Genomic DNA, 461,373 nt, shown 5'->3' with positions numbered 1-461,373 from the left:
GTGCCGGAGTTGTTAGATTTTTTGGTATTCTGCTTATTCTTTTATTCGGATTTACATTAGTTGCTGTGAAAATGCAGTCGCTTCAATATTTCAGCTTTTTACCATTCAAATCATGGCAGGAAACCTTTGCGGGAATTGTTAAGTTAAAATGGGGATGGGCTGTAGAATTTTCAGGTGCTTTGATGATGATTTTTGCAGGAAGAAATAAAAAAGTAAACAATAGAACACAAATATAAAAATGAATTTCTTAAAAATATTTTCAGCAGGAATTTTGCTGACAGCAGCTATTCAGATAGAGGCCCAGGCAACAGGACAGAAAAAGCCGGATAATCCGCCTAAGTGTGCTAATATTAAGGAAGGGAAGTTCGTAAGACCCAATTATCCGGAAGGGATATGGCATATGACCATTAAGGATAATATTCAGACTGAATATTTTAATAATGGAAAAGATTATATCAAATCGACACTGGTTTTTGTGGATGACTGCAATTACAAGGCAATCGTGATGGAAAAATCAGATAAAAATGATCCCGCACAGATAGGAGATGTTTTCAATAATAAAATTGTAGCCACTCAGGACAACCTTCTGAAAGTGAATACTAAAATTGAAGGAACTCAATTTGATGTGGTGTACGTAAAAGTAAAATAAATTCAAACTATAAAAGGGATTAAGTTCCCATAGCTAAAATAAAAATTATATACATGAAAGAAGTATTCATTGTTTCCGCAGTAAGAACACCTATGGGGAGTTTTATGGGAAGCTTATCAACAGTTCCGGCTACAAAACTGGGAGCAACTGCCGTAAAAGGAGCATTAGATAAAATCGGTTTAGATCCTAATAATGTTCAGGAAATCTATATGGGGAATGTTCTTCAGGCAGGAGAAGGCCAGGCGCCGGCTCGTCAGGTTGCTTTAGGAGCAGGTCTTTCAATCAATACACCATCTACTACCGTAAATAAAGTTTGTGCTTCAGGAATGAAGGCTGTAACAATGGCTGCTCAGGCCATCAAAGCTGGTGATGCAGATGTAATTGTTGCAGGAGGTATGGAGAATATGTCTTTGGTTCCTCACTATTATAATGCAAGAGTGGCCACAAAATTAGGCGATATCAAAATGCTTGACGGAATGGTACTTGACGGTCTTACAGACGTATACAACAAAGTACATATGGGTGTATGTGCAGAAAAATGTGCTGCAGACTATAACATTACAAGAGAAGATCAGGATAACTTCGCTATAGAATCTTACAAAAGATCTGCAAAAGCATGGAGCGAAGGAAAATTCAATGAAGAAATTGTACCGGTTTCTATTCCTCAGAGAAAAGGAGAACCAGTAATCTTTGCTGAAGATGAAGAATACAAAGCAGTAAACTTCGACAGAATTTCAACACTTCCTACCGTATTCAAAAAAGAAGAAGGTACAGTAACCGCAGCAAATGCATCTACTTTGAATGACGGAGCTTCTGCATTAATCCTTGTTTCCAAAGAAAAAATGGAAGAACTTGGACTGAAGCCTCTTGCAAAAATCGTTTCTTATGCTGATGCAGCTCAGGAACCTGAAAACTTTACAACTGCTCCGGCAAAAGCGTTACCAATCGCTCTTAAAAAAGCAGGATTGGAAATTTCAGATATCGATTTCTTTGAATTCAACGAAGCGTTCTCCGTAGTAGGATTGGCAAACAATAAAATCTTAGGATTGGATGCTGCCAAAGTAAACGTAAACGGAGGTGCTGTAGCATTAGGACATCCACTGGGAAGTTCAGGCTCAAGAATCATTGTAACTTTAATTAACGTATTGAAGCAAAATAATGCAAAATACGGTGCCGCAGCAATCTGCAACGGTGGTGGAGGTGCTTCTGCTATCGTGATTGAAAATATCTAATATTCTGTTTCAGAATATATTGCCATTAAGGAATCGATAATTTTTTTAAAAACTTATCCATTTCTTAATGGTTTTTTTATTTTTGTGCTACTAATATTTATTTGAAATGTCTGAAACTGAGAATCGACAGCCTAAAAACATAAAAAATAATCCAAAGATTATGAAGGCCTGGGCTGTATATGACTGGGCAAACTCCGTGTATTCCCTGGTTATTACCTCTACCATTTTTCCCATTTATTATTCTATCCTTACCACTGCTTATGAGAAGAAAGAATATGTAGCAGAAACAAAATCCTGGATTGATGTTCCGGTAAGGCATACGATTAAAATTTTTGGAGAAGGATATCAGCCGGATGCTGTATACGGGTATTCACTTACCATATCGTTTTTTATTGTGGTTTTGTTGTCACCGTTTTTATCTTCTTTGGCAGATACCATCGGAAACAAAAAATCTTTTTTGCAGTTCTTCTGCTACCTGGGAGCAACTTCATGTATGGGATTGGCTATGTTTACAGGAATGCATAATGTCTTTCTGGGGCTTCTGTTCAGCATTACGGCCAGTGTCGGGTTCTGGGGAAGTCTGGTGTTTTATAACTCGTTCCTTCCGGATATTGCCACTCCGGACAGGCAGGATGCACTTTCTGCAAGAGGATATGTTTACGGATATATCGGCTCCGTAGTGTTAGTGGTGATCTGTTTGGTACTGATTCAGGTTTTTGCCAAAGGAGCTGCTCAGCAATTACTGTTTACAAGAATCAGCTTCCTGCTTACAGGAGCATGGTGGTTCGGGTTCTCTCAATATACTTTCAAACACCTTCCTCAGTTTGGGGATGTAAAAGATAAGCTTCCTAAAGATCTTGTATTATTGAACTATAAAAATATCTTTAAAAAGCATGAAGAGCAGGGTGGCTTTTTCGAAGTACTGAAAGATAATCTTAGCTTTTATAAAGACATTGCAAAAGAAAGTTTCCATGAACTGTTCAAAGTAGGTGGAGAGCTTTTCAAAGACAGAAATCTGAAATTCTTCCTGTCAAGTTTCTTCTTTTACAGTGTAGGAATGCAGACTATTTTCCTGATGGCAACCTTATTTGGGAAAAGTGAAATCAACCTGGCTCAGGATAAATTGATCGGAACACTTCTGGTCATCCAGATTGAAGCAATTATCGGAGCTGTTATTTTCTCAAGATTATCTAAGAGAATCGGTAATAAAAATGTTATTTCAATTGCTATCATACTTTGGATTATAGCATGTATATGGGCTTATTTCCTTAACAAAGAAAATCCTACGGTTGAGTACCAGTTTTATGGCGTAGCTGCAGTGGTAGGCCTTGTAATGGGTGGACTTCAGGCGATGTCAAGATCTACATACTCAAAGCTGCTTCCTGAAGACTCCATGGAAAATACAACCTTCTTCAGCTTCTATGACGTGTTGGAGAAAATTGCAATCATTATTGGAACATTTATCTTTGCAACACTGATTGAGCATTTTAATAATATGCGTATTGCAGCTTTATCAATGACTGTATTTTTTGGTGCAGGATTAATTTTAATACGATTCCTAAAGGTTAAAATGAGAAAAGACAGGGAAACATTATAAAATTGAAAGACGTTATTTTTAACGTCTTTTTTATTGTATTTTATTTTTAAAATTATGTTTATTTATTATATTTATTTCGTAATTTTATTAAAAGAACTGGCGAAAGTAAAATAGAAAACAATTCGGCCTGAGTTTTGCTTATATTCAGCGGAATAATTTTAACTTTGCAAAAAGATTTATTGTCAAAATGACCAACCCTTTATTTTATGCAAAAATAATCCTGTTTGGAGAATATGGAATGATTGAAGATTCCCAGGGGCTTGTAGTACCTTACAGCTTCTATAAAGGGACTCTGAAATATTCTGATTTAAGTTCTGAATTTGAGCTTAATTCCAACAGGCATCTGCAGAAATATTCTGATTTTCTTACAAAACTTGATCTTTCCGACGATTTTAAACTGGATATTGAGAGTTTCAAAAAAGATATTTCAAACGGACTTTTCTTTGATTCCAATATTCCGCAAGGATATGGAGTGGGAAGTTCCGGAGCGCTGGTAGCTGCTATTTTTGAAAAATATTCAATCAGTAAACTTAATCCTGAGAACATTTCCAAAGATAATCTTAAAAAATTAAAAGCTGTTTTTGGTGAAATGGAAAGCTATTTCCATGGAAAAAGTTCAGGAATGGATCCACTGATCTGTTATATGAATCTGCCGATTCTTATCGAAAATAAAGAAAATTTAGACAGGGTAAATATTCCCGAGGGTGAAGAAGGAAAAGGAGCTATATTCCTGATTGATTCCGGTATGACAGGAGAAACAGGGCCTATGATTCAGATTTTCTTTGAAAAAATGAAAACAGAAGGTTTCCGTAAAACCCTGAAAGAAGAATTCATCCGTTACAACAACGCATGTATCGAATCTTTCCTTAAAAAAGATATGAACCCATTCTTCAGAAATCTTAAAAAGCTTTCTCACTGGGCTTATGAACATTTCCGTCCTATGATTCCTGAAAGTATATTTAACATCTGGAAAAAAGGACTGGATTCTAACGCTTATTATCTGAAACTCTGCGGAAGCGGTGGAGGCGGCTATATCTTAGGATTTACCAAAGACTATGCAAAAGCAGAAAAAATGCTTGAAGGCTTCCAGAAAGAAGTGATCTACAGATTTTAAACAGCCTGGAATGAATTCTGAAAAAGAACCTTTCCAATCTAAAGACTATTTCTCAAAATCTCTATTTTACAGATTTTCACAGTTCGTGGGCTTTTTGCTCGGTGCACGTTTTTTTGTAGCCGCCCTGCTGACATTTGCGCTCTATGTTTCCACTTTTTTCCTGTTCAATCAGGATGAATCTTTCAGAAATTTCGTATTTGATTTCAAAGTGCACGGTATTATTTTTTGTACCGTTCTTACCATTTTGGCTGGTGGTATTATCAACCAGTTCTATGACCTGGAGAAGGACCATTTAGTAAAACCCTTCAGAACCAGGCTTCAGAGTTTTATCAAACAAAAATATTTTCTGTATGCCTACCTGGCGCTGAGCGCTGTTTCTTTGGGGATTGCCTGGATGATTTCCCATAATGTTTTTGTTTTTTTTGTAATCTACCAGTTTTTTATGTGGTTTTACAGCCATAAACTGAGCAGGATATTGATACTGAATAACCTTACTTTTGTCAGTCTCACGCTGTATCCGTTCTTTGGAATGATGGTATATTACGAAACCTTTTCCAGAAAGGTATTCCTGATGGCTGTTTTTCTTTTCCTTATTCTGTTATGTATTGATATTGTAAAAGATACCCTTACCCGAAGTGTAGATAAAGCATTCGGATATACTACCATCCCTAATTATTTTAAAACCAGAAATACCAAAATCATTCTGACCTCATTATTGATAATTACCATGGTAGTTTCTATGAAGATTATTACAAAAACCGGTATTACAGGATTCATGGCCTATTATTTTGCCGGTGGCCTTTTTGTCATGATCGTATGTATTTATCTCCTTATAAATGCTTCCCGGAGAAGTAACTTCTTTACATTGAATATATTACGGTTCTGGGTTTTTGTAGGAATTATAGCAATGCTCTTAAACGGAATAGAGCATAAATTATAAAAAAATTCTTTTAAATAAACTGAGGTTATTATTACCTTTGCATAACTAAATTTAATAAATAGGAATGCCCATTTTTAATGATACTAAAATTGCATTTGCAGACAAGTCTGATGCACAATTGAGAAAGGCTTACTGGATGTTTAAAATGATTGAACAGCCCGCTCTTACAAGCCTTGGAACATCTGTTCTGAATTTCACAGTACATAACAATTTTCCTTTCGTTACAGGAATTGTAAAGAACACCTTATTTGAGCAGTTCTGCGGTGGTGAAACCCGTGAAGAAAGTATGAAAGTTGTGAAGCAGCTTTTCAAAAGAGGAGTTGGAAGTATTTTCGATTACTCTATTGAAGGAAAAGAAGATGAGGAAACTTTTGATGCAGTGTGCAAAGAAATTAAGGACATTGTAAGATTCTCAGTAGGAAATCCGGCGATTCCTTTTATTGTATTTAAGCCTACCGCTTTCGGAAGAATTGATCTTTATGAAGCTGTTGGAAAAGGGGCAGAGCTTACAACAAGCCAGAAAGAAGAATGGGAAAGAGTGGTGAGAAGATTTGATGAAGTATGTAGTCTTTGCCATGAGAATGATAAAAAAGTAATGGTAGATGCTGAAGAAACCTGGATGCAGGACGCAGCAGACCACCTTTGTGAAGAGATGATGGAGAAATACAATCAGCAGCAGCCTATTGTTTGGAATACCATCCAGATGTACAGAACCGGAAGGCTGGAATATATGGAAGCTCATCTTCAGAGAGCGAGAGAGAAAAATTACTTCATCGGTTATAAAATCGTTCGTGGTGCTTATATGGAAAAAGAAAGAGCCAGAGCAGCAGAAAAAGGATATGCAGATCCAATACAGCCGACAAAAGAAGCTTCAGATAAAAACTATAATGCAGGAATCGACTTTGTAATGGAGCATCTGGATAAGGTTTCAGCGTTTTTCGGAACCCATAATGAGATCTCTTCGGAACTGATTATGGACAAAATGAAGGCAAAATCTCTGGAAAGCGGTAATCCGCATATCTATTTTGGGCAGCTTTACGGGATGAGTGATAATATCACCTTCTATTTGTCAGATAAAGGCTATAATGTGGCTAAATATCTTCCGTACGGACCTGTAAAGGATGTTGTGCCTTATCTGACGAGAAGAGCCCAGGAAAATACCTCTGTGGCCGGACAAACCGGAAGAGAGCTTGGACTGATCAAAAAAGAACTGGAAAGAAGAAAGAAACAAGCATAGTATTGTTCTCAATAAATCAATCAGACCCGCATTTTTGCGGGTCTTTTTTATTGGTTCTATATATCCTAATTGCTGAACCAAAAATGGAATTTTATTTGAATTTAAAAATAACTAATCTATTTACTGTTTAAATCGATTATATATAAAATAATTTTATTTTTATTGCTGATTTGATTTTAAATATTTATATTTGATAAAGACATAAAAACTAGCACATGGAATGTTTTCACTGACTGTGATAAGTCTTATGGACATTTCGCCCATTTGATAGCCACAGTAACTATCCACCTAAAAAACCGGCATTATAAAATTATAAACAGGAGCAGATGATTATTAGATAAATTCGATCAACTGATACCCTGTCAAAAATTTTTAAAAATAAAATAAAGCAATAGCTTTAGTTTTCTTCTTCAAATATTTTTTAACCTGATCATTTCTCTGATCAGGTTTTTTTAAGGCTCAAAACTTTCGAATTTTCCATTTTCGTAAAACAAAACAATACGTTTTATTTTACTTTGTTGATTACCAAACAGTTGTCCTAAAATCTGATCACCAGAATTTTCTAATCGCTGAGAATCCGATATTTTTTCCTGAGCCTTATCCTTGGCCGTTATAACCGATTCTCCAGCACTTGATTTTGGAGCTTCAGCTTCCGTTTCTTCACTTCCGAATTCATCATCATCATTCATCATAGTAAAAAGATCGGGTAGTGGAGTTGTTTTTATTTTCTCCTCTTCGGTATGTTCTTCTTTAATTTCTGTTTCTGGCAATTGCGATTTCAGCATTTCCCCCTCGCCAGTAACCAGCCAATCCCATAGAAGTTCCGGGAAACGGGATTTTATTTTTATGATAAATTCAAGAGACGGTTTGTTTCTTCCTGATGTGATATGTGAAATGGACGAACGCTGTACATCAATCTCATCAGCAAACTCGGAAGGAGTAAGATTGGAATACTCTATAATTTTTGAAATTCTTTCATTTAAACTCATAAAAATAAGCCTTTAATTATTTTACAAATGTAACATTTATAATTTACAAATGCAAAATACAAATGTAAATAAACACGAAATTTAATTATATACATTTGTAAATAGTAGTCAATATACTTTAAAACAATGATTTGTAGATAAATTACAATTGTATTTAATTCTAAAATCATTTCTGATGAGGCTTATTGATTAAACCTTACATTTATTGAAAAACAAGTTTAATATTGTAAATCCACTTCATTTTGCTCTGTATTTTTACTGTTAAAGCTCCTAAAATCTACTGTTTACATTGTTAATATCCTATATTTCCATTTCTTTATTCCAATTAGCTTAATTCCTTGTTATATGCCATTAAAAGCCATATTAAGACCATATACAAAAGTAAAATATACAGATTTTATACTAAATATACATCAAATTGGGAGAAATAATCTTAACCTTAAACCACTTAATTTTCTAAACATTAAAATGCCTGCGAAAAACCTATAAAAAAATAAAAATATTTCACGGAAACTCTTATTTTTATTGTGTTTACATTTGTATATGAAAATAGATATCTAAGTTTTCCACAATTAAGATGTTTAAAAAAATAATGCTCAACTGGCCTTATACAGCATTATATTTACTTAAAGTATAGTTATAAATACAATTTAAATAAATTTTATAAATTACTGAATATAAATATTTTAACTATATATAATTAAATTATTCGCAATCCACATTTTTATCCACAGACAATTTGTCCATCAGTACTGTTTAACAATGTTACAAAAGTTAACTGGATTATTTAACTCAAAATTGATGTGGATTAAATCTTGTAAATCTATTTTAAACCACAGTGTCAAATGTAAATTCAATCATTTTACTGATTTTTACAAATGTTAATTTAAATTTTAGCCCAAAAATGGCTAAATTTGATTCTTGTAAATTATTTCGCAAAATGAATTTTGAACAGATCTATTCTCAGAACCCCGATTTCTCAAATCGCTATATTTCTCCTGAAAAATTATTTTCTTATCTACAGGCAAATCTCAGCGATTACATTCAGCAGATCGGAACATCCTATTTAGATAAGCCGATTTATCAGTTAAGCATCGGGACCGGAAACATTCAGGTGCTGGCCTGGTCACAAATGCACGGCAATGAATCCAATGCTACGCACGCTATGCTTGATCTTTTGGAAAGCCTTAATAAAGCTCCGGAAATGAAAGAGGATTTATTCAGTAAAATAAAACTTGATTTTATATTCATGCTGAATCCTGACGGATCTGAAAGATGGACAAGACTGAATGCCGCGGATATTGATCTGAACAGAGATTTTCATAACGAAGCAAGTAAAGAGATCAAATTCCTGAAAAAAGCAGCTGCTTCCAAAAAATATGATTATGCTTTAAACCTGCATGAGCAAAGAACCATTTTTACGACTGATGGTATTCACCCTGCTACACTTTCCTTTTTAGCTCCGTCCGAAAATGTAGAGCGTACCGTGACTGAAAACAGAAAAAAATGTATGGCAGTTATCGGAAGTGTATACAATCATTTGAAAGAAATGATTCCTAATCAGATCGGAAGATATTCTGATGAATTCTATCCGACTTCTACAGGAGACAATTTCATTAAAGCCGGAATGCCAACTATTTTATTTGAAGGCGGACACTTTGTGGATGACTATACCAGAAAAGGAACCAGAAAATATTATACAATTGCCCTTTATTATGCCCTGAAGGCAATCAGTGAACTCAACTCTGATATTACAGGCTGGGAAACCTACCTCGAAATTCCGGAGAACAGGGAAACCCACTATGATATTATTTACAGGAATGTAAAATTAAATACTGACCATGAATGTATTCTTGACATTGCAGTTCAATACAGGGAAATCAAAGAGGAAGGAAAAGATGATATTTCTTTTATCCCTTTTGTAATGGAAGCCGGGGATGTAAAACAAAAGAAAGGTTGGTTGGAAATAGATTGCACCGGCAAGAAATTTATTTCTGCAACTAAATATCCAAAACTGGATTCTGTAGTGGATTTTAAAATTGAAGACTAAAAGAATTTTAAATAACCTCATAAAAAATCTCCGGCAGCCCTGAAAGGCTGCCGGAGATTTTATTTTTATAACTAAATTCCAAACTTGAGATATTAAAATTTATATTCAATAGGAATGGGCTTTAGCCCATTTACATTAAATAAAGATTCATCCGACTTTAGCCAAAACTTAATTTCAGAATATAAAGTTTAGTTAACCACTTTAATTCCATTTGCTACAAATCTGATTTCTTCTTTAGGCTGAGTGATCGCATCAATTTCAGACTGAGGTTTTTTAGCATCTTCCGCATAATGTTTCTGCTCATTTACAGAAGTTACTTTTCTCTCAGCATTCCCTTCCAATACTACATTTTTCCCTTTTAAAGCGGTAGGAACGAAGAACGCATAATCTTTCATTTTCACAAAAAACTTAGAATTGTCTTCCGTCTGTATGGTAAGCCAGCAGCCTTTTTTGTCGCAGACATCGGTTACCTTGCCTTTAACAGCAACATTCTCCACTTTTTTATTGTCTTTTTTGAGCTTTTTGTTCAATTTATCTACTGTGATCGCTTTGGATTCAGCGGATGAACTTACCTGAGCTCCATAAGTATCACCTACCAAAGCTTTTCCTTCCGGAGGACCGGATTGGGCAAATGTTAATGAAGAAACTGTTAATGCTACACAAAATAATATTGTTTTGAATTTCATGTTAAAAATTTTTCCAAAAATACTAATTAAAATTGAATCATAACGAAATAAAAAATGGCAAAAAGCAGTTGTTTTTAAGGAATTTTCAACAAATTTGAAAATCAACGGCAGATTTGATTATATTTGAATCCTATACTTGACTATGCAGAAAAAACTGAAACTATGGGATGCCATCATGCTGGTGATGGGATCGATGATTGGAAGCGGGATCTTTATTGTAAGTGCTGATATGATGCGAAATCTGGGGACAGGATTTTGGGTGATTATCGTATGGGTGATTACAGGAATAATGACGGTAGCAGCAGCAATAAGCTACGGTGAACTGTCTGCCCTGTTTCCCAAGGCCGGAGGACAATACACTTATCTGAAAGAGATTTTCGGAAAAAAAATGGGATTTCTTTACGGATGGGGTCTGTTTACGGTAATACAAACCGGAACTATTGCAGCGGTGGCGATGGCTTTTGGAAAATTTACCGCTTATTTAGTTCCGTCATTGAATGATGCCGCACCAATATTTCAAAGTGGTGAATTTAAAATTACATGGATCCAGATTCTGGCGATTGGAGTGATTTTATTGCTTACCTATATTAATACCAGGGGAGTAGAAAGTGGTAAAATCCTTCAGAATATCTTTACAGGTTCCAAAATTATAGCATTATTAGGCTTAATTGCTGCTGGTTTTATTCTGGTAGATGTTTCTCATTTATCAGAAAACTTCAGCTGGGGAACGGATTCTTTTAATAATCTTAAAAAAGATCTGAGTGGTAATTTCCTGAAAGAAGGCTGGGAACCAATAGGAGGAATGACTCTTCTTGGGGGAATTGCTGCTGCCATGGTAGGTTCTGTTTTCAGTTCTGTTGCCTGGGAAAGTGTGACCTTTGTTTCCGGTGAAATTGAAAATCCTAAAAAAAATGTAGTAAAATCGATGATTTACGGTACTTCTGCTGTGATGATTCTTTATATTGCTGTAAACTATGTCTATCTGAATGCGCTTGACAGGGATAGCATTGCATTTGCAGCCAATGACAGGGTAGCGGTAGCAGCCTCTCAGAATATATTTGGAAGTGCAGGAACCATTATTATTGCCTTATTGGTAATGATTTCCACATTTGGATGCAATAACGGACTCATTCTGGCAGGAGCCAGAGTTTTCCAGACGATGGCAAAAGACGGTATGTTCTTTAAATCGGCAGTACAAAACAATAAAAATGAAGTTCCTGAAAATGCACTTTGGATGCAGGGAGTTTGGGCTTCTATTTTATGCCTGAGCGGGCAGTACGGAAATTTATTGGATATGATCTCTTTCGTGATTGTTCTGTTCTATATGATTACGGTTTTTGGAGTTATTTACTTAAGAATGAAACAACCGGAACTGGAAAGACCTTATAAGACGTGGCTTTATCCGGTAACGCCTGTTATTTACCTTTTGATAGGAACCTGTTTTTGTATCTTATTGCTGATTTACAAACAGCAATATACATGGCCTGGCTTTATACTGGTATTACTCGGGCTTCCGGTGTATTATTTTATCAACCGTAAAAAGGCAGATCAGTAAAAATAGAATACAGGAGAAAAGAAATATAGAATATTCAGGGCTTTCAATTCAGGTTTAAGGCCCTTATTTTTTCAATAATATTTTAAAGTATTGTAGCCGTTATTTGCCGAAAATGCGTATTTTGGTATTTCGTTTTTAAACAGGACCATGAAGTAAAAACAATAAGTTATGGATACACCAAATTACAGAATGCCTTTCGTACCGTCTACTTTAATGACCGAAGGCGGAAGTATCGATACCTGCGATATGGGGGAAAGTATTGCCCACAATATTATGCTGCTGATCACCACCAAAAAAGGGGAGAACAGATATGATGAAAACTATGGAAACGATGTCTGGAACCTTGAATTTGATAATGGAGTTACAAGCGCCATCTGGGAAAGCGTTTTTATCAAAAGCTTAAGAAGGCAGATTCAGGAATATGAACCAAGAATCGTGAACCCGCAGATTGATGCTCATATACAATTTGTAGAGCACAGCTACGATACTAAAGAACACACCGAAATTAAAAAGAAAGTAAGAATTGCCATCAATGCAAAAATGGAAGAAACAGGAGAACGTTTCAGTTTTTCAACGGAACTGTTTCTAAGTCCAATGTCTATTGATTAATATTTTTAACAGCGAAAGAAAATTATGAATTTAGATCAGAATATTTATTCCAAAGAATCTGTAAAAGCAAGAATGCTGCAGAATGCAACTAAAGTATGGGGATTGAGAAGCCCGCAGTCTTTAGATCCTTTTGTAAAACTGCTGATAGATGCATTCAGTACAGAAGTTTTCAAAGCGAATAATGAAATACAGACAGTAAATGCCCGTATATTGGAAAAGCTGGCAAAACTGCTTACACCTTCTATTTACACACATCCTATCCCGGCTCATTCCGTGGCTTTTACACAACCTTATGAGTCTTCTGAAATTTTACTGGAACATACAGAATTCTTCTTCCGTAAACAGATGACATCCACTGTAAAATCAGAGTCAGACAAGCAGCTGAACATTCCTTTTACTCCTGTAGGAAATGTGAGAATCAACAAAGTTCACACGTCCATTATGTTTGTTGGAAATACCTGTTACAGTATTGACGACCGATTCAATAAAATTCCTATTGCAAGATTTCAGGGCAGACCTGAAGATTACAGAAAAATCACAATAGGAGTAGATGTAAGTAAATATGTGAGTGAGAACTTTCCGAAATATCTGAGCATTTTCTGCTCCAATCCGGCTTTTGAGCATCTTGATTTTGTATACAAATTACTACCTTACATCACGGTTTCTAGCAACGGTAATCCATTATTTGTAAGAGAAGGATTAAGCTATCTCACAGAAAGTCATTCGGATGGCTACGAACAGATGTTCAAAGAGCAGTCCATCAGAAATAAGGTTATTGAAGATATTAAAAGCATATACCGCCATAAATTTATTGAAGTAACAGGAATCTCCCAAAGCCTGTTTTCAGAACCGGGAGAGCTTCCGCAAAACCTTGATTTCCTGGCAGGAAAAGAAGAAATCACTAAATTCCTGGATAACAAACGTTATCTGTGGCTTACTTTTGAGTTTCCACCACAATTTTCAGCAGAAATCCTTGACAATTTTTCCTTTGTTCTGAACGCTTTCCCGATATATAACAGAGGCTGGAAAAAAACAGAATACAGCCTTGATATCATGGGGAATAATATTCCTTTGGTAACAGATGAAGGGGAGCATTTCCTGTATGTAGATGAAGTGCAGGACGGTGACGGAAGGAAATATACTGAAATCCCTTTCACGCCGGCTGATGATCTTAAAAAAGGGTTATACACTGTAAGAAAGGGAGGTATGGAACGCTTCACCAGCAGAAATGCCGTTGATATGATTGCCAATGTTCTGGAACTGACAAGGGATGAAATTGCTGCATTTTCCCTTTTGAACAGGGATAATGTAAAAGGAGTTCTCAGCGAAATGTCAGATAAAATGAAATCTATGGTTCAGAAAGTCAATAATGCCAAAAGGAATATCAGACAGGAATTGAACTACGTGATCATGGAACCTGTAGAAAAAACAGACCATACTTATGCCTCTTTTTGGGTAACACACTGCACTCTGGCTAATCATATGCGCCCGGGAACTGAACTTTCCAACCAGTTGAAGTCACAAACCGTTGTGTTGCTTACCGAAACTTTAGGGGGAGCTGAAGAACAGAAAGGTACTGACAGTATCCAGGCCTATAAATACGCGCTGACAACCAGAGATAAAATTATCTCTTTGGAAGATGTTAAAAATTACTGCCGTATGATTCTGAAAGATGAGGTAAAAGAAGTAAGGGTAAGAAGGGGGACAATGATCAGCAACAAACCAAAAGAAGGTTTCGTAAGAACCGTTGAAGTAGAGATCGTTCCTCAGAATTATTCCTTCTATGGAAGAGCCTACTGGGAAAATATGGCCAATATCATCAGAAATCAGATCATAGCCAAGGCCATCGACGGAATCGAGTATATCGTAAGGATTACCAATGAAGATGTTGATTTCCAGGATATGTAATCTTTAAAGAAAATAAATCAGTTTAAAATATAAATGCCGTATTAATTATGGCATTTTTGAATAATATCAATAGAAACGGGCTTTAGCCCGTTTTTTAATAGATCATATTTTCAAATGGCTTTAGCCAAAATATATAAATCATTCTGTAGAAATTCAACAATTTCTTATTTACTCCATTAACAAAAACTAAGAATTTTTTATGAAACTTTTATCCCTTTTATATTCAAAAAAAGTCTATAAAATTTCGTATTTTTGCACGTTGTGATTTTCTGGCAAAGTCACCCCAAATTATGAGTAAATCAACAGAATATATAGAAGTTTACGGGGCACGTGAACATAACCTTAAAAATATTAACGTAAAAATTCCACGCAACGAATTGGTCGTGATTACCGGCCTTTCCGGAAGTGGAAAATCATCATTGGCTTTTGATACCATTTTTGCAGAAGGCCAGCGTCGTTATATTGAAACATTCTCTGCTTATGCACGCCAGTTTCTGGGCGGATTGGAGCGTCCTGATGTAGACAAAATTGAAGGACTTTCTCCAGTTATAGCCATTGAGCAGAAGACCACCAATAAAAATCCGCGTTCTACCGTAGGAACGGTTACCGAGTTGTATGACTTTCTGCGTCTACTGTATGCAAGAGTTTCGGATGCTTACTCTCTGTCTACAGGACAGAAATTGGTGAGTTATACCGAAGAGCAGATTCTGGAAACCATCAAAGAAAATTATAAAAAGGAGAAGATCATGCTTTTGGCACCAGTGGTGCGTTCCAGAAAAGGGCATTATCATGAACTTTTTGTTCAGATGGCTAAAAAAGGATATGGACAGGCAAGAATTGACGGTGAGCTGCAGGATATTGAATATGATTTAAAACTTGACCGTTATAAAACCCACGATATTGATATTGTCATTGACCGTTGGATCATCGGGGAAAATGCCTCAGAAAGCAGGATGGAGAAATCATTGCGTACCGCAATGGAAATGGGAGAAGGAATTATCGGTATCCAGAAGCTGGGAAGTACAGATATTGAGTACTTTTCGAAAAACCTGATGGATGCAGAAACCGGACACTCTCTGGCACTGCCTGAACCAAATACTTTTTCATTCAACTCACCGAAAGGAAGCTGTCCGAACTGTAAAGGGTTGGGAACCATCAAAAAGATCAATACAGATTATTTCGTAGACAATCCAAAACTATCCATTAATCAGGGAGGATTATTACCATTGGAAGATATCAAATCTAACAAATGGATACTGTCACAGATTAAAAACATCCTTGAGATTTTCGGATTGGGATTAACAACACCTTTAAAAGATATTCCGGAAGAAGCACTGGATTATATCTACAATGGATGTCATAAAGAGTTCAATAAAGATCTGAAATACGCCGGAATTACCAAAAAAATAAAAATAGGTTTCGATGGTCTGATTGCTTTCATGGAGGAGATTATTGATGACAGAGACTCATATGAAGCTGTTTTATTGGAAAGACATTTTACGACAGAAGAAACCTGCCCGGAATGTAGTGGCACCCGCCTTCAGCCTTCAAGTTTAAGTTTTAAAATTGATGGAAAAAACATTGCAGAAGTCAATGCTTTAAGCTTAGCGGATTTAAAAGACTGGCTGGCTGATGTTAAAGATAAATTCTCAGAAAAAAATAAAATCATCGCTCATGAGATCTTAAAAGAAATCGAAACCAGGCTTCAGTTTTTGCTGGATGTAGGGTTGGATTATTTAAGTCTGAGCAGAAGTTCAAAAACCCTTTCAGGAGGAGAATCACAGAGAATCCGTCTGGCAACACAGATCGGATCTCAGCTGGTGAATGTTTTATATATCCTTGATGAACCAAGCATCGGACTTCACCAGAGAGATAATGAAAGGCTGATCAACTCACTGAAAAACCTCAGAGATATCGGAAACTCTGTATTGGTGGTAGAACATGATAAAGACATGATTCTGGAAGCCGATGAGGTGTTGGATATTGGTCCTAAAGCCGGAAAATTCGGTGGAGAGATCCTTTGGCAGGGGAAACCGAAAGATCTGGTGAAAGCAGATACCATCACGGCTCAATATATCAATGGTAAAAGAAAGATTGAAATTCCTGCAGTAAGAAGAGCAGGAAGCGGTAAAAATATTGTATTAAAAGGAGCTACAGGAAACAATCTTAAAAATGTAACCCTGGATATTCCTCTTGGAAAACTGGTTGTTGTAACCGGAATTTCAGGAAGCGGAAAATCGTCTCTGATTAATGGAACTTTGTATCCAATCCTAAACAAACATTTCTACAGAGCGGTTCAGGAGCCGTTACCTTACAAAAAAATTGAAGGATTAGAGAATATCGATAAAATTGTAGACGTAGATCAGACACCAATTGGAAGAACTCCACGTTCAAACCCGGCAACCTATACCGGAATGTTTACGGATATCCGAAATCTTTTTGCTGAACTGCCGGAAAGTAAAATCCGGGGATATAAACCGGGAAGATTCTCTTTCAACGTGAAAGGCGGGAGATGCGAAACCTGTCAGGGTGGAGGATTGAAAGTGATTGAAATGAATTTCCTTCCGGACGTGTATGTTCATTGCGAAACATGTAACGGAAAACGCTTCAACAGGGAAACTCTGGAAGTCCGTTACAAAGGAAAATCGATTTCTGATGTACTGGATATGACGATTGATGAAGCGGTAGATTTCTTCCAGCCGATTCCTAAGATTTTTTCAAAAGTGAAAACATTGCAGGATGTAGGATTAGGATATATTACCCTTGGGCAGCAGTCCACAACTCTTTCAGGAGGTGAAGCACAGCGTATCAAGTTGGCAACCGAACTGGCAAAAAGACAAACCGGAAACACCCTTTATATCCTTGATGAACCAACAACAGGATTGCATTTCGAAGACGTAAAAATCCTTATGGATGCTATTAATCAATTGGTAGAACTTGGAAACTCATTCATCATCATTGAACATAATATGGATGTGATCAAATTAGCCGACCATATTATTGATGTTGGACCTGAGGGAGGAAAACATGGCGGACAGATCGTTGCACAGGGAACTCCTGAGGAAATTGTGAAGTCTAAGAAAAGCCTGACAGGGAAATTCTTAAAGAGGGAATTGGAATAGAATATTTATAAAAGTATGCAGTATTTTTTCATTCCGAAGGAATCTAAATAATTTATTTCAGAATATTGATCAACTTTCAAATTAAAAATTATGAGTCGTCCTAAAATAGGTTGACATAAATTAAACAATATTTAATCCGGAGAGATATTTTATTTCTTCGGATTTTTTATGCACTTTATCTGGAGTTTGCATATTAAGGCTTAGATGTGGTCTTTTAGTATTATAAAGATAAATACTTTCTTTTACTAATGAGTTTAGATCTTGCATATTCTTTGTTTTATAAAAAAGGAATTCTTGTTTCAATATTCCATTCACCCTTTCTGCCAGTGCATTTTGATAGCAATCATAACCATCAGTCATTGACGGTTTGATTTCATTCTTATTAAGTATTTTCTGGTAATAACCAGAGCAATATTGCAAACCTCTATCTGAATGATGAATTAATGGGCCACTTGAACCTCTATTTTTTATTGCCATTTTTAAAGCTTTCGCAACATTTTCAGTGTTCATATTTGAACTTAATGAATATCCCATGATCTTTCTACTATAGGCATCTGTTACCAAAGATAAATAACATGTAGATTCTTTGGTTTTAAGATAAGTTATATCGCTTACAAACACCTGTTCCGCTTTTTCTACTCTCAAATCCTTCAACAGATTGGGATGCTTTCTAAGCCAATGCTTTGAAAATGTTGTTTTAATATATTTCTTTTGTCTACGGATTAGCATATTCTCTCTTTTTAAGTAGGCAAATAAAGCATCTCTTCCCAATTTGACATCTTCCTGTATGAGCTGTTCTTTAAGAAGATGATAAAGTTTTCTTGTTCCTAATTTAGGTAACTTCATTCGTATTTCCTGAACCAGAAATTTTACCTTCAGTAATTGGTTTTCCCGGATTAAAATCCTTTGCTTAGCTTGATAAATAGCCTGACGGCTTATCCCAAACAATCTACACAGTCTTGATATACTTATTCCTTGTCTGTGGAGTTGGAAGATTGTTGGGAGGAAAACTTTTTTCTGATTTGAGTCCCATATTGTTTATCTGAGATATCAATCATCGTATTAAGAACCTTGGTTTTTAGCTTTTCATCAGCTAGTTCTTTTTCTAAACGTTTAATTTTTTGAGCTGGTGTTTCTTTGGAATTAGGCATAGTATGAAGTTTAGGTTTACTCCACTCTAAGTTACCATATCTTCGCAACCAAACCAAAACAGTACTTCTTCCCTGGATACCATACTCTTTTTGAGCCTGCTTGTAAGTGTAATCGCCGTTTTCTACTTGAGAAACTATTCTTAATTTAAAGGCTATACTGTAGTCTCTTTGTGTGCGCTTTTCTCTTTTTAATACTTGATCTTTCATAAATAAGTCGATTAATTGTCAACTTATTTCAGGACGGGACATTAAGATAATAATCGGCTAAACTATCAGGTTTAGCCTTTTTTATGCTTAAAAATCTACCTCCAATATTAAACTTTCATTTATTTTTAAAAATTATTACTCTGATAATCAGTTAATTATATTTCAATATTAATTAAATGTTAACTGAATGTAAAATTAATATGAATTATTTTTAATAACTTTGGTTAAGAGATACAAAAATAGGTTAGTATAATATTTAAAACCAGTTAGTTATGAAAAATAGAATTCAAATATGCATTGCTTCACTTTTTGTCTGCGGATTTGCTGCTGTTTTAAACACTGCTAAGGCTCAGACTACAGATCATAGTACCATTCAGGAAATTCAACTGAATAGAAGTGAAACGTTTAATGACATCAGAAATAAACTGGAAGCCAACTTTGATCTTACCAATCCTGATTATAAACAGGGAACCGTAAACTCAGTGGTGAAATTTGATATTGCCAAAAACGGGAAAATCATTAATGTTCATTCTACAGGAGACTGCAAAACCGTAAGCAGGGAAATTGAAACGGTACTCAGCGATCTTGATTATAGAGTAGACCGAAAAAAACTGACTGATAATATGGTTGCCTATACTTATGTAATGCCAGTGACAGTCGAAATTCACAGCAGATAATATTGATTGCATATTATTCATGAATGTGTGAATAATGAAACCTTACATGATTAAATTGTAATAAAGAATAAACAGATATGTTTTAGTTTTGGGCTACCATAAAATTAGAACTATATGAAAAATTTAAAGAAACTGACAAAATCAGATTTGAAGTCAGTGAACGGAGGAGAGCCGGTAAAATACTGTACATTTTGCGAATGGGCAAATAAAGTAATTTGCAGCGATGTTCCAATCGTTCAATGCCCGTAAAAAATAAAGCCGCTTTTATAAGCGGCTTTTCTATTGTCTTGTACTTTTAACAAATTCTTTTAATCTTGCTTTAAGATCCCCGGAATTCCCTATTGTATCAAAAGTAATATTATCTATCTTCCATTCTTTTCCTGTATTTGTCAGATGTATGGTATCTGTCCATGCTACTTTCGGTGAAGCAAGGTTGTATTCAAATGCCACCGGTACTTCTGCTGTTGTATTCTTTATCCTGGCGGATTTAGTTTTATAATCTGTAAACCCTTCATATAGACTGGAGAAAAGAGCGCCTTCAAAGATTAAAGGCTTTTCATCAGGATGATCACTGTTTTTTACCTTCTCTATATCTGCTTTTGAAGTATTAATAGCCTCTTCCAGAACTTTTTTCAGATCATCGGAAAACAAATCTTCCGGAATGGGTTGATTGTAAATTGCTTCATTAGATTTTTCGTAAGTAGTATAAAGCTCATTTATTTTTGCATTGATGGCTGCATCAGAAGATAAAGAGCAGTGTGCTTCATTCTTTTTACACGATGCAAATAATAGAAAGATTCCCGAAAGAAGAAATAATTTTTTCATGGAAGTATTTTGTAAGGTCAATTTACAGTCCAGATGTCAAAATTTATACCAATCCGTCAATAAATTATTTTTTGCAAATCACAAAAATCAATACATTTGAGTAGATAAAAAAATTGTGGATCCTATTCTTAACGTTGCTGTCCGTTCCCTCTGCGTTTACCTTTTCATGGTAATTGCCATCCGTTTATTTGGTAAAAATCAGCTTTCCCAGCTCAATGCAGGTGATGTAGTACTCTTACTGCTGATTTCAAATGCCGTTCAGAATGCGATGGTAGGGCCTGATACTTCTTTGCAGGGTGGCATTGTTGCGGCATTGGTTTTGTTTGTTGCTAATTTTATTCTAAAAAGGATAATGTTTTCCAGCCGTTCCTTTCAGACCTTGATGGAAGATGAACCTGTGGTCCTTATCAGGGATGGAGTAACAGACCAGGCTGCTCTGAACCGCGTTAAAATAACAGAAAGCGAACTTGAAGAGGCAATAAGGGAGCATGGCATTGAAAATATAGATGATGTAAAGCTGTCTGTACTGGAAGTAGACGGCAATATCAGTGTTGTTTCTCAGGACGAAAAAAGCAAACAGACCCACTATTCAAGAATTAAAAGAAAAATTAAAAGAAAATATCACTAAAACGATGAATTACGAATTAAGAGAAATGCTTCCCACTGATGAAGCCAGGGTTCTGGAAATTTTCCGCCAGGGAATAGACGGTGGAATTTCCACTTTTGAGACAGAAGTTCCAACTGCTGAAGCCTGGAGCATGGGATATTTTAACGACTGCCGCTGGGTGTTGGAAAATGAAAATAATGAAGTTGTGGGATGGTGCGCCTTAAAACCCGTCAGCAAAAGAGAGTGTTACAAGGGAGTTGCAGAAGTTAGCATTTATTTTGATAACGAATACCAGGGAAAAGGATTGGGTTCCGTGTTGCTTAAAAAGTTGATTTTAGACAGTGAAGATCATGGATTCTGGACATTACAGACCAATATCTTCTCTGAAAATGAAACTTCTATTAAATTTCATCAGAAAAACGGTTTCAGAATGGTAGGTATCCGAAAAAAAATCGGAAAGCTCAATGGAGAATGGAAAGATGTTATTCTGATGGAAAAAAGAAGTGAAATCATTTAGAATTATAAATTATAATTGATGAATGATGAATGATGATTTTGTCGATAAGCAAAACTAATCTCCATAACAAATTCATTATGGACTTGCGAAGCAAAATTGACCATTGATCAAAAGGCAGTATATTCCAACCTTCAACTCTGAATTTTAAATTTTTGGCATTACCATTGTTATATTAACTCAAATTTGAAAAAGTGGAATAATGAAAAGTATCATTAAAATTACAGGAGCTGTTATTATATTAGCGATGATGACATCGTGTGTCGCTTATGACAATGGATATGGATATCAGACCAAGAGACTTCCTCCGGGCCAGGCTAAAAAAATCTACGGTGGAAGCGCAAAAGATTATGCTCCGGGACAAGTGAAAAAAAGATATGGTCACTAATCAGCAATAAAAATTAACAGTTGATTTTTATCTGCATCATGTTGATTTAAATACTTTTTGGCATTATCATTGATATATTTCGCTATCGAAATTGAAAAAGTGAAAATAATGAAAAGTATGTTTAAAATCGCAGGAGCAGCTGTGGTAGCATTGTTGTTGTCCTCTTGTGTGGTACATGAGCATCATGGAAGAAGAATGCCGCCAGGTCATGCAAAAAGGTATTATGGCGGAAGTGCGAGGTACTACGCACCAGGCCAGGTAAAGAAAGTGTATATTTATGACGATCGCGGACATGGACATCACAAAGGTCACGGTCATGGACATCACAGATAAAAAGAAAGCACTGAATTTTTTCAGTGCTTTTTTATGATTATTATAATCTTGTTTTTTTCGGATTAAGGAAAGTATTAAAAACCATCACTTCCTGCCCGAACTTTTTCTCAATCCTTTCGGAAATATTCAAAAGTTCACTTTTAATAAAATCTTCACGAAGATCGTTATTATCAAAAATTAGCAGGAGATTATAATTTTTTCCTTCCTCAATAAAGTCGCTGTGCACTTCAGAAAGAATATATTTGCTTACATCCATCAGGTTTTCAGTCATTAAAACCAATGTTTCATCAATATAATTTTCCCATTCTTCTAGCCTGTCTTTTGTACAGTGGAAAGTTATACTTAATACGCTCATATTTTTATGAATTTTTAAGATTTTTTGGATAAATTCTACAGCAAAAATCGGCATTTTTTTCGTAAATTAGCCCGTTAATAAAAATTGGAAATAAATAATTTTCGGACTTACAGCTAAGGGTCTGAATATCATTACAATAAAATTTGTTTATGCAAAAAGAAGGAGAAAGACTGATTCCTATCAACATTGTTGATGAAATGAAGTCGTCTTATATCGATTATTCGATGTCGGTTATCGTTTCCAGAGCGCTACCGGATGTAAGAGACGGCTTGAAACCCGTTCACAGAAGAGTACTTTACGGTATGTATGGACTAGGGGTGTTTTCTAATAGAAAATATTTAAAATCTGCGAGAATTGTTGGGGATGTTTTGGGTAAATACCACCCGCATGGAGATTCCTCTGTATACGATGCTATGGTAAGAATGGCTCAGGACTGGAGCTTACGTTATCCTCAGGTAGACGGGCAGGGTAACTTCGGTTCTATGGATGGTGACCCTCCTGCAGCAATGCGTTATACTGAGGCAAGACTGAAAAAAATCTCTGATGAGGTTCTTTCAGACCTGGACAAAGAAACGGTTGATTTTCAGAATAACTTTGACGACAGCTTACAGGAGCCGACAGTGATGCCGACAAAAATTCCGAACCTTTTGGTAAACGGTACTTCAGGTATTGCAGTAGGGATGGCAACCAACATGGCGCCGCACAACCTTTCAGAATCTGTAGATGCAATCTGCGCTTATATCGATAATAAAGAAATTACGATCGATGAATTAATGCAGCACATCATTGCTCCGGATTTTCCTACAGGAGGTATCATTTATGGTTACGATGGAGTAAGGGATGCTTTCCATACAGGAAGAGGTAGAGTAGTTTTAAGAGCTAAAGTTAACTTTGACGAAATCGGAAACAGAAACGCTATTATCGTTACTGAAATCCCTTATCAGGTGAACAAAGCTGAAATGATTGCCAGAACAGCAGAGCTTGTTAAGGACGAAAAAATTCCTGGTATTCACGAAATCAGAGACGAATCGGACAGAAAAGGACTTCGTATTGTTTACGAACTGAAAAACGATGCAATTCCGAATGTTGTCCTTAACCTATTATATAAATATACGGCACTTCAGACTTCTTTCAGTGTAAATAATATTGCATTGGTACACGGAAGACCGGAGCAGCTGAACCTTAAAGATATCATTCATCACTTTGTAGAGCACAGACATGAGGTCATCGTAAGAAGAACTCAGTTTGAGCTTAAAAAAGCAAAAGAAAGAGCACATATCCTTGAAGGATTCATGAAAGTGATCGGAACTCAGGATGCTTTAGACAGAGCGATTTCTATTATCCGTCACAGTGCGAATCCTCAGGCTGCAAAAGAAGGATTGATTGAAGCTTTTGAACTTTCTGATATTCAGGCACAGGCAATCCTTGATCTTAGATTAGCTCGTCTTACAGGAATGGAGCTTGATAAGATCCGTGATGAATACGATGCGATCATGAAAGAAATCGCGAATTTGGAAGACATCTTAGCGAACGAGCCAAGAAGATTCCAGATCATCAAAGAAGAATTGCTTGAGATCAAAGAAAAATACGGAGACGAAAGAAGAACTGAAATAGATTACTCAGGAGGAGAAATGTCTATCGAAGATATTATCCCGAACGAATCTGTAGTTCTTACTATTTCTCACGCAGGATACATCAAGAGAACTTCGCTTTCAGAATATAAAATCCAAAGTAGAGGAGGTGTGGGTAATAAAGCAGCAACAACAAGGGATTCTGACTTCCTTGAATATATCGTTTCTGCAACCAACCACCAGTATATGCTGTTCTTTACTGAAAAAGGAAGATGTTACTGGTTAAGAGTATTTGAAATTCCTGAAGGCTCCAAAACGGCAAAAGGAAGAGCAGTACAAAACCTTATCAACATTGAACCGGATGATAAGATCAAAGCATACATCAGAACCAACAACCTTAAGGATTCTGAATACGTAAATCAAATGAGCGTTGTGATGGTAACCAAAAACGGAACCATTAAGAAAACATCATTAGAAGCTTATTCAAGACCAAGAGTAAACGGGGTAAATGCTATTGAGATCAGAGATAATGACCAGCTATTAGGAGCTTACCTGACAAACGGAAATTCTCAGATCATGATCGCTACCAAAAATGGTAAATGTATCCGTTTCCCTGAAGAAAAAGTAGAGAAGTGGGTAGAGGATCTATCGGGGTAAGAGGAATCTTGCTTGAAGATGGTGATGAAGCTATTGGTATGATTGTTGTGAACGATGTAGAGAACGAAACAGTACTTGTGGTATCTGAAAAAGGATACGGTAAGAGAACTGCGGTAGAAGACTACAGAATTACCAACAGAGGAGGAAAAGGAGTTATTACCCTGAACATTACTGAAAAAACAGGTAATCTGATTGCTATTCAAAACGTAACAGACGAAGATGGATTGATGATTATCAACAAATCCGGTGTTGCCATCAGAATGGGAATGGATGAGATGAGAGTAATGGGTAGAAATACTCAGGGAGTAAAACTGATCAACCTTAAGAAAAATGACGAAATTGCAGCCATTGCAAAAGTAGAAATGGATAAAGATGTAGAGGAAGATTCTGAAGAACTTGAAGAAACAGAAGAAGGAGTTGTAGGATCGCTATTTGATAACCAGGAAGACAATACAGCACCTCAGGCTGAAAATGAAAACTCAGCAGAGGAAAATGAGAATTCTGATTCTGAAGAATAAATTGTACAATTAATATAAAATAGTTATTATGAAGAAACTAATTTTAGGAATGGCTATCGTAGCGTCTGCTTTTGCTTTTGGGCAGAAAAAAGATGCCAACGCTCTGAACGCTCAGCTTCAGGAAACCAATAAGGCCGCTATGGATGCATATAATGCAAAAAATTATGCAGCTGCAGCACCTAAGTTTATTGAAGTTTATGACTTATTGAAAGCTAACGGACAGGACAACAAAATATATATGTATTATGCGGGATTGAGCCACGCGTTAGCCAATAACAGTGAACAGTCTATCAAAATATATACAGATCTTGTTAATTCCGGATTTACAGGAGTAGAAACTACTTACACTGCAAAAGAAAAGAAAACAGGACAGGTTGTAAACCTTGATAAAGCGACGTGGGAGCTGATGAAGAAAAATTCAGACTATACTGATTTCAAAACAGAACAGACAAAAAGTATCGAACCTGATTTATATGAAACCCTTGCTTCATTACTTCTTAATGCAAAAAAACCGGAAGCTCTTGCTGTTATCGAAAAAGGATTGGCAAAATTCCCTAATAATGCAAAGCTTAAAGAAGCTCAGACTACAGCATACCTTCAGTCAGGAAATACAGACAAATTCGTTTCAGGATTGAAAGAGCAGTTAGCTAAAAACCCTAATGATGCTACGAACTGGTACAACCTTGGAGTAATGCAGGCTAAAAACCCGGCTACAGTTAATGACGCTTTGGAAGCCTTCAAAAAAGCAGTTGAGCTTAAACCTGACTTTTCTGATGCATATCAGAACTTAGTTTATACTACGATCGGTGACGATGCTAAAGTAGTTGCAGATATCAATGCCTTAAGAAAGGATAAGCCGGATGAAGCTTCTAAACTGATAGATGCAAGAAGAGAAAGATTTGCTAAAGCTTTACCGTATGCTGAAGGATGGTACAAAGTTGCTCCAAAAAGTCTTGATGCAGTAACTACGCTAAAAGAAATTTATGTAGTCACTAAAAACATGGATAAAGTTAAAGAAATGAAAGCTAAAGAAGCTGAACTTTCAGCTGCTGGAGCAAAATAATCATTTTGATAACAACAGATATAAAAACCGGAACAGAAATGTTCCGGTTTTTTATTTTAAACAGAAAGTGCTGACTGATGTTCTTATCCGGATTTTATATTTCATGTAGGAGCTATTAGATCTGTTATAATTTTGAATTAAAATCTATAAACCTAACAGGTTTCAAAAACCTGTTAGGTTTAATTTGTTACCAGCCCTTCTATACAGTTTCTGCTGAAAATTCTTCATACCGGATTCACACATTCAAAATTTCTGTTTTTTGTAGTGATGAACCTCAAATTTCACCTTCAGAAATTCTCTGTAATTCCGTATCTTTGAGAAAAATTTTTATAAGATGATCGAGTGGAAAACCGCCAAGGAATACGAAGATATTACCTATAAAAAATGTAACGGAGTAGCAAGAATTGCTTTCAACAGACCTGAGGTGCGTAATGCTTTCAGACCTAAAACAACTTCGGAATTATACGATGCTTTTTATGATGCCTATGAAGATCCTTCAATAGGAGTTGTATTGCTTTCAGGAGAAGGACCAAGTCCTAAAGACGGAGGATGGGCATTTTGTAGCGGAGGAGATCAGAAAGCCAGAGGACACCAGGGATATGTAGGAGAAGACGGAAGACACCGTTTGAATATCCTTGAAGTTCAGCGTCTGATCCGTTTTATGCCAAAGGTTGTTATTGCAGTGGTTCCGGGATGGGCAGTTGGTGGAGGACACTCGCTTCATGTTGTATGTGATCTGACTTTGGCAAGTGAAGAGCATGCTATTTTCAAACAAACAGATGCTGATGTTACAAGTTTTGATGGTGGATATGGTTCCGCTTATCTTGCTAAAATGGTTGGACAGAAAAAAGCCCGTGAGATTTTCTTTTTAGGTAGAAATTATTCCGCTCAGGAAGCTTTCGAAATGGGAATGGTGAACAAAGTAGTTCCTCATGCAGAATTAGAAGATACAGCTTACGAATGGGCTCAGGAAATATTGGCAAAATCTCCAACTTCTATCAGAATGCTGAAATTTGCCATGAACCTTACAGATGACGGTATGGTAGGGCAGCAGGTGTTTGCCGGAGAAGCTACCCGTCTGGCCTATATGACAGAAGAAGCTAAAGAAGGAAGAAATGCATTCCTTGAAAAAAGAAAGCCTAACTTCGGAGAAGATCAATGGATATCATAACATTAGTGATGAGTAATAAGTAATGAGCAATATTTTTCATTACTTATTACCCATTGCTTATTACTTATAAATTTATGACACATTGGATAAAAGCCGCAAGGCTAAGGACTTTGCCGCTTTCTTTAAGCGGAATTATTATGGGAGCTTTCATTGCAAAATGGAGACTTTACGGAGAAGGCGGGACCTGGGACTGGAAGATTTTTGCCCTTGCCCTTTTGGTAACGCTTTTATACCAGATTTTATCAAATTATGCCAATGATTATGGTGATGGAGTAAAAGGAACCGACGCCAAAAGAATCAATGAAGCTGAAGCAAGAGCAGTAGCCTCAGGGAAAATTACGGCAAAACAGATGAAAAATGCAGTAATTCTTTTCGCAGCATTATCATTCATTGCAACCATTGCTTTGCTGTATGTAGCTTTCATTCCGGATTATATGAATGAATTCTATATCTTCATAGGATTGGGAGTAGCAAGTATTCTGGCAGCCATCGGATATACAGTAGGTAAAAAGCCTTACGGATATATGGGGTTGGGAGATATCTTTGTGTTTATCTTCTTTGGATTGGTTTCTGTGTGCGGAAGTTATTTTCTCTTTACAAAAACTTTCAGCTGGGACATGCTATTGCCGGGAACAGCTGTTGGAATGATGAGTATGGCGGTTCTTAACCTGAATAATATGAGAGATATTGAAAGCGACAGATTATCAGGAAAAAACAGCTTTGCTTTGAAAATAGGATTCAAAAATGCCATGATTTATGAAATGGTACTGTTACAGCTTCCATTGTTGCTTATTCTTACATTTTTAGGAATAAATGGATTCATGCAGGAACAGAACTACTATGTCTTCATTGTAATGATCCTGTTATTCCCATTATCAAAACTGAGAAGAAAGATTTTGTCGGTAAAAGAGCCGAAAGAATTAGATCAATATTTAAAGCAGGTAGGGATCATGACTTTTGTAATGGCAATCCTTACAGCAGCCGGACTTAATTTATTTCACTAATCCAAAATAGTATATTATGAGTTCTAATGCATATGTTGAAGCCCAAATGCTCATCCGAAAGCCGGTTGAAGATGTTTTTGAAGCATTTATCAATCCGGAAGTGACCACTAATTTCTGGTTTACAAAATCTACCGGAAGATTAGAAGAAGGGAAAACGGTGATCTGGGAATGGGAAATGTACGGCGTAAAAAACGTTGTAAACGTTCATCAGATTATTCCTAACCAGCTGATCAGAACAGAATGGGGAGAACCTTCGACAAATGTAGATTATGAATTCAGAATTATGGAAAAAGGAACTCTTGTTATCATTAAAAGCTATGGGTTCAGCCAGACAGGTGAAGACCTGCTGAAAGTGATTAATGACAATACAGGAGGTTTTACAACAGTATTAGACGGTTGTAAAGCTTATCTGGAGCATAGAATAAAACTTAATCTGATTGAGGATAAGTTCCCATCGAAATAATAAAATTAAACAAACACTGATGGCACGAATGCTTTCACGAATATCACAGCTCTTATTGTGCTGTTTGTGAAATTATTTGAGTCATTTATGTTTAATAATATTTAATAATAATTGAAACTAAATTTAAAATGAAAATACAATTCTTAGGGCAAAATTGTTTCCTGTTCACATACAAGGACAAAACAATTCTGAGCGACCCTTTTTACAACTACAAAAAAGCAGAATCAGGTTTTGACATTGCTGCTCAAAAAATCGACTACATTCTGCTGACTCATGCACACGGCGATCATATCGCTGATGTAGCGGAAGTGTTGCAGCATTATCCGGAAGCTACCATCATTGGAGTTCCTGAAGTATGCGGTTACTTCCAGCAGGCAAAAAATAAAGATGATGTGAACTTAGGAGGATCGGCAAAAATCGACGATCTTAAAATTTCCATGGTTCCGGCTCATCATACAAGTTCTTTCCCGGATGGAAGCTATGGAGGCGTTCCTGTAGGGTATATCTTCAGATTGCCTGAAGGTAAGAATATCTATTTGGCCGGTGATACAGGAGTAATGGCGGATATGGAGCTGTTTCCAAGATTATATGGAAACCTTGATCTTTCTATCCTTCCCATCGGAAGCCACTACACAATGTGCCCGAGAAAAGCGTCTTTTGCAGCAGCAGAGCTTTTAAAGACACCAAAAGTAATCGGATGTCACTTTGATACTTTCCCTGCTATTGAAATCAATCATGAAAGTGCATTAAAGCATTTTGCAGATAAAAATGTAGAACTGGTTTTACCAAAATTAGGAGAGACGTTCGAATTTTAATCAATAACGGAACCGGGGGTAATCTGAAAATTAGAAAATGAAAACGATGCGTAAGGTATTAAAAACAAAAAAAGATAATTATCAAATTACCTCTCTTCTTACTTTAAACCAAAAAAAAATGGCAAGCTACCTAAATCACACCGCTACGACCGATTACCTTTGCTGCGTTCCCACCCTGGAGGATTCTCAGGAGCTGGTTGTTTAGGACTTGCCGTTGCAAAGGTAGGAATATTTTATAAACTTCAAAACTTTATTAGAGAAAATTAGTTGAAAAAATGCAGTGGTAAAGCTAATTGCCTGACATTTAGAGGGAAAATTTTTCAACTTTTTCTAAAAATTTAAATATGACGAAAAGTCCATCAACACTAGGAATTATACTTTTTATCGCTACAATGATTGTTTTCTTTGTAGTATATACTTTTTTCTCAGGAATCAATTATTTTGATATCTCTTTGAAAGCCAACGCTTTTCTTTTGCCTGTTCTGTATGCAGGAGCGGCTTTCTGGTCTGTAAAATCTTACTGGAACAAGCATAGAGTAGTAAAATTCAAAGAAGCTTTCAAAAGAGCATTCGTACCAATGTTTATCGGAGGAATTCTTTCCATCTTCAGCATTTATGCTTTTTTAAACTTTGTAGATCCTGCTGCCAAAAGCCTTCTGAACTATCAATATGTTCAAAGACAAAAATCAGAACTGGATACAGAATATACCTCTGCAAGAAAAATTCTGAAGCACCAGAAGGATATTGATGAGCTGGATCAGAAATACAAGGAAAGATTACAAAGCTTCACTCCTGAAGCAGTTAAAGGAAAAGATATGCTTACTGCGAGTCATTTTTCAGGATATTTTGCAGCAATTCTTATATTTTACGTAGTTTTGTCGGTGTTTTTCGGAGCGTTTTTCAGAACAAGAACAATACATCAGCCCGAAGAAACAAATCAAGCCTAATTTTTATTAAAATTAAATGAATTTATCTATAGTTATTCCGTTACTGAACGAAGAAGACTCTCTGGAAGAGCTTTTTTCAAGAATCGATAAAGTATGCACAACCAGTAATTTATCTTATGAAATCTGGTTTGTAGACGATGGAAGTACGGATTTGTCGTGGAGTATTATTGAGAATATGAAAGTACAGCATCCTCAGATCCACGCAATTAAATTTTCCAGAAATTATGGAAAATCCCAGGCGCTTCATGCTGCCTTTGAAAGAACAAACGGTGAGGTAGTGATTACCATGGATGCCGATTTACAGGATTTCCCTGAAGAAATTCCGGAACTGTATAATATGGTGATCAATGATAATTATGATATCGTTTCCGGCTGGAAAAAGAAGCGTTTTGACAATGTAATGACAAAAAATATTCCTTCAAAACTATTCAATGCTGCAGCAAGAAAAGTATCAGGAGTTTATCTTCACGATTTCAATTGCGGTCTGAAAGCCTATAAAAGACAGGTTGTAAAATCTGTTGATGTATATGGGGATATGCACCGCTATATTCCGGTATTGGCTGCCAATGCGGGTTTCAGAAGAATTACTGAAAAAGAAGTGAAGCATCAGGCAAGACCTTACGGAACTTCGAAATTCGGAACGGAAAGATTTATCAGAGGATTTCTGGATTTGATAACCCTTTGGTTTGTAAGCCGTTTCGGGGGAAGACCAATGCATTTCTTCGGAGCAGTAGGAACTTTAATGTTTATTGTCGGTTTCCTCTCTGCACTTTGGCTGGGAATTTCTAAACTGATTGATGTCGCCAGAGGAATTTATGGACATTTAATCACCAATAATCCATGGTTCTATATTGCCTTAACAATGATGATCATGGGAACACTTCTCTTTATCGCAGGATTCTTAGGAGAAATGATTATCAGAACCAACCGTGAGCATAAGAATTATAATATTGATGAAGTGATATAATGGAAGAAAAACTGCCGAGAATTTATTCTAAAAAAGCCATTTTAGGATTTTCTATTTTTCTTTCCTCTCTTTTCGGAGGAGTTTTATTATACCAAAATTTAATAGAGGTTAATAAAAAGAAAGAAGCATACACGGTGTTGGCAATTTCTGTTATATTAACGATTATCACAGGAATTATTGTCAATATCCCAGAAGAACCTAAAAGTTCACTTGCTTATATTTGCGGCTTTGGAGGGGGAAGTTTGCTCTCCTATTATTTTATGCCGAAATATTTTCCGGATGAAGAAAAGTATCCGAAAAAAGCGATATGGAAACCCTTGATTATTGGGGTTGCGATTGTTGCAATCCTTTTGACTTTAATGATTTATGGTGCTTCTGTTGAAAATAGCTAACCATAGAAAAGTTATAATAGATTATCAATTCTTATAGATTTAAGAATATAATATAATGAAGAGCACTCTGTCAACAGGGTGCTTTTTTTGTTATTTTATAAACAATTTTAACTTAAATGTTTCAACCCAAATCAATTCTTTATTATTTTCTATTATTTCTGACAATTTCATGTTCATCCAAAAAGCTCTCTGGTTCCTGGGAATTTATTGACATTTTACGATGGAGAGATCAATCGGGTAGATACACTGAAAAACAAAACAAACAATTCAAGGTACGGAACTGGAATCCTCTCCTTTTATCAGGATGAAACATTCACTTCAATGGGGAACAATGGAACTTATCAGATAGAAAACAACTTGTTGAAAATGAAATATAATGATGATGAAAAGACAATTCCGATGGAAATTTCCTACATAAGCAAAGAACATCTGCTCTTATTTTCAATGGCTGGAAGTCCGAAAACCTGGTTTTATAAAAAAGTAAAGAAGAATAGCAAATAAGTCTCTTCCTGAGAAGCAGAAAATTGAAAATTATCAGGTATTTTATTGTCAAAAGACAAAGATTTTTAGAAATTTTAATCCTATTTTTGTTCGAAGTAATTATTGAAGGTCCTGTGAAAGGCATGAAAAACCTTTCCGAGATTTTCAGTAAAATCGTTGCGATTGTAATATGAATATTTAAAAATAAATATGAAAAAAGTTGTATACACATTAATGCTGGCGGCACTGGTTTCCTGCGGAAAAGTTTCTCCAAAAGGAAATATTGAGAAGAAAGATGTGGATGTACCGGAATTCGTCAATCTTGATCTGGAAGGAAAGTTCCGTGTATTTTATGCCAGAGGGTCTAAAAATTTTGTGGAAATAGAAACCTACCCGAATGTAGCGAACAATCTGGATGTGGATGTAGAAGACAAAACGCTTTTCATTAAAGAAAAAAGAGGGACAAAGGGAGTCGATTTTTATAATGTAACAATCTATTCAAAATATAATCTTGAAAAAGTAGCGGTTTCAGACTCTGTGGAAATGAATATTTCAAGCGAGATTAAGACCGACAATTTCAGGCTTGCTATGAAGAATAATGCCAGCTTTATGGGATCTGTAAATACCAGAAGGGCAGAAGTGGAAATGCAGAACAGAAGCCGTGCTAATTTTTTAGGATTAACAAAAGACGCGGCTATAAAAATCTCAGATACAGCGAGTTTAATTGCTCCTTACTGGAAGATTACCAATCTGAATATCGATTCTAAAAACGGAAATTATGCAGAAGTAAATGTAAAAGATTCTTTAAAAGGACATATTCAGAACACGGCAAAATTTGTCTATTATAACGATCCGATCAGGGCATTTAAAATTGATAAAACGACGAAAGTCGAAAACAAAAAACTGGATTAAAAACAGTATTATTGAAACCAGGAACTTTACAACTATAAAGAACAACATATAAGTATGAATACACTAGAAAAAGCGAAACTTTGGTTAAGTGATACCTTCGATAAAGAAACGAGAGACGCTGTACAATTACTGATTGACAGCAATTCCCCTGATCTGGAAGATTCTTTCTACAGAGAACTGGAATTCGGGACAGGAGGAATGCGCGGGATAATGGGAGTAGGAACCAACCGCTTGAATAAATATACATTAGGTCAGGCTACACAGGGATTGGCAAACTATATGCTGCAGCAGTTTAAGGGAGAGGAAATTAAAGTGGCCATCGCTTATGATGTTCGTAATAACTCAAAAGAATTCGGAAAGCTGGTGGCAGATGTTTTAACAGCCAACGGAATTAAAGTATTGCTTTTCAAAGACCACAGACCGACACCGGAATTGTCTTTTACTGTTCGTGATAAAAAATGCAACGGAGGAATTGTATTGACAGCCTCTCATAATCCGCCGGAATATAACGGTTACAAAGTATACTGGAACGACGGAGCACAGATTGTTCCACCTAATGATGAAGCCATTATCAAGGAAGTATATTCTGTAAAATTTGAAGAAATTAAATTTGACGGAAATGATGATCTGATCGAATGGATCGGAGAGGAGCAGGACGATGTATATATCGATGCATGCATTGAAAACTCTACCTATCAGAATGTTGGAAAAGAAAACTTAAATATTGTTTTCACATCTATCCACGGAACAACCTACACAACCGTTCCTAAAGCTCTTGCAAAAGCAGGATTCAAAAAAGTGGATCTTGTTAAAGAACAGATGATCCCAAGCGGAAATTTCCCGACAGTAGATTCTCCAAACCCGGAAGAACCTGCGGCGCTTGAAATGGCCCTGGATCTGGCGAGAATCACCAATGCTGACATTGTGATCGGAACAGACCCGGATGGGGACAGATTAGGGATTGCAGTAAGAAATCTTGATGGCGAAATGCAACTTTTGAACGGTAATCAAACCAATACAATCCTTACTTATTATATCCTGAATGAATGGAGAAAGCAGGAAAGAATTACAGGAAAAGAATTTATAGGTTCTACGATTGTAACCTCGGATATTTTCTTTGACATAGCACAAAAATTCGGAGTTGAATGTAAAGTAGGGCTTACCGGATTCAAATGGATCGGGAAAATGATCCGTGAAGCAGAAGGAAAGCAGAAATTTGTGTGTGGTGGAGAGGAAAGTTTCGGATTTATGACCGGAGATTTTGTTCGTGACAAAGATTCTTGTGGAAGTATCCTTTTAGCATGTGAAATTGCAGCATGGTGTAAAGCCAACGGAAGAACAATGTACCAGTACATGATCGAGATTTACGAAGATCTTGGAATGTATTACGAAGGATTGATCAATATTGTAAGAAAAGGAAAAGAAGGCGCTGAAGAGATTCAGAATATGATGAAAAACTTCCGTGAAAATCCTCCAAAAGAATTGGCAGGATCACCGGTAGAAGTAGTTAAGGATTTCAAGGAACAGACAAGTCTTACCATTTCTACCAACGAGAAAAAAGTAATGAATGATATTCCTGCATCCAATGTATTGATCTATTACACACAGGATGGAACAAAAGTATGTGTGAGGCCATCAGGAACAGAACCAAAAATCAAGTTCTATGTTTCTGTGAAGGATTCCATTACTTCAGAAGCGGATTTCAGAGATAAATTAAAATCATTGGAAGCTAAAATCGGAGCCGTTAAAACAGATTTGAAACTGGATTAATTTCCCGAAACAGCAGATGATTAAAAAAATAATAGCAGTTTGCTTACTCTCTGCAGCCGTAGTTTCCTGTAAAAAGGAAGCTGCAGCTGCAGGAATAAAGCAGAAGAACGATTCAATTGCCCGGACTGAGCCTAAAGAAGATCAGTATAAACCGATAGATACGGCCTGTTCACCTGCCGGTAAAACGGAGGATTATATCAAATCTCTTCAATGGTACCGGACAAAAATCGAAAAAGAAATGACAGGAAGCAATCCGGAACAGAATGACAGAGTATATGAAGATTATTTAAAAATAAGAGATAAGTATACAGAATGTCTGATGAATTTGCATGCTGATATTTTGGATAAATATGTGAATTATTATGATCCTGATAAAGATCGGTACAACTTTCCGGACCATATTAAAAAGATTGCTTCAGAACTGAAAAAAGCAGGTCTTGAATTCAGGGAAGTAGGAGAAGGGATGACTGAAATATGGACCGTTCCGGGATATTACTCTTCTTTGTTTAAGAATAAGGTAACGCCGGATTATGAAGCCTATATTTTGCAGAATGACAAAGAAAGTGAATCCAATTATGCCGCTGATGCAGGACTGATGATTTCCTGGGAACAGCTGGGAGACAGGCTGATATTCTGGGAGAATTTTATGAATAAATATCCGGAAAGTAAGCTTATAAAGGATGTAAAAACAGGTTATCAAATGTATTTGTCTGACTATCTTTTGGGAATGGAAAATACACCTACATTTGAACGAGATCTGGACAAAGAAACCGGAAAACTGTACGATGAAAACAGAGCAGAGTTCAACAGGATGATCAAAAAATATCCGAATTCCAATACGGCAAAAAAAGCAAAAGAAGCAATAGCCCTTTTTGATGCGCAAACACCGGTAGATCAAATATATGAGAAGATCAACAGAGAACGATAATATAAATTTTAAATAAAAAAAAGTGAAAGTTTCAAAATTAGCAGCGAACCTGATCGGTTCTGAAATTGTAAAAATTGGTAACGAAGTAAATGACTTAAAAGCAAAGGGAGCGGAAATTGCCAATCTTACTATTGGTGATCTGAATTCTAATATCTATCCTATTCCGGCATTGCTGAAGGAAGAGATTCAGAAAGCTTATCAGAATAATCTGACGAACTATCCTCCTGCAAACGGACTTTTATCTTTAAGAAAAGAAGTTTCCAAAGACCTTAAACAAAGATGGAACCTGGATTATTCTCCTGAAGATATTTTAATTACTGCAGGATCAAGACCTTTGATCTATGCTGTATACAAAACCATCGTTGATGAAGGAGATAAAGTAGTGTATCCTACACCGTCATGGAACAACAATCACTACGCTTACCTTACTTCGGCCAATGCTGTAGAAGTAAAAACAAGACCTGAAACCAATTTCCTTCCGACTGCTGATGACCTGAGACCTCACCTGGAAGGAGCTGTTTTATTAGCACTTTGCTCACCATTGAACCCTACCGGAACAATGTTTACAAAAGAACAGCTTTCAGAAATCTGCGAACTGGTAATCGCTGAAAACAACAAAAGAGGAGCCGATGAAAAACCGTTATACTTAATGTATGACCAGATCTATTCTTGCCTTACTTTTGGAGCACAGCATGTAGATCCTGTTTCTCTTTTCCCTGAAATGAAAGACTACACCATCTACATTGACGGTATTTCAAAATGCCTTGCAGCAACCGGAGTTCGTGTAGGATGGGGATTTGGTCCTTCTCATATTCTTGATAAAATGAAAGCGCTTCTTACGCACGTTGGAGCATGGGCACCAAAACCTGAGCAGGAAGCAACCGCTAAATTTTATGAAAATCCGGAGAACGTGAATACTTTCGTTAATGATTTTAAAGCTAAGCTTGAAGAAAGTTTAAAAGTTCTTCATAACGGAGTTCAGGATTTGAAAGCAAAAGGTCTTTCTGTAGACAGTATCGAGCCTATGGGAGCACTTTATCTTACCATTAAGCTTGATTATATCGGAAAAACAAAACCTGATGGAACTGTTATCGGAAACTCTTCAGACCTTGTATTCTACTTAATTAATGAAGCAGGTGTTGCTTTAGTGCCTTTCTCTGCTTTCGGGGAAGAAAAATCAGAACCTTGGTTCCGTGCTTCTGTAGGAGGATTGGCGGTAGATGAGATCAAAGTAATGCTTCCGAAACTGGAAAATGCTTTGAACAATTTAAAGTAACCTTCAGATAAATAAATGCTTCGACTCTGTCCGGCATGACATCGTTAAAACAAGAATCAGTATTAGCATTGTCATGTTGAACGGAGTCGAAGTGTTTCTATATAGAAACCATGAAACTTCCACGAAAATCTTTTATTGAGACAAAATATTTGTTTTTTTCAACACTGGCAATTATAGCAATAGTTATTGTAAGCGTATGGCTTGCAGGAAAAGCAAACCATCGTTCATTATTTCAAAATTCTATCTTATCAACCTCCATTTTGGCTGGAGGATTCTTTCTGTTCATCACCTTGGGATTATATTCTGGCTTGAAATTAAAAGATAACGTTGGAAATATTTTAAATAAAGAACGATTACAACGATATACCGATAAAACACCCCAATTTGAAGGTTTTGATATTGATCTTCCAGATGCAGGGGATGGAATTGGAGGAGCTATTCTTTCCATTCTTTTGTGGATTATATTTTCCATTCTACTCATCTTTCTTTCCTATTTTCTGGGCCTTTTCTTTTGGACAGCCATATTATTGTTAATTGCTATTTTGTATTGGGTATTTTTCAGAGCACTGCGGTTAGTTTTCAGAAATTCAGGGAAATGCAAAGGGAATTTATTAAAAAGCCTGGGATTCGGGCTGTTCTATTCTTTTCTATATATCGCCTGGATGTATGGAATTATTTTTCTGATTAAATATTTAAACTAATAGCATAAAAATTAAATAAATATTAAAAGTTTAATAAGCACTTTGTACAACACTCAACTAGGAGCTATCTTTGGGATTTTACACACCTAAATATAAAAGTTGAAAATTACAACGATGAAAAAACTGAGATTTCTACTCTTGCCAGTTTCAATACTGGTATGCTCACAAGAGGTTGATACATTGAAGATAAAAGAACTTCCAAAGGAATCTGAGTTGCCAAAAGTACAAACCTATACGTTAAAGGACGGATCTGTCAGAACCTATCCGAAACCGAAACTACTGGATTTTGTAACCAAATTACCCCGGAATTTTATCAATACCAATAAGGATTTCGTAGCCAAAGATCATGGTTATTATCTTGGAGGAGCAGTGGCTGCAACCCTTATTCTCTTACCTTTTGATCAAAAGCTTATTGACAATTCCAGAGAGCTGGGAGAAAGATGGGGAATGGATAAAGATAACAACTATCACAAAATTGGAGGTGTCTTTAAAATTCCTAAAGATATCGGTTCTACCTTATATCTGATAGGAAACGGTTCTACATTGGTGCTGATTGGTATTGGTTTCGGAACCTACGGTCTTATCAAAAATGATTACAGAGCACAGGCTACAGCCAGCGGTTTGATGGAAAGTTTAATTCTTTCCGGAGTTTTTACCCAAACCCTTAAAAGAATTACTGGGAGAGAAAGTCCTTTTATTGCTGAAATAAACGGGAATAAAGGAGGAGCATGGAATCCTTTCCCAAGCTTTTCAGAATTCAGTAAAAACACTTCGAATTATGATGCAATGCCTTCTGGACATTTAACAACCTTTATGGCTGGTATTACGGTGATTGCAGACAATTATCCGGATGCAAAGTGGATTAAGCCGGTAGGGTACACCTTAGCAGGAGCATTATGTTTTCAAATGATGCAGAGTAAAGTACACTGGGCTTCAGATTATCCTTTAGCCTTATTAATGGGATATTTTATCGGGAAAACAATCTCAAAAAGCAGATATACTTCATCAGAAGGAACGATAGGAAAAACAAAATATAATCTCAACTTTGTGGCATCTCGCCAATGGGAGTACAATATGGTAGGGGTAAAACTCTCTTTTTAAGCTGCTGAAATCTTTGTTTTATATAGTCAATAAGATACTTTTCACTACATTTGATCTCAATATAAAGGAAACATTACAGCATGATATATGCTGAAATGACAACCTGTTGAATTAAAGAGAATTACTTAATATTTTTACTGAATGAAAATAATCGCTGTTATTCCTGCCCGCTACGAAGCAAGCCGTTTTCCAGGAAAACTGATGCAGATTTTAGGAGAAAAAACCGTTATTACCACAACGTATCAGAATGTAGTGGAAACCGGACTGTTTGATGAAGTATTTGTCGCTACAGACTCTGAAATTATTTTTGACGAAATTCAAAAAAACGCTGGAAAGGCCGTAATGACAGGCCAGCATGAGACCGGAAGCGACCGTATTGCCGAAGCTGTACAGCATATAGACTGTGATATCGTGATCAATGTTCAGGGGGATGAGCCTTTCCTTAAATTAGAGCCTTTACAACAGCTGATAGAAGTTTTCAGACATGATGATCAACAGGAAATCTCTTTAGCTTCTTTAAAAATACAGCTGCATGAAAAAGAAGAAATAGAAAACCCGAATAACGTAAAAGTGATTACAGATAACAATGGTTTTGCTTTGTATTTCAGCCGTTCCGTAATTCCTTTTCACAGGGAAGTTTCTTATGATGTAAGCTATTTTAAACATATTGGAGTTTATGCTTTCAGAAAGAAAGCTTTGCTGCAGTTTTCAAAACTGGCTATGAAACCTTTGGAAATATCCGAAAAAATAGAATGTATCCGCTATCTTGAATACGGAATGAAAATCAAAATGATTGAAACCAATTTCATAGGAGTGGGCATAGATACCCCGGAAGATCTGGAAAAAGCCAGAAAACTGATTTAAAAATATTGAAGGCAAAAAAAGCAAATTATCAAACGCTCTTTTGCCTTTTTGTAATTTTACAGAAATCCCCCTATATTTGAATTTATAAATAAAATTAATGAAGAAGTTATTATTAGTATTTGGACTGATATTTTCGCATGTCGCATTTGCACAGACCGCAAAGGAAATTATTGACAAAAACATTGAATTATCCGGAGGGTTAACCAATTGGAAATTATTGAATTCGGTATTGCTTCAGGGAAAAGTAATTTTAGGAATCAAAGATGAATATCCGATAAAAATCTATCAGCAGCGTCCGAATCTTACTAAAACATTGATTACTACCGGTGGAAAAGAAACCGCAATTGAAGGCTATGACGGAACTAAAGGCTATGCAATGAATTATGCAGCCAATAAGCTTCAGGAATATCCAGAATATGTTCCGGAAAGTTTTGACAATGACTTCATTGATTGGGAAAACAAAGGCTTTGAGGCAAAATATCTTGGAAAAGAAAAAGTAGGAGAGATCTACTGCCATAAAGTTGAACTGACCAAGAATGTCAATAAGAACATGTATTATTTTGATACAAAGACCTATATGCTGATCAAAGAAGTGAAAAAAGATGAAACACTGGTGTATTCTGATTTTAAAAAAGTAGGAAATCTTATCATGCCATTCAGAATAGAATCATCAAGTGCCAAGAAAGACGGAGATTACGTAATGCTGCTCAACAAAATTGATATCAACAAAGTGTTTCCTACAAATATTTTTAAGTTTTAATCAACTGCGGTTCGCTGCACAAAATTATAAAAAATGAAAAAAATTTTTTTACTGCTGCTTTCATTCATCGCATTTCTGCAAAGCTGCACCAACCAAAAAACTGAAGTTTCTAAAGCTAAAACCAACGAACTTATGGGAAAAACAATATACGACTTCAAAGTAGAAAGTCTTGATGGTAAGGAAATCAATTTTGCTGATTTCAAAGGAAAGAAAATCCTGATTGTCAATACCGCTTCAGAGTGTGGATTTACCCCGCAGTATGCAGATCTTGAAAAAGTATACGAACAGTATAAAGATAAGCTGGTAGTAGTAGGTTTTCCTGCCAATAATTTCGGAGGACAGGAGCCTGGAACGAACACTGAAATCGGGGCTTTCTGCCAGAAAAACTATGGTGTAACATTTCCTATGGCTGCAAAAGTGTCTGTAAAAGGTGATGATACAGCTCCTATCTTTAAGTATTTAACAGAAAAAGAGTTAAACGGAGTAAAAAATACAAGCATCCTTTGGAACTTTACCAAATTCCTGGTGGATGAAAACGGGAAACTGATTGATTCTTTTGTAAGCACTACAAAGCCTACCGATGAAGCCATTACAAAGTATCTGAAATAAGAATTATTATATGGATTTTTTGGATCGGTTTGAAGCCTGTATTATAAGCGGAGCAATTGGAGATGCATGGGGAAGCAGCTATGAAAATGAAGTAGAAACCGATGATTCACATATTTATTATTTAGGAAAAAAGAATAAAAAGCGAAGAGTCTGGAGTATTACGGATGATACACAAATGACTTTGGCAACCTGCGAGGTTCTGTCTGACAGTTTTACTCCCGAAAATCTTATCAATAGATTTATAGAATATTACAGAAGTCGCAAATTAACAGGAATTGGCGCTTCTACACTTAAGGCAATTTTAGATACTGAAGCGGGTCTTCATTGGAGTCAGGCTGGACGAATTGGAGAGTTTGCCGCAGGAAACGGAGGAGCGATGAGAATTGCTCCTTTTGCTTTTTTTCTCAGATATTACAAGACAGAATGTTTACGAAGCATGTAAATTAACGCATAGAAATGATGAAGCGTTTTCTGGGGCTTTAGCTGTTTTTCTTTCTATAAAAGCAATCCTCAATTCTGATTGGAATGGAAAAAATAATCTTTTTGATATTATTATTCCAGAAATTCCTGATACAAATGTAAGAGACAGGTTAATCGAAATCAATTCAATTGGAAATAACTCTTCAATTTCAGAAATATCAAAATTGGGTAATAATGGCTATGTTGTTAATTCAGTTCCTTTTGCAATTTATTGCTCAACCAAAATTATTGATTTAGGTCTGAAAGAAATGTTGAAGCAAATTATCAGTACAGGAGGAGATACAGATACCAACGCTTCAATTGCCGGAACATTAATCGGAACTGAAAATATTCCTTATGAATTAATTTTAAAGCTTAGAAAATTACCCGATTACAAATGGATCAAGCAGGTTATTGATGCGACAAAACAGAGAATCAGTTAAAATATTATTGATTGCTTTTTTCCGCAAAACAGAAAATATTCCCCAATTTTATACTGGAATAACCATTACTTTTTATTTTCGAAGAATTAATCATAGCCTTTGCCAGAATATCCGTTGGCAGAGGTTTCTGACTTTCTAATAAACCCAATTTATTGGCAAATTTGATAATACGGCTTCCCAAAACTTCTCCGGTTCTTTCAGAATCTTTTCGCTCAAGCATTCCCGGTTTGAAAATAGTGATCTTATTAAAATGTAACTGTTTTACAGCTTCTTCAAGCTCACCTTTCATTTTGGAATAGAAAATTTTAGACTGCGGGTTCGCTCCGTAAGCTGATACGAGAATATAATCTTCCACATTGTTCTCTTTCGCTGCTTTTGCAAATTCATATTGATAATCAAAATCTACCTTTTTCTGGGCTTCCTTGCTTCCGGCATCCTTCAAAGTCGTTCCCAGACACGAAAAGGCAACATCCCCTTTTACCATATCTTTCCATTCTTCAGGCTTTTCAAAATTCACAACATGAACTTTAAGTTTATCATTGTGAATATCAACAGGTTTTCTGACGAAAATATCCACTTCATCAAATTCTTTATCATTGAGTAACTGATTCACCAGATCTTTTCCTGTGGCGCCTGTAGCACCTATTACCAGAGCTTTCATAATAATTGTGATTTTGTGAGATTATTTCTTTATTAAATTTACTAAATTTGAATTAAAGAGTAAAGAATTAATTTAATCATTACTTATCACTCATTACTCAATTAATATGGATGCCAACGAAATTTTAGATTACTGTCTTGCCAAAAAAGGAGTTACGGAAAGTTTTCCGTTTGATAACGAAACACTTGTAATGAAGGTAGATACCAAAATGTTTTTATTAATGGGCCTTGAAAAACAGCCGCTGGCGATCAATGTAAAAACAGATCCTGAATGGAGTGCAGAACTTCGTGAGCAGTATCCACAGATTACAGGGGCCTACCATATGAACAAAACCCACTGGAATTCTGTAACAGTGGACGGATTGAAAAGAGACCTGATCTTTAAACTTATTGACCAATCCTATGATCTGGTTTTTAAATCCCTGACTAAGAAAGCTCAGAATGAAGTCAATTCTTTATAGAAAATAAGAAAAAACAGGGTATGGTATTTGTTATCTTTCGATAGTGAAATATATATTAAATAGTAATAAAATAAATAACAAATGAGAAATTACCTTTTATTATTCGTAACAGCCGGAACGTTGATGCTGACAAGCTGTACCAAGCCGGTAAATAAAAACACTGATACAAAAACTGACTCTGCTGTATCAGCTACTGAAAAATCTCCCGGAACTCTTAAAATAGAATTTTCAGGGACAGATCAATTTACCATAAAAAGTGCCCTGCTCAAAGTCAGTTTATACGGAGTAGACGAAAAACTGGCTGACGCGCCTGCCACATTAATTACAGAACAGGAATATGAGCAGAAGTCGGTACCTTTCACCATCAATCTGCCTATACCGGAAGATGCCGAAAGCAAGATTAATCCAAAGCCTGCAGGCCCTGCAAAATACTATGTGGCGATAAGCTGGGATTCTGACGGCAATGGTAAAGCCGGTGAAAAAGGTGATATTGTTATTGACTATGACAAGCAGTTTCCGAATGTAAAACTGGATAATGAAACTCAGAAAATCTACTTAAAAGAATTGAAATAAATCAAAAGGCTATTCGGTGAGAATAGCCTTAACTTTTTAAAAATTGAATTCTTCTGTTATTTTCTTATCCTCATCCAGCCTTTCAATCAACTTGTCAAGACCTTCAAATTTGATTTCATCATGAAGAAAATCCCTGAAACTTACCGTAATCTTTTCATCATAAATATCCTCATCAAAATCAAGGATATAAACCTCCACAGTCAGTTTTTCTCCATTTACAGTCGGGTTGGTTCCAATGCTCAGCATTCCTTTATATTGGTTGCCCTTTACAAATACCTCTACAATATAAGCTCCTTTTTTAGGTAAAAGCTTGATAGATTCCGTATCAATATTAGCCGTTGGATATCCGATTGTTCTTCCGATTTTTTTGCCATGTACCACAGTTCCGGAAACAGAGTAGGAATATCCCAGCATTTCATTGGCTTCCTGAATATTGCCTGCTAAAAGTGCATTACGCACTTTTGTGGAACTGATGTTGTTTTCATGAATATTGATGGCCTCCATTTGTTCAACTTCAAAACCAAGTTCTTTTGACAATTTTTGAAGGAGCTCAAAATTTCCGCTTTTGTTTTTTCCGAAAGAATGATCGTAGCCTATAATAAGATATTTTACATTAAGCTTATCAACTAAAATCTGACGTACAAATTCTTCTCCGGTCAGATTTCTGAATTCTTCATCAAATTCTTTCAGGAACAGATTATCAATGCCATATTTCTCCACAAGCTGTTTCTTTTCCTCCAGGGTATTCAGAAGCTTTAAATCTTCATTCGGATTAAAAACAAACCTTGGGTGCGGCCAGAAAGTGAGGATAGCAGTTTCCAGATTGTTTTCTGTACCTATTTGAGTCAGTTCATCGATAATACTTTTGTGTCCGAGATGTACCCCGTCAAACATTCCTAAAGATAATGCTAAAGGCTTCTGTGAGGAATAATCTGTAAAATTCTTGAAAACTTTCAAAACGGAAAAATTTTGATTGCAAATATAGATATAATGTAACAATCTATCAATATAACAATGTATCAATATTTCCGGAAGGGAAAATATGAGTGTGGGAAAGGTAAATTGCTGTATTGGTAAATTTGTAAAAGCATGATAAAAATCTTTTTTTTACCAATTGCGGGTTTATGAAGAATCACTATATTTGCACCAAGAAAAAATTTAGCAATGGCAAACCAAATTAAAGGTAAAATTTCTCAAATTATTGGTCCGGTAATCGACGTTGTCTTCACAGATGTGGAAGCTGTTCCAGCAATCTATGACGCGTTAGAAATTACAAAAGAAAACGGTGAAAAAGTAGTTTTAGAGGTAGAACAACATATTGGCGAAGATACAGTAAGATGTATTGCAATGGACGCTACTGACGGTCTTAAGAGAGGACAAGATGTAATCGGATTCGGAAATCCTATTATGATGCCAATCGGAGAGGCTGTAAACGGAAGACTATTCAACGTTGTTGGTGATGCTATCGACGGACTTCAAGATATTTCTAAGGATGGTGGTCTTCCAATTCACAGACCAGCTCCAAAATTTGATCAATTATCAACTTCAGCAGAAGTTTTATTTACAGGTATTAAAGTAATCGACCTAGTTGAGCCTTACGCAAAAGGAGGTAAAATTGGATTGTTCGGTGGTGCCGGTGTAGGTAAAACAGTATTGATCCAGGAGTTGATTAACAATATTGCAAAAGGACACGGAGGTCTTTCAGTATTTGCCGGAGTAGGTGAAAGAACGAGAGAAGGAAATGACCTTTTAAGAGAGATGTTGGAATCAGGTATCATTAAGTATGGTGATGATTTCATGCACTCTATGGAAAACGGAGGTTGGGATCTTTCTAAAGTAGATTTAGAAGCGATGAAAGATTCAAAAGCAGCATTCGTTTTCGGACAAATGAACGAGCCGCCAGGTGCAAGAGCAAGAGTAGCACTTTCTGGTCTTACTTTAGCTGAGTACTACAGAGACGGTGGAGAAAGCGGACAAGGTAGAGACGTACTTTTCTTCGTAGACAACATCTTCCGTTTTACACAGGCTGGTTCTGAGGTATCTGCACTTCTTGGTCGTATGCCATCAGCGGTAGGTTACCAACCTACACTTGCTTCTGAGATGGGTGCGATGCAGGAAAGAATTACTTCAACTAAAAATGGTTCAATTACTTCAGTACAGGCGGTATACGTACCTGCGGATGACTTAACTGACCCGGCTCCTGCAACTACGTTTGCTCACCTTGATGCAACTACGGTACTTGACAGAAAGATTGCTTCATTAGGTATCTATCCAGCGGTAGATCCATTGGCTTCTACTTCAAGAATCCTTGCTCCGGAAGTTATTGGTCACGATCACTACAACTGTGCTCAAAGAGTAAAAGAAATCCTTCAAAGATATAAAGCACTTCAGGATATCATCGCGATCCTTGGTATGGAAGAACTTTCTGAAGAAGATAAAGCGGTTGTATACCGTGCAAGAAAAGTTCAGAGATTCTTATCTCAGCCTTTCCACGTAGCAGAGCAGTTTACAGGTATCCCGGGATCATTGGTAGACATCAAAGATACCATCAAAGGATTCAACATGATTATGGATGGTGAATTAGATCACTTACCGGAAGCAGCTTTCAACCTGAAAGGAACTATCGAAGAAGCTATCGAAGCTGGACAAAAAATGTTGGCTGAAAACGCATAAATTATTAACAATTTGAGATTTGAAATTTGAGATTCGATGAGTAATTTCAAATTTCAAACATCAAATTTCAAATTTGTTTCTATGAATATAAAAATTTTAACACCAGAATACGTAGTTTTTGAAGGTGAAGTAGACTCAGTATTACTGCCTGGAAAGAATGGTGAATTCCACATCATGAAAAACCACGCAGGAATTGTTTCTTCTTTGGTAGGAGGTGATGTAAAGCTTTTTGCCAATTCTATTGATGAGGCTTTTGCTAAAAACTTCACGAAAGAATCTGGAAAAGACTCTGTTTTTGCTTATGCTATCAAAAGCGGTGTTGTAGAATTTAATCATAATAAAGGCATTATCCTTTGTGAATAATTAAATGAAAAGCTAAATATATTTTCAAGAAAGTGTAACTTTGTGTTACACTTTTTTTATTGATGTAAAAGTCTGATTTTATGAAGAAAAGTATAATCATATTCTTTACAGTTCTGAGTGTTTTCCTCTATGCTCAGAATATCAAAACCAAGAGGGGAATTATTAATATAGACGGCATTCCGGTGGCTAAGCTATCCAACAAATCCAGCGAATATACTTTTATGGATCTGAAGGAGACCCCGATATACACGATAAAGTTTATTGATAAAAGTATTGTTGATTCCGTACGGGACAGCTATATCAGTATCAACAGGGTATACAACAGGGATAAAACTATAGAAGTTGACTATTCATCACCATCTGCTTTTTCGGGAGAAGAAAAATCTGCAGTTTTTACTTCAGTGAAAGATCTTAAGATCATTGATAACAAAGGCATCAATGTCAAAAATCTTGATGAGCTTTTTTCCAATGTTCCGAAAAGGAAACTGGACGCTAAAACAAAAGATGCTTATGCGATCAGAAAGAAAATAGACAAGATGAATATTGAGGTCAATAAAGTAGGAGAGATTCTCAGCAATGGTGTTCCTGTAGGGTATTTTACCAATTTACCTGTAAGCTTTGGATCTGAAGATACGATTATGGATAAAACACCTATAGATATTGAAATCTATGATGCCAAAAGCAAGCTTATCGGAAGGTATATCACGACCACAAAACAGCTTAAAACAGCCGGAGGCAAATCTTTTACTATTTACAGGGAAATGTCGGGGAGAGCTTCTATTCTGAAATTCCCGACCTATAAAGCCTTAGCAGAACGTATGGCGATCATGGATCCTAATTTTATTAAAGTTCAGGAGAAAGTTTCTGTAGGTACCGTATCAAAGGAGACTCCAAATTAAAGCTCTGATTAAAAAAGAAAAATATTTTCGTATCAATAGGAACGGGCTTTAGCCCGTTTTTTTATTATGGATTAAATTCATCCGGCTTTAGCCAAACCTATATAATTGTACTTTTAAACCACCCCGTCAAAAATTCTTTGAATTTTCGCCACTCCTCCGGAGGAGGGGAATATTTTGCGGTTCTATTTATAATAGTTAGAAATTTGGATTTGATTTCTTAGTTATGATAAAATAAATAGAAGATTCTATCTTAAAATTAAGATTTGTGCAAATCCGCGAAATCTGTGGGAAATTAAAATTCAAGCGGGTGTTATTCGTTCAGAAAAAAATCAAAAGAATTCTGCAATTACAAAAATCCCTGAGAAAAAAACGGAAATTTTTATAAACTTAAAATTACTCCGTTTTCCTTCAATTGCTGCATTGGTTTTGAGAACCAGAACAGTTCAAAATCTTCAAAATTTTCCTCAAAATTATTTTTAAGTTGCTGAACTGTAGGTTTTTTAGAATTTTCAATTGCATTTTCTTCCAGCACATTCATCAGCCATTCAGCTTTTTCCTGTTCCAGTTCAATCTTTACAATATTGGTTTTTAAGTGGAATGTAAGCAGCGTATATGTACCGGAATATTTCTTTTTATTTTTTACGCGATTCTCAGCGATTACGTTTTTGGTTAAAAAGACAACTTTTGAATTCACTTTCAATTGAAACTGCCCATCTTCCAAAAGACAGTCGTGAATATAATCCGGATGAATAGTTGTTCTCGGAATTTTAAAATCAAACCATTCCTGGAGCGGCAATTCAAAATTGACTCCATGCATATAGTTGAACAGAGATTTCTTTAATCCAAAACTAAACTTGTTATGATCGATTCCGGTTTTATCTTTAAAATCCACATCATTATTGGCAAACAGGATTTCCTGCTTTACGGGAACAACCCCAAAATCTTCCGGGTTCATTCCAACAGGCGAATGTGCTGTCATAGCAAACTGATGCCAGAAACCACTTTGAAGAATTCCCATCTCAAACATCTGTCTGACCATTTCCAATGAATCAACAGTTTCCTGAACGGTTTGAGTAGGGTAGCCATACATCAGATAAGCATGGACCATAATTCCGGCTTCAGTAAAATTTCTGGTTACATTAGCAACCTGCTCCACCGAAACTCCTTTATCAATTAATTTCAGCAATCGGTCACTGGCCACTTCAAGCCCGCCGGAAACGGCCACACATCCTGAAAGCTTCAGAAGATAGCATAAATCACGGGTGAAGCTTTTTTCAAAACGGATATTCGTCCACCAGGTAACGACCAGGTTTCTTCGGAGAATTTCCAGAGCTACTTCTCTCATTAAAGCAGGTGGTGCCGCTTCATCTACAAAATGGAATCCTGTTTCGCCGGTTGTTCTGATCAATTCTTCAATCCGATCTACCAGAATTTTAGCAGAAATAGGTTCGTAGATCTTGATATAATCTAAAGAAATATCGCAGAAGGTACATTTTCCCCAGTAGCATCCATGTGCCATTGTCAGTTTGTTCCATCTTCCGTCACTCCATAAACTGTGCATGGGATTGGCGATTTCAATAACGGAAATATACTGATCCAGTTTTAAATCTGTATAATCGGGAGTTCCTATTTCAGACTGTTTAAAATCATGTCTTTTAGAATTGTTCTTATAAACAACTACATTATTTTCGAGAAGGAAAGTTCTTTTAAATTCAGCTTCTTCCGCAGGGATTTCTAAATTCTGATGAAGCAGTTCCAACGGAAGTTCGCCATCATCTAAAGTAATAAAATCGAAAAACTCAAAAACTCTCTGGTCTTTAACTTCTCTTAATTCTGTATTGGGAAAACCTCCTCCCATCGCAATTTTAATGTGAGGGTAGTGCGTTTTGATCCATTGGGCACATTTGAAACCGGAATACAGATTCCCCGGAAAAGGTATTGAAAAACAAACCAGTTTAGGCTGTACGGCTTCGATTTTTTCCTGAAGAATTTTCAAAGTAAACTCATCAATAAAGGTGGGCTCACCAGATAACTTAGAATATAATTCATCAAAAGAATTGGCACTTTTTCCAAGACGTTCTGCATATCTGCTGAAACCAAAATCAGGATCAATATTTTCTACAATATAATCGGAAATATCTTCTAAGTAGAGCGTTGCCAAATGTTTGGCTTTATCCTGAAGTCCCATATTTCCAAAAGCAAATTCCATATCATCCAGCTGGTTGAAACGGGAAGCTTCCGGAAGAAAGTTCATGCTGCAGATCTGTCTTGCCAATGTTGGTGTTTTTCCCTGTAAAAAAGGGATAACCTGATCTATCGTTTTTAAATACTCTTCTCTTAAAGCATAAATTCTCTGGGAATTTTCAGAGGTATTCTGAAGATCAATTTCTTTATTGAAAACCTTCTGGATTCCGTCTTTAGAAAATAATTCCAAAATAACATCGATCCCAAGATCTACCTGATAGCTGGAAATATTTTTGGTATTTAGAAACCCTTTAATATAAGCCGTGGCAGGATAAGGAGTATTAAGTTGGGTAAAAGGCGGAGTAATAAGAAGCAGGTCTTTCAACAGAAAATTTTTGCAAAGTTATTCCAAAGTTTTTTTAGAAAAAAATTTTTCCCCCTGATTATAAACAGTGAGGAAAAGTCTTTAGAGTTCCGGCTTATTGCAATTTCTGTCTCAAAACAAATCAGCCGGTTTAATAAATAAGTGATCCGGAGCACTATTTTCAATAAAGCTTAAAAAAGCATCTTCATCGAAATATCCGTCCTGATCAAGAATCGCAGGATTCAACAATACCATTTCACTGGGTTTTTCCAGGCTGATATTCTCAATGAATTTTCCGGTTTTCCCGGTTATTTCATTATGAAAGCTGATTAAATATCTGGAGTAAATATTTCCTTCAGCTACAGTGTAATGCCCGTTTTCTGCAATAAGTGCGGTCATAATACTGCCTCCGGTATAGGTTTCATTATCATTACCAGACGCTCCGAACAATACTCTGGCAGTAATGGTTCCTGAACAGTATAAAGAACCGTTGATGATTATATTTTCTGCCTCTATATTACCGGTTACAATAAGAACTATATAGTCTTCAACATATAGTTTTCCGGATAAATGAAGATCACCTTCTATGAGAACAATTTTATATCCTTCGCCTTCTTTGGTAATCAGTTCGAGAGATGTATTGTTTTCACTTTCTGTGAGGACAATTTCGGGGACATCATTTTCATGATTGGTTTGCAGAGAGGCTTCTTTTATTTTTTCTGCAATTTCATCATCCAGCATTTCAAGAAATTCAGCAATGCTTTCTTCATCTAAAGTGCTTTCATTGAAAAAATTATTTTCAAGAGCTTCACGGGTGACGTTGTATAAGTTTTCTGATTTCTCTTTAATTCTACTATATAACTGATCTTTAGTAAGTTTCTGCAACTCTTTCATAGGCTTTTATAATCAATGCATTTATCTGTTATAGAAGGGGAACACCTATCAATAGACCTATGCAATATAGTCAGATAAATTTTGTTATACCAGAGGGTGTAATGAATTGTTGAATTTTTTCAATCAGATAATAGATACAAATAGCTACTTTTTATTTGAATGATATGGTCCTTATTGATAACATTTCAGTTTAGGCATGATTCAGATTTTTACGATCCGTAATTACATTTAAAGTAACCCCTAAGAGGATTAGTGTAATTCCGATCAATAAGTTATTGGTGAATTTTTCATGAAATATCAGGACACTGATCAAAACAGCTACAACCGGTTCCAGCGCCCCCAGAATAGCGACAGGGGTTGATCCGATATATTTAATAGCATATACAAGACAAAGACTGGAGATTACCGTTGTGAGAAATGCAAAAATGAAAAAGTTAATGAAAATCTCTGCAGAAGGAATAACGAAGGATGCCTCAGCCATTGCAGCTTTGCTCATAAAGAACATGGAGGTGAAAAACATAGAATAGAAGGTGAGTTTAAACCCTGAAACCTTAATGTTTGATTTGTTGACAATCACCATATACAGAGCATAAAAAAGTGAACTGAGCATCACAATTCCCAATCCTGTAAAATTGATTTCCAGCCCGTTGCCTTTTAAGCATAAAACAATAACCCCGGCAAAAGCAAGAAGTAAAGAAACTATTGATAATTTTGCCAGTTTCTCTTTATAGAAGAAAAACATAAGCAATGCAACAATAACAGGGTAAATAAATAAAACGGTAGAAGCAATTCCTGGCGTAAGGAAATCATATCCCAAAAACAGAAACTCCGAAGAAAGAGCATAGCAAACTCCAAGAACAGCCAGTATTAAGGCTTCTCTTTTATTGATTTTAAAACTTTCTTTGGAATACACGAGATATCCTCCCACCATTAAAGCCGAAAAGAAAAATCTGTAAAACAGCGTAATATCCATTGAAAAGTGGGCCTGCTTAACAGGCAGGATAAAAATCGGAATCAGGCCATATGAAACAGCCGACAGAATTCCCAGTGCGTAACCTCTAAGTTTCATGTGCTTTTATAGTTATTAAACAAAAAAGCCACTGATTGATTCAGTGGCTTTCTTTTATTTTGATGAATTAAATCGGTTTAAAACTTAATCCCTGTTCCTGCAGTAATTTTTGTTCCTGCTCTTTGTAGTAGCCACCTACTAATTTATCATGAATTGCTTCAAATGCTGCCAGAGTTTCATTAATCTCTGCATCTGTATGAGAAGCGGTAGGAATAAGTCTTAAAAGAATCATTCCCTTCGGAATGACCGGATATACCACCACAGAGGTGAAGATACCGTAATTCTCTCTTAAATCCTTAACCAATAGAGTAGCCTCTACCGGAGTACCCTGCATCATTACCGGAGTTACACAAGTATTGGTGTCTCCAATATTGAATCCTCTTTCTTTAAGTCCGTTCTGTAGCTTGTAAACATTCTCCCAAAGTTTAGCTTTGATCTCAGGTCTTGATCTCAACAGTTCCAGTCTTTTCAGACCTCCGATCACCATTGGCATGGTAAGGGATTTTGCGAAGATTTGTGATCTCAGGTTGAATTTCAGATATCTGATGATTTCTTTGTCACCCGCAAGGAATGCTCCGAAACCAGCCATTGATTTGGCAAAAGTAGAGAAATACACATCAATCTGATCGTTGCAATCCTGCTCTTCACCCACACCGGCACCTGTTTTACCAAGTGTTCCGAAACCATGAGCATCATCTACCAATAATCTGAACTGGTATTTTGACTTAAGGTCGCAGATCTCTTTGATTTTTCCCTGCTGGCCTCTCATCCCGAAAACCCCTTCTGTAATCACAAGAATACCTCCTCCTGTTTCTTCAGCTACCTTAGTTGCTCTCTGAAGGTTTTTCTCAAGACTTGCCATATCGTTGTGCTTATAGGTAAATCTTTTACCTGAATGAAGTCTTACTCCATCCACGATGCAGGCATGAGAATCCATATCATAAACAATTACATCATTTCTGCTTACCAGGGCATCAATAGTAGAAACCATTCCCTGGTAACCGAAGTTCAATAAATATGCTGATTCTTTTTTTACGAAGTCTGCCAATTCTCTTTCCAGCTGAAGGTGCTGGTCTGTTTCTCCGGACATTGCTCTTGCTCCCATCGGGTAGAACATTCCATATTCAGCCGCCGCTTTTGCATCCGCTTCAATTACTTCAGGATGATTACACAGCCCTAAATAGTCATTGGCACTCCAGAAAATTACTTCTCTACCCTGAAACTGCATTCTAGGGCCGATAGGTCCCTCTAATCTTGGGAAAATAAAATAGCCTTCACCATAATCTGCAAATTGTCCAAGTGGTCCTGGATTTTCTTTTATTCTTTCAAAAATATCCAACATTGTATCGTAATTTTTAAGTAATAAAGCCTTTTTTGTCTGAATACGCAAAAGGCTTTATTTATTTGTATCGTGATTTTATTCGTTCTTATTTGATAAACTCCGTTTTGAAAACTTCGTCATAGTTGTGAACACAGTTGTTGACAAATCCCTGTTCAGCCATCCATTTATCACTGTATACTTTAGTGATGTATCTTGAGCCATGGTCAGGATAAATTAAAACAACCAGGTCGTTTTCTGTAAGTTCATGAGACTGGGCATACTGCATTAGTCCCTGTGTTACAGCTCCGGTAGTGTAGCCACCCATGATCGCTTCTTTTAAAGCAATTTCGCGGGTTCTGTAGGCAGACATTTCATCATTTACCCTTACAAACTCATCTACCTTGTCAAAAAGCAGGGCAGAAGGGATCAGGTTTTTACCCATTCCCTCAATCTGATAAGGATGTACATCTTCTTTGTGAATTTCTCCTGTCTCGTGATAGCTCTTTAGAATAGAACCATCTGCATCAACTCCGATGATCTTGATATCCGGATTTTTTTCCTTCAGAAACTTCGCCGAACCTGATAATGTTCCACCAGTTCCTGTACAGGCAAAAAGGTGAGTGATCTTACCTTGTGTCTGTTCCCAGATCTCAGGACCTGTTGTCTGATAATGTGCATCAATATTAAGCTCGTTAAAATATTGATTGATGTAAATAGAATTAGGAGTTTCCTTAGCGATTCTTTTAGCTACTTCATAATATGATCTGGGATCATCAGCCGGTACATTGGCCGGACATATATACACCGTCGCTCCCAATGCTTTCAGGTAAGCAATTTTTTCGGGTTTTGTTTTATCACTTACTGCAAGAATACATTTATATCCCTTAATGATACATACCATCGCAATAGAAAACCCGGTATTACCGGAAGTAGTTTCTACAACTACAGAATCTTCTTTTAAAAGGCCTTTTTTCTCTGCGTTCTCTATAATATGAAGTGCGATTCGGTCTTTGGTGGAATGTCCAGGATTATATGATTCTAACTTGGCATAAACGGTTGCTGGAATATCTTTTGTAACAGTATTTAGCTTCACCATAGGAGTATGTCCTATCAGGCCAAGGATATTATCGTAAACATTACTCATTATTTGTTATTTTCAATAAAAATCTGACTGCAAAAATACAAAAAAATAAATAATTACTAAACTTTTGTTTGATTTCTAGGGCATAGTTTGTAAAAAATTATTTTCGTATTTTCAGTTTTGACACGAGTATAATCGCAAATACTACGCCAAAATTTTTAAATTTTGTTAAAACCCGCATAAAATAAGATAAAAGCCTTATTTTCGCATAATTGATTTAATACTATGAAAAATTGGACTTTTAGGCAATGGAACACCGTCTCAGGATGGGTGATTTTCGTCATTGCGTTTTTCACGTACTTGTCCACCATAGAACCCAATTTCAGTTTCTGGGATTGTGGCGAGTACATTTCTTCTGCAGTAAAACTCGAAGTAACGCACGCTCCCGGAGCTGCTTTATTTCAGATAGTGGGTGCCGTGGCAGCCATTTTTGCATTAGGGAAAGGCGAAAATTACTCCATCGTGATCAACGCGATGTCTGCATTGTTCAGTGCGCTGACTATTTTATTTTTGTTCTGGACGATTACCCACTTTGTGAGAAGACTTTTGAACAAAGATTTTGAAGAAATTACGAAACATCAGGAAATCTCTATTTTATTTGCCGGAGCAGTAGGAGCACTTTGCTTTACGTTCTCAGATACATTCTGGTTCTCAGCAGTAGAGGGAGAGGTTTATTCTATGGCTTCTATGTTTATCGCGCTTTTGGTCTGGTTGATCACCAAATGGGAGAATGAGTATAAAGCGGGAAACAGTGAAAGATGGATCATTCTTATTTTCTTCGTTTTAGGACTTTCTGTGGGAGTGCATATGATGTGTATGCTGGCGATCCCTGCAGTATGTCTGGTATATTATGCAAGAAATTATAAGTTTACCTGGAAAAACTTTATCTGGGCAAACCTTATCACATTGGGAATTTTGATTATTGTTTTCAAAATTATTTTCCCTCTGATTATGACGATGTTCGGAAGACTTGAGATTTTCTTCGTGAATGGTCTTGGACTTCCTTTTCACTCCGGAACAATTGCTGCTTTTGTTTTGATGGTAGTGATCTGCTATTTCTTAATCAAGTATGCAAGAAAAGCAAAAAGAAACATCTATCAGACGGCTGCACTGTCTGTGGTGTTTATGATGATCGGATTCTCCTGCTGGATGGTTATCCCAATCAGAGCAAACGCCAATCCGCCGATGAACCTTAATGATCCGGATACTGCAATTGGTATGCTGGATTATTATAACAGAGAGCAGTACGGTGATTGGCCAACAATTTACGGGCAGAATTACACTGCATTCTTGGATGCTAACGGAATTGAGAAAAATGAGGACGGAAGCTTCAAGACACAAAAAACCGGTGAAATCTACGAAAAAGATGAAAAAACCGGAACATATAGAAAAACCGGAGACCGTTTCAACTATGTATTCAGCAAGTCTCAGGTAAGCTTAATGCCGAGAATGTTTAACGAAGATAAGGATGTAATGGCGAACTATATTTCGATGTATGGTGCTCCTGATTTTACATTCAATTATGCTAACGAAGATGTGGCAGACAATCCGCAGGCTAAGCAGATCTTTGATGAGCTGAGAGCAAAATATGAAGATAAATCGATTACCGCTTCAGATTATCTGAAGGTAAAACCTTATAACCTGATCAATGTTCAGAAGCCTTCGTTTCTTCAGAATATGGATTATTTCATCACTTTCCAGAACGGATATTACTTTGTAAGATATCTGATGTGGAACTTTGTAGGAAGACAGAATGACCTTGAAGGAAACATGGAAAGTACAAAAGGAAACTGGATTTCCGGAATTCCTTTTATCGATAATGCTGTGGTAGGAAACCAGGATAAAATGCCTGCGAAGTTTAAGAATGAAAGTACAGTGAAATTCTTCTTCCTTCCATTAATTTTAGGTTTAATCGGATTCTTTTTCCAATTAAACAGAGACTTCGGAAGATTCTATGCATTGTTGTCTTTATTCATTTTAACAAGTGTAGGAATTATCTTCTATACAGGAGTAAAGCCTTTTGAGCCGAGAGAAAGAGACTATGCAATGGTAGGTTCATTCTACGCATTTGCCATCTGGATCGGTATGGGAGCCGGAGCAATTTTGTGGTTCCTGCAATCTAAAGTAAAATCAAACGGAGCCAACATTGCTCTGGGAGTGGTTTTATTAGGAGTACCTTTTATGATGGGCTTCCAGAACTACAACGTTCACGACAGAAGCAACCGATATACAGCGTATGATTATGCGTATTCCGTTTTAAAATCATTACCGAAAAACGATATCCTTTTCGTGTACGGTGATAACGATACTTATCCGGTTTGGGCAATTCAGGAAACAGAAAGATTCAGAGATGATGTAAAGGTGGTTAACTTTACCCTGGCTTCAACTCCTTGGAACCTTGACCAGATCAAAAGAAGAACTTACAATGCGATGGGAATCCCTAGCCAGCTAACACATGAAGATTACAGAGATGGGGTAAACGATCAGATCTATATGATGAAGAAAGAAGATTGGGAAGGTGTATTCTCTATGCTGAAAGAACAGGGAGCTCCTGAAACTGAATTCCAGTCTTTCAGAAAATACCTTACTCAGGATTCTTTAACATTGAAACAGGCGATTGAGTTCATCAAATTCAAATCTCCTGAAAAAGACGAATTGTTGAAAATGTATTTCGGAGAAGAGAAATTTGAAAAATACAATATCCTTCCGGTAAACAAATTCATTCTTCCTGTCAATAAAGAAAATGCTTTAAAAGCTGGGATTATCAACAAAGAAGACCTTCCGAATGTTGCTAATCAGATCATGATTACTTACAAAGGAAACACATTGTATAAGAATAACCTGATTTTAATGGATCTTTTAGCGAACTTCGACTGGAAGCGTCCTATCAACTTCTCATCAGGAGGTATTTATGACAGTGAGAATATTTTCTATCTGAATGATTATCTTCAGTTTGACGGATTCAGTTACAGGTTAATTCCTATTCAAACGCCTCCGACAGCTGATGGCGATATGGGAAGAGTAGATGCCAATTCTCTTTATAATGTGGTGAAAAACTTCAGATGGGGGAACTTCAAAACTTAAATGCTCACTTTGATGAAACGGCAACTTCTAATATCATCAGCTACAGAATGTCGGCGAGCAGAGCGGCGGCAGCCCTTGCATTAAGCGGACAGAAAGCTAAAGCATTGGAAATTCTGGATCTTGCAGCAAAAGAAATTCCGGCAGAGAAATATAATGATCCACGTTCATTAAGTTCAATTGTTTCAGGATACATCATTGCAGGGCAGGAGCAGAAAGGTCTTCAGATTGCAGAAGTACTTAAAAAAGGAATCTTTGAAGAATACGATTATTATTTAAGCCTTTCCAAAGCAGACCAAAGCTACCTGAGAAGACAAATGAGAACAAAACCTATGGAATATTCTCTTGTCGTTTCTGCAGTAACAGATGCTTACACGAGGATAGGACAGAAAGAAAAAGCATATGCTTATCTGGTAAAATCCATTGAGCCTATTGATAAGAAGTTCAATGTGTTTATCAAAGATCTTCAGGAAATGGGCAGAGATAAGGCAATGAAAGAGTCTGAAAATGTACAGCAGATCACGCCATTCTATCAGTACTTATTTGATGTCATGGAACCTTATGATTCTACTTATTCAAAAGAAAAAGAAAGTCAGATCACGAACGCGATTATCAAAGCGACAAAATAAAAACACTTTAAAACGGAACTTCGGTTCCGTTTTTTTTATTATTGGGAATCCTGAATATTAAGATTATATTTGTGAAACTAAAAATACATAATGGCTGAAACAAATAATAGCAGGTTCCCAATCTATGCCGTAATTGCTACAGTTGCTTTTAAACTCCTTTTTTTACTGACACATTATATCCAGGAAGATGCATTTATTACCTGGAGAGTTGCTCAGAATTTGTTGGATTATGGTGTGATCGGGTTCAATGGGGATACCAAAATCTCTGCATCTACAACACATTTGTATGTTTTTGTATCTTATTTTTTCAACCTTGTTTTTGGAAAAGAGAACTTTATTGAGCCTCTTTTGATTTTTAATTCCATATTGTTTACGACAGGAACTTTATTGCTGTCCCATTTGGTGCTTAAAAACCCCTGGCATAAAGTGATCTTCATATTCCTGATCGGTATTTTACCTCCGGCCATTAAAATTTCAATTCTTGGAATGGAGTATGGAATTTTGTTCTTTCTTGAAATGTCATTGTTATACTATGGCTTCCACAAAGGAAAGAAATGGGTATTGACGTTTCTTCCGGTCTTAATAATGTTTACCAGAATCGATACGGTAATATTCCTGGGAATTGTATTTCTGGTAGATGTATTCTGGAACAGAAAAATCAGATGGAATTACATTTTTGGCGGAATTCTGGGTGTTTTATCAACAGTAGCTTTTAACTGGTTTTACTTTGGTGAACTGGTGAACAATACCATTACGGCAAAAAAGCTACTTTATAGTGAAGACTTTACGATCCAGCAGCATATTGGTTACTTTTTTAAGAGTTTCGGAAACTTCTGGGGAATGCTGAAAGTTCCCGGAGATTTTAACCCTGTCACCATAGTTGTATTGATCTTTGAGCTGCTTTGCTTTATTTATCTGATCAGACAGAGAGAAAAGAGAAATTACTTTTTGTGGATGATTTTTATCTTCGGATGGGTAAAACAGATTATTTTTATTTCTCAAAAAAGCTTATTTGACTGGTATTACTGGGTTCCGCAGATCTTACTTTTCGTTCCCGTTCTTATTTTTGTACTGGAGCAGAAGGAGAGAAGAAATCTTTGGCTGTCCTTATTGATTATATTCTATATTTTCCCGATGCTTGTTTTTCAAACCGTTCATTCTATTGCTACAGGAAATGGAGAATGGAATTACAGAAGAACGATAGGTGTTTTTTTAAATCAATATGAAAAAGACAAAAACCAATGGATTCTGCTTGAGCCGGCAGGATATGTTCCTTATTTTTCAGGATTAAAAACGATAGATGAGGTGGGATTGGTAGATAAACAGATTCAGGAAGAAATTAAAAAGGATAAAGTAAATTATTGGATCAATACAGTAAAAACAAGAAAACCGAAATATCTTCTCTCTTACAAAAACCTGTATGAGGGCAATAATGAGAATTCAAGATATTATCAAACCCATTATAAACTATTGAAGGAATTCCGGGTTAAGGATCATCTGAAAAGCGATAATAAGATTTTAGAAAAAATTTACCACCTGAAACCTTCCGGAACAGACTATAATTTGTACATTAGAGTTGATTAAAAGATTAAAATATTTAAAAATTGAAAGCATTCAGAAAAAAAGTTTTATAATAACTCTTTCACTCTAATACCCTCAAACTCTCAAACCCAATATAATCCCTAAAAAATGAAATACTGTGCTTTTCTCCGTGGCGTCAACGTAAAAGGAACTAACATGAAAATGGCAGATGTCTGCCAGGTCTTTAAAGATGCCGGCATGAATGAGGTGAGCTCAATACTGGCGTCCGGAAATATTGTGTTTTCTTCAGATAAAAATAGTGATGAATTAAAGACAATTCTGGAAAAAGCAATGTCAGAGCATTTTTCTTATGAAGCATTTTTGTTTGTGAGATCTCAGGAAGAAGTAGAAGTGTTGTGGAACAGTATTCCTTTTGAAAAGAATGATACATTTCACATTTATGGCTTTATAGGAATGCCGGGTGTGGAAAAGGTTCTGATGGAGGAGTTTCAGAAAGCGGCTCAGGATGAAAATGAAAAAGCTGCGATTGTTAATGGTATATTTTATTGGCAGGTTCCTAAAGGAAATACGTTGGATTCTACCTTTGGAAAAGTATTAGGTAAAAAGAGCCTTAAAGATCAGTTTACCAGCAGAAATGTGAATACGTTTGAGAAGGTCTTGAAGAAGATGGGGTAAAATATTCCATAGTTGGGTTTAATATTTTCTGATTATTTTTAGGTTTTGGCTGAAGCCAATGGCTGTTTGTTTTATTTGTAAACGGGCTAAAGCCCGTTCCTATTGATTTTTTAATCTGCAAACAGTGGAATTGTTTACAAAAATTACATAGATTCTACCTTTGGAAAGTACTGGACAAAAAAGTTTTAAAGATCAGTTTACCAGCAGGAAGGTGAACAGGCATGAGAAAATTTTAAGAAATTCTAAATAATTATCGCAATGCTTCGGCAGGCTCAGCATGACACCGCTAAAAAATAACGTTAATATAATGTGGCTTCGACGTAGGTTTTTGTACATTGATGGTTTATACTTTGTATTATAATTTTCACATTAATAAAACAGCTAGTATTAGAGTTGTCATGCTGAGCTTGTCGAAGCATCTATCACTTATAACTTATCCAGTGCCGATTAACAGTTAGGATTAGGGTTGTCATGCTGAGCCTTTCGAAGCATCTATCAATAAATAATAAGAAATCCAAAAGCCAAAAACTATTGCAGCCATAGCCTGTTAAAGCAATCAAATAATTTCCATTTGTGAAACTTTCTCAGTATTTTTACTGAACTTTTAATGACAACAAAAATGATTCAGTATTTAGATAATATTTCGCACAAAGATTCAAAAAACTTTTTCCTTATTGCCGGTCCTTGTATTATAGAAGGAGAAGATATGGCACTAAGAATCGCTGAAAAAGTAATCAGTATTACGGATAAATATAATATTCCATACATTTTCAAAGGAAGTTTCAAAAAAGCAAACAGAAGCCGTGTAGATTCTTTCACAACCATTGGAGAAGAAAAATCTCTTGAAATCCTTAAAAAAGTAGGAGAGACCTTCAATATTCCTACTACAACAGATATTCATGAGAATGAGCATGCGGCATTGGCAGCACAATATGTGGATGTTCTGCAGATTCCTGCATTCCTTGTTCGCCAGACCGATTTATTGATCGCTGCAGCAAAAACAGGAAAATGTGTTACCCTGAAAAAAGGACAGTTCCTTTCGCCGGAAGCGATGAAGTTTGCCGTTCAGAAAGTAACAGATTCCCATAACCAGAAAGTGGCTATTATTGAAAGAGGAAATTCTTTCGGATATACAGATCTTATCGTGGATTACAGAGGAATTCCTACGATGAGAGAATATGCACCTGTTATTTTGGATGTTACACATTCCTTGCAACAGCCTAATCAAAGCTCAGGGGTTACAGGAGGAAGACCAGACCTTATTGAAACGGTTGCTAAAGCAGGAATTGCAGTAGGAGCAGACGGAATTTTCATCGAAACACATCCTACACCGGAAACCGCATTATCTGATGGTGCCAATATGTTAAGATTAGATTTATTAGAAGATTTGTTACAAAAATTGACAAGAATTAGAGAATCGATTTTGTAATTGTTAAAAAAACATTAATTTTAGAAATTCTAAAACATTTCTTTTGAAAAAACTAGTTTTACCGCTAAGCCTTATGGTCCCGTTTCTGATTTTCTCCCAACAAAGAAAAAAAGATACAGCGACCACTAAAGTAACCGATATAGAGGAAGTTGTCTTCCAGAAAAAAGCAACAGGAAGAACAAATGATCTTACCAACGTAAGAATTTCAGCGAAAGAAGCCAAATCAGTAGCTTCTATTAATGGTGGAATTGAAGGATTGCTTAAAACACTACCTTCCGTAAACTCCAATACCGAGCTGTCTTCCCAATATATGGTTCGTGGCGGAAACTATGATGAAAACCTTATCTACATTAATGATATTGAGATTTACAGACCTTTCCTGATCAGAAACTCGCAACAGGAAGGGATGAGTATCATCAATCCCGATATGGTTTCTACAGTGAATTTCTCTGCAGGAGGATTTGAAGCTAAATATGGAGATAAAATGTCTTCTGCTTTAAATATCTATTATCGTGAGCCTGAAAAATTTGAAGTTTCAGGAGAAGCAAGTTTAATAGGTGGAAGATTGACAACAGGTTTGGCTTCAAAAAATAAAAAGTTTACAGCCTTATTTTCCGGAAGATACAGAAATACCAATCTTGTTCTTAACACTCTGAAGGAAGATACAGACTTTAACCCGACCTATTGGGATTTCCAGTCTTATCTGGATTATCATGTCAGTGATAAATTCTCTATGTCATTCATTGGGTATTATTCCAAAAATGATTATGAGATGATTCCCAGAGCAAAAAGTGTTACTTTCGGAAGTCTTCAGCAGCCTATTACGGTGGATATAGGGTATGCGGGTAAAGAAAATGACCAGTATAAAAATATGATGGGTACATTCTCTATGAACTATAAGCCAGCCGACAAATGGAAGCTTACATTGGATGCTTTTGCCTATCAGAACAGAGAAAGAGAATATTACACAATCAATTCAGGATATGAATTGCAGACTTTTGATCCTGTGACGCAGCAGCCGGTAACATCGTTTGACGTCGGCGGACAGATAGAACATGCAAGAAATGACCTGTTTGTAAGAACCTATGGAACCCAGTTCAGGGCCAAATTTTCGCCCAATGTAAATACCGACTTTGAGGTTGGATTTAAATATGAAAAAGAAAACCTGAAAGATCTTACCAATGAATGGAAGGTTGTAGATTCTGCAGGGTACAGCCTGCCAAGACCTGAAATTATTGATCCGAGAACAGGAATGACTGGTGATCTTAAACTTGCGTATTATATCGCCGGGCAAAACAATATTGAGCCTACAAGACTTTCTGCATATGCACAGTATTCACAGAAATTCTATTGGGGAGCCAGTAAAGTATTTGTAAATGCCGGAGTACGTGTTGCCAACTGGAGTTTCAATAAAGAAACGATATTCTCTCCAAGAGCCCAGTTTGCGATTAAGCCTGATTGGGACAGTGATATGTTGTTCAAAATTTCAGGTGGAATCTATTATCAGGCACCTTTCTATAAAGAGATTAAGGATTTAGACGGTAATTTTAACTCTAACATAAAATCGCAGCGTTCTATCCAGGTTATTCTTGCCAATGATTATGAGTTCCAGATGTATGACAGACCATTTAAACTGACTACAGAACTTTATTACAAGAAACTGGATAATCTGATCCCGTATTATATGGATAACGTAAGAATTCGTTATTCCGGACAGAACAATTCCAAAGGTTATGCTTATGGTATTGATACAAGATTATTCGGGGAATTTGTTCCTGGTGTAGATTCCTGGTTGTCTGCAAGTTATGCTAGGGTGTATGAAAATATTGATGGAAGAGGAGATATTCCAAGACCTACAGACCAAAGGTTGAGGTTTGCCATGTTCTATCAGGATTATATGCCAAGTTTCCCGTCTATGCGCGTCAACCTTACTTTAGTCTATGCTATGGGATTACCTACAGGAGCGCCTGTGATGTTCAACAGCAACGGACAGCCGGATTTTGGTTCAGCGTATAATTATCAGCAGACTCTCCCTTCTTATAAAAGGGTAGATTTAGGATTGACAAAGGTATTTATTGATCCGAAAGAAAAAAATAAGAGATCCGGTTTCTGGGGTAATTTCGAGGAACTGACATTAGGAGTTCAGGTTTTCAACGCATTTAACATAAACAACACTGTTGCAAACCAATGGATTACAGATTACAATACCAATTACATGTATCCTGTTCCGGTACGTCTTACAGGGCGTTTCTTCAATGTGAAGCTGGAATTTAAACTGTAAAATCCACTCAATCAGACTTATCTGTGAGAAGATAAAAAATAAAAGATCCTCTGAAAATAATTCAGAGGATTTTATTTGCCTGAAATTTTAACTACGGTTTCTCTGATAACCCATATTTTTCAAAATGTACAATATAATAACAACAATTGATTGATTTTAAATTAGTTAATTATAAATGTAAAGTATAATTATATTGATGGAATAAGTAAATTTGAAGGTTAATAGAAATTTTATGAGCAATATTATATTTAAAATAAACGAAAAGATAGAAATTAAAACAATTAAAGATTTATTATTCATGTCCGATTATTTGCCAATTATTGACATGGATGATGACTTTCGTTTACAAAAAATGTTTGATAATGCAAACCTTGTTGTATCTGCCTGGTCAGAAAATAAATTAGTCTGTATTGCCCGGTCACTATGCGACTTTAGTTGTTACTTATCTGATATTTGTGTAAACAAAGAATTCAGGCATTTAAATATTGGGAAAAGATTAATTGAAATAACAAAAGAACACGCAGGAAAAGAATGTAAAATAATTCTCCATTCTTCAGAAGATGCATTAAATTTCTACCATAAAATTGGAATGAAAAGAATTTCAGAAGCATTTATAATCCAAAGAGAATATTAAAAATGAGAAAGCGACAATTGAGGTTGAAATGGAATAGTTGAAAAGTTAATTTCTGAAAATTTTTTATTTCCCGAATTTTATAACAACATTACCAAATTTTATAACAACCATATTACAGATATTTTTAACTTTGTTCTACCAATGAAAAAGATTCTTGCCATATTGTTTTCTATTTTCTACTTCGGGTTTTCTTCCGGAGCGGCATTTAGCATTCACTATTGCATGAAAGAATTTGTTTCTGTAAGCCAGAAAACAGATGGTATCTGTGCAAAATGCGGTGTTAAAGATAAAAAAGGATGTTGCAAAACAGAGATCAAAGTAGTAAAAGTAGATGATTCCCAGAGATCAGATCTGCTTAAAATTGACTTTTTAGGCCAGATTTCAGAAGTTCCGGTTAAACATCAGTTTGCCGTTATTGATAAGTCTTTTTCGGCAACCAAATTTACTCAGATCCAGATCAATGCGCCGCCCGAATACAGGCCGGTACCTATCTACATCAATCATTGTAATTTTAGAATTTAGAATCCGTCAGTCGTTTCCGGTATCATCAATTGTATACCGTTACGGGCGACATGTCCTGACGCATTTACTGATGCGTTATCTATTCTTTATTAAAAATTAATTCTAAAATTTAAAACAATGAAAAAATATATCATCACAGCAGCCTTATCTTTATTCTCAATTATTTCAGTAGCAGCCCAATCTAAAAAGGATGCTCAGGTCTCTAAGCTGTATCAGAACTATATCGCTATCAAATCAGCTTTGGCTTCAGATGACGCAGATAAAACATCAAAAGCAGCAAACGAATTTATTAAAACAGCTTCAGCCATAGACTATAAAGTTGTATCTGAAGGAGATCTTAATATTCTCAGAAAAGATGCCTCTGCTATTTCTGAAGCAAGAACCGTGGCAGCACAAAGAGAAACTTTTTTCAACCTTTCAGACAATATGATTGCCTTGACCAAAGAGTTTAAGCTTTCTGAAAAGCCGGTATATGTACAATACTGCCCAATGGCAGATGGAAGCTGGCTAAGCGATGAAAAACAGATCGCTAATCCATATTATGGGAAATCTATGCTTACTTGCGGGAGTGTAAAGTCAGAAATTAATTAATTCTTGTATTGTTCTTAAAAACAATAAGTTGTATAGCTTGATTTATAATTAAATTTAAGCTATGCAGCTTCTAAAAGTTCGAAATGTTATGAAGAAATTAATAATGTTTCTGGTGCTTTTATTCTCTGTTTTTACTTTCGCACAAACTACAAAAACGTATTATACCTGCCCGATGCACCCGGAAGTGGTGTCATCAAAACCTGGAGACTGCCCGAAATGCGGAATGACTCTTGTGAAAAAAACAGCAGTTATAAAATCCAAAGTAGCAGCAAAACCGGAAACGAAAGCGATCCCTACAGAGATTAAAACAAAATCTCCAGAAACAAAAATAAATAAGGCAAATAAAGTAAAGGAAACAGCTAAGGTTGAGAAAGCAAAAATAATAAAGCCTTCTGTTCAACCTGAGAAAAAAGTCTTAACTCAAGCTCAAACTGTTTACACCTGTCCGATGCACCCAGAGGTGGTTTCAGACAAACCTGGAAAATGCCCTAAATGTGGGATGGATCTGGTAGAAAAAGAAGATCATTCCCGTCACACAGACGCTGAAACAAAAGAAGAAAAGTCTGTTCTAAAACGTAATTCAGAAAACGGGCGAATTACTTTCGGAGGAAAAACAGTTCGTTATGATCTGTATGTAAAAGATACGATTATCAATTTTACAGGAAAAAACAGAAGGGCTATTGCAATCAACGGGAAACTTCAAGCTCCTACTTTGTATTTTACAGAAGGTGACACTGCTGAAATCTATCTGCACAATATGCTTAAGGAAAATACCGGATTGCACTGGCACGGAGTGATTCTTCCTAATGAACATGATGGTGTTCCATATCTTACCACAAAGCCTGTAAAACCTGGAGATACCCATTTATATAAATTCAGAATCTCTCAAAACGGAACCTATTGGTATCATTCTCACGAAGCTCTTCAGGAACAGATAGGAATGAACGGTATTCTGGTCTTTAAAAAAAGAGAAGGCGAACCGAAAACGGAGTACAATGCTGAAATTCCGGTATTACTTGGAGATTGGAGCGATGATGATCCGATGCAGATCGCAAGAAGGCTTCATATGGCGAATACAGACTGGTATGCTGTAAAGAAAAATGCGGTACAGAGTTACTGGGAAGCCATTAAGTCCGGGAATTTGGGAACAAAAGCCCTGAATGAATGGAAAAGAATGGAAGCAATGGATGTAAGTGATGTTTATTACGATAAATTTCTGATTAACGGTACTCCAAGTTCAGATTATTCCAATTTAAAAGCTGGTGACAAAGTAAGGCTTAGAGTTGCGAATGGAGGGTCTTCTACCTATTTCTGGCTGAATTATGGAGGCGGAAAGATAAAAGTAGTGGGAAATGACGGGAATGATGTGGTACCTGTAGAGGTTGACCGTCTGATTGTAGGAGTTTCCGAAACCTATGATATTGAAGTGACCATCCCTGAAAATAAAAGCTTTGAATTCCGGGCGACCTCAGAAGACAGAATAGGACACGCATCCCTTTGGCTGGGTTCCGGTGAAAAGGTTGAAGCTCCCAATCTTCCAAGGCTTATGCTTTTTGAAGGAATGAAAATGATGAACGGAATGATGGAAATGAGCGGGAATATGAAGCCTATGAATATGACGATGGGAAATCAGATGATGGATATGAATGAAGTCATGTATCCGGAATTATCTGAAAATCAAAGAAAAACTACAATGAAGCACATTAATGAGATGATGGGCGTGAAAACGAAGGAAGACAAGAAGGAAGATCATTCCCAACACTCAGGCATGGATATGAAGGAAGAAAAAGCCATCAAAAGATTGTCTTACAATATTTTAAAATCTCCTGAAAAAACCATTCTTCCCACAGACAGCATCCGTGAGATGAAATTTACGCTGGAAGGGAATATGAACCATTACCTGTGGACTTTGGATAATAAAACCGTAACAGAGACGGATAAAATTCTGATCAAAAAAGGAGAGGTTCTCAGAATCAAGATGTATAATAATTCTATGATGCGTCACCCGATGCACCTTCACGGTCATGATTTCAGATTGATCAATTCAAAAGGAGAATATTCTCCACTGAAGAATGTAGTGGATATCATGCCGATGGAAACCGTAACGATAGAATTTGCTGCCAATCAGGATGGAGACTGGTTTTTCCACTGCCATATTTTATACCATATGATGGCGGGAATGGGAAGAGTCTTCAGCTATGAAAATTCAAAACCCAATCCACAGCTTCCGAATAGAAAATTAGCCTGGAAAAACTTTATACAGGACAATAAAATGACGAGTTCTATGGCAATGCTGGATGTGGCAAGCAATAAGATTCATGCAGAGACCATGACCATGTTTGGGCCAAGATGGGCTAACCTTAATGAGTTTCATACCAACTGGAATTTTGATCATTTTGAAGGAAGTGTAAAAGTAGGACGCTTCTTAGGAAAATTTCAATGGGCATTACCTTATGCAGGAATCAGGGTTCAGAAGAATCATGAGATCATGGAAAGACAGATGGCAGAAAATCTGGGAATGGATTTTCATGGCAAAAAGACCTGGTTCGGACAGCAGAAAGCCTCCAGAAACAAGTTCGCATTTATAGTAGGTATGCAGTATGTGCTGCCAATGTTGATTACTGCTGACGCAAGTGTGGACCAAAACGGAAAAGTATTACTGGAATTGAGCCGTGAAGATATACCGCTTTCCAGAAGGCTGAGGGGAAATTTCAGCGTTAATTCAGACGGTGAGTTTTCAACCGGAGTGAGGTATATTCTTCAAAAATGGTTATCTGTTTCCGGAAACTATGATAATGAACTGGGCTGGGGTGCAGGTGTTACTTTAACCTATTAATTTTTTTAACTCTATTATTTAAGAAACAATGAAAAATATAATAACCATACTGTTTGTGGGAGCTACATTATACTCTTGTAATAAATCCGATACTACAATATCTGAAAAGAAAACAGAACCGGAAATTAAAACGACTGGCAAAACTGAACCTGCTGAAATCTCAGATCAGGAAGTACAGGAAAGTCCGGAAGAAAGTAAAAAAGAAACAGGCCAGCTTTCAGCTTTTCCGATCCAGCAAATTATCAAAGGCTACCTTCCTCTAAAAAATGCCCTGGCTCAGGATGATTCTAAAAAAGCTTCCGATGCGGCTAAAAGACTGTTTTCTGTATTAAAGAAAATAGATATCAGTAAAACCGATGCTAAAAGCAATTCTGAGTTGCGTGATATTTTAGAAAGTGCTGCAGAAAATGCAGAGCATATCATTGAAAAATCTGATGATATAGCACATCAGAGAGAGCATCTGCTTTCCCTGAGCAATGATATCACCGATTTAATAAAAGAACAGGGAACAGGCGGTCTGAAATTATATCAGGATTTCTGTCCTATGTATAATAACGGAAACGGAGGCACCTGGATCAGTGAATCGGAAGAGATTATCAATCCATATGAAGGCCAGAAAATGATTAACTGTGGCTCTGTAAAAAAAGTATTTTAAAACATACAAAGAGATGAACCGGAACATCAAAAATATATTTTTAGGGTTTGTTCTCATTTTTTTGCTTATTCAATTCATTCAGCCTGTCCGTAATACTCATTATGGGCAGGTACCTTCAACAGATATTTCAAAAGTTTATAAAGTTCCTGAGAATGTACAGTCTGTTTTGAGGAATTCCTGTTATGACTGTCACAGTAATTCTACTCATTATCCCTTCTATTCCTACATACAACCTTTAGGATATTATATTGAAAAGCATATACAAAAGGGAAAAGAAGAATTGAATTTTAATGAATGGAGTAGTTACAGCCGTCGTAAACAGACTCATAAATTAGAATCTGTTGCGAATCAGGTACAGCAGAAAAAAATGCCGCTTACCTCTTATACTTATCTTCATCCGGAAGTTGCCCTTTCTGAAGATCAGATAAAAGAAATAGTTCGGTGGATAGAGTTGGTGCAGACTGAAAATAATAAAGCAAATAAGAATTAAAAAATAAAAAGCCATCCGTTTACAGGGTAGCTTTGTTTATAGAGATAGAAATTTAAGGTTGAAGCTAGGTTTAATTTAAAATGATAGAATATAACTCTCCGACACCTTTTTGAAACCATATTTACTAAAAAAGTTGTGAGCGCGATGATTGTTGACTCCACTTTCTAATAAGATAAAACTGATGTTCCAGCTTTTAGATTCATGAATGGCTTTCTCAAGCAGCTTGCTCCCAAGGGATTGTCCTCTCACAGACTGATCCAGGAGCATATCTTCCAGAATGGCATATTTTTTAAAAGGACTGTTGATGACGTTAAAAACCATCATGCCGACAATTTCCCCGTTTTCATTTTCTGCAATCAGAATATTCAGTTTGGAATTGCCATCGGAATTAAAATCGGTGATCAGCTGTTCTGTCAGAATCAGTTCAAGATCAGGATTCCAATGGTGTGAATCTATCGCTCTGCCGGACATCATTTCGCCATGAGAAATATATGCATCTGTTTTATGGGTAATAAAAAAGTCGACGAGTTCTTTCACGCGGCTTTTATCGGTAAGCCATTGGGTAGTATATTTCATGAGGTGCAGTGTATTTATTTTAATTTTTTCAATTCTTCCAGCAGTTTATTTTGCTTGTTGATAAATTGATTGAGACTGTCTGTTTTTAAAGGATGAGCATTTTGGTATTTTTCAATTTCGGGAAGCGTTTTCCTGATCTTGAATATAAGATATTGATCATGAACTGTTGTTCTGTTTGTTTTTATTTTTGTGATGAGGTCCCGGATAGTTTGTGTTTTTATATCATATTTCTCAGAGCTGGCTTTTATCTCTTTTTCAATTTGTTTCTTTGTAACAGAGTCGGTTACTGAATTTGATAGTGCCATTGCATCATTATAGTATGTTTCTGATTTTTGAATAACATCATCATATTCGGTAATTGCATCCTCGGTTTCCTTACTAATAACAGCTATTCTTTTGTCAAGATCCTGTAAAGCTTTATCATTTTTTATAAGCTCCTGATAGATTTCATGAACAAGATTTCCTTCGCGCGAATATGTATTTTTCTTAATAGAACTTGACACTGAAGATTCAGCATTATCAACTGCATTGTCTACGATAGGTGCTTGCTGTTTGTTTTCTGTACAGGAAAATAACGAAAGTATCAGAGCAGAAACGAAAAATATTTTTTTCATAGTTTGTTTTTATAGGTGCATAATCAACATTATATCCCTTCTAAAATTAATCATTTAGATTTTATCATCAGTGATTAAAGGATATGAATTTAATTAGTTGAACAAGCTTTGACAAATGTTACATCCAAAAAAAACGGAGCCTGAAAACAGACTCCGCCTATAAAATTTTTACGCTAAAATTATTTACCCAGGTAAGATTTAAGGATCTTGCTTCTGGTATTGTGTTTTAGTCTCTTAATTGCTTTTTCTTTGATCTGACGAACTCTCTCTCTTGTAAGATCGAAAGTCTCACCAATTTCTTCTAAAGTCATTGGGTGTTTTCCGTTCAGTCCGAAATACAATCTTACTAAATCAGCCTCTCTTGGCGTCAAAGTATTCAATGCTCTTTCAATCTCGATTTGCAGAGATTCAAGCATCAGATCTTTATCAGGACTTGGAGATTCTCCTGAACGTAATACATCATAAAGATTAGAATCTTCACCTTCTACTAAAGGCGCATCCATAGACAGGTGTCTTCCGGAGTTTTTCATAGATTCTTTGATATCTTCCTCGCTCATATCAAGAACTTCAGCCAATTCTTCCGGAGAAGGTGGTCTTTCATTTTCCTGTTCAAGGTGAGCGTATGCTTTATTGATTTTGTTGATAGATCCAATCTTGTTCAATGGCAATCTTACAATTCTTGACTGCTCAGCCAATGCCTGTAAAATTGATTGACGGATCCACCATACTGCATAAGAGATAAATTTGAAACCTCTAGTTTCATCGTACCTTTTTGCCGCTTTCATTAATCCTAAGTTACCTTCATTGATCAAATCGGGTAAAGAAAGACCCTGGTTTTGGTATTGCTTAGATACAGATACTACGAAACGAAGGTTGGCTTTGATTAATTTCTCAAGTGCGGCTCTGTCGCCGGCACGTATTCTTTGTGCCAATTCTACTTCCTCGTCCGCAGTAATCAGTTCCACTTTACCAATTTCCTGCAAATACTTGTCTAATGAAGCAGTTTCCCTGTTGGTAACCTGCTTAGTGATTTTTAATTGTCTCATTTATTTTTTCCTCAAAAAAGAGTTACTATAATATATACGTATGAAAAGGTAAAAAGGTTACACAGGATTCAGTTTTTTTGTACAATGTACAATGTAAAAAGTACTAATGATTTTTAGTAACAGTTTAAATGATTGATAATTAATATGTTATATTTTTTTATTTTTGATTTTAAAAAATATAAACTTTATAATTTCCCTAAACCCTAAACCCTAAACCCTAAACCCTAAACCCTAAACCCTAAACCCTAAACCCTAAACTTTAAACAAAAAAAACGAAACCGAAGTCCCGTTTTATATCTAAAAGTACTATTTCAGGTTATATTAAGTTACCCGCAAACCCAAAACTAGCAACTCGTAATCTGCAATTAGAAAAGCTCGTTCAGCACTTTTGCCAATCTCAATCCACCGTACAATAGTTGTCTTTCCATTGTTTCATTAAACTTGTACTGGTAGTCGTAAGATAATTTAGAATCGTTTGGAGTCTGTGCATAGATCTTATTGGCGATTTTGTGAGAATCGTACAACCAGTCTTCCAGAGTTCCGGCCTGAATCTGTGCTACTTCTTCCTTGGATTTAATATCTAAAAGCTTAGAATATTCAGTGTAGCTGTATTTTTGAGAATCTACAAGTTTTCCATCCCAGACAGAGTGTAAATTCGTTTTTTCCCCGAAATAGGTAACATTGATTTTGTTTCCTCCTAAATCTTCAGCTCTTCCCACATGTAGCGGCTGTGCAAGATCTCCCATAATGTGAATAAGGAAGATCAAAGCAATTTTTCTGTCTTTTTCAGAGGTATTTTTATCTTTGATCTGGCTTGATAACGTGTTTACCTGAGTATAAAGGCTTGGTCCTGCCTGTGCTTTTAAGTTTTGTTCAAAAGCCTTAAAATCAGTCATCGGATCAATATTTACATAATGCCATGATGAAGCCTGTTTCCACGCACCTGTCGTATCAGATTTGATAAAATCCGGCCAGTTCGCCCAGTAAGCCAGACGTTCTTTCCCCATAATCTTTTTAATCTCCCTTCTTGCTTTACGGGAAAGGTGGTTTTGTGCAATGTCTGCAATCACTCTGTGTCCCGTTAATCCCCACGCATAAGAGTAAAGTGAAGAGGCCATGAATGCTAAAATCAGAATTTTAGAATAAATACTTTTCATTTTAAATAACAATTTTCAGTCTGCAAAGATACGGCCCGCTTTCGGAATGAGCATGCATTATCCTGAATTAATTCCATAAAGATGATGTTAATAAAATTTAATGTAAATAAAAGTCGCAATTATGGTAGGTTTGAAAGCTTAAAACCCAGAAAGAATATAGAATAACAGGATGGGGGTAGATAGTATGTGATAAAGTTATTTAGAGATTGAGAATAATTCATTCTAACTTTAAAATGTAGATAATAAACGTTAAGCATCTGATAATGAAAGAATAATTTTAAATTCAGAAAAACAAATAAACCCTTTAATTCCCGTATTTTTACGGAATTTAACGGAAATTATTCCTTTTAATGTCAATAAATTAGTATTTTTAAAATAAAATTATTGTCAAAATATTTTTTCAAACTTAAGAGATATATTATCTTTACAAGTCATAATCAGAGGAAACACTATGTATGAGAATAATATTGTAGATATGCATTACAATAAGCTGCAGACAGACTTTAAGGCTGAAGCTGTGGCGGTTAATCTTTTGAAATACCATCGTGCGGTAAGCAATATATTCATAGAGCGTGTCGGCGTAAACGACCGTGCTTACCTAAAGGATATCAAAAGTATTTCAAGCAGTTATTTAGGATTTGATGAAGAAGTATTTACCATAGAGACTTACAGGGAGGGTATTTATGACTATCTTCCGGAAGGGTTGTTCCATCCGCCGTCTCTGGGTGCTTCCAGAAAAAATGTAGATTCTGTGGTAAGGGAAATCCGCAGACAAAAAAGAGTGGAAGATGATGCGCGCAAATTTTTCCGTCCTTTTGAACTGGAGGTTTTCTTTACGGAGATCAGTGCTCTGCTAAAAGAATCTGAGTTTGATATTACAAGCAATACAGATTCTTTATTAGATACAATAAGTGAACTTTGGCCTCTGATAAAGATGCTGGATAAGCAGAGTGCCTATATTTTTATGCATATTTTACCTTTCTTCCATCAGATCAGAGGGGACAAAAGATGGTTCGAAAGATGTATGACTGCTTTTCTGCAGGTACCGGTAAAAGTAACTTTTTCTCCCAATATTATTGATGAAATAGAGAAGAATGACGATTCCATGCTTTTAGGAAATTCACGATTGGGAGTTACCTATATTCCCAGCGGGCCGCATATGGACGGACAGCGGAACTGGGTAGTGAACATTGGTCCTATTCCTTACAGAGATATGAAGAGGTATATCCCGGGAAGTCCTTTCAGAAATGTACTTCAGGCTCTTTATGATTATTTTCTTCCGGTAACTGTAGATGTGGAAGAGAATTTTGTCACAGAAAAGGAAGAATATTCCTTCAGTCTTGAAGACGATGAAAGAAATGCCAGCCGCCTTGGATACTCTACATTCCTCTAAATTATTTTACTATATTTACAACTACCAACAAAGTATAAATTCGAAAAGAAACAAATGGAAATTTCTTCAGTAAAAGGTATTTTTTTAAGGTATATCTTAATGCCTTTAATCGCAATTATTATGATGGTTATACTCGGTGTAATCAGGAGAAATAAACCTGCGATAAAAATTAAAGTAATTATTGTATACGTATTGCTGTGCAGCTTATGTCTGGCTGTTCCTGGTTTTTTCGGATTTGCCGGAAATCTTTTTAATCCGTACTGGTATCTTATTGCACAGGTGATCTACCTTATTTTAGGGATTATTCACGTGAACCTTTTACATAAGTATTTCAAAAAACATATTGATTCCCTTGCGATGAGCATTCTGTTTGAATCCATACTGTCTCTGACATGTATTGCTTTGGGGGGATACCTTTTTACCCTGCTCTTTAAGTGGATGAGTAGCGGATTGGGAAATGGGGTAATGGCAGCAACTAGTATGCTGATTTTTGTGGTTCCTATGGTATTTTACTACTGTTATATCCAGTTTATCAGCATTCCTTTTGATATTTATAAAACATGGAGATATTCTCCGGAGCAGAAACTGCCTGATTTTGAAGGAGCAGATTTTGACAGGTTAATGGTATTGAATGTTGAACTGAGCAAAAAATTAGAAGATACCAACCGTTTCAGAATTAAAGCCAAAACACTTCCGACAGGAGTGACTTTCGGAGACTGGTTCTACAGGGTGGTAGATGATTACAATCATAAAAATCCGGGTTCAATCATACATCTTTCAGACGAAGGAAATGAGCCGTATTACTGGATCTTTTACACCAAAAAATCGTTTTTCAGCTTTAGAAAGTACATCGATTTCGACCACGATATTACAACAAACAACATTTCTGAAAATGAAGTGGTGATTTGTAAGCGGGTTATTCAGCATGAAGAGGAAGGAATTGCAAGAAAATCATAAACACAAAAAATTAAAAAGTATTAAACATGATACAGCCTATTAAACATTTTGCGATCAATTGGGTGGACGGGATGAAAGTTTCCCAGAGACACCTTAATGATCAGGATAATTTCTTAATTGATACCATCAGAGATTCCAATTCCCTTGGAATTACTACATATAATTACGGACTTCTGCCTATTTCCAATGAATTTACAGACCGTACCATTTTTGATGTTCACAACACGGCGACCAATGATGTACAGCTTGTAATCAAACGTTGCAGCGCTGTGACAATGGCAGGGTACCGCATTGAGCTTACAGACAGAAGAATCAGTGTGAAGTCTTTGGCAAAATCAATGAATGAAGAGCAGGCAGATGGAGAATATTATATTCTGATCTCTGTAAATCCTTTTGATAAAGTACCTTTCGGAGATATTGATCCTGAAGAAATTCCGCCACGTCATCCAAGTGCACAGCCTAATCATCATATTGAGCTACTTCCTGTAACCTCTTTGAACAGCAGTTATTCAGGAGGAAATTACCTTATCATCGGAAAGGTGGATCTCAAAGGAAATATTGCCCAGGTAGATTCCAACTTTATTCCTCCATGTACTTCTGTACAGAGTCATCCGGCTTTGGTTGACTATTACAGCAGTTATGCAAAGTCTATCGGAAATCTTCAGCAGTATGCCTTTAAAATCATTCAGAAAGCGTCCCATAAGAATCAGAATACCGCTTTGGCACAAAACGTCAAGTTTCTGTGTACAACAATGATCAATACTTTTGGTGATATGTATTTCCAGTTCAGAAATATTACGCCGTGGCAGCCGCCTGTATTTTTAATTGAGTCTTTTGCAAGACTGGCGCTTCATTTATACAACTCAACCCAGCTTCTTGTTCCTGCAGAACTGGAAGAAATGCTGAACTACAGTTTAGAGTGGAGCGAAATTGCCCCTCATACTTTACTGAATCAGCTTTCTATTGTTGCAGAAACCAATTACGATCACCACAATTGTGGAGAACCATTACTTTACATTCAACAGATGCTGAGAAGCCTTGAAACCATTTTCTCTAAGCTGAGCGAGCTTGATTACATCGGTCAGAGAAAAGAAAATATCATTGTTAATGAACAGGAAGTTTCTACCAATACCAATCCTAAGAGAGGTTGGAGTGTTTTAGATTAAATCATTTATTAAAAATAGAGTCCCGGGTGAAAATCCGGGATTTTTTATGTCCCAGATAGAAAAAATTAAAAGTAAATTTGTTGTAAGGATTGATAGAAATGAATTTAGAGATTATCAGACAGGAGACGCCCGGATGTTCGGATAAAATATTTTTAAACAGCGCAGGGGCATCATTAATGCCTAAGACCGTTACAGATGCTACTGTTAAGTTCTTATACGAAGAGCAGGAGTTTGGAGGTTACGCTGCTGTCACTCGGAACACAGATAAGATCGGCAGGTTTTATGAAGAGGCTGCAAAGCTTATCAATACAAAACCTTCCAATATTGCATTTGTAAGCAGTTCTACCGATGGCTATGCTAAAGCTTTGTCCAGTATTGATTTTAAAGAAGGAGATTGTATCATTACGACCAATGATGATTACATATCCAATCAGATTGCTTTTATTTCTCTGCAGAAAAGATATCATATTGAAATCGTAAGAGCTACCAATCTTTCTGACCATGAGCTTGATCTGGAGGATTTTGAAAACTTAATCAGAAAGCATCATCCTAAATTAATCGCAGTCACTCATATTCCTACCAATTCCGGATTGATTCAGAATATAGAAGGAGTGGGTAAGTTATGTAAGCAATATGATATTCTTTATCTTGTAGATGCCTGTCAGTCGGTAGGACAGCTCGTGGTAGATGTTGAAAAAATCCATTGTGATTTTCTGACGGCCACCGGAAGGAAATTTATGCGTGGACCAAGAGGAACAGGTTTTTTATATGTTTCGGATAAAGCTTTGGATAGAAATATGTATCCTTTATTTTTAGATAGTATCGGAGCCAGATGGTCTTCCTTTGATGATTTTCAGCTTAATGATACCGCCAGAAAATTTGAACTTTTTGAAAGACCATATTCAGCGTTGCTGGGATTTGCAGAAGCTTTGCATTATGCGAATACGATTGGTATGGATAAGATTGAAAGTTACAATCGTACGTTGTCAGAGACTTTAAGAGCTCATCTTCAGAATAGTGGTTTCACCGTTCTGGATAAAGGGAACAGATTAAGCAGTATTATTGCCTTCTGCCAGCCGGACGGAAAGGTTGAAAAAATTCACAAAATACTGAGTGATAACAATGTGTTTTTTAAGGAAAACCGGAGAGGGGATGCATTAATTGATTTTACTTCTAAGAATGTGGAACATTCAATCCGTTTGTCTCCTCATTATTTTAATACAATGGAAGAAATTGAAAGAATATCAGAGCTTTTAAAAAGTATCAGTCATTAACATGCTGTTTAAATATTTCGGGCCCCGGCATTCGCCGGGGCCCGAAATATTTATTTTTTATTTAAAAGATCAAGTGTGTGCTCTACATGGCCGCCGCCTTTCCATTCATCATGTCCGGGAATAATCAGGGTTGCCTGAGCGTATTTGGATTTTAACTTTTCCATTGTTTTTGGCCATTGTGCAACGTTGGCTTCGCCGGTGTAGCCAAGATCGGCTGCTGCTTTACTTTTTACAAGACAGCCTCCGTCCAGTATCTTATATTTGGGAAACCAAACCACTACATTATCCGCCGTATGACCTTCACCAAGAAAGTCTACTACAAATTCTTCTCCACCAATACGGTAAGGTTTACCGGTTTTTATAATTTCTGTAGAAGTTGCTTTTCCTTCTTTCTTTAAAATTTCATTGGTTTTTGCTGTAGCGTAGGTTTTGATTCCTTTCTTATTATAAAAGCTTAAATCTCCCGCTCTGTCTTCATGAGAATGGGTAGCAAATACAGCTATAACCGGAAGGTGATGACGTTTTTGAATTGTATCCATCAGACTTTGGTATTGGGTTTTCTGCCATGGAACATCAAACAGGACAACTCCTTTTTTAGTTACCAGATACACGGCATTGGTAGAATATTCTTTCCCTCCGAATACTCCGAATGTTTTGTAAATATAAAAGTTGGGTTGAATTTGAGGCTCAATTACAAAATCTCTTACCTGTGTATCCTGGGCGTTTGCCAATGGGCTTAGCAACATCGAAATAATAAAAAACGGAATGCTTTTTTTCATAATTTTTTGAGTAATAATTAATGTTTGTATTTGTCAGAAAAGACAAAGTCTGCAGATTGTTTTGCAAACCTAATTAAAAATAAATCTTTCGACTTTAAAGAGATTGAGTTTAACCGTTTTTTAACAGTTTAAGGGATAAATGTATTTTTCCAGGTAAGTGTAGATTGGTATAAATAGTAAACCTAACAGGTTTTAAAAACCTGTTAGGTTTTTTTTCAGTTTTAATGATTTATTTCTTAACGAGTATCTTCTCCGTAGCTTTTTTGCTTAAAATTTCAGTTTTACCATCAATTTCTATCGTCATCGATAAATCAAAACTTTCAATTTTAATAATTTTTACCTTACTGTTGAGGAGAAGTTTTCTGTCATTTAGGTAGGTCAGGAAAGCATCATCGGAAAGGGTAACAGATGCAAAAGTTACATTTTCTCCCGGTTCACAGCTGCTTAATTTCTGCAGATCCTGGGCAATAATATTTCCGTCTTTATCTGGTATAGGTTCCCCGTGGGGATCGAATTTAGGATGATCCAGAATTTCATCCATTTTATCAAAAAAGATTTGAGAATGTACATGCTCAAGCTGTTCTGCAATCTCATGAACATTTTCCCAGCCGAAATTCATTTTTTTTACCAGGAACATTTCAGTAAGCCTGTGCTTACGGACTACAAGGGCAGCTTCCCGTCTTCCTTTTTCTGTAACGATTAAGGGTTTGTAGGTCTCATAAATCACCCATTTTTTCTCGGCAAATTTCTTCATCATGTTATTGACACTCGGCATTTTTACATTTAAAAATTTACTGAGCTCATTAATCGTAACCTTTCCTTCATTGTCAACTAAATGAAACAAAGCTTTCAGGTAATTCTCTTCTGTTAGGGTTGTTCTCAAAATGTTAGATGATTTTCACTACAAATCTAACAAAATAAAATGAAAAGTTTACGCTTGTTATTTTAACTTTTTTTAATTTTACTCTATGAAATTTTCATTCAAAAACGACTATTCTGAGGGATGTCATCCCACTATTTTACAAGCTCTTTTACAGCATAATCTTGACCAGCAGGCCGGATATGGCGAAGATGAATATTCCTTAAAGGCCAAAGATTTAATTAAGGAGAAAATCAATAATCAGCATTCGGATATTTATTTTGTTTCCGGAGGTACACAGGCTAACTTAATTGTTATTTCTTCAATTTTAAAACCTTATCAGTGTGTGATTTCAGCTTCTTCCGGACATATATTGAACAATGAAACCGGAGCTATTGAAGCTACGGGGCACAAAGTGCTGAGCATTGAAACTGCAGATGGCAAGCTGAGACCGGCGGATATTATTCCTGTGCTGGAAAATCATAAGAATGTGCCGCATCAGGTGATGCCTAAACTGGTTTATATTTCCAATTCCACAGAGTTGGGAACAATTTACCTTGCGAAAGAACTGGAAGAACTTTCTGTTTTCTGTAAACAATATAATTTATTCCTCTTTATGGATGGAGCAAGATTGGGGCACGGCCTGACTTCTGAAATAAGTGATCTTACACTGGAAAAAGTGGCGGCCTTTACTGACGTTTTCTATCTTGGAGGAACTAAGAACGGAGCTTTGATTGGCGAAGCGATTGTTATTAATAATCCTGTTCTTCAGGAAGATTTTGCTTTTAATATCAAACAGAAAGGAGCATTACTGGCAAAAGGAAGACTTTTGGGAATCCAGTTTCTGGAACTGATGAAAGATAATCTGTACTTTGATCTGGCTCAGCACGCCAATCAGCAGGCTATGAAAATTAAGAAAGCATTACAGAAAAAAGGAACTGCTTTTCTTGCAGATACTTATACCAATCAGATTTTTCCTATCTTACCTCATAACCTTATTGAGGTTTTGTCTAAGGATTTTGAGTTCTATGTCTGGAAAAAAATAGATGAAAATTTTTCTGCTGTTCGTCTTATTACTTCATGGAGCACAGGAGATGATGCTGTGAACCGGTTTATTGAAATGTTAGAAACAGAATTAGCATAAAAAAACAGCCTTGAATAAGGCTGTTTTTTATTTATAATTAATTTTTATTTTAAAGCCTTGCTCACTACTTTACAATCCGCAGTGTTCAGCTTCTGTCCGTCTTTATAGCTGATTTTCTTTTCGTCAGCATATTTGGTCTGTCCATCTTCTTCTTTATGATCGCCAATACCTTCTGTTAAAGTATTATCTTTCTGGATAAAGTAAATATCTCTTTTGCTTTTCTTACCTTCAGAATCAAATTCATAGGTCAGCTTCAATGTATCTCCTGATTTAAAACCGGTAACATCTCCTTTTGAACTGTCTTTTTCACTGTTTTTATAAGATAATTTCCCGGTGATCGTTCCTAAATTATCATCAATAGAAGCAAAAACACTGTCTTTTCCTGTAACTCCGATATAACAGAATGATTTTGGACCAAGCGTATCTATTACAGGCTCTTCTGCAGCAATCGTATCTGCTACTGCTTTGGGAGCCGGTGCTTCAGTTTTTTTATTACAGTTGATTAAAAAAGCTGCTACAGCGCCCAATAAGATTAATTTTTTCATATCCTTAAATGTTAAAATCAAATTTCTATTCTGCTAAAATAACAATAGTATTCGTATATTAAAAATAGGATATGAAGAGATAATGATTTTATGATGAAAATTAATATTTCAGAAAAGAGTTTTAAGAAAAAAAATTTAATGCTCTCAAACATGATAAATATTTTTAGGCACGGAAAATGATCTACTTTTTTAAATTGACTTAATGAAAAAGATGACTAAAGTATTGGGCTTGGGGCTGTTTATTCTAAACTTATATTTTGTGACTGCACAGGCTCCTCAGAATTATATTTACACTTCTTCGGGAGATCTGCATGCAATTGAAAAGATGATCACCCGTAAAGATATTGGCGGAGTCCAGATTGTTTATAACTGGAAAGCACTGGAAACTTCAAAAGATGGGTATGATTTTTCTGTTATTGAGAAAGATCTCAATTATCTGACAGGCCTCAATAAAAAATTATTTATCCAGCTTCAGGACCGTTTTTTTGAACCACAGGCAAGATATGTTCCTGATTATATATTGAAAGATAAAGAATATAACGGGGGATTGGTACCTCAATATGACAATCCCGGGGAGAATAAGCCTGTAGGAAGTGGTTGGGTAACCCAGCAATGGAATCCAGCTGTCCGGGAACGGTTTCAGAAACTGATTGGAGAACTGGCGAAGAAGTTTGACGGAAAGATCCAGGGAATTAACCTTCCGGAAACTTCCATTGATATTGAAATGAAAAAAGATAAAACAGGTTTCAGGTGTGACCGTTATTTTCAGGCTGAACTGGAAAATCTGAAATTTGCGAGAAGTGCATTCCGTGAATCCTATGTTTTGCAGTATGTTAATTTCTTTCCCTGTGAATGGGAAAATGACCATCAATATATGTCCAGACTGTTCGATTTTGCCTACAAAAATAATATAGGATTGGGCGGACCTGATATTGTTCCGGATAAAAAAGCACAGATGAAAAATTCTTATCCTTTTTTCAACCAATACAAAGGAAAGCTTTCTTTGGTAGCTATGGCGGTTCAGGAGCCAACGTTAACGTATACCAATCCGAAAACTAAAAAACCTTTTACCAAAGAAGAATTTACAGCATACGCTGAAAACTTTTTGGGCGTAAAAATTATCTTCTGGAGTGTGGAATCTCCCTGGTTGAGAGATTCCTGATTGTTCTGATGAAAAGCTGGGACAATTCTCTGCTTAGACTTTTACTATTCCTCTGAATCCTCTGGCAGCATAATAAGAATCTGCACCATTGTGATACATAAATACAGTATTATATCGTCTGTCGCAGAAAACAGCCCCTCCAAGTTCACGAATTTGTGGAGGTGTTTTGATCCAGCTTGAAGTCTTTTGATCAAATTTCCCTAATTCCTGAAGGTGACGGTATTGTTCCTCTGTCAAAAGTTCAATTCCCATTTCTTTAGCTTTGTCGATGGCGTTGCTTTCCGGTTTATTGGCTTTTCTGGCATTCCAGGCAGGATAATCATAGCACAGGCTTCGGCGTTTCGGGCTTTCCGGGGAGCAGTCTACAAAAGAATATTCATCTGTTTTTTTATTGTAATCTACAACGTCGGGTTCACCTTCAGTAACTTCCATTTCGTATAAAGACCGTATCTTTTCTGGGCTGGCTTCCAGTTTCTGCTGGATTCTTTCCCATTTCAGGTCTTTATGACGGTTCATGTTTTTTTCAAAACGGGTTTTTAGTGTTTTTAAAAGCTCGTTGATTTGTTCCGGGGTTAGTTTATTTTTCATGTCAAATTTTTGTTTTATAGTGTAGTGTTGTTGGAAATCGCAAAGACGCAAGTTTTGTTAATGAAGGATTGTTTAAGGCGCAAAGATTTTATCTTCGATAAAATTTCTTTCTTTTTAATCTTAAATGATTTTAATAAAACTGTTTAACCTATCAAAGATTGTTCAGTATATATTGAATCATTAGGAAGGATTTAATTGATAAAGTATTAAGATGAATTATTCTGACTTTAAACTTAAAGCGAAGCTCATCTTAATATTCTAAATAGCTTAATACAATCTTAATGTTTCAAAAAAAAAGTTTAAACAAAATAATTAATCAATGATAGTAATTTTCCTTTCTGCAGGTCTGAAGTACCAGGAAATAATAACCAATACGAATAATAATACTGCAGGGAAAGTTCTGCCAGCTGTGTCACCCACGATAAGATGGGAAATGACAGCTCCGGACATTACAAAGAAAAATCCTGCATAAGCCCATTCTTTTAAAAGCAAACGTTTAGGAATTAAAATCGCAATAACGCCCAGAATTTTCCATACTCCGATGATGGTCATCAGGTAAGAAGGGTAGCCGAGATTGGTAAAATTGGCCAGTTCATCTTTGTTTTTCATTAGCTGGACAATGGCTGTTGAAACCATTCCCAGAGCCATCCAGAGGGTGAATATCCAATAGATGATTTTTGTTCTTTTTTGTGAGGGGTGTGGTGTGTTCATGATCTGTTTTTTATAGTTAGTCGTTTAGTCCTATTCCGTCCATAATTTGTGGAATGCATTTTTCAATGCGGGCTTCACGGGTTTTGGACTGTTTGGCAGAGGAGAAGTGAAGCAGGTAGGCTCTTTGTCTTCCTGGTGTTAATGCTTTAAAAGCTTCCTGTAATGCAGGATTTTGATCCAGCTTTTCCTGAAATTCTTCAGCCATTTCAAACTCTTTTGTTTTCTTCATTTCCACTTTAGCACCTGATTCTTCTATTTCAACAGCTTCAAACATATATTGGCGGAGAATGTCTTCCAGATCATTGATTTGTTCCACATCAGTAAAACGGATCTGTCTTGCAGCCTGCACATTTTCAGTCTGCTGAATCAGGATATGGTCCGGATCTTTCATCAAAGCCCCTTTAAAGAAGAGCAGCGCACAATATTCCTTGAAACCGTGGATCAGGAAAATATTTTTCCCTTCATAAGTATAACAGGGACAGCCCCATTTTAAATCTTCAACCAATTCGGTGCTTAAGGCGATTGTTCTTAACTTTTCAAATTCTTCTTTCCACTGTGTGGCTTTTTCGAAGAAAAAATTCACTTTTGGATTCATTGTGTGGTATGTTTGAGGGTTTGAGAGTGGGAGAGTTTTGGGTTTCGGGATGCGAGATTCGGGGTGTTTAGGTTAGAGGGTTTGAGGGTTTGAGGGTTAGAGGATTTGAGAGTGGGAGAGTATAAGGGTTTAAGGTTTAAAGTTTAATGTTCAAGGTTCTGTTGTTTATCAAATAATGATTGACGATTCACTTGCGAACCAAAATTCACTATTAACATTGATACCCACAATTTAAACCTTGTTGTCCATTGTCTATCATCTCTTCGTCTATTATCTTTTTGTCTCTCTAAACAATTCCTGCAAACGGTTATGCGCCATATTAATACCTTGGGCGAATGGCATTTTCAGGTGCTGGTCTCTGAAGTCTACAGATTTATAAATGGTCTGAATGGTTATTTTACTGGTGGCATCCGTTAATTTTTCAAATTCTAAAAACTCGATCTGAACGGGAAAAGGAGTGTTCTCCATCTGAAAAGTTCTTATAATTTTCTCATTCTGAACAATATCATGAATGGTTCCGTTCGCACTGAAAACCACATCGCCCTGAGGATTTAAGGTTTCGAAACGGTAACTTCCATGGGGGTTGTTTTCGAATTTGGTTACTTTCGTTCCCATCCATTGCTCGAAAAGTTCTGCTTCTGTATAGGCTTTGAAAAGCAGTTCTACAGGAAGGTCAAATTCTCTGATGATGAAGATTTCCTGTTTGCCGTCATCTGCGTGAATTTTTGTTTTAAGTTCCATATGTTGAGTTTGAGGGTTTGAGAGTGTTAGAGTGGGAGAATATTAGAGGAAAGAGTTCAAGGTTTGAAGTTTAAAGTTCAAGGTTGTAATCCTATTCACTGGTGATTGACGATTCACTTGCGAAGCAAAATTGACTATTGACATTCGAGTTTAAGGTTTGAAATTTAAAGTTCAAGGTTGTCATTCTTTTACTGGTGATTGACGATTCACTTGCGAAGCAAAATTGACTATTGACATTCGAGTTTAAGGTTTGAAATTTAAAGTTCAAGGTTGTCATTCTTTTACTGGTGATTGACGATTCACTTGCGAAGCAAAATTGACTATTGACATTCGAGTTTAAGGTTTGAAGTTTAAAGTTCAAGGTTGTCATCCTATTCACTGGTGATTGACGATTCCACTTGCGAAGCAAAATTGACTATTGACATTCGAGTTTAAGGTTTGAAGTTTAAAGTTCAAGGTTGTCATCCTATTCACTGGTGATTGACGATTCCACTTGCGAAGCAAAATTGACTATTGACATTCGAGTTTAAGGTTTGAAGTTTAAAGTTCAAGGTTGTCATCCTATTCACTGATAATTGACGATTTCACTTGCGAAGCAAAATTGACTATTGACATCCACCAGTTAAATTTTGATGCCCTTGTCTATTATCTATCCGTCTATCATCTTTTATGTCTTATTATTCACATTCTGGTACGCTTTCATCACACTTTCCAGCTTGTTGAATTTCTCATCCCACATTTTGCGGAAGGGTTCTATAAAATCGGCTATTTCTTTCATTTTATTGGGATTAAGGTGATAGATAATTTCTCTGCCGTTTTGTTCGGATCTCAGCAGTTCGCATTCTGTAAGGATCTGGAGATGCTTTGAAACGGTAGGTCTTGCCGTATCAAAATTGGAAGCAATGGCTCCCGCCGTCATCGACTGTGCCGCCACCAACATCAATATAGACCGTCTCGTAGGATCCGCTATTGCCTGAAATACATCTCTTCTTAAATTCATTGTGTAGTTATTTGGCTACAAATATATGTGTAGTTATTTAGCTACGCAAGTTTTTTTTTGAAAAATTTTGATTTTAATAAATCAGTTTTTAAAAGTATCTATGATTACTTTCCTTCACTATTGGGTGGGCGGAAACCGAACGCAAATGAGGTAAGCTGAAGAAGTAGTAAAAAATGAACATTTCTAAAATTTTCAACATATATAATTGTGCTTTAATTGAAACTATAGTAATTATATAAACAAATAATTTGATGGTTTGAATAGTTAGAATGTTATAATACGAATCTTTTTGATCTTTTAGTGGAGGGTTGTAAAGAAAATATCACCCAATTAATGGATGATATAAAATTTTTTTAATAATAATATTTGGAAATAGAAATATTTATTTTATTTGTCGTAATTGAGCACTAATTTTCTCGTCTATTAATGCAGAATATTCATTCTCAAATTTATCCTTAACAGATTTATCTTTTATATTTAGTTGGTTAGATAAATAGTTTAACTTTCTCTTGTTCAATTCTATTATTTCCGACCATTCCATTACATATACCTCAATGTTTTTGTCTTTTTTCTTATCGTATAGAAAAGGTTGATTTGGATAACTATCTCTTCTGGATTTCACTTGTGACTTAGCATATCTATTTAATCTTGAAGATACTAGATATAATTTATACTTTACTTTCTCAGCAGGTAATACAGGGTAATCTTCTATTGTAAATGCATAGGTATCGATTTGATTAAGTTCTTTTTTCCCTATAGCACATTTAGGAGATTTTAGTTCAACTACCATTATTTCTCGTTCTTCATTGTCATTTATTTTTTCATTAAGAAAAAATAAATCTGTTATATTATCCAAGCCTTCGGTATCTTCTATAATATTGTTATCTTCCGCTGTTGGCTCATAGTGTAAATGTTTAATAGTTAGTTCTTCTAAAATATTACCAATTTTTTTATCAGACCACACATGAGGTGTATTATTATAATTCTCGCCAAACAGCCACAATTCATTTTCTACAATTTTATGAAGCTGACTACGTTCTTTTAAATGGGCTGAAATCTTACCATAAATGAGTTCATGTAGAAAATTTAAAAATTCTGTCTTATCAGCAACCTGACTTGCAAAATGAACAACATTTTCTAGATCAGTTTTTTGTAAAAGATTATGAAATTTTTCAATGTTTTCGTTAGATAAATTAAGCACCTTATTAAATATATATTCAATATTACCATCACTAATAGCTTTATCTAAAAGAGGAAAAAGAAAAGTTCTTATTTTATCATCTTTTTCAATAATATAATGCTTATCCTCAATTAAATATGCTATTTTTTTGAAAACAATTTCTTGAGAATCTGTAGCAGGTTTTGTATCTTTATATGGATAATACTTATCTTTTTCCAAGGTTTTTACAAATTTTTCAAACCTTTTATTTCTAGTTTTGAAAAAATCATTTATTGTATCTTTTATACAAATTTTTAAATTTTTGGTCTCTTCTTCACCCAAAGATTCAATGTCTATGTTTCTAAATAAATCTTGATCAAATAAATCAGAATCAATATATACAAACCAAGTTCCTAAATCATGAGTGTACCAATCTGATGAATATGTAAATTCATGGGCAACAGATTTTATTCCAGCATTTTCGGCCTGTAAAAATACTTTAACTTTATTTAGTGATGTTTTGACATTATAGAAGTAAAAGTTTAGATCATAAATCTTTCCGTTTTTATTTGTATAGTCAACTTTTTTATAAATTGGTTCTCCAATAACAAAATAAGATTTATTCAATTTTTGCCCATTGATATAAAAATTAACTCTGTCATTAAAAATTTCAAAAGGGTAATTTTCAAAAATAGTTTGAGCAATATATTCTTGCTTAAAATCTTCTATTATTAAATTCTTTTTTGGAACTCGTGTTGGACTATTATGATGTAAGTTTTCAATTTCAACTTTATAATAAGTAGGAAGATTTTTTTCAGAGAAATATTGATAATCAACCTTTACATCAGTTTTTTCAAGTTCTATATCCTCTAAATCTCTAGTATCAATTCCAAAAATAGTTTTACTATATTGTTTGCTTAATCTATCAAAAGCAACAGTTTCAATTTTCATTAACTCACCAATTTGGAATGAACTAAAACGTCCAATTCCCTGACCTCTTTCTTTGACATTAGTTGCAATTTGGAGCACTTTTTTTTTAAATTCTGAGTAAGGAACACCGTGGCCATCATCTTCAATAACAATTTTCTCAATACCTGATTTAACAGTTAAAGAGTTTGTGTAATTTATGGTGATAAAAATATTTTTTGAGCCAGCTTGTATAGAATTATTTATCAATTCTTTAAAAGCTTTAAATGTATCTCCATATTTTGTTAATAAGTTTTTAATAACCCTCGTATTAGTTGTAATCTTTTCAGTTACCGAGTTCATTTTATTAAGAGTATTTGACATCAATTTTATAATTTTATCTTACTTTATTTCTCAATCAACCTCTCCAATTTCTCAATCATCTCCCTCTGCTGCTCCAGCATACGCTCATAAAGCTCCACCATTTTATCAAGAGGATTGAAAGTAAAAGTAGGTTGAACATTCACACCGTTTGAATGATCATGTGTATTGAAAGTATTCGAAATAATATTCACCGCCTGTTCCTCATCAAAATTTTCAATCGCTTCTGCGGGAACTTTCAAAATCTGTGCTACCTGCGCCAGAATATCAGATTCTACGGTTTCTTTTTGTTCCAGAAGGGAGATTTTCTTTTGGTTCCAGTCGTCTCCCAGCTCAAAAGCCAGAGCTTCCTGTTTGATGCCCAGCATTTCGCGGAAACGCTTTATATTTCTACCCTGATGTATTTTTTTATTTTGCATATCTGTGTAAGTCATAATAACAAATATAAAGCTTTAGAACAAAAAAATAATGCTCTGTTTTAAAATAAATACTATTCTAAAATATCCTTCTTTCTGAATAAAATATCCTTTATCCGGATGGTTTATCCTTCTTATTATCCCTTCATTTGTTGAAAAATAACAAAGATGAAAAGAAAAAGAAGAATGAACAGCAGCAAATATAATGAACTGCAGAATCGTAACCTTACGGTTTTCCTCAAATCGTTTTCAAGAGCGTATGGCAGAATTGTATATTTTCCTGAAATAAGAATTACAGGGAAGTGGGTACAGCAATGTGGCTTTCAGGCAGGAGATAAGATACTGGTTACTGTAAGCAGAAACCAGATTATTTTAGAAAGGGAAGTGAGCTATGAGTGAAAATATTAGTTTTAAACCATCAGGAGGCTTAAATTTTTAAAATTAAAGTTTTTTATTTTGAACCATTAAGATTGTAGTAAGAGGTTAAGAGGATTAAGATTCGTTTCGGTCCATGGTGAGAGTGATTTTAATAGAGCGGTAAGGCTTCATGAATGTCTTGTGCTCTCTTCATATCCTTAACAGCTTACCGCTTTCTTAATGGTTTTTAAATTTAAGTATAGTTTTATCTCATCAATTGCGTTATTTAGCTCTGATCAGCGGAATATATTCTTTTACAAAAATGCCGATATATTTTCCATTATATTCTACAACACAAGTGCTGATATTCATTCGGTTGCAAAAATCCTGATACGCGGAATTGTCTCCGATATCATCACTGATAAACACTCCGCCAGGTCTAAGCTTTTTATAGATCTGATGATACGCCCACATTCTTCCGTGGTAACTTTTATCGGAATCATAGTGGAAAACATCAAATGAGGAAGCCTGTTTGAAAATTTTAGGCAGAGATTCTCTATCTGCAAAACGGAATAGCTTCCAGTATTTTTTAAGATGATCAGGAACAACACATCCTGCATACTGATCTCCATTTTGAGCAAGAAAAGGCATATCTGAACTATAGAGTGTGCCGTTTCTTTTTTGAAGCGAAAGCAATATCGCCAGTGAAGACCATCCATAAGCTACTCCGGTTTCAAGAACGTTTTGTGCTTTGGTGAATTCACATGCATAATAAATAAGCTCCAACGAGCCATGTTCACCCATTTTGACAGGGCATTCCCTTTCTTTTACACTGGCTTTTTGCAGGATATCGGCATAAGCAGATCTGAAATGATCAGCATCGCGGGAGAAAAGTCTGGAGATCACTTCTTCCTGAGAAACGGCTATGGAGGCAGCCCAGAAATTTGCTCTGGCTTTTCCTTTGGACGAACTTCTTCTGTTGAATGTGTTTTTGATAATTTTTCTGCCCAGTTCAGGATAAAGAGGGGGCCTTTTAAGATAAGCTACAAATGTTTTGAGGACTGTTGACATTTCACAGATGTTGTATTAAAGTTTTCAGCAAATGTACTTTGTTTAAAGGGCATATTGCATTGAGGCAACATTAATTTTAACAGTAAATCTGTTAAGGTTTTGTAATAAATACAGTCCGGAAATTATCAGTGAGATCTTTTGTTTTTGATTTAAAAACAGATCAGGTTGGCTTTCAGTTTTTTAAAGTAGAAATCGTTTTTTTATACGTGAGGAAGAATTTTTGTTTTTTCCTTTACAAAAATGCCTTTCCAAAAATATATGGAGTACGGTCATCAAAACGGTGATACTTTTCTGCTTTTTCACTGGGTAGGTATTTTATTTAACACACTAAAAAGTGTGTTGTGTGCAAATGTATAAAATAAATGGAAAAAATCAAAAGAAAAAATAACACGAAATCATCCTGATTATATGGAATGGTTTGCTGCTGTAAAAAGTTATACTCAGAAAATTGCTTTATCTTTGGGCTTTTAATGTTTGCAGGTATTAAATAATATTATTTGAAGATGAAGTTTTTATTAGACCTTTTGTTTCGTACTATCCAGCTTTTTACAGAGCCTTATTTCTTAGTATTTCTCGCAGTGGTTATCATTGCACTTTTAAGAAGAAAGAACAAGCGTAAAAATCTACGCATAGGAATGGGCATATTTGCCGTTTTGATGATCATCTTTATAGGAAATGGTTTTCTCGGTAAACTCATTTCAGGCTATCTGCAGAAAAGCTACCTCAATACTTCCGAAATCAGGAATTCCGGTTCTCAACATCCCGTAATTGTTGTATTAGGTGGCGGAGTGGTAAACATAGACCATACAGAAAAACTGCATACAATGTCTTATTCCAGAATGGTAACAGCTTACCAGCTTTATCATGCATACAAGACAAATAATCAATCCTGTAAAATATTAGTTTCGGGAAAAGGAAAAGGAAGCATGAGTGAAGCGGAATTATTTCGTGAGAATTTTAAAAAAATGGGAGTGGCAGATGCTGATATTATTAAGGAAGATAAAAGCATGAATACGTATGAAAATGCAAAATATTCCAGCAGGATTTTGAAGCAGATGGCTCCTTCCAGTATAGACCTGGTGACTTCTGGTTTTCATATGAAAAGATCTGTTGCTTTGTTTCAGACCTTTGGATTACATCCTGTTCCCAATGCATCAGATTTTATTACTACTGAAATTACACTGATTCCTAACAGCTATAATGCTGCGTTCACTTTTGTCATGCTTAAAGAAGTCCTTGGAATATGGCAGGTGAAGGTGTATAACAGTTTGGGATTGAATGGATAAAAACCAAAATCTATAAAAACCGGACGCTTAAAATAACTTAAGTGTCCGGTTTTGGTTTAACAAAGCTTGATTATTATTTTGTTTTCTTAATAGAAATTACCGTCTGCAAAACCACAGAAGCAATAATAAACAGCAAACCTATATAAAAAGAAAGATTCACTTCTTTGCTTTCTCCAAAAAATAAAAATGCCATAATAATAGCATACACAGGCTCCAGATTGTACGTTAAATTAACCGTAAAGGCAGGAATTTTTTTTAAAACCTCTGCAAACATCACATATAAGCCAACTGTGCAAAAAAGTGATAAAACGCCCAAATAAGCTGTATTTTTTAAGTCAGGAACTATGCTATCTGACTGGAAATAGAGGAGATATACGGGCAAAAGCGCTCCCCAGCATACAGTACCGGCCATCATCTGATAATAGTTGATTACCCTGGTATCAAAATGATTCACCAACCGTTTGTTATAAATAGTATACAAAGCACCGAATGCTGACGAAAAGACACCTAATATAATCCCAAGCTGATAGGAAGTATCAAAATGAAATATTAAACTGATTCCTATAATCGTCAACGTACTGAGAAGTAATTCTGAAAGCTTGAATTTTTCCTTTTCTATGACAGGTGTAAAAACTGCTGTGAAAAAACTGGTCAGGCAGTAGCAAACCACGCCAATGGATATATTGGCATATTTTATACTCGCATAAAAAAGAAGCCAGTGAAATGTAAGCAGTAAACCGGCTTTTGAAATCTGAATTTTCCCACGGAAAGAAATATGACCGGGGATTTTCAGCAGCTTTATAATAAAGAACAAAATAATAGAGGAGAAGAGGAGTCTGTACCAGACAAGCAAACCTTCATTAAGTGTGATCAATTTTCCGAATACGCCTGTAAACCCGGCCAGTATTACGGCCAGATGTAATAATAAATATGATTTTTTCATTAGAGAATGAACTGTAAAATTGGAATTAATATTTTTTTTAGAATGTAAAGCACTACAAAACCTATCGTTAATAAATTAACGACATGAGTACGCTTCAAATTGAATTGAAAATATTAAGGTGCCGGAGGAGGCAGACAGTTCGAGCGGTTCATATTTTGATCTGTTGAAGGCCAAATATAGGAAAAATTATTTTGAATCTCTACATATAAAATACGTTGAACTTGTGTCCGTCAGGATCCGCAAATACAAAACCATAATAATTGTCTCCAAAACTTTCAGGTTCTGAAACAATGGTTCCACCTGCGTTTTTTACTTCATTGGCCCAGCTGTTTACCTGTTCTTTAGTTTCTGCAGAAAGGGTGAATATGATTTCATTGGCGCTTTGCGGATCTCCAAAGTTCATGGTTTTTAAATTTCTTTCGATGATATTTTTTAAGAAAAAATGGATGACGAATTCATTTTCCCCGAAAAAAAAGCTGACCAGTTCATTAGAGCTGTGCGGATTATTAGGCTTGAATCCCAGTTCTGTATAAAATTTCTGTGTGCGCTCAAGGTTGGTTACGGCCAGATTGGCCCAGATCATTTTAGGTTTCATAGGATTGAGATTTTGGTTAGGATAAAGGTATTGTGTTTAATTTTCATAAAAACTGTCATGTGGCAAGATTTTGTATTTTTAAGGAGGAAAATGAAAAATTATGGAAAATACTCTTCAGGAATTAGATATTCATCTCAAAAGAATAAGACCGGATTTTTACGCTAGTTTACAGGATTCACTTGGAGAAAACGCTATAAATAAACTGGAAGAGAAATATGATATACGGATTCCACAGGATTTGAAGGCATTATATCTGTGGAAAAACGGGCAGGAGAGTAGTTCTTATGATGCCTTTGTGAACAATTCTGTTTTTATGCCTTTGGAGCAGTCACTGGATACTGCTCAGGAACTTACCTCCATGATCGGGACAGATTTTGATATCGAAAACTGGTGGAACCGTCATTGGATTCCGATCTTTCATAATGGTGGCGGAAGCTATATCTGCTATGACACAGAAGGAACTTTTACCGGGAACAAAGGTCAGATTCTTGAATTCTGGAACCGTGACGCCGACAGAAATGTAATTGCTTCCAGCCTTGGAAGCTTTTTAAAACAGCTCAACGATTATTATAAAGGATTATCTGCAGATCATACCGATGAATTTATTGCTGTGGAGAAAGAAAATGGTTATCCTTTAAATTTCTCATTATAGCAATTTAACATAATGTATGAATAAAAAATAATGAATAAAAATATTATACATAAAATCAATGCATTAGGAGCAAATACAGACGCTGTCAATATTTCTGAAAATTTTGCTGAAAACTGGAAGAATATAAGGTTCAACAATCATCTTTATCACAAAGACTGGCAGTTGTACGGGATTGATGAGTTTCTTTTGTGTGTACTACAGATCCTGATCAGTCGAACCCAACAGTTTACAGCACAGACCATGAAGTATATTTCCAGGAAATTGAAAGCAAAGGAAAACTGGAGGATTTCCTGGACAGATTCATGACTAAAGAAGAGTTCTCAGAAAACGTTATAACATATTTGGAAGAAAAAAGTAAAGAATAAGGGATTCTCAGACGATTAATACTCTATTGCAGGGGTATTATAAAAATCCTATAATTTATATTATGTTAAATTGAATATTATTTGAGTTCCAAAAATTCAAAACCCGTCCCAGATTTTCATTATTTTAAATTCTCGATTATAGCACCAGATTTTTCAAGTAACAATCTTCCAGTTTTTAACGTAGTCAGAGATTGGACCCAATCCAACTTCTGTTCTTCTTTTATCTACATTATCAGGATCTAGTAAAGGTAAAACATAGTAAGTATTATTACTTTGATTGATTCCTATCTGGCTTCCGTATATTTGTTTTCTGCCTTCCCGGATTTCTATTCTGTCAATTAACAAAGCTAAAGAACCGGCACTTGCATTTCCTTTTGTGACAGCTTCTTTCATCATTGGGAGATATTTTTTCTGCGTTTCAAGATCTGAATGTTGAATGACAAGAAATAATGCACTGTTGGCTTGTGCGCCTACTTTCTCTTTACCAACCCAGCCTTGCTCATCTAATATTTTTTTACTTTTATTAAGTTAAGTGAGTCTTTCTGCATTGTTATTTTCCAAAGATCATTCATTTCTTTAGATTGCGGACCAAATTTTTTCTGGGTTTCGTCCATTTGCATTCTGTATTTTTGGTCTTCCTCGAGAATTGCCAATAATTCAGCCTGCAGGGGTTTGTCATAATTGGCTTCTATTGCCGCTATTTTTTTTTCTAACTTTTCAATTGTTTTCCCCCACTCTTTTTTTGAATGTAAATTATCCAAATCAGTATCAGATTTTAAGTGCTTTAGATTGGTCCAGCCTTTATCTATTGACAGGTTCAGCCATTTAAAGGCTTTTTTCGTATTTCCTGCTAAAGCAGATGAGCAAGCACCGTTATATAATTGGCTTGGATTTTCACTTTCAATTTTAAAAGCTTTATCATATACATCAGCAGACATTTTATAATCTTTTGCTCTGTATAATTGATCGGCTTCATTTATTAATTTTGAATATTCCTGAGCATTAACGCCTGTGAATAAAAACAATAATAACAAAGCATAAATAGTGTTTCTCATGTTTCCTGTATTTAATTCTTAAATTTTAGATGGTTATGTTTTGTTCAGGCTACGAATATAAAATTTATTTTATGATTGGATTGTTAAGAGATCATAAAAAATGACATTCGAAGTTTTTAGTTTTTATTCTAGCAGGTATTATATCAAATTTCTCAAACTTACCTATGCTTACCTAAAATCGGTTTTAAATATTTAGCTAAATCATTTTCTAAAACTTCCATTAAATTAATCATTTCAGAATCAAATTCGTAAACTACTAATTTTAGATTTAGGTTTAATTCTTTTGTCCAATAATAAAGTTGTAACCCCTGTGTCCTATCTACTTTATAATAACCTAAATGTTGAATTAATCTTCCCCAAAAATGACGTTTTACTTTACCAACATATAATATCCTACTTTCAGGGATTGTTTTTTTGCAGGAATTGCTTTAGAGTTTTCAGAATTTGCATATTCTCTTATTTTTTCAGCAATTTCTGAAGATAAATTCTCAGATAATATTTCAAAATAATATAAACAAGGTCCCTTTAATTCTTTTAATTCAGAAAACATTGCTTTATATTTTTCAGAAAGTGTAATATCACTGTAATTGAAATCTTCTAATTCTGTACAATTTATATAAAATTCTTTAGTACTTTTGGTTCCTTTTTCTGCTAAGTTCTGAAAAGGAAAAATTGATTTTCTACTTATTTCTTTAATGATTTCTTCCATAATTGTATCTTGGATTTATAAATTAATACCTTTTTTAGCTAAGTATGTTTGATCAAAGATAATTATTCTAATTTGTTAAAAATTATGGAATACCGTAAGAATCATTTAAATCGCTTTTACTGATTAGCACTATTCTGCATGCGTCCGCCAGTTATCAGTGTACACTCTGAAAACATATTGCTTTTTCACCATTATGAACTATGTATAAATGGTTCATGGCAAGCCTGAAAATTTTGCATTTCATTAAGATTTTTCGGTTTGACCAAAAAAAGCTCCAAAGTACAAAGACTTTGGAGCTAAATTTAAATAGCTAACCTTTCGGCTGATTTGCTATTGCTTGGTAATTTTATTGAAAAAAGTATCACCTTTAAAGATATAGTCTCCTGAGGGATATTCAGTAAGATCGATGGTATTTTTCCCTTTTCTAAACAATATATTTTTAATCAGGTTACCGTTATTATCATATAAATAAACATTTTCATCTAATGAGGATTCCACATTGATCACTCCTGTCGTTGGATTAGGATAAGCGGAAGTTTTCGTTTTTGGGGAAGCTTCTCTTGTTGATAAAAAGCAACCTGAAATATAGGAATCTCCAATAATATTAAAACCTTTGTTGATCAGCTGGGCTCTGGCCAGCATCGCTTGTGGTGTAGAATAAACCAATCCTGCTGCATCTATAGTTCCGGACGTTATTGTGGAGTTCGCCCAGGTAGGATTATTATTTAGAGCAATGAGAAAATTGCTGTAATTCGTACATGATAAACCTACATTTTTAAATCCAAAATAGATTGAATTCCAGCTAAAGTTCTGAAGCTTGATATCCCACGCAGAAATATCCTGGTCAAAATGCGAAGCCCCTGCAAACATATTAAATCCGGCGAAATAATCAGCCTTGCTTACATCCCAGTTTCCGATGGGCTGATTGAATGACACTGCATTTTCAAACATATGCTCAAAATCTGTTACTTTACCTGTATTCCAGTTATCAAGTGGCTGATTAAATGCTGCCGCATTATAGAACGTATAGCGGAAATTGGTAGCATTTTCTGTATTCCATGAATTTAATGGCTGGTTGAAAGCTGTGGCATCTGCAAACATGGAGGAAAAATCAGTTCCGGATGTTGTGTTCCACGCTGAAATATCCTGATTAAAAGAAGAGGCAGAAGAAAACATGCTGCTAAAATTGGTTACTTTTGATGTATCCCAGTTTCCGATGTTCTGATTAAACCGCGTTGCTCCGCTGAACATACCGCTCATGTCTGTAATACGGAATGGATTCCAGTAAGAAAATGAAGTATGGCCTGTCAAAGATGAACAGTTAAGGAACATTTGCGATAAACTGGTGATCTGTGTTAAATCAGGAGTATCTGCAGCCGTTACGTTAAGATTGGGACAGTTGGCGAATGCTCTGTCGAATTGCTGAAGCCATGTAGTATTTCCCCATTGGCTGAGTTCTATGAGTTCCTGATTTCCACCCGGAGGCATGATATCTGCATTGGCTCTGAAACCGTAAAATGATCCGTTCCCGCTGGATACTTTTAATTCGTAAGTGGCCTGCAGAGGATCTGGATGAAATGATGGCCCAAAATATATAAGTAAAGGTTCATTGCTGCTAGAGGTTACATAATCATACATCCCGTTATGTTCAGGATATCCTACTTCTTCCCAGTGAATGGTGTAATCGGTTCCTGCGCCGCCGAATCTTATTGAATGATCAATGATGCCGTTTGCATTGGGTTTCCAGATGGTAGTAAATTCATTCTGCGCATAGGAAATGCAAAATAAAAAGAGAAAAATGATTATTAGTTGTTTTTTACACATAATTTAAAAAAGTTGTTTTTAAGGTTAAAATTGGGTTGGGTAAGACAATTAATTTCCCGGGATTCTTTATCTTATCTCTGATACAAAAGTACTGGCGAACAGCGACAAAACTCGTCGTGTTATAATTTAATGGCTTGTTTTTTTAAGTTTTTTTGATGTAAAAAACCTCTAAAAACTACTTGGAAATGGTAATGACAAAATTTGTATTGGAATGTTGATTTTGATAAGAAAAGATGCCATAGAAACATTGGCAAATGCAGACTAATGAAGGAAAAATGAGCGCGTTATTCAGCAGCATTTTTACAGATTACAGCAATATAGACATGGTTACAGCTCCTCATAGCTGCCATGTTAATAATAAGTTGCTGAAATGTTTGGAATAAAAAAATAAATAGGAATAAAAATTCTTAAAAGAAATGATTTTGGACTAAGGGCATAAAAAAAAACCGCTCTGAAAAGAGCGGTAAATTTTTAATGTCAAATTGTTTGCTGATTAGCAAGTAGAACCGCACTCAAGTAATTTGATGTGGATTACACCGTTAACAACACATTGTGTCTGGCATAAAGCGTTTGTTACAACAGTGCTTACACCGCCTACTACTCCACCTACTGTAGATCCTACGCCAGTTACAACACCACCAACGATAGTACCTACACCGCCTACTACTCCACCAACTACACCTCCTAGTCCACCTAGAAGTCCGCCGATTGGATCTAGTAATCCGTTACCTGAAATAGCTTTTAATTCGTTTCTGTCCAATTTTTTTAAGTTTTTCATAACTATATTTTTATATGATTATTACATCACGAATATATGAATAATATTTACACAATTGCAAATTATTTTAAATAAATTAATTATTTGTTCTTATTGTTTAATATTTCATTAATATATAGGTGTTTTAATAAAAATATGATTTTCACTGATATGTGATTGATTTTCTAAATGTTAAAAAACATAACTCAATTTATGAAATTTGGAGTTATTATTTATGTATTAAAATATATTTATTGTTGTTTATTTTTTAATTTATATAGAATCATTAAAATTCTTCTTAAATAAGGCTTGAATGGATAGAAAATGAGTCTTTAAAATGCTGCAATTCATCCATTTCGTAGAGTGATAGCGAAATAATCAATAAAATTTGCTTCCTGCAGGCAGTAAAACCCATATGAATTACTGATAACGGAATCAAATTTTGTATTTTTGCTGACATACTTTTATCAATGTCAGTTTTTTCAAATAATATACGCTTTTTAAGAGCCAGAAGAAAGCTCTCCCAACAGAATGTAGCCGATGAACTCATGATTTCAAGAGTACGGTATTCAAAATATGAAAATGGTATATCTGAACCTCCTATTGAACTGCTCGTAAAAATCTCAAAATATTTTCATGTGAGCATTGATCTTATACTTTCTGTAGATCTGGAGAAGCATCCGGTGGATGAAATGCTGAAACTTCCGGATAACAGGATTGTTCTTCCGGTAGCGGTGGATACTCAAGGAAATGATACCATAGAAATTATTCCTCAGAAAGCCTCCATGGGATATCTGGAAGGATACAGCGATATAGAATATATTGAAAGTCTTCAGCGTATTGCGCTTCCTTTTCTTAACAACGGAAAATACAGGGCCTTTCCTGCAGATGGTGATTCTATGCCGCCGTTCAGGAGCGGTTCTTATATAGTAGGAAAATATGTAGAAGGCATTAATGAACTGAAAGAAGGCAAAACCTATGTTTTTGTTACGCTGAATGATGGTATTACGTACAAGCGTTTTAAAGAAAGAAAGGAAAATGCAATCTGTGTAAGTGCTGATAATTCATTTTATGAGCCTTATGATATTCCTTTTGAGGAAGTAGTAGAAATCTGGCAATATGCATCTGGAATTTTCCCGGAAGATTTTGAACCGGGTGATTATGAAAACTATAATTTCAAAGAGATGTTCCGGGAACTGAGAAAAGATATCAAAGATCTTGATAAAAAGATCTCAGGCCGTCGTCGTAAACAGTCATAAAATTAATATCTATAATAAAAATGCTCCTGAAGTTAAATCAGGAGCATTTTTATTATAATTCCTCAGAAAGTTCAATCCATACGGGAGCATGGTCGCTGCTTTTCTCCCAGCCCCGCACTTGGCGGTCTACTCCACCACTTTGTAACCGGGATTGAAGGTAAGGGCTCAATAAGATATGATCCAGTCTTATCCCTGCATTTCTGTCATAAGCTTTGTATAAGTAATCCCAGAACGTATAGATTTTTTCGCCCGGATAGAGGCTTCGTATAGAATCCAGCCAGCCTTTTTTCTGAAGATCCTTATATGCTTTTCTTACCTCTACCCGGTATAATGCATCATTTTCCCAGCGTTCAGGTTTATGGACGTCAATAGGTTCCGGAATGATATTAAAATCGCCTATAAGAATGGCAGGAAGTTCCATTTTAATGAGCTGATCGGTTCGTTTTTTAAAACGTTTGAGCCATGATAATTTATAATCAAACTTAGGCCCTGGATAAGGATTTCCGTTAGGAAGATAAAGGCAGCATATCACCATCTGATCTATAATAGCTTCTATATAACGGCTTTGAATATCGTCTGGATCACCTGGTAAGGATCTTTGTACTTCTGTGATTTCTTTGTTTTTCGCTAATATGGCCACCCCGTTCCAGCTCTTCTGTCCATTCCAGATGGCCTGATATCCGGCGTTATTGATTTCCTGCAAAGGAAAACGTTCCTGAGGTGCTTTTAATTCCTGAAGACAGACAATATCCGGTGAAGCTTCTTTCAGCCACTTCAATAAAACAGGCAGACGGCCGTTGACTCCATTTACATTATAGGTTGCTATTTTCATGATGAAGGTTTTTTGGAAAATCAATTTTTTTAAATTACGACAATAATTATTCCATCATAAATATCTCTTGGTTGGTATTTTGCGAAATAATAATCTAAAAAAATTAAGTTTTGATGAATAATCTCTGGGCTGTGAGGTAAAAGTTCAATATATTTGTGATACAAGATATAGCTCATTAATATTTAAATCCCTCGATGAAAAGATATACGACCTTTTTATTAGCATTACTTTTTCCTGTTACGATGTATGGACAGCAGAATCTCACTGCTGACGAATTGTTTGCTAAAGCCCGTACCACGGCTTTTGAACAGAAAGACTATACAACTTCTATAGCGCTGGCTAAAGAAGCATTGGAAAAAGCGCCGAATTATACAGATATTTCAGTTTTTCTTGGGAGATTATATACATGGAATAAAGATCTTCCCGCGGCGAGAGCAGTATTTGAAGACCTTGGAAAAAGAGGTGTTCAGGATGAAGATTATTTTCTGGCCTACGCCTCATTGGAATACTGGAATGATGAGAATACAAAGGCTGTCGAAATTCTTGATAAAGGTCTTTCATACCATCCAAAATCCGAAGCACTTTTGCTGCTGAAGGCGAAAGTGTATTTTGGGATGGATCATTATGAGGAAGCTGATCAGGCTGTAAAGACTCTTTTATCCATTAATCCTAAAAATACGGAAGCAAGAGCTCTTGCTGTGAGAATAAATGATCTTTCTTCTAAAAATGCAGTTGGAATTGTTTACAACTATTCCCATTTTGATAAGCAGTTTGATGATGACTGGCATATTGTGGGAGTAAGCTATAAGAGAGTAACTCCTATCGGTTCTGTGATTCTTCGCGGGAACTATGCGAATAAATTTGCGCAGGGAGGAACGCAGATTGAGCTGGAAGCTTATCCGAGACTTTCGAAAATGTTTTATCTGTATGTTGGCGGAGGATATTCTGGTGATGTCGGTCTTTTCCCGAAATACCGTACCGGAGTTTCTTTAAATGCCAACCTTCCCCACAGCTTCGAGGCAGAATTAGGTTACCGTCAATTGTATTTCAGCAACAGCATCTGGATGTATACTGCGGCTGTAGGAAAATATTATAAAAATTTCTGGTTCAACCTGCGTACTTATATTACGCCGGACAGCAAAAATATTTCACACTCTTATACGGCAACGGTACGATATTATACAAAAAGTGCCCAGGACTATTTTGCTTTTCAGATAGGAACAGGAATCAGCCCTGAAGAAAATCGTAATAACCTCCTGGAAAATGAGACTTTTAAGCTTAAAACGTTTAAAATAGGTGCTGAATATAATTTCTCTTACCGCACCAATCTGTTTTCAGTTGGTACCATGTATTATAATCAGGAATTCCGTCCGGGTGAGAAAGGAAATCAGTTTGATATTACTTTAGGTTACACCAGAAAGTTCTAAAACTTTGATTTCGTTTTTTTCTTAAAGTTAACCATTACCGAATCAGGCATCAGTTTTTTAGTGGAATAAAACTTTGCATTCATACTTTTATACTGATTGAATCTGCCATTGATCTTACTCATGGCTGCCGCATCATTGGAAGGATCTTCTTCCAGATTCTTAAGCGTGAAAAGCTTTCCGTCATGGATATAATACTTTTCAGATACGAAATCAATAAGCTGGTTTTTACTCTGCATCATTGGAATTCCTGCCTTGCTGATTTCAGCATCTGCAGAAAAGCCTCTTCCTACCCATGTTACGGTAGAAGGTGTTTTGATCTGATAATTATTTCTGTAATAGGCCAGAATAGAAGGTGCAATATCAAAATGGCTTACTGTTTTATAAAAACGTTTTGATTCCTTTAATAAGGGTGAATAGATCAATAACGGTACATGAAATCTGTCTATTTTAGACTGTAAAGTAATTTCAGGCATACTGTGATCCCCTGTAATGACAAAAATTGTATTGTTATAATCCGGGCGTTTGCTGTAATTTTTAAAGAAACCTTTAATCGCATCATCGGCGTTCAATACTGAAATGAGCTGATCTTTATGAGCTGTTGCCCACTTTTTCTGTTCCGGAGTTAAAATCCCGGAATTAAGCCTTTGATTGTACAACTTTTCATAATAATCTTTATTGTTGATTAAAAAAGGATTATGGGTTGAAAGCGTAAGGATCATATTGAAATACGGCTGATTCTGCGGTTTTTGCTGCTCCTGCATTTTACCAAAAACGGCCTGGTCTTCATATCCCCAGCTCTCTCCGTTGCTGGCAGGAAGTTTGCGGTACGGACTGCTGAATAATGCTTCATCTACAATGTGATCTACTCCACTGTATTCCAGAAACTCACGATACCGGTCAAATGATGTATGGCCTCCATAATAGAACCCCGTTTCAAATCCGTTTGCTTTAAGAATATTATAAAGATTGAAGTTCTCCGGTGTTTTCTCTATTTCAAGGAACCCGTTTTTCCCGAAAGGAAGTGAACCTGTTAAAGATGGTAACGCTCCGAATGTTCTTCCTGCTGAACTTAAACTGTTCTCCCAGTACAAGCTTTTATTAGAAAGAGAATCAAGGTAAGGAGTAAAATTACCTATATATCCTTTGGGTGATGTATACGCATGTCCGAAGCCTTCCATGATAAGGAAAACAAGATTGGGAACCTGCTCGGATCTGTTAAAATATGATCCCAGGAAATCGGGTGTATTTTCTTTTCTCCAGAATGGAAAATTTTTATCAAGCATTTCCGCATTGGCGGTATAGTCTTCATTTTCGCTTAGCAATTCAGTCAGCTCCGGGTGATCACTGATGAAATTATCTTCGTTGGATTTAAAGAAATAAGCCCATTTACTTTTTGCTGCATTCTGATTAAACTCACTTTCACTGCTCAGAATTGTTGATCCTACGATATCGGAAGGAATAAAAAAAGCAGCCAGCCCCAGCCCCATTATTATTAATCCCGGATACATTGTTTTTAAAGCTGTTTTACCGGCAATCCATAAAGGAATAAATGAGCCGGCTATTAAAATTCCCAGTAGCGCAAAGTTTTTAAAATTGAGCATCCCGCTGGCCTGTAAGATTTGCTTTATTTCTTCTTTACTGTAATATAAAACATCTGCCCCCAATACATTACGGGTTTCAGAAAAATACAGGAATAAGATATATTGGGTAACAGCTACAATGAGCAGGGTTACTATGCCCAGAATCCTTGCCCAGCCTTCTTTGATAAAATTGATGATCAGATAAACAAACCCGATGCAGAAGGTCAGTCTAAGAGCAAATAAAATATTTTCTGTGAAAAGATGGCCAATGATAGCCGGAGTTTCAAATTTTGGAAAGATATACTTATACCACAATGATTCTGCAACTACGCCAACCAAAAATAAAGCGAAGAAAATCAATGCCAGCATTCCCCACTTTTTAAGTCCCACCTGAAGAATAGCATATATTCTTTCTTTCAGAGGTAAATTTTGTGTACTTTGATTAAAGCCTTGTCTGGTCATTTCACCCCATCCATGCGATTTTTTGAAATAATCTATAAACCCGTTTACCCCTGCTTTCACCACAATAGGATGGAAATAAAAAGGTTCGGAAAAGGCGGTGAAAATCAATCTGAGGAAATCTTTCCTTTTGGTATAGACCTGATGGCTTACAAGGTCTACCAATATGGCATAAATAGAATACAGAAAGCCCATCGAGATCACAAGAGCGAACAGAATTACAAAAAACGGCCAGTTGATAATTCCCAGCAATAAAAAAATGATAAAGATGATGTATCCTGAAAACTCGATAAGCGGCCCCAAAAATTCAAAGAAAAACCAATACGGCAGACTGATCATTCCTAATTTTCTGTATTTCGGATTGAACATCAGCTTCCTGTGTTTCCACAGGGTTTCCATCGTTCCGCGCATCCATCTGTTTCGTTGTTTTCTGAGAATATCTTTGGACTCGGGAACCTCTGTCCAGCATAAAGGATCCGGAATGGTAAGCACTTCATAAGGTTCGTTCTTCTCTTCCATGTATTTCCTCATTCTTACCACCAGCTCCATATCCTCTCCCACTGTACTTTTATCATAACCTCCGCATGCCAGCACAATTTTTCTGTCAAATACGCCAAAAGCGCCTGAGATCAGAATCAGACCGGATGCACGAGACCATGCCATACGACCGAGTACGAAAGCCCGGATGTATTCCAGAGCCTGTGTTCTTCCCAACAGAGTCTTCGGCATGTTGACACTTACTACTTTTCCGTTTTCAATGACACAATTGTTGGCCAGACGAATTACTCCACCGCAGGCGATGAACTTTTTATCGGTCTGCTCCAGCATCGGTTTTGCCAGTTTTAAAATCGAATCCTGCTCCAGAATACAATCTACATCAATGCAGACCAGATATTCCCCTGAAGAGATATTGACTCCCACGTTTAATGCATCTGCTTTTCCGCCGTTTTCCTTATCAACAACAATAAGCTTTTTAAAGGCCGGATTTTTACTTTTATAAACTCCTCTTACAGCATTGGTTTCGATTTTCCCCTGGATGAAATAAGCCACCGATTCCAGTTCATAAGCTTCGATCAGTTTTTGTATGGAATCATCCTTACTTCCATCGTTTACAATAATAATTTCCAGATTATGATAGTAAAGGGACAGCAGGGAGCGTACATTTTCCACAATGGTCATGCCTTCGTTATAGGCCGGAGCAATAACACTGAATACCGGCGCATTGGGATTGGCCGCAATGATACTGTAATCTGTAAATGTATTTTCTTTTTTATAACGCAGTACAGCGCCCAGTGCATATATTCCTATCCACCCATAGATAAGGGTTACTGCTGTTCCGTAAATCAAAAACAGCCAGATAACAACTTCATAGATGATGTGCGAGAATTCTAACATACTTTTTCCTGTAATGCGTATTTAATGATTTGAATTAATTCTTCTGATGTTTCCCTGTTCAATACTTCTGTCAGATACTCCTGCTTTTCAAGTGCACATAAAGCTTCTGCGGCATACACTTTCACACCTGAATCGGTGCCGTTCAATAACTGGTCTTTCAGGAAATCTGTACTGCGCTGGTCTTTTGACTTTTTCATGACCTTAAGGATCTCTTTCTGAACTTCAACCGGCTGATGCGGATAGACTTCCATAAGATGGGTAATCGTAGAAGAGTTTTCCAGTGATAATAATGTTTGTACCGCCTGTATCCGTACTTCAGAAGAAGAATGGTCCAGCAGATTAATAACAGAAGAATAAAGGGGTAGTATCTGAAATTTCCTTAACAGTTTAAGGGTGAAAATAACTACGGAATCATTAGAGCTTTCCATCCAGCTTTTAATATGATCTCCTGAGTTATCAGGAATCTGATTTATTGAAAGAAGCAAACGAAGCTGCTGCCATTCTGATATGGTGGAGGTAATGCTGCTCAGGAAATGAAGTCCTTCAAATCCTTTAAAGTGAACCATTGCATATTGTGCTTCCTGATATACCTGAGCTGAAGGATGGCTTAAAAATGTAGATATTTTGGGTAATGCTTCTTCTACATTCATAGACGTAAGTTCCTGTATTCCCCCTGCAATTAAGTGCACTTTTTTTTGACTGAGTTTCTTAAACGCTTCTTCCTGAAGCCCATAATCACGGAATAAGTCTTTCAGTTTGTTTTGTGCTGCTCCGGAAAATTTCTTTTCAGATTCTGCCAGCTTCTGTAGAAATAAATTTCTGAATAAGGAACTGCCAGCTGCTGATGAGAAATTATCATCCGGAGATATTTCATCTTCACCATATACAATCACTTCTGAGATTCTCTTATTGATTACTTCTGACCATCTGGAAGCCTGCAAGGATTCTCTGTACTGATAAAAACTGTAGATCAGCACTACAATAATCAGCAAGAGAACCAGGGAAAGCATCCCCAGAAAAACAAGAAAAAGAAAATGTATAGAAGTGGTGAGAAACATGGTTATGGTTTATCTTGAAGAAAATCTTTTTATTCTTAATATCAATTCATTGGGGCTGAATGGTTTTACAATAAAATCCGCTGCTCCGAGATCAAAAGCATTCAGTACCACCTCTTCCTGCCCCATGCTGGAAAGCATGATCACCGGGATCTGTTTGCCCATGGTTTTAATGGCGGAAAGTATTTCAATTCCGGAGGCAAACGGCATCATAATATCTGTGATGGCCAGGTCTACATCTTTTGTTTTGAGGGTTTCAATAGCGTCTTTTCCGTTACGGGTAAGAATCACTTCGTGTCCCTCTTTTAATAATTTGTGCTCAATCGTTTTTAGAATCAGTTCGTCGTCTTCGGCGATGAGAATCAGCATAATTTTATTTATTTTTTATTGTATTAAATTTTTAATGGCTTGTAATCCTGTAGTAATATCCCGGATAATTTCTTTTTCCATGGCAATAAAATCCATGTCGGTTTCTGATTTCTTTTCCCAGTCCGCTGCATGTTCTGTGAGTCGTGTCAATCCTGCCGTTCCTGCCGTTCCTTTAAGCTTATGAAGGATCATTTTCAGGGCTGTGGTGTCTTTTTCTGCAGCGCTTTTTCTGATGTTTTCTTCGGCCTGAGTAAGTTCCTGTATCACAAGGTTCAAAAATATTTGTTTGAAATCGTCATCATCATCACCCATATGTTCATTCAAAAGCTTTATATCAAAGAATTTTTCTTTATCTGATGATTCTTCTGCGGGAATGTGATTTTCATTAAAAATATATTTTTCCAGTATTCCCAGCAGATCTGCCTGTCTTAAAGGTTTAGGTAGGAAGTCATTCATGCCGGAATCCAGGCACTTTTCTTTTTCACCCAGTACATTTCCCGCAGTTACACCAATAATCGGAACACCGGCATACTCCGGAAGTAACCGGATTTGTTTCGTTGCTTCAATACCGTCCATTACCGGCATCTGAACATCCATTAAAATAATATCGAATATTTTTTCTTTGCACTGCTCCAATGCCTGAAGACCATCGGTAGCTTCTGTGAGCTGTGCATCAGGGATTAATGAACGTACCATTTTATTGTTCAGCACCATATTGACAGGGTTGTCATCTACAAGTAAAACCTTGGCAGACTGCATGAGCTTTGGTGTATTTGTTTCTGCTTGTGTGTTACTGCTGATCTCTTTCTCAGTATTTTTTACAGCAAGCTTCAGCGTCTTGTAAAGTTCTTCAGATTTGATCGGTTTCAATAAAAAGAATGAATTGTTTTCCTGGCGGAAAGAGTTGATAACATCATGCTCTTCAGAAGAGGTATGAAGGATAATGAGAGGTGATGATTCATTTTGTTTATCAAACAGCTCCCTGATTTTTTCTATGGTTTCCAGTCCTGAAATGACCGGCATATGATAATCCATCAGAATCACATCAAAACGTTCTCCCGCAAGCAGTATCTGAAGGGCTTCCATTCCATTCGCGGCAAGCTTTGAATCAACATTTTTATAAGCGAGCATATGCTGAATGATAATCCTGTTGGCCTCATTGTCATCTACAATTAATACTTTTTTTATTTTCAGATCTTCCTCTTCATGGCGCTCGGACATTTCGTAAGGAACCTGGATATCAAAATAGAAGGTGGACCCTTGATGAAGCTCACTTACCAATGACAGACTGCTTCCCATATAGTTCAGGATATTGTTGGAAATGGTCAGTCCGAGGCCGGTTCCCCCGTACTTTTTGCTGATAGAGCTGTTTTCCTGAGTAAAAGCATTGAAAATATGCTTTTGTTTTTCTTTAGGAATACCAATTCCGGTGTCCCTTACGGAAAATCTAAGGGTAATATTTTTACTCTCAATACTTAGTTTTTCCACTTTAAGTTCTATTTCTCCTTCCTGGGTAAACTTCACGGCATTTCCAAGAAGATTGATCAGGATTTGCTTAAGTCTCGATTCATCCAGCCAGATGGTTTCAGGAAGTCCCGGTTCTATATTTAAGAGTAATTCTATATTCTTTTTCTGGGACTGATAAAGAATTACGTTGATTACCTGACTGACAATATCATAAACATTGGCTTTTTCAATGGAAAGCTCCATCTTCCCGGATTCTATTTTGGAAAAATCAAGGATATCATTGATGATACTCAACAGGTTTTCACCGGATTCATTAATATAATTAAGATACTGTGTCTGTATTTCATTCAATGGTGTTTTTAAGAGAAGATCCGAAAAACCGATAACACCATTTAACGGAGTTCTGATTTCATGACTCATATTGGCCAGAAATTCTGACTTCGCCTGGCTGGCAATATCGGCCATTTTCTTGGCATTCTTAAGTTCCTTATTGATTTTTACAGAGGTTGTAATATTCTGTGCAGCAACAATAATTCCGCCTATAACATTACTGGAAAGATACCATGGCGTAACCTCTACATTATAATGCTGAATAGATTCCTTGCCGGGAATTTCTATCGCCATATCTTCATTCTTGTAGGCTTTTCCTGCCAGTGCATCCCGGTATATTTTTATTCTTTCATCCGGTACATCCGGGGAAATCTTAAACATGTTCTCTCCAATGAGCCTGATGTCGTTCATCTGGAATTCATCTTTCCAGCTTTTGCTTACAGAGAGATAATTAAGATCTTTATCAAGCATAGCTACCGTAGCAGGAACATAGGCAACAAATGACTGAAGCATAGCCTCTTTTCTGGCCAGTTCTAAGTAAACTTTTTTGAAATTATCAATATCCTGTATAATTCCGTAGACTCTCGTACATACTCCGCCTTCAAATTCCGGTATTCCTTTTACCCTTACCCAGATCATGACGCCGTCATTTCGTACCAGCTGTAATTCTTCATCGTAAGGTATGCCTTCTTTCACTGCTCTCTCGAATAAGGATTCCAGTTTTTCCCGGCTGTTTTCACTATAGAAGCCTAATGCATTCTCTAAATCCGGCTGGAAAGTTTTATCTATTTTATGGATTTCTCTGGTAGACTGTGACCAGATTACAGTATTGTTTTTGAGGTTGACTTCCCAGCCTCCGACCTGGGCAACCGCACTGGTCTGTTCCAGCATTTTTTTGGTATTGACCAGATCTTTTTCCAGTGTTACTCTTTCGGTAACATTCAGTGCGGTACTCACTACGTAAGGTTTTCCTTCTTTATTGATTTCCACAAGGTTGTGGTACATCCATATTACTTCATCACCGCCTTTTGTTTTCAGAATCATGGTTCCGAAATCTTCACGGTTTTTGTTGATACGCTCCAGATATTGCTCAAGAAGATGCCAGTTTTTTTCAGGGACAAGATCTTTTAAATTCAGATCTTCTACCTCTTCAGCAGAATATTGAAGGGTTTCTCTTCCTTTTTCATTGACGGCGATGATATTTCCTTCCATATCATGCATACTCATCAGTCCTATTGCATTTTCGAAGAAGCTTCTGAAACGGCGTTCGGAGCTTTCCAGTTTTAGTTTCTCTTCAATACGCTGGGTAATATTGATTCCGAAGCAAAAAATATCCGAATGGCTCTGGTTCAGTTTTAAATACCATTCAACAATAATGGTTTGGTTATCATTGATATTGGTAGAAGTGGTAAACGTTATCTCTTCATCCGTATTAGGAAGATCTTTAGAAAGTAATTGAAGCTGGGAATTATGACTGCCTACCAGATCAAGGAAATTCTGATTGATAACCTGGCTTTTATTTACTTGAAATGCATTTTCAAAAGCCGGGTTAATATCTTTCAGTAAAAAATTTTTGTCCAGCACACAGATCAGGTTATTAGAAATACTGAAGGTCTGCTGGAAATATTCTGCCTGGATATTTTTCCGTTTTCCCATCAGAAGTTTCGTGACCGCTTCCCCTATTTTTTTTAGGGTAGAGATCTGGTCTTCTGTAATAGTTTTAGGCTTATAATCAATTACGCAAAGTGTTCCCAAAGCAAATCCTTCGTCATCTAACAGGGGTACTCCTGCATAAAACCGGATTCCGCCTGCCAGTATGAGTGGATTATCAGAAGATCTTTCATCCAGTAAAGTGTCATTGATGACTACAATGTCCCCACTTGCGATAGAATACTGGCATACAGTATTTTTCCTGTCTACAAAGTCCAGGGCAAGTCCCACACAACTCTGGATCGTCTGGGTTTCGCTTTCCATCATGGCAATAAGTGCTGCCGGGCAGCCGGTCACGAGACATGCTGTTTCTGCAAAAACGTCTAACTGGGGATCTTTTTCCAGGTTTAAAAGATCAAAAAACTCCAGTTTTCTCATTCGATCTTCTTCATTCGCAGGAATTGGGTACTTCTTCATATGTTATTTCAACGGTTAGAGATTTTTCTTTTTTGATTATTAAAAAATGATAATCAAGTCCTTAAAGTTTATATTTTCAACATTTTTAAGTGCTTTAAATTATTATTTTAATAAGTAAAGCAAAATACGAAATAATTTTGTATTCCGTTGCAGTAAATTTGTTAATAAAGGAATATGCATGGTTATTTTAAAATATTTTAAAGATATAAAGAAGTAATAAACAATATAAAATAAAAAGTACCACATGTGATCATATGGTACTTGGTGTTTGAATCAGGATGAAAAGTAATGTTTTAACAGTGTTTTTTTAAGGCCTGACGATTGATTTTTTAAAGTCCATTTCCGGATGAGCCCGGAAATGGACACACCACTTATCATCATCCAAATCACAACTATACTATGAACAGGGAGGCAATAGCCTGCGCATCGCTGCCACTTAAAATCTCATCATAAGCTGCAGAACCGGCTGCAGCTCCAAATAAGGTTCCTGTATTGAAACCCGCCTGATTGGTATTATCTTCTCCTGCATAAACAGGATTGGTTGCAGAAGGCATATTTCCTCCATCGGCAAGCTCTATCCATCCTTTGTTTGCTCGAATTCTTCTTACCTGCGAAGCATGTCTGGCTTCTACAGAATGAATCTGTAAGGCTGCCTGAAGCACAACTTTATTGGACATTACGTTTCCTGCCTGTCCTTTGTATGCCCTTACTCCCGTATCTTCAAAGGCCTGGGCAAGAATAAGAAACTGATTATAATCTGTAAAAGGAGTAAAATTTCCACCAGCAGTAAAATCAAAAGTAGGTTTGTTTCCCGGAGTTGTTCCTAAAGAAGTCAGTGTGCTTTTCAGAAAACCTACATGAGCAGATTCATGCTTTGAAATCTGCATAAAAACTGTTCTGTCTGCATTCGGAATAAGTCCCGGTGTAGACAATCCTATGCTGTAATATTCATTTTCAAGGTATTCCAGTACCAATGCCAGCTGCAATGCATCTGTGAGGGTACTTTTTAAAGCCATACCTGTGAATGCTGTTTTTGAGGTTTCTGCTTTAGCCGGTGTTGCCATCAGTGCACCCAATCCAAGCGGAACTGCTGCTACTGCTGCTTTTTTTCCGAATAGAGACATATTGGTAATCGCCTCAAGTCTTGACGCTTCCGTTGTGAAGAATTTATCATGGGAAAGCTTATCCAGTAATCTAAGAATATTCATAATGTGAGTTTTTAAGGTGAATGATTAGTTGATGCCTCTTTCTTTCCAGGTAAAAGGTGTTTTGATGAATGCTCCGGCAGCCATTACGATATCCTTGGGCTCTTTCGCGAGGTCAAGTCCATTGGCATCTACCACGTCATCTCCTGAAAAATCTGCAGAGCCGGGATTGATGATATTTCTGATGGCGGAAGCATGTCTGGCTTCTACTGAAACTATTTTACCGGCAATAACAAGGTAGGTTGGGTTGGAAATATATTTCCCCGCACCATTGTAAGCGGCTACCCCCGTATCTTCCAATGCTTTTGCAGTGGCCAGAACTGAGCTCCTGTTATTAAAATTCACATTCGGGTACTGGAATTCGAGCTTAGGCAGCACATGATCTGTAGCTCCGCTGATGGCAGCTTTAAAGAAATCCCTGTGTATCACTTCATGATGGTACAGGTCTGTAAAAAGTTCTTTTTCAATACTTGAAATTCCCGTATAGAAATTGTTGACTACTTTCGTATAAAAGTCAGCTTCAAGCTGTTCAAGGGCGTAGGCGTAATTTAGTATTCCTACATCTCCTGTTCCAAGGTCATACTTGGATTCTTCAATAATCTGGAAGTCGTCATTGTCGTCACAGCCAATGATGGTAAGCCCTGCGATGGCCAGTCCTACTCCACTTAATTTCAGAAAGTTTCTTCTGCTGGTATCAAGGGTAGCTCCCTGATTAGAAACGTTAATGGTTCTTTTCATACTATTAATTTTTTAGTGTTGTATTTAAGAGAAAAAAAACAGCATATCAGTATGCTGTTGAAATCTCATAATTTGTTATGGCATTAAAACCGTATCGATGACATGAATCACACCATTAGACTGGTTGACGTCTGCAATGGTTACTTTCGCGCTGTTTCCTTTGGCATCTTTTATATAAAGGTCTTTTCCTTTAGTCCAGAAAGTAAGTTCCTCTCCCTGTACAGTTTTCATCATACTTTTTCCGTTTCCTGCTTTTACGGCTGCCCAGATTTCTTTCGCACTGTATCTTCCGGGAAGAACATGGTACGTTAAGATGCTGGTAAGTGTTGCCTTATTTTCAGGTTTTACAAGATTTTCTACAGTTCCTTTCGGAAGTTTTGCGAAAGCTGCATCCGTAGGAGCCAGTACTGTAAAAGGTCCTGCTCCTTCTAATGTTTCTACCAGTCCGGCAGCTTTCACTGCTGCGACTAATGTTTTGTGGTCTTTGGAATTGACAGCATTCTCAATAATATTTTTGGACGGATACATAGGTGCTCCTCCTACCATTACTGTTTTTTCTTTCATCGTTTGTGCAGTTACCTTTCCACTGAAAGCAAATGATAAAGCTACCATTGCTAAGACTGTGATTTTTGATTGTGTGTTCATCGTGTTGATTTTTTTATGAATTATATTTATTTGTGCTTTTAATGTCATTTACGAGGTTGGTTTTATTTTGGATTGAAAAAAAATAAAATTTATTTTATATTACTGATTTTCAGTTATTTATTTTTTTTTAATCGGGACAAACTCCAGACAGATAGAGTTCATACAGAATCGTTTTCCGGTTGGTTTTGGGCCATCATCAAAAACATGCCCGAGGTGAGACTCACATCTTCCACACAGCACTTCTGTACGTTCCATATGATGAGAGCTGTCTTTTCTGTATTTTACACTGTTTTTACGAAGAGGCTGATAAAATGAGGGCCAGCCGCAGGTAGTTGCAAATTTGGAAGTTGAAAGGAAGAGAGGATTACCACATACGGCACAGTAATAGGTTCCTTTTTCATCGAATTCATAATATTTTCCGGTAAAAGCAGTTTCTGTGGCTCCTTCTCTGGCTACCTCATAGAGTTCGGGGTTTAAAATCTTTTTCCATTCACTATTGCCTACTTTCAGTGTATTTTCTGCAGTGTGTGAGTAATAAGGATTTCTGGTTTTGAAAAGACTGTTTTGGGCTGTGCAAAATCCGAAGGACACCGTTACAGAAAGTAGAAGTATTGCTTTTGAATATAAGGTTTTCATATTTCAATATTTTTAATGATTGTCTTAAAATCATGTACGAAATAAAAGTTGATTCAGATTTTTTTGGGAATATGTTTTATTTTATTACATTTGGATAGAAAAATAAAAGCTATTAAAACAACCTATTCTGAAAAGGAACTTATCGTTTTATTGAAAGAAAAAAACGAAACTGGTTTTCATTATCTGTATGACCATTATTCCGGTGCGTTGTACGGGGTTGTTCTTCGGATTGTTCAGTCTAAAGAATATACTGAAGAAGTTATTCAGGATGTTTTTGTTAAAATATGGAACTCCATTCATCAGTACGATATTTCTAAAGGAAGATTTTATACCTGGATGATTAATATTGCAAGGAATACGGCTATTGACTATCTCAAGTCAAAAGGATTCCAGAATGAACTTAAAAACCAATCACTTCCGGATTTCGTATATAATACTGCAGAACTTTCAACAACGAATAATTCTTCCGATTATATCGGATTTAATAATGTGCTGGAAGGTCTGGAAGTAGACAAGCAGGAACTTATAGATCTTGCGTATTATCAGGGATATACCCAACATGAAATATCCGAAAAACTGAAGATACCGCTGGGAACGGTAAAAACGAAAATGCGGAACGCACTGATGAAATTAAAGGATTTGCTAAAAGATTACCAATAAATTGAACACTAAAGAATACATATCATCCGGAATTATAGAATCTTATATTCTTGGCCATGCTTCTCCCGAGGAAGCAGGGATTTTGGAGTGTGTGATGAAGAATAATGCTGAAGTAAGGGCAGCTTTTGAAGAAGCGCAGAAAACTTTGGAAGATCTTGCTACGGCACAGGCTGTAACCCCTCCAGATGATCTTAAGTCTAAGATCTGGAATAAAATTCAAAAAGTGCAGACTCCTGAAGAGATTACTCCTGTTCTTTCAACTGATATTTCTGAAGTAAAAGATCATAAAGAGAACAGAATCCAGGAATCCAGCCAGCGAAATAACGGATGGAAAACGTATGCAGTAGCAGCTTCTGTACTGTTTCTGGTAAGTGTTGCCGGTAACTTGTACTGGATGAATACCCAATCAGCCAATCAAAAAGAGATGGCTCTGCTGGCAGCAGATAAAAAGCATCAGGATAAGGCCATGCAGAAAATGAATCAGAAGCTTGAGATGTTTTCCAATCCTGATATGAAGATGGTTATGCTGAAAGGAGTAGAAAAGCATGCGGATGCCAAAGCAATGGTTTTCTGGGACAAAAAAACAAAAGAAGTTTATCTGAATGCTGAAAAGCTTCCAAAAGCTCCTGAGGGAATGCAGTATCAGCTTTGGGCTATTGAAAACGGGAAGCCGGTAAGTGCAGGAATGTACACGGAAGATAAAGACAGCAGGATTGCTTTAGCCAATATTCCAGATGCCCAGGCCTTTGCCATTACTCTTGAAAAAGAAGGTGGCAGTAAAGTGCCTACCATGGAAAATATGTTTGTAATGGGGGAAATATAGCCCTTTTTATAATAAAAAAAACAAGGCGGTCACAATCAAACCCGCCTTGCCATCTCCCAAATAATTAAATATGAAAAAATATGAATGTTTTGTTTATACAGGACATGCTTTCAGCATGAGATCATGCAGATCTGTATTTTTAATAAACGGCTGTAAAAATTCATTTCCAGGGCCATAAGCCGCTACTTCCACATAATCACCGGAGTGGTCCATACTGATCCACCCTACAGAATTCCTGCTTTTCTGAATTTCTGAATACAGTTTAAAAGGCAGTTTTTTATAATTATAAAGGCCTACTTCTTCCCCTTTTTCAAGACCGCTGTAAAAGCTCATCAGATGTTTAGCTTCCTCATCAGTCAGGATAATTTTGTTACCTTCATAGATCCAGTCTTTAATATCCTTTATTGAATAGTCTTTTTGAATCTTGTTCAGGATATATTCATTGGTATATTGATACTCTGAAATGCTGTTAAAGTTTTTAGTGGCATCCGTTCCGTAAATTGTTCCGGGATTCGCATTTCCATGGTCTGTAGTAATGATCACCAGTGTATTTCCATCTCTTTCGGCAAAATCTATAACTGTTTTTATGGCTTCATCAAATGCCAGCTGATCGTGGATAATCGCAGCGACATCATTGGCATGAGCTGCCCAGTCTACTTTTCCGGCTTCTACCTGAAGAACAAAACCGTCAGGATGATCCTTCATCTGGTTAATGGCTGTATTGGCCATTTCAGCAAGAGTTGGAGTATTTTTATATTCCTGAACATGAGCCCTGTCAATACTATATGGCAATGCTCCGGTATTGAAAATCCCTAACAGTTTTTCCCCTTTTTTAATTTCCCTCAGATCATTCTGCGTTTTCAGGATTCTATATCCCTTTTTGTGATAAACAGAATAAAGATCTTTCCTGTCCTCTCTTTTAACAGGATCGAAAAACTCATCTCCGCCACCCAACAGAACGTCCAGTTCAAGCTCAGCATACATTTCAGCGATTTGAGGCTCTGCATTTCTTCTGGAAGAATTCACACAAAAACCCGCAGGGGTTGCGTGGGTAATGGTAACGGTAGTCACACAGCCTGCTTTCTTTCCTGCTTTTTTATATTGCTGCCATATCGGAAGATGCTTTTCACCGTTGGCACCCATATTCAACGTACCGTTCCTGACTCTTATCCCGCCTCCGAATGCCGAACTTGCTGCTGCAGAGTCCGTCACAATGGAGCTTGCTGAAGCAGTATCCATCAAGGCTCGGGTCACTTTTCTCTCATGGTACAGATTGAGCCAGTGACTTCCCTTTCCTAAAATATTCCGGGAATACAGGTCTGTCATTGATAGAGTTCCAAGACTCATCCCGTCACTGACCATAAAGATGATATTCTTTGCTTTTCCTGATCCTGGTTTTTCATTATTCTTCCCGAAGCTCCAAAAATCTGATGGCGATAAGGTCAATAATCCTGAAAGTATTGCAGAACCCTTTAAAAATTTTCTTCTGTCCATATTGTCTTAAAATAATTCCGAAAGGTATTGTATTAATCTTTCTATTGAAACAATGTTGCATTAATTAAAAGTTAATTTTAAATATCTTTTGGAAAGGGGTCTTCAAAGCTTTGCTTTTTGTCAAACAATTCTTTTTCCCTTTCATTGATAAGGCAATGCTGAAGATCAGACAACATTTGATCTTTGTCCAGATTCTGCCCAATAAAGACCAGTTCATTAATCCTGTCACCCCAGTTTTTGTCCCATCTTTTTTCAATAAAACTTTGATTTTCCGCAAATGAAGAATACTGCACTCTATGGCTTAGTGGCATGCTGCACCACCATACCCCTGCTTTTTCCAATCGGAAAGATCCGCCTGCCTGAGAAAAGTTCAGGGCATCATCAGGTCTTGACGCCAGCCAGAACAAACCTTTCGCTCTTATTGTTCCTTCGGGATAATATTGATTCAGGTACTCCCATAACCTTACCGGATGAAAAGGCTTTCTGTCTCTGAAAATGATTGAACTTATTCCATATTCTTCCGTTTCAGGCGTGTGGTGCTCCGATTGCAGTTCTTTTTGCCAGCCGGCAGATGACTGTGCTTTGTCGAAATCAAAAAGCCGTGTATTTAAAATCTGTTGAGGATCAATTTTACCAAATTCTGAGTGTAAGATAACCGCATCGGGGTTTAATTTTTTTATGGCAGCCTGTAAAAAGCCAAGTGTTTCAGCATCTATAAGATCTGTTTTATTTAAAATAATTACATTGGCAAATTCGATCTGATCGGTCAAAAGGTTAACAATTGTCCGGTAATCACCTTCCATGTCTGTAAGATCGCGATCCATCAGCAACTCATTAGAACCGAAATCTTTTATGAAATTAAAACAATCCACCACCGTTACCATGGTATCTACATAACTGAAACGGGAAAGGTCGATTCCGCTTTCTTCATCAATGTAGGTAAAGGTTTGGGCAACAGGAACCGGTTCACTGATTCCTGTACTTTCAATAAGGAGATAATCAAAGCGGTTTTCGCTGGCAAGGCGTTCCACTTCTATCATCAGATCTTCACGAAGTGTGCAGCAGATGCATCCGTTGCTCATTTCTACCAGCTTTTCTTCTGTTCTTGAAAGGGTGTTTTGATTTTCAACAAGGCGGGCATCAATATTCACTTCACTCATATCGTTCACTATTACAGCTACTTTTAAGCCTTTTTTGTTATGCAGAATATGGTTCAGTAATGTAGTTTTTCCTGCCCCTAAAAAACCACTGAGTACCGTTACAGGAAGTTTCTTTTTCATTTTTAATGTTTATGATTTTTAAAGTTGATGATATGGCCTGTAATTAAGCCTGTAGCTCCCACATAGATTAAGGGAAGATGAACTTCATACAGAAGATCTGTCAGTATAGAAATGAAAATAAGGCTTAATGATATCCGGAACAGAAACTTTAGCCACCGGCTTTCCATTTTCTTTGTTATTCTGAATACCACAACGGCTCCAATGAAAAGGAAGGCCAGATCAATATAAGGATTATGGGATATTCCCAATGGAACAATTAATAGCAGTGGAAAGACAATACAATGAATCAGGCATAGAACAGCAGCGGAGATTCCTACAGCATCAAGAATTTTTGATTTCATAATAGTATAGAATTAATTTTCTTATTGTAACTTTGTTGCAAAAGTAGAAATAAAAAATTAAATATCGCAACTTTGTTGCATTAAAATATGAAACAGGTCAGAAATACGCATGCCAAGACTGAAATTTTAAACCTTATCAATGGTTCGGATGTAGCCCTTACGCATTCTGATATTCAGAAGAAACTAGGTGATCTGTGTAATAGGGTAACCATTTACAGAGTGCTGGAAAGGCTTGAAAACGAAGGGGCTATACACAAGATCGTTAATATTGACGGGGTGGTAAATTTTGCGAAATGCAGCGGGAAATGCACCCATGAACAGCATTTTCACAATCATGTTCATTTCAACTGCAAAGAATGTCATTCTGTGACATGTATTGAAAATGCGATTCCGGAGATCAGTCTGCCGGAACATTTTATTGCACAGGAGTACAATTTTATTATCAGCGGGATATGTCCGAAGTGTGCTGATGCTTAAAAGCGAAAAGGTAAAAAAACAAATTTGCTTGTGTGTTTTTTTACCTTTTTGCGATTTGTTATAAGGAAGAAATATAGACTTCTATTTTGGTTCCGTCATAATTGAAGGTACCGTCAGAATTCTTTTTGCCTAATACCCATTTCATGTCTACAGGTACAGACCATGCAGATCCTAATGAAAATCCATTAACGGATCTGATTTCATTTCCTTTTCCTGTAGTAACTGCTGAATGAAACCAGCTTTTATCAATCAGTCTGTAGAAACCGATTGCTTTTCCTGCCGGGATCGGTGAATATCCGTCCCACTTCTCTCCTGCCGGATAGTTGAAAACAGTTAACCATTTTTGTCCGGCTGATTCTGCCAGCTGAGCAGGACTTATAGATGCACCACGCATATATAATGCATACGCTACAGCATCATGGCATACTCCACTGTTGTATTTCGAAATATTTTCTGCTCCTGAAAGAAGAGCAAGCGCAACAGGCGCTCTTTCGGATCTGGATAGCTGAGCCTTCCTGGCTCCTTCCGGTGTGATAAATGACATATAATAATATTTTGTTTGGTAGGGTAAAGATACAGCTTTAAAATTTAATCACTTATGTTGGATAATATTTTAAGTTTTGGCTGAAGCCGTTGATAGGGTCATTAATCAATAAGCGGGTTAAAACCCGCCTCTATTGATACATAAATCTGTTATTATATCTGAGAATGGTATGAATATTCAATAGGAACGGGCTTTAGCCCGTTTTAACAATTAGATATAGATACATTGGCTTCAGCCAAAACTTACCAAAGTCATTTAAAATGACAGATCATAAAATAATCGGGCTTTAGCCCGATTCTATTGATAAGTATTAATTAAGGATTCATTTAGCAAAAATACATGCATTCATAGCTGAAAAGCTTTCCGTCTTTAAAGGTAAAAATAAAAAGTCCTGCATCCCCGTTCTGGATATGATACTCGTGCGGAGAGGAAATCCAGCGTGAAGAAAGCAGATCTCCGAAATGCGTCACAAAATTCTTTTCATCATAATTGGAATCCATACGTTCATTTCCTAAAACCAAAGCTTCCCCATTGGTAAAAGACATTTTGTAGACACTTCCGAAAATTTTTCCTTTATATTCTTCAAAGGCAACAATGATGTCCGGTGTTTTATAAAAGTATTTAGGCTCCCAGCCGCATTCCGGCATATCTGGAATATCATTCACTTTCTGCATTTCCAGCTTTTTCATCTGGGAATCTGTTATTTTACCGTCAAAAAGCGTTGTTTCTTTCCATAAGAAATGCATATTCAGGGCTTTTACTTTCTTTTCATAATCCTTTGTCTCAGGCTTTTTTTCAAACTGCTCAGCCAGAAGAATCTCAAAGTCGATATCTATTTTCGGATTTTCTATGCCGGCATTGGATTCTTTCCAGTATTGTAAGGCCTGTTTAAGATTTTTATCTTCCATCCAGGCAATTTCACGTAACCTTCCAACCTGCGTCAATTCTTTTTCTTTGTTCTTACCTTTCACCGCAAGGTAGTCTTTCAGCACTTTTTCGTAGGTAAGTTCAGAACCAAGGTACTTCATCTGGATATATTCCGGATTTTCATGGAAATGATCACCAATATAAACCCAGCCATCCTGATATAAAGGAACATAATCAATACATACCAGCTCATTTAAAGCAGCTCTCCGTACCGGCGTACTTTCTGTTGTAGGGCCTTTTCGCACCCGAAGTTCCGATACCTGTATATAAAAATGCGGACATTGCTGTCCCTGCGACCCGCGGTAGAAATACTGGGCAGGTTCACCGGAAGATTTTTTACCCTGCATGATTTTTTGTAAGGGCTGGCGGTCTATGAAACCGATATCCCCGTTGCTTACCTGAACTTTATATTGTGTCCGGGTAGAATCCAGAAGATAAACAGGGGCTTCTGTAGAAAAAATTCCTAAAAGATCTTTGTTATTTCCTTTTTCACGGAAGAGATGTCCCCATTCTGATGTATAAACCGGCTTTTCACCTGGTTTCTGGGCCATGGTATTGTAAAAGCAGCATTGAATGATGCCGGCTCCTAATAATATCTTTTTCAACATATTGTCCTTGGTGCAAACCTTTTTAGAAAAGAGTTTGTTATTATTATACTGTTATTTCCTTCAAAATTACTGAAAAATCAAGGGTTTTCCTATTATTATTGTTATTCAGAATCGGTATAAATTCCATGCTATTCACCATCTTCCATTGGGTAAAGTAAATAAAAATACTATTTTTATCGGCCAAAAAAAGTAAAGACTAATTATGCCGACTGATGCTTCTCATAAGCTGATTCCGATGACCACTTTCGTGCTGGAGTATTATTCTCACGAAGGATATGCCGATCTTCAGATTTTGAATCTGATGAATAATTATGCCAATTTCTTAAAGAAGCGTTTGACTCTTGGAATGTTTGTTCCCGTAGACCGTAAAGGGAATATTCTGAAAGAACCTAAAAACTACAAGGAATGGAAATCCCTGGATCATAATGACGGGAAAAGAACGGATGTTATTGGATTTGAAGAATATGCTGAATATCAGAAGGCGGAACAGAACTGCATGTTTGAAGGCTTTAAGGTAGATTATAACGGGTATTCAAAAGTGAGGATCATCGCTGCATATGATCCTTCCATTGAATTATCTTTTAATAAAAATGATCTGATTCCTACGGGATATAATGATGTGGAATCACTTACTGTTTTTGATGATATTTTTTTAACCTCCAGTGCATTAAAAGCGATCGGAATAAGAAGATAAAAACATAAATATTTAAAACAAAAACGTTTATCAGACTGATAAACGTTTTTGTTTTTTGATATACTATCGTACACATTCTCCCGAATGACAATGATAGCCTGAAGGACACAACCCGTTAATGCAAGGGCCTGCAGCATCAGGGTAACATCTTTCATCCGCCCGGCAATGGGAATGAGGCGGGCACAGAGAAAGCAGGTTTCCAAGGCAAACACCTACCGGAAGAGGGAGATTAAGTTCAATACCAATTCCCCCAATAATGTTCTTCAATGTTTTTCTGTTTAATTTTTCATGGATTTTGTTTTAAGGTGTTATTGATTTATTATATTTTCAAGTTCTGTGATAAAATTTTTCTGTGCTGTATTGATGCGCTGTTGTGCTTCTTCTGAAGGGAACCATTGCCATTGATCTACTTCCGGAACTTCCATTATTTTACCGGATCTGGGAGGCCATTCCAATGGAAAGGTATTACTGTAAAGATCGGCAGTATCAAGATCGCTTTCTAAGGCCCAGGCATATACGGTTTTTCCTCCTTTCTGCTTAATAGGCGACAGTTCGATAAACTTTCCATCTATGGTTTTACCGGTTTCTTCTTCAAATTCTATCAAGGCGCGTTGCAATGGATTTTCATCAGCAAGAATTTCTCCTTTGGGGATAGACCATGCCCCAAGGTCTTTATTTTTCCAGAAAGGACCGCCGGGATGTACCAGAAAATAATACAGACTGTTTTTTTCTTTTTTAAAAAGCAGAATACCAGCACTCGTTTTCATGGACGTAAGGATTTGATTATTAAAGATATGAAAAAATATATAACCGTATGCTTAATATGATATACTTTTCTTTTTAAACTCAGAGGGTGACATTTGTTTGTACGTTTTGAATATTTTATTGAAGTGGCTGGCATCATTGAAGCCCAGCCTATCAGCAATTTCACTGATATTATAACGACTTTGAAGCAAAAGCTTTTCAGCAGTTTTTATTTTATGCTGCATGACATGCTGCTGTACGGAGAAACCAGTCTCCTTTTTGATATAAATGCTGATATAATGGGGCGAAAGCATAAATTCTTCAGCCAGATTCCCGATTTTCATTTTATCAGCATCCAGAGCGTTGACATTGATATAGTACAGTATCTTTTCAATTCTGCTCAAATTTTGCGTCATCCATTCTTTGGCAGTACTGTTATTTATAGTATTCCGGATCAGGATCGTAATAACGGATGAAAAAAGATCAGCAGTAATCTCCTTATTATAGGTATTTTTATGGCTGAATTCATAAAGGAGAATCCGGGCCAGCTGTAACAGATGGGCTCTATCTGTTTTATTCTTGATTACGGACTCGTAGACAAAAGAATGGTCTTCCATCAGAAGCTGAACCATTTTTTTTAGCTCATTATTTTGGTTGGGCAAATGGTTCTGCCAGATATACTGTTCAGTAAATTTTATATAAATGAAACGAGTTGTACCTGTAATGGTAAATTCATGGGCATCACTTGGCCTCAAAATGAAAACATCTCCTTTTTTATAGGGAAAAGTTACGTTGTTAAGGTGATGAAATCCTTTGCCATGCTCTATGATAATCAGTTCATAAAAGTTATGATTATGATACTCAACATCCCATATTTCCTTTTCAATACTAAAAACATTAAAAGAATTAAAATTAACGATTCGTTTCACGAAGAATGGATTTTTACAAATTTACCATTAATTTTTACAATACAGACTGAGTGATTATTGATGAATTTTGCCTTATCAATACATTCAAAATGAAATATATAAAACAATCCGTATTGTTGCTTGCTTCAACAATCGTTTTAATGTCCTTTTCTGATGCTCATGATAAGGATAAAAGAGAAAAAAAAGAGCTGTCTCAGGCACAGGCTCCGACCAAAAAATACTGGCCTAACGGCGCTCAGCTGGTTATTTCCGTTTCTATGCAGTTTGAAACAGGCGGACAGCCCGAAGGTGCTGAAAGTCCTTTCAGCGGAACTCCCCTGCCCAAAGGACAACCTGATCTTCCCGCAGAAAGCTGGTACCGGTATGGCGGAAACGAAGGAATTTACAGGATGCTGGATCTATGGAAAAAATATGATATCAAAGTGACTTCTCATGTGGTGGGAACTGCTGCTGAAAAGTATCCTGATGTGGCAAAAGCTATTGCAAAAGGAGGTCATGAAATTGCCGCTCATGGCATTGCCTGGGATAATCAATGGAATAAAAGTTATGCTGATGAGCTGAATTTTGTAAAACAGGGTGTAGATGTGGTGGAAAAGATTACCGGTCAGAAAGCGGTAGGTTATAACTGTAACTGGCTGAGAAGAGGACCGAATACGCTTAAAGTATTACAGGAATTGGGCTTTTTATATCATATAGATGACCTGAGCCATGATGAGCCTTTTATTACAAAAGTAAAAGGGAAAAATTTTGTAATCATTCCCTATACGTTACGGAACAATGATATCGTTACTATAGAAGGAAAGCATTGGAGTCCGGATCAGTTTCTGGCACAGCTGAAGTTTGAATTTGACCGTCTTTATGAAGAAGGAGCTTCTAAGAGAAGGATGATGAGCATCAGTTTTCATGACAGGATTGGTGGTACACCGGCAATGGTGCATGCCATGGAGGAATTCATCAGGTATACCAGAGAAAAGCAAGGCGTTGTCTTTATGAGAAAAGATGATATTGCAAAAATGGTAATGAATGATCCCGATACTCCGGTCGATAACAGTGAAGAAAAGTTTAATAAGTAATAAGTAAGGAAGCGGGAAGCTGGAGGCAGGAAGCTATCGAAATCTGTAAAGTAGTTTTGTGATCTGTATAACTTCCATCTTCGTGCTTCCATCCTAAAAAATACCTCTATGAATAACACAAAAACAGCCTATTTTTTCCTTCGTTTGTCGATGGGAATCAATTTTTTGGGACACGGATTGGTCCGACTGGTAAAATTACAGGATTTTGCATCAGGAATGATGAAAGGTTTTGAAACGAGCTGGCTTCCACAACCATTAGTACACGTGTTTGGTGTCACGCTCCCTTTTCTCGAATTTACAATTGGTCTGCTGCTAATAATTGGATTTAAAACACGTATTGCTGCCATGGCCGGAGCCTCCCTGATTATCTTACTCCTTTTTGGAAGCAGTACCATTGAAAACTGGGAAGCAATGGGAATTCAGATGATCTATGCAGGTCTGTTCTATATTCTGATCAGCAGAATTGAAGATAATTGCCTGGCTTTGGATCGAAAATAAAAAAGTATGGCTGAAAAAGTAAAGAATTACACCCGATTATTATAAAGTTGCTTAAACTTTACCAAACCACAAAAGGCAAAAAAGGTTTCATTTTAAAACACATTAGTTTATTTAGGTAAGTTTAAAATGATCCCGCAGGAAAGTTCACATAAGATGAAAATCAAAGATTTTCACAAAATTTAGGTGTCTTATTACGCATAAGGTTTGTTCTGAAAAAACTGAAGTGTTTAAAACTTTTGTGCCTTTTGCCTTCGTCGAATCTTCGATTTGTGGTTAAAATAATGATTCAATGCTGTGTTTTTACTTTCTCAGCCTGATTATTTTTTTATGTTGTTCAGAGATTATGTTACAACTTTCATAGATTCAGTTACTCTGTTTTATAATTATGCCCGAATTTTGTATCAGAAATAGAATAAACTGAAAGTATTCAATTTATTTTCTGTGAAATAGCTAACCCTAAAAATGAAAAATGATGCAAACTATATTGGGAGCCAACGGACAGATTGGTGAAGAACTGGCAAGAGAACTGAAGAGAAATTATACTTCAGACATCCGCATTGTAAGCAGAAATGCCAAAAAAGTGAATGAAACCGATACTGTATTTTCAGCAGATTTATCAGACAGACAACAGGCCATAGAAGCCGTGAAAGGAAGTGAAATCGCATATTTTACCCTTGGACTTCCTATGGATACAGGTTTATGGGAAAAACAATTTTTGATCATTTTAAAAAATGTTATTGAAGCCTGTAAAATCAACGGAACAAAACTGGTCTTTTTTGATAACACGTATATGTATCCTCAAAATAATGAGATTCTGACGGAACAAACCCATTTTGATCCTGTAGGAAGAAAAGGAATCGTAAGAAAACAGATGGCAGAGATGCTTTTAAAAGAAATGAAGGCTGGTACAATAGACGCTGTTATCTGCAGGGCTCCTGAGTTTTATGGTCCCGGGAAAACTCAAAGTATTACGAATACCCTTATTTTCAACGCTATTAAAGATGATAAAAAACTAAAGGTCCCTTTGAAGGATGATAAAACCAGAAGTCTGATCTGGACTCCTGATGCGAGCCGTGCAACTGCTCTGATCGGAAATACTCCTGATGCCTATGGCCAGACATGGCATTTGCCGGTAGATGATCATAAACTGAATTATAAAGAATTTATTGCTTTAGCTTCTCAGGCCTATGGAAAAGAATTCAGGTATTCCGTAATTCCGAAACTGCTTTTTGCAATAGGATCTTTATTCAGCAAAAATGCAAAAGAGCTATTGGAGCTGCTTCCGAGATATCAATATGATAATCTTTTTGATGATTCAAAATTCAGAAAAAGATTCCCGGAATTTCAGATAACTTCTTACAGAGAGGGAATTGAACAGATTAAAAAAGAACAGCAAAAAGCAAAAAAAATTCATTAAAATAAGTAACTTAGAAACACCATCACCACAACCGAAAGGGAATATTCCCCTTCTTTCGAGGGGTGGTAAAAAAAGAAATAAAATGAAAGCTCCCGAAAAAGTAACTTCCATCACAGCATTGCATAAGTATCTGAACCTGAAAAGGCCTTCACATCCTTTGATCAGTGTATTTGATTTTAATGAGGTGAATATTGATCCTGAAACGATCCTGAGTTCAGTAACTACAGATTTTTACGTAGTTTCCATTAAAAAAGATTGTGCGGGAAGATGCAAATACGGCCAGCATTATTATGATTTTGAGGATGGAATCATGTATTTTATTGCTCCCCATCAGGTACTGCAGTTTGAAGATATAATGCTTGCTGAGGTAAGAGGAAATGTACTGGTTATTCATCCGGATTTTCTGCAGGGATATCCGCTGGCTTCCACAATCAAAGATTATGGCTACTTTTCATATATAGCCAATGAAGCGCTGTACCTTTCGGAAAAAGAAGAAAAGTCTGTGACAGATATCCTGGACAATATCAGCAGGGAAATTGAAACCAATATGGATGGCTTTACCCAGGATTTGCTGGTTTCCAACATCGATTTGCTGTTAAAATACTGTGACAGATTCTATAACCGTCAGTTTTTAACCCGGAAAAAAGTGAACCATGATCTCCTGACCCAGCTCGAAAGTTTACTGGACGATTATTTCAAAAATGGAAAACTGCTGACCGACGGGATTCCTACGGTACAATTTGTGGCAGCTCAGATGAATATCAGCCCCAACTATCTGAGTGATATGTTAAGGGTTCATACGGGACAGACCACACAGCAGCATATTCAGAACAGGGTGATTGAAAAGGCAAAAGAACTGTTGTCTACTACCTCAATGACTGTTTCCGAGATTGCGTATCACTTAGGATTTGAGCATCCTCAATCCTTCCATCGTTTATTTAAAAATCAGACTACTGTTTCACCGTTAGAATTCAGAAAATCTTTTAATTGATCGTATCATGACTCAGATTAAAGGAAAACATTAAAATCTTTACATCATTTATGATTATGCTTGGAAAAAAATCAATGGAATTGATTCAAGCTTTGCTCTTAAAATGTAGGCTGTTCCTTATGATAAAAAGGATTTTGTTATCGTCACCAGACTCATTATGATCACTACTATTCCCACTACCACAAACATTTTCTTTGTCGGAAGTTTTGCCGTAAGCATCGCTGAAAAAGGAGCGGTAAAAACGCCTCCCAATAAAAGCCCCAAAACAATATTCCAATGATGGATTCCAATAGTGAAAATAAAAGTTATCGCACTTGTTACAGTCAGGAGAAACTTGGCTACGGTAGAGCTTCCCACGACATAACGGGGAATTCTTCCTTCTTTGATCAGTGTTCCGGTTACCAAAGGTCCCCAGCCGCCGCCGGCAAAAGAATCTATAAAGCCTCCAGCCAATCCTAATATGCTGAGATTGGTTCTTCTTTTGGTTTTTACTTGTCCTGATTTTTTATCTTTAAATGCATTTTGTAAAATATTAATTCCAAGATACAAGGTGTAGCAGGCAATAATTGGTTTTACAATATGAGCGTAGTGTTCGCCATAGTGAGATAAGGTTAAAGCACCTATGATAGAGCCTACAATAGCCAGAGGGAACAGTACCCAAACCATTTTCTTATTGACATTGCCCAGTTTATAATGGCTGAAACTTCCGGCTGCAGTAGTAAAAGATTCCGCAGAATGAATGCTTGCACTCACAACAGATGGCGGAACATTCAGCAGTAAAAGGATAGTAGTACAGATTACACCATAGCCCATTCCCATAGATCCGGCAACAATTTCTGCCATGAAACCGGCAAACAACATCCAGTAAAAAATATGGCCGTCTTTGTTCAGAAAATACTGGATATCATCTGAAAGATTAAATTGATAAACGACAAGTCCAAATAATCCGAAAAGAAGTAAAACACCTATGATGGCCAGATAGATATTGGCTTTTCTCTGGGCTGTTTTAGTAATACTGATCAGTTTTTCAATTTCTTTGTCCGGTTTTGAAGAAACTTTTCCATCCGTCAGGTATTCTGTCGTGATTTTGTTGAGCTCTTTCACTTTATAGTTGAAATCTCCGGTCAGTTGATTACGGATATGCTGCATATTGTCCAACACATGATCCATTTCATCAGGGATAACCTCTGTGAAGGTTTCTCTTAATCTTTTAGCGATAGTCGGCGATTTCCCGTTGGTGGAAATAGCAATTTTAAGACTTCCTTTTTTGACGATGGAGCCTAAATAAAAGTCACAGAGATCAGGTTTATCGGCAACATTGACCAATATACTTTTTTTCTGAGCTTTTTCTCTGATTTCCCCCGCCAGATCAATGTCATTTACTGCAATAATGGCCAGATCAGTATCGTTAAAATCATGATCACTATATGCCCTTTCATGCAGGGTAATATTGGAAAACTGACCTTGTAAGATTCTGACCTCAGGGATAATTTCTTTCGCCACCAGTTTGATGGAAGTATCCGGAGAGTTTCCCAGTACTGACTCCAGTTTTTCAAGAGCAACCTGTCCACCGCCAATGATCAGCAGTGAAAGGTTCTCAAGTTTTAAAAATACGGGATATAAAGAATTGCTCATCCTGATTACAGTTTTAAATCATAAGTAAAAGCGAGATAATACAGTCCTCCGATTTCAGGACCTGCTGCATACTGGAAGTAACGGCGGTTCAGCAAATTGGTAGCTCCAATCTTAATATTGGCATGAATTTCAGGCAGCTTCCATGTAGCCTGTGCATCAATGGTATAATAAGCCGGAATTTCCCCGGATGCCAAAGGACTTTCCCACATAAAACTGCTCTGCCATCTTGCAACAAGGGTAAATCCTATATTTTTGACAATTTCTCTGTTTCCTACACTTACATTCACCATCCATTTCGGAGTGTTGAAAGCGGTAATAAACAGATCTGAGCTATTATTGGAAGCCAGATCATTATAAGAAACGTTTGTGTTCACATTGTAATTTCCTGTGATATTGTAACGGATTCCAAGAGATGTCCCATAGCTTTTGTAGGTACTGTTGCTGTTGGTATACACCCTGTAACGGTCCTGTTTGCTTCGGTCAAGCATCGCAAGAACAGCTGCATTGCTTCCTACCTGGCTGTTTTTAGGAACGGCCACTTCTACCTGCCCAAGGAAACCTTCATAAATATTGTAATAAAAATCCCAGTCCAGCACCAGTTTATTATTGAAAAAAGTAGACTTATACCCTACTTCAAATGAATTGATCTTTTCCGGCTGTAACTTCTGCAGATTGGCTACTGTTAAAAGCTGTTTGTTATCCTGAGCTGCCTGACTTTGGTTTTTTCCTGCATCCATGTCTGCATTTACCGCTGAGGTGAATTTATCGATGGAAGCCAATGTGTAGGAATTTTCCAGATAGCCTAATCCGTCATTTACTTTTGAAAGGCCTCCTACTCTTCTTACATTTCCGTTGTTGACGAATGAAAGGGCTTCAAATAAAGATGGAAAACGGTATCCGTTCTGAAAAGACGCCCTGAAATTATGTTCTTTAACAGGAGAATAAACCACACTTACTCTTGGATTAAGTTTGGCTTCAAATTCCGGGTTTCTATCAATCCGCAAGGCGGCGTTGATTTTTAATTTATCATCAAAGAAAAGTTTGGTGATCTGTGCAAAAGCTCCATATTTCTGATAGATAACATCTTTCCCAAAGGTCCCATCAGCTAAAGGAATATTTCTTTCATTCACCGGACGGTTGAAATCAACAAAATTATTTCCATCCGGAGTAATGCTGTACAAACGGTAATCTACACCGGCAAGAAGGCTGAATATCTTCACAAATCTGCTGAAATCGTAAGTAAGTTCTCCCTGGTAGAAGCGGGATTTCTGTTCAAGCTTGGCTCCTCCTGTTGCCGGAGCTCCTGCTACTCCTGCATTGGCCGAATCCCAGTTATTAATTCCGATAATGGTATTTTTTAGTTGCTCAAAAGCAGCAGTTCCCGGTACTGCCCTGTTTTTGTCGGCTTCCTGCCGGGCAAGGATGAAAGCATCATTAAGATTGGTTCCGGCGTTCAGACTGTTCTGAAGTGCGGTCTGAAATATATTTTTCCAGTTGGTATTGGAAAGATTCGTCAGATCCAGATTATCTGCCAAAGGTTTGAGATTATAAGAATCTCCTGTATTTTCGATGGATACATACGCTCTGAAAGTTAACTCTCTTCCTGTCAGTTCTACTTTATGGTTCTGAACTGTGGCATTCTGCAAACGGATTTTATTTCCTCTCTGGAAAGTTCCGTCCAGCAAACCGTAACGATACACGTAAGAAGTTCTCCACTGATTTCCAAATCGATAATATAAACCTGCGTCAAACTTGATATTTTTCACATCAGGGCTTACCAGATCTTTTTCCAGATAGCCTGTTCGGGAAACATTGAATGTGGTTGGTTTTCCGTTGTAATCCACTTTTACGGCAACACGGTTGTTTCTTTCATCTCCATACTTATTCCAAAGATCTTCAGCAGGATTATTGGCAAGGGCAAAATTAGGATTGGCGGTGACTAATGATCCTGAATTCTGATCAGTCAGGTTGTTTGAGATCCAGTCGGTTCCACTGAAATAAGAGGCATTGACTTTAACAGCAAAGTTTTTATTGATCACTTTTGCAAATCGGATGGCACTTTCTCCCAGGGAACTTATTTTATGGTTGACATTGTCTACATGATTCACTCCGCCACGGAAATAAACACTTATTCCTTCAGAAGTAAACGGATCTTTGGTCTGTAAACTTGCCAGCCCGTTAATGGCATTCATTCCATACAATGCTGAAGCAGCTCCGGGAGTTACTTCCATTGACTGGATATCCAGTTCCGTTGGCCCAATGGCATTTCCCAATGGTACACCCAGTGTTGCAGATTGTACATCAACACCATCAACCAACTGCATGAAACGGAAGTTGTTTGGCGAATTGAATCCCCTTGAATTCGGAATTTTCAACGTAAGACTGGAAGTTAACAGCTGTAATCCTTTTACGTTTTCCAGGGTTTCATAAAACGAAGCAGCCGGACTTTCCCTGATGGTTTTAATATCAATTTTTTCAATCGCTATCGGTGATCTTAATATCTTTTCCGGAACTCTGGAGGCTGAAATCACGACATCATCAATGATCGTGTTCTGAGGATTAAGTCCTACCGTTATTTTGTTGGAAGGTGAAAGTATTTCAACCGTCTGGCTGGTAAAACCATCTTTCTGAATCACTACCCGAAAAGGAATGGTAACCCTTGTTCTGAGCTTAAAATTACCCGATTGATCGGTTAATGCGGTATCCTGCGTGTTTTCGATCTGTAATTTTACGGAGTCAAGACCTTTGCTTGTTCCTGTGTTTTTGATGCTTCCACTAAGCTCTATAAGTTGCTGCTGAGCTTCTGCCAGGTTAAAAAATAGAAATGTAAATGCAATAATGCCTGCTTTTGGTAGAAAATTTCCCTGCTTTTTGTTTTTCATTTTTCTTCATTTTTTAGGTTGAGAATGAAGCTGCCTGAATTTTTACATTGATTATTTTTACCACAAAAGGCACAAAAGTTTTCATTTTAAAACACTTTAGTTCAATTATGTAAGTTTAAAATGACACTGTAGAAAAGTTCACATTAGATGAAAATCAAAGATTTTTACAAAACTTAGGTGTACTTATTATGCACAAAGTTTGGCTCTTAAAAAGCTTAAGTGTTTAAAACTTTTGTGACTTTTGCGGTTTTGAATCGAAAAACTTCAAACAGCTTTGTTTGTACTGTTATTTGAGAATCAACAACACATGCACATTCGTCCGCCTAAATGAAGAGGTTGATTATTTTTGTTTTTTTTCAGATCATAATGAAAATTAGCCATATAATTAATTTAAGGTGTGTAAGTAACGGTATGAAAAATCACCAAATGTTTCCTCTGCCAGTCTTTTCTGTACATAAATCCCGAAAAGTTCATCCAGCGTGGTCAGAATTTCTTCCTCGCCAATGTTTTCTTTAAATTTTGTATTCAATCGCATTCCTAAGCGATCTCCTCCAATGTGAAGATTATATTTCCCGTAAGCAGTTCCCACAAATCCGATTTCTGCATTGGGGGATCTTCCGCAGCCGTTGGGACAACCTGTCATACGGATCGTGATATCTTCTTCCAACAAACCATATTTTTCAAGGATAGGCTCTATTTTTGTGACCAGTGAAGGCAGATAACGCTGTGCTTCAGCCAGTGCCAGTGAACAGGTATTTAAAGCTACACACGCAACAGAATTTTTACGTAAAGCACTTGCTCCGTCGGTATGTTCTGAAATTCCGTGCTCTTTTAAAATACCTTCGATTTCAGGCTTATCTTTTTCATCAATATCAGCAAGGATAAGGTTCTGGTTGCAGGTAAAGCGGAAATTCGCTTTTCCTGTCTGCGCAATTTTTAGTAATCCTGATTTTAAAGGGTATTCTGCTGTATTAAGGATTCTTCCGTGTTCTACAAAGACCGTATAAAACCATTTTCCTTCATGATTTTGAATCCAGCCGTAGCGGTCCTTTCTTTGTGTAAACTTAAATTCACGCGCTGGTTCAAAGCTGAATCCTGTTCTCTTTTCTACTTCCGCTCTGTACTGGTCGATACCTAATTTATCAATCGTGTATTTTAATCTTGATAGTTTCCGGTCACTTCTGTTTCCAAAGTCTCTTTGTACCGTAATGATTTCGTAGACGGCTTTTAATACTTTTTCTTCCGTATCTAAAAATCCAAGGATAGAGGCGAGACGGGCATACGTAGCTTCATTTCCGTGAGTGGCACCTAATCCCCCTCCGGCAGCAATATTATACCCTACGATTTTATCATTTTCGATAATCGCAATTAAGGCAATATCATTGATGAATACATCTACATCATTATTGGGAGGAACGGCAATTCCTATTTTCAGTTTTCTTGGAAGATATCTGTCCTGATATAAAGGATCTTCCTCTGCTTTACGGTCTACCAGAAGTTCATCATCAATCCAGATATCGTAGTAAGATTTAGTTTTTGGAAGACACATTTCACTGATTTTTCCTGCCAGTTTATAAGCTTCCTGCTGTAAAGGGGATTCCGAAGGATTGGCAGTACAGGTAACATTCCTGTTGACGTCCCCACATGCTGCAATAGAATCCAGATGCTGCAGATTGAAACTCTGAATGGTAGGTCTTAAATGAGATTTTAAAATACCATGCAGCTGAATCGTTTGTCTTGTGGTTACTTTAATGGTTCCTGTGGAATGATCTTCAGCGGTTTCATTCAATCCAACCCATTGTTCCGGAGTTAAAAAACCGCCGGGAAGTCTTAACCTGATCATATAAGAATACAGCCATTCCAGTTTTTTGGCGACACGCTCTTCCCTTCTGTCCCTGTCGTCCTGTTGGTACATTCCATGAAATTTGATCAGTGTCTGATCATCTTCTCTGATCGCTCCTGTGAAGTTATCTGCAAGACTTTCCTTTAAAGTTCCCCTGAGTCCGTTACTGCCGGTTTTAATCCTTTCTACCGGTGAAAGGTTTTCTTTATCGTTATTCATAACTGTTTCCTTTAATTTTTTGAGTACTTCTGTTAATACACATCTTTAGCATATCTACCGCTTAATTCCATTTCTTCCAGATAGGTTAAAGCATCTTCTTGGCTGCGTTTTCCTTCATTCTGTATAATGGTGAGAAGCGTTTGTTCTACATCACGGGCCATGGGTTCTTTAGCACCGCATACATACACAGATGCTCCGCCTTCAAGCCAGTAAAATACTTCCTGAGCTTTTTGTTCCAGCCTGTGCTGAACATATACTTTTTCATTCGTATCTCTTGAAAAAGCAAGATCTAAATGAGTTAAGCTACCTGTTTTAAGAAAATCCTGAAGTTCTGCCTGATAAAGGAAATCTGAAACAAAATTTCTGTCCCCGAAAAACAGCCAGTTTCTTCCTTCTGCACCTGTTGCATCACGTTCCCACAGGAAAGACCTGAATGGTGCAATACCTGTTCCCGGACCAATCATGATGATATCTTTATCCGCTTCCGGCAGTTTGAAGTGTCCTGCCTCCTGAATATAAAATTCCACCTCCTCTCCTTCTTTGAATTCACTCAGAAAGCCACTGCATAATCCATTGTGTTTCTGATGATCAATAAAGAATTCTGATTTAGCTACGGTAATATGGATTTCGGTATCGCCATGAGCTTCCGGAGAAGAAGAAATGGAATACAGTCGGGGCGCCTGAGCGGTTAATATGTGTAAGATTTCTTCAAATTCATCTGCATTTTTTACGGGATAAATTCTAAGAAGATCAAGAAGACTTAATCTGACTTCCGGAATGGAATGCCCTGTTATTTTCGCATATTGAGCAACAACAGATTTCAGTAAATAGCTGATGTTGAGTTTTTTATGTAACAGTTCTTCAACAGAAGCTGTAACCTTTGGTGTTTCTACCTGTTTTTGTGGATCAATCCCGGTCAGCGCAATAATTTCACTGACTATTTCTTTAGCATTGAAAGGGATTACTCCCAACGCAGCACCTGGTTGATAACTAAGCGCTTCTTCTGTTTCAATTTCAATATGATACGTTTCTTTTTCTGAGGTAATATCGTTCAGATTGATGATAGCAGACACTTTTCCCTTATATTTCTTTCTTCCGGAAGAAACTTTGGGTACTGTAACATTTTTTTGACTTTGATCTGTATTTTTACTGACTGTTTCAAATACATGTTCTATCCAGTGGGAAGCCTCCTGTTCATAATCTATATCACACTTTTTCAATGGAATAATGCGCTGAGCACCCAGTATTTCAAAGCGTGAGTCTACATCTTCACCGGTTTGGCAGAACAGCGGATAACTGCTGTCTCCCAATGCCAGCACCCCATATTTCAGTCCGCTGAGATCAATTTCATTCTCATGAATATAATCATAGAATTTTTTGGCAAGAGCCGGGGGGTCGCCTTCTCCCTGAGTGCTGATGACTACAAAAAAGAATTCTTCTTTCGCCAGATCTTTAGGCTTGTATTGGGAAAGGTCTGCCAGTTTTACCTGAAGTCCTTTTTTCTTAACAATAGTTGCCAGAGCAGTAGCTAGTTTTTTACTGTTTCCGGTTTCTGTTCCGTAAGCCAATGTTATTTTCTTTACAGCATTTTGTACTGTAGTATTTATTTCCTGTGCTGGAAGAACGGCCGTAAGTGATGATCCTCCAGCAATACCCGCAAGATATCCACTTGCCCAGATGGCTTCATCTCTGGAAAGGTCTCCGGAGATTTGTTTTAATACATTTAATTTAGTTTCAGACAGCATATTCAAAGAAATTTTGAGTGGTTGGGATGAGACTTCCGTTTTCCACTGATTTAAAATAAAGACCTTCCTGCTCGGCATTTTCCAACCATGAAAATTCTTCATGCAGATTGACAATTTTGCCAACCACAACTAAAGAAGGAGATGCAAAGGTTTTATCTCCGAATTTTTCATTAAAATCATCAAATGATGACGTGTAAACCTTTTGGAAAGGCGTTGTTGCCTGTTCAATGACTGCAATTTTTTTATCACCTGAAATCTGAAGTGCTTTCAGTTTTTCCACCAGAGGAGTAAGATTTCCTTTAGACATATAGAAAACAAGGGTATCATTGGTTAAGGCAAGTTCTTTCCAATACTCTACAGTTACAATCTCTGATTTATAATACGTCAGGAAACGTACAGATGTAGAATAACCTCTTGCCGTTAAAGGCATGCCTGCAAACGCTGCTGCTCCTAAAGCGGCTGTAATTCCCGGAATAATTTCGTAAGGAATATGATGTTGTTTTAAAGCCTGTAACTCATCCAGAATATTCGAGAATATGGAAACATCTCCTCCTTTCAGCCTTACAATAGTTTTATTCTGAAGGGCATATTCTACCATCAAAGTATTGATATGAGATTGAGGGGTGGAAGCATTTCTGCTGCATTCTTTTCCTACATAAATGACTTCTGTGCTTTCATTAACATAGGTTTCCAGAATCTCGGAACTTACAAGACGGTCGCATAAAATGACATCTGCTTCTGCAATTGCTTTTACTGCTTTTACTGTGATCAGTTCAGGGTTGCCGGGCCCTGCACCGATAAGGTAAACCTTTGGTGATTTTATATTTGTTTTCATTGAAGTAGGTGTTAATTAAGGATTTAGAAGAGTCCTTCTACAGAGAGATACCTTTCTCCTGTATCATAATTGATGGTAAGGATTTTAGCGTTAGGTGGTATTTCCGGTAAATGTTTGGCGATAGCGGCTAAAGCGGCTCCTGTGGAAACTCCTACAAAAAGACCTTCTTTTTTAGCAGCATTAAGTGCATATTCATAAGCTTCTTCTTTGCCTACCGTGATTACTCCGTCCAAAAGGGTAATATCCAGAATGGAAGGAACAAATCCTGCTCCTAATCCCTGCAATGGATGTGGTGCCGGGCTACCTCCGCTTAAAACAGGAGATAATTCCGGTTCTACGGCGAAAACTTTTACATTTGGATATTTTTCTTTAACCACTTTTGCTATTCCGGTAATGTGCCCTCCGGTTCCTACTCCGGTAATGATGTAATCCAGACCTTCCGGAAAGTCTTTTAAAATTTCCTGAGCGGTGGTTTCTACATGTACTTTTACATTCGCAGGATTGTCAAACTGTCTTGGGATCCATGAGTTGGGCGTCTCTTCCGCGAGCTCATTGGCTTTTTCAATAGCGCCTTTCATTCCCTTTTCTCTTGGGGTAAGCACGAATTCTGCTCCGTACGCTTCCATAATCTTGCGGCGTTCTATACTCATGCTTTCGGGCATGACAAGGATCAGTTTATATCCTTTTACGGCAGCAGCCAAAGCGAGTCCTATTCCCGTGTTTCCGCTTGTAGGCTCTATAATGACGCTGTCTTTATTTAATAATCCTTTGGCTTCTGCATCTTCAATCATCGCCAGTCCGATTCTGTCTTTAATGCTTCCGCCAGGATTGTTTTTTTCAAGTTTGATCCAGATTTCATGATCTGAACCGAAGAGTTTGTTGATTTTCACGACGGGTGTATTCCCAATCGTTTCTAATGCATTCTGAAATTTCATATCAATGTACTTTTTATTTTTGTTTTTTTAGATCACAAAGGTTAATGATTCCGGTAATGAAGAATTATCCTTTATTTTTATTTCACTTTTGTGGTAGACCAGAGAGTTGGCAGGAACATCCTGTGTTACCCATACATTTCCGCCAATGATGCTTTCTCTGCCTATGGTAGTTTCGCCTCCCAGAATAGTTGCTCCTGAATAGATAATGACATCATCTTCAATATTGGGATGTCTTTTCTGATGGGCTTTTTCTTTGGAAACATTCAAGGCTCCGAGGGTCACTCCCTGATAGATTTTGACATTATTTCCGATAACCGTTGTTTCTCCGATCACAATTCCTGTTCCGTGATCAATGAAAAAAGACTTTCCAATGGTAGCTCCCGGGTGAATATCTATTCCTGTTTTGCTGTGGGCATATTCTGAGATGACCCTTGGTAAAATTTTCACTTCCTGAATCCAGAGCTGATGCGAGATACGATAAACATACGTGGCAAAAAAGCCGGGATATGCCAGGTATACTTCTTCCAGTGAATCAGCAGCAGGATCAAATTCCAGAATAGATTTTGCATCCAACACCAGCTGATCATAAAGTCCCGGTAAAGATTCAAAAAACTGACTGACCTGTTTTTCTGTAAGATCTTTATCTCCTGTTACAGTATTAATCTGATCAGAAAGTGTTTGCTGCAATGCTTCAAAATTTCTTTTCAGTTGATCTTCAGTATTGTCATTCTGAGGAAGGAAGAGTGTTTCATACAAATCCTTGACCCATTTTTTGGTCTTTATTTTATCAAAGAATCCATGAATACTATTGTGTTTGGTTTGATGAATTCTTTCTATGAGTTGATCGGAAATTGCCATTTTTTCTATTGGATTATACAGGCTGCTACCGTTGAATTGGACGTTTCATCCACCAAAATGGCAGAGCCCGTTGTTTTGTTATGGGTAAAGCTGTCATAGACCAAAGGTTGTGCCGTTCGTAGGGTAACTTTCACAATTTCATTCAGTTTAATTTCACCATCTGCCTGCTCCCGGATAAGGGTATTGACATTGATCTTATAGTCGATCTCTTTTACCACAGCTTTTACAAGTCTGCTGTTCTGCTGCAGAAGGTATTTATTCCCCTGCTGCAAAGGTTTCTGATCAAGCCAGCATAAAAGAATTTCAAGATCTTTTTCAACGGTGGGAACATGTTCTTCCGTAACAAAAATATCTCCTCTGCTTACATCTACATCATGAGCAAGATGGATAACGGCTGGCTGACCTTCAAAGGCTTCTTCTTTTTCAGTACCATTGATCTCAATTTTTGTTATTTCTGTAGTCAGATCTGCAGGAAGTATGTGGATTTTGTCTCCTTTGGTGAACTTTCCGCTTAATATTTGTCCGGCATATCCTCTGTAGTCATGAAGCTCTTCAGTCTGAGGACGAATCACGTACTGAACCTGAAAACGGCTTCCATTATTTTTTTCTTCATTAATCGTTACTTCTTCAAGGTATTCCAGAAGGGAATTTCCTTCATACCATTCTGTTCTCGAAGATGTTGAAACGATATTATCTCCTTTTAATGCTGAAATGGGGAAATAGCTGACGTCATTTAAACCCAGATTTTCTGCAATTTTTGCATATTCTGATTTTATATTTTCAAAAACTTCTTCCGAATAATCTACCATATCCATTTTGTTGATGGCTACAGCAACTTTTTTCAACTGTAACAAAGAAGCGATGATGGAATGTCTTCTGGTCTGTTCAATCACACCTTTTCTTGCGTCGATAAGAATAACCATCAGGTCCGAGTTTGATGCTCCGGTGATCATATTGCGTGTATATTGTACGTGACCGGGTGCATCAGCGATGATGAATTTTCTTTTTGCCGTCGAAAAATAACGGTAGGCAACATCAATGGTGATTCCTTGTTCTCTTTCTGCACGCAGGCCATCTGTTAAAAGAGCAAGGTCTACTCCATCTTCATTTTTGTTTTTGGAATGTTTTTCAAGGACTTCCAACTGATCCTGCAAAATACTTTTGCTATCGTAAAGCAGTCTGCCGATAAGGGTACTTTTACCGTCATCCACGCTTCCTGCTGTTATAAATCTTAATATATCCATCCGAATTTTAATTATAAATAATGAGTAATTGGTAATGAGCAATGTTCTGTCGTTAAGAAGTAAAAGTTGTCTGTTCTATTACTTATTACTCATTGCTAATTGCTTATCTAAAAATAGCCTCCTTTTTTTCTATCCTCCATTGCGGCTTCTGTTACCCTGTCATCAATTCTGGTTTCGCCACGCTCTGAGATTCTTGTGGCTACTATTTCTTCGATAACGGCATCTATAGTAACGGCGTCAGATTCTACGGCAGCGGTGCATGTCATATCTCCTACGGTTCGGTAACGGATTTTCCTTGTAGTGATGATATCTTCTGGTTCCAGTACAACATGGGAAGAATTGGCCAACCATTGTCCATTAAAGTCGATTACTTCTCTTTCATGCGAGAAATAGATGGATGGAAGGGCAATCTTTTCTCTTCGGATATAGTTCCAGATGTCCAGTTCTGTCCAGTTGCTGATAGGGAAAACTCTTACATTTTCTCCTTTGTGGATTTTTCCGTTGAAGATATTCCAAAGCTCAGGTCGCTGAAGTTTAGGATCCCACTGCCCGAATTCATCACGAACGGAGAATATCCTTTCTTTTGCTCTTGCCTTTTCCTCATCTCTTCTGGCTCCTCCGATGCAGGCATCAAACTCAAATTCTTCAATGGTATCAAGAAGTGTATAGGTTTGCAGCCAGTTTCTGCTTGGGAATTTACCTTTGGCTTCAGTCAGTTTTTTACTTTTTATAGTGTCTTCCACTTTCCTTACCACCAGATTGACATCTAACTGCTGTACCAGCTGATCACGGAAATCCAGAACTTCCGGAAAGTTGTGCCCGGTATCAACATGAACAAAGGTAAACGGGATTTTCCCATGAAAGAACGCTTTTCTCGCCAGATGTGCCAGTACAATACTGTCTTTTCCTCCACTGAATAACAACGCCGGACGTTCAAACTGGCCTGCGACTTCTCTTAATATATAAATAGATTCAGCTTCTAACTGATCTAAATAGTTTAATTGATGTATTGACATTTTTTTCTTTTTTATTGATGAATATGCAGACCGCATTCTTTTTTATTGGCATCTTCCCACCACCACCGGCCTGCCCTGAAATCTTCTCCTTCTTTGATTGCTCTGGTACACGGTTCACATCCTATGCTTACAAATCCTTTCTTGTGAAGATGATTGTAAGGTAAATGATGATCTTTTACATAGGCTGTCACCTGTTCTGTCGTCCAGTGAAGGATGGGATGGAATTTGATGATCTTATTATCCGGATCCCATTCCAGCTGGGGCATATTCTGTCTGTTGGGAGAATGTTCAGCCCTTAGTCCTGTAATCCATACCTTATAGCCTTCCAGAGCTTTTTTTAAAGGATGAACCTTTCGGATGGTACAGCATGCCTTCCTGTTTTCTACGGATTGATAGAATGAATCAGGCCCGTTTTCTGTGACAAATTCTCTAAGCTCCTCCGTGTCCGGATAATAGGCTTTGATGTTCTTTTTAAAAAACGCCTTCGTAGAGGTCCAGGTTTCATAGGTTTGTTCAAAAAGTCTTCCCGTATCCAGGGTGAATATTTCAATATTTAAATCTTTTATCAGATGAGTAATGACCTGATCTTCGTAACTGAAACTGGTGGAAAAGATCACCTTATCCGGGAATTTTTCAGCCAGTAATTGCAGTCCATTAGTTTGAAAAGAAGCTTCATCAGCCTCTTTTATCAGATTTTCGAATTCATTTTTCAGACTGTTTTCCATTTTGAATTGAGATTTAAGTCTTGCAAATATATACAAAATTCTATAACTCCTATCAAAATAGTAGTATTTAAGTAAAAATTTTTTTAATCCGTGGTAATAAACTTAGTCAAAGTGGCTTCCATCATGCTTGTTCTGGTCTTTTCACGAACGATCATTAATTCTTTTCTCAGATAGCAGACAGCTTCATCCACACAATCATCGCAAGCTTCATAAAAATTTAAAGAAACACATGGGGTAAGCGCAATAGGACCATCAAAAATACGATAAATGTCTGCTAATGAGACCTCATTAGGTGATTTCAGAAGATAATACCCTCCTACTTTACCCTGCTTGCTGTTGACAAGCTTGGCTCTTTTAAGCTCGAGAAGAATTTGTTCCAGAAATTTCCTGGGGATGTTTTCGTCCTGTGCAATAACGGAGGTTGGCAGAAAGCCCTGGTTATAATTCCTTGCTAATCTGACCATTGCTTTAAGCGCATATTTGCAACGTTTTGACATCATAATTGCTGCAAGTTATGATAAATTATTGTATAAATGAAATGTTTTTATGGCTGAAAACTTTGTATTTTAAGCACAAATCGAAGATTCGACGAAGTCAAAAGCCACAAAAGATAAAGCCATTTAAGTTGCTTTTACGTTTAAATATAAATAGTTGAGAAGTTCACTTAGTTTGAAAACCTTGATTTTTATGGATATACAAACATCTGTGTAAATCAGTGCAATCTGTGGGAAAAGCTAACCACCCCGTCAAAAATTCTTTGAATTTTCGCCACCCCTCCACAGGAGGGGAATTGTGAGTCCTACGGTTCTGAGGGATCAGATCTGTTTACTTTTTCTGTAACATAAAGTAAGCTAGTTCCCTATCCACCCGTTTTAGATTCTCAATTCTTTTAAAGTTGTTGTTCAGAAGAACTTTCTGAGATCCGATATTATCAAGATCGGTTACAGCAACAATATCTTTCTGATGATTTAATGATAAACAATAATCAACAAGGGCTTTACAAACTTCGGTTCCCAGACCTTTTCCCCAATAATTTTCTCCTAAAGTATAGCCTATTTCCAGCTGATCCGGATTGTCGAGAAAGATTCTGGCCAGACACATTCCTACAAAATCATTGTTTTGAGTGTTGAATATTCCCCATCTGCTGAATGGTCCTTCTTTATAATCGGCTAAGGATTTTTCAAACATTTCCTTATATTCTTCAGGAGTTTTGTAGGGCAGATAGCGGGTTACATTTTCATTTTCAAAAAGAGTAGAAAATAATGAAAATTCTTCAGGGGCAAATTCACGGATAATGATCCTCTCGTTTTTAAATTGCATTGTATCATAATTACAGAATAAAAATACGTAAATAAATGAAGAACTGTTCATAAACAGGATAAAAAAAAATTGGGCTTACAATGAAGCCCAATCAAATAGCATATGAATGCTAATCTATTTTTTAATGAATTTTTGGGAAGATTTCCCTAAAGAAGTTTCAATATCAATTAAATAAGTTCCGCTTAGGAAGTGTTTAACCTCAACCTTATTCCCAATAATTTTAGCATTCATTTTTCTTCCAAACATATCATAAACAGAAATTGACTTAATTTTCCCTTTTGTTTTAATATTCAATACATCAGAAACCGGATTTGGGTAGATGGATGTTTCTGAGTTTGTTGTATCAACGTCTGAAGTGGATAATAATAATGCACAAGGCGTTGTAATACTGCCATTTGGTTGTGTATTATATGCAAACTCAGTGACAGAATAACTTGAACCATTGGCCCCAACGCTCACTTTGAAATAGCCGTTAATATCGTAGCCTTCGAATTGATTTCTAAAACCAACATAGGCTGTTTTACCAGACCAGGTAGTATAGGTAGGAGTATACACATCCAGTTGTCCGGGAGTCCAAGTTGGATACCCTATATTATTTGCATTCGTTATGGTGGTACAGGCTGGAATTAAACTAATATTCCTTGTTCCAGTTTGACATACTAATCCTTTCCAATAAGTTTCCAATTTTAATTGATTGGCTCCATAGTACCAGGCGCCATACCCTGCATCATCACTAAGCTCCGGGTTAATGATAAAATATTTCCAAGTTGCTCCTGAGTTGGTGGTTACTGTTGTTGGTGTTGGGTTGGCATAACTTTCCAGAGGAGTCCCTGTAACTATTTTATAAGGATCTTTATAAGAAAAAGTTAATGCTAATGCTGTCGTTGACCCTAGTGAAGCTGTGCCTCCTGTTATAGCCGGATTCAGGAATGTAATTGATGAATTCAGGACCTGGCTTTTAGGATGACTGGCCGCAGCACCATTGATGGTAAGTGTAGCAGTTGTTGGGCTTGTAACTACTATAGCTGCTGTTAGTCCTGCTGGTAATGAAGAAGTGAAATGTGTTCCTGCTGTAAGAGTTGTTCCATTGGGTACGGCAAATGTTGCTGAATTTAATGTAATTGTTGATTGGGGAGCAGAGGCTACTGTTCCATCTAATGACACGGCTCCATTATTGTTTAAGTTCTCTGTAAAGGTACTGTTGCTAAGAGTTAATCTTGGTGGAGTATTGGCAACTCCGGTTGCGGCTAAGTTGGCAGGCTGCCATAAATTCATTCGCGAAGGATGGTTTAATGCTGCCAGCATTCTGTTAACTTGTCCAATGGTAAACATTTTATAACAACCGGAAGAGCCGTTGTACCCCATATAGTTTTCAACGTTTACTTTCTGTCCGAGACAATTGTTTCCAGCGTTACATCCCAATCCGGAAGAAGTATTTTCTACAGGGGTGTCAGCAACTCCGTCACCATCATTATTTGGGTTTGCAGTTGAACATGGAACATTGAACGTATGTTGAAGATTTAACCAATGCCCGAATTCGTGAGTAAATGTATCAGAAAACTCGTTTGAAGCTACTGTTCCTGAAGCATTAAAGATATAACGTCCATTATACACTACTCTGGCTGTATTTACTGAACTCATGTATGAATCCGGATACCAGGCAACTCCTGATTGATATAAATCTTTATTAGCATACAGATCATTTTGTATATATACATTCATATACTTTGTATTATCCCATGCATCTGCGCCAATTTCTGCATCGTATCCGCCTCCGTTGCCATATCCGCCTTTGAAAGGATGAAAAATCACCCCACTTGTTGCTTTTCCGGTTGGATCGATTTTAGCTAATCGGAATTCAATGCTTAATGCTCCTCTGATAGATTGAAAATCAGGATCTACAGTATTTGAATCAGTGTTGATTCCATTGAAATTTAAGTTGATTTGCTGCAGTAAGTCAACTACTTTTTGGTAATTTACTTTTACATTACTTTGAGATTCTCCATAAATATGAAAAACCACAGGGATAATGTAGGTTGGATTGTTGATCCGACTATTCAATGAGTTTTTGTTTGGTCCCATTTTTTTTATGAAATCTTTGGTGTATTTCTCAAAGTTTTCATATTCAGCCTTAGATTCGGGATGCAGTTCAAAATGTTTTTTCATCATTTCATCTGCTTTACACTCGCGAGGTCTGTTTTCCTGGGCAAAACCTATTACTGGAAATAGGGAAACAAGTACTAGTAATTTAAATTTTTTCATAATTTTTTGGATTTGGTTGTTAATAAATTATTTAAATAATCAAATTGTTTTGGTCATAAATTTGTGTGTTATGTGATGTTTTCTAACGAAATCTTTCGGGGTTGAATATCTTTATCTCAACTGTTGGCTTTTGGTCATTGGCAAGTTCTGAAACTGTTTTTCCAAAGATGGGTCCTAAACTTAAACCCATCATACCACCGCCGCCTGCAATAATCAGGTTCTTCAATTGGGAAGATTGTCCTAAATAAGGAAGTCCATCCGGAGCGCAGGGTCTGTAGCCAAACCATATTTCAGATTCTTTGGGTTTCTCCATCTGAAAGTCAGGTAAATATTGAGGAATGGACCGGACGATACCTTCTACCCTTTTCATATTAATGGTATCCTGATGGGAAGCCAGTTCCATCGTTCCACCAAAACGGATCTGTCCGTTCATTGGAGTCACTGCTACTCTGGCTTCCAGTAATAAAGCAGCATGATTTAAAGTATTGACCGGATTTTCAGGAGTATGCATGAATGAATATCCTTTTCCGGGCATTAACCGGATTTTAATACCTGCCTTTTGAGCAAGCTCAGGTAAGAATGAACCTCCTGTCATGACAAACTGGTCTGCTGTAAATTTCTGACCGTTGGCAATAACAGCTTTAATATGGCTGCCGGAAGTTTCAAAGCCTGTTACCTGATGATGGGTATGAAAAATGGCACCATTACTTTTAAGATAAGAAATCATTTGCTTCATCAGTTTCATGGGATTCATATGGCCGTCACATTTATAATTGACTCCTCCGGTTACATCCAGCCTGACATTAGGCTCTAATTCCTGAATTTCTTTTTTATCCAGAATATCAACGGGTAAACCCATACTGATTGCCTTGTGGGCAAGCTCTGTCTCTTCTTCTGCTACTTTCTCTGTTTTATATAGCATTAAAATGCCATTCTGATTCAGTTCAAAATCGAATTCATCTTTTTTCGCAATCTCATTATAAAGCCTGCTGCTGACCAGGTTAAGATCCCTGATGGCTGCCGCAGAATAGTCAACATGTTTCTGGTTAGAGTGTTTCAGAAACTTCAATCCCCATGATATCAGATTAGAATTGAGTGAAGGTCTTACGTAAAACGGGCTTTTACTGTCGAACATCCAGCGTATTCCCTGAGCAACAACTCCTGGTGCTGCCAGCGGAGTAAAATGACTGGGCACAATCATGCCTGCATTGCCGTAAGAACAGTTGTTGGTAAGATCATTCTGTTCAAGAATCTCCACCTGCCATCCCTTCTGCAAAAGATAATACGCTGAGCTTAATCCCGCTATTCCTGCACCAATGATGAGTGCTTTTCCTTTATTCTGTGTCATATACGTGTTACATTACCTGAAAACCCTGCCAATAAGGATCTTCATCATCAATAATTATATGATTGTATCCGGTAATTCTTGCCCAGCCTTCTACTGACGGAATAATGGCTGCTTTTCCATCAATAGTTGTGGTTTCTTCAATTCTCCCGATAAACTGGGAGCCTATATAACTTTCATGAATGAATTCTTCCCCTTCCTTCAGTTTTCCCTTTGCATACCATTGGGCCATTCTTGCAGAAGTGCCTGTACCACATGGTGAACGGTCAAGAGCATTTTCACCCACTAAAACAGCATTTCTTCCGCTGGCTTTTGGATCTTTAGGTTTACCCGTCCATTGAATATGGCTTAATCCGGTAATATGTTCAATTTCAGGATGGATGAACCGGTACTTTTCATTAAGTAATTTTCTGATAATCTTTCCATAATGAATAAGCTGGCTGGCCGTAAAATCAGAAATATCTCTGAAGTTTTCCTGAGGATCTATAATTGCATAGAAGTTTCCGCCATAAGCAACATCGGCTTTTATTAATCCCAGGTCCGGACAATCAACTTCAAGGTCTTCCGCATATAGGAAAGACTTTACATTGGTCAGTTTTACAGATTTTACTTTTTTCCCTTCCTGTACATAATCGATGAGAATAAGCCCTGCAGGTGTTTCAAGACGTAATTTTCCCGGAATTTTGGGAACAACAAGACCTTCTTCAATGGCAATGGTAACCGTTCCGATGGTTCCGTGCCCGCACATGGGAAGACATCCGCTGGTTTCAATATATAAAACTCCGATATCGTTATTTTCATCTACAGTAGGATACAGAATACTTCCGCTCATCATGTCATGGCCGCGGGGCTCAAACATTAATCCCTTTCTGATCCAGTCGTATTCTTCCATAAAGTGCAGCCGGCGTTCCATCATGGAGTTTCCTTTTAAAATAGGGGCACCTCCTGCAACAAGACGTACTGGACATCCACAGGTGTGTGAATCTATACAAAAGAATGTTCTGTTCATGTGGTTTGTAATTTTAGTGATTCTGAATTCATTATTCCATCTACCATTCTGCTGATCTGCAGTGGATTGTCATTCTTCAACTCATCCGGTAAGAATTCATCCGGCCAGTTCTGAAAGCAAATCGGGCGAACAAAGCGTTTTACAGCATCCGGGCCTACGGAAGTAAAGCGTGAATCGGTTGTAGAAGGAAACGGCCCTCCATGCTGCATGCCATACACCACTTCTACTCCTGTAGGCATTCCGTTGAATAATAATCTTCCGCATTTATCTTTTAAGATAGTAATCAATGCACCGTTATCACGCACATCTTCATGGGTCGCCGCAATGGTAATGGTTAACTGTCCTTTTAGCTGCCGGGCAATTTCCATAAGTTCTTCATCTGTTTCATACTCCACAACAATACCAAATGGCCCAAAGACTTCTTCACTCAATACCCGATTATTAATGAAGTTTTTGGCACGGGTTTTTATGGCTGCAGCACTTCCTGCAGTACTTTCAGTATGTACTGATGCAATTAATTCAACATCAGGTTGTTCTATTGCAATGCTCTTGTTTTTTTCGAAACTTTCAAAAATTCCTTCGTGAAGCATTTTAGCGGGAGTAATTTCCTGAATTTCCTCTTTTAAGGCATTGATAAAACGGTCAAGCGGGTTTCCTTTCAATGCAATAAATACTCCCGGATTGGTACAAAATTGTCCTACTCCAAGCGTTAAAGAACCGATATATTCCTTTGCCAATGCTTCAGCTTTGGTTTCAAGCAGGTTTTGAAAGGCAAATACAGGATTGATACTTCCCATTTCTGCAAACACCGGAATCGGGTCTTTTCTACGGTTGGCAATATCAAACAAAGCTTTTCCGCCAGTGAAAGATCCGGTAAAGGCAACAGCCCGGATATCCGGATGCTGAGTAAGATAAGTGCCAATCTCATAAGATGTTTCGGTAATATGACTAAAAATCCCTTCAGGCCATCCAAATGCTTTAATAACCGTAGTTATCGCATCCGCCATTATCTGTGAAGTCTGAGGATGTGCCGGATGTGCTTTTATAATGACGGGACAGCCTGCTCCAATAGCACTTGCAGTATCTCCTCCCGCAGTAGAAAATGCATACGGAAAATTGCTGGCTCCGAAAACAACTACAGGTCCTATGCCTACATTATATTTTCTGAGATCTCCTTTTTGTTTTTCAGGCCGGGCAAGATCAATTCTGGCTTCCGTATAGATACCGGCAGCAACAGCTTTTGCATAACTTCTCCATTGTCCCACTGTTCTTGCTTTTTCACCGGTAAGTCTGGCTAATGGCAATGAAGTTTCGGCATGAGTAACTGTCAAAAGTTCTTCTCCCAAAGCTTCAATATGATCAGCAACAGCATTCATAAATTCAGCCCGTTCACTGATGGTGGTATTCTTCAGAAACTGGAAAGCTTCAGCTGCCATCTGAATTCTTCTGTCTATATCCTGTGTTGATGTTTCTTCAATCATATCTGTGTTTCTGGAATTAATAATACCGGACGATTTGCTCTGCCTTCTTCAATAATTTTTTGAATTCTTTCTGCTTCTTCTCCTTGAAGTTCAAGACGTGGTGCTCTCACATACGGATTGCTTATCCCTTCTGCTGTTGCAGCCAGTTTGATATACTGAATAAGTTTAGGGTGAATGTCAAGCTCAAGTAATGGCATAAACCATCTGTAGAGGGCTACAGCTTTGTCATATTCGCCTGTTTTAACATAATTGTACATCGCCATGGTTTCGTTGGGAAAGGCGTCTACAAGGCCTGCCACAAGACCGTCTGCTCCAAGCATCAGGGTTTCCAGACAAATCGTATCTACGCCTCCAAGAATTTTGATCCTTTTTCCAAAACGGTTGATCATTCTGGTTACATTCGCCAGATCTCTTGTAGATTCTTTAACAGCCTGAATAGTGGGATATTCAATAAGCTCCTCAAACATTTCAATGGTAACATAAATTCCGTAATCTACAGGATTATTATAAATAAGGATCGGAAGATCTGTAGCGGAAGCCACTGCTTTAAAATATTCGGTCACTTCACGGTTATCGGCTTTGTAACGCATTGGCGGAAGCAGCATCAGACCGTCTGCACCCAGTTCTTTTGCTTTCCTGGCAAAGTTGACTGCATTTTTGGTGGTATTTTCAGATAGATTAAGAATGACAGGAATTCTTTCCTGTGTTATTTTTTTTGCATATTTCAGCAGCTCAAATTTTTCTTCTGTTTCCAAAGCACTGGCTTCCCCTAATGTTCCTGCAAGGATAATCCCGTGAACGCCTGCTTTAATCTGAGCTTCTGTATTAATAGCAAACATTTCAAAATCAATCTTTCCTTCTTTTGTAAAAGGAGTTAATACTGCAGGATAAATACCTTCCCAGTTTAGTTTTGTACTCATATCAAATAATATTTATTCAAAACTAAGTGAATTTTAAAACGGCAAATGTTAATATTTTAATTAATTCTGACCGTATTTTAACATGTAGTTATTCGTGGTCAAAAGTAGCTTCTTTATAATGCTTCAGATATTCCTTGGGAGAATATTTCATAATGGATTTAAAAACCCGGTTGAAATTAGTAAGGCTGTTGAATCCGCTATTAAAAGCTACAGAAGAAATGCTGTACATGTTACTGGATGTCAGTAATCTGCAGGCCCGCTGTACGCGGAGTTCATTAAGATATTGAATATAGGTAATCCTTGTTCGTTTTTTAAAAGATCTGCAGAATGCCTGAGGCGTCATACAAGCTTCTTTGGCAATAGCATCAAGGGTAAGTTTAGTTTGGGTAAAATTCTTCTTAATAAAGGTCTGGGCATCTATAATTCTTTGATCATAGTCTGAAATATGATTCGGCAGATTCTTTTCTGAAGACAAAGGAATATGCAGGTGCCTGTTTTGCATAAGATGGTTTAGAATCCTGATAAAATCTATAATCTGCTCTACTCCTTCTGTTTTTTGTAATGCCGCAATGTTTTCTCCGATACTTGTTTTCAATTTAGGAGCGATCTGGAAACCAACCTCTGAATGGGTAATGAAATTTTTAAGTTCTCCAAATTCCGGGAGATCGAAAAATGCAGCGATCTTTTTATAAGGATCAAAAAAAATAGAGATGGAATGAACCTTCTGCTTTTCATTTTTTTCAAAATTGCCTCTGAAAACATGGGATTGATTGGCACCCAGGTAAAAAATGTCACCCGCTTCAAAATTAAACAGATTCTGCTCTATGGCCAATGTTCCACGTCCTTTAATGATCCACATGATCTGTGTTTCTGTATGTCTGTGAAAATAAGGATAGAAATTAGGCATAATATCTTCCTGGATTCGGATACTCTTGTTGGTGTCGGCGGGAACAGAGAATTGAAGGCTTTTCATGGTTAGGCTGCTTTACTGATATAAAATATGCGTTAGGTTAAAATATTGCTGAAGTTAAGCAAAATATGAACATTAAGTATTATTTTAAAATCCAAACTTTACATGTTCTTTATTTTAAACAAGAAAGACTTATTAATGGTACAAAATTGTAAATTTAAACCTTTAAAATAAAAACTATTCATAATATGTTTTCAGCACAAACTTATCAAGATAGAAGAGCCGTACTACAGCATAATGTAGCGAACGGAATTTTATTATTTCTGGGAAATATAGAGAATCCTGTGAATTTTGAGCACAATCCTTATTATTTCCGCCAGGACAGCACCTATTTATATTATTTCGGGATTCAGGAACCCCGCATAGCAGCCATTATTGATATTGATGAAAATAAAACCATCATTTTCGGCGATGAGCTAAGTATAGATGAAATTGTATGGATGGGAAGGCAGGAAACCCTTAAGGAAAAAAGTCTGAAATCCGGTGTTCAGGAAACGTTACCTTACACAGAACTTGCCCGGTATATTTCAAAGGTACAGAATTCAGGCAGAAAGGTGCATTATCTTCCTCCGTATCAGCCTTCCAATAAAATTTTACTGTCGGATCTTCTTGGGATAAAAATTCCGGACCTGCAGCCTTCTGTAGAAATGATCAAAGCTATTGTCAAACAGCGTTCTATTAAAGAGCCTCAGGAAATAGCACAGATAGAACAGGCTGTGAATGTCTCCAATGAAATGCACCTACTGGCCATGCGTCTTGCGAAACCGGGAATGAAAGAATATGAAATTGCCAATGCTATCCAATATCTTGCTGCGAATAAAGAGTGCCAGATGTCCTATCCTCCGATTGTGACAATCAACGGAGGTATCCTGCATAATCATTACCGTCTTAATACTTTAAAAGAGGGAGATCTTTTCCTGAATGATTCCGGAGCAGAAACGGCAATGGGATATGCAGGTGACCTTACCAGAACATTTCCTGTAAGCAAAGCTTTTACTACAAAGCAGAAGGAAATGTACGAAGTAGTTCTGAATGCTTTCAATAATGCCCAGCAGCTTCTAAAACCAGGTGTTCGTTTCAAAGATATTCATCTGAAAGCAGCTCAGCATCTGGTAGAAGGTCTTATTGATCTTGGACTGATGAAAGGAAACGCTGAAGACGCTGTAAAAAACCATGCCCATACCCTGTTTTTCCAGTGTGGTCTGGGTCATATGATGGGATTGGATGTGCATGATATGGAAGATCTTGGTGAGCAGTACATCGGATATACTGAAGAAGAACCCAAAGATACCAAAACATTCGGTCTTAAGTCTTTACGTTTGGGAAAAGCTCTTGAGTCAGGATTCGTAGTTACCGTTGAGCCTGGTATTTATATGATTCCGGAACTGATTGACATGTGGCAGGCAGAAAATAAAAACGCAGACTTTATTAATTATGATAAAGTAAACGAATACCGTAATTTCGGAGGTGTTCGTGTAGAAGATGATTTCCTGGTTACAGACAATGGCTACAGACTCCTTGGAAACGGGCTGATTAAAACCGTAGAAGAAATTGAAAATTACAGAGCTGAACATTTAGCTTAACTCAAATATTATTTATGAAGAACATAAAAAAAATAACAGCCATTGCATTGTATTTTCTGTGTTTATCACCATTGGCAGCACAGAAAACACAATGGACTCCGGATGGCAATGCATATTATTCATTTACTAAAAAAGGGGTTGAAATTGTGGATGTGCTGCATCCCGGAAAAGACCAGACACTTTTAAGCAGCAATGAACTGATTCCTGCAGGAAGTTCTGAAGCATTGAAGGTACAAAGCTTTCAGGTTTCTCCGGATGGAAAAAGCTTATTGCTTTTTGCCAATACAAAGAAAGTATGGAGAGATAATACCCGCGGTGACTACTGGATTTTTGACAAAAATACCAAAAAGCTTACCCAGCTTGGAAAAGGCTTGCCGGCTTCTTCATTAATGTTTGCAAAATATTCACCGGACGGTAAAAAAGTAGCCTATGTATCTAAGCATAATATTTATATCGAAGATCTTTCAAACAATCAGCAGACAAAGATCACTTCGGATGGTACGGATGGAATGATCAACGGTACCTTCGATTGGGTATATGAAGAGGAATTTGGAACCCAGGATGGTTTCAGATGGTCCCCGGACGGTAACAAAATTGCTTACTGGAAACTGGACGCAAGAGGGACAAAAAACTTCCTGATGATTAATAATACCGATAGTCTGTACTCATTTACTATTCCTGTAGAATACCCGAAAGCTGGTGAAAATCCTTCCGGATGCAGTATCTGGTTTTATGATCTTGCTTCAGGATCTACCAAGAAAGCTGATATTTCAGGAGATGAGGTACAGCATTATATTCCGAGAATGGAATGGGTTCTGGATTCTAAATCTGTTATTCTGCAGCAGTTGAACAGAAAACAGAATCAAAGTAAAATTATCGTGGCAGATGCAGATTCCGGAAACAGTAAAACGATTTACACGGAAACAGATGCAGCATGGATTGATATAAAATCCCGCTGGAATGATAATGATCCGAGTGGATGGGACTGGATTGATAATGGAAAAGAATTTTTATGGCTTTCTGAAAAGGACGGATGGAGACATATTTATAAAATAGATATGAACGGTAAAGAAACATTAATTACAAAAGATGCATTTGATGTTATAAAGCCGGAATTTTTTGATATTCAGAATAAGCAGATCTATTTTTTGGCGTCACCCAACAATGCCACACAGAAATATCTGTATAAAGTAAGCATGAAGGGAGGAAAAGCACAAAAAGTAACTCCTGAAACCTATACGGGTTCTAATGAATACACGATTTCCCCTAACGGAAAGATCGCAATGTTTACCAATGATAACGTCAATACCATTTCAATAGGTTCCGTAGTATCTCTCCCGGAACATAAGGAATTGGTAGCTGCCAAAAGATCCGCAAAAGCAGATCCGGCGATAGCAAAAGCAGAATTTTTCCAGGTTACCACACAGGACGGAGTTACATTGGACGGATGGGTAGTAAAACCTAAAAACTTCGATCCCAATAAAAAATACCCTATTGTTTTTACCGTATATGGAGAACCTGCAATGCAGACGGTAACAGACAGTTTCTACACAGGCTGGAATGGATTATACACAGGGAATATGGCTGAAGACGGCTATTTATATGTTTCTCTTGAAAACCGTGGAACTCCTGCACCAAAAGGGCGTGAATGGAGAAAATCAATTTACCGTAAAATAGGACAGCTGAATATCCGTGATCAGGCAATGGGAGCTAAAGCATTATTTGCAAAATGGCCTTATATTGATACGTCAAGAGTTGCCGTATGGGGCTGGAGCGGCGGAGGCTCTTCTACCCTGAACCTTTTAGGACAATATCCTGATATATACCAGACGGGAATTGCGATTGCTCCGGTTGCCAATCAGTTATTCTATGATAATATCTACCAGGAGCGCTATATGGGGCTTCCTCAGGAGAACAGAGAAGACTTTGTTAATGGTTCCCCGCTCGCTTATGCTAAAAATTTAAAAGGAAACCTTTTACTGGTTCACGGTACAGGTGATGATAATGTACATTACCAGAATACAGAAGTGTATATCAACGAGTTGGTAAAGTATAATAAACAGTTTCAGCTGATGTCTTATCCTAACCGTACCCACTCTATTGATGAGGGTGAAGGAACATCACTGCATCTTGCCACCCTGTTTACAAAATTTCTGAAAGAACACTGCCCTCCGGGAGCAAAATAACTCTAAAAGTCTCACAGTGATGTGGGGCTTTTTATTTTAGGTACGTTTCCAACAAAAATTCCCCGGAGAAATCCGGGGAATTAAAGTGTCAAAACCTATATTTTTTATAGTGGTGTGAATGATGTTGAGTTGAGAGAAACAATGGGTATGCCAAATTAATCACTATTTTATGAAATGTGAATTTTTGTGGTATCTTTTGTTTACGCCGAAGTTTTTTGTTTTATGGATTATCACTAAATTTGAGTGAATAATTTCCAACATCATTCATGAAACTACCACGCTCCTATTATTCCAATCCGGATGTTCTTTTTTTGGCTAAGGATCTTTTAGGAAAAGTACTTTTTACTGAAATCGACAGGGAAACTACAGCGGGAATCATTGTAGAAACCGAAGCCTATTTCGGAGTTAAAGATAAAGCTTCTCATGCCTATGGAGGCAGGCGCACAGACCGTACCGAAACGTTATACAGCCATGGTGGAGTTTCCTATGTTTATTTATGTTACGGTATTCATCACCTTTTCAATGTGGTGACTTCTGTTGAAGATGAGCCTCATGCCGTTCTCATAAGAGCTGTTGAGCCTTTGATCGGTAAAGAAATTATGGAACTCAGGAGAAATATGCCGGCTTCTAAACCTTCTATTTCCGCGGGACCAGGATCTGCAGCCAAAGCTTTAGGAATTGACCGTTCATTTAACAGAAAAAAATTAACGGAAAATGAAATCTGGATTGAAGATCACGGCATTGCGTATCGACCGGATGAAATCATCGCAGGACCACGTATAGGTGTTGCTTATACAGAGGAAGACGCACTTTTACCGTGGCGTTTCTTTGTAAAAGGAAATAAGTATGTGAGCAAACCGAATAAGGTATAAGATCAGGATTCATTTACAGTATGATAAAACTCCTTATAATAAGTGACCAAACTGTCAAGAGTAAACCCGCGGTTCAGGCCACTGGTGTTGGGTAAAACCCATACTTTTGCTCCACAGAAGTTTTCAGGCTGCTCTCCCCAAAGGATTTCTTTCTTTTTAGAAAAGGCTTTGTAGGCTGCTTTACCAAGAAAAGCTACATATTTAGGCTGATATTTTATTATTTTCGATGTGAAACTTTTAAGGGCTTCTTCAAATTCTTCCTTTGAAAGTTCATCAGCACGGGAAGTTGCTCTTTCCACGGCGGTTGTTAATCCATATCCGAAATCCAGAAGAGAGATATCATTTACGGCTTCTATCTCATAAGGAGTAAAGCCTGACTGATGAAGGACTTTCCAGAAACGGTTACTTCTTCCGGAAAAATGAAAGCCGTCATTGGATGATTTTAATCCCGGATTGATTCCACAAAAAATAACCTCGATATGATTGGCAATAATATCTGTCAGCATAATTAAAAGTATAATGGTATAAAAATAAAGAGCAGTATAATTCCTGCTCTTTACGGTTTATAAAAGATTTAGTTCTGTAATAAACTTTTCTTTAAAAATTCTTCCAGATCTTTGCCATGAAGATTCTTAGCTAAAATGGTTCCCTGCCCGTCAATGATGATATTAAAAGGGAGTTCATCCACTTCATAAAGCTTTGCTACAGGGCTTTTCCAGAATTTTAAATCGCTGATCTGTATCCAGCTGATACCAAACCTGTCAATTGCTTTCTGCCAGCTTTCTTTATTCCTGTCCAAAGAAATCCCGAGAATTTCAAACTGATTGTTCTTCACCTTATCGGAATACGTATCATACAATGCTTTCAGCTCAGGCTGTTCTTCAACGCATGGAGCACACCAGGTTGCCCAGAAATCGATCAGGACAATTTTCCCTTTTAATCTTGAAAGAGAAAATGCTGTTCCATCTGCTTTGGTCATCGTAATTTCAGGTGCTTTTTTTCCTATTTCTATTGCTTTCTGGGCATCAACGGAAACGGAAAGAAACACCAAAAATAATATTGTAAAACAGCTCTTCATATTACTCATTTGTAGGATAGTTTTTATCCAGCCAATCTGTTTTGATATTTTTCGGAAGGTTTAAAAGCTTCGCATTTTTGAATCCCAGTTCCATCAGCAATGTAAAAGCAGGACGGATATTAGGGCACTTTACGAATGGGCAGCATCCGCAATAGATTACGATTTCTCTGTTTTTCGGAACATCTTTCAGATAATTTCTCAGTTTTTCCAGATTTTCAGGCTCATGAGTGGGACCAATGTCTACAGAGCCTTTGATAATCGCTTCAGGACCTACTGAAATGATTACGAGATCTTTAGTCTTATGCTTTTCAATTCTGGAAGCCAGTAACGCCGGATCCATCAGCTGGCTGTCTTTCCACGGATCCTGTTTTTGCTGTGCCTGACTGAAAACGGAACAGACAAGGCAAACCATAATGAACAAATACTTCATACTTCTATTTTTCACAAATATAAGATGAAAAGTTCAGAGTTCAGGCCGGCTTTATACGCTGCATTCTTTAATTTTTCTTATTTTCAATCTGATTCCGAATAATTTTATACATTTATATTCAGTATTATTCAAACATTTTAACCCATGGAAGAAACATTCCGGCCTGATGCCATTATCATTGGTGCAGGACTCGCAGGACTTACTGCTGCGATGGAAATTACCAATGCCGGAAAAAAAGTACTGCTCCTGGACCAGGAAACCGAGCAGAATATCGGAGGACAGGCTTTCTGGTCATTCGGAGGGCTTTTTCTGATCAATTCACCCCAGCAAAGAAGAATGGGAATCAAAGACTCTTATGAGCTGGCTTTACAGGACTGGAAAGGAACCGCCGGTTTTGACCGTCCGGAAGATTATTGGCCGCGCCAATGGGCGGAAGCTTACCTGAAATTTGCTGCCGGTGAAAAGTATCAATACATTTCTAAACTTGGGATCAAGCTGATGTTTATGGTAGGCTGGGCAGAGCGTGGTGATGGTTCGGCAACAGGTCATGGGAATTCGGTGCCCCGTTTTCATGTGAGCTGGGGAACCGGTACAGGTGTTGTAAAGCCTTTTGTAGAGAAGGCTTATAAAGCTAAGGATAAAGGTTTGCTGCAGATGAAATTCAGACACAGGGTAACGGAATTTATAACAGAAAACGGAAAGATAAAAGGGCTGAAAGGAGATATTCTGGAAGATGATCATAAAGAAAGAGGTGCTGCTACCAATAGAAATGTAATTTCATCATTTGAATATACTGCCCCGAATGTTATTATTGCTTCAGGAGGAATTGGAGCCAATCATGAGCTGGTAAGGAAAAACTGGCCTGAACGGCTTGGAAAAGCCCCTGAAAATATGGTTTGCGGGGTTCCTGCTTATGTAGATGGTAAAATGATTGGTATTGCAGAAAGTGCAGGCGCCCATATCATTAATCCTGACAGGATGTGGCATTATACAGAAGGTTTGCAAAACTGGGATCCTATCTGGCCGAATCATGGAATCAGAATATTACCGGGGCCTTCATCTTTATGGTTTGATGCAAAAGGCAAACGCCTGCCTGCTCCCTTTCTTCCGGGATTTGATACATTGGGAACATTAAAATACATACAGGAAACCGGCTTTTCCTATTCGTGGTTTATCCTGACCCAGAAGATTATCAAAAAAGAGTTTGCGCTTTCGGGCTCAGAACAGAATCCTGATATTACCAATAAAGATTATCCTCTTTTTCTGAAAAGGATCTTTGGTAAAAAGCACCGGGTCCAGTGGAAGCATTTAAAGAACATGGAAAAGACTTTATTGTATCAGACAATCTGGAAGATCTTGTTAAAAGGATGAATGAACTGGCTGGAAATAACCTTCTGAAATACGATAAAATAAAATCCCAGATCGAAGCCAGGGACAGGGAACTGGATAATAAATTCTCAAAAGATACCCAGATTAATTATATCCGGAATACCCGGAATTATTTAGGAGATAAACTTGGTCGCGTAGCAGCGCCCCATAAAATTTTAGACCCTGAAAACGGACCTTTAATCGCTGTACGCCTGAATATTTTAACCCGTAAAACTTTAGGCGGAATCAAAACGAATCTAAACGGGCAGGTCTTAAGAGATGATGACAGTATTATTGAAGGACTGTTTGCTGCTGGTGAAGCTGCCGGCTTTGGTGGTGGCGGAATGCACGGCTACCGGGCACTGGAAGGAACTTTTTTAGGAGGATGTATTTTCTCCGGAATGAAAGCCGGAAAGTATATCGCAGGACTTCAATAAAATAATGAGCAGATATGAGCAGTTATTTCGATCATAAAGTCATCTGGATCACCGGAGCATCATCAGGTATTGGAGAAGCTTTGGTAAAAAACCTGGCAAAAAACAGCAGTGCCAGAATCATTCTGTCTTCCAGAAAAGAAGATCAGCTGCATTCCGTGGCTGAAAAAGCAGGATTAAGTATTGACCGGTATGCAGTGATTCCTTTAGACCTCAAAAATTATAAGGATATGCCTGATATTGCAAAAAAAGCTGCAGAACAATTTGGAAAGATTGATATTCTGATTAATAATGCAGGACTGTCACAGCGTTCTCTGGCGATGGAAACGGATATTGAGGTAGATAAGCAACTTATTGATATTGATTATATCGGAACAGTAGCCCTTACGAAAGCAGTTATTCCTTATATGATCAGGAATAAAGGAGGACAGATTGCTGTAGTCTCAAGCCTGATGGGAATATTCGGAGCTCCTATGCGAAGCGGATATGCCGGGGCAAAACATGCGTTACATGGTTTTTTTGATGCCTTAAGGGCAGAATTATTCAATCAGAATATCAGGATTACTATTATCTGTCCTGGATTTATACAAACTGATATTTCTATTCATGCAGTAACCGGAGACGGCTCATTACAAGGGACCATGGATGATGCTACGAAAAACGGAATGCCGGTGAATATTTTTGCAGAAAAAATGCTGCATGCCATTCAAAAGCAGAAAAAACAAAAAGTAATAGGAGGAAAAGAAGTGATGGCTGTCTATCTGAAAAGATTTTTTCCAGGCTTATTGGCAAAAATAATCCGTAAAGCAAAAGTGGTATAAAAAAGCTCTGTTCAATAAAGAGCAGAGCTTTTTCAGAATGAAAGTTTGTATCAAAAGGTTTTCACCAGTCCTATTCCTACTGTTTTATTTTGATAAAAAGGCATAACCATGGTAGATGATAAAGTCTTTTTACTTTTATTTCCTCTCAATACATTGTCAATTTTTGGAAACAGCCAGTAAGCCAGTTCTGTAGAAAGGATTCCAAATCCGGCTCCTGCCACAACATCTCCCAGCCAGTGCTTATCATTCAGCATTCTGTATACAGCCGTGAAAACAGCGAACGGATATCCTGAAAGACTCAGCCAGAAATTAGTGTCTTTATACTCCCTGAACATAAACTGTGCTGAAGAAAATGCTGTAGCAGAATGTCCTGAAGGAAACGATAAAGTGTTGGAACCGTCAGGCCTTTCTTCTTTTACCAGATATTTTAACGGCATGGTAAAAGCTGCGGCAATCAGTTGTGAAGAGGCATAAATAATAGTACGGTCTCTCAGATTGTGTTTTCCTTTTATCCCCATGGCATTAAGTCCGTAAACCATTACTGCCGGAGCGTATTGGGTATAATTATCCAGTTTTATCTGTGCAGGCTGATGCTCGTTAATTTCAACCCGTGTTGATTGATTAAGATTTTTCAGGTTTTTCATGCTTAAACCTGCTACTCCATAAGCAATGAATGCGGCAGGAATAATCAGGCTTTTATAATTCAAAGTGCTTTTTGGGGCACCTTTGGTGATCATACTGTCCTCTACAGGTTTCTGAACAGATATCGTATCATTGGTATTCTGGGCGTTGATCCTGCCAATGACTGAACTCAAAATCATTACATAAATCAGTGTTTTTTGAAAGTACTTTTTCATCCTAAATCGCATTATAATTATCCAATTCTGTATTAAAATTTATAGCTGTATCCTAAACGGATTACCTGGGTTTCGTAATAATCATTGCTTGTGTAGGCAAATCCATTTCCCTGAACAGACTTTCTGATTACCATTGTGTTGAGCAGGTCTGAAGCGTTCATAAACAGTTCGCCCTTCCCTTTCTGAATCGTCTTTTTCACTCCTGCATCCATGGTAAATCTTGACTTTGTTTTTCCCTGTGGAATGATGTCCGGTGCCAGATACACAAGGGTAAACTGCATGTCCAGTCCTTTTGAAAAATGAAAAACGTTATTCGTTTTGATATTTCCTGAAATGGCAGTCTGCCGGTCGGCTGAAAAAGTATTAGGCTGGGGATACAGGTTTTGTACAGTAAATGCGTTGATCTGGTTACGGTATAGATTTCCATTAACATTGAAAGAATATACATCTGATACTTTCTGGTTCCATATCGTTTCCAGCCCCGTATTATAGCTTCTTCCTGCATTCTGGAATATCGCATAGATAAGTGTGCTGCCCGGGACAATACTTGAAATTCTGGTGATGGTTCCGTTGGCAAAACGATGATACAGTGCCGAATACAAATATCCGTTATCCCAATTGTGTTTGTAACCCAATTCAACAGAATTTGTAAACTGAGGACGTAATGCCGGATTTCCTACCTTAATGATCTCCGCATCATCATATTTCGGGAAAATTCTGATATCCAATTCGTTGGGACGGTCTACCCTTCTGTTGTAGAAAACAGAGAATTTGTTATGATCATCAAGTTTGTATGCCAATCTGAAATTCGGGAATGGCTGGGTATAATTGTATCCGTCACTTTTGTAGGTGGGATGGTTAGCATTTACATCATACTGAATTTTCACATATTCCAGTCTGAGTCCCAATTCCGCTTCCCATTTTTCATTTTCAAAGATATAATTTCCATACACGGCTGGAATAAACTCTTTATAATCTGCCTTTCCACCTGCAGAAACATCCAACACAGAGTTAGCGCCCGGAATAAAATTCATATTGGTAGGAATACTTCTGTTCCGAAGCTTAATTCCTGTTTCTATTCGTCCGTATTTTAAAGGTTTTACATAATCTACATTGAAATCATATACCTGTTCATCCGATAATAGTTTAAAAGCATCAGTTCCGGTAGAAGATGGCAGATAATTATCATAGAAATATTTTTCATCTTCTCTATGGAACGTATAGTTGAATCCCACATTCAAAACATGTCCGGCTTCTTTGAATTTATGCTGATAGGAAGCGGTTCCCATTACTGTTGTTTTCAGTTCATCCTCCAGAAACTGCCATAAACGCAAACGCTGAGACAGATCTCCGTTGAAAAACGGCTGATCTCCCCGGTCAATAATTTTTTCGCTTCCGTACATTCCTGAAATGGTTAATGTATTTTGAGGATCAATAGTCCAGTCGATTCCGGCTTTGGTGGTAAAGAAATTAGTATTTCTGTTTCTTTTCAGCTGGGAGTTGATAATGGTTCCGTCATCATACGTACGGGTTACAAATTCATTCTTGTTAAGGGTTTCTGTATAAAGATTATCTGCCTGTAAAAATAGATTGACCTTGTTTTTTCTGTAATTCACAGACAGTGATGGATTAATTTTAGGCGTAAGGGTATACTGCGGTCTTATGGTGGGAAGATTCTCCTTTCTTACCCATAATGATCCTAATCCTGTAGTGAACCCTGCCTTTCCGTTCCAGCCGTTCTGCTTATTCTTTTTCATGATAATATTGATGATTCCGGCATTCCCGTTAGCGTCATACTTTGAGGAAGGATTGTTGATGATCTCAATTTTATCAATGGCAGAAGCAGGGATATTATCCAGTCCGGTTTGGCTTCCAAAACCTGTAAGAGCTGTTTGTTTGCCATCAATCAATACTGTAACCTTATCATTTCCTCTCAATTGTACTTTACCGTCCTGTACAGTAATTCCGGGAAGGTTCTGCATGCTTTGCAGTACAGAACCACCATTTTGGCTGATGTTATCTGCGACGGAATAGGTCTTTTTATCAAGGCGGCTGTCTATTTCATTCTTTTTAGAGGCTGTAATGGTAACCGTCTCGATTTTGGTCTCATTTTCCTGGTCCTCAGCGAGCTCAATATCTGGAATTTCCAGAAATTCAGACAGGCTGCCAATAAAAACGGGTTGTATATGTTTTTTATAACCGGTAAGTGAAGTTTCCAGAATATAATGATCAGGTTTTAGACCTGTAAGAGAAAATCTTCCTTCTTCATTAGTAATGGTTCCGGCTGCAAAGGCACTGTCTTTTTCTTTTTTTAAAATAATATGGGCGTAAGGTAATGCTGTTTTGTTTTTACCGGTAATTCTTCCTGATGCTGTCACAGACATTGTCTGTGCAGAAACAAGGGATGAAATGAGCATACATGATGGGAGAAAAAACAGGGCTGTTCTATTCATTTTACTATTTTATTTTCTTTTAAAATCTATTGTTTAAATGGTTATAACTATGATTTGTTTTCAATTGATGGTAATTCACGGGTATGCTTTCTTTGGGAAATGATTATCATCAGAACCATCAGTGTGAGGGATATCAGAGATGCATTAAGTGTCCCCAGGTCCAGTCCTCCTTTAACCAGAGGTTTGGTTAAAAGATCGCCAAAGGTTGCTCCAAAAGGTCTGGTAAAAACAAAAGCAATCCAGAACAGCAGAACATGATTGATTTTTGTGAAATAATGCAGCAGGACTACAGCTAAAATAATAAGTCCGGTAATCAGAGCTCCGGTCATATATCCAAGTCCCAGATTATCGCTCAGAAAATCCCCGAAAGCTGTTCCCAGGCTATTGGAAAATAATATTGCTGTCCAGTAATACAATTCTTTATTTCTCTCAGAAATCGGATATACTTCAAGATTTCCGTACTTTTTATACCATAAAAACAGGGAGAGTAAAAGCCCGGAGAGTAAAATGAGGCTTCCGGTAAGATATCCTGTTTTCAGCGTTCTGTCTATAAAATCTGAGATTTCTGTCCCTAAAGTCGTTGTTCCGATGATCACCATCCAGTAAATTGCCGGGATATATTTTTTTACACTGAGCTGCACAGACAAAATGATGATAAAAAATACCAGGGTGATCACAATTCCCGCAACATATCCTAAATTCAGGGTCATGGAAATAAAATCTCCCAGTGTTTCTCCTAACGTGGTGGCTACAATTTTCATTAACCAGAAAAGGAGTGTAACCGCTGCAACTTTATTAAATGTTCTCATTCTCATTTACTTTTGTAATGGATAAAGGATACTGCAGAATTAAAAGCATGGAATGTTTCTGAATCATTTCTAAAAACAGTTAATACCTCAGTATATTTTATACAAAGGTGCAGTCCGATTTAGAAGAAATTTTGAATTGTTGGGTTCGGAAATTTTTTTAACTAAAATTTAACGGTGAAAATATGGAGGCCGTTTTCAAATCTGTAGCTGATCATCCATTGGTGCAGCCTGCCTATTTCCTGTATGATAGACAGTCCTAAGCCACTTCCGTTGTTGTCCGCCGAAAATTTAGAAAATCTTTTGAACAATGCTTCTGTATTCAGTTTTTCAGTTCCTGAGTTGGAAACTTCAAAATAAGATTGATTTAATTCTATAGACACAGAACCTCCCGGTGAAGTATGGCGGATAGCATTGATGATGAGATTGTTGATCAATATTTCTGTCAGAATACTGTTCCCGTTTACTTGTACATCATTTGAAATACTTTCAGTGGCTGAAATATTTTTTTGTTCAAAATGCTCTTTGAGAATTTCAATACTTTGATGAAGCAGCTGATCAAAGAAAATTGTTTCTGTATGGTCAAACTGGTTATTGTCAATTTTCGCGAGAAGCAAAAGGTTTTTATTGATACGGGAACTTCTTGTAAGTGCTTTGTTGATATCTTCTGCAATTCTGTATTGCTTTTCAGTAAGATCCTGATCCTGAAGTAAAATGTCCAGTTTGTTTTTAATAATAGCAAGTGGGGTCTGCAGCTCATGAGATGCATTTTCAGTGAATTCTTTCTGGGTCTTATAAGTAGATATGTTTCGCTCAATCAGTTTGTAAAGAGATTGATTAAGTTCTTCAAATTCTGAAGTATCAGAAACTGGAAATTCTATGGTAATCTGACTGTTAAGATTAAAAGTCTTCAATTGATCTAACGTATCCCTGAATGGTTTCCAGATGGATGAGGACAGCTTTCTGTTCAGATATAAAAGTCCGACAACAATAACCACAAAAAAGAATATGGTGATCATCGCAATCACAGCTATGGTTTCATGGGATTCTTCAATATTGGTCTGTATGGTAAAAAGATAAGGTTTGTTATGCAGATAAACTACTTTTTTAAGGCATCTGTAACGTTCCTTTTTTTGTTCTGAAATAAAAGGCAGCTGCTTTTCATAGGTATAAACTGTGTCTCTTCTGATCTGACCGGGAGAAATCTTTTCAATATTGGTTTCAGGCTGGATTTGATTCCATAATTCAAGACTTTTTTCCAATGCTTCATCAGAAAGCTTTAAACGGTTAAACTCAAAAGCTGTTTTCTCTATAATAATCTGGTTATGCTCATCCAGCTCATTTTTCCAGATCGTATCCACTACAAAATAATACACAGGAATACTGATCATCAGTACAATCAATACGTAGATAAGAAAGGGTTTGGTGGTTTTTGTTAATAGAGGCTTCACAATAGTTATGAATTATAAATTTATAGTGTTTAAGGTTTAAAGTTCAGGATTTAAAGTTTAAGTAATATACAAAAGATAATCATTTTTCACCTTCAACCTTCAACTATCAATTATCAATTCTCCCACTTATACCCTGTTCCATATACCGTTTTGAGATAATGTCCGCATCCCGCATCATACAGTTTTTTCTTAAGGTTTTTTACATGAGCATAAACAAAATCATGATTGTCAAGCATATCTGCCAGATCTCCGGAAAGGTGTTCTGCAAGTGTACTTTTGGAGATCACTTTATTTTTATTTCCGATAAAATAAATCAAGAGATCGAATTCTTTTTTCGTTAATGAAATCGTTTCATTATTTACGGTCACTGTTTTAGCCAACAGATCTATCTGAAGCTCATTTTGTTTCACTACGTTGGAGCTGCTGAACTGTTTCCGGCGGATCACAGAATATACCCTTGCCATCAGTTCAGAAAGATGAAAAGGTTTGGTAAGATAGTCATCGGCTCCCAGCTTCAGGCCTTCAATTTTATCATCCAAAGCGTTTTTGGCAGAAATAATAATAACACCGTCCTGTTTCTGCTGTTTCTTTAATTCTTCCAGAATTTTCAGACCATTGCCGTCGGGAAGCATGATATCCAGCAAAATACAGTCATAGTCAAAAGCCTCTGTTTTATTCATGGCTTCATCAAATGTAGCGGCATGTTCACAGAGATAACTTTCTCCGGACAGATATTCGGAAATACTTTTCGCGAGCTCAGCTTCGTCTTCAACAATCAGAATTTTCATGCGATAAAGCTATCATTAAATTTTGAAGAAATTTTGAATATAATGCATCTGTTATATCAATTTCTGATTACGATCTCTCCTAAGAGATGTATATGATATTGTAAAATAGGATTTTATCAGAGACAAAATCCTTATTTCTACAATATTTTTTACAACTAAAAATTCTTTTTCTTATTGCGTTTCCTAACGCTATCTGATTTTCTATCCGGTTATTTTTCTCCCGGAACCTGGGCTTTTTCATAGATCAGCTTTTCACTTTTTAATTCTTTCCAAAATTCAGCAGGAATAGCAGTGTTGAGGGCTTCCCTATTATCTTTTACCTGTTCAGGCTTGCTGGCTCCCGGGATAATGGAAGCAAATTCATCAGATGCCAATACAAAATGGAGTGCTGCATCAACAAGACTTATACTGTACTTTTCAGCAATGGAAGTCATCCGTTCCCGTTTTTCACTCATTCCTTTCGGGATGACATCTTTATAATTGTAACGCTCCCTTCCTACCACATATCCTGAATTGTATCCTGCTCCTGAAACCAGTTTTACACCAGCTTTTCTGACAGTAGGAAGAAGACGGTCCACCGCATCTTCATGTTCGAGGATTGAGTATTGTGTTGCAGAAAGACAGATATCCGGATCTGCAGATTCAATACAGTCTAAGATAGGTTCTATTTTATTGACACCCATTCCCCAGGCTTTTATAACACCCTGATCTCTAAGTTCGGAAAGAATCTTAAAAGCACCTTTTCTGGCCTGTTCCAGAAAATAGGGATAACGGTCACCGACCTGGTCTTCGGATAAATCATGAATATAAACGATATCAATATGGTTCAGCCCGGTTCTTTTCAGGCTTTCTTCAATAGACCTCTGTACAGCATCAGCAGTATAATCATGGCGGAAATCATAATTCAATGGATTTTTCCACATGGTAGGCGGAACCTCAGCTTCTGGTACTTCACGGAAAAGCCTTCCCACTTTGGTTGAAAAAACAAAATCATTTCTTTCCTGATCTTTCAGGAAATCTCCAAATCTTCGTTCGCTTTTTGTTAATCCGTACCATGGCGAAGTATCATAATATCTGATGCCTGTATTCCATGCTGTCTGCAGAATTTCATGAGCCTGCTCATCTGTGATATTTTCGAAAGCAGTTCCGATCGCTACTCCACCAATTCCCAGTCGGTGTTTTTCTGTTAAAATGTCTGTTTTCATATTGAAATATTTTATGGTGTTGGTTATAAACAGGCTGCAAACATCGTGCAGATATCATGGAAACGTTAAAAGTAAAGATCGTGTTCAACCTTTTGAAATCCTTAATGAGTAAAGCTATAAGGCTTCTTTTGATATTTTAAATATTATGTTAAATGTTTTTTTCATCGCTTCTTTGGTCTTGTTATTGAATAAACTGTAATACACCATTTCAATAAATTATTTCATATGAAAAAGCATATTCTAATCGTAGGAGGAGGATTTGCGGGTATTAACCTTATCAAATCTCTCAAAAATGATAAACGGTTCAAAATAACGCTGGTCGATAAGAATAACTATCATTTTTTTCCACCCCTGATCTATCAGGTGGCCACTTCTTTTATAGAGGCTTCCAATATCAGCTACCCTTTCAGAAAGCTGTTTTCAAACAATAGAAATGTGAAATTCCATATGGGCAGCCTGATTAGGGTAAATCCTGAAAACAAAACAATAGATACGGATACCGGTACTCTGGGTTATGATTATCTGGTATTGGCGCTGGGAACAGAATCCAACTTTTTCGGAATGGAAAATGTAAAGAAATGTGCCTTGCCAATGAAGAATATCGAAGAAGCACTTTACCTGAGAAATCATATCCTGCTTACCCTTGAAGAAGCAGCCCGTAATAAAGATATCAAACAAGCCGAAAAGCTTCAGAACATCGTTATTGCAGGTGGTGGTCCTACAGGGGTTGAACTGGCAGGAATGCTTGCAGAGATGGGAAGGTATATTGCTCAGAAAGAATATCCGGAAATTAAGTTAGGCCTTTCCAATCTTTATCTTATAGACGCACTGCCTACCCTTCTTTCCCCGATGAGTAAGCTGGCTCAGAAGACAGCTTATGAAAAACTGAAAGAATTAGGTGTTAAAATTGTATTGAATGTTTCTGTAAAGGATTATACCGATAACAAAGTCATCTTAAGCGACGGAAACATTATTGAAACAGAAACGCTGATCTGGACTTCCGGAGTGATCGGAAAAGAAGTTCCTGGATTGCCGGAAAACAGTATAGGAAAAGGAAGGAGAATTCTGGTGGATGCCTATAATAAAGTAGAAGGAACCAATACTATTTATGCACTGGGAGACATAGCACTGATGCTTTCAGAAGAAAAATATCCTAAGGGGCATCCTCAGCTGGCTCAGGTTGCCATTCAGCAGGGTAAAAATCTTGCCGCCAATTTCAAACGTATAGAAGATGGAAAAGTGCTGGAGCCGTTTCATTACAATGATAAAGGAAGTATGGCTATCATTTCAAAATACAATGCTGTAGTGGATCTTCCGAAGCATTCCTTTAATGGTTTTATTGCCTGGCTCACCTGGCTTTTTATTCACATTATTCCTCTTGTAGGGTTCAAAAACAAAATTCAGCTGGCAGTGGACTGGTTCCGTTTATTTATCACCAACAATCCATCCATCAGGCTTATTCTTTTTCCGAAAAGAAATACGACAGGCAACGCATAATTACATAATAAACACCAACACTAAAATCTTATAGTATGAAAAATCAAAGAAGACCTCCTTTTTTCGGAGAAACAGTGGTTATTACAGGAGCATCAAGCGGAGTTGGTAAAGCCACAGCAGAGGCTTTTGCAGAACAGGGTGCAGACCTTGTTCTGGCAGCAAGAGGTGAAGACGCACTTAAAGAGACAGCAGAATTATGCAGAAAGCTCGGGGCTACTGTAATTGCAGTACCTACCGATACTTCCGTAGCTGAAGATGTTCAGAATCTTGTCAAACAAGCCCTTGAATTCAGTGGCAAAATTGATTATTGGGTAAATAATGCGGGAGTTTTGGCATTTGGTAAATTTGAGGAAATTCCGGTAGATGTTACAGACCAGATTGTTAAAACAAATCTCTTAGGATACATGCACGCAGCTCATGCGGTACTTCCTGTATTTAAAAAGCAAAAAAAAAGGAGTACTGCTCAATAATATTTCTATTGGCGGATGGATGCCGGCACCGTATGGAACAGCGTATACAGCCTCAAAATTCGGAGTTCGCGGTATGGTGGAAACATTACAGGGGGAGGTTTCAGATTTTCCGGATATTCATATCTGTGCATTGTATCCCGGTTTTCAGAAATCTTCGGGAATAGAGCATGCTGCCAATTATTCAGGAATAAAACTGAGTACCCCTCCACCCTCTTTTGATCCCCGGAAACTGGCTTCTGCAATTGTAAAGACCGCTAAAAATCCAAAAGAAGTCATCTATCCGGACTGGTCTGCCATTGTATTTAAAAATTTATATGAAATGGTTCCTGGAATCATCCGTTATGTCTCTTCAGCAGGAATGCGTATGGTAATGAAAAATGCTAATAAGGATAATAAAACGGGAGGAAATGTTTTAGAGCCCTCCGAAGGTAATATGGGAATAGACGGAAAAACATTGTTTTCCTTTCCTAAAAAAACTTTGCTATGGGCAGGTGCCGGACTCATAGGAGCAATGGCTGCAGGCTTACTTTTATCAGGAAAATCAAACAAAATAGAATCATCATAAACAGGAAAAATCTGACAAGATAAAGGTTGAAAAACCTGCTTTTGGCTGTTTTTTGTAAGATATTTCATAAATTTACGGAGCTGTATCTGTTTCATAGCAGCATAAAAATGTTTCCAAGGTGAAAATTCACAACAAAAAAAAGTACCTGAGCTTCCTTAAATTTAAAAGAGATTTCCAGAAATACGGATTGGAAAAAGCACGCAGTTATGAGCTTATTCTGCATTGGCTGAACAACAGACTGAGCAGGAACCAGTTTCTTGTGCTTTCCGGGATTCTTGTAGGCTGTACGGCCGGCCTCGCAGGAGTGATTCTTAAAACTCTGGTACACAATATTCATTATTTTATTACCAATAAAGTACATTTTGAATATCAGATTTTATTCTATATCGTTTTTCCTTTTTTAGGGATTGTCCTGACTACCATGATTGTTCTGACACTTTTCAAAGGGCAGGACCGTAAAGGAATAGGAGCTATTTTGTATGAGATTGCACAGAATTCCAGCATTGTGGCTTCCGTTAAAATGTATTCCCAGGTGATACAGAGTGCTGTTACCGTGGGATTGGGTGGATCTGCAGGACTGGAGAGTCCCATTGCCGTTACCGGAGCTGCTATTGGTTCAAACTATGCGCAAACCTACAGGCTAAGTTATAAAGAACGTACTTTGCTGCTGGCAGCTGGTGCTACTGCCGGGATTGCTTCAGCATTTAATGCGCCAATTGCAGGGATCATGTTTGCTTTTGAAATTCTTCTAACCGGAGTAGTTTTTACAGACTTTATTCCTTTGGTAGTTGCAGCAGTCTGCGGAAGTCTCTTGTCAAGAATTTTACTTCAGGAAGATGTGCTTTTCAGGTTTTATACCAGAGATGCCTTCAATTATAAAAATGTTCCCTACTATCTTATTTTAGGGATTGTTACAGGTTTATATGCCCGTTATTTTGTGGTTATTTCTCAAAAAGTGGAACATTTCATAAAGGGACTTCAGCTTTCAAGAATGCGTAAAGCGATGTTTGGAGGCGCTGTTCTTTCGCTGTTATGCGTTTTGTTTCCACCTTTATTCGGGGAAGGGTATGAAACCGTGAAAGCCTTTACAAACGGGAATACCTACTCTATTATTGAAAACAGTTTTTTCAGATATTTTGAAATCGGTGACTGGACGATTATCATATTTTTAGTTCTGGTTCTGCTTTTAAAAGGTTTTGCTACTTCTTTTACCATATTCAGTGGTGGAAACGGAGGGAATTTTGCCCCGTCTCTTTTTGCCGGCGGAACTTTAGGGTATTTGTTTGCACTGGTATGCCAGCATCTGGGATTTACAGATGTTCCTGTGACCAATCTTGTTCTGGTTGGAATGGCCGGAGCAATGAGCGGTGTACTGTATGCCCCGCTTACTGCAATATTTCTGATCGCAGAATCCAGTTTCGGATATGATTTGTTTATCCCGCTAATGATTGTTTCCGTGATATCTTATCTTATTGCCAAATGGTTCTCACCAATTTCTCCGGAACTGAAATCTTTGGCAGATCAGGGAAAAATATTCACCAATAAACATGATAAAAACCTGCTCTTTGCTTTAAGAACGGAGGATTTTATTGATCAATACTCTCAGACCATCAATCAGAATGCTTCGGTTACGGAACTGTTTGAAATGGTAAAGAACGGAGATAAAAATATTTTCGCTGTTGTAGATGACAGCAGAAAGCTGAAAGGAGTGCTTACCCTGGACGATATAAGACCTTATCTCTTTAATAAAGAAATAGAAACTTCCCAATCGATCACTCAGATTATGAAAGCACCACCGGCAGTTCTTCACCGTGAAAATAAGCCACTGGATATTCTCCAGACTTTTGATGATACCGGTGTCTGGAATCTTCCGGTAGTGAGTGAAAATAATGATTTTATAGGATTTATTTCTAAATCATCTATATTGATGAGCTACAGACAGCTTCTGAAAGAATACTCTGATTAAATATTGACGTACAATATGACACCTGAAGAACTCAATTCCTCTCCTCTGAATTCAAAGGATTTTGACAGGGTGGTAAGCATGGTCGAATAACAAAAAATCCGTTCAATAGCTGAACGGATTTCTTTTTAATCTATAATGAAAGTCGAAAAAATTAGTTGCTTGCGTTATTGAGCAGATCAATATCTTCCTGATCCAAAACAAGCTTTGGCGCATTGAATACTGTTTCCAGCTGTGATGCACTCGTAGCACTTACAATAGGTGCTGTGATCAATGGATTCGATAACAGCCATGCCAGGGAAACGGTTCCCTGTGTGGTATTATGCTTGGCACTTACCTGGTCCAAAGCCTTTAAAACATCAAGTCCTTTATCATTTAAATATTTTCTTACCCCTTCACCTCTCGCACTTTTTGCAAGATCTGCTTCCGTACGGTATTTACCTGTTAAAAAGCCAGCTGCCAGAGACCAATATGGAAACACACTTAAATCAAACTGATCCGCCAAAGGGGCATAGTTTTGCTCAAAACCTTCTCTTTCCACCAGGTTATAATGAGGCTGCAATGCAACATATTTAGGAAGATTATTCTTTTCTGCCGCGTCAAATGATGCTTTCAGACGTTCCGGAGACAGATTGGAAGCTGCAATATACCGTACTTTTCCTGCTTTAATAATCTCATCATAAGCGGACAGCGTTTCTTCTACCGGAGTGGTATCGTCATCAAAATGGGTATAATAGAGATCAATATGATCCGTCTGAAGTCTCTGCAGTGACTCATCTACGGATTTTAAGATATGCTTTCTGCTGATATCAAAGCCATGTTCTTTTGTTTGTGAACCTACTTTTGTTGCCAAAACAATATCGTTACGGTTGTTACGGCTTTTCATCCATTTTCCGATAATTTCTTCAGACTGTCCGCCTTTCCCGTTCACCCACCATGAATAAGTATCTGCCGTGTCTATAAAGTTGAATCCTGCTTCTGTAAAACGGTCCAGTATATCAAATGACTGCTTCTCATCCAGCGTCCATCCAAAAACATTCCCTCCGAAATTGATTGGGGCAATCGTTAAATCAGTGTTTTTGATTTTTCTTTTTTCCATAAAAATAATTTTACTAAGTGACTGCTAAGGTAGGAAATATTAAATCTGAAGAATATTTAAAATAGCCATTTTCTCTATAGTTATTATGAATGAAAATGCTGATGTTTACTAAGTTTTTTTGCCTATTATCTGTTGGAGAACGCAAAGACGCAAAACCTTACTCGTAATGATGCTATAAGGCGCAAGGATTTTATCGCAGATACAACTGTATACCGTACAATGGATGGATACTTGCTGAAAATCTTTGATTTTCATACGTCTTAAATGCATGATCATTTCATAAATCTTTGCCTCTCTGCGTTTTCCGATAAAAATATAGTTATTTTTCAACCTGTGGAATCTCAATGGCCATAAGCTGAAGTTGATATTCTTGTAATTGGTGATTGATAACAGATAATCCGTTTCTGAAGTGTGAAGAATTTTTAAAAAGCTCCTGATAGTATTTTATCCCTTCAAGTACATTTTTCCTGAAAGTATTCCACTTCTTGGTTTGCGAATGGGTGATCTGTACTGATGAATCTGTAATTTCCTTTCTCAGATATTCCACGTACATTTTCAGTTCATTAATAAACATATTCGGACGTTGGTTATCGGGAAGAATATTCGTATTTCCGTAAATATGTTTTACCATATCTGAAAGGGAAACCTCCTTATCAAAAAAGGCAATATTGGGTCCTGGACATATCACAACGCCTTGTTTTTCACCTTTGATTTCAAGATTTTGTTCCATATAAGCAGCGTTTACCAAACCTACACAGAGACACGCCTTATCGGTGATTGCAGCCTTTCTTTTTTCAAATTCTGCCTCTGTCAGCGTTTCTTTTTCAGCATAAAGTTCTTTCAGTTTGATATCCTGATATTTTCTGGAGGCTGTACAGGTTCCTTCCGGAGAAAATTCTTTACTCAAAGCGAGGAGCTTTTTAGGACATGAACTTCCGTATTTGCCTTTTGATTCTTTTTCGTATTTCAGTTTTTCATTGGAGGTTCCTTTTACCGTATTGAAAGGCACTCCCAATGGAGAAATATTGCTCAGATAGAAATCCTGTTCTTTTGATTGTAAAAGCAGATTACGGGTTTCAGCATCTACAGAAGTAGCTTCAGGTACCAGTAAAAAAGGTGATCCCCAACCTACGCTGTCAACATGATAATTCGCCAATAAAAACTCATGTTCTTCGGAAGTACCTACTCCACCCTGAACCGTAATTTTCATTTCTAAAGGCCCGGATATTACAGGCTTCCCTTTTTGTTCTAAAGCAGTGATCATTAAGGAATGGGCAGATTGTATCAAATCATTTTTTTTCTGCTTGAATTCTTCCATAATCGGTCCGAGAAGCATTCCTTCGGTAGCAAAGGCATGGCCTCCACAATTCAGTCCGGACTCTATCCTGTATTCTGAAACCCACAATCCTTTTTTAGCCAGGAAATTTCCCTGGATCATGGCAGAACGGAAGTCACTTACTTTAAGGATGATTTTCTTTTTGATCTTTCCGTTTTCATCCGGGAAAAAATCTTCAAATTCTTCCATATAGCTATATAGGCGGGGATTCATTCCTGCAGAAAGTACGACTGATGATGAAAGCTTGCTTCTGGCAAATCCCCGAAGTGAAGCGTGAGCGTCGTTATACATGACCGGGAGCTGTTCGTTCTGATGATAATTATCCTTATCTACTTTCGTCATGATATTGACATCAATACTTCCGGGATTTAAATTGGATTCAATGAAACTTTTAATCTGGGAACTCCAGTTGTCTTTCTGATGGATAAGGCTTTGAAGGCTGTTTTTGAGGTCTGAAGTATTGGGAAGCATAGCCATAAAGTCTTTCAATGCCTCTTTATTTCTGCTGATTTCCTGTTTGAAAGATTCAAATTTTTCATTCACGATATCATCTACCATATCCAGATAGGCAGTAATTCTTCTGGCTCTGTAATCCTCAGTTTTTGTGGAGATACCGAAATAGTCAAGATTGAACTTTTTATTGTAAAAGTTCTTCATCTTCTCAAGGATTTCATCATCAATGATGGAGATCACAGAAGATATTCCATACTGCGCAACACGAATCGGGCTGTCTATTGTATAAGCCAGTCCCATCACCGGAATATGGAAATTGTGCAAAGGTTTTTTTGTCATAAAGTTTTGATAAAAATTCTTTTTATTTATCTAAAAATCCTTTACAACTATTCACTGCCATAAAAATATTATTTTAAAATGAATTATGCGTTAAATAACATTTTGTAATATAATAAACATGTCAAATGTCATTTTTTAAGTAAAGAACTGCGACTTTGTCACTGAAATTTTATAAAACAAAAAGACCAATCTTTCGATTGATCTTTTGTTAATGGTATTATATTATTTAAAGCTATTCCGCTTTGTTTTTAAGCATCATCAGAAGGCTGTAAGCTCCTTTCTGTACAATTTTCTTATCCTTTAAGACATCAGCTTTTAAGATTTCCGTAAACTGATCATCTGAAATTCCGACTGCCACAGGAATCATTTTATAACCGGATTTTCCAAGGTCTTCAAAAACATAATTTTTGTTTTCAAAAGAAACCACGGCCTCGTTAGGAAGTCCCATTGTGTAGCGGCTGCTGATATTGACTTCGGCATTAACATACATTCCTTTTACAAATTCAGTATTCACAGATGATAATCTGGCTACTGCAGTTGCAGAACCTCCGTTTTCAATACTTGGAACTACACTGATAATCCTGGCATTTGACTTCACACCCGGATTCTGATTGTTGTAGACCAGGATCTCCTGCCCGACTTTCACATCATTTACATCATTTTCAAAAACCTTTAATTCCAACAATAATCCGGATGGATTAATCAGCTCAAATAAAGTATCTGCCGGATTGATATATTGTCCGTTACTGACAAGGATTTTGCTTACAAAACCTGTAAACGGAGCGTAGATATTGATTTTACTTCTGATATTTCCCGTACTTAGTCCTTTGGCATTAATTCCAATAATTCTGAGCTTTTCCTCGAGGCCTTTTAACGTAGCATTCAGAGTGGAATATTCTGCCTGAGCGGTCTGCATGGTCTTATCGCTACTGGCTTTGCTGGTATTCAGATCTTTCTGACGGTTGAAGTTCAGTCTTGCGGCTTCCAGTTGAGCTTTTGTCACCAGATAATCCTGCTGTAGCTGTATAAATTGCGGATCCTCTACCACAGCAAGCACCTGTCCTTTGCTGAAATGGCTTCCGTTAATCACATTAATAGACTTGATGTGTCCGCCCATGATGCTGGAAACCAAACTGATGTGAGACGGCGCAATTTCTACTTTCCCGTTCAGTTTCATCAGCTTTTCCATATTTCTGTCCTGAACTGTGGTGGTTGTCAATCCTACAGACTGAATCTGTTTTTCAGTCAGATGAACTGTATTTTCATTGTTCTTGGTAAATTTTGTGTTTTCGTAAACCGTTTTTTCTTCCTCTTTCTTTGAACATGAAGCTACAGTGAGAATTAGAGCAAGGCTGTATAGAGATATATTCTTGAAATGCATGACGTAGTTATTTTGAAATTAAGAATTGAAGTTCTGCTCCTGTCTGATTGAGCTTTTCCAGCTGGTCAATATAATCTGCTTTGGTTTTTACGGCCTGGTTCACCAGGATTACCCAATCCAGATAATCAATTTCCCCCACTTCCATCTGTTTCTGTGCTGTTTTTAAAATCGTGTCAGATTTTGGAAGCTGTTTTTGTTCATAATTTTCAATGATCCGCTGTTGATTCATATAATTGGCCAGCTGCTGCTTTAACCTGTTTTTAAGTTCAATTTCTTTTCTTTGGTACTGATTTTCGGAGATGGCAATTTTTGCCTGTGCTGCTTTTGCCAAAGCTCTTTGCCCTTTTGTAAATAAAGGAATTCCTACACCCACCTGAACGGAGTTGAAACGGTTATTGTTGATGTTTTTCATACTTTGATTGGTATATCCCACCAGGAGATCCGGAAGCAGTCTGCTTTTTTCCAGCTGTACTTCTGCTTCTCCTACTTTGATCTGTTGCTGCAGATATTGAAGTTCAGGATGCTGCTTTACCATTTCTTCAGAGATCTGAAGACCCAAATTGATCGTTGGTTGATCAGCTATGGGCTGGTAAGGAACCTCTGACTGAAGTAACAGCTGAAGCTGAAGTTTTGCGATGTTCAGGTCATTTTCAAGAGTATTAAGCTGAACTTTTACCTGCTCTTTCTGGATTTCTGCTGTGGATTCTTCCAGAATGTTGGCTTCCCCTTTTTTTAATCTTAATCCGGCTTTATCGGCAAAATTATTGTACAGCTGGCTGATATATTCCAGCACTTTTTTCTTTTCCTGAAGAACCAATATTCTGTAGAAAACATCTGTCACTTCTTTGGTAAGCTGTGTCTTTGTCAGATTCTGACTGATAATACTGGCAGACCATTCGGCATCCAGCATCTGCTTTCTTTTTGAATATACCGTCGGAAAGCTGAATCGCTGAGAAATTCCGAATGAATTATCGGTTTCCTCACCCTGAATCTGCCCAAACCCTCCGGTAACTTCCATCTGGGGAATATTCAGGTAGCTGGCTTTCAGTTTTTCCTGATAATCGGATACTAATTTTGAATTTTTAAGAGTACCATTTTGCTGGTATGCTTTTTCCAGAGCCTGGTCATAAGTAATATTTTCCTGAGCCTGATAGCTTCCAAAGGAGATCATCAGTAAGAAAACAGACAGTTTTTTATAGTTGGGTTTTTTAGAGAATTTCATTTTATCTTTATTAATATGTTCAAACAGGACGTACAGAATAGGAAGTACAAACAAGGTTAAAAGGGTTGCCAGCATTAAACCGCCGATTACTACAGTTGCTAAAGGTCTCTGTACTTCCGCTCCCGCGCCATTGCTGATGGCCATAGGAAGGAACCCTAAAGAAGCTACAAAAGCTGTCATCAAAACCGGGCGAAGCCTGATTTTTGTTCCTATCAGTACAATTCTGCTGGTATTGGTTATTCCGTTCTTTTTCAATCGGTTAAATTCTGATATCAAAACAATTCCATTAAGTACTGCAACACCGAATAATGCTATAAACCCTACGCCTGCACTGATACTGAATGGCATCCCTCTCAACGCCAGAAAATAAACCCCTCCGATAGCAGACAAAGGAATGGCAGTGTAGATCAGCAAGCTGTGTTTTACAGAACCGAAAGCAAAGAATAACAATAGGAAAATCATTACTAATGAAATTGGAACGGCAACTCCAAGTCTGGCTTTAGCTTCATTCAGATTTTCAAAAGCACCGCCGTACGAAACCGTATATCCCGGTGAGAGTTTAAGGCTTTTACCGGCTTTTTGCTGAAGTTCTTCCACGATACTCTGAACATCTCTTCCTCTTACGTTGAAACCTACAATGATTCTCCTTTTCGTATCTTCTCTCTGAATCTGGTTCGGACTGTTTTTAAATTCTACTTTAGCCAGTTGTGACAACGGAATCTGTTCTCCCGAAGTAGTAGGAACCAGAAGATTTTGAATGCTTGTAATATCTTTTTTATGCTCATTATCCATCCGGACAACGATGTCAAATTTCTTTTCACCTTCATATAAAGCGCCTGCGGTCTGGCCTGCAAAAGCCATGTTGATCACTCTGTTGATATCTGCTACTGAAATATTATAACGGGACAGTTCAGAACGGTTATAGTCAATAACCACCTGCGGAGCACCTACCACGGGCTCAATATAAAGATCCTGGGCACCTTTTACGGTATTGATGATGCTTCCCATCTTTTTTGCATACGAAGCAAGACTGTCCAGGTCTTCACCATAAATTTTGCAAACCACATCCTGTCTTGCTCCCGTCATCAGCTCATTGAAACGCATTTGTACAGGAAACTGGAAGCTGGTTGTCAATCCCGGAATAACGCTTAATGCCTTACTCATTTTATCGGAAAGCTCCGGAAATGTTTTGGCAGATGTCCATTCCTTTTTAGGCTTTAAAACAATGATAATATCCCCTGCATCCATGGGCATGGGTTCTGTAGGAATTTCAGCACTACCGATTTTGGTCACTACTTTTTCTACTTCGGGAAACTGCGTTAAAAGAATATGCCCGGCCTGCGTAGTTGCTTTTTTTGTTTCGTTGATGTTGCTTCCCTGAAGGATTCTCATTTCAACAGCAAAGTCACCTTCTTCCAAAGACGGAATAAATTCTCCTCCCATTCTGGAAAGGGTAAAAACGGCACCTGCAAAAAGGATCAACACACTCAGGATTATTGTTTTTCTGTATTTAAGAGCTTTCATCAGGAGCTTCTGGTGTCCTGTTTCCACTTTACCCATCACACGGTCTGAGATGTTTTCTTTTTCTTTCTTTTTTCTGCTTAATACCAGAGAACTCATCATCGGAATATAGGTCAGAGAAAGGATAAATGCACCGATCAGCGCAAAAGCAACCGTCTGTGCCATAGGCTTGAACATCTTTCCTTCAATCCCCTGAAGTGTAAAGATCGGGAGATACACAATTAAAATAATGATCTGTCCGAAAACAGCGCTGTTAACCATCTTGGTAGCCGAGCCTGAAACCTGATCATCCATTTCCCTTTTGCTGAGCATATTGTCTTTTCCAAAGTGTTTTTTATGGGCGAGCTGGTGCAGTACTGCTTCTACGATGATAACGGCTCCGTCTACAATAAGTCCGAAATCAAGGGCTCCGAGACTCATAAGGTTTCCTCCAACGCCAAAGATATTCATCATGATGATGGCAAAAAGCATAGCTAAAGGAATTACAGAAGCAACCAGTAATCCTGCTCTGAAGTTTCCTAAAAATAAAACAAGAATGAAAACGACAATCAGCGCACCTTCCATCAGGTTTGTTTTTACCGTACTGATCGTATTGTTTACCATTTTAGCACGGTCAAGGAAAGGTTCAATTACGACTCCTTCCGGTAATGATTCCTGAATCTTTTCCAGTCTTTCTTTAATATTCCCGATCACGACATTGGCATTCTCTCCTTTCAGCATCAGGACGATAGCTCCGGAGACTTCTCCTGTGTCATTATAAGTCATAGCGCCATACCTTGTCGCATAACCGATCTTTACGGAGGCTACATCTTTGATATGCACCGGAATTCCTTCCTGGGTTTCCGCTACCTGAATTTTTCCGATATCTTCAGTGCTTCCCAAAAGCCCTTCACTCCGGATAAACAAAACAGTTTCCTTCTTTTCGATATAAGCACCTCCCGTATTCTGATTGTTTTTCTCCAGCGCAGCAAAAACATCATTGATATTGATATTAAATGCCTGAAGCTGATTGGGATTAATGGCAATTTCGTATTGTTTCAGCTTTCCTCCGAAACTGCTGACATCCGCCACTCCTTTGGTTCCCAGAAGCTGTCTTCTGACCACCCAGTCCTGGATTGTCCTAAGTTCCGTTTCATCATATACATTTTCATAGCCTTTTTTGGCTCTTACCACATACTGGAAAATTTCCCCCAATCCTGTTGAAATGGGTCCTAATTCCGGTTTGCCAATTCCGGCTGGTATATTGTCCTGGACGAGCTGTAAACGTTCCTGAACCTGCTGACGTGCCCAATACACATCGGTATTGTCATCAAAAACCACCGTTACTAATGAAAGTCCGAAACGTGAAAAGCTTCTTAATTCTGTAATTCCGCTGATGTTGCTGGTAGCCTGTTCGATAGGAAACGTAACAAGCCGTTCTATATCTGCTGCACCGTAAGAAGGCGCCGTTGTAATGATCTGAACCTGATTATTGGTGATATCCGGCTGAGCATCTATGGGAAGTTTAGTGGTTTCATAGACTCCAAAAAGTACAAGTCCCACTGTAAACAGAGCAATGATGAGTTTATTCTTTACAGAAAACTCAATAATTTTATTTAACATGAAAAAACTATTAATGGATAACCCGGCAGCAAAACGTTCTGAATGAAGTCTTTATTTATTCACAGACAGCGACTGAAAACCTTCCGGCTTTATCAGCATATCTTAGAAAATAAAGCCAGTAATACATCATAAACAACGTTATCATGCACAACAGGTTAAATTGATATGTAATAATAATTGGACTGCTTTAAAGCTAAAGCAGTTTCAGTATAGAATTAATTATGAAAGCCGTGGAGGCTGGAAAATCTGAGAAAGGTACTGATGGGAAAAATCTTTTTCCTTGTAGATACTGGTTTTCTTTGAAACCGTAATTTCTTTAGGTTTTTTTATTTCGAATGTCAGTTCCGGAAGCTGGGCATGTACAGTCAGTACAATAGGTGGATTGATAAAAGGCAGTTTCTGGTCTGTATCCCAGTCAGAATCCTGTTTGTGGTTATCATAATGCTCCATTACAAATTCTGAAAGACTTCCCTGGTATTCCATGAAGTGTTCAACAAACATAGGCACCTTCAGTACTTCCCCCGCATTGGTGGTAGCCAGTACATACATCATCGAACATAATATGGAAAACCATTTTAACATCAGTGCAAATATAGGGCTTAAATTTTTCCTGAAAAGGCTCTAGTATTAAATTTTTGAGAATTTTCTCCAGTTTAAAAATGGTTCAAATAAATAAGAAATAATGTTAGATTTACCAAACAAACATTAAAGTCTGGATTTCAGTCTGCTCAGTGTTTCCTGTGAAATATTAAGATAGGAAGCTACCATTTTATTAGAAAGGCGGCGTACAATAATCGGGTTTTCTTCCAGTAATTGTTTGTATTTTTCAAGAGCATCCTGCACCATAAAAGACATCAGCCTTTTGGTGTTGGCAATGCAGGCAATTTCAATATAAATTCTGTAAAATTTTTCCCACTGGGGAATAATGTCCAATAAATGATAAAAATCCTGATGGGTAATATAATAGACCTCCGAATCTTCCACAGCCTGGAGAAGCTCATCAGAAGGTTCTGAAGTAATAAAGGTATGAAGTGCTGTGGCAAACTGATTTTCAAAAGCAAAATATCTTGTAGAGTCCTGCCCCTCCTTATTAATATAAAATATCCGTAAACAGCCTTTTACAACAAAGAATGTTTTCTTAGGAGAATGAACATTGGTAACAAGAAGCTCGTTCTTTTTTAATTTGACAGGTTTGAAATAAGAAAGAATAACTTTCAATTCTTCATCTGTTATTGATATTTTGCTTTTAATATATGAAACTAATACGTCTTCCATTTATTTAAATCAGTCACAGCAAATTTAGCAATAAATATGTTAAAAAACTTACTGCTATTCCGGCTTCTTAGGTGCTTTCAGATGATTTTCCTTCTGCTTGCCCAGCTCTCCAATAGGAAGAGGCATACATCGCATGGGGATCCCATTTCAGGTTTGTTTTAAAATGGGTACGAAGCTCATGCACCGTTGTGTATTCTGCTGCGATATACACATATTCTTTCAGGGCTCCGGATGGAAACCGGACAGATTTAACTTTTTCTGAAAGCTGACTTCCGTTTTCAGGATGAGGATTGTGAAGCCATTCCACCGTAATATCTGCGGCAGAACACAGAATAAGCTCATCTTCCCTGCCTGCAACTTCCAATATGATTTTTGCTGTTACGTAAGAAGGAAGCTGCTCTGCTATGGCACAGATGACCGGCAATGCTGTAGCATCCCCGGCCAGGAGATAAAAATCAGCATGGGGAACTAAAGGTCTTGTACTTTCTTTCATCCCTATTTCCAGTATATCACCCGGATTGGCTTTCAGTGCCCAGGCAGAAGCCGGTCCGTTATCACCATGCGCTACAAAATCTATAATCAGTTCACGATTTTCCAGATCAATCTTTCTGTTGGTATATGTTCTGATAAAGGGAGCACTTCCCTCTTCAGCCGGTATAAATATTTTGTTGTTTGAACCGGAGCGTACATTAACCAATAATTCAGCCTGGTTATCATTTATTTTAAATACCACACGGATAAGGTGAGGCGTAAGATATTGTTTGTTTTTAACCATAAATGCAGAGCGTATTTTTTTTGTTTTCTCTGCCTGAGCAATTACAGAATTTTCCATTCTTATTTTTTATTAATTAATAGAATTACGATAGACACTATACAGCTGATGCCTCCGAAAAGATACACGGTCTGGTAATCAAACCAGCATGCGATTAACCCTGCAATGGGTCCTGCCAGTCCTAATGAAAGGTCAACAAAAGCCACATATGCTCCCAATGCTGTTCCTCTCATCTGAGGTTTTACTTTTTGAATGGCAAGAACTCCGAGCGCAGGAAAAACCAATGAAAATCCAACACCCGTCAATCCACATCCGGTAATGGCCAATGTTTTGGATGCAGACGTCCAGATCAGCAGCTGTCCTGCTACTTCAATGATCAGAGAAAGTAAAGCAATCGTAAAACCTCCGTATTTATCCGGAAAGGAAGCAAATAGAATTCTGGTCAGCACATAGCAAGCCCCGAAGACCATAAAGGCAAGTGAAGCATCACCCCAATTCTTCTGTGAGAAAAATAAAGCAATGAAAGAAGCAATACATCCAAAAGCCATTGATGAAAAAGCAAGGCTTAGTCCCTGTCCGGATATGGCACCAATTACCTTATAGAAAGGTGTTCGTATATGTTCTTTATCTACAGGAATAGAGGGAAGATTGGCGGTGGAAAGCCAGCTTATCACCGAAAGTAAGGCAATAAGGGCAAAAGCAGGCAGAATATCATATTCTTTACTTAGCCAGATGCTGATAGGTGCTCCGATTGCAATTCCTGCATACATGGCAATACCATTCCACGTCATTACTTTTCCTGAACTGGTATGTCCTACGAGCCCTATTCCCCAGGTTAATGCTCCTGTAACCAGGAAACTTTCACCTACCCCATGAATAATTCTTGCCAGTAAAAGAAAGATAAGTGCCAGCAGCGGATGAGCCTGGAATAATACCGCCAGTACATAAATAATACCGGCAATGACAGCTAGTATTACTCCCGACATTTTACTTTTCTTAGCGCCTTTTGTATCTGTGATTTTGCCGGAATAGGCCCGCGTTAAGAGTGTTGAAAGGAACTGAAGGCCAATGACAAGTCCCACCATTATACTTTCAAAACCTAAGCTGCTCTGAACAAACCTGGGAAGTACCCCCAAAGCAATTCCTATCGTCATGTAAACTCCGAATACCGAAATAATAATCGGAGCGGTCGCCTGGTAGAAATTAATAGTCTGCCCTTTTTCTAATGTTGTACTCATAAATTTTGTTTAAAATATTCGGGTGCAAAGGTCTCCGAACAGTTAACACAAAACTTTGATCTAGATCAAAAAAGGTACAGAGATTTTTAATCAAAATCTAAAAAACTATCAGTAAGTTGTTTCCATTGTATTTTGGCAACTCCGAACATTCCGGGAATGGCAATGAAAAGATTTCTTATTACATCAAAGAATTTCGCATTAAAATTGGGCCGTTCATTCCGTCCGTATACTGCTGCTTTCAGATGATCAGGATTTCTGGATATCATGAAGGTAGAAGTAGCTGCGGAACCATAAAAATGGGCAATATGACGGTTTTTTTTATCCTGGGGATTTATGGAAGGCCTGCAGGTCATGGATATACTTTCAGAAAAGCTGTCTTGGTAGAAACAAATATCTGTAACTTCTACCCAGTCATATCCTTTGGCGTCAGGTTCTCCCGGTCCCGGAATGTCAATCCGGATAAAATCACCTTTCTGAGGCTCCCGGTTGACCGCATTACCATCGGAATCGTATAATTTAAATGCTGCAAATGCTTTACCGCTATAACTTTCCCATTGATTCACTGAGAAAAATCTTTCTTTTAATATGGTAAATTTCAGCGGAATCAAATCCTGCCTGTATACTTTTCTGCTTTCCGTATCATGGAAACCTCCGGACTTTTGTGCAGGAACGCCTTTGAATATCTTTGGACTCATGTGATAAGGTTTTTAAGCAATTTAATGCAAAAACTATCCGGAATTTTATGAGCAGGGTCACAAAAAAGGTAAACGTTTGTTTGATTATTGGCTTACATAATCGGATTTTCAGGTGACAATCTCATTCAATCATTTCTTATTCTTTATAGAAAACCGGTCTACAATTCATATAACGGCGAATTACATTTTACCGGATATGTTTTTATAGTATTAATTCAGGAATCTTAAAGAAATTAAAAAAGAATTAGGGAATAATTATTTTTTCTAAAAAAGATTAATAAGGTTGAAAGTATTTCAAAAAGAGTAGTTTACAAGAATTGAAAACCTTATCGGTAACGATTTAGTTATGGTGCTTGTTGCACTCACTTTCATTTGATTACCTTGTAAATCAGTAGCAAATATACAAAAAAATAGGACGGTAATATTAATTTTCCGTCCTATTTTTTTATGTGTCTTTTTTTTATGTGTCATACAAAATTTTTGTAAATTTATTTCCACAGTTGCCCCCCACTACCGAAAAAAAATATTACCACAGTTGGGTTGAACTTGGGTAGTATTATCAATCAATGTTAGAAATTTTGTGTATTAATTCGGTGTAAACTGAATTTAAAGATTGATAACAACACAAAATTATTAGCTATGAAACATTCTTTACACACTATCATTTTAGAGATACATAATAAAGAAGATAAGATTTCATCGCAAAGTACAAGACTGATTGATGAGGCTTATCAAATGACTTTGTATCTGCAAGACCTTTTATTCGAGGTTAAAAAGCAAGTAATTGAAATGGGCTTTAAAAACGATGAGGAAGAAATACAATTTTTCCGAACTATTAAACCTCAAATCCTCGGGAAGCTGATTTACTATAATAAGGTTTACCGGATTGAAACTACCTGCCCCGTCAGCAATGGTAAAATGTATTTCAGCTATTTTTCGAGCCAATTAGCCAACCTGAAACGAGAATACATTGAGCATATTTGCAACTCCGACTTTTACAGGTATTATCGTTCAGGACGTACAGACCGTGACCATATTTATTTTAAACGGGGAAATATAAACTACCACGACGGGCTAAACAGTATAGTCTTTGAAATAGACCCCGAATTTTCTACTTTCTATGACTATAAAACAGCGAGGATTATCGCCAACGAATTACTCTACTCTTACCTACTTACCAAAATCAATCCTGACGAAAACCCCGATGCAATTTTTCAGAAGCCTGAAAGCTCCAAAGATATATTTTGGACGGAAAGCAAAAATGCACTTATTGAATTGATTTATGCCCTTTATGCTTCCGCTTCAATTTCTCACGGTAAAATCAGTATCCGAAAAATCAGTTTAATGTTTCAGGTTCTATTTGGGATTACGTTTGGCGACCTGCATCACTCATTCCACAAAATGAAAACCCGTAGCGGTTCCCGAACAACGTATTTAGACCAACTGAAAAATTCGTTAGAGGAATATATGGATAAAGACCTTTAGCCTTAATGCTGGTCTTTGTTCAAAGGCAGTACATCAATGGTGTACTGCCTTTTTGTTTGCCACGATTGTCAATATATAGCCCATTGGCTATTGACAGCAAATTCAAGCCTAAAACACCAAAATCCCGTGTAAGCCTTATAAAACAAGGATTTATCCCGATTGCAAAAATTTTCAAAAAACCGCAAAATCAATGGATATGCCTTGCCCGCCAAACACTGCCACCTTTTGCAATTTTGCATTGTGAACATTAAAGAGCAATGCGATGAAAATAATCACAATCGAAGAAGAAGCGTGGAAACAGCTTAACAGCCGTATCAACGCTATTGCGGACTACCTGAAAAGATTGGACGACACAAGCTATGATGATTTGTGGCTCAATAATCACGAGGTCTGCCAATACCTGCATATCAGCGAAAAAACTTTGTGGCGTATGCGTACCAAAGGCGAAATAACCTACTCCAAAATTTACGGGCAATACTTCTATACGATTGGAGCAATCAAGGATATGCTTAACGCCAATGCCGTACAAAGTAGCGATGAATATGTAGAGGAGCTTATGGCAAAGGGCAAAAGCTACATCGAAAAAGGCAGAAAACTGAAATCAGGCAAATAACAGGTATGAACCATTAAAAGTAAAAGCTATGAATATTGATAGAATGGAATTTTTGTCGTGGATGGAGCGGATAATGGATAGGCTGGATATGTTGAGTAACCATATAGACGATTTACAGAAGAAACGTAACAGCATAGACGGCGAGGAACTGCTCGACAATCAGGATTTATTGCAAATGCTGAAAATCAGCAACCGCTCCCTCCAGCGTTATCGTTCCATTGGCAAACTGCCCTATTATACGATAAGCGGAAAACTCTATTATAAGCTATCCGATGTACATCAGTTTATTCGAGAGAGCTTTAACCCTCCTACGGGTAAGTAAAACGCCAAACACTGCCTTTGAGTGCCAATGAGTGCCACTTCGGGTTATGCAGTAACCACTTCCTTTACTTTCGGCATTGAACTTTAAATTTTTCAGATTATGAGCGAAGAAACATTAAATCAACAGGAAGCACCCGAACAGGTTGCACAGGAAATACCTGAGCAACTTTCGGACGTGCTGTTAGTGCTGGATAAAGAGAAAATGAAAATCCAAGCCGTTAAGGGTATTGACAAGGACGGGAACTTAGAAACCGTTGACCCGACCAAGAAGAACCAATCCGACTTTTTACGAGTGGATAAACACGGAGATTTCATTTCCAACTTCTTCTCCAACTTTTGGCGACAGTTGAAAAACCCAACCCCGTTTGCATTCTTCAAAGTGGACGCAAATGAAGCCGTCGAAAAAGCAAAGCAATTTCAGAAACAGGTAGATACTCCTACGCCAGAGGGCAAAAAGGAAATGGAAAAACACGAGGTCAAGAATGAACCTAAAGAGGAACAAAAACAAGAAAATCAAAAAGATATGGCAACATCACAAACAACACAGGAAAAAAGCGAATACCGCTTTCAGCCTGAACAGGTCGATTGGCAAACAATGAACAATTTCGGAGTAAGTAAAGAGTATCTTGAAAAGAGGAATTTGCTTGAACCATTATTAAAAGGCTATAAAACACCCGAACTTTTAAATGTAAGTGTAAATTTTGGAGGCGTGGCAGTTCGTACCGATGCCCGTTTACAACTTCGGAACAACGAAAATGGCGAAACAGTAGTAATGGTACACGGTGTCCGAAATGCCCCCGAATTGAACAGAGAATTTTTCGGGCATAAGTTTACGGACGAAGACAAAAAAAACTTGCTCGAAACGGGAAATATGGGGCGTATTGTTGATTTGAAATACAAAACAGGAAACACCATACCGTCAATTATCCAAGTGGATAAACTTACCAATGAACTTGTGTCCGTGCCGTCGTCCTTTATCAGAGTGCCTGATAAAATTGGCGACAGGGAATTAACCGAGGCAGAAAAACAAACCGTACAAGAGGGTAAACCGCTTAGATTGGAGGGATTGATTTCTGAAAAAGGAACTCCTTATAACGTAACTGTACAATACAATATTGACACATACAGGCTGGATTTCAATTTTGATAACTCACAATCCAATAAACAGGCACAAAATAATCAGCAAAGCCAAGAGCCGAACCCTCTTACAGAATTTAGAGGTAAGGAACTGAATGAGGAGCAACGCAACAAACTCAAAGACGGTCAATCCGTATTCATTGAATTGACGGATAAAAAAAATCAACCCTACAACGGCTACATAACATTGAATAAACAAACCGACAAATTGTTCTTTGAGTTCCCCGATAAATACAAAGAACGGGTACAGGCTTCGGAAGCTCACAAAACACAAACAGAGGTCAATTCCAAAGGCAAAACCAATGAAGCCACCAAGAATATCAATGAGCCTCTCCAAAAAGGTCAGCAAAGACCAAAGAACGAAAAGCAACAGGAGCAACAGAATAAACCGAAAGCCCCTGCAAAATCAAGAAGTAGAAAAGTTAGTTAATTATGAAAACAGTTATCGCAGAAAAACCAAGCGTAGCAAGAGAAATCGCCAGCCTGTTAGGAGCTTCCGATAAAAAGGACGGTTATCTAACGGGCAACGGCTATTTTGTTACGTGGGCGTTCGGTCATTTAATTGGCTTAGGAATGCCCGAAGATTACGGGATTTCGGGGTTTGATAAGGCTTCATTGCCTATCCTCCCGAACCCGTTTATATTGACCGTGAGAAAGGTCAAAAAAGACAAAGGCTATCAAGCCGATACGGGAGCATTAAAGCAACTGAAAGTCATCAAAGAATTGTTCAACAAAAGCGACAGTATTATCGTCGCTACCGATGCCGGACGTGAGGGCGAGTTGATATTCCGGTATATTTACGAGTATCTGAAATGCCGTAAACCCTTTGAGCGGCTTTGGATAAGCTCGCTTACCGAAAAGGCAATCAAGCAAGGGTTTGACAGCCTGAAAGACGGCAAAGAATTTGACGGATTGTATCAGGCTGCACAAGGCAGAAGCCGTGCCGATTGGCTGGTGGGTATCAATGCCACACAAGCATTGAGTATATCCGCAGGCAACGGCATTTATTCTTTGGGTAGAGTGCAAACGCCTACATTGGCTCTGATTTGTAAACGCTATTTGGAAAACAAAAATTTCTCCATTAAGAAGTATTGGCAAATTCAGCTATTGCACCGCAAAGAGGATATTGATTTTAAAAGTATCTCAAAAACTAAATGGGACGAGCAAAAGTTAGCGGAAGATACATTAAGGTCAATTCAAAGACACGGCACTGCTACGGTTGTATCTGTGGAAAGCAAAAATACCACGGAGCAACCGCCCTTGCTTTTTGACCTTACAGGACTGCAAAAGGAAGCCAATAAAAAGCTCAACCTATCCGCCGACCAAACGCTCAATATCGCTCAAAGCCTGTACGAACAAAAATTTATTACCTACCCACGTACCGGAAGTAAATACATACCGGAGGATATGTGGGCAGAAATCCCCAATCTCGTAAGGGCTTTGCAGGACAACGATAATTTCAAGCAAGCGGTATCAAAATTAAAATGGGGTCGGTTTAATAAGCGAATTGTAAACGATTTGCGTGTAACAGACCACCACGGGTTACTCATAACCGACAAAATCCCGTCTGCTCTCAATGCGGACGAAACAAAGGTTTACAATATGATTGCCTTTCGACTGCTCGAAGCCATATCACAAGCCTGTGTAAAAGAAGTAACGGATATAGCGTTGGAAGTGTCGCACTATGATTTTACACTGAAAGGCTGTAAGATTTTAGAGGCTGGCTGGCGTTCCATAAAAGGCAATTTCTCGGACGAAGATACCGAACCTATACAGGATTTGCCCGAAGTGAAAAAGGGCGATGAGCTGAAAATCAAAGAAGCCTCCTGTTTGGAAAAGAAAACCAAACCGCCCGTATTGTTTACCGAAGCCGGACTATTGTCGGCAATGGAAAACGCAGGCAGGGAAATCGAGAACGAGGACGAACGGAAAGCCCTGCAACATATCGGTATCGGTACGCCAGCCACAAGAGCTGCGATAATCGAAACCCTGTTTACCCGTAATTATATCCAACGGGAAAAGAAAGCCTTAATCCCTACGGAGAAAGGATTGCAGGTATATGGATTAGTCAAAGACCGCAAAATTGCGGACGTGGCTATGACTGCCGAATGGGAATTGGCTTTGCAGAAAATCGAAAACAACGAAGTTGATGCACGGGTATTTCTACGGGAAATGGAAACCTACGCAAAGTCCATAACAGACGAATTGCTACAAACTTCTATTGCTAATGAGAACCTGCCTAAACTGACCTGCCCAAAATGCAAAAGCCAGCAACTGATTATCCGTGACAAGATAGTAAAATGCCCCGACGAACATTGTAATTGGGTACAGTTCCGCAGAGTTTGCGATGTACAGTTGAGTATAGCCGATATTACAAGCCTTGTCAATAACGGCAAAACTCCACTTATCAAAGGAATGAAAAGCAAGGCAGGTAAAAAGTTCGATGCCTATATCGTATTGAATGAGCAAGCCGAAAGTTCCTTTGAGTTTGAGAAACGCAAGAAGAAATAGCTATATTAGATTTTAGAAAACCTGAACGTAATGCAACAATGACGGATAAACTTATAATAGCCCAAAAGGAAATTGAAAATTTGATATATACCATACGTGGCAAACAAGTGATGCTGGACAGCGACCTCGCTACGTTGTACCAAGTGGAAACAAAGAACCTTAATAAAGCCGTAAAACGGAATATTGAGCGGTTTCCCGAAAAATTCTGTTTTCAACTGACCGATGAAGAAGCATATTCTTTAAGGTTCCAAATTGGAACCTTAAACACAGGAAGAGGACAACACCGAAAGTACCTGCCCTATGTTTTCAGTGAACAAGGCATTGCTATGTTGAGTGCTGTGCTACGGTCAGAAATAGCCGTAAAGGTCAGCATTGAGATTATGAATGCGTTTGTAGAAATGCGAAAAGTGCTTACGAGCAATGCTTCGCTGTTTCATCGTTTGGACAATATAGAACTGAAACAATTACAAGCCGACCAAAAATTTGAGGAAATATTTAAGGCTCTGGAAAGCGACAAGCTCCAAAGCGAAAAAGGTATTTTCTATAACGGGCAGGTCTTTGATGCCTACAAGTTTGTAGCGGATATTATCAGGAATGCCGAAAGCTCCATTATCCTGCTCGACAATTATGCAGATGATACCGTACTGACCTTATTGGGCAAACGGAATGATGATGTAACGGCAAAAATCTATACAAAAACTATCGGTAATCAGCTACGGTTGGACGTACAAAGGTATAACAGCCAATATGCCCCGATTGAAATTGAGATTTTCCCCGATGCCCACGACCGATTTTTGATAATCGACCAAACGGAACTGTACCATATCGGAGCTTCGCTCAAAGATTTGGGTAAAAAGTGGTTTGCATTTTCCCGAATGGATATAGAAGTCGGCAGAATGCTCCAACTCCTGCCCTGAATATACAACTAAGCCTCTGAATTTTCAGAGGCTTTTTTATGCCTTGTTACGACAAATCCTGCCTTTCAACGCCAAACCCTGCCAATTCCTCAAAGGCACTTGCTACCTGCTCTAATTTTAGGCTTTACGCAAAATTCTAAAACAAAATTTATTATGAGTACACAGCAAAAAGACTTGTCGTATTTCCGTTTACGACTGCAAGAACACCTTAACAGTAGCTTTCCCGAAAAAGCCAACGACCAAAAGTTTATCGACCAGCGTTCCTCGTGGGCTGCCAATGCCTACGAGGGTGCGTTCCGCTCCGGCAATGCTATCGACCAATGTGATGAGATTGCCAATTACATACTCTTTGAGGGCTTGCACTTCTCAAAGTTTGATACGGTTTTTCAGGTCGTATGCAATGAGTTCGCCACCATTATGGCAGACAAGGAACTACGACCGTTCGCCCTTAAAATGTTTCCAATCTGTGAGCCTGTATTTGCAAAGTATAAACTAACCGATGATTTCGCCTACGGTTACGAGTTTGATGTCCTCTATACCGAACTGACGGGAACAATCGCAATATGGATTGAAGATAATGGGCTTCAGTAAACGTCAGCACCTCCAGCACAATATTGAAGCCCTGCGGATTGCTTTTACATTGGAAAAGGAGAAGCGACAAGCGACCGCAGAGGAAAGACGGCGTATGATGCGTTACAGCGGATTTGGCGGTCTTAAATTCATTCTCAATCCCGTAGAACACGAAATAGACATCAACCATTGGCGGAAAACCGAACACGATTTATTCCCGATTACGCAGGAACTCCACCAACTTTTAAAAGAAAATTCTACGGACGAAAAGCAATACCGCAGGTATGTGGATAGTATGAGAAGCTCGGTACTGACCGCTTTTTATACACCGCCGGAAGTTATCAACGCTATATCCTCCACATTGAGGGATAGCGGTGTGAACATTGACAAATTTCTCGAACCCTCCGCAGGTATCGGGTCTTTCGTTCAGTCCTTTGCAGAGAGCGAAACCAAAGTTACCGCCTATGAAAAGGATATACTAACGGGCAAAATATTAAAGCACCTTTATCCCGAAAGCAATATCCGTGTGAGTGGCTTTGAAGAAATCCCCGAAAAGGAGCAAAACACCTATGATGTAATCGCAAGCAATATCCCTTTCGGCGATACCTCCGTGTTTGACCTTTCGTATTCCCGAAGTAAAGACCCTGCAAAAATACAAGCTGCCCGAAGCATTCATAATTATTTCTTTTTGAAAGGTAATGATATGCTCCGAGAGGGCGGTTTACAGGCGTTCATTACCTCACAAGGGATTTTAAACAGTCCTAATAATGAGCCGATACGCAGGGCGTTAATGGAAAACAACAATTTGGTTTCGGCTATCCGATTACCCAATAACCTGTTTTCAGATTATGCAGGTACAGAGGTCGGCTCCGACCTGATAATCCTGCAAAAGAATACCGCAAAACAAAGTCTGACCGAAGCGGAAGAACTGTTTTGCCAAAGCAACAAAACGGGATATGGCACACCCAGCAATGCGATATTCGATGACGGTGCAAGAATTATAAATACGCATTGGAAAGTAGATACCGACCCTTACGGGCAACCTGCTTTAATCTATACACACCAAGATGGCGTTGAGGGCATTGCCAAAAATCTCAAACAGATGCTTTCCGATGATTTTGGAAAGCACCTGAATTTGTCTTTGTACAAAGGCGAGCGGAACGATGAGCCAATCGTACAAATTCCGGCACAGCCAACGCCTCCGCCTCCTGTTATCGAGCGTGAAATCATTCAGCCGGAACGCCCTCGTTTTACGCAAACAACCATAGCAACGGAAAGCCCAAAGGAATTTACGCAGTTAAGCATTTTCGACCTGTTTGAAAATGCTGGCGAACCCGTTGCCGTTCTTGCTCCGCCCAAGAGAGCCACGAGAACCAAAAGGCAAACCTCCAATAGACGGAGAACGCCTATCAACAGGCAAACGGACTTATTCAGTGGGGCGATGCAACAGCCTTACACGCCTCCTGCTCCCAATGGTGCGGTCAATAGAGCAACCCCACCCAACGGCATTACACGGGAAATAATCGGAGATTTATTTTCACAACAAAACGGGAATGGCCAAGCTGATAAGCCAGCTATTCCCGTGACTGTTCCCGATACCATTCCCGAACCTGGCTTGTACAGTCAGGAATTGCAATCGTACCACCGTAACGACTGCCTTGTCGTGGATAACGGCTGGGTAGGTCATTTGCAGGAGGTAGATAAGGAAAACGGAACGGCAATGTTCCACCCGTTGCAACTACCGTCCGCCCAAAAAGCAAGAGCCGAAGCCTATATCGCTGTACGTGACACCTACAACGACCTGTATCAAAAAGAAGCCGAAAAGCAAACGGAGCATAAGGAAGAAAGGGAAAAACTGAATAGCCTGTACGATACCTTTGTCAAAAAGTACAGCAACCTGAACAGTGCCGATAATATCAAGCTGATTAAAACGGATAGTGCAGGAAAAGAAATCCCGTATTTGGAGCGTGTAAAAGGCGGTATCGTTCAGAAAGCGGATATATTCAGCCACCCCGTAAGTTTTTCGACCACAACATTAGCAACGGACAATCCGCAGGAAGCATTAGCTTCCTCGCTGAACAAATTCGGAACGGTTGATTTGGACTATATGTCCGAAATCAGCAATATGACCGCCGATGCCCTGAAAGAGCATTTGCACGGTCGTATTTTTTACAATCCGTTGGAAAGGGAGTACGAGATTGCCGAACGCTGGATTGCTGGTAACGTGGTTGAAAAAGCTAACGAAATCAGAACCTACGTTGAACAAAATCCCGAAGATAAGGAAGCCAAACAAAGCCTTACGGTATTAGAGGAAGCCCGACCAAGACGTATCGAATTTGAGGAGCTGGACTTCAACCTCGGCGAACGCTGGATACCCATAGGCGTATATGCCAAATTTGCCTCGCACCTGTTTGATGCAGATGTAAAAATCCACTACTCGGACAGCTCCGATGATTTTTCGGTTATCTGTAATCAGGGAAACCAAAATATTTGGGTCAAGTATGCGGTCAAGGCTGAAAGTCGAACGTTTGACGGCGTTGCCCTGCTGAAACACGCCCTTGTCAATACGACACCCGATATAACCAAAAAAGTAGAAATAGACGGGAAAGAAGTCAAGGTCAAGGATATGGAGGCTATACAAATGGCTAACTCCAAAATTGACGAAATCCGCTCCGCTTTTACCGATTGGCTACACGCCCAAAGTGATGAGTTTAAAACCCGACTGACCGACCAATACAACGATACCTTTAACTGCTTTGTCCGTCCGAACTATGACGGTTCCCATCAGGACTTTGCAGGCTTAGACCGCAAAGCGTTAGGTATTGAAGATTTGTACAGTAGCCAAAAGGACACCGTTTGGATGATAAAACTGAACAACGGTGCAATTTGTGACCACGAGGTCGGTGCTGGCAAAACATTGGTTATGTGTACTGCTGCACAGGAAATGAAGCGTTTGGGCTTGGCACACAAACCAATGATAATCGGATTAAAAAGTAATGTTCACGAAATCGCCGAAGCCTATCGTACAGCCTATCCCCACGCTAAAATACTGTTCCCAGGCAAGGACGATTTCACTCCACAAAAACGCCTCCGAATATTCGGGGATATAAAAAACAATGATTGGGATTGTGTGATTTTAACCCACGACCAATTCGGAATGATACCGCAAAGCCCCGAAATCCAAAAGGAAATCCTCGAAATAGAATTAGATAACGTGGAACGAAACCTCTATGCAATGGAGGCAGACGGTGCGGAGGTAACAAGGGGTATGCTTGCCGGAGCTATCAAGCGAAAGGACAATCTCGAAGTCAAGCTAAAGACTTTACAGCACGATATTGAAAATCGCAAAGATGATATTGTCGATTTTAAAATGATGGGCATAGACCATTTGTTTATCGACGAGAGCCACCAATTTAAAAATCTAATGTTCAATACCCGTCATAGTCGGGTAGCCGGATTGGGTAACGTGGACGGTAGCCAAAAAGCGATGAACCTGCTTTTTGCTATCCGTACCATTCAGGAGCAAACCGATGCAGATATGGGGGCAACCTTTCTTTCGGGGACTACTATCAGCAATTCCTTAACGGAATTGTACCTCTTGTTCAAATACCTACGCCCACGGGCATTAGAAAAACAGGGCATTAACTGTTTTGATGCGTGGGCAGCGATTTACGCACGTAAAACGACTGATTATGAATTTTCGGTAGCTAACAATATCGTGGCAAAAGAACGTTTCCGTTATTTTATCAAAGTACCGGAGCTTGCACAGTTCTACTCTGAAATCACGGATTACAGGACTGCCAAAGATATAGGCATTGACCGCCCCGAAAAAAACGAAATCCTGTACAACATTCCGCCTACGCCCGACCAAGAGGAGTTTATTCAGAACCTAATGGAGTTTGCCAAGTCGGGCGATGCAACCCTGCTCGGCAGACACCCGTTGTCAAAATCGGAAGAAAAAGCAAAAATGCTTATCGCTACGGACTACGCCCGTAAGATGTCTTTGGATATGCGAATGGTAAGCGGTATCTATGAAGACCACCCCGACAACAAAGCCTCGCACTGTGCCAACAATATAGCGAAGTATTACAACAAATACAACGCACAGAAAGGTACGCAATTCGTGTTCTCGGATTTGGGAACGTACAAGCCGAATGAGTGGAACGTGTACTCGGAAATCAAACGCAAGCTCGTGGAAGACCACGGCATACCTGCAAACGAAATCCGGTTTATTCAGGAAGCCAAAACGGACAAGCAACGTAAAGACCTTATCAAAGGAATGAACGAGGGCAAAAATCCGTGTGCTGTTCGGCTCAACGAGTATGCTCGGAACGGGTGTAAATGCACAGAAAAGAGCCGTTGCCGTTCATCACTTAGATACCCCGTGGCGACCAAGCGACCTTGCCCAGCGTGACGGTCGGGCAATCCGCAAAGGCAATGAAATTGCTAAACATTTTGCGGACAACAAAGTAGATGTAATCATTTATGCCGTTGAGAAATCTTTGGATAGTTATAAGTTCAACCTGCTGTTCAACAAACAGCTATTTATCGACCAATTAAAATCCAATAATCTCGGCAAGCGAACCATTGACGAGGGCAGTATGGACGAAAAGTCGGGTATGAACTTCTCGGAATACGTGGCAATCCTGTCAGGAAATACAGACCTGCTGGATAAGGCACGGGTTGAAAAACAGATTGCAGGATTGGAAAGCGAAAAGCAAGCGTTTAACCGCTCTAAGTATAGTGCTAAATCTAAATTGGAAAACTATACGGAAGAATTTAACGCAGCTCAATCACGCCTCAACCGAATGACAACCGATTGGGAGAATTTACAACAACGCATACAAAAAAGGCAGGACGGCAAAATCGCAAACCCTGTTCAGTTGGACGGCTTATCGCTCAATGCGAACGTCAAACAGATTGGAACCAAGCTCAACGAGATTGCAGACAAAGCCCGTACAGGTGGGGATTATCAGGAGATTGGCAGTTTGTACGGATTTCAGCTATTGGTTAAAACGGAAATGTCCAAAAAAGACGGCGTAGATATTCGGGTAAACCGATTTTTTATTCAGGGAGAGGGTAACATAAAGTACAATCATAATTTCGGTGTGATTGCTAAAGACCCCGAAACCGCCTCTTTAAACTTTTTGAGAGCGTTGGAAAAAATACCGCCACTTATGGCAAAGGAACAGGAAAGCATTGCGAGCTATCAAAAGGATATACCTGTGCTTCAGGAGGTCGTCAATGGTACGTGGACTAAGGAGAGCCGACTGAGCGAACTCAAAACGGAGCTGGCTTCTATTGAGCGAAAGATACAGTTATCTATCGAACCGGATAAAAAGGGAGAACCTACGGAACAGGTCGAGAAAAAGCAAGAAACACCAAAAGTTTCGGAAAGCATTATACGGACAAAAGGTATTCATTTGCCACGAGGTGTATTGTAAAAAAGGGGCTTGTTTCAAAGCCCCTTTTATTTCTCGTCCTGTTCGTCCATTCTCTTAATCAAGGCATCACGCAAACTGTCAAGGAATTTTGTTCGGTTCATCTTTCGGGATTTGAGTTCTAAAAATGTATGGTAAAAATCGCCTAAATCAATATTAAAACTGTTTTCAAAAAATCTGACAATGCTTATAATATCAGTATTCCCATTATTAAATGCACCTTGTGAATGCAAGCTGTAAATCAATTCGATAGCTGCGGCTTTACTCCCTGTCCATTTCAAAGACGAGTTATCCGATATTTTGCTGTGACTGTTTTTATTTAGTTTTGCTTCAAGATATACCTGTATCAAGTCATTAGCAATAATCTCGGCTATTTTATAATCGTAATAAGTAGAGAACCTAATATCTGTTTCCAAATAAATAGTGTCAATGCTTAACTTAATATCAAATTTTCCTCTTATAAATAACTTCTCGTCAAGAAATGTACTTTTGGTGCGATAGTATTTATACAGTTCAAGGTTGTTATTGAAGTGTCTTTTGAGCTTTCTCAATTCTTCATTGAAATATTTTCTGACCGCTTTCGTACCGTTGGGTTTTTTCGTTTCAATTTTGTAAATGGCATAGTAATAAATGAGCTTAGCAACGATAACGGGTTTCTGATGTTTGAAAAAATTGATTTCTTCAACGGTATTCTTAAACCCTCTTTTTAAGATGTGCTCCTTTAGGTCGGACAAAGTTTTAATGATAAGTTTGATAACTGCTTCAATTCGTTGCACAGAGCAATCGGTTTCAACCTCCAATTCCCTGATTTCGTCCTCCAGCTTATTGAGTATCTGTTGATAAAATTTATCCATACCGGTTATCTTAAATTAATATTCAGGCTACATTTTTTAATTTGATTTTCTAAACATCAGAATAGCAATAATCGCTAAAACAATGGTAGCTATCCCACCGTACAAAAACTCTCTATTCGGGAATTGTGTGCCTAAAAATCCCGCTATCGGGTAGGCGATTGCCCACCACAAATGGGAGAATGCGAAATGAGCACCATACACTTTGCCTTGGTCTTTAGGTTCGATATTTTCGCCTATCAGTGTTTCGGACGGCATATCGGCTAAGGTCTGCCCGATACCTGCCAAAATCCATAAGAACATCAGCCCGTTGTATGGTACGAAATTGGCAAAACTGATGGCGACACCTATCAACATTGCTCCGCTAATCAGTGAAACGCTACGTGTTTTGGATTTGTCCAAACTACCCAATAAAAATGCTGTAATCGCTGCACCTACGCCGAATACCGACATTATCCACCCGTAGTGCTTATCGTCCAACTCTAAGGACGTTTTTACCAAGCCAACTGTATTGACCAAAACCATAGCACCTGCGACGGCTGATATAAATTCAATGCTTAATGCAAACCGTACAATCCTGTTACCGAACAATAATCGTATGCCTTTTAACACTTCGCCCCACGTTTTTTGAGGTACGGCATTATCACTGCTTACACCTTTTTGCAATGATGATTTCGGAATGGAAAGAATGAACAATATAGCGACAAACAGCGTTGCACCGTTTACGAAAAATATTTGTGTAGCACCCAGCCAAACCGCTACGATACCCGCCAATGCGGGTCCGAAAACACTCAACAACTGAAAGGTTGCCATTGATAAGCCGTTGGCTTCCCTGTATATCTCTTTTTCCACTATCTGCGGAATAATGGCTCTATATGTAGGCGTAAAAAATGCCGCAAACACATTCAATGCAAATATCAATGCGTACAACTGCCATTCGGCATTGACGAAAGGCAACATACAGACGATTGCCATTCTTGCAAACTGCGTGATGAGCAATATCTGTTTGCGTTGGAATTTTTCTGATACCACACCTGCAAAGGGCGAAAAAATGATGTATGCCGTTACCCTTAATGTTAGGGCTGATGCCAATATGGCGGCGGCATTTCGGGGGCTTATCTCATACGTGAGCAAAGCCAGACCAAGCCACGTAAAAGCATCGCCGAAAAGGCTTGCTATCTGTGCGAAATAAAGCCTTGCGAAAGTCGTGTTTCGCAGGGTTTTAAAGGGTTCTGTGATTGCGTTTATTATATTATTTGTTGCCATTCAGTATTGTTTTTTAGCGTTGTTTTCCCGATTTCTTTAGGTATGCGTCCTGCGATGATTGATGATATGTGCCGTAATCAGCCCCACGGAGCCGACGTAAATAAGGGGCAGGTGTATATGGTAAAGGGCATCGAGGACTACCGAAATTAAAATCGTAAGCAATGAAACGGCAAAAAGAGCAATGACCAGCTTGCTGTCGGTCGTCTTGCAGATTTTGAATGCTATAATAGCTCCGATAATCAAAAAGGCTAAATCTATATACGGATTATGCGATATGCCAATCGGTATAATGACAAGCAAAGGGAAAATCAGGCAATGGATTAAACAGAGCGTTGCTGCCGAAATGCCGAGTATGTCGTATGTTTTATTTTTCATTGATGATTGCTTATAGTATTGTTCTGAAATTTTTTAAATAATTCTGTTTACATATCGCTTAAAACTGTAATTCCTGCTCCTATCCAATAGTTAGAAAAGTCGTTGATTTGTCCGTATTTCGGACTGCCAAATACTGCCCGATACTGTAATTTGGTTGTAAAGTAAATGTCAGGACTGTTAGTGTTTGAATAAATCTTGTACGAAACATTTAAGCCGGGTTGTAACAGGTAGAAATAATTTGTAGCTACTTCTTTTGCACGTTTTCCCGAACCAAATCTTGCCCAATACTTTTCTTTTTCGGCATTATCCCCAAGCCTCGAAATAGCAACACCATTATTAAGGCTTACCCCAAGACGGATTTTATCTTTCTGTATTATGTCATATTGATTAACCCAGCCTATTTCATAAAAGTCCACCAATGGCTGTCCTATGGAATAAGTGAACGTATCTGTTATCTTTCTTCCAACAAGTGAAAAACTAAGCCCCGTAGCCCACCTTTTGACGGGATAATATTTTAAATCCAAATATCCCCCGTAAAATCTCTTTTGTAGGATAGCGGTATTGACCGCCCCGGCACTAAGGGAAAACTCTTGCGGTGGTGTAGTATAGGAATGCTCTGATTGCTGTGCTTTAGTAATTATGGAGCATATCAATAGTATCACTGTAATTGAAATCTTTCTCATATTTATCAAAAATTTTCTGCAAAGCCCCACCATAAATTTGATAAGGCTTTACAGAATTGTTATTAAAAATTCACTATCATTTTCACGCTGATATTACGTCCCATATTGAAAACACCCATACGTCCCGTTGCGGGATTTTCGGGGGCATACTTCAGCCTGCTTAAATGATTTTGATAAGCCACGTCAGCCAAGTTTTCGCCACTGATATACAAAGACATAAAGTCGCTTCGGTTGAATGCTTTTATATTTGTTCCAATTCCTGCACTCAACAAGGTGTATGCAGGTGTTGCTGTTTCTGTACCGTAAGCACCGTGAAATTTGTCCTGCTTGAAAAAATGGTCAAGCCCGAACTTGATGTAAGCATTGGAGAATGTGCTATTGACTGCTTTAAGCTCGGCTTTGACTTCGCCCCTGTATCTCGGTGCAGGGATAAAGGGCAGGTATTTCAGATTATCGGGCTGGTTGCTCTGCGTTGCCTGCACATAGGAAAAGGAGTTTTCAAAATGCAGCCATTCCATAGGGTGCGGGTGTATATCCAAGTAAATCTCGCCTCCGATTAGAGTGGCATTTCCCGATGTATATTCAAAGGCAGGTGCTCCGTCGGCAGGGTCTGGAATGATTTCATTGCCGTTTGCATCTACCATTTTTTCGAGATAGATATAATTGCCTATGAAGTTTACGAACGGCGTAATCTCCAACGTGATGTGTTTGGAATTGAGGAAATAGGCAACGTCCACCTGATGACTGATTTCCGGTTTAAGGTCTGATTTTCCAAACAGGTAACGGAACGTTCCCTCGTGTCTTCCGTTGGCAGAAAGCTCGGTGCTGTTCGGTGCTCTGAAACCTCTCGATACGTTAAATTTGAAAGTAGAATTTTTATCCACCTTATACGATAATCCCAAACTTCCCGAAATGCCATTGTAGTTCTTTTCAAAGGCACTGAATTTCAATTCGGCATCGGGGTCTGTACCGGGTACAGGATTTTCGTCTTCATCGAGGTAAAGTTCCTTTGAGTTCATATACCGGTTGTCAAAACGGATACCTCCGGCTAAAGTGAGCTTATCAAAAAATGTTTTCTGCGTGAACACAAACGCTCCTGCATCGAAAAGGCTGTAATTGGGTATCAAAGCCTCTATTGCCCTGTTGGTGTTGCTCTGCCACATACCGCCGATGCCGACCGATGTTTCCCAGCCATTTACTTTTTCAAAATTGTATCGTACATTATAGTTGAGCGTTTTCAAATCAAAGAACAATTCCGGCTCATCAGGTGTGGCAGGGTCTTCAAACTCTCTGCGTTTATTGTTCTGAAAACCAAAGTCGGCATTTAGCGTTCCTTTATCCAATATGAAATAATTGTTTGAAGCTACTCCAATATGATTTATCTTCTGATGCGGAAAACCTGTTTTATATCCTTTCAAATCTTTGTCCGTTGCTGCTACTTCATCGCCATTGGCATTTTCGTAGATAAATCTTCCTAATTCATCTCTTTCTCCCTCTACAAGATTAAGGGTGTTGTTATAAGAGCTTACGGTCAGGTGTGAGTGTCCCCAGCTTTTGTTTATTCCCAAAAACAGGCTACCATTGATTTCCTTAAAACCCGAATTGAAAACTTTTCCGTCGTAGGCATTTTGGTAGTTGCCTGCAAACTTGTTGCTGAACCTGCCAAGCCATTGCAAGCCGTCTTTATTCCCAGCGTTGGCAACGGAATAGCCAATGAGGTTGTTATTACTTTGGTAATTGGAGGAAACCTGTGTTTTTACCTGTCCTAACGGCAAGGCTTTCGGAGCAAGAAAATTAAGCACTCCCGCAATACCGTCCGAACCGTACATAAGGCTTCCGGGACCTTTGACAACTTCCACTCTGTCCACTGCATTCTCGTCTATCTCAATACCGTGTTCATCGCCCCATTGTTGTCCCTCTTGCCGGATATTATTGTTCAATGTAATTACTCTGTTAAATCCCAAACCTCGTATGGTAGGTTTTGAAATTCCTGTCCCTGTTGTTATTTGGTTTACACCGGGTACATTCCTTAAAGCATCAATCAGATTGGTAGCACTGTTCTGATTGAGTGTTTTACCGTCCACCGCTTTAACAATGACAGGGCTTAGTTTTAATTCTGTTGAGCGGGTTACACCTGTTATGATTAACTCATTCAGTTCTGTAACAGCGGGGCTTAATAAAAAGTCCATAACCGTATCTTTGTCGATGCTTATTTTTTCGATTATTGGCTGATAGCCTGTATAATTTATCTCTAAAAGGTAGGTTCCCCGTTTAAGGTTATTGATTTTATAACTACCGTTTGTGTCTGTCGTTGCACCTGTTTTCAGGTCAGCAATATAGATGGATGCACCAGCTAAATTTTCGTTTGTGGTTTCGTCTTTTACCGTACCTGAAATACTGTTTTGTGCAAATATGTTTAAGGTTGCCGATACGAAAGCAACCAATAGTAATATGCTTTTTAAATTCATTGTTTGATTTTTTAACGATTATTGTTTGATATGAGCAAACAGGCGTTTGACTGCTTGCGTCTATATAAAAAATCAAACTGTGGGCGATCCTTTGTTTTGGATTGTAAGGAGTTCCGCTTCGTAGAAACTTACCTTACATAAGCTGTATTCAAAATAAGGCTGTACATCAACGTAAACAATAAGGGCATCAACGATAAGATGAGGCGATAAGCAATGATTATCGCACAGTGAACACTTTTTGAATGCTTTGGTAAGATGTGCCTTATGATTACAGGCATTGCTTTCATCCCCATAATATATTGCCTTCTCACATTGGCTTGCTTTTGAATAGGCGATAATTTCATCGTCGTGGTGGTGGTATAAGATAACCGGGCTATTTGCAAAAACGTACAATAGCAAAAGAAAAAGCCCTTTTATATGTCTTATATCTTTTAACATCAATCGCAATTATTTTGGCTAAGAAAACAGTCCAAACCATCGGTAGCCATATGTAAAAGCAACCCCACGGCAATAACCCGTGTCGGTTTGAAAAACAACAGGATAAAGTAAATAGCAATAGCAAACCAGCTATGCAGGGGGTGGAAATTTATACTGCACCTGCAAGGGTCAAATATTGGTGTTGCCAAAAGGTGGTCTAAATCAACCAGCATAGTGAGCAACAATATTGCATAGCATCTTATCCAATTTTCCCTAAACAGAAAATAGGAAAGGATACCCGGAAAAATAAGGTGTAAAAAGTAATGGATAAATTGTTCCATATCGTTACTTTCTTATAGCCTTTAGCATTATTATGTTATTTGTTTTTCTCACTTAATATTGATACACGGTATTTGAATTGACATACTATCTTCTTTCCAAAAGAAGAAGATAGTATGTTTCAACTTACATAGATTTAATGCTGATGCCCGTGTGCTTTTTCAGCGGCAGAAACCTCATTTTTAAATTTTCCTGTCAGCGTTGTGCCATTAACTTTGATGGTAACGGTAACGTTTTCGTGAATGTTTCTGGACAAAGCCGCCTGCAATCCACCTGTTTTGCTTGGTGTGAGCTTGGCATCAGTCTTTTTGCCATCTGTAAAAGCAAACTCTACCGAACCGGTAGCGGGCTTGTTTAATGTTTTAGCATTGGCATCCAGCACATAAAAGGTCAGCATATTGTTACCTTTTACCATTTCAATATGGTAATTGTCAACGTCTATCATTTTTCCGCCGTGAGGGGCAGAACCGTGACCCGACTGAGCCATTACAGGGCTTACGGCAAGCGTGGTTATAGCAACCACTAAAGCCATTCCGATTGATTTGATTTTTCTCATTTTTTTTGATTTTTAAAAGTGAATTAATAATTAAATTTTTACTCTAAGTAGTTTGATTGAGTTCAGAAATACCAGCGTATCGGGCAACAGGTGAATGACTGCTGCTTCTACGGGTCCTAAAACCCCTAACAATACCAGTGTAATACCCAATACGTGTACCACACCAACGCCACCGATTATATTCTCTTTGATAGTTTTGAAAGCTCTTTTGCTGATAGCTTTGGAACGGGCAATTTTTTCGAGTTTGTCTTCCACCAAAACAATATCAGCGGCTTCCATTGCTGCCTGCGTACCTACGATACCCATAGAGATACCTACATTTGCCTGCACAAGAGCCGGAGCATCGTTGATGCCATCGCCTACCATTGCTACTTTTTCTCCTGTGGATTGGAGTTCCTGTATAGCTTTAATTTTGTCCTCCGGCAGCATATCCGCTTTGAACGAGGTAATGCCTAACTGACTTGACACGTGTTGTGCTGTTTGCGGATTGTCGCCCGTAAGCATTATAACATTTTGAACACCGCTTTTTTTCAGTTCATCAATCATTTCTTTTGCTCCCGGACGTATGGTGTCGGACACATAGAATACACCGGCAGCCTTATTATCAATTGCCATATAAATAGCTGTATCTGTAAGGTTTTCGCTATTTATTGTAACACTGATTTTATGGTCGTCCATCAATGTTTTGTTTCCTATCAACACTTTTCTGCTGTCTATTGAAGCTCCAAGCCCCTTTCCTTTAAATACCTCAAAGCCGGTCGGCTCTGAAAGCTCCACATCTAATTCTTCTGCACGGACAATAATCGCATTTGCCAATGGGTGGCTGGAACGGTTTTCGGCAGTAGCCGCAAAATACAGTAAGTCCTTTTCTGTATAGTTGCTATCCGATATATCTACTTTATTGAGTGTAGGTTTACCTACCGTAAGTGTTCCGGTCTTATCGAAAACAATGGTTTTTATCTTTGCGAGTTCCTCTAAATATTTACCTCCTTTTACCAAGATACCTTCACGGGCTGCCCTTGCAATGGCAGATATAGTTACTAAAGGGGTGGCTAAGCCTAATTCGGCAGGCGAGGTAAAAATCAATAGGGCGATGACCAGCTTTACATCTTTTGTTACTAAATAGACACCTATCACAAAAATGAACACGAACGGTATCAGCCACGAGGCTACCCTGTCAGTGAGTTTTTCAATGGGAGCTTTACTGCTTTCGGCTTCTTCTACCAAAGCGATAATCCTTGAAAACACCGTATCATTACCTGCTTTGGTCATTTGCACGTCCAATGCTCCCAACTCCAATATAGTTCCGGCAAAGACTTCGCTGTCGTTTACTTTTTCGACCGGTACGCTTTCTCCGGTAATAGGAGCCTGATTGACGGAACCGGAACCGGCAATGACTTTACCGTCAACAGGTATTTTTTCTCCTGCTTTTACTACGACAATATCGCCCATAACCAGCGAGGTGATTTGGATTGTTTGCTCTTTTCCGTCTTTTTTAATGACGGCTGTTTGTGGTACAGAGCCTATCAATTCTTTGATAGATGCCCTTGCCCGTTCTCCGCTTGCACTGGCGATATATTCCGCTATCAGGATAATCATCAGTACTACGGAACCGGCAAGGTATTCTTTGCCCACAACCGATACAATTACGGCTATGGAGATAAAAAGTTCCGTACCGACTTTACGTTCTTTGATAAGCTCGACAATAGCCGTCTTTAGCAAAGAATACAGACCGAAAGCCGTAGCTGCCAGCAACAGGGGTAATGGAATGAGTTCCATATAAAACAACAGGCTGGCAATACCTACTGTAATGATGCGTATGATTTCCCATAAAACTGCCGGGAAAAAAAGGTTTTAAATGTGTTCATTTTATAGAATTTAATGTCTATGGTTAGTACCTACATTAATATAGGGAAGCACAACAAGTAAAATAAAAATGAATAGAAACAACAAGACCGCCAATGCTATTAAACCATACTTTATCATCTTGTATCCCCATTTATTATTTGAAGATTTACCACCTCCCTGCCTTTGCGGAGGTGGTCTTTTCTTCTTTCGCTTATGCTTCGGTTTCCCGATATGGTTATTCTTCCTCTTCCGCATTTCTAATAGCTGAAAGGATAGTATAAGCGTTTTTCGTGACTACTTTTAACGATTGCTGATTGGCACTTTGAGGTAATTCAACTGCTGTATAACCTTCCTGCTCCACACCTTTGGCAATTTGCAACAACTGGAATGTATAGCTGTCATTATTCCCTGTTGTTTGGATGATGATGTAATCCAAACCATTCAACTGAACAATGGCATCGTTAGGTACGGCATTCTTTTGTTCCGTTCCTGTTTCTACCCACGCTTTTACATACATTCCCGGTAAGAGTTTTGCATCTTTGGTAAAGCGGCAAAGCACCGGTATCATTTTTTTGTCATTTGCAGCCTGACCGACCAAGTACACTTTTCCGGTATGGCGGTAATCATTTTCATTGGAAAGTGAAAACTTAACGGTCTGCCCAACCTGAATTTTGCCCAAGTCCTTTTCAAAAGCATTTAAAGCAAGATGCAGTGCATCTACACCCGTTATCTCAAACAGGACATCGGTTGGTGCGGCGTATTTCCCGATATTGGTATTACTGACTTTGATATACCCTGAAATGGGAGCATAAATACCCGCAGTTCTGGAAATTTGCTTGTTGTTTTTCAAGGCGTTACTGCTGATGCCGATAAGTGCCATCTGCTGTTCCAAACCTGCAATACGGGCTTTCATCACATTGTAATCAGAGCTTACCTGTTGGAAGGTTTTGGCTGCATTGACATCTTCATTTCTCAATTCCTGCTGTCTTTTGTATTCCTGTGACAAATATTCCAGCCTGCCGATGCTTTCCAAATACTCCTGTTGAATGGTGATGAACTCCGGATTTTCAATAGTGGCTAATTGCTGCCCCTTTTTTACAGCTTGCCCCGGCAATAACCCTGCTGTTTTGATATAACCGCCCAATGGTGCTGATACGGTGGCTATGCTGTTTGGTTCAGCTTCAATAGCTCCTGTCAGCTTGATTATATTGCTAAGGTTTCTTAATTCTATGGAGCCTGTTTGTATCTCCGACAGCTTGTACTGGTCAGCGGTAAACGTAATTTGTCTTACCGAAGGTGCTGTATCGGTCTTGCTCTCTGTTTCTGCCGGAGCCTGTTCGGCAGCATTCTCTTTTTTATCCTTACAGGACGAAACCACCAATACTGCTGACAGTAATAATGGTATATATTTTTTAAATGATGACCTATTCATTATTCTGATTTTTTGAATGATTAATTGTTGCCTAAAATTGCCTCTATGGAAATAATAACCCGGTTAAGATTATACAGGTTGTCTATATACTCTGAATGGATATTATTGGATAGCGTAAGGTTTTGCAGATATTGTGTATAGGAAATATCACCGTTTCTAAAACTCTTATCCGAATTACTGATAATCAGGTCTGCCTGTGGCAATGCCTGTGTCTGATAATAGTTTAGAGATTTCTGAAATTTCACATACTGCTGTGCCAACTCTTTAAGCTGTCCGTTCAGATTTGTAGTCGTCAGTTCTACCTGTTTTTGTGCAATCTGTTCATTGATTTTAGCCGCATTGATTTGGGATTTATAACCACCCGGAAAAAGAGGTATGCTTATACCGACTTGGAAAAAACTAAACCTGTCTTTACCCGTATAAGTTCTATCGACACCGTTAATCGTTTGCAGACCTTTGTAGGTCTGACCGTTATAACCTAAAATAATGTCCGGTAACATCTTGCTTCTCTGCAAGGATATTTCTCTTTGGCTAACATTGATTTCCTGTTGCAGATATTGAATGATAGGATTGTTGGTAGTTGATACACCATCAATAGCCAATAATTCCTCCCTTACAACCAATGCCGTATCTGCTATGCTGATGTCATCGGTTGTATTAAGCAATGTCTGTAAAAGACGTTTGGCAATTTGTATATCGGCTTCATTCTTTTCCAGCTCATTCTGAATTTGTCGGTATTGGACTGACGAAGTAGCATTTTCAAGACTTGTGCTTTCTCCTGTTCTATACCTCGCATTACTTGCTTTACTTAGCTTGCTGTAAATCGTGTCCTGTTCCAACAATAGCCGTCTTTTCTCCAATATATACTGATATTGCAGGTAAGCCAGCTTTACGTCTTCAACAAGGTCATTTTCGGTTACAGCCTTGTATTTTTCGCTGCTGCGTATCCTTTCCTGTGCCAACTTTGATTGATTGCTGTAAACGGTCGGAAAATCAAAACGCTGTGTAACATTAATCAGGTTATCATTAATAGTAGGATTACTTACTACACCCTGTGTATAGGAAATTTCCGTTTTAGGAATAGTAACGCTTCCTTTCTTTAATGCCTGCTGTACATTGATGTTATACTCCGCTATCTTGATGCTGTTGTTGTTTTTCAACGCTTCATCAATGGATTGCTGTAAGGTCAGCACTCTTGTACCGGAATTTGTAGGTACTTGTGCATTCATTACCGACGGTAAACCTAAAAATCCTAATAGTAATATTGCCGTAGGCAAGGTTTTGGGCTTCCGCATCTTGAATGATGATTTTGTGAAATAGATATACAGTACAGGAAGTACCACAAGGGTCAGTGCAGTTGCCGTTATCAGACCTCCGATAACTACCGTAGCCAACGGGCGTTGTACTTCTGCACCTGATGAAGATGAGATTGCCATCGGTAAAAATCCTAACGAAGCTACTGCGGCTGTCATCAGTACGGGTCTTAATCTTACCCGTGTACCAATCCGAACCCTTTCGTAAATATCATTAACCCCTTCCTTAGCCAAACGGTTGAACTCTGCAATCAATACAATCCCGTTCAAAACAGCAACACCGAATAACGCAATAAAACCTACACCGGCGGAGATACTGAAAGGCATATCCCTGATGAGCAAAGCAAATACACCACCTATCGCCGATAACGGAATTGCAGTAAATATCAATAGACCTTGTTTTACCGAACGGAACGTAAAGTACAGCAATAGTAAAATCAGTAAGAGTGCCACCGGCAATGCTACTGCAAGCCTCGCATTGGCTTCTTCGAGGTTTTTAAATTGTCCGCCGTAGGTGATATGATAGCCCGCAGGCATTTTTACTTTTGCTCCCACAATATCCTGAATATCGTTCACGATACTTTTTACATCCCTGTTTCTTACGTTGAAACCAAGTGTAATCCGTCTTTTGGCATTATCTCTTTGGATTTGTACCGGACCCGGTTTGTATGAAATATCTGCTACTTCACTTAGAGGAATTTGCTGACCTGTGGGCGTACTTACAAATAAATTCTGAACATCCGTAATATCTGCTCTTGAAGCATTATCCAGCCTTACCACCAAGTCAAACCGTCTTTCGCCTTCATATACCAAACCTGCTGCTTTACCTGCAAATCCTGTTTCAATGGCACTGTTTACGTCTTCGATATTCATTCCGTACTGTGCTATCTTATCCCTGTTAAACTGTATGCTGATTTGTGGCAAACCTGTTATTTCCTCTACATATAAATCTTCTACACCTTCGACATTTTTTATTTTACGACCCACATCCGAAGCAAGGTCTGATAGTACGTCCAAATCTTCTCCATAGATTTTTAGAACCACGTCCTGTTTTGCTCCTGTAAGCAACTCATTGAAACGCATCTGTATAGGTTGCTGGAAACTAAATGTAGCGTTAGGGATAACAGATAGGTCAGCCTGCATTTTTTCTATCAGTTCTTCTCTGTCTTTGGCACTTGTCCATTCCTTTTTCGGCTTTAGTTTCACTATCATATCGCCCGCTTCAATAGGCATCGGGTCTGTGGGAATTTCCCCCGAACCGATTTTATTTACTACTTCTTCTACTTCGGGATAGTTCTTCCGCAGGATAGTTTGGGCTTTCTGTGAAACATCTATCAATTGGTTGATAGAGCTACCGACCGGAACCCTTGTTTCTACCGCAAAATCACCCTCATCCAACTGAGGTATAAATTCTGCACCCATACGGTTGAATACAAAAAGTGTAATGATGAAAAGACCTACTGCAATAGAAACGACCAATAATTTCATTTTCATTGCTCCCTCGATGATAGGCGTATAAACTCTCTGAATAGCCTTCATCATTCTGTCGGAGAAGTTTTCCTTATGGGTTGTTTTCTTGCTCAACACCAAAGCCGACATCATCGGTACATAGGTAAACGAAAGCAAGAAAGCTCCTAAAATGGCAAAAGAAACAGTCTGTGCCATTGGTCCGAACATTTTACCTTCTACACCTACCAACGCTAATAATGGCAGGTATACAATCAGAATGATAATCTCACCGAATGCAGCCGCAGAGCGTATTTTACGGGACGATTGATAGACTTCTTCATCCATTTGCTCCTGTGTCAGTTTTGCCACACCTCCGTACCGGTCTTTACTTCCCGTTATTCGATGCAGCACAGCCTCGACGATGATAACTGTCCCGTCCACGATGATACCAAAGTCTATCGCTCCCAAGCTCATCAGGTTGCCCGATACGCCAAAGAGGTTCATCATAGATATGGCGAACAACATTGCCAATGGAATTACGGAAGCGACCACAAGCCCGCCACGCAGGTTTCCTAAGAAAAGTATCAGTACAAAAATCACGATTAATGCACCTTCAATCAGGTTGGTTGAAACGGTAGAAATAGCTCCGTCCACCAGCTTTTTACGGTCAAGAAAAGGCTCAATTTCCACACCTTCAGGCAAGCTGCTTTCTATTTCTGCTACCTTAGCCTTTACATTGGTAATTACTTCAGATGAATTAGCTCCTTTAAGCATCATCACTACCCCTGTTACAGTTTCGCCCTCACCATTACGGGTGGCTGCTCCGTATCTCGGTCCGTTTCCAAACCGTACTTCGGCTACATCTCTTAAAAGAATAGGTACGCCAGCTTCGTTTTTGACCACTATTTTTTTGATTTCCTCGATGTTCTTTACCAAGCCTTCGCTTCGGATAAAGTAAGCATTAGGACCTTTATCAATGTAAGCACCACCGGTATTCTGGTTGTTCTTCTCCAATGCCGTGAAAATATCGGAGATATTGATGTTCTGGCTGGCAAGCCTGTCAGGCTCGATAGCGATTTCGTATTGCTTTACAAATCCACCGAAGCCGCTTACTTCTGCAACGCCGGGCGTACCTAATAATTGCCGTTTAATAATCCAATCCTGAATAGTTCTTAATTCAGTGGCATCGTACTTGTCTTCATAACCTTTTTTGGGGTGAATGCTGTATTGATAGATTTCCCCAAGACCGGTAGTTACCGGAGCCATTTCGGGTGTACCGACACCCTCGGGAATACTTTTTTCCGCTATGGTCAATCTTTCCTGTACCTGCTGTCGTCCCCAATAGATGTCAACATTTTCTTTAAATACAATGGTTACGATTGAAAGCCCGAAACGGGAAAAGGAACGCATATCCTTAATACCGGGAATACTGACCATTGTCTGCTCCACCGGAAAGGTTACAAGCTGTTCCACCTCCTGTGCCGCCAATGTAGGCGATACAGTAATGACCATCACCTGATTATCCGTGATATCGGGTGTGGCATCAATAGGAAGTTTGGTAAGGGAGTACGTACCCCAGCAAATTAATGCCAGGGTAAATAATCCTATTATCAACTTATTCTTGATTGAAAAATGAATGATGTTATTTAACATACCATAATGTTATTAGAATAGTTATTGTTTAAGGAGATACTGTCCTTTCATTCTGATTTTGACAGTGATGTCCTCATTTGAATTGTTTTTGAAGTACCATCCTTGCGGACCTTCAAACGGAGCGAGCAATGACCCACCATATTGTTGGAATAGGCAATGGTGTAGCTTTCAAAATAGTTGCTGTTGTTCTTAACCTCTCCGTGAAAATCAAAGTATAGTTCTCCTTTATCGGTAATCCATTCGTACTTCAACTGACCGTGCTTCAACATATTTATCTTATATTCCAATCCTTCGCCTGCCGGAATAACGACACTTACTTCGTCTGTCCGCTCTGCGAGCTGGGTAGCGGGTGGCGGATTATCTGCTGCCGCAGGTTTGGCTACATCTGCCGGAGAACCTACGTTTTCCAATTGCAATATTTTATGTGGTCCCGAAGCAAGCGTTTCCGAACCGCCGTCACCAACATATAATTGCTAAAACCGGTTGCTTTACCGATACCCAAAGGGTCTATACCGTATTCTGCCGGTAATACGGCACTAACAAGAAGTACCGCTCCTATAATTAAAGCATAGATGACCTGCTTAATGATAGATTTCTTATCTAAGATTTGATGTGCTATTTCTGACATTTTGATAATTTTTAAGAATTAAAATAACCGACCAACTGATAGCCGAACAATAAAAAACCTGCTGCCATAAGCAACATATTGGTAACTGTCGAGAATTTGAGAAAACTCGGTGACCTTCTCCAATTAGTGATAATAAATAATACAAGGGCTAAGGCTATGAACTGACCTATTTCTACACCGATATTAAAACCAAGTAGGTTGGTCAACAATCCGGTACGGTCAAAACTCAATTCCTGTAATTTACTGGCTAAACCAAAGCCGTGAAAAAGTCCGAAGATTAAAACAGCCGCTTTGGTATTGGGCTGATACCCCAAGAACCTTTGAAAGCCACCCAAATTATCGAAGCCCTTATACACAATGGACAAGGCTATGATTGCATCAATCAGGTAAGCATTGATTGCCATATCTGCCAATACGCCCAACAAGAGGGTAATACTGTGTCCAATGGTAAAAAAGCTCACATACAGCAATACTTCTTTCGGACGGTAAAGGAAAAATATAACCCCTACGAGAAATAATAAATGGTCATATCCCGTCAACATATGTTTGGCTCCTATGTACAAAAAGGGTACAAAGGCAACGCCTGAATTTCCACTGAGGAAAGTTTGGGTATCCTCATCTACACCGTGAGCATACACCGAGCCTGTTACCAATAGCAACAGCACTATTGATAAAACTACTTTTATATACCGCATTATAATTGAATTTTTAAGTTAGGCAGTACAAGCCCGGCTGTATTGCATACAGGTGTATGCAATACATTATAGCCAAAGCCCTGACCGCAATGATTGAAAAACGTTGCTTAAAAAATTAATTAATGCTTATGTCCGTGAGCTTTATCAATACTATCCTGATTAACAGGTGCAACCTTAGAACTGTCTTGTTTTGCTGCCGGTGCGGTATGTCCGCCGTTAGGGTCGTGCGAATGACCGTGAGCCTTGTCAATGCTGTCTTGATTGACTACCGGAGCTGACTGCTCTTGTTCTGTATTGGAATTGTCGGAAGAAGATTTTCCACTGTTATTGCAAGCTACAAATGTAAGTGCAGCAAAAGCCGCTATAATGAATGATTTTTTCATCGTTAAAATAAAATTTGATAATTAATAAAGAAATAACCTGCCCATTGAATTTTGGGCATAACTCAAATTTTAACTTTCGGAGAATTGAAAGTTAAGCAACGATGAAAGAGGGAGGACCCCGAAGGGTATATGCTCCGTGGAGCGGTGGTAAGTAAATGATATGCCTATCGGGTGGAAACGTGTGTTTCTGATAGACTACGATATATTCAACAGGCTTGGTAAAATCGACAGGCAAAGCCTTTACTGATTTTACATCGTCCTTTGATATGACAACTCTTGTTTCGTCAGAATTGGTAAAAGAAACGTGTTCGCCAGCGTGTATAAAACCGGAGAAAGCAAGCTCTAATGGTGTTTCCTTACTGTCTTTATGATGGCTATTTTTACCATTATGATGCCCATCATTAACGATGTCAGCGTGGTGGTGGTGCGATACAATGCCGTGACCCAAAATTACAATTTGGGCAACAACTAAAAACAATATGGCAGAATACTTACGCAACATTATCGCAAATGTATGTAAATAAATTCATTTGGGTATCAATTCGATGCAAAAAAGTGAATTTAGATACCGGAAAAAACTAAATTATCGTATTTATTTTTTGATATGTCCAAACTATCCCTCCTGTATCAAGTGCTGTAAATTCGGGTCGTTCTTGATACGCTCCATTTCACTCTCGACAATATGAACAATGTCTAATTTTATCTGACGGTAGTTTTTATCAATATCCCGTTTCATATTATCCACTCCGTTTTCATCAACAAAAGATAAAATTTCGGGTATCTTCTGATACGCTTTTGTTTCGGCTGCAACCTTTTCATTATCGACAACTATTTCAGCGTGGAATATTTTCTGCTCGATACGCTCATCGAAGTTATCGGACACAGCACCCACGAACATACCCTGCGTTAAGGTTGAAATTTTAGAGGCTGGTATCAAGCTATCCAACTGTGTAGAAATTGAAGTTGATTTATCATTTCGGTTAATCGTCATACTTTGGCGTTTTTGTAAAACTTTTCCGAAACGTTCGGACAGGCTCTTTGCCGTTTCTCCGACAACCTGACCACTAAAAATATTCCCGACCGTGTTCTGAATGACTTTAGCTTCCTTATCTCCATAATCACGGATTAATTGCGAAAAGTCCTGAAAACCTAAGCACACAGCTACTTTATTACTTCTCGCTGTTGCAATAAGATTATCCAATCCCCTAAAATATATCGTCGGCAACTCGTCAATGATGACCGAACTTTTTAGCTGTCCTTTCTTGTTAATGAGTTTGACAATTCGGGAGTTATACAAACCCAAAGCTGCCGAATAAATATTTTGTCGGTCGGGGTTGTTTCCGACACACAAAATTTTCGGCTCATTAGGGTTGTTGATGTCTAAAGAAAAGTCGTCGCCCGTCATAACCCAATACAAGCTCGGCGAAATCATTCTTGACAATGGAATTTTAGCGGAAGCTATCTGCCCCTGTAATTGGTCTTGTGCTCCACCTTGCCAAGCATCGAGGAAAGGAGATAAATAATTCTCCAATTCATAATAAGAAGTCAAAATCGTAAAAACGTCCGAATACTTTTTATTCAGCAATTCAATAGCGTGTGGGAACGTACAATATTTGCCGTTTTCATAGATTTTTAAGTACCAAATAATAGCTGCCAATAGAATAATTGGGCTTTCCACGAAGAAATCCCCTTGCTTCTGTATCCACGACCTATTGAGGTTTAGCATTATCGTATAGGCAGCTTCGTAGGCATCAGAAATATCCGTCATAAAGTCGGGATTAAGCGGATTGCAACGGTGGCTCTTGCGTGGGTCGTCAAAATTTATCACGTAAAATTTTGGCGGTACTTTGTATTTATTCCTGTTCTTTAATAAGTGATTGTAGGCAATCGTAGAAAGGTCGTCGAATTTGAAATCGTAGATGTACATTGAGAAACCTTTCTCAATCTGTTGTTTGATGTAATTGTTTACAATGGCATACGATTTACCTGAACCGGGGGTTCCGAGTACAATCGTTGCCCGAAAAGGGTTTACAATATTTATCCAACCGTCATTCCATTTGTTTTTGTAATAAAACTTCGTAGGCAGATTAACCGAGTATTCGTTCTGCATTAATTTGGTTTCCTGCTGGAAGCTCTCGTTTTCGTTGTTGAATACGTCGTCCATTAAATTGCTACGGAGCAAACGGCTCATCCAAACCCCTGCAACCATTAAAGCGATATAACCTAAACCCGTAGTCAGGATATAGAGAAATGTAGCGGTGTTTAGTGGTAGCTTTAATAATGGGAAATTCAAAAAGAAAAGGACGAAGCCGATACCCAAAGCCACATAAATTTTGCCCCACGTAATCTTTTCGTCCTTTACGCCCTTAGTTCCCAAACAGCTCAAAGCCAACAATACCAAAGCGAAGACTTTGGTATATAAGGTATGTTCAAACAGTCCTGCTGTTCGATTGAAGTTCCCCAAAATCTTATTGATAATCTCCAATGTCCAGCCACGGTGTATAAAGAACCCGTAACAGAACCAATACAAGTGCATCAATACTATAATGATGCTTACGGCTCGCATAAATGCCATAATCTTAGCTAAGCCTCTCAAATCGTCTTCTCCCTGCATTTTGATAAATTTTAAATGTTCGGGCGTGAATTTATGGGCTGTATAGTGTAGCTATAAGATTGTGGCAGTCAATGGCAGTACGTGGCGATGTTTGGCTGAATGTTACTGCTGACCTCTTTTGCGTTTCCGCTTTTTCTTCATTTTGTTGGCAAAGTCCGTTTCTTCGTAATCCTCTCCCTGTGCTTCAGGGATAAGTAAACCTCCAAAGGCTTCAATCAATCCGTCGTCTTTCTTATCGGTATTATCAAATTCAAACATAGGGTGCGGTTTCTCGGCTGGTAAATCTTCCTTGTCCTGTGAACGGGATATTTTTTCTTTTGGCTCGTCAGGCTCTTTGATGTCGGGCTTGATGTTATTGTTCCAATAATCATTAAAGGTATTGGCTGAAAGTTCCTTTGCCAATCGTGAACCATTCCAAACGGTTTTGGAATTGTGGTCTATAAATGTGATGCCGTAAATACGTCCTGTGTCGTTTCTGCGAACCACTACATTAATACCTTGCTCGCCTAACTGTTTTTTAAAGCTCAATTCATCAGCCGTAGATTGCAGGGCAATCGTTACGGCAGCTTTTAAAGTCTGCTTGGTCGGGTGGTCTTTTAAAGCCGTTTTGCATTTCGCAAAATGCAATTCCAATGCTGGTAGTCCTGCATTCTTTCCGAACAAGGAAGCCTTAAACGGGTGTCCGGCTCTTTCGCCCTGCTCGTTCAACGGAATGTATAACAATCCCTCTCGGTGCTGTCCTTGCAATTCGCCCTCCACTTTCTCGGTAGTAATATTGAACAGGGATAGCAAAGCATTATATTCTCCCAAAGTCTGAAATTGGTAATAGTTCGGTAAGTGCCGAACTATGGAAGCAATCTGACTTTTTACGTCGCCAGCTTTGTAATCTACAGGTTTAAAAATTTTGTCGTTCTGCTGACGTTTCTTGTCCGTAGCTGGTATAAGATTGTGTTGCTTTTCGAGTTCTCGGCAGATGTTCATCGACCTTACTTTTTCAAATTTGTCAGAGATTTTTTTGCCGTTTTCGTCCACGCAAACCGATACGATATGAATGTGGGAGCGGTCAATATCGGTGTGTTTGAATACGACAAAAGGCTGTTCGCCGTAGCCCAATTCCCTCATATACTGCTGTGCCATTTCCCTGTAAGTATCGTCGCTGACCTTATCTTTCGGGTCAGGATTGAGCGAAATATGCAACGTATGTTTCTCCGTATTTTGGTTTGCCAACAGATAAGGAGCAAAAGATTGGGCTAATTGTGCAACGGAATATTGCCCGTCGGACGTTTCAATAATCTTATTGGTAAACAGAATTTGTCCGTTTTCCTTTTCAACTTTCAGATTATTGTATGCCAATGCACCGTATAAATTTGCACTTCTTCCGATTTTCGCTATCATTTTTAAGGCTGTTTTTTGAGGTATTTTTTATCAAATTCCTCGGTTATATCCACAACTTTTTTGAACAATTCGACCATTTCTGCCGTCTGTTTTTCCAACTTGTACAGGTATGCCGATGCCTTTTTCTCGGAAAAACTCTTGTACAATAGCTTTACAATCTGATTATAGTTTACCCCGATAGAGCGGAATTGACTGTGAAACGAAGTCAGTCGCATATAGAAATCAACTGTTCCTTTGTCAATATGTACCGATTTTATCGTCTTATTGAAGATGCAAGACGTTATAAAATGTGCCTTTATCTGCATACCCGATTTATCAAAGAGGGCAAGAAAACGGGCGTGTTCCTCCTCGTTAAAAGAAATCGTGTAGCGGATTTTCGCAGGGTCGTTTTTAAGCGGTCGCCCCGTCTTTTTTAACTGTTTTTTGCTGTTCTCATTCATCACTAAGCCATTTTAATTCACACAAAAACGCCGACTTCGGAGGACGTTTTCTGCTCCCTGCAAGGGCAAGTGGTTTTGAGCATCCGAAAAGTTTTCGAGATGCTCAAAACACAACTTGCCGTGTTCTGTTGAACACAAAAATCCTCCCTACGGTCGGATTGATTTTAACAGGGAAAAACGGCTCGAAGCCGTCGCTGTAAAAGTCCAATTTGTCTATTCGATTTTGCATAAATCCGTTAATAAAATTCTTTTTACAAAGTAAAGCCCTCTTTCTGAAAGGATTGTACTGTAACAGAGTGCCAAACACTGCCAATGAACGCCAAACACTGCCACATAAATAAAACTGCTTGTTTATCTCTTTTCCTTTGTACCAACAAAAGGATATAAGTGCGTAGATAGCTATGCAGGTAACAACATAAGTACCTCAATACCGAGATAGGTAAATGAGTAAACAGGTACATAGAAAAGTACCTATTCAGATACCTGCCTATGCAGTCCTGTACGGACAAATGCAGGTACATAAGTAAGTAGGTCTGCCCGTACAAACCTACTTACCCGCATACCGATATAGGTATGTATTCAGGTACATAGATAGCTTGTTGCATAGGTGCGTAGCTACCCAAGTATATCGGTACAGAGCTACCTATCTATTTGCAGAGCCACATAGGTATCTGACTACGGATATAAGCACCTACGCACATAGGTAATTAAGTATGTAAATAATTAAAACAGTTGAAATATGAATGCAAAACACAAAACAGTATTTATCGCCTTTTCTTCTCAAAAAGGCGGTGTCGGTAAGAGTACATTTACAACTCTTGCAGCGAGTATCCTGCATTATCGGTTGGGCTACAACGTAGCCGTATTTGATGCGGATTTTCCACAGCACAGCCTGATGAAAATGAAAGAACGTGATTTATCTATGGTAATGGAAAACGAGGCTTTGAAAAAGCTGGCTTACAAACAATTTACCACAATCAACAAAAAAGCCTATCCGATTATACAGCACAAAGCGGATAGCGTGTTGGAAGCGGCACACGAATTTGTAAACGCTTCAGCCGTTCCTGTTGATGCCGTGTTCTTCGACCTGCCGGGAACTGTAAATACGCCGGGTATTCTGAAAGCGTTGGCAGGAATGCACCACATTTTTACGCCTATCACGGCAGACCGTGTTGTAATGGAGAGTACCCTCGTTTTCACACAGCTATTAAAGGACGTGATTATGAAAAAGGGCGAAACCTCGATAGAAACCATTAACCTGTTTTGGAACCAAGTGGACGGCAGGGAAAGCACCCCATTGTATGAGGTCTATAACAAACTTATAGACCAATTAGGTTTAAGCCTGATGCAGAGCCAAGTCAAGAACAGCACACGCTTTCGCAAAGAAAGTGAAGTAAACAGCAAAGCCGTTTTCCGCTCAACGCTGATGCCTCCCGATGAACGACTGATGAAAACCTGTCAATTGGACGAGTTTATGAGCGAATTTTTAAAAATCATTCAATTATAGGCACTATGGAAAAAGAAAACAAGAAAAAGGTTACTCCCGACATTAACGAGGAATTTATGATGAACCTTATGGTTGATGGCGTAAAGAAAGAGGGTTTACAGCCATTGCAAGAACCTCCGAGCGAAGCACCCGAAACGGAAGCCGAAAAGCCAAAGGAACTGCCACGGGAGAAACCCGTTATCAGGGAAAGAAGCCGAAGCAAACGAAGTTCCGAAGCCGATTACGAAAGTATCTTTTTCAGGAAATCGGAAACCAATGCCCGTGACGGGAAAACGGTTTATATCCGTCCTGAATTTCACGAAAAGCTGACACGCATAATACAGGTAATTGGCGAAGACAAAATAACCATTTATGCTTATTTAGACAATTTGCTGGATTACCATTTTCAGGAATTTGCCGAACAGATTACCAAAAGTTATAACGAAAAATATAAACCCATTTAATTAGTAGAGATATGGAAACGAATAAAAAAACAGCCGGAGCAAAGAAGACAGGCAAAACTTATAGTGCTAAATTTCTAAAAAGAAGTAAAATGAAAGGTAGAGGCGATAAAGCTATTTATGTAAGTCCCGAATACCACGAAAAGCTAACACACATTGTAAAGGTAATCGGTAAGAGCGAAATCCCATTGTACGCCATTTTGGATAATATATTGGAACATCATTTTGAATTGTTTTCCGAAGAAATTATCAAGGAGTATAACAAAAAATTCAAACCTCTTTTTTAGCTATGGAAACGATAATCGTAATATGTCTGTTGGTAATTATTGTCCTGCTTGTACAGGACAAGATTATCATTAAAAGGAAATTGAAACAGAAACCTACGCAGGAAAAAGTCAATCCGAAACTACCCGATATTATGGGACAACCTAAGCCCGTAAGAAGCCAATCAGTGCCAAACACTGCCAATGAGAGCCAAATTGCAGAACCGGAGATTAACCCTGCTAATTTGGTCATCGAATATGACAAATACGAAGAAGTCAATATTCAAATTCCGCAGGAAGAATTGGACGAAGTATTCAGAAATGTACCTGATTTGACGGAGGAGGTAGAATTGAACAGGTATAGAGCTTCCGTAGGCGATGACGGTTTTGCCCAAGGGGTTACCTTTCAGGAACTAAACAACGTGGGGGTCTTGCTTCAGAAAGAAAAATTAGAGCCAGCCCAAAAGGAAACAGCGATTGATATAGTTCAAAGATTACAAGGAACCGAATTATTTGCTCTGCTGGAAAGTTCAATGGAGGGAGCTTCCCTAAAGATTGCCGAGCTTTTGGATAGCACTCTTACAACTGATACCAAAGACAATTCTTCCAATTTGCGGAAAAGTGATTTAAGTGATTTTGACATTGGGGAGTTTATATAGACTTCCCTTTGTCTTTTAGAAAACAAGGGAATATCTTTTAACCTCCGGTTGCCTTTACGAATTTTGGAGTGTCAAACTTTGGTGTAATTGTAGGCAAATCCACTTTGACAGATATAGGCATTGGAAAATCAACACCCATTACAATGGCTTCTCCAGACCCCAAAGACGGCAGAAATGAAAGTGTTTCTTTATTAGCTGTTGAACAAGCACTTGCTATCGCTTCTTTATCTTGGTAGTTTATCAGTCTATGAGTAATAAATGTTCCCATCTGACTTAATGTTCCCACAGGAATATCTCTTGGCATCTGTGTCGATAAACAGAGGAATAATCCATATTTTCGGCTTTCCTTAGCTATATTGTCAAAAGCATTTAACTCTGTACTTTCAAAATATTCATCTTTAACTTTTTTATTCAAGAACTGATGTGCTTCATCAACAAAAAGTATTAAAGGGTTTTCTCTAAAGGCATTGGTTCTTGCTTTGTTTAATAAATATCTTCCCAATGAGTTTGCTAAAATTTCACGTACCTGAAAATTATATGGGACGTTTTCAAACCCAATTCTCAATACGTTTAAATCAGGATTGTCTAAAAACTCATTAATCTTCGTTATCAAGTTGTTGGTTGTTGGTGCATTAAATCCAAACATTCCTGCATAATCATTGTCAGATATGACATTATTGACACGCATTATTAGGCTGGTTGCATTTCCATAATTTCTTTCATCCCTATTTGTTGCCCAACGGTCATTAAATATTTGAAAACATTCGTTTCCAATTTGTCTATGAAGTAGGTTTATACCAAAATTATTTATTGAAAAATCTTCTACTATCGCCTTGTAAGTAAAGTAAGCATTATTATATGCGGCAGTAAAATTTCCCTGTTTTACAATCAATCCATTGTTTATCACAACTTGCTGCCCTCTAAAAGTGAAATTGTCATTTGTTCCATCATTAAGATGTCCATTATTGGGAATATTACTCATTAAACAGTGAGCAACTTTCAAAGATTTTATCGCTTCCAACAAAACAGGCTGTTGTACTTGTCCTGATGGTCTGAACAGGACAAACAAGTCATTTATAGTTAAATTTTGATAAGGAAAATAACTTTCTGAAATAAGCACGGAATGTGCGACTTTCGGATGTGCATCAAACGTGGAATATTCTCCTGTTGGGTCTAAAATAATAGCCTTTGCGCCAGTTTCAATAACACCCTCGATAAATTTACTAATTGTATAACTTTTTCCACCACCCGTTGTACCCACCACAGCACAATGCCTACTGAAGATTGCTTGCAATGAAATATCTACGGGAACATTTTTATCATAAATCAAATTACCCATTCTAAATGTCGGAGAATGCTCAATATTTTCTGGTTTTATACCGAAAGTTTTGAAATGAGTAGATAAAAATTCTGAAGAACAAATGAATACCTTAGAGCCAATAAGTGGTAAACTGTTTATGCCTTTTTCTATTTTATTGGGGTTAAATAAGTCAAATGATAGCAAAATCTCAATTCTGCCAACCGGATGAAATGCCTTAGTTGAAAAGGTTCTTTCGCTTAATTCTAATCGTTCTTTCTCGGGCAACGATATTTCCAACATTTTTCCTAAAAACCCCTTGTCTTCTCCCTCAATAACAATATAATTGCCAACAAGACCACCCCGCAACACTTCTGCGTGATGCACAAATGTTTTCATCAAAACTGATGAAGGAAAATGCACTTTGACAAAAGCAGGGGATACAAAATTTATGTACCCAAGAAAGTGGCTGTGATTAAAAGGACTATTACTCATAGTTAGGAGTTAGGAATGTTAATTACTATTTGTCTTGTATCTTCCTGATTATAAGATTTTAAGTCAGGATAATTTTTGGCGAAATCTTCAAAGGTTTCTGATACAATACTTAAATTGGAATATTTCTTTGAAGCATCAATAAATGGCTTCAGATTTTCATTAGTTTCATCTATTCCACGATTGATAATCATTAATTGGAAACTTGGATTTTGTTCAAGAGCTTCGATAATAGCAGTAACTATATGTTTATCTCCGAAGCTGAACCCTATCGTTATGAGAAAAACATTATCCTTTCGGAGATTAGATTGGAACCTCGACATCATCTCGAAATACGGCTGTTCATAAGAACTTTCGTATTTAGACTGATGCGGGTAAATCATCAATGGGTTGTCAGGGTTTTCTTTCTGTATAATTTTGTTGTCTTCTTTTTCCCAATTTACAGAACCGTGTAACTTATACAAGTGAAAAACCTTTTGAATGAAATTATCTTCCTCTTTTACCCTGCTTTGATTTCGAGAAACAATATCATAATCATAATTACGTCCGCTAAATATTCTTGGTTGAGAAAATGAAAAGCCATCAATAACCACAAAATTGCTTTCACAAGCCGCCTGTTCAAACATCATATCGTAGTTCAATGTGAACAATTTAAATCGTGGTAGCGTAACCTTTCGTTTGGTTATTTTATTTAGTAAAAGCGTATGAGGTGAATTATCAGGTAAACTCAATTGACAAGCATCTTTGATAAAATCTTTAATCTTGTTTACACAATCTTCTATGTCAATATCGCCTTTAGGTACATAAGGAATAGCAGGGGTAGCCATAGAAAGAACTTTTTCTAAATTTTTCACGATTGTACCATCTTCCCATTTCTCTTCATAGCCAATCGTTTCAAGCAACTTGTTAAAAACATCAGTAGTCAAAAGGGCTTCCGCATCATCCCATAAATTAGCCATCGACTTACCTAATTTTTCATCCTTGCCCCAACCAATGGACGAGCCAGCCCCTGTGAGGAGTAATAAATTTTCAAACTGATTATTTAAAGTTTGAGAATACTTGTTCCTCTTTGTTGCAATAGCATAATCTATCCTGTTTTCAGTGCTTTCTTTGAAATCGTGAAGTTTACCGTCGATATACACTTTGACATCGGCAGCATCACTATCATCATAAGCAACAGAACTGTTATTGTTGAGTAAAATATAATTCATACACTCATATTTTGTTTATTAAAACTCGTGTTTATAAGAAGTTTTCAAGGCACTGCCTTAACTATGTTTCAATTGATTTAATACTATTTTCAAAGCCTGTTTTCCTATTTCTTTATCGTCAATAAGACTTTTTATTTTATCAGATAACCACAAAATCAATAATTCATCTAATGGTACGTTCAGAAATTCAGCAAGATTTTCTAAATGCTTTCTTGGTAATAATCTTTCCTCATTTTCTACCTTACTGATAAAAGCATTATCCAATTCTAAAGCTGCCCCAACCTCTCTTAGGAACAACCCCTTACTTTCTCTCAATTCTTTTATATGTTTTCCAAATGCCATTTTGATTTTTTACGACTTGTCTAAAAAGTTCAAATTTACAAAAATACTTTTAATGAGTAGATAATTTAAGCCAACATTATGCCATTGAACGCCAAACACTTCCTTTGACTGCCACTTTAAAAGACCGCCTCCATTTCCATTAGACATTTGTGCCGTAAGCCCGTAAGGTACGGGATAACAGTAACAAATTAATCTTTTTCAAAAATGGAAAAACAGAGAAAAAAAGTTTTGCTGGCAGCCGTGGCGATGCTGTCAGGAATTGGTGCGTTCGCACAGGGAAACGGGTCGGCAGGTATCAACGAAGCTACCCAAATGGTAACGTCCTACTTTGACCCAGCTACCCAATTGATTTATGCGATTGGGGCGGTCGTCGGGTTAATCGGGGGCGTGAAAGTGTATAACAAATTTAGTTCGGGCGACCCTGATACGAGTAAGACGGCAGCAAGCTGGTTTGGTGCTTGTATCTTCCTGATTGTGGCGGCTACAATCCTACGTTCATTCTTCCTGTAAATCCTCTGCCTTATGAATAGTTACAACATTAACAAAGGCATTGGCAGGACGGTTGAGTTCAGGGGCTTAAAGGCACAGTATCTTTTCATCTTCGCTGGTGGTCTGTTGGGTACGCTCATCTTCGTGATGATACTGTATATGGCTGGCGTAAGTAATTACGTCTGCCTGTTCCTCGGAGCTGGCGGTGCTTCGCTCATTGTGTGGCAAACATTCTCGCTGAACAAAAAATACGGCGAACACGGATTGATGAAAGTAGGTGCAAGAAAACGACACCCTCGCTTCATCATTTGCCGCAAGCCTGTACGCAGGTATTTAAAATTCACTCCTAAACCTAAAGCCGTATGAGAAATGTAGCCAAGACAGCCACATTGGAGAATAAATTCCCTTTGCTGGCAGTAGAGAACAACTGTATCTTATCCAAAGATGCAGACATTACCGCCTGCTTTGAGGTGCGGTTGCCGGAACTGTTTACCGTAGCCTCTGCCGAGTATGAAGCCATTCATTCGGCTTGGCATAAGGCAATCAAGACCTTGCCCGATTTTACGGTAATCCACAAACAGGATTGGTATATCAAAGAGAGCTATGCTCCCGATTTGGCACAGGAAGACCAAAGTTTTTTATCAAAGTCGTATCAACGCCATTTCAACGAACGACCGTTCCTGAACCATTATTGCTATCTGTTCCTGACGAAGACGACCAAAAACAGAATGCGTATGCAAAGTAACTTTTCATCGCTTTGCAAGGGTACGCTTATTCCAAAGGAAATCAATAAGGAAGCAATACACCGATTTATGGAAGCGGTCGCACAGTTTGAGCGTATCGTGAACGATAGCGGTTTTATAACCCTGCGACGTTTGACAGAAGATGATATAACCGGAACGGACGAGCAACAGGGATTGCTGGAACAATACCTCACGCTTTCGAGAGAAGCCGGAACACCAATGCAGGATATTGGCTTAGGTGCTGAAGAAGTCCGTGTAGGGAACAAAAGATTGTCCTTGCACACGCTGTCCGATACTGACGACTTGCCTGCAACCGTTTCGGCTGATACCCGATACGAAAAGCTATCCACTGACCGGAGCGACTGCCGTCTGTCCTTTGCTGCTCCCGTAGGATTGTTGTTGAGCTGTAACCACATTTACAATCAATACATATTCTTGGATAACAGCGAGGACAACCTACAACGGTTTGAGAAGTCTGCCCGTAATATGCACTCTTTGGCAAGGTACAGCCGTGCCAACCAAATTAACAAAGAGTGGATTGAAAAATACCTGAACGAAGCACATTCGTTCGGTCTTTCTTCTGTTAGAGCACACTTTAATATTATGGCTTGGTCGGAAGACCCTGCGGAACTCAAACAGTTGAAAAACGATTGCGGTAGTGCATTAGCACTAATGGAATGTAAGCCTCGCCACAATACTACGGACGTGGCAACCTTGTATTGGGCTGGAATGGCTGGTAATGCCGGGGACTTTCCTGCGGAAGAAAGTTTTTACACGTTTATTGAGCCTGCTCTATGTTTCTTCACGGAAGAAACCAACTACCACAATTCGCCCTCTCCGTTCGGGATAAAAATGGCTGACCGTTTGACCGGAAAGCCAATCCATTTGGATATTTCCGATTTACCAATGAAAAGGGGAATTATCACGAACCGGAACAAGTTCATTCTTGGTCCGTCAGGTTCGGGAAAATCTTTTTTTACCAATCATATGGTAAGGCAGTATTTCGAGCAAGGTGCTCACGTTCTGCTGGTAGATACGGGTAACTCTTATCAGGGATTGTGTGAACTGATTAAAGGAAAAACCAAAGGCGAAGACGGTGTTTACTTCACTTATACCGAGGATAATCCGATTGCCTTTAATCCTTTCTACACCGACGACGGTGTGTTTGATATTGAGAAAAGGGAAAGTATCAAAACTTTGATACTCACGCTTTGGAAACGGGACGATGAACCGCCTACAAGGTCTGAAGAAGTGGCACTTTCCAATGCCGTTTCGGGTTACATCGAACGTATCAAACAAGACGATACCTACCCGTCATTTAATGGTTTCTACGAGTATGTAAAAGGCGATTACCGCAAGGTTTTAGAGGAAAAACAAGTCAGGGAAAAAGACTTTGATATTGCCAATTTCCTGAACGTTTTAGAGCCTTACTATCGTGGCGGAGAGTATGATTATTTGTTGAACTCCGACAAGCAATTAGACCTGTTATCCAAGCGATTTATCGTGTTTGAAATTGATGCGATTAAAGACCACAAAATCCTGTTTCCCATTGTGACCATCATCATTATGGAGGTGTTCATCAACAAGATGCGGAGGCTGAAAGGTATTCGCAAGCTGATACTGATTGAGGAAGCGTGGAAGGCGATTGCGAAAGAGGGAATGGCGGAATACATCAAGTATTTGTTTAAGACAGTCCGCAAATTTTTCGGAGAAGCCATAGTCGTCACGCAGGAGGTCGATGATATAATCCAGTCGCCCATTGTAAAGGAAAGTATCATCAACAACAGCGATTGCAAAATTCTCTTAGACCAAAGGAAATATATGAACAAGTTCGATGACATACAGGCGATGCTCGGACTTACGGACAAAGAGAAAGGACAGGTACTATCTATCAATATGAACAACGATGCCAGTCGCTTGTACAAGGAAGTTTGGATAGGATTGGGCGGAACACACTCGGCAGTGTACGCAACGGAAGTAAGCCTCGAAGAATATTTGGTGCGCCCATAAGGGCATATAGTGAATGTGGTTTGGCAACCACTGGGCAAGTGTTTATAACGCCCATCAACAGCCGACTTATCCGAACGGGAAACCCGACGGGGAGTGTAGCATGTCGGAAAAGCCATAAGTCAACTAATTGTCGTGTTGCGACTGAATGGCGAGTTGAAAAGTTAGATATAAGGATGAAGTCTTGATTGATTGAACGACAGTCCGAACGGTCAGTTCTTAGGCAGTGACGGAAGACAGTTACCAACGTCACTTTGTGGTAATATCCTAATGACAGGTAGTAGTGATAGCATAAACAGACCACAACGTAACTGCAATAAGCAGAAAAGGGCGAACATCGCATCCGACAATCTAACGTGCCAATAGTTGCTATATGTCTAAATGGGGATTGCCTAAGTCGGAATGCCACAGGCGTGGCTATGGAAAAAGCTCCTGAATATCCGATACGGCAACGGAGTCTCCGTAGTAGTCCGAGCAGGGGAAAGCCCTGTACATGGCGAAGGGAGACAGTCAATTTAGTTTAATACGATTAACGGAAAATGTGAGAGACATAATGAGAAATCCAGAAAAAGTATTGAACAGTCTAATAAGGCACAGCGGAAACACGGACTATAAGTTCGAAAGGCTATACAAGGTTCTGTTCAATGAAGAGATGTACTTTATCGCCTATCAGAAAATCTACAGTAAAGTAGGCAATATGACGGCAGGAGTTGATGGAAAGACCATCGACGGAATGAGTATATCCCGCATTGAAAGGCTGATTGCATCGTTGCGAAACGAGACCTATCAGCCAAACCCATCCAAGAGGACATACATTCCGAAAAAGAACGGGAAGAAACGTCCGCTTGGTATACCATCTTTTGATGACAAATTAGTGCAGGAGGTTATCAGAATGATATTGGAAGCAATTTATGAGGGTAGCTTTGAGCATACTTCACATGGGTTCCGACCCAATAGAAGCTGTCACACAGCCCTATTAAGCGTCCAACAGTCATTCACTGCTGTACGGTGGTTCATCGAGGGCGATATAAAAGGCTTCTTCGACAATATCAATCACGAAATATTGATTGGTATCCTAAAGGAGCGTATCGCTGACGACAGGTTCATTCGGTTGATACGAAAGTTCCTCAATGCAGGGTATATTGAAGATTGGGTGTACCACAAAACATACAGTGGCACACCGCAAGGTGGGATTGTAAGCCCCATCCTTGCCAACATTTACCTTGATAAACTCGATAAATATGTCAAGGATTATATCAAGGACTTCGATAAGGGTAAAAGAACTACGGCAACACGCCAGTACAGGCTACACGAACAGAGACGATACCGCTTGGCCAAGAAACTCAAATGTGAGACAGACGAAACTGTCAGAGAGCAGATGATTAAGGACATCAAAGAGTTGAGACAGGAAAGAAACAAATATCCAGCTTATGACAAGATGGATGGCAGTTTCAGAAAGTTAAAATACGTTAGGTATGCGGACGATTTTCTTATCGGGGTCATAGGTAGCAAAGAAGACTGCAAAAAGATAAAGGAAGACATCAAGGTTTACCTTGATGAAAAACTGAAACTTGAACTGTCTGATGAAAAAACCTTGGTGACTAATGCTAAGAAACCAGCCAAATTCTTAGGCTTTGATGTCTCCGTGCGAAACTCCGATGAATCCAAGAGAGATAAGCACGGTAGAACCGTAAGATGTTTCGGAGATAAGATTGTACTCCGTGTCACAGTAGACGTGATGAAGAAAAAGCTACTGAGCTATAATGCCATGAAACTGGTAAATAAAAAAGGCACAGAAGTTTGGAAACCACGCTCACGCTATTACATGAAAGACTTGGATGACTTAGAAATCATCAGTCAGTACAACGCTGAAATACGGGGCTTTTACAATTATTACTCAATTGCCAACAACAGCTCGTTTGTCCAGTCATTTTCTTACATCTTGGAGTACAGTATGTACAAAACGTATGCACTGAAATACCAAACTTCAATCAGTCAGGAAAAGACTAAAAGATGTATCAACGGAGTATTTTCCATTCCCTACAAAAACAGGAAAGGAGATATAATGTACAGACGCTTTTACAAAGAGGGTTTCAAACGCCAAAAAGCTGCCCGTGGTGCTTACGTGGATAGTTTACCTGTCACAGTTACCATTACAGGAGGAAGAAACAGCCTTATAACAAGGTTGCAAAACCAGAAATGCGAATTATGCGGTGCCAACGAGAAATTGGAAATGCACCATATACGCAAATTGAAAGACCTGAAAGGTAAGCAAGACTGGGAAAAACGAATGAGTGCAAGGAGAAGAAAAACCTTGGCATTATGCTCAAAATGCCACGATAAGATACACGCAGGCAAGTTAGACTGAATAAATTGATGGAGAGCCGTATACCTGGAGACAGGTACGTACGGTTCGGGGGAGAGTTCTTGGAAACCTACCATAGTCAATATGGCAAGGCGCCGGGTTCTTATCCTACGCTTACACGACGGAGGAAACCGAAAAAATGGAAGTGATGCAACTCGCTTCCGAATTGGACGGTAACGTAGAACTCGCCATTAAGCATATCGCTATGCAAAGGCGTGACAATGCAAATCAATAGTAATTAACAATCAAAAATTTTAAGACAATGAAAAAGATGTTTTTAATGGCAATCACGGCATTAATGCTTGCCGTTGCCCCAAGTGCGAAAGCTCAATTTGTGGTAACTGACCCTGCAAATTTAGCATCAGGTATTCTCAACTCGGCGAACGAAATCGTACAGACTTCTTCGACCGTGAGTAACGTAGTCAAGAACTTTAACGAGGTCAAGAAAGTGTACGAACAAGGTAAGGAATATTACGACAAGCTCAAAGCCGTAAACAACCTTGTGAAAGATGCCCGTAAGGTGCAACAGACTGTTTTGCTGGTGGGCGATGTATCGGAAATGTATGTGCAAAACTTCGGCAAAATGATGAACGACCCGAATTTCTCCGCACAGGAACTGACCGCAATCTCAAATGGTTACTCGGCTTTGCTGAATGAAAGTACCGAGTTGCTAAAGGAACTGAAACAGATTGTAACCTCCACAGGCTTGTCACTAAATGACAAGGAGCGAATGGACATTATCGACCGTGTGTATAAGGAGGTCAAAGAATACCACAGCCTTGTCAGATACTACACGAATAAGAATATCTCTGTCAGTATCCTGAGAGCAAAGAAACAGAATAATACCAAACGAGTGCTTGACTTGTACGGAACTCCTAACCAAAAATATTGGTAGTTATGGAATTTCAAAATCTGCACGAAGTCCTACGCTCATTGTATGATGAGATGCTCCCACTGTCCGCCGATATGGCGGCAGTGGCTAAGGGCGTAGCCGGCTTGGGTGCTTTGTTCTATGTCGCCATAAAAGTATGGCAGGCATTGAGTAGAGCCGAACCCATAGATATGTACCCTTTGCTCCGTCCGTTCGCTTTGGGTATCTGTATTATGTTCTTTCCGACAATCGTGTTGGGAACAATCAATGCGGTACTAAGTCCGGTGGTACAGGGTACACACGATATTCTCGAAAATCAGGTGCTTGACCTGAACGAGTTGCAACAGAAAAAAGACCTGCTCGAACGGGAAGCGATGCTCCGCAATCCTGAAACGGCATATCTCGTAGATAATGAGGAGTTCGACGCAAAGCTCGAAGAATTGGGCTGGTCGCCGGGCGACCTGATTACTATGTCAGGTATGTATATGGACAGGTTTGCCTACCAAACCGAACAAGCCATTAAGAATTGGTTTCGCAACCTGCTCGAAGTGCTGTTTCAGGCTGCTGCATTGGTCGTCGATACGATACGAACATTCTTCCTGATAGTCCTGTCCATACTCGGACCAATAGCCTTTGCTATTTCCGTGTGGGACGGCTTTCAGAGTACGCTCACGCAGTGGCTCACAAGGTATGTGAGCGTTTACCTGTGGTTGCCCGTCGCCGACCTGTTCAGCTCAATGCTTGCTAAAATCCAATCCCTGATTATCGAAAAGGATATACAGATGTTGGCTGACCCGACCTACATACCCGATACGGGTAATACCGTGTACATCATCTTTATGATTATCGGCATCGTGGGGTACTTCACTGTACCGACCGTAACAGGCTGGGTAATTCAGGCTGGTGGTGCTGGAAACTTTACCCGAAATGTAAACCAAGCTGCTATGAAAGCCGGAAATGTCGCAAGTGCCGGAGCTGGTTCTGCTGCCGGAAATATCGGAGGGCAATTGCTTAAAAAATAATGTAAAACGAATAATCATTTAACAATGGAATTTAAAACGCTTAGAAATATTGAAAACAGCTTCCGTCAGATACGTCTGTATGCGATAGTGTTTGCCGTTCTCTGTATTGGCGTGGTAGGATTTGCCGTGTGGAAATCGTACAGCTTCGCCAACGAGCAACGCCAAAAAATCTATGTGCTGGACAACGGCAAATCTTTGATGCTTGCCTTATCACAAGATGCAAGCATTAACAGACCTGTGGAAGCAAGGGAACACGTTCGGAGATTTCACGAACTGTTTTTTACGCTTGCACCGGATAAGAATGCTATCGAGAGCAATATGGCAAGGGCATTCAACCTTGCCGACAAATCAGCCTTTGACTATTACAAAGACTTATCGGAGAAAGGTTATTACTCCCGTATCATATCGGGGAATGTTCAGCAACGCATTGAGGTCGATAGTGTCGTGTGCAACTTCGACAACTATCCCTATTCGGTGCGGACGTATGCGAAGCAATTTATCATACGGTCGAGTAACGTAACACGCCGTAACCTGATTACCTCCTGCTATCTCGTAAACTCCGTAAGGTCGGATAATAACCCACAGGGATTTAATATCGAAAAGTTTGCGGTGGTTGAAAATCGGGATATCGAAGTCATTGAACGCTAAAATTTACGGATATGGATAAGCTACTTGATTTAGACACATTCGCAAAAACATTGACTGACAAAGGTTATGACGGATATTTCCATACGGAAGCTGATTATCCGGGCAAAGTCAAAGAAAGTATCAACAGGTTTTTGGAGGCTTGTAAGAACGGTACGGACAAACCGCTGTATGCTGATAGCATTTCGCTAAAAACATATCTCGAATGGAACGGAGATGACAAACCCTATACTGATTGCTATATGCGTGTACGGTATGAAGACGGCAAATTCGATGTACAGAGTTTGGAAATTGAAAGGAAAGACCGTTACGGGCATTCAATGAAAAAATCGGAACTGACCAACCTTACAACGGGGTCGGTTCCGACCGCAAAGGAAGCCCTTTCCAAAGTCCTTGATACACCTAAACAACAGTTTTCTCCCCGAAAAAGAGGGTTTAAAATGTAGTAACCCTAAATAATAAGAGTATGAAAAAATTAAGGGAAAATATCGACAGGTTTTTTGACAGGCTGGACGAAAATTGGAGGGCAATGCCCGTTCGCAAACAGCACCAATATACGCTATACCTTTTTGTGGGCTACCTGCTAATGACCGTAGGAGTTGTTGCAAAAGTGTGGTACGATACAAGTCAGTCAAAAAACGATATGCACATCGACCATATCGAAAACCCTGTCCTGAAACAGAACGAAAACCCTGCAAGATTGCAGGACACATTAAAAACAATTTTAAAAAATCAGATTTATGAAAGAAAATGAAAAAAGGGTCAGCATTCTCGTTGAGGAGGGCGACCAAGTTGGTACTTCAAATCTTCCTGAAGATAAAAAGAACAACAAGGAAAAACTGAAAAAGCCATTGATTTTTGGTTTAATGGCAATCGTATTTGTTGGCTGTATGTATTTGATTTTTAAACCGTCAAAAGACAAAAAGGAAATCGAAAACATTGGTCTGAACGATGCCGTTCCGCAAGCTACGGGAGCTGGAATGCCCGACAATAAGGGCAAGGCTTACGAGCTTGAAATGCTCGAACAAAAAGAGCAAGAGAAACGCAATGCTTTGGCTACGCTTTCGGACTATTGGAATACGGACGATAAGGAAGAACCGATAGACGAATTTGCCCAAGAGGAAGAAAGCTACGGCTATGGTAATGGCGGTCGAAGTTCAGGGAGAAACGGGGGCAATCCTGCATTGAACAGCTACCGCAATATGCAAAGTACATTGGGGTCTTTCTATCAGGACGACAATTCGGAAACAATGGAACTCCGCAGACAGTTGGACGAACTCAAAGAGCAATTAGCGGAGCAAAATGTACCGAAACCAACAACCGTAGATGACCAGCTTGCATTAATGGAAAAATCGTATCAAATGGCAGCGAAATATCTTCCTGCTAATACGCCTGCAAGCTCCGCAGAAAATGCACCTGCAAACGGTACGGCAACAGGAACAACGGGGACAAATCAAAAGGAGCATTTTGTGGCGTTCACTCCGGCAAGGAAGAACACCGTATCAGCCTTGTACCGTGAACCTACGGACAGTGCCTTTTTAGCCGATTGGAGCGAAACCCGAAATCGGGGATTTTATACTGCTGGTGCTAAAGAGCAAATTGTACAACCTAAAAACAGTATTAGAGCCTGCGTACACGATGCACAAACGGTAGTTGGCGAAACAGGCGTAAGGTTACGGCTGTTAGAACCTGCAAAAACGCCAATCCGTACAATCCCACAGGGAACGATTGTAACAGCTAATGCGAAATTTCAGGGAGGGCGTTTGCAACTCAAAATAACCTCTATCGAATTGGAGGGCAATATCATTCCCGTAGATATAACCATTTACGATTTGGATGGTCAGCAGGGTTTGTACGTTCCGTATTCCCCCGAAATGAATGCACTTACAGAAATGGCTGGCAATATGAGCCAGACAGGTGGAACGAGTGTAATGCTGACACAAAATGCAGGACAACAAGTCGCTGCCGATTTAAGTCGTGGCGTGGTACAAGGAATTTCGGGCTATTTCGCCAAGAAAGTACGCACACCAAAAGTCACGCTAAAGGCAGGACACCAAGTATTCCTTGTATCAAAACAATAATTGTATAACTCAAATATTTAGACAAATGAAAAATCTTTTTAAAACCTTTTGGGCGGTTGCCCTGACTATCGGCTTTGCCGTACAATCTTTTGCACAGGATAGTGTAAATATCAAAACTCCGCTTGCTTTGGGCAAGATTGAGCCTTACAAAATGGAAGTAACCTACGATAAAACTTCGCATTTGATTTTCCCGACCGCCATTCGGTACGTGGATTTGGGAAGTGAATACCTGATTGCAGGAAAGGCGGAAGATGCGGAAAATGTATTGCGTGTAAAAGCTGCCGTAAGGAGTTTTGAAACCGAAACCAATTTTTCGGTCATTACCAATGACGGGCGTTATTACTCTTTTGATGTGTATTATAGTTCCTATCCCGATGCGTTGAGCTATGACCTGCTGACGATGCAAAAGGCAGTAGATAAAGCCAACGGTAATGATGTGCTTTTCGAGGAACTCGGAAACAATTCTCCGTCTTTGGCTGGTCTGCTTTTGGAAACGATTTACAAAAAAGACAAGCGTATCGTTAAGCATATCGGGGCTAAGAGCTTCGGCATTCAGTTTATCCTGAAAGGCATCTATATCCATAATGGTAAATATTATTTCCATACGGAATTAAGGAACAAAAGCAATGTACCGTTTGATATAGACTTTATCAATTTCAAAGTCGTGGATAAAAAGGTCGCTAAGCGTACCGTAGTACAGGAACGGGCATTGACACCGCTAAGAACCTACAAGCCATTAGAGGACGGTATTAACGGGAAATCTACCGAGCAAAATGTTTTTCTCTTAGACAAATTCACGATTGCCGATGATAAGGTTTTATTGATTGAGATTTTCGAGAAAAACGGCGGACGACACCAAACGCTTCAGGTGGAAAATTCGGACTTAATCAATGCCCGTGTAATCAGTGATATGCACTTGAAATTTTAATAACCTTTTAAAGCAAGAACAATGAAAAAGTATATCTATACCGTGATGCTACTCTTTGTGGCCATCACGGTTGCACAGGCACAACGAATGTTGCCAAAGCAAAAAGGATTGGAAGTGAGTACGGGCATTTTGTCCGATGATAAAATCGGTAACGATTATTATATCAATCTCGGAATGACCGTGAACGGCAAAAACGGTAATTATCAGATTTGGGCTTTGGAGTACACGCACCAATATCACGACTATAAAGACCAACGCATACCGCAGGAAACTTATACTGCTGAGGGCGGTTACAGTTTTTTCCTGCTGGGCGATGCCCGTAAGAATATTACGCTGAATGCAGGGATAACGGGCGTTGTCGGCTACGAAAGTATCAATCGTGGGGAAACGATGTTGTATGACGGTGCAAAGATAATGAGCGAGGATAATTTCATTTACGGAGCTGGCGGTCGCCTGACCTTTGAAACGTACCTATCAGACCGTTTTGTATTGATACTGCAAGGGCGTACAAAGGTCTTTTGGGGTACGGATTTGCGACAGTTCCGACCGTCCGCAGGGATTGGTTTAAGGTTTAATTTTTAAAACGTAAAACGATGATAGCAATATTTAATAAATTCAGAATAGGAATGTTGCCAATATATCTAATGCTGGCAATCCTGACAGGTTCTATTTCGCTGGTATCTTGTAGCAAAGATGACGAGCTTGAAATACAGAACGATTTTCCTTTTGAGGTCAATGTGATGCCCGTACCTAAAGAGGTCGCCAATGGGCAAACGGTAGAAATCAGAGTAACGATAAAGCGGAGCGGTAACTACCAAAATACGCAATACTATCTCCGCTACTTCCAATTTGACGGACAAGGCTCGTTGAGGTATTACGATGAACCTCCGTATCTGCCAAACGATTTGTACCCGTTACAATCGGAGCAATTCAGGTTGTATTATACTTCGGCTTCTACGGTATCACAATCCTTTGAAATTTGGATTTCCGACAGCTTTGGCAATGAGAAACAGATAAGTTTTCAGTTTAACAGTAGTGATTAAAACGACAGCAAATTAGATAAGCAAAAACCGACTTTCAACAGGTCGGTTTTTTACTTTTTAGCTTCCAATGTTAGGGGGTTTTGTTTAAATTTACGGTATTATAAATCATATAGCTATGGATACGGTTACAGCTCAATTAGTGTTTGGTATTTTTGTTATCGTTGTTGCGGTTGTACTTATCTATTGGATAAACCGCAGGAGGTTTTACAGGCGTAATGCTGCTGGTGTAGAAATGTTTTCGGGATATACTAAAGCTATATCTGTGCGTTTTTTAGAACGTATCGGCAAGTTGTTTGCCTATGGTCTTATTATTCTCGGAGTGGTCTGTATATGGACGTACACCCAAATGAAAAAGGATAAGGAAAAACAACCGATAGAAGCCCAAAGCACACGATAGTTTTTACCTTTATTTGGAGAACATTAAAAATAGTATGAACATAACAAGTACAATCGTTTATTTACCCGTAGCGTTTCCGGAGGTATCGGTAACATTCTACAAAAACCTATTCAGTGAAACGCCCGAAATATTTCTCGAAGACGGATTAATCATTGTGGAGCTTCCGAACCTTAATTTGTACCTGATAGACAAAAACAGATATGAAGCCTATTACATCCTGAAAACAGGTCGTAACGTTAAGGTTTCAAAGGACAATGTTTCTACGATTATCAGTTGTGTTTTGCCGTCCGAAGAAGATGTAAATATTGCGTTGGCAAATGTTTCAGCGTGTGGCGGAACGGTAACGAGCAAAGCGACAACAAACGAAGCACTCGGTATATATGCAGGGTATTTTTCAGACCCTGACGGGCATATATGGGAGCTGGCTTATTATCCACCCGAATATAACAGGGTTTTGAATTTCGTAAATCCCAACTAAACAAATAGGATAGCCCAAAAGGTTATCCTATTTGTTTTTTATTACGCCAAACACTGCCTTTCAAAGCCAAAGGGTGCAATCTTCCGCAACCCTGCAACAAGCCTTAATATCTTCGACTTCCACAGAAAAAATATGCAAACTATGGAAGTTATCGCAATAGCAAAATCCGCATTGGACGGAATGACGAATGATATAAAAGAGCTTTTGGAACTGACCGAAAACGCTACCAGTAAATATGACCCGATTTTCAAAGGGGAAAAGTGGCTCGACAATCAGGAGGTTTGTTTGATGATGAACATTACCAAACGGACTTTGCAGACCTATAAAGACAAGGGTTTACTGCCTTATTCCAAACTGAACCGCAAGAATTATTATAAACTCTCGGACGTACAGGCTTTGCTCGAAGCTGGCGAACCGTACAATACAAATGACAATGGATTTACTGACGAATGACACCGAAGAAATCGTAGCCTATCAGGAAATGATAACACGGTTACGAAACCGTATTGAGGATATACTGAAAAACTACCGTCCTGTAATGAATGGCGAAATCTATTTATCGGGCGAAGATGTATGCAGGCTGTTACATATCAGCAAACGCACTCTCCAGCAATACCGTGATGACAATATCCTGCCGTTTATTCAGGTTGGCGGTAAAATAATCTACAAGGAAAGTGATATTCTGACTATATTGGAGCAAAATTATATAACCAATAAAACGCATTGATTGTAATTAATTTCATTCCGATTATGTTTCAATCGGAACTACTTTAGTATATTTGTATTTGAAAATATAGACATTATTTAAAGTGTTTTTGCTTTAAAACTCGGTACTAAAAACTGGTAATTTTTCGTAACCCCGAGGCAATAAGTAAGAACGCTCACGCAATAGGCGTGGGCGTCCGCTTATTCGGGGTTCAGGGCGTACCAGTGCCTTAGTATCGGTAAGTGTGATTGCCTACGCTCTTTTTTTGGGTAGGTTCCACTAACAAAAGAAAAATTATCAGTTATGGACACAGGAAACAAACCCCACAAAAACAGTATTGCATTTATCAATGATAAAAGCCCTCTAATTGACATTATCTGCAATGACCTTACTGCTTCAGGAATTGAGATACTGTTCCGTTCGGAGAACATTCAGGACGGTTTAACTCAATTATCTGCTTTGACCGAACTCCCCAAAGCAATTATTATTGACCTCAACTTTGAGGATAAGAATGTGCTGGCACAAGTTCGGGAACTAAAGGCTAAATATCCAAGCATCAGATTAATTGGCTACGGAGATATTGATGATACAGATGAAACGGTACAGGCTCTTACGGAAATAGGAATAAAAAGCTATCTGCCTATTGGTAGCGATGCAGACGATTTTAAAAGAGTTATCGAGAAAGTATAAAATATCTGTCCTTAATAAAGCGACGTTCTTTTGCTTCTTTTCTTTGGTCGCAACGGAAAGAAAAGAAGTCCAAACAAGCACAACCTGTTTGATGAAATGTAGGGCAATGGGGTTGTGTAGAGATACATTTTGGCAAAGTGGTTGTACCAATTTAAACGCAAAAATGCGTTTCCGACCGAAGCGAGGAAGTGCATTTTTGCCCGATTTTTCGGGCTTTACCCAACCTTTATCGGTTGGGTGCGGTAGTCTTTCAGATTGTGGAAAAATCCCCTGTATTCCGTCATTCCATAGCGGAACAAATCCCAAAGCAAAGAGCAGCCCATTTGAGCCAATGAGCCGTTTATAAACAAATCCTGATGTTGCAATGCTTCGGCAAGTGAGCAACTTGGCGTATTGTCTTCCTGTTCGGATTGCTTCAGCAATTCGCCAAATTCTTCGGTAACAAAGGGCAGGTTTCCAACCGCTTCGTATTTATCCGAATTGGGTTGCTGTATCTCTCCAATAGTAGATAGTATCACTTGCCCTGTGTGCCTACTGTTCCCAAAGTCCAACCAATATTTTGGGGTATCTCGGTAATTTTTACGGTTGCCCAATACGTTCAATATTTCAGCAACGCCAAAACGTGCCTGTACGTTATCCACACAAGTAATGGTAATGGTTGCCTGTGCTTCTTCGGGTATCATTCCGAAATTATCCCTTTCAAATTTTCGGGTTTCGGCTTTCCAATTTGTACCGATACAACGGTTTACACGATTGATTAAAGCAACGGATTTGTACAATCCTGTTTCGCTTTCAAAAAATCGCTGTCTGCCCAAATTGGCAGTCGTGATAATATCATCGTCCCACAACCTTACGGAAAGTCCTGCGTGTTCTAAAGCCGTCAAACTTTCGTTTATCTCTAACAAGGCTGTCAGAACTTTTGAGCCTGTGCCACCTGCTCCGATAAGGTTTACCGTAATCGGATTGGTCGGATTTAACAGATAGTTATCTGTGAAATGTACTTTTGTTTTCTCTGCGTTCATCTGAATAGATTTTTAAGGGTTTTATTGTTCGGTTTTAATGCTTCATTCGGAAAGGGTTTGTGTGTATTTACAAGGTCTTTCCAAAGGTTTACAATGTTCTTTTTTGTAAGGTTACTGCACAATGAATGGCTGAAATAGGAATTGAAAAAATAATCTTCCCACGCCTGTACAAATTCCTCAACCGAAACCGAATTTTTAATATCAATACTTACCGTTCCCATACATACATTACCTTTTTCGTAAATGTTGAAAAACGGGGCGTAATGCAAAGGCGTTTTTTCTGTTGGTCTTCTGTCATTTGCCAAAGCAAATACAGTAAGACTGTTTTTACTCGCTAACCAAAGCATTGCAGGAACTTGTGCCGTTCCGTTGGGTATGCCCAAATCGTCCACGAAATAAAGTTGCTGTTTCTTTGCTTTGGTGTACCAAAGCACTGTACCGTTGTCGCTCGGATTGATATGCAGGATATTTGTAGGCAAAATTCCCTTTGGTTTTAAAAATGCCGTGTTCTTATCTTCATCGGTCTGTAAACACTTCGCCAAAATATTGGCTTCCTTTACGGTCAATGGGTGGGCGTTGATGGGGTTGCCGTCCTTATCCATATCGAAATGCTCCACATAGGTTTCTTTGTCCAGCCCTTTGTTTTGGTAAAAAACCAATGCAGATTTTGGAAAATAAAGCGTTCCGAAATTTGCGGTTATGTCTGTTAAATTATTCATTCTTCTGCTGTTTTATAGTTTCGTAATAATATTTTGAGGTCGTCCAATAGGTCAAACAAACGGTTTTCAAAATCGAGGTTTCCTGCGTTTATTTTCCTGCCGTCAAAGACTTTGGTAATACTCGGTTCTTCCAATGCTCCCAACTCGTTAAAGTCTGAATTGATACTTTCGACAAGGCTTTCAAATAACCAACCTTTGGTATCTGCCACGAATGAAATGTACCTTTCCATTCCTACATATTCGATACTGTCGTCATCGTATGGGTCTTGTTCGGGCATTGGTGCATTTCTGAAAATACTTGTGTTCGGGTATTCCGTGTATAGAGCAAAGACGTTACACGCTATCTGCCAACATTCTTTGTCGAATGTATCACGGCTATTAAATTGGCTCAAACGCTGTTCAAACTTATCTAAATTGGTGCGGTCAGATATTTCTAATTCCATTTTGTCGCCCATCATTTCGGATTGTTCAATCTCTTTTTTATTACACTCGCTTTCTTCCGCTTCTCCGTATTCTGCCCAATCCTTATACATTTCGTACAACTCATATAAGTAGGTGTTTTCGTCCCTGTAATACGGTATTCGGGCAAAATGGTATAAATAACTGCATACCGATAAAAGTAACTGTGCCGATTGCTTCCGCTGTTTGTCCTGCAACATTCTGAAAAGCGGTATTATAGGAATATAGAAAAGCGTTGTATTGGTTTTAAATCGTTCGTCAGTTACAAAATAGGTTTTCCTGCTGTCCTGTACCAATTTAAAGCCGTCCCAATTTATATTTGTCCGCTTCTGTTGGGTGTTCATATCCCACATAGCCAATACAATATTGTAAGGAAAGGCGTATTCTTGTCGGGTCGGCATTGGCTCAATGCTGTAATGCTCGGCAAGTTTGGAAAGGGACTGATAAAAATCCCTTTCCGTTTTCTGACAAGCCTGTACAGATTGTGCCGTTTTCAGTTTAGGCAGAAACGTACACTTTAGAAAACCATTGGTAGCATTGCTATCGGTACGGATTTCCGTTTGTCTTTCCGCACTTGGTCTGCGTCTTTTGGTTTTTGCATCCATTGTGCGAACTCGCCTAACTGTTGGTGCAACTTCTGTTGCCGTTGCTGTTCGGGTATGCTGATTGTTCCCGATATGATTTTGCGTTGCATAGTTCATTGTTTTACGGTTTTAAATTATCCTTTCGTACCCATTACGCTCTCAAAATGATATTCGACTGCATCGTCTTTTATCTTCGGTGCTGATACTTTTGCAGTCGTCAAAATCGGGTACATATTGGCGTAATAATTCATTACAGCTTCCACGCTCCACCGTGCTTCGGGGTCGGTCAGTCTGATGTCCTGTCCTTTATCTTTGAGTATAAAAACTCTCGGTAATACTGTTGCTAATAACATAACTTTTGATTTTTGGGTTAAATACTATTCTTCTTCGCCTGTTTCGTCAATGGGATAATCTGCTGTAACTTCTTCCGCTTGTGTCGGTGCTTCTTCTGTTGCTCCCATTGTTACGAATAGGTCGGGTGTAGCAAACTTTGCAGATAGTGAAGATTTGCGTTTGCGTATCTCGTCCGCTTTTTCGGGAAACTCCGAAATGTCGGGTACTTTTATCCACGCTTCACGGAACTTGCCCTCTTTTTCCAACTCGTCTGCCTTTGCCATACCGTCTTTGTACTTCTTGTCTTTGGCTTCTTTTTCCTTTTTAGCTTTCTCGGCTTTCTGCTTTTCCGCTTCGGATTGCAGTTTGACGATTTCCATTTGCTTCATAAAGGCTTCCATATCTACCATTACGCCCGATATGGTTTTGATAGGTGCGGTTATCTGCTCAAAAAATCCCTCGTCAAACTCCTGCGGTGTGGCGTTGAATGTCAAAGGGGGAATGAGGTTTTTTGCACTATCTCCGCATTGCTCATTATTGAGCAATACAGTTACGATTAGGTTGTTTTCCGTGCCTTTGGTTATTGTCAGTTGTAAATTACCTGTAAAATCCAACTGTGCTATCTGATTGAAAAAATTTGTGTTCATTGTTCTGAAATTTTAATGTGTTCGTTAATTTGTGATTTCTGCTATCTCGTCTATCCTGCCATAAATAAAACTGCGTAGGCTCGTTTTGTCGGGTGCATTGTATTCGTGCCAACTTCCGTACTGTTTCACTACATAGGTTTTTAGAATATCCTCAAACCCAAACCTATAACCCATTAGGGGAATAGCTGTGCGGAAAAAACCATTGTAGTTTACTTCTCTTGCAATCCAATTTTTATCGGCTCTGCTCAACTTCTCGCCCTTGTTCAGTTTTTCCCTTAACTGATAAGCCTTTGCGGTTTTCAGCGTTTCCAATTCGGGCACTTCGTGGCTGACAAATTTTGTTGCTATTGCTTTCGTTTCCATTGTAACTGCTTTTAAATGTTATGCGTTTATTCTTTGGTATAAACTCCGTTTACATAGTAGCCAAATGACTTTTCCCAAAGGCGTACTAAACCGTCCGTGTCTATATAAAAATGCTCTGTACGATTGCAGTAAATAATAAATACGCTTTCGTTTTTGTGCTTCTTTTCAAGGCTCTTGGCTCTTGCCAAATTTTTGGCTTCCTCTATTGTTGTCGCTTTCATAATTCAATTTTTTAGTAGGCTACTACCGATTAAGGCAGTAGCCTATGGTTATTTAATTAAGATTGAGGATTTCCGCACCGTCCTTTGAAAACTCCGTACATAGGTCAAACGCTTTCTGTGATTTCAGTTGGGCAGTACCTCCTAACACGATACTTTGCAACTTGGCTTCGTCATTACTGTACTTGCGTACATTCTGAAAGTAGCGTGGGATAAGCTCCTGACGCCTTATCGATATTACTATCGGTAGGTTTCCCTGAACTCTCCCCCGAACCGTACGTACAACTCTCGCTGTATACGGCTCTCCACATAATATATGCAGTCTATTCACCGTTGTGGATTTTTCTATGGCAATCGTGACAGACCGCCAGTGTTTTCCTTCTTCTTGCCATCATGACCAACTCCCAAGGTTGCTTGCCCTCGACATCTTTCATTTTCCTGATGTGGTGCATTTCCAATTGTCCATTTGCCTCACATAACTCGCATTTCTCTGCTTTCAATCTGTCAATCAAGCTTGTAATAGACCTTGTGAAGTATACATCTGGGTGGTTATCCACCTTGTTGTCTTTAATAGCTTCGGTGTTTCTTTTGAAACCTTTGTTATAGAATACACGTTTGAGAGTTTTGCCCTTTTTGTTTTTATAGAATACAGTAAAGTCCTTGTCATGCATGTATTTGTTGAGGATTTTATGTACAGATGACTTGTACTTGGCCGCAAAGGTTCGGTACAGGCTGTATTCCATGATATAACCAAAGTGATTAATCTGTTTGAGATTGTTCACTAATGAATAGTAATTGTAAAAGCCCCGTACTTCAGAGTTGTATCTTGTTAAGATTTCGAGGTCATCGTTATTTATAAGTGAACCTCTATGCAATGGTTTCCAGACTTCTTTACCATTGTGATATTTTACCTGTACCCGACGGTAGTAGAGTAATTTTTTCAGTATGGTTGAACGGGACACCCTTAGCATAACTCGTTTGTTGTGGGCTTTCTTTAAAAAGCCATTCTTGTCTCTCATGCGCAAGTCAGACCTTTGGACAGTGATTTCATAACCGAGGAATATTGCAGGTTTCTTTGAATGGGTAATCAGTGTCTTTTCGTCTGAAAGAGACAGCTTTAATTTTTCATTTAAGAAGTTTTTAATATCCTCTTTAATGAGCTTGCATTCGTCTTTTGAACCGATGACACCTATTATAAAGTCATCTGCGTACCTCACATATTTCAATCGCCTGTAGTTTGCATCCATTTCGTTGCAGCGTTCGATAGAAAGTCTTTTTATCTCAAGCATTCTAATCTCCTTTTTCAGGAGCACTCTCTCATTTTCATCTTTTTCAAGTTTCAATTTCCCGAGCAGATAGGATTTTCGGTATACATTATTCTTGGCAATCTTTGTAATTTGTCGCCTCTTTCCCTTGTCGAACCTTGTAGCATAATCTTTCATGTACTTATCCAGTTTATCAAGGTAGATATTTGCCAGTATGGGGCTTATAATACCACCTTGTGGAGTTCCACTGTAAGTTCTGTGATAGACCCAATCTTCAATGTATCCCGCATTAAGGAACTTCCGTATAAGTCTGATGAACCTGTCATCTGTTATCCGTTCCCGTAAGATGTTCAGCAGTACCTCATGATTGATATTATCGAAGAAACCTTTAATGTCCCCTTCAATGAACCATGCTGCGCCGCTAAAAGTCTTTTTGACCTGTACCAGTGCAGTATGGCAACTCCTCTGAGGTCTGAAACCGTGAGAGCTATATTCAAACTGCTTCTCGAATATGGCTTCAAGTATCATCCGAATAACCTCCTGCACCAATTTATCGTCAAAAGACGGAATACCTAAAGGGCGTTTCTGACCATTTTTCTTGGCTATATAAACCCTTCGTGATGGATTGGGCTGATACGTTTCATCTCTGATAGTATCAATTAGCTTTTCAATCCGTTGTAAGCTCATACCGTCAATTGTGGTATCATTTGAGCCTTTGGTCATGTTTCCTGCTTTAGCATAGATCTTTTGGTAAGCAGTGTAGTACATTTCCACATTGAAAAGAATGCGATAGAGCCTTTCAAATTTGTAACCTGAAATTCTACTATGCTTCGATAGACTGTTTAATACAGATTCTGGATTTCTCATAATGTCTCTCACATTTTCCTTTATTTGTATTAAAAATATTAGCTGCCTCCCTTCGCCATGTACAGGGCTTTCCCCTGCTCGGACTACTACGGAGGCTCCGTTGCCATGTCGGATATTCAGAGACTGCTCTCATAGCCACGCCAGTGGCTTTCCGATTTAGGTCAATCCCCGTTTAGAAGTGCAATAACATAGCTCGATTAGATTGTCGGATATGACTTATCCTTTACTACTTATTGTAGTCGTGCCGATAGTCTGTTCATGCCCTACTTCCAAACAGGCGAGAAGTGGGTACTATCAGAGTGACGATTTTAGTTGCCTTACGTCAATGCTAGTGCCGTTGCCACTCGGATCATCATTCAATCAGATTCGATTTTATCCTCATATCTATTCATTTCATCTTCCCAATTCAGTCGCAACCTGACAACTGGTTGACTTTTTGGATTCACCGACATGCTACACTCCCTGTCCAGTTTCCCTTCCAGATAAGTCGGTTGATGATAGGCTTCAAAGAACACTCGCCTAATACCTCGCTACAGGTATATTTATTGCACATCCAGTACGGGCGCATCTGTAACAGCATTGTACGCTCCGAATAGTGTACCCTTTGTAGTTTCCATTTGCTGTGTGTCGCTCATCATTGCATATTCAAAAGCGTCATTAACGGTATTTTTGAACACGGTGGAAACTTCATCTTCCGCACCTTTTTGGAGTAAATCAAGGGTTTCTTTATTCGGGCAAAGTGCTAACTGTATCAACTTTTTAACCTCTCGGTCTGATACCCTTACCTTTGCCCAATCGTTGAAAATGCCCTGTAATTGGTCGCTCAACGTGTTGGCTAATCCCATAATCTTGTGGGCGTTCTCGATACGTTGTTTTGCTCCCGAAGTGTGTTTGATACGCACTACATTTGTCATATTCCGCAAACTTGCGTTTAAGGTATTTTGGCATACGATACGGATAGGCGTAAACGCTGCGGTAATACTTCCGCTTCCGTCGTGGCTTGTGGTTAGGAAGATGTATTTTTCTGTAACATCATCGCCATTACCTACACGGATATAATCGGGTAATTTGGCTGTAATAAAAATGCGTTCCCCTTTGCCCAATGCTCCTGCGGTTTCGTATAAAATACCGTCCCCACCGCCTACGATAGCATCAAAGAAATTGAACGCTTCACGGTTTTGTACGATATGGTAATCTTTCCCGACTACGCCCAATACTGCATTATTATCGGTGCGAATGTTGGCGAAATAGTTAGGTACTTCCAATTCGGTACTGCCTAACTCAATACCCTGTGCAGTTTCAATAAATCCCGAACCTTTGGTAAATAGTGGGGATTTTACAACTTCGTAATCTAACCCTGCGTGTTTGATTGCTTCCTCGCTTGTCGGATATTGCTCTACGAGTTGCCCCAAACCGTGCCACGCTTTTTGCTGTACTGTAAAGAAACTGTACTTTCCTGTTCTCTCGTTGAAATTTAGATTGTGTGCCATTTTGATAAAATTTTGATGTTTAAAAAATTGATTGAATACTTATTTTTAGAATGGTAGGTCGTCCTCTGTTCCCTCTGCTGTAAATCCGTTGTTTTCATATTGTGCAGTAGCCTGTACGGTTTCGGCTCTGTTTCCTCCGCCGTGCAATTTGATTTGTGAGGTATGGAAATTCAAACCTGCTCTCGCTTCTCCGTCTTTGCCTGTCCACGCTCTTGTGCTTACACGTCCTGTGAGTTCTACCAAAGTGCCTTTTGTCAGTAGCCTTGCCACGTTTGCACTAATCCAATAGGCACAATCGAAGTAAGCCGTTTGCTCTACCCATTCGCCCTGTCTGTTTTTGTAGCCGTCATTTACCGCTACGGAAAAGTTTACTACCTGTTTTTCGTTCGACAATGTGCGTACTTCCGCATTTCTTGTCAGTCTGCCTGTGATGTTCATTTTTTCTGATTTTTAGTGATTGATATTTGATTTAATTTTTTTTGATTTATTCGGTAATGAGAGGAGGTGCTGTTTCGTTTCATTACCATTTTCAATGCTTATAATTTTCATAACTGACATTTTTTTTATTCGTCCAAAGAGCCGGAGTATGCTATGTTTCGTTTCACGAGCATTAAAGGTTCGTGTTTAGGCGACACAAGGTTTTGGAAAACAAATACTACCCAACGGGTGGAGATTTTTTTCCAAACTTGCTTGACCTTTTGGCGGCGTTAAGAACACGGAAATACCTTTGCTCTTGAAATGGGACAATAGTGCATACAGGCTTCTTTGAATAAAAAAAATGTGGAAGCCGAGAAAATTGCATTAGAAGATGGTCTGTCTTGAATTGAAATAACACTTCTATTTCCCTTAATTGATAAATGTTTTTTTTAGTTAGGTGGCTTCCAAAGCCACGCTGATAGGGATTTTAAAAATGTCGAAAAGTGGAATGAGCGGAGGGACGTTTTTCAAATTTCTGTTTCAGATATAGCCGAAAGCTCTTTTACTGCGAGGGGATTAGAAAGGGTGGTAAATGTGCTTTGGGTATAAAAAATTGAGGCAAAAAAAAACAGAGCCGTTAAGCTCTGTTCAAAAAAATGTTTATGAATTTAATTAGATAGCCATTAAAAATGCTTCTTCCATTGCTTTAAATTTCGGAGTTACCAAATCCATATCCTTACTGATTTTTTGGCTGGTAATCTTCGCATAAATTTGTGTAGTAGATATATTTTTATGCCCCATCATTTTGCTAAGACTTTCGAGAGGTACGCCCTCGGTCAAAAACATTGTTCCGAAAGTATGCCTTGCCGTGTGGAAAGTTACTTTTTGCTCCGTAATAATTTCTGCATTTTCAATCAACTTAGCGACGTGCTTATTACAAGTCGCATTGGTTGGGATAGGGAATATAAACTCATTACGGGTAGTGCCGATATACTTTTCAATGATACGTTTTGGAATATCCATTAGACGAACATTGGAAGCAACGTCTGATTTCTTTCTACGGCTGATAATCCATTGATGCCCGTCAAAGAATGATTGTATATTGCTCCTTTTTAATTTCTTAATATCTGCATACGCAAGCCCTGTAAAACAACTGAAAATAAACAGGTCTTTTACAACTTCATACCGTTTGTGCGGAGGCTTACTAAGCATTAGTTTCTCAACGTCCTCTTTCAATATGTAACCTCGGTCGGTTTCCTCCATACTGATTTCGTAATCCTCAAAAGGATAATCACGTATCAGCCCTTTTTTAATCGCTAACTCCGCCAAAGCCAAAACAGGCATTGTGTACACCCAAATAGTATTATGGCTTAACTGTAAATCATAGCGGAGGTAAAAATCAAACTCACGGATAAAATCGTTATTCAATTCACGAAAAGCCATATCGTCACGATGATACCGTAACTCTATGAAGTTGGAAAGATGATTGTAAACTGTGATGTACTTATTGTAAGTACCCTCTGAACGTTCTTCCTTTTCGACCAATTTTTTAAATTGTTCGTTTTGGTCGTTGAAAACTTTTAGGATAGCATCGTCCATTACACCAACACCCAAAAAGGAGAGCTTCACTTTCTGCGAAGTGGCAAAGCCCTCGTGTTTGAGCATATCTTCATAAATCGTATCAATACGACCTCGAATGTTGTCTAATTTCTTGTTTACTTTTAATGCTTCTGCACTTTTGCCTAAAACTCTACCGAATTTTAAATCCCAATTATCAGCGTTAATTTCTAACTTTGTTCCGAAAGTTTTAGGCACTCCGTCAATGGTAATACGTGCCATAATCGGAGCATTACCATTCTTTTTTGGTTCGTTCTTTTTCAGGTAGAAAAGCAATTTAAACGTTGACCTTTTTGTCTGTTCCATAACCACAATGTTTAATGTTTAAAATTAAATTACATTGAGTTACAAGGAAACGTAAAAAGGGGTGCAAAAGACTGAAATATAATCAGTTAGATTTGGGTAGTTACCGACTGAATTGGTAACGATTTAGGAACCTAACTTTGTATTTTCCAGCCCAAAACCTATCGGACAGAGAGTTCTCAAAAAAGACTACACTTTTATAAAGCATTGTATAATAACGGGGTTAACCGTTTTGCCTATCTTTGCTTTTTATTAATCTTTTTTATATAAAATAAATAATTTTTAAAAAAAATGCGCTTACAATGTTTTGCATAATATAATTTTTGCTTATATTTGTGAATCGAAATAATTTTTTTTCATCATTTGTGTTTTTTTAAGGTCTCCATTCGTGGAGACCTTTTTATTTTCAATTGCATCATAATTGAATATTATCTATTGAAGTGGAAAAATAATTGAAATGTGAAATATTTCTTTTTTTAATAGAGCTGATTTCTTTTAAATAAAGGAATGCGTGAAGTTTTGCAATGTTAATAATTCCCTTTTTTAAATATTGATGCTTTTTATAAAATAGGAACTATTGAATGGTCTTAATAAAATCTGTTGGCCTGAACTGCATCACCGCCTGAAAGCTTCTGGTGAATGCCTGAACACTCTTATACCCTACTTCATAGGCTGTTTCTGAAATTGTAAGCGTTCCCGAACTTAACAATTCCAGACTTTTAATGATACGAAGCATCTGCTGGTATTTGCTTAAAGTAAGTCCTGTTTCTTTTTTGAAAATTCGTTCCAGGGTACGGAAGGAAAGAAAAGCTGCATCACTGAGATCTTCCATCTTGATTTCATTCAGGTAATGGCTGTGAAGATGTTCTATGACTTTGGTAAGGCGCTTGTCTTTTGGAAGACAGATGTGAAGGGTCAGGGAATGTTTTACAAACTGAGGGAGTTCATTAAACAATGTTTTCAGAAAAAGGGTTTCATTATAATCTGAAATCATCAGCTTTGACCATTTCTCGGAATATTTAATCATTTCTTTTAAAACCGGAGGAACGGAAAATACACTGATCTCATGATAAAAAGGATTGTCCGTACTGATATCTGCAAACATTATCATCAGCTTAATTTTTTCAGAATGGGAATTAGTTTTGTGAACAGCATTCGGAGGAATCCATACAGCGTGATTCTGCGGAAGAAGATAAATTTTTTCTTCAATAGTGATATACTGGAAGCCGCTTTCCACATAGACCAGCTGTCCTTTCTGATGGTGATGAAAAACATCATCATGAACCCAGTTTTCTTCAAACCAGACGAAATAAGGCTTCTTCAGTTCATCAATTTTTATACTGTCGTTTGTGTTCATGTCGTTTCAGGTTAAAACTTTGGCAAAGTTAAACAAAATTACTATACTAATTTTGCACAAAAGTTTTAGTTATGATGAAGAATGAAGTAAAAAAGAATGATTCGTATGTTTTATTGATCATTAATGTTCTGGTAGTTATATTGATTTCCAGCAATCTCCGCTCCCCAATTGTTGCAGTTGCGCCTGTGTTGGGAGAAGTAAGAGATGCCTTGCATCTGGACAATTTTCAGGTGAGTTTACTGACTTCTATTCCACTTTTTATGTTTGCTGCCTGTTCTGTACTTGTCAGTAGATTTTCCAATAAGTTCGGAATCAGTAAACTGCTGATGTATTCTCTGATTATTTTAAGCTTTGGTTTATTTTTAAGAATAAGCGGATCTCTTTGGCTTTTATTTTTAGGTTCTCTATTCATTGGCTTGGGAATATGCATTGGTAATGTAGTTACTCCCGGATATGTTAAAAACAATTTCCCAAAGCAGATTGGTCTCATGACAGGCATTTTTGCTGTATCGATGAATCTTACAGCAGCTCTGGCTTCAGGATTTAGCGTGAAAATCGGAGAATGGACAGGATTCGGATGGAAAGGTTCCCTGGGAATATGGCTGGTGATTGCGGCATTGGGTTTTATGGTTTTATCATTGGAATTCATATTCAATAAAAGAAATCCTGATCAGCCCAAAACGGCGCTCAGTACTTCAGATTTTAATATGTTCAGATCTGCTCAGGCATGGAATATCAGTATTTTTATGGGACTGCAGTCTTTATTTTATTACTGTCTGGTAGCCTGGCTGCCTTCATTTCTTGCTGATTTTCATATGCAGGGCGAAAGTTCAGGCTGGGTGTTTTTTGTGATTCAGATTACGATGATTCCCGTAACGTTCTGTTGTCCGATTATTGCCAGTAAAATGAAAGACCAGAGAGCTATGATCCTTTTTATCTGCACTCTGATGTTCGGAAGTACGATGATGTTTGTCTTCCTGAAGTCTCAATGGATTTACTTAAATGCAGTGATCATAGGGATTTCCAATGGATTGTCTTTCAGTTTATCCATTCTGTTCTTTTCCACGAGAACGAAAAGCAGCATCAATGCGGTTAAAATATCAGGGATGGCACAGTCGGTAGGATATCTGATTGCTGCTTTTGGGCCTCCGTTATTTGGTAAACTGCATGACTGGGATATTTCCTGGAATAGTTCGTTTTATTTATTGAGTTCGGCAGTATTGTTAATGCTCTATTTTGGGATGAAGGCTGCGAGAAATAAATATGTAGAAGATTAAGACATAAGTTTAAAGGATAGAAGGTAATTAATCATTGCCTTCTATCCTTTATTTTTTGCTTCTTTAAACAGTTTTATTAATTAAAATTTTAATTCAGCCTCTTCACCGTCATCAAGTACAAAACATCTCTCCTCCAGTCTGTTTTCATTGATTTTCTCTTTAATAAATTTTCTGTTTTCCCTGCAATGACTTAAAGTTTCCAGATGCGTTACCCAAACAATAGACTCCGGCGCATATTCACAGACTTTTAAGATATCTTCACTGATCATAATAATAGGATCTCCTATGGAAAAAGTAGCGGCGCCTCCTGCTACAATAATGTGTTGTGGCTGATGCTTATCGATTTCCTGAGCAATTTCATCGTACCAGATAGTATCTCCTGCGATGTATACTGATTTATTGTCTGTTTTAAATACAAAACCATTCACGATTCCCATTTTTTCTCCGATTTCTCCGGTTCCATGCTTTCCTTTGGTGGTTGATATCTCAATATTTTTGAATTGAACCGGATCATTACTTACAGCAATAATGTTTGTGAATCCTTGTTCTGCAATCTGTTTTGAAATAACATCCGGGCAGATAACCGGAATATTTTTATCAAGAAGTTCAATAGCAGCAGCGTCCCAATGATCAGGATGAAGATGGGTTACGGCAACCGCATCTACGCTTTCTAATTTTTTTATTAATTCTTCTTTATTAAAAGGCAGGTTTACCAGAGGGTTCAGTAATTCGCTCTCTGTCATTGGCATTTTTCCTCTGGAGCCTTTATCTCCGAGCATGGGATCTACAAGGATAGAAACTCCATCAATATTCAGTTGCAATGTTGCATTGCGCCATAATTGTAATTTCATTTTGGGTATTTTTGTTGAACAAAGGTATTACCTGGTTACGGTAAAACAATCGAAGGTTACCAAAAGGTTAACTATAAATATTCAATTGACTTATGAATTTTGAAGAATTTAAAAACTGCGGATTAAGACGAAGCCTGGATGTCCTTTCGGGTAAATGGAAACCGCTGATTCTGCAAAACCTCTTTGAGGAAGATCAGGTACGTTTCGTAGAGCTTTGGCGGAATATGCCCAGAGTTTCCAAGAAAGTACTGGCAGAACAGTTGAAACAGCTGGAAAAAGATCTTATTATTGAAAGAACCGAAGTGTATAATTTCCCACCGGAAGTTTATTATAGACTGACAGAAAAAGGTCAAAAGCTGGGGCCTATTCTTTCTGAACTTCATTCATGGGGAGACGGATTGAGATAAAGCTGTTTATTGTGTTGTTAATTTATATGTGATCTGAGGCTAAACGGTATTCCGTCAGGAGAAATGACAAGATACTGAATGAGTTTCTTTATAGTAAAGCTTTGCTTTTTGCTAAAAAAATCGCGATAAGTAATACTTACCGCGAAATAATATAAAGATTTAGAAAATAAAATCACATGTATTGATGTCTTTGTAATGGTTAGTTCATTCCTATAAATTTGAATTTGAACAGTTGACATGAGGTACCATAATAATCCCAAAGCTGTAAGTTAGAATTACCGTCCATCGTACAGTTCGGAATATCCCAGCCACGGGTAGCATCAACTTTTGACAGGATTTTGTAATAGCCATTGGAGACAGCCACTACCTGCCATGCCTGCGCATCATTACCATAGTTCTGCCAAAGCCTGATTGATGTCCCCAATGTATTGCTGTTACTTGTCAGGTCAATACAACGGTTAGATGCACTCGCTTTGGATACAAAACGCCAGTAACCATTTCCCGCATCAATAGCAACCCATCGCTGTGCGTTGGCACCATTTCTTGTCCATGGTCTTAGCACTGCGCCGTTGGCATCCTCACCTGACTTTAAATCAAGTACTTTGTTCGCATCGGTCTGAAATTCAATCTCATAAATACCATTATTGACCAAACTGCTGGTTGTGTTACAGTTTCCAACAGGATAATTGGAAGATGCATATTGCTGGAACCACTGTTTGCTTGGGGCAGCACACGCCTCCCAGTCGTTATTGAAGGCTGTTCCGGCATTAGGATCTCCTTTGTGAAGCAGATCATCAGGGGCAAGGAGGTTCCAGCTCACATTGCCCGACTGATCCACAATATATTTTAAGTTTGCGCCAAATCCGCTTCCGCCTGCAGTACCGGTTGTTGCAACCCCGAAGGTACCATATCCCTGAGGTGCCCAGTCGGTTTCTGTAATGGCGATCGGTGCAATGTCAGCGATTGGTTTAACATTGATATTCCATGCATTTTGAAAAGATTGATAGTTGTTGACACCACCCCAGTAACCCGGATAAATGTGAACAGCGTAGCCAATATTCCCTCCTGTGATCTGGTTATTGACATAACCCTGATAATGCGATTGCCATCCTGTACCCGGTATCCAGCAAACATTATTGGCTCCGTTGTTACGGATAATATTCACTAAAGGCTGGAAGAAGTTTTTGAGCGCTGCAAAGTGCTCGTTTCCTGTAGAGCCCCATGTGCCGTTTGTTCCAAGGATCTCAACAGGCTCATTGGCTAATTCGAACATCACGTTGTCAGCATTCTTTAAGCCCGGATGCTGTGACAAAAAGGTCCATACAGTTTTAAGATAGCTGTGATACGCATCGTTCACGGCAATACGGTTCGGACATACACCCGGCGGACGCAGGATAACATACATTCCCAGGCTGCGGGCATGATTGATCAATGGAATAATCACCTGATCTGTATACGTAACCAGGCGGTTATAATTGAATCTTGAGATATCGTTCTCTGGGATAGCCGGCCCGGGATCATTGGTCCAATACGGATCAATGTGAAGGCGGATGTAGTTGAGATACCAGCCATCAGCAGTATTGCTGAGCTTGGTCATGACAGCCTTGTTATAGTTCAGAGCTCCCTGGACATTGTAATTGTCCCAGGTACAATAACCTGAATTGGCACCATACTGACATCCGTTAAACCATGGACTGGGTGTTATGGCAACACCATGTAAGAGAACATTATTGCCACACGGATCCTGGAGGTATCTGCCTCCCACATGCAGCATGGGTGTTGCCGCGAATGCTCTTGCAGTAGCACTTAGATTAGCTTCAGGTTCTTCGAGTAAATTTTTTTCATCCATCGTAGAACAGCTGGAAAGAATGATTAACAGTAAGGCAAGTAGCCACATTTTGTTTGTTTTCATAGTTTAAATATTAATATTAAAGGTGATTTCTCAGTTTTACTTTTAGCCATCAATTTTCCGACTCGCTATTTTACGTAGGAGTTTCAGATGTTTGGATAGTAAAGTAATGTTGCAATAATGTAACTCTGCTCAACAGAATTATGAGTTGGTCTTCGTTACTTTGTTTTGCTTTCAGATTTAGCAGAAAAATGGAACCGTTTCTATTCCGTTTCAGACTGAAAGACTTTCTTCTTTTTCCGGATTTTCCACATGTATAGGTGTGATATTGTGAAAATCCAAATTATCGCTGATTACGATTGTTAGTTTATGATAAAAATAATCATATTATTAAATATAAAGCAATATTTTAATGAAATTTATATTAAAAAATCAATATCATAAATAAAATAATTAACAAATAGTCATAATGTTTTTATAATAAAGAAAATAAAAAGAACCTTATCATAAATTTTCGTTTAGATACTTATGAGAAAAAGAAGAAAGTGATTGTTTTTATACTGAAATTTTCCATTTTAAGCTCAAAAAGTTTGCACAAATAACGGGATTTACTGATGCTGAATATTAAAGTTGTAACAAAAATATGTTTTAAACAGAATTTGGATTTCAATAAAGGTGACAGCAAGACTTATAGTAGATTTAATATGTGAATAACTCTTGTCCTTTAATACATTAAAACCTTATAGGTTTGAAAACCTATAAGGTACATTTAAAAAATTAAAAATAATTATTACCGGAAGGGACCGCTTATTGTTTAAACTGATCCAGAACTTCCGTAATATTCTGATAGACAAATTCCAATTCTTCGGATGTAATACAATATGGGGGAACCAGATAAATGACATTTCCCAGCGGCCTCATAATAATCCCTCTCTGTAAGAATTCATTGTAGAGCTTCTTCCCTATTTCATTGAAATAAGAAGTCCCATTCCCGGTTTTGAAATCGAACGCTAAAATAGTCCCGATCTGTCTAACCTTTTCTACACAAGGATGTAAAGCAAGTGCTTTTACAAACTCTGAATGTTGATGAGTAATGCGGTTGATATTCATTTGAGTTTCATTTGTAAGTAGCAATTCCATACTGGCAAGAGCCGCTGTACAGGCTAAAGGATTGGCTGTAAACGAATGCCCGTGGAATAAGGTTTTATAACGGTCTTCAGAAAGAAATGCCTCATAGATGTCATTAGAACAGGTCGTGATTCCCATAGGCATCGTTCCACCGGTAAGCCCTTTTGAAAAGCACATGATATCCGGTTTTTCTGTAAGATAATCTGCTGCGAAAAGTTTTCCTGTCCTTCCGAATCCTGTAAAAACTTCATCCTGAATCATCAGAATACCTTCTTCTCTGCAGAATTTCATCATCTGGCTGAGATCTTCAGCTTTATACATCAACATTCCGGCTGCCCCTTGAACCAATGGTTCATAAATAAAACATGCTACTTCATCGGCCAACTCTTTAATTTGTGATCGAAGACTTTCAAGATTTTCTGCATTGGGTGTATCAATGAAAACAACTTCAAACAGCATGCTTTCAAAAGGTCTTGTCCAGAAACTTTTACCGCTTACAGACATGGCTCCGAAGGTATCTCCGTGATAAGCATTTTTAAAAGCTAAAATCTTTGTTTTCTTTTGTCCTTTATTATATGCATATTGAATACACATTTTCAAGGCTACTTCTACCGCTGTAGATCCGTTATCAGAATAAAAAACTTTTTCCTGACCAGATGGAAGAAGATTCAGTAAATTTTCTGAAAGCTTCACGGCTGGTTCATGAGTGAAGCCTGCAAAAATAACCTGCTCCAGTGTATTTAACTGTTCAAATACACGTTGGGCAATATAAGGATGTGAATGACCGTGCAACGTTACCCACCATGATGAAACAACATCCAGATATTTTTTTCCTTCGTTATCATAAAGATAAATCCCTTTCCCTTTTACAATGGGAATGGCATCTTCAGCCGTTTTCATCTGGGTATAAGGGTGCCAGTTGACCGCTTTATCTCTCTCCTGCAGGCTGATTTCTTTGGTTAATGTATTCATATATTGATTGTAATGAGTGATGGAGATGGATTTAACAATAATTTAGTTGAATATTTGGTCGTAAATGTTGGATTAATCGCAAAGACGCAAAGTTTTATCATAGATTGCGTGGGATATTTAAGGACGCAAGAAAATCAAAGATTTTCAGCAAGGAATGTGTTATAATTTTCCCGTGGATTTTTTATCATCTGTTTAATTTACACAATCTACAAGAGACTAAAAAATTACACTCTTCAATTTTATCGGAGATAAAATCATTGCGCCTTAAAATATTATTTACCTTAAAAATCTTCGCGTCTTTGCGTTTTCCAATGTTGTATCCAATTAAAGCAGTTTATAAAAATTCAAAAACCAATTTTATAATAAGCGCTATAATAACAATAATCCAACTCATCACTCATCATTTATCATTTGTAATTCATAATTATCTAACAGCATGTTTCTTTTTTCATCATAGGTTTCAGTCCTAAGGTCTGCAGCATCTGCATATCTTCAGATACACCCGGATTAGGTGTTACTAAAAGGGTTTCTCTTTCTCCTGTGAAAATAGAATTAGCACCTGCCATAAAGCACCATGCCTGCTCTGTTTCAGACATTTCTATACGCCCGGCACTTAGTCTTACCATAGAAGAAGGCATTACGATTCTTGCTGTAGCAATCATTCTTACCATTTCCCAGGTATCTACTTTTTCATTATCAGCCAGCGGCGTTCCTGCTACTCTTGCCAATGCATTGATAGGAACGGATTCCGGATGTTTTGGCATTGTTGCTAACGTCAAAAGCATTGAAATCCTGTCTCTATGGGTTTCGCCAAGCCCGATAATTCCTCCAGAACATACTGTGATTCCTGCTTTTCTTACATTGTTGATCGTATTGATTCTGTTGTCAAAAGTTCTGGTAGAGATGATCTCCTCATAATACTGCTCAGAAGTATCAAGGTTGTGATTGTAAGCGTACAATCCGGCTTCCTGAAGCCTTACAGCCTGTTCTTCCGTAAGCATTCCTAACGTACAGCAGACTTCAAGACCAAGGTCGTTTACTCCTTTCACCATGTCAATTACCCTGTCAAAATCACGGTTATTACGAACTTCACGCCATGCTGCCGCCATACAGAACCTTGAAGATCCCGAATCTTTTGCTTTTTGTGCATGGGCAATTACGGTTTCTGTAGGCAATAAAGCCTGTACTTTGATGTTGGTGTGATAACGGGCTGCCTGTCCGCAGTAGGAGCAGTCTTCAGGACATCCACCGGTTTTGATAGATAATAAAGTAGAGATTTGCACTTCAGAAGGATCATGCCATTCGCGGTGTACGGTGGCTGCTTTATAGATCAGTTCCATCAGAGGTAAATGGTAAATTTCCTCAATTTCTTCTTTAGTCCAGTTGTTTCTCAATGTTGTTTTTGTATCCATTATCCTATTTTTGTTATTGTTAATTGCTTTGCAGCAAGGTGTATAGATTCCTTATCTGTATTCATGATTTCCGGAATCTTTATCATTTTTGTTTCTTTTTCGATAAAACTGCAGATCACTCTTTCTGTATCTTCCGGGAAATCTCCGTTAAGAATTAGATATTCCAATGGTATTTCTCTCTGTCGTAAAGCTAAGATTGATAGTAAACTGTGATTGATGCAGCCAAGATAGTTCCTTACAACCAATGCTGCCGGAAGGTTTAATTCCTCAATCAGATCGATCATAAAGGTAGTGTCTGAAATAGGTACCATAAGACCTCCGGCTCCTTCTACAATCAGTGGGTTGGCTGTTTTGGGGAGTTGAAAATCATTCAGACTGATCGAGATATTTTCTTCTCTTGCCGATTGATGTGGTGATGCAGCCAGCTGTAACCGGTAAGTTTCCGGATGGCAGACGTTCGTATCTGTCCATGCTTCAATTTTATGACTGTCTGTATAATGCAGATCACCAGACTGTATGGGTTTCCAGTATTCTGTTTTAAAATGCTGAACCAAGACGGCTGAGCAGACTGTTTTTCCTATTTCGGTTCCTATTCCTGTTATAAATAATTTCATGTTTTTCGTGATGCGGGGTTCGGGATTCGTGTTCCAGGTTTTGAATCTTTTTACTTTATATAAATTCTTTAATAATTCCTGTCAGATTTATAATTTCTTCTTCAGTGTTAAAGCTGTGAAGGCATATTCTTAAGCGTTCGCTTCCTTCTTTTACTGTGGGGCTGTAGATGGCATAGGTTAAAAATCCTTCTTCAGATAAAGTGTTCTGTAATGCTTTCAGTCTTTGATTGTCCGGGATCACAATAGCCTGAACAGGACTGGTTTCTGCTGATGGAGACTGTAAATTTCTGCTTCGGAAAACTTTGACATTATTCTTAAGCTTTTCAGCCAGTTCATGGTTTTGGTCTAAAAATTCATATCCTGTTTTGATGCTCATCCACTGAAAATCCTGTGCTGATGTGGTATAGATGAACGGACTTGCAAAATTGATCAGGTAAGATTTCACTGTTTCATTGCAAAGAATAGCTGATCCATGAGCCCCAAGAGCTTTTCCGTACGTCACAACTACTGCTGAAACATGGTTCTGTAACTGTAATTTTTCAATCAAGCCATATCCAAAAACTCCGAAGGCATGGGCTTCATCGACAATTAAAGAAGCTTTATATGTACTGGCGATTGAAGCGATTTCCTGAAGAGGAGCAAAATCTCCTTCCATAGAATAAAGGCTTTCTATCGCGATATAACAATGACCTTCTTGTCTCCTTAAAATATTTTCAAGATCGTCAGTATCATTATGCTTAAACTTCAGTTTTTTAGCATTCGAAAGCTTACACGCATCATGTACCGACCGATGAATCTGTTCATCCACAATCACTGTATCATGACGGCTGGGAAGCGTTGAAAACAAAGCAAGGTTGGCATTATATCCTGACGGAAAAAGCAATGTCGATTCAAAATGATGTTTCCGAGCAATCTCATTTTCCAAGGAAACTACAATATCACTGTTCCCGCTGATTAACCTTGAACCTGTGCTTCCTGAAAGCAGTTGAGGGTTTTCCGTAACCTTTTGAAGTAGCAAGCTTTGAAGTTCCTTACTTTTTGCAAACCCAAGATAATCATTGGAATAAAAATCAATTCCGTCAGAGCGAAGTCTTAAACGTCTTAATGTTCCTTCCTCTTTTCTTTTGTCAAGGGATTCCTGAAAGCGCGAAGTATTGTTAGACATAATGTAACTGGGCTACTTCTTCTGTAATCGCATTAATCCATTCTTCATGCAGTTCTTTTTCTATGGTCAGAATATGGTCTGCATGGTGTTTCCAGTCTGGCGAAAACTCATTAAGCTGATGAATCATTTCTTCCAGATGACCTTCTTCTTCAAGAATGATCGATTTTACCATGATTTTAGAAGACGCTTCGGTAAGGGCCTGCTGATATACAGGATAAAGCTCATCTGCACGAACTTCGATAGCATAGGTTACAAAAAGGTAAGCGGCATATTTAATATCTGTTTTGTCAAGATTGAATGCTTTCTGAAGATAACGACAGGCTTTGATATCCAATGAGTGAAGATACTGGCTTGTGGCGATAGGAGCCAGAAGTTCTGTGCTTTCATAGGTTTTGCATAATTCAGGATTTATTTTTCCAATCTGCTTTTTTAAATAATAGGCGTGGCGGTGTTCTTCAGCAGCGTGTTTCAGCTGGATCTGAGAAACCAATGTTGGATGTTCACATTTTGATATTTTTCTGGCACCGGCATTTTCCATGAAAGAAAGGGTATTGAGCCATTTGGCATGGGTACTTCCGTCCTGTACAATTTTTTTTAACAGATGATGAAATTCCATAGATTTTTATTTTGATGTCAAAAGTAGTATATTGCCGGATGGTTGCATGGTGCCAGTTTTGATATTATGGATAGTCCGGTTAGAATTCCTTATGAAAGTTTTATAAAGATTGATAGAAAATCTGAGACTTCTATTTATCTACAGATTGCGAATCAATTGATCAATGCCATTCAGCGTGGCGTTTTACCTTTTGGAACGAAACTTCCGGGAACAAGAACCTTCAGCGAGATGCTGGAAATCCACAGAAATACGGCGGTTGCGGTTTACGATGAACTGTCGGCCCAGGGTTGGACAGAGAGTTTTCCCAACAAAGGAACTTTTGTGATCGGAAAAGATCAGGAAAAACCTGTTAAACTGAATGATTTTAAACAGAATAATCTTCAAAACTACCCTGTTTCGACTGGTTTTTCATTCAAAACATCCAATATTTTAGATAATCCTTTCGAGCATTCCAATTGTGAATATGTCTTTAATGATGGAGTGCCGGATATCCGTTTAACACAAATCGGACAGCATTCCCGGTTTTACAGTTCTATCCTGAAACGTAAATCCAGTCAGAAAGCTTTCGGACATTATAATCATGACGGAAGTGAATTTTTTAAGGAACATTTATCCCAATATCTGAATCTTTCCCGCGGACTTCCTATTTCCAAGAACAATCTGCTCATCACCCGAAGCACGGAAATGAGTATTTATATTGTTTCTGAAATTCTTCTCTCGGCTGGTGATACCGTATTAGTAGGAGCTTTGAGTTATTTCTCCGTCAATATGATCTTTATGAAAGCTGGGGTTGATATTGTTTCTATTCCCATTGATGAGGAAGGAATTATGGTGGAAAGCGTAAGAGAAGCCTGTAAAAAGCAGAAAATACGGATGCTTTACCTTACTCCGCATCACCACTATCCCACTACCGTTGCTTTGAGTGCTCAGAGACGTTTTGAGTTGCTGGAACTGGCCAATGAATACGGATTTATTATCCTGGAAGACGATTATGATTATGAATTTCATTATGATAAAAGTCCGATTCTTCCTTTAGCCAGTGCAGATACGAACGGAATGGTGATCTACATAGGTTCTTTCGGGAAATCTCTGGCTCCCGGATTCAGGACAGGATTTATTGTAGCTCCGGAAAATCTGATGACAGAAATGCGCAAATACCTGGGAATTATTGACCGTCAGGGCGATATTCTGATGGAAAGGGCGCTTGGAGAGATGATTGCTGAAGGGGAAATCAACCGTTATCTGAAGAAATCTTTAAAAGTCTACCAGGAAAGGCGTGATTATTTTTCTGCATTGTTAGAAGAAAATCTTGGGGATTTTATTACTTTTCAAAGACCTTCCGGAGGGCTTGCTATATGGCTGGAATGGAATATTCCACTGAATCTGATGCAGCTGAGCAGGAATTGTGCGAAAGACAATCTTTTTATTCCCAAAACATTATTGTATCAGAATAAAGATCTTACGGCAATGCGTCTGGGTTTTGGGGATTTGAATGTTGAAGAGATGAATAAAGGAATTGAGGTGTTTTCAAAAAATGTGAAAGAATTGATAAGCTGATTATTTATTAGTTGGAAAACGCGAAGGCGCAAATAATGTCCAAAACAATGCGTTTCTAAGGCGCGAGGATTTTATCTGCGATAAAATTGATTGAGAATATTTAAAATAGAAATTGTATAATCTTCTACATTAATTGTTTTTAACCACAAAAGGCACAAAAGTTTTGATCACTTACGTTTTAAGTGCCTGCTTTACGTTTAATAAGTACACCTGAGTTTTAGAAAATCTTTGATTTTCATCTTATATGAACTGTTCTGCGGTATTATTTTAAACTTATTTAAACGGTTAAAATAAATCTTTTGTGACTTTTGTGGTTTAAAAAAGTAAAAGCCCCTTTACAGAGGCTTTTATTAATGATGAGAAGGATAAACTATTTTGTTTTTCTTATGTTTTGGTTTCTTCTTTTTTCTATTTAAATAGATGATAAAACCAGTGATGGGAAGTGATGTTGCGATCATTGCTGCCAGAAAATAAATGATTCTGCTCGTTATTCCCAAGATACTTCCGGTGTGAAGATCATAATTTCTTTCTCTTAATGCGGTTCCATATCCGATATTTTTACTTTTATATGATTGAGATTTTAAAACTTCTCCTGAATATTGATCAAAATTAAAATGTTCATTCCTGTATTGCCTGCCGTCATAAGTCAGCTCAGCATAATAGGTTCCTTCTTCCGATCTTGGAAAATTGACAAGTGCTGATTTTTTGTCTTTTAATCCTTTTTTCATGGTATTTCCAATGAGATTGAGGATATTTTCACGGTTTGAAAATTTTTCGGAAGGAATTGTACTTTTGACTTGCTTTTCTGTTGGAATGTTTCCGTTCAGTGTGTTCTTTACCCATTGATCTACATCTTCAAAGCTCCATATCAATGCAGAATAAGATATTAAGAGTAAAGGAATGATGGCATAAAATCCTAAGACATTATGAGCATCATAGTTGATTCTTTTCCAATTGGCCGATATTTTAATAAAAAACATTCCTTTCAGCATGGCTTTACTCATTTTTCGGGGATACCATATCACAAGCCCAGATAAAAGGATGACTGCAAATATCAATGTGGAATAACTGGTAATCGCTTTTCCGATTTTCTCCCCCAGCAGAAGTCTTCGGTGAAGATCCAGTATAATTTCGAAGAAGTCTTTTTTTGCATCTTCCACTTCCTGTACTTTTCCTGTGTAAGGATCTACGTAAATCCGATAATAATAAAGATAAGTTCCCCAATACGTCCATGCTTCGTTATCCATTTTTAAGGTACGGAATATATAGGTTCGTGAGGGATCGGAAGGCATGACTACCCTTTTGACTTTCAATCCTTCAGGAAGTGCTTTTTCTGCTTTTTCCGTGAGCTCAGACAATGAAAGTTTTTGTCTGCCAATATTTTCAACAAAATATCTGTTGGGATAAACAATATGTTTTAATTCTTCTTCAAAAGAAAGGATACATCCGGTAGCTGCCATAATAACAACGATAAGCCCGGACGTGAGTCCGAGCCATAGATGTAGCTGATAGGCAATTTTTCTCAACTTTAATTTCATCCTTAAAATTTAAAGCTTACCTCAGCAACGAAATTGCGAGGCATCTGAGCGACTACCACTCCCTGCCCTGCAAAATATTGTGCATTTCCCAGGTTATTCATTTTAAATCCTAATCTGTATCTTTCTTTTTCGAGAGAAATGGAAGCATTCACTAAGGTATAGGCTGGGAATGCAAACTGTCCGGTAACAGTTTTATTTCCGGTAATCTGTTTTCCTACGCGGTTTACCCCGAAACCAATTCCAAGTCCCTGTAGTCCTTTGATCGGAAGGATATAACTGATCCATGAATTGAATACATTGGCAGGACCTGCAGATTCCGGACGGCGCCCATCTACAGCAGGATCAGCTTTTTCATATCTGCTGTGATTATAGCTGTATCCGGCTATGATGTTTAATCCCTGAACAGGATTCATGATGGTTTCGATTTCAATCCCTTTACTTCTTTGTGTTCCATCCTGAACAACAATATTGTATTCTTTTCCGTCGCGGATTACACCGCTTCCTCTCTGGATATTATCCACAAGAATATCGTAGTATCCAACCGTGAAGTTCACTTTGTTTCTCCAAAGATTTCCCTTGATTCCTACTTCCCACTGATTGGCCATCTGTGGTTTCATATCTCCGCTAATGTCCGGAAGCTGCTGCGCAACAGGTGCTGTATAGCTGAAACCATTCATATAATTACCATAGGCAGATAACTGGTCTTTAAGAATCTGATATACAATACCTACTTTCGGAGACCATGCAGTTTGATTGAAATCATCGTTACGGATATTGGTATTCAGGTTAAGCTGTCCTTTACTTTCATAGTGATCCATACGTAAGCTTAAAAGCGTAATCAAACGGTCTGTAATATAAGTAACGTTTGAAATATAGGCTCCATAAAGGTTTGATGCAGAACTATTTCTTACCAGAGGAGCTGTAGACGTCTGGATTTTCTGCAGTACAAGATCTCTTGTGATATTGGCATAACCTGCTAAAGTTTGCCCGTTGATATTGTCGTACACCACAATCGGGGAATGGTTGTTGTTGATAGATTGGTTTAAATAATCTAACCCTATCAATACTTTGTTTTTAATTTTTCCAATATTAAACTCTCCATTAAAGTTTTGCTGAATACTTGTAGAAGAAGCTTCTGAGTTCTGCCACTGCACATTGCGTTCCAGCATGGCATCACTTGTATTTCCCCTGATAAACTGATATTGGTATAATCCTTCTGTTTTTCTGAAGTTTCTTGAAAGCAAAGTCTGTGAAGTCCATTGATCTGAAATTTTGTAATTTGCTTCTGCTTTTACATTGATCGAAGGTGCTTTTAAAGTAATATCATTATTAGAATAAGACTTTTTCCAGTCGAAGCCCAGTTCATCAGGATTATGGGCAAAATAGGCTCTTGTTCTCGGAAGGAAAATAATCGGCGTATTGGTTCCTTCATAATTGTAGATTTGGGCTCCCAAATTAAATTTCAATCTGTCATTCACCTGATAGCTTATTGTAGGAGCCACAAAGAAAGACTTCCTGAATTCAGAATCCCTGAATCCGTTCTGATACTGATACGCTGCATTTAAACGGAATAACATATTTCTGGATTCTGTCATTGGTCCGTACACATCAGCGGTTACGCGGTTCAGGTTGTAGCTTCCCATCAGATAAGAAGCCTCGCCTCCGAAATAGTCTTTCGGTTTTTTGGTTACTGCGTTAATCAAACCTCCAAAGGAAGTTACCGCACCTCCGTACAATGTTCCTGAAGGTCCTTTGATCACTTCAAGACGCTCAAGATCGGCAGGATCTATCTCTCCGTTGGTGGTTGCAGGAACACCATCTACCATGGATACTTTGGTAGGAAAACCTCTAAGGCTGTAGTAGAAACTTCCGTCTCCGGAACCTCTTCCCGGGCTACCCTGCATTTTTACCATACCCGGAACGTTTTTCAGTACTTCCGAAATATCGTAAGTAAGCTGTTCCTTCATGATCTGCTGGTTGATGCTGGTATAAGCCTGTGGATTTTCAAGCACTTTCAGAGGCATTTTAGCCACTGAAGTACTGTCTTTATCCAAAAATTTATTTCTGCTCACTGCATATACGGTAATTCCTTCAATCACATTGTTGTGTAAAGGAGCGTAGATCGCAGGGATTTCATAGACATCTTTCTGAATGTGGATGGGTTCCCTCATCAGTTCGATGTCATTTAAAACCACCTGAAGCGTATATTCTCCAGGTGGCACATTTTCAAAGTAATATTCTCCTAAATTATTGGTTTTTGCCTGATAAGACGTGTTGACAAGTCTTAAAACAGCGTTTTTTACCGGTGCTTTTTCAGACAGCATGATTTTGCCATGAATTCTGTCGCCCTGCTGTGCAGAAAGCGAGTTGGAAGATAAAGTAAGACCAAGAAGTAATATAAGGGTTTTAGATGTTTTCATGCTGTAAGTTTTGTAACAGGGGATAGTTTATTTTACCGTTTTGTGATAATGGGAATGATTCTATACGTTCTGTGCGTACATATTGGGGGTTAATACGCAGTTTATTTTTAATGGTTTCGGTGATGATATGAGGATCTATTTCCGGATTGTCATACAATACCACGATTTTTTTATCATTGGCATTCAGACATACGAAAGTATTGCCCCGCATTTCATTTTTAAGGATAAATTCTACCTCATCCAGATTAAGACGTATTCCGAAAAGCTTCATGATACGCTTTATTCTACCTGTGATATAATAAATTCCGTTCTCACCTTTTCTGGCGGTATCCCCGGTATGCAGTACGGAAGGCTGCTCATAAGTGGCAAGATCCTCCAGTTTATGGGCATAGCCTCCGAAAATACTGACATGAGAAAACAGTAATTCGTCCGTTTCAGGATCAATTTTGAAGCTTCCTTTTTCTACCACATTTCCGATTGATGTTTCTTCTTCCAGCAATCCTTCTGTGGTTAGATAAGCCATTCTTCCTCCTGCTTCCGTTTGTCCGTATTGTGCAAAGAATTCTTTTTTAAACTCATGACAATAAGAGAAAATCGTTTTTCTCAACTCTGCATTAATCACGCCTCCGGTGTGGGTAAAATATCTGAGACTTGGAGAATCTTTTCTGAAAAATCCAATTCTGTTCAGATTTTCATAAAGGAAAGGGACTCCGCCCAAAGTACTGTAGCCATACTCCTCCATTTCATCCCAGAATGCTTTCTGCATAATGTCTTTATCTGTACACACGATTCTTCTGGCACGCATACAGTTAGTGGTGAAAATAGAGAATCCATATACGAAGTTGATCGGAACATTTAAAGGAACTACATCCGTTCTCTGAACCGGCATATACTGAAGGATGCTCAATGCGTTCTGATAAAGGCTTTCATCAGATAATTTAACCAGTTTCGGAACACCTGTTGTCCCTGAAGTACTCAAAAGGATTTTAATCTCAGGATGAATGGTAACCTCACTCCTATAATCATCCTTTGTAAAGATACTGATATGGTCTGAAAATGCTTTCAGAGTGTATCCTTCAATGGCTTCTCTCTGTGGATCAAATATGTATTTCGGACGGTATTCTGCCTCAATACGTTCTTTGAATTCCTCATGTAGTTTCTGCCCCAATACCGCAATGGTATGTGCTGTTCCGTAAAAATTGAGCAGCACTTCAATACTTGACAACTGATTGTCATTGTATAAAAAGAGCAGCCCTTTTTCTACGGGGTTTAAACCTAAAGACCGGTACAGTGTTCCCACCGGTATTGTTGTACCGGTGGAAGCATCTGTAAACGCCAGTTTCTTATTGGCAATTACATTTTCTAAAATTTTCATAGGCTTAGTTTTCTACGAATACATCGTATTTTTTCATTTTTTCGCGAATTTTTCCGACGGTTCCCATCTCCAGAATATCGTTAAAATCAAACTTGATCTGATAAAACTGTTCAAGCGCTTCTACGATAAGAAGATGAGACATAGAATCCCATTCCGGGATTTCCTGATAGGTTAGTTTTTCATCTACCAATTCTTTCTTTATGGCGATGGCAGAGGCGATAATTTCGTAAAATTCTTCTGTAGTGTTCATTTTAAATTTTTATAGTTTTCCATTTTCCATTTTTAAAAATCATGAGGAATAGTACAGCCAAAACTATTTCCGAAGAAACGATAGCGGTAAATATTCCTCTCAGTTCCCACTGAAATCTTACTCCTAAGAGATAAGCCAGCGGAAGCTGAATCACATAAAACATCACGAGGTACAGTAATGTAACCTGTAGAATGTTTCCGGCGGCATTCAAAGCGCGGCTGATCACCATAGTGAATCCTAACAGCAGATACGCCATGGATACCACATGGATGTATTGAACCGCATATCTGGCAACTTCCGGTTCTGTAGTGAAAAATTTCACCACATATTCCGCTGCAATCTGCCAGAATAAGGCTACAAGTACCAGATACGTCATATTGATGGTTCCGGCTCTCCAGACCGTTTTTTCAGCACGTTCAGGTTCTCCGGCACCCAGATTCTGACCTGTAAGAACTCCGGCAGCATTTCCTATTCCCCAGGCAGGCATTGTTGCCACCGAAGCAATACGCTGGGCAATAATATATCCTGCAAGCGCTGTAGTTCCGAAAGTGGAGATGATCTTCACCATAATCAGCCAGCTGGATGTTGGGATAATATACTGAACCAATCCTCCAAAGGTGAGTTTCAGAATCTTCTGCAGCAATGGAATATCAAGCTGTAAAGGAACTCTGATACTGATACTGGTTTTTCCTGTGGCAAATACGAAAGCCTGATATAAAACCCCTAAAAGCCTTGATAAAACTGTAGCATACGCCAATCCCATCAATCCAAAAGCAGGAATAAATCCTAATCCAAAAACAAGGATCACTGCAAAAATGATATTGGAAATATGGCAGATCCAAAGTGATTTCATGGCAATATCGGCATCACCGGCTCCTCTGAAAAGTCCATTCACAGAAAGACGGAGAATCACCAGTCCGATACTGAGAAAGACCAGTCTTGAGAAAGAAATTCCTTCATTTACCGTACTGGCATTGATTCCCAGAAAATCAACGATTTCTGATGCGAAAAAGTAGGAAACCCCACCAATAAGCACTGCAAAAAACAGGGCCAGCAAGATGATGTATTGGGCTGTTCTTCCCATTCCTTCTTGATCTTTTTCGCCTGCTCTTCTGGCGGTAAGGGTTGCTGCTGCAATTCCCAAACCTACTGCAATGGCATAGGCAAAGTTGATGTAGTTATCTGTAATTCCCACAAGCCCAAGAACCTTGTCGCCTAATTTTGCGATAATCAATAGATTGACGCTTACAAAAACAGATTCCATGACAAGTTCCATCACCATGGGAATGGCAAGACTAAAGATGGAACGGTTGATACTTCCGGAAGTGAGTTCAACTTTCTTTCCGGCTATGGCTCCATACGTAAAAACCGCTCCTTCTTTTAGGATATGCAGGAATTTCCTCATACTGCTGCTACTGAATTTTTATTGGCAATCTGATACAGCGGATTTGGCAGTGCTCCGTCTTTTCTCGGAATGGCAAATGCCTTGTTTTCACTGTAACCGTTATTTTTCAGACGCAGACTGTTGATATAGAATCTTTTGAATGCCGGCACGTACAGGTCATACTTTTCGTATCTTTCCTGAAGGTGTGTATTCTCAGCTTTATAATTTTCTACACAGTTGTGAACCAGTTCCCAGAATGTCTCTTCATTAAAGTTGGAATAGGTATGCAAAGCATTCGACAGATATCTAAAGAAAGCGTCAAAAACTCCAAGTAAAATAAACAACGGGATATTTTCTTTGTTGGAAGACTGGATCAAACCGTCAGCAAGGTGTGCAGGAAGTTTTTCTCTGGCTTCTGTGGTAAGCACAATATCATCCACAAAATCTTTGATGACAATTCTCTTCGGAATTCCGTTCTTCAGAACCACCATAATATTTTCCCCATGCGGCGTTACACATAGTGAATGCGTGTAGTAGATATGTAATAAAGGCGTAAGATAGGCATCAAGATAGCTTTCAATCCATTCTTTGATACTCACACCTGCTTTTTCAGCAAATGCCTGAACCAATGGAACTCCGCTCTCATCTACATAAAGTAAAGAGGCCATGGTTACCATTTGCTCATCTTCTTTCAGATAGTTTTCAGCACTTTCTCTCCATAATGCGCCAAGGAATTCATTATACTGGTATGGTACGCTGGCAATAGCTCCATATTGTGGATGCAGATAGGTGATGGCAGCCTCTTCTCCTAAGAAAATAGTTTCTTTGTTCTCAAGATAAGCATCATCTTTAATTAACCCTTTTACCCAATCTGTAATGGCTGGAGCAATTTTCATCTGCTTAGGTGATAATCCTCTGATATTTCCTGTGCTCAGAATAGAAACAGCCGTTTTCAGGTATCTCTTTTTAGGATGGTCTACATTGAATAAAGTACGGATACTCTGCTGCGGACTGTACGTATCACTGCCCTCACCCAATGGGATTAAAAGTCCTGAAGCAATATCTCCGGCAAAATTGATCTGAAGCTTATGCTCCCACTGCCATGGATGTACAGGAATAAAGTGATAATCTTCAATAATTTTTCCCTGGCTCAATAGCTGCTGCTGAAAATCATTATATAAATCCTCTCCTATTTCAGAACGATAAAACTTATCTCTGTTGATATGTTCCAAAGACTGGAATGATGATCTGCTTTTATGAGAAGCCAGCCAGATTACTTTTAAATTTTCATCGGCTTCAGGAGCAAATGTTTTAAGATCTCTTGGAGAAAAGCCTAATCGGCTTTTGTTTACAATGACCCAAGGATGTCCGGTCATATTGTGCTCTACAGTTTGATAATCTGCATCCGCAAGATCTTTTGAAGACATTACTCCTTTGGATAAGATTAAAGCATCACAATACAGCGTATGCAGTAATTCTTCCGTATATCTTGCAATCGTATAAGGATCTAAATCAAATACAGACTGCATTTCCAGAAAGAAAGCTGCTACATCTACAGAAGACAAATCTTCACCGTTTTCTGTTTTTGTAATGCTATCTTTATCAATATGCCAGTAATCCATCATTCTTTCCTGTCCGCGGAAGCTGTAGACAATATTTTCAACTCCGGTTTCAAGGGTAAAAACAGTATATCCGTTTTTATTTTCAAAGGTTACCACAGGTTTTAGAAGCTCTTCGTGCATCAACTCTGCGATGGTTTTGGCCATTAGGTTTCTGTTGGCCTGATTCCAGTTTTCCTGGCTTACTGTATTTTTTAAGTTGGTGTTCATTTTTAATTAAAGTTTGGCAGTTGGTAAATCAGCATATTTTTCTACATCGAAATCCTGGAAAGCAATTTTCTTTTCAATTTTATAATACTCTCTTCCCAGAATATCATTGATGATGTAGGAATTACGGTACGCAGCCATTCCCAGATCTGTAGAAATATAGCTGTGGGTGTGTACTTCAGCATGAAGCACATAGATTTCGCCTCCGTTGTGGTCTATTGAATAATTTCTGTTGACATCAAACAATCCGCTGGAATCTCTTTTGATTCTATCCTGAATATTTTGTAAGAATGCAGGTTCATGATAGCGGTATCCGGTTCCCAAAATCAGATAATCCGCTTCCTGATCATAAGGTACTTCCTGTTCCAGTTGGGTAAATTCAAGATTGATGAAATCCGGATTGCTGTTGTCTACTCTATTCAGCTGGCTGTTAGGGATAATTTTAAGATTAGGATCAGCATTATCGATATTCAGATCATAAATAAAATCATAGATATCATTGATCAGATCGTAATTGATTCCTTTAAACTGAGCTTGCTGCTTGCTTAAAATGGTTTTCCTTGCGGATTCACTTCTGTTGTAGAAATACTCTACATAATCAGGGGATGTAAGCTCCAGCGTCAACTTAGAATATTCCATGGGGAAAAATCTGTCCGGACGGGAATACCAACCCAGATGTGTTTCTTCATTCCTGTTTTGAAGCAGATCATAAAAAACTTCTGCTGAACTCTGGCCAGAACCGATAATCGCTATTTTTTTACCCTGAGACAAAAGCTCTTCTTTTCTATACAGATAAGAACTTGTATGAATAACACGTGAATCATCCTTCGGAATGAAAGAAGGAATGTAAGGCTGTGTTCCTGTACCTAAAATAAGTCTTTCCGTTTTGAAAACCGTAGTTTCTTTGGTTTTGGTGTGAATCGTAGTTACATGATATAAACCCTCTTCATAAGTAATATCCACCACCTGAGTAGAGAAACGGCATTGTGGAAGCTGTTCAATTACCCATTGGCAGTAACGGTTGTATTCTTTTCTCGGAATGAAAAAATCTTCTCTGATAAAAAACTTATACAGTCTTCCGGTTTCTTTCAGGTAATTCAAAAGGCTCAAAGGATTCGTAGGATCAGCCATGGATACGCAGTCACATAAAAATGGGGTCTGCAGGGTTACATGGTCAATCATCAGTCCCGGATGCCAGTCGAAACCATCTCTCTGGTCCAGGAAAAGGGTTTTCAGTTCCGGAATCGGATTGGATAATGCGGCAAGTCCCAGATTGAAAGGGCCAATCCCTATGCCTATTACATTGTATACGACTTCGTTAGTCATTTTTTGTGATGTTTGTGGTGATTTGTACCTCTTTATTCTGTGGGAATTTTTCCCAGTACCATTCTCTGTAACAGAAGTTCAGATTGGCTTTTTTATGAGGCATTTCTATTACTTTATCTACTTTGAAGCCTACATGGGCTTTATTCATCATAGAAGCAAGCGAGTCTACAGATCCTTCGCCTACCATTTTTCCTACCTGTGGCTGTGCAAAAACATAGTCAACCATAGATTGAGTGGATGGAGATACAAATTTCTTTTTAGGATCAACTGGTGCAATAAACTGATGCGTTCCATAATCGGTTGGCAATACTTCGTAATAATCGCCTACGATATCTCTGCAAGCCCAATACACCTCAATATTACAAGAAGGTTCATCGTTTCCTGCGATGATATAACTGTGTGCTTCATCACTTGGAAGCATCAGTCTGTAGTAGGTTTCCAGCTCATCAATAGGCCAGTTCATCTGCCAGATTTTTACGGCATGTTCACGGTTGAACCATTCATGAAGCATTTCAAGATCATTTTCAAGATCTATAGGACGCATACTCATCGTCACATCCTCTTTCTGAAAGTATCTTTTAAAGAAAACTTCTGTTCCCTGCGGATTAATTAACTGATCCGAAAAGAAATGTTTGTGAAGAAGGTTCGGAACTTTAGCATATGAAATAGAAGAAGCATTCACGCCTCCGTCTACATCAGCAACCGCAGAATGAAGATTTGATTTTACAGCCCAATATCTTTGATTCAAAGCATAATCCGTTAATGAGGAAGGTTCAGTTTCATGAAGATTTTCAAACTCTCTGTACAGAATATGGATTAATCTTCTTTCTTTAACCAGACCTGTTTTACCTATGGAAGCAATCAGTGCACTCAGGTTGCTTACCAGAAGATGGTGAGAAACAATATCCAGAAGACGCTCGTCCCTGATGAAAAGATCATCTACTTCAGGATAATCTTTAATCAGAGATTCATATTTTTCTTTAAAGCTTTCTTTGATTAAATACCCTTGCCCGTCTCTTACATAAATAGACTCAGGAAGCAATTGATTATCCAGCTGTACAAGCAAATTCTGCTGATGAACTTCAGGAGCCATACCTAATTGATCATACAACCTGTTTAAAGGAGAAAGCAATAGGTTTACATACTTTTCAAACCAGATAATAGCTGCTTTTTCTGCATCTACACCTAATTGACTCGCAACATTTTTAAAGAAATGCGTCGTAAAATTAAACCCATCTGTAGATTCATCCTGGCAAAGTCTTGCTAATAAAATTACTTTATCTTCATTGGAAAAAGGATGTTCACGGAGCAGTATATTCAGACTGTCTATATTTTTTCCATCATAATGAACGCTTAGTGTGGAAGGTTCCAGCAATAATTTAAAATTCAGGAAGCTTTGTTCAAATGAAGTTTTTTGATGCTGCCACCATATTGCGGAAGCATATCCTCTGTTGAGATCTTTTAAGCTGTTTGTTCTCACAGAACCTGTCATTAAAACATGCAGAGAGAATTTCAACATCCAGCTGAAATCAGGGTTGTATACCGTTCTTATGGAAGATGTTGCATAAAAATCTTCTCCCAATGGTCCGATGTGGATGATTTTCCCAGAACCTAACATTTCCGGATATTCTGCTGTTGATAAAAGATATTGTGCCTCCCATGGATGGCATGGAACGATGTAAAAATCATTAATGTTTTCAAAATCGTAGCTTTCCGGTAAAGAAGTCCATTTCTCGAAGATTTCTTTTGCTGAAATTCCCGGAAGTGACTTCTCCGTGATGCAGTCTTTATGAATCAGGAAATAATCCAGCTGAAATCCTTTTCCGAATTCCGGGCCGTATAAAAGCTGTTCTTCCTCAGAGAATCCCATTCTTGATTTGGTGAAAGGATGCAGATTGTGTCCTGCCGGAAGCATTTGCTCAGATTCAAGGAAAGAATACGTCAACAGCTGATCATCCTGAAGACAAGCTTCTGTTGTCAGTTCCAGATTTCTTAAGCTGCTTTGAATTCTTTCCACAAAGTTTCTGAAACCCGTTTCGTTTGTAGTTTCGGAAAGTTCTTTGTAAACCAATTCAGTAAGTTTTTGATCATTCACTTCAAAAACTTCTTGGTTTTGATGATCTACCGCCCACAAAACAGGTCCGTATTCATGAAAAAGAGTTTCGGAACGATAGGAAACCGGAGCAAATAAAAACAGCCCGCTTTTCTTCATTTCAAATCTCATAAACAATGAATAATCACTGTTCTGAAGAGCCTTTGCTGTAAGGAGATCATATTTCGGAACACCCTGATAGAATTTTCCGTTGCCTAGTTCTCTCAGCATTCCATTTAACAAAATCCTGAAGGTAATTTCCCTGGCTTTTTCTTCTGTTCTACTTTTCTGAATTAAAGTCTTTTCCATGCTTTTTGATTGTGGTGAGAATCTGATGAATATCTTCTGTAGTGGTAATCGGGTTCAGGAATGTAAACTTCAGATAGAAATTTCCATCAACCTTTGTACTGGCGACAAGGATTTCTCCACTGTAGAACAGTTTCATCTTGATGTATAGATTCAGAGCATTCAGATCACTGATTTCCGGTCTTACATATCTGAAAACAAGGACGCTTAAGTCAGAATCTGAAAGAAGTTCAAAATCTGCATCTTCCGTAATCATTGCGGCTGCATCTTTGGTAAGATCAATCACCGTGTCTGTATATTCTGCCAGCTGTTCTTTACCCATCATTCTTAGAGTAAACCAAAGTTTTAACGCATCAAATCTTCGGGTACTTTGTGTAATGGATTTATTGATCTGTGCCGGAATCTCCTCTTCATCCATTTCTTTCGGATTCAGATAATCGGCGTGGTGTTTAAGAATCAACAGTTCTTTTTTATTTTTAACAATGAAAGCACTGCTGCTGATCGGCTGGAAAAATGATTTGTGATAATCAATTGTTACGGAGTCTGCTCTTTCAATACCATTGATCAGGTCACGGTATTTCTCGCTTAATAATAAAGCACAACCGTAAGCTGCATCTACGTGCATCCAGATATTATATTGTTCTGCAATATTCGCGATATCATCCAATGGATCGATATTTCCAAAGTCTGTAGTTCCAGCTGTTGCTACAATACCAATAGGGATGTTTCCCAGTTGTTCTTCTCTCTTTATATATTTCTTTAAAAGAGAAATATCCATACGGAAACGCTCATCGGTCGGAACTTTAACAATACTTTTCTCGCCCAATCCCATAATGGAAGCATTTTTCAGATTGCTGAAGTGAGATTTATCGGAAACAAATATCCTGAAACGGCTTGCCTCTGCCGGCAGACCCTCCATTTTAATATTGTGATTGTATCTTTTCTGGGAAAAGCAGTCACGCATCATGACTAATCCCATTAAATTACTCTGTGAGCCCCCTGCAGTGAAAACTCCGTCGCTTTCATTCGTATTATATCCAATCTGACCGGCAGTCCAATCGATCAGTTTTCTTTCCATAAAAGTTCCTCCGGCACTCTGATCATAAGTGTCCTGTGAAGAATTAATGGCGCTTACAAGAATTTCTCCTGCCAACGCCGGGATTACTATAGGACAGTTAAGGTGAGCTACGTATTGTGGAAGATGAAAAGCTGTGGCATGCTTTACATAAATATCATCTACCTCTGCCAGAAGCTCATTATAATTGGAAAGTTTTTGATTAAGGTCGATCTGTTGTACCATTCCCTTCATTGTTTTAGCTTCTATACCACTGAAAGGTTTGTTGTTTCTCTGAAGAAATTCCTGAACCAGGTCTAAAGTACTGTTGACAGCATTACGATAATGATCATAATTGTCAGGATGGAAAATATTTCCAAAATTCCCTGAAATGTGGTGTGAAGTTTTGCTGGTGAGTGCTTCCAGGGATGTTAAATTGTTGTTCATAAATGTTTTGTAATGTGATTTTTTTAATCTGTGAGTTGTTGTGGTTTTTGTGATATATTGTTGTATATATCTGTAAGTCAGTTTTTTAAATTTTTCATTTTTTATTATACTTTTATTTGGTGATTACGTAATTATTACTAAATTTGATTCGGCTATTGTTATTTAGAATAATTAAAAACAAAGATAAAAATTATTATTTAACATAAAATTTTTTTTAATGAATTCTACACAAATTTTAGATAAAGACTGTTTAACAGCAGTAAAGCTGCTTCCTACGGTCATAGAAGTCACTTCTCAGGAGAGAAGAATGATAAAAGATGCAGCGCTGCATCTTCAGAAAAAATATGGCACTTATGAAAACCGGGATTTTATAAAACATGTTCATCAACTGGCCTCTTATTTTCTTCCGGAAAGGATTCTAAATATAGCAGCTGATTTTGCAAGTGACTTTTCTGAAAATCAGTATGGAGCGCTGGTTTTTACAGGATTGATGGAGATAGACCAGGAAGAAATAGGTTCTACTCCACCCAACTGGCAATCGGCAGATTATTCAAAGTTTAATTTATATGGTTTTGCGTGTGCGCTTATTCATGGGGCACTTCCCTCAAAGCCTGTACAATATTATTCACAGCGTAAAGGCGGTGGATTGATCCACGCTATTATTCCTGATGAAAAAATGAAAGAAACACAGACAGGATCAGGATCCTCAACGGATCTGTATGTACATACAGAAGATGCTTTTCTGAAACATCAGGCTGACTTTTTAAGCTTTATGTATGTCCGAAATGAAGAGCAGGTACCTTCAACTCTTTATTCTATCCGTTCTCATGAGTCTATTGGGGAAAAGTACAGGACACTTTTTGAGCCTATTTATAAAATCCCTAAAGATGCCAATCTGGAAACGGGAGAAAATGAAGAAGAAACTCTGGATTCTGTATTGTATGGAAATACCAACCTTCCTTTTATGCGATTTGATGCGGCGGAACAGCTTTTCAATTCCAGTATCAGACAGTCAGAAGAAGCGCAGCATACACTGCATGAGTTCTGGGAAGAAGCCAGACATTTGATTTATTCAGGATTTACGCCTCAGGCCGGAGATGTTATTCTGGTTAATAATCATTTATGTGCTCACGGAAGATCTGCTTTCCGTGCGGGAGTAAGAAATATTGACGGTATAGAACAGCCGTGCGAACGAAGAATTATGCTTCGGATGATGAGTAAAGTGAGCCTTATTGATATGAGAGCACATACCCTTACAGAAGATCCTTTTTTTGTCATAGAAGAACATCTGGGTAAAAACTTTCAACATTTTTAAGATGCTGATGGGGTAACTTTTTGAACATTCAATCAATCAAAAACCTTTTTGGGCGTAGCTCAAAAAGGTTTTTTTTATTTATTCCTAACCCGATTACCCTTTGTTAAGTTTCGGCTAAAGCCATTAAAATTTATATTTATTTATTAAAACGGGCTAAAGCCCGCTTCTATTGATTGTTTATGATAAAATTGGCTTCAGCCAAAATTTAAAAAAGGCTTATTGTTTAAAAAACCTGTCAAATAAGGACAATTGTTTAGACAATGATCTGCTCCAATATTCAGGAACGTGCCCTCCCAAAGATTCCGTGTAGAGGTGCTGGACCTTCATTTCTGTCAGTTTTTTATGAAAATTCCTGTTCATATTGATCATTTGAGTGTCTTCTGTACCACAGTCGAAAATATATTGCTGATCTGCTCCGGCCATCAGTTTTATTTTGCTGTCCGTCAGGAAAGCAGGATTCAAAGACTCAAATGGCCCCAGAACCTTATTTACCATATATTTCTGATAGCCTTCACCGAATGAGTTAAAGTCCAGAGCCCCGCATGAACTGCCCACAATACCAAATGTTTTGTTATAAGTCACTCCAATGTTGGTTGCTCCATAACCTCCCATACTCCATCCCAAAATTCCACGGAATTTTTTATCCGCTTTCACAGGATAATTTTTATCAATGAACTCTACCAGCTCTTTACCAATAAACGTCTGGTACTGGGAATCCTTAACAATCGGGCTGTCTACATACCATGAACTGTAGTTTCCATCAGGAAGTACATAAATGGTTTTTAATTCCTGAGCTTTTTTAACCAGATCCGGAATATCCTGCTTAATGATTCTGTCCGGATTTCCGCTGAAACCATGAAGGATATAAACCGACGGATATTTTGTATTAGGCTGAAGGTTTGGGGTAATGATCACTGTTTTGATCTTTTTGTTCATTTTCGAACTGAAAATTTCCTGATGGATAATTTTTTGTGCTGATAACTGTACAAATACAGTCATTACAAATACAATGTTGATAAGCTTTTTCATACTGAAAAGTGTTTAATTAATAATAGCTACAGGTATATTTTCCTAAACATATAATATACCAATGATCTTTAGACAGGTCAAAATTGTGAAATTAAAAAAGGGAAAGCCTCAACATATGTTGAAGCTTTTGTTAATTCTTTTAATAAAATCAGATCAGTCAATGATTAGTATTTCCAAAGCATTAATCCTGCCTGATAGCCTGTTCCCAGTGTCCATATAAGAATATAATCTCCTTTTTTCAATGATTTTACTTCTTTTTGATATTGGTCTAAAGCTAAAAATGGACTGGATGCTCCGGTATACCCAAGCTCTTTAGAGTAAAAAGGAATTTTTTCCTCCGGCAACTGAAAGTAATCGCGGATAATATTGATATTCCTGATAGAAAACTGTGAAAATAAAAACAAATCAATCTGCTCAAGACTTTTCTGATTGCGCTTTAAAAACAGAGGGATATTCTCCAGTGCAAAATTGACACTTCCCATTCCGTCGAAAATACGATCCCAGGTTGTCAGATCGCCATGATGATGACGTGAGTTTCCTTTAGGTGGATAGAGTACGGTATTACAAAAACTGCTGTCTGTATGATATAATACATCTAATAACCCTGAGGTGTCGTCCCCATCATTTTCTACGATAAAAGCAAAAGCAGAATCTGAAAGACAAAAAGCGGTAATCGGGTTGTCAGGATCTAATATCCTAGAAAATTTTTCGGCACAAACTACCAAAGCTTTTGTTCCGGACCGGGTTCCTTTCAAATATTTTGATACCTGATCCAGCGCTATAAATCCTCCAATACAGTTGGCATTCATGTCATAGCATAAGGTATTCGGTTTTCCGTTAAGCGCATGATGGATCTGGATGGCGTCACAGGGAATATGATGTTCGGGAGAACTGCTTACAAAAATAATAACATCTATATCGAGAATAGAAATATTACTTTCTTTAAGAACTCCTCTTGCAGCTTCAATTCCCATAGAAAGTGTAGTTTCAAAGGAATTCTCAGGAACAATAAAACGTTCTGCCCTGCCTAAGGCATTCTGGATTTTTTGCATTGAAATTTCCTGCTTTTCAAAGTGGTCTATAACAGCTGTGTTGTTTTCTACAAAATCAGGATGATAGAAATACGTGTGATGTAATCTCATGTCTTGTCAATATTTTATTTATATCTCTTATTTGTGATATAATGTAAATTTAGCATAATGATACGATATATCCCAGAAACATGAAATAAATCACTTTATCGTTTGATTATTAAAAGTGTGTGGTAATTTAATCAGTATTTATCTCCATTAATCTCCTTTTTGATCCGGCTGAGCTGTGTAGGTGTAATTCCCAAGTAAGAAGCAATATGATGTTGTTTTAACCTGTTATAAAGAGAGGTGTTTTCAAGTAGCTCCAAATATCGTTTTTTTGCCGTTTCGTATTTGAGGGAAACTTCCAGAGGTTCTTTGTTTACTACCCAATTTTTTTCAAGATAATACATATGAAAAAGAGCGAGGTCATGATATTTTTTTAATAACTCACGATAAGCTTTTGCAGGATATTGTATTACTGAACAGTCTTCCAGGGCGATGATATTGAAGTCGCTGGGTTCATTTTTAATAATGGCGGCCGTAGAAGCAACAAAACTGTTTTCCTCGAAGAAGATTTTGTAAATGTTATTTGCCTGTTCATCAACAGTATAATAGCCTATCAATCCTGATTTTATAAAGTAATAATATCTTGCCATGGCACCTGATTCCAGCAGAAGATCATTCTTGTGATAGTATTCTTCTGTGCAGATATCCAATAAATCTTTAATAGTTTCCTCAGATAAAGGATAATATCGGTTGATCTGTTTTATAAATTCGGAGTTTTTCATGCTAATATTCAGAAAGTATGAGAAATATTATGTAATCATATGCGCCATCTGCGGGCAAAAACTAATCCAGTATTTTTTTCATCATCAGATCGGTCTGCTCTTCTTCTCCCAGTCTGAAAATATGTTTATCAAATTCAACAAATCCGTTTTTACTGTAGAAATTGATAGCCCGAAGGTTTTTCTCCCACACTCCAAGCCAAAGGTATGATTTACCAAGCTGTTGAGCCGTTTCCAGAGCCTGGTTATAAAGAAGCTGCCCTACTTTTTTCCCGTGATGACTTTTCTTTACATAAATCCTTTCAATTTCCAGGCTGGTCTCATCCTGAAGCTCAGTCTGCGCCTTTCCGGAATTCACTTTCAGGTAACCAACCGGATTGTCTTCTTCCCAGGCAATATAGAAAAGAGAATCAGGATTATTCAACTCAGACTTTATCTTTTCAGTATTAAAGCTTTCTTCCAGATACTTTTTCATAGCCTCTTCAGTATTATCTTCTGCAAACGTTTCAGTGAAGGTTTGTATACCAATATTTTGAAGTATTTCGAGGTCTTTTTCTCCGGATTTAATAATGATTACTGATGACATATTGTATATTTATTGTTCTAATTTATTAATAAGATTTTTTATTTCCGGCAATGTAAGTTCTGTTTTTGTACCTGTAATTAAAAAATTTTTTAAAATTACGCTATGGGCAGTTTTTAAAGCATCTTCGCTTTTGACTTTCTGATCAGGGATTACTCCAATATGTTCCCAGTTCTTACCAGTTGCTAAAGCGGTTATTTTTCCTGCCGGAACAAGCAGTAAATATTGATTCCGGACCATAAAGTGATCTACAGGATTGGCGGCACCCCCTGTTGTTTCACCTATTACTTCAGCAAGTTTATTTTGCTGCAAAAAGTAAGCTACTCCCTCTCCGGCCGAAAATGTCTTTTTACTGGTAAGAATATAGATCTTTTTATGGAGGTATTTTTGTCCGGTAACTTTAGTCTGGGTACTGTTGATAACTGTTTTATGATCATGTCTGAAATACGTGGTATAAAGATCTGTTTTCTGATCAAAAAAGTAACTCAAAAACAAAAGAAGCATACCGTTTTCTCCTCCACCGTTTTCTCTGAGATCAATAATCAGTGCATGGGTATTCGCCACAAAATCCATAGCAGCAGCCAGTGTTTTTTCACTGGCAGCGGGAGAAGCAAAGCCTTTGTAATTGATGTAACCAATATTTCCCGGAAGTCTCTGTACTGTTTCAAATCCAAAATTTTCAAGACGGTTGTGATCATTGTTTAACGCCTCTTCTTCCTTCTCGCTCATCCGTTGTTCAGGAGTATAGTTTTCAAGATATTTCACAAAAAAATGTTCATCCTTAACAGTGGTTCTCAGTTTTTGGGTGAGAAATGCTGCAAAATCATTTTTATTGAGTGGGTTAAACGTTCCTTTTTTCAGTTCATCCTGAAATAAAGAATCTACTTTTTTAAAGGCGTCTTTGTCAATATAATAGTCTTTCACCTTTTTTGTAATATCAGAAAGTACAGCTTGAACATCATTTTTCTGCGCAGCAACGAATAAGGAGATAAAAAAGCAGAAACCTATGCCTATTTTTTTCATTGAAATAAGTATTTAATATTTCAGCAAATGTATTTCAATGAAGTTGATGGGAATTGTAAAAATGGAAACTCAGATAAACAGCCAGATATTATTTTTCTCAGTATCTACATGGTCAAAGAATTTTCCGGGATTGATTCTGGTAAGCTCTTTAAAATCTTTAATAAGATGGGACTGGTCATAAAACAGGTTCTCATAAGAAAGCTCTGTAAGATTTCTGGTCTTTTTATTTGAAATCAGCACATTTCGGAAACGCTGGATTTTTCTGAATTCTGAAGCGGGTTTAGCGAGATATCGCCGGGAAATCTTATTCACATACTGCCTTGTTATTTTATTTTTATCTGCAATTTCTTCAATGCTCATTTTGGTTTCAAAATCATTCAAAATGCTGTAAGCCAGCTGTAAATCTTTCTTTATGAATTTGGAAAGCCAGTATTTTTCCAGCATTTCAATTTGTATATTTCTGTCAGATTCTTTTAAAATAACATTCATGGTTTCTTTAAAATCAGAACAATGAATTTCCCGCTGAAGGTCATCGCTTTTAACGGCATCATAAAAATGATAAATTCCTAATGGCTTGAAGTAAACCGTAACTTCATTAACGGATTGCTGATAAAGAATTTCGGTAGGAACAGAGCATCTGAATACAAAATCAATCACAATATTCTCAGTTGCAGACCTTCTGATTTCCACCCATCCTTTATTCTGAACAATAGAAACATCCTGACAAGCTGACATGATAAAATAATTATCCGGAAATGTGAGGTATCTGACCGGCTCATGGCTGTCATCTTTTTCCACAAAGTAATATCCTTCAATATATTCTTTAAGAATGGGATGTAAAGGTTGATAAAAAGTGACTTTCATACTAAAGGAGTGAAGGTAAAAAATAAACAGAAAACAAAATCCTGAAGCGTGTCCAGGATTGTATTATTTATGAAAAAAGAATCTTCTTAAATGCTTCAGAAGCCAGATGTACCTGTGCGCTCCAGTCGTCTGCGGCATCACTTCCTGCATCATCAGAAATATATTTCAGGCATAAAAACGGAATATTTTCCTTTTGGGCAATCAATGCCAGTGGATAAGCTTCCATGTCTACAATATTATAATCGGTTTCGGAATGGTTCATTTCAAAACTGTCGCCGCTACCGCAGATGCCTTCTTTCAATGCATCCATTTTAAGACCGTATTCCAGTACAGGTGGCACTCCGGAAAGCGGAGTCTCATACAGTTTAAATCCAAGCCCTCTTACATCCATATCTCTCTGGATGAATTTTGTGCAGCATACCACCTCACCTTTGTGAAATCCTTTGCTTCCGGCAGAACCTAAGTTGACAATCAATTTAGGTTTTCTGGCATGAATTTCTTTGGTTAGTTCTATAGCAGCATTCACTTTTCCGATGCCTGTAATTAATTTGTTTTTATCATCAAATACAGTTCCTGCTTCGGAATCTAATGCAAAAACAAAAAGAGTATCATCAATTGAATATTGGGTTTCGTCGTTAATTTTTATCATTGAGAAATCAGATTTATACAGCTATTGACATTGTATTACAAAGATACAATAGGTTTTCCTTTTTTTGCATTAAGAACAATAAATATTATATAACATACAATAAACAGAAATAAAGGAATCTTGAAAGCAAAATAATTAAACTTTTCTATGGGAGTTTGCACTATCCTGCTCATAATGGGTGAAAGCATCATCACAAAACTTAAAATTGTTATGGGTACTTTATTTTTCCATCTTGTAACATTAAGTATAGCACCTAAAAGCCCTGATACAGCAAAAATTTGTTCTATATTCCAGAAATCAAAAGCATTAAATAGAAGCCAAAAAATAAATGGTAATCCTGTCATTTGTCCCATTAAAATAATGAACAGGTAAGAAATAATTGAGGTATATCTAAAAATGTTAATGTTCATTTTCTTAAATATTAAAGGATTTCATTGAAGTCTTTCAAATATATAAATATTCAAATGTATACCTAATTAAAAACCCCAAAACAAATATTTGTTTTGGGGTTTTCATATTTTAAATACTGCATCCATCAGCATCGCATGCTGCTCCACTGCTACCGGAAAGATCCTTAAACGGACTCACCGTTTCTTTATAGGTTTGCTGAAGTGCATTTTCAAATACTTCAGCAGGCTGTGCTCCTGAAACGGCATATTTACCATTCAGAACAAAGAAAGGAACTCCGGAAATCCCATTGTTTCTTGCCTCCTGAATATCCTGGTTGACTTCATCATCTAGTTGATCTGTTGTAACAGCTTCTCTGGCTTCATCTTTATCAAGTCCAAGACTTTCAGCAAGAGCAATTAAAACTTCAGTATCACCTACATTTTTACCGTCAATAAAGTGAGCAATAAATAATGCCTCTTCCATTTCATTGGATTTGTTGTGCTTCTTAGCTAAATGAAGCAATTTGTGAGCGCTGAAAGTATTGGTGATCAAAGTTTGTCCAAAATTAAAATCAATTCCGGCTCCTTTTCGCATTTGGGTAACCTGTCCCAGCATTTGAGTAGCCTGAGCTTCGGCAACTCCTTTTTTCTCTCTGAAATATTGAAGGGTATCCTGAGTTTTGTTCGGATCTAAAGTTGGATCCAGCTGAAAACTTTTCCATTCCACTTCTACTTCATCTTTAAATGGAAGTTTACTTAACGCCTGTTCAAAATTATTTTTTCCGATATAGCAAAACGGACACATTACGTCCGACCAGATTTCTATTTTCATTCTATTGAATTTTAAATCAAATTAATGATACAAATTTACTACAATTTATTTAATGTAACAAAAATTATTACATTTAGTTTTGTATTTAAAGAAGCAACTATCAGCGTTCTAAAATACCCATTAAAATAAATAATTATTTCCCTATGGCAGCTTTATTTACTTTTTTTGAAAACAAAATATGCGCAATCAGACCCAATACTCCAAATGTAGTACCTACAAAGCATACACCACCCCATTGTGCCTTTTGCCATGCAATAGAAGCCAGCCAGGTTCCCAGCGATCCACCAATAAAGTAAGATACCATATAAACTGTATTCAGTCTGTTTACGGCATTGGATTTAAGTAAAAAATAATTGGTCTGGTTCATAATATGGCTGGATTGCACTCCCAGGTCAACAAGAATTACTCCGACAATAAGTCCCCAGTAGGTTTCTCCTGCAAAGTAGGTAAATCCCCAGCTTCCAATGACAATCAGCAGGGAATACAATATAATCCGGTTAATATCAAGATATTTTTGCAGTTTTCCCACCTTTGCAGCGGCCAAAGCTCCTACCGCTCCCGCCAGTCCAAAACTTCCCACTACAGAAGAACCTGCATTGAAAGGCGGTTTCTCCATATGGAAAACCAATGTCGTAAATAAGGCACACATAGACCCGAAAGCCATTGCCCCACGGAAAGATGCCAGCTGAAGAACCGGTTGGGTTTTCGCAAGATGGGCAACAGAACGCATCAGTTCTTTATAAGTTCCTTTAAAGTTCGGAGATAGCTCAGGCAGCATTTTATAGACAGCCACCCAAACCAGTATCATCAGTCCTGCTGCAATACCAAACATTGCTCTCCAGCCCCACACTTCACCAACAATACCTCCGATAAAACGGGATAAAAGAATTCCCAGCAGCAATCCTGACATTACCAGTCCGATATTGCCCGATTTTTCCTTATCTGATGAAAGTTCTGCTGCAATAGGCACAAAAAGCTGTGGAATAACGGAAGTTGCCCCGATCAGAAGACTTGCTGCATACAGCATCCATAGCTGATTGGCAAAAGTCATCCATACAAGTGATCCGAAAACAAGAAATAAATCAATTAAAATTAATTTTTTACGAAAGAATTTATCACCTAATGGTACAATCAGTAATAATCCCAATGCATAACCAATCTGGGTAAGCACAGAAATTTTACTTGCTGAACTCTCAGGAATCTGAAGTTCTTCTGAAATGAGGGCCAGTAGCGGCTGGTTATAATAATTATTGGCAACTACAAGTCCGGAAATAATGGCCATTAGCCAGATAACCGTCCGGGAAATACCATGGGTAGAACTCTCCTGCATTACGTGTAAAATTTTGTTTGAAATGAATCTTTCTGACGTTTGATTTTATAGGGTCAGATTTTTTAAGAGATCAAAGATAATCATTAAAAAAAGAAATTTCCCGGTTTAAGACTTCACATTTTTTATAAATAATCACTGAGGCTATGGTAAGTAGAATGATTTCAAAAGGGTGCCGTATCATTGTTTTTATTGATGATATATATTGATGAAAAACCTTTTACATATTGGAATTATTAAAGAAATTTGCAGCATGAAAATCATTCCACTTAAAGAAGGTAATTTTTCGGCAAGCAAAACTAAGGATTTTACACTTTTAACAGATGAAAATTTTGATCAGGTTGGAGGAATTAAAATGTCTGTGCAGCCTTTTCTCATCATTACTGAAAATGATTATATTCTTCTGGATGCAGGGATTGGCTGGAAAAATGATTCCGGAGCAACGGTAATTTCTGAAATTCTGGAAAAAGAAAATATTCTTCCCGGGCAGATCACTAAATTATTATTTTCCCATCTTCACAAAGATCATATCGAAGGAGCGGTAACCCTTAAAGATAATGGTTTTGAAGCAACTTTTCCCAATGCTCAGATTTATATACAGAAACGTGAACTGGATTTTGCGATGGAAAATAAAGGCAATCCTTCTTTTGATTTTGATGTGCTGGAAAAATTGATCCAGCTGCCCAATATTATCTGGATGAATGAAGATAAAGGTCAGATTACAGATGAAATTTCATATGAAGTGGCCGGCGGGCATACTCCGTTTATGCAGGTTTTCTGGATCAGGGAAAATGAGGAAACGGTTTTCTATGGTGCCGATGATCTTCCACAGGCTTCTTATCTGAAGTATCATCTGGCTTATAAAAGTGACTTTGATGGCAGGAAAGCAATGGAATTAAGGCTTAAATGGGAAAAAGAAGCAAGGCAGAACCACTGGAAAATTCTGTTATATCATGATCTGGATCAGGCTGTCATTGAAATTTAAACAAAAAAAATGGTTTAAATTTCATTAAACCATTTGTAGATATCAAATTCCGAAGGAATATTAAGTTTTTTTCTGATCCTGTTTTTCCTGTTTTGTATGGCTTTGGGCGTTACAAAAATACAGGTTGCAATTTCCTTGGTGGTCATATTGAGCTTAAGATAGATACAAAAGATCAATTCAGAGTTTTTTAGCGAAGGCTGTATAGCAGATAACTTTTTAAAAAAATCAGGATAGACGAGTCTGAATTTATTCAGCAAACGTGGAGAATTTGCTTTGGCAAGTGCCATAATTTCGTCTTGTACAAGAATCTTTTGATTCAAATCCTCAATATTCGGTTCAGTTTTTTTGTTTTTCATAATACTTTCTCATCTCTACTTATTTCAGATGCGACATCTTTTGCGCATCAGTACAAAGTCTTTTTTTCTCTGATATCTGTGTTTTATAGGTTAATAATGGAATAAAATAATTTTTATATAGTTAAAATTTACGCATTTTCAATGATTATAATTCAATAGATTATAATATTTAAGTTGTATTAAGTTAATAAATATGTTAAAAAAAAATCTACTTGTGAATTTGCATCATTTTTACCTTGGCAAAGAAAGAAAAAATGATTAAAATTTAAATAAAACCGCGTACCACATAGATACCACGTTATTTTTTTAAGCAAAAGATCATAACAGCTTTTATCAGTCAGTTTCCCATTATTTACAATGTACTTTCTGACGGGTTGTAAATGTAGCTGATTACCGTTATACTTTTTTATGATCTCAATCAATATTGTTAAAAGAAATAATCAAAAAAAGTGAATAGGTGTGGTATATGAATGGTACCACGTTGTTCGAAAAATAAATAAAATCCATGTTCCTTTATTTTAAGAAAATTTTTAAACAAGAATAGTACGAATGTTCATTTAAAAAATTAAAATAAATTACAATATGATCATTGAAAATTTATTGATTTCATTTGGTGCCGAAATTAAAGATTATAAGGCAGAAGATATTATTTTCCGGGAAGAAGAGTCTCCAATGTATTATTACCAGATTGAAAAAGGTAAAATTAAACTCAATAATTATACAGAAGGTGGAAAAGAATTTATCCAGAATATCTTCTCAGACGGTCAAAGTTTCGGAGAGTCTTTATTGTTTGTGGACAGACCATATCCTATGAATGCCGTTGCAATGAAAGATTCAAGTGTATTCAGAATACCAAGAGAGAATTTTATGGACCTGATCCGGAATAATCCCGAAGTTTCTTTAAGCGTCTATGAATGTCTTGCGGAAAGGATGTATTATAAATACCTCATGTTGTATAATCTTTCTTTTCAGAATCCCGTATCCAAGCTGAAATTGCTTATGGATTATCTGAAAAGTTATCATGAGGAAAAAACGCCCTACTCTTTTCAGGTTCCGCTTACGCGCCAGCAGCTTGCTTCACTTACTGGATTACGGGTAGAAACAGTGATAAGAACCATAAAACAAATGGAAAAAGATCAGATGGTAAAAATAGAACGCCGGAAGATCTATTATTAAAAATAAAAGCCGGATGTACTCCGGCTTTTATTCTATTTTGTATGACAATATTCTGCCCGCTCCTACTGATCAAGCTGTCTTTGAAATTCTTCCAGGTATCTGGCAATATGAATCCCGTCTGCCAATCCATGATGTGCTTCAACAGAAACAGGAAGATATTTTCTGCCGTCACGGATATTGAATCTCCCAAAAGCAACTTTTGGTACAGATTCTTGTGTATTAAAATCAGTAGGCTGCAATATCGCACTGAAAGAGTTCCAGGGAATAGTGGTATGTCTTACATGATCCTTTCCCAGTCTTTCATTGCTTAATCTCAGTCCCGAAGTCTGGTGAACTCCTTTTATTTCCTCCTGCAAAGCAGCATTAAATGTTTCAAAATCCTCTGAATAATGGGTGAAAGAAAAACCGAAAGTTCCATCCGGTCTTCCGATGGTACTGCCAGCATGAACCGTGTCAAACTGTACAACCTGCCCGTCAACGATTCTAAGTTTTAATTCATCAACTGTATTGATCGCTACCATAGACTTATGAAAATAATAGGCAAAAAAAGAATATCCTTTTTCTTTGGCTGTTTCGTATGCTTTTGTACAGTCTACTTCTGTTGTAAATCCAAAATAAGGACTTGCCATATTAGAGAAAAATTCAAAATGTTCTTTCCTGTTCCAGTTATCTATGTCTACAATCTTCATGAACTCTTATTTTTTGCAAATTTCTGAAAGTTTCTCCGGTTTAAAAAATTTATGACTGAAAATATAATTAAAACTTAACCTTATAAGACCATGATTGGTAGGCATTTTGCAGCAAAAACAACACGTATTGCAGTTTACTTATTTGCTGCATAACTCTTTTTTATTCAGGAAATTGACGTTACACACTATCGAATTAACAATAAATTATACAATATGGCAATGGAAAAAATCGGATTTATCGGATTAGGAAATATGGGACATCCTATGGCCAAGAACCTTGAAAAAGCAGGCTTTCAGCTATCCGTTTACAACAGATCTGCTGAAAAAACCACAGATTTTGAGGGAAAATCATCCGTCTGCACCCAAATTAAAGACCTTGTACAAAACAGTGATATTATATTCACAATGCTTACCAACGATAATGCCGTAAAAGCAGTGTATGAGGAAATTCTCCCTATAAATATTCAGGGAAAGCTCTTCGTGGATATGAGTACAATTTCTCCCGAAACCTCCACGGAAACAGCAGCAGCTCTTAAGATAAAGGAAGCTTCTTTTATTGATGCTCCTGTAGCAGGAAGCACTATGCCTGCAAAAGAAGGTGCACTCATCATTATGGCAGGAGGTGAAGAAAAAGACATCGAGCGGGCCATGCCCTACCTTTTGAAAATGGGAAAATCTGTAAAACATCTCGGTGAAAACGGAAAAGGAATCGCAGGAAAACTATCAGTTAATTATTTTCTGTCTGCCATTTATCAGGGACTGGCAGAAACTGTATTGCTGGCCGGAAAATTAGGAATCGAGCGGTCTGATATGCTTGAAATCATTAATGAAAGTGCCAGCGGAAGCGGTGCAACAAAGGTAAAAACGCCACTGCTGATTGCGGATGAATATGCCCCAGCATTTGCTCTTGATCTTATGCTCAAAGACATTCTTCTGGCTAAAAATGCCGGTGCTGATTTTCCTTTATCAGAACCATTGATTCAAACGTATCAAAATGCACATGACAAAGGTTTTGGTCAGGATGACGTAATAGGGATTATCAACTATCTGAAAACAAAAGAATAAAACATGCTGATATGAATTATAAAGGAAAACGTTGGTCTGCCAGAGAAGCAGATCAAATTTATATCGTAAGTATTGAAAATCATTGCAATATTGTGGAGACACTAACTGATTTTATCATGGATCAGAAAATTCTGGCGGGAGAAGTAACAGGAATCGGAGCAGTAAGTGAAGCAACACTTCGTTTCTTTAATCCGGCTACAAAAAAATATGTAGATAAAACCTTTAAAGAACAGATGGAAGTCACCAATATTTCCGGAAATGTTTCGGAGATAGAGGGAAAACTGACGCTTCACCTTCACATTACGCTGGGAAGAGAAGATTACACCGCTTTGGCAGGACATCTTTTAGAAGCAAAAATTCAGGGAGCCGCAGAATTTATTTTCTATCCGTTGAATACCAGAGTGGTAAAAATTAAAAACGAAGAAACGGGAATCAATCTTTATGATTTTGAAAAATAAATCGTTGGAAATTGTCGATTGGATAAATGCTTTACTTAAAGTTCAAAGTTTTGAAAATGCAAAGGCACAAGATTTAATTCCTGTGCCTTTGTATTTATTTTAAAGTTGTGCTTTTTAATGGTTGCACTAAACTTCAGTAGTGGTCAGTCCGAATTTCTTTTTGAATGAAGAATAAAAGTGCGATAAATTCTCAAAACCCAGATCAAGATAAATATCTGAAGGTCTTTTAAACCTGTGCGGTAGCAATTACTTTATGTCCTTTTTTAGCAAGATCAAAAGCAGCAATCTTTCCGAACCCACTTGCTGCACCTGTGATTAAAATTGTTTTACTCATTGTATTCTTTTTTAATGATGATACAAATTTCAAAGATTTCCACAAGGGTAATATTGCTTGCAAGCTCATTTTTATATTGCTGGAAAGTTCATAAAAACGAACAGAGGATGAATAGTTTTCTAAATAAGTCTCCTTTTACATCATAAAAAAATATATTTATTGTTAGATTTGTAATATAAACTAAAACCAGTATATGCTTAAAATTAAAACACTTCTTTTAATTTTTATCTCTTCTTCTTTCAGCTTTGCTCAGAATTGTAATTGTGAAAGTAATTATCAGTGGGTAAAAAAGACATTTGAGGAAAATGATGCCGGCTATCAATATGTAATTGATCAAAAGGGAGCCCCTGCTTATCAGGCTCATAACAATGAATTTCTGAACAAAATCAAAAATGTAAAGTCAGATACTGAATGCCAGCAAATCATTTATGACTGGCTTAAATTCTTCAGATCCGGCCATTTTTCAATCTCAAAAATTGACAATACCAGTCAGCAAAATCCAACTGCAGCTGTTGAAAATATAAAAACAGAAATGGTAAAAGTTGATCTTGAAAAATTTAAAAAAGAAGTTCTGACTAAGAAAGATTCGGATATTGAAGGGATCTGGGAAACCGGGCCTTACACGATTGGAATCAAGAAATTTGGCGATAGTTATAAGGGTTTTATCATTACATCTGGAGCAGAAAATTGGAAACCTTATGAACTGAAACTGGTTATTAAAGCTGATAAAACCACAGGAACCTTTTATTTGAGAAACAAATCAGCCCAGGAAATAAACAATATAAGGTTAATTGGAAAAAATTATCTTGGGTTGGGTGAGTTTACCCTGAAAAGAATTTCACCCCAATTTGAAAAAGAAGAAAGCATTGAAACGTACTTTGAAACAATAAAAGCACAAAAGCCTTTCCTGAAAGTGCTTAACAAAACCACACTGCTTTTAAGAATTCCTTCTTTCAACGGTGCTTTAAAAAAAGATATAGACAGCGTTATTGCAGCCAATCAATCTAAAATTGAAAGCACAGAAAATCTGATTATTGATATCAGAAATAATGGCGGCGGCAGTGACAGCAGTTTTGATAAAATTATTCCCTATCTCTATACCAATCCTATCAGAAGTATCAGGACACAGTTTTATTCTACAAAACTGAATAATCAACGAATGCTGGATCTGTATGAAAATTATCAGAAATATGGAATACCGAAGGAAGAAAGAGAATATCTGAAGAAGGCCTATGATAAACTCACCAGGAACTTAGGTAAGTTTGTCAGCCTTCAGGACGATGGAAATATAGTAGGAATCAACAAGCTTGATAAAATTTCGCCTTATCCGAAAAATGTGGGAATTATCATCAATGATGGTAATGGCAGTACTGCCGAAGAGTTTTTACTGGCTGCCAAGCAGAGCAAAAAAGTGAAGCTTTTCGGGACAACGACAGCGGGAGTTCTTGACATTTCCAATATGTATTTTATTAATTCACCCTGTAACGAATTTAAATTAGGATATTCTCTTTCTAAAAGTTTCCGTATTCCGGAAATGGCCATTGATGGAAAAGGGATTCAGCCGGATTATTACATAGATAGAACAATCCCTGATTATCAATGGATTGATTACGTAAATGAAGTTCTTAATGAAAAATAAAATAAAAGGCTGTTTCGAACCGAAGCAGCTTTTTTTAACCTCTTTTGATACTTTCAGTGATTAAAAATAAACGGTTTGTTGTAAATTGGTTAAGTTTTTGAAGGTACTCTACAAAACCAGTCACACCATTGAAATTAATCACATTTACAAAAAAAGGAATTTACTGTCCGCAGGGAAAATTTTATATAGACCCCTGGCGACCTGTAGATATGGCGGTCATTACGCACGGTCATGCTGATCATGCCCGCTGGGGAATGAAAAAATACCTGTGTCATCATTTCACAAAACCTATCCTTCATCAGAGAATCGGGACGGATATCGAATGCCAGAGTATAGAATACGGAGAGGTTGTTACCATTAATGGAGTAAAGCTTTCTATGCATCCTGCCGGACATATTATCGGATCAGCTCAGATAAGACTTGAATATAAAGGATATGTAACCGTAATTTCGGGAGATTATAAAGTACAGAACGATGGACTCAGTACCCCTTTCGAGCTGGTGAAATGTAATGAGTTTGTGACGGAAAGTACTTTCGGTCTTCCCATTTATAACTGGCTCGAAGTTCCGGATCTAAATAAAAAACTTCAGAACTGGGTACTGAAAAATAAAGAAAATAATAAAACATCAGTCTTCATAGGATATTCTCTTGGAAAAGCCCAGCGTATCATGAAGGCTGTGGAAGAGCTGGGGAAAATATATGTCCACTATTCCATCGGAAAACTGAATGAAGCCTTCGAAACTGTGGGAATTGATCTTCCTGAATACACAATTGCAGATTTCAGGGAACGTCCCAAAGAAGTACAGCATGAAATTGTCATTGTGCCGCCAGCCTTATTGGACAGTAATATCATCAAAAAGATCCCTGATCCTGCTACAGCTATTTGCTCAGGCTGGATGCAGGTGCGCGGTGCCAGAAGATGGCGGAGTGCAGACGCAGGATTTGCCATGAGCGACCATGCCGACTGGAAAGGATTATTACAGACTGTAAAAGCCACAGAAGCCGAGCTTGTACATGTTACCCACGGACAGACAGAAGTATTTTCAAAATATCTGAATGAGATCGGAATCAAAGCAGATGTTGTGGAAACATTATTTGGAGACGACGAGGAAGAATCCGAAAAAGAAACCCTTCAAACCCCGGAATCATGAGACACTTTGCAGAACTTATCAACGCGTTGGAAACCACCAATAAAACCAACGCTAAAATTGATGCTATCATTGATTACCTGGAGCGTGCTCCTGATGAAGATAAAGTATGGTTTATTGCCTTGTTTACCGGAAAAAGACCCAAGAGAAATGTGAATACCAATTACATGAAAGAATGGGCACTGGAGATTACGCAGCTTCCCTACTGGCTGTTTCAGGAGTCTTATTCCTCCGTAGGAGATCTTGGGGAAACCTTATCATTGATACTGCCTCCCCCGCAGGAAAAAATCGAGCGTTCTTTATCAGAATGGATGAATGATATTGTTAATTTAAAAAGCAAAACCGATACAGAGAAAAAAGAATTCGTACTGCAGTCATGGAATGGTCTGGATTATACTGAGCGTTTGATTTTCAACAAATTAATTGGCGGAAGTTTCCGTATCGGAGTATCAGATAAAACATTAATCAATGCGCTGACCAGATTTTCCGGTCAGGAATCCAGTGCCTTAATGCATAGCCTGATGGGCAAATGGCTCCCGGATGAAGTGTCGTTCAAAGAGCTTATTGATGCAGAAAATGTTAATCCCGACAACTCAAAGCCTTATCCTTTCTGCCTTGCCTATCCTTTGGAAAAAGAAGCTGAAGAACTGGGAAATCCTGATGAATGGCTGGTAGAATACAAATGGGACGGAATACGCGGACAGATCATACGGAGAAACGATGAAGTCTTCATCTGGTCAAGGGGTGAAGAACTTGTGACAGAACAATTTCCGGAGATCATGGAAGTTGTACAGGAAATGAAAGGCAACTTTGTGCTGGACGGAGAAATATTGGCAGTAAAAGATGGTAAAGTTTTAAATTTCAATGAACTACAAAAAAGATTGAACAGAAAAACTTTAACTAAAAAAATGCTGTCGGAAATCCCGATTGAAGTTTTTGCCTATGATCTTCTGGAGTTTGAAGATAATGATTTGAGAGAGAAACCGATCTCTGCAAGACGTGCTTTGCTTGAAGAACTGTTATTGAATGAAAATCCTCAGAACATCAGCATTTCCAAAAGCCTGGAGTTTGAAAAATGGGAAGAATTGAATAGCCTCAGAGAAAATTCAAGAGAAGTAAACAGCGAAGGATTGATGCTGAAGCAAAAAAACTCTCCTTATCATTCCGGCCGTAAAAAAGGTGACTGGTGGAAGTGGAAAATCAATCCGTTTACCATTGATGCCGTGCTTATTTATGCCCAGAAAGGAAGCGGCAGACGAAGTGCTTACTATACTGATTATACATTTGCCGTGAAAAACGGAGACACTTTAGTAACGATTGCCAAAGCCTATTCAGGTCTTACGGATAAGGAAATCATGGAAGTAAGCCGCTTTGTAACCAAAAATGCTATTGAGAAATTCGGTCCTGTAAGAACGGTAAAAGCTGAGCTGGTATTCGAAATTGCTTTTGAGGGAATAGGTTTCAGCAACCGCCATAAAAGCGGTGTGGCGCTCCGTTTCCCGAGAATTGTAAGATGGCGGAAAGATAAAACTGTAGAGGAAATTGATGATTTGGAAGAAATTAAAAAATTAATACAATAGATTTTAACGCAAGGACTTTTTATGATAGCGTAATATTCAGGCACTCTGCTAAGCTATAGTAAGATATTGCCCTTGCGATCGGAAAATAAACAATATCAAATAAAAACTTAGCGCCCTTTTGCGTTAAAAATTTAAATAAAAATAGAATTGGCAGCTTTTGAACATAGCAACGGATTAAAGATCATTCAGCAATGGATGACCGATAAAGGCATTGCCCCTTTTAAATTCCAGCTGGAAACCTGGAAAAAATTCGGAAACGGATACAGCGGAATGGTTGTGGCCCCTACCGGATTCGGGAAAACTTTTTCTGTTTTTTTAGCATTGGTTTCAGATTTCCTGAATCATCCTGAACAATACAAAAAAGGATTGAAAATGATCTGGATTACACCACTTCGTTCTTTATCCAAAGATATTGCAAAAGCGATGCAGGAAGCCATTGATGAAATCGGACTGGATTGGACTGTCGGTGTAAGAAACGGAGATACTGATCCTAAAGTGAGACAGCAGCAGGTAAAAAAAATGCCTGAAATTCTTGTGGTAACTCCTGAAAGTCTTCACTTGCTTCTGGCTCAGAAAAACAATGAAGCTTTTTTCAGGGATATGAAATGTGTGGCTGTGGATGAATGGCATGAATTACTGGGTTCAAAGCGCGGTGTCATGGTAGAACTTGCGATTTCACAGCTCAGAAAATACGTCCCGAAGGTTAAGATCTGGGGAATTACCGCCACGATCGGGAATCTGGATGAAGCCATGGACGTTCTTATTCCTTATGATATTAAAAAGACGAAGGTTACGGCTAAAGAACATAAAAAAATAGATATTCTGCCTGTTTTCCCGGATGAAATTGAAATTTTGCCGTGGGCAGGACATCTGGGAAACAAGCTTGCAGATAAAGTTGTCCCGATTATTCTCGAATCAAAATCCACAATTGTCTTTACCAATACAAGAAGCCAGAGTGAAATGTGGTATCAGCTTCTTTTGGATGCACATCCTGATTTTGCCGGCCAGATCGCCATCCATCACAGTTCAATTGATGCGCACCTGAGAATATGGATTGAGGAAAACTTAAGTTCCGGGAAATTAAAAGCTGTGGTTTCCACATCCTCCCTCGATCTGGGAATTGATTTTAAGCCTGTAGACACTGTTATTCAGGTAGGATCTGCCAAAGGAGTTGCGCGGTTTCTTCAGAGAGCCGGACGTAGCGGGCACTCCCCTTTTGAAACCTCAAAAATATATTGCGTTCCCACCCACTCTCTGGAACTGATTGAAGTTTCAGCATTAAAAGAAGCAGTAAAGCAGAAAGTTGTTGAGCCCAGGGAGCCCCAGGTTCTGTGCTTCGATGTATTGGTTCAGTTTCTGATGACATTGGCTGTAGGAGACGGTTTTTATCCTGATGAACTGTATGAAAGAATCAGGAAAGTATATGCATTTCAGGAAATGCTGGATGAAGAATGGAAAAGTATTCTGGAATTCCTTACCATCGGCGGAAGTGTTTTAAAAAGCTATGAAGAATTCCATAAGGTTGTCATTATGGAAGACGGGCTTTATAAAGTAACTTCAAGAAAAATCGCGATGCTTCACAGGATGAATATGGGAGTGATTGTAAGCGATGCCATGCTGAAGGTGAAATTTATATCAGGAGGTTACATCGGAATGATTGAAGAATATTTTATTTCCAAACTAAAAAAAGAGGAAAAATTTATTCTTGCAGGAAGAACGCTGGAAGTCGCCATGATCAAAGATATGACGGTGTATGTAAGATCTGCCAAAGGGAAAGCGCTGGTGCCAAGTTATCTGGGCGGAAGACTTCCTTTAAGTTCCAATCTGGGACATTTTTTAAGAGAAAAGCTTTCCCATGCATTAAATCCCAAAGCATCAGAAAAGGAACTTAAATTTCTGCATTCTTTATTAATTAACCAGGAAAAAAATTCCCACATTCCCAAAGAAGATGAATTCCTGGTGGAATTGATTAAAAACCGTGAAGGATACCATTTATTTATGTATCCTTTTGAAGGCCGGCTGGTACATGAAGTAATGGCTGCATTAATTGCTTACCGGATCTCAAAGCTGGCTCCCATTTCCTTTTCGATGGCAATGAATGATTATGGATTCGAATTGTTCAGTGATAAGGAGATTCCGCTTAACGAAGAAAATCTGCAACAGATTTTAACCCGTGATAATCTGATGAATGATGTGATTGCCAGCATCAATTCTGCCGAAATGGCGAGAAGAAAATTCAGGGATATTGCCGTAATATCAGGGATGGTGATTCAAAATTATGCAGGACAGCAGCGCTCCAACAAATCGTTACAAAGTTCAGCAGGATTAATTTTTAAAGTGCTCGAAGACCATGACGCCAGTCATTTTTTAATAAAACAGGCCTATACGGAAGTCTTTAATATGCAGCTCCAGGAACAACGTCTTGTAGAAGCTTTTAAAAGGATTGAAAAGTCTGAAATTATTTTAAAACATTCCCGTTCCTTTACTCCCCTCAGCTTTCCGATTAAAGTGGACAGCCTGAGGCAGACCCTTTCCAGTGAAGGGCTGGATGCAAGGATTAAAAGGATGCTGAAACTCTCTGATATAAGTGATCTTTTATAATCAATTAATGTGTTTTCTGTAAGACCAGATACTCCGTTGAATATTTGTTTATCGCAAAGACGCAAAAAATTGATAATAATAACGTTTTAAAGGCGCAAAGATTTTATCTCCGATAAAATTTACGTTAATCTTGCTGAAAATCTTTGATTTTCTTGCATCTTAAATAAAAATGGATAATATAAAATTTGCGCCTTTTCGAGATTCTAAAATTTATAAAATCAAATAAAAACCTGTCTTTTTGATCTTATTCATGACCTAATATTCTAAGTTAATTTTCTTGATAAGTTAAAATAATCATCGTAACTTAGAGTATAGCTTTACAGAAGTTTAAATAAATGTAAATAATGGAAAAATTATTCTTGGTCCGTCACGGACAGTCACTCTGGAACCTTGAAAACAGGTTTACAGGCTGGAAAGACATCGATATAACAGAAGCCGGTATTGAAGAGGCAAAAAAAGCAGGACTTGCTTTAAAAGGAGAAAGAATAGATATCGCTTTCACTTCGGCCCTCATCAGGGCACAGCATACACTCTCCATCATTCTGAATGAAATAGGAAATCCCAATATCCCGGTTATAAAAGATAAAGCTCTGAACGAACGTTCTTACGGAAATCTTGAAGGGTTGAACAAAGCAGAAACGGCACTTAAGTATGGTGATGAACAGGTTCATATCTGGCGCAGATCATATGATGTGGTACCTCCGGGTGGCGAAAGCCTTAAAGATACATACAACAGGGTAATTCCTTATTTTGAAAGCCAGATAAGGCCGTTATTAAAAAAGGGCGAAAATGTACTGATCGTTGCACATGGAAATAGTCTTCGTGCTCTCATCATGTATCTGGAACACCTTTCTCCTGAAGAAATTCTGGAAAGAGAAATTGCTACGGGCTTTCCTCTGACGTATGTTTTTGATGAAAAGTTTCACGTAAGCCGCAAAGTAAGCTGATTCGGTTAATAAAGCTTACCTTTGAACATTAAATCAATTCATACAGCGTGTTTATAGCTACCAAAAGCATTTCTATTCAGAACGAAATTTTTATCCTAACCAATCAGCGTGCAGTATTCTGGGAAAAAGAAAAGGCACTTGTTCTTTCTGATCTTCACATCGGGAAAACTGCTCATTTCCGCAAAAATGGTATTGCACTGGCTAACCATATTATGAAAAGCGACCTGGAAAGATTATCTGCACTGATTGAGTTTTTTCAGCCTGAAAAATTTGTTGTGGTCGGGGATTTACTCCACGCAGGAGACAATTCTGATGTAGATGAGTTCTGCATATGGAAATCACAATATCCTGAAATACAATTCTATCTTATTGAAGGAAATCATGATCGCTTATCAAAAGCTCTGGAAGAAAAACTATGTTTCAATCATAAGTCTGAGCTGCTCGAGATAGGAGATATTACTTTTATTCACGATTTTGATACAACAAGAACAGGATTTCAGATTACAGGACATATCCATCCCGGAATTGTACTGAATTCTGCTATTAAAAATATCAGGCTTCCCTGCTTTGCGCTCAGCAGCGACCAATTATTACTGCCGGCTTTTAGTGAATTCACCGGATTGGATACCAAAAACCTGCCTAAGAAAAGTACCTTTTTTGTCTTCACGGATGCGGAGATTTATGAAATCTGATCTATCTCTGACCATAGATCCGTGCCAAGATTTTAAGTCTTAGCACGGATATACATCAGATAAAACTATTCCTGAAATCTTAACCTTTCTTGCTCAAACGGATACTGTACAGTGTGATCAGTACGGTAATCACCAGAAATAATGCACCAATCCATGGTGTGCTTGCTAATCCTAAAGATGACGTCACAATAATTCCTCCTGCATAAGATCCGATGGCAATACCAATATTAAATGCTGCAATATTGATTCCTGAAGCGACATCTTCTGTTCCGGGAAGTTCCTTTTCTGCAATCTGTACTACCAACAGCTGCAATCCGGGAACAGAAGCAAATGATAATGCTCCCAGAAGGAAAAGTGTAATGATACTTAAAACAGGACTGCTTACCGTAAAGTAAAACGCAAATAATACCAATCCCTGAGCAGCAAACATCCATAAAAGTGCCTTAAGAGGATTTTTATTGGCCACTTTCCCGCCCAGAAGATTCCCCAGGGCAATAGCAATTCCGTAGATCAGCAGGATGAACGTAACTGTTGATTCCTGAAACCCTGTGATTTTCTGTAAAATGGGTGACAGATAAGTAAAAACTACGAATGTTCCTCCATATCCCATTGCTGTCATTAGAAAGGCAAAAATCAAACGCCTGTTCCCCAATACTTTAAACTGACTTCTTAAAGAAGCTGATTTCCCGTTTTTCAGGGTGTTGGGAACCAGCAATAAACTGGCCGCTAACCCAATGATTCCAAGAATTGAAACTCCTATAAAAGTTGCTCTCCATCCGAAATGCTGTCCTATGAATGTACCCAGCGGAACTCCTGTAACAATTGCCAGTGTGAGCCCGGCAAACATAATGGAAATAGCAGTAGCCCTCTTTTCTTCAGGTACCAGAGAAGCTGCGATGGTAGAGCCTATGGAAAAATAAACCCCATGAGCAAACCCTGTAAGTATTCTTGCCAGCACTAAAGTTATAAATCCGGGCGCTATAGAAGCCAATCCGTTTCCGATAACAAATAGCAGCATGATAGAAACTAATAGCATCTTGCGTGGAATTTTTCCTGTTAATGCCGTTAATATCGGAGCTCCTATCGCTACACCTATCGCATAAAGGCTTACCAATAATCCTGCTGAAGGAATGCTGATTCCAAGATCAGAAGCTACTGTAGGAAGCAATCCGACAATTACAAATTCAGTGGTTCCTATTCCGAAAGCACTTATCGTTAATGCCCAAAGTGCTGCAGGCAAACCTTTTTTAATAGTTTGTGATGCTTTGACCTGTATTTCTTTTTGATAATTCATTGTCTTGTATTTTGTTGATATTGACGAGACAAATTTCCGGTGAATAATTGTATTATAAAAATTATTTAAATTGTAATTAATTATCAGAATAATGATAGTTTTATTTTACACTTAAAATTTGTTCCTTTGCAGAATAATCAGAAGTTTTAATGAAAAAATCAGAAGCAACCCGCCTTACGATTCTCCAGAAAGCGTTCGAATTGATCTATGTAAAGGGTTTTCAGACCACAAGCATTGATGAAATTATCGCAACGACTCAGGTGACCAAAGGGGCTTTTTATTATCATTTTAAAACAAAAGATGAAATGGGTCTTGCTATTATTACCGATCTGATGAAACCTAATTTCAAAAAAACTTTTATTGATTCTCTTCAGAACAGCAAGAACCCTTTGGACAGCATCTATGATATCATGTATCATCTCCTTATGGAAAATGATTTTCTGAAAGTTGAATATGGCTGTCCCACGTCCAATTTCATACAGCAAATGGCGCCCTGGCATACTGCTTTCACACAGGCTTTGCACGATCTTTCAAAAGAATGGGAATTGGCTCTTGCTGAAAGTATTGAAAAAGGGAAAGAATCTGGTATCATTAAAAAAGAAGTCAGTGCAAAGGAAGTCAGTGTTTTTGTTATTTCAGGCTATTGGGGCGTTAGAAATCTTGGTAAACTTGAAAATTCAAAAGAAGTATATCTCACTTATTTAAAAGGACTTAAATCATATTTTAAGACCCTTCAATAATTTTTTTGCTCAAAAACATACTAGTTAGTATGTTTTTATTATACCTTTGCTGTGTTCAAAAAAATAAACGATGTATCAGACCCTTACCTTTTTACATTCCCAAACCCGATGGCTGGTTTTACTTAGTCTGATTTATGCAATTTTCCGTGCTTTTAGAGGTTATTTTTCAGACCGCAAATTTACAGGAGCTGACAATTCAGTAAGACATTGGACCGCTACCATTGCTCACGTCCAGCTGATTCTAGGAATGGTATTCTATCTTAAAAGTCCGGTAATACAATATTTCTGGAAAAATTTCAACGTAGCAAAAGAATCTTTTCAACATCTGTTTTTCGGGATGATTCATATTTCATTGATGATTGCAGCCATTATGATCATCACAATAGGCTCCGCACTGACCAAGAGAAGGCTTACTGACCAAGAAAAGTTCAAAACCATGGGAATCTGGTTCTCCATTGCACTGATCATTATTTTTATTGCAGTCCCGTGGCCTTTTTCCCCATTTGCAAACAGACCTTATTTCAGATAGATTATGATAAACTTATTGAAAACAAAAATCGGCCGGTTAAGAATTCTGGCAATTCTGGAAGGCATTTCATTACTGAGCCTGGTATGCATTGCCGTTCCTGTCAAATACTGGATGGGAAACCCTTTACTTGTGCGGTTATTAGGGCCCGTTCACGGAACATTATTCCTGCTCTTTCTTTTCAATACGCTGAGTGTTGGTGTAGAACAGAACTGGAAATTCAGAGAAATAACATGGAAGGTAATTCTTGCCTGTTTCATACCGTTTGGAACATTTTATATTGACAAAAAAATTCTGAGCAAGCTATGAAGAGCCTTATCATCATCTGTGGAATAGGCTTTATGCTGTATGTCGTATACAGAGTTTACAGGTTTCAGACTTTAGATGACGGTCTTCCTCAACTGCTCAGGAAAGGAGCTGTTATCTTGGATGTAAGAACTGAAAAGGAATATGAAACGGGACATATCGAAGGTTCTGTCAATATTTCACTGGGAACCATCAGAGAACGTTATGTAGAATTAGATCCGAAAAAGACATATATCACGGTTTGTTCTCACGGACTGAGAAGTGTGAAAGCTGAAAATATACTGAAAGAAAGAGGCTTTAAACATGTTTATAATGGAGGAGCGTGGAGTGATCTCCAGAAAATCATCAGCAAGTAAAATCATTTAATCCCTCTGTGATTTTCAGAGGGATTGAATTTTTAAACTGTTTTATCATCCAGCCATACTACTTTCTGATCAGATAAATGCTCCTGCCCTATTATTTCTCTGTATAATTCAGGCCTTCGGGCCTTAATGTATCGATATCCTCCTGCCTGGGTAAGCTTTTGGGGAGTGATCACTGCGGATTCAAAACTGTCTTCCCACGAACGGCATTCTGCAATCACATCTCCGAATGGGTCTATAATCATAGAGCATCCATTTTTCAGCTGGTCATCATCCATTCCTACAGGGTTTGAAAAAACTATATATATCCCATTATCATAAGCTCTTGCCGGCAGCCATTTCATCAACCAGTCTCTACCCTTCATCCCATCGAATTCAAGGCGTAAAGAAGTAGGATCTGCTTCTCTGTTTTCCCAGAGCTGAGAATCTACAAAACCGGCTCCTGGTCTTGTAGAAGGAGTACACATTGTTACATGAGGCATAAAGATAATTTCTGCTCCGAGCAACCTTGTAGCCCTTACGTTTTCAATAATATTGTTGTCATAGCAGATGAGAATACCACATTTCCAACCCATGATATCAAATACACAATATTCATTACCAGGTGTAAGATGAGGATTAATAAAAGGATGCAGTTTTCTGTATTTAGCCTTCAGCCCGGTTTTATCAACACATACATAGGCTTTAAAAAGATGATCATGTTCATCCTTCTCAAATAATCCAACCAATATAGTAATGTTATTCTGAGCTGCAATCTGCTGTAATTTCCGGATACTTTCACCTTCAGGAATACGTTCTGCAATGTTCAGAAGCTCTTCTCTGGAAAGCTTTCGGGCAAAGGTATAACCTGTGACGGAGCATTCATGAAATGCAATAACATTAGATCCTTGAGCAGAAGCCTGCCGAGCCAGTTTTTCGATGACAGAGAGATTGTATGCTTTATCTCCACTTTTGTTTTCAAATTGTGCGGTTGAAATTTTAATATTCATTGTTTTTTTAAGCAAAGCTAGACGCTGTCACTTTTAAAAAATTGTATAAAACCGACATGCTTTTTACAGCTCAATGAAATTAACTGCCATTTTATTTTCTGTGTTCAGATATTGCTTTGGCGTAAGCCCGGTATTGTTTTTAAACTCTCTGATAAGATGCGACTGATCAGAATATCCTGCTTCGTATGAAAATGTTGCCATATTTTTATGATCAGCACTTCTGTTTATCAGACTTAAAAAATAATGCAGCCGGATAATATTGCTGTATTTTTTGGGAGACATTCCCATATGAAATTCAAATTTCCTTTCCAGATGGCGTTCAGAATATCCGGTGAATTTTTCCAGATCTCCGGATGTTACCAAACCTTTGTTCTGAAGAATATATTGTTGCGAAGCAGCAATAATTTGATGATCTTTATGCATGCTCTCAGACAGAAAATGAGTAAAAAACAAATTCAGATCATTGATAATATGCAAAGGGCTTATTTTGTTAAAAAGTTGTTCCTGAAAAGTTTGCAGTTTATTCTTCAACACATCTTCCACAGAAACAGTCTGATTAGAAATCTCTCTGGCAGATGTATTTAAAATAATATTCAAAAAATAAGGTTGAAATACAACAGCAATAAGGGAAAATTTATCTTTTGAAGAAAAATCTTTATATCCGTTTAAAACTCCGTAAAAAAAAGAAAGCGGCATCTTATCTCCGGAAATACCGGAATACAGATTCATATCGCCTGATAAAATAAGCCCGGAGCTGCCATCAGTAAACAGCCTTAGACTTCTGATTGTCTTCTCAGAATTTTCTAAGAAAATATAATGCCTGATAAAAGCAGCCAAATGTTTAGGAGGTGAAATCTGCATATACCAAATGTACATAAAACTTGCCGGCAGAAAAACTGTTTTTGCCATTCAAATTTCTTACAAGGGCTGATAAGATAAAAGTTATCGTTTTTAAACTTCCAATAAATATCTTATGATTTTGAAAGAAATCAATCACAGGTACCACATTTTGTTTCTTTTTGGTCAGGTATTTGAAAGACTTAAGCAAATTATTCATCATTTTGATGTATAAACCTCTTTTAATTAACATTAATCACTTAAAATATTTAATATGTCAACAGAAAATCTTACCCACCTGGAAGCGATCAAAAAGATTAAGGAATTATCAGAAAGTGCAAGAATATGCATGTTCTGTACAGAACTGGACACTATTCCTGTCAATTCAAGACCCATGACCCTTCAGGAAACAGACGACAGCGGAAATCTCTGGTTTATCAGCAGTGGAACAAGCAATAAGAATTTTGAAATTAAAGAAGACCGCAGAGTACAGCTGTTTTTTATGAATAACAGTGACTCTCAATATCTTTCGGTATATGGAGAAGCTTCAGTTTATAGGGACAAAGCAACCATTGAAGATAAATGGTCTCCTATGGCAAAAGCTTGGTTTGATGGAAAGGATGATCCCAATGTAACCATTATCCGCGTAGAACCTAAAGAAACTTATTATTGGGACACTAAGGCAGGAAAACTCGTAAGTCTTTTTAGTTTTGTAGCAGCTGCAATCACCGGAAAAAAAACTGATAATTCAGACGGTGTAGAAGGAAATGCAACCATTTAAAAAATCTGCATAGCAATAAACTTTTATCACAGATTTTGTTGCAGGAACACAAAAACGGCTCAAGAAATTGAGCCGTTTCTATAAGATGAATGATTCTAATTTTTCACATCTTCCAAAGATGCTCCAAAATTAATATGAAGGACATTGCCGTTCGGAGTTACTAAAGCCGGTACAGACTTTACCCCTGCGTGCTCAGCGTCTTCAATTTTGTTTTTATCATTTCCAAGATGGATGATTTCAACATTTTCCAACCCTATAAGATTAATGATATCATGCTCTGCACTGATGCAGACAGGACATCCTGCATGATAAAAAATGGCTTTTTTCATAAAATTATATTAATTAATAAGTGTTTTAATAATATTTTTTAATTCCTCAGTTTCCTTTTCATCAAGCGGCTTTAAGGGACTTCTTAAATTTCCTCCGTTTTCCCCAAGAATATTCAGTCCGGATTTCACCGCTCTCGGCAAACCTTTGCTGACAATAAATTTTAAAAGGTCAAACTGCTGATAGAAAATTTCTTTTGCTTTTTCAAGATTTCCCTCTTCCACTGCATGGTAAAGACTGATATTCAGTTCCGGAATAAGATTGGGAGCAGCCGTACACCAACCTCTTGCTCCGGCAGAAAATGCAGCCAGCGCCAAAGGATTAGAACCGTTGTAGAACGCAACGTCTTCTCCCAGTTCTCTTCTCAGATAATGCATCCTCTGAACATCTCCTGTACTTTCTTTAATCATCGTTACATTGGGAATTTCAAGCAACCTTTTCAGTAAGGCCGGTGACATATCTACCCCACTTGTTGCCGGATTATTGTAAGCCATAATCGGGATAGAAATTTTACGTGCTACAGCATCATAATGGGAAACAATTTCATCATCTGTGAGTTTCCAGTAGCTCATAGGAATGATCATAACGGCATCTGCTCCTGCTTTTTCGGCAAACTGTGCATGGTGAATTGTCTTTTCTGTTGTAAGATTGGAAACGCCTACCAGCGTTGGAATTCTTCCTTTTACCTGCTGCAAAGTAGCCTCTGTAACTTCTTCTTTTTCTTCATCAGACAGATAGGGCATTACCCCTGTACTTCCTAATGGCGCAATGCCGTGGCTTCCGGAAGTGACCAGTCTTTCTACAAGATGTTTAAAAAGAGGAATATCTACTTTTTCATTATTGTCAAAAGGCGTTATGGGATAGGCGATAATCCCTTTGAATGGAACATTTTTCATGTTTTTTGATTTAAAAATTGAAAATAATTTTAACCTCTCATTTTAAAGGTCTCTGCCTTCCTCTTCTCTTAATGCGACTCCCAAATTCTGCAGCTGAGGAGCATTTTCGCAGGCAATGTATTTGGCAGGTTCTGTATCGCTCAGGTTCTGGTGTTTATGCCAGGCCCATGAAGGAATATATACCGCGTCTCCTGCTTCCCAATATACCCTTTCATCTTCTACTTCTGTCCAGCCTTTTCCTTCAATGACGAATAATACGGTTTCATACGTATGGCGATGTCTGTTGGTTTGCTGGCCTGGAAGAAGTCCGCCGATCGTCATGCTGACATTCTTACTGGGAAGATCTACAAAGAAAACGGGATGCTTTCTTTCTGTTGAAAACTGATTGTGTACACCAGCATTTTCTACATTTTTATGAATCAAATGGCTGGGCTTTACATACTTTGGTCTTGCAAAAGTTTCATGAAAGTCTTTAGAACTGAATTGTTTCTTGTCCATAATTTAAAATTATTAAGGTTTTGTGCTTTATTGCATGACAAAATTATTTTATATTTGGACTGTTTAAATGATTCAGTTTTTACATAAACAGATAGTCCAGATGTTACGACCTTGGAAATTAGAATTAGAAATTGATAAAAAGCTTGATCAACCCGTTTATCTGCAGATTGCCGATACCATTATCAGGGATATCCGTTCAGGAAGACTGAAACCCGGTGATGCTCTTCCCGGGAGCAGAAATCTTGCCCAAACTTTGAAGCTTAACAGGAATACTGTTGTAGAAGCGTATCAGGTTCTGATGAATGAAGAATGGGTGATTTCCAAAGAAAGGAAAGGAATTTTTATATCAGAAAATCTTCCTGCTTTACATGAGAAAAAAACAGGCAGAATACAGGACTCTTTGAATCAGGAGATGATTTCCAACGGAATGCTAATCAATTTTGATGACGGGCATCCGGACAGTAAGATTGCACCTGTAACAGAACTGGCAAGAGCTTACAGACAGATTTTCAGTATCAAAGCCAAGTGGCAGATGATGGGTTATGGAAATGAGTATGGCGATGTTGAATTCCGTAAAATGATTTCCCAGATGCTTAATCATCAGCGTGGAATGCAGATTCATGAAAATGAAATTTCTGTTACCCGAGGCAGCCAGATGGGAATGTTTCTCACAGCTCAGACTCTTTTAAGTCCCGGCGACATTGTTATTGTAGAAGATCCGGGATATCAGCCTGCATGGCATACTTTTGAATATGCCGGTGCCCGACTTTTGCCCGTACCTGTAGATCAGGAAGGAATCAGTATTGAAGCTGTTGAAATGCTTCTGACAGAACATCAGAATATTAAAGCCATTTATATTACGCCTCACAGGCAATATCCTACAACAGTCACTTTAAGCCTTTCCAGAAGATTAAAATTAATTGAGCTTTCCAATCAGTATCATATAACCATCATTGAGGACGATTATGACAACGAGTTTCATTTCGGCTACCGTCCCATCCTTCCTGTTTCAAGTTTTCCGGAGCTTCACAATTATGTTTATATCGGAACACTGAGTAAAGTGGTAGCTCCTGCTTTGAGGATTGGTTACCTGGCCACTAAAAATCAGAAATTACTGAAAAAAATCGGTGATCTGAGAAAAATTATTGATGTGCATGGAGATGTTATCATGGAACAGGCTGTTCTACAGCTGATCAGAGAAGGTGCCGTGAAAAAGCATATCAGAAAAGCAACTGTTCATTATAAGCATAAAAGAGATTTTGTTTATGAGCTGTTAAAAATGCATATGGCAGGTATTGCAGATTTCACACTGCCTGAAGGTGGACTTGCCTTTTGGATTGTTCCTAAAGCTCAATTGGATTGGGATATGGTAACCGTTCTTTTACTGGAAAAGAATATCAAAATAATCCATCCGAAACAATACAGTCAAAATAGGGTCAACGGCTTCAGATTAAGCTACGGAGCCCTTTCTGAAGAGCAGCTGGAACAAAGTATTCCTTTGATTGCTGAAGTTTTTTCGAACTTTTTTTAACTTCAGATTTCACGGATTTACACAAATGTTTGGGTATCAATAAAAATCTTTGATTTTTAAACTTCAGTGAACTTCTCAGCAGGTTATTTTTAACTTAAAATCAACTTAAGTGTTTTTATCTTTTGTGACTTTTGTGGTTTAGTTTTAATAAGAACTACTCCACTTCAAAAATAGCCTGAATTTCCACAGAAGACCCCACAGGAATTGATGATGCTCCCAAAGTTGCCCTGGCATGTTTTCCTTTTTCTCCAAAGATTTCAACCGTTAGGTCAGAAGCCACATTCATAAGCTCTGCGTGTTTTGTATAATCCTCTTTTGTATTGAAAATTCCTGTAAGCTGAACACATTGTTTTACTCTGCTCAAATCTCCTCCTACAGCTTCATTCAATACAGAAATAACGTTCAGCATGGTAACTTTTGTAGCTTCTTTTACCTGCTGTTCATTTACTTCAACACCTAATTTTCCGGGATTGAAGATTTTGCCGTCTTTCAAAGCAACCTGATTTATGAATACCAGATTTCCGGAGCGCACAAAAGGCTGATAATTTCCTGCCGGTTTTGGAACCTGCGGAAGGGTGATATTTTTCTGTTTGAGTATTTCAGCGAAGTTCTGATGATGTTCTGCAACAAGTGCAGCTCTTTTCGGACGGGTATCTTTTAATGCCAGCGCGACCTTTGCAAAGTTTTTTCCTTGTAATTCAGCAATATTCCGCTCACCTTTGGTCGGTCTTTCAACATCTTTTAAAGAAGCCATACTTGTTACTCCCAACACGGTATTTCCCTGTGGAATAGCTTTGTTCAGCTCTTCTGTCCCACGGATGCCATTAGGTACCAATATCATTCCGTGAACGGCAAGACTGTTCCAGAATGCCTGCATGGCTAGCTCTTTTCCGGCACCACTTCCTGCTGACATGAAAACTGAAGCCGGAACACCTTCTAAAGCATGACTGGTCCAAAGCTGGACGGTTTTAGCTAAAAATTCACTCATTCCCGTACTGATATTTCCGAAATAAACGGGCGAACCAAAAACAATCCCGTCATAACCTGTCAGTTCGTCTACAGTTGCCACAGTAAGATTTTTAAGGTTGGGATTTTGTGAAGATTTAACCATTTTGATATAAGGAACTGCATTGTTTTCACTTTCAATTCCTTTAGCGATTTCTTTGGCCAGTTCATACGTCCCGCCATTATCTGAATGGATAAGAACCAATATTTTTGCTTTATTTTGTGCCATAATAATGTTGATATTAGTGAATACAATTAAAATAAGAAAAAGACATCGTTTTTTCATTCTGAACGGATAGGTTATTTTTAATACTATTACTTTATTGACAGTACAAAATTAGTATTGGCGTTTTTATTAAATTTGCCAAAATATACATACAAAACGACATTATGAAATGTGGACTGATTGAAGAGACGGGAAGCCATTTTATCGATTCTATTGAAAAAGAGGCTTATGTCTGGTGTGAAAAAAACTGGAAACATGATGATTATGAACACAGGCATAGCCGTGCTCAGCTGACTTTTGTGGAAGAAGGATACCAGTATTTCCATATCGACAGGAAAATTTATCTTGTCCCACAACATCATGTTATCTGGATTCCCTCAGAAAAAGATCATAAAATAACTTCTGAAGCACAAACGGTGAATCTGATGGTATTTTTGTTCAAATCCGTTTTTGAAGACGAATTTTATAAGAATGTTCAGGTGTTTGCCGCTCCTCCTGTATTAAAGGAAATGCTTTTATATGCTTCAAAATGGAATCAATTATTAGATGAAAATGAAGAACAGGACGTGTTTTTTAAAGCTATTTTAAAAAGTCTTCCCAACTTCTGTAAGGAAAGCAGCAGTCTGGAAATTCCTGTACCTGCAGATACAAGGCTGATTCCTGTATGCAATGAAATCAATACCCATTTTAAATATAATCTTGATATCGATTCTCTGGCTGAAAAAGCACAAATGTCTGTACGAAGCTTACAGAGAATTTTCAAAAATGAAACGGGAATTACCCTGCAAAAATACCTGCAGTTAACAAGAATTTTAAAAAGTATTGAACTGATTGACACCAGACAATATACTTTAAGTGAAGTTGCTTATAAGGTTGGATATCAAAGCCTGTCTGCATTTACTTCATCCTATTTTACCATCATGCAGGAAAAGCCAAAAATTAAAAAAGATTATGGTGTCTCATCATGAGGCATATCAACCGGTTTTGATTCGGGAGAACCTTTTTCGCGAAGCCATATGGATAAAATAACCAGTGAAGCTACAGCGAGAAATTCACTCTGCCAGTTCTGAAAAGACTCAAACCAGAATCTTGATTCTGAAATATACTGCATTGCCGTTACGGCAGGCTTACTGTTCATCAGCTGTTCATCATTAAAATCCTTAAGGCTTCCATAGAAATGTAAAATAAAGCTGGCCAGGAATAGAATGGCAAAAGCAATGGATAAGGAATGTTTATAGAGTTTCAGCCATATTCCTCCTTTTTTGACGGGCCATGGCGCTTTGGGATGCGGTACAGGTTCCTTGTCTACATCTTCCTCTTCTGTCATGGATTTCGACTCACTGGAGCCTTTCTGTCTCAGAGAAACCGTTAGTAAAACATAAAGCATCATCTGGAGAAATTCGCTTTCCCAGTTTTCAAAAGTTGCCTGTATGAAATGGCCGCTATGAATATATTCACCGATCTTTAATGCAGGCTGTCCGTTTTCAATGAGTTCTTTGTTTTCTGTTTTCCAGCCCATAAAGAACTGTCCTGCAAGAAAAATGACCATCAAAGTAATCAGAACAATACTTAAGCTGTTGCGATACAAGAAACTGGTGCGTGACATATTCTTAGTTTAAAGTTTAATGTTTAAAGTTCAAGGTTTAAGATTTGAGATTTGAGAGGTAGCATTTATGAATCATGTTTCTGATAAGGGAAGACTTTCTGCAGATTTTTGGTTGTCGGACCGGTAAGTATTTTCCCATTTACATTGAATCTGGAGCCATGGCACGGGCAGTCCCAGCTTAGCTCCGCACTGTTCCACCGCACTTCACATCCTGCATGCGGACAGGTACTTCTCAGGAGATGTAATGTGCCGTCAATCTCTTTATATAAAGCATAAGATTCTGATTCGTACCGGATAACTTTAGCTTCACCCTCACCAATTTCTGAAAAGGATTCTATTTTATCTTTAAAAATTTTATCTTTTACGAAGTCAAAGGCTACTGTTGTATTTTCTTTCACAAAATCTGAGAACCCTGCAACAGGCTTGATTCTTGAAGGGTTGAACAAATCACCGTATTTGCTTTCTCCTGTAACAATCAGATCATGCAGGATCTGTGATGAAAGTGTTCCGAATATCATCCCGTTTCCTCTGAACCCTGTGGCAACAAAAATTCTTCCCTTGCTGCCGGGAAGTTTTCCAATATACGGAAGTCCGTCCACCGGCTCATAATATTGGCTGGACCAGCTATAATACACTGTTTCCACATCAAAGTATTCTCTGACATAATTTTCGAGCCTTGAAAAGCATTCTCCGGTATCTTCTGCATGTCCTGTTTTATGATCTTCCCCACCTGCAATCAAAAGGTTTTCACCTTCAATATTCTGAATCCGGTAATAATGATAAGGTTCACAGAGATCTTAACCAAGCGCCAACGGATAGCGGTCGTTTTTCAGAGTAAATGCCATTGCATAGCTTCTGTAAGGTGCATTCGTAAAATGAAGAACATTCACTCCCGGTGGTATGTGGGTTGCATAAACGACATTTGCGGCTTTTATTTCTCCTTTTGAAGTTTTTAAAGTAACATATTCTTCCTTCTCTTCATGATCTTCACAGAGACAGTTTTCCTGGATGGAACCTCCCAGCTTTGTAAAAGCCTCACAAAGTCCTTTGATGTATTTTATCGGATGAAAATGTCCCTGTCCGGGAATAACTACTGCTTCTTTGAACGGTATAGGAAAAGGCGTTTCATTCACATAACTCATTTCATGACCAACTTTATCAGCTCCTTCTACAATATTTTTCAATTGTTCCTGTTGCTTTTCATCCAGTGCAAAAAGATAGGCTGATTTTCTGGCAAAATCGCAACTGATATTGTATTGTCGAATGCGGTCTTCAATAATTTCAATAGCGTCACCTCCGGATTCTGCATAAAGTCTGGCTTTTTCAAGACCAAAATCCCTGATAGCCTCGTTGAAGGTAGTATCAAAAAAATCATTTAAGTGAGCCGTTGTTCCCCCTGTTGTTCCAAATCCGATATTCGCAGCCTCCAGAATGATGCATTTCTTTCCGGATTCCTGCAGTTTCATTGCTGTTGAAACCCCTGTAATTCCGCCGCCCACTATGGCAACATCAAATAGCTGGCTGAAATCAGTTTCTGCAGAAAATTTCCTGATCTCCTCCTGCCATATGCTTTTTCTTGCACCGTCTCTGTACATAATTATCCTTTTTGACATTAAACTTACCTGATATTCAGGGTATCGCTTTCGGGGATTCCCACTTTGGCAGTATTGTTCTTCTGATCTCTTTTTCTGTTTTCGTCTTCATCAATATTGCATCTGCAGGATGTAAAAGTAAACAGGCTTAAAACGCCTAAAATAAGGGCTGTTGTTTTCATAATATAATTTTTTTAGTGTTGAATATCTTATCCGTTCACAATTAGCCCTCCATTGGGATGGAGCACCTGTCCGGTAATCTGCGAGGCATCTTTACTGGCCAGAAACAGAAAGCTGGAGGCAATTTCTTCCGGAGTAGCATTTCTCTCGAACGGAGGTTTGTTGGGGTTTTCTTCTTTTTCGTCAAATGTTTCTTCAGTAAGCGGTGTTGCTACAGGGCCGGGCGCAACGGCATTGATGCGGATTCCTTTTGGCTTTGCCTGCAATGCCAGTGAGCGGGTAAAAGAAACAATAGCCCCTTTTGTAGCAGAATAATCAAGAAGCTCCGGATGGCCCTGGTAAGCAGAAACCGAGGTTGTATTGATGACACAGCTTCCTTCTTTCAGATAAGGGAATACGACCTTCGTCAGTAAGATCATTCCCACAATATTGGAATCAAAGGTTTGTCTTATATTTTTCTCTTCAAGATCCTCGATCCTTTCCGCAGGAAACTGAATACCGGCATTATTGATGAGAATATCAATTTTTCCGAATACCGATATCACTTCCTTTACTGTTGCTTCACAGAATTCATAGTCGTTGATGTCTCCTTTGAAAATGATGCATTTTCTATTCAGTGTTTCAATTTCTGCTTTTGTTTTTCCTGCATCATTATCGCTGGAGTGATAAATAATGGCAATATCTGCTCCTTCCATGGCAAAAAGGAGCGCTACAGCCTTACCGATTCCACTGTCGGCACCGGTAATTAAAACAGATTTATTTTTTAATTTTCCGATCATACCGTTATTTATTATTCTTCTGTTGTGGGTTTTTGCATTTCATACATTCTGTGGGCAGCCATACTGTCGCTGGAAATGTTAGCCATGGCGACGGAAAGTTTATTTTTTAAGCCTGATACTATTTTATCATCTCCGTTCATCAGAGCATTGTAACCGTCAATAGCCACTTCTTCAGGAGAAGCGAGATTATCTCTGTCTTCAAGTATTTTACTTGTGTTCATATCCGCTTTATTGAAGAAATCTGTGTCTGTAGGTCCCGGTAAAAGTGCCGTCACTGTAATTCCTGAGTCTTTTAATTCCTCACGGATAGCTTCAGACCATGATAATACAAATGCTTTGGTGCCATGATATACCGATTGCCATGGACCAGGCGCTTTACTGGCTACAGAAGCCAGATTTAAAATTTTTCCTGATCCTTTGGGCAGCCGGTCCTTCAAAAACAGTTTGGTCAATATGATGACAGAAATGATATTTAGCTGTATAATGTCTACTTCCCTGTGAATATCGGTATCCTGAAATTTTCCATAGACACCCTGTCCGGCGTCATTAACCAGAATTTCAGGACTTATCCCATTCATTTTCAACTCTGAATACAGGGAATAAGCTTCTTCTTCCAGAAAAAGGTTTTTGGAGATGCTGATCACATTCACTCCAAAATTTTTAAATTCATCAGACTTTTTTTTCAGCTCTTCATGATCTCTGGCCACAATAACAAGGTCATAGCCGTTCTTGGCAAACAGTTTGGCCAGTTCGTAACCTATACCGCTGGTAGCACCTGTAATGAGTGCAAATTGATTCTTGCGATCCATACATTTTATTTTAAGATTAAAAGCCTGTTCAGCTCACTTTTAAAGCAGCCCAAAATGAATTCCGTATAATAAAGCTGGGCATTCAGGGCTTGTGTTTTAGGATGAAGCTCCAGTTTTTTAGTCAGGATAATTTCACCTTTGTAAGAGAATGAAAAATAGGCGAAAATTTTATATCCGGAATTGCGGATAGGTGTGCAGTAGCCAGTGGTGGCAATAGACCAGTCGGATTCATAAAGTCTGGCTACATTCAATGCCATGGTTTCTGCAATATTTTCTGAAACACAATCGCATTCTTCGGCTTCCTGCCTGTTGACCTTCAGCAGCTTTACTTTTTCCTGCAAAGAATAAGCTGTCATGCCTCCTTTATAAAACATGGAGGCATTCGGCATCTGTGAAAAAGCCAATTGTAAACATCCTGAAGTGACACTTTCTGCCACCGAAATGGTTTCATCTGTGGTCATCAGTGACTGGCTTATATATTCGAGAAGATTTTTTTGAAAATCCATACTGTTAAATTTTAAGTAATTGATTGATCATTGTATCAAAATCCTGTTTATTTCCACGGGTCAAGAACGACCTTTACACAACCGTCTTCTTTTTTATCAAAAATCTCATATCCTCTGCTTACTTCATTAAGAGAAAGGCGGTGGGTAATAACATCATCAAGCGTGATTTTTCCGGTCACAACATAATCCATGAGTTGATCTATGATGGGATGAACATTACATTGTCCTGCTTTAATGGTAATCCCTTTGTCAAAGATCTGTCCGAGTCTGAAATTGTCATAATTGACAGGATACACTCCCAGAACGGAAACAATACCACCTCTTCGGACAGCGCTCATGCATGCTTCCAGCACCTTGATTGAACCTTTTTCAAAGTTCAAAACAGCTTTTGCACGGTCTATAAAGCTCCTTTCCGGTTCAAAACCTACGGCTTCAATACAAAGATCTGCTCCACGTCCGTCCGTCATATCCCTGATCTGTTCTATCGTGCTTTCCGCATCTTCCCACAAAATGGTTTCGCATCCTGTAAGTATTTTGATACGGTCGAGCCTGTATTGAAGAGTATCAACAACAATGATTTTCTTTGCATTATACAAGACAGCACTTTTGGCAGCCATTGTGCCTACGGGCCCTGCTCCGAAAATGACAACAGTTTCTCCTCCTTTAAGTTCTCCCCACATCACGCCTGTATAACCGGTGGGGAAAATATCTGTGAGAAATAAAACCTGTTCATCTGTTAAATTGTCAGGAACCTTTCTGGGACCAAAATGAGCGTAGGGAACTCTTACATATTGTGCCTGTCCGCCATCATATCCCCCATACAGATCTGTATACCCGAATAAAGCTCCGCCTTTATCTTTAAAAATACCTCCTTCCGGTCCATAATAATCGGGGTTACTATGCTCACAGGCAGTAGGAAGATCATGCTGGCAGAAGAAACAGCTTCCGCAGGCAACCGGGAAAGGAACTACTACCCTGTCCCCTACCTTGAGATGGGTAATATTTTTTCCCTTTTCTTCTACAATACCCATAAATTCATGTCCCATTACCATGGGTCTTGCCTGGGGAATTCCTCCTGAATACATGTGCAGATCACTGCCACAAATAGCAGTGGAGGTTACTCTGAGGATAATATCATTTTCATCCAGAATTCTGGGATCTTCTACGGTGTCACAGGTAATGTTACCTGGTGAGTGAAAAACGGCTGCTTTCATAATGTAAATATTTAAAGTGATTGGTGTTGGTGTGAAGGGTGTTTTATGATTACGCGTTTCTCTCCGTTTCAAGATCCCAGACTCTGTGCTGAGCAATAGCCTGGATGAATTTATCTGCAGGATTCCCGTCTTCCCATGTAATGATTCCGGGGTCCTCATGCTGTTTTGTTGCTACGTTGGAATTCTGATACAGGACTTCTGTATCTTTTCCGAAATAAATGGCTTTACAATGTTTATAGGCTTCGTTGATGAAATGCAGTACCTGATGTTTATTTTCTGAAGTCATAAGCTCCTTTACAGCCTCTTCTCCCGGACAGATGGCAAGAGCATCAAAGCATACGCTTGCAATACTCGTAAGAGAGTGCTTTGGTATGAGTTCAGAACCGTCATTTAATCTTACCGGAGCAACACTTGGGGCTATCAGTTCTACTCTGGCACCCTCTGCTTCAAGCTTTGTTTTAAGATCATTCACCGCTCCGCCATCGGCACCGTTAGCCAGGATAAAACCTATTTTACGGCTTTTGATTGTATTTTTTACGGTATGTGCCATGCTCAGTGCACCGGAAACTTTTGTGTCAGGTTCTCTCTCTTCGCTCTGAAGTTCTATAATATTACTGTCTGCAGGCAAGCTTTGGTTAGACCATTCCAGCTTTTTGACTTCTACACCTAATTTTTCTGCAACGCTCCATGCAAGAGACATATCAATATATGCCAGCTGACCTACCAGTCTTTCTCTGATTTCCGGACGGGTTACTTTTGACAGTTCAAAGATCAATGCATTCTGAAGGTGCATTTTTTCCGGCGTTGACTGGCTGTTGTAGAATAATTTAGCCTGAGAATAATGATCTACGAAACTCTTGCTTCTTTCTCTGATTTTCACTCCGGAAACTCTTTCCTGCTGAGAGGTAAATCCACCTTCAGACATCATTGCCTGAAAAGGGCATCCTCCACCGATGGAATTCGGTTCATAACTGCTTTTTCCTTTGACAATCTGTTGTCTCATATGGCCATCCCTCTGGTTATTATGAACGGTATTAAGGGATCTGTTAATCGGTATTTCATGGAAATTGGGAGAGCCCAGCCTTGACAGCTGAGTATCGGTATATGAAAATAATCTTCCCTGCAGCAACGGATCATTGGTAAAATCAATTCCCGGGATAATATGTCCGGGGTGAAAGGCTACCTGCTCCGTTTCAGCAAAGAAATTATCAGGATTTTTGTTTAATGTTAAAGTTCCTACAATTTCTACGGGAACTTCTTCTTCGGGAACTATTTTGGTAGGATCGAGAAGATCAAAATCAAATTTGTGTTCATCTTCTTCAGGAATCAGCTGTACGCCGAAGTCCCATTCAGGATAATCGCCGTTTTCTATGGCTTCCCAAAGGTCTCTCTTATGAAAGTCCGGATCTACCCCGGAAATCATCTGGGCTTCGTTCCAGGCTACAGAGTGTACCCCTAATCTGGGTTTAAAATGGAATTTTACAAAATGTACTTTTCCTGCTTCATTGATGAATTTAAAGGAATGTACCCCGAAACCTTCCATCATTCTCAGGCTTCTCGGGATGGCTCTGTCACTCATCAGCCACATAATCATATGCATGCTTTCGGGCATCAGTGATATAAAATCCCAAAATGTATCGTGGGCCGATGCTGCCTGTGGAATTTCATTATCCGGTTCAGGCTTTACAGCGTGCACGAGATCAGGAAATTTGATAGCATCCTGGATAAAAAACACTGGCATATTGTTGGCCACAAGGTCATAATTCCCTTCTTCAGTATAAAATTTTACAGCGAAACCACGTACATCTCTTGCAAGATCCGTACTTCCTTTGCTTCCCGCAACTGTTGAAAATCTCACAAAAACAGGTGTTTCTTTTCCTAATTCTGTTAAAAATTTTGCTTTGGTATATTCTGCAAGGCTTTTGGTAAGCTTAAAAATACCGTGGGCTCCGGAACCCCTCGCATGAACTACTCTTTCGGGAATTCTTTCATGATCGAAATGGGTAATTTTTTCCCTGAGGATAAAATCTTCCAGTAATGAAGGACCACGTTCTCCTGCTTTGAGAGAATCCTGATTGTTATTGATCTTTAAACCCTGGTTGGTGGTCAGTTTTTCATTTTCATTGGAAGTGCTGTGCAGGTCAAGCTGTTCTGCTTTTTTGTTGTGTTCGTTGGTTTTCATATTCATAATCTTTTTTTGTGGTTGATCTGTTTTTCAAAAGCAGTTAATAAGGGGGCTACAGAATTAATCTGTTTTATTTTCCAGGATTTCAAGGAACCTGTTGATATATTCTTCCTCTTTCAGAACCTTATAGTAAGCCGTTTTGGCATATAAAGTAAAAGATGGAGATTCAAATTTTATTTCAGTTTCCATTTCAGCGGTTCCCATCGTATTTTTAGTATGGAATTCCCGGATATGAAGGAGATATTCATTTATGTAGGTGTCAATTGTATGTTTCAGGATATCACATTTCGCATTATTTTTAATCTTTTCCAAAGACTTGATCAGAAAAGCAGTCACTCCGTAAGAATTGATAATCGGCGGAAATAAAGACGCATTCTCTATTGCATTATTTTTATCATTCAGCCCGGAATGTTGTAAAGTGTCGTTTTCAAATATCATATTCTAAAAATGGTATTAGTTGTGAGGAGCTTTTAAATATTGCTCAAAATAATGGAGGTCGTTTTTATCTTTAATGGACAGATAAAACATGATCTGTTCCGGTTCTTTTAATCCAATACTGCTGAAGCTGTCGAAATGGGCAATTAGTGCCTGAATATTTTCAATATCAATATCTTTCAGAATAATGAACAGAAGAAAAATATTTTCTCTGATCTCTTTGGCATACACTGCTGCTCCGTCTTCAAAACACTTCCCTGTATGAGGTATTTTTATAAAATCTTTGTGTCTCAGTTTTTTTATTATGTTCTGACAGTCCATATATTTTGATTTCATAGTTAAAAATAAGCCACATAGAACAAGCTACATGGCTTATTGCATGCTTTAATCTTCCTGTTCTGCATCAAAATTGATGGATGTTTCTGCAATATCGGTAAGCAGGGAATCAGTATCTTCTTCTTCCTGAAGTGTTCTTTCCAGAAGGTCTGCTGCCTTATCGTGCCCCATGGTAATGGCAAGCTGTGCAAGTCCGCCGTAGGTGGCAATTTCATAATGTTCTACTTTCTGTGCAGCAATAATAAGGGCGACATCTCTTGTTGCAGAGCCATCTTCTGTGGCTTTGATGACTTCTTCACCTTCTTCTATAATTCCTTTGATGGCCTTACATTCTTTTTTTTCAGGCTTCTCGTCAATAAGCTGGAATACTTTTTCCAGACGTTTCACGTGTTTTTGGGTCTGAAGATGATGATCCTCAAAGGCATCTTTCAGCTCTTCAGTAGTAGCTGCTTCCTGCATTTTCTCCAGGGCATCCAGGATCGCATTTTCAGCAAAATAAATATCTTTAAGTGCACTCACAAAGAATTGGTGAAGCGGTGAACTTTTCATTTCATCTTCTTTCACAGTTGGCTTATCTGCAGTTCCTTTTTTAGTAGCAGAAACAGCACTATTGTTTTCTAATATTTTATTTGGCATGGTATGAATGGTGTTTTGATATTAAAAGGATTACCTCTTTATATATTTAAAGAGGCAATCCTGGAAAAAGAATTATGAATTACGTCTGCCTCCGAATCCGGAACGACCTGAAGATCTTCCGCCTCCGTGGGAAGCCTGGCCTCCCATTCTGGCTATTCTTGTACGTTCAGCTTTGCTCATAGATGCGAAACCTCTTCTTGATGTTCCCGAACCTGAATTTGATCCGCCTCTTCCTGAGCTGCTGCCATTATTTCCTGATCTTGATGAGCCTCCTCTTCCTGAACCAGAGTTAGAAGATCTGCCTCCACCATGTGAAGCCTGACCACCCATTCTGGCGATTCTGGTACGCTCAGCTTTACTCATAGATGCGAAACCTCTTCTTGAAGTACCACTTCCTGATGATGACCTGCCCCTGCCTCCTGATCTGGAGCCGGAACCAGAATTTGAACGTCCACGGGAACCACCACCGGAGTTTCTTCCACGAGATCCGCCTCTACCTGAAGTAAATCTTCCCTGGCTGTCTCTTTGCTGGTTTCCGTTTCCTCCTCTGGAACCTCCTCTTCTTCCGCCGCTGCGTCCTCTCTGATCATCATCGTCATCATCTTCTTCGTCATCGTAGTCTTCATCATCCTCATCATAATCATTGTCGTATTCATCATAATCATCTTCATCGTAATCATCGTCATAATCCTCATCTTCATCAAAATAATCTTCGTATTCTGAAAAGTCATCATCGTAATCTTCATCTCTTGAGGCATCATTATAACCATGATCATAGCCTAACTGATAAACTTCTTCTAAGTTTTCCGGTGAATGTGACTGTCCTCTTGAACTGCGGTTTCTTGAATTTCTAGTGTTCATAACTGAATTTTTTATTATTAATATTTAGTGATGTGTATTGCAGTCCGTGACTAGTATTAGACGGCAACAAATTGGGTGTCGGTAATTTTAAAATGATAATAAAAGCAAACGCTTTTTATGTTCCTTTTACTAAGGTCTTAAGAATTGGATTGAAAATTTATATTTCAAATGTACATCATAATAATTCACTTTTTTATGACCTGAATCATGTTAATGTAGATTAATACAAAACTTTCTGTTTTTTTATGATAATATCAGCTACTTTTTTGTTCTTTTAAACTGATCTGATGTATGAGTCTTCTGTAAAAAAAATATATTACAGAAGACTTTCATCAATATTGTTTCCATAATCTAATGGATTGATGTAATAAAAAAAATCACAAAATAATATACGAAACTGTTTCTAATATAGAATTTTGCGATTTTCAATTCTCAGGATTTTATCCTTCTCCATATGTTTGATGGTCCTTATTGCGGTTTCTACACAAAGACCAGTAAGACTAGCCATCTGCTGCCTCGTTAATGGAATCAGGAATGAATATGGACGTGCATCTTTCTGAAAGCTCTTCAGATAATCCATCAGGCCTCTAAGCCGAATAGACGGATTTTGAGATGAGAGATTCTGCATCATGATAAATTTATAATAAAGGCGCTCAGAAAGAAAACTGCTTACTTCCATGCATAACTCCGGATTCTGGTTCAGCAGATTTAAAAAAACGGATTTATGAAGCCTTAAAACAGTACATTCTGTAATAGCCTCTGCATTCATCGGATAAGGCTTATCTATGAAAAGTATCGATTCACCACAGCTTTCTCCATCGGATAAAATGTTTTGAATAAATTCTTTCCCTTCTTCATTATAATTATTAAGTTTTATTTCCCCCTTAATAATCTGGTAATAATAGTTGGGGATGTCCCCTTCAAAGAATATAGTTTCTGAAGGGCTATAGTGTCTCGTTTCTGCTCCCGCTGAAATCAAAATATTTTCGTCGATAACCATAATAGTTGTTTTTTGGTGTTGTTTTCTTCTTCTCCTCTTCTTTAGTCTTAGTAAAAATATCATTGGGAACTGATGGTAGTATGTATGCAAAAATTGCACCTTTATGATTATTTATGAAGTTAAAAAAAGTTAAAAATATTAATAAATGTAAACCTATTTCGAACTATTGGTTAATTATTTTTATTAAAAATTAATTTAAATTAAACTTTTGATACCACATTTTGAAGTTGTAATTTCAACTACCCGAAAAAAATATTAGAAAATAAAAACCCGTTTAGTTTGATTAAAACGGGTTTTTTCAAAAGAATAACAGAAAAAACCGTTATTTTCTTGGAGATTTATTGTTAGAGGTTCTTGCAGTATCTGCGTGTTTTTTTGTAGAAACTGTATCCGTACGCATTGTATCTGCAGGAACCGGAGCCATAGGGGTAACATTGGAGACGGTATCTGTCCTCATCGTATCAGAGATAACACTATCAGTTGTAACGGACGTTTCTGTTCTGTTTTCTTTTTTACAGCTCAGGACAATGACTCCCATGAGCAGGATTGACATAATAAATTTCATAATAGTATATTTTGTGGTGATGGTTCAAAAGTAGACCATTATGAATCCGTTTTCTTATGACTTAAATCATAATGCTTTATTTTTCGTTATTTCGCAAATTTTTTAGTTCCTGCAACGCATAAAATTACTCCCACTGTCACACCCAGCATTCCCAGACTTACCTGTTCGTGAAGAAGCCAGGCAGCCAATGCAAGACCAAAGAAAGGCTGAAGCAGCTGTAACTGTCCTACAGTAGCAATACCGCCCTGCGCCAGGCCTTTGTACCAGAATATAAATCCAATAAACATGCTGAAAAGGGAGATATAAGCCATCCCGAACCATCCCTGGAAACTGACATTGCCGATATCATCAGGAAAATAAATAAAAAATAAAGGAATCATAACAGGTAACGCCAACACCAAAGCCCATGAAATTACCTGCCAGCCACCTAATGTTTTTGAAAGTTTTGCACCTTCTGCGTAGCCCATACCGCATAAAATAACAGCAAGCAGCATCAGGACATCACCAATAGGCGAAGCAGATATTCCTTGCGAAACGGCATATCCGATCACTAAAAGACTTCCTACAATTGAAAAAAGCCAGAATACAGGATGAGGCCTTTCCCCTCCACGCATCACCCCGAATACAGCAGTTGCCAATGGAAGCATTCCCAGAAATACAATAGAATGCGCCGAGGTAAGATATTGAAGAGCTAATGCTGAAAGAAGCGGAAAACCTATCACACAGCCCAGGGAAACCAGAAGCAGAGGGACTAAATCTTTTTTAACAGGACGTTTTTCCTTCCCTATGCCTAACACTATAAAAGCTAATACTCCTGCCACCGCTGCACGGACTATGGTTACAAAGATCGGGCTCATTTCCATCACTGCCAACTTGGTAGCGGGCAATCCGCCACTGAACAGCAGCACTCCTATAAAGCCATTAATCCATCCACTTATATTTTCATCTTTTGATAATTGATTGGTCATCATTTTACTAAGCTTTTAATTGATTTTCCAAAATTAGAAAGGATAAGCAGATAAACACAGTATCAGTTTTGTATATTTGCATGAGCACAGTTCAACATTATGAGTAAAGAATTTTTATATACAGAAATTGCAGACGGCATTGCAAGGCAGATCAGAAATGGGGTCTTAAAAGCCGGAGATAAGCTTCCTTCGGTAAGAATGCTGTGCCAGGAACATCAGGTAAGTATGAATACAGCCAAGCGTGTTTTTCTGGAACTGGAATCACAATCTTTAGTAGAACCCAAGCCGCAATCCGGTTATTTTGTAAGTCAGCTTCTCTCTGCAAAGCTTCCTTTGCCTGAAGTAAGCCGTCCGTCGCTCATTGCCAATAATGATGAACCGGATGAGCTGATCAGCAAAGTATATGAAAATATGGGGAAAAACGGCATAACTTTTTTCTCTATCGGAATTCCGTCAGGCGATCTTTTGCCCCAGGCAAAACTGAAAAAAGAAATTGTAAACGCTACCAGAGAATTAAAAGATGGCGGCACAGAATATGAAGAACTTCAGGGAAATCTGAAACTAAGAAGAATGATTGCCATACGTTCTTTACAGTGGGGAGGAAACCTGAATGAAAATGACCTGATCACTACCAACGGCGGAATGAATGCGCTTTCTTTCTGTTTAATGGCCTTAGGAAAACCCGGAGATACCATTGCTATTGAAAGCCCCTGTTATCCAGGAATTCTGCAGCTAGCCAACGGACTGGGTCTTAAGGTACTGGAACTTCCTACCCATCCCACTACCGGAATCGAAATTGAAGCTTTAAAAAAAGTAATTCCTCAAATCAATATCTGTCTCCTTATTCCCAATTTCAACTCACCTTTGGGAAGCTGTATGCCTGATGAAAATAAAAAAGAAATTGTAAAAATACTTTCTGAAAACAATATTCCACTGATAGAAGATGATGTGTATGGAGATCTTTATTTCGGGTCCAGCCGTCCGAAATGCTGTAAATCTTTTGATAAAGACGGAAATGTATTGTACTGTAGTTCTATTTCAAAAACTTTAGCTCCGGGTTATCGTGTGGGCTGGATTGCTCCGGGAAAATATAAAGACAAGATTATGAAGCTTAAACTCCTTCATTCCACTTCATCTATTTCTATCGTGAATGAAGCAGTAGCTAATTTCCTGAAATCCGGAAAATATGAAAAGCATCTTCAGCAGCTCCGAAGGACATTGCAGATCAATTATCAGAACTATGTTCAGACCATAGCAGAATCTTTTCCGGAAGGTACCAAAACGAGCCGTCCGCAGGGAGGATTATCAATATGGATAGAATTTGATAAAAAGATAAAAACAACAGAATTATACGATCTGGCCATCAAGCAGAACATAAGCATCGCTCCCGGAAGAATGTTCACCTTGCAGGAGCAGTTTGAAAACTGTATGAGACTCTGCATAGGGCTTCCATGGTCGGAAAATACACAGACAAAGCTGAAACAGATTGGACAGCTTGCCCGAAAGATCTATTTGAAGTAAGGAAGATGAGGGCTGGAAGATGGAGAAGTGATTTTAGTTTTAAGGACAGCTTAGAAGGTGTAAATAATAACTACAAGTTCTTCAATGTTTACTAGAACTTCAAGCTTCCCTCTCTCATCTTCCAGCTTTTTATTTATCCGGAACGAAATTTTTTCTCGCCAGTTCTTTTCTTACACGGCTCAGGCTCTCAGGAGTGATCCCCAGATAAGAAGCAATCATCCATTGCGGAACTCTCAGCAGTAAATCCGGATACATTTTAATGAATTTCATGTACCGTTCTTCTGCAGTTTCTCCCAGCAGGGAATTGATCCTGTTCTGAAGACTTCTGATGTGTTTCTGGAGAAGGAAGTCACTCCTCTCAATACTGTTCGGAAATTGCTCTACAAGCTTATTGAAAAAATCAGGATGTAAAAACAGAACTTCTGAATCTTCAACAGCTTCTATATAGTAAATGGATTTTTCATTGAAATAAAGGCTGCTTCGGTCCGATATCAGCCAGCTTTCCGGAGCAAACTGTATAATATGTTCTTTTCCGTTCTTATCAATAGAATACATTTTCAGCAGGCCTTTTTCCACAAAGAATATATGACGGCATATTTCGCCATACTGAAGAAGAAACTGGTTTTTAGGGATTTTCTTTACTTCGTAATGCAGACTGCAGGTATTTACGTTCTGAAGCGGAACATTTAAAACTTTGGCTAAATAATTATTTATATTCTTCATGACACAATCTGGCTTAAGGAAATATCCTGGTGTGAAGCATTGTTTACAGCTTTTCCGTTCTCAATTACAATCAGCTGCGGACTTTCATGTCTGATCTCAAAGTCTGTTGCTATTTTGTTGGAAACAGGTCTGTGAGCCAAAAGATCCAGGTAATATACATTAACCGGCTGTTCTGAATTCTCAACCTCTTTTTCAAAGTTTTTCAATACAGTCTTGCTGATAAAGCAACTTGTAGAATGTTTGAATATGGCTATCTTCTTCTGAAAAGAATCTTCTATCGCTCTGGCAAGATCCTCTTCAGATTCTATCTTTTTCCAGAATGTTTTTTGTTCAGGGTTTTCACTTTTTCCACCGAATATTTTATCAAAAAAACTCATACATTAAATTGTTTTAGATGGTGATCCAGATGCTTGTATTCTAAAAATGTCCAGTCTTTTTCAGTCATGCTTCCGAACAACCTGTGACGGCCCGGCAGCTTGTTATTACAACAAACTTCCCGGAATTCTTCCAGCGTTTTCAGCAGATTGGCTTTTGATTCATCAAAATCACACTCAAAATTAACGATTAGTTTTTGAAAAGTAGGCATGTTTCTGGGAATTCCATTATTGAAAACATACATTTCTATTTTAGTACAGATTCCTATGGTCTCAAACAGGATATTGATACGGGGAAGGTCCAGTTTTTCCAAAGCTACCTGAAGAACCAGATCACAATGTTTCAGCATCTGACACACGTTCATTTTTCCCCATTTTCTTTGGGAATTTTCAGATAACATGGAAATTCTGTCCACAATTTCCTTATAGTATGTGGGATTATTAAGACTCTTTCTTACCAACCTTTTTCTATCTTCAGATTTTCAATATGGGCAAAATGATGATTACAGTGCCAGACGTATAAAGCAAGACTTTCTCTTAAATTATAGTTTTTGTTATGTTCGGGATGATGAAATGTTCTTTCAAACTGTTTGTTCGTAAGGCTTTTAAGAAGAACAACCCATCTCTGGTGTGTTCCTTTCAGCATTCTCATAGCAGGTTTTACCGGCATATGAAAACTATCCTGAAGCTCTGCCCATTTTGCTTCATCATAAGGTTTTATGGTAGGATTATCTTCAGTAAGGGCCAGTTTAAAACGGATAAAGCTGTTCATATGACTGTCTGAAAGATGGTTGACAAGCTGTCTGACAGTCCAGCCGCCTTCCCTGTAAGGAGTATCCAGCTGCTCGTCGGTAAAATGTTCAATGAGATTTTTCAGCCTGCCGGGAAAGTCTTTGATAACTTTAATGTAAGTGTCCAATGTAGTATCACAAATATTTTCAGGGGCTTCAAACTGCCCTATTGGAAACTTTTTCTTCTCTAAATCGCTCATTGCTACGGTTTTAATTTTTAAACGGTTCAGGTTTATCCGATTATATCTTTCAGGACAACTTTTCAGATATCACTTGTGTAAATTTATCAAAATTTCAAGAATATAAAATGAATAAAGCATTAATTGTAGAGATAACAATTTATTGGACAATATATCTTCATTAAAAACGGCCTCAGTGATGATACTGGGCCGTTTTTAGAAATTATTTTTAGAAATTAATAACCATGCAGATCAATTCCTTCTGTTCTTTGTAAAGTTACTTTCTTACCCATTTTCTTTTGAATTACTCTGAAATGCTGTAACTCATCATCAGTAAGAATGCTGATTGCCGTTCCCTTTTCATTGGCACGGCCGGTTCTTCCGATACGGTGAATATAATCCAAAGGAGAACGTGGCAATTCATAATTGATAACACATGGCAGGGATTCGATATGAATTCCACGACCGATCAAATCTGTAGCAACCAGAATCTGCGCTCCGTTTACTTTAAATTCTTCCAGATTATTTCTTCTTGCTCCCTGAGACTTCTGGCTGTGAATAGCCACAGCCTTAATTTTATTCTTTTTAAGCTTTTCCACCAGGTTATCCGCAGATCTCGTAGATGAAACGAAGATCAAAGCTTTTTCAACTTTCTTTTCTTTGATCAGATACCGTAAAAAAGGGCCTTTATTTTCAGGAGCAACATGGTAGGCCAGCTGCTCAATATTCTCAATTTCGACTTCTTCTTTTTTAATTTCAATGATGACAGGATTAATAGACAACTTCTCTTTCATTTCAGCCACCTTATCATTTAGTGTAGCCGAAAACAAAGTCGTTTGTTTTACGACAGGCATCAGAGCAAAAAGTTTATTCATTTCTTCCCCAAAACCTAACTGAAACATTTTATCCGCTTCATCAATTACCAGATGCCGGATTCCGGAAATACTCAAAGCATTATGGTCAATCAGGTCCAATAAACGTCCGGGTGTTGCTATCAGAACTTCCACTCCAAACATCCCCTTCATCTGTGGATTTATAGAAACCCCACCGTAAACTGCCATTGTACGGATTTCTCTTTTCAGATTTCCTGTAAAAGCTTTGAACACTTCGTCAATCTGAATCGCTAATTCCCTGGTAGGAACTAATATTAATACCTGAATATTACGTCCTTTTTTAACGTCTGCATTCTGAAGCTTTTCTAAAATCGGCATCACAAAACAAGCCGTTTTCCCGGAACCTGTCTGTGCAATTCCCATAAGATCTTTCCCTTGTAAAATCACAGGCACAGCCTGCTCTTGGATCGGGAATGGCTTTAAATACCCCAGTTTGTTGACAGAACGAATAATATTGTGTGATAATCCTAACGATTCAAATGACATAAAATACTTATTTCCTGCAAAGATACGCTATTGTTATTTGGTTTATCTCTTAAAATCCTGTACGCTTCTTACAAAAAGAAATTATTCTGATTGATGATCACTTCATTTTATAAGGGTTAAAAGTTTATGTTGCCGATTTGTCCGATAATTCAGTTTTGGACAAATTTTTGCGGATTAGTTTTGTAAATTTATCAAAAATTCGAGAATTCAAAATATGAAAAAAGCGTTAATAATAGTCGATGTACAGAATGATTTTTGTGAAGGCGGAGCACTTGCGGTCCCTGGAGCCAGCGAAATTATTCCATACATCAATCTCCTGATGGAGGAAAATGAATATGACCAGATTGTTCTGACTCAGGACTGGCATCCCGCGGGTCATAAAAGCTTTGCAAGCAGTAATGGAAGAAAGGTAGGAGAAAGTATTATTTTAAATGGAGTTCCACAGTTTATGTGGCCGGATCACTGCATCCAGGGAACTTTCGGTGCAGAGTTCCATAAAGATCTGAACAGGGACAAAGTAACCCACATCGTACAGAAAGGGAAAAATATTGAAATAGACAGCTACAGCGGTTTCCAGGATAATAACCATTTTATGAAAACCGGTTTGGATGACTTTTTAAAATATCATGACATTCAATTGGTAGAAATCGTAGGGTTGGCATTAGATTATTGTGTGAAATTTACTGCGTTGGATGCTGTTGCCAACGGTTATGTAACTTGTCTGCATTTCAACGGTACACGTGCTGTTAACGTAAAACCGGACAATGCCAGGGATGCCATCTATGAAATGATTGAAAAAGGCGTAACCGTTTTAGGGTAATTATAAATGATGAGTTATGAATTTTTATATTCATCCCTTAATATAACAAAAAGCGCAGGAAATAATTCTGCGCTTTTATATTTATTATCCTAAAATCCTTTTGAAAATATGATGTAAGCTGGAATCCTGAATCTGTTATTCATAATTCATAACTTATAATTCATCATTATTTTAAAGCATTTTAAGATTGTTCACTTCCAGTTCTGTAAGGATTCTCCAATGTCCTCTCTTGATGTTTTTCTTCGTTAAGCCTGCAAACATCACTCTGTCCAAAGCTTCCACTTCGTAACCTAATCTTTGGAAAATTCTTCTGATAACACGGTTCCATCCGATGTGTATTTCAATTCCTACTTCATTCTTTGGTTTTCCTTCAATATAAGAAATCTGATCAACAACAGCTACACCTTCATCAAGACGAATACCTTCTGCTATAAGACGTAAATCTTCACCGGTAAGCTTTTTATCCAATGTTACATGATAAATCTTTTTGGCGTCAAAAGATGGGTGTGTCAGTTTTTTCGTCATGTGCCCGTCGTTAGTCAATAAGATAACTCCTGTTGTAGAACGGTCCAGTCTTCCAACCGGGAAAAGTCTGTAAGGAGAAGCATTGGCTACAAGATCCATAACTGTTTTTCTTGCTTTGTCGTCTTTTGTAGTGGAAATATAACCTTTTGGCTTATTCAAAAGTACATATACAGGTTTTTCAGGCGTAATGCTTTGTCCGTCAAAAACTACCCTGTCTGTTTTCTGTACCTGATAACCCATTTCAGTTACCACCTTTCCGTTCACTTCTACCAGCCCCTGGGTAATCAGTTCATCAGCTTCTCTTCTGCTGCAGATCCCGGAATTAGCGATATACTTGTTAAGACGGATGCTGTCTTTATGAACATCTTTTTCAATTTTGTTCAGTCTTCTTTTCTGTACAAAAGATTTCGCTCTGTCTTCATTTCTTTCATCACCGTTAGATGGTCTTCTTCCATATTTCAGGCTGCCTCTTTCGTACTTATCTCTTGTATCAAAATTTTTCCCGCCTCTTTTAGGTTTTCCAAAAGATTTCTTCTCATAGCTCTCACTTTTGTTCGTGATATAAGGTTTTCTTTCAGATTTTGAACCAAAATCATCATTGGAATTTTCGAAACTGTCGGTATTTCTTTTGAAAGGTTTCTTTTCAAATCTTGAGTTGGATCCTTTATGTTCCGGCCCTTTTTTTCCTCCGTCTTTAGAAAAAGGCTTTTTAAAAGGTTTTGATCCTGAAGAATTTCCAGATCTGGAAGCACGAGAATCATCAGAACTTTTCTTGGTTGAAATTCTTGGTCTCTTTGGTCTGTCTGAATTATTATTATCTCTGCTCATTCTAAAAATTTCTGCAAAGATAGTAATTTAGTTACGAGTTAAAAATTAAGAATCATAACTTTGCACCATAGTTTACATTTTAACTTTACATACAATAGAAGATGATAACAATATTAAACGATAATTTTTCACAGCTCAACGAGTTTCTTCACGAGAGATCTTTCAGTAAAATTTTTATTCTTGTAGATGAAAACACCCATGAATACTGCCTTCCTGTTCTTTTAGGAAATATGGAAACTGATCTTGGCTTTGAAATTTTAGAGATTGAGGCCGGAGAGGAAATGAAAAATATCCAGACAGCCAATCAGCTTTGGGAAATTCTTACGGAGATGAAAGCAGACAGGAAGGCATTGGTTATCAACCTTGGTGGCGGTGTCATTACGGATATGGGCGGATTTGTTGCATCTACTTATAAAAGAGGAATTCAGTTCATCAATATCCCCACTACCCTTTTATCCATGTGTGATGCTTCCATAGGAGGAAAAACGGGGATCGATCTGATGCATTATAAAAATATGGTAGGAACTTTTGCTTTTCCTGAGCAGATTTTCATTTTGCCTAAATTCCTGGAAACATTACCATTTAAAGAATTAAGAAGCGGTTTTGCTGAAATGCTGAAGCATGGATTAATTGCCGATAAAAACCATTGGGACCAGCTGATTCAGATCCGTAAACTGGAAGTGGAAACCGTAATTCCGCTTATTCAGACTTCAATGCATATTAAGCAAAATGTTGTAGATCAGGATTTCCATGAGCAGAATATCAGAAAAACACTTAATTTCGGACATACGATTGGCCATGCTGTGGAAAGCCTATGTTTACAGCAGGAAAATCCTATTCTTCATGGTGAAGCTGTAGCTATGGGAATGATCGCTGAAGCTCATCTGGCATTTCTTGAAAACCTTATTTCTGAAGAAGATTCAAAAATGATCATTGAAAACATCCAGAGATACTACCCATATCTTGATATCAGTGATTTTAAAGATGAAGATATCACAGCATTATTACTGAATGATAAAAAGAATACGGACAGTAAAATCAATTTTTCCCTGCTTTCAGGAATCGGTTCTTGTACCTATGACCATCAGTGCAGCCAGAAAAACATAATTGAATCAATAGCTTTTTATAGAAAACTGAACGATGCTTAACTGTTTTTCTGAAAAATAAATTGGTTTTATAAAGTTATTTTGACAAAATTGTCAATTTAGACACTTTCTAAACAAATGTTTATTTATGTTTTTAGAACACTGTAAATCAATCAAATAATTATAAAATCACTTAAACACTAAGTGATTTTTTTATTGATTTTAATCATAAAAAACTTTTTTGGCAAGCAATTTGGAAGATACTCTGCGTTCAACTGAAAATGTTGAATAAGTAGTAAAATTTAAAATTAAGAAAGAGTAAAATTAAAAAATTAAAGTTATGAAAAAGTTAATTTTAGGATTAGCGTTAACTGCAGGAACATTCGCATTCGCTCAACAGACAGGAAATACATCTTCTAATCCAGTAACATTTGGTGTAAAAGGAGGAATGAACGTATCTTCATTATCTAATGGTGCAGATCTAAGTGACTCTAAATCAAAAATTGGTTTTAATGCAGGAGTTTTTGCTAATATTCCATTAGCGAGTTCTTTTAGTGTACAACCGGAAGTAATTTACAACGATTTGGGCTCAAAAGTAACAAGAGAATATACTGTACTTGGAAATAATTATAAAAGTGAATATTCAAGAAATTTAGGGTATGTTGCTGTACCAGTAATGTTTCAGTATAATGCTACACCTGAATTCTTCCTTGAAGCAGGACCTGAATTCGGTTTCCTTGTAAGCGCTAAAGATAAGTTAAAGAGCTCAACAAACAATAGCAACAATACTCAGGTTGCAACTCTTAACAAAGATGACTTCCAAACTTTCAACTTCGGTATCGGTATTGGTGCAGGATATTACTTCATTCCTAATTTAGGAATTACAGCAAGATATACTGCAGGTCTTACTGATATTTATAAAAACAACTCTGGTGATGCAGTAAGAAACAATGTATTCCAGGTAGGATTAGCTTATAAATTCAAATAAGCTTATATATTCAATAACAAATTTTATATTCAATAGAAAGATCAGATTATTTTAATCTGGTCTTTTTTTATGTATGATTAACAGCTTGTTCACTTTGGCATAAGATTTGTTAGTTAAAGAAATGTTAAATAAAACTTAAAAACTATTAAATAAAAACTTATGAAAAAGATTTTTTTAGGTCTTGCATTAGTAGCAGGAACTTTCGCATTCTCTCAGAAAACTTCAGCTTCTGCTGCTTCAACTTCTCCCGTTAGATTTGGATTAAAAGCAGGTCTTAATATTTCAACTCTTACTGAAAACGATTTCAATTCTAAAGCAGGATTTTACGGAGGAGTATTTGCTAATATTCCAGTAGCGCAGGACTTCTCTTTCCAACCGGAAGTATTGTACAGCGGAATGGGAGCAAAAATTAAAGGTGCTAATGATCTTAAAGTAAATTTAGATTATATTTCCGTACCATTAATGCTTCAATATAATGCTCTGCCTAACTTATATTTAGAAGCAGGACCTCAGTTCAGCTTTTTGATTAATTCAAAACTTAAATCTGGTTCTAATTCTGCAGATGCTAAAGACTTATTTAAAGGTTTTGACTTCGGAATTGGTCTTGGCGCAGGCTATTATTTCACACAGAATATCGGCGTTACAGCAAGATATGTTGCTGGTTTAACAGATGTTGCTAAAAACAGACCTGATCTATCTGAAGATAAAGCTAAAAACGGAGTATTCCAGTTTGGTTTAGCTTATAAATTCTAATAAAAAACTTATGTCAATACAAAGCCGGATTTAATAAATCCGGCTTTTTTGTTTAGAAATGATTTTGGCAAGAAATTTGCGTATTGAGTACTGATTGTACCCTAATCCGGAATTCCAACTTACAGTTCCTGTTATACAATAAGTAAGCGTAATTCATTTATTTTAATTCAACTGGATATAAAACTGAAACCTAACTATTACCATAAACTTTTAACGAGAACTGCATCGGTTTGTCCGAAACAACAGAATACTGAAAAGTATTTTGCTCAACAATGAAAATACATTTTGATTTCAATAGAAAAAGTCAGGTTTATTAGTTTAAGCCTGACTTTTTCGCTTATTGTGCGATTTATATTACTTTTCTCTTTTATGGCAGATATTTTGCTGCATTAATCGGTTTAAAACTTTAATCATGAAAAAGGTATTTTCAGGACTGGCATTGGCCGGATCACTTTTATTGAACGCTCAGGAAAAACAACAGTCAGTTTCTTCAAAATCTCCCGTCACATTTGGTGTTAAAGCAGGATTCAATGCCTCTACACTTAGCACTGGTAAAGCTGATAATGCTGACAATAACCAAAAGTTAAAGCTTGGCTCCTATATCGGCGTATTTGTCAATATTCCTGTTGCAGAAAAATTCAGTGTACAGCCGGAACTTCTTTTTAGCCAAATGGGCTCAAAAACAGAAGGGAAATATACCTATGGATCTGCCTTGGGCAATCAGTTGATAATACAGGAATTTAATTATAAGACCAATCTGAACTACCTTGTTCTGCCTGTAATGGTTCAATATCATATCCTTCCTCAGCTTTATGTAGAAGCAGGACCGGAATTCGGGCTTCTTCTGGGCGGAAAAGTTGAAGGAGACCAAAGAGCTCAAAATACTTACAATGGTACGGTAAGCATTTATAATGAAAGCTTTTCCAATAAAATCTCAATGGACCTTTACAATAGATTCAATTTTGGGATAGGAATGGGTGCAGGATATTATTTTACCCGGAACTTTGGTGTAACAGCCAGATTTACAGCAGGTATCACAGACATTTTTAAGCATGATTATTATAATAATAAGGTAAGAAATAATGTACTCCAGGTTGGAGTTGCTTATCAATTTAAATAGAGATATTAATTTTCAAAAACGCATGCCGGGCACAAAGTCCGGTATTTTTTATGTCCGGCTTAAAAAACAATCCAAAATACCTCTTTATTTGTGTAAAAACACTCTCATTTTTTTAATTTTTCATTATTTCGTTGATCAGCAATAAAGTATTTTTTACATTAAACTCTTTTCATACATAACGGGTATAGCAGTACATTTATTCAATAAAAAGGGATAAATGGTTAAAAAAAATCTTTTAAAAAACCGCTCCCAAACCCTTATAAACAGACCTTTTTCAACTTTGGCAAGCAATTTGCAAAATAATTCGGGTCTGATTGAAATGATCGACACACAAATAGTAAAATTAAAAAATAAAATTATGAAGAAGTTATTTTTAGGATTAGCATTAACTGCTGGTGTATTAGCTTTTGCTCAGGAAACAGAAACAAAAACAGAGACCAATACAGTAACAGCATCGCCACTAAAAAAAGATGTTCAACCGGTTAGATTCGGTATTAAAGCAGGAGGAAACTCATCTTACTTCAGCAAGCAGAAATTCGGGATCAACTCTCAGCAATTAGGTTTCCACGCTGGTGCATTCGTTAATATTCCAATTTCAAGACAATTCAGCTTCCAGCCAGAGGTATTATACAATCAAATGGGAGCAAAAGATGTGATTTCATCTACAGAAACTGATAATGGAGTTACGAATGTGAAGACTAGAGTTGAGGACAGAGTAAAAATGAACTATATCTCAGTTCCGTTAATGGTTCAAATGAGACCTGTAGATAATTTTTATATTGAAGCAGGACCTGAATTCAGTTATTTCATCAACGGGAAAAATAAAGGAGAATCAACTGTAGCAAGCACTACAGGAGGTGTTACAACCACTACTACAAGTTCTCACTCTACAGATATTGACAAAGATCAGATCAACAGATTCAATTTCGGATTAGGTCTTGGTTTAGGATATGATATCACGCCGAACATTGGTATCAATGCAAGATATGTGAACAGCCTTACAAAAATCGATAAGAGCAGACCGGCAGCTGAAAATAACAACAGAGTATTCCAGTTAGGTCTGAACTATAAATTCTAAGTAAAGAACCAATTTTTTAACCCTAAGTGCATTAACCAGCACCTATAAAATCGCCGGAAGAAATTCTTCCGGCGATTTATATTGTAGCAAAATCTGATATTTATTCAAATATTCTGGGATCGTCACTGATAACGCCATCTATCCCCATATCTTTTAGTTCTTTTAATCTTTCTCTGGTATTTACGGTCCATGGGATTACTTTCATACCCAATGCATGACATTCCTTTATCAATTGTGCTGTTACAAGAGTATGTTCAGGGCTGTAAATCGTAGGAGTAAAACTCAGGAATTTCATATCTCCTGCTACTCCATTCAGATGATCGGGATACATCTTAAATTTTTCCAGAGGAATATTTTTAAAATAAGCCTGCTGCTGAGTCCGTTTTTTATCATCTACCATTTCTACAAGCAAAGCAGTCTTGATTTCAGGATATTCTTTATGAATTATTTCCAGCGTTCGGGGATCAAAAGACTGGATAATTACTCTATCCTGTATTTTCTTTTCAACAATAATCTTCATCATCAGATCAACAAATTCTCTAGGCTCCGGATGAAATATATTGTCTGAGAAAGGACGCGTTTTTGTTTCTATATTATAATAAGGTAACGGTCTTTTCAATTCACGGGCGTATGCTTCACAGGCATCTATTACGTCTGAAAAAAGAGGTTTCTGAGCCTTCATTTTCTTTTGATCAGGATATCTGTCAAGCTTTTTTAAGCCTACATCAAAGGTTTTAATCTTCGCATAAGGCATTTCATAAATTTTGTAATAAAAACCTGAATCTTTGGGAATATAAGTTCCATCCGGTTTTGTAACCAGTTCCGGTGAAAGAAACGCATCATGGGAAAGTATTACCTTCTTGTCTTTTGTGATGGCCAGATCCATTTCCAATGTAGTCACATTCATTTGTAAAGCATTTTTCATGGCCGGGATTGTATTTTCCGGAAAAAGAGATTTTCCTCCGCGGTGAGCCTGCTTATCGAAAGATTGTGAAAAGTAAAATTGAGCCACCAGCAGAAAAACACCGGTTAAAAATATATTTTTCATATCCTGAAGTTTTAATCTGATAAAATTAAAACTCCGCTGTATACTGTATAATAAGGGAATATTAAGCTTTTACTACATTTTATAAAGCAAAAGAACCAGGTTGATACCCGGTTCTTTTTATTATTTCATTAAAGAGATTAATTGAATAAATCTGTTTCTTCTCCTTTTCCTACAGGATATTCTTCTGTAAAGCATCCAAAGCAGTGATTAGCAGATCCTAAAATTTCTTTTAGGTTATCTATGCTCAAAAACTCTAAAGAATCTACCCCAAGGTAGTTTTTAAGCTCTTCTGTAGACATATTTGCAGAGATCAGATCATCTTTGGACGGTGTATCAATTCCAAGGTAACAAGGAGCAATAATTGGCGGAGAAACACTTCTGAAATGAATCTCTTTTACTCCTGCGTCTTTTAGGATCTTAACCAGTCTTTTTGATGTTGTTCCACGCACAATAGAATCATCAATGATCACGACTCTTTTATCTTTCATCTCAGAGATAATCGGGTTCAGTTTAAGGTTCACTACCCTTTCTCTCATTTCCTGTGTAGGAACGATGAAACTTCTTCCGATATATCTGTTTTTGATCAGAACCGGGCGGAAAGGGATTCCGGAAGCCTTTGAAAAACCAATGGCAGCAGGAACTCCAGAATCCGGAACTCCAATTACCAAATCCGCTTCTACAGGAGCCTGTTCCCAGATTTTTTCACCGGATTTTTCTCTGATCTCATATACATTGATGTTTTCAAGCGTAGAGTCAGGTCTTGCAAAATAGATATATTCAAAAGAGCAGATTCTCTGCTTTCCTTTCGTCTCATCCATCATATAAGAATGAAGTTTTCCAGGCTCGTTTTCATTGGTATAAATGATTTCACCGGGAAGGATATCACGTACATACTGTGCTCCCACAGCATCTAAGGCAACAGATTCCGAAGCTACAACATACGATTTCTCATCAATAGCTCCCAACACCAGCGGGCGGATACCATTGAAGTCTCTGAATGCAAAGAATTTGTTTCTCGTCATTCCAACTACAGAATAAGCACCTTCAATCTTTTCCATGGTTGCTTTGATAGCTCCGCGAAGACCTAAATCAAGGTTTTTCTGGATGAGTCTCAGGATAACTTCAGAATCGGAAGTCGCTCTGAAAACAACGCCTTCAGCTTCCAGTTCTGCTTTTAATTCTTTTGCATTGGTAAGGTTACCATTGTGTGCTATAGAAAGTATAATCTGGTCATATTCGTTTTTTGCGAAAAATGGCTGAAAATTATATTTCTTTTTATCTCCTGCAGTGGTATAACGGGTATGACCAATTGCAGAATTTCCCATAAAAGTTTCAGGTTCGTGAATGTCTTTATAAACATCCAAAACAAGTCCTTCGTCTTTCATATTTGTGATTTTCCCTTCTTTCAGGACGGAAATACCACAGGCTTCCTGGCCTCTGTGCTGCAAAGCAAAAAGCCCGAACTGCGAAAGAGAGAATGTATCCAGATCACTATCCGAATACAATCCGAAGATCCCACACTCTTCATTAGGAGCATCCAGTCTTTCCTCTTCCTGAGTTCTGAAAAGATTTCTTCCGTAAGTCTGGGTTTCAAACTGTTTTAAATATTCACTTTTATGAATGTCTAAACTTTTCATTTCTATTTTTTCTAAATTAAAAGATTAAAAAATTTAATGATTAAAAAGATTACAGCCTGTTTAATTTTTAAATGGTTTAATCTTTAAATAAATTAAATCTTATTTCTGTAAAAGATTTTTAAGACGGTTGTAGATTTCAACATAAGCCTCAGTAACTTCTCCCAGGTCTCTTCTGAATCTGTCTTTGTCTAATTTCTTCATGGTATCTTTATCCCAAAGTCTGCAGGTATCAGGAGAGATCTCATCAGCTAAGATGATTTCACCGTCTGAAGTTTTTCCTAATTCGATTTTGAAATCTACCAGAATGATATTGATTTTGTCAAACAGTTCGATAAGAATGTCATTGATATCTGAAGACAGCTCATACATTTCGTCAAGCTCTTCATAAGTAGCTGCTCCTAAGAAAACGGCATGGTGATCGTTGATAAGCGGATCTCCCAGCTCATCTTTTTTATAGCAGATATCGAAGATGGTTACCGGAGATTTAATTCCTTCTTCCACTCCTAATCTTTGTGCCATGCTTCCTGCAGAATAGTTTCTTACAACCATTTCCAAAGGAATGATAGAAACTTTTCTTACCAGCTGCTCTCTTTCGTCTAGTTTTTTGATGAAATGAGTTTTAATCCCTTTTTCATTCAAGTACTCAAAAATAAGGGTAGTGATGGCATTGTTCATTTCCCCTTTAAGGTCTACCTGACCTCTTTTTTGAGCGTTAAATGCTGTAGCATCGTCTTTGAAACGTACTACTACTTCATCAGGATTATCGGTTGCAAATACTTGTTTTGCTTTCCCCTCGTACAACATTTCTTTCTTTTGACTCATAATTTTACTTTCTAAATTGTAGTTAGATTTATTGATTTATTTTATTATTATTCCTGTTAAGACAGCCAGTCCAAAACTCAGCAGTGTACCAATCAGTACATACTCTGTGAGCTTTCTCTGTTTTGCCTGTGCAAGGTCGCTGAACCTGAAAACAGATTTGGCAGCCACCATGAAACCTACGCCTTCCCAGTGGTTCACCATGATAAAAGTGAAGACCATAAGACGTTCTAAAATTCCGATATATTTTCCGGCACTTGATAAAGATTCGGTTTGAATAGTGTTTGGGCCATCCGGAGCGGGTGTCCATGATGACAATAAAATTTTGATAAAAACAGAAGCAGGGGTTGTAAGAAACAATGCCGCCATGATTATCTTTAAAAATTCCTGATTCTGTAAAAATCCGAAACTGAATTCCTGGAAATAAAAAGAAATTCCGCCAATCACTAAAATATGCAGCAGCTGGTCAATAAAAAACCATCTTTTCTTAGTTTTTACATTTTGAAATGTAAGCTTGGCTGCATCAATAATAAAGTGAGTAAATCCTACCAGAACGGCTACCCACCAAAGCTGAAGATCCCAAAGGAAAATAAAGCTTAAAGCAGTGTGTATCAGAACGTGAAGGTATAAATACTTACTTTTCAGTTTATAGTTCTCCTTATCTGCAACCCATGAATTTGGCTGAAGTGTAAAATCTCCGAGTAGATGTGCCAATATGAGTTTGATGAAGATCATGCTTATAGTTCTGAGATTTTCTTTCTGAAATACTGATTGGTTTCCACGATGAGCTCATAGTTGGCTCGCTTCAGTCTCTGGCTTACCGAAGACTGTGAAATGGCAAATCTCTTGGCAAGATCTTCCTGGGTGATATCCTGGTTCATGATCATTTCATGAATAATCTCTGCTGTAGCCATGGTCCAGTTGTCAAAATCCTTGGACGACCATTTCAACAGAATATTAAGATCTCTGTCTACAGAATCACTGGATGTTTTAATAGCAACGGTATGTCCGTCACTTTTAAGATCATTCAGCAGTCTTCCGGAATTCACGTAAGCAGTACCATTAGATTCAGTAATTTTCTCAGAAGAGAAACTTTCTTCACCAATACCGATGGCCATTCTTACATCTAAATTTTCAACACTTTTAATAAGAGATTTTATGGCTAGAAATCGCCAGAAAACGTCATCAATCCTGCATTTGAACTGAAACTCATCACCTCTGTAGATTTCCCATGTGTGAGGAGCGCTTCCCCATTTTTCGAGAAGATGTTTAAGCCTGGTAATCCAAACTTCAGTGTCCGCATGCTGTGAATTTATAATATCACCGGTAATGACCGCTATCATACTGCAAATATAAGCATAATTACTTATATATAAAAAATATAAGCAGAAACCCTTATAGATATTGATTATTAGCGAATCTGCTTATATCGATGATGCAGTAAACATAAGGTTTTTAAGGCGTTACATCAAATCTAAAAATTGGGAAAAAGCAAAAAAATAAGTGAAATCTTTACAGTTACATTTACTTTAACTCTACTTTTTTCAAGTTTTTTTAACGAGAAGCTTATTCCTGCTATCCGCTCATACTCCTCGCTCCTGCCTATCCCACGCTCTTTACCCCTCCAGCTCTCCCACTTACGCTCCGGGGTAACCGCTGCTATCAGGGCTAAAAGAATCAGTGTGAGCAAAGTGAAACGATCTTATCAATTTCCTTTATGTATTACTAAAAATAAACCTAACAGGTTTTAAAAACCTGTTAGGTTTAATAGCATTTAAATCTGATTTCATTTACTTTTTAATAAACTGATGTGCCTTTTCATCAAGCTTTAAGAAGTAAATTCCAGTTGGAATATCTTGTACAGCAATATCTTTCTTATATCTGAAAGGATCTTTTTCGGTATAAATCACTTTTCCTGAAAGATCTATGATCCAGGCCGTTTTTATTTTGTCAGTTTCTCCGGTTACATAAAGATGATCATCAACCGGATTGGGATAGACGGTAAATTCATTATGATCAGCAAACAATTCTGAGGTTGACAGTGTGCCGAGATTCTGACAGTAATTGGATGGATAAGAATCCCATTCGCTGATAGTAAATGTGCTGGTAGGCTGGTTGATGGTATTCTTTCTGTATAAAGATACATTACCGTTATTATTAATGGTGTATTTTACCCCGATAGCATCTACCGTAACTGTTTTATTATAAGCAAGCTCTACATAATTTTCCCCTGCAAACATCATGGGATCAGATGCTGTTACAAATTTTGCCTGATCAGGAGTGTAGCATGACAGGGTTCCTTTTGGATTCAGAATAACAAAAGTTTCATTGTTTCCTACTTTCCCTTCCAACTCATAGGTATCACCATTATAGATCGCTCCGGTGTTTGTATTTTTGAACTGGATGTTGATCCTGTAATTATTCAGATTAACCTCATGTCCTGTTTTATTAACAATTTCAAGTGCATTATTCTTAATGAATTCTGTATTCGTTCCGGAAATATATTTGGTGATCATAAGATCCGGTGCATAGGTATCCGAAGCAATGGTTGAAGCTGTAACAGTATTACTGAAAGGCGATTCCAGATATCCTTTATCAAAAGCTTTCACCGTAAAAGTGTAAGTTGTTGACGGGCTCAGATGATCTATGCTGACAGATGTTCCTTTTGTAACCGCAACAGGCGTCGTTGATCCATTCATATACACCCGATATCCTAAAACATCCGTATCAGGAGAAGCAGTCCAGCTCAGATTGATAAAATGAGCATTCTGCTGTGTAGAAGCCAGTGATCCCGGTGCTGCAGGAGGAATATTGTCGGGAGTTTCGGACCAGATCATATCAATCCATTCAGGATGGTCAATAAATGGATTTCTGTTCTTTTGTAGCGTATATATGGTGTTATTCCTGTCAATTTCTCTTTGGGAGACAGGATCCATTGCACTCCACTGCTTAAGCATGGCCACATATGGAAGGTCGATAGCCCTTTCTTCCGTTCCGTCAAGCGGGCACTGATCAGTTGCAGGAGTAAGATTAGCTGATGTAGTATAAGCTGTATTGAATGAGCCCAATTTCCCTTCATATCTTACAGCAAAATACAACAAACTCCTTGCAATATCTCCCTTGAATTCATTAATAGGCTCATAAACTCTTCCTGTATAGGGATAATTGGGGATTGCTGCATTTGATATCCTCGAAGTATTGCTGAAAATATAATGGTTGGTAGTATTGCCAACTCCATAAGGATAATTACTCCTCCTCTGATTGATATAGGCATCAACAGGAATAATAAAGTTCAGATCGGAATACATCGGGTAATCACTGATTGATGAGCTTGTACTGAAGGTGCTTTGAGGCATCATATGCTCTCTGTTGTAGCCCATTCCTTCCACACTGGCACCCGCAATGATCTGGTCCACTGTATATTCATAAGAATCAGGCCCTGAAGGAATCTCAGAATAGATATCCAACAGGTATTGAGTATTGGAAGCGTCATGATCATAATATTTGTCAAGATCAGTCTGCCCATACAATACTTTAAGATCATCATAATGCCAGTTAATCATTTTTTCCGAAATGATATCATGAAGTTTTGATTTCAGGACATACCCCGTTAATCCGGCAGTACCGTCATAATATCCGGCAGGAGCCTGTGCAGAAATATAAGAGGAAATTAAAATAACAGGAAGTAGAATTTTTTTCATACCGTAAAATTGGGCAACTAAAATAGTGAAATTAAAAATTCAGGAAACTCAATATTTGATTAAGAAAATATTAATTCTCACACATAAAAAACTGAAAACTAAGAGCATTGCCCCTGATAAAATAATTTGTTTTGGCATTCCATCAATTTGGTTATCTTTGGGAACTAACTATTATTATATGAATACTGAGACTATTGACAACATTAAAATGATAGCGGAGACGGCTAGAGAATTTGCAGAAAAGAACATCAGACCGAATATTATGGAATGGGATGAAAGCCAGACTTTTCCAAAAGACTTATTCCACCAACTAGGTGAGATGGGCTTTATGGGAATCGTAGTTCCTGAACAATATGGAGGTTCCGGATTAGGTTATCACGAATATGTTGCTATTCTGGACGAAATTTCTCAGGTTGATCCCTCTATTGGTCTTTCTGTAGCAGCACACAATTCACTTTGCACCAATCATATCTATGAATTTGGAAATGAAGAACAGAGACATAAATGGCTTCCTCAGCTGGCTTCCGGAAAAGTAATCGGAGCCTGGGGACTTACAGAACACAATACGGGTTCAGATTCAGGAGGGATGTCTACTACCGCTGTAAGAGACGGTGACGAGTGGATCATCAACGGAGCTAAAAATTTCATTACACACGCTATTTCGGGAGATATTGCCGTAGTAATGACGAGAACAGGAGAAAAAGGAGCTAAAAATAATTCTACAGCCTTTGTTTTAGAAAAAGGTATGCCCGGATTTACTTCAGGAAAAAAAGAAAATAAACTGGGAATGCGTGCTTCCGAAACAGCAGAACTGATCTTTGATAATGTACGTGTACCGGATTCTCACCGCTTAGGTGAAGTAGGTGAAGGTTTCAAACAGGCTATGAAAGTTTTGGACGGAGGTAGAATTTCTATTGCCGCATTAAGCTTAGGTACCGCAAGAGGAGCTTACAAAGCGGCTTTGAAATACGCAAAAGAGAGACATCAGTTTGGAAAACCAATTGCAGACTTCCAGGCTATCAACTTTATGCTGGCTGATATGGCTACAGAAATTGATGCTGCTGAACTTCTTATCCAAAGAGCTTCTACTCTTAAGAATGCAAAACAAAAAATGACAAAAGAAGGAGCTATGGCAAAATTATATGCTTCTGAAGCTTGCGTAAGAATCTCTAATAATGCTGTCCAGATCTTCGGAGGCTACGGATACACAAAAGACTTCCCTGCTGAGAAGTTCTACAGAGACTCTAAGCTTTGCACCATTGGTGAAGGTACTTCTGAGATCCAGAGACTGGTAATTGGAAGAGATATCACGAAATAATTTCAAATCCCGATACAAATGATTAAACAGGCACTTTTAGGTGAGTTTCTGCATGAAGCCGAAAACACCAGAAAAATTTTACAGGCAATCCCTGACAGCGCACTAGACTGGAAACCGTCTGAAAAAAACTGGACCACCGGTCAGCTGGCTTCCCACATTGCAGAAGTATACAACTGGTATGAGCCCACTTTCAATCAGGATATTTTTGATATGGGCGCTTACAGGTATGATAAAGGAGATATTTCCAGAGTGGAAAATATCCTTGCAAAATTTGAAGAAAATGTTGCCAATGCACAGAAAGCTCTTGAAAACTCTGACGAAAATACCTATTTCAACGAGTGGAAAATGGAAATGGACGGAAATGTACTTTTCCCTCCTATGCCCAAAGTTCAGGTGATAAGAGCTTTTCTTTATAACCATTTGTACCATCACAGAGGTGAACTGGTTGTTTATTTAAGATCAACCGGAAATAAAGTTCCCGGACTTTATGGACCCACCGCTGATGATAAAATGTAATTAAAAATTGAATAAATAGAAAAAGCTGTTTCAAAATGAAACAGCTTTTTTTTCAATAAAATATAATGTAGTAAATCAATTTTCAACAAATTCAATTAAACTGATATTGCTATAAAAATTGAATAATCATCAATATATATTGTCTCATTTTAATAAATTAATAAATAAAACACATTTATATGAATTAAAATTCAATTTATCGTTTTCGCTTTTCTTTTATTAATGAGCTTTTTCAATTATATATAATGTATCGCATAATATATTATATTAAAAGTCTAAATTTTCCTTAAAAAATTTTGTTTTCCATAATATATTTTTTATTAGCTTTGATATTCCACAATCAAATTTAATATTTAATATGAAAAAACAATTAACGCTGATTGGAATGCTCCTTGTTTCGGGTATTTCTTTCGCACAGACTGACCGTCTTTGGACTGAAGGTTCCAGAAAAGCTTCATCAGAGATCTTTGAAAACAAAAACAGCATCAACAATCCAAAGGTTTACAACCTGGACATTAACGGATTGAAAAATGCTCTGGCAAAAGCTCCCAAAAGACTGGCTGCAGGCGAAAAATCAGAACTCATTATTTCTTTTCCGAATTCTGAAGGTAGAATGGAAAATTTCAAAGTGAGGGAGAATTCCAATTTTGCCCCTGAGTTGGCAGCAAAATATCCGGATATCAAGTCTTATGTAGGACAAGGTCTGGATGATCCTAATTCCACAGTCTATTTCAGTGTTTCTCCACTCGGACTGTCATCAATGGAAATTTACGGCGATAAATCAGCTGTATTCATTGAGCCATACACAAAAGACCTTTCCTCCTACGTTGTGTACAGAAAATCTGATAAAAAGGATGATCTTAACAAATTTGAATGTACAGTAGTAGAAGCCGCACAGAAAGGAGTTTCAAATTCCTCACTCGCAGCAAGACCTAATGCGGACGATGCCAAGCTGAGAACATTCAGACTTGCACTTTCCTGTACAGGTGAATACACTACGTACTTTGGAGGTACCAAAGCACAGGCCCTGGCTGCAATGAACAATACGATGACCCGTGTAAACGGTGTTTTTGAAAAAGATTTTGCAGCAAGAATGGTTCTTATCGCCAACAATGACTCTGTAATTTACACCAACGCTTCTACCGATCCTTATTCTGCAGCTTCAGGAATGAGCAACTGGAATTCTCAGTTACAAAGTACTCTAACCTCTGTCATTGGTGAAGCAAATTACGATATCGGACACCTGTTCGGTGCTTCAGGTGGCGGTGGAAATGCGGGATGTATCGGCTGTATCTGTACAAACGGATCAAAAGGAAGCGGATACACTTCTCCGGCAGATGCTATTCCTTCAGGAGATAATTTTGACATCGACTATGTAGCTCACGAGATGGGACATCAGTTTGGTGGTAATCACACGTTCTCCATGAGCAACGAAGGTACAGGTGCTAATATGGAACCGGGATCAGGATCAACCATCATGGGATATGCAGGAATTACAAGCCAGGATATCCAGCCTCATTCCGATGCATTCTTCCATGCGATAAGCATTCAGCAGATTACCAATAATATTAAAGCTAAAACCTGTTCTGTCAATACCAATACAGGAAACTCAATTCCTACTGCCAACGCAGGTTTAGACTATACTATTCCAAAAGGAACTCCGTTTGTACTGACAGGTACCGGAACGGATGCCGACGGAGATTCTTTAACATATATCTGGGAACAGATGGACAACGCCTCTTCTTCTCAGACAGGAGCAAGTTCGGCAGCTAGTGCAACAAAAGCTTCAGGACCTAACTTCAGATCATGGACTCCAACAACAGTACCTGTAAGATATTTCCCACGAATGGCTTCTATCCTGACAGGTGCAACCACAACAGCGGGCTCTGAAATCACTGTAGAGGCGCTTTCTTCTGTTGCAAGAACATTAAACTTCAGATTTACCGTTCGTGACAACAAAGCAGGAGGTTCAGGAAATAATTCTGATGATGCTGTTATCACAGTTAATTCCACTGCAGGACCATTCCTGGTAACTTCACAAAACTCTGCTACAACATATGCCGGAGGAAGTTCCCAAACTGTAACCTGGGATGTGGCAGGAACTACTGCAAACGGAGTAAATACAGCCAATGTAGATATCTTATGGTCAACAGATAGTGGAAATACATGGACTACACTGTTGGCAGGAACTCCGAATGACGGCTCACAGGCTGTAACGATTCCTAATGCGAATACAACTACAGGAAGAATTATGGTAAAAGGATCAAACCACATTTTCTTTGATGTCAACAATGCCAATATTTCTGTAAATGCAGGTTCCGGAACTCCTGATACCGTTGCTCCTACAGCTCCTACCCTTGCTGCTTCAGGAACAACTTCTACAACAACCAACCTTTCATGGTCTGGTGCTACAGATAATGTAGGGGTTACAGGATATGATGTATATCAGGGGGCTTCATTAATCGGTTCAACTGCTTCTACAACGTATACCGTAACAGGACTTACTCCTTCAACAACCTACTCTTTCTCAGTGAAAGCAAAAGATGCAGCAGGAAATGCTTCTGTTTCCAGTAATACAGTAAGCATTACCACTCTTTCAGGCGGAACGGTTACTTACTGTTCTTCTTCAGCATCCAATACAGCTGATGAAAGAATCGGAAATGTAACATTCGGATCTATTAATAATACTTCTACAGGAACTGCAGGTTATGAAAACTTTACTTCAATTTCTACGAATGTTACAAGAGGAAATGCCTATACAATTTCCATCACTCCGGTTTGGACCTCTACAAAATATAGCGAAGCATACGCTGTTTATATTGATTACAACGGTGACGGAGACTTTACAGACAGTGGAGAACTGGCATGGACAAAAGCAGGTTCTACAACCAGCCCGGTAACAGGATCTATCACAATTCCATCTACAGCAACTGTTGGTTCTACAAGAATGAGAGTAATGATGAAATACAGCTCTATCCCTACATCATCTTGTGAAGCATTTACTTATGGGCAGGTTGAGGATTACACGCTTAACATTGTATCTTCAGGAAAAGGAGATATTCAGAATACCAAAGATCTGATCACAGATGTGAAGCTTTATCCAAACCCTGTAAGAGATATCCTTTACATTTCCAATACAGCTTCAGAAGATTATAAAATCTTCGATATGGGTGGAAAACTAATTGACTCAGGAAAACTTCAGAGAGGTTCTGTAAACGTAAGCAATCTTATCAAAGGTGCTTATATGATTCAAATCGGAGAATCCTCTAAGAGATTTATTAAAAATTAATAACTTTAAAATTAAACGATGTGAAAAAAACTGCCCTTTACGGGGCAGTTTTATTTTTTTATGTAAAATATTACATGAAAAACATTTATAACTGTTATTAACTTTACATAATCATTTTATTTAAAATAAAAAATCACCAATATTTGAGTTTTTTGATTTAAATTTATCAAATAATATTCTATTGTACTGTTTACCCAGTTTGTATTTAAGGGAGCTCCGAAACTGTTTTTAACATTTAACACTGTTGCTTCTTTTGACTCTGTTTTGGGATCATTTAGTACTTGAACAATTCCGGTTCTTAAATCCAGTTATATTGACTGCAAAGTATTACCACTTTCACCTTAGCATTTCCACTTAAGGCATATGTAAAGAAATAATGTTTCAAAAAGGGAGTCCCCTTTAATACCTTAATAATTTTAAAATAATTTAATTTTTTTATATGAAACATTTATTTAAGTACTTTTTTATCTTAACGATCACCACTTTCTCCGTCGCCTGTAGCTCTGACAGGGATGATGAACCGGAAGCCAATTCTGATGTCACCGTTGTATTCTATAAAAATGCTGATGAACTGGCAGCAACTTATGATCCGAATAACAGTGTAAGCCAGCCTGTAAGAAATCAGGCTTACGATCTTTACAAACAGGGGAAATGGAGCGAACTGGAAGCACTTTTCAAAGCAAACAATTTAAATGGTGGATGGCCGCCTGCCAACGGCGGTTACAATATCGTTGATGATGTTCCGTTACAGGTTGGACAGAAATTTGACAGATACAGCGGAGCTGTGGGCAATTATACCGGCAATGGCGTTCCTACGTTAGGCGGAAGTTTTACCAGCCCGATCATCAACGGATATACCTATACTTTTACGCAAAGAGCCTTAAATCAGCCTGAAGACAAATATGATTTTTATTATGAAATTGATGTCCTGAATAATTCAATGCAGTTTAAAACCCAGACCGCAGATATTATTCCATGGTTTGGCCAGGCTGGAAAAGGAAAACAAACCATGTGGAAAATTCCGATTGATATCAATACCGGTTATCAGAAAACATGGAATAAGCTTGCAGAAGAAGGCTATATAAAAGTTACCATTAAGAGAAGTCCCAGCGGAAAATATAATAACTTAGCAGGCACAGTTATTCAGCCATAAATCAGCCCAAATGTATTCAATATCAGAAACAATAAGCATTACCGGAAAAGCTTCTGTTGAAAAAAGCTCTTTCATCAATGATGAAGCTCTGCCTTCAGCAATAACCACTTTCAGCTGCTGTGATTGCGGGAACAAAAATTCAGTTGTAATAGCTCCCTATGAATCCGGGTTTCCCATCCTTCAGCTTTACCATGAAGATAAAGTAGTATCCAAAGACGAACTGTTGAAAAATGGAATGGTCAACAGAACCTCTCAAAGAGTGCTTCATTTCGGAGAATTCACCGTTAATGATCTTCCGACTTTATACTTTGGTGCCGATTGTACTTCATGCCACTCAAAGTATATCTGTATATTCAGCTATGGAGAAAAGCAGCCGGGCCTGGAAATATTAACGATTTCCGGTATCTGGAAATACGAATAACTGAAATCATTTCTATTACTATTATAAAAGTCTACAGCTTTAAGTTGTAGACTTTTTCTTAATTTAGCAGACAAACTAATTTCAACCATGAAGCACTTCTACAAATGAGAAAAACAGCCCTATTTCTTTTTGCCCTATGCTTTGGATCAGTATTTTCACAAAAAACACTGTCTAAATATCCTGAAGGTCAGTTCCCTTATAAAGAAGGTCCTGTCCAAATGTCTGCAGACATGCAGAACTATTTTCTGAAAAGCGGCGCAAAACCTTGTGATAAAAACGAGATGTATTTTGTAACCTTAAAAATTGATAACACCGGTAAACCTTCTTTGGTAAAGAAAAAGAGTGATGATGCTATTATAGAAAAAAATAAATGTGCATTCGATCTCGCTATCAAGTCTATAGGAAGCCTGAAAAACTGGCATCCTGCGGAAGAAAACGGAGAAAAAGCCATTGCTTATTTTGATTTCCCTTTTTTTCCACAAGACTTTTTTGAAAATTATAAATCCGATTACGACCTTTCAAAACTATACCAATATCCTGACCTGCCTGGCGGATCGCATGAGTTGAGAAAAGAAATCCATAAAAAACTGGAAGGATATTTAGATCCTACATCCTATAGTGCGAACGGAAAATTTATTATTTCTTTCATCATAGATACGGACGGCAGTATTTCTACTGTAGATATCGAACCTAAAATAGATAATAGTGAACAGTTTTTTGAGGATATTAAATTTATTTTGAAAAAAATTAAAGTAAAATGGAATCCCGGAAAAATTAAAGGACAACCTATAAAATCAAAATTCAGAATGCCATTCAATTTTAAATCAAGAGATTTAGATTAAGATTCTCGAAAAGCAGTTCTTTTGTACTTTGCATTTTATCCCTGTATATTTCACATTTTACAAATCCTTTTCTATCTTTGTGGGAAATAAAAAATTCATGGATAAAATTGATAGTCTGAACCAAGTAGCAGAATTCCATACTACTTTCAAAGCCCCTATTTTAGATACCCCACAAATTCCTTCTCCGGAAAGATGCAATCTCAGAGTAGAACTTTTACAGGAAGAACTTAATGAGTTAAAACAGGCAATTGCTGATAACAATATTGTAGAAATTGCAGATGCACTTTGTGATTTACAGTATGTTTTAAGTGGTGCTGTGCTGGAATTCGGACTTGGCAACAAATTTGTAGAGCTATTCAACGAAGTTCAGCGTTCCAATATGTCGAAAGCATGTGATAATGAAGAGCAGGCAAAAGAAACAGTTGAATTTTACAAGGAAAAGGAAGTAGAATCTTTCTATGAAAAATCCGGAGAAAAATTTAATGTTTACAGACAGGCAGATCATAAAGTATTAAAAAACAAATACTACTCTCCTGCTGATTTAAAATCTATTATCGAAAAATAAAATATGAAAAAATTTATTACCAATATTGTTGCCGTTTCAAGCTTGTTTCTGGCTGCACAACAGCTCAGCGCTCAAAAAGTAGTGGTAAACCGCGAGGTTGAAACTCAGAATGACGGCAAAATGCTTTTGGGAAACCAACTGAAGGAGCAGTTTTTAAAAGCGCCTTATGCAGATTGGTATGTAAAGGAACATGATGAATATGCCCTTGACCAAAAAGCAGTCAGTGAATTAAAAAAAGAGAAAATCGGGTCTTATGATATCATTGTTTTCATGGGAACATGGTGTGAAGACAGCCACAGAGATTTTCCTAGGCTGATGAAGATATTGGAAGCCGTAAATTATCCGGAAAATAAACTGACTATCATTGCCGTAAACCGCAAAAAAGAATCTCCAACCGGGGATGAAAGCCTTTACAATCTTCAGAAAGTTCCTACCATTATTCTGAAAAGATATGGTAAAGAGGTTGGAAGAATTATAGAAATGCCTACCACCGGGTATATTGAAAGAGATTTAGTTCAAATTTTGAAAAAGAACGATTCGTCTGTTATCAAAGAAATTTTTAAATAGATTTTGAGAAATTATAGAACCATATTATCCTTTGTGGCCGGTGCCGGCGCTATGGTGCTTCTGTTTTTTGGACTGAAGTCCTGTCTGAACCTCGGAAATAAAACAGAACAGTCGGATTATTACATCCTGACCAATCAGATTTCCAAGATGAATAAAATGGTCGTATTGGAACAGAATACTTCCAGCATGCAGAAAACCAAAATGGGTTATGAAGTTTTTGGAAAAGAAATCTCCAGCAACAGTATTATTACCTATACCAAAACGAATGCACAGGTTTCCTATGATCTCAATAAAATGAAGATTGAGGTAGATTCCATCAATAAAAAACTGGTGATTACCGAGCTTCCTGATGCTGAGATAAGAATTACGCCAAGCGTTGAGATCCAATCTCTGGATGATTCTTTCATTAACAGGATTTCGGAAAAGGATATTAAAAATGTTACAGCAAAAGCTAAGGAAACAGCAGAAAAATCAATTGACCAGAATCAGCTGAGAAACGAAGGCCGAAAACAATTGATGGAAAACCTGAATAATATTTTTGTTTTGGCAAAAGCCCTGAATTATACCATAGAGGATAAAACCGGTAAAATTGGTATTTTGGGCCTTTAGGATAAAATTTTTCCGTTTGGCAAACCCTTTGAATAATAATTTACATGTTCTTGGAACTTAAAATGTAAAGTTATGGATACAAAAGGAAACACCAAAAAGAAAGAATCTGCCAATACAGCAGAGACCAAAAAGCAAAATCAGGATTTTCAGAATATTCCTGCAGCATCGAAAAAGACCAATCCACCTGATATTGATAAAGAAGATATCCGGAAATCATCAAAGAACAAATCAGGAAAAACGGATAATACAAAAGACAAAAAGTAATAAGACTTTTTATAATTGAAAAGTTCCGTCTCATACGAGGCGGAACTTTTCGTTCTAACTATCTAACTGAACTTTTGTTTTCTATACAATGGTGGATTTCCCGATCTTTACATTTTCAAAATTATAATATGATGTTTCGGAATATCTGATATGGTCTGAAATAAAGCTTCCCACTTCACTTGTTGAGTAATATTGTTTCGTATTAAGATCAATAGTGACGTATTTATTTTCAATAGCATGTTCTACTGATTGTCTCAATTTGTCGGCTGCGGCCTGTAAATTAAGATGATCCAGCATCATAGCCACACTTAAAATAGAAGCCACAGGATTGGCAATGCCTTTCCCTTTAGCCTGAGGATAAGACCCATGAATAGGCTCAAACAGAGCATTATTCTCTCCTACTGAAGCAGATGGTAACAACCCGATAGAACCACCGATCACACTTGCTTCATCTGAAATAATATCTCCAAACATATTTTCCGTTAAAATAACATCAAAATGCTTAGGATTAAGAATCAGCTGCATGGCGGCATTGTCTACAAACATATAATCAAGCTGTACATCAGGGTATTCAGGAGCAATTTCCTGGCAGGTTTTTCTCCACAATCTCGAAGTATCCAGAACATTCGCTTTATCAATAAGCGTAAGTTTCTTCTTTCTTTTCTGGGCTTCCTGAAATGCCATATGTGCAATCGGAATAATATCTTCACGGCTGTATTTGCAGACATCATAAGCGTAATTACCTTCCGGGTCTGTAAATTTTTCACCAAAATAAATTCCGCTTACCAGTTCCCTGAAAATCTGGATATCAGCTCCTTCAATAATTTCTCTCTTCAGCGGACTCTTATCAATCAATGACGGATAGGTCTTCAACGGACGGATATTGGCAAACAATCCCAGCTCTTTACGAAGTTTTAATAATCCCTGTTCAGGTCTTACTTTTGCTTCCGGATTATTATCAAACACCGGATCGCCGATAGCTCCGAAAAGTACAGCATCTGATTCTTTACATATCTTTAAGGTCTCTTCAGGCAGAGGATTACCTGTCTTAAAAATAGCTTCTGCGCCGATTAATCCGTAGTCAAAATGAAATTTACATTGAAAAACTTCAGCAATAGTATCTAATATTTTAATGCTCTCACCGATAATTTCCGGGCCGATCCCATCTCCGGGAAGAACCGCGATTTTAAAATAATTGTCGTTCATTTGTTTTTTGTGTTTTTAGTTCGAATTCTGTAATGGCTTTTTTTCTGCTGATTAAGAAATCAATATCATCATAACCGTTCAGCAGGCATATTTTTTTATAAGAGTCCAGTTCAAAGGTTTCTGTGACATCCTTGAAACTGACAGATTGTAATTCCACATCGATAGCAATTTCCTGATCAGGATTTTCATTGATTCCTTCTAAGATTTCTTTTAAAAATCCTTCGGAAACCTTTACAGGAAGAAGTCCGTTATTCAGGGCGTTTCCTTTGAAAATATCAGCAAAATAACTTGAAATGATAACTTTAAATCCATAATCTGTTAATGCCCACGCGGCATGCTCCCTGCTGCTTCCGCAACCAAAATTATTTCCGGCGACAAGAATTTCACCACTGAACTTAGGATTGTTTAAAACAAAATCAGGATTCGGTTCTCCTGTATGAATATTGAACCTCCAGTCTCTGAAAAGATTCTCTCCGAAACCCTTTCGGTCTATACTTTTAAGAAATCTTGCAGGAATAATCTGATCTGTATCTATATTTTCTGCCGGTAACGGAACCGCAGTGGATTTTATAATAATTAATTTTTGCATGTACTTTTAATGGATTTAGTTTACACTTTCAAAAGCTGAAATTTTACCTTCTATAGCTGCTTTTGCTGCGGTGAGCGGACTGGCAAGAATTGTTCTTGCGCCTTGTCCCTGTCTGCCTTCAAAGTTTCTGTTGGAAGTGGAAACACAGTATTCTCCTTCCGGAATCTTGTCATCATTCATTGCCAGACATGCGGAGCATCCCGGCTGACGGATCTGAAAACCTGCATCATTAAAGATTTTATCCAGTCCTTCCTCATAAATCTGTTTCACCACCTGCTGGGATCCCGGAACGATCAATGCTTTTACCGCTTCCGCTTTGCTTTTGCCTTTGATATATTGAGCTGCAGAACGGAAATCTTCTATCCTTGCATTGGTACAGCTACCTATAAAAACATAATTAACCTTGATACTGTTAACCGCTTGTCCGGCTTCCAGCCCCATATATTGTAATGCCTTCTCTTCAGATTCATTCTGCGGCGCAGGAATAACTTCACGGATTGAAATACCCATGCCCGGGTTGGTTCCATAAGTAATCATCGGATAAATATCTGATGCATCAAAGCTCAGTTCTTTATCAAATACTGCCCCTTCATCTGTTTTCAAAGTCTTCCAGTATTCTACTTTTTCTTCCCATTCTTCTCCTACCGGCGAGAATTTTCTTCCTTTTACGTATTCAAAGGTGGTTTCATCGGGAGCAATCATTCCTCCTCTGGCCCCCATTTCAATACTCATATTGCACACGGTCATTCTTCCTTCCATCGACATCTCTTCAAATACATTTCCTGCATATTCACAGAAATATCCGGTTCCTCCGTCTGTTCCTATTTTTGAAATGATATACAGAATCACATCTTTAGGCTGAACATTTTCGTTTAATTTGCCGTTGACTGTAATTCTCATTGATTTTGGCTTATTAAGCAACAGGCACTGACTTGCAAATACCTGTGCCACCTGGCTTGTTCCAATCCCAAAAGCGATTGTTCCAAATGCTCCGTGGGTAGAGGTATGACTGTCTCCGCAAACAATACTCATTCCCGGCTGGGTAATTCCCAGTTCCGGAGCGATAATATGTACGATTCCCTGATACTGATGCCCTAATCCGAAAAGTTCGATATTATTTTTCTTACAGTTTTCCGTAAGCTGTTCTACCTGATTTCTTGAAAGTTCATCTCTGATAGGCTGCTCCTGATGCAAAGTGGGTACATTATGATCCGCGGTGGCAACAATCTGTTCCGGTCTGAATATTTCCAGATTTCTGGATTCCAGTTCTGCAAAAGCCTGAGGACTGGTTACCTCATGAATGAGATGTTTGTCTATATAAATGATCTGAGGTCCGTCAGGAATGGTTTCTACCACGTGAGCGTCCCAAACTTTATCAAAAAGTGTCTTTTTACTGTTGTTCATTGTTTACTTTATCTTGATTTTAAATCAAACCTATCCTATTTTTCTGGCAAAAGAATGCATCATCATGTTCAGGTCCTCATTGTCTATTTCTTTTTTAAGGTCGGCGATCTTCAGAAATTCCTGGTACAGGTAATCAAGTTCATTCTTGGTAACTTCATACCCGATATGTTTAAAACGATATGCCAGTGCCGAGCGGCCGCTTCTGGCTGTAAGGATAATGGAAGAGGCATTCACTCCTACTTCTGCGGGATCAATGATTTCATAGGTTTCCCTGTTTTTGATCACACCATCCTGATGAATCCCTGAGCTGTGGGCAAAAGCATTGGCTCCTACAATAGCTTTGTTAGGCTGTACTGCCATTCCCATCAGATCGGATACCATGGCACTCATTTCATTCAGCATTCTTGAATTGACATTGGTATGCAGATTCAGGTCTTTATGCTGTTTTAAAATCATTACAACTTCTTCCAATGCTGTATTGCCGGCTCTTTCTCCCAATCCGTTGATGGTACATTCAATCTGGCGTGCTCCGTTAATTGCCCCTGCTATAGAATTGGCAGTAGCCAGTCCCAGATCATTATGACAATGGCAAGACAATACCGCTTTTTCAATTCCCTTTACATTTTCTTTCAGGTATTTTATTTCTGGCCGTATTCTTCCGGCAGACAATATCCTGTTGTATCAGGAATATTCAGCACTGTAGCTCCGGCTTTGATAACAGCCTCACAAACCCTTGCAAGATATTCATTATCCGTTCTTCCTGCATCTTCAGCATAGAATTCTACATCTTCCACATAGGTTTTGGCATATTTCACAGCTTCTGCCGCTCTTTCAATAATGTCTTCCCTTGTTGAGTTGAATTTGTATTTAATATGAGAATCCGAAGTTCCGATACCGGTATGAATTCTTGGTCTTTTCGCAAACTTCAATGCTTCTGCTGCCGTATCAATATCTTTTTTATTGGCTCTTGTCAATCCACATACCTTAGCATTTCTTACCAGTTTTGAAATTTCTGAAACCGATTCAAAATCTCCCGGACTGGAAATCGGAAACCCTGCTTCAATGATATCAATCCCCAGCTCATCAAGCTTTTCAGCAATAACCAGTTTCTGTTCCGTATTCAGTTTACATCCCGGAACCTGTTCCCCGTCTCTCAGTGTCGTATCAAAAATTTCAATTTTTTCGGAATTCATAAATGAAGTTTTTTACTTAATTTTGATTCAAAACTACAGCTTGCAATATTTTTTCATTTTCACATTTTTTGAAAATTACAATATTCAACAGTTGAAAAAACAATCTTATTCATCTATTAATCAGTAATTTAATTTATAAAAATTTACAATGGCAGAATTGCAGAAAGATTTTTTGTTTGTATTGGTAAAGTCATTGACTACTTCTGAAAAGCGTCAGTTTAAGCTGTATGTAAACCGTCTCGGAATTAATGTTGATGCTAAATTTCTTCTGCTCTTTTCTGAGATGGATAAAATGAAGGAATATGATGAAACAGTAATTATTGAGAAAAAAATTTCTACCAAACAACAGCTTTCCAACCTTAAAGCCCATCTTTACAAACAGATCCTGGTAAGCCTCCGTATGAACCCGAGTCATCAGAATTATAGAATTCAGCTTCGGGAACAGCTGGATTTTGCCAATATTCTGTATCAGAAAGGCCTTTATAAGCAGGCTTTAAAAATATTAGATAAGACTAAGCAGACTGCGCTGGAACTGGATGAAAAAAGTATTGCTTCCGAAATCATTGATCTCGAGAAAGTAATTGAATCACAATTCATTACACGAAGTATCGAAGGCCGCGCCGAAGAACTTATCAAACAGTCCCAGGAGATCAGTAAGCAAAACCGCTACACGACAAAACTTTCCAACCTTTCGTTGAAATTATACAGTGAAATGCTTACCCATGGTTATGTAAAAAATGATACAGACCGACAGGAAGTTATGGATATTTTCAATGCTGAAATTAAAAATATCAATCCTGAAAAACTGAATTTTACTGAAAAATTATGGTATTATAAAGCTCATGTGTGGAAGAACCAGCTATTACAGGATTATAAATACACTCTGAAATATGCTTACCAATGGGTAGACCTGTTTCATAAGAAACCCGAAATGATTTACAGCCATCCGGTTTGGTATATCAAGGGAAACACCTATCTGCTCAAGATCCTTTTTCTGTATGGAAATATTGACATTCTAGAGGAGCATTTTGAGAATTTCAATAAAATGGTACATGCGGAGAATTTTGTTCAGAATGAAAATCTTCAGTCCCTTATTTTCCTTACCCAGTACAATACCCTGATGAATATTCACTTTGTAAAAGGAGAATTTTTTACCGGTACCAAACTTATTCCTGAAGTGGAATTGAAAATGGAAAAACTCAGGGAAAGAATTGATGAGCACCATTTTATGATTCTTTACCTTAAAATGGCAGCTATGTTTTTTGGCAGTAAAATGTTTGAAAAATCAATTGAGTATTCTATGAGAGTCATAGAATCCAAAGGCAACGTACAGGAGGATCTGCTTTTCCATACAAGAATTTTGATCTTAATGGCAAAATATGAATCCGGGAATGATGAAGATTATGATGAATTTATTGCTTCTACTTTGAAGTTTGCTAAGAAAATGAAGAAGCCGGAAGAGTTCCATTTTGAAAGCATTCAGTTTTTTAAGAACCTTAATAATCAAATACCTGATCAGAGACAGAAAGCCTTTGAAAATTTTGATAAAAAACTGGAAGAATTTTCAAAAAATGAATATTACAGACGTTCATTATTTTATATCGACATCCATGGATGGATCAAGTCTAAAGTCCAGAATGTAGATGTGATTGAAATTATCAAGCAGAAAGTAAGGTATAAAAGAAAACATTAAACAACATCAATTAACAATCTGTTTTTAAACATATTAAAATATGTTATTTAATGTAAAATAAAACAGTAAAAAAACCCGTAGATTCAGCTTATTATCACAGATAAATATAAAATCTGTCTCAATTTCCAAATCTGCGGGATAATAAAATCATATTAACTGTATACTACTTATACATATTCTCAATAAAATTAAGGGCATTTCTATGGCTGATTTTTTCTGCCAGTTCAGATGAAAATCGTTCTTCAATTTCTTTATTAATTGCAGGATATCCCGAAGCATTGGAATGCTCAGGAAAGAAAAAAGGATGGCGGGATGTATCCGGATGATCCTTCCAATAAAAATAGTCTGCACCGTAAGCAATACTGTTTTCTCCGCCAAGATATAACCCGTATTGGATATGCTCGTAGATTCTATCCGGGTTTTCCGTATCTACATAATCCTTGATAAAATTCAGCCCGATCAGCCCTTTTCTTCTGATGACTTCCTTTGCAAGTTCATCAGGAAGATTCCTGTTGTTCTGATAAACAGATCTGTAGTTGGAATGGCTCGCCAGAACCGGAATTGAATAGTTTCTCTGATCAATATAAGTAAAAATATCATGAGCCAGCTGATCATTTGTATGGGCCAGATCAATAGCAATATTACGGCCAGCAATATAATCAATCAGAACTTTCCCATCTTCCTTCAGGCCGGCAGTGGCATTATTTCCTCCTCCAAAACGGTTTTCGAGGTGATGCGTTATACCAATGTAAAAGACTTTATCTACATTTTCAATCATGGCTTCCAGATTTTTGAATCCTGAATCAAGACTTTGATTTTCATCACAAAAAGCGGATGCATTTTCAATGGAAGCAATAATTCCTATCCGGTTTTCGTTACCTGACTCTTTATAATTGTCTTTATTAAAAAGAAAAAAGTTTTCATTTTTGGTAAGATCTGAAAATAAGCGACTCTGTTTCAACCCATAACTGGTGCTGTCTGCTCCTGTTCCTGCGTACATTGCCATCACCTGAACTTTTACATTTCCTTCCCGTAAATAAGGAAGTGAGCAACCCAGCTCTTTATCATCAAGCGTGGCACCTGATCTCAGCAGATAATAAAGCAAATCGCAGTGGAGATCAACATTGATTGTATTCATATTAAAATTGTAATTCGTTTATTATTAAAGTTTTAAATCAGAAAATAAATCTTAAAACTGAAATGATGAATGATCAAAAATCAGCGGATACTTTTCACTAAAAAACTGATTATAGGATTTAATGAGACAAAAGCTTTCTTCCTCTTTTTCATTTTAAATATTAATTCTCATTCTAATTGTAAGCTAATATAGTATTTTATCTAAAAAATGCGTATTTTTGCATCTTAAAATTTCTTAGTAAACAATGATAAAAATTACACTTCCAGACAATAGTGTCAAAGAATTCGAAGGAGCAGTTACTCCCCTAGATGTGGCAAAATCTATAAGCGAGGGATTGGCTAGAAATACCATTTCCGCAATTGTTAATGACAAACAAGTAGAAACGACCACACCTATAACCACGGATTCTACGGTACAGCTTTTGACCTGGAATGATGATCTTGGAAAGAAGGCTTTCTGGCACTCTTCTGCCCACCTTTTGGCGCAGGCAATCCTTGAGTTTTATCCTGATGCTAAGTTGACCATTGGTCCTGCGATAGAAAGCGGATTCTATTATGATGTAGATTTCGGGGATGAAAGCTTATCTGAAAAAGATTTTGAAAAGATCGAGAAAAAGATCTTAGAAAATGCAAAGAAAGGTTCTACCTTCTCTCTGTATCCGGTTTCTAAAGAAGAAGCTTTAAAGACTTATGCAGACAACCCGTACAAAGTGGAGCTGATCTCTAATCTTAATGATGGAGAAATCACTTTTGTAACACACGATAACTTTACAGATTTATGTCGTGGTGGTCACATTCCGAATACAGGAATCGTAAAAGCGGTTAAAATATTAAACGCAGCAGGAGCCTACTGGAGAGGAAATGAAAAGAATCCTCAGCTGACCAGAGTATATGGTATCTCCTTCCCTAAGCAGAAAGATCTTACTGAATATCTTGAAAGACTGGAAGAAGCTAAAAGAAGGGACCACAGAAAATTAGGGAAAGAACTTGGAATTTTTGCATTCTCTGAAAAAGTGGGTGCCGGTTTACCGCTTTGGTTGCCAAAAGGAACTGCTTTAAGAAGAAAACTGGAAAATTTCCTTTCTGATGCTCAGAAAAAAGGAGGTTATGAATTTGTAATGTCTCCTCACATCGGGGCAAAAGAATTATATGTAACTTCAGGACACTGGGATAAATATGGAGAAGACAGCTTCCAGCCGATTAAAACCCCGAATGAAGGAGAAGAATTTTTGCTGAAGCCAATGAACTGTCCTCACCACTGTGAAATTTACAAAACGTCACAATGGAGCTACAGAGATTTGCCAAAAAGATATGCAGAATTCGGTACGGTATACAGATATGAGCAAAGTGGAGAGCTTCACGGGTTAACAAGAGTTCGTGGATTTACTCAGGATGATGCTCACCTTTTCTGTACTCCTGACCAGCTTTCTGAAGAATTTGAGAAAGTAATTGACCTTACACTTTATGTTTTCAAGTCGTTAGGATTTGAAGATTTTGTAACTCAGGTTTCGTTAAGAGATCCTGAAAACAAACAAAAATATATCGGTTCTGATGAGAATTGGGAAAAAGCAGAAAGTGCAATCATCAATGCAGCAGAAAAGAAAGGCTTAAAAACAGTTATCGAGTACGGAGAAGCTGCATTCTATGGTCCTAAGCTTGACTTCATGGTTAAAGATGCTTTAGGAAGAAAATGGCAGTTAGGAACTATTCAGGTAGACTATAACCTTCCGGAAAGATTTGATCTTCATTATATCGGAAGTGATAACGAAAAGCACAGACCGGTAATGATCCACAGAGCACCTTTTGGTTCTATGGAGCGTTTTATCGCTATTCTGTTGGAGAATACAGCAGGTGATTTCCCGTTATGGCTAAGCCCTGATCAGTTTATTATTCTACCGATCAGTGAAAAATATGTAGATTATTCAAAAAAAGTTTCACAATTTTTGGAAAATCACGATATTAGCGGTCAGATTGATGACAGAAACGAGAAGACCGGTAAAAAAATCCGCGATGCAGAATTGAAGAAAATTCCTTTCATGCTGGTAGTAGGAGAAAATGAAGAAAAAGAAGGCACGATTTCTGTAAGAAGACGTGGTGAAGGAGATCTTGGAGTAATGAAGCTGGAGGATTTTGTAGCTTACTTTAAAAAGGAAGCTGCCATATAAAATTGAATTAAAAGATTAAAGAATTAAAATATTGAAAAATTACTAAGTGTAAATCAATCTTTTAATCATTATTTTTTTAATCTTTTAATTTAGAATAAAATAGTAATTAACCAATAAAATTATAATACAATAGCACAAAGATTTAACAACAGGGGCCCACAGAGACGTCCGGTACAAGAGGACGCTCACTTGATCAACGATAAAATTCGTGTGAGAGAGCTTCGTTTGGTGGGCGATAACGTAGAGCCGGGAATTTATCCAATTGACAAAGCAAGACAGATTGCTGCGGAACAGGAATTGGATTTAGTAGTCATTTCTGACAAGGCAGAACCATTTATTGCAAGAGTATTGGAATATAAGAAATTCTTATACGAGCAAAAGAAAAAACAGAAGGAACTTAAAGCTAAGCAGGTAAAAGTGGTAGTAAAAGAGATCCGTTTCGGACCTCAGACGGATGACCATGATTACGAATTCAAAAAGAAGCATGCTGAAAAATTCCTTGAAGAAGGTTCTAAATTAAAAACCTACGTATTTTTTAAAGGACGTTCGATTATCTTTAAGGATCAGGGAGAAATCCTGCTTTTAAAGCTTGCCCAGGAACTGGAGCATGTGGGAAAAGTAGACCAGCTGCCTAAACTTGAAGGAAAAAGAATGATTATGATGATGAGTCCTAAAAAACCGGCAAAATAATTAAGTCATTATTTTACATACAAACCTCAAAGCAATTTGAGGTTTTTTTATTGCTTTTAAAGAAAAAGACCGTTGATCAGGACTACTCTGCTGCCTGAGTCAACGGTCAATCATTTAAAAGATATTTAACCTTCAAAATCACCGCAATCATGCTCTTTGAAAAGCGGTAAAGCTTTTTTAGTAGTGAAATATTTAGAAACTCTTTTGTTTTTTAATTCCAGCTTCTGCCCTTCTATAACCAGCTCGTAGACCGGAGCCTTATCAATTCGGGTTAAAATATATGTTCTTTCAGGTGTTGTAAAGACCGCTTTATTTTCTTCTCCGTCAGAGAACGAGAAATCGTGAATTTCAAAAATGTCCTTTTCATCACAGACATTTGTCCATTTTATTGCCTTTTTTGTAATAGACAAACTTGCCAGGTCACACGAATAACAGTTTCCGGAAAACTCTACGCCATATTTTTCATACACATGAGTGCTCTTGATATTCAAAACATCAATAGGAACCAATGATGAAAAATCAGTTGGAATATCGGATTCTTGTCTATCTTTTTTTACCTGAGCAGGAGGAGAAACCTGTTTTACGTTTGCGTTTTCAGAATCAGCATTGTTCATTTTTTTATCTGTAGCAGGAGAACATGCAGCTAAGATTATGATTGCAATTGACAGGCTGGTTATTATGTTTTTCATCTTTAAAAATAATTTACAATATCTGGTTTATCTTTTTTGTAAAATTCTCCAAAATCCTTTGTTCAACACATCCCTGTTTTCAGCCATTTATCCCTTATTACAAGCCGTTTTGCTAAATGCAGTTCGAACAGAGATGCATTCACTACAAAGAATGTTATCATTTATTAATTGATTTCCCACAGATTTACAAATTACGCAGATTATGATGTTTATTAGATACTGCCGTTTATTTTCCGGATATAAGATTAAAAATTGATATTATGGAAAGATAAAAATCAGGAAACGGCAATTCAAAAACCCCTGAAACCAGCCAGTGTGTATGGATATAAAGTCTAATATCTTTGCAGCAATTATTTAAAGAGATACAATGAAAAAATTAAGTTTGACCATCCTTTTTTGTTTGTTAAGTTTTATGGCTTTTGCACAATCATTAAAAGTCGTTATCAAACAGGATGGAAAAGTTATTGAGCCGGTAAATGATGTTTATGAACTGAAAAAATCTCCTTTCCTTTTTGAAATTACATCAACCAATCTGGAAGGATTCTTAGTAGGAGCCACTACGAATAAGGATATTTATGCAGGAGCTCTTGGCGTTTTAAATACTGAAGTTGAATGGTTTCAGAATACAGGAATGGCAGAGGAATTATATAACAAGGACAAAGAAATGTTCTTGATGGATTCTGCCCCTTCGTATTGGTACTATACAGATGCGAAAGATCACAGGTTTGACAAAAACCCTAAAGGCAATGCCAAGCAATGGACTGCTACACGTACTATTACAAGGTTTTATGATATTATGGTAGATCAGCCCATCAATTTGAAAGATTTTAACGGCAGCGTTTTCATACTGATGTATCAGCCTGTATATAATGACGAGTATGATTTAACAGACAAGAAAAACCTGTTTCAGGCTGCGTTGAAATTCAGAGATTAGTCAATACACACCAAAATTATTTGATTATATAAGAAAAAGGCTGCTTTCATTATGAAAACAGCCTTTTTTGCGATATATATTTTATTCAATAATCAACCCATATTCTATAGCTAATCTGATGGCTGAACTGAGATTGGATGTCTGAAACTTTTCAATAAGATTTTTCCTGTGGCTTTCTACGGTGTGGGGACTTATAAATAATTTCTCCGCCATTTGATTCGTAGTAAGTCCTTTGGCGGCTTCCGCCAGGATTTCCTTCTCTCTGCGGGTCAGTTTCGGAACCTGGTTTAACCCGTCAGCTGATTTTTTCTTCAGAACTGATTGCGTTTGTGAACATAAAAACTGTTCCCCTTCATATACCGCAGTAATGCCTTCCAAAATCTCGGAAACAGATGCATTCTTTTGAATATATCCCAAAGCACCTTCAGCTAAAGTACTGTTGATTACAGGCAGTTCATTGTGAACGCTGAGGATGATAATCCGGAGGTTGCTGTATTTTTTCTTTAGAGGTTTAATAAGTTCAATGCTGTTGGTATCGGCAAGATTGATGTCCAGCAATAAAATATCAACAGCCTGTTTTGCAAGGCCTTCATTCATTTCCGAAACATTTTTGAAGCAATCTACCACGTCTATTGTGCTGCTGTTTCCTAAAATATTCTTCAATCCTTCCAAAAGAAGTGGATGGTCGTCTGTTATGGCTACTTTTATCATGTTTAATGAATAGGGATTTGAATTTCTATACTGGTACCAATATTCAATTCGGAAGTGATATTCATCGTTCCTTTTAAAAACTGGACTCTTAATTCTATATTGTGAAAACCGGCTGTTTTCCTCACGTCCAGAGCTGCGAGGTCAAAGCCTTTACCATTGTCCTCTACGGTAACGTTCAGCTGGTTTTGTTCTTCACTTATCTGAATAATAATTTCCGAAGTCTCGGCATGTTTTATAGCATTGTTTACCAGTTCCTGAATGATCCTGTAAACGATCAGCTGCTTTTCCTGGGACAATGAATTACTGTAATTGATAAATTCGGTATGGATATCCAGTGCATTGTTGGATATGCGGGAAGCAAACTCTTCAATAGCAACCTCCAAACCATATTTCATTAATAAATCAGGCATTAAATTATGTGCAACCCGTCTTAACTCTTCTACTGCACCATCAATCTGTTCAAGGGATTTCGAAATTCCTTCCTGTAAATTTTCGGACTGATGAGGATTTAAATAAGACAGCTGATGTTTGGTCCCGGAAAGCAATCCGCCCAATCCGTCATGGAGATCACGGGCCAGCCTGCCACGCTCCTGTTCCTGCCCCTGAAGCAATGCCGTAAGTGTTGAAATTTTCGAATTTTGTTTTTCTTGCTCCATCGCCAAGGCATGTAATTCATCTCTTCGCTTAATGGACCTGGCACGTTGCTTATAGGCATAAAGCAGTAAGAATATCAGAATAATGAAGAAGATAATAAAAAAGACATAATAGGTATTGATCTTTTCTTTAAAAGCGAGGAGCTTTTTATAACTGTTGATATCATTATTCTTCTGCTGAGTCTCTAACTTTGCCAGGCGAAGCTGTTGTTCTTTTTTCTCGGATTCAAGTTCTGAAAATTTTAGCCGTTCCCTCTGGTTTTCTTCCACCAGCTTTAAGTTGTTGTATACCTGTTCACGCTGTGCCCGGACTATATTAATCAACTTGATTTCCTGCGCTTTTTTATCACTTTCCAGCTGCAGCTTGATGTACTTCTGCTCTTGCCGTTCTTTATCAAACTGAGATTCCAGTCTTTTGGTAATATCCAGTTTTTCCTGATCGTAAACACTTTTGTATTGATCAACATAACTTTTGTAATAAGTCAGGGCTTCTTTGTAGTTCCCCTGTTGTTCACTGATTCTGGATAAAGATTCAAGAATAGCCAGTTCAATCCTCTGATCTCTGACCGGACTTTTTCCGATTTCCATAGAGGCTTTCAGAAAGTAAGACTTCGCCAAATCATAATTTTTATCCTGTATAGCAAGTTCAGCCAGGATTCCGAATGAGGAAGCAATATGAATGGCATCACCGGTTTCCAGACTCACACGATTGGCCAGCTGAGCATACTGCATTGCCTTATTGCTGTCAAAACCGGTATATAAATTGGCTAAATTAATTGCAGCATATGACAGATTGCTCCTGTTGAGCATTCTTTCTTTATTTTTGTTAAATGTTGTAATGGCCTGCAGGTAATACTGTTCCGTTTTATTTCTAAACTCAGTATTGGATGGAAATTGGGTATATTTTTGTTCATATACATAGCCCATCCGCATATAAGCATCGAAAATAAGATTAGGATCATTTTGTTTGGATGCAAGGAGCAAAAATTGTTTGCTGTATTTCTCCTCCAGCTGGTATTCATTGAGGTTGGCATAAATAGCTGACAGCTCTTTAGCTGCATTGCCAAATCTTGCATATAATGTAGAGGTCGTTGGTGAGTTTTCGTAATACTCAATAGCTTTTAAATAGGCAGCGACAGCATCTGTTGTTTTATTATTACGTTCCAGAATCCAGCCTTTTGCGTAATAGTAATAGCCTTTAGTCTCGGTGCTACTCGTTTTTAAACTATATATCCTTGCCATATCGAGGCTTTTCGTAGACTCCGCTGCTTTATTATCCAGCCGGTAATTCATGGCCTGCACAGCGTATAAAATTGTGGCATATTTTCCATCAGGCTGCTTTCTGGCGATGGAAATATTGGTCTCTAAAATCTGATAAGATTTGGATTTAAGATCATGAAAGAATAAGGCACTTGCATATTTGGGAGCAAGATTGAGCTGCTCTGCGGTATTATTTGACGCATGGTTGTATTCCTTTTCTAATTTGCTTAAAATGTCCTGCGCATGTACAAAAAACGGACTGACAAGTAAAGTGAATATAAATAATAGCCTGCGTATCAAATCTTTATCTTTATGAAGTTGTAATGTAGTAAAGACTGTAAATATAAGTAAATACCTGCTAATCGATCTTAGTCTGTTTTCCTGAACCGAAAAGCAAAAGCAACAATTACTTTTACAGCTTCTTTTTCTCCCAATTTACCTGGCTGTTGTTTTTACCCATACTTTTTAGTTGTGTTCGTTCGAAATAAGAATTATTCATTGAATCGGGTATGAAAAAGAAAGCTATAAAAGTTATACATTCATATTTATCTAAGAGAATGGCTATCAGGAATGATTATACGATCATGATTTTTTAACCGTTTTGTCTTTGACAATTTTTTGCGTCAAAGGTAATGATAGGAGCCGTACAAAAATATCCCTGATAACAGTGGTTTTTGTGTATCCTTTTTTACCTCTACTCCCATGAGTTCTTTAAGGCATATAAGTTCCACCTTGTTCAAATAGCATCATATAGCAAAAAGAAACAGCCAGTACGACTCCGGTAAGTCCGGAAATAACAAATAAAAGAAGATAGTACGAAGTCTTTTTATTTTTCTTCTGTAAAGAATTAATAATAAAACCAATAAGTGTACATATTAATCCTGCTCCGAAAAAAATGATTAGCACAGCAAGGAACAATGCTCTTTCAAGGTGTAAATCTGCAGATGAAAGCATAGGTATATTAAATTTATGGGTTAAAATGAAAGTTCCGAAACTTAGTTATTCAATATTAGAGAGAATTACAGGATATGACAATCCCGATTATCAGGTATATTTGATAGTACAGAAGGTTTCAAACCGAAAGGTGCATTGCTCTTATTGATGTACATTAAAATTTCCTTTCATAGATGAGTTTTTTTTCGTAATTTTGCAAACTATTATTCCTGATGTCTTTAGGAAACCATAAACAGATATTGATAACAAAAACAATAAAAAAGCAAAACAATGCCAAAATTAAAAACGAAATCAGGTGCTAAAAAGCGTTTTGCTCTTACCGGTTCTGGTAAGATCAAAAGAAAAAATGCTTACAAAAGCCACATCTTAACTAAGAAAGAAACTAAGCAGAAGAGAAATCTTACTACTACTTCTTACGTAGCTAAAGTGGACGAAAAAAGCGTTCAACGTCAATTAGCAATTAAGTAGTTTTTATAAATCTATATTCGGTTTATAAGAATTCAAAACAAATTCAACAATTTAACCCTGGAACGGTGCCAATAAAGAGTAACAGCTGTTACCGCCCTTTTCAAAAAAACAATTTAAATTATGCCAAGATCAGTAAATGCCGTAGCTTCAAGAGCTCGCAGAAAGAAAATTTTTAAGCACGCTAAAGGTTATTTCGGAAGAAGAAAGAACGTTTGGACTGTAGCTAAAAACGCGGTAGAAAAAGCAATGCAATATGCTTACCGTGGTAGAAAAGAGAAAAAGAGAAATTTCAGAGCACTTTGGATCACTCGTATCAACGCGGGAACTAGAGAGCACGGAATGTCTTACTCTCAATTTATGGGAGCTCTTAAAAAGAACAACATCGAACTTAACAGAAAAGTTTTAGCAGATTTAGCAATGAATCACCCTGAAGCTTTCAAAGCTGTTGTAGATCAAGTAAAATAATGTAGAATAGATTTTGTTATCAATATAAGTCCCGGGATTTCCCGGGATTTTTTTTGTGGTATCCTTTTTTTTGCTTCAGTTTAAATCTAACCTGTGCAACTTATGTGGAGTTTAAAACAAATAATAAAATTCAGCCTTACCTAATGATAAATGGTATAAGAAGATATATCATTGTCAAAAAAACAAGAAAATATATATTGCATCGCATAACTACTAACAATAAATAATCATTTATTACTATATTAGCAATCCTAAAGAAAGTATAAAAATGAAAAAAGTTGCAGCTTTTTTGCTCACTTCCATCGCACTGCAAAATACGAGTGCCCAGAGTTTTATCCAGGCTTATAAAGACAGGGCAGATATGGTAACTCAAACCAATATTAACAACAATCTTCAGGAATTTGCAGGATTTGGGGTAAAAAGAACAGGCACAGCAGCCAATACCAATGCGCTGAACTGGCTTAAAAATAAATATGCCTCCTATGGATATACCGCAAATGATCTTTCTGAGGACACTTTCACTTATGGAAGTAATGCTTCAAAAAACCTGATCATTACCAAGACCGGAACTTTGTATCCCAACCAATACATCATTATCTGCGGGCATTATGATACAATAACAGGTCCGGGAGTAAGTGATAACGGAAGCGGTACTTCCATTATTCTTGAAGCAGCAAGGATTCTTAAAAATGTTCCTACTGAATATTCTATCAAATTCATCCATTTTTCCGGTGAAGAACAGGGACTTGTTGGGAGCAGCCATTACGTAAATAATGTGGCATACCAGTCAGGTACAAAAGTTCTGGATATCAAGCTTGTTTTAAATATTGATCAGGTAGGAGGATTGCTTGGAAATAACAACAATACAATCAACTGTGAAAGAGATGAAGGAGGAATGTCCGCCAACAATGCAGCCTCAGATGTTGCAACGCATGAGCTTATAACATGTACAAGTCTTTATTCTCCTCTTCAGACCAACCTCTCTTACACTTACAGCTCAGATTACATGCCTTTTGAAGCTAAAGGGTATACTATTACAGGGTTTTACGAAACTATCGAAAGTAATAATCAGCATACCGTAAATGATACTTTTGCCAATCTGGATCCAGTGTATGTTCTCAATGTAGGAAAAGCAGCCGTGGGAGCTTTGCAGCATTTTGCCGTTGCTTCTACAACCAATAATCTGCTCAGCACAAATGATACCTCTTTACAAAAATCAGGTGAAGCCATCAGGCTTTATCCTAATCCTGCTAAAGATCTTGTGACTGTGGAATTTGAGCAAAAAGTAAAGAAATTCAAAATTGAAGTGAATGATATGGCAGGAAACCTTGTTTTAAACCTTGAAAATCAGGAAAAAATTAATACCTCAGGATTAAAAAACGGAGCATATACCTTTACCATCAAAACTGATAAAGGAAATACAACCAAAAAAATAATCATTAATAAATAATATCATAACGGAAATTTTAGATCAGACAGTATTCAAAAGATATCCGTATTACGATTATATAATGAAGAAAATCATTACTTTTTTACTCACTTCTGCCACTTTGCAGAGCATTGAAGCACAAAGCTTCATTCAGGCTTATCAGGACAGAGCGAATATAGTGACCCAAACCAATATCACAGCCAATCTTCAGGAGTTTGCCAACCTGGGAGTTAAAACCACGGGTTCAACAGCCAATGCCAACGCACTGACATGGCTTAAAAACAAGTACCTTTCCTACGGATATTCCGCCAGCCAGATTACAGAAGATCCTTTTACAGCAGGAAGTTATAATTCTAAAAACCTGGTGATTACCAAAACAGGAACTGTATATCCCAACAAATATGTGATCATATGCGGACACTTCGACAGTATTACCGGTCTGGGAATCAATGACAACGGAAGCGGAACTTCTATCATTCTTGAAGCAGCAAGAATTTTGAAAGATGTACCTACAGAATATTCAATTAAATTCATTCATTTTTCCGGTGAAGAGCAAGGGCTTCTGGGAAGCCAGCATTATGCCAATACGGTTGCTTATCAGAACGGAACCCGTGTTCTGGATATTAAACTGGTTTTCAACCTGGATCAGGTAGGTGGAGTGATGGGCAACAATAACAATACCGTTTATTGTGATCAGGACCTTGGAGGGCTTACTTCCAATAATGCAGCTTCAGCAGCTGTAACCCAGGAACTCAGAAACTGCACGGCGCTCTACTCTCCTCTTCTGACAGCGGTGGATCCGGCTGCTGATACGGATTATATTCCTTTTGAACAAAAGGGTGAAGTGATCACAGGTTTCTTCGAAAGAATCAGAAGTACGTATCCGCATACTGTGAATGATACTTTTGCCAATACAGACCCTGTATACATTTACAATATAGGGAAAGCATCTGTTGGGGCCTTACAGCATTTTGCCGTTGCTACCGGTACTTTGGGCACTCATGAAGCCACTGTAAAAAATACATTGGAAACGGTAAAAATTTATCCCAATCCTGCAAAAGACATCATCAATATTGAACTTCCTGATTCCGGAATTAAAAATTTTACTTTTGAAATTACTGACTTTCAGGGGCGTTCCGTTTTCAAGAAAAACAATGAAACGAAAATTAATGTTTCAGGATTAGAGAATGGTGCTTACCTCGGTATTTTAAAAACCGGAGATCAAAAGGTCGTAAGGAAAGTGATGATTGAAAGATAGCAACATGACTATAAAAAATAGTAACAGAAACCTTTGAAGTAATTCAGAGGTTTTATTTTTTTTCAACACCTTGTTGAAGTATTTATAGCACATGGCCAACATTAGTATGATATTCATAATAAAATTCATGTGATTTTGATACATTAAACACTTTATTGTGATTTATTTACTACATTCGTGGTACCAAAAATAATATCATAATATGAAAAAATTAACAACACTTTTATGCACTGCATTAATGATGCAGAGTATTGCCGCACAGAGTTTTATCCAGGCTTACAAAGACAGGGCGGATATGGTTACACAAGCCAATATCACTGCAAATCTTCAGGAATTCAGCAATTTAGGCGTAAAAACCACTGGTTCGGTAGCTAACGCGAATACACTGACCTGGATCAAAAACAAATATCTTTCTTATGGTTATTCTGCCAGCCAGATTGTAGAAAGTCCTTTTACCTTTGGAAGTACAAGCTCAAAAAACCTGATCATCACCAAAACAGGAACGCTTTACCCTAACAAATATGTCATTATCTGCGGACATTTCGATACTATTTACGGTCCGGGAGTTAATGATAATGGCAGCGGAACATCTATTATCCTTGAAGCCGCAAGAATCCTGCAAAATGTTCCGACGGAATATTCCATTAAATTCATTCACTTTTCCGGTGAGGAACAGGGGTTGAGAGGAAGCTCCCATTATGTGAATAATGTCGTATACCAGGGAGGCGTGCGTAAGTTAGATATAAAACTGGTCTTCAATCTGGATCAGGTTGGCGGTGTAAAAGGAAATAACAACAATACGGTATACTGCGATGAAGATCAGGGAGGTGTTTCCAGTAATAATGCAGCTTCTGCAGCTGTTACCCAGCAGCTGAGAAACTGTACGGCGCTTTACTCTCCTCTTCAGACCGCTGTAGACCCGGCTGCTGATACTGATTATATACCTTTTGAACAGAAAGGAGAAGTAATTACAGGTTTTTTTGAGAGAATAAGAAGCAGCTATCCTCACAGCTCAAAGGATACTTTTACCAATATGGATCCTGTTTATGTGTACAATATCGGAAAGGCTACCGTAGGAGCATTGCAGCATTTTGCAAGTGCATCAACAACAATGAGTAAATCTGCTGCTAAAAATACCCTGGAAACGGCAAAAATCTATCCTAATCCGGCTCATAACGTACTCAATATTGAATTACCGGATTCTAAAGCAACGAACTTCAGTTTTGAAATCAGTAATTCTATGGGAAGATCAATGCTGAAAGTAAATAATGAAAGAAAGATTGATGTTTCCAGCCTTCAGAATGGAGTGTATGTGGGAGTTTTAAAAGTTGGTGAAGAAACTCTTGTTAAGAATATTATGATTGAAAGGTAAATATTATCAGATTCAACATAAGAAAACAGCAGGAATTTCCTGCTGTTTTTATTATTGTAATGCTATTATTTTCTGTATTTCGGACTTTATCCGTTCTGTGATCCAGTCTTGTTCTTCAGAAGCCAGGTCTCCGAGCAGATTCCCATTATTTTCATTAAAATCTGTAAGGACATCCTGTAAAAACTCATGCTGAATTTCATTAAGACGATCCAGATTGCTTTTATCAAGCGCCCCGACTTTAGAAGTTACACTTTCAAACCGGTTCTGTGTAACATAAGTTCTTAATTCTTCTGTAATAAAAGAAAGACTTTCCGCTTTTGAAGAGATATCCGGAACAATGACCATTTTTCTGCTTTATGAAACTTTTCTTCTTCATCAAATTCAGGATTTTTCAGCTTGATGACCGGGCGGTTAGACAGCAATTCCTTATCTTTTAAATTATAGGGTTTAATCACAACTCCTTCAATCAGGTTATGTTCCAGATCAGGAAGTCCAAGCTCTTTTGGAACCGGAGAATCTATTCTGGTATTGAAATTCAGAGCTTCATTGAATTTTCCTATGAATAATGGTTTTACATAGGATATCCCGAATTGTTCAAAATAAGAAGCTGCAGTTTCATAATCCATATAATTTTTCAATCCTGATTCATCAACAATGGCTATATCAAAAGCGTAAAAAAGAATATCAGGTGTATAATAAACTCCTGTCTGTACAGCTTGTACATTTTCAACGGCAGAGACTTCCGGATGCGGATAATGTCCTCCGAATAATTCTCCGTATACAATATACCTGACGCCAGACACTGCAGTTCTCAGATGCTCAAACAATGAAAGCATTCTGTCCTCCAATTCGCTGACAACAAGCTGGAACCCAAAGAAATCATCTTTCCAGTCAAGATACTCTCTTCTTTTGGCATATCTGAGTGTATCATTTTCATAAGCGAAACTGAAATTGGCACCATGGATTTTCTCAGTAACCACCCATTTCAGTTTATCCATTTTTGACAATTCACCTTCATTGAGACCGAGTTTCTTCAATGAATCAGGCATTTTTTCGTATCCGGAAAATTCAGTTAAGGCTGTATCGTTCATATTAGTTGTCAAATATATTATTTTAGCTGACAGAAACCATATACTTTGTTATGGCTTTACTTGTCTCTGTTCTGCAGGATCTCTTCAATCGCTTCCAGCGAAAATCCTTTTGCTTTCAATAAAATCAAAAAATGATACAGCAGATCGGCTGCTTCATTTTTAAAGAGATCATCATTATTATCTTTTGTTTCAATCACCAGTTCTACAGCTTCCTCTCCTACTTTTTGAGCCATTTTATTGATTCCTCTCTGATAGAGCGAATAAGTATAAGAATCTTCAGCTTTTGAATCTATTCTCTGAGCTATTTTTTCCTCCAGTTCGTACAGGAATCCTTTCGCATTCTTTTCTCCGAAACAGCTGAAACTTCCGGTGTGACAAACCACATTCTTTGGAACTGCTTTGATTAAAATGGTGTCCTGATCACAATCTATATCAATACTTTTTACCGTTAAAAAGTTACCTGATTCCTCACCTTTTGTCCAGAGTCTGTTTTTGGAACGGCTGAAAAAAGTAACAATTCCTTCTTTTTTTGTTTTCTCAAAAGCTTCTTCATTCATGTAGCCCAACATTAAAACCTGCAATGTTCTGTTGTCCTGAATGACTACCGGAACAAGCCCGTTGTCTTTATTAAAATCTATTTTCATCGTACTTCAATTTTTTGCGTTTTTAACTGTTCCTTCAATTCCTGAATCCCAATTTCATTAAAATGAAATATACTGGCTGCCAATGCACCTGTAGCTTTTGTTTCATCAAACACTTTAACAAAATCATCTGTTGTACCTGCTCCACCGGATGCAATCACAGGAATACTGATTGCTTCCGAAACCAGTCCGGTAATACGGAGATCAAAGCCATTTTTAGTACCGTCACCATCCATGGAGGTCAGCAGAATTTCTCCTGCTCCAAGAGATTCGGCTTGTTTTGCCCATTCTACTGTAGAGAGTTCTGTTGCTTCTCTTCCTCCTTTGATATGAACCAGATCCTTATCTCCTACCTGTCTTGTATCAATAGCTACCACAACGCACTGGCTTCCGAATTCTTTAGCCAGATCAGAAATAAGATCTGGATTTTTTACTGCTGAGGAATTGACACTGATTTTGTCCGCGCCTGCTTCCAAAAGCTTTCTTACATCTTTCACAGACGAAATTCCGCCTCCTACAGTGAAAGGAATACTGAGTTCTTTTGCGATGTCTTTTACCAGCTGTACAAAAGTTTTTCTATCTTCAATAGTAGCCGTAATATCCAGGAAAACAAGTTCATCAGCACCTTCCTGTTCGTATTTTTTAGCAAGCTCTACAGGATCCCCCGCATTTTTAAGATCCTCAAAATTGACTCCCTTGACTGTAGACCCGTCTTTAATATCCAGACATGGAATAATTCTTTTCTTAAGCATTTTCAATAAAATTTTGAAGTTGTGGTAAGCTTATTTTTCCCTCATAAATCGCTTTCCCGATAATTGTTCCGGCACATCCGATATCTTTCATTTTATAGACATCTGTGATGCCTGAAATGCCTCCGCTTGCTACCAGCTGAACTGATGTTTTATATAGAATCTCAATATATAAAGCTGTTGAAGGGCCTTCCAGCATACCATCCTTTGCAATATCAGTACAAATAGCGGTTTGTACTCCTTTTTCCTGATACTGAAGGATAAAATCAATGATGTCATGATCACTTTCTTTCAGCCAGCCGGAGGTTTTAATTTTTCTGTTTTCACAGTCAGCGCCCAGAATAATTTTTTCAGCGCCATACTTTTCAATCATTCCGAAACAGAATTCAGGATCCTGAACCGCAATACTTCCTAAAGTAATCTGCTTTGCTCCGGAATTAAAAGCGGTTTCAATATCTTCCTGAGTTTTTAAGCCACCTCCAAAGTCAATATGCAATGAGGTAGACCTGGCAATATTTTCCAGAACTTTCTGATTGACGATATGCTTCGATTTTGCCCCATCCAGATCTACCAAATGTAGGTACTGAATTCCAAAGCTTTCAAACTCTTTGGCCACTTCTACAGGATCTTCATTGTATATTTTCTTTGTATTGTAATCTCCTTTTGATAAACGGACACATTTCCCGTCGATAATATCAATAGCCGGAATTATTTTCATGATTATAAATTTATAAAGTTCTTAACAATCTGATTTCCTACTATTCCCGATTTTTCAGGGTGAAACTGTACTGCATAGAAATTATCTTTCTGCAAAGAAGCACTGAATGGCAGGATATAATCACATACAGAAGTGGTAAAGTCAGAAAGCTCACAATAATAGCTGTGAACGAAATAAACATCACTACTTTCTTCAATTCCTGAAAACAATGGTGAAGTCTGCCCGGAAACGGTATTCCAGCCCATATGAGGAACAATATCCTTTGAAGGAAATTTTCTGACATTGATATCAAAAATTCCCATTCCTTCCGTATTTCCTTCTTCATTTTTCCCGCACATCAGCTGCATGCCCAGGCATATTCCCAAAACCGGCTGTTTAAGGCCTGGAATCAAAAGATCAAGCTCTTTTTCTTTAAGCAGTTTCATGGTGGATGAAGCTTCTCCTACCCCTGGAAATATCACTTTATCCGCCTTTAAGATCTTTTCAGGATCATCCGTTATTATCGAGTCAACATTCAGTCTGTTGAGGGCATTCTGCACGGAATTTACGTTTCCTCCGTTGTATTTTATTATGGCAATCATACTTATAAACTTCCTTTTGTAGAAGGTAAACTGTAATTAGCATCTGACTGGTTCACTGCCATTTTAACAGCTTTTGCAAAGGCTTTAAAAATGGATTCAATTTTGTGGTGTTCGTTATCCCCTTCTGCTTTGATATTCAGATTCGATTTTGAGGAATCTGTAAATGATTTAAAGAAGTGAAAAAACATTTCCGTAGGTACATCTCCTATTTTCTCTCTCTTAAATTCAGCATCCCAAACCAGCCATGATCTTCCTCCGAAATCAATAGCTACCTGAGAAAGGCAGTCGTCCATCGGAAGCAGGAAACCATATCTTTCAATTCCTTTTTTCTTTCCTAATGCCTTTAAAATAGCTTCACCAAGAACAATTCCGGTATCTTCTATCGTGTGGTGCTCATCTACGGTAAGGTCTCCTTTTACCTTGATGGTAAGATCCATATTTCCGTGTCTCGCAATCTGGTCCAGCATGTGATCAAAAAAATGAAGTCCGGTTGAAATATCTGACTTCCCGTTGCCATCGAGATTAACTTCAATTTCAATATCAGTCTCATTGGTTTTTCTGGATACTTTCGCCTTTCTCATTCCTGATTTCAAGAACTGATAGATCTCTGACCATTTTGATGCAGACAGCTCCGCTTCACTATTTAAGTTCTGATTAAGATAAATAGCTTTAGTACCAAGATTTTTAGCAAGTTGCACGTCAGTACTTCGATCACCAATTACATAGGAATTTTCAAGGTCGTAATTGCCGTAAATATATTTTCCCAGCATTCCAATACCTGGTTTTCTGGTAGGAAGATTTTCGGATTCAAAGCTTTTATCAATTAAAATATCACTAAAAACGATTCCTTCGTTTTCAAATGCCTGCAGCATTTTTTCCTGTGGTTTTATAAAATCTTCTTCGGGAAAACTCTCCGTTCCCAATCCATCCTGATTGGTCACCATTACCAATTCGTAATCCAGTTCATTGGCAATTTTTGACAGGTTCTGAAAAACTCCTGGATAAAACTCAAGCTTTTCCAGAGAATCTACCTGAAAATCTGTAGGCGGTTCAATAATCAATGTTCCGTCGCGGTCTATAAAGAGTACTTTTTTCATTTTAGATACTTTTCAAAAGGTTAATTAATTTTTCATTTTCTTCACGGTTTCCCACATTGATCCTGATACATCCGGGAATTGCAGGATCTCTTCTGCTGGCCAAAATCTCTTCTTCAAGCATTCTTGTATACACTGAATCAACATTTTCCATTTTAATCAGAAAGAAATTGGCATCTGTTGAAAATACTTTCGAAATACATGCAATTCCATCAAATTGCTGCTTCAGCCACATTCTCTCTTCCAAAATACGGTTTACGTTTTCCTTAAGCCTGCCTTCATCTTCCAATGTCTTTAAAATCAATTCCTGGCTCAGAACATTCACGTTATAAGGTGCTTTACGGTATTGATAAGCCCGATGATTTCTTCAGAGGCATAAGCCATTCCTACCCTTGCTCCGGCAATTCCCCAGGCTTTGGAAAAGGTTTGTAGCACAATAAGGTTAGAATATTGCTCCAGCAACTCCAGACTTGATTTTTTTCCTGAAAATTCGATGTACGCTTCATCTACCACAACAATTCCGTTGAAATTCTGAAGGTAAAATTCAATATCATCCACGCTGTTTCCCGTAGGATTATTGGGCGAACATAAAAAGAAGATCTTCAGTGAAGAATCTTTCGCTGTCTCTAAGAAATTATCTTTTACAATTTCAAAATTCTCATCCAGATCCAGTTTTAAAACTTTATTTTCATTAATGGCTGCATAAAAGCCATACATCGCAAAAGACGGATTCATCATCAGAACGGCATCTTTTTTAGGCTCACAGAAAATTTTGATGATAAGGTCTATCAACTCATCGCTTCCATTTCCTATGGCGATCTGTGAAGGCAAAACGTTTTTAAGCTCCGCAAGCCTGTTTTTAAGCTTTTTCTGGGTAGAATCCGGGTAACGGTTACATTCTCCAAAAGGACTTTCATTCGCATCCAGCATGACCGGGAACTGAATTCATTTTGATCCCTGAAACTGATGTAGGGCTGTAATTGTAATATATTTTCTCTTACCAGAGTTTTGATACTGCTATTTTTCATTGTATTATTTATCTAAATCTATTGTTAAACCATTAAATCCAGGATCTTTATTTTTCAAATGGTTTTATGGTTTTCCGTTTTTCAACATTTATCATTTTAATCTTATGGACACAGCATTTTTGTGAGCAAACAAACCTTCCGCTTCAGCCATAAGCTCTATGGTTTTTCCTAAATTCTGAAGACCTTCTTTTGAAAGATGCTGGAATGTTATTTTCTTCACAAAACTATCCAATGATACTCCGCTGTAATTCTTTGCATAACCATTGGTAGGAAGCGTGTGATTGGTTCCGCTGGCATAATCTCCTGCACTCTCACAGGAATAGTTTCCAAGAAAAACCGAACCTGCGTTCTCAATCAACGGAATATATTTTTCAAAATCGGCGATAGCCAGAATAAGGTGTTCAGGAGCATAAAGATTACTGAACTCTAAAGTTTCTTCGAGAGAATTCACTAAAATAAAAGAGCTGTTTTCCAAAGCCTGAGCGGCAAATTCATTTCTTGGTAAATCTTTGATTTGCTGATTAACAGCTTCTATCGTCTCTTCAAACACTTTAAGGTCCGTAGTGATAAAAACCACCTGACTGTCACTGCCGTGTTCTGCCTGTGAAAGAAGATCTGCAGCACAAAATCCGGGCACAGCCTGCTCATCTGCGATCACAAGAACCTCACTTGGGCCGGCAGGCATATCGATGGCAACTCCATACCGTTGGGCATATTCTTTGGCCGCTACCACAAACTGATTTCCGGGACCGAAAATTTTATTGACAGCTGGAATACTTTCTGTTCCCAAAGTCATTGCTGCAACAGCCTGTGCTCCACCTGTTTTAAAAATTTCCGAAATCCCGCAAAGATTTGCCGCATACAAAATTGCCGGATTGATATTTCCGTTTTTATCCGGTGGTGTGCAAAGAACAATCTCTTTACAACCTGCAAGATTAGCAGGAACCGCGAGCATTAATACGGTAGAGAATAATGGAGCTGTTCCTCCGGGAATATAAATTCCTACTCTTTCTACTGCACGGTTTTCACGCCAGCAAACAACCCCTTTCACTGTCTCAACTTTCTGAATTTCCTGCTTTTGAGAAGCGTGAAATGTTGAAATATTTTCTTTAGCCTGTTGGATAGCCTGTTTCAGTTCATTGCTAATCTGTTTTTCTGCGTTTTCAATTTCTTCTTCGGTTATTGAAATGCTTTGAGTGTCTGCTTTATCAAATTTTTTATTGAATTCTCTTAAAGCGTTATCTCCGTTTTTTTCAACTTCTGCAAAAATGTCTGTAATACGTCCTGAAATTTCTTTCTGTTCCAAAACAGGGCGTTTTACGAGGTCTTTCCAGCTGTCTTTTGTGGGATATTGGTATATTTTCATTGTATTATTTTTAACTTTTTTAAAACCATTAAGATTCTTTTAAGTTGTTAATTTTCATTAAGATCATAGCTGAAGCTATATTATTCAGCTATCTTAATTGCTATTTTTTTGATAAACGCAAAGGCGCAATTTTTAATTCCTATATCTTTTTTAAGGCGCAAGAAAATCGAAGATTTTCAGCAAATATTTGAGTTATATTTTTTTACTTAAAGCAGCATACTAATTTTATCGCAGATAAAATCTTTGCGCCTTAAAACAGTATTGATTTCATTTTCATTGCGCCTTTGCGTTAACCAAACATTATCATTCTTCACGTTATCACCTTAATAATTAGTTAGATTCTTTATATAACCATTTTATCAATCGGGATGATTAAAATGTCCTGGGCACCATTTTCTTTAAGTTCATCAATCACTTCCCAGAAACGTTCTTCATCAATCACAGAATGAATGCTGCTCCAGCCTTCTTCTGCGAGCGGAATTACCGTCGGACTTTTCAATACCGGAAGAACTTGCGATACTTTCTGAATTTTTTCGTTGGGAACATTCATCAGAATGTATTTTGAATTTTTTGCTTTTAAAACAGCTTTGATTCTGAAGACAAATTTTTCAAGAATAGTTTCCTTTTCTGGCGACAACTGAGGCGTTTGAGCCAAAACAGCTTCCGATTTCAGTAATGTAACCGTTTCTCTTAACCCGTTTTTGAATAAAGTACTTCCCGAGCTGACAATGTCACATATTCCATCTGCAAGACCAATATTGGGAGCGATTTCCACAGAACCTGAAATAACGTGAATATCTGAAGAAATTCCTTGTTTTTCTAAAAAGTCCTTAAGGGTATTAGGATATGAAGTGGCAATTTTTTTACCCTGAAAATAAGAGAGTTCATCAGTTTCAACCTCCTTGGGAACAGCCAATGAGACACGGCATTTTGAAAAGCCCAACTTTTGGATGGTTCTGATATTTTTGCCTTTCTCAATCAGAAGATTTTCACCTACAATAGCGACATCCACCACCCCATCTTCCAGGTATTGCGGGATGTCTGAGTTGCGCAGGTACATGATTTCCATCGGAAAGTTATCTACTGAAACTTTGAGCTGGTCTTTTCCGTTGTTAACAAAGATTCCACAGTCTTTGAGAAGCTGTAAAGATTCTTCGTAAAGCCGGCCGCTTTTTTGGATTGCAATTTTTAATTTACTCATTTTGCCTTTTTTGGGTCCGAGCAAATAAAACTGATCTGTTGAAATTTCTGAGGAGAATTCAGGAAACAAAAAAACCGTCTATTTACTCAGACGGTTTTTAATTATTTTTGATTTTAGCATATACTTATATCAATCAATTCCGTCTAGCAGAGATGATGATGATAATGATGTAAAGCTAAAAATGTTGGTTTCATTGTATTGAATTATGATGCAAATGTAGGATTATTTTTTTAAATGCAAAGTTTTTTCAGATAATTTTTTGATAAAAATTCATCAGTTGACTCGCAATGGGTCTGTCATTAAATTTCTGAACAAACTCGAAACCCTTTTCTTCACGGCGTTTTCTCTCGGATTCATTTTCCCAGAGAAATTTGAGTTTGGCGCGAATATCGAGATCGTTATCCGGATTGATGTATACAGAGTCTTTTCCTCCCGCTTCCGGCAGACAGCTCGTATTGCTTATGACCACAACAGTTTTAGAAAAAAGCGCCTCAATGACAGGAATTCCGAAGCCTTCAAAGAAGCTTGGATAAACAAAGATATCGGCAATTTTATAGATTGCAGCCAGCTCATCCATGGAAACTCCTTCCAGAAACAGCACCTGCTTTTCCATGTTGTTCTTTTTCAGGAAACGTTCTATTTTCAGGTAATATCTGGTCTTTCTTCCCACCACAACCAGTGGAATTTCTGTACCGTTGATTGCTTTTACGACGTTCAAAAGGTTCTTACGATCTTCAATAGTTCCTACATTCAGTACAAACCTTTCGGGAAGCTTAAATTTCTCTTTAACAGCTTCCATCAGTTCCGGAGACTGCTGTTCTTTAAAAGCATGATGACATCCCTGATAAATAACTTCAATCTTAGTCTCAGGAACTTTTAAATATTGGATAATATCTCTTTTGGTCTGTTCTGAAATCGCAATGATTTTATCAGCTGTATCCGCCGCTTTTTTAAATTTCCAGAAATGAATCTTCCTGTCAAAAAAAGAATAATACTGAGGATATTTAACAAAAATCAGATCGTGGATCGTAACCACCTTTTTAATAGGCTTTGGATCCCATTTGAGTGGAAGTTCGCCCGATAATCCATGGAAAATATCAGCGCCTTGCTTCTGGGCATCTTTACCCATTTTAAGCTGACGAGACAGGTTTCCTTTAGAGGTTTCAATAAAGTGAACATTAGAATGTTCCAGAATCTCCTTTCCTCTCTCCGATTTGTTTTTGTTGAGCAACAGATATTCATTATCCGGTTCATACTCAGAAAGGATTCTTACAAGATCTCTCGAATAATTTCCGAGACCTGATGTATTGTGGAAAAACCGTTTGGCATCAAAGGCAATCTTCATCGTTGAATCTGTTTTTGAAATTCCTGAAATGTACCGAATGTATGTCCTTTTTGTTTCAGCCAGCTTACAAATGAATCAAATCTTTCCACCATATCTTTCCCCGAGTTTTTTACGGTAAATCCAGGAAGTTTAAAGGCTTCGTCTTTAATTTCTGCAAATTCCCACGGGTGGAAATAAATATTAAGATAATGGTCTTTTTTCAAGGTATCTGAAGACAGTTTTTTATAGAAAGACAACGGGAAATTGTGAAAGCTTAACCAAAACAGAGGAATTCTGAAATTAGGAGAAACCGAAGCCGGAACCTGCATTACATTTCCTTCCTTGAAATAGGTCCTGGAAACTTTCAAATTATTATATCTTCCCGGCAAAAATGTTGGGTTAATGGATGAATTGTATACATATCCTGCTTTTTCCACTTCTTTTTCGTCTACAGGCATCATTCTCGGCATTCTTAATCCGGTCACCTTTGTAGAAAATAATTCTTCCAGTTTTTCTCTTGATTCTTTCAGGTGTTTGTTTTCAAATTCTGAATGAAACCAGGTGTGGGAAGCCAGTTCATGACCTTCATTTAATAACCTTTCGATAAGGTGTTTGCTGTTTTCTGCAAAAACTACGGTAGAAAAAAAGGTAGCTTTTGCATTATGTTTTTTAAGGATATCAAGGATTCTCTCTAATCCTGTCTGTGAAATTGAAATCTGCTTTTCAAAGGGAATTTCACCCTTATATTCTAATGGCATATCAAATTCTTCGATGTCAAAACTCAATAAAACCATTCTAAAAATTTTTGTTTTTAATAATATAATTAGGTCTGTCTTTCACTTGTTTGAATATTTTACCTAAATAAATCCCCATGATTCCTAAGATGATGAGCTGAAGTCCTCCAAAGAAAACAATAGTCATGATCAGGGACGCCCAACCTGAAATCTCCGTTTTGGCAATAAATGAATGAATTACGTAGGCTCCATATCCGATTACTGAAAGTGCTGAGAATAAAAATCCCAGGTAAGCTGCCAGATAAAGAGGCTTCACGCTGAAAGCCGTAATTCCGGTGAAAGCAAAAGTAAACATCTTTTTGATATTGTAACTGCTTTTTCCTGAAAGTCTTTCTGCTGCGGTAAAGTCAATCCCAGTTTGTCTAAAACCCATCCAGCTCGTTAATCCTCTGAGGAACAGATCATCTTCATTAAAGTTTCTCATAACTTCAACTGCACTTGCATCCAGCAATCTGAAGTCCGAGCCGCCACCTTTCGTTAAGTTTACATCTGAAAGACTTGATAAAAGCTTGTAAAACAAGTCTGATGTTTTTCTTTTAAAAAAGGATATTTCTTTAGGATAAGTCCTGAAAGTAAAAACTACATCATAGCCTTCCTCCCATTTCTTAATCATTTCCGGGATAAGCTCCGGCGGGTGCTGAAGATCTCCGTCCATTGAAATGACTGCGTTTCCGTAGGCATTGTCCATTCCGGCTTTTACAGCCGGCTGGTGGCCGAAGTTACGGGAAAACTCAATGAATTTTACTTCGTCATACTGATTGGAAAGTTCTTCTAATTTCTGTTGTGTATTATCTCTGCTGCCATCATTCACAAATATGATTTCAAAGTCATAATTACTTAAGCCATCAAAAACTTCTTTGATTTTCTGATGGATCATCGCTACATTTCCTTCTTCGTTATAGGCAGGAATTACAATTGAAATTTTCTTCATATGTATTAATTCAGGCTGTAATTTTTCTCAAAATCTTTAGTCAGAAGTTCATAAGTTACTCTCAACCAGATTACAATACAAGGTACGGCTTTTAATGAATATTTAATGATATAATTCTCTTTTACAAATTTCGGGAAAAGATCCGAAGTTGAAAAACATGTAAAAATAATGACAAAAACAAGGAGTCCTATGATCAGTGGTGTTCTTTCTTTCTGAAGGAAAAACCAGATTAAAACGCCCACAACAGCAATAATGTATGTTGGAGATTCTGAACTGGAGCTGAACAGTACTAAAAACAGTAATGTTGACGCTAAGATCATCAATTGGAAAGCATAATGCTTATATTGCTTAATTCTGATATAAGGTAAAGCAAAAAGCGGCAATCCGCCTGCTAAAAACACAAGATTGGAAATGGAGGCATCACCTAAAATTCTTCTTACAAATCCCATTAAAGAAATGTCCTGCATATTTCCCAACACCTGATTTTCATTATTTTTTTCTACAATAGACTGGAACCAGTCCGAGTAGCACTGAATCACAAACTGCGGACTTGAATACGCCATTGGAAGGACAAAAAATAATACGGCAATGGCTACTCCTGAAAGAATAAATTTGGTTTTGTTTTTAATGAAGAAAAACTGTGTTAATCCGACAATTCCATAGATTTTCACAAATACCCCAATTAAAATTGCGGTTACAGATTTTACTTCTTTTCTTTCGTAAATATATACTGCAGACAACAGCAAAAGACCCGTCAATGCCACATTGAACTGCAGACTTAAAGCAGCAGTAATGTATTCCTGAAGACAAAGCAATCCGAAAATGGCTTTTTTACTGTCTGAAAACGGCAGTTTGTAAATACCATAAATAAAGATAAAAGTATTGGCAATATTCCATAATGAGATCCCCAGCCAATCCGGCATCATCGCGAACGGTGCAATCAATGCACTGAAAAACACTCCGTAATGATTCAGATCAAAATAAAGATCTGGATAATGGATAAATAAGTTTTTCTGATGTATCGTATTAAAGAATACATTTTTAAAAATCAGATAATTATTGATCGCATAATCTCCTCTCAGATATTTGGAAATTGCGGTAACAACGGATATAATAAGATAAACCCCAAATATATATTTAGGGTTTAATAGTATTTTAAGAAATTTTTCTTTCAAGATTGTGGTATTAGCTTAAAAAATTAATCTTAAACAGCTACATTATTGTCTCTCAATGCGTCATTCAGAGATGTTTTCTTGTCTGTAGATTCTTTTCTCTGACCAATGATCAAAGCACATGGAACCTGATATTCTCCAGCCGGATACTGTTTGGTATAGCTTCCCGGAATTACTACTGAACGTGCAGGAACTCTTCCTTTGATTTCAACAGGTGTATCTCCTGTAACGTCGATAATTTTTGTAGAAGCAGTTAATACTACATTAGCACCCAATACGGCTTCTTTTTCTACGTGAACTCCTTCTACAACGATACATCTTGAACCGATAAAGCAGTCGTCTTCAATGATTACCGGTGCAGCCTGTAACGGTTCCAATACTCCACCGATACCTACACCTCCACTCAGGTGAACGTTTTTACCGATCTGTGCACAGCTTCCTACTGTTGCCCATGTATCTACCATTGTCCCTGAATCTACATACGCACCAATATTTACATAAGAAGGCATCATAATCACTCCGGGAGCAATATAAGCTCCTTCTCTGGCAACTGCATGCGGTACAACTCTTACTCCTTTTTCAGCATAATTTCTCTTTAAAGGCATCTTGTCATGAAATTCAAACGGACCTACTTCAATAGTTTCCATTTTCTGGATCGGAAAATACATCACCACGGCTTTTTTCACCCATTCATTTACCTGCCATCCGTTTTCAGTAGGCTCTGCTGTACGAAGTTCACCTTTATCAACCAAAGAAATAACCTCTCTGATTGCCTTCTGGCTGTCTTCATTCTGCAATAAATCTCTGTTGTCCCAGATATTTTCAATAGTTTGTTGTAACGACATGTTTCTTATTTAAAATTATACCGGCCAAAGATACAAAAAAGTTCAGCAAAACGGTTTTTAACATTACGGTTTTAATAAAGGTTCAGCATTCGCTTCACCCTCTTTTTATAGGCCGTATAGATTTCTCCGTGTTCTTTCTGCAGATATTCTTCTTCAAGGCGTATCTGGATCTGCATTAACATCCCTCCAATGATGAGAAAAGAAAAAGCAATAACCGTAGGCACAACAAGGAAAAATCCAAACAGGCTCATTGTCATTCCCAAAAAAATGGGATTTCTTGAAAATCTGAATAAACCTCGGGTAACGAGGTCTGTTTTTGTTGTACTGTCGATTCCGATCCGCCATGAGTTTTTCATTTGCAGCTGGGCTGTAATCACCCAAATCAAAGCCAAAATCATGATAGCAAGTCCTGAATATTTGACTGCATCAGGTTCCGGAATATTGATTTTAAAAGCTGAAAAAATGTCCTCCGGAAAGAGTAATAAAAGCATCGTGTAGATAAACAGAGCCGACAAAATCAGCTTAAAGTAGAATCCCACAAGGCCGTATGCGGAATCATCTTTAGGAAGAACGTCAGGATTTTTGCCGATCTGTTTTGCAACTTTATAACTTATCCCCACAAAGGAAACTGTAAAGAAAAGAATGAAGTAAAAAGGAATAAAGAATCTGATGAAATCTGTCATATGATTATAGTTTCTGACAAATTTCATGAGTTTTTGGATGCAATGCTATTGCAATGACAAGGAGCTTTAGTTTAAGCAACAGAATTCTCCTCCGGCGAGGGTGACGAAAATTCGGAGAATTTTTGACAGGTTGGTTTCTAAGAATATAGTTATACGTTTTAGCTAAAGCCAGTTGATTGTTTTATTTATATTAAACGGGCTAAAGCCCGTCCCTATTGAATTGTTGTTCCGGAAATTCAATATCCTACATCTTAAACAATACTTTAGAGAACTCTTTGTGCATGAAGATAGGCCTTATTCCAGTATTTCTCGTTCAGGGATGAAATAATGACTCCTTTTGAAGTGGAAGCATGGATGAATTTCACTTCCCCGTCAGGACCAATATCGTGAACTATTCCAACATGAGAAACCCTGCTTCCTCCGGCTGTTGCAAAAAATAAAAGATCCCCGGGTTTTACATCTTTGATATCAATATTCTTTCCGGCTTCGGCCTGATCAGAAGATCTTCTCGGAAGGCTGAAATCATTTTCTTCAAATACTTTTACCGTAAACCCGGAACAGTCAAATCCAGACGATGAATTTCCTCCAAATTTATAAGGCGTTCCCAGATATTTTTCAGCATCTTTCAGAATATCATTAATTGATCTGGAAACACTGCCATTAAATTTTGAATCAAGTTTTCTGAGATTTTCAGATTTAACAACCGTTTTGGTATTCGATTTTTTGCTGGCAGAAACACTTTTCGAAGAGCCGCAGGAAACTGCAAAAACAGATGCAATCAATAAAACAGGCCACTGTTTTATTTTCATTTTTGTTTCAAATAATGCCGGTCCCATATCCTTCTGATTTATACTTGTTTAACAAATTTTATACAAATATACATTTTATATTTAAATTATGCTAAAACTATACTACAACTATATTATAAATATATGTTAAAATTTTGTATTCATTTATTTATTGGTATATTTGAACCTATTTTAAAGATATGGCAACATATGAAAGTCTGATCAAGATCACAGGAGCAGTTGGCGACCTGGTATTTTATAACCTGAACGGGAAAAATGTGGTTCGGAAGAAAAGTGGTTTTAATAAGAACGCTTTTAAAAAGAGCCCGACCTATGAAAAGGTAAGACAAAACAGTTCGGAATTCGGGCATTGTTCCAAAATCGGAAAGATCATCCGGAACAGTTTGGAAAAGTATATCAAAGAAGCAGGTGATCCCCTCCTCTACCAGAAGTTTGCCAAGGTAATGACAGCCATTAAAGATTTTGACAAGGTTTCTGAAAGAGGAAAAAGAACAGTTACAGATGGGTTAAAAACTGTAGATGGGAAAATACTTTTGAAGGAGTTTCAATTTGGTGTGATTCCTAATGTTTCAGATTGTATCAGAATTCAGGATCATGTTATATACAAGAATGCGGACTGCACCGCAGATGAATGTGTCATATTGACTTTAAAAATAGATTCTGAAAACTACATTACGGAAAGTCATGAAGAAATAATCAGCTGGAAACGGCAAGAGGAAAAGACTTTTAAGCAGTATTTTTCCGGGGAAGAAGTTCTACTCTATTTTGTAGTCCTAAAGAATAAAAATAATAAAATTACCCATATGGGATTTGTTTAAATAAAAAAAGTCTGCAGAATCTACTGCAGACTTTCTTTTTTATTTCTTTTCTCCTTTCCAGGTTCCCGATTTTGCAGGTGTTGGAAGTGAGTTTAACCAGTTTCCGTTTCCTTTTTTATCTGTGGATAATGTTCCTTTGAATTCTCCCTTCGAAGGAAGTCCTACCGTTGCGTTCAGATCTCCTGTTTCACTTAAATTCCCGGAAATGTTGTAGTTTTCATTATTAACATCGGAATGCATTGTTCCTACCACTTTACCGCTCTCGTCTACCACAAAGTTCCAGACTCCTTTATCGCTTCCTTCATAAGAACCAGACCATGTTCCTACATAATCAAAGATCGTATCATCATCTGAGCTGCAACCGATAAATAAAAACGCCGTTAATAAAAGTAAAAAAAGTTTCTTCATAGTTTCAGTAGTTTTATAACCTAAAATCCTGTTATTCCTGTACACTTTCCTTCTAAAAATCCAGTCACAGAGAATATTGTTTAATATTTATTATTTTTTTGTTTCGTGCAAATCTACTAATTTTTTCCTTCAGATTATCTGAATTTTAATCAGCAACCAATATGTTTGTTAAAAAACGATATATTTCGGCTAAAATACAAATATTTTTCAAACAATTACGAGTGTAAATAATTTGAGTTATTAAAAAATATCATCGGAAATTTCAGAATAATGAAATTCAATAGTTTTTAATTACCCAATAAAATTTTAAATGATTTATATTTCAGCTTTTAAAGATATTTCTTAAATTAGTGAAAAATTTAGCTTTCAGATATATTATGAAAATAAAATTTTCCCTTTGATATCATTGGATTTTATGGCAATTTAATAGCACAGGTTGAGATCAGTACTTCTGTTTTCTTATAAAGGGATGCTGAAGATCTCATCATGTTAACAGGATCTTCAAATGCTGTTGCCAGGCAGGCCACTGAAGTATAAAAGTAGAGTCTGTAAAGCGGATCATGGTACCTTGTGCACCTTGTCAATTCACCGCTCCGGATCTTTATAATAGTCGATATTTGATTTCAAAAAGGCAGCCACAGTTTTATACTGTGGCTGTTTTTTGATACGAACTCCTTAAATAAAATAATTTTCATATAAAAAGCCTCCCAAAAGAGGCTAAAAACTATTGGATGAATGAAAAACTTATTCTCAAATCTAGGAAAACATTCCTCGGTTCTTTATGAGTACAGTCATAATGAGATATTTAATAGCTAATTACCTTTATTTTCTGACGCATAGCTCCATCCGTATATCCAGTCTAGTTGCTTAATCTGTTTACTGATAAAGAATCTGATAAAAAGATCCCGGAACCAGGCCGTTATCGGGTTTGTTTTTGTTTTGGTATTTCCAACTTTTCTTGCATTTTTTATTATTTTTTCAACTCTGGGCTGCCGCTCGTATTGAAAGGACTGAAAGGCGGCCTCACATTCTTTATTTAATTGTAATTGTTCAGCAATAACAACAGTATCTTCCAGTGCTAACGAAGCTCCCTGTCCTATATGTGGAGAAATACCATGCGCCGCGTCTCCAATAAGGCAGACTTTCCCTTTATACCATTTCGAAAGCCTGGGGAGATCATACACCGGATAAGCAATAATTTCGTAGCTATTCCTGATGATGCGGGAAAATAAAGGGTCATCATTCCTATGAATATCTGCAAGATGGTCTTTGATTTCATCTTTCAGTATCTTTTCTGTTTCCTGTGGTTTCGGCTCCTGATCTCTGAAGTAATTATTAAACCACCATACCTCTCCTTTATCTGAAACCGAATAAGCAAAAAAGCCTCTTTCTCCAAATGTCATCCTTATCGAATCAAGAGGTTCTGAGAGCTCAGCAATTTTGGCATATCCACCGGTAGAAATGAGCTTTGTATATCTGATGACAGACTTTTCCGGGAACAGCTGATTCCTTACCTCAGAAAACATTCCATCGCAGCCAATTATCATATCACCTGTAACGGAAGTTCCATCTGCAAAGTAGGCTGTTACCTGATCTTCTGATTCATTATACCGGACAAATTTTTTATTATATTCAATCTTTATACCGGCTTCAGCTGCTGCCGCCCGGGCATAGGTGTTGAGATTTGCCCTCTTTAACTGCAAGGTCTCTACTCCATACTTCTGTTTTTGATAAGCAGTTCCCAGCTCTGCTATTTGTTTTCCTCTGGCATTAAAAAATTTCATTGAACCCGGAGTGTAATCTTCTTTAAGTTTTTCAAGATCTATAAATTCTTTCAATACATTTAATCCGTTAGGAGTAATGCCTAAAAAGACTCCTTCATTTCTGTTATTTTCAGGTCTTGCTTCAAATATTTCTGGCTGAAAACCTATTTTTTTCAATTGCAAAGCCAGTATCGGGCCGGCAACACCTGCACCTATTATAATTACTTTTTTATTCATTGCTTTCTATATTACATCAAAGGATATGTATGTTTTTCTTCTGCAAGCTATTCTCTGTTGAATTTTTTCTATCTTTAATTCTGATAATCCTGTGTGGTAAAATTATCACACAAAGAAAGAAGAAACTTGTAAAAAAAGGAGTTAAACTAGCAAATCAGGGAGTAATGGGGTTTGAATTGAAAAACAGCGAAAGGATATTTACAGCAGGCTTTGATGAAAACGACTTCAATTCCTATGGTTTTAAAGAAAATGTCTTTAAGACAGATATTCCTTTTGGGCAGATAACGACCAAACAATGGCTCTTTGACGGCATCAGAATGCTTTATTCTGAAACAGAGCTTGAGAAATCCACAGAGCTTGACTGGAAGGGAGATATGGAACTTGTCACGATGCATTTTAATCTGCAGGGAAAAACTTCAATACAGCAACATGGAATGAACAGTTCTTTTGAACTGAATGGGAATCAGCATAATTTATTTTATGGTACCGGTGCTGAAGGTACAATGAAATGGGATGAACCGCAGATGAAATCATTTATGATTCAATTTTCAAAAGAGGCTTTTCTTGCAATATCAAAAGACGGAAATGAATCTCTACAGCAATTTGCAGATAAAATAGTTTCGGGGACTCCCACTGCTTTTTCAGTTTCAAATTTGAATATCGGCTTACCATTACGTACCTGCATCGATTCAATTTTAAATTGTGAATTTTCAAGCGGATCAAAACGGTTGTTTCTTTTTTCAAAGACAATTGAGCTTCTTGTTTTACAGGCAGAATCATTTAATATTGTTGAAAATCACAAACCGGAGTATATAAAAAATGATTACGATAAGGAACGCATTGTTTTTGCCCGTGATTATCTGGTGAAAAATATAAGTTCTCCCCCAACCCTGCCGGAACTGGCAAAGATAGCAGGCATCAATGAATATAAACTAAAACGGGGATTTAAAGAAATTTTTAATCAGACCGCTTTTTCCTATTTGTCGGATTTACGTTTAGAAAAGGCAAAGAATGATTTGATAAACGGTAAAAAGCAGGCAACAGAAATAGCGCTGGAACTAGGCTATTGTTCTTTGCAGCATTTCAGCAGTGCTTTCAAGAAAAAGTTTGGCATTCCTCCGAACCAGGCAAGATATTAACATTAAATATGATTTAAACAAAAAGCTGTAAAGAATCAACTTTACAGCTTCGTTTTCATAGTATGTTTTTAGAATCTTTTTTAGTCTGTTCAGACTACATCTTAGTTTTGGAACTTTACAAAATCCAGGTAAAAAGAAGGGTTACCACCATTGAATGATGCCGGCACTACTCCATTTGTTTTTCCAGCCAACACAGTGTACGTTCCTGGTGCAGCAAAATATAACACCCTGTTCTGATCTCTTGGAAACATAAATGCTGCAGTATTTGATCCGCAGTAGCTTCTCCAGACATCACCAATGCCATTGATATAGAAAAAATAATCATTACAATCAGAATTGATAGCGATCCCACATCGGAAAAAATACCAGCCCTTTGCCGGAATAGTAACCTGAATTCCGGTATTCAATCCGCCACCTCCCGTTCCTCCTGTAAAAGGATTTACCAATGTTCCGGTATAGGGTGTCCAGTTATTGGCAAATGCTGTAGTAACAGTGGAAGACCATGTTGCCAATCCGTTAGCATCACTGGTCAGCACATACCCCAGCTGCTGAGTACCATCTTTGATCTGAAGGGCACCATTGGTAGTTCCGTTATCAATAACAATTTTTGCACTGGCTGCTCCTGCAGGTACTGTATTGGTTCCCACAAGAACTTTTCCTGTACCGTTGATGCTTAAATTGTTTCCTGCCGTAGCAATATCTGTCGGCTGTGAAAGCGTTCCTCCTAATTTTACATCTGTACCGGATAAAGTAAGACCGTTACTTGCCGTGATATTATTATTAATGATTGTTGTCCCGCCATTTCCATTACCTCCGGCCAGCTCGGTAACCGTCATAAATCCTATTCCAGGATTCAGCTGTGCGGTTCCAGCACCTCCGAGCCTTACTTTTACAGAGGTATCAACTGTTGGTTTGTAAATAGCATAGGCTTCCGGCTGGCCGCCAATAGATGTTGCCGGATAATTGTTTATGGCATCCACAACTCCTGTTGTACTGGAAGGAAGAACGGAATTATTGGAAGCATCTACCCATTCGTACACAAAGAATCCTCCTGCCAGCGAAAAATCTGTAGCATGCAGCTGACAACGGAGCACGTAGGTTTTACCTGCTTTCAGATTGAAAACACCTGCGTTATAAGTAATATTGTTGGAAGCAATGACAGATCCGAATGTCACATCCGATCCTGTAGATACTGATTGAGCTGCATTTGGCTTCACAATAATATAGTCTCCTGTAGCAGATGTCCCCGTTGAAAGAAGTTCCCACGTAGAATTCGTTCCGGTAAGTCCCGTGCTCACCAGTTCCACACTCTGATTGGCTGGTACCGAAATACTGGCATTCCCGTTAATTGTTTCCGGAGCGACAGCATTCACGGTGATCTTAAAGTTTGTGTTGTTTTTAATTCTGTAAATCCTTCCTCTGAAGTTTCCAACCCCACTGATAGAAGCTGGTAAGCCGAATACAGCATCTGAACTCCCATTATATGAAACATGGAAATCTGATAATGTTAAATTATAAGTGGCTGTAGTAACCGCTTTATAATTCGCTGCCAATGATCCGTTAATATCCATGGTTGAACCCGGATTGACAGTATTGACCCCAACATTTCCTGCCTGGGCAAAGGCAATAGCCGGACTTAAGGCTATCATTGCAAAGATTAATTTTGTAGAAATTTTAAACATTTATCATTATTTTATTTACATTAATAAACCCGGTTGTTTAACATAATGTAAAAATATCAGAATAAATTCTACAGAAAACATCACCATGCGTAGAAAAAAACTAAGCCATTTGTAGAAAATTTTCTACACTCAAAAAATAGCTTTTATTCATAGAAATCGGTATTATGACATATAGGCTTCATATAGTTTAATAAGGTCGGCCAGATTACTTGTTTTCAGCTTTTTATGAATTCTCTTTTTATAAGTGCTGATGGTTGACATCTGAATATCCATCTCATTTGAAATTTCCAGATTTCCGTTTCCTTTTACCATGAGCATAAAAATTTCATATTCTCTTTCTGATAAACTCTTGATAGCATCCAGTGCAGAAGGCTGCAATAGCTTATTAACAAAACCATTAGGATAATAATTCCCTTCTGAAAACATTTTCATCACAGCTTCAGAAATCGTATCTACCTTACTGAGCTTATTGATGTACCCATCTGCCCCTTCTTTTATATATTGCACGGCAATTTCTTCCTCATAAGCTGAAAAAACAAGTATTTTCAAGGCAGGATCAAGCTGTTTGATTTCTGAGATCATTTTTTTATTTCTGCTTTCAGGCATATTGATATCCAGGATAAGCAAATCAAATTTTTGTCGGGAGATTTTATCGAGGGCTTCGGGATAATCTGAAGCTGTATCTATGAGAACATCAGTAATACGTGATTCTAAAATGATAGCGGTTCCCGTTAATACAATATCATGATCATCTGCTATAAGGATCTTTTTAATCATTTTTTTGTTTTTTTAAGAATTAATTGGAAAGAGGTTCCTTTGGTCTCATTTCTTCTGATTATAATTTTACTTTCCAGCATTTGGAGCAGCTGCAGGATCAGGTGAAGCCCCATACCGTATTTCTGCAATAACAGTTTTTCATTTTCAATGTTCTCCTGAAGCTTGGTATAATATTCAATCTTATGGTCATCCATACCGATTCCCGTATCTGCAATTTCTAAGACAACCGCTTCCTGCTCATCTGATCCGTTAATAGTAATCGTTCCGCTTCTTGTATATTTTACGGAATTATCCATTAAATTATGAATGATAGCAGCCAGAATATTTTTACTGATCTGTATCATTAATCCTTTATCTACATTATTAATAATTGCTGTGTTATGATTGGCTGCAATCTCATCAAAAAGTACTTTCTTTTCCTGCACAAGATCATAGAAGGAATACCAATCTGTTTCATCACTCCTGTATTCACTATATATATCAGCATACTCTTTCAGTGTTTTTGTGAAATTGTACAGCTGGTTAGATGATTTGTAGATAGAATTAAGAATTCTTTCTGTACGGTATGCATTCTTTTCATCATAGTCTAATGCTTCTTTACTGGTTAAAGCAATAAATTTCAATGGTGTGGTAATATCATGGGTAATTGTTCCGATGAGCTTTTTCTGCTGTTCGATTTCTTTTCCCAGCTTTATTTGTGTCATCTCCAGATCTTCTACTGTTTGTGACAGCGCCTTGGTTCTAGATCGTATTACTGCTTCAAGTTCACGGTTTTTCTTTTTATGAAAACTTGTCCGCCATCTTATGGACAAATAAAGCAGGAAAAGTAGCAGGAAAACGATAATCACCTTAAACCATAACGTCTGATAAAAAAAGGGAGGAATAATAATTTTAATTTTTTTGAAAACATATTCCTGCTTATCAGAAACAAGCATTCTGACCACAAGAAAATGGGTACCATGGCCAAGATTGTTGAGAATAAACTTGCGGTCTTTTCCTACGGACAGCCATTTACTGGTTCTGTCATCGTCCACTTTTGCTTCAATGACAATATTATCAGGATTTGCATAATATGGGACATCAATAAACAATTCAATCCGTTTGTTTTCCTGGCTCAGATTGAGGATATTGGTAAACAATCTCTCTTTATCATCAACCAAAGCCCTTTCTATATACAGAGCTGCCGGATAATAACTCTTAACTTTCAAAGGATTAAAAAATACAAGTCCGCTTAATGAAGGTAAAACAAAATCACCGTTTTTCAACTTGTTTCCATTTATGTTGCTTCCCCCATTAAATTCATTGGTACTAAAACCGGCTTCCTTCGAGTATCTGTAGTAATTCAATTTAAAACTCCTGTTCTGTACATATTTTAAAAGCATGCTTTCTCTTATTTTATACAATCCATTATTGGTAGGAATCCAGAAGTAACCATTAGGGTCTTCCAGCAGTGTATGCGGTGACAAAAGATTGCCTTCTGTATCACCAGGCAGCTTTATAAGATGGTCGTTTTTTAAAAGATAAAAGCCTTTTCCAAGCGTGGTTACCCATACATTTCCATCTGCAGTATGTACAATATCACGAACTGATAATTCATTTTTCCCGTTTAAATTGTAGATTTTATTATGACCGACGGATATTCTGTACAATCCTTTTATTGTACCCACTAAAATATCACCGGATTTTGTCAATACCATTTTCGTAGGTTCGCTGGCAAACAGGTATTTTTTCTTTAACGATTTAAAAGGCCAGTCTTCATAAATGCTTAATGTACCTGTGAACTCGGTATTCCCTTTTTTTTGTTTCACGGCCAGCACATAATACTTTCCATTGTCAAAGAAAAAATCTTTCACAGTGTCTTCTCCGGTGGAAATGCTCTGGAAATGTATAAAATCGGACGATTTACTGTATACAAAAAGAGTTTGTTCTCTCCGGGTTACAATATTGCCGTATTTATCAAAATTAAAAAAATAAGATATATTTTTTTCGAAGTTTTTGCTTTTAATGAATCCGTTCCGGTTATAAATTTCCCCTGCCGGATTAATGACACATGAATCATTGTAAGGCTGGATCGCATAAAAAACAGCTGATGATTTTGGGGTGCTCTTTTTCGAAGAGGTGAAATCTGTTAAACTCACTATTTTGAGTCCGTCTGTACTGCTTCCAAGATAAAGTTTTTTGTATTTTTCATCATAGTAAATGCTCATCAGATTGCTTTCACTTATATGCTCCAGCCTGACCAGTTTTGAGAGTGTAAGTGCTCCGTTATTGGAAATTAATCTATAAAGGATATCATTATTCAGGACAAATCCTTGCCCATTGGTTCTGTTCCAGAAAACTTTACTTCTGACATCTGCTACAACAGGCAAATCATAAGAACCTGTAATTTTTCCTTCTTCTATTTTTTTTACTTTTTTAGCGCTTCGGTCAATATAAAACAGTACATCTCCTATCGTAAAGGCATTCGGATCATTTTTATAAAGTGGCTTTACATCAAGTGTTATCTGTGATTTTGAACGAAAATCTTCATAAATAAAGGAATTTTGTGCTATTAAATACCTCCCTTTTCTGAAATCCATAAAAAAATAAACTCCCGGAGAAGGACTGTAGCTGTAGTTTGAAATACACAAATGATAATTGATATTGTCTTTAACAATAATTGTTGGAGATTTTTTTACAGGACTAATTACTTTTGGAAACTTTTGGTGTATCAACACTGTTTTTCCATGATCTCCCGGCGTAAAAATGCTGTCTTTAGCAGGATCACCGTAAAAATAGGTAAACCGCTGACTGTTCAGTGGAAAGTTTTTATGAACAAAAAAATTAAGTCCGTCATATCTTACAATTCCATTTTCTGTAGTCAGCCAGATAAAGCCATATTTATCTTTTATAATATCTTTTACACTATTCTGAGGAAGTCCGTTATCTGTGTTGAAAACCTGCTCCGTGTACTGTTGGGAATAAAACAAGAGAAAAGCAAACAGAAAACCAACTGTAAGAATATTTCTACGCAACAAACCAATCATTTTTATCAATAGCGTAAATATAATTCATTTGAAACACTTTATTATTAAATTATACATCAATCACACAAAAACATCTGTATTTTTTTCCGATATATTTCGGATAACCTTTGAATTTACTTTAATAACCGAAGCTGTATTAATGTTTATTATTACTGTCTGTTTCATCGTGTAAAAAATCAATCATGTTTCAGAATATTCTAACACACACATCTCCAGTATGTTTCATTAATTAGTATTTTTGAAGATAAAATTTTTAATCTTTATTATGATTACAAAGAAATCAATTTTAGTTATTGTATTATTCTCATCAATATCATTATGCTTTTCTCAAAATACAGTAAGCAGGCAGCAGGCCAAGGATGATATTGACTATTACAGTAAAACGGTTTTGGACTCTCATTACAGCCCTTTCCTGTTTATATCTCAAAAGCAATACAATACGGAAGTGGATAAGATTAAAAACAAACTGCCGGATCAGTTATCATTAAAGGAAATGACTTTGGTGATGTATCAGGTAAGTGCTCTTTTGCAGGATGCCCATTCCAATCCGGGCATTTCCCAGTCTTTCATGAAAGAGGACTTTTCCAAACCCATTTTCTTTCCGCTGTTACTCGTTTCAGATCATGAAAAATTATATTCATCAGCAAATACAGGACAAATACCTGCAGGATCAGCAATTCTCAGTATTAATGGGCAAGATATTGAATCTTTGTTCCAGAACATGAAAAAGAATATCGGCGGAACCAGCCAGTTCAGAGATATTATATCCCTGAAATTATTCAGCTATTTTCTGTATCTGGAAAATATAACCGCTCCTTTCTCTGTAAAGTATAAGTTACCTGAAGGAGATATCAGAGAAATTACCATTAATGAAGGAATGAAGTTCAGAGATTTCCTGGCTTTATCAATGCCGGGAATTGCAAAGCCTTATGATTTCAAAATCATCAATCATAAACTGGCTTATTTGGACTTCAGGAGTATGTCCGGAAATATGGATGATTTTGATAAGTTCCTCAGTGAGACATTTTCAACAATAAGAAAAGAAAATATTAAAGATTTAGCCATTGATCTCCGGAACAACAGCGGTGGAAATTCTATTCTGGGAGACCTGTTGCTAAGCTATATTACAGATCAGAAATATTCTTTGCAAGGCAGCAAACGCTGGAAAATAAGCCAGATTTATAAAGACAAACTCATCGCAGACCATAATACCGAAAGTGAATATCTGAAAATGGAGAACGGAACCGTCTGGGAAACAGGAAACTGTAAACCGGATTTTAATAAATTTAAAAATGATCCTGTTTTTAAAGGAAAAGTATATGTGTTAACTGGTCCTTTTACCTTTTCAAGCGCCAATCTTGTAGCAGACGGAATGAAGCAGTACAAACTGGCAGAGCTTGTAGGTGAGCCAACGGGTGAATATACCAATGATTTTGGTGAAGCCTTTATGTTTACCCTTCCCAACAGTAAAATTCAAATGCGGAGTACTTCATCCATGAGCTTCGGTGCTGACTGCAATACAAGTAGTTATACCCCCGTAGTTCCTGATATCCTCATAGTTCCGACATTGCAGGATAAGATTAATGGTATTGATAAGCCCCTGGAATATATATTAAAAGCAGTGAAAACAAATAAGGAGACTAATTGATAATCTCCCCATTGCTGTTTTCCAGTTTTTCACGGAACCGTTGAAGATCTTCAGGCGCCGGTCTGGTCCATTCTGTAACTTCCCCGATAATTTTCAAAGGCATTTCGGAGCGGTAAGAGCGGGTGGGATTTCCGGGAAATTTTTTATCGGTAACATTCGGATCGTTTTCAAAATTTCCTGTTGGCTCTACAATATAGACACGTTCTTTATCCTCCCCTTTTGCCAATGCAGCAGCAAGTCCTGCCCCGTTAACCAAAGCCGTAAAATAGATATGATTCATTTTCAGATCAGACTGGTAGTTGGAGTTCCCTCCTGCCGTCAGTAAGTCTCCAACCTTTAAATCTGCTTTTGTTCCATGATAAAAAGGGCCTTTATCAGACGGATGGTTTTTTAACTGCAATGCCAGTTCAGCATTCTTTTCTGACATTTCCGTATCTCCTGATTTTCCGTAGCACTGAGCAATTTTCTGGTAAAGAGCAGGCAGCGCACTTTTAACGGTATCATCATTTATTTTTAAAGCAAAATCCAATGATGTTTCCAGCCATTTTAACTCATCTGCAGTTGTTTTTTGATGACGGGCAACATAATGAGCAGCCAGAAATTTTTCGTGATCATCCGTTGCTTCATTCCAGGCTTGCAAAAACAGTCTTCCTGCCTCCTCTGACATTCCGTTTTCTTCCATGGCCATGCCTTGCAGACATAGTTTAACCACATTATTAAAAGGTGAGAATTCCATGCTTTATTTTTTAATTGTTTTAAAATTGTTTCGGTAGATCTGACAAATGTATACAAATACGATGAAACGGAAAGCATAGTCAAAAAGAACTTTAACCATCTTATTGATAAAGATATTTTTATTTGATTTAAAAACAGACTATACAAGCCCTTTTCAGGAAAGGCCATTTTTTTTCATTATATTTACTTAACATCAAGCAATAAATAAATTAATTTCTATAACTTTTTACTTTCAAATGAACGAAATTAATCTAGTTTAATTTCAATCCAACTTAGCCTTATTACATTTGCTAAAGAATTAAGACAACACATAATTACAAAATAACTTAATCATCAACATTAAAAATTTAAAGCTATGAGTACATTAACATTAAAAGACGGAACTGAAATTTTTTATAAAGACCAGGGAGAAGGACCTGTACTGATGTTTCACCACGGGTGGCCACTATCATCCGATGACTGGGATGCACAGGTGATCTTTTTCTTACAGAGAGGTTACAGGGTTATTACCCATGACAGAAGAGGCCATGGCCGCTCAAGCCAGAATATTTATAATCATACTATTGAACAATATGCTTCTGATGCTGCAGAACTTGTTGAGTTTCTTGGTTTGAAAGACGTTGTTCATATAGGACATTCTACCGGAGGTGGTGAAGTGATCCGATATGTACATAAATATGCTAATGGAAGAGCAAAAAAAGCAGTATTGATCAGTGCCGTTCCGCCGGTTATGGTAAAAAGTGAAACGAATCCTGACGGCGTTCCTATGGAAGTTTTTGATAATATCAGGGAACAGACCATGAACAACAGAAACCAGTTTTATTATGATCTGACATTCCCTTTCTATGGGTATAACAGAGAAGGTGCCAATGTAAAAGACGGAGTTCAGAGAAACTGGTGGAGACAAGGTGTGATGGGAGGAATTGTTGCTCATTATGACGGTATTAAAGCATTCTCTGAAACGGATTTCACAGAAGATCTGAAAGCAGTTGATATTCCGGTTCTGGTAATGCACGGAGATGATGACCAGATTGTCCCTATCGAAAATTCTGCGATAAAATCAGCTAAATTATTAAAGAACGGTAAACTGATTGTCTATCCTGGTTTCCCTCACGGTATGCCGACTACAGAGCATGAAACGATTAATAAAGACCTTTTGGAATTTATCCAGTCTTAACAAACTATACATAAAAAGGTGGACTGAATTGTCCACCTTTTTTCATCTGCATATTTGTAAACAAAAAAAACGCTCTAAAAGCGGTTTTTTATTCTGTTATCTCTTTTCTAAAACAATCTGTTATGCAGAGATCTTAGGGCTTCTATCTTATAAACAGACGGAACCAGTAATGAAATATTATTTTCACTTCCTCCATAAGAAATCATACGGATCGGAATATGCTTTACCGCTTCAGAGACAATAGTTGCGTATCCGTGATTTTCTTTTCTGAAATCTCCGACAATACAGATGATAGATTGCTCATTGTCAATTTCCACAGCTGAGAAGAACTCAAGTTCTTTTACAATTTCAGAAAGCTGGTCTGTCTGATCTATGGTAAGAGAAACAGCTACCTCAGAAGTCGTAATCATATCTATCGGAGTTTTATAACGTTCAAAAACCTCAAAAACTTTTCTCAAAAAGCCATACGCCATCAGCATACGGGAAGACTGGATGCGGATTGCCGTAATCCCGTCTTTGGCTGCAATTGCTACTATCTGATTCTGATTGGAAATTTCTCCTGAAATCAATGTTCCGGCCGCACTTGGATTCATTGTATCCAGTAATCTTACAGGAACATTATATTTTCTTGCAGGGAAAACACTTTGAGGATGAAGGATTTTGGCTCCAAAGTAAGATAATTCGGCAGCTTCATCGAAGCTAAGTCTGGCAATGGATTTGGTATTCTGAACATATCTCGGATCATTATTGTGGAAGCCGTCAATATCTGTCCAGATCTGAATTTCCTCTACCTGCAAGGCTGCTCCCAGTAATGAAGCGGTATAATCTGATCCTCCCCTTTGCAGATTATCAATTTCCCCCTGAGCATTTCTGCAAATATATCCCTGGGTTATAAATAAGGTTTCTTCCTGATATTTTGCTATTTCAAGACCAGCATGTTTTCTGATGTAATCAATATCCGGTTCTTTATCTTCATCAATCAGCATAAAATCCAATGCCGATAACAGAACGGAAGAAATTTCTTTTTCCTTTAAATGTAAATGAAACAGAGTTGTAGAAATAATCTCGCCCTGTGCCAATATAACACGCTCTGCACTGGAAGTGAAGTTTTTATTTTTGAATTGATAAAACAGATCAAAGATTTTATCAATAAAAGATGAAGCTTCCTGAATACCTTCTTCTGTTTTAAATAATTTATTTACAAAGTTTTTATATTTTTCATATAGTACATCAATATGTTTGTAGGCTCCCTCAATATCCTTCTTCTCATACAGTTCTGATAACTTTACCAGATCATTTGTTGTACCGGATACTGCTGATAAAACAACCAGGTGTTTATCCGCTGCCTGAGATCTGATAATGGGTAATAACTGTTCAATCCTTTCCGGGCTTCCTACTGAAGTCCCTCCAAATTTTAGTACTTTCATAATTTATTAATTGTTAAATATTTCTCAAAAAAAAAGAGCCTGTCGTGATGACAAGCTCCTGATTTATTTTAGTTTCTAACCAAAGGAAAATGACTCACGACGTTCGACGTAAGTACTGTTTCTTTCCCTTTTTTAAGTTAGATAATATCATTATTTCTTTTTTTGCTGGGCAAATATACAAATTTTTGCAAATAAAAAATTAATTTCCGATATTTTCTTTATGATGTTACATTTCCCATCCTATCAGATTGTTGATAAGATACTTAAGCATTAGATTTTCTTTTTTACTTTATTATTCTTATGGTTTTAAATCTTCAAATTGTTTGTCAGCAGGAAGAATGTGCTGTACTTTTTCAACTGATAATTCTTTTGCAACTTCAAATTCGGCGGTCTGCCTGATATCCAGCGATGAAGCTCCTACCAGAATTTTATACGTTCCGGCTTCAGCAATCCAGGCTGATTTTCCCGTTTCAAACGAAGCTAAATCTTTCTTGCTTAAAGTCAAAATAACAGTCTGGGATTCACCTGGATTTAATTCTTTTGTTTTTGCATAAGCTTTTAATTCAGATTTTGGTTTGTCAATGGTCTTTCCAGGTGCAGAAAGATATAATTCAACGATTTCTTTTCCCGGTACCTTTCCTGTATTTTTAATATTGACACTTACTTCTATTGAATTATTAAATGTCTTTGAACTGGTTTTAATATTAGAATACTCAAAATCAGTATACGACTTTCCATACCCGAATTCAAACGAAGGTTTTATTCCAAAAGTATTAAAATAACGATATCCTACGTAAATACCTTCCTTATAAGTTACCTCTGTAGGATTATCCGATGGTTCACCCGGAAAATTCTTTGCTGATGCATGATCTGCATAATTTACAGGAAATGTCATTGTCAGTTTTCCGGAAGGATTTACTTTCCCGGAAATCACATCTGCAACGGAATGCCCTCCTTCCTGGCCAGGCTGCCAGGCCAATAAAACAGCATCTACCTTATCTTTCCACGAAGCAGTTTCAATCACCCCACCAATGTTCAGTATAGCCACCACTTTTTTTCCTTTTGCATGGAAAGCTTTGGAAATTTTATCAAGCATTTCTATTTCCTCCGTGGCCAGATTAAAGTCATTGTTCACTACTCTATCCCCTCCTTCACCGGAATTTCTTCCCAATGTTACAAAAGCAATTTCAGAAGTTTCCGCTTTTTTAGCGATGAAAGCATCATCCATTTTCATTTCTGGAAGCCTCTCCGGCAAAGCTAAAATTCCCCGTGCTTTTCTCCTTTCCTTTTCTGCTGCAGCTTCTTTTTCAGCATGCGGTTTATACAATTCTACCAGCTCCTTGTCTAATTTATACCCCGCAGCATTCAGTCCTTCCAAAAGAGAAACCGTATGTTTGTTGTTGACACTGCCACTTCCTGTACCTCCTGTAATCCACGCATAGGAAGTCACTCCAAACAAGGAAACCTCTTTCTGCCTGTCTGCAAAAGGTAAAACATTGTTTTCATTTTTAAGCAACACCATTCCTTCTGCTGCCGCGCTTCTGGTTACTACGGCATGCGCGTTCAGATCCGGTCGGTCACTATATTTATAGTGTGCAAATGTTGGTGTCCCGAAAATATATTTCAAAATTCTTTTCACATTCAGATCTGCCACTTCTTGTGGTAATCGGCCTGAATCCAAAGCTTCCAGCAATACCTTTTTCTGTGCCGGAATTCCAGGCATCAAAAGGTCATTTCCTGCATTCATCTGCTTGACTACATCAGAAATTCCTCCTGTTCTGATGGATTCAAATCCGGGAAAGCCACCGAACCAATCCGTCATTACAATGCCCCTGAATCCCCATTCGTTTCTTAAAACCTGGGTCAGTAAGTCTCTGGAATCTGAAGTATACACTCCATTCACTTTGTTATAAGATGACATTACAGTCCAGGGCTGGGATTCTTTTACGGTGATTTCAAAATTTCTCAGATATAATTCTCTCAATGCTCTTTCAGACACATGTGCATTGATTGTTAAACGATTGGTCTCCTCATTATTGGCAGCAAAATGTTTGACAGAAGTTCCCACTCCCCGGGACTGGACTCCGTTAACAATAGCCGCAGCAGTTTTCCCTGAAATTAAGGGATCTTCTGAATAATACTCGAAATTCCTCCCATTTAATGGATTTCTCTGAATATTCAAGGCAGGCGCCAGCAAAACATCAACACCGTATTCTTTCACTTCATTCCCCATTGCTTTTCCAACTTCTTCCAATAAGGATTTGTTCCAGGTTGAAGCCAAAGCCGTTCCTACAGGAAATGCTGTTGCATAGTACGTTTTGGAATCATTTTCTCTTGTTGGTGCAATTCTTAAGCCTGCAGGCCCATCCGCAACAACAGTAGCCGGAATTCCGAATCTGTCCAGATTCGCTGTTCCACCTGCAGCTCCGGGAACCAGGCCTTTTTTTGTGTCTCCTACAGGTCCGGTTAAGACTTCAATTCCGGGCATTCCTGTTCCAACCAACAGATCAACCTTTTCTTTATTGGTCATTTGGCTGATGATAACATCAATTCTTTGATCAACCGGAAGTCTTGTATCTTCCCAGATGTCCAGTTTACCATTCTTGTTAAGATCTGTGAACGTTTTTCCACCAACAGTAATTGTTGGATTATTTTGAGCCTTTGTAAGAGGTGACACCCCCATTAAAACCAAAAACAATACCGAATATTTGTTCCCGGAAAAAAGTCCGATCAGTGTTGATTTATTCTTATTCATATTTAGATTTAGTTTTTATTAAACAGAGCATAAGCTTGAAATATGCTATTCTAAAAAACACAGCATATTCTGCCCTGGGACAGAAAATGCCATGAAAGAAACTATATAAAAAGTATTAAATTGATTAAATAACTACAAAAAGTTATGGAATCTCAGCCAGTCGAGATATACATCAGACCATTTGTCGACAGGTAAGTTCTGTTTTCCCATACCAAAGCCATGGCCTCCTTTTTCATAGATATGAAGTTCAGCGGGCTGCCCTGCTTCCAGCCATTTGTTATACAATACAACTGATTTTGGTGCCAGTTTCAGTTGATCATCACTTGCGGCACAGATAAACATTGGAAGAACAGCTTTAGGAACTTCGGTATTTAGAATTTCCTGGCTTGGTCCGCCATAAATGGATGCCGCAAAGTTTGGCAGCGTTGAAGCATCTTTACTATGCAGGACACTCTCTAAAATTACACTGGCACCGGCAGAAAACCCGATCACTCCGAGTTTTTCAGGATTGATCTTTAGTTCTTTTGCGTGCGTTCTGATGTATGAGATGGCAGTTCTGATGTCCTCTCCGGCCATCACTTTAACAGGAGCTGTTTTGGCATCAAAAGCATTTCTGTCTTTGATATTCTCCATCATTTCTTTGGCAGGGTCATTGGATTTCGTTTCCAGCAGTCTGTATTTTAGAACGACTGCTGTAATTCCGTTTTCTGCAAGCTTTTTTGCCAGATCAACTCCTTCGCGGTTGATGGATAAGCTTTGAAAACCACCGCCGGGAGCAATAACAACAACTGTTCCGTTGGCCCTGGTTTTATCTGCCTCAAAAACCAGTATCGAAGGCTGGGACACATTGAAAACAACTTCCGTTTTGAACAGCTCGCTGAATTGCTGAGCTTCTTTCTGCGTCCAGTTTTCTGTTCCCGGTGCCTTTCCCTGATATAAAGGAATAGATTTCTGTGCATATGCATGGTTTATTCCTGAGATAAATAGTGCTGCTATGAATATTCTTTTCATTTTTAATTTGTTTATTTAAATAACTGAGGAAGAAAATCATTCAGATAGGTTCTCCAATTGCTCCACGTATGACCGCCTTCGGATTCTACGTATTGATATTTGAAGTTCATCTTATTGAGTTTTTCACGGTATTCTGTCACGTTTTTGTAGAGAAAATCTGTTTTTCCGATGGCAATCCAATACAACTTGTACGAATTGGTTTGCTGGGTTTTCAGTTTTTGATCTAAATTCTGATAAACAGGACTTTTCTTTTCATCAGGCGGAAGAATTGCCGGAGAAAACAGCCCTACATAATCAAACGTTTTCGGCAGATTGGCAGAAATATACAAGGAATGGAATCCTCCCATTGAAAGCCCGGCAATTGCTCTGTTTCCGGCGTCTGATTTTACCCGGTAATTATGCTCTGTAAACTCCATGATTCCTTGAAATAGTTTTCCATATCACCGCTGAAAATATCTGGTGTTTTCATATCGATTTTATAAAAACCTTTCGAAGATTCGCCCGGCGCGGCTGAATTGCTTGTATGGCCGTTTGGCATTATAACAATCATAGGTTTTGCTTTTCCCTGAGCAATCAGATTATCCAGAATCTGCGAAGCTCTTCCCAAGGTCATCCATGCTTCTTCGTCACCCCCCATTCCGTGTAGCAGGTATAAAACAGGAAATTTTTCTTTTGAATTTTCATATCCCGGAGGGGTGTACACCGTTAATCTTCTGTCTTCTTTTAATCCGCTTGATTTGTACCATCTTTTGGAAACTGTTCCGTGCGGGACGTTCTGAACCTTGTAATTTTCAGATTGTTTTCCATCAATAAAAATCATACTCATCACTGATGAAACATCACGTACCTGATAAGAGTTGTTAGGGTCATTGGCTTTTACCCCATTCACAATAAAAGAATAGGTATAGATATCAGGGGCCAGATCATCCTGAGAGAAGGACCAGATTCCATCTGCATCTTTTTTTAATTCTACGGTTCCCGGTTCCCAGCCTTTTCCCGGCATCCAGTTTCCCTGGAGTTTTACTGTTTTCGCCTCTGGTGCACGAAGGCGGAATGTCACGCTTTTACCTTTGATCTCCGGTGAAATTATTTCTTTCTTTCCGCTGAAATCAAGGCTTTCCTGGGCAAACATTAATGAACCCAGCATTAATGAATAGATTGTGAATTTGATTTTCATATTAAATTTTTATTTAACCACAAAAGTCACAAAAGCTTCAAGTCTAAAATTATAATTCTAAAAGTTCATAAAATTGAAAATCAAAGATTTTCAAAACTTAAGGGATCTTAAAAAAAATTAGCATTGAACTTAAAATAACTAAAATGCTAAAACCTTTTGTGACTTTTGTGGTTAAAAAGTTAATCAGTTTTTAATTCAAAAATAAAATTCTGAGCCTGTAAAATACAGACCCGGAATCATCAGTTACCTTTTATATTTTTCTGTTCTCGCATCTTTAATCACGCCGGACCAGTTCATTCCGTATCCGAAATCATAGTTATGGCCTTCAGAATCTTTATGGGTTTCCATATCGTAAGGAACATCTTCTTTTTGCTTTTCAACAGTTGCCATATTCGCAGGCATCTGAAGCGGAAGTAATCCTGATGGTTCATATTTTCCGGTTACGATATCTACAACCGCCTGATTGGAAACATTAAAATTCATCAGAATGGCATCAGCATGCTTTTCAAATTCGTTGAAAACCATCGGTTTTGAAGCTGTTACAGAAACAATGACAGGTTTCCCGTTCATGGCCTTGTAAGTATTTTCAATGGTCAGCAGATCTGTAAAGTTGGTAGCGGTTGATGTTTTATTTCTGAATGTCCTGTCGTGTACATTCGGGGCTACAACCGGGTCACCTGCTGCAATACTTTTCTCACGGGCTTCAGTTGCTGTATAGGTTTTGTATTGAAGAGAAATCGGAAGATATCCGTTTCCTCCTTCTGCAGCATCAATATCGCTGTAACCACCTTCTTCACTGTGCGGACTTTTCACAAAAACCAATGCGAAATCAGCTTTAGCGGGATCTTCGGTTACGTTATAATGTTTTTTGATTTTTTCGATGTCAACAGGATAATCCAGCGAAGGAGCCGTGTAAATTCCCCACCAGTTAAATGTTGCCGGAGAATATCTCTTCGGAATGTAAACTGTTTTTCTTTCTTTGATAGGAAGAATATTGGATTTATTTTTCAACATCACGATCGATTTTACCTGAGCCTCATACCCTGCTTTCATAAATTCAGGATTACCAACTATTTTTTTGGTTTCTTCAATGTTGACGTAAGGATTTTCAAACAATCCTGTTCTGAAGAAATTTCTCAGCAAACGAACGGCAGACTGTTCAAATTTTGCACGATAAGCTTTTTCACCATGTTCTTTCACTCCCATCTGATAGGCTTCCAAAACTGGTCCCTTATCATTATTGCCTCCGAATTGATCAACGCCGGCTTCCAGCACTTTGTAGTGACGTTCGGCAATGGATAATTTCTCAGCACCCCAGGGTTTTCCTGCAAATCCTCCCGGAGTTTTGGGTTCATCAGCGGTAATCAGCCAGTCGGTACACACCACACCATCGTATTTGTATTTCCCACGAAGTAAGTCTGTGATCAGATATTTGCTGTAACCGTTCCCAACATTCTCCCCGTTTTTCGTATCCTGATTAAAGCTGATTGTATAATACGGCATTACCGCAGAAGCTTCTTTAGTTCCTCCGTTTAATTTGAAAGCACCTTCGGTAAAAGGTTTTACGTGATTCTGGAAATTATTTCCCGGATAAACCGCGAATTTCCCCATTGCCCAATGCCCATCACGGCCGCCTTCTTCAGGGCCGCCTCCCGGCCAGTGCTTTACCATGGCATTCACACTTTTATTACCCCAACCGTTTTTGCTTCCGATGGTTGTCTGGAAACCATCAATATACCCTCTCCCCAAATCAGCTGTCAGTTCCGGACTTTCAGAAAAAACGTAAGCGATCCTGTACCAGCGAGGCTCTGTTCCCAGGTCGATTTGGGGTGATAAAGCTGTGGAAATTCCCAATGCTCTGTATTCCTGAGCAGCAATATTTCCGAATTTCCTGACCAGTTCCGGATCAAAAGTTGCACCCATTGCCAGGCCATCCGGCCAAAGTGAAATCTGCCCGCCTGCACCTTCATTAAACTCAGCCGTTACGGTTGCAGAATGTCTCGGGTCTGTACTGTTGTTGGCTGGAATTCCCAATCCTAAACCTTCAATATAAGCCTGGATATTGTTGCTCCATTGGGCTGCAATTTCGGGAGACTCAACAGTTGTTACCAAAACATGGCGCAGGTTATCTTCTTTTAAGAATTTCTTTTGCTGGTCTGTTAAGTCCGAGGCTTTTGCCCCGCTTTCTCTATACAGCTTTCCGTTATATTTACCTGCCCGGAAACCGTCTGCAGGCGCAGGGACAGACTGATGGCCGCTGTACAGCATTAACCCTGCAATCTGTTCGACGCTCATTTTTGAAGCCAAATCTTTCGCTCTTTCGTCAACGGGAAGTCTCCAGTCTTCGTATTGATCAAGCTTTCCGTTTCTGTTTAAATCTTTGAATTTATTTCCTCCAATTGTAAGAATTTTCACCCCTGAATCTGCAGAATACCCTAAAACAGGACCTTTGGGATTCGTCACCAACTGAATATTCTGTGAAAATGCTGTTACTCCTAAAAATAATGCAGCAATATTTAAAACCGTCCTTTTCATTGTTTATATTTTAGAAATTGAAGTTTACTGATAATTGACCTGTCAATGGCATAATGTACGTTCCTGTTAACAGTTTTCCGTAATACGGACTTGCATCTGTAATCAATTCAGCTCCATTGATGGTTCCACTGGCTCCTCTTTGGTTCAGGAAGTTGATCACCGTTGCACCTATGTTAATGTTTTTGTTTACGGTATAGCTTACTCCCCCGAAAGTTTCCCATCTCGGTGCAAAATATAGTGCATTGGTAAGATTCGCGTATTGTTTGGAGAAATATCTGAAGCTCGCCCAGAATCTCCACTTGTCAATAGAATAACTTGGATCGATTTCCATTAAAACTTTAGCAACGCCTAATACATTGTTGTCGTTATAGTCATAATCTTTTCCGAATGCATTGAAATTAAATTTCTTATACACAGGATTCTGGAAAGTAACCAGGTAATGTAAATTGAATCCTTTGAATGGTTTTAAAACAAAATCCGTGGTCCAGCCCAGGGTTTGAATATCATAATAAACGGTTGTGGTTTGCGCCTGAGAGCTATTTGCAGGATTTACCAGATTATATCTGTTAAGGTTGTTATTTTTCTTCAGATAGGTAGCCTGGGAAATCAACTGAATCCAGTTGGTATTCCAGAAAACTCCAAATGCTCCCAACGGGCTTTTAATTTTATTGGTATTGGGTTCAAAAGCCTGGGAATAACTTTCCAGTCTTCTGTTTTCTTCTGTGTACAGGAAGTTGGCTAAAACCCCGAAGTTCTTGGTAATGTTGTAAGTTGCGTTCAAACTTCCTGCAATCTGGAAGAAACTTTGACTGATATGATTAAACTGACCCGGATCTGTAAAACTAAAACCAATAGTCCTTGGAGTCAAAGAATACTCTCCGTCAATGATGTGATTTCTCAAATGTAAACCATAGCTCAGATTAAAGTTGTCGGTAACTTTCCATTCATCAATACCATACAGTGAAAATTTATTCTCTGTTCCGCTATGGTATTCTCCGCCTGCATTGTAATTGTAAAAACCGTCAGAATCAGTATTCGGACCGATCAAACGTTGAGGCTGCGGTTCAACAGTCTGGAAGAAAAAAGTACGGTTGGACGTATATTTGTTGACGTGATAATATTGCTCCAACGCTCCAAATGTCAAATTATGATTTCCTACCTGCTTGTTCAGAGAAAAACGTCCTGCAATGCTGGTAATCGGGGTTTCCGGCGTATACATTCCTAAAGTAGTTCCTACCTGCCCTGAATAAGCCTGGCCGTTGGAAGCCAAAGTATATCCTGCTGAAGAATCTGCATTGAAAATACTTAAAGGAATCATATTGGACATTTTCACTTTTGAAAAATGCGCTCTTGTTGAGAATTTGAAATTCCATCCGTTGTTCAAAAGATAATTACCAAAAATATCAATGTTATGAGATTTAGACCTGTTATCATCTCCACTCATAGATGCCCAATAATAATTTCCTGTAAGAATATCTTTGACCTTCATCTGTCCGTCTCTTACTACATAAGAATCTCTTCCAATTTTGAAATTATCTAGCTCTGTTACTTTTCCGTTTTCCCCGTATTGGAAAACAGCATAATTGGTTATGCTATACGAATCTGCATATTTGTAAAGTGCGGTAATCTGTCCTTTATTGTCGTTAAAATACTTGGTTACCCCTGCTCTGAAAATTTTTGTTTCATCAGCATTTCTTGCAAATCCTAATTTATAGGTACTTGGATCATAGTTGGCAAAAGCTCCTGCGGTATACGTCCAGCCATTTTTAGAAATAGGACCTGAGACATTGACATCACCCTGTAACCAGCCAAAATTACTGGTGGTAAATTTGCCTTTGATCTTAAGATCTTTAGTTCCTGTCTGCGAATATGAATTGACGGCAAAACCAAGATCTCCTGTCGTATTGGCCAACTGGTCCATTTTTAAAAGTCCCGTTCTTTCCAGTCCAACACTTTGCCTCCATGTTTTATTGGGCAGTTCGGGCCAGAAAAAATAAACAACTGGCAGATCATTTTCGAGAATTGTTATTCCTCCTACTGTAGAAGGAAGACCAATATTGACATCGCGGGGGCTGGTATTATTGGCAGCATTAAGCATCACATTTCTGTTGTTGTCTTCTTTGGAGGAAGTGATCGTTTTTTTCTTTAAAGCTAAGCTGTCGGCTTGCTGTCCAAATACTGCTCCACAAGAAAACATAAGCAGTAAAGTGGAAATTCGGAGTTTTGAGTTTTTCATAATGATCAATTAATCTGTTTTTTGTTTGAATTGTGTAATGAAATGATGAATTTCAGATAGGTAACTGATTTAAAATTAAACAAATAGCTAACTGGATTTTATCCTTGTAATTTTTGACATCCCATGATATTTTTAGTTGCTTCATAATGAAGCGACTCAATATTACATTCTTTTTTTGATACAGGCAAATGAATGTTAAAAAAATATTAACATTATACTAATATATTGATTATCAATAAATTATAATCAATAAAATCAAAATAAAATGATAAAAAGATCATTATTTACCCGGAATTGTAAATTATATGTTACCAAAAAGTAATGCTAAAAAGCCTGAATATTTGCTACTTCCTTAATATCACCTTAACTTTGTTCAGCAAGAAGAATTAAAAATAAATATGAACTCTCGTCAACAGCTTTTAGAAAGATCAACAGAAGCCTATCAGTTATACCTTCCTCATATTTCTATCGATACTGTCATCTTCGGATTCAGTGAAAACGAACTTAAAGTGCTGGCTATAAAGATGAAGTTTAACAAACAATGGTTTCTGCCAGGCGGCTACCTGAAGAAAGAAGAAAATATTGATGATGCAGCGGTAAGAATTTTAAGCGAGCGCGCCGGTGTTACGGATATATTTCTGGAAGAGTTTTCCGTTTTTGGAAAGAATGGCCGAAGTGAGGAAGTTTTCAGTGATTATGATGACAACTTGTGGCATAAGCAAAGGTTTATTTCAATTGGTTATTATGCATTGGTAAACTATCATGACGTTTCTCCAAAAGCAGATGAACTGAGTGAAGAATTTGAATGGCTCGACGTTAATAACCTCGATCATTATCAGATTACTATGGACCACAAACAGATTATTTTAAAAGCTCTGCTGACACTCAGGGAACGAATAACCTACAAGCCAATCGGCTACAATTTACTGCCGGAGAAATTTACCATGACAGAATTGCAGCGATTGTATGAAACGATTTTAGGAAGAAGTCTGAACAGGGGTAATTTCTACAGAAAAATAAAGAACCTGGGAATTTTAACCAAGCTTGATGAGCAACGAAAAGGAGGTGCCCATAAAGCACAGGATCTCTATTCCTTTAATCAGGAAAATTATGTAAAGGCACTGGAAAATGGAGTAAACAGCTGGTAACGATGAGAAATATATGTGAATAGTAAACACAATATAAAATCATTACCAGAAGTTTTTCTGGCTTGCAATCCTGTTTCCTGTTTTTTTAAGTAGATTATGCTTCGTCTTTGGTATTTTTGACAAGCCCTATCCCGGAAAAGAAGAATATGAGTCCGAGAACTCCTATAACGCCCAATGTGATGTAAGCAGCACTTTTATTGATGAGCTCATATCCGGTATAAATTAAACCTGCAATTCCCAGAATAGTCAATATAGTTCCAAATGTTCGTTTAACGTTCATAGCCTTAATTTTTTATTGTTAAAAATCTAGTTTAAAATTTGTTCTCTTTATATAGCTCCATCAAAAACTGATCTAAGGTATTTTTTAAAATTGGTTCCTTTTCCCCAATATAGATTTCAAATATTCTCCTGTAATAGAGTATTTGTTTCTATGAATATATCAAACCAATACATTACGTGTAAAAAATTGCAAAAACCAAGCCGTTTAGTGAAAAATATACTTCTTGCAATACAATAATAAGTTTAACAATATGCAAGCCAGATTCTCTTACATTATTTTCCATCAGTTGAAAATTTAAGCAGGTACCACACTGCGACAGATTTTGGCCGGATGTTTGAAATCATATTACAGGTTTCGAGATTTTCATTAGAATATAATCAACAACATTTATGGTCATTATCAATAGTTTTGAAGAATATAAGGCATTTGAAGGTAAGTTAATCGGTGTATCAGACTGGCATACCATTGATCAGGAGCAGATTAATAAATTTGCTGATGCAACATTGGACCATCAATGGATTCATATCGATCAGGAGAAAGCAAAAAAAGACTGTCCCTTTAAGTCAACAATTGCCCATGGCTATCTGACTCTGTCACTTATACCCTATTTATGGAAGCAGATAGCGGATGTTAGAAATGTAAAAATGGAAATTAATTATGGCATCGAAAATTTCAGATTTGGGCAACCTGTCCTTGTAAACAACCATGTACAACTGCAAGCCTATGCAAAATCTATCTGTAACCTGAGGGGAACTGTAAAAGTGATTGTTGAGGCAAAATTAATTATTGAAGGTGAAACAAAACCTGCCTATGTGGGCGATGTTTTATTTCTTTATCATTTTAATAATTCTGATTAAATAAAAGGCAATTCAGCCTAGAATAGAAACTTTTCTCTTATTACTTATCGTTTTATTCTATTTTTATTCAATAAAAAGACATAAATATTTGCAGGTTTCATTTAAATACTTACTTTTGTACCGCTTTAAATAATTCGGGGGATTGGCGCAGTTGGCTAGCGCGTTTGACTGGCAGTCAAAAGGTCACGGGTTCGAATCCCGTATTCTCCACAGAGTGTAAAATTTTTAAAACGCTTAAAAATCTACAAAAGAGCTGTAATTAATTACAGCTCTTTTGCTTTTTTGATAATTATCATTACTCTAAATTAAGTGGAAAATCATGGCATTGTTATTCTTTGAAAAATTCAACGCCACAATATCTAAACAAGGGAAAATAACACTCCAATTCATTTTGCCTTCTTCATAGCTTGTTATGCAAGCATATAAGATTGACAGTATCAGAATTAAATATCAAACTCTTACATTAGAAATTGCTGTGATCTCTTTTAAGTCCAACTACTTATATCTTATTTCCTTCTACTTTTTGTCTTCTTCATAAAATTCTAAATCTTTTACTTGTCTGCAGTGATAATAAAGTTATTTAAAAAATCAAAAGATCACAATAGTAAAAATTTATACTTTATTTTAAATAATGATAAAATAAAGTACTAATTTTATTGCAAATAAATTCAGTTATGCAAGAAAAATCCAATAACACAAAGGAAAAAATAGTTGAACTATACGGTGACTATCTTTTGAAATATGGAGAAAAACCGAAAAACATTTATCTGTTCGCTAAGGAAAATGATTTTGAAGAAAAAGAATTTTATCACTACTTCGCGGGGTTTGAACAAATTGAAAAAGAAATACTGAATCATCTTTTCATAAAATCATGGCAACTTTCTTCTGAAATCAATTTTTCAGACCAGTTGGCAACCAAAGAAAAGCTTCTGAATGTCTATTATATTTTCTTTGAAAACCTTACCATGAACCGATCATTGGTATTATTGATTTTAGGAACTGATAAATTTCAAAAAATTAAGGTGCTTAATAGCCTGCGTGAAACGCATAAGGAATTCATCAGTACTCTGAATTTTGATAAGTGGGAAATCATTGAGAAAGCGAAACAAGATATTCAAAAACTCAGCGAAAAAACGAGATATGAAGCTCTTTGGCTTCATTTAATTTCCTCTATTGAGTTCTGGATAAAAGACACTTCCCCTGATTTTGAAAAGACAGATATTTTCATCGAAAAGACTATCGATACGGGTTTCACACTTATGGATAATGAACCGTTAAAGAAGGTATTTGATCTTGGCAAATTCCTTTGGAAAGAAAAATTTACCATAAGCTGATGATAGTTTTTATTCTCCTGGCTTTTAATAAAGGCGTCAGAGAAACAGCTGTAAAATAATAAAAAAATACCTGACAGAAATTAAAATGAAAACATTAGATAAAATTCCCACAGGAAAAATTGAACGCACGGGCAGCCTGTTGAAAGCAGGTGCGAAAGTGGGTGTCAACTACCTGAAATATTACGGAAATAAAATCACGAAAGATGAAGAAAAAGCTCGTAAAATTCTGAATGAGAATAACGCAACAGATATTTACGATTCTCTGAAGGAATTAAAGGGCTCTGCCCTGAAGGTGGCCCAAATGCTGAGCATGGAAAAAAACATTCTTCCGGTAGAATATGTAGAAAAATTCTCGCTTTCTCAGTTTTCGGTCCCACCACTTTCCGGTGCTCTTGTGAAGAAAACATTTAGAAAATATTTTGGAAAAAATCCTGAAGATCTATTTGATGCGTTTTCTTCTGAATCTGTAAACGCGGCAAGTATAGGACAGGTTCATACTGCCAGAAAAGGCCATCAGAAGCTGGCTGTTAAAATTCAGTATCCGGGAGTGAGAGAAAGCATTTCCAGCGATCTGAAAATGGTAAGGCCCATCGCAATGAAAATGTTCAACATAAAAAAAGAGGGTTCTGAATCTTATTTTCAGGAAGTAGAAGACAAATTGTTCGAAGAAACGGATTATAATCTAGAGCTTATCAGAAGCCAGCATTTTGCGGAAGAATGCAGCCATCTTCCGAATTTAAAATTTCCTAATTATTATCCGGAGTATTCTTGCGAGAAAATTATTACAATGGACTGGATGTCGGGAATCCACTTTTCGGAATTTACCGGAAAGAACAACTCTCAGGATGATCTGAACAAAATTGGGCAGACCCTTTGGGATTTTTATATGTACCAGATGCATATTCTGAAAAAAGTGCACGCAGATCCGCATCCCGGAAATTTTCTGATTTCTGATAATAAGGAAGTACTGGTGATCGATTTCGGATGCATCAAAGAAATACCGGAAGATTTTTACATTCCCTATTTTGAGCTGGCAAAAGAAGAAAATCTTAAAAACCCTAAGATCTTCCGCGAAAAACTATATGCATTGGAAATTCTTCGGCAGGAAGATTCATCACAGGAAAAAGAATTTTTTGCCCAACTGTTTTACGAATTATTGGAATTATTTACAAGACCTTTCAATCAGGAAAAATTCGACTTTTCTGATGAAACATTTTTCCGGGAAATTGCCGATCTCGGGCAAAGGTATACCAAAGCCAGTGATATCAAAGGAATGAATACCAATCGAGGTTCGAGACACTTTATTTATCTGAACCGGACGTTTTTCGGTCTGTATAATATGATGCACGATCTGAAAGCCAAAGATGTGGTAATCAATCATTATAGAAATTATTTAAGGCCTTAAAATATGCCAGCCAAATTACCGTCCAAAATCTGTGAAGTTTGCGGATTGCCTTTCAACTGGCGGAAAAAGTGGAAAAAAAACTGGGATGAAATAAAATATTGCAGCGAAAGATGCCGAAAAAACAAAAAATCAACATCCTTTGGTTCACCAAAGACCTGAGAACTCGGGATTCGGAATCATTATACAACATCATGCAGGAAGATCTGCCTTTTCTTGCGGTGTTTGTTTTTGACTCTGATCTTTTTGCCCAAAAACAATTCGGTTTCAGAAAAATCGGAAAGTACAGAGCCCGGTTTTTACTGGAAAGTATTGAAGATTTAAAACAAAGATTAGCTAAAAAAAATATTCCGTTGTTAGTACGACAAAATAAAACGGAAAATGTTTTTGAAGAAATAGCTAAAGAATTTGAAATCGTAAAAATTTTCTGTCAGCAGGAATGGACAAAAGAGGAGACCGACCTTCAAACGAAAATTCGAAAAACGGTTCCCTATGCGTTTTGGGAAAAATCTTATTCACAGTTTTTACTGCATCCTTTTTTTGTCTGTAAAGTGTTGGATAAAATTCCGGACCTTTTTACCACCTTCAGGAATAAGATTGAGAAAAACCTGCTGATTCGTCCAGAATTTGAAACGGAACAGCTGATCTGCTATAAATCTGAAATTCATTTCGAAAGCGATAAAATTACGCTCCGGTCTTTAGGTTTTGAAGATTTTGACACAGATGCAAGAAGTGCTTTTCCCTTTCCGGGAGGAGAAACTGAAGGCTTAAGACGTTTACATTCCTATTTCCCGGAAACCCAACATCTGAGCAGATATAAAGAAACGCGGAACGGCCTGGTGGGGACGGAATACAGTTCAAAATTTTCGCCATGGCTGTCCTGCGGAAGTCTTTCTGCTGTGACAATTTATCACGAAATCAAACGGTTTGAAAAAAAGTTCGGCAGCAATGAGTCAACCTATTGGCTGTTTTTTGAGCTGCTTTGGCGGGATTTTTTTCGCTATGTTTCCTTACAGCATAAGGATTTGATTTTCCGAAAAAAAGGGATTACCCATAGACAATATTCGGCATCCCATCATCAGGAGCTTATCCGAAAATGGAAAAATGGAGAGACAACCTCCGATTTTGTCAATGCCAATATGATTGAATTACAAAAAACAGGCTGGATGAGCAACAGAGGAAGACAGAATGCAGCCTCCTATTTCTGCAAAACGTTGAATCAGGATTGGAGAATAGGGGCTGCTTATTTTGAGGAAATGCTGATTGATTATGATGTTCACAGCAATTACGGCAACTGGATGTATCTCGCAGGAGTAGGAAACGATAGCCGCAACCGGACTTTTAATCCGGAAAGGCAGGCAGAACTCTATGACCCCAAACAGGAATTCAGAAGACTATGGCTAAAAATGTAAAACATACCGCTCAGCTAATTTTTCCTCATCAGCTTTTTGAGGACACAGATTATCTTATCAAAGATCAACCTGTATTTTTGATAGAAGAATTCCTGTTTTTCAGGCAATATGCCTTTCACAAACAGAAAATTGCCTTTCATCGCGCAACGATGAAATTCTATGAAGATCACCTCAAAAAATCAGGATTTGAAGTTGAATATATTGAAAGTTCATCGAAATACTCAGACATCAGGAACTTAATTCAGAAACTTGAAAAAGATCATTTTAAAACGATACAAACAACAGATGTTTGTGATCATTGGCTGGAAAAAAGACTGAAGGAAACAAAACTGAACCTCGAAATGCCGAACAGTCCTCTTTTTATAAACACTCAAGAAGACCTGAAAGATTATTTTGAAGGAAAGAATTTGTATCACCAGACCGACTTTTACAAGCAACAGAGAATCACCCGGAACATTCTGATGAAAGGAGGAAAACCTCTGGGTGGAAAATGGACCTATGATACGGAAAACCGAAAGAAGTATCCGAAAAATAAAAAAGCACCTTTCATACATTTCCCGAAAAACAATGAGTATTATCAGGAAGCGAAAGCATATACGGAAAAATATTTCTCCACAAATTACGGCACCCTTACTGATGAACAGCTCTACCCTACCACTTTCAAAGAAGCTGAGCAATGGCTGGAGCAATTTCTGGAAATGCGTTTTCCTGAATTTGGCATTTACGAAGACAGCATCGTAGAAAAAGAATATTTTCTGCACCATAGTGTTCTTTCTCCTATGATGAACGTGGGACTTTTAACAGCAGAGCATGTTTTGGAAAAAGCCATTTCATTCGCCAGGGAAAATGATATTCCGGTGAATTCGGTGGAAGGTTTTGTGAGACAGATTTTAGGATGGCGAGAATTCGTTCGCGGTGTTTATCTTTATCAGGGTGTATATCAGCGGAATAAAAATTACTGGCAACACAAGCAGAAACTCCCGGAGTCCTTTTATACCGCCCAAACAGGAATCAGGCCGGTTGACAGTTCAATTCAGAAAATTCTGAAAACTGGTTATGCACATCACATCGAAAGACTGATGATTTTTGCTAATCTGATGAACCTTTGTCAAATTGATCCTGATGAAATATACCAATGGTTCATGGAAATGTTCATTGATGCTTACGATTGGGTAATGGTTCCGAATGTGTATGGTATGAGCAGTTTTTCAGACGGAGGCAAAATGAGTACAAAACCCTACATCAGCGGCAGCCATTACATCAAAAAAATGAGCGATTATCCCGATGGGGAATGGGCCGGCCAATGGGATGCACTTTTCTGGAACTTCATCAATGATAACAAGGAGTTTTTTGCTAAAAATCCAAGATTGGGAATGATGCTGAGAACGTTCGAAAAAATGCCTGAAGAAAAACGGCAACAGCATATAAAAACAGCAAAGGAAGTTATTAAAAATCTGAAATAATGAAAAAAAAATTCAACATACAGGAAACAGACCGGATTATTGAGATGGCCTGGGAAGACCGTACTCCGTTTGAAGCTATAGCATTTCAGTTTGATATCAGCGAATCCGAAGTGATTGAACTGATGCGTACTGAATTAAAAGAATCGAGTTATAAACTTTGGAGAAAGAGAGTGAATTCCGGAGTGAGCCAAAAACACCTGAAAAAACGAAACCAGGAAATCAACCGCTTTAAATGCAGCAGACAAAGGAGCATCAGCAATAATAAAATTTCTAAAAGATAATATAATAATCATGAAAAATATAATCATCGTAGGATCCGGAAAGGGAATTGGGCTGGCAACGGCAAAAATCCTCTCCGAACAAAATAAAATCATAGGAATTTCCAGAACGGAAAACCCTGAACTGAATCATCCTAATATAGAGTTCCATCAGATGGATATTCTTTCCGGAAATTTAGATGAAATTACTTTTCCTGAAGTGGTAGATGGATTGGTTTACGCTCCCGGAAGTATTAATCTTAAACCGTTTAACAGGCTCTCCATAGATGATTTCAGGAATGATTTTGAAATTAATGTTGCAGGAGCCGTGAAAATTATTCAAAAACTTTTGCCGAATCTTAAAAAATCTGAGAGTGCTTCTGTGGTACTCTTCAGTTCTGTGGCGGCGAAACTGGGAATGCCATTTCATACTTCCATTGCAGCCAGCAAAAATGCAGTGGAAGGCCTTACCAAAAGTTTAGCAGCGGAATTTGCAGCTCAGAAAATCAGGGTCAATGCCATAGCTCCTTCTTTAACTGATACTCCGCTCGCCTCAAACCTCTTATCTACTCCTGAAAAAAAAGAAGCAGCGGCTAAAAGACATCCTCTTCAAAGAGTTGGAACTGCGGAAGAAATAGCGGAAATGACTGCATTTTTGGTATCGGATAGATCTTCCTGGATTACCGGACAGATTTTTGGAATAGACGGTGGTATGGGAAGTATAAAACTTTAAGATAAAAAGATATATTTTTTAGAGTAAATTTGTGCCATGAATACTGATTTTTTCATTGATCTGCTTCACCAGGTAAAAGAATTTGAAAGCTCTGAGGGCTGTACATCCCATCCAACCGTTGAGGATTTCCGGCTTTGGATAAATGATCAAAAATATAGAAAAGAAAGTCCGACCAAGCTTTTCAAAAATGAACAGCATACGGTATCCTTTACCGAAAATGAAATCTGCAAACAGGTCCTGCTCTTAGCAAGATATTCAAAGCAGCTCGTCAGAAAAGGATTGAATGATTTTCCGGAATTAGCCAACGAAGAATTCACATACCTATATCGACTGAAAGACGAGCCCAATCTGACTAAAATCCAGCTTATAGAAAGAAACGGACATGAAAAACAGACCGGTACCCAAATCATCAAACGTTTATTAGAATACAATTTGATTGAAGAAAAAAATGACATCGAAGACAAAAGAAGCAAACGTCTTAATATTACAAAAAAAGGAGAAGATTATTTCCATCGCTCTATAGAAAAAGTGAATATGACTTCAAAAGTTCTTACCGGAAAGCTTGACAATAATGAAAAAAAAGAGCTTCTGGAATTGCTCAGAAAGCTGAATGATTTTCATGCCAATCTTTACTTTCAATATAAAAACTCCAGCATTGATGAATTACTGAAGTATTTTAAATAGAAAGGGTTCTGAAATTTATTTTCTTTATGATATGATTTGTCAGGTTAGATTGTGCAGGAAAATTAATTGAACTGAGCTCTATATTGTTGAGGACTTTGCCGGGTTTTTAATTTAAACAATCGGCTAAAGGATTGAGGCTGTTCAAAACCTAATTCGAAGGCAATTTCAGAAATACTAAGATCTGTGGCAGATAACATGTTCTTTGCTCTATAAATCATTTTATCGTGAATAAATTGCTGAGTGTTTTGACCTGTAAGATTTCTTAATAAATCACTTAAATACCCAGGTGACATATGCAGCTGGTCAGCTAAATAGTTCACAGTTGGAATTCCGGCATTCAGGACTTTATCACTGTTAAAATAATCTTCCAACAACTGATCAATACGATCGGTAAAACTAGGGTAGTTTTGTTTTCGGGTCAGAAACTGCCTGTTATAAAATCGCTGGGCATAATTTAGCAACAGTTCAATCTGGGAAATGATCACATTATGACTCATGTCATCTATACGATTTTCCAGCTCTTCTTCTATATCTCTGAATAGCGACAGAATGGTTTCTTTTTCTTTGGCCGAAAGGTGCAGCGCTTCATTGGCAGCATATGAAAAAAAGTGGTACTGATGGATCTTTTGTGCCAATGGATATTGCAGTAAAAAATCGGGATCTATAAGCAATGTGATCTGCGGACTGAGTATTTTTTGTTCCGCAGTTTCCTCTTTGTCCTTCTCTTCTATTGAAGAAAGAATCTGCTGAGGAGCTACAAAAAACAAACCACCCTCTTTAAAATCAAATTTAGTCTGTCCATACATTAACTCTCCCCCGGCATCTGGTTTAAAAGCTATTTTATAATAATTCAATACATGCGATTTATTAGGTGCACGGCCTGTCAGCGACTTGTCTACGCCATTTAACAAAACAATTAAAGGGTGCTTCGGAGGCGGAAAACCAGAGGCCTCCATAACATCGGCCAGCGAATTAAATCTTTTTACGGAATGATTTGATTTTTTTGAAGCCATGGTATAAAAATTCTAGATTACAAGTTAAGCAATATTCGCTTTTCCCTACAAAAAGAAAAGCGAATAGAACGGAAAGATTGCTAAAAACGGCATAGATCATTAACCTTGTGCCGCTACTGAAATAGGTTTCCAGGTTTCCCATTCCTGAATTCTTTCTGAATAGATCTGTTGGATATGTGGCAAATCATTTTTACCCAACAGCAATCTAAGTGGTGGGTTTTCAGCATCTACAACAGCAAATATAGCGTTAGTTGTGGCCAGAGGATTTCCCCGTTCCAGCTTTTGTAAATTTTTCATCAGCTGATTTTTCAAATCATCATAATCCGATAGTTTTTTGCTGGCGATTTTTAATGATTCGGTACTGCCAAATTCAGTATTATATGCCCCCGGTTCAATCAGCGTTACTTTGATACCAAATGCTGCAACTTCTTTAGCTAAACTATCATGAATCGCTTCAAAGGCAAACTTTGAAGAACAATAATAGCCAATGAGAGGATTACTGTAAATGCCAACGGCGCTGGACGTTCCCAAAATATGGCCATAACCCTGCGCCCGAAGTATAGGTAAAGCTGCCTGAATTACATGAACCGGTCCTATAATATTGGTTTCATACAAGGCTTTTACCTCATCGGTGCCACTCTCTTCAATTGTTCCTACCAATGAATATCCTGCATTATTGAATACAATATCTAATCTTCCAAAATATTCGTTGGCCCTGGTAATAGCATTTTGTACTTGGGTAACATTGGTTACATCCAATTCAAGAATCAGGACCTGATCGCCATACGTTTCTTTTAATGTGGCAATACTCCTGATATCACGTGCTGTGGCAGCTACCTTGTCTCCTCGTTTCAACGCTGCCTCTGTCCATATTTTTCCAAAACCTCTTGAAGATCCGGTAATGAACCAAACTTTTTCTTTCTGTCTATTTTCCATTTTTTAATTGTATTAATATTACAGCAAATTTGGTTCTAAATAGACGTACTTACGTTGCTAAAACAAGGATTTTCCTAACCAAAACGAAGAAACGCGAACTCTACGGATAAAAAGGATTTCCCATGATATCTAAAGAAAAACTGTTTGAATCCAATAAAAAGAACTCAAACAGTTTACATTTATTACTACACTCCTCTGTTATTTGAATCTAAGATTCAGAGAAATAATATCTGAACTCATTCCTACAGATTTTGTATAATGACCATACCTGATCTCCAGCATATTCAGACGTTCTACTCCAAACAATCCGTTTTTAGGGCTCAGCCTGATTCCAGCTCCATAAAAATTACTGTTAAAAGTAGACAGATCATAATTGCTTGTATAATAATCATCAAAAGCTGTGTGCTGTTCATAAGGTGCAAAATATTTTGTCCCTTTTTGTGAATAATACCTATAGAACGGGCTTACAGAAACGAAAGGTGATATTTTTACCGGAGTTTCAATATTGAAGGTATTGGATCTTATGCCCCAGCTGTCTGTATAATACCGGTAATACGTCCTGAATATAAACCGGTCCCCCAGAAAATAATTGGCGCGCACTCCCAATGGCAGTTTGAATCTTTTATCCGGGAGTGTTTCCTGGTGCACAGAACCATCTGTGAAATATACCCTATGGAAAGGCAGACTTAGAAAACCTGTCTGCTGTACAGCATCCGTCAGAAGCTCAACCTGAAAATTCTGATTGATAATCTGGGAATATGCTAAAGACAATGCAAAGGTATTTCGTCCGCTCGTTCCATAGTTTTCGTGCTCTCTTCCTGTTGAATTTCCTGTACGCAATTCTATAGGTGCTATCAGTTTTACCTGATCAAGATAGGTCTGAAACTTTGCAGTAAACTCCCCCATCCGGTTGGCAGTTTTCTGGGCAAAACCAATATTAACCCCGTAAGACTGATAGTCAAATTCTGTAGAAAAAGAGAGCCCTCCGAAGATGGTACTTCCTTTACTTTCATTCTCACGGCTCCACTGAAGTGACGGATATATTCTGGTATCTGCATGAGAGGCCGAAGAATTGGCTTTAAGATCAATCATATCTGATGAAGCTGAGGTATAATGATCTACACCAACACTCAGATTGAATTTATTTTTACGCTGTTTACTATCATATTTCACCATCGTAACATCAATCGTATTGGAAAGATCAGTAAGCTTCTCCGAACCCGTTCCTCCAGTCACCGCAGAATTATTTCCATCCTGATGGTAATAGCTGGATACAAGGTTGGCTTCATCAAAACTTAGTTTTTTGGACGGTGCTGTATTGGTATTTTCCTGTGCATTAGCGCTTAGGAACCCAAAGAGGGTCCATATGCTTATTACAATTTTTTTCATTTCTGATTTTTATCTTATATATTGTAATACACTCAATTACACCCGCATCCACCTCCTACTTTTCCGGAATTAGCGCCTGAGGAGCCTTCTCTGTAAGACTGGAAACTTAACTCTGCTTTTTCTATAGTCCTGTTGCCCAATGCCATTTCAGCATCATTGAGCTTTCCTTTTTCATATTCTTTCAAAGCGGTACAGGAGTGGGTAAGCATTATAATACCTGCGGCCACCAGACCGATTCCTAATTTTTTTATATTGTTTTTCATTGTAAATTAATGTTTTGAGATGAATAGACTGTATTGTCATCATCGATAATGATACATTCCAGCTGATGAATCTGATTCACCAGATCCAGCGCTGCTTTTATTCCCATAATACCGACAGGAGTTGCCATGGCATCCGCTATTTCTGCATTCGGGCAGAAAATAGTGACGCTTTTAACTCCTGAGACAGGCATTCCGGTTTTGGGATTGATGGTGTGAGAATACTTTTTGCCGTTGATCATGACAAATTTTTCATAATTTCCTGAAGTTGCTACAGCCATATCTGTAATGTTCATGTAAGAAAACGGCTGTTTTACGTGATCGGGATCTGCAATTCCTACTGTCCATGGTTTTCCGTTGCTTTGCATTCCCCATGTGGTAAGATCACCGGAAGCATTTACAATTCCTGATTGTACTCCTCTTTTCTGAAGCAGCCTTTTTGCCATTTCAGCAGCATAACCTTTTCCTATTCCTCCAAAACCGATTCTCATTCCTTTTTCTTTAAGAAAAACAGTCTGATCTTCAGGATTGAGAAGAATATTCTCATAATTCACCAGTTTTAAATGATCCTTGATAAGCTTTGGATCCGGAAGCTGCTTCATATTACGGTCAAAATTCCAGAAACTTTTATCTATTCCTCCATAGGAAATATCAAAATATCCGTCAGTAATCCGGCTGATGCGAAGACTTCTTTCAATCAGATCAAAAACTTCCCGGTCTACCTTTACAGGTTGTATTCCTGCGTAATGATTGATCAGGCTGGTCTGGCTGTTTTCACTGAAAGTAGTGAGCAGTTTTTCAATTCTCTGAATTTCGGTCACTGCAGCTTCTATATGCTGATAAGCCGTATTTTCATGATTATCTACTACCGTTATTTCAAAAGCGTTTCCCATCAGCTTCTGAGGCTTTCTGAATTCTCTGAGCATCTGTTCTTATTTTCTTTGCTGTTGGATATCTCTTATTTCTTTACTAAAAGCCAGTGCGCTTTCAGAAGGCAGGCCTTCCCAGCTTTTCAGAACTTTTCCGTCCTGATCCAGCAAAAGAGTATAAGGAAAAAGTCCTTTTGAATTGTACCTATCGGCAAGTGCAACATTTTCCTTTTTCATTTCTGCGGAAAGCTGGTTCTTTTTATTTCTTGGAAAGTCAGCGTTAACATAGACAATAACATTTTCTGTCTCCAGCTTTTTGAAATCTTCTGTCTCTATAATATTCTTATGAAGCTTGATACAGGGAATGCACCAGTCAGATCCGGAGAAATTAAGTAAAATAAGTTCATTTTTGGCTGCAGCTTCTTTTTTGGCATTTTCAAAGCGGTTCTGTGCCGTGATGCCAATAGAAAACATCCCCATGATCAGGGATAAAAATAGTGTTTTCATTATTTTAAAATGGATAATGATTAATATAATACGTTTGAACGCTGTATATCAGCTTATGATATACAGTATATATTGGCTGACAGTGGCTGACAGCCTTTTTTGTTTAAAATATCAGGAAAATAAATACTTTGGTGGTTCCCAGGCGGTTCTAAGAAAGCCTCTGTAGCAGAAATTATCATTTCTTGATGGCATTTTCCGGGATTTTATTTGTTTAAAATGATCGTTCTTTATTTCAAACTGAAAAGTATCTCCAATAATAAAAATCAATGCCAGGGGTGTGCTGTGAATAACAAAGGGTAATTTCTGATCTTTACCATAATCACCATCTTTAACGGGATGATCATAGTGTGTTTTCAGAAATGCAGTGAGAGACATCTCAGGATTCAGCTTTTTGTGTTCCCAGTAATGTTCTATCAAAGTCGGAATTTTTAACAGTTGATACACTTCGGTTGTAGAAACCAAATAGAGTGACAGCAACAATATGGAAATCAACTTTTTCACTCTATCAAAATTAGAAAATATTTCATTAAGAATGATTTTAAATAAAAATTTCTTTTAGTCTGTTTTTAATCAAATTTTTCAAAGAAAAAAGGTAATAAATATCCGTTCAAATGCGGAAACAGTTCTTCGAAATAAACTAGTATAATTGAAAATGAAAGATAAAAAGCAGTTTTTAATTTCTTATTCCAGCAACCAAAAAAAATATTAATTATTACTCATTTAATAGTATATTGTAAAACAAATCTGCATTATTATATGTCTGCCAAACGTTACGTTCAAACCCGAGCCAGGAAAATCAGAAAATTCTTTGGATTATTAGGTCCGGGACTAACGACCGGTGCTGCTGATGATGATCCTTCCGGAATTGCGACATACTCTCAGACAGGGGCTCAATTCGGTTATGGGCAGCTATGGACCGCACTCTATATGCTCCCGTTTATGATCGCAGTGCAGGAAGCCTGTGCAAGAATAGGAATGGTTACCGGTAAGGGGCTGACAGGAGTAATTAAAGATCATTACAGTAAAAAAATACTATATGGTTCAGTAGGATTGGTTGTGATTGCTAATACTATTAATATCGGAGCGGATATCGGAGCAATGGCCGCTGCCGCACAATTAATTATTCCTGCTGATATTGTCATACTGATGCTTGTTTTTACCATAAGCATATTAACATTGGAGATATTCACCAGTTACAGGGTGTATTCAAAAGTTCTGAAGTGGCTGGCATTATCCCTTCTGGCCTATCCTCTTACTGTATTCATTATAGATCAGCCCTGGAAAGAAATACTGAAGGCCTCTATTGTTCCCCACTTCGAATTGTCTTTCAACTTTCTTTTCATTATAACCGGAGTGTTCGGAACAACTATTACTCCTTATATGTTCTTCTGGCAGGCCTCTCAGGAAGTGGAAGAAGAAAATAAAAAAGGATTGATTCAAGATGGAAAACCCAAAATCGGATGGTATCATATTCATGCGATGAGAAAAGATAATAATATAGGCATGGTCATCTCTGAATTTACTACATGGTGTATCATCCTGGTTGGCGGAACCGTTTTGCACAACGCTAATATAACAGATATTAATACTGCAGCTGATGCAGCAAAGGCATTAGAACCGTTGGTTCAGTCATTCCCAGATTCCGGATTAATATCAAAAATCATCTTTGCTATTGGTATTATCGGCTTAGGACTGCTTGCTGTTCCGGTGCTTTCAGGATCGGCATCTTATGCTGTTTCAGAAGCTCTCAACTGGAATGCAAGCTTAGACCTGAAATTCAGAAAGGCAAAAGGCTTTTATATGGTTATTATCATTTCTACCCTTATTGGTCTTTGTATTAATTTTATCGGCATTAATCCGGTGAAAGCCCTTGTATATACCGCAGTTCTCAATGGTGTAGCAGCCGTACCGCTCTTGTTTCTGATTATCCGCATATCGGCAAGCGAACGCATTATGGGAGAGTTTAAAAGCAGATGGCTTTCCAAAAGCTTATTGTGGGCCACTTTTTTCTTTATGGCCACCGCTTCTGTGGCAATGCTGTTTACCATTTAAATAACAATTCCCTGTTCCACCTGTGCTAAGATTATTTCTTCATCTTTTTTAGGAATGTTAACAGGTATCTGAAGCTCTGTCTGAATTTTTACCCTGAGTGCTTCCAACGCAGAAGGTTCCCCATGAACAAGCATGATCTGCTTGGGAGGAATTTCATATTTTTTAACCCAATCTATTAATTCAGACTGGTCTGCATGGGCAGATAGTCCTGTAATTTCTGCAATATGGGCTCTTACATCATAGTATTTTCCATGCATTTTGAGTTCATGAGACTGGTTGAGCAATGCCCTGCCTCTTGTACCTTCAGCCTGAAATCCAACAATCAGGACTGTATTTCTACTGTCTCCGATATAGTGTTTCAAATATTCCAGCACTCTTCCTCCTGTTATCATACCGCTTCCTGCAATAACAATTTTAGATTGTTTTTGTGCAATTATTTCCTGAGTTTCAGTATAATCTTTTGTAATGTAAATCTTTCCAATAATATCATTCCACTTCTGTCTGTCAACTAATGTATAATCTGAATACCTGACCATAATTTCGGTAGCGGAAGCTGCCATTGGACTATCCAGAATCACCGGGACGCCGGCCGGTATTTTATTACTGTCTTTCAGTTCCTGAAGGATATAAAGGATTTCCTGAGCGCGTCCGACAGCAAAACAGGGTATAATAATATTTCCGCCTGCTTTTATGGTCAGATTAATCCAATGCTCCAACTGATTAGACAAATCTTTTTGATCATGAAGCCTGTCGCCATAGGTAGATTCCATCACCAGAAAATCAGACTGTGTAAAAAAATCAGGAGGAGCCAGAACAGCACTGTGGTTTCGTCCGATATCTCCTGAGAAAACTATTGTTTTTCCAAAGCAGGTAATTTTTACAGAACAGGCCCCGATAATATGTCCGCAGGGCTTAAAGATACAGCTTATATGATCGCCCAGCTTAATTTCCACATTTTCATCAATGACAAAAAACTGTTTAAAAGATCTTTCTGCATCATTTACCGTATACAGAGGTTTTGCCGGATGGTGCCTTGTATAATGATGCCGGTTGGCTTTTTCTGCATCTTCTTCCTGAAGCTTGGCACTGTCAAGTAATATCAGTTTTGTTAGTTCCTTGGTAGGACCGGTCATGTAAATTTTGCCTTTAAACCCATTCTTTACAATAAGCGGAATATATCCGCAATGGTCAAGATGGGCATGGGTAAGAATAATGGCATCTATTTTAGAAACATCAGTATTCAGGGGCAGCCAGTTTTGCTCTCTAAGGTATTTTATCCCCTGAAATAAACCACAATCAATTAAAATAGTAAGTTCAGGAGTTTTTAATAAATGCTTTGATCCGGTAACTGTTTCTGCGCCACCAAGTGACTTGAGAGTAATCGTTTCCATTTTAATACAATTTATTGGACTTTTATTTTTTTATTCATCTTCTTTACTGTATTTGCCTTACCCATCTTTATGTAAAGCCGTCCGTTTTTGTACCGTGCTTTAATATCACTTACATCAATTCCTTCCGGAAGCCTGAAACTCCTTGCAAGGGAAGACGTTAAAAATTCTTTTCTCACATAATTTTTTTTAATTTCTTCTTTTTCATCTGTTGCGTAAGCCTGAATGTTCAAAACACCATTTTCTACTCTTATCTTAAAATCTTCTTTTTTAAAGCCGGGAGCGTTCACCTGTATCCTATAATTCCCGTTTTTATCAATGATATTTACGGAATGTTCTATTTTACCAGGTTGGTTAAGAATTTCGTTTTTACTCCAGAATTCTTCTGTTAATAGTTTTACCGGAGTTTGTTTTGGGACTGAAGTTTTCATAATAACCATTTTTGGATTAGATATCAAAGGTACCCTAAGACGTATTTGGAAACCATGACAATGATCGTATTTAATTGTGATCGTCATCATCTTTCTGCCATCTGTTGATGACGCTGATAACTTCATAAGCATCGGAAGGATCAGTGTTTCTGATATGTGTCCATTGTAACCTGTCATGCTTTATTTCAGGCAGATCACCTGTAAAAGAATCTTTAAGCCATGTGATTATATATCTGACTCCTGATGAAACAAGTTTTTCAAGAATAGAACACGAAACAGAACATCCATCACCAGTAATGATAACAACATCTTTTGAATGGGCAAAATACACTGTTGTTTCATCTAACGGAACATTGATGATGGTAATTTTATGTCTTTTATGATTGGCTAAAGCAAGGAATTGTTTATCAATCTGGCTTATCTGGTATACGATCACTTTCATAGCTTCTGTTCATACATCAAATGTATTGAAGATGAAAAAAGCTAACCGTGTGCAAAATCATTATTAAAGATGATCTGTATTTTAATTTTTCATTTTCTGTAGTCGGGTAATGTCCAAAATTGTAATTCTGCCAGCATTTCTGTCAATAAGCCCCTCTTCTTTAAAGTCTCCGAGTATCCTGCTCACTGTTTCTATAGCCATACCTGCCATAGAAGCAAGGTTCTCTCTGGAAATTTCGAAATTTCCTGTTCCGGAATGAGCCTTGTATAATTTACTAAGGACTTCTGCCATTCTTTTTCTGACCGAAAAGTAAGCAAGCTGTAAAAGCTGTTCTTCATGGCTGATAACATTCTGCGCAAGAATTTTAATAAATTTTTCTGCCACATCAGGATATTTGCAGACCAACTGATCCATTACCTCCCTTGGAATGGAACATAAGGCAGCATCTTCAAGCACTTCGGCGGTCTCTTTATATTCTCTTCCTGTAAACAATGAGGTGATTCCGAAATATTCTTCAGGGTAATATACATGGGTCATCAGCTCTTTCCCTTCTTCAGTCATTTTTGTGGTTTTTACTGATCCGGAAAGGATCAGGTATACAGCACTCGCCGTATCACCTTCATTATAGATAACCTGCTTCTTTTTGAGTGTTTTGATTTTACGTTCATCAAAAGATTTTTTCAGTTCTTCCAGGCCATTTACAGATTGAAACAGATGATTCATCTGGTCATACTTACTGCTGTAAAACTTTTTCTGATGTTCTTTTTTCCTGAGCCTGCTCTCAATGGCATTTAAAAGTTCGATATCATCAAATGGTTTTGTCAGATAATCATCTGCTCCCATTTCTATCCCCTTCCGTACTTCTGCCCTGTCTGCTTTTGCTGTAATAAAAATAAAAGGAATTAATGAGGTTTCTTCTCTCTTACTTAACAGATAGAGCACTCCATATCCATCGAGTTCAGGCATCATAATATCGCACAATATAATATCTGGTATGTGTCTGATGGCCAGTTCCACGCCTTGTTTACCGTTTTTCGCCTGCAAAACCTCATAGTCAGCCAGCTCCAGAATTTCTGAGGTGCTTTCCCGGATGTCATCATGATCCTCAATGATTAGTATTTTTGTTTTTGTCATGAATAATAAACTTTTATTTTCGCTTAAAAGACAATGTAAACTGAGTTCCTTGGCCAGATGCGCTGTTAAAATCTATATGACCGTTCATCAGATTAACATATCGGAGAACAATATTTAATCCCAGACCGGTTCCCGGAATATTACCAATATTATGAGCCCTGAAAAAAGGCTGGAAAAGCGCTGAATGATCTTCTTCAGGAATTCCTATTCCATTGTCTTTTACTGTCATCAGATAATATTCTTTATTTATTTCCGTACAAAACTCAATGAGTGTATTTTCTCCGGAATATTTGATGGCATTACTGATGAGGTTCATAAGACAGTTCCTTAATAAATTCTGATCCAGAAATACTCTGTTTTCTACTCCGGTATGCTGATAAATTATGATTTGATTGTCTTTGGTAATCAGCTGCATTTCTTCCACTAGCTCTTCAGAGAATCGTATAATGTCAAACTCATGATAATCCGGGGTTACAATACCTGCTTCCAGTTTCTCCAAAGAAAGAAAGTCGTTAAGAATTCCGTTAAGACCCGTGATTGCATTTTTTATTTTATGAAGGTGTTTCTGAATCTGGGAATGATCAGCAAGCTGAAGGTATTTTTCTATAAGAACTACGGAAAGCTGCATGGAGCTTAAAGGGGTACGGAATTCATGCGAAGCCATGGATACAAAACGACTTTTCATCCGGTTAAGTTCCTTTTCTTTTTCAAGGGAAATGTTCGCTTCTTCTTTTGCCTTTTCCAAAGCACTTAGCATCTCCTGAAGAGATTTTGTTCTCTTTTCAACCAGGTCTTCCAGCTCAATGGTATACTTTTTAAGAAACTCTTCGGCTTCTTTTTCTTTCGAAAGATCATGAATAAATCCGGTATAGATCACCCTGTCATTAAGCTGAACTTCACTTACCGCAAGCCTGAATGGAAATTGGGAACCATCTTTTCTAAGTCCCTTCACTTCTCTGCCTTTACCAATTATTTTTTTCTCTCCTGTATTCTGATAGCGAAGCAGATAACTGTCATGTCTGCTATGATCAGGTTCCGGCATTAACATAGAAATATTTTTACCGATTAATTCTTCTTCTGTGTATCCGAAAATCTTTAATGCAGAAGGGTTTAAGTTTTCAATCCTGCCCCGGCTGTCAATGGTAATAATACCGTCAATAGCTGTTTCTATGATTGCATGTAAGAGTCTGGAACTTTCCATAAAAAATAAATACTTACCCTTATTAAAGATAAGTATTTTAAATCAACTTTCTACGAAATACTGTAATATGTTAGTAAAACAGCATTTTTAAAAGGGTGTTTTCATCAATATTTTTTAACTCTAAAAATAAATATGACCTCCTTCAGGAATAATCAATAAAGGGATCTGTAAATCCTGAGCCTGTCTTGCTGCGTGGCTGCCTGCAATGAGCCTGCCTATAAAACCTTTCTGCTGATGCCCCATAACGAGCATATCTATATCTTTCTCTTTTAAAATATTCAATCCTGTATCAATATTCTCGCTTTCGATATAATTGTAGCAGATTTTTCCCTCAAGGTCTTTAAAGAAAGCATCTTTCTTCTGTTGATAGGATGTATTTTCAATAAGATCAACAGCAGTGTCAGTGATATGAGTAATAAGCAGTTCAGCATTGAAATACTTCGCAAATTTGATCAGTGCATGTGATATTTTGATATCCATCTTATTCAGATCTGTAGCAAAAGCAATCTTTTTCAGTTGTTTATATTGATATCCTGATGGTATGAGAAGTAATGGGTATTCAGTATGCTCAATCATTTTGATACTGTTGCTTCCCAGAAGAAATCGTGCAAGATTACTTGCTCCCTTCATTCCCATTACGACCAGTAATGTTCTGTTTCCGGCCGCTGTATCATTGATCAGCCGGATGGTATCTCCTGTTTCGCAGGTGTAATAGATGGAAGGATGAAAAGGAAAGGAATCATTCCCCCACAATTGTTTTTCTTTATATTCTATATTTTTAACTTCTTTCTTCATTTCATCCTCGTATTCTTTCTTTAATACGGGATATTCATACAAAGCCCATGCGGTCTGCCCGAGCATAGGTTCTTCTATAGGAATCCTGAAGGCATGGCAGAGCTCTATATTGCTTTTTAATGTATGTGCCAAATGCAGGGCATATTCAGCTGCAGTTCTGGCTGGCTCTGAAAAATCTGTGGGTACTACAATTGTTCTCATTATTTTAGTTATTAAAATTGAATTTATTTTCCAAAACAGGATCAAGATTATAAATATCATTATAAAACACCATCTTTCCGTTTTTTACAAGGCAGGTAAGGTATGTAATCATGATAGGAACCGGCTGTTTTAAAACAAAATCTTTTCTTTCGTATCGATCCATAAAAGATTTCATCAGCGGGATCTCATCTTCAGTTCCATCATGTTTAAGCAACTGTGCTGCCAGATCTCCGGCATTTTCTACACGGATGCATCCATGGCTTAAGGCTCTCTGAGTCTTTTCAAATAACTGTTTCTGAGAGGTATCATGAAGGTATACCCCATAGGAATTTGAAAATCTGAAAACAACTGCTCCAAGCGCATTATCACAGCCGGAAGACTGTCTTATACTATATTGATAAGGTTTTCTGTAGGCTTGTTTCAATTTTGCTGATGTAACAGGTACTATCTTCCCTGACCTGTCATACAACGAATAATGATGTTCCTCAAGATACTGGCTGTTTTTTATTATTTTAGGAAGCATCTCTTTGATGAAGATATTCTGAGGAACCTTCCAGTCAGGAGCAGTTGTAAAATAATCAACCCTACTCTTTAAAACAGGACTTGGCGTAGAGGGCTTTCCAACAATCACCTTATAATGGAGTGTTTTGTCTTTCTGAACAAAATCCAGAGAATAAGCAGGAATATTCACCAACAGATAAGCATCACTGCTTATACCCATCCAGCGCAGGCGCTCCATATTAATAGCTACCTTTTTGATTTCTGCTTCTCGATTTTCAGTACCATTGCTGTAAATTGTATTCAGATAATTCTGAAAATCAGTATACTCCTGGATTTTAGGTTGCACATCAAAGGCAACTTTTGGCAAATCATTTTTCTGTAATGCCTGATACAATATCTCGCCGGCTTTAAAACCTTCTACATCATTACCATCAATAAAAGACGGACTGTAAAAAGGATTGTACTTTCCAAAGTGTAAGTAATTGATATAAGTGATAAGTGCATCTGTCATTAAAATATCAGTTACAGCATTTTCTTTAGAATCTGTATATTTAGTTCGGTCTGCAACAGTATTTAAAATTTCCGGGGTAAGGCTCTGCTCATGGTAATCTTTGGAAGACAATCCCCTTTTACCGGTATCTTTCAGTAAAAGAACTGCATCCTGAAGCAGATTTCGTTTAACTGAGGGATTGATCCAAACATATTCAAACCCATGCTGGCTATAAAACTGCTTTACCGATTTTGGAAAATGCAGTTCCGGAAGATCATCTTTATTATTCAGTACAAGTGCTATTTGACTGGCAGCATTTACATCTTGTCCGCGAAGCATTGCAACACTGAAAACAATTACGATCCAATTCAATAAAGTTTTCATAATCCTGAATTTAGTGATGTAAAGTTCCCATTTCATCACATCATAAATAATGATCCTTATCACATAAAAAAATGATATAATCCTTTAGTAGAGTTTTCTTATATAAGTAAATCTGTTTTGATCAATTTACCGATAAAGATCTGAGTGAGAATATTGGAAGTAATATTCTTGATTTAAAAAACAGCTCAAAGCAGATTAGTCTTTTTGCTGCGAAACTGAATGATAAGAAGAATATACTCTCCCAAATATCATCAAATGACACTTTAGCTATTTTGTTGGAAAAATACAGGCTAACCTGGAAACATCTTCTGAAGACCTAAGAACTTTCACTTCAAAAATCAATAATGAGGAAAATATGGTTTCAATATTAGTTGATAATCCAAGATTAGGTAGATCTGTAGACTCCACCATCAATAATATCGGTAAGGGAGTTGATGACCTCAGAGAATTAGAGGCTGCAGCAAAAAACAACTTTTTATTGAGAGGTTATTTTAATAAAAAGAAAAAAGTCAACAAAAACAATAAAAATTAATTATCTTAGTTTTCAACTATGCGATTAAATAATATTTCTACATTCTCCTTCGTAAAAAGTCCTGTTCCTTCAGCCATTGCAGTGGCAGACCCACATGCAATTCCCATGGACAAAACTTCTTTATAATCCCCACCTTTTACCAGGACGGAAAGCATACCGGCAACCATACTATCTCCTGCACCCACTGTACTTTTCACATTCACAGCAGGTGCATTCATTTGAATTTTTTCGGTTGCTGAGAATAAAACGGCTCCCTTCTCTCCCAATGATACGACCACAATCTGAGCATTGCCATTTGAGATTATAAGCCGGGCAGCCTGATCTATATCTTCATCCTGCAGCCTTTCTTTTCCGACCAAAGAAGCTAATTCTCCCAGATTAGGTTTTAATAGGAAAACGCCTTCTTCCACGGCCATTTTTAATGGTTCTCCAGAAGTATCAATGATTATTTTACTTCCGTTTGCTTTACAAATGCGAACAATTTTTTTCATAAAATCCGTATTTGTATCTGGTGGAAGACTTCCGCTGATCACTACAAAATCCGGAGAAGAACTCATTGCATTGATGCTATTCAAAACACTCTCCTGCTCTTCCATTGTTAACTTCTCCCCGGGAAAGCCAAAGCGATACTGATTATTATTGGATGTATCCAGAACAACGAAATTTTCTCTTGTTTCCCCGGTAACATATAAAGGCTGTGTATTCAGATTTTCCTGTGTAAGCAAATCTTCCAGTAATTTTCCGGTTCGTCCACCGGAAGTAAAAAAAGTATCCGATACTATTCCCAATCTTTTTAACGCTCTGGAAACATTGATTCCGCCACCTCCCGCTTCATATTTAGGAGAATGACAACGTAATTTCTTTTCAGGAATTATGTTTTCAACGCTGCTGCTTTTGTCAACTGATGGGTTTAACGTAATTGTTAAAACAGATTTTTTCATTATTCCTATTGTAAAATTAATTGTTTGATGCTATTCTCAATCTCTCCTACTCTTTTCTGGTCTACTGTATCATTAGCTATAATTATAATTCCTAATTTATCATCAGGATATAAAGTACATAAAGTGTTGAATCCGATTTTGGTATTGCCATCATGGTAGATATATCTTTTGCCATTATCAGTATTCAGCATCCAGCTAATTTGGTTGTATAAAATTAATGAAAAGATGCACCATAACTATCAACAACTTCTATTATTTAATTCTTTAAATTTTATAGTTTTCTAATTGAACCGAAATAAGCCTATTTCATTAAGTTCATTGGGATAAAAAGATCTGGATCTTTTAATTTGCTAAATAAGAGCTGATGAATATTAATTTTTTACGACCTTTAAATGACCAAATTGGGAATGTTATGATAAATAAATTGTTACAGACGATTGAAAAAGCAGTCGATGTAGATCAGGATGAAAAAGAACTCATTGCCAGGCTTTTCCATGAAAAAAAATACGCGAAAGGAGAATATTTTCTGAAGGAAGGTGATGTATGTCGAAATGTTGGATTTATTATAAACGGTGTCATGCGATATTATATTAACGATGATGGAGAAGAGAAAACTTACGGCTTTGCCGAAGGATCTGATTTCGTTTGCAACAATGAAAGTTTTCTGCCCCAGCAGCCATCCAGGCAAATTATCCAGGCGTTGGAAGACTGTACTTTACTAGTTATCGGATATGATGATCTTCAAGAATTTTATACTTCCATCAAAAGCGGTGAGCGTTTCGGGCGGCTTGTTATTGAACAGGTTTTTGTTAAGACTTTACAGGGACTGAATTCTTTCTATACAGATTCACCTGAGCTTCGCTATGAGAAATTTGTAAAAGAATATCCTGAGCTGCTTCAACGCATTCCGCAATATTATATTGCTTCCTATGTCGGAGTTAAACCACAGTCGCTGAGCCGCATCCGAAGCAGAAATATCCGCAGAAAATGATTTGTTAACCCAGGTGCATGAAAGTTGAAAAGGATGCAGATAACTTTGTTGTCAACTTAAAAAACAAATAGTATGACAACAAGAATTTGTAACATCATTTCATTTTTGACCGGGATAGGATTGTTATTTATAGGTCTGAGATTTTTGATTTCACCGGTTAAAGCCGAATTCGATTTTGGTATTTTCACCAATACCCATAAAGATTATTCCTTCCACTATATCAAAGGGACCAGAGATATCTTTTCTGGTATTCTGCTTCTACTTCTGGTATTGGCAAAGCAAAAAAAGGCTCTGGGAATAGTGCTTCTCTCAGCAACTGTGGTGCCCTTGGGAGATTTCATGATCGTAATGGGCAAAAATGGAAGCGATTGGCAGCATGCAATAGCTCATTTGATCGCTATAGCAATCTGTATTATTACGGGCCCGGCACTGTTATGGCAAAAATCTAAAAAGAGCAGTTCCGGCGAACAAATGTCCTTCAATTTAATTCATTCAGCAGCTGATGGCGGGCCTACAGTAACAGAGTGTGATCTGCTCCCCGGTGCAAAAACTCCCTGGCATTACCATACTTTATTTTCGGAAAAGTTTGAAATCCTGAAAGGCGAACTGGAAGTTGGAAAAGCTGGTAAACGTTATCAACTCAAGCCCGGCGATGAGATTGTTATATTGGCCAACGAAACACATCTTTTTCATAACAGATCCGGGAGCGTGTGTCGCATACGGACAACCATAGACCCGGGAAATATTCCATTTGAGCAGGCTTCATTAATTCTATTGGGTCTCGCGAAGGATGGTTTTACCAATAGCAGCGGAATACCAAAAAGGTTTTCAGACTTAGCTTTGTTTATTCATTTGAACAATTCCAGGATGACAGGAATAATGAAAATAGCAGAACCATTTTTAAGACTTGTTGCAAAAATCGCTATACATAAAGGCCGATTGAAGGTTCTTGAAGATACTTATTGTAAAACAGCCGGATTATATTGAATACTCCAAGATTATGCCTGACAGGAAAATAAAAAAAGGAAAAATTACACCCAAAATTTAATATTAATTCTATCAGAGCAAAAACGCGCTGTCCCGGGCTGAATATATGTTTAGACATGACCCAGTCTTTTTAGACAGACCAATATCATTAACCCTAATAATCAATAAGTTGTTTTTCTCAAATATATTCACTATCTTGTAAGTATGAAAAAAAATAAAGGTCAGGATAGTATAACACACGCTGGCAAAATTAACGAACGGACAAAAGCTTTGGAAGTTCTTGAACAGGCTAAAAAAGTACAAGGAAAAATAACATTTCTCCGTCAGGGAGTCGGGAGGAATTTTAAACCGAAAAATGAAGAATAAAACAATATTCCTGAAAGAATGTTTTGAAAACAGCAGCAATTGCTGTAAACAAAAACCCTGCAAAATAATTATTTGCAGGGTTTTTTATAATTTTGAGGGTATGCCGTATTGAATCATCAAAGATCTGAGAACAGTTTCAGCCTTTCATATTCAGTCTTTCCTCCTGCAAATCCAATAGCCGTAAGTGTTTTCTGATGATATTTTCATCCAGTAACAGTTCTTCACGGTTTTTAGCGATAAGCCAGTTTCTTTGGGTGTCGAGAATATCAATATAAATACGTCTGTATTCCTCATAGTTTAGAATAATTTCAGAACTGTTCAGCAGATTTTCATATTTCTGTAACTGATCTTTCAACGCCGGAAAGCTATCTATTTTATCAGCATAATCACTTTTGATTTTATCAATCGCTACTTTAGCCAGACTGTTCTGGATATCGTAATCTATCTCTTTTACACTTCTTACGAAATCCCGGTCTACCGGAGGAAATTTTCTCAGTAAAAACGGAAGGGTAAGCCCTTGTAAAAGCAGCGTTAGCAAAATCACGATAAATGTAATAAACAGAATCATATTTCTTTGCGGGAACGGAGACCCATCATCTAAAGTCAAGGGAATAGAAAGCGCTGCTGCCAGGGAAACTACTCCCCGCATTCCGGTCCATCCTATAATAAGAGGAGTTTTCCAGCCTGGTGACTGAGGATCGGCAACCGTGATAAAATTTCTCATAATTAAAGTCGTCACCAACGCTCCGTAGCCTGCTAAAATCCTGACAATAATCAATACTACGGTGACTGCAATTCCGTAACCAATGGCTGTATAAATATCTGTATCACCTAAGCCAGAAACAATTTCCGGCAGATCCAAACCGATAAGTATAAACACTACCCCGTTTAAGAGAAAGCAAAGACTTTCCCAAACTGTGACCGTACGTATTCGGGATGCACTGCTTAAAAAATCATGACTGCGATAAGAAAGAAATAGTCCGCCTGTTACCACTGCCAAAACTCCGGAAGCATGAGCTTGTTCTGCTGCCAGGTACATAGAAAACGGTGCAATAAAGGTCAGCAGAATATCTATATTTGAATCGGTTGGCAACATTTTATGCAGTTTCAGAAAGATATACGCAATAACAAGTCCGATTCCGACCCCACCGAAACACATCCAGATAAAACTTCCTGCCGCTTCATGCCACACAAACTGCCCGGTGGCAGCGGCAATCATCGCAAACCGGAAAATAATCAAAGAAGAAGCATCATTCAGCAAACTTTCACCCTCCAATATAGAGGCCAGCCTTTTCGGAACTTTTACAAATTTCAGAATGGCTCCCGCACTCACAGCATCCGGCGGCGAAACAATACCTCCCAGCAAAAAGCCAAGAGCCAGAGAAAATCCGGGAATAAAATAATTGGCAAATACAGCTACCGAGAGCGCAGTAAAGAAAACGACTACGAAAGCAAAGCTGAAGATAATCCGGCGCCAACGCCAAAGCTCTTTCCATGAGGTTGACCATGCCGCTTCATACAGTAAAGGAGGCAAAAAAATTACAAATAATAATTCGGGTTCTACTTTTATAGGTGGCACACCTGGAATAAAACTTATTAGAAGTCCTGCTAACACCAACAGAATAGGATATGCAACTTTAATTTTATTGGCCAGCATGATGAGCATGGTAATTAAGAAAACCAGGAAGAGATAAAATTCAAAGTCTTTAAGCATATGTAAATTTTAGATATTTAAATATATTAAATTCTCAAAAACTTTATTCTTTTTATGGGAAATTTACATCATTATAAAATTGTTAATTTTCTGACATTGTATGTTCATCATGTATCTGCGAGGGCTTACATAAAAGAATGCCGGCTATAATACCTAAGATCATTATAATTTAGGTAGCCAATTCTTAAAGTTTGTTGAATAAATTCTTCCATCTTTCTTCATTATATAATATTTTAAAGTCATTACATTTAAGTAGCATATCTTTATTCAGCATTTCTCTTACATATAATAAATTTAAAAAATCAAGTGCGATCTCCTTATATTTCTGCTCATTCGTTTTTAAAGCTATTGTAGAAAATACCCTTGCAGCGTCATAATTTTGTTCATTACTCATGCCTCCCAATACCATAGAAGCCTGATTATAAAAGTCATAGACATCCTGAAATTTTCCCGCCTGATATGCATTTTTAGCCTTCATAATAAGATCATATACGTATTGATGTTCTTCATATTCATTTTGCTGTGATTTCTCAACTGTAATATTATCATAAGTAAAGCCATAAGACAATGCATAACTGCCCAATAAAGGTAGTCCCATGCTGGTTCTTCGACTATCAACCTGCCCTTCTTTTTCTATAGGTTTGAAAGAAGATGCTTCACCGTTTACAGTCCAGTTAACCTAAGTACCATAAAGTTGTTTATAATTAAGATTGATTCTTACGCGATCATATAAAAATGCGTAGTTTTCAAGGTTCAGTTCATTGGTTCCTTTTATTTTTTCCATCTCTTTTAATACTTTCTTTTGAAAAAGAACATCATGATCTGCGTGTTGGATAATTAACCATAAATTATTTTGTCCGTCATTCCCAATTTCTGTTTTTTTGGGCCAGCCATACTTTTGGATGATCTCTTTAGCCTTTTGATAGTTCATCGAATCAGTTATACGAATCTGATTGTCAACTTTTTTTATATTCTCAGAATCCGCATTAGCTTGTGCACGTTTATATCTCAGATTTTGCTCGACATTAGCCAGGTGATTAATTTCTTCCCGTAAGTCCGGGAGTGTAAGCGATGTTATAAATTGACTTTCTTTAGTGAAAGCCTGATCTTGTAGTTGTTTCCACTTTTGAGAATTATGAATTTTGAGAAGTTTAAAATATGGATCTTCAGACAACTTCTGGGCTTCTGTCCATCCTTTTGACAGGGCCAGCTTCAGAAAATAAAAAGCTTTTATATGGTTATCCTTCAACGCATAAACACCGGCTGCCTTATATGCATTTAAAGCATCAGGTTCTTGAATCTGAAAAGCTTTTTCATATAATGGAATAGCTCTGTCCGGGTTCTTCTGTAGATGATATAATGAGGCTTTGGAAATGAGCACCTGATACTCTTTCTCTGGCTGTGCAGAAAGTATGGAGAATGTAAAAATGAAAATAATAATTTTTATACCCATGATATTACTTGAAAATTGGTTTCATTATTTTTTAAAACAAACCATTTTAGATGATCTAAATTACTGAAAATAAGAATAAAACACTCACATGCGCCACTAAAAATAAAAGTGGCATTTTCCATATTAAAAGCCCCTTTTACAATTGTTGTAAAAGGGGCTTTATTTTCAGCTTCTTTCCGAGTGAGGAATTGAAAAGTTCTCTTTTATATTTGTTGGTAAGGTCTACGGCTGGCCTTTTCCCCCTGCTGCTCCATAGATCTGCCCTGTCGCAAAACTGGCATCATCTGCTGCTAGCTGAACAAATATAGAAGCCAGCTCTACGGGTTGTCCCGGCCTTCCGAGAGGTGTATCACCACCAAATTTCACCAGATTTTCCTGAGTCTGCCCTCCGCTTACCTGAAGAGGAGTCCAGACAGGCCCGGGAGCCACGCCATTAACCCTTATACCTTTCGGACCCAGCTGCTTGGCAAGAGATTTCACATAGTTGGTTGTTGCTGCCTTGGTTTGCGCATAATCATAAAGATCTGCGGACGGATCATAGGCTTGAATAGACGATAGCCCAATAATAGAAGAACCCGGTTTCATATGGGGTAAAGCAGCCTTTATTATCCAAAAAGGTGCATAAATATTCGTTTTCATGGTCCAGTCAAAATCTTCAGAACTAAGATCCAGTATAGATTCATTGGCTTTCTGATGTCCTGCATTATTGATCAGAATATCCAGCCCTCCAAGTTGCTGTACTGCCTGACTGACCAATTGTTTACAGAAGTCTTCACTACGAATATCCCCAGGAATGGCAATCCCTTTACGTCCTTCCTTTCTGATGAGCTCCACCACCTGCCTGGCATCATCCTCTTCTGCAGGCAGGTAATTAATGGCTACATCCGCTCCTTCTCTTGCATAAGCAAGGGCCGCAGCCCTGCCAATACCGGAATCACCGCCCGTGATCAATGCTTTTCTTCCTTCCAATCTTCCTGAGCCCACATAGCTCTTTTCTCCGTAATCCGGCACCGGTGTCATTTTACCTGCCAATCCGGGAAAAGGTTGCGACTGTTTATTAAAAGGCGGTTTAGGGTATTTGTTTCGAGGGTCAGTGAGCTCTTTAGCATTCGTTTTTCTTGTGTTGCTACTCTCTGACTGTGCCAAAGCACCTGGGGCAACCGCAGCAACGGCAACGGTTGCGGCTATTTTCCCGATAGCGTCTCTTCTTGTTATTTTACTTTCCATATCAATATAAATTATTTGGTGTTTAAGAATTCTGTAATGATAAAAGATCAGTAAGATCCACGATATTTAAAGCCCATTGTCTTCCGGATACTGACCGGCAACTGTTAGGGACTAAAGCTAAACTGCTATCTCACTTACCAATGATGAATAAAGATGTAATTGATCTGACGTAATAATTATAAGTGAAGTAACGTCTGTAAATGTAATGGATTGAATAACAAAAGTTTTATGAGACAAATCATAAATTTATCTGCGTTTGACAAATATGGTGCAAACAATAGAACAAGTACATCATTAAACGGTAAAAAAAATATACCATAACAAAATTTCTCGCTACCTTAAACCGTTTAACTAAATATCTGAAGATTATATATCTATTAGTATGAAAAATCATAAGTTAACAGCACTTTTAATTATCATAACAATACTATTTTCCTGCAAAAATGAAAAGAAATCGGACATTCATCCGGTTTCTGATAATTCAGGTTTTGATAACAGCAATATTGATTCTACTAAAAATCCCTGTACTGATTTTGATGGCTTTGCCAATGGAAACTGGAAGAAGAAAAACCTGCTTCCTGCTACTGAAAGCAGATGGGGTGCCTTCGAAATTCTTGACCGCGACAACAAAGTGAAACTGAAAAATATTGTAGACAGCATAAGTAAACTGCCTGACCTCAAACCAGGTTCAGAATCTCAGCAGATAGCTGATTTTTACAGATCTTACATGGATACTGCTACTATAGAAAAGTTAGGACTTTCACCACTTCAAAGCTATTTTGAGCGAATTGACCATCTTAAAGATTATACCGATTGGATAAATTTCTCCGGGGAACTTCAAAAGATTGGCGTACCCACTTTCATCAGTTATAAGGTAGAAGCCGATGCTCATAATAATCAGATGAATATTCTTTCGTTAGGGCAAGGCGGACTCACTTTGGGTGATAAAAGCTATTATACCCTAAAAGAATCTAAAAATGCTAACCTAAAAAACACAATGATCCGGCACATCGACAATATGTATAAAATGGCAGGTATTAAAGAGCTCTCCCCCGGTTCTAAAATTTACCAATTGGAGCAAGACGTGGCCGGTTTGCAGCTATCCAGTCTGATGTTGCGAGATCAGATAAAAACCTATAATAAGATGTCTGTCCCGGAACTCATCCGCATTGCACCACAATTTAATTGGAACGTTTTTTTAAAAGCGCAGGGAATTAATACACAGACTGTTATTATTGAAGACCGGGCTTATATGAGCAATTTAACAGCTCTTCTGTATAAAACACCATTAGCTGTATTGAAATTATATACCCGGTGGCAGCTTTTATCTCATTTTGCACCTTATCTGCCACAGAAATACAGCAACCCTCACTTCGCTTTCTTCGGAACGGTAATGGCTGGGAAAAAGGAACAAAAAAGCCGTATAGATACAGCAATTAAAGAGTTAGAGCAAGCACTGGGCATGCCTCTGGGTAAGCTTTTTGTTCAAAGATATTTTCTAGAACAGGATAAACAAAAGATAGGTGAAATGATTGAAAATGTGCGCCAGGTCTATCATCAACGTATAGACAGCTTACGCTGGATGAGTAACAGCACCAAAGCTTCCGCACATAAAAAACTAAGCACAATGACTTTCAAGATCGGATACCCGGACAAATGGCCCGACTATTACGGGATCTCCATACAACCATCTCGTTTGATAGACAATGTTATTTCTGTGGCAGTTTTCCATCATAATGAAAATATCAGGAAAATTGATAAGCCGGTAGATAAAGGCGAATGGCACGCAACACCGCAAACCGTTGATGCCTTTTACGATCAATATACCAACAGTGCTTGTTTTCCTGCGGGGATCCTGCAGCCACCTTTTTATAGCCACAAAGCAGATGATGCTATAAATTATGGTGCTATCATCGCAGCGATAGGACATGAAATAACCCATGCTTTTGATGACAGAGGCTCGAAATTCGATGCGTCGGGAAATTTAAATAACTGGTGGACATCAATAGACAGACATAATTTTGAAAACCTCACCAAGCAGTACATTGATTATTTTAACCAAATGGAGGGTCAGCCAGGTTTACATATTAACGGAGAGCTTACAATAAGTGAAAATATAGCAGATCTTGGAGGACTTACACTGGCTTATCATGCACTTGAAAAAAGTTACGATAAAAAGAAGCAGCCTTCCCCCATTAACGGTTTCACCTGGCAGCAACGTTTCTTTTTAGGATGGGCTCAAATGTGGCATGGCAACATCAGTCCTGAAGCTTTACGTAATGAACTGCTGACCAACCCTCATGTACCTTTCAGATTTAGGATCAACGGTCCACTGGCACAATTGAGGGAATTTAAACAAGCATGGAATTGTGATAAAAAAGGTTCAGCCAGTTTGAATAGCAAAGGGATAGAAATTTGGTAACCTCATTCCGGCTGGATAATTACAAACCGAACGAATTTAAATTCATTTTTAATATCTGTTCGTATACGTTGTATGGCTTCGGTGATCTCTTCAGTATCAAGGTGTTCTTCCAAATCGATGATCAGCATCAATATTACCTCTTCCGGCGACTGGTAAGTGGATAATATATTTTTTACTTTTACGACAGCAGCATCCTTTTCTGCAAGTCTGGTAATTTTGTCTCTTGTCTCTGAAGCGATTCCTTCTCCCATAAGTAAACTTCTGCTCTCCCGTGCTAAAATAAAGGAAACAAAAACCAGTAATAATCCTACAATTACTGACGCCAATCCATCCAGTTCAGGAATTTGCATCGAATGGCTGAACCACATCAGAATCATTACAATAATAAGCCCGGCAACCGCAGCGCCGTCCTCGAAAACAACAAGAAAGCTGGATGGATCTTTACTTTTGACAATTGCATCCCACCATCCCATTCCGTTACGGGTTTGGTTAAATGCTTTTATTGCAATAATAAAAGAAGTTCCCTCAAAAATAAGTGAAAGAAACAGCACAATATAGTTCCAGAAAGGATCTTTCATTATTTCAGGTTCCATTATGTGTGCTATTCCCTGATAGATTGATAATGCCCCACCAAGGCCAAATATTAAAATAGAAACTACAAAAGACCAAAAATAAAGTTCCTTGCCATATCCGAACGGATGCGATTGATCTGGTGCTTTTTTACTCCTTTTTATCCCATAAAGTATAAGCAGTTGGTTAGCGGTATCAACTGTTGAATGAATTCCCTCAGAAATCATGGAAGAACTGTTTGTAAAGCTTCCAGCAACAAACTTTGTCAGCGCAATTAACAGATTTGCAGCAAGAGCACTATAAATGGACTTCTGATTATTGTTCATAAATTACTTTTATAGATATGAAAAGATTTTTTCTAAAGCCTGCTTTCGTAGTATTAGCAATTGATTTTCATATTAATTGCCATTGGACTTGCTGCATTTGTTGTTTTCATTTCACAACAAAATCCGGCATTCTTAAAACTTAAATTTGATCTGTATTTTAGTTTTCCTATTTGATCATGTTACAAAAACCAAGCCGCCGGAAATAAATGAATTGAGGATCTGACCCAACAGAAAGTGTCGGTATTATTTTGTCTACAATTCCTGAAACCTTGCACAAACTCCAGGTTTTGAACATACAGAATGAAATTTTGAGCTTGCAGCAAATCATTTGGATCAATCTTCACAACGTCAAAACGCTCATTAAGAACTCTGAAAACGTCCTGTTGCAAAAAGCATCGGATTAGATAATTCTATTAAATCACAATCAGATTATGTAGTAGAATATTTAATGATTATACAGCCTGAGAATCTCTACCAATTCAGGTATAGACCGTATTTTAAGTTTCTCAAACAACCTGTTTTTGTAAGTGCTTATCGTTGATGAATGAAGATTCAGCAGATTAGAAATTTCTTTAAGCGGAAGACCTTCTGCAAGCTTATTCGCAATTTGCAATTCGCGGTCTGATAGCGCTTCAAGGGGAGAATTTTTTGCTGCACCAGTTAATGATTCTAAAAAAATAGCATCTTTTATATTATCACTGACATATCGCCCTTTATTGAGCATGGACGTTAAAGCAGTCTCAATGACTTCAGTAGAGCTTAGCTTGCTCAAATAGCCGCCAGCGCCCATTTTGAGATAACGCATCCCATATAACTCTTCATCCTGTGAAGAAAATATTAAAATTTTTAATTCAGGTTGGTGAACCTTTATGTAATCTATTGCTTCCTGAACAGTACCATTAGGCATATTAACATCCATAATGGCCAGATCCGGTTTTTCATTCAGAATTAATTTGTACAACGATTTATAGTCCTCTACTTCTGAAATGATGGCATCGGGCATTAATCGTTTGATTGTTTGTATTAAACCCATCCGGACGATACCATGATCATCTGCTACTACAATACGAATGTCTGCTTTTAAACCCATTATTCTAAAAATTTATGTAAAAAAAGGGAAACCGTAGTACCTTTATCTTCATCGGAAATGATTTGGATGTTTCCATGCAGCAAGGATATAAAATTTTTTACAATTTTCAAACTTAATCCCACTCCTTTCTCGCCTGCAGTTCCCAGAAATACAGGGTTACCATACGTGTAGATCATAGGTAAGTACTTTTCATTTATTCCTGTTCCGGAATCAATTACAGAAAGCACAACCTGGTCACCCTCCGTAATTACCTGTAAACAAACCTCCTGCCCCGGAAAAGAATATTTTACCGCATTGTTAAAAATCTTGTCCAGAACATATTCAAGCAACAGTCGGTCACTTGTGAGAAAGGCATTGTGGTCTCCTTTAAAATAAAATTGAATGTTTTTTTCTTTTAATTTAACAGCGTATTTTTCTTCTAAATAATGAAAAAGATCTATTACCATAATGGTAACGGGTTTAATCTTAAATTCCCCGTATTGCGTTTTCAGCCATGCAACGCTGTCCTGGATAGTTTGCAGATTCTTGCGGGCATCTTTTTTTATCTGCGGCAACAGCTTAAAAAAATCTTCCTCACTTATGTTTTTCTGCTCTAGTTCTTCTATAAGCCACAGAAAAGTTCCAAACAGTTCTTTTGAGTCATGAGACAATATCGAAATCAGTCCGTTCTTGAAATTGATCTCATTTTCCAGTCTTTCAATTTTTAATTGTAGTTCGTTGATAAAATCATTCATAAAATCCGTTTCAAAGGTTTTAGAAGCTGTTTGAAATTATTTTTTTTGAAAAAAGGCAGAAAGGGTTATATTGTTTAAATGTGAATAAAAACATATCGTTCAGACCTTTCTTCCGGGAACTGCCAAGTTATAAAAAATATCATATTAGTAAAAAGAAAAATCAAATAGAATTTACCTGAAGCAATAATTCTCCTACTTTTTTCAACTAAAAATGACTTTGTACGGCATAATATTCCGACAGGCTTTCACCCTGAAAAACTGTTACTTGCCTTACGAAAAATGGAAAAAAGGTGAAATTTGAGACAATATCAAGAGAGTATTGATCGTAAAAATCCGAATGATATAGAATAAAAAATAACAAGCTAAAACAGCAATACCTGATAGATAAACTACCCAAAAAACCTCTACAGGTAATGCCAATATAGAGGTTGATAGACCAAAAATCATCCAGTAAGAAACGTTTGTATATAGAAATACGTCAGAAATCTTTTGGAAAGTTCTGTAGTTTCAGCCAATTGCTATGACGGAATCACAGCTATAAAAAGAAAGTAAAAGCTATTTCAGAAGGCATCATTAAATTGCCGTAAAGCTATAATACACATTGACAGAGTAAGTGGTATTCTCCTTCCCTACCAAACTTTGGGCGCCTGCAGGTGGTATGGTGTATCTTATATTCAGTCCACGGTCCAGAACCGGTGCTCCGTTAAAAAGTATTTTTTGGGGAGTTTTGGATAAGGGTACATTTACAGAACCTCCATCCACTCCAATTTGTAAAATGTTCGAATTGATGTCGGTCTGCAGGCCGCCTTTCTTAAAATAATTTTCGTCCGATTTTACATACAGCTCAAAATTTTCATTGTTGGACAGCATAATCTGGTTGGGAATCATTTGCGACTGTCCATCGGTGTATTGGGATGCGGTATTAAAATTGAAGTTGACAGTGCGTCCAGAACTTGGAATGGTAATTTCCGACAGAGGAAGCACCTTCAACTGAACAGCCGTATTCTGCAAACTGTTAATAGAGTTATCTGTACTTCCTGCATTGAAGTTCAATTCAAAAGTATAAGTTCCGGCTTCAAAAAAAAAGTTTTTAAAATCTTCCGCAGATACATAAAGCTGCGGAATGAAGCTGTTTCTGTTTCCTGCTGTAACACTGAAATTAGCAGCAGAAAAATTCTGAAAATCGGCAGATAAAGCTTTGGTTGTGAGTGCAGATCCATTGCTACCCAGTTTAATGCTTGCTATATTTCTGGTTCCTGCAACCCCTTTAGAGGAAGTGAACTGAATGTTTGCGGAAGCAGCTTTGGCTAAAAAATTAAAATCAACCGTATTCGCGATTTCTGTATTCCCCAAATCCCATACCTTCATGTTTGTATTGCGGTAGTCATTCAAAGAAGATATTTCTATGTATTTTGTTAAAGAGCTTGTAATCCATCGTATCGATGAAGGAATCACTAAAATTGTTTTAAAATTACGGGGAGTGAAATCATTATAATTCTGAGTAATGTCCATAGAATAATTCCCGGCCCGGAAAGCATTGGCAGTAAATTGTGCGGCAGGAATTTTAAATGTAAAATTGATATTTCCGCGGTTGAATCCTCCCCCGATACTGATGGATGGCGGTTCAAACCATTTTATAGCGCTTGTACTGAATGATTGAAAACCTGGCAAATACCCGGAAAGTCCGGTAGATGGAAGCTGCCCGCCCATACTTTCCAACTGCCACAGAAGAGTGGATCCGGGTAAAGTAGATGAGGAAGAAGAGTGAGTAAAAGTTGATCCGGAAACAGAGGTAAATGTAGGAGCTGTGGGCAGTAATCCCAAAAAGGCATAATCCCAGTTTGTTCTGTTGGCATTAGTCATTACCCTTGTAGGTACTGAGGTAAATTCGCTCCTGTTAAAAATATTATTTTCAGGAACAGACAGGTACACATCCTGAGCTTTCATGAATGCAGACCCGCAGAACACGGTAAAAATTCCTATTAGAAAAACCCTCATCTTTTTCATACTTTTAAATTTAAAACTTTTTCACCTTAATGGTGGTGTCTTTCTTCTTATATTCAAAAACCACGGTTTTTGAGTAACCTTCTTTTGTTACCTGAATAGTTTGGCTCGGCTGTGTATAGCTGTATTTGTCATTTTCAATATAGAGGTTATACTTTCCGGCTTTCAGGAAAAATTCAAACTCATTTTTCTGGTTAACCACGGCAGTATAGATTGTGCCATCTTCACTTTTTGCATACACCACTATTCCTGTCACATCCGTTTCCAAAACATCATAGGCTTGTTTGATCTCTGTTAATTTTCCGCTTACCCTGATGTTTTTTACCAAGCCCACTTTGCGGTTAATATTGTTATGGACCATAATGACAGGATCCATCATCAACCGGGCACCCGCACTTTCATTCACCTTCAGAGTGTAAGTACCTTCAGGCACATTCTGAAAAACCACTTTTCCATTCTTATCAGTCATCGCTACATAATTGTCCAGTTTTATAATTTCATTAGCAAGTACCGGTTCACCGGACTCCAGAAGTCCATCAGAATTTTTATCTTCAAAGAACTGGAATGCCACTTTATGATTTCCGAAAGCAGTAGCCGGGGTAAAATATTTTTTAATCCCCACTCTGAACTGGTAATAACTGCCACTTGTTGAATATTCAGCTGTAGATTTATAGCCAGAAAGATTAAAATACCCTGTGGTGGACCAGGAAGGTGAAATCTTATACTCCAGATTACCGGTGATATTGCTGTTTAAATTTTTATAAAGCTCCGAATAGAAGGTTCCTGCTGAAAAAGATCCAGTAAGATTATGATTAAACATCTGGAAATTATAAGAAGCGTATACATTGTAATTGGCGAAATTACGGCTTACATCATAATAAGAATTCAAATCAAAGACACTGGTTGCATTCCATTGGGCTGTTCCGTTGAGAGAGAATGACTTATATCTGTAAGATAAAGTAGTTTTCAGACTGTTGAACCAGTCCGGGTTATTATTCTCTTTAGAATAAGAATATTCCGCCGTCAGGTTCAATCCATGGGCTCCTAAAGTAGTACTGATATTGGCTTCCAACCGGTAAGAGAAAAGTTCCTGTGAGGTATAAAAATTAGCTGTTTTTTGTTTCTCAACTTTTGGAGACAGTAGAAAATTCCATTTCTTTAAAGAAAACTGATACCCTAATCCCAAAGATTCTGTACTGTTGAAATAATAGCGTAAATCTGCAGTATTCCCAGATTGGACAGGAGCGCCCTGGTAGCTCAGGAACTCAGGATTTACCTGCGAATTCTGGTATTGTATAAAAGCACGCTGAGAGGCAGAAAACTGACGGCCAATACGCTGATTTGAGAAAAACGATCCCCGTTTGATCCCTGCATAACTTTTGGTGGCAAAGGAATTAACAGACTGTAGATCCCATTTTCCTATTTTCCCTTCGTAATTGGCTCCCATTGAAGCTCCGGCGTTTTCATCATGATTCAAAAGTCCTTTTTCGTGACTTACGCCTAACTCTGTGCGGATTGCGTTTTTATCGTTAATTAACAATGATGTAACTGCGTCCGCTATCTGTGTATCTACATTAAACCGCGGATCATGCTCAAATATATAGGATACTTTCCCATTGAAAGATTTTGCATTGCCAAAAGAATATTTTGCACCCGCCATGGTAGATCCTTCTGTTTGCTGGAAATATGTACCATACAGATTATAATTATTTTCAAGCGCAAGAATTTCAACCTGATTATTATTTCCGAATTTAGTAGAAATTTTCCCACCTCTTCCGAAAACCGGATAATCGTAATCGCTGCTATTAACATTACCCACCCGTAATACTGTATTTTTTCTCTCCAACTCCAGCCAGGTATCATATAAGTTATAACGGCCGTCCTCATGATAGTAATCTGCACCAATATTGAAGCGTGATTTAAGGTTATCAGTTATCCGGAACGCTGTATTTCCTCTCAATTGAAGATAATTGAAACCTGAGCTGTTTTCATTATAGCTCATTTCAGCAAAATTACTTCCGCTCACCGCTTCGTTTCCACGGGCAATTTGTCTGTTATGTGATAAAACGACCAAGTAAAGCGTGTTGCTACCCACGATTTTATTATCCAGCAGGTCTGTTACGATCGCGTTAATATTAAATTCCGGATAAAGTGTATTCTGTTTTCTGACCGCAATTTTGATTTCCAACGTTTGTTTTTCTAAACCTTCCAGAGATACAGTCTGTTGTTTTGGCATTACTTCCAAACCATCCGGAATGGATTGCAAATCAATCTTAACGGTTCGTTTACTGTAACCCTGGTTTTCTACAGTAAGCAGAATGGAGGACTGTGGTAAAGCGGGGTTAATGAAATTTTCGTATGTCGCTGTATAAATTGCGATGTTTTTGTTGTCTCCTTTAGCAACGAAGAACGAGGCGTTTTCACTTCTGGTGACGGTTGGGGTAACGTAAGAAACCTGGAATTGGATCTTATTGGATTTCAGTTTCATAAAATCCACATTGGCAATCAGTTTTACCGGAAGAGTTTTAGACTGACCTGCGCCTAAGGTTAATTCATTTTTGGGATAGAAAAGCAATCCCGGATAGTTTTCCTGAGGTATGATATTCTGAATGGTAATCTCTTCAGAACTTTTATTCTCAACGACCAGGAAATTAGTAAATGTTGAACCTTTTTCAACAGCTACGCTGTCATTTTCAAAATGGATGCTGATATTCTTATTTTCCTGCGCAAAGGCCAACGAAAAGTGCAGAAGAACAAATACAAAAAATAAGATTGTTCTTCTTAGCACTGATATCGATATTCCATTCTGTGGTTTCAAGGCTTAATTTTAAAATTTAAAGTTTTTTTCTCCTACACGTAAATCATTGGATTCTGCCATTTTAATAATAGCCACACCCAGGAAGTTTCCTGAAATATTCTCTGGTAAAGAAAATTGAACAACCTGATTGGTATCCGGAAACATAGAGATTGAAATTGCGGGTAATTTTATTTCCTTCCCATTGTCTGTGTTGGTAAGTTCAACCTCAACAGTGGCATCATTGATTGTGTTTCCATCATTATGGATGCTTACTGCGACTTTTCTGTTCGCTGCATTCTGATTACTTACCTCTGCAATATTGGTAATATCCAGACTTTTCACATGGTTCCCCGGTGGAGTGTAAAAGATATGAAGTCCCACTTCAAATAAGGTGATAATACCAATTCCATTCTGAACACGTGCCTTATCTGCCTGCTGAGGAAGCTGGGTAAAAAACAGCATGCTGTTTGTAACGGCAGATGGTGATGCATTTGCAGGAATCTGCATGGTTACTGCAATCTCCTTTGTACTTTTTGCAGGAACAGTTACAGTATTTTCTAAGGTGGATACCCAGGAAGCATTGGAAGTTTTTGAACTGCCTGCCTCAAGATAAACCTTATTTCCGTCTTCTTCTCTATACCAGTCTTTATAGTTGAGATTAAAAACATAATCCTTATCTGAGCTGTTTTGAAGCGTGACTGTCTTTGTTACTTTTTCTCCCGGATTACCTGTAAAAAACAAGCGTGTAGGCGACATAGAGATGCTTTGTGCCAGAAGTGAAGAAGATCCTGTGAGAATAAAGAAAATGAAAAGGTGAATAAACTTGTGCATGGTGTAAATAGTTTAATAATAAAGATTCCCAAAACTACTGAAAACATTGTAAAAGGAACCTTTACAAACTAAAAATTTTATTATAAAGCCGTCGCGGTATAAGTTACTGTCTGCGTATACGTTCCGGCCGGTTTTCCTAAAATATCAGAAGATGATGATTTCGCTGCTGGAATAGTATAGTCTAAATTCAATGTTAATGCACTTCCAAGTGGAGCATTAGATACTAAAGTCTGATCTGTTGCAGATAGCACTACAGCGGTCTTTGTTCCTCCCATACTTCCGGCAGCAGTAGAAGGTTTGATTGTTAAAACATTCACAGGAATCAGGTTGGTTCCATTCATAAAATTAGCACCTCCTGCTTTTACCTTTACATTAAAGTTCTTTGTAGAAGTAACTTTTAAAGAGTTGGCTTTAGTAACCGTTTGATCAGAATTATAGTCTGCTGCAGTAACGTAGTTAAAGTCAACTGTATTACCTATTGCAGTACTTCCTGCATCAATAGAAATTACATCGTTCAGGGTAATGTTTACCGTTGTAGTTGCAGTGGTATTTTGAGCTTGAACATTATTAGTTCCAAATATGATTGCTCCAAAAGTTAAGGCTGAGATTAAGATTTGCTTTGTCATGGCTGTAATATTTAATTGTTATTTTTATTTAATTATTCTCTTTTGTATACTGCAAATTTATAGTGGCGATCAAAGTTTCTTTGTAGTGAAAAAAGGAAGTTCATGTAGTAAAATCACTACAGGATTGCTCATCGGCTTACATAGAAAAACCCTCAATACCTGGAAGTCTTGAGGGCAGATATATTGATGTGTTTTTTTATTATAAAGCAGTGGCAGTATAAGTTACTGTTTGTGTATACGTTCCGGCCGGCTTTCCTAAAATATCAGATGATGATGATCTCGCTGCTGGAATGGTGTAGTCTAAATTCAGTGTTAATGCACTTCCAAGCGGAGCATTGGATACCAAAGTTTGATCTGTTGCAGATAACACTACAGCCGTCTTTGTTCCTCCCATACTTCCAGGAGCTTCTGCAGCTTTGATTGTCAAAACATCTACAGGGATTGAGTTTGAACCATTGATGAAATTCGGTCCCCCTGCTTTTACTTTCACATTAAAGTTCTTTGTGGAAGTAACTTTTAAAGAGTTGGCTTTAGTAACCGTTTGATCAGAATTATAGTCTGCGGCTGTAACATAGTTAAAGGCAACTGTACCACCAATTGCAGCACTTCCTGCGTCGATAGATATTACATCATTCAGGGTAATATTTACGTTTGTGGTTGCGGTGGTATTTTGGGCTTTAACATTATTGGTTCCTACTATGATTGCTCCAATAGTTAAGGCTGAGATTGCGATTTGTTTTATCATGATAGTACTATTTAATTGTTATTCTATTTAATGTTCTCTTTTGAACATTACAAATCTACAGCTACTACAAAGCCGTCGCGGTATAAGTTACTGTCTGCGTATAAGTTCCGGCTGGCTTACCCAAAATATCAGATGATGATGATTTCGCTGCTGGAATAGTATAGTCTAAATTCAGTGTTAATGCACTTCCAAGTGGAGCATTAGCTACCAAAGTCTGATCTGTTGCAGATAATACTACAGCGGTTTTTGTTCCACCCATGCTTCCGGCAGCAGTAGAAGGTTTGATTGTTAAAACATTCACAGGAATCAGGTTCGTTCCATTCATGAAATTAGCACCCCCTGCTTTTACCTTTACATTAAAGTTCTTTGTAGAAGTAACTTTTAAAGAGTTGGCTTTAGTAACTGTTTGATCAGAATTATAGTCTGCTGCAGTAACATAGTTAAAGTCAACTGTATTACCTATTGCAGTACTTCCTGCATCAATAGAGATTACATCATTCAGAGTGATGTTTACCGTTGTGGTTGCAGTGGTGTTTTGAGCTTGAACATTATTAGTTCCTAATATGATTGCTCCAAAAGTTAAGACTGAGATTAAGATTTGCTTTGTCATGGCTGTAATATTTAATTGTTATTTTTATTTTATTTAATTGTTCCTTTTGAACACTACAAATCTACAGCGGTGATAAAAGTTTCTTTGTAGTGGAAAAAGGAAGTTCATGTAGTAAAATCACTACACGGTCGGTTCATCTGATTTAAAAAGAAAAGCCCTCAGTACTTTGGAACTACTGAGGGCTTATATAAATTCCTGTACAACATAGATTCTACCTCACAGCTGACAGATACTTATTCCCGGATTTTGAATTTCTCTATAACGATATCAATACATACAAAATCAAAGGCCTCCCGTAGGAAGCCTTCGAAACACCAAATCACAAAATATTAATATGAAAAATTTATTTATAAAGCTGTTGCGGTATAAGTTACTGTCTGCGTATACGTTCCGGCTGGCTTACCTAAAATATCAGAAGATGATGATTTCGCTGCTGGAATAGTATAGTCTAAATTCAGTGTTAATGCACTTCCAAGCGGAGCATTGGATACTAAAGTCTGATCTGTTGCAGATAATACTACAGCAGTTTTTGTTCCTCCCATACTTCCGGCAACGGTAGAAGGTTTGATTGTTAAAACATTCACAGGAATCAGGTTGGTTCCATTCATAAAATTAGCACCTCCTGCTTTTACTTTCACATTAAAGTTCTTTGTGGAAGTAACTTTTAAAGAGTTGGCTTTAGTAACCGTTTGGTCAGAATTATAGTCTGCTGCAGTAACGTAGTTAAAGTCAACTGTATTACCTATTGCTGTACTTCCTGCATCAATAGAGATTACATCATTCAGGGTGATGTTTACCGTTGTGGTTGCAGTGGTATTTTGAGCTTGAACATTATTAGTTCCAAATATGATTGCTCCAAAAGTTAAGGCTGAAATTAAGATTTGCTTTGTCATGGCTGTAATATTTAATTGTTATTTTTATTTTATTTAATTGTTCTCTTTGAACACTACAAATCTACAGCGGTGATAAAAGTTTCTTTGTAGTGGAAAAAGGAAGTTCATGTAGTAAAATCACTACACGGCCGGTTCATCTGATTTAAAAAGAAAAGTCCTCAGTACTTTGGAAGTACTGAGGGCTTATATAAATTCCTGATTCTACCTCACAGCTGACAAATATCTATTCCCGAATTTTGAATTTCTCTATAACGATATCAATACATAAAAATCAAAGGCCTCCCGTAGGAAGCCTTCGAAACACCAAATCACAAAATATTAATATGAAAAATTTATTTATAAAGCTGTTGCAGTATAAGTTACTGTCTGCGTATACGTTCCGGCTGGCTTACCTAAAATATCAGATGATGATGATTTTGCCGCTGGAATTGTATAATCTAAATTCAGTGTTAAGGCACTTCCAAGCGGAGCATTGGATACCAAAGTCTGATCTGTTGCAGATAACACTACAGCGGTCTTTGTTCCTCCCATACTTCCAGCAGCAGTAGAAGGTTTGATTGTTAAAACATTCACAGGAATCAGGTTCGTTCCATTCATAAAATTAGCACCTCCTGCTTTTACCTTTACATTAAAGTTCTTTGTAGAAGTAACTTTTAAAGAATTGGCTTTAGTAACTGTTTGGTCAGAATTATAGTCTGCTGCAGTAACATAGTTAAAATCAACTGTATTACCTATTGCAGTACTTCCTGCGTCAATAGAGATTACATCGTTCAGGGTAATGTTTACCGTTGTGGTTGCAGTGGTATTTTGAGCTTGAACATTATTAGTTCCAAATATAATTGCTCCAAAAGTTAAGGCTGAGATTAAGATTTGCTTTGTCATGGCTGTAATATTTAATTGTTATTTTTATTTTATTTAATTGTTCCTTTTGAACACTACAAATCTACAGCGGTGATAAAAGTTTCTTTGTAGTGGAAAAAGGAAGTTCATGTAGTAAAATCACTACACGGTTGGTTCATCTGATTTAAAAAGAAAAGCCCTCAGTACTGTGGAAGTACTGAGGGCTTATATACAATTGCTTTTCGTTTTATTATAAAGCAGTCGCGGTATACGTTATTTTTTGAGTGTAAGTTCCCTGCGGTTTTCCAAGAAGTACCTTGGATGCTTTTTCCGCCGAAATAGAATAGGCAATATTTAAAGACTGTTTGGAGCCTAAACTTGCATTACTCACCAGCACCTGGTCCATTGTAGATAAAGTGACCTCATTCAGAGTTCCCATAAGACTTCCTCCTGGTACTGCTTTTACCTGCAATACATCTACAGGGATTACATTTGCGCCACTTACAAAGTGTGCACCTTCAGATTTTACTTTAACATCAAAATTTTTAGAGGAAATAATGACTAAACTATTGGGAACGGTTATATTTTTAGAAGAATTATAATCTTTTGTGCTCCCATAGTTAAAATCTACAGCACCTTCTGAAGCAACAGAGCCAATATCCATTGCAATAACATCCGATAAAATAATATTGACCGTTGTACTCAACTGCTCCGAATTTTGTGCCTTAACCCATTTGGTTCCCAGGGCGATTGCTCCCAGAGACAGTGCAGCGATAAAGATTTGGTTTTTCATGATTAATAAATTTTAAAAAGGTGTAATAAAATATTGTCACTCAGGAACTCATTATAAAGCTAATAACATTATCTGACATTAGCAAGATTTTTTTCATCATTGTGTGTATTATCATCATAAAATTTACAGTTAATTAACCAGATTGCCATTATCAGGGTGTTTAAGGGAATTGTTAACGCCCGGAAACTTTACTTAAAAAATCTATTTTGACAATGGACCTGGTATTGTAGTAAATACAAAATAGAGATATTGTGTACTCATTTGCTGATTTTGAAGAATTATGAGATTTTTTTATCTTTGAAAAGAATATAATTACAAGGATCAAATATTATTTCCTGCCAGATAAGTAACAAAAGACTGTGACGAAAACATGGTTGTTCTTCAAGGTGGAAATATGGATAATATACATTAACTTAATATGTCCTGCAATTTTTAGAATATTGCAGGATTTTTTTGTCTTTCAATTGCAGATTGTTCAAATAAATTTGTAAGAATTTTGATTAATTGTGATAATATTTTTAACTAAAATTACAATACATGCAGCTTTATACAGAAAGATTACTTCTGAGAGATATTACTATTGATGATAAACATGACATTTTCGATTACCGTTCGGATGCAGAAGCCAATA

431 protein-coding genes, 1 tRNA gene, 1 other RNA gene and 9 pseudogenes (2 of these 442 only partly in view) are annotated in these 461,373 nt (G+C 37.7%); 183 read left to right on the top strand and 259 right to left on the bottom strand.

Features of this window, described 5'->3' with window-relative positions; all coding sequences use genetic code 11:
• The 7 genes from EL165_RS04520 to EL165_RS04490 all read left to right on the top strand — a co-directional run.
• Nucleotides 1–236, top strand: the 3' portion of a protein-coding gene (locus EL165_RS04520; protein WP_002979150.1) for a hypothetical protein. 169 nt of this gene lie to the left of the window's left edge; only the last 236 of its 405 coding nucleotides appear in the window; its start codon lies beyond the left edge, outside the window; it ends in the stop codon at nt 234–236.
• A 2-nt stretch (nt 237–238) separates the two neighbouring features.
• Nucleotides 239–649, top strand: coding sequence for a hypothetical protein (locus tag EL165_RS04515; RefSeq protein ID WP_002979152.1), 411 nt, complete (start codon nt 239–241; stop codon nt 647–649).
• Nucleotides 650–702: 53 nt separating this feature from the next.
• Nucleotides 703–1,881 (top strand): acetyl-CoA C-acyltransferase, encoded by a 1,179-nt coding sequence (locus tag EL165_RS04510; protein WP_002979154.1) that lies wholly within the window; start codon nt 703–705, stop codon nt 1,879–1,881.
• A 106-nt stretch (nt 1,882–1,987) separates the two neighbouring features.
• Nucleotides 1,988–3,478: an MFS transporter gene (locus tag EL165_RS04505; protein ID WP_002979155.1), complete on the top strand. Its 1,491-nt coding sequence runs from the start codon at nt 1,988–1,990 to the stop codon at nt 3,476–3,478.
• Between the two features lie 187 nt (nt 3,479–3,665).
• Entirely contained in the window at nt 3,666–4,592 is a 927-nt protein-coding gene (locus EL165_RS04500; RefSeq protein WP_002979156.1) for a mevalonate kinase family protein, read from the top strand.
• Between the two features lie 10 nt (nt 4,593–4,602).
• Nucleotides 4,603–5,532, top strand: coding sequence for a UbiA family prenyltransferase (locus tag EL165_RS04495; protein ID WP_002979158.1), 930 nt, complete (start codon nt 4,603–4,605; stop codon nt 5,530–5,532).
• A 64-nt stretch (nt 5,533–5,596) separates the two neighbouring features.
• On the top strand, nt 5,597–6,769 hold the full coding sequence (locus EL165_RS04490) for a proline dehydrogenase family protein (RefSeq protein ID WP_002979161.1): 1,173 nt from the start codon (nt 5,597–5,599) through the stop codon (nt 6,767–6,769).
• Between the two features lie 452 nt (nt 6,770–7,221).
• Here EL165_RS04490 and EL165_RS04485 read toward each other — a convergent pair whose 3' ends face one another.
• Nucleotides 7,222–7,758 (bottom strand): helix-turn-helix transcriptional regulator, encoded by a 537-nt coding sequence (locus tag EL165_RS04485; RefSeq protein ID WP_002979163.1) that lies wholly within the window; start codon nt 7,756–7,758, stop codon nt 7,222–7,224.
• Between the two features lie 940 nt (nt 7,759–8,698).
• Here EL165_RS04485 and EL165_RS04480 point away from each other — a divergent pair.
• Nucleotides 8,699–9,808, top strand: coding sequence for a M14 family zinc carboxypeptidase (locus EL165_RS04480; protein WP_041461473.1), 1,110 nt, complete (start codon nt 8,699–8,701; stop codon nt 9,806–9,808).
• 188 nt (nt 9,809–9,996) lie between these two features.
• Here the strand turns inward: EL165_RS04480 and EL165_RS04475 are convergent, their stop codons facing one another.
• Nucleotides 9,997–10,494 (bottom strand): DUF4920 domain-containing protein, encoded by a 498-nt coding sequence (locus EL165_RS04475; RefSeq protein ID WP_002979171.1) that lies wholly within the window; start codon nt 10,492–10,494, stop codon nt 9,997–9,999.
• Between the two features lie 142 nt (nt 10,495–10,636).
• Here EL165_RS04475 and EL165_RS04470 point away from each other — a divergent pair, with 142 nt between their 5' ends.
• From EL165_RS04470 to uvrA, 4 genes are all read left to right on the top strand, one after another.
• Nucleotides 10,637–12,049: an APC family permease gene (locus tag EL165_RS04470; protein ID WP_002979173.1), complete on the top strand. Its 1,413-nt coding sequence runs from the start codon at nt 10,637–10,639 to the stop codon at nt 12,047–12,049.
• 168 nt (nt 12,050–12,217) lie between these two features.
• Nucleotides 12,218–12,658, top strand: a complete 441-nt coding sequence (locus EL165_RS04465) for a GPW/gp25 family protein (RefSeq protein ID WP_002979175.1) — start codon at nt 12,218–12,220, stop codon at nt 12,656–12,658.
• A gap of 24 nt (nt 12,659–12,682) precedes the next feature.
• On the top strand, nt 12,683–14,566 hold the full coding sequence (locus EL165_RS04460) for a type VI secretion system baseplate subunit TssF (protein WP_002979176.1): 1,884 nt from the start codon (nt 12,683–12,685) through the stop codon (nt 14,564–14,566).
• A gap of 290 nt (nt 14,567–14,856) precedes the next feature.
• Entirely contained in the window at nt 14,857–17,688 is a 2,832-nt protein-coding gene (gene uvrA / locus EL165_RS04455) for an excinuclease ABC subunit UvrA (RefSeq protein WP_002979178.1), read from the top strand.
• A 120-nt stretch (nt 17,689–17,808) separates the two neighbouring features.
• Here the strand turns inward: uvrA and EL165_RS04450 are convergent.
• Nucleotides 17,809–19,046 (bottom strand): IS3 family transposase gene (locus EL165_RS04450; RefSeq protein ID WP_429825934.1). Its coding sequence is split into 2 segments (ribosomal slippage): nt 17,809–18,698 and nt 18,698–19,046, totalling 1,239 coding nucleotides; the frame shifts between segments, so codons are not numbered across the junction.
• A 272-nt stretch (nt 19,047–19,318) separates the two neighbouring features.
• On the opposite strand from EL165_RS04450, the gene EL165_RS04445 reads away from it, so the two are divergent.
• Nucleotides 19,319–19,723, top strand: a complete 405-nt coding sequence (locus EL165_RS04445) for a hypothetical protein (protein WP_002979180.1) — start codon at nt 19,319–19,321, stop codon at nt 19,721–19,723.
• Between the two features lie 114 nt (nt 19,724–19,837).
• Entirely contained in the window at nt 19,838–19,972 is a 135-nt protein-coding gene (locus EL165_RS04440) for a bacteriocin-like protein (RefSeq protein WP_002979182.1), read from the top strand.
• A gap of 30 nt (nt 19,973–20,002) precedes the next feature.
• Here the strand turns inward: EL165_RS04440 and EL165_RS04435 are convergent, their stop codons facing one another.
• The gene (locus EL165_RS04435; RefSeq protein ID WP_002979184.1) at nt 20,003–20,548 is read right to left on the bottom strand and encodes a DUF3828 domain-containing protein; all 546 of its coding nucleotides are present in this window, start codon (nt 20,546–20,548) and stop codon (nt 20,003–20,005) included.
• Nucleotides 20,549–20,663: 115 nt separating this feature from the next.
• Between EL165_RS04435 and EL165_RS04430 the strand changes: the two genes are divergently transcribed.
• The 4 genes from EL165_RS04430 to EL165_RS04415 all read left to right on the top strand — a co-directional run bounded on the left by EL165_RS04430 (nt 20,664) and on the right by EL165_RS04415 (nt 22,390).
• Nucleotides 20,664–21,176 (top strand): DUF421 domain-containing protein, encoded by a 513-nt coding sequence (locus tag EL165_RS04430; RefSeq protein ID WP_002979185.1) that lies wholly within the window; start codon nt 20,664–20,666, stop codon nt 21,174–21,176.
• 4 nt (nt 21,177–21,180) lie between these two features.
• Nucleotides 21,181–21,672: a GNAT family N-acetyltransferase gene (locus EL165_RS04425; protein WP_002979187.1), complete on the top strand. Its 492-nt coding sequence runs from the start codon at nt 21,181–21,183 to the stop codon at nt 21,670–21,672.
• Nucleotides 21,673–21,871: 199 nt separating this feature from the next.
• Nucleotides 21,872–22,057 carry a hypothetical protein gene (locus EL165_RS04420; RefSeq protein ID WP_002979188.1) on the top strand — a complete coding sequence of 62 codons (186 nt, stop codon included), beginning with the start codon at nt 21,872–21,874 and terminating at the stop codon, nt 22,055–22,057.
• Nucleotides 22,058–22,165: 108 nt separating this feature from the next.
• Complete coding sequence (locus tag EL165_RS04415) at nt 22,166–22,390, top strand: hypothetical protein (RefSeq protein ID WP_041461754.1); 225 nt, start codon at nt 22,166–22,168, stop codon at nt 22,388–22,390.
• Nucleotides 22,391–22,430: 40 nt separating this feature from the next.
• Here the strand turns inward: EL165_RS04415 and EL165_RS04410 are convergent, their stop codons facing one another.
• Nucleotides 22,431–22,745, bottom strand: a complete 315-nt coding sequence (locus EL165_RS04410; RefSeq protein ID WP_041461755.1) for a DUF4286 family protein — start codon at nt 22,743–22,745, stop codon at nt 22,431–22,433.
• Nucleotides 22,746–22,894: 149 nt separating this feature from the next.
• Between EL165_RS04410 and gyrA the strand changes: the two are divergent.
• From gyrA to EL165_RS04380, 6 genes and pseudogenes are all read left to right on the top strand, one after another.
• Nucleotides 22,895–25,491: pseudogene (gene gyrA, locus EL165_RS04405) on the top strand (DNA gyrase subunit A).
• Nucleotides 25,492–25,519: 28 nt separating this feature from the next.
• The gene (locus EL165_RS04400) at nt 25,520–26,554 is read left to right on the top strand and encodes a tetratricopeptide repeat protein (RefSeq protein WP_002979195.1); all 1,035 of its coding nucleotides are present in this window, start codon (nt 25,520–25,522) and stop codon (nt 26,552–26,554) included.
• A 334-nt stretch (nt 26,555–26,888) separates the two neighbouring features.
• A complete protein-coding gene (locus EL165_RS04395) occupies nt 26,889–27,725 on the top strand; it encodes a 1,4-dihydroxy-2-naphthoyl-CoA synthase (RefSeq protein WP_002979196.1) in 837 nt (278 codons plus the stop codon).
• A gap of 74 nt (nt 27,726–27,799) precedes the next feature.
• Nucleotides 27,800–28,729, top strand: coding sequence for a 1,4-dihydroxy-2-naphthoate octaprenyltransferase (gene menA / locus EL165_RS04390; RefSeq protein WP_002979198.1), 930 nt, complete (start codon nt 27,800–27,802; stop codon nt 28,727–28,729).
• A gap of 16 nt (nt 28,730–28,745) precedes the next feature.
• Nucleotides 28,746–29,192: an SRPBCC family protein gene (locus EL165_RS04385; RefSeq protein WP_002979200.1), complete on the top strand. Its 447-nt coding sequence runs from the start codon at nt 28,746–28,748 to the stop codon at nt 29,190–29,192.
• A gap of 128 nt (nt 29,193–29,320) precedes the next feature.
• Nucleotides 29,321–30,007 carry a metal-dependent hydrolase gene (locus tag EL165_RS04380; RefSeq protein ID WP_002979202.1) on the top strand — a complete coding sequence of 229 codons (687 nt, stop codon included), beginning with the start codon at nt 29,321–29,323 and terminating at the stop codon, nt 30,005–30,007.
• A gap of 116 nt (nt 30,008–30,123) precedes the next feature.
• Here EL165_RS04380 and ffs read toward each other — a convergent pair.
• An RNA gene (ffs, locus tag EL165_RS04375) (signal recognition particle sRNA small type) lies at nt 30,124–30,221 on the bottom strand.
• Between the two features lie 130 nt (nt 30,222–30,351).
• On the opposite strand from ffs, the gene EL165_RS04370 reads away from it, so the two are divergent.
• From EL165_RS04370 to EL165_RS04300, 15 genes are all read left to right on the top strand, one after another.
• On the top strand, nt 30,352–30,954 hold the full coding sequence (locus tag EL165_RS04370; protein ID WP_002979206.1) for a DUF4199 domain-containing protein: 603 nt from the start codon (nt 30,352–30,354) through the stop codon (nt 30,952–30,954).
• Nucleotides 30,955–30,970: 16 nt separating this feature from the next.
• Nucleotides 30,971–31,921: a glycosyltransferase family 2 protein gene (locus EL165_RS04365; protein WP_002979208.1), complete on the top strand. Its 951-nt coding sequence runs from the start codon at nt 30,971–30,973 to the stop codon at nt 31,919–31,921.
• Complete coding sequence (locus EL165_RS04360; RefSeq protein WP_002979210.1) at nt 31,921–32,313, top strand: hypothetical protein; 393 nt, start codon at nt 31,921–31,923, stop codon at nt 32,311–32,313. Before EL165_RS04365 ends, EL165_RS04360 begins: the two co-directional genes overlap by 1 nt.
• Nucleotides 32,314–32,520: 207 nt before the next feature.
• Entirely contained in the window at nt 32,521–32,814 is a 294-nt protein-coding gene (locus tag EL165_RS04355; RefSeq protein ID WP_002979212.1) for a hypothetical protein, read from the top strand.
• A gap of 189 nt (nt 32,815–33,003) precedes the next feature.
• A complete protein-coding gene (locus EL165_RS04350; protein ID WP_002979217.1) occupies nt 33,004–33,705 on the top strand; it encodes a GIN domain-containing protein in 702 nt (233 codons plus the stop codon).
• Between the two features lie 54 nt (nt 33,706–33,759).
• Nucleotides 33,760–35,475, top strand: a complete 1,716-nt coding sequence (locus EL165_RS04345; RefSeq protein ID WP_002979219.1) for a phospho-sugar mutase — start codon at nt 33,760–33,762, stop codon at nt 35,473–35,475.
• Between the two features lie 16 nt (nt 35,476–35,491).
• On the top strand, nt 35,492–36,403 hold the full coding sequence (locus EL165_RS04340; RefSeq protein WP_002979221.1) for a hypothetical protein: 912 nt from the start codon (nt 35,492–35,494) through the stop codon (nt 36,401–36,403).
• 22 nt (nt 36,404–36,425) lie between these two features.
• Nucleotides 36,426–37,679, top strand: coding sequence for a pyridoxal phosphate-dependent aminotransferase (locus tag EL165_RS04335; protein ID WP_002979223.1), 1,254 nt, complete (start codon nt 36,426–36,428; stop codon nt 37,677–37,679).
• 110 nt (nt 37,680–37,789) lie between these two features.
• Nucleotides 37,790–38,380 carry a hypothetical protein gene (locus EL165_RS04330; protein ID WP_002979225.1) on the top strand — a complete coding sequence of 197 codons (591 nt, stop codon included), beginning with the start codon at nt 37,790–37,792 and terminating at the stop codon, nt 38,378–38,380.
• 114 nt (nt 38,381–38,494) lie between these two features.
• Nucleotides 38,495–39,481: a phosphatase PAP2 family protein gene (locus EL165_RS04325; protein ID WP_002979228.1), complete on the top strand. Its 987-nt coding sequence runs from the start codon at nt 38,495–38,497 to the stop codon at nt 39,479–39,481.
• A 141-nt stretch (nt 39,482–39,622) separates the two neighbouring features.
• Nucleotides 39,623–40,345 (top strand): 3-deoxy-manno-octulosonate cytidylyltransferase, encoded by a 723-nt coding sequence (kdsB, locus tag EL165_RS04320; protein WP_002979230.1) that lies wholly within the window; start codon nt 39,623–39,625, stop codon nt 40,343–40,345.
• A gap of 97 nt (nt 40,346–40,442) precedes the next feature.
• Nucleotides 40,443–41,105: a hypothetical protein gene (locus EL165_RS04315; RefSeq protein ID WP_002979231.1), complete on the top strand. Its 663-nt coding sequence runs from the start codon at nt 40,443–40,445 to the stop codon at nt 41,103–41,105.
• 33 nt (nt 41,106–41,138) lie between these two features.
• On the top strand, nt 41,139–41,714 hold the full coding sequence (locus EL165_RS04310) for a glutathione peroxidase (protein ID WP_002979233.1): 576 nt from the start codon (nt 41,139–41,141) through the stop codon (nt 41,712–41,714).
• A gap of 10 nt (nt 41,715–41,724) precedes the next feature.
• Nucleotides 41,725–42,156 (top strand): ADP-ribosylglycohydrolase family protein, encoded by a 432-nt coding sequence (locus EL165_RS04305; protein ID WP_002979234.1) that lies wholly within the window; start codon nt 41,725–41,727, stop codon nt 42,154–42,156.
• A complete protein-coding gene (locus EL165_RS04300; RefSeq protein ID WP_002979236.1) occupies nt 42,107–42,616 on the top strand; it encodes an ADP-ribosylglycohydrolase family protein in 510 nt (169 codons plus the stop codon). The genes EL165_RS04305 and EL165_RS04300 overlap by 50 nt, the downstream gene beginning before the upstream one ends.
• Nucleotides 42,617–42,620: 4 nt before the next feature.
• On the opposite strand, the gene EL165_RS04295 is transcribed toward EL165_RS04300, so the two are convergent.
• Nucleotides 42,621–43,277: an NAD(P)H-binding protein gene (locus EL165_RS04295; protein ID WP_002979237.1), complete on the bottom strand. Its 657-nt coding sequence runs from the start codon at nt 43,275–43,277 to the stop codon at nt 42,621–42,623.
• 106 nt (nt 43,278–43,383) lie between these two features.
• Here EL165_RS04295 and EL165_RS04290 point away from each other — a divergent pair, with 106 nt between their 5' ends.
• Both EL165_RS04290 and EL165_RS04285 read left to right on the top strand, forming a co-directional pair.
• Nucleotides 43,384–43,737, top strand: coding sequence for an MmcQ/YjbR family DNA-binding protein (locus EL165_RS04290; protein WP_002979239.1), 354 nt, complete (start codon nt 43,384–43,386; stop codon nt 43,735–43,737).
• Nucleotides 43,738–43,818: 81 nt separating this feature from the next.
• Nucleotides 43,819–44,310 carry a hypothetical protein gene (locus EL165_RS04285; protein ID WP_041461475.1) on the top strand — a complete coding sequence of 164 codons (492 nt, stop codon included), beginning with the start codon at nt 43,819–43,821 and terminating at the stop codon, nt 44,308–44,310.
• A 36-nt stretch (nt 44,311–44,346) separates the two neighbouring features.
• On the opposite strand, the gene EL165_RS04280 is transcribed toward EL165_RS04285, so the two are convergent.
• Complete coding sequence (locus tag EL165_RS04280; RefSeq protein WP_002979244.1) at nt 44,347–45,267, bottom strand: bifunctional riboflavin kinase/FAD synthetase; 921 nt, start codon at nt 45,265–45,267, stop codon at nt 44,347–44,349.
• A gap of 207 nt (nt 45,268–45,474) precedes the next feature.
• On the opposite strand from EL165_RS04280, the gene atpD reads away from it, so the two are divergent.
• From atpD to EL165_RS04265, 3 genes are all read left to right on the top strand, one after another.
• Nucleotides 45,475–46,983: a F0F1 ATP synthase subunit beta gene (atpD, locus tag EL165_RS04275; protein WP_002979246.1), complete on the top strand. Its 1,509-nt coding sequence runs from the start codon at nt 45,475–45,477 to the stop codon at nt 46,981–46,983.
• Nucleotides 46,984–47,064: 81 nt separating this feature from the next.
• On the top strand, nt 47,065–47,346 hold the full coding sequence (locus EL165_RS04270) for a FoF1 ATP synthase subunit delta/epsilon (RefSeq protein ID WP_041461756.1): 282 nt from the start codon (nt 47,065–47,067) through the stop codon (nt 47,344–47,346).
• A gap of 80 nt (nt 47,347–47,426) precedes the next feature.
• On the top strand, nt 47,427–48,245 hold the full coding sequence (locus EL165_RS04265) for a hypothetical protein (protein ID WP_002979250.1): 819 nt from the start codon (nt 47,427–47,429) through the stop codon (nt 48,243–48,245).
• Between the two features lie 379 nt (nt 48,246–48,624).
• Here EL165_RS04265 and EL165_RS04260 read toward each other — a convergent pair whose 3' ends face one another.
• From EL165_RS04260 to EL165_RS04240, 5 genes are all read right to left on the bottom strand, one after another.
• The gene (locus EL165_RS04260; RefSeq protein WP_002979252.1) at nt 48,625–50,814 is read right to left on the bottom strand and encodes a B12-binding domain-containing radical SAM protein; all 2,190 of its coding nucleotides are present in this window, start codon (nt 50,812–50,814) and stop codon (nt 48,625–48,627) included.
• Nucleotides 50,815–50,925: 111 nt separating this feature from the next.
• Nucleotides 50,926–51,687, bottom strand: coding sequence for a bactofilin family protein (locus EL165_RS04255; protein WP_002979254.1), 762 nt, complete (start codon nt 51,685–51,687; stop codon nt 50,926–50,928).
• Between the two features lie 190 nt (nt 51,688–51,877).
• On the bottom strand, nt 51,878–52,756 hold the full coding sequence (locus tag EL165_RS04250; RefSeq protein ID WP_002979256.1) for a DMT family transporter: 879 nt from the start codon (nt 52,754–52,756) through the stop codon (nt 51,878–51,880).
• Between the two features lie 67 nt (nt 52,757–52,823).
• Complete coding sequence (locus EL165_RS04245) at nt 52,824–54,095, bottom strand: aminotransferase class I/II-fold pyridoxal phosphate-dependent enzyme (RefSeq protein ID WP_172617008.1); 1,272 nt, start codon at nt 54,093–54,095, stop codon at nt 52,824–52,826.
• An 88-nt stretch (nt 54,096–54,183) separates the two neighbouring features.
• Nucleotides 54,184–55,221, bottom strand: coding sequence for a PLP-dependent cysteine synthase family protein (locus EL165_RS04240; protein ID WP_002979259.1), 1,038 nt, complete (start codon nt 55,219–55,221; stop codon nt 54,184–54,186).
• 222 nt (nt 55,222–55,443) lie between these two features.
• Between EL165_RS04240 and EL165_RS04235 the strand changes: the two are divergent.
• From EL165_RS04235 to EL165_RS04185, 11 genes and pseudogenes are all read left to right on the top strand, one after another.
• A pseudogene (locus EL165_RS04235) lies at nt 55,444–58,928 on the top strand (glycosyltransferase family 117 protein).
• A 90-nt stretch (nt 58,929–59,018) separates the two neighbouring features.
• On the top strand, nt 59,019–60,512 hold the full coding sequence (locus EL165_RS04230; RefSeq protein WP_002979262.1) for a hypothetical protein: 1,494 nt from the start codon (nt 59,019–59,021) through the stop codon (nt 60,510–60,512).
• 105 nt (nt 60,513–60,617) lie between these two features.
• Nucleotides 60,618–61,145, top strand: a complete 528-nt coding sequence (locus EL165_RS04225; RefSeq protein WP_002979264.1) for a DUF1697 domain-containing protein — start codon at nt 60,618–60,620, stop codon at nt 61,143–61,145.
• 619 nt (nt 61,146–61,764) lie between these two features.
• A complete protein-coding gene (gene kdsA / locus EL165_RS04220; protein WP_041461757.1) occupies nt 61,765–62,574 on the top strand; it encodes a 3-deoxy-8-phosphooctulonate synthase in 810 nt (269 codons plus the stop codon).
• Nucleotides 62,575–62,617: 43 nt separating this feature from the next.
• Nucleotides 62,618–64,855: a TonB-dependent receptor plug domain-containing protein gene (locus tag EL165_RS04215; protein WP_041461476.1), complete on the top strand. Its 2,238-nt coding sequence runs from the start codon at nt 62,618–62,620 to the stop codon at nt 64,853–64,855.
• Nucleotides 64,856–65,087: 232 nt separating this feature from the next.
• Nucleotides 65,088–65,489, top strand: coding sequence for a GNAT family N-acetyltransferase (locus EL165_RS04210; protein WP_002979268.1), 402 nt, complete (start codon nt 65,088–65,090; stop codon nt 65,487–65,489).
• Between the two features lie 141 nt (nt 65,490–65,630).
• Complete coding sequence (locus EL165_RS04205; protein ID WP_041461477.1) at nt 65,631–66,011, top strand: HYC_CC_PP family protein; 381 nt, start codon at nt 65,631–65,633, stop codon at nt 66,009–66,011.
• A 117-nt stretch (nt 66,012–66,128) separates the two neighbouring features.
• Nucleotides 66,129–66,602 (top strand): DUF3347 domain-containing protein, encoded by a 474-nt coding sequence (locus tag EL165_RS04200; protein ID WP_002979270.1) that lies wholly within the window; start codon nt 66,129–66,131, stop codon nt 66,600–66,602.
• A gap of 103 nt (nt 66,603–66,705) precedes the next feature.
• Nucleotides 66,706–69,438, top strand: a complete 2,733-nt coding sequence (locus EL165_RS04195; RefSeq protein WP_185097078.1) for a multicopper oxidase domain-containing protein — start codon at nt 66,706–66,708, stop codon at nt 69,436–69,438.
• A 28-nt stretch (nt 69,439–69,466) separates the two neighbouring features.
• Nucleotides 69,467–70,093, top strand: coding sequence for a DUF3347 domain-containing protein (locus tag EL165_RS04190; protein WP_002979272.1), 627 nt, complete (start codon nt 69,467–69,469; stop codon nt 70,091–70,093).
• 13 nt (nt 70,094–70,106) lie between these two features.
• A complete protein-coding gene (locus tag EL165_RS04185) occupies nt 70,107–70,583 on the top strand; it encodes a heme-binding domain-containing protein (protein WP_002979273.1) in 477 nt (158 codons plus the stop codon).
• Between the two features lie 75 nt (nt 70,584–70,658).
• Here the strand turns inward: EL165_RS04185 and EL165_RS04180 are convergent, their stop codons facing one another.
• From EL165_RS04180 to EL165_RS04165, 4 genes are all read right to left on the bottom strand, one after another.
• Nucleotides 70,659–71,159 carry a GNAT family N-acetyltransferase gene (locus tag EL165_RS04180; RefSeq protein WP_002979274.1) on the bottom strand — a complete coding sequence of 167 codons (501 nt, stop codon included), beginning with the start codon at nt 71,157–71,159 and terminating at the stop codon, nt 70,659–70,661.
• 14 nt (nt 71,160–71,173) lie between these two features.
• Complete coding sequence (locus EL165_RS04175) at nt 71,174–71,773, bottom strand: hypothetical protein (protein WP_002979275.1); 600 nt, start codon at nt 71,771–71,773, stop codon at nt 71,174–71,176.
• 179 nt (nt 71,774–71,952) lie between these two features.
• Nucleotides 71,953–72,819 (bottom strand): sigma-70 family RNA polymerase sigma factor, encoded by an 867-nt coding sequence (locus EL165_RS04170; RefSeq protein ID WP_002979276.1) that lies wholly within the window; start codon nt 72,817–72,819, stop codon nt 71,953–71,955.
• 365 nt (nt 72,820–73,184) lie between these two features.
• Nucleotides 73,185–73,976, bottom strand: a complete 792-nt coding sequence (locus EL165_RS04165) for a S1/P1 nuclease (RefSeq protein WP_002979277.1) — start codon at nt 73,974–73,976, stop codon at nt 73,185–73,187.
• Nucleotides 73,977–74,427: 451 nt separating this feature from the next.
• Between EL165_RS04165 and EL165_RS04160 the strand changes: the two genes are divergently transcribed.
• From EL165_RS04160 to EL165_RS04145, 4 genes are all read left to right on the top strand, one after another.
• A complete protein-coding gene (locus EL165_RS04160) occupies nt 74,428–75,369 on the top strand; it encodes a type VI secretion system baseplate subunit TssG (protein WP_002979278.1) in 942 nt (313 codons plus the stop codon).
• Nucleotides 75,370–75,489: 120 nt separating this feature from the next.
• On the top strand, nt 75,490–76,326 hold the full coding sequence (locus tag EL165_RS04155) for a TssN family type VI secretion system protein (RefSeq protein WP_232529165.1): 837 nt from the start codon (nt 75,490–75,492) through the stop codon (nt 76,324–76,326).
• Between the two features lie 26 nt (nt 76,327–76,352).
• Entirely contained in the window at nt 76,353–77,492 is a 1,140-nt protein-coding gene (locus EL165_RS04150; RefSeq protein ID WP_002979280.1) for a hypothetical protein, read from the top strand.
• Nucleotides 77,493–77,590: 98 nt separating this feature from the next.
• A complete protein-coding gene (locus tag EL165_RS04145) occupies nt 77,591–78,766 on the top strand; it encodes an aminotransferase class V-fold PLP-dependent enzyme (RefSeq protein ID WP_041461478.1) in 1,176 nt (391 codons plus the stop codon).
• A gap of 50 nt (nt 78,767–78,816) precedes the next feature.
• Here the strand turns inward: EL165_RS04145 and EL165_RS04140 are convergent, their stop codons facing one another.
• Nucleotides 78,817–79,545, bottom strand: a complete 729-nt coding sequence (locus EL165_RS04140) for an IND family subclass B1 metallo-beta-lactamase CGB-1 (protein ID WP_002979282.1) — start codon at nt 79,543–79,545, stop codon at nt 78,817–78,819.
• A gap of 229 nt (nt 79,546–79,774) precedes the next feature.
• A complete protein-coding gene (locus EL165_RS04135; protein WP_002979283.1) occupies nt 79,775–80,428 on the bottom strand; it encodes a metal-dependent transcriptional regulator in 654 nt (217 codons plus the stop codon).
• A gap of 85 nt (nt 80,429–80,513) precedes the next feature.
• Between EL165_RS04135 and EL165_RS04130 the strand changes: the two genes are divergently transcribed.
• On the top strand, nt 80,514–81,548 hold the full coding sequence (locus EL165_RS04130; RefSeq protein ID WP_002979284.1) for a threonine aldolase family protein: 1,035 nt from the start codon (nt 80,514–80,516) through the stop codon (nt 81,546–81,548).
• A gap of 44 nt (nt 81,549–81,592) precedes the next feature.
• On the opposite strand, the gene EL165_RS04125 is transcribed toward EL165_RS04130, so the two are convergent.
• Nucleotides 81,593–82,093 carry a hypothetical protein gene (locus tag EL165_RS04125; RefSeq protein WP_002979285.1) on the bottom strand — a complete coding sequence of 167 codons (501 nt, stop codon included), beginning with the start codon at nt 82,091–82,093 and terminating at the stop codon, nt 81,593–81,595.
• 202 nt (nt 82,094–82,295) lie between these two features.
• On the opposite strand from EL165_RS04125, the gene EL165_RS04120 reads away from it, so the two are divergent.
• On the top strand, nt 82,296–83,255 hold the full coding sequence (locus EL165_RS04120; protein ID WP_002979286.1) for a hypothetical protein: 960 nt from the start codon (nt 82,296–82,298) through the stop codon (nt 83,253–83,255).
• A gap of 33 nt (nt 83,256–83,288) precedes the next feature.
• On the opposite strand, the gene EL165_RS04115 is transcribed toward EL165_RS04120, so the two are convergent.
• From EL165_RS04115 to EL165_RS04085, 7 genes are all read right to left on the bottom strand, one after another.
• Nucleotides 83,289–83,843 carry a DUF4256 domain-containing protein gene (locus tag EL165_RS04115; protein WP_002979287.1) on the bottom strand — a complete coding sequence of 185 codons (555 nt, stop codon included), beginning with the start codon at nt 83,841–83,843 and terminating at the stop codon, nt 83,289–83,291.
• Between the two features lie 312 nt (nt 83,844–84,155).
• Nucleotides 84,156–84,554, bottom strand: a complete 399-nt coding sequence (locus EL165_RS04110; RefSeq protein WP_002979288.1) for a DoxX family protein — start codon at nt 84,552–84,554, stop codon at nt 84,156–84,158.
• 16 nt (nt 84,555–84,570) lie between these two features.
• The gene (locus tag EL165_RS04105) at nt 84,571–85,149 is read right to left on the bottom strand and encodes a YdeI/OmpD-associated family protein (RefSeq protein ID WP_002979289.1); all 579 of its coding nucleotides are present in this window, start codon (nt 85,147–85,149) and stop codon (nt 84,571–84,573) included.
• A gap of 270 nt (nt 85,150–85,419) precedes the next feature.
• A complete protein-coding gene (locus EL165_RS04100) occupies nt 85,420–85,890 on the bottom strand; it encodes an SRPBCC domain-containing protein (RefSeq protein ID WP_002979290.1) in 471 nt (156 codons plus the stop codon).
• Nucleotides 85,891–86,557: 667 nt separating this feature from the next.
• A complete protein-coding gene (locus EL165_RS04095; RefSeq protein ID WP_002979291.1) occupies nt 86,558–86,890 on the bottom strand; it encodes an ArsR/SmtB family transcription factor in 333 nt (110 codons plus the stop codon).
• A 382-nt stretch (nt 86,891–87,272) separates the two neighbouring features.
• A complete protein-coding gene (locus tag EL165_RS04090; protein ID WP_002979292.1) occupies nt 87,273–89,339 on the bottom strand; it encodes an ATP-binding protein in 2,067 nt (688 codons plus the stop codon).
• A gap of 23 nt (nt 89,340–89,362) precedes the next feature.
• Complete coding sequence (locus EL165_RS04085) at nt 89,363–89,770, bottom strand: helix-turn-helix transcriptional regulator (protein WP_002979293.1); 408 nt, start codon at nt 89,768–89,770, stop codon at nt 89,363–89,365.
• A gap of 150 nt (nt 89,771–89,920) precedes the next feature.
• Between EL165_RS04085 and EL165_RS04080 the strand changes: the two genes are divergently transcribed.
• On the top strand, nt 89,921–90,151 hold the full coding sequence (locus tag EL165_RS04080) for a SymE family type I addiction module toxin (RefSeq protein ID WP_002979294.1): 231 nt from the start codon (nt 89,921–89,923) through the stop codon (nt 90,149–90,151).
• A gap of 240 nt (nt 90,152–90,391) precedes the next feature.
• On the opposite strand, the gene EL165_RS04075 is transcribed toward EL165_RS04080, so the two are convergent.
• Nucleotides 90,392–91,180, bottom strand: a complete 789-nt coding sequence (locus EL165_RS04075; RefSeq protein WP_002979295.1) for an O-methyltransferase — start codon at nt 91,178–91,180, stop codon at nt 90,392–90,394.
• Between the two features lie 503 nt (nt 91,181–91,683).
• Between EL165_RS04075 and EL165_RS04070 the strand changes: the two genes are divergently transcribed.
• On the top strand, nt 91,684–92,466 hold the full coding sequence (locus EL165_RS04070) for a YdcF family protein (protein ID WP_041461479.1): 783 nt from the start codon (nt 91,684–91,686) through the stop codon (nt 92,464–92,466).
• Nucleotides 92,467–92,539: 73 nt separating this feature from the next.
• Here the strand turns inward: EL165_RS04070 and EL165_RS04065 are convergent, their stop codons facing one another.
• On the bottom strand, nt 92,540–93,409 hold the full coding sequence (locus tag EL165_RS04065) for a DMT family transporter (protein ID WP_002979298.1): 870 nt from the start codon (nt 93,407–93,409) through the stop codon (nt 92,540–92,542).
• A gap of 199 nt (nt 93,410–93,608) precedes the next feature.
• Nucleotides 93,609–94,004 (bottom strand): VOC family protein, encoded by a 396-nt coding sequence (locus EL165_RS04060; protein WP_002979299.1) that lies wholly within the window; start codon nt 94,002–94,004, stop codon nt 93,609–93,611.
• A gap of 100 nt (nt 94,005–94,104) precedes the next feature.
• On the opposite strand from EL165_RS04060, the gene EL165_RS04055 reads away from it, so the two are divergent.
• Nucleotides 94,105–94,656 (top strand): SMI1/KNR4 family protein, encoded by a 552-nt coding sequence (locus EL165_RS04055; RefSeq protein WP_002979300.1) that lies wholly within the window; start codon nt 94,105–94,107, stop codon nt 94,654–94,656.
• Between the two features lie 30 nt (nt 94,657–94,686).
• Complete coding sequence (locus EL165_RS04050) at nt 94,687–94,962, top strand: hypothetical protein (RefSeq protein WP_041461480.1); 276 nt, start codon at nt 94,687–94,689, stop codon at nt 94,960–94,962.
• Nucleotides 94,963–95,174: 212 nt separating this feature from the next.
• Here EL165_RS04050 and EL165_RS04045 read toward each other — a convergent pair whose 3' ends face one another.
• From EL165_RS04045 to EL165_RS25760, 5 genes are all read right to left on the bottom strand, one after another.
• Nucleotides 95,175–95,531, bottom strand: a complete 357-nt coding sequence (locus EL165_RS04045; RefSeq protein ID WP_346724698.1) for a DUF6624 domain-containing protein — start codon at nt 95,529–95,531, stop codon at nt 95,175–95,177.
• Entirely contained in the window at nt 95,525–96,076 is a 552-nt protein-coding gene (locus tag EL165_RS04040; protein ID WP_126358582.1) for a TPR end-of-group domain-containing protein, read from the bottom strand. The genes EL165_RS04045 and EL165_RS04040 overlap by 7 nt, the downstream gene beginning before the upstream one ends.
• Before the next feature lie 370 nt (nt 96,077–96,446).
• Nucleotides 96,447–96,785, bottom strand: a complete 339-nt coding sequence (locus EL165_RS04035) for a hypothetical protein (RefSeq protein WP_002979303.1) — start codon at nt 96,783–96,785, stop codon at nt 96,447–96,449.
• 330 nt (nt 96,786–97,115) lie between these two features.
• Nucleotides 97,116–98,609 carry a BspA family leucine-rich repeat surface protein gene (locus EL165_RS04030; RefSeq protein WP_002979304.1) on the bottom strand — a complete coding sequence of 498 codons (1,494 nt, stop codon included), beginning with the start codon at nt 98,607–98,609 and terminating at the stop codon, nt 97,116–97,118.
• Nucleotides 98,610–99,102: 493 nt separating this feature from the next.
• The gene (locus EL165_RS25760; RefSeq protein WP_164720325.1) at nt 99,103–99,369 is read right to left on the bottom strand and encodes a hypothetical protein; all 267 of its coding nucleotides are present in this window, start codon (nt 99,367–99,369) and stop codon (nt 99,103–99,105) included.
• Nucleotides 99,370–99,836: 467 nt separating this feature from the next.
• Here EL165_RS25760 and EL165_RS04020 point away from each other — a divergent pair, with 467 nt between their 5' ends.
• Nucleotides 99,837–100,625, top strand: a complete 789-nt coding sequence (locus EL165_RS04020; RefSeq protein WP_002979307.1) for an XRE family transcriptional regulator — start codon at nt 99,837–99,839, stop codon at nt 100,623–100,625.
• 52 nt (nt 100,626–100,677) lie between these two features.
• On the opposite strand, the gene xth is transcribed toward EL165_RS04020, so the two are convergent.
• A complete protein-coding gene (gene xth / locus EL165_RS04015) occupies nt 100,678–101,457 on the bottom strand; it encodes an exodeoxyribonuclease III (RefSeq protein ID WP_002979308.1) in 780 nt (259 codons plus the stop codon).
• Between the two features lie 194 nt (nt 101,458–101,651).
• Between xth and EL165_RS04010 the strand changes: the two genes are divergently transcribed.
• Nucleotides 101,652–102,884 (top strand): YaiO family outer membrane beta-barrel protein, encoded by a 1,233-nt coding sequence (locus EL165_RS04010; protein ID WP_002979310.1) that lies wholly within the window; start codon nt 101,652–101,654, stop codon nt 102,882–102,884.
• Here the strand turns inward: EL165_RS04010 and EL165_RS26555 are convergent.
• The 8 genes from EL165_RS26555 to msrB form a co-directional block, all read right to left on the bottom strand.
• Entirely contained in the window at nt 102,881–106,318 is a 3,438-nt protein-coding gene (locus tag EL165_RS26555) for a sulfatase-like hydrolase/transferase (protein WP_002979311.1), read from the bottom strand. The genes EL165_RS04010 and EL165_RS26555 overlap by 4 nt on opposite strands.
• Nucleotides 106,312–107,376 (bottom strand): HEAT repeat domain-containing protein, encoded by a 1,065-nt coding sequence (locus tag EL165_RS04000; RefSeq protein ID WP_002979312.1) that lies wholly within the window; start codon nt 107,374–107,376, stop codon nt 106,312–106,314. Before EL165_RS04000 ends, EL165_RS26555 begins: the two co-directional genes overlap by 7 nt.
• Before the next feature lie 9 nt (nt 107,377–107,385).
• Nucleotides 107,386–107,742 (bottom strand): response regulator transcription factor, encoded by a 357-nt coding sequence (locus EL165_RS03995; RefSeq protein ID WP_002979313.1) that lies wholly within the window; start codon nt 107,740–107,742, stop codon nt 107,386–107,388.
• A 15-nt stretch (nt 107,743–107,757) separates the two neighbouring features.
• Nucleotides 107,758–111,666, bottom strand: a complete 3,909-nt coding sequence (locus tag EL165_RS03990) for a response regulator (RefSeq protein ID WP_002979314.1) — start codon at nt 111,664–111,666, stop codon at nt 107,758–107,760.
• 392 nt (nt 111,667–112,058) lie between these two features.
• Complete coding sequence (locus EL165_RS03985) at nt 112,059–112,874, bottom strand: ferritin-like domain-containing protein (RefSeq protein WP_002979315.1); 816 nt, start codon at nt 112,872–112,874, stop codon at nt 112,059–112,061.
• 24 nt (nt 112,875–112,898) lie between these two features.
• Nucleotides 112,899–113,609, bottom strand: coding sequence for a ferritin-like domain-containing protein (locus EL165_RS03980; RefSeq protein WP_002979317.1), 711 nt, complete (start codon nt 113,607–113,609; stop codon nt 112,899–112,901).
• Nucleotides 113,610–113,684: 75 nt separating this feature from the next.
• Complete coding sequence (locus tag EL165_RS03975) at nt 113,685–114,254, bottom strand: fasciclin domain-containing protein (protein ID WP_041461760.1); 570 nt, start codon at nt 114,252–114,254, stop codon at nt 113,685–113,687.
• Between the two features lie 117 nt (nt 114,255–114,371).
• On the bottom strand, nt 114,372–114,890 hold the full coding sequence (msrB, locus tag EL165_RS03970; RefSeq protein WP_002979321.1) for a peptide-methionine (R)-S-oxide reductase MsrB: 519 nt from the start codon (nt 114,888–114,890) through the stop codon (nt 114,372–114,374).
• Between the two features lie 90 nt (nt 114,891–114,980).
• On the opposite strand from msrB, the gene EL165_RS03965 reads away from it, so the two are divergent.
• Together EL165_RS03965 and EL165_RS03960 are read left to right on the top strand one after the other, a co-directional pair.
• The gene (locus EL165_RS03965) at nt 114,981–115,550 is read left to right on the top strand and encodes an RNA polymerase sigma factor (protein WP_228370523.1); all 570 of its coding nucleotides are present in this window, start codon (nt 114,981–114,983) and stop codon (nt 115,548–115,550) included.
• Nucleotide 115,551: 1 nt separating this feature from the next.
• Entirely contained in the window at nt 115,552–116,373 is an 822-nt protein-coding gene (locus EL165_RS03960) for an anti-sigma factor (protein WP_002979325.1), read from the top strand.
• Nucleotides 116,374–116,466: 93 nt separating this feature from the next.
• Here EL165_RS03960 and EL165_RS03955 read toward each other — a convergent pair whose 3' ends face one another.
• The 3 genes from EL165_RS03955 to EL165_RS03945 form a co-directional block, all read right to left on the bottom strand.
• Nucleotides 116,467–117,867: an alkaline phosphatase gene (locus EL165_RS03955; protein ID WP_002979327.1), complete on the bottom strand. Its 1,401-nt coding sequence runs from the start codon at nt 117,865–117,867 to the stop codon at nt 116,467–116,469.
• Nucleotides 117,868–117,944: 77 nt separating this feature from the next.
• On the bottom strand, nt 117,945–119,147 hold the full coding sequence (locus EL165_RS03950) for a GTP-binding protein (protein ID WP_002979329.1): 1,203 nt from the start codon (nt 119,145–119,147) through the stop codon (nt 117,945–117,947).
• 2 nt (nt 119,148–119,149) lie between these two features.
• Nucleotides 119,150–119,488: a MerC domain-containing protein gene (locus EL165_RS03945; RefSeq protein WP_002979331.1), complete on the bottom strand. Its 339-nt coding sequence runs from the start codon at nt 119,486–119,488 to the stop codon at nt 119,150–119,152.
• Between the two features lie 87 nt (nt 119,489–119,575).
• Here EL165_RS03945 and EL165_RS03940 point away from each other — a divergent pair, with 87 nt between their 5' ends.
• The gene (locus EL165_RS03940) at nt 119,576–119,965 is read left to right on the top strand and encodes a Fur family transcriptional regulator (protein WP_002979333.1); all 390 of its coding nucleotides are present in this window, start codon (nt 119,576–119,578) and stop codon (nt 119,963–119,965) included.
• 58 nt (nt 119,966–120,023) lie between these two features.
• On the opposite strand, the gene EL165_RS03935 is transcribed toward EL165_RS03940, so the two are convergent.
• Both EL165_RS03935 and EL165_RS03930 read right to left on the bottom strand, forming a co-directional pair.
• A complete protein-coding gene (locus EL165_RS03935) occupies nt 120,024–120,509 on the bottom strand; it encodes a hypothetical protein (RefSeq protein WP_002979336.1) in 486 nt (161 codons plus the stop codon).
• A gap of 326 nt (nt 120,510–120,835) precedes the next feature.
• Nucleotides 120,836–122,044: an SH3 domain-containing protein gene (locus EL165_RS03930; protein ID WP_041461481.1), complete on the bottom strand. Its 1,209-nt coding sequence runs from the start codon at nt 122,042–122,044 to the stop codon at nt 120,836–120,838.
• 202 nt (nt 122,045–122,246) lie between these two features.
• On the opposite strand from EL165_RS03930, the gene EL165_RS03925 reads away from it, so the two are divergent.
• Nucleotides 122,247–122,738: a hypothetical protein gene (locus EL165_RS03925; protein ID WP_002979340.1), complete on the top strand. Its 492-nt coding sequence runs from the start codon at nt 122,247–122,249 to the stop codon at nt 122,736–122,738.
• Nucleotides 122,739–122,801: 63 nt separating this feature from the next.
• Here EL165_RS03925 and EL165_RS03920 read toward each other — a convergent pair whose 3' ends face one another.
• From EL165_RS03920 to EL165_RS03910, 3 genes are read right to left on the bottom strand one after another with little or no spacing between them, the layout of a single operon-like run.
• The gene (locus tag EL165_RS03920; protein ID WP_126358581.1) at nt 122,802–123,005 is read right to left on the bottom strand and encodes a hypothetical protein; all 204 of its coding nucleotides are present in this window, start codon (nt 123,003–123,005) and stop codon (nt 122,802–122,804) included.
• 41 nt (nt 123,006–123,046) lie between these two features.
• Entirely contained in the window at nt 123,047–123,505 is a 459-nt protein-coding gene (locus EL165_RS03915) for an NUDIX hydrolase (protein WP_002979345.1), read from the bottom strand.
• Between the two features lie 51 nt (nt 123,506–123,556).
• Nucleotides 123,557–124,411 carry an AraC family transcriptional regulator gene (locus EL165_RS03910; RefSeq protein WP_002979347.1) on the bottom strand — a complete coding sequence of 285 codons (855 nt, stop codon included), beginning with the start codon at nt 124,409–124,411 and terminating at the stop codon, nt 123,557–123,559.
• An 89-nt stretch (nt 124,412–124,500) separates the two neighbouring features.
• Between EL165_RS03910 and EL165_RS03905 the strand changes: the two genes are divergently transcribed.
• The 4 genes from EL165_RS03905 to EL165_RS03890 all read left to right on the top strand — a co-directional run bounded on the left by EL165_RS03905 (nt 124,501) and on the right by EL165_RS03890 (nt 128,390).
• Complete coding sequence (locus EL165_RS03905) at nt 124,501–125,484, top strand: polysaccharide deacetylase family protein (RefSeq protein ID WP_002979349.1); 984 nt, start codon at nt 124,501–124,503, stop codon at nt 125,482–125,484.
• 108 nt (nt 125,485–125,592) lie between these two features.
• Nucleotides 125,593–125,982, top strand: a complete 390-nt coding sequence (locus tag EL165_RS03900; RefSeq protein ID WP_002979352.1) for a DoxX family protein — start codon at nt 125,593–125,595, stop codon at nt 125,980–125,982.
• A 472-nt stretch (nt 125,983–126,454) separates the two neighbouring features.
• Nucleotides 126,455–127,399, top strand: a complete 945-nt coding sequence (locus EL165_RS03895) for an NAD-dependent epimerase/dehydratase family protein (protein ID WP_041461762.1) — start codon at nt 126,455–126,457, stop codon at nt 127,397–127,399.
• Nucleotides 127,400–127,481: 82 nt separating this feature from the next.
• The gene (locus EL165_RS03890; protein ID WP_041461763.1) at nt 127,482–128,390 is read left to right on the top strand and encodes a helix-turn-helix domain-containing protein; all 909 of its coding nucleotides are present in this window, start codon (nt 127,482–127,484) and stop codon (nt 128,388–128,390) included.
• Nucleotides 128,391–128,507: 117 nt separating this feature from the next.
• Here EL165_RS03890 and EL165_RS03885 read toward each other — a convergent pair whose 3' ends face one another.
• The 18 genes from EL165_RS03885 to EL165_RS03800 all read right to left on the bottom strand — a co-directional run bounded on the left by EL165_RS03885 (nt 128,508) and on the right by EL165_RS03800 (nt 151,637).
• A complete protein-coding gene (locus tag EL165_RS03885) occupies nt 128,508–130,025 on the bottom strand; it encodes a TSUP family transporter (RefSeq protein WP_002979355.1) in 1,518 nt (505 codons plus the stop codon).
• Between the two features lie 5 nt (nt 130,026–130,030).
• Nucleotides 130,031–132,907: a TonB-dependent receptor gene (locus EL165_RS03880; RefSeq protein WP_002979356.1), complete on the bottom strand. Its 2,877-nt coding sequence runs from the start codon at nt 132,905–132,907 to the stop codon at nt 130,031–130,033.
• A gap of 385 nt (nt 132,908–133,292) precedes the next feature.
• Nucleotides 133,293–134,969, bottom strand: a complete 1,677-nt coding sequence (locus EL165_RS03875; RefSeq protein WP_002979357.1) for an NADPH-dependent assimilatory sulfite reductase hemoprotein subunit — start codon at nt 134,967–134,969, stop codon at nt 133,293–133,295.
• A gap of 32 nt (nt 134,970–135,001) precedes the next feature.
• Nucleotides 135,002–136,714 carry a diflavin oxidoreductase gene (locus EL165_RS03870; RefSeq protein WP_002979358.1) on the bottom strand — a complete coding sequence of 571 codons (1,713 nt, stop codon included), beginning with the start codon at nt 136,712–136,714 and terminating at the stop codon, nt 135,002–135,004.
• Nucleotides 136,704–137,549, bottom strand: a complete 846-nt coding sequence (cobA, locus tag EL165_RS03865; protein WP_002979359.1) for a uroporphyrinogen-III C-methyltransferase — start codon at nt 137,547–137,549, stop codon at nt 136,704–136,706. Before cobA ends, EL165_RS03870 begins: the two co-directional genes overlap by 11 nt.
• A 23-nt stretch (nt 137,550–137,572) precedes the next feature.
• Nucleotides 137,573–138,484 carry a cysteine synthase A gene (gene cysK, locus EL165_RS03860; protein ID WP_002979360.1) on the bottom strand — a complete coding sequence of 304 codons (912 nt, stop codon included), beginning with the start codon at nt 138,482–138,484 and terminating at the stop codon, nt 137,573–137,575.
• 27 nt (nt 138,485–138,511) lie between these two features.
• Nucleotides 138,512–139,342 (bottom strand): serine O-acetyltransferase EpsC, encoded by an 831-nt coding sequence (epsC, locus tag EL165_RS03855; RefSeq protein WP_002979361.1) that lies wholly within the window; start codon nt 139,340–139,342, stop codon nt 138,512–138,514.
• A 5-nt stretch (nt 139,343–139,347) separates the two neighbouring features.
• Nucleotides 139,348–140,586 carry a sulfate adenylyltransferase subunit 1 gene (locus EL165_RS03850; protein ID WP_002979362.1) on the bottom strand — a complete coding sequence of 413 codons (1,239 nt, stop codon included), beginning with the start codon at nt 140,584–140,586 and terminating at the stop codon, nt 139,348–139,350.
• A 107-nt stretch (nt 140,587–140,693) separates the two neighbouring features.
• Nucleotides 140,694–141,602 carry a sulfate adenylyltransferase subunit CysD gene (gene cysD, locus EL165_RS03845; protein ID WP_041461482.1) on the bottom strand — a complete coding sequence of 303 codons (909 nt, stop codon included), beginning with the start codon at nt 141,600–141,602 and terminating at the stop codon, nt 140,694–140,696.
• Between the two features lie 11 nt (nt 141,603–141,613).
• Complete coding sequence (locus EL165_RS03840; protein WP_002979364.1) at nt 141,614–142,327, bottom strand: phosphoadenylyl-sulfate reductase; 714 nt, start codon at nt 142,325–142,327, stop codon at nt 141,614–141,616.
• A gap of 83 nt (nt 142,328–142,410) precedes the next feature.
• Nucleotides 142,411–142,827, bottom strand: coding sequence for an RrF2 family transcriptional regulator (locus EL165_RS03835; protein ID WP_002979365.1), 417 nt, complete (start codon nt 142,825–142,827; stop codon nt 142,411–142,413).
• A gap of 325 nt (nt 142,828–143,152) precedes the next feature.
• Complete coding sequence (locus EL165_RS03830) at nt 143,153–143,647, bottom strand: GNAT family N-acetyltransferase (RefSeq protein WP_002979366.1); 495 nt, start codon at nt 143,645–143,647, stop codon at nt 143,153–143,155.
• Between the two features lie 114 nt (nt 143,648–143,761).
• Nucleotides 143,762–145,909, bottom strand: a complete 2,148-nt coding sequence (locus tag EL165_RS03825) for a zinc-dependent metalloprotease (protein ID WP_002979367.1) — start codon at nt 145,907–145,909, stop codon at nt 143,762–143,764.
• A gap of 82 nt (nt 145,910–145,991) precedes the next feature.
• Nucleotides 145,992–147,257, bottom strand: coding sequence for an NAD(P)/FAD-dependent oxidoreductase (locus EL165_RS03820; RefSeq protein WP_002979368.1), 1,266 nt, complete (start codon nt 147,255–147,257; stop codon nt 145,992–145,994).
• A gap of 7 nt (nt 147,258–147,264) precedes the next feature.
• Complete coding sequence (locus tag EL165_RS03815) at nt 147,265–148,263, bottom strand: 4-hydroxyproline epimerase (protein WP_002979369.1); 999 nt, start codon at nt 148,261–148,263, stop codon at nt 147,265–147,267.
• Nucleotides 148,260–149,744, bottom strand: coding sequence for an aldehyde dehydrogenase (NADP(+)) (locus EL165_RS03810; protein ID WP_002979370.1), 1,485 nt, complete (start codon nt 149,742–149,744; stop codon nt 148,260–148,262). The genes EL165_RS03815 and EL165_RS03810 overlap by 4 nt, the downstream gene beginning before the upstream one ends.
• Nucleotides 149,741–150,664 carry a dihydrodipicolinate synthase family protein gene (locus tag EL165_RS03805; RefSeq protein ID WP_002979371.1) on the bottom strand — a complete coding sequence of 308 codons (924 nt, stop codon included), beginning with the start codon at nt 150,662–150,664 and terminating at the stop codon, nt 149,741–149,743. Before EL165_RS03805 ends, EL165_RS03810 begins: the two co-directional genes overlap by 4 nt.
• An 88-nt stretch (nt 150,665–150,752) precedes the next feature.
• Nucleotides 150,753–151,637, bottom strand: coding sequence for an AraC family transcriptional regulator (locus EL165_RS03800; protein WP_002979372.1), 885 nt, complete (start codon nt 151,635–151,637; stop codon nt 150,753–150,755).
• A 185-nt stretch (nt 151,638–151,822) separates the two neighbouring features.
• On the opposite strand from EL165_RS03800, the gene EL165_RS03795 reads away from it, so the two are divergent.
• From EL165_RS03795 to EL165_RS03785, 3 genes are all read left to right on the top strand, one after another.
• Nucleotides 151,823–153,217 (top strand): aminopeptidase P family protein, encoded by a 1,395-nt coding sequence (locus tag EL165_RS03795; RefSeq protein WP_002979373.1) that lies wholly within the window; start codon nt 151,823–151,825, stop codon nt 153,215–153,217.
• Between the two features lie 14 nt (nt 153,218–153,231).
• Entirely contained in the window at nt 153,232–155,403 is a 2,172-nt protein-coding gene (locus tag EL165_RS03790) for a S9 family peptidase (protein ID WP_002979374.1), read from the top strand.
• Between the two features lie 266 nt (nt 155,404–155,669).
• Nucleotides 155,670–156,275 carry a DNA-3-methyladenine glycosylase gene (locus EL165_RS03785; protein WP_002979375.1) on the top strand — a complete coding sequence of 202 codons (606 nt, stop codon included), beginning with the start codon at nt 155,670–155,672 and terminating at the stop codon, nt 156,273–156,275.
• A gap of 2 nt (nt 156,276–156,277) precedes the next feature.
• On the opposite strand, the gene mug is transcribed toward EL165_RS03785, so the two are convergent.
• From mug to EL165_RS03770, 3 genes are all read right to left on the bottom strand, one after another.
• Nucleotides 156,278–156,781, bottom strand: a complete 504-nt coding sequence (gene mug / locus EL165_RS03780) for a G/U mismatch-specific DNA glycosylase (RefSeq protein WP_002979376.1) — start codon at nt 156,779–156,781, stop codon at nt 156,278–156,280.
• Nucleotides 156,782–156,849: 68 nt separating this feature from the next.
• Nucleotides 156,850–157,362: a TlpA family protein disulfide reductase gene (locus EL165_RS03775; protein WP_002979377.1), complete on the bottom strand. Its 513-nt coding sequence runs from the start codon at nt 157,360–157,362 to the stop codon at nt 156,850–156,852.
• Entirely contained in the window at nt 157,355–157,783 is a 429-nt protein-coding gene (locus EL165_RS03770; RefSeq protein WP_002979378.1) for a rhodanese-like domain-containing protein, read from the bottom strand. The genes EL165_RS03775 and EL165_RS03770 overlap by 8 nt, the downstream gene beginning before the upstream one ends.
• Before the next feature lie 144 nt (nt 157,784–157,927).
• On the opposite strand from EL165_RS03770, the gene EL165_RS03765 reads away from it, so the two are divergent.
• From EL165_RS03765 to EL165_RS03760, 3 genes are read left to right on the top strand one after another with little or no spacing between them, the layout of a single operon-like run.
• Nucleotides 157,928–159,154: an FAD-binding dehydrogenase gene (locus EL165_RS03765; RefSeq protein WP_232529164.1), complete on the top strand. Its 1,227-nt coding sequence runs from the start codon at nt 157,928–157,930 to the stop codon at nt 159,152–159,154.
• The gene (locus tag EL165_RS26200; protein WP_232529163.1) at nt 159,082–159,588 is read left to right on the top strand and encodes an FAD-binding protein; all 507 of its coding nucleotides are present in this window, start codon (nt 159,082–159,084) and stop codon (nt 159,586–159,588) included. Before EL165_RS03765 ends, EL165_RS26200 begins: the two co-directional genes overlap by 73 nt.
• 14 nt (nt 159,589–159,602) lie before the next feature.
• A complete protein-coding gene (locus tag EL165_RS03760; RefSeq protein WP_002979380.1) occupies nt 159,603–160,406 on the top strand; it encodes an SDR family oxidoreductase in 804 nt (267 codons plus the stop codon).
• Nucleotides 160,407–160,456: 50 nt separating this feature from the next.
• On the opposite strand, the gene EL165_RS03755 is transcribed toward EL165_RS03760, so the two are convergent.
• From EL165_RS03755 to EL165_RS03730, 6 genes are all read right to left on the bottom strand, one after another.
• Entirely contained in the window at nt 160,457–161,263 is an 807-nt protein-coding gene (locus EL165_RS03755; RefSeq protein ID WP_002979381.1) for a phosphatase PAP2 family protein, read from the bottom strand.
• A gap of 32 nt (nt 161,264–161,295) precedes the next feature.
• The gene (locus EL165_RS03750; protein WP_002979382.1) at nt 161,296–163,716 is read right to left on the bottom strand and encodes a TonB-dependent receptor domain-containing protein; all 2,421 of its coding nucleotides are present in this window, start codon (nt 163,714–163,716) and stop codon (nt 161,296–161,298) included.
• A gap of 47 nt (nt 163,717–163,763) precedes the next feature.
• On the bottom strand, nt 163,764–164,525 hold the full coding sequence (locus EL165_RS03745; RefSeq protein ID WP_041461483.1) for a COG4705 family protein: 762 nt from the start codon (nt 164,523–164,525) through the stop codon (nt 163,764–163,766).
• A gap of 161 nt (nt 164,526–164,686) precedes the next feature.
• On the bottom strand, nt 164,687–165,973 hold the full coding sequence (locus EL165_RS03740) for a sensor histidine kinase (protein WP_041461484.1): 1,287 nt from the start codon (nt 165,971–165,973) through the stop codon (nt 164,687–164,689).
• A 113-nt stretch (nt 165,974–166,086) separates the two neighbouring features.
• Nucleotides 166,087–166,761, bottom strand: a complete 675-nt coding sequence (locus EL165_RS03735) for a response regulator transcription factor (RefSeq protein ID WP_002979385.1) — start codon at nt 166,759–166,761, stop codon at nt 166,087–166,089.
• Nucleotides 166,762–166,970: 209 nt separating this feature from the next.
• Nucleotides 166,971–167,966: an aldo/keto reductase gene (locus EL165_RS03730; RefSeq protein WP_002979386.1), complete on the bottom strand. Its 996-nt coding sequence runs from the start codon at nt 167,964–167,966 to the stop codon at nt 166,971–166,973.
• Nucleotides 167,967–168,191: 225 nt separating this feature from the next.
• Here EL165_RS03730 and EL165_RS03725 point away from each other — a divergent pair, with 225 nt between their 5' ends.
• From EL165_RS03725 to EL165_RS03715, 3 genes and pseudogenes are all read left to right on the top strand, one after another.
• Nucleotides 168,192–169,463: an NAD(P)/FAD-dependent oxidoreductase gene (locus tag EL165_RS03725; RefSeq protein ID WP_002979387.1), complete on the top strand. Its 1,272-nt coding sequence runs from the start codon at nt 168,192–168,194 to the stop codon at nt 169,461–169,463.
• 35 nt (nt 169,464–169,498) lie between these two features.
• Nucleotides 169,499–170,498: pseudogene (locus EL165_RS26610) on the top strand (SDR family oxidoreductase).
• 118 nt (nt 170,499–170,616) lie between these two features.
• The gene (locus EL165_RS03715) at nt 170,617–172,464 is read left to right on the top strand and encodes a chloride channel protein (RefSeq protein ID WP_002979389.1); all 1,848 of its coding nucleotides are present in this window, start codon (nt 170,617–170,619) and stop codon (nt 172,462–172,464) included.
• A 151-nt stretch (nt 172,465–172,615) separates the two neighbouring features.
• On the opposite strand, the gene EL165_RS03710 is transcribed toward EL165_RS03715, so the two are convergent.
• The 9 genes from EL165_RS03710 to EL165_RS03670 form a co-directional block, all read right to left on the bottom strand.
• A complete protein-coding gene (locus EL165_RS03710) occupies nt 172,616–173,560 on the bottom strand; it encodes an aldo/keto reductase (protein WP_002979390.1) in 945 nt (314 codons plus the stop codon).
• A gap of 319 nt (nt 173,561–173,879) precedes the next feature.
• Nucleotides 173,880–175,688 carry an SHOCT domain-containing protein gene (locus tag EL165_RS03705; protein ID WP_002979391.1) on the bottom strand — a complete coding sequence of 603 codons (1,809 nt, stop codon included), beginning with the start codon at nt 175,686–175,688 and terminating at the stop codon, nt 173,880–173,882.
• 232 nt (nt 175,689–175,920) lie between these two features.
• Nucleotides 175,921–177,069 (bottom strand): efflux RND transporter periplasmic adaptor subunit, encoded by a 1,149-nt coding sequence (locus tag EL165_RS03700; RefSeq protein ID WP_002979392.1) that lies wholly within the window; start codon nt 177,067–177,069, stop codon nt 175,921–175,923.
• Nucleotides 177,070–177,076: 7 nt separating this feature from the next.
• Nucleotides 177,077–181,414, bottom strand: a complete 4,338-nt coding sequence (locus EL165_RS03695; RefSeq protein ID WP_002979393.1) for a CusA/CzcA family heavy metal efflux RND transporter — start codon at nt 181,412–181,414, stop codon at nt 177,077–177,079.
• A gap of 219 nt (nt 181,415–181,633) precedes the next feature.
• Nucleotides 181,634–181,996 (bottom strand): hypothetical protein, encoded by a 363-nt coding sequence (locus EL165_RS03690; protein ID WP_126358579.1) that lies wholly within the window; start codon nt 181,994–181,996, stop codon nt 181,634–181,636.
• Between the two features lie 123 nt (nt 181,997–182,119).
• A complete protein-coding gene (locus EL165_RS03685) occupies nt 182,120–182,689 on the bottom strand; it encodes a Crp/Fnr family transcriptional regulator (RefSeq protein ID WP_002979395.1) in 570 nt (189 codons plus the stop codon).
• Nucleotides 182,690–182,756: 67 nt separating this feature from the next.
• Nucleotides 182,757–183,521, bottom strand: coding sequence for a siderophore-interacting protein (locus tag EL165_RS03680; protein WP_002979396.1), 765 nt, complete (start codon nt 183,519–183,521; stop codon nt 182,757–182,759).
• A gap of 2 nt (nt 183,522–183,523) precedes the next feature.
• On the bottom strand, nt 183,524–184,699 hold the full coding sequence (locus EL165_RS03675) for an MFS transporter (protein WP_002979397.1): 1,176 nt from the start codon (nt 184,697–184,699) through the stop codon (nt 183,524–183,526).
• A gap of 86 nt (nt 184,700–184,785) precedes the next feature.
• Nucleotides 184,786–185,394, bottom strand: a complete 609-nt coding sequence (locus tag EL165_RS03670; RefSeq protein WP_002979398.1) for a hypothetical protein — start codon at nt 185,392–185,394, stop codon at nt 184,786–184,788.
• A 639-nt stretch (nt 185,395–186,033) separates the two neighbouring features.
• Here EL165_RS03670 and EL165_RS03665 point away from each other — a divergent pair.
• The 8 genes and pseudogenes from EL165_RS03665 (at nt 186,034) to EL165_RS03630 (ending at nt 198,392) form a co-directional block, all read left to right on the top strand.
• Nucleotides 186,034–186,879, top strand: coding sequence for an RteC domain-containing protein (locus EL165_RS03665; protein ID WP_002979399.1), 846 nt, complete (start codon nt 186,034–186,036; stop codon nt 186,877–186,879).
• Between the two features lie 262 nt (nt 186,880–187,141).
• Nucleotides 187,142–187,492: a helix-turn-helix domain-containing protein gene (locus tag EL165_RS03660; protein WP_002979401.1), complete on the top strand. Its 351-nt coding sequence runs from the start codon at nt 187,142–187,144 to the stop codon at nt 187,490–187,492.
• A gap of 28 nt (nt 187,493–187,520) precedes the next feature.
• On the top strand, nt 187,521–187,814 hold the full coding sequence (locus EL165_RS03655) for a helix-turn-helix domain-containing protein (RefSeq protein ID WP_002979402.1): 294 nt from the start codon (nt 187,521–187,523) through the stop codon (nt 187,812–187,814).
• 99 nt (nt 187,815–187,913) lie between these two features.
• Nucleotides 187,914–189,380: a DUF3945 domain-containing protein gene (locus EL165_RS03650; RefSeq protein ID WP_002979403.1), complete on the top strand. Its 1,467-nt coding sequence runs from the start codon at nt 187,914–187,916 to the stop codon at nt 189,378–189,380.
• 2 nt (nt 189,381–189,382) lie between these two features.
• Nucleotides 189,383–191,461 (top strand): type IA DNA topoisomerase, encoded by a 2,079-nt coding sequence (locus EL165_RS03645; RefSeq protein WP_002979405.1) that lies wholly within the window; start codon nt 189,383–189,385, stop codon nt 191,459–191,461.
• 38 nt (nt 191,462–191,499) lie between these two features.
• Nucleotides 191,500–192,378, top strand: a complete 879-nt coding sequence (locus tag EL165_RS03640; RefSeq protein WP_002979406.1) for an ORF6N domain-containing protein — start codon at nt 191,500–191,502, stop codon at nt 192,376–192,378.
• Nucleotides 192,379–192,531: 153 nt separating this feature from the next.
• Nucleotides 192,532–192,969: a DUF1896 domain-containing protein gene (locus EL165_RS03635; protein ID WP_002979407.1), complete on the top strand. Its 438-nt coding sequence runs from the start codon at nt 192,532–192,534 to the stop codon at nt 192,967–192,969.
• Nucleotides 192,956–198,392: pseudogene (locus EL165_RS03630) on the top strand (N-6 DNA methylase). Before EL165_RS03635 ends, EL165_RS03630 begins: the two are co-directional and overlap by 14 nt.
• Nucleotides 198,393–198,418: 26 nt before the next feature.
• On the opposite strand, the gene EL165_RS03625 reads toward EL165_RS03630, so the two are convergent.
• From EL165_RS03625 to mobA, 19 genes are all read right to left on the bottom strand, one after another.
• A complete protein-coding gene (locus tag EL165_RS03625; protein WP_002979409.1) occupies nt 198,419–199,243 on the bottom strand; it encodes an RteC domain-containing protein in 825 nt (274 codons plus the stop codon).
• A 36-nt stretch (nt 199,244–199,279) separates the two neighbouring features.
• On the bottom strand, nt 199,280–200,506 hold the full coding sequence (locus tag EL165_RS03620) for an MFS transporter (RefSeq protein WP_002979410.1): 1,227 nt from the start codon (nt 200,504–200,506) through the stop codon (nt 199,280–199,282).
• A gap of 36 nt (nt 200,507–200,542) precedes the next feature.
• Complete coding sequence (locus EL165_RS03615; RefSeq protein WP_081457767.1) at nt 200,543–200,881, bottom strand: MerC domain-containing protein; 339 nt, start codon at nt 200,879–200,881, stop codon at nt 200,543–200,545.
• Nucleotides 200,882–200,928: 47 nt separating this feature from the next.
• On the bottom strand, nt 200,929–201,564 hold the full coding sequence (locus EL165_RS03610) for a hypothetical protein (RefSeq protein WP_041461485.1): 636 nt from the start codon (nt 201,562–201,564) through the stop codon (nt 200,929–200,931).
• A 62-nt stretch (nt 201,565–201,626) separates the two neighbouring features.
• The gene (locus EL165_RS03605; protein ID WP_002979413.1) at nt 201,627–204,032 is read right to left on the bottom strand and encodes a TonB-dependent receptor; all 2,406 of its coding nucleotides are present in this window, start codon (nt 204,030–204,032) and stop codon (nt 201,627–201,629) included.
• A 72-nt stretch (nt 204,033–204,104) separates the two neighbouring features.
• Complete coding sequence (locus tag EL165_RS03600) at nt 204,105–204,470, bottom strand: hypothetical protein (RefSeq protein ID WP_002979414.1); 366 nt, start codon at nt 204,468–204,470, stop codon at nt 204,105–204,107.
• Complete coding sequence (locus EL165_RS26185; RefSeq protein WP_081457768.1) at nt 204,470–204,790, bottom strand: DUF6122 family protein; 321 nt, start codon at nt 204,788–204,790, stop codon at nt 204,470–204,472. The genes EL165_RS03600 and EL165_RS26185 overlap by 1 nt, the downstream gene beginning before the upstream one ends.
• Nucleotides 204,791–204,924: 134 nt before the next feature.
• Nucleotides 204,925–205,344, bottom strand: a complete 420-nt coding sequence (locus tag EL165_RS03590) for a hypothetical protein (RefSeq protein WP_002979415.1) — start codon at nt 205,342–205,344, stop codon at nt 204,925–204,927.
• Nucleotides 205,345–205,374: 30 nt separating this feature from the next.
• A complete protein-coding gene (locus EL165_RS03585) occupies nt 205,375–207,123 on the bottom strand; it encodes a heavy metal translocating P-type ATPase (RefSeq protein WP_228459138.1) in 1,749 nt (582 codons plus the stop codon).
• A 304-nt stretch (nt 207,124–207,427) separates the two neighbouring features.
• Nucleotides 207,428–208,624 (bottom strand): efflux RND transporter periplasmic adaptor subunit, encoded by a 1,197-nt coding sequence (locus tag EL165_RS03580; RefSeq protein WP_002979418.1) that lies wholly within the window; start codon nt 208,622–208,624, stop codon nt 207,428–207,430.
• Between the two features lie 20 nt (nt 208,625–208,644).
• Nucleotides 208,645–213,039 (bottom strand): CusA/CzcA family heavy metal efflux RND transporter, encoded by a 4,395-nt coding sequence (locus tag EL165_RS03575; RefSeq protein ID WP_002979419.1) that lies wholly within the window; start codon nt 213,037–213,039, stop codon nt 208,645–208,647.
• Nucleotides 213,040–213,086: 47 nt separating this feature from the next.
• Entirely contained in the window at nt 213,087–213,449 is a 363-nt protein-coding gene (locus EL165_RS26180; protein ID WP_232529160.1) for a hypothetical protein, read from the bottom strand.
• Nucleotides 213,437–213,667: a hypothetical protein gene (locus EL165_RS26175; protein ID WP_232529159.1), complete on the bottom strand. Its 231-nt coding sequence runs from the start codon at nt 213,665–213,667 to the stop codon at nt 213,437–213,439. The genes EL165_RS26180 and EL165_RS26175 overlap by 13 nt, the downstream gene beginning before the upstream one ends.
• 11 nt (nt 213,668–213,678) lie before the next feature.
• The gene (locus EL165_RS03565) at nt 213,679–214,362 is read right to left on the bottom strand and encodes a HupE/UreJ family protein (RefSeq protein WP_002979421.1); all 684 of its coding nucleotides are present in this window, start codon (nt 214,360–214,362) and stop codon (nt 213,679–213,681) included.
• Nucleotides 214,363–214,481: 119 nt separating this feature from the next.
• Entirely contained in the window at nt 214,482–214,745 is a 264-nt protein-coding gene (locus tag EL165_RS03560; protein WP_002979422.1) for a hypothetical protein, read from the bottom strand.
• 91 nt (nt 214,746–214,836) lie between these two features.
• Nucleotides 214,837–215,193, bottom strand: a complete 357-nt coding sequence (locus EL165_RS03555; RefSeq protein WP_198418452.1) for a hypothetical protein — start codon at nt 215,191–215,193, stop codon at nt 214,837–214,839.
• Nucleotides 215,194–215,358: 165 nt separating this feature from the next.
• Nucleotides 215,359–217,359, bottom strand: coding sequence for a conjugal transfer protein MobC (gene mobC / locus EL165_RS03550; RefSeq protein WP_002979424.1), 2,001 nt, complete (start codon nt 217,357–217,359; stop codon nt 215,359–215,361).
• 102 nt (nt 217,360–217,461) lie between these two features.
• Nucleotides 217,462–218,754, bottom strand: coding sequence for a conjugal transfer protein MobB (mobB, locus tag EL165_RS03545; RefSeq protein ID WP_002979425.1), 1,293 nt, complete (start codon nt 218,752–218,754; stop codon nt 217,462–217,464).
• A gap of 2 nt (nt 218,755–218,756) precedes the next feature.
• Nucleotides 218,757–219,194: a conjugal transfer protein MobA gene (mobA, locus tag EL165_RS03540; protein WP_002979426.1), complete on the bottom strand. Its 438-nt coding sequence runs from the start codon at nt 219,192–219,194 to the stop codon at nt 218,757–218,759.
• 739 nt (nt 219,195–219,933) lie between these two features.
• Between mobA and EL165_RS03535 the strand changes: the two genes are divergently transcribed.
• From EL165_RS03535 to EL165_RS03520, 4 genes are read left to right on the top strand one after another with little or no spacing between them, the layout of a single operon-like run.
• On the top strand, nt 219,934–220,701 hold the full coding sequence (locus EL165_RS03535) for a ParA family protein (protein ID WP_002979427.1): 768 nt from the start codon (nt 219,934–219,936) through the stop codon (nt 220,699–220,701).
• Nucleotides 220,702–220,706: 5 nt separating this feature from the next.
• Nucleotides 220,707–221,144, top strand: coding sequence for a DUF3408 domain-containing protein (locus tag EL165_RS03530; RefSeq protein ID WP_002979428.1), 438 nt, complete (start codon nt 220,707–220,709; stop codon nt 221,142–221,144).
• Between the two features lie 11 nt (nt 221,145–221,155).
• Nucleotides 221,156–221,428 carry a DUF3408 domain-containing protein gene (locus EL165_RS03525; protein ID WP_002979429.1) on the top strand — a complete coding sequence of 91 codons (273 nt, stop codon included), beginning with the start codon at nt 221,156–221,158 and terminating at the stop codon, nt 221,426–221,428.
• A gap of 2 nt (nt 221,429–221,430) precedes the next feature.
• Nucleotides 221,431–222,063 (top strand): hypothetical protein, encoded by a 633-nt coding sequence (locus tag EL165_RS03520; protein ID WP_002979430.1) that lies wholly within the window; start codon nt 221,431–221,433, stop codon nt 222,061–222,063.
• A 37-nt stretch (nt 222,064–222,100) separates the two neighbouring features.
• Here the strand turns inward: EL165_RS03520 and EL165_RS03515 are convergent, their stop codons facing one another.
• Genes EL165_RS03515 through EL165_RS03505 form a run of 3 tightly spaced genes read right to left on the bottom strand, consistent with a single transcriptional unit; the run spans nt 222,101 to nt 225,405 of the window.
• On the bottom strand, nt 222,101–223,855 hold the full coding sequence (locus tag EL165_RS03515; RefSeq protein ID WP_002979431.1) for an ATP-binding protein: 1,755 nt from the start codon (nt 223,853–223,855) through the stop codon (nt 222,101–222,103).
• Nucleotides 223,856–223,857: 2 nt separating this feature from the next.
• Entirely contained in the window at nt 223,858–225,063 is a 1,206-nt protein-coding gene (locus EL165_RS03510) for an SIR2 family protein (protein ID WP_002979432.1), read from the bottom strand.
• Nucleotides 225,064–225,120: 57 nt separating this feature from the next.
• Nucleotides 225,121–225,405: a helix-turn-helix domain-containing protein gene (locus EL165_RS03505; RefSeq protein WP_002979433.1), complete on the bottom strand. Its 285-nt coding sequence runs from the start codon at nt 225,403–225,405 to the stop codon at nt 225,121–225,123.
• 204 nt (nt 225,406–225,609) lie between these two features.
• On the opposite strand from EL165_RS03505, the gene EL165_RS03500 reads away from it, so the two are divergent.
• The 18 genes from EL165_RS03500 to EL165_RS03405 all read left to right on the top strand — a co-directional run bounded on the left by EL165_RS03500 (nt 225,610) and on the right by EL165_RS03405 (nt 239,870).
• Entirely contained in the window at nt 225,610–225,915 is a 306-nt protein-coding gene (locus EL165_RS03500; RefSeq protein WP_002979435.1) for a DUF4134 domain-containing protein, read from the top strand.
• Between the two features lie 12 nt (nt 225,916–225,927).
• The gene (locus EL165_RS03495) at nt 225,928–226,260 is read left to right on the top strand and encodes a DUF4133 domain-containing protein (protein ID WP_002979436.1); all 333 of its coding nucleotides are present in this window, start codon (nt 225,928–225,930) and stop codon (nt 226,258–226,260) included.
• Nucleotides 226,257–228,647: a TraG family conjugative transposon ATPase gene (locus EL165_RS03490; protein ID WP_002979437.1), complete on the top strand. Its 2,391-nt coding sequence runs from the start codon at nt 226,257–226,259 to the stop codon at nt 228,645–228,647. Before EL165_RS03495 ends, EL165_RS03490 begins: the two co-directional genes overlap by 4 nt.
• A 571-nt stretch (nt 228,648–229,218) precedes the next feature.
• Nucleotides 229,219–231,012 (top strand): reverse transcriptase domain-containing protein, encoded by a 1,794-nt coding sequence (locus EL165_RS03480; protein ID WP_249414251.1) that lies wholly within the window; start codon nt 229,219–229,221, stop codon nt 231,010–231,012.
• A 277-nt stretch (nt 231,013–231,289) separates the two neighbouring features.
• On the top strand, nt 231,290–231,904 hold the full coding sequence (locus EL165_RS03470; RefSeq protein ID WP_372487774.1) for a DUF4141 domain-containing protein: 615 nt from the start codon (nt 231,290–231,292) through the stop codon (nt 231,902–231,904).
• A 2-nt stretch (nt 231,905–231,906) separates the two neighbouring features.
• A complete protein-coding gene (gene traJ, locus EL165_RS03465) occupies nt 231,907–232,902 on the top strand; it encodes a conjugative transposon protein TraJ (protein WP_002979440.1) in 996 nt (331 codons plus the stop codon).
• Between the two features lie 24 nt (nt 232,903–232,926).
• A complete protein-coding gene (gene traK / locus EL165_RS03460; RefSeq protein WP_002979441.1) occupies nt 232,927–233,550 on the top strand; it encodes a conjugative transposon protein TraK in 624 nt (207 codons plus the stop codon).
• An 11-nt stretch (nt 233,551–233,561) separates the two neighbouring features.
• Entirely contained in the window at nt 233,562–233,993 is a 432-nt protein-coding gene (locus EL165_RS03455) for a hypothetical protein (protein WP_002979442.1), read from the top strand.
• Between the two features lie 20 nt (nt 233,994–234,013).
• Nucleotides 234,014–234,301, top strand: a complete 288-nt coding sequence (locus tag EL165_RS03450) for a hypothetical protein (RefSeq protein WP_002979443.1) — start codon at nt 234,014–234,016, stop codon at nt 234,299–234,301.
• Nucleotides 234,288–235,628: a conjugative transposon protein TraM gene (gene traM / locus EL165_RS03445; RefSeq protein WP_002979444.1), complete on the top strand. Its 1,341-nt coding sequence runs from the start codon at nt 234,288–234,290 to the stop codon at nt 235,626–235,628. The genes EL165_RS03450 and traM overlap by 14 nt, the downstream gene beginning before the upstream one ends.
• Nucleotides 235,629–235,653: 25 nt before the next feature.
• Nucleotides 235,654–236,556, top strand: coding sequence for a conjugative transposon protein TraN (gene traN, locus EL165_RS03440; RefSeq protein ID WP_024564683.1), 903 nt, complete (start codon nt 235,654–235,656; stop codon nt 236,554–236,556).
• Nucleotides 236,557–236,577: 21 nt separating this feature from the next.
• Nucleotides 236,578–237,138 (top strand): conjugal transfer protein TraO, encoded by a 561-nt coding sequence (locus tag EL165_RS03435; RefSeq protein ID WP_002979446.1) that lies wholly within the window; start codon nt 236,578–236,580, stop codon nt 237,136–237,138.
• An 11-nt stretch (nt 237,139–237,149) separates the two neighbouring features.
• Nucleotides 237,150–237,599 carry a DUF3872 domain-containing protein gene (locus tag EL165_RS03430; protein ID WP_002979447.1) on the top strand — a complete coding sequence of 150 codons (450 nt, stop codon included), beginning with the start codon at nt 237,150–237,152 and terminating at the stop codon, nt 237,597–237,599.
• A 115-nt stretch (nt 237,600–237,714) separates the two neighbouring features.
• Entirely contained in the window at nt 237,715–237,996 is a 282-nt protein-coding gene (locus EL165_RS03425; protein ID WP_002979448.1) for a hypothetical protein, read from the top strand.
• A 34-nt stretch (nt 237,997–238,030) separates the two neighbouring features.
• Nucleotides 238,031–238,474 carry a VOC family protein gene (locus tag EL165_RS03420; RefSeq protein ID WP_002979449.1) on the top strand — a complete coding sequence of 148 codons (444 nt, stop codon included), beginning with the start codon at nt 238,031–238,033 and terminating at the stop codon, nt 238,472–238,474.
• Between the two features lie 141 nt (nt 238,475–238,615).
• Nucleotides 238,616–238,927 (top strand): helix-turn-helix domain-containing protein, encoded by a 312-nt coding sequence (locus EL165_RS03415; RefSeq protein WP_041461486.1) that lies wholly within the window; start codon nt 238,616–238,618, stop codon nt 238,925–238,927.
• Complete coding sequence (locus tag EL165_RS03410) at nt 238,908–239,201, top strand: helix-turn-helix domain-containing protein (RefSeq protein WP_002979451.1); 294 nt, start codon at nt 238,908–238,910, stop codon at nt 239,199–239,201. The genes EL165_RS03415 and EL165_RS03410 overlap by 20 nt, the downstream gene beginning before the upstream one ends.
• A 282-nt stretch (nt 239,202–239,483) precedes the next feature.
• Nucleotides 239,484–239,870, top strand: coding sequence for a response regulator (locus EL165_RS03405; protein WP_002979452.1), 387 nt, complete (start codon nt 239,484–239,486; stop codon nt 239,868–239,870).
• A 215-nt stretch (nt 239,871–240,085) separates the two neighbouring features.
• Here EL165_RS03405 and EL165_RS03400 read toward each other — a convergent pair whose 3' ends face one another.
• From EL165_RS03400 to EL165_RS03335, 13 genes and pseudogenes are all read right to left on the bottom strand, one after another.
• The gene (locus tag EL165_RS03400) at nt 240,086–240,892 is read right to left on the bottom strand and encodes a PRTRC system ThiF family protein (RefSeq protein ID WP_002979453.1); all 807 of its coding nucleotides are present in this window, start codon (nt 240,890–240,892) and stop codon (nt 240,086–240,088) included.
• Nucleotides 240,889–241,611: a PRTRC system protein B gene (locus EL165_RS03395; protein ID WP_002979454.1), complete on the bottom strand. Its 723-nt coding sequence runs from the start codon at nt 241,609–241,611 to the stop codon at nt 240,889–240,891. Before EL165_RS03395 ends, EL165_RS03400 begins: the two co-directional genes overlap by 4 nt.
• Entirely contained in the window at nt 241,608–242,771 is a 1,164-nt protein-coding gene (locus EL165_RS03390; RefSeq protein WP_002979456.1) for a hypothetical protein, read from the bottom strand. Before EL165_RS03390 ends, EL165_RS03395 begins: the two co-directional genes overlap by 4 nt.
• A 17-nt stretch (nt 242,772–242,788) precedes the next feature.
• A complete protein-coding gene (locus EL165_RS03385) occupies nt 242,789–243,007 on the bottom strand; it encodes a PRTRC system protein C (protein WP_002979457.1) in 219 nt (72 codons plus the stop codon).
• 24 nt (nt 243,008–243,031) lie between these two features.
• A complete protein-coding gene (locus EL165_RS03380) occupies nt 243,032–243,634 on the bottom strand; it encodes a PRTRC system protein E (RefSeq protein ID WP_002979459.1) in 603 nt (200 codons plus the stop codon).
• Nucleotides 243,635–243,658: 24 nt separating this feature from the next.
• On the bottom strand, nt 243,659–243,997 hold the full coding sequence (locus EL165_RS03375) for a hypothetical protein (protein WP_002979461.1): 339 nt from the start codon (nt 243,995–243,997) through the stop codon (nt 243,659–243,661).
• Between the two features lie 26 nt (nt 243,998–244,023).
• Nucleotides 244,024–244,218, bottom strand: coding sequence for a hypothetical protein (locus EL165_RS03370; protein ID WP_002979463.1), 195 nt, complete (start codon nt 244,216–244,218; stop codon nt 244,024–244,026).
• Nucleotides 244,219–244,270: 52 nt separating this feature from the next.
• A pseudogene (locus tag EL165_RS26170) lies at nt 244,271–244,420 on the bottom strand (DUF932 domain-containing protein); the annotation flags it as partial.
• Nucleotides 244,421–244,538: 118 nt separating this feature from the next.
• Nucleotides 244,539–246,347 (bottom strand): reverse transcriptase/maturase family protein, encoded by a 1,809-nt coding sequence (locus tag EL165_RS03360; RefSeq protein ID WP_002979465.1) that lies wholly within the window; start codon nt 246,345–246,347, stop codon nt 244,539–244,541.
• Between the two features lie 569 nt (nt 246,348–246,916).
• Nucleotides 246,917–247,837: pseudogene (locus EL165_RS03355) on the bottom strand (DUF932 domain-containing protein); the annotation flags it as partial.
• 45 nt (nt 247,838–247,882) lie between these two features.
• Complete coding sequence (locus EL165_RS03350) at nt 247,883–248,275, bottom strand: single-stranded DNA-binding protein (RefSeq protein WP_002979472.1); 393 nt, start codon at nt 248,273–248,275, stop codon at nt 247,883–247,885.
• Nucleotides 248,276–248,926: 651 nt separating this feature from the next.
• Nucleotides 248,927–250,177, bottom strand: a complete 1,251-nt coding sequence (locus tag EL165_RS03340) for a site-specific integrase (protein WP_002979474.1) — start codon at nt 250,175–250,177, stop codon at nt 248,927–248,929.
• Nucleotides 250,178–250,748: 571 nt separating this feature from the next.
• Nucleotides 250,749–251,531 carry an AraC family transcriptional regulator gene (locus EL165_RS03335; protein ID WP_002979476.1) on the bottom strand — a complete coding sequence of 261 codons (783 nt, stop codon included), beginning with the start codon at nt 251,529–251,531 and terminating at the stop codon, nt 250,749–250,751.
• Between the two features lie 71 nt (nt 251,532–251,602).
• Between EL165_RS03335 and EL165_RS03330 the strand changes: the two genes are divergently transcribed.
• Complete coding sequence (locus EL165_RS03330) at nt 251,603–252,808, top strand: CynX/NimT family MFS transporter (RefSeq protein WP_228370524.1); 1,206 nt, start codon at nt 251,603–251,605, stop codon at nt 252,806–252,808.
• 80 nt (nt 252,809–252,888) lie between these two features.
• Here EL165_RS03330 and EL165_RS03325 read toward each other — a convergent pair whose 3' ends face one another.
• A complete protein-coding gene (locus tag EL165_RS03325) occupies nt 252,889–253,659 on the bottom strand; it encodes an MBL fold metallo-hydrolase (RefSeq protein WP_002979479.1) in 771 nt (256 codons plus the stop codon).
• Nucleotides 253,660–253,751: 92 nt separating this feature from the next.
• Between EL165_RS03325 and EL165_RS03320 the strand changes: the two genes are divergently transcribed.
• Nucleotides 253,752–254,066, top strand: coding sequence for a winged helix-turn-helix transcriptional regulator (locus EL165_RS03320; RefSeq protein WP_002979481.1), 315 nt, complete (start codon nt 253,752–253,754; stop codon nt 254,064–254,066).
• 199 nt (nt 254,067–254,265) lie between these two features.
• Here the strand turns inward: EL165_RS03320 and EL165_RS03315 are convergent, their stop codons facing one another.
• The 6 genes from EL165_RS03315 to EL165_RS03290 form a co-directional block, all read right to left on the bottom strand.
• The gene (locus EL165_RS03315; protein ID WP_002979483.1) at nt 254,266–255,978 is read right to left on the bottom strand and encodes an RICIN domain-containing protein; all 1,713 of its coding nucleotides are present in this window, start codon (nt 255,976–255,978) and stop codon (nt 254,266–254,268) included.
• Nucleotides 255,979–256,722: 744 nt separating this feature from the next.
• Nucleotides 256,723–258,015, bottom strand: coding sequence for an adenosylmethionine--8-amino-7-oxononanoate transaminase (gene bioA, locus EL165_RS03310; RefSeq protein WP_002979485.1), 1,293 nt, complete (start codon nt 258,013–258,015; stop codon nt 256,723–256,725).
• 428 nt (nt 258,016–258,443) lie between these two features.
• Nucleotides 258,444–259,427: a biotin synthase BioB gene (bioB, locus tag EL165_RS03305; RefSeq protein WP_002979486.1), complete on the bottom strand. Its 984-nt coding sequence runs from the start codon at nt 259,425–259,427 to the stop codon at nt 258,444–258,446.
• Nucleotides 259,427–260,041 (bottom strand): dethiobiotin synthase, encoded by a 615-nt coding sequence (gene bioD, locus EL165_RS03300; protein ID WP_002979487.1) that lies wholly within the window; start codon nt 260,039–260,041, stop codon nt 259,427–259,429. Before bioD ends, bioB begins: the two co-directional genes overlap by 1 nt.
• A gap of 55 nt (nt 260,042–260,096) precedes the next feature.
• A complete protein-coding gene (locus EL165_RS03295) occupies nt 260,097–261,206 on the bottom strand; it encodes an aminotransferase class I/II-fold pyridoxal phosphate-dependent enzyme (protein WP_002979488.1) in 1,110 nt (369 codons plus the stop codon).
• Entirely contained in the window at nt 261,199–261,822 is a 624-nt protein-coding gene (locus EL165_RS03290) for a hypothetical protein (protein ID WP_002979490.1), read from the bottom strand. The genes EL165_RS03295 and EL165_RS03290 overlap by 8 nt, the downstream gene beginning before the upstream one ends.
• Nucleotides 261,823–261,888: 66 nt before the next feature.
• Here EL165_RS03290 and EL165_RS03285 point away from each other — a divergent pair, with 66 nt between their 5' ends.
• A complete protein-coding gene (locus EL165_RS03285; RefSeq protein WP_002979492.1) occupies nt 261,889–263,379 on the top strand; it encodes an aminotransferase-like domain-containing protein in 1,491 nt (496 codons plus the stop codon).
• A 350-nt stretch (nt 263,380–263,729) separates the two neighbouring features.
• Here the strand turns inward: EL165_RS03285 and EL165_RS03280 are convergent, their stop codons facing one another.
• Genes EL165_RS03280 through EL165_RS03240 form a run of 9 tightly spaced genes read right to left on the bottom strand, consistent with a single transcriptional unit; the run spans nt 263,730 to nt 277,397 of the window.
• Nucleotides 263,730–264,917: a PepSY-associated TM helix domain-containing protein gene (locus EL165_RS03280; RefSeq protein ID WP_002979495.1), complete on the bottom strand. Its 1,188-nt coding sequence runs from the start codon at nt 264,915–264,917 to the stop codon at nt 263,730–263,732.
• A 2-nt stretch (nt 264,918–264,919) separates the two neighbouring features.
• Nucleotides 264,920–267,337, bottom strand: a complete 2,418-nt coding sequence (locus EL165_RS03275) for a TonB-dependent receptor (RefSeq protein ID WP_002979496.1) — start codon at nt 267,335–267,337, stop codon at nt 264,920–264,922.
• On the bottom strand, nt 267,324–268,712 hold the full coding sequence (locus EL165_RS03270; RefSeq protein WP_002979497.1) for an AMP-binding protein: 1,389 nt from the start codon (nt 268,710–268,712) through the stop codon (nt 267,324–267,326). The genes EL165_RS03275 and EL165_RS03270 overlap by 14 nt, the downstream gene beginning before the upstream one ends.
• Before the next feature lie 4 nt (nt 268,713–268,716).
• Nucleotides 268,717–268,962: an acyl carrier protein gene (locus EL165_RS03265; RefSeq protein WP_002979498.1), complete on the bottom strand. Its 246-nt coding sequence runs from the start codon at nt 268,960–268,962 to the stop codon at nt 268,717–268,719.
• Nucleotide 268,963: 1 nt separating this feature from the next.
• Nucleotides 268,964–270,367: an MATE family efflux transporter gene (locus EL165_RS03260; protein ID WP_002979500.1), complete on the bottom strand. Its 1,404-nt coding sequence runs from the start codon at nt 270,365–270,367 to the stop codon at nt 268,964–268,966.
• Nucleotides 270,364–272,175, bottom strand: coding sequence for an IucA/IucC family protein (locus EL165_RS03255; protein ID WP_002979502.1), 1,812 nt, complete (start codon nt 272,173–272,175; stop codon nt 270,364–270,366). The genes EL165_RS03260 and EL165_RS03255 overlap by 4 nt, the downstream gene beginning before the upstream one ends.
• Nucleotides 272,176–272,181: 6 nt before the next feature.
• Entirely contained in the window at nt 272,182–273,498 is a 1,317-nt protein-coding gene (locus tag EL165_RS03250; RefSeq protein ID WP_002979504.1) for a lysine N(6)-hydroxylase/L-ornithine N(5)-oxygenase family protein, read from the bottom strand.
• Nucleotides 273,491–275,899: a GNAT family N-acetyltransferase gene (locus tag EL165_RS03245; RefSeq protein ID WP_002979506.1), complete on the bottom strand. Its 2,409-nt coding sequence runs from the start codon at nt 275,897–275,899 to the stop codon at nt 273,491–273,493. Before EL165_RS03245 ends, EL165_RS03250 begins: the two co-directional genes overlap by 8 nt.
• The gene (locus EL165_RS03240; RefSeq protein ID WP_002979507.1) at nt 275,871–277,397 is read right to left on the bottom strand and encodes a pyridoxal phosphate-dependent decarboxylase family protein; all 1,527 of its coding nucleotides are present in this window, start codon (nt 277,395–277,397) and stop codon (nt 275,871–275,873) included. The genes EL165_RS03245 and EL165_RS03240 overlap by 29 nt, the downstream gene beginning before the upstream one ends.
• Nucleotides 277,398–277,614: 217 nt before the next feature.
• On the opposite strand from EL165_RS03240, the gene EL165_RS03235 reads away from it, so the two are divergent.
• Nucleotides 277,615–278,712 (top strand): TauD/TfdA family dioxygenase, encoded by a 1,098-nt coding sequence (locus EL165_RS03235; RefSeq protein ID WP_002979509.1) that lies wholly within the window; start codon nt 277,615–277,617, stop codon nt 278,710–278,712.
• A gap of 216 nt (nt 278,713–278,928) precedes the next feature.
• Here EL165_RS03235 and EL165_RS03230 read toward each other — a convergent pair whose 3' ends face one another.
• The 10 genes from EL165_RS03230 to EL165_RS03185 form a co-directional block, all read right to left on the bottom strand.
• Entirely contained in the window at nt 278,929–279,741 is an 813-nt protein-coding gene (locus tag EL165_RS03230) for an alpha/beta hydrolase (protein ID WP_002979512.1), read from the bottom strand.
• A 164-nt stretch (nt 279,742–279,905) separates the two neighbouring features.
• On the bottom strand, nt 279,906–280,883 hold the full coding sequence (locus tag EL165_RS03225; RefSeq protein ID WP_002979514.1) for a 3-oxoacyl-ACP synthase III family protein: 978 nt from the start codon (nt 280,881–280,883) through the stop codon (nt 279,906–279,908).
• Between the two features lie 131 nt (nt 280,884–281,014).
• Entirely contained in the window at nt 281,015–281,602 is a 588-nt protein-coding gene (locus tag EL165_RS03220; protein ID WP_002979516.1) for a Crp/Fnr family transcriptional regulator, read from the bottom strand.
• A gap of 61 nt (nt 281,603–281,663) precedes the next feature.
• Nucleotides 281,664–282,185: a GNAT family N-acetyltransferase gene (locus EL165_RS03215; protein WP_002979518.1), complete on the bottom strand. Its 522-nt coding sequence runs from the start codon at nt 282,183–282,185 to the stop codon at nt 281,664–281,666.
• Nucleotides 282,186–282,194: 9 nt separating this feature from the next.
• Complete coding sequence (locus tag EL165_RS03210; RefSeq protein ID WP_002979520.1) at nt 282,195–283,205, bottom strand: S41 family peptidase; 1,011 nt, start codon at nt 283,203–283,205, stop codon at nt 282,195–282,197.
• Nucleotides 283,206–283,274: 69 nt separating this feature from the next.
• A complete protein-coding gene (locus EL165_RS03205) occupies nt 283,275–284,069 on the bottom strand; it encodes a helix-turn-helix domain-containing protein (protein WP_002979522.1) in 795 nt (264 codons plus the stop codon).
• A 67-nt stretch (nt 284,070–284,136) separates the two neighbouring features.
• Nucleotides 284,137–284,718 (bottom strand): 5'-methylthioadenosine/S-adenosylhomocysteine nucleosidase family protein, encoded by a 582-nt coding sequence (locus EL165_RS03200; protein ID WP_002979525.1) that lies wholly within the window; start codon nt 284,716–284,718, stop codon nt 284,137–284,139.
• Between the two features lie 35 nt (nt 284,719–284,753).
• Nucleotides 284,754–285,062: a hypothetical protein gene (locus tag EL165_RS03195; protein WP_228370525.1), complete on the bottom strand. Its 309-nt coding sequence runs from the start codon at nt 285,060–285,062 to the stop codon at nt 284,754–284,756.
• Nucleotides 285,063–285,237: 175 nt separating this feature from the next.
• Entirely contained in the window at nt 285,238–285,939 is a 702-nt protein-coding gene (locus EL165_RS03190) for a DsbA family oxidoreductase (protein WP_002979529.1), read from the bottom strand.
• Nucleotides 285,940–286,072: 133 nt separating this feature from the next.
• The gene (locus EL165_RS03185; RefSeq protein ID WP_002979531.1) at nt 286,073–287,269 is read right to left on the bottom strand and encodes an MFS transporter; all 1,197 of its coding nucleotides are present in this window, start codon (nt 287,267–287,269) and stop codon (nt 286,073–286,075) included.
• A 250-nt stretch (nt 287,270–287,519) separates the two neighbouring features.
• On the opposite strand from EL165_RS03185, the gene EL165_RS03180 reads away from it, so the two are divergent.
• Nucleotides 287,520–288,251: an MBL fold metallo-hydrolase gene (locus tag EL165_RS03180; protein ID WP_041461772.1), complete on the top strand. Its 732-nt coding sequence runs from the start codon at nt 287,520–287,522 to the stop codon at nt 288,249–288,251.
• Between the two features lie 14 nt (nt 288,252–288,265).
• On the opposite strand, the gene EL165_RS03175 is transcribed toward EL165_RS03180, so the two are convergent.
• Nucleotides 288,266–288,607 (bottom strand): helix-turn-helix transcriptional regulator, encoded by a 342-nt coding sequence (locus EL165_RS03175; protein WP_002979535.1) that lies wholly within the window; start codon nt 288,605–288,607, stop codon nt 288,266–288,268.
• Nucleotides 288,608–289,189: 582 nt separating this feature from the next.
• Here EL165_RS03175 and EL165_RS03170 point away from each other — a divergent pair.
• Nucleotides 289,190–289,783: a Crp/Fnr family transcriptional regulator gene (locus EL165_RS03170; protein WP_002979536.1), complete on the top strand. Its 594-nt coding sequence runs from the start codon at nt 289,190–289,192 to the stop codon at nt 289,781–289,783.
• Between the two features lie 62 nt (nt 289,784–289,845).
• Here the strand turns inward: EL165_RS03170 and EL165_RS03165 are convergent, their stop codons facing one another.
• The gene (locus tag EL165_RS03165; RefSeq protein WP_002979537.1) at nt 289,846–290,472 is read right to left on the bottom strand and encodes a CatA-like O-acetyltransferase; all 627 of its coding nucleotides are present in this window, start codon (nt 290,470–290,472) and stop codon (nt 289,846–289,848) included.
• A gap of 213 nt (nt 290,473–290,685) precedes the next feature.
• Between EL165_RS03165 and EL165_RS03160 the strand changes: the two genes are divergently transcribed.
• Together EL165_RS03160 and EL165_RS03155 are read left to right on the top strand one after the other, a co-directional pair.
• Nucleotides 290,686–291,537 (top strand): NAD(P)-dependent oxidoreductase, encoded by an 852-nt coding sequence (locus tag EL165_RS03160; RefSeq protein WP_002979538.1) that lies wholly within the window; start codon nt 290,686–290,688, stop codon nt 291,535–291,537.
• Nucleotides 291,538–291,548: 11 nt separating this feature from the next.
• Complete coding sequence (locus EL165_RS03155; protein ID WP_002979540.1) at nt 291,549–291,995, top strand: PPC domain-containing DNA-binding protein; 447 nt, start codon at nt 291,549–291,551, stop codon at nt 291,993–291,995.
• 226 nt (nt 291,996–292,221) lie between these two features.
• Here the strand turns inward: EL165_RS03155 and EL165_RS25755 are convergent, their stop codons facing one another.
• Entirely contained in the window at nt 292,222–292,329 is a 108-nt protein-coding gene (locus EL165_RS25755; RefSeq protein WP_376746447.1) for an SDR family NAD(P)-dependent oxidoreductase, read from the bottom strand.
• A gap of 193 nt (nt 292,330–292,522) precedes the next feature.
• On the opposite strand from EL165_RS25755, the gene EL165_RS03145 reads away from it, so the two are divergent.
• The 6 genes from EL165_RS03145 (at nt 292,523) to pdeM (ending at nt 300,936) form a co-directional block, all read left to right on the top strand.
• Nucleotides 292,523–293,968, top strand: a complete 1,446-nt coding sequence (locus EL165_RS03145) for a S41 family peptidase (RefSeq protein WP_002979546.1) — start codon at nt 292,523–292,525, stop codon at nt 293,966–293,968.
• A 128-nt stretch (nt 293,969–294,096) separates the two neighbouring features.
• Nucleotides 294,097–295,119 (top strand): ligase-associated DNA damage response exonuclease, encoded by a 1,023-nt coding sequence (locus EL165_RS03140; protein ID WP_002979548.1) that lies wholly within the window; start codon nt 294,097–294,099, stop codon nt 295,117–295,119.
• The gene (locus EL165_RS03135; RefSeq protein WP_002979550.1) at nt 295,116–296,696 is read left to right on the top strand and encodes an ATP-dependent DNA ligase; all 1,581 of its coding nucleotides are present in this window, start codon (nt 295,116–295,118) and stop codon (nt 296,694–296,696) included. The genes EL165_RS03140 and EL165_RS03135 overlap by 4 nt, the downstream gene beginning before the upstream one ends.
• Before the next feature lie 195 nt (nt 296,697–296,891).
• The gene (locus tag EL165_RS03130) at nt 296,892–299,297 is read left to right on the top strand and encodes a ligase-associated DNA damage response DEXH box helicase (RefSeq protein WP_050791144.1); all 2,406 of its coding nucleotides are present in this window, start codon (nt 296,892–296,894) and stop codon (nt 299,295–299,297) included.
• A gap of 344 nt (nt 299,298–299,641) precedes the next feature.
• Nucleotides 299,642–300,244 carry a 2,3-bisphosphoglycerate-dependent phosphoglycerate mutase gene (locus EL165_RS03125; RefSeq protein WP_002979554.1) on the top strand — a complete coding sequence of 201 codons (603 nt, stop codon included), beginning with the start codon at nt 299,642–299,644 and terminating at the stop codon, nt 300,242–300,244.
• A 47-nt stretch (nt 300,245–300,291) separates the two neighbouring features.
• Nucleotides 300,292–300,936, top strand: coding sequence for a ligase-associated DNA damage response endonuclease PdeM (pdeM, locus tag EL165_RS03120; protein WP_002979556.1), 645 nt, complete (start codon nt 300,292–300,294; stop codon nt 300,934–300,936).
• A gap of 79 nt (nt 300,937–301,015) precedes the next feature.
• Here the strand turns inward: pdeM and EL165_RS03115 are convergent, their stop codons facing one another.
• Entirely contained in the window at nt 301,016–302,230 is a 1,215-nt protein-coding gene (locus EL165_RS03115) for an MFS transporter (RefSeq protein WP_002979558.1), read from the bottom strand.
• A 149-nt stretch (nt 302,231–302,379) separates the two neighbouring features.
• On the opposite strand from EL165_RS03115, the gene EL165_RS03110 reads away from it, so the two are divergent.
• The 4 genes from EL165_RS03110 (at nt 302,380) to EL165_RS03095 (ending at nt 304,158) form a co-directional block, all read left to right on the top strand.
• The gene (locus EL165_RS03110) at nt 302,380–302,970 is read left to right on the top strand and encodes a TetR/AcrR family transcriptional regulator (protein WP_002979559.1); all 591 of its coding nucleotides are present in this window, start codon (nt 302,380–302,382) and stop codon (nt 302,968–302,970) included.
• A gap of 70 nt (nt 302,971–303,040) precedes the next feature.
• Nucleotides 303,041–303,499 carry a hypothetical protein gene (locus EL165_RS03105; RefSeq protein ID WP_002979561.1) on the top strand — a complete coding sequence of 153 codons (459 nt, stop codon included), beginning with the start codon at nt 303,041–303,043 and terminating at the stop codon, nt 303,497–303,499.
• A gap of 15 nt (nt 303,500–303,514) precedes the next feature.
• Nucleotides 303,515–303,805 carry a DUF3817 domain-containing protein gene (locus tag EL165_RS03100; RefSeq protein WP_228370526.1) on the top strand — a complete coding sequence of 97 codons (291 nt, stop codon included), beginning with the start codon at nt 303,515–303,517 and terminating at the stop codon, nt 303,803–303,805.
• Nucleotides 303,802–304,158 carry a rhodanese-like domain-containing protein gene (locus tag EL165_RS03095; protein WP_002979565.1) on the top strand — a complete coding sequence of 119 codons (357 nt, stop codon included), beginning with the start codon at nt 303,802–303,804 and terminating at the stop codon, nt 304,156–304,158. Before EL165_RS03100 ends, EL165_RS03095 begins: the two co-directional genes overlap by 4 nt.
• A gap of 41 nt (nt 304,159–304,199) precedes the next feature.
• Here the strand turns inward: EL165_RS03095 and EL165_RS03090 are convergent, their stop codons facing one another.
• A complete protein-coding gene (locus tag EL165_RS03090) occupies nt 304,200–305,153 on the bottom strand; it encodes a nitrilase family protein (protein ID WP_002979567.1) in 954 nt (317 codons plus the stop codon).
• Nucleotides 305,154–305,216: 63 nt separating this feature from the next.
• Nucleotides 305,217–306,062: a helix-turn-helix domain-containing protein gene (locus EL165_RS03085; RefSeq protein ID WP_002979570.1), complete on the bottom strand. Its 846-nt coding sequence runs from the start codon at nt 306,060–306,062 to the stop codon at nt 305,217–305,219.
• A gap of 202 nt (nt 306,063–306,264) precedes the next feature.
• Between EL165_RS03085 and EL165_RS03080 the strand changes: the two genes are divergently transcribed.
• Nucleotides 306,265–306,771 carry a pyridoxamine 5'-phosphate oxidase family protein gene (locus EL165_RS03080; protein WP_002979573.1) on the top strand — a complete coding sequence of 169 codons (507 nt, stop codon included), beginning with the start codon at nt 306,265–306,267 and terminating at the stop codon, nt 306,769–306,771.
• Between the two features lie 95 nt (nt 306,772–306,866).
• Here the strand turns inward: EL165_RS03080 and EL165_RS03075 are convergent, their stop codons facing one another.
• The 3 genes from EL165_RS03075 to EL165_RS03065 are packed head-to-tail and all read right to left on the bottom strand — an operon-like array spanning nt 306,867 to nt 308,492.
• Nucleotides 306,867–307,100, bottom strand: coding sequence for a thioredoxin domain-containing protein (locus tag EL165_RS03075; RefSeq protein WP_002979574.1), 234 nt, complete (start codon nt 307,098–307,100; stop codon nt 306,867–306,869).
• A 9-nt stretch (nt 307,101–307,109) separates the two neighbouring features.
• Nucleotides 307,110–307,994 (bottom strand): dihydrodipicolinate synthase family protein, encoded by an 885-nt coding sequence (locus EL165_RS03070; protein WP_002979576.1) that lies wholly within the window; start codon nt 307,992–307,994, stop codon nt 307,110–307,112.
• A gap of 42 nt (nt 307,995–308,036) precedes the next feature.
• Entirely contained in the window at nt 308,037–308,492 is a 456-nt protein-coding gene (locus EL165_RS03065) for a cupin domain-containing protein (protein WP_002979578.1), read from the bottom strand.
• A gap of 100 nt (nt 308,493–308,592) precedes the next feature.
• Between EL165_RS03065 and pdxR the strand changes: the two genes are divergently transcribed.
• On the top strand, nt 308,593–310,023 hold the full coding sequence (pdxR, locus tag EL165_RS03060) for a MocR-like pyridoxine biosynthesis transcription factor PdxR (protein WP_041461776.1): 1,431 nt from the start codon (nt 308,593–308,595) through the stop codon (nt 310,021–310,023).
• Between the two features lie 154 nt (nt 310,024–310,177).
• Here the strand turns inward: pdxR and EL165_RS03055 are convergent, their stop codons facing one another.
• Nucleotides 310,178–311,314 carry an NAD(P)H:quinone oxidoreductase gene (locus tag EL165_RS03055; RefSeq protein ID WP_002979582.1) on the bottom strand — a complete coding sequence of 379 codons (1,137 nt, stop codon included), beginning with the start codon at nt 311,312–311,314 and terminating at the stop codon, nt 310,178–310,180.
• 104 nt (nt 311,315–311,418) lie between these two features.
• Between EL165_RS03055 and EL165_RS03050 the strand changes: the two genes are divergently transcribed.
• Nucleotides 311,419–312,222, top strand: a complete 804-nt coding sequence (locus EL165_RS03050) for an AraC family transcriptional regulator (RefSeq protein WP_002979584.1) — start codon at nt 311,419–311,421, stop codon at nt 312,220–312,222.
• Here EL165_RS03050 and EL165_RS03045 read toward each other — a convergent pair.
• The 16 genes and pseudogenes from EL165_RS03045 to EL165_RS02975 form a co-directional block, all read right to left on the bottom strand.
• The gene (locus EL165_RS03045) at nt 312,204–312,860 is read right to left on the bottom strand and encodes a DUF6766 family protein (protein WP_002979586.1); all 657 of its coding nucleotides are present in this window, start codon (nt 312,858–312,860) and stop codon (nt 312,204–312,206) included. The two genes, EL165_RS03050 and EL165_RS03045, sit on opposite strands and share 19 nt — an antisense overlap.
• A gap of 65 nt (nt 312,861–312,925) precedes the next feature.
• Nucleotides 312,926–313,378, bottom strand: a complete 453-nt coding sequence (locus EL165_RS26550; RefSeq protein WP_346722884.1) for a Rieske 2Fe-2S domain-containing protein — start codon at nt 313,376–313,378, stop codon at nt 312,926–312,928.
• A pseudogene (locus EL165_RS03035) lies at nt 313,352–314,455 on the bottom strand (NAD(P)/FAD-dependent oxidoreductase); the annotation flags it as partial. The gene EL165_RS26550 and the pseudogene EL165_RS03035, both read right to left, overlap by 27 nt.
• A gap of 23 nt (nt 314,456–314,478) precedes the next feature.
• On the bottom strand, nt 314,479–314,634 hold the full coding sequence (locus tag EL165_RS25750; RefSeq protein ID WP_002979592.1) for a hypothetical protein: 156 nt from the start codon (nt 314,632–314,634) through the stop codon (nt 314,479–314,481).
• A 27-nt stretch (nt 314,635–314,661) separates the two neighbouring features.
• Nucleotides 314,662–315,411: an SDR family oxidoreductase gene (locus EL165_RS03030; protein ID WP_002979594.1), complete on the bottom strand. Its 750-nt coding sequence runs from the start codon at nt 315,409–315,411 to the stop codon at nt 314,662–314,664.
• 11 nt (nt 315,412–315,422) lie between these two features.
• Complete coding sequence (locus EL165_RS03025; RefSeq protein ID WP_002979595.1) at nt 315,423–316,220, bottom strand: SDR family NAD(P)-dependent oxidoreductase; 798 nt, start codon at nt 316,218–316,220, stop codon at nt 315,423–315,425.
• A 5-nt stretch (nt 316,221–316,225) separates the two neighbouring features.
• A complete protein-coding gene (locus tag EL165_RS03020) occupies nt 316,226–316,726 on the bottom strand; it encodes a CinA family protein (protein WP_002979597.1) in 501 nt (166 codons plus the stop codon).
• A gap of 47 nt (nt 316,727–316,773) precedes the next feature.
• A complete protein-coding gene (locus EL165_RS03015; RefSeq protein ID WP_002979599.1) occupies nt 316,774–317,940 on the bottom strand; it encodes a zinc-dependent alcohol dehydrogenase in 1,167 nt (388 codons plus the stop codon).
• A 49-nt stretch (nt 317,941–317,989) separates the two neighbouring features.
• Nucleotides 317,990–320,128 carry a catalase gene (locus EL165_RS03010; protein WP_002979601.1) on the bottom strand — a complete coding sequence of 713 codons (2,139 nt, stop codon included), beginning with the start codon at nt 320,126–320,128 and terminating at the stop codon, nt 317,990–317,992.
• A gap of 57 nt (nt 320,129–320,185) precedes the next feature.
• The gene (locus tag EL165_RS03005) at nt 320,186–320,563 is read right to left on the bottom strand and encodes a hypothetical protein (protein WP_002979602.1); all 378 of its coding nucleotides are present in this window, start codon (nt 320,561–320,563) and stop codon (nt 320,186–320,188) included.
• A gap of 15 nt (nt 320,564–320,578) precedes the next feature.
• Nucleotides 320,579–320,881: a hypothetical protein gene (locus EL165_RS03000; RefSeq protein WP_126358575.1), complete on the bottom strand. Its 303-nt coding sequence runs from the start codon at nt 320,879–320,881 to the stop codon at nt 320,579–320,581.
• Nucleotides 320,882–320,944: 63 nt separating this feature from the next.
• Nucleotides 320,945–321,532, bottom strand: a complete 588-nt coding sequence (locus EL165_RS02995) for a ferritin-like domain-containing protein (RefSeq protein WP_002979607.1) — start codon at nt 321,530–321,532, stop codon at nt 320,945–320,947.
• 72 nt (nt 321,533–321,604) lie between these two features.
• A complete protein-coding gene (locus EL165_RS02990; protein WP_002979608.1) occupies nt 321,605–322,393 on the bottom strand; it encodes a KGG domain-containing protein in 789 nt (262 codons plus the stop codon).
• A gap of 403 nt (nt 322,394–322,796) precedes the next feature.
• Entirely contained in the window at nt 322,797–323,393 is a 597-nt protein-coding gene (locus EL165_RS02985; protein WP_041461779.1) for a Crp/Fnr family transcriptional regulator, read from the bottom strand.
• Between the two features lie 322 nt (nt 323,394–323,715).
• Nucleotides 323,716–323,958 carry a hypothetical protein gene (locus EL165_RS02980; protein ID WP_002979611.1) on the bottom strand — a complete coding sequence of 81 codons (243 nt, stop codon included), beginning with the start codon at nt 323,956–323,958 and terminating at the stop codon, nt 323,716–323,718.
• An 86-nt stretch (nt 323,959–324,044) separates the two neighbouring features.
• Nucleotides 324,045–324,929 carry a DMT family transporter gene (locus tag EL165_RS02975; protein WP_002979612.1) on the bottom strand — a complete coding sequence of 295 codons (885 nt, stop codon included), beginning with the start codon at nt 324,927–324,929 and terminating at the stop codon, nt 324,045–324,047.
• Between the two features lie 96 nt (nt 324,930–325,025).
• Between EL165_RS02975 and EL165_RS02970 the strand changes: the two genes are divergently transcribed.
• On the top strand, nt 325,026–326,447 hold the full coding sequence (locus tag EL165_RS02970; RefSeq protein ID WP_002979613.1) for an aminotransferase-like domain-containing protein: 1,422 nt from the start codon (nt 325,026–325,028) through the stop codon (nt 326,445–326,447).
• Between the two features lie 129 nt (nt 326,448–326,576).
• Here the strand turns inward: EL165_RS02970 and EL165_RS02965 are convergent, their stop codons facing one another.
• The 5 genes from EL165_RS02965 to EL165_RS02945 form a co-directional block, all read right to left on the bottom strand.
• Entirely contained in the window at nt 326,577–327,170 is a 594-nt protein-coding gene (locus tag EL165_RS02965) for a Crp/Fnr family transcriptional regulator (protein ID WP_002979614.1), read from the bottom strand.
• Entirely contained in the window at nt 327,167–327,547 is a 381-nt protein-coding gene (gene ytxJ / locus EL165_RS02960; RefSeq protein ID WP_002979615.1) for a bacillithiol system redox-active protein YtxJ, read from the bottom strand. The genes EL165_RS02965 and ytxJ overlap by 4 nt, the downstream gene beginning before the upstream one ends.
• A complete protein-coding gene (locus tag EL165_RS02955; protein ID WP_228370528.1) occupies nt 327,544–327,960 on the bottom strand; it encodes a DUF1569 domain-containing protein in 417 nt (138 codons plus the stop codon). Before EL165_RS02955 ends, ytxJ begins: the two co-directional genes overlap by 4 nt.
• A 38-nt stretch (nt 327,961–327,998) precedes the next feature.
• On the bottom strand, nt 327,999–328,535 hold the full coding sequence (locus tag EL165_RS02950; RefSeq protein ID WP_002979617.1) for a YfiT family bacillithiol transferase: 537 nt from the start codon (nt 328,533–328,535) through the stop codon (nt 327,999–328,001).
• A 215-nt stretch (nt 328,536–328,750) separates the two neighbouring features.
• On the bottom strand, nt 328,751–329,893 hold the full coding sequence (locus EL165_RS02945; protein ID WP_002979618.1) for a DEAD/DEAH box helicase: 1,143 nt from the start codon (nt 329,891–329,893) through the stop codon (nt 328,751–328,753).
• A 214-nt stretch (nt 329,894–330,107) separates the two neighbouring features.
• Here EL165_RS02945 and pncA point away from each other — a divergent pair, with 214 nt between their 5' ends.
• Complete coding sequence (pncA, locus tag EL165_RS02940; protein ID WP_002979619.1) at nt 330,108–330,713, top strand: bifunctional nicotinamidase/pyrazinamidase; 606 nt, start codon at nt 330,108–330,110, stop codon at nt 330,711–330,713.
• A 171-nt stretch (nt 330,714–330,884) separates the two neighbouring features.
• Here the strand turns inward: pncA and EL165_RS02935 are convergent, their stop codons facing one another.
• Nucleotides 330,885–332,066 (bottom strand): pseudouridine synthase, encoded by a 1,182-nt coding sequence (locus EL165_RS02935; protein ID WP_002979620.1) that lies wholly within the window; start codon nt 332,064–332,066, stop codon nt 330,885–330,887.
• Between the two features lie 101 nt (nt 332,067–332,167).
• Here EL165_RS02935 and aroB point away from each other — a divergent pair, with 101 nt between their 5' ends.
• The 5 genes from aroB to EL165_RS02910 all read left to right on the top strand — a co-directional run bounded on the left by aroB (nt 332,168) and on the right by EL165_RS02910 (nt 337,090).
• A complete protein-coding gene (gene aroB / locus EL165_RS02930; RefSeq protein ID WP_002979621.1) occupies nt 332,168–333,214 on the top strand; it encodes a 3-dehydroquinate synthase in 1,047 nt (348 codons plus the stop codon).
• Between the two features lie 277 nt (nt 333,215–333,491).
• Nucleotides 333,492–334,139, top strand: a complete 648-nt coding sequence (locus EL165_RS02925) for a porin family protein (RefSeq protein WP_002979622.1) — start codon at nt 333,492–333,494, stop codon at nt 334,137–334,139.
• A gap of 159 nt (nt 334,140–334,298) precedes the next feature.
• Nucleotides 334,299–334,892, top strand: coding sequence for a porin family protein (locus EL165_RS02920; protein WP_002979623.1), 594 nt, complete (start codon nt 334,299–334,301; stop codon nt 334,890–334,892).
• Between the two features lie 412 nt (nt 334,893–335,304).
• The gene (locus EL165_RS02915; RefSeq protein ID WP_002979624.1) at nt 335,305–336,012 is read left to right on the top strand and encodes a porin family protein; all 708 of its coding nucleotides are present in this window, start codon (nt 335,305–335,307) and stop codon (nt 336,010–336,012) included.
• A 358-nt stretch (nt 336,013–336,370) separates the two neighbouring features.
• Nucleotides 336,371–337,090, top strand: a complete 720-nt coding sequence (locus tag EL165_RS02910; protein ID WP_041461781.1) for a porin family protein — start codon at nt 336,371–336,373, stop codon at nt 337,088–337,090.
• A gap of 100 nt (nt 337,091–337,190) precedes the next feature.
• On the opposite strand, the gene EL165_RS02905 is transcribed toward EL165_RS02910, so the two are convergent.
• From EL165_RS02905 to EL165_RS02880, 6 genes are all read right to left on the bottom strand, one after another.
• Nucleotides 337,191–338,138: a glycerophosphodiester phosphodiesterase family protein gene (locus EL165_RS02905; protein WP_002979626.1), complete on the bottom strand. Its 948-nt coding sequence runs from the start codon at nt 338,136–338,138 to the stop codon at nt 337,191–337,193.
• 137 nt (nt 338,139–338,275) lie between these two features.
• Complete coding sequence (gene purF, locus EL165_RS02900; RefSeq protein ID WP_002979627.1) at nt 338,276–339,775, bottom strand: amidophosphoribosyltransferase; 1,500 nt, start codon at nt 339,773–339,775, stop codon at nt 338,276–338,278.
• Nucleotides 339,776–339,874: 99 nt separating this feature from the next.
• Nucleotides 339,875–340,597: a phosphoribosylaminoimidazolesuccinocarboxamide synthase gene (gene purC, locus EL165_RS02895; protein ID WP_002979628.1), complete on the bottom strand. Its 723-nt coding sequence runs from the start codon at nt 340,595–340,597 to the stop codon at nt 339,875–339,877.
• Nucleotides 340,598–340,633: 36 nt separating this feature from the next.
• Nucleotides 340,634–341,329: a DUF3307 domain-containing protein gene (locus EL165_RS02890; protein WP_002979629.1), complete on the bottom strand. Its 696-nt coding sequence runs from the start codon at nt 341,327–341,329 to the stop codon at nt 340,634–340,636.
• 2 nt (nt 341,330–341,331) lie between these two features.
• Nucleotides 341,332–341,937, bottom strand: a complete 606-nt coding sequence (locus EL165_RS02885; protein ID WP_002979630.1) for a SatD family protein — start codon at nt 341,935–341,937, stop codon at nt 341,332–341,334.
• 447 nt (nt 341,938–342,384) lie between these two features.
• Nucleotides 342,385–344,295: an endonuclease gene (locus EL165_RS02880; protein ID WP_002979632.1), complete on the bottom strand. Its 1,911-nt coding sequence runs from the start codon at nt 344,293–344,295 to the stop codon at nt 342,385–342,387.
• Between the two features lie 178 nt (nt 344,296–344,473).
• On the opposite strand from EL165_RS02880, the gene EL165_RS02875 reads away from it, so the two are divergent.
• From EL165_RS02875 to EL165_RS02830, 10 genes are all read left to right on the top strand, one after another.
• Nucleotides 344,474–345,613: an acyl-CoA dehydrogenase family protein gene (locus EL165_RS02875; protein WP_041461782.1), complete on the top strand. Its 1,140-nt coding sequence runs from the start codon at nt 344,474–344,476 to the stop codon at nt 345,611–345,613.
• A gap of 18 nt (nt 345,614–345,631) precedes the next feature.
• Nucleotides 345,632–346,129, top strand: a complete 498-nt coding sequence (locus tag EL165_RS02870; RefSeq protein ID WP_002979634.1) for a DinB family protein — start codon at nt 345,632–345,634, stop codon at nt 346,127–346,129.
• Nucleotides 346,130–346,487: 358 nt separating this feature from the next.
• Complete coding sequence (locus tag EL165_RS02865; protein ID WP_002979635.1) at nt 346,488–349,418, top strand: reprolysin-like metallopeptidase; 2,931 nt, start codon at nt 346,488–346,490, stop codon at nt 349,416–349,418.
• 439 nt (nt 349,419–349,857) lie between these two features.
• Complete coding sequence (locus EL165_RS02860) at nt 349,858–350,571, top strand: glycohydrolase toxin TNT-related protein (RefSeq protein ID WP_002979638.1); 714 nt, start codon at nt 349,858–349,860, stop codon at nt 350,569–350,571.
• 10 nt (nt 350,572–350,581) lie between these two features.
• Nucleotides 350,582–350,992 (top strand): hypothetical protein, encoded by a 411-nt coding sequence (locus EL165_RS02855; RefSeq protein WP_002979639.1) that lies wholly within the window; start codon nt 350,582–350,584, stop codon nt 350,990–350,992.
• 104 nt (nt 350,993–351,096) lie between these two features.
• Complete coding sequence (locus EL165_RS02850) at nt 351,097–351,834, top strand: energy transducer TonB (protein ID WP_002979640.1); 738 nt, start codon at nt 351,097–351,099, stop codon at nt 351,832–351,834.
• A gap of 97 nt (nt 351,835–351,931) precedes the next feature.
• Nucleotides 351,932–352,399, top strand: coding sequence for a pyrophosphohydrolase domain-containing protein (locus EL165_RS02845; RefSeq protein ID WP_034694493.1), 468 nt, complete (start codon nt 351,932–351,934; stop codon nt 352,397–352,399).
• Nucleotides 352,400–352,402: 3 nt separating this feature from the next.
• Nucleotides 352,403–352,966, top strand: coding sequence for a TlpA family protein disulfide reductase (locus tag EL165_RS02840; protein WP_002979642.1), 564 nt, complete (start codon nt 352,403–352,405; stop codon nt 352,964–352,966).
• A gap of 3 nt (nt 352,967–352,969) precedes the next feature.
• Nucleotides 352,970–353,575: a DUF4230 domain-containing protein gene (locus EL165_RS02835; protein WP_041461495.1), complete on the top strand. Its 606-nt coding sequence runs from the start codon at nt 352,970–352,972 to the stop codon at nt 353,573–353,575.
• 72 nt (nt 353,576–353,647) lie between these two features.
• Nucleotides 353,648–353,839: a hypothetical protein gene (locus tag EL165_RS02830; RefSeq protein ID WP_002979644.1), complete on the top strand. Its 192-nt coding sequence runs from the start codon at nt 353,648–353,650 to the stop codon at nt 353,837–353,839.
• Nucleotides 353,840–353,920: 81 nt separating this feature from the next.
• Here EL165_RS02830 and leuB read toward each other — a convergent pair whose 3' ends face one another.
• From leuB to EL165_RS02810, 4 genes and pseudogenes are all read right to left on the bottom strand, one after another.
• The gene (gene leuB / locus EL165_RS02825) at nt 353,921–355,045 is read right to left on the bottom strand and encodes a 3-isopropylmalate dehydrogenase (RefSeq protein ID WP_002979645.1); all 1,125 of its coding nucleotides are present in this window, start codon (nt 355,043–355,045) and stop codon (nt 353,921–353,923) included.
• Complete coding sequence (leuD, locus tag EL165_RS02820) at nt 355,026–355,634, bottom strand: 3-isopropylmalate dehydratase small subunit (RefSeq protein ID WP_002979646.1); 609 nt, start codon at nt 355,632–355,634, stop codon at nt 355,026–355,028. Before leuD ends, leuB begins: the two co-directional genes overlap by 20 nt.
• 15 nt (nt 355,635–355,649) lie before the next feature.
• Nucleotides 355,650–357,038, bottom strand: a complete 1,389-nt coding sequence (gene leuC, locus EL165_RS02815; RefSeq protein WP_002979647.1) for a 3-isopropylmalate dehydratase large subunit — start codon at nt 357,036–357,038, stop codon at nt 355,650–355,652.
• Between the two features lie 30 nt (nt 357,039–357,068).
• A pseudogene (locus EL165_RS02810) lies at nt 357,069–358,231 on the bottom strand (2-isopropylmalate synthase).
• 148 nt (nt 358,232–358,379) lie between these two features.
• On the opposite strand from EL165_RS02810, the gene EL165_RS02805 reads away from it, so the two are divergent.
• Nucleotides 358,380–359,924, top strand: coding sequence for a hypothetical protein (locus EL165_RS02805; protein WP_002979649.1), 1,545 nt, complete (start codon nt 358,380–358,382; stop codon nt 359,922–359,924).
• A 163-nt stretch (nt 359,925–360,087) separates the two neighbouring features.
• Here EL165_RS02805 and EL165_RS02800 read toward each other — a convergent pair whose 3' ends face one another.
• Entirely contained in the window at nt 360,088–361,062 is a 975-nt protein-coding gene (locus EL165_RS02800; protein ID WP_002979650.1) for a dipeptidase, read from the bottom strand.
• Nucleotides 361,063–361,306: 244 nt separating this feature from the next.
• Here EL165_RS02800 and thrS point away from each other — a divergent pair, with 244 nt between their 5' ends.
• The gene (gene thrS, locus EL165_RS02795) at nt 361,307–363,226 is read left to right on the top strand and encodes a threonine--tRNA ligase (protein ID WP_002979651.1); all 1,920 of its coding nucleotides are present in this window, start codon (nt 361,307–361,309) and stop codon (nt 363,224–363,226) included.
• A gap of 189 nt (nt 363,227–363,415) precedes the next feature.
• Nucleotides 363,416–363,916, top strand: coding sequence for a translation initiation factor IF-3 (gene infC, locus EL165_RS02790; RefSeq protein WP_027372223.1), 501 nt, complete (start codon nt 363,416–363,418; stop codon nt 363,914–363,916).
• Between the two features lie 125 nt (nt 363,917–364,041).
• On the opposite strand, the gene EL165_RS02785 is transcribed toward infC, so the two are convergent.
• Nucleotides 364,042–364,605, bottom strand: a complete 564-nt coding sequence (locus EL165_RS02785; RefSeq protein ID WP_002979653.1) for a hypothetical protein — start codon at nt 364,603–364,605, stop codon at nt 364,042–364,044.
• 367 nt (nt 364,606–364,972) lie between these two features.
• Between EL165_RS02785 and EL165_RS02780 the strand changes: the two genes are divergently transcribed.
• Complete coding sequence (locus tag EL165_RS02780) at nt 364,973–365,539, top strand: hypothetical protein (protein ID WP_041461496.1); 567 nt, start codon at nt 364,973–364,975, stop codon at nt 365,537–365,539.
• Nucleotides 365,540–365,620: 81 nt separating this feature from the next.
• Here EL165_RS02780 and EL165_RS02775 read toward each other — a convergent pair whose 3' ends face one another.
• The 3 genes from EL165_RS02775 to EL165_RS02765 form a co-directional block, all read right to left on the bottom strand.
• Nucleotides 365,621–366,250 carry a response regulator gene (locus tag EL165_RS02775; RefSeq protein ID WP_002979655.1) on the bottom strand — a complete coding sequence of 210 codons (630 nt, stop codon included), beginning with the start codon at nt 366,248–366,250 and terminating at the stop codon, nt 365,621–365,623.
• Nucleotides 366,251–366,252: 2 nt separating this feature from the next.
• On the bottom strand, nt 366,253–368,463 hold the full coding sequence (locus tag EL165_RS02770) for a tetratricopeptide repeat-containing sensor histidine kinase (RefSeq protein ID WP_002979656.1): 2,211 nt from the start codon (nt 368,461–368,463) through the stop codon (nt 366,253–366,255).
• Between the two features lie 411 nt (nt 368,464–368,874).
• Entirely contained in the window at nt 368,875–369,117 is a 243-nt protein-coding gene (locus tag EL165_RS02765; RefSeq protein ID WP_002979657.1) for a hypothetical protein, read from the bottom strand.
• Nucleotides 369,118–369,387: 270 nt separating this feature from the next.
• On the opposite strand from EL165_RS02765, the gene rpmI reads away from it, so the two are divergent.
• The 5 genes from rpmI to EL165_RS02740 all read left to right on the top strand — a co-directional run bounded on the left by rpmI (nt 369,388) and on the right by EL165_RS02740 (nt 374,109).
• Nucleotides 369,388–369,585 (top strand): 50S ribosomal protein L35, encoded by a 198-nt coding sequence (gene rpmI / locus EL165_RS02760; protein ID WP_002979658.1) that lies wholly within the window; start codon nt 369,388–369,390, stop codon nt 369,583–369,585.
• A 120-nt stretch (nt 369,586–369,705) separates the two neighbouring features.
• Nucleotides 369,706–370,050, top strand: a complete 345-nt coding sequence (rplT, locus tag EL165_RS02755) for a 50S ribosomal protein L20 (RefSeq protein WP_002979659.1) — start codon at nt 369,706–369,708, stop codon at nt 370,048–370,050.
• Between the two features lie 268 nt (nt 370,051–370,318).
• The gene (locus EL165_RS02750; RefSeq protein WP_002979660.1) at nt 370,319–371,500 is read left to right on the top strand and encodes a M28 family peptidase; all 1,182 of its coding nucleotides are present in this window, start codon (nt 370,319–370,321) and stop codon (nt 371,498–371,500) included.
• A 61-nt stretch (nt 371,501–371,561) separates the two neighbouring features.
• Nucleotides 371,562–372,737: a M28 family peptidase gene (locus EL165_RS02745; RefSeq protein ID WP_002979662.1), complete on the top strand. Its 1,176-nt coding sequence runs from the start codon at nt 371,562–371,564 to the stop codon at nt 372,735–372,737.
• A 202-nt stretch (nt 372,738–372,939) separates the two neighbouring features.
• Entirely contained in the window at nt 372,940–374,109 is a 1,170-nt protein-coding gene (locus EL165_RS02740; protein WP_002979664.1) for a M28 family peptidase, read from the top strand.
• A 51-nt stretch (nt 374,110–374,160) separates the two neighbouring features.
• On the opposite strand, the gene EL165_RS26065 is transcribed toward EL165_RS02740, so the two are convergent.
• The 17 genes and pseudogenes from EL165_RS26065 to EL165_RS02660 form a co-directional block, all read right to left on the bottom strand.
• Nucleotides 374,161–374,454 carry a hypothetical protein gene (locus EL165_RS26065; protein WP_198418450.1) on the bottom strand — a complete coding sequence of 98 codons (294 nt, stop codon included), beginning with the start codon at nt 374,452–374,454 and terminating at the stop codon, nt 374,161–374,163.
• A complete protein-coding gene (locus EL165_RS02735) occupies nt 374,391–375,212 on the bottom strand; it encodes an RNA ligase family protein (RefSeq protein ID WP_198418449.1) in 822 nt (273 codons plus the stop codon). The genes EL165_RS26065 and EL165_RS02735 overlap by 64 nt, the downstream gene beginning before the upstream one ends.
• Before the next feature lie 44 nt (nt 375,213–375,256).
• Nucleotides 375,257–375,844 carry a bifunctional phosphoribosyl-AMP cyclohydrolase/phosphoribosyl-ATP diphosphatase HisIE gene (hisIE, locus tag EL165_RS02730; RefSeq protein ID WP_002979668.1) on the bottom strand — a complete coding sequence of 196 codons (588 nt, stop codon included), beginning with the start codon at nt 375,842–375,844 and terminating at the stop codon, nt 375,257–375,259.
• Nucleotides 375,841–376,593, bottom strand: a complete 753-nt coding sequence (gene hisF / locus EL165_RS02725) for an imidazole glycerol phosphate synthase subunit HisF (protein ID WP_002979671.1) — start codon at nt 376,591–376,593, stop codon at nt 375,841–375,843. The genes hisIE and hisF overlap by 4 nt, the downstream gene beginning before the upstream one ends.
• Nucleotides 376,586–377,308, bottom strand: coding sequence for a 1-(5-phosphoribosyl)-5-[(5-phosphoribosylamino)methylideneamino]imidazole-4-carboxamide isomerase (hisA, locus tag EL165_RS02720; protein ID WP_002979673.1), 723 nt, complete (start codon nt 377,306–377,308; stop codon nt 376,586–376,588). The genes hisF and hisA overlap by 8 nt, the downstream gene beginning before the upstream one ends.
• 2 nt (nt 377,309–377,310) lie before the next feature.
• Nucleotides 377,311–377,889 carry an imidazole glycerol phosphate synthase subunit HisH gene (gene hisH / locus EL165_RS02715; RefSeq protein WP_002979675.1) on the bottom strand — a complete coding sequence of 193 codons (579 nt, stop codon included), beginning with the start codon at nt 377,887–377,889 and terminating at the stop codon, nt 377,311–377,313.
• A 2-nt stretch (nt 377,890–377,891) separates the two neighbouring features.
• Nucleotides 377,892–378,986 carry a bifunctional histidinol-phosphatase/imidazoleglycerol-phosphate dehydratase HisB gene (gene hisB, locus EL165_RS02710; protein ID WP_002979677.1) on the bottom strand — a complete coding sequence of 365 codons (1,095 nt, stop codon included), beginning with the start codon at nt 378,984–378,986 and terminating at the stop codon, nt 377,892–377,894.
• A gap of 1 nt (nt 378,987) precedes the next feature.
• Nucleotides 378,988–379,913 (bottom strand): annotated as a pseudogene (gene hisC, locus EL165_RS26160) (histidinol-phosphate transaminase).
• A 189-nt stretch (nt 379,914–380,102) separates the two neighbouring features.
• Nucleotides 380,103–381,377: a histidinol dehydrogenase gene (gene hisD, locus EL165_RS02700; RefSeq protein WP_002979682.1), complete on the bottom strand. Its 1,275-nt coding sequence runs from the start codon at nt 381,375–381,377 to the stop codon at nt 380,103–380,105.
• Between the two features lie 343 nt (nt 381,378–381,720).
• Entirely contained in the window at nt 381,721–382,578 is an 858-nt protein-coding gene (gene hisG, locus EL165_RS02695; RefSeq protein ID WP_041461785.1) for an ATP phosphoribosyltransferase, read from the bottom strand.
• A 247-nt stretch (nt 382,579–382,825) separates the two neighbouring features.
• Nucleotides 382,826–383,923 (bottom strand): glycosyltransferase family 4 protein, encoded by a 1,098-nt coding sequence (locus EL165_RS02690; RefSeq protein ID WP_002979687.1) that lies wholly within the window; start codon nt 383,921–383,923, stop codon nt 382,826–382,828.
• A complete protein-coding gene (locus tag EL165_RS02685; RefSeq protein ID WP_002979689.1) occupies nt 383,920–384,696 on the bottom strand; it encodes a polysaccharide deacetylase family protein in 777 nt (258 codons plus the stop codon). The genes EL165_RS02690 and EL165_RS02685 overlap by 4 nt, the downstream gene beginning before the upstream one ends.
• Before the next feature lies 1 nt (nt 384,697).
• Complete coding sequence (locus tag EL165_RS02680) at nt 384,698–385,627, bottom strand: glycosyltransferase family 2 protein (RefSeq protein WP_002979691.1); 930 nt, start codon at nt 385,625–385,627, stop codon at nt 384,698–384,700.
• Nucleotides 385,628–385,632: 5 nt separating this feature from the next.
• Nucleotides 385,633–386,802, bottom strand: a complete 1,170-nt coding sequence (locus tag EL165_RS02675; RefSeq protein WP_002979692.1) for a glycosyltransferase family 87 protein — start codon at nt 386,800–386,802, stop codon at nt 385,633–385,635.
• Between the two features lie 29 nt (nt 386,803–386,831).
• Complete coding sequence (locus tag EL165_RS02670; RefSeq protein ID WP_002979694.1) at nt 386,832–387,644, bottom strand: 2,3,4,5-tetrahydropyridine-2,6-dicarboxylate N-succinyltransferase; 813 nt, start codon at nt 387,642–387,644, stop codon at nt 386,832–386,834.
• A 71-nt stretch (nt 387,645–387,715) separates the two neighbouring features.
• The gene (locus EL165_RS02665; RefSeq protein ID WP_002979695.1) at nt 387,716–388,354 is read right to left on the bottom strand and encodes a methyltransferase family protein; all 639 of its coding nucleotides are present in this window, start codon (nt 388,352–388,354) and stop codon (nt 387,716–387,718) included.
• A gap of 236 nt (nt 388,355–388,590) precedes the next feature.
• Nucleotides 388,591–389,136, bottom strand: coding sequence for a C40 family peptidase (locus tag EL165_RS02660; RefSeq protein WP_228370529.1), 546 nt, complete (start codon nt 389,134–389,136; stop codon nt 388,591–388,593).
• Nucleotides 389,137–389,315: 179 nt separating this feature from the next.
• On the opposite strand from EL165_RS02660, the gene EL165_RS02655 reads away from it, so the two are divergent.
• Nucleotides 389,316–389,954, top strand: a complete 639-nt coding sequence (locus EL165_RS02655; protein WP_002979698.1) for a hypothetical protein — start codon at nt 389,316–389,318, stop codon at nt 389,952–389,954.
• 39 nt (nt 389,955–389,993) lie between these two features.
• Here the strand turns inward: EL165_RS02655 and EL165_RS02650 are convergent, their stop codons facing one another.
• Nucleotides 389,994–390,362, bottom strand: a complete 369-nt coding sequence (locus EL165_RS02650; protein ID WP_002979700.1) for a hypothetical protein — start codon at nt 390,360–390,362, stop codon at nt 389,994–389,996.
• Nucleotides 390,363–391,174: 812 nt separating this feature from the next.
• Nucleotides 391,175–392,362, bottom strand: a complete 1,188-nt coding sequence (locus tag EL165_RS02645; RefSeq protein WP_002979702.1) for an FAD-dependent oxidoreductase — start codon at nt 392,360–392,362, stop codon at nt 391,175–391,177.
• 164 nt (nt 392,363–392,526) lie between these two features.
• On the opposite strand from EL165_RS02645, the gene EL165_RS02640 reads away from it, so the two are divergent.
• On the top strand, nt 392,527–393,501 hold the full coding sequence (locus tag EL165_RS02640) for a helix-turn-helix domain-containing protein (RefSeq protein WP_041461788.1): 975 nt from the start codon (nt 392,527–392,529) through the stop codon (nt 393,499–393,501).
• A 101-nt stretch (nt 393,502–393,602) separates the two neighbouring features.
• Here EL165_RS02640 and EL165_RS02635 read toward each other — a convergent pair whose 3' ends face one another.
• The 3 genes from EL165_RS02635 to EL165_RS02625 form a co-directional block, all read right to left on the bottom strand.
• A complete protein-coding gene (locus EL165_RS02635) occupies nt 393,603–395,183 on the bottom strand; it encodes an autotransporter outer membrane beta-barrel domain-containing protein (RefSeq protein ID WP_002979706.1) in 1,581 nt (526 codons plus the stop codon).
• A 162-nt stretch (nt 395,184–395,345) separates the two neighbouring features.
• Nucleotides 395,346–395,960, bottom strand: coding sequence for a response regulator transcription factor (locus tag EL165_RS02630; protein WP_002979708.1), 615 nt, complete (start codon nt 395,958–395,960; stop codon nt 395,346–395,348).
• On the bottom strand, nt 395,957–398,986 hold the full coding sequence (locus EL165_RS02625) for a sensor histidine kinase (RefSeq protein WP_002979711.1): 3,030 nt from the start codon (nt 398,984–398,986) through the stop codon (nt 395,957–395,959). Before EL165_RS02625 ends, EL165_RS02630 begins: the two co-directional genes overlap by 4 nt.
• Before the next feature lie 265 nt (nt 398,987–399,251).
• Here EL165_RS02625 and EL165_RS02620 point away from each other — a divergent pair, with 265 nt between their 5' ends.
• On the top strand, nt 399,252–400,634 hold the full coding sequence (locus EL165_RS02620) for a S41 family peptidase (RefSeq protein WP_002979713.1): 1,383 nt from the start codon (nt 399,252–399,254) through the stop codon (nt 400,632–400,634).
• Here EL165_RS02620 and arr read toward each other — a convergent pair.
• Nucleotides 400,627–401,061, bottom strand: coding sequence for an NAD(+)--rifampin ADP-ribosyltransferase (gene arr / locus EL165_RS26545; protein ID WP_343687194.1), 435 nt, complete (start codon nt 401,059–401,061; stop codon nt 400,627–400,629). The two genes, EL165_RS02620 and arr, sit on opposite strands and share 8 nt — an antisense overlap.
• A gap of 663 nt (nt 401,062–401,724) precedes the next feature.
• Here arr and EL165_RS02610 point away from each other — a divergent pair.
• Nucleotides 401,725–402,546, top strand: coding sequence for an alpha/beta fold hydrolase (locus EL165_RS02610; RefSeq protein ID WP_002979718.1), 822 nt, complete (start codon nt 401,725–401,727; stop codon nt 402,544–402,546).
• Nucleotides 402,547–402,653: 107 nt separating this feature from the next.
• Here the strand turns inward: EL165_RS02610 and EL165_RS02605 are convergent, their stop codons facing one another.
• The 7 genes from EL165_RS02605 to EL165_RS02580 all read right to left on the bottom strand — a co-directional run bounded on the left by EL165_RS02605 (nt 402,654) and on the right by EL165_RS02580 (nt 413,687).
• On the bottom strand, nt 402,654–403,973 hold the full coding sequence (locus EL165_RS02605) for an aspartate kinase (RefSeq protein WP_002979719.1): 1,320 nt from the start codon (nt 403,971–403,973) through the stop codon (nt 402,654–402,656).
• Between the two features lie 298 nt (nt 403,974–404,271).
• Nucleotides 404,272–406,728 (bottom strand): glycoside hydrolase family 3 N-terminal domain-containing protein, encoded by a 2,457-nt coding sequence (locus EL165_RS02600; RefSeq protein ID WP_002979720.1) that lies wholly within the window; start codon nt 406,726–406,728, stop codon nt 404,272–404,274.
• 132 nt (nt 406,729–406,860) lie between these two features.
• Nucleotides 406,861–407,739: an alpha/beta hydrolase gene (locus tag EL165_RS02595; protein ID WP_002979721.1), complete on the bottom strand. Its 879-nt coding sequence runs from the start codon at nt 407,737–407,739 to the stop codon at nt 406,861–406,863.
• Between the two features lie 11 nt (nt 407,740–407,750).
• Nucleotides 407,751–408,155 (bottom strand): alpha/beta hydrolase, encoded by a 405-nt coding sequence (locus EL165_RS26450; protein ID WP_198418448.1) that lies wholly within the window; start codon nt 408,153–408,155, stop codon nt 407,751–407,753.
• Nucleotides 408,125–408,916, bottom strand: a complete 792-nt coding sequence (locus EL165_RS26445; protein WP_198418447.1) for an esterase — start codon at nt 408,914–408,916, stop codon at nt 408,125–408,127. Before EL165_RS26445 ends, EL165_RS26450 begins: the two co-directional genes overlap by 31 nt.
• Nucleotides 408,917–409,159: 243 nt before the next feature.
• The gene (locus EL165_RS02585; protein WP_002979723.1) at nt 409,160–411,451 is read right to left on the bottom strand and encodes a glycoside hydrolase family 3 protein; all 2,292 of its coding nucleotides are present in this window, start codon (nt 411,449–411,451) and stop codon (nt 409,160–409,162) included.
• A 10-nt stretch (nt 411,452–411,461) separates the two neighbouring features.
• Nucleotides 411,462–413,687: a TonB-dependent receptor gene (locus EL165_RS02580; RefSeq protein WP_041461497.1), complete on the bottom strand. Its 2,226-nt coding sequence runs from the start codon at nt 413,685–413,687 to the stop codon at nt 411,462–411,464.
• 398 nt (nt 413,688–414,085) lie between these two features.
• Between EL165_RS02580 and EL165_RS02575 the strand changes: the two genes are divergently transcribed.
• The gene (locus tag EL165_RS02575; RefSeq protein ID WP_002979725.1) at nt 414,086–414,835 is read left to right on the top strand and encodes an NUDIX hydrolase; all 750 of its coding nucleotides are present in this window, start codon (nt 414,086–414,088) and stop codon (nt 414,833–414,835) included.
• Nucleotides 414,836–414,929: 94 nt separating this feature from the next.
• Here the strand turns inward: EL165_RS02575 and EL165_RS02570 are convergent, their stop codons facing one another.
• The gene (locus tag EL165_RS02570; RefSeq protein WP_002979726.1) at nt 414,930–415,115 is read right to left on the bottom strand and encodes a hypothetical protein; all 186 of its coding nucleotides are present in this window, start codon (nt 415,113–415,115) and stop codon (nt 414,930–414,932) included.
• Between the two features lie 389 nt (nt 415,116–415,504).
• Between EL165_RS02570 and EL165_RS02565 the strand changes: the two genes are divergently transcribed.
• From EL165_RS02565 to EL165_RS02520, 10 genes are all read left to right on the top strand, one after another.
• Entirely contained in the window at nt 415,505–415,972 is a 468-nt protein-coding gene (locus tag EL165_RS02565) for a MaoC family dehydratase (RefSeq protein WP_002979727.1), read from the top strand.
• A gap of 136 nt (nt 415,973–416,108) precedes the next feature.
• Nucleotides 416,109–416,182: transfer RNA gene (locus tag EL165_RS02560), tRNA-Ala, on the top strand.
• 464 nt (nt 416,183–416,646) lie between these two features.
• Nucleotides 416,647–417,306 carry a TetR family transcriptional regulator C-terminal domain-containing protein gene (locus EL165_RS02555; RefSeq protein ID WP_002979728.1) on the top strand — a complete coding sequence of 220 codons (660 nt, stop codon included), beginning with the start codon at nt 416,647–416,649 and terminating at the stop codon, nt 417,304–417,306.
• An 85-nt stretch (nt 417,307–417,391) separates the two neighbouring features.
• A complete protein-coding gene (locus tag EL165_RS02550; protein ID WP_002979729.1) occupies nt 417,392–418,711 on the top strand; it encodes an ABC1 kinase family protein in 1,320 nt (439 codons plus the stop codon).
• Nucleotides 418,712–418,714: 3 nt separating this feature from the next.
• Nucleotides 418,715–418,870 carry a DUF2256 domain-containing protein gene (locus EL165_RS02545; protein WP_081457769.1) on the top strand — a complete coding sequence of 52 codons (156 nt, stop codon included), beginning with the start codon at nt 418,715–418,717 and terminating at the stop codon, nt 418,868–418,870.
• Nucleotides 418,822–420,120: a DASH family cryptochrome gene (locus EL165_RS02540; protein WP_002979730.1), complete on the top strand. Its 1,299-nt coding sequence runs from the start codon at nt 418,822–418,824 to the stop codon at nt 420,118–420,120. Before EL165_RS02545 ends, EL165_RS02540 begins: the two co-directional genes overlap by 49 nt.
• Nucleotides 420,105–421,583, top strand: coding sequence for a cryptochrome/photolyase family protein (locus EL165_RS02535; protein WP_002979731.1), 1,479 nt, complete (start codon nt 420,105–420,107; stop codon nt 421,581–421,583). The genes EL165_RS02540 and EL165_RS02535 overlap by 16 nt, the downstream gene beginning before the upstream one ends.
• Nucleotides 421,583–421,864 carry a TIGR03643 family protein gene (locus EL165_RS02530; RefSeq protein WP_002979732.1) on the top strand — a complete coding sequence of 94 codons (282 nt, stop codon included), beginning with the start codon at nt 421,583–421,585 and terminating at the stop codon, nt 421,862–421,864. The genes EL165_RS02535 and EL165_RS02530 overlap by 1 nt, the downstream gene beginning before the upstream one ends.
• Nucleotides 421,865–421,874: 10 nt before the next feature.
• On the top strand, nt 421,875–422,573 hold the full coding sequence (locus EL165_RS02525; RefSeq protein ID WP_002979733.1) for an SDR family NAD(P)-dependent oxidoreductase: 699 nt from the start codon (nt 421,875–421,877) through the stop codon (nt 422,571–422,573).
• A gap of 36 nt (nt 422,574–422,609) precedes the next feature.
• On the top strand, nt 422,610–423,257 hold the full coding sequence (locus EL165_RS02520; protein WP_002979734.1) for a MarR family winged helix-turn-helix transcriptional regulator: 648 nt from the start codon (nt 422,610–422,612) through the stop codon (nt 423,255–423,257).
• A 62-nt stretch (nt 423,258–423,319) separates the two neighbouring features.
• Here EL165_RS02520 and EL165_RS02515 read toward each other — a convergent pair whose 3' ends face one another.
• The 7 genes from EL165_RS02515 to EL165_RS02485 form a co-directional block, all read right to left on the bottom strand.
• Nucleotides 423,320–424,270 (bottom strand): helix-turn-helix domain-containing protein, encoded by a 951-nt coding sequence (locus EL165_RS02515; RefSeq protein WP_002979735.1) that lies wholly within the window; start codon nt 424,268–424,270, stop codon nt 423,320–423,322.
• A gap of 99 nt (nt 424,271–424,369) precedes the next feature.
• Nucleotides 424,370–425,206: an SDR family NAD(P)-dependent oxidoreductase gene (locus tag EL165_RS02510; protein WP_002979736.1), complete on the bottom strand. Its 837-nt coding sequence runs from the start codon at nt 425,204–425,206 to the stop codon at nt 424,370–424,372.
• A gap of 198 nt (nt 425,207–425,404) precedes the next feature.
• A complete protein-coding gene (locus EL165_RS02505) occupies nt 425,405–426,595 on the bottom strand; it encodes a DUF3570 domain-containing protein (RefSeq protein ID WP_002979737.1) in 1,191 nt (396 codons plus the stop codon).
• A 32-nt stretch (nt 426,596–426,627) separates the two neighbouring features.
• The gene (locus EL165_RS02500; protein WP_002979738.1) at nt 426,628–426,858 is read right to left on the bottom strand and encodes a DUF4266 domain-containing protein; all 231 of its coding nucleotides are present in this window, start codon (nt 426,856–426,858) and stop codon (nt 426,628–426,630) included.
• Nucleotides 426,855–427,781: an FAD:protein FMN transferase gene (locus tag EL165_RS02495; RefSeq protein WP_002979739.1), complete on the bottom strand. Its 927-nt coding sequence runs from the start codon at nt 427,779–427,781 to the stop codon at nt 426,855–426,857. Before EL165_RS02495 ends, EL165_RS02500 begins: the two co-directional genes overlap by 4 nt.
• Nucleotides 427,782–427,787: 6 nt before the next feature.
• Complete coding sequence (locus EL165_RS02490) at nt 427,788–428,231, bottom strand: thioredoxin family protein (protein WP_002979740.1); 444 nt, start codon at nt 428,229–428,231, stop codon at nt 427,788–427,790.
• A 111-nt stretch (nt 428,232–428,342) separates the two neighbouring features.
• A complete protein-coding gene (locus EL165_RS02485) occupies nt 428,343–428,732 on the bottom strand; it encodes a hypothetical protein (RefSeq protein WP_041461498.1) in 390 nt (129 codons plus the stop codon).
• Nucleotides 428,733–428,987: 255 nt separating this feature from the next.
• Here EL165_RS02485 and EL165_RS02480 point away from each other — a divergent pair, with 255 nt between their 5' ends.
• Nucleotides 428,988–430,283, top strand: a complete 1,296-nt coding sequence (locus EL165_RS02480; RefSeq protein WP_002979742.1) for an NRAMP family divalent metal transporter — start codon at nt 428,988–428,990, stop codon at nt 430,281–430,283.
• On the opposite strand, the gene EL165_RS02475 is transcribed toward EL165_RS02480, so the two are convergent.
• From EL165_RS02475 to EL165_RS02445, 7 genes are all read right to left on the bottom strand, one after another.
• Nucleotides 430,280–431,674, bottom strand: a complete 1,395-nt coding sequence (locus EL165_RS02475) for an MBL fold metallo-hydrolase RNA specificity domain-containing protein (protein WP_002979743.1) — start codon at nt 431,672–431,674, stop codon at nt 430,280–430,282. The genes EL165_RS02480 and EL165_RS02475 overlap by 4 nt on opposite strands.
• A gap of 11 nt (nt 431,675–431,685) precedes the next feature.
• Entirely contained in the window at nt 431,686–432,102 is a 417-nt protein-coding gene (locus tag EL165_RS02470; RefSeq protein WP_002979744.1) for an Hsp20/alpha crystallin family protein, read from the bottom strand.
• A 70-nt stretch (nt 432,103–432,172) separates the two neighbouring features.
• Entirely contained in the window at nt 432,173–432,544 is a 372-nt protein-coding gene (locus EL165_RS02465) for a hypothetical protein (RefSeq protein ID WP_002979745.1), read from the bottom strand.
• 81 nt (nt 432,545–432,625) lie between these two features.
• On the bottom strand, nt 432,626–433,678 hold the full coding sequence (locus EL165_RS02460; protein ID WP_002979746.1) for a response regulator: 1,053 nt from the start codon (nt 433,676–433,678) through the stop codon (nt 432,626–432,628).
• Nucleotides 433,679–433,691: 13 nt separating this feature from the next.
• A complete protein-coding gene (locus tag EL165_RS02455) occupies nt 433,692–434,879 on the bottom strand; it encodes a PAS domain-containing sensor histidine kinase (RefSeq protein WP_002979747.1) in 1,188 nt (395 codons plus the stop codon).
• Between the two features lie 120 nt (nt 434,880–434,999).
• Nucleotides 435,000–435,875, bottom strand: a complete 876-nt coding sequence (locus tag EL165_RS02450) for a universal stress protein (RefSeq protein ID WP_126358574.1) — start codon at nt 435,873–435,875, stop codon at nt 435,000–435,002.
• A 4-nt stretch (nt 435,876–435,879) separates the two neighbouring features.
• Nucleotides 435,880–437,250 (bottom strand): L,D-transpeptidase family protein, encoded by a 1,371-nt coding sequence (locus tag EL165_RS02445; protein WP_041461790.1) that lies wholly within the window; start codon nt 437,248–437,250, stop codon nt 435,880–435,882.
• A gap of 355 nt (nt 437,251–437,605) precedes the next feature.
• On the opposite strand from EL165_RS02445, the gene EL165_RS25740 reads away from it, so the two are divergent.
• Nucleotides 437,606–437,782: a hypothetical protein gene (locus EL165_RS25740; RefSeq protein ID WP_002979750.1), complete on the top strand. Its 177-nt coding sequence runs from the start codon at nt 437,606–437,608 to the stop codon at nt 437,780–437,782.
• Nucleotides 437,783–437,787: 5 nt separating this feature from the next.
• On the opposite strand, the gene EL165_RS02440 is transcribed toward EL165_RS25740, so the two are convergent.
• Nucleotides 437,788–438,723, bottom strand: a complete 936-nt coding sequence (locus EL165_RS02440) for a 1-phosphofructokinase family hexose kinase (RefSeq protein ID WP_002979751.1) — start codon at nt 438,721–438,723, stop codon at nt 437,788–437,790.
• A gap of 5 nt (nt 438,724–438,728) precedes the next feature.
• Complete coding sequence (locus EL165_RS02435) at nt 438,729–438,914, bottom strand: hypothetical protein (RefSeq protein ID WP_002979752.1); 186 nt, start codon at nt 438,912–438,914, stop codon at nt 438,729–438,731.
• 221 nt (nt 438,915–439,135) lie between these two features.
• Between EL165_RS02435 and EL165_RS02430 the strand changes: the two genes are divergently transcribed.
• The 3 genes from EL165_RS02430 (at nt 439,136) to EL165_RS25735 (ending at nt 441,067) form a co-directional block, all read left to right on the top strand.
• The gene (locus EL165_RS02430) at nt 439,136–439,714 is read left to right on the top strand and encodes a Crp/Fnr family transcriptional regulator (protein ID WP_041461791.1); all 579 of its coding nucleotides are present in this window, start codon (nt 439,136–439,138) and stop codon (nt 439,712–439,714) included.
• 72 nt (nt 439,715–439,786) lie between these two features.
• The gene (locus tag EL165_RS02425) at nt 439,787–440,701 is read left to right on the top strand and encodes a DUF4267 domain-containing protein (RefSeq protein WP_002979754.1); all 915 of its coding nucleotides are present in this window, start codon (nt 439,787–439,789) and stop codon (nt 440,699–440,701) included.
• 204 nt (nt 440,702–440,905) lie between these two features.
• Nucleotides 440,906–441,067: a hypothetical protein gene (locus tag EL165_RS25735; protein ID WP_002979755.1), complete on the top strand. Its 162-nt coding sequence runs from the start codon at nt 440,906–440,908 to the stop codon at nt 441,065–441,067.
• A gap of 136 nt (nt 441,068–441,203) precedes the next feature.
• On the opposite strand, the gene EL165_RS02420 is transcribed toward EL165_RS25735, so the two are convergent.
• From EL165_RS02420 to EL165_RS02405, 4 genes are all read right to left on the bottom strand, one after another.
• Complete coding sequence (locus tag EL165_RS02420) at nt 441,204–442,781, bottom strand: Na+/H+ antiporter (protein ID WP_002979756.1); 1,578 nt, start codon at nt 442,779–442,781, stop codon at nt 441,204–441,206.
• A 184-nt stretch (nt 442,782–442,965) separates the two neighbouring features.
• Nucleotides 442,966–443,379 carry a hypothetical protein gene (locus EL165_RS02415; protein WP_002979757.1) on the bottom strand — a complete coding sequence of 138 codons (414 nt, stop codon included), beginning with the start codon at nt 443,377–443,379 and terminating at the stop codon, nt 442,966–442,968.
• An 81-nt stretch (nt 443,380–443,460) separates the two neighbouring features.
• Nucleotides 443,461–444,234, bottom strand: coding sequence for a DUF6624 domain-containing protein (locus EL165_RS02410; protein WP_002979758.1), 774 nt, complete (start codon nt 444,232–444,234; stop codon nt 443,461–443,463).
• Between the two features lie 222 nt (nt 444,235–444,456).
• On the bottom strand, nt 444,457–445,461 hold the full coding sequence (locus tag EL165_RS02405) for an SDR family oxidoreductase (protein ID WP_002979760.1): 1,005 nt from the start codon (nt 445,459–445,461) through the stop codon (nt 444,457–444,459).
• Between the two features lie 382 nt (nt 445,462–445,843).
• Between EL165_RS02405 and EL165_RS02400 the strand changes: the two genes are divergently transcribed.
• On the top strand, nt 445,844–447,883 hold the full coding sequence (locus EL165_RS02400; protein ID WP_002979761.1) for a M13 family metallopeptidase: 2,040 nt from the start codon (nt 445,844–445,846) through the stop codon (nt 447,881–447,883).
• A 2-nt stretch (nt 447,884–447,885) separates the two neighbouring features.
• Here the strand turns inward: EL165_RS02400 and EL165_RS02395 are convergent, their stop codons facing one another.
• The 12 genes from EL165_RS02395 to EL165_RS02340 all read right to left on the bottom strand — a co-directional run bounded on the left by EL165_RS02395 (nt 447,886) and on the right by EL165_RS02340 (nt 460,742).
• The gene (locus tag EL165_RS02395; protein ID WP_002979762.1) at nt 447,886–448,779 is read right to left on the bottom strand and encodes a cation diffusion facilitator family transporter; all 894 of its coding nucleotides are present in this window, start codon (nt 448,777–448,779) and stop codon (nt 447,886–447,888) included.
• A 445-nt stretch (nt 448,780–449,224) separates the two neighbouring features.
• Nucleotides 449,225–449,869 (bottom strand): response regulator, encoded by a 645-nt coding sequence (locus tag EL165_RS02390; RefSeq protein ID WP_002979763.1) that lies wholly within the window; start codon nt 449,867–449,869, stop codon nt 449,225–449,227.
• Complete coding sequence (locus tag EL165_RS02385; RefSeq protein WP_002979764.1) at nt 449,869–450,603, bottom strand: sensor histidine kinase; 735 nt, start codon at nt 450,601–450,603, stop codon at nt 449,869–449,871. The genes EL165_RS02390 and EL165_RS02385 overlap by 1 nt, the downstream gene beginning before the upstream one ends.
• Before the next feature lie 573 nt (nt 450,604–451,176).
• The gene (locus EL165_RS02380; protein WP_002979765.1) at nt 451,177–452,610 is read right to left on the bottom strand and encodes a hypothetical protein; all 1,434 of its coding nucleotides are present in this window, start codon (nt 452,608–452,610) and stop codon (nt 451,177–451,179) included.
• 10 nt (nt 452,611–452,620) lie between these two features.
• A complete protein-coding gene (locus EL165_RS02375) occupies nt 452,621–455,425 on the bottom strand; it encodes a hypothetical protein (protein WP_126358572.1) in 2,805 nt (934 codons plus the stop codon).
• A 9-nt stretch (nt 455,426–455,434) separates the two neighbouring features.
• Entirely contained in the window at nt 455,435–456,235 is an 801-nt protein-coding gene (locus tag EL165_RS02370; protein ID WP_126358571.1) for a fimbrial biogenesis chaperone, read from the bottom strand.
• Nucleotides 456,236–456,315: 80 nt separating this feature from the next.
• A complete protein-coding gene (locus EL165_RS02365) occupies nt 456,316–456,861 on the bottom strand; it encodes a hypothetical protein (protein WP_002979770.1) in 546 nt (181 codons plus the stop codon).
• 199 nt (nt 456,862–457,060) lie between these two features.
• On the bottom strand, nt 457,061–457,606 hold the full coding sequence (locus tag EL165_RS02360; protein ID WP_002979773.1) for a hypothetical protein: 546 nt from the start codon (nt 457,604–457,606) through the stop codon (nt 457,061–457,063).
• A 64-nt stretch (nt 457,607–457,670) separates the two neighbouring features.
• Nucleotides 457,671–458,216 (bottom strand): hypothetical protein, encoded by a 546-nt coding sequence (locus EL165_RS02355; protein ID WP_002979776.1) that lies wholly within the window; start codon nt 458,214–458,216, stop codon nt 457,671–457,673.
• A 347-nt stretch (nt 458,217–458,563) separates the two neighbouring features.
• Nucleotides 458,564–459,109: a hypothetical protein gene (locus tag EL165_RS02350; protein ID WP_002979777.1), complete on the bottom strand. Its 546-nt coding sequence runs from the start codon at nt 459,107–459,109 to the stop codon at nt 458,564–458,566.
• A gap of 336 nt (nt 459,110–459,445) precedes the next feature.
• On the bottom strand, nt 459,446–459,991 hold the full coding sequence (locus EL165_RS02345; protein WP_002979770.1) for a hypothetical protein: 546 nt from the start codon (nt 459,989–459,991) through the stop codon (nt 459,446–459,448).
• A 208-nt stretch (nt 459,992–460,199) separates the two neighbouring features.
• Nucleotides 460,200–460,742 (bottom strand): hypothetical protein, encoded by a 543-nt coding sequence (locus tag EL165_RS02340; protein ID WP_002979778.1) that lies wholly within the window; start codon nt 460,740–460,742, stop codon nt 460,200–460,202.
• 537 nt (nt 460,743–461,279) lie between these two features.
• Between EL165_RS02340 and EL165_RS02335 the strand changes: the two genes are divergently transcribed.
• Nucleotides 461,280–461,373 carry the 5' end (the start) of a GNAT family N-acetyltransferase gene (locus tag EL165_RS02335; RefSeq protein WP_002979779.1) on the top strand. Its footprint extends 443 nt past the window's final position, so the window shows 94 of its 537 coding nt (coding positions 1–94); the start codon lies at nt 461,280–461,282; its stop codon lies off the right edge, out of view.

Source organism: Chryseobacterium gleum, assembly GCF_900636535.1.
GTDB lineage: Bacteria > Bacteroidota > Bacteroidia > Flavobacteriales > Weeksellaceae > Chryseobacterium > Chryseobacterium gleum.
Note: the sequence above shows the minus strand (reverse complement) of the source record. Positions and strands in the feature narration are given on the sequence as shown.

Excerpts from the sequence above, each read along its gene's own strand:
- EL165_RS03870 (WP_002979358.1), bottom strand. The coding sequence starts at position 136,714 with ATGCTGTCTGAAACTAAATTAAATGTATTAAAACAAATCTCCGGAGAC.
- EL165_RS03840 (WP_002979364.1), bottom strand. The coding sequence starts at position 142,327 with ATGGAAAACAGTCTGAAAAATGAATTCGAAAATCTGATAAAAGAGGCT.
- EL165_RS02850 (WP_002979640.1), top strand. The coding sequence starts at position 351,097 with ATGAGAAAAACAGCCCTATTTCTTTTTGCCCTATGCTTTGGATCAGTA.
- EL165_RS02580 (WP_041461497.1), bottom strand. The coding sequence starts at position 413,687 with ATGAAAAACTCAAAACTCCGAATTTCCACTTTACTGCTTATGTTTTCT.
- EL165_RS04090 (WP_002979292.1), bottom strand. The coding sequence starts at position 89,339 with ATGTCAAATACTCTTAATAAAATGAACTCGGTAACTGAAAAGATTACA.
- EL165_RS02870 (WP_002979634.1), top strand. The coding sequence starts at position 345,632 with ATGATTAAACAGGCACTTTTAGGTGAGTTTCTGCATGAAGCCGAAAAC.
- EL165_RS03875 (WP_002979357.1), bottom strand. The coding sequence starts at position 134,969 with ATGAATAACGATAAAGAAAACCTTTCACCGGTAGAAAGGATTAAAACC.
- EL165_RS03980 (WP_002979317.1), bottom strand. The coding sequence starts at position 113,609 with ATGAAAAGAACCATTAACGTTTCTAATCAGGGAGCTACCCTTGATACC.
- EL165_RS03775 (WP_002979377.1), bottom strand. The coding sequence starts at position 157,362 with ATGAGTAATATGAAGAGCTGTTTTACAATATTATTTTTGGTGTTTCTT.
- EL165_RS03130 (WP_050791144.1), top strand. The coding sequence starts at position 296,892 with ATGACCGATAAAGGCATTGCCCCTTTTAAATTCCAGCTGGAAACCTGG.
- EL165_RS03925 (WP_002979340.1), top strand. The coding sequence starts at position 122,247 with ATGCCGACTGATGCTTCTCATAAGCTGATTCCGATGACCACTTTCGTG.
- EL165_RS04370 (WP_002979206.1), top strand. The coding sequence starts at position 30,352 with ATGACGAAAAGTCCATCAACACTAGGAATTATACTTTTTATCGCTACA.
- EL165_RS03885 (WP_002979355.1), bottom strand. The coding sequence starts at position 130,025 with ATGAGCAATTCTTTATATCCCGTATTTTTAAAACTTGAGAACCTTTCA.
- traM (WP_002979444.1), top strand. The coding sequence starts at position 234,288 with ATGAAAGAAAATGAAAAAAGGGTCAGCATTCTCGTTGAGGAGGGCGAC.
- EL165_RS02385 (WP_002979764.1), bottom strand. The coding sequence starts at position 450,603 with ATGAATGATTTTATCAACGAACTACAATTAAAAATTGAAAGACTGGAA.
- EL165_RS02380 (WP_002979765.1), bottom strand. The coding sequence starts at position 452,610 with ATGAAAAAGATGAGGGTTTTTCTAATAGGAATTTTTACCGTGTTCTGC.
- EL165_RS03050 (WP_002979584.1), top strand. The coding sequence starts at position 311,419 with ATGAAATGTGGACTGATTGAAGAGACGGGAAGCCATTTTATCGATTCT.
- EL165_RS03975 (WP_041461760.1), bottom strand. The coding sequence starts at position 114,254 with ATGAACACACAATCAAAAATCACAGTCTTAGCAATGGTAGCTTTATCA.
- EL165_RS03950 (WP_002979329.1), bottom strand. The coding sequence starts at position 119,147 with ATGAAAAAGAAACTTCCTGTAACGGTACTCAGTGGTTTTTTAGGGGCA.
- EL165_RS04490 (WP_002979161.1), top strand. The coding sequence starts at position 5,597 with ATGCCCATTTTTAATGATACTAAAATTGCATTTGCAGACAAGTCTGAT.
- EL165_RS03850 (WP_002979362.1), bottom strand. The coding sequence starts at position 140,586 with ATGGATATATTAAGATTTATAACAGCAGGAAGCGTGGATGACGGTAAA.
- EL165_RS02480 (WP_002979742.1), top strand. The coding sequence starts at position 428,988 with ATGTCTGCCAAACGTTACGTTCAAACCCGAGCCAGGAAAATCAGAAAA.
- EL165_RS25735 (WP_002979755.1), top strand. The coding sequence starts at position 440,906 with ATGAAAAAAAATAAAGGTCAGGATAGTATAACACACGCTGGCAAAATT.
- EL165_RS04160 (WP_002979278.1), top strand. The coding sequence starts at position 74,428 with ATGTATGAGAATAATATTGTAGATATGCATTACAATAAGCTGCAGACA.
- EL165_RS03010 (WP_002979601.1), bottom strand. The coding sequence starts at position 320,128 with ATGAATATGAAAACCAACGAACACAACAAAAAAGCAGAACAGCTTGAC.
- EL165_RS04200 (WP_002979270.1), top strand. The coding sequence starts at position 66,129 with ATGAAAAAATATATCATCACAGCAGCCTTATCTTTATTCTCAATTATT.
- EL165_RS03410 (WP_002979451.1), top strand. The coding sequence starts at position 238,908 with ATGGATTTACTGACGAATGACACCGAAGAAATCGTAGCCTATCAGGAA.
- EL165_RS02800 (WP_002979650.1), bottom strand. The coding sequence starts at position 361,062 with ATGAATACAATCAATGTTGATCTCCACTGCGATTTGCTTTATTATCTG.
- EL165_RS03000 (WP_126358575.1), bottom strand. The coding sequence starts at position 320,881 with ATGGACTGTCAGAACATAATAAAAAAACTGAGACACAAAGATTTTATA.
- EL165_RS03655 (WP_002979402.1), top strand. The coding sequence starts at position 187,521 with ATGAATATTGATAGAATGGAATTTTTGTCGTGGATGGAGCGGATAATG.
- EL165_RS02510 (WP_002979736.1), bottom strand. The coding sequence starts at position 425,206 with ATGGAAAATAGACAGAAAGAAAAAGTTTGGTTCATTACCGGATCTTCA.
- EL165_RS02520 (WP_002979734.1), top strand. The coding sequence starts at position 422,610 with ATGAATACTGATTTTTTCATTGATCTGCTTCACCAGGTAAAAGAATTT.
- EL165_RS03890 (WP_041461763.1), top strand. The coding sequence starts at position 127,482 with ATGAAAGCTCCCGAAAAAGTAACTTCCATCACAGCATTGCATAAGTAT.
- EL165_RS03895 (WP_041461762.1), top strand. The coding sequence starts at position 126,455 with ATGCAAACTATATTGGGAGCCAACGGACAGATTGGTGAAGAACTGGCA.
- EL165_RS03260 (WP_002979500.1), bottom strand. The coding sequence starts at position 270,367 with ATGAGGAAATTCCTGCATATCCTAAAAGAAGGAGCGGTTTTTACGTAT.
- EL165_RS02550 (WP_002979729.1), top strand. The coding sequence starts at position 417,392 with ATGAAAACATTAGATAAAATTCCCACAGGAAAAATTGAACGCACGGGC.
- EL165_RS02430 (WP_041461791.1), top strand. The coding sequence starts at position 439,136 with ATGATAAATAAATTGTTACAGACGATTGAAAAAGCAGTCGATGTAGAT.
- EL165_RS02840 (WP_002979642.1), top strand. The coding sequence starts at position 352,403 with ATGAAAAAATTTATTACCAATATTGTTGCCGTTTCAAGCTTGTTTCTG.
- EL165_RS03565 (WP_002979421.1), bottom strand. The coding sequence starts at position 214,362 with ATGCGGTATATAAAAGTAGTTTTATCAATAGTGCTGTTGCTATTGGTA.
- EL165_RS25740 (WP_002979750.1), top strand. The coding sequence starts at position 437,606 with ATGGTTTCAATATTAGTTGATAATCCAAGATTAGGTAGATCTGTAGAC.
- EL165_RS04440 (WP_002979182.1), top strand. The coding sequence starts at position 19,838 with ATGAAAAATTTAAAGAAACTGACAAAATCAGATTTGAAGTCAGTGAAC.
- EL165_RS02530 (WP_002979732.1), top strand. The coding sequence starts at position 421,583 with ATGAAAAAAAAATTCAACATACAGGAAACAGACCGGATTATTGAGATG.
- EL165_RS02670 (WP_002979694.1), bottom strand. The coding sequence starts at position 387,644 with ATGTCGTTACAACAAACTATTGAAAATATCTGGGACAACAGAGATTTA.
- EL165_RS02630 (WP_002979708.1), bottom strand. The coding sequence starts at position 395,960 with ATGATTAAAAAGATCCTTATAGCAGATGATCATGATATTGTATTAACG.
- bioB (WP_002979486.1), bottom strand. The coding sequence starts at position 259,427 with ATGGATACAAAAACAACATTGAGAAACAACTGGACTAAAGAAGAAATT.
- EL165_RS02740 (WP_002979664.1), top strand. The coding sequence starts at position 372,940 with ATGAAAAAATTAACAACACTTTTATGCACTGCATTAATGATGCAGAGT.
- EL165_RS02470 (WP_002979744.1), bottom strand. The coding sequence starts at position 432,102 with ATGAAAACTTCAGTCCCAAAACAAACTCCGGTAAAACTATTAACAGAA.
- EL165_RS03095 (WP_002979565.1), top strand. The coding sequence starts at position 303,802 with ATGAAGAGCCTTATCATCATCTGTGGAATAGGCTTTATGCTGTATGTC.
- EL165_RS03610 (WP_041461485.1), bottom strand. The coding sequence starts at position 201,564 with ATGAGAAAGATTTCAATTACAGTGATACTATTGATATGCTCCATAATT.
- EL165_RS04195 (WP_185097078.1), top strand. The coding sequence starts at position 66,706 with ATGTTTCTGGTGCTTTTATTCTCTGTTTTTACTTTCGCACAAACTACA.
- EL165_RS03250 (WP_002979504.1), bottom strand. The coding sequence starts at position 273,498 with ATGACTAACGAAGTCGTATACAATGTAATAGGCATAGGGATTGGCCCT.
- EL165_RS04325 (WP_002979228.1), top strand. The coding sequence starts at position 38,495 with ATGAAAAAACTGAGATTTCTACTCTTGCCAGTTTCAATACTGGTATGC.
- EL165_RS03185 (WP_002979531.1), bottom strand. The coding sequence starts at position 287,269 with ATGCAGGAGAGTTCTACCCATGGTATTTCCCGGACGGTTATCTGGCTA.
- EL165_RS03790 (WP_002979374.1), top strand. The coding sequence starts at position 153,232 with ATGAAGAACATAAAAAAAATAACAGCCATTGCATTGTATTTTCTGTGT.
- EL165_RS03765 (WP_232529164.1), top strand. The coding sequence starts at position 157,928 with ATGGAAGAAACATTCCGGCCTGATGCCATTATCATTGGTGCAGGACTC.
- EL165_RS02690 (WP_002979687.1), bottom strand. The coding sequence starts at position 383,923 with ATGAAGATTGCCTTTGATGCCAAACGGTTTTTCCACAATACATCAGGT.
- EL165_RS03880 (WP_002979356.1), bottom strand. The coding sequence starts at position 132,907 with ATGAAAAACAAAAAGCAGGGAAATTTTCTACCAAAAGCAGGCATTATT.
- EL165_RS04145 (WP_041461478.1), top strand. The coding sequence starts at position 77,591 with ATGAATTTAGAGATTATCAGACAGGAGACGCCCGGATGTTCGGATAAA.
- EL165_RS26175 (WP_232529159.1), bottom strand. The coding sequence starts at position 213,667 with ATGTCAGAAATAGCACATCAAATCTTAGATAAGAAATCTATCATTAAG.
- EL165_RS04350 (WP_002979217.1), top strand. The coding sequence starts at position 33,004 with ATGAAAAAAGTTGTATACACATTAATGCTGGCGGCACTGGTTTCCTGC.
- leuC (WP_002979647.1), bottom strand. The coding sequence starts at position 357,038 with ATGAACAACAGTAAAAAGACACTTTTTGATAAAGTTTGGGACGCTCAC.
- EL165_RS02545 (WP_081457769.1), top strand. The coding sequence starts at position 418,715 with ATGCCAGCCAAATTACCGTCCAAAATCTGTGAAGTTTGCGGATTGCCT.
- EL165_RS02935 (WP_002979620.1), bottom strand. The coding sequence starts at position 332,066 with ATGAGCAGAGATAATAATAATTCAGACAGACCAAAGAGACCAAGAATT.
- EL165_RS03825 (WP_002979367.1), bottom strand. The coding sequence starts at position 145,909 with ATGAAAAAATTTAAATTACTAGTACTTGTTTCCCTATTTCCAGTAATA.
- EL165_RS03735 (WP_002979385.1), bottom strand. The coding sequence starts at position 166,761 with ATGAAAATTCTGATTGTTGAAGACGAAGCTGAGCTCGCGAAAAGTATT.
- EL165_RS03900 (WP_002979352.1), top strand. The coding sequence starts at position 125,593 with ATGAATAACACAAAAACAGCCTATTTTTTCCTTCGTTTGTCGATGGGA.
- EL165_RS02985 (WP_041461779.1), bottom strand. The coding sequence starts at position 323,393 with ATGGTTATCGACGAAAATATTTTGATTTCAGCGGGAGCAGAAACGAGA.
- EL165_RS03620 (WP_002979410.1), bottom strand. The coding sequence starts at position 200,506 with ATGGCAACAAATAATATAATAAACGCAATCACAGAACCCTTTAAAACC.
- EL165_RS02345 (WP_002979770.1), bottom strand. The coding sequence starts at position 459,991 with ATGACAAAGCAAATCTTAATCTCAGCCTTAACTTTTGGAGCAATTATA.
- EL165_RS02880 (WP_002979632.1), bottom strand. The coding sequence starts at position 344,295 with ATGAAAAAAATTCTACTTCCTGTTATTTTAATTTCCTCTTATATTTCT.
- EL165_RS03180 (WP_041461772.1), top strand. The coding sequence starts at position 287,520 with ATGAAAATCATTCCACTTAAAGAAGGTAATTTTTCGGCAAGCAAAACT.
- EL165_RS02640 (WP_041461788.1), top strand. The coding sequence starts at position 392,527 with ATGGGGTTTGAATTGAAAAACAGCGAAAGGATATTTACAGCAGGCTTT.
- epsC (WP_002979361.1), bottom strand. The coding sequence starts at position 139,342 with ATGGCAATTTCCGATCAACTCATAGAAAGAATTCATCAAACCAAACAC.
- EL165_RS03985 (WP_002979315.1), bottom strand. The coding sequence starts at position 112,874 with ATGAATATTCTTAGATTACTGGATAAGCTTTCCCATGATAAATTCTTC.
- EL165_RS03815 (WP_002979369.1), bottom strand. The coding sequence starts at position 148,263 with ATGAACAGAACATTCTTTTGTATAGATTCACACACCTGTGGATGTCCA.
- traJ (WP_002979440.1), top strand. The coding sequence starts at position 231,907 with ATGGAATTTCAAAATCTGCACGAAGTCCTACGCTCATTGTATGATGAG.
- EL165_RS03635 (WP_002979407.1), top strand. The coding sequence starts at position 192,532 with ATGAGTACACAGCAAAAAGACTTGTCGTATTTCCGTTTACGACTGCAA.
- EL165_RS03080 (WP_002979573.1), top strand. The coding sequence starts at position 306,265 with ATGTCAACAGAAAATCTTACCCACCTGGAAGCGATCAAAAAGATTAAG.
- EL165_RS02685 (WP_002979689.1), bottom strand. The coding sequence starts at position 384,696 with ATGGTTTTATTGAGTTTTGACATCGAAGAATTTGATATGCCATTAGAA.
- EL165_RS03290 (WP_002979490.1), bottom strand. The coding sequence starts at position 261,822 with ATGGAATTTCATCATCTGTTAAAAAAAATTGTACAGGACGGAAGTACC.
- EL165_RS04485 (WP_002979163.1), bottom strand. The coding sequence starts at position 7,758 with ATGAGTTTAAATGAAAGAATTTCAAAAATTATAGAGTATTCCAATCTT.
- EL165_RS04190 (WP_002979272.1), top strand. The coding sequence starts at position 69,467 with ATGAAAAATATAATAACCATACTGTTTGTGGGAGCTACATTATACTCT.
- EL165_RS03930 (WP_041461481.1), bottom strand. The coding sequence starts at position 122,044 with ATGTTGAAAAAGATATTATTAGGAGCCGGCATCATTCAATGCTGCTTT.
- EL165_RS26550 (WP_346722884.1), bottom strand. The coding sequence starts at position 313,378 with ATGATATTCGGAACACTTTCATCACAGATCCTGCATGATCTGATTGTT.
- EL165_RS03755 (WP_002979381.1), bottom strand. The coding sequence starts at position 161,263 with ATGAAAAAGTACTTTCAAAAAACACTGATTTATGTAATGATTTTGAGT.
- EL165_RS04095 (WP_002979291.1), bottom strand. The coding sequence starts at position 86,890 with ATGAATTTAAGAAGAGATGTATTTCAGGCAATAGCGGATCCTACGAGA.
- EL165_RS02620 (WP_002979713.1), top strand. The coding sequence starts at position 399,252 with ATGATTACAAAGAAATCAATTTTAGTTATTGTATTATTCTCATCAATA.
- EL165_RS03395 (WP_002979454.1), bottom strand. The coding sequence starts at position 241,611 with ATGAATAATTTAACAGACATAACCGCAAATTTCGGAACGCTTTATTTT.
- leuD (WP_002979646.1), bottom strand. The coding sequence starts at position 355,634 with ATGCAAAAATTAATTATTATAAAATCCACTGCGGTTCCGTTACCGGCA.
- EL165_RS04465 (WP_002979175.1), top strand. The coding sequence starts at position 12,218 with ATGGATACACCAAATTACAGAATGCCTTTCGTACCGTCTACTTTAATG.
- EL165_RS03125 (WP_002979554.1), top strand. The coding sequence starts at position 299,642 with ATGGAAAAATTATTCTTGGTCCGTCACGGACAGTCACTCTGGAACCTT.
- EL165_RS26185 (WP_081457768.1), bottom strand. The coding sequence starts at position 204,790 with ATGGAACAATTTATCCATTACTTTTTACACCTTATTTTTCCGGGTATC.
- EL165_RS03375 (WP_002979461.1), bottom strand. The coding sequence starts at position 243,997 with ATGGAAACGAAAGCAATAGCAACAAAATTTGTCAGCCACGAAGTGCCC.
- EL165_RS03190 (WP_002979529.1), bottom strand. The coding sequence starts at position 285,939 with ATGAAAATAGAAATCTGGTCGGACGTAATGTGTCCGTTTTGCTATATC.
- EL165_RS04030 (WP_002979304.1), bottom strand. The coding sequence starts at position 98,609 with ATGTGTAAAAAACAACTAATAATCATTTTTCTCTTTTTATTTTGCATT.
- EL165_RS04445 (WP_002979180.1), top strand. The coding sequence starts at position 19,319 with ATGAAAAATAGAATTCAAATATGCATTGCTTCACTTTTTGTCTGCGGA.
- EL165_RS03795 (WP_002979373.1), top strand. The coding sequence starts at position 151,823 with ATGTTTTCAGCACAAACTTATCAAGATAGAAGAGCCGTACTACAGCAT.
- EL165_RS02395 (WP_002979762.1), bottom strand. The coding sequence starts at position 448,779 with ATGAACAATAATCAGAAGTCCATTTATAGTGCTCTTGCTGCAAATCTG.
- EL165_RS03560 (WP_002979422.1), bottom strand. The coding sequence starts at position 214,745 with ATGAAAAAATCATTCATTATAGCGGCTTTTGCTGCACTTACATTTGTA.
- EL165_RS04100 (WP_002979290.1), bottom strand. The coding sequence starts at position 85,890 with ATGGAACTTAAAACAAAAATTCACGCAGATGACGGCAAACAGGAAATC.
- EL165_RS26450 (WP_198418448.1), bottom strand. The coding sequence starts at position 408,155 with ATGGAGTTTACAGAGCATAATTACCGGGTAAAATCAGACGCCGGAAAC.
- EL165_RS02455 (WP_002979747.1), bottom strand. The coding sequence starts at position 434,879 with ATGGAAAGTTCCAGACTCTTACATGCAATCATAGAAACAGCTATTGAC.
- EL165_RS03835 (WP_002979365.1), bottom strand. The coding sequence starts at position 142,827 with ATGATGTCAAAACGTTGCAAATATGCGCTTAAAGCAATGGTCAGATTA.
- EL165_RS04035 (WP_002979303.1), bottom strand. The coding sequence starts at position 96,785 with ATGGAAGAAATCATTAAAGAAATAAGTAGAAAATCAATTTTTCCTTTT.
- EL165_RS03090 (WP_002979567.1), bottom strand. The coding sequence starts at position 305,153 with ATGAATATTAAAATTTCAACCGCACAATTTGAAAACAAAAGTGGAGAT.
- EL165_RS04150 (WP_002979280.1), top strand. The coding sequence starts at position 76,353 with ATGATACAGCCTATTAAACATTTTGCGATCAATTGGGTGGACGGGATG.
- arr (WP_343687194.1), bottom strand. The coding sequence starts at position 401,061 with ATGTCAGAAAAGAATGCTGAACTGGCATTGCAGTTAAAAAACCATCCG.
- EL165_RS03390 (WP_002979456.1), bottom strand. The coding sequence starts at position 242,771 with ATGAACTATGCAACGCAAAATCATATCGGGAACAATCAGCATACCCGA.
- EL165_RS02830 (WP_002979644.1), top strand. The coding sequence starts at position 353,648 with ATGGATACAAAAGGAAACACCAAAAAGAAAGAATCTGCCAATACAGCA.
- EL165_RS03065 (WP_002979578.1), bottom strand. The coding sequence starts at position 308,492 with ATGGACAAGAAACAATTCAGTTCTAAAGACTTTCATGAAACTTTTGCA.
- EL165_RS02410 (WP_002979758.1), bottom strand. The coding sequence starts at position 444,234 with ATGGGTATAAAAATTATTATTTTCATTTTTACATTCTCCATACTTTCT.
- EL165_RS26065 (WP_198418450.1), bottom strand. The coding sequence starts at position 374,454 with ATGGTCATTGTTCCGGATATCTCTTCAAAAGCGGAAAGTCTTTCTTTT.
- EL165_RS03205 (WP_002979522.1), bottom strand. The coding sequence starts at position 284,069 with ATGAAAGTCACTTTTTATCAACCTTTACATCCCATTCTTAAAGAATAT.
- EL165_RS03005 (WP_002979602.1), bottom strand. The coding sequence starts at position 320,563 with ATGATATTTGAAAACGACACTTTACAACATTCCGGGCTGAATGATAAA.
- EL165_RS04290 (WP_002979239.1), top strand. The coding sequence starts at position 43,384 with ATGGATGCCAACGAAATTTTAGATTACTGTCTTGCCAAAAAAGGAGTT.
- EL165_RS04510 (WP_002979154.1), top strand. The coding sequence starts at position 703 with ATGAAAGAAGTATTCATTGTTTCCGCAGTAAGAACACCTATGGGGAGT.
- EL165_RS02845 (WP_034694493.1), top strand. The coding sequence starts at position 351,932 with ATGGATAAAATTGATAGTCTGAACCAAGTAGCAGAATTCCATACTACT.
- EL165_RS03145 (WP_002979546.1), top strand. The coding sequence starts at position 292,523 with ATGCTTAAAATTAAAACACTTCTTTTAATTTTTATCTCTTCTTCTTTC.
- EL165_RS03660 (WP_002979401.1), top strand. The coding sequence starts at position 187,142 with ATGAAAATAATCACAATCGAAGAAGAAGCGTGGAAACAGCTTAACAGC.
- EL165_RS03200 (WP_002979525.1), bottom strand. The coding sequence starts at position 284,718 with ATGATAAAAATTAACGACGAAACCCAATATTCAATTGATGATACTCTT.
- hisD (WP_002979682.1), bottom strand. The coding sequence starts at position 381,377 with ATGAAAATATACCAATATCCCACAAAAGACAGCTGGAAAGACCTCGTA.
- EL165_RS03625 (WP_002979409.1), bottom strand. The coding sequence starts at position 199,243 with ATGGATAAATTTTATCAACAGATACTCAATAAGCTGGAGGACGAAATC.
- EL165_RS04230 (WP_002979262.1), top strand. The coding sequence starts at position 59,019 with ATGGCTGAAACAAATAATAGCAGGTTCCCAATCTATGCCGTAATTGCT.
- EL165_RS03360 (WP_002979465.1), bottom strand. The coding sequence starts at position 246,347 with ATGAGAAATCCAGAATCTGTATTAAACAGTCTATCGAAGCATAGTAGA.
- EL165_RS04295 (WP_002979237.1), bottom strand. The coding sequence starts at position 43,277 with ATGAAAGCTCTGGTAATAGGTGCTACAGGCGCCACAGGAAAAGATCTG.
- pdxR (WP_041461776.1), top strand. The coding sequence starts at position 308,593 with ATGTTACGACCTTGGAAATTAGAATTAGAAATTGATAAAAAGCTTGAT.
- EL165_RS04470 (WP_002979173.1), top strand. The coding sequence starts at position 10,637 with ATGCAGAAAAAACTGAAACTATGGGATGCCATCATGCTGGTGATGGGA.
- EL165_RS03535 (WP_002979427.1), top strand. The coding sequence starts at position 219,934 with ATGAATGCAAAACACAAAACAGTATTTATCGCCTTTTCTTCTCAAAAA.
- EL165_RS02540 (WP_002979730.1), top strand. The coding sequence starts at position 418,822 with ATGCCGAAAAAACAAAAAATCAACATCCTTTGGTTCACCAAAGACCTG.
- kdsB (WP_002979230.1), top strand. The coding sequence starts at position 39,623 with ATGAAAATAATCGCTGTTATTCCTGCCCGCTACGAAGCAAGCCGTTTT.
- EL165_RS02775 (WP_002979655.1), bottom strand. The coding sequence starts at position 366,250 with ATGATAAAAGTAGCCATAACAGACGACCATCCACTTCTTTTGGAAGGA.
- EL165_RS03645 (WP_002979405.1), top strand. The coding sequence starts at position 189,383 with ATGAAAACAGTTATCGCAGAAAAACCAAGCGTAGCAAGAGAAATCGCC.
- EL165_RS02750 (WP_002979660.1), top strand. The coding sequence starts at position 370,319 with ATGAAAAAAGTTGCAGCTTTTTTGCTCACTTCCATCGCACTGCAAAAT.
- EL165_RS04365 (WP_002979208.1), top strand. The coding sequence starts at position 30,971 with ATGAATTTATCTATAGTTATTCCGTTACTGAACGAAGAAGACTCTCTG.
- EL165_RS03425 (WP_002979448.1), top strand. The coding sequence starts at position 237,715 with ATGGATACGGTTACAGCTCAATTAGTGTTTGGTATTTTTGTTATCGTT.
- pncA (WP_002979619.1), top strand. The coding sequence starts at position 330,108 with ATGAAAAAAGCGTTAATAATAGTCGATGTACAGAATGATTTTTGTGAA.
- EL165_RS03530 (WP_002979428.1), top strand. The coding sequence starts at position 220,707 with ATGGAAAAAGAAAACAAGAAAAAGGTTACTCCCGACATTAACGAGGAA.
- EL165_RS02565 (WP_002979727.1), top strand. The coding sequence starts at position 415,505 with ATGGTCATTATCAATAGTTTTGAAGAATATAAGGCATTTGAAGGTAAG.
- EL165_RS02355 (WP_002979776.1), bottom strand. The coding sequence starts at position 458,216 with ATGACAAAGCAAATCTTAATCTCAGTCTTAACTTTTGGAGCAATCATA.
- EL165_RS03585 (WP_228459138.1), bottom strand. The coding sequence starts at position 207,123 with ATGGAACTCATTCCATTACCCCTGTTGCTGGCAGCTACGGCTTTCGGT.
- EL165_RS02585 (WP_002979723.1), bottom strand. The coding sequence starts at position 411,451 with ATGAAAAGGACGGTTTTAAATATTGCTGCATTATTTTTAGGAGTAACA.
- EL165_RS02875 (WP_041461782.1), top strand. The coding sequence starts at position 344,474 with ATGAATACTGAGACTATTGACAACATTAAAATGATAGCGGAGACGGCT.
- rplT (WP_002979659.1), top strand. The coding sequence starts at position 369,706 with ATGCCAAGATCAGTAAATGCCGTAGCTTCAAGAGCTCGCAGAAAGAAA.
- EL165_RS03325 (WP_002979479.1), bottom strand. The coding sequence starts at position 253,659 with ATGAAATTACAATTATGGCGCAATGCAACATTGCAACTGAATATTGAT.
- cysK (WP_002979360.1), bottom strand. The coding sequence starts at position 138,484 with ATGAAATTTCAGAATGCATTAGAAACGATTGGGAATACACCCGTCGTG.
- EL165_RS03490 (WP_002979437.1), top strand. The coding sequence starts at position 226,257 with ATGAGAAATGTAGCCAAGACAGCCACATTGGAGAATAAATTCCCTTTG.
- EL165_RS03430 (WP_002979447.1), top strand. The coding sequence starts at position 237,150 with ATGATAGCAATATTTAATAAATTCAGAATAGGAATGTTGCCAATATAT.
- EL165_RS04345 (WP_002979219.1), top strand. The coding sequence starts at position 33,760 with ATGAATACACTAGAAAAAGCGAAACTTTGGTTAAGTGATACCTTCGAT.
- EL165_RS03680 (WP_002979396.1), bottom strand. The coding sequence starts at position 183,521 with ATGGAAAATTCTGTAATTGCTCAGGCAGAGAAAACAAAAAAAATACGC.
- EL165_RS03220 (WP_002979516.1), bottom strand. The coding sequence starts at position 281,602 with ATGAAAAACTCCGAATTTATAAAACAGATCAACCGATATTATCCTTTA.
- EL165_RS02855 (WP_002979639.1), top strand. The coding sequence starts at position 350,582 with ATGTATTCAATATCAGAAACAATAAGCATTACCGGAAAAGCTTCTGTT.
- EL165_RS04165 (WP_002979277.1), bottom strand. The coding sequence starts at position 73,976 with ATGAAAAGTATTTATTCTAAAATTCTGATTTTAGCATTCATGGCCTCT.
- EL165_RS04040 (WP_126358582.1), bottom strand. The coding sequence starts at position 96,076 with ATGAGAAACACTATTTATGCTTTGTTATTATTGTTTTTATTCACAGGC.
- EL165_RS02465 (WP_002979745.1), bottom strand. The coding sequence starts at position 432,544 with ATGAAAGTGATCGTATACCAGATAAGCCAGATTGATAAACAATTCCTT.
- mug (WP_002979376.1), bottom strand. The coding sequence starts at position 156,781 with ATGCTGACAGATATTATTGCCAATCATATCGAGGTTATTTTTTGTGGA.
- EL165_RS04205 (WP_041461477.1), top strand. The coding sequence starts at position 65,631 with ATGAAAAAGATTCTTGCCATATTGTTTTCTATTTTCTACTTCGGGTTT.
- mobB (WP_002979425.1), bottom strand. The coding sequence starts at position 218,754 with ATGATAGCGAAAATCGGAAGAAGTGCAAATTTATACGGTGCATTGGCA.
- EL165_RS02535 (WP_002979731.1), top strand. The coding sequence starts at position 420,105 with ATGGCTAAAAATGTAAAACATACCGCTCAGCTAATTTTTCCTCATCAG.
- EL165_RS02600 (WP_002979720.1), bottom strand. The coding sequence starts at position 406,728 with ATGAATAAGAATAAATCAACACTGATCGGACTTTTTTCCGGGAACAAA.
- EL165_RS02785 (WP_002979653.1), bottom strand. The coding sequence starts at position 364,605 with ATGAAAAACATAATAACCAGCCTGTCAATTGCAATCATAATCTTAGCT.
- EL165_RS02440 (WP_002979751.1), bottom strand. The coding sequence starts at position 438,723 with ATGAAAAAATCTGTTTTAACAATTACGTTAAACCCATCAGTTGACAAA.
- EL165_RS03705 (WP_002979391.1), bottom strand. The coding sequence starts at position 175,688 with ATGACAAAAAAACCTTTGCACAATTTCCATATTCCGGTGATGGGACTG.
- EL165_RS03350 (WP_002979472.1), bottom strand. The coding sequence starts at position 248,275 with ATGAACATCACAGGCAGACTGACAAGAAATGCGGAAGTACGCACATTG.
- EL165_RS03230 (WP_002979512.1), bottom strand. The coding sequence starts at position 279,741 with ATGAAAAAGCTTATCAACATTGTATTTGTAATGACTGTATTTGTACAG.
- EL165_RS02365 (WP_002979770.1), bottom strand. The coding sequence starts at position 456,861 with ATGACAAAGCAAATCTTAATCTCAGCCTTAACTTTTGGAGCAATCATA.
- EL165_RS03450 (WP_002979443.1), top strand. The coding sequence starts at position 234,014 with ATGAAAAAATTAAGGGAAAATATCGACAGGTTTTTTGACAGGCTGGAC.
- EL165_RS04240 (WP_002979259.1), bottom strand. The coding sequence starts at position 55,221 with ATGAGTAATGTTTACGATAATATCCTTGGCCTGATAGGACATACTCCT.
- hisA (WP_002979673.1), bottom strand. The coding sequence starts at position 377,308 with ATGAAAATAATTCCGGCTATTGATATTATCGACGGGAAATGTGTCCGT.
- EL165_RS04000 (WP_002979312.1), bottom strand. The coding sequence starts at position 107,376 with ATGTTTCTCACCACTTCTATACATTTTCTTTTTCTTGTTTTTCTGGGG.
- EL165_RS02920 (WP_002979623.1), top strand. The coding sequence starts at position 334,299 with ATGAAAAAGATTTTTTTAGGTCTTGCATTAGTAGCAGGAACTTTCGCA.
- EL165_RS04385 (WP_002979200.1), top strand. The coding sequence starts at position 28,746 with ATGAGTTCTAATGCATATGTTGAAGCCCAAATGCTCATCCGAAAGCCG.
- EL165_RS03295 (WP_002979488.1), bottom strand. The coding sequence starts at position 261,206 with ATGTCTAACAATACTTCGCGCTTTCAGGAATCCCTTGACAAAAGAAAA.
- EL165_RS04140 (WP_002979282.1), bottom strand. The coding sequence starts at position 79,545 with ATGAAAAAAAGCATTCCGTTTTTTATTATTTCGATGTTGCTAAGCCCA.
- EL165_RS02915 (WP_002979624.1), top strand. The coding sequence starts at position 335,305 with ATGAAAAAGGTATTTTCAGGACTGGCATTGGCCGGATCACTTTTATTG.
- EL165_RS03935 (WP_002979336.1), bottom strand. The coding sequence starts at position 120,509 with ATGTCATTTATCACACCGGAAGGAGCCAGGAAGGCTCAGCTATCCAGA.
- EL165_RS04270 (WP_041461756.1), top strand. The coding sequence starts at position 47,065 with ATGAATATAAAAATTTTAACACCAGAATACGTAGTTTTTGAAGGTGAA.
- EL165_RS03575 (WP_002979419.1), bottom strand. The coding sequence starts at position 213,039 with ATGTTAAATAACATCATTCATTTTTCAATCAAGAATAAGTTGATAATA.
- EL165_RS04420 (WP_002979188.1), top strand. The coding sequence starts at position 21,872 with ATGAAAAGTATCATTAAAATTACAGGAGCTGTTATTATATTAGCGATG.
- EL165_RS02650 (WP_002979700.1), bottom strand. The coding sequence starts at position 390,362 with ATGAAGAAACTTTTTTTACTTTTATTAACGGCGTTTTTATTTATCGGT.
- EL165_RS04170 (WP_002979276.1), bottom strand. The coding sequence starts at position 72,819 with ATGAGACAATTAAAAATCACTAAGCAGGTTACCAACAGGGAAACTGCT.
- EL165_RS02475 (WP_002979743.1), bottom strand. The coding sequence starts at position 431,674 with ATGGAAACGATTACTCTCAAGTCACTTGGTGGCGCAGAAACAGTTACC.
- EL165_RS02860 (WP_002979638.1), top strand. The coding sequence starts at position 349,858 with ATGAAACATTTATTTAAGTACTTTTTTATCTTAACGATCACCACTTTC.
- EL165_RS04115 (WP_002979287.1), bottom strand. The coding sequence starts at position 83,843 with ATGAAAAATAAACTAACCCCGGAACAAATCAACGAGCTTTTAAAAACA.
- traN (WP_024564683.1), top strand. The coding sequence starts at position 235,654 with ATGAAAAATCTTTTTAAAACCTTTTGGGCGGTTGCCCTGACTATCGGC.
- EL165_RS03070 (WP_002979576.1), bottom strand. The coding sequence starts at position 307,994 with ATGAAAAATGTTCCATTCAAAGGGATTATCGCCTATCCCATAACGCCT.
- aroB (WP_002979621.1), top strand. The coding sequence starts at position 332,168 with ATGATAACAATATTAAACGATAATTTTTCACAGCTCAACGAGTTTCTT.
- EL165_RS02950 (WP_002979617.1), bottom strand. The coding sequence starts at position 328,535 with ATGAGCGATTTAGAGAAGAAAAAGTTTCCAATAGGGCAGTTTGAAGCC.
- EL165_RS04415 (WP_041461754.1), top strand. The coding sequence starts at position 22,166 with ATGAAAAGTATGTTTAAAATCGCAGGAGCAGCTGTGGTAGCATTGTTG.
- menA (WP_002979198.1), top strand. The coding sequence starts at position 27,800 with ATGACACATTGGATAAAAGCCGCAAGGCTAAGGACTTTGCCGCTTTCT.
- EL165_RS02885 (WP_002979630.1), bottom strand. The coding sequence starts at position 341,937 with ATGATAGCGGTCATTACCGGTGATATTATAAATTCACAGCATGCGGAC.
- EL165_RS03820 (WP_002979368.1), bottom strand. The coding sequence starts at position 147,257 with ATGACACAGAATAAAGGAAAAGCACTCATCATTGGTGCAGGAATAGCG.
- uvrA (WP_002979178.1), top strand. The coding sequence starts at position 14,857 with ATGAGTAAATCAACAGAATATATAGAAGTTTACGGGGCACGTGAACAT.
- EL165_RS04305 (WP_002979234.1), top strand. The coding sequence starts at position 41,725 with ATGGATTTTTTGGATCGGTTTGAAGCCTGTATTATAAGCGGAGCAATT.
- EL165_RS04435 (WP_002979184.1), bottom strand. The coding sequence starts at position 20,548 with ATGAAAAAATTATTTCTTCTTTCGGGAATCTTTCTATTATTTGCATCG.
- thrS (WP_002979651.1), top strand. The coding sequence starts at position 361,307 with ATGATAAAAATTACACTTCCAGACAATAGTGTCAAAGAATTCGAAGGA.
- EL165_RS04175 (WP_002979275.1), bottom strand. The coding sequence starts at position 71,773 with ATGAAAAAAATATTTTTCGTTTCTGCTCTGATACTTTCGTTATTTTCC.
- EL165_RS03690 (WP_126358579.1), bottom strand. The coding sequence starts at position 181,996 with ATGTTAAAATGGTTTTCCATATTATGTTCGATGATGTATGTACTGGCT.
- hisB (WP_002979677.1), bottom strand. The coding sequence starts at position 378,986 with ATGAAAAAAGTACTCTTTATAGACCGCGACGGAACATTGATTATTGAA.
- EL165_RS03320 (WP_002979481.1), top strand. The coding sequence starts at position 253,752 with ATGAATTTTGAAGAATTTAAAAACTGCGGATTAAGACGAAGCCTGGAT.
- EL165_RS03015 (WP_002979599.1), bottom strand. The coding sequence starts at position 317,940 with ATGAAAGCAGCCGTTTTTCACTCACCAGGTAACATTACCTGTGACACC.
- EL165_RS02965 (WP_002979614.1), bottom strand. The coding sequence starts at position 327,170 with ATGAAGAATATAAATAATTATTTAGCCAAAGTTTTAAATGTTCCGCTT.
- EL165_RS03030 (WP_002979594.1), bottom strand. The coding sequence starts at position 315,411 with ATGATCGGAAAATTAAAAAATAAATCTGTTTTAATTACCGGTGCCGAC.
- kdsA (WP_041461757.1), top strand. The coding sequence starts at position 61,765 with ATGATTCAGTATTTAGATAATATTTCGCACAAAGATTCAAAAAACTTT.
- EL165_RS03055 (WP_002979582.1), bottom strand. The coding sequence starts at position 311,314 with ATGAAAAAACGATGTCTTTTTCTTATTTTAATTGTATTCACTAATATC.
- EL165_RS03500 (WP_002979435.1), top strand. The coding sequence starts at position 225,610 with ATGGAAAAACAGAGAAAAAAAGTTTTGCTGGCAGCCGTGGCGATGCTG.
- EL165_RS04480 (WP_041461473.1), top strand. The coding sequence starts at position 8,699 with ATGAATTTTGAACAGATCTATTCTCAGAACCCCGATTTCTCAAATCGC.
- EL165_RS03745 (WP_041461483.1), bottom strand. The coding sequence starts at position 164,525 with ATGAGAACATTTAATAAAGTTGCAGCGGTTACACTCCTTTTCTGGTTA.
- EL165_RS03710 (WP_002979390.1), bottom strand. The coding sequence starts at position 173,560 with ATGGAAAAAAGAAAAATCAAAAACACTGATTTAACGATTGCCCCAATC.
- EL165_RS02390 (WP_002979763.1), bottom strand. The coding sequence starts at position 449,869 with ATGGGTTTAAAAGCAGACATTCGTATTGTAGTAGCAGATGATCATGGT.
- EL165_RS02555 (WP_002979728.1), top strand. The coding sequence starts at position 416,647 with ATGCAAGAAAAATCCAATAACACAAAGGAAAAAATAGTTGAACTATAC.
- EL165_RS02490 (WP_002979740.1), bottom strand. The coding sequence starts at position 428,231 with ATGAAAACACTATTTTTATCCCTGATCATGGGGATGTTTTCTATTGGC.
- EL165_RS03380 (WP_002979459.1), bottom strand. The coding sequence starts at position 243,634 with ATGAACACAAATTTTTTCAATCAGATAGCACAGTTGGATTTTACAGGT.
- EL165_RS03285 (WP_002979492.1), top strand. The coding sequence starts at position 261,889 with ATGGATAGTCCGGTTAGAATTCCTTATGAAAGTTTTATAAAGATTGAT.
- purF (WP_002979627.1), bottom strand. The coding sequence starts at position 339,775 with ATGAAAAGTTTAGACATTCATAAAAGTGAATATTTAAAACAGTTTGAA.
- xth (WP_002979308.1), bottom strand. The coding sequence starts at position 101,457 with ATGAAAATAGCAACCTATAATGTAAATGGAGTCAACGGCCGTCTGCCT.
- EL165_RS04255 (WP_002979254.1), bottom strand. The coding sequence starts at position 51,687 with ATGAAAGAGTTGCAGAAACTTACTAAAGATCAGTTATATAGTAGAATT.
- EL165_RS02925 (WP_002979622.1), top strand. The coding sequence starts at position 333,492 with ATGAAAAAGTTAATTTTAGGATTAGCGTTAACTGCAGGAACATTCGCA.
- EL165_RS02970 (WP_002979613.1), top strand. The coding sequence starts at position 325,026 with ATGAGTAAAGAATTTTTATATACAGAAATTGCAGACGGCATTGCAAGG.
- EL165_RS02400 (WP_002979761.1), top strand. The coding sequence starts at position 445,844 with ATGAAAAATCATAAGTTAACAGCACTTTTAATTATCATAACAATACTA.
- EL165_RS03415 (WP_041461486.1), top strand. The coding sequence starts at position 238,616 with ATGGAAGTTATCGCAATAGCAAAATCCGCATTGGACGGAATGACGAAT.
- EL165_RS04060 (WP_002979299.1), bottom strand. The coding sequence starts at position 94,004 with ATGAAACCTAAAATGATCTGGGCCAATCTGGCCGTAACCAACCTTGAG.
- EL165_RS04460 (WP_002979176.1), top strand. The coding sequence starts at position 12,683 with ATGAATTTAGATCAGAATATTTATTCCAAAGAATCTGTAAAAGCAAGA.
- EL165_RS03135 (WP_002979550.1), top strand. The coding sequence starts at position 295,116 with ATGAGACACTTTGCAGAACTTATCAACGCGTTGGAAACCACCAATAAA.
- EL165_RS04395 (WP_002979196.1), top strand. The coding sequence starts at position 26,889 with ATGATCGAGTGGAAAACCGCCAAGGAATACGAAGATATTACCTATAAA.
- EL165_RS02525 (WP_002979733.1), top strand. The coding sequence starts at position 421,875 with ATGAAAAATATAATCATCGTAGGATCCGGAAAGGGAATTGGGCTGGCA.
- hisF (WP_002979671.1), bottom strand. The coding sequence starts at position 376,593 with ATGCTTAAGAAAAGAATTATTCCATGTCTGGATATTAAAGACGGGTCT.
- cobA (WP_002979359.1), bottom strand. The coding sequence starts at position 137,549 with ATGAAAACAAATATAAAATCACCAAAGGTTTACCTTATCGGTGCAGGG.
- EL165_RS03520 (WP_002979430.1), top strand. The coding sequence starts at position 221,431 with ATGGAAACGATAATCGTAATATGTCTGTTGGTAATTATTGTCCTGCTT.
- EL165_RS02610 (WP_002979718.1), top strand. The coding sequence starts at position 401,725 with ATGAGTACATTAACATTAAAAGACGGAACTGAAATTTTTTATAAAGAC.
- EL165_RS04410 (WP_041461755.1), bottom strand. The coding sequence starts at position 22,745 with ATGAGCGTATTAAGTATAACTTTCCACTGTACAAAAGACAGGCTAGAA.
- EL165_RS02655 (WP_002979698.1), top strand. The coding sequence starts at position 389,316 with ATGGCAACATATGAAAGTCTGATCAAGATCACAGGAGCAGTTGGCGAC.
- EL165_RS04330 (WP_002979225.1), top strand. The coding sequence starts at position 37,790 with ATGAAACTTCCACGAAAATCTTTTATTGAGACAAAATATTTGTTTTTT.
- EL165_RS03830 (WP_002979366.1), bottom strand. The coding sequence starts at position 143,647 with ATGCAATTTAAAAACGAGAGGATCATTATCCGTGAATTTGCCCCTGAA.
- EL165_RS03255 (WP_002979502.1), bottom strand. The coding sequence starts at position 272,175 with ATGAACACCAACTTAAAAAATACAGTAAGCCAGGAAAACTGGAATCAG.
- EL165_RS03075 (WP_002979574.1), bottom strand. The coding sequence starts at position 307,100 with ATGAAAAAAGCCATTTTTTATCATGCAGGATGTCCTGTCTGCATCAGT.
- EL165_RS03105 (WP_002979561.1), top strand. The coding sequence starts at position 303,041 with ATGTATCAGACCCTTACCTTTTTACATTCCCAAACCCGATGGCTGGTT.
- EL165_RS03165 (WP_002979537.1), bottom strand. The coding sequence starts at position 290,472 with ATGAAGATTGTAGACATAGATAACTGGAACAGGAAAGAACATTTTGAA.
- EL165_RS02450 (WP_126358574.1), bottom strand. The coding sequence starts at position 435,875 with ATGAGAACAATTGTAGTACCCACAGATTTTTCAGAGCCAGCCAGAACT.
- EL165_RS04515 (WP_002979152.1), top strand. The coding sequence starts at position 239 with ATGAATTTCTTAAAAATATTTTCAGCAGGAATTTTGCTGACAGCAGCT.
- EL165_RS04380 (WP_002979202.1), top strand. The coding sequence starts at position 29,321 with ATGAAAATACAATTCTTAGGGCAAAATTGTTTCCTGTTCACATACAAG.
- EL165_RS03435 (WP_002979446.1), top strand. The coding sequence starts at position 236,578 with ATGAAAAAGTATATCTATACCGTGATGCTACTCTTTGTGGCCATCACG.
- EL165_RS03335 (WP_002979476.1), bottom strand. The coding sequence starts at position 251,531 with ATGAACACAAACGACAGTATAAAAATTGATGAACTGAAGAAGCCTTAT.
- EL165_RS02505 (WP_002979737.1), bottom strand. The coding sequence starts at position 426,595 with ATGAAAAAAATTGTAATAAGCATATGGACCCTCTTTGGGTTCCTAAGC.
- EL165_RS02780 (WP_041461496.1), top strand. The coding sequence starts at position 364,973 with ATGAAAAAATTAAGTTTGACCATCCTTTTTTGTTTGTTAAGTTTTATG.
- EL165_RS04425 (WP_002979187.1), top strand. The coding sequence starts at position 21,181 with ATGAATTACGAATTAAGAGAAATGCTTCCCACTGATGAAGCCAGGGTT.
- EL165_RS02665 (WP_002979695.1), bottom strand. The coding sequence starts at position 388,354 with ATGAAATTTGTCAGAAACTATAATCATATGACAGATTTCATCAGATTC.
- ytxJ (WP_002979615.1), bottom strand. The coding sequence starts at position 327,547 with ATGAGTTTTTTTGATAAAATATTCGGTGGAAAAAGTGAAAACCCTGAA.
- EL165_RS04155 (WP_232529165.1), top strand. The coding sequence starts at position 75,490 with ATGATGGTTATACTCGGTGTAATCAGGAGAAATAAACCTGCGATAAAA.
- hisH (WP_002979675.1), bottom strand. The coding sequence starts at position 377,889 with ATGATTGCCATAATAAAATACAACGGAGGAAACGTAAATTCCGTGCAG.
- EL165_RS02445 (WP_041461790.1), bottom strand. The coding sequence starts at position 437,250 with ATGAAAACTTTATTGAATTGGATCGTAATTGTTTTCAGTGTTGCAATG.
- EL165_RS03605 (WP_002979413.1), bottom strand. The coding sequence starts at position 204,032 with ATGAATTTAAAAAGCATATTACTATTGGTTGCTTTCGTATCGGCAACC.
- EL165_RS02605 (WP_002979719.1), bottom strand. The coding sequence starts at position 403,973 with ATGAAAGTACTAAAATTTGGAGGGACTTCAGTAGGAAGCCCGGAAAGG.
- EL165_RS04010 (WP_002979310.1), top strand. The coding sequence starts at position 101,652 with ATGAAAAGATATACGACCTTTTTATTAGCATTACTTTTTCCTGTTACG.
- EL165_RS04250 (WP_002979256.1), bottom strand. The coding sequence starts at position 52,756 with ATGAAACTTAGAGGTTACGCACTGGGAATTCTGTCGGCTGTTTCATAT.
- EL165_RS03685 (WP_002979395.1), bottom strand. The coding sequence starts at position 182,689 with ATGGAAGACGTATTAGTTTCATATATTAAAAGCAAAATATCAATAACA.
- EL165_RS04500 (WP_002979156.1), top strand. The coding sequence starts at position 3,666 with ATGACCAACCCTTTATTTTATGCAAAAATAATCCTGTTTGGAGAATAT.
- EL165_RS02350 (WP_002979777.1), bottom strand. The coding sequence starts at position 459,109 with ATGACAAAGCAAATCTTAATTTCAGCCTTAACTTTTGGAGCAATCATA.
- EL165_RS02945 (WP_002979618.1), bottom strand. The coding sequence starts at position 329,893 with ATGTCATTTGAATCGTTAGGATTATCACACAATATTATTCGTTCTGTC.
- EL165_RS04505 (WP_002979155.1), top strand. The coding sequence starts at position 1,988 with ATGTCTGAAACTGAGAATCGACAGCCTAAAAACATAAAAAATAATCCA.
- bioA (WP_002979485.1), bottom strand. The coding sequence starts at position 258,015 with ATGAATACATTAACCAAAGAAATCAGCCTGCAGGAGAGAGATAAAGCG.
- EL165_RS03770 (WP_002979378.1), bottom strand. The coding sequence starts at position 157,783 with ATGAAGTATTTGTTCATTATGGTTTGCCTTGTCTGTTCCGTTTTCAGT.
- EL165_RS02420 (WP_002979756.1), bottom strand. The coding sequence starts at position 442,781 with ATGCTTAAAGACTTTGAATTTTATCTCTTCCTGGTTTTCTTAATTACC.
- EL165_RS03695 (WP_002979393.1), bottom strand. The coding sequence starts at position 181,414 with ATGTTAAATAAAATTATTGAGTTTTCTGTAAAGAATAAACTCATCATT.
- EL165_RS04075 (WP_002979295.1), bottom strand. The coding sequence starts at position 91,180 with ATGTCAACAGTCCTCAAAACATTTGTAGCTTATCTTAAAAGGCCCCCT.
- EL165_RS03455 (WP_002979442.1), top strand. The coding sequence starts at position 233,562 with ATGGATAAGCTACTTGATTTAGACACATTCGCAAAAACATTGACTGAC.
- EL165_RS03420 (WP_002979449.1), top strand. The coding sequence starts at position 238,031 with ATGAACATAACAAGTACAATCGTTTATTTACCCGTAGCGTTTCCGGAG.
- EL165_RS04475 (WP_002979171.1), bottom strand. The coding sequence starts at position 10,494 with ATGAAATTCAAAACAATATTATTTTGTGTAGCATTAACAGTTTCTTCA.
- EL165_RS04080 (WP_002979294.1), top strand. The coding sequence starts at position 89,921 with ATGAAAAGAAAAAGAAGAATGAACAGCAGCAAATATAATGAACTGCAG.
- EL165_RS04065 (WP_002979298.1), bottom strand. The coding sequence starts at position 93,409 with ATGAAAAAATCATATTTATTATTACATCTGGCCGTAATACTGGCCGGG.
- EL165_RS04125 (WP_002979285.1), bottom strand. The coding sequence starts at position 82,093 with ATGAAAAAATTAATCTTATTGGGCGCTGTAGCAGCTTTTTTAATCAAC.
- EL165_RS03670 (WP_002979398.1), bottom strand. The coding sequence starts at position 185,394 with ATGAGTCCAAAGATATTCAAAGGCGTTCCTGCACAAAAGTCCGGAGGT.
- EL165_RS02435 (WP_002979752.1), bottom strand. The coding sequence starts at position 438,914 with ATGCTGAATACTGATAATGGCAAAAGATATATCTACCATGATGGCAAT.
- EL165_RS03675 (WP_002979397.1), bottom strand. The coding sequence starts at position 184,699 with ATGAGTACAACATTAGAAAAAGGGCAGACTATTAATTTCTACCAGGCG.
- EL165_RS04225 (WP_002979264.1), top strand. The coding sequence starts at position 60,618 with ATGAAATACTGTGCTTTTCTCCGTGGCGTCAACGTAAAAGGAACTAAC.
- EL165_RS26445 (WP_198418447.1), bottom strand. The coding sequence starts at position 408,916 with ATGAAAATCAAATTCACAATCTATTCATTAATGCTGGGTTCATTAATG.
- EL165_RS03600 (WP_002979414.1), bottom strand. The coding sequence starts at position 204,470 with ATGTTAAAAGATATAAGACATATAAAAGGGCTTTTTCTTTTGCTATTG.
- EL165_RS03990 (WP_002979314.1), bottom strand. The coding sequence starts at position 111,666 with ATGAAGAAGTACCCAATTCCTGCGAATGAAGAAGATCGAATGAGAAAA.
- EL165_RS25750 (WP_002979592.1), bottom strand. The coding sequence starts at position 314,634 with ATGAAAACAACAGCCCTTATTTTAGGCGTTTTAAGCCTGTTTACTTTT.
- EL165_RS02660 (WP_228370529.1), bottom strand. The coding sequence starts at position 389,136 with ATGAAAATAAAACAGTGGCCTGTTTTATTGATTGCATCTGTTTTTGCA.
- EL165_RS02595 (WP_002979721.1), bottom strand. The coding sequence starts at position 407,739 with ATGAAAAGAATATTCATAGCAGCACTATTTATCTCAGGAATAAACCAT.
- EL165_RS03115 (WP_002979558.1), bottom strand. The coding sequence starts at position 302,230 with ATGAATTATCAAAAAGAAATACAGGTCAAAGCATCACAAACTATTAAA.
- EL165_RS02910 (WP_041461781.1), top strand. The coding sequence starts at position 336,371 with ATGAAGAAGTTATTTTTAGGATTAGCATTAACTGCTGGTGTATTAGCT.
- EL165_RS03225 (WP_002979514.1), bottom strand. The coding sequence starts at position 280,883 with ATGAGATTACATCACACGTATTTCTATCATCCTGATTTTGTAGAAAAC.
- EL165_RS03370 (WP_002979463.1), bottom strand. The coding sequence starts at position 244,218 with ATGAAAGCGACAACAATAGAGGAAGCCAAAAATTTGGCAAGAGCCAAG.
- EL165_RS03510 (WP_002979432.1), bottom strand. The coding sequence starts at position 225,063 with ATGAATTATATTTTACTCAACAATAACAGTTCTGTTGCTTATGATGAT.
- EL165_RS04105 (WP_002979289.1), bottom strand. The coding sequence starts at position 85,149 with ATGAATCCAAAAGTGAATTTTTTCTTCGAAAAAGCCACACAGTGGAAA.
- EL165_RS03045 (WP_002979586.1), bottom strand. The coding sequence starts at position 312,860 with ATGTCACGCACCAGTTTCTTGTATCGCAACAGCTTAAGTATTGTTCTG.
- bioD (WP_002979487.1), bottom strand. The coding sequence starts at position 260,041 with ATGAAATTATTTATAACAGGAATAGGAACCGAAATAGGAAAAACAGTC.
- traK (WP_002979441.1), top strand. The coding sequence starts at position 232,927 with ATGGAATTTAAAACGCTTAGAAATATTGAAAACAGCTTCCGTCAGATA.
- EL165_RS04315 (WP_002979231.1), top strand. The coding sequence starts at position 40,443 with ATGAAGAAGTTATTATTAGTATTTGGACTGATATTTTCGCATGTCGCA.
- EL165_RS02765 (WP_002979657.1), bottom strand. The coding sequence starts at position 369,117 with ATGCTTTCATCTGCAGATTTACACCTTGAAAGAGCATTGTTCCTTGCT.
- EL165_RS03995 (WP_002979313.1), bottom strand. The coding sequence starts at position 107,742 with ATGCTGATTCTCATCGCCGAAGACGACGAACTGATTCTAAAAACGATT.
- EL165_RS04360 (WP_002979210.1), top strand. The coding sequence starts at position 31,921 with ATGGAAGAAAAACTGCCGAGAATTTATTCTAAAAAAGCCATTTTAGGA.
- EL165_RS03905 (WP_002979349.1), top strand. The coding sequence starts at position 124,501 with ATGAAATATATAAAACAATCCGTATTGTTGCTTGCTTCAACAATCGTT.
- EL165_RS03025 (WP_002979595.1), bottom strand. The coding sequence starts at position 316,220 with ATGGATCGCAAGAATCAATTTGCACTCATTACAGGTGCTACCAGCGGT.
- EL165_RS02990 (WP_002979608.1), bottom strand. The coding sequence starts at position 322,393 with ATGAACACTAGAAATTCAAGAAACCGCAGTTCAAGAGGACAGTCACAT.
- EL165_RS03750 (WP_002979382.1), bottom strand. The coding sequence starts at position 163,716 with ATGAATAGAACAGCCCTGTTTTTTCTCCCATCATGTATGCTCATTTCA.
- EL165_RS02500 (WP_002979738.1), bottom strand. The coding sequence starts at position 426,858 with ATGAAAAACAATATAAAAAAATTAGGAATCGGTCTGGTGGCCGCAGGT.
- EL165_RS03240 (WP_002979507.1), bottom strand. The coding sequence starts at position 277,397 with ATGAACAACAATTTAACATCCCTGGAAGCACTCACCAGCAAAACTTCA.
- EL165_RS04265 (WP_002979250.1), top strand. The coding sequence starts at position 47,427 with ATGAAGAAAAGTATAATCATATTCTTTACAGTTCTGAGTGTTTTCCTC.
- EL165_RS04495 (WP_002979158.1), top strand. The coding sequence starts at position 4,603 with ATGAATTCTGAAAAAGAACCTTTCCAATCTAAAGACTATTTCTCAAAA.
- EL165_RS04400 (WP_002979195.1), top strand. The coding sequence starts at position 25,520 with ATGAAGAAACTAATTTTAGGAATGGCTATCGTAGCGTCTGCTTTTGCT.
- EL165_RS02680 (WP_002979691.1), bottom strand. The coding sequence starts at position 385,627 with ATGAAGAAAATTTCAATTGTAATTCCTGCCTATAACGAAGAAGGAAAT.
- EL165_RS03175 (WP_002979535.1), bottom strand. The coding sequence starts at position 288,607 with ATGAAAAACAAAAAAACTGAACCGAATATTGAGGATTTGAATCAAAAG.
- EL165_RS03760 (WP_002979380.1), top strand. The coding sequence starts at position 159,603 with ATGAGCAGTTATTTCGATCATAAAGTCATCTGGATCACCGGAGCATCA.
- EL165_RS02975 (WP_002979612.1), bottom strand. The coding sequence starts at position 324,929 with ATGATGACCAATCAATTATCAAAAGATGAAAATATAAGTGGATGGATT.
- EL165_RS03945 (WP_002979331.1), bottom strand. The coding sequence starts at position 119,488 with ATGAAATCAAAAATTCTTGATGCTGTAGGAATCTCCGCTGCTGTTCTA.
- EL165_RS03160 (WP_002979538.1), top strand. The coding sequence starts at position 290,686 with ATGGCAATGGAAAAAATCGGATTTATCGGATTAGGAAATATGGGACAT.
- EL165_RS04110 (WP_002979288.1), bottom strand. The coding sequence starts at position 84,554 with ATGAACACACCACACCCCTCACAAAAAAGAACAAAAATCATCTATTGG.
- rpmI (WP_002979658.1), top strand. The coding sequence starts at position 369,388 with ATGCCAAAATTAAAAACGAAATCAGGTGCTAAAAAGCGTTTTGCTCTT.
- EL165_RS03650 (WP_002979403.1), top strand. The coding sequence starts at position 187,914 with ATGAGCGAAGAAACATTAAATCAACAGGAAGCACCCGAACAGGTTGCA.
- EL165_RS02460 (WP_002979746.1), bottom strand. The coding sequence starts at position 433,678 with ATGACAAAAACAAAAATACTAATCATTGAGGATCATGATGACATCCGG.
- EL165_RS02515 (WP_002979735.1), bottom strand. The coding sequence starts at position 424,270 with ATGGCTTCAAAAAAATCAAATCATTCCGTAAAAAGATTTAATTCGCTG.
- EL165_RS03155 (WP_002979540.1), top strand. The coding sequence starts at position 291,549 with ATGAATTATAAAGGAAAACGTTGGTCTGCCAGAGAAGCAGATCAAATT.
- EL165_RS02405 (WP_002979760.1), bottom strand. The coding sequence starts at position 445,461 with ATGGAAAGTAAAATAACAAGAAGAGACGCTATCGGGAAAATAGCCGCA.
- purC (WP_002979628.1), bottom strand. The coding sequence starts at position 340,597 with ATGAGTCAAAAGAAAGAAATGTTGTACGAGGGGAAAGCAAAACAAGTA.
- EL165_RS03275 (WP_002979496.1), bottom strand. The coding sequence starts at position 267,337 with ATGAAAACATCTAAAACCCTTATATTACTTCTTGGTCTTACTTTATCT.
- EL165_RS03940 (WP_002979333.1), top strand. The coding sequence starts at position 119,576 with ATGAAACAGGTCAGAAATACGCATGCCAAGACTGAAATTTTAAACCTT.
- EL165_RS03805 (WP_002979371.1), bottom strand. The coding sequence starts at position 150,664 with ATGAGTACAAAACTAAACTGGGAAGGTATTTATCCTGCAGTATTAACT.
- EL165_RS25755 (WP_376746447.1), bottom strand. The coding sequence starts at position 292,329 with ATGAGTAAAACAATTTTAATCACAGGTGCAGCAAGTGGGTTCGGAAAG.
- EL165_RS03615 (WP_081457767.1), bottom strand. The coding sequence starts at position 200,881 with ATGAAAAATAAAACATACGACATACTCGGCATTTCGGCAGCAACGCTC.
- EL165_RS03810 (WP_002979370.1), bottom strand. The coding sequence starts at position 149,744 with ATGATTGAAGAAACATCAACACAGGATATAGACAGAAGAATTCAGATG.
- hisIE (WP_002979668.1), bottom strand. The coding sequence starts at position 375,844 with ATGAAAATAGATTTTAATAAAGACAACGGGCTTGTTCCGGTAGTCATT.
- mobC (WP_002979424.1), bottom strand. The coding sequence starts at position 217,359 with ATGCAGGGAGAAGACGATTTGAGAGGCTTAGCTAAGATTATGGCATTT.
- EL165_RS04070 (WP_041461479.1), top strand. The coding sequence starts at position 91,684 with ATGAAGTTTTTATTAGACCTTTTGTTTCGTACTATCCAGCTTTTTACA.
- mobA (WP_002979426.1), bottom strand. The coding sequence starts at position 219,194 with ATGAATGAGAACAGCAAAAAACAGTTAAAAAAGACGGGGCGACCGCTT.
- EL165_RS03405 (WP_002979452.1), top strand. The coding sequence starts at position 239,484 with ATGGACACAGGAAACAAACCCCACAAAAACAGTATTGCATTTATCAAT.
- EL165_RS04120 (WP_002979286.1), top strand. The coding sequence starts at position 82,296 with ATGAAAAAGATGACTAAAGTATTGGGCTTGGGGCTGTTTATTCTAAAC.
- leuB (WP_002979645.1), bottom strand. The coding sequence starts at position 355,045 with ATGAACGACAATTATTTTAAAATCGCGGTTCTTCCCGGAGATGGGATC.
- EL165_RS03215 (WP_002979518.1), bottom strand. The coding sequence starts at position 282,185 with ATGTCATCAGTAATCATTATTAAATCCGGAGAAAAAGACCTCGAAATA.
- EL165_RS04285 (WP_041461475.1), top strand. The coding sequence starts at position 43,819 with ATGAGAAATTACCTTTTATTATTCGTAACAGCCGGAACGTTGATGCTG.
- EL165_RS03915 (WP_002979345.1), bottom strand. The coding sequence starts at position 123,505 with ATGAAAACGAGTGCTGGTATTCTGCTTTTTAAAAAAGAAAAAAACAGT.
- EL165_RS03525 (WP_002979429.1), top strand. The coding sequence starts at position 221,156 with ATGGAAACGAATAAAAAAACAGCCGGAGCAAAGAAGACAGGCAAAACT.
- EL165_RS02575 (WP_002979725.1), top strand. The coding sequence starts at position 414,086 with ATGAACTCTCGTCAACAGCTTTTAGAAAGATCAACAGAAGCCTATCAG.
- EL165_RS03580 (WP_002979418.1), bottom strand. The coding sequence starts at position 208,624 with ATGAATAGGTCATCATTTAAAAAATATATACCATTATTACTGTCAGCA.
- EL165_RS04020 (WP_002979307.1), top strand. The coding sequence starts at position 99,837 with ATGTCAGTTTTTTCAAATAATATACGCTTTTTAAGAGCCAGAAGAAAG.
- EL165_RS03955 (WP_002979327.1), bottom strand. The coding sequence starts at position 117,867 with ATGGACAGAAGAAAATTTTTAAAGGGTTCTGCAATACTTTCAGGATTA.
- EL165_RS04055 (WP_002979300.1), top strand. The coding sequence starts at position 94,105 with ATGGAAAATACTCTTCAGGAATTAGATATTCATCTCAAAAGAATAAGA.
- EL165_RS02745 (WP_002979662.1), top strand. The coding sequence starts at position 371,562 with ATGAAGAAAATCATTACTTTTTTACTCACTTCTGCCACTTTGCAGAGC.
- EL165_RS03470 (WP_372487774.1), top strand. The coding sequence starts at position 231,290 with ATGGCAATCACGGCATTAATGCTTGCCGTTGCCCCAAGTGCGAAAGCT.
- EL165_RS03245 (WP_002979506.1), bottom strand. The coding sequence starts at position 275,899 with ATGGAAAAGACTTTAATTCAGAAAAGTAGAACAGAAGAAAAAGCCAGG.
- EL165_RS03235 (WP_002979509.1), top strand. The coding sequence starts at position 277,615 with ATGAATTCTACACAAATTTTAGATAAAGACTGTTTAACAGCAGTAAAG.
- EL165_RS02865 (WP_002979635.1), top strand. The coding sequence starts at position 346,488 with ATGAAAAAACAATTAACGCTGATTGGAATGCTCCTTGTTTCGGGTATT.
- EL165_RS03700 (WP_002979392.1), bottom strand. The coding sequence starts at position 177,069 with ATGCATTTCAAGAATATATCTCTATACAGCCTTGCTCTAATTCTCACT.
- EL165_RS02890 (WP_002979629.1), bottom strand. The coding sequence starts at position 341,329 with ATGATCTTCATCAAACTCATATTGGCACATCTACTCGGAGATTTTACA.
- EL165_RS03515 (WP_002979431.1), bottom strand. The coding sequence starts at position 223,855 with ATGAGTAATAGTCCTTTTAATCACAGCCACTTTCTTGGGTACATAAAT.
- EL165_RS02805 (WP_002979649.1), top strand. The coding sequence starts at position 358,380 with ATGGCAGAATTGCAGAAAGATTTTTTGTTTGTATTGGTAAAGTCATTG.
- EL165_RS03280 (WP_002979495.1), bottom strand. The coding sequence starts at position 264,917 with ATGAAATTAAAGTTGAGAAAAATTGCCTATCAGCTACATCTATGGCTC.
- cysD (WP_041461482.1), bottom strand. The coding sequence starts at position 141,602 with ATGTCAATACATCAATTAAACTATTTAGATCAGTTAGAAGCTGAATCT.
- hisG (WP_041461785.1), bottom strand. The coding sequence starts at position 382,578 with ATGAGTAAATTAAAAATTGCAATCCAAAAAAGCGGCCGGCTTTACGAA.
- EL165_RS03085 (WP_002979570.1), bottom strand. The coding sequence starts at position 306,062 with ATGGCAAAAACAGTTTTTCTGCCGGCAAGTTTTATGTACATTTGGTAT.
- EL165_RS03170 (WP_002979536.1), top strand. The coding sequence starts at position 289,190 with ATGATCATTGAAAATTTATTGATTTCATTTGGTGCCGAAATTAAAGAT.
- EL165_RS03020 (WP_002979597.1), bottom strand. The coding sequence starts at position 316,726 with ATGGATTTTCAAAAAAATCTTCTCGAATATATAAGCCAGTCACTGATG.
- EL165_RS04210 (WP_002979268.1), top strand. The coding sequence starts at position 65,088 with ATGAGCAATATTATATTTAAAATAAACGAAAAGATAGAAATTAAAACA.
- EL165_RS04185 (WP_002979273.1), top strand. The coding sequence starts at position 70,107 with ATGAACCGGAACATCAAAAATATATTTTTAGGGTTTGTTCTCATTTTT.
- EL165_RS04310 (WP_002979233.1), top strand. The coding sequence starts at position 41,139 with ATGAAAAAAATTTTTTTACTGCTGCTTTCATTCATCGCATTTCTGCAA.
- EL165_RS03640 (WP_002979406.1), top strand. The coding sequence starts at position 191,500 with ATGACGGATAAACTTATAATAGCCCAAAAGGAAATTGAAAATTTGATA.
- EL165_RS03730 (WP_002979386.1), bottom strand. The coding sequence starts at position 167,966 with ATGAAAACAGACATTTTAACAGAAAAACACCGACTGGGAATTGGTGGA.
- EL165_RS02995 (WP_002979607.1), bottom strand. The coding sequence starts at position 321,532 with ATGCCAAATAAAATATTAGAAAACAATAGTGCTGTTTCTGCTACTAAA.
- msrB (WP_002979321.1), bottom strand. The coding sequence starts at position 114,890 with ATGAAAACCTTATATTCAAAAGCAATACTTCTACTTTCTGTAACGGTG.
- EL165_RS03330 (WP_228370524.1), top strand. The coding sequence starts at position 251,603 with ATGATGAAGAATGAAGTAAAAAAGAATGATTCGTATGTTTTATTGATC.
- EL165_RS03265 (WP_002979498.1), bottom strand. The coding sequence starts at position 268,962 with ATGAACACTACAGAAGAATTTTACGAAATTATCGCCTCTGCCATCGCC.
- EL165_RS02360 (WP_002979773.1), bottom strand. The coding sequence starts at position 457,606 with ATGATAAAACAAATCGCAATCTCAGCCTTAACTATTGGAGCAATCATA.
- EL165_RS04180 (WP_002979274.1), bottom strand. The coding sequence starts at position 71,159 with ATGAAATATACTACCCAATGGCTTACCGATAAAAGCCGCGTGAAAGAA.
- EL165_RS03195 (WP_228370525.1), bottom strand. The coding sequence starts at position 285,062 with ATGACAGGATTACCATTTATTTTTTGGCTTCTATTTAATGCTTTTGAT.
- EL165_RS26555 (WP_002979311.1), bottom strand. The coding sequence starts at position 106,318 with ATGTTAGAATTCTCGCACATCATCTATGAAGTTGTTATCTGGCTGTTT.
- EL165_RS02370 (WP_126358571.1), bottom strand. The coding sequence starts at position 456,235 with ATGCACAAGTTTATTCACCTTTTCATTTTCTTTATTCTCACAGGATCT.
- EL165_RS02415 (WP_002979757.1), bottom strand. The coding sequence starts at position 443,379 with ATGGGACTACCTTTATTGGGCAGTTATGCATTGTCTTATGGCTTTACT.
- EL165_RS02625 (WP_002979711.1), bottom strand. The coding sequence starts at position 398,986 with ATGATTGGTTTGTTGCGTAGAAATATTCTTACAGTTGGTTTTCTGTTT.
- EL165_RS02645 (WP_002979702.1), bottom strand. The coding sequence starts at position 392,362 with ATGAATAAAAAAGTAATTATAATAGGTGCAGGTGTTGCCGGCCCGATA.
- EL165_RS03315 (WP_002979483.1), bottom strand. The coding sequence starts at position 255,978 with ATGAAAACAAACAAAATGTGGCTACTTGCCTTACTGTTAATCATTCTT.
- EL165_RS03665 (WP_002979399.1), top strand. The coding sequence starts at position 186,034 with ATGAAACATTCTTTACACACTATCATTTTAGAGATACATAATAAAGAA.
- EL165_RS03785 (WP_002979375.1), top strand. The coding sequence starts at position 155,670 with ATGAAACTACCACGCTCCTATTATTCCAATCCGGATGTTCTTTTTTTG.
- EL165_RS03210 (WP_002979520.1), bottom strand. The coding sequence starts at position 283,205 with ATGAAAAAAATAGGCATAGGTTTCTGCTTTTTTATCTCCTTATTCGTT.
- EL165_RS02340 (WP_002979778.1), bottom strand. The coding sequence starts at position 460,742 with ATGAAAAACCAAATCTTTATCGCTGCACTGTCTCTGGGAGCAATCGCC.
- EL165_RS02570 (WP_002979726.1), bottom strand. The coding sequence starts at position 415,115 with ATGAACGTTAAACGAACATTTGGAACTATATTGACTATTCTGGGAATT.
- EL165_RS02635 (WP_002979706.1), bottom strand. The coding sequence starts at position 395,183 with ATGTTTAAAATTTCTACAAAATTAATCTTTGCAATGATAGCCTTAAGT.
- EL165_RS03725 (WP_002979387.1), top strand. The coding sequence starts at position 168,192 with ATGAAAAAGCATATTCTAATCGTAGGAGGAGGATTTGCGGGTATTAAC.
- EL165_RS03400 (WP_002979453.1), bottom strand. The coding sequence starts at position 240,892 with ATGAACGCAGAGAAAACAAAAGTACATTTCACAGATAACTATCTGTTA.
- EL165_RS02495 (WP_002979739.1), bottom strand. The coding sequence starts at position 427,781 with ATGCTCAGAGAATTCAGAAAGCCTCAGAAGCTGATGGGAAACGCTTTT.
- EL165_RS02425 (WP_002979754.1), top strand. The coding sequence starts at position 439,787 with ATGACAACAAGAATTTGTAACATCATTTCATTTTTGACCGGGATAGGA.
- EL165_RS03340 (WP_002979474.1), bottom strand. The coding sequence starts at position 250,177 with ATGGAACAGACAAAAAGGTCAACGTTTAAATTGCTTTTCTACCTGAAA.
- EL165_RS03270 (WP_002979497.1), bottom strand. The coding sequence starts at position 268,712 with ATGAAAATTTTAGAAAATGTAATTGCCAATAAGAAACTGGCGTTTACA.
- EL165_RS02905 (WP_002979626.1), bottom strand. The coding sequence starts at position 338,138 with ATGAAAAATATATTTTTAACCGGTGTTTTTCTGCTGGTGGCTCAATTT.
- atpD (WP_002979246.1), top strand. The coding sequence starts at position 45,475 with ATGGCAAACCAAATTAAAGGTAAAATTTCTCAAATTATTGGTCCGGTA.
- EL165_RS03800 (WP_002979372.1), bottom strand. The coding sequence starts at position 151,637 with ATGAAAAGCCTTCAATTCTCTGTTCCCGCCGACACCAACAAGAGTATC.
- EL165_RS03495 (WP_002979436.1), top strand. The coding sequence starts at position 225,928 with ATGAATAGTTACAACATTAACAAAGGCATTGGCAGGACGGTTGAGTTC.
- EL165_RS04085 (WP_002979293.1), bottom strand. The coding sequence starts at position 89,770 with ATGACTTACACAGATATGCAAAATAAAAAAATACATCAGGGTAGAAAT.
- EL165_RS03385 (WP_002979457.1), bottom strand. The coding sequence starts at position 243,007 with ATGTTATTAGCAACAGTATTACCGAGAGTTTTTATACTCAAAGATAAA.
- EL165_RS03590 (WP_002979415.1), bottom strand. The coding sequence starts at position 205,344 with ATGAGAAAAATCAAATCAATCGGAATGGCTTTAGTGGTTGCTATAACC.
- EL165_RS04050 (WP_041461480.1), top strand. The coding sequence starts at position 94,687 with ATGAATAAAAATATTATACATAAAATCAATGCATTAGGAGCAAATACA.
- EL165_RS04340 (WP_002979221.1), top strand. The coding sequence starts at position 35,492 with ATGATTAAAAAAATAATAGCAGTTTGCTTACTCTCTGCAGCCGTAGTT.
- EL165_RS03505 (WP_002979433.1), bottom strand. The coding sequence starts at position 225,405 with ATGGCATTTGGAAAACATATAAAAGAATTGAGAGAAAGTAAGGGGTTG.
- EL165_RS04130 (WP_002979284.1), top strand. The coding sequence starts at position 80,514 with ATGAAATTTTCATTCAAAAACGACTATTCTGAGGGATGTCATCCCACT.
- EL165_RS02980 (WP_002979611.1), bottom strand. The coding sequence starts at position 323,958 with ATGAAATTTATTATGTCAATCCTGCTCATGGGAGTCATTGTCCTGAGC.
- EL165_RS03110 (WP_002979559.1), top strand. The coding sequence starts at position 302,380 with ATGAAAAAATCAGAAGCAACCCGCCTTACGATTCTCCAGAAAGCGTTC.